Source organism: Croceivirga sp. ABH4_376, assembly GCF_056160685.1.
Map to the genome: position 1 here is coordinate 576,586 of NZ_JBSWXQ010000001.1, position 403,477 is coordinate 980,062.

The 403,477-nt window shown below is 37.2% G+C and carries 334 protein-coding genes and 1 tRNA gene (1 of these 335 cut by a window edge); 189 read left to right on the forward strand and 146 right to left on the reverse strand.

All coding sequences use genetic code 11. The annotated features are described in order from the left end of the window. A protein-coding gene (locus tag ACXAGS_RS02530) for a hypothetical protein (RefSeq protein ID WP_474904248.1) crosses the window boundary here: on the forward strand, nt 1–201 show its end. It extends 315 nt beyond the left edge of the window; only the last 201 of its 516 coding nucleotides appear in the window; the start codon falls outside the window, past its left edge; its stop codon occupies nt 199–201. A gap of 125 nt (nt 202–326) precedes the next feature. Here ACXAGS_RS02530 and gdhA read toward each other — a convergent pair whose 3' ends face one another. Then, nucleotides 327–1,673, reverse strand: a complete 1,347-nt coding sequence (gene gdhA / locus ACXAGS_RS02535) for an NADP-specific glutamate dehydrogenase (protein WP_474904250.1) — start codon at nt 1,671–1,673, stop codon at nt 327–329. 119 nt (nt 1,674–1,792) lie between these two features. After that, entirely contained in the window at nt 1,793–2,956 is a 1,164-nt protein-coding gene (locus tag ACXAGS_RS02540) for a trans-sulfuration enzyme family protein (protein WP_474904251.1), read from the reverse strand. A gap of 58 nt (nt 2,957–3,014) precedes the next feature. On the opposite strand from ACXAGS_RS02540, the gene ACXAGS_RS02545 reads away from it, so the two are divergent. After that, complete coding sequence (locus ACXAGS_RS02545) at nt 3,015–3,767, forward strand: DUF3298 and DUF4163 domain-containing protein (RefSeq protein ID WP_474904252.1); 753 nt, start codon at nt 3,015–3,017, stop codon at nt 3,765–3,767. A 2-nt stretch (nt 3,768–3,769) separates the two neighbouring features. On the opposite strand, the gene ACXAGS_RS02550 is transcribed toward ACXAGS_RS02545, so the two are convergent. After that, nucleotides 3,770–4,228, reverse strand: coding sequence for a DinB family protein (locus tag ACXAGS_RS02550; RefSeq protein ID WP_474904254.1), 459 nt, complete (start codon nt 4,226–4,228; stop codon nt 3,770–3,772). Nucleotides 4,229–4,305: 77 nt separating this feature from the next. Here ACXAGS_RS02550 and ACXAGS_RS02555 point away from each other — a divergent pair, with 77 nt between their 5' ends. Together ACXAGS_RS02555 and ACXAGS_RS02560 are read left to right on the forward strand one after the other, a co-directional pair. After that, entirely contained in the window at nt 4,306–4,659 is a 354-nt protein-coding gene (locus ACXAGS_RS02555) for an arsenate reductase family protein (protein ID WP_474904256.1), read from the forward strand. Continuing rightward, entirely contained in the window at nt 4,656–5,549 is an 894-nt protein-coding gene (locus ACXAGS_RS02560) for a DMT family transporter (RefSeq protein ID WP_474904258.1), read from the forward strand. Before ACXAGS_RS02555 ends, ACXAGS_RS02560 begins: the two co-directional genes overlap by 4 nt. Here the strand turns inward: ACXAGS_RS02560 and ACXAGS_RS02565 are convergent. Continuing rightward, entirely contained in the window at nt 5,533–6,009 is a 477-nt protein-coding gene (locus tag ACXAGS_RS02565) for an acyl-CoA thioesterase (RefSeq protein WP_474904259.1), read from the reverse strand. The two genes, ACXAGS_RS02560 and ACXAGS_RS02565, sit on opposite strands and share 17 nt — an antisense overlap. Nucleotides 6,010–6,091: 82 nt before the next feature. On the opposite strand from ACXAGS_RS02565, the gene ACXAGS_RS02570 reads away from it, so the two are divergent. Then, nucleotides 6,092–7,069, forward strand: a complete 978-nt coding sequence (locus ACXAGS_RS02570; protein WP_474904261.1) for an NAD(P)H-dependent flavin oxidoreductase — start codon at nt 6,092–6,094, stop codon at nt 7,067–7,069. 8 nt (nt 7,070–7,077) lie between these two features. Here the strand turns inward: ACXAGS_RS02570 and ACXAGS_RS02575 are convergent, their stop codons facing one another. Next, complete coding sequence (locus ACXAGS_RS02575; protein WP_474904263.1) at nt 7,078–8,724, reverse strand: FAD-dependent oxidoreductase; 1,647 nt, start codon at nt 8,722–8,724, stop codon at nt 7,078–7,080. A gap of 135 nt (nt 8,725–8,859) precedes the next feature. Here ACXAGS_RS02575 and ACXAGS_RS02580 point away from each other — a divergent pair, with 135 nt between their 5' ends. From ACXAGS_RS02580 to ACXAGS_RS02600, 5 genes are read left to right on the forward strand one after another with little or no spacing between them, the layout of a single operon-like run. Continuing rightward, complete coding sequence (locus ACXAGS_RS02580) at nt 8,860–9,825, forward strand: YheT family hydrolase (protein WP_474904265.1); 966 nt, start codon at nt 8,860–8,862, stop codon at nt 9,823–9,825. 56 nt (nt 9,826–9,881) lie between these two features. After that, nucleotides 9,882–11,240: a DUF5689 domain-containing protein gene (locus ACXAGS_RS02585; RefSeq protein ID WP_474904267.1), complete on the forward strand. Its 1,359-nt coding sequence runs from the start codon at nt 9,882–9,884 to the stop codon at nt 11,238–11,240. A 51-nt stretch (nt 11,241–11,291) separates the two neighbouring features. Continuing rightward, on the forward strand, nt 11,292–11,762 hold the full coding sequence (locus tag ACXAGS_RS02590; protein ID WP_474904269.1) for an ankyrin repeat domain-containing protein: 471 nt from the start codon (nt 11,292–11,294) through the stop codon (nt 11,760–11,762). Between the two features lie 3 nt (nt 11,763–11,765). After that, nucleotides 11,766–12,389: an NUDIX hydrolase gene (locus ACXAGS_RS02595; RefSeq protein WP_474904271.1), complete on the forward strand. Its 624-nt coding sequence runs from the start codon at nt 11,766–11,768 to the stop codon at nt 12,387–12,389. Next, nucleotides 12,390–13,163 carry a nitrilase family protein gene (locus ACXAGS_RS02600; RefSeq protein WP_474904273.1) on the forward strand — a complete coding sequence of 258 codons (774 nt, stop codon included), beginning with the start codon at nt 12,390–12,392 and terminating at the stop codon, nt 13,161–13,163. On the opposite strand, the gene ACXAGS_RS02605 is transcribed toward ACXAGS_RS02600, so the two are convergent. Continuing rightward, nucleotides 13,150–14,769, reverse strand: coding sequence for an Ig-like domain-containing domain (locus ACXAGS_RS02605; protein WP_474904274.1), 1,620 nt, complete (start codon nt 14,767–14,769; stop codon nt 13,150–13,152). The two genes, ACXAGS_RS02600 and ACXAGS_RS02605, sit on opposite strands and share 14 nt — an antisense overlap. A gap of 62 nt (nt 14,770–14,831) precedes the next feature. Beyond that, nucleotides 14,832–15,293 carry a ComF family protein gene (locus ACXAGS_RS02610; RefSeq protein WP_474904276.1) on the reverse strand — a complete coding sequence of 154 codons (462 nt, stop codon included), beginning with the start codon at nt 15,291–15,293 and terminating at the stop codon, nt 14,832–14,834. Nucleotides 15,294–15,567: 274 nt separating this feature from the next. On the opposite strand from ACXAGS_RS02610, the gene ACXAGS_RS02615 reads away from it, so the two are divergent. The 5 genes from ACXAGS_RS02615 to ACXAGS_RS02635 all read left to right on the forward strand — a co-directional run bounded on the left by ACXAGS_RS02615 (nt 15,568) and on the right by ACXAGS_RS02635 (nt 22,946). Continuing rightward, nucleotides 15,568–16,464: a hypothetical protein gene (locus ACXAGS_RS02615; protein WP_474904277.1), complete on the forward strand. Its 897-nt coding sequence runs from the start codon at nt 15,568–15,570 to the stop codon at nt 16,462–16,464. Between the two features lie 37 nt (nt 16,465–16,501). Beyond that, nucleotides 16,502–18,043 (forward strand): glycine--tRNA ligase, encoded by a 1,542-nt coding sequence (locus ACXAGS_RS02620; RefSeq protein WP_474904279.1) that lies wholly within the window; start codon nt 16,502–16,504, stop codon nt 18,041–18,043. A 195-nt stretch (nt 18,044–18,238) separates the two neighbouring features. Continuing rightward, nucleotides 18,239–20,473 (forward strand): catalase/peroxidase HPI, encoded by a 2,235-nt coding sequence (gene katG, locus ACXAGS_RS02625; RefSeq protein WP_474904281.1) that lies wholly within the window; start codon nt 18,239–18,241, stop codon nt 20,471–20,473. 169 nt (nt 20,474–20,642) lie between these two features. After that, complete coding sequence (locus ACXAGS_RS02630) at nt 20,643–22,349, forward strand: GMC oxidoreductase (protein WP_474904283.1); 1,707 nt, start codon at nt 20,643–20,645, stop codon at nt 22,347–22,349. 3 nt (nt 22,350–22,352) lie between these two features. Next, entirely contained in the window at nt 22,353–22,946 is a 594-nt protein-coding gene (locus tag ACXAGS_RS02635) for a gluconate 2-dehydrogenase subunit 3 family protein (RefSeq protein ID WP_474904284.1), read from the forward strand. A 34-nt stretch (nt 22,947–22,980) separates the two neighbouring features. Here ACXAGS_RS02635 and ACXAGS_RS02640 read toward each other — a convergent pair whose 3' ends face one another. Together ACXAGS_RS02640 and ACXAGS_RS02645 are read right to left on the reverse strand one after the other, a co-directional pair. After that, a complete protein-coding gene (locus ACXAGS_RS02640) occupies nt 22,981–24,444 on the reverse strand; it encodes a vanadium-dependent haloperoxidase (protein WP_474904286.1) in 1,464 nt (487 codons plus the stop codon). 76 nt (nt 24,445–24,520) lie between these two features. Continuing rightward, nucleotides 24,521–26,584: a TonB-dependent receptor family protein gene (locus ACXAGS_RS02645; RefSeq protein WP_474904287.1), complete on the reverse strand. Its 2,064-nt coding sequence runs from the start codon at nt 26,582–26,584 to the stop codon at nt 24,521–24,523. A gap of 38 nt (nt 26,585–26,622) precedes the next feature. Between ACXAGS_RS02645 and ACXAGS_RS02650 the strand changes: the two genes are divergently transcribed. Continuing rightward, entirely contained in the window at nt 26,623–27,384 is a 762-nt protein-coding gene (locus ACXAGS_RS02650; protein ID WP_474904289.1) for an exodeoxyribonuclease III, read from the forward strand. A gap of 62 nt (nt 27,385–27,446) precedes the next feature. Continuing rightward, on the forward strand, nt 27,447–28,487 hold the full coding sequence (locus ACXAGS_RS02655; protein ID WP_474904290.1) for an aldo/keto reductase: 1,041 nt from the start codon (nt 27,447–27,449) through the stop codon (nt 28,485–28,487). A 3-nt stretch (nt 28,488–28,490) separates the two neighbouring features. On the opposite strand, the gene radA is transcribed toward ACXAGS_RS02655, so the two are convergent. The 5 genes from radA to panC are packed head-to-tail and all read right to left on the reverse strand — an operon-like array spanning nt 28,491 to nt 33,241. Then, complete coding sequence (gene radA / locus ACXAGS_RS02660) at nt 28,491–29,852, reverse strand: DNA repair protein RadA (protein WP_474904292.1); 1,362 nt, start codon at nt 29,850–29,852, stop codon at nt 28,491–28,493. A gap of 40 nt (nt 29,853–29,892) precedes the next feature. Further along, nucleotides 29,893–31,035, reverse strand: coding sequence for an alpha/beta hydrolase (locus tag ACXAGS_RS02665; RefSeq protein ID WP_080317938.1), 1,143 nt, complete (start codon nt 31,033–31,035; stop codon nt 29,893–29,895). Nucleotides 31,036–31,064: 29 nt separating this feature from the next. Further along, complete coding sequence (locus ACXAGS_RS02670) at nt 31,065–32,030, reverse strand: lysylphosphatidylglycerol synthase transmembrane domain-containing protein (protein WP_474904294.1); 966 nt, start codon at nt 32,028–32,030, stop codon at nt 31,065–31,067. Continuing rightward, nucleotides 32,031–32,381: an aspartate 1-decarboxylase gene (panD, locus tag ACXAGS_RS02675; RefSeq protein ID WP_474904295.1), complete on the reverse strand. Its 351-nt coding sequence runs from the start codon at nt 32,379–32,381 to the stop codon at nt 32,031–32,033. 11 nt (nt 32,382–32,392) lie between these two features. After that, complete coding sequence (gene panC, locus ACXAGS_RS02680; RefSeq protein WP_474904297.1) at nt 32,393–33,241, reverse strand: pantoate--beta-alanine ligase; 849 nt, start codon at nt 33,239–33,241, stop codon at nt 32,393–32,395. Between the two features lie 102 nt (nt 33,242–33,343). Between panC and ACXAGS_RS02685 the strand changes: the two genes are divergently transcribed. From ACXAGS_RS02685 to ACXAGS_RS02760, 16 genes are all read left to right on the forward strand, one after another. After that, on the forward strand, nt 33,344–34,153 hold the full coding sequence (locus tag ACXAGS_RS02685; RefSeq protein ID WP_474904299.1) for a glycogen/starch synthase: 810 nt from the start codon (nt 33,344–33,346) through the stop codon (nt 34,151–34,153). 5 nt (nt 34,154–34,158) lie between these two features. Beyond that, nucleotides 34,159–36,039: a DUF4270 domain-containing protein gene (locus ACXAGS_RS02690; RefSeq protein WP_474904301.1), complete on the forward strand. Its 1,881-nt coding sequence runs from the start codon at nt 34,159–34,161 to the stop codon at nt 36,037–36,039. Nucleotides 36,040–36,166: 127 nt separating this feature from the next. Then, nucleotides 36,167–38,014: a glutamine--fructose-6-phosphate transaminase (isomerizing) gene (gene glmS, locus ACXAGS_RS02695; protein ID WP_474904303.1), complete on the forward strand. Its 1,848-nt coding sequence runs from the start codon at nt 36,167–36,169 to the stop codon at nt 38,012–38,014. A gap of 204 nt (nt 38,015–38,218) precedes the next feature. Next, complete coding sequence (locus tag ACXAGS_RS02700; RefSeq protein WP_474904304.1) at nt 38,219–40,972, forward strand: TonB-dependent receptor; 2,754 nt, start codon at nt 38,219–38,221, stop codon at nt 40,970–40,972. A 170-nt stretch (nt 40,973–41,142) separates the two neighbouring features. Beyond that, nucleotides 41,143–42,651 carry a F0F1 ATP synthase subunit beta gene (gene atpD, locus ACXAGS_RS02705; RefSeq protein WP_010516468.1) on the forward strand — a complete coding sequence of 503 codons (1,509 nt, stop codon included), beginning with the start codon at nt 41,143–41,145 and terminating at the stop codon, nt 42,649–42,651. Nucleotides 42,652–42,737: 86 nt separating this feature from the next. Further along, on the forward strand, nt 42,738–43,016 hold the full coding sequence (locus ACXAGS_RS02710) for a F0F1 ATP synthase subunit delta/epsilon (RefSeq protein ID WP_474904306.1): 279 nt from the start codon (nt 42,738–42,740) through the stop codon (nt 43,014–43,016). A gap of 153 nt (nt 43,017–43,169) precedes the next feature. Further along, a complete protein-coding gene (locus ACXAGS_RS02715; RefSeq protein ID WP_474904308.1) occupies nt 43,170–43,715 on the forward strand; it encodes a hypothetical protein in 546 nt (181 codons plus the stop codon). Between the two features lie 101 nt (nt 43,716–43,816). Beyond that, a complete protein-coding gene (locus ACXAGS_RS02720; RefSeq protein WP_474904310.1) occupies nt 43,817–44,239 on the forward strand; it encodes a hypothetical protein in 423 nt (140 codons plus the stop codon). Nucleotides 44,240–44,265: 26 nt separating this feature from the next. Next, the gene (locus ACXAGS_RS02725; RefSeq protein ID WP_474904312.1) at nt 44,266–44,799 is read left to right on the forward strand and encodes a hypothetical protein; all 534 of its coding nucleotides are present in this window, start codon (nt 44,266–44,268) and stop codon (nt 44,797–44,799) included. A gap of 184 nt (nt 44,800–44,983) precedes the next feature. Beyond that, entirely contained in the window at nt 44,984–45,544 is a 561-nt protein-coding gene (locus ACXAGS_RS02730) for a hypothetical protein (RefSeq protein ID WP_474904314.1), read from the forward strand. A gap of 162 nt (nt 45,545–45,706) precedes the next feature. Then, nucleotides 45,707–46,060 (forward strand): hypothetical protein, encoded by a 354-nt coding sequence (locus tag ACXAGS_RS02735; protein ID WP_474904316.1) that lies wholly within the window; start codon nt 45,707–45,709, stop codon nt 46,058–46,060. An 18-nt stretch (nt 46,061–46,078) separates the two neighbouring features. Then, the gene (locus ACXAGS_RS02740) at nt 46,079–46,762 is read left to right on the forward strand and encodes a hypothetical protein (protein ID WP_474904318.1); all 684 of its coding nucleotides are present in this window, start codon (nt 46,079–46,081) and stop codon (nt 46,760–46,762) included. Nucleotides 46,763–46,863: 101 nt separating this feature from the next. Continuing rightward, nucleotides 46,864–48,852: a tetratricopeptide repeat protein gene (locus tag ACXAGS_RS02745; RefSeq protein ID WP_474904319.1), complete on the forward strand. Its 1,989-nt coding sequence runs from the start codon at nt 46,864–46,866 to the stop codon at nt 48,850–48,852. Between the two features lie 185 nt (nt 48,853–49,037). Continuing rightward, nucleotides 49,038–49,688, forward strand: coding sequence for a response regulator transcription factor (locus tag ACXAGS_RS02750; RefSeq protein ID WP_474904321.1), 651 nt, complete (start codon nt 49,038–49,040; stop codon nt 49,686–49,688). A 106-nt stretch (nt 49,689–49,794) separates the two neighbouring features. Continuing rightward, a complete protein-coding gene (locus ACXAGS_RS02755; protein WP_474904323.1) occupies nt 49,795–50,448 on the forward strand; it encodes a hypothetical protein in 654 nt (217 codons plus the stop codon). Further along, the gene (locus ACXAGS_RS02760; protein WP_474904324.1) at nt 50,445–51,773 is read left to right on the forward strand and encodes a hypothetical protein; all 1,329 of its coding nucleotides are present in this window, start codon (nt 50,445–50,447) and stop codon (nt 51,771–51,773) included. Before ACXAGS_RS02755 ends, ACXAGS_RS02760 begins: the two co-directional genes overlap by 4 nt. A 65-nt stretch (nt 51,774–51,838) precedes the next feature. Here ACXAGS_RS02760 and ACXAGS_RS02765 read toward each other — a convergent pair whose 3' ends face one another. The 3 genes from ACXAGS_RS02765 to ACXAGS_RS02775 are packed head-to-tail and all read right to left on the reverse strand — an operon-like array spanning nt 51,839 to nt 53,178. Beyond that, nucleotides 51,839–52,042, reverse strand: coding sequence for a helix-turn-helix domain-containing protein (locus ACXAGS_RS02765; protein WP_474904326.1), 204 nt, complete (start codon nt 52,040–52,042; stop codon nt 51,839–51,841). Nucleotides 52,043–52,045: 3 nt separating this feature from the next. Beyond that, the gene (locus ACXAGS_RS02770) at nt 52,046–52,594 is read right to left on the reverse strand and encodes a DUF2975 domain-containing protein (RefSeq protein ID WP_474904328.1); all 549 of its coding nucleotides are present in this window, start codon (nt 52,592–52,594) and stop codon (nt 52,046–52,048) included. 56 nt (nt 52,595–52,650) lie between these two features. After that, on the reverse strand, nt 52,651–53,178 hold the full coding sequence (locus ACXAGS_RS02775) for an N-acetyltransferase family protein (RefSeq protein WP_474904330.1): 528 nt from the start codon (nt 53,176–53,178) through the stop codon (nt 52,651–52,653). Nucleotides 53,179–53,378: 200 nt separating this feature from the next. Here ACXAGS_RS02775 and ACXAGS_RS02780 point away from each other — a divergent pair, with 200 nt between their 5' ends. The 3 genes from ACXAGS_RS02780 to ACXAGS_RS02790 all read left to right on the forward strand — a co-directional run bounded on the left by ACXAGS_RS02780 (nt 53,379) and on the right by ACXAGS_RS02790 (nt 55,935). Further along, nucleotides 53,379–53,759, forward strand: a complete 381-nt coding sequence (locus ACXAGS_RS02780; protein ID WP_474904332.1) for a putative signal transducing protein — start codon at nt 53,379–53,381, stop codon at nt 53,757–53,759. 174 nt (nt 53,760–53,933) lie between these two features. After that, nucleotides 53,934–54,509, forward strand: coding sequence for a hypothetical protein (locus ACXAGS_RS02785; RefSeq protein ID WP_474904333.1), 576 nt, complete (start codon nt 53,934–53,936; stop codon nt 54,507–54,509). A 1-nt stretch (nt 54,510) separates the two neighbouring features. Further along, entirely contained in the window at nt 54,511–55,935 is a 1,425-nt protein-coding gene (locus ACXAGS_RS02790) for a flotillin family protein (protein ID WP_474904335.1), read from the forward strand. A gap of 45 nt (nt 55,936–55,980) precedes the next feature. Here the strand turns inward: ACXAGS_RS02790 and ACXAGS_RS02795 are convergent, their stop codons facing one another. After that, complete coding sequence (locus ACXAGS_RS02795; protein ID WP_474904337.1) at nt 55,981–57,477, reverse strand: aminotransferase-like domain-containing protein; 1,497 nt, start codon at nt 57,475–57,477, stop codon at nt 55,981–55,983. 95 nt (nt 57,478–57,572) lie between these two features. Here ACXAGS_RS02795 and ACXAGS_RS02800 point away from each other — a divergent pair, with 95 nt between their 5' ends. Beyond that, nucleotides 57,573–59,402: a TonB-dependent receptor plug domain-containing protein gene (locus tag ACXAGS_RS02800; RefSeq protein ID WP_474904338.1), complete on the forward strand. Its 1,830-nt coding sequence runs from the start codon at nt 57,573–57,575 to the stop codon at nt 59,400–59,402. A gap of 206 nt (nt 59,403–59,608) precedes the next feature. After that, nucleotides 59,609–60,466 carry a cupin-like domain-containing protein gene (locus tag ACXAGS_RS02805; protein ID WP_474904340.1) on the forward strand — a complete coding sequence of 286 codons (858 nt, stop codon included), beginning with the start codon at nt 59,609–59,611 and terminating at the stop codon, nt 60,464–60,466. Between the two features lie 18 nt (nt 60,467–60,484). Here ACXAGS_RS02805 and ACXAGS_RS02810 read toward each other — a convergent pair whose 3' ends face one another. From ACXAGS_RS02810 to ACXAGS_RS02820, 3 genes are read right to left on the reverse strand one after another with little or no spacing between them, the layout of a single operon-like run. Further along, nucleotides 60,485–62,917, reverse strand: coding sequence for an ABC transporter permease (locus ACXAGS_RS02810; protein WP_474904342.1), 2,433 nt, complete (start codon nt 62,915–62,917; stop codon nt 60,485–60,487). Between the two features lie 24 nt (nt 62,918–62,941). Beyond that, the gene (locus ACXAGS_RS02815; RefSeq protein ID WP_474904343.1) at nt 62,942–63,637 is read right to left on the reverse strand and encodes an ABC transporter ATP-binding protein; all 696 of its coding nucleotides are present in this window, start codon (nt 63,635–63,637) and stop codon (nt 62,942–62,944) included. A gap of 54 nt (nt 63,638–63,691) precedes the next feature. Continuing rightward, nucleotides 63,692–64,939, reverse strand: a complete 1,248-nt coding sequence (locus ACXAGS_RS02820) for an efflux RND transporter periplasmic adaptor subunit (protein WP_474904345.1) — start codon at nt 64,937–64,939, stop codon at nt 63,692–63,694. Between the two features lie 158 nt (nt 64,940–65,097). Here ACXAGS_RS02820 and ACXAGS_RS02825 point away from each other — a divergent pair, with 158 nt between their 5' ends. Continuing rightward, nucleotides 65,098–66,456 carry a sigma-54-dependent transcriptional regulator gene (locus ACXAGS_RS02825; RefSeq protein WP_474904346.1) on the forward strand — a complete coding sequence of 453 codons (1,359 nt, stop codon included), beginning with the start codon at nt 65,098–65,100 and terminating at the stop codon, nt 66,454–66,456. Between the two features lie 7 nt (nt 66,457–66,463). After that, nucleotides 66,464–67,795, forward strand: coding sequence for a sensor histidine kinase (locus ACXAGS_RS02830; RefSeq protein ID WP_474904347.1), 1,332 nt, complete (start codon nt 66,464–66,466; stop codon nt 67,793–67,795). Here ACXAGS_RS02830 and ACXAGS_RS02835 read toward each other — a convergent pair. The 3 genes from ACXAGS_RS02835 to ACXAGS_RS02845 all read right to left on the reverse strand — a co-directional run bounded on the left by ACXAGS_RS02835 (nt 67,776) and on the right by ACXAGS_RS02845 (nt 70,397). Next, the gene (locus ACXAGS_RS02835) at nt 67,776–68,246 is read right to left on the reverse strand and encodes a regulatory protein RecX (protein WP_474904349.1); all 471 of its coding nucleotides are present in this window, start codon (nt 68,244–68,246) and stop codon (nt 67,776–67,778) included. The genes ACXAGS_RS02830 and ACXAGS_RS02835 overlap by 20 nt on opposite strands. A gap of 55 nt (nt 68,247–68,301) precedes the next feature. Next, the gene (locus ACXAGS_RS02840) at nt 68,302–69,849 is read right to left on the reverse strand and encodes an Rne/Rng family ribonuclease (protein ID WP_474904350.1); all 1,548 of its coding nucleotides are present in this window, start codon (nt 69,847–69,849) and stop codon (nt 68,302–68,304) included. A 257-nt stretch (nt 69,850–70,106) separates the two neighbouring features. Next, nucleotides 70,107–70,397, reverse strand: a complete 291-nt coding sequence (locus ACXAGS_RS02845) for an HU family DNA-binding protein (protein WP_010516435.1) — start codon at nt 70,395–70,397, stop codon at nt 70,107–70,109. A gap of 119 nt (nt 70,398–70,516) precedes the next feature. Between ACXAGS_RS02845 and mutY the strand changes: the two genes are divergently transcribed. Genes mutY through gldD form a run of 4 tightly spaced genes read left to right on the forward strand, consistent with a single transcriptional unit; the run spans nt 70,517 to nt 73,928 of the window. Beyond that, entirely contained in the window at nt 70,517–71,548 is a 1,032-nt protein-coding gene (mutY, locus tag ACXAGS_RS02850; RefSeq protein WP_474904353.1) for an A/G-specific adenine glycosylase, read from the forward strand. 14 nt (nt 71,549–71,562) lie between these two features. Beyond that, nucleotides 71,563–72,033, forward strand: a complete 471-nt coding sequence (locus ACXAGS_RS02855; RefSeq protein ID WP_474904354.1) for a single-stranded DNA-binding protein — start codon at nt 71,563–71,565, stop codon at nt 72,031–72,033. Between the two features lie 19 nt (nt 72,034–72,052). Continuing rightward, nucleotides 72,053–73,387: a gliding motility-associated protein GldE gene (locus tag ACXAGS_RS02860; RefSeq protein ID WP_474904355.1), complete on the forward strand. Its 1,335-nt coding sequence runs from the start codon at nt 72,053–72,055 to the stop codon at nt 73,385–73,387. Then, nucleotides 73,377–73,928, forward strand: a complete 552-nt coding sequence (gldD, locus tag ACXAGS_RS02865) for a gliding motility lipoprotein GldD (RefSeq protein WP_474904356.1) — start codon at nt 73,377–73,379, stop codon at nt 73,926–73,928. Before ACXAGS_RS02860 ends, gldD begins: the two co-directional genes overlap by 11 nt. A gap of 1 nt (nt 73,929) precedes the next feature. Here gldD and ACXAGS_RS02870 read toward each other — a convergent pair whose 3' ends face one another. Next, nucleotides 73,930–74,349 carry a hypothetical protein gene (locus ACXAGS_RS02870; RefSeq protein WP_474904357.1) on the reverse strand — a complete coding sequence of 140 codons (420 nt, stop codon included), beginning with the start codon at nt 74,347–74,349 and terminating at the stop codon, nt 73,930–73,932. Between the two features lie 223 nt (nt 74,350–74,572). Here ACXAGS_RS02870 and ACXAGS_RS02875 point away from each other — a divergent pair, with 223 nt between their 5' ends. Continuing rightward, on the forward strand, nt 74,573–74,872 hold the full coding sequence (locus ACXAGS_RS02875; protein ID WP_474904358.1) for a hypothetical protein: 300 nt from the start codon (nt 74,573–74,575) through the stop codon (nt 74,870–74,872). Between the two features lie 60 nt (nt 74,873–74,932). Further along, nucleotides 74,933–77,038, forward strand: a complete 2,106-nt coding sequence (locus ACXAGS_RS02880; protein ID WP_474904360.1) for a TonB-dependent receptor domain-containing protein — start codon at nt 74,933–74,935, stop codon at nt 77,036–77,038. Nucleotides 77,039–77,084: 46 nt separating this feature from the next. Here the strand turns inward: ACXAGS_RS02880 and ACXAGS_RS02885 are convergent, their stop codons facing one another. Both ACXAGS_RS02885 and ACXAGS_RS02890 read right to left on the reverse strand, forming a co-directional pair. Next, nucleotides 77,085–79,157 carry a M16 family metallopeptidase gene (locus ACXAGS_RS02885; protein ID WP_474904361.1) on the reverse strand — a complete coding sequence of 691 codons (2,073 nt, stop codon included), beginning with the start codon at nt 79,155–79,157 and terminating at the stop codon, nt 77,085–77,087. Nucleotides 79,158–79,166: 9 nt separating this feature from the next. Beyond that, entirely contained in the window at nt 79,167–80,489 is a 1,323-nt protein-coding gene (locus ACXAGS_RS02890) for a M16 family metallopeptidase (protein WP_474904363.1), read from the reverse strand. Between the two features lie 144 nt (nt 80,490–80,633). Between ACXAGS_RS02890 and ACXAGS_RS02895 the strand changes: the two genes are divergently transcribed. The 6 genes from ACXAGS_RS02895 (at nt 80,634) to ACXAGS_RS02920 (ending at nt 87,979) form a co-directional block, all read left to right on the forward strand. Next, a complete protein-coding gene (locus ACXAGS_RS02895; protein ID WP_474904364.1) occupies nt 80,634–81,080 on the forward strand; it encodes a DUF4199 domain-containing protein in 447 nt (148 codons plus the stop codon). A gap of 106 nt (nt 81,081–81,186) precedes the next feature. Continuing rightward, the gene (gene rplU, locus ACXAGS_RS02900; RefSeq protein ID WP_474904365.1) at nt 81,187–81,837 is read left to right on the forward strand and encodes a 50S ribosomal protein L21; all 651 of its coding nucleotides are present in this window, start codon (nt 81,187–81,189) and stop codon (nt 81,835–81,837) included. 42 nt (nt 81,838–81,879) lie between these two features. After that, on the forward strand, nt 81,880–82,140 hold the full coding sequence (gene rpmA, locus ACXAGS_RS02905; protein ID WP_474904367.1) for a 50S ribosomal protein L27: 261 nt from the start codon (nt 81,880–81,882) through the stop codon (nt 82,138–82,140). A gap of 145 nt (nt 82,141–82,285) precedes the next feature. Continuing rightward, entirely contained in the window at nt 82,286–83,827 is a 1,542-nt protein-coding gene (locus ACXAGS_RS02910) for a tetratricopeptide repeat protein (protein ID WP_474904368.1), read from the forward strand. Nucleotides 83,828–83,995: 168 nt separating this feature from the next. Continuing rightward, nucleotides 83,996–86,881, forward strand: coding sequence for a TonB-dependent receptor (locus ACXAGS_RS02915; RefSeq protein ID WP_474904369.1), 2,886 nt, complete (start codon nt 83,996–83,998; stop codon nt 86,879–86,881). A gap of 84 nt (nt 86,882–86,965) precedes the next feature. Next, nucleotides 86,966–87,979, forward strand: coding sequence for a phytase (locus tag ACXAGS_RS02920; protein WP_474904371.1), 1,014 nt, complete (start codon nt 86,966–86,968; stop codon nt 87,977–87,979). An 85-nt stretch (nt 87,980–88,064) separates the two neighbouring features. Here ACXAGS_RS02920 and ACXAGS_RS02925 read toward each other — a convergent pair whose 3' ends face one another. The 3 genes from ACXAGS_RS02925 to ahcY all read right to left on the reverse strand — a co-directional run bounded on the left by ACXAGS_RS02925 (nt 88,065) and on the right by ahcY (nt 92,703). Continuing rightward, nucleotides 88,065–89,999, reverse strand: coding sequence for a vanadium-dependent haloperoxidase (locus tag ACXAGS_RS02925; RefSeq protein ID WP_474904372.1), 1,935 nt, complete (start codon nt 89,997–89,999; stop codon nt 88,065–88,067). 204 nt (nt 90,000–90,203) lie between these two features. Then, on the reverse strand, nt 90,204–91,307 hold the full coding sequence (locus tag ACXAGS_RS02930) for an SDR family oxidoreductase (RefSeq protein ID WP_474904373.1): 1,104 nt from the start codon (nt 91,305–91,307) through the stop codon (nt 90,204–90,206). A gap of 79 nt (nt 91,308–91,386) precedes the next feature. Continuing rightward, nucleotides 91,387–92,703: an adenosylhomocysteinase gene (gene ahcY, locus ACXAGS_RS02935; protein WP_474904375.1), complete on the reverse strand. Its 1,317-nt coding sequence runs from the start codon at nt 92,701–92,703 to the stop codon at nt 91,387–91,389. A 65-nt stretch (nt 92,704–92,768) separates the two neighbouring features. Here ahcY and ACXAGS_RS02940 point away from each other — a divergent pair, with 65 nt between their 5' ends. From ACXAGS_RS02940 to ACXAGS_RS02965, 6 genes are all read left to right on the forward strand, one after another. Continuing rightward, a complete protein-coding gene (locus ACXAGS_RS02940; RefSeq protein ID WP_474904798.1) occupies nt 92,769–93,410 on the forward strand; it encodes a 4'-phosphopantetheinyl transferase family protein in 642 nt (213 codons plus the stop codon). 38 nt (nt 93,411–93,448) lie between these two features. Next, nucleotides 93,449–93,709 carry a hypothetical protein gene (locus ACXAGS_RS02945; protein ID WP_474904376.1) on the forward strand — a complete coding sequence of 87 codons (261 nt, stop codon included), beginning with the start codon at nt 93,449–93,451 and terminating at the stop codon, nt 93,707–93,709. After that, complete coding sequence (gene pnuC, locus ACXAGS_RS02950; protein WP_474904377.1) at nt 93,693–94,325, forward strand: nicotinamide riboside transporter PnuC; 633 nt, start codon at nt 93,693–93,695, stop codon at nt 94,323–94,325. The genes ACXAGS_RS02945 and pnuC overlap by 17 nt, the downstream gene beginning before the upstream one ends. Next, a complete protein-coding gene (locus ACXAGS_RS02955; RefSeq protein WP_474904379.1) occupies nt 94,286–96,382 on the forward strand; it encodes a DUF4301 family protein in 2,097 nt (698 codons plus the stop codon). Before pnuC ends, ACXAGS_RS02955 begins: the two co-directional genes overlap by 40 nt. 321 nt (nt 96,383–96,703) lie before the next feature. Further along, nucleotides 96,704–97,003: a hypothetical protein gene (locus ACXAGS_RS02960; protein ID WP_474904381.1), complete on the forward strand. Its 300-nt coding sequence runs from the start codon at nt 96,704–96,706 to the stop codon at nt 97,001–97,003. A gap of 149 nt (nt 97,004–97,152) precedes the next feature. Then, nucleotides 97,153–98,505: a sigma-54-dependent transcriptional regulator gene (locus ACXAGS_RS02965; RefSeq protein ID WP_474904383.1), complete on the forward strand. Its 1,353-nt coding sequence runs from the start codon at nt 97,153–97,155 to the stop codon at nt 98,503–98,505. Here the strand turns inward: ACXAGS_RS02965 and ACXAGS_RS02970 are convergent. Next, a complete protein-coding gene (locus ACXAGS_RS02970; protein ID WP_474904385.1) occupies nt 98,494–100,881 on the reverse strand; it encodes an ATP-binding protein in 2,388 nt (795 codons plus the stop codon). The two genes, ACXAGS_RS02965 and ACXAGS_RS02970, sit on opposite strands and share 12 nt — an antisense overlap. A 146-nt stretch (nt 100,882–101,027) precedes the next feature. On the opposite strand from ACXAGS_RS02970, the gene ACXAGS_RS02975 reads away from it, so the two are divergent. From ACXAGS_RS02975 to ACXAGS_RS02985, 3 genes are all read left to right on the forward strand, one after another. After that, complete coding sequence (locus tag ACXAGS_RS02975; RefSeq protein ID WP_474904387.1) at nt 101,028–101,174, forward strand: hypothetical protein; 147 nt, start codon at nt 101,028–101,030, stop codon at nt 101,172–101,174. 449 nt (nt 101,175–101,623) lie between these two features. Next, nucleotides 101,624–103,912, forward strand: a complete 2,289-nt coding sequence (locus tag ACXAGS_RS02980) for a TonB-dependent receptor (RefSeq protein ID WP_474904388.1) — start codon at nt 101,624–101,626, stop codon at nt 103,910–103,912. Nucleotides 103,913–104,034: 122 nt separating this feature from the next. Next, on the forward strand, nt 104,035–105,030 hold the full coding sequence (locus ACXAGS_RS02985) for a Gfo/Idh/MocA family protein (RefSeq protein WP_474904390.1): 996 nt from the start codon (nt 104,035–104,037) through the stop codon (nt 105,028–105,030). Here ACXAGS_RS02985 and ACXAGS_RS02990 read toward each other — a convergent pair. Further along, entirely contained in the window at nt 105,027–105,464 is a 438-nt protein-coding gene (locus ACXAGS_RS02990) for a hypothetical protein (protein WP_474904392.1), read from the reverse strand. The two genes, ACXAGS_RS02985 and ACXAGS_RS02990, sit on opposite strands and share 4 nt — an antisense overlap. Nucleotides 105,465–105,636: 172 nt before the next feature. Here ACXAGS_RS02990 and greA point away from each other — a divergent pair, with 172 nt between their 5' ends. Both greA and ACXAGS_RS03000 read left to right on the forward strand, forming a co-directional pair. Continuing rightward, nucleotides 105,637–106,113: a transcription elongation factor GreA gene (gene greA, locus ACXAGS_RS02995; RefSeq protein WP_474904393.1), complete on the forward strand. Its 477-nt coding sequence runs from the start codon at nt 105,637–105,639 to the stop codon at nt 106,111–106,113. Between the two features lie 60 nt (nt 106,114–106,173). After that, nucleotides 106,174–106,578 carry an HIT family protein gene (locus ACXAGS_RS03000; RefSeq protein ID WP_474904394.1) on the forward strand — a complete coding sequence of 135 codons (405 nt, stop codon included), beginning with the start codon at nt 106,174–106,176 and terminating at the stop codon, nt 106,576–106,578. Here the strand turns inward: ACXAGS_RS03000 and ACXAGS_RS03005 are convergent. Continuing rightward, nucleotides 106,557–106,901, reverse strand: a complete 345-nt coding sequence (locus ACXAGS_RS03005; RefSeq protein WP_474904396.1) for a hypothetical protein — start codon at nt 106,899–106,901, stop codon at nt 106,557–106,559. The two genes, ACXAGS_RS03000 and ACXAGS_RS03005, sit on opposite strands and share 22 nt — an antisense overlap. Nucleotides 106,902–106,903: 2 nt before the next feature. Then, nucleotides 106,904–108,049 (reverse strand): sensor histidine kinase, encoded by a 1,146-nt coding sequence (locus ACXAGS_RS03010; protein WP_474904397.1) that lies wholly within the window; start codon nt 108,047–108,049, stop codon nt 106,904–106,906. 122 nt (nt 108,050–108,171) lie between these two features. On the opposite strand from ACXAGS_RS03010, the gene ACXAGS_RS03015 reads away from it, so the two are divergent. Further along, complete coding sequence (locus ACXAGS_RS03015) at nt 108,172–108,549, forward strand: DUF3127 domain-containing protein (RefSeq protein WP_080317980.1); 378 nt, start codon at nt 108,172–108,174, stop codon at nt 108,547–108,549. Nucleotides 108,550–108,643: 94 nt separating this feature from the next. After that, nucleotides 108,644–109,306: a leucyl/phenylalanyl-tRNA--protein transferase gene (aat, locus tag ACXAGS_RS03020; RefSeq protein WP_474904398.1), complete on the forward strand. Its 663-nt coding sequence runs from the start codon at nt 108,644–108,646 to the stop codon at nt 109,304–109,306. Here the strand turns inward: aat and ACXAGS_RS03025 are convergent. The 4 genes from ACXAGS_RS03025 to ACXAGS_RS03040 form a co-directional block, all read right to left on the reverse strand. Then, entirely contained in the window at nt 109,295–109,993 is a 699-nt protein-coding gene (locus tag ACXAGS_RS03025) for a DUF2490 domain-containing protein (RefSeq protein WP_474904399.1), read from the reverse strand. The genes aat and ACXAGS_RS03025 overlap by 12 nt on opposite strands. Then, nucleotides 109,959–110,537, reverse strand: a complete 579-nt coding sequence (locus ACXAGS_RS03030; protein ID WP_474904400.1) for a hypothetical protein — start codon at nt 110,535–110,537, stop codon at nt 109,959–109,961. Before ACXAGS_RS03030 ends, ACXAGS_RS03025 begins: the two co-directional genes overlap by 35 nt. Further along, nucleotides 110,524–111,087 carry a DNA-3-methyladenine glycosylase I gene (locus ACXAGS_RS03035; protein WP_474904402.1) on the reverse strand — a complete coding sequence of 188 codons (564 nt, stop codon included), beginning with the start codon at nt 111,085–111,087 and terminating at the stop codon, nt 110,524–110,526. Before ACXAGS_RS03035 ends, ACXAGS_RS03030 begins: the two co-directional genes overlap by 14 nt. Nucleotides 111,088–111,183: 96 nt before the next feature. Then, on the reverse strand, nt 111,184–111,573 hold the full coding sequence (locus ACXAGS_RS03040) for a hypothetical protein (RefSeq protein WP_474904403.1): 390 nt from the start codon (nt 111,571–111,573) through the stop codon (nt 111,184–111,186). Between the two features lie 155 nt (nt 111,574–111,728). Between ACXAGS_RS03040 and ACXAGS_RS03045 the strand changes: the two genes are divergently transcribed. From ACXAGS_RS03045 to ACXAGS_RS03065, 5 genes are all read left to right on the forward strand, one after another. Then, the gene (locus ACXAGS_RS03045) at nt 111,729–112,403 is read left to right on the forward strand and encodes a TetR/AcrR family transcriptional regulator (RefSeq protein ID WP_029511445.1); all 675 of its coding nucleotides are present in this window, start codon (nt 111,729–111,731) and stop codon (nt 112,401–112,403) included. A gap of 4 nt (nt 112,404–112,407) precedes the next feature. Next, a complete protein-coding gene (locus ACXAGS_RS03050; protein WP_474904405.1) occupies nt 112,408–114,090 on the forward strand; it encodes a peptidase domain-containing ABC transporter in 1,683 nt (560 codons plus the stop codon). Next, complete coding sequence (locus ACXAGS_RS03055) at nt 114,083–115,435, forward strand: HlyD family secretion protein (RefSeq protein ID WP_474904407.1); 1,353 nt, start codon at nt 114,083–114,085, stop codon at nt 115,433–115,435. Before ACXAGS_RS03050 ends, ACXAGS_RS03055 begins: the two co-directional genes overlap by 8 nt. A gap of 1 nt (nt 115,436) precedes the next feature. Next, entirely contained in the window at nt 115,437–116,834 is a 1,398-nt protein-coding gene (locus ACXAGS_RS03060; protein ID WP_474904408.1) for a TolC family protein, read from the forward strand. Between the two features lie 95 nt (nt 116,835–116,929). Further along, nucleotides 116,930–117,559 carry a thioredoxin family protein gene (locus ACXAGS_RS03065; RefSeq protein ID WP_474904410.1) on the forward strand — a complete coding sequence of 210 codons (630 nt, stop codon included), beginning with the start codon at nt 116,930–116,932 and terminating at the stop codon, nt 117,557–117,559. Here the strand turns inward: ACXAGS_RS03065 and ACXAGS_RS03070 are convergent. From ACXAGS_RS03070 to ACXAGS_RS03090, 5 genes are read right to left on the reverse strand one after another with little or no spacing between them, the layout of a single operon-like run. Further along, nucleotides 117,542–118,258 (reverse strand): hypothetical protein, encoded by a 717-nt coding sequence (locus tag ACXAGS_RS03070; protein WP_474904411.1) that lies wholly within the window; start codon nt 118,256–118,258, stop codon nt 117,542–117,544. The two genes, ACXAGS_RS03065 and ACXAGS_RS03070, sit on opposite strands and share 18 nt — an antisense overlap. Nucleotides 118,259–118,310: 52 nt before the next feature. Continuing rightward, nucleotides 118,311–119,021, reverse strand: coding sequence for a tRNA pseudouridine(55) synthase TruB (gene truB, locus ACXAGS_RS03075; protein ID WP_474904413.1), 711 nt, complete (start codon nt 119,019–119,021; stop codon nt 118,311–118,313). A gap of 3 nt (nt 119,022–119,024) precedes the next feature. Further along, complete coding sequence (locus ACXAGS_RS03080; RefSeq protein ID WP_010518082.1) at nt 119,025–119,819, reverse strand: undecaprenyl-diphosphate phosphatase; 795 nt, start codon at nt 119,817–119,819, stop codon at nt 119,025–119,027. Between the two features lies 1 nt (nt 119,820). Then, entirely contained in the window at nt 119,821–120,084 is a 264-nt protein-coding gene (locus ACXAGS_RS03085) for a DUF3098 domain-containing protein (RefSeq protein WP_474904414.1), read from the reverse strand. 9 nt (nt 120,085–120,093) lie between these two features. Further along, entirely contained in the window at nt 120,094–120,972 is an 879-nt protein-coding gene (locus ACXAGS_RS03090; RefSeq protein ID WP_474904415.1) for a cell division protein FtsX, read from the reverse strand. 90 nt (nt 120,973–121,062) lie between these two features. Here ACXAGS_RS03090 and leuS point away from each other — a divergent pair, with 90 nt between their 5' ends. From leuS to ACXAGS_RS03105, 3 genes are all read left to right on the forward strand, one after another. After that, the gene (leuS, locus tag ACXAGS_RS03095; RefSeq protein ID WP_474904417.1) at nt 121,063–123,879 is read left to right on the forward strand and encodes a leucine--tRNA ligase; all 2,817 of its coding nucleotides are present in this window, start codon (nt 121,063–121,065) and stop codon (nt 123,877–123,879) included. Between the two features lie 264 nt (nt 123,880–124,143). Then, nucleotides 124,144–125,247, forward strand: a complete 1,104-nt coding sequence (gene ald / locus ACXAGS_RS03100; protein ID WP_474904419.1) for an alanine dehydrogenase — start codon at nt 124,144–124,146, stop codon at nt 125,245–125,247. An 87-nt stretch (nt 125,248–125,334) separates the two neighbouring features. After that, the gene (locus ACXAGS_RS03105) at nt 125,335–126,042 is read left to right on the forward strand and encodes a zinc metallopeptidase (RefSeq protein ID WP_474904420.1); all 708 of its coding nucleotides are present in this window, start codon (nt 125,335–125,337) and stop codon (nt 126,040–126,042) included. A gap of 47 nt (nt 126,043–126,089) precedes the next feature. Here ACXAGS_RS03105 and ACXAGS_RS03110 read toward each other — a convergent pair whose 3' ends face one another. The 5 genes from ACXAGS_RS03110 to ACXAGS_RS03130 all read right to left on the reverse strand — a co-directional run bounded on the left by ACXAGS_RS03110 (nt 126,090) and on the right by ACXAGS_RS03130 (nt 130,526). Further along, nucleotides 126,090–126,602: a hypothetical protein gene (locus tag ACXAGS_RS03110; protein ID WP_474904422.1), complete on the reverse strand. Its 513-nt coding sequence runs from the start codon at nt 126,600–126,602 to the stop codon at nt 126,090–126,092. 2 nt (nt 126,603–126,604) lie between these two features. Continuing rightward, nucleotides 126,605–127,516: a helix-turn-helix domain-containing protein gene (locus tag ACXAGS_RS03115; protein ID WP_474904424.1), complete on the reverse strand. Its 912-nt coding sequence runs from the start codon at nt 127,514–127,516 to the stop codon at nt 126,605–126,607. Between the two features lie 9 nt (nt 127,517–127,525). Then, complete coding sequence (locus ACXAGS_RS03120; RefSeq protein WP_474904426.1) at nt 127,526–128,470, reverse strand: SDR family oxidoreductase; 945 nt, start codon at nt 128,468–128,470, stop codon at nt 127,526–127,528. Between the two features lie 159 nt (nt 128,471–128,629). Further along, nucleotides 128,630–129,100, reverse strand: a complete 471-nt coding sequence (locus ACXAGS_RS03125; RefSeq protein WP_010518095.1) for an Lrp/AsnC family transcriptional regulator — start codon at nt 129,098–129,100, stop codon at nt 128,630–128,632. A 52-nt stretch (nt 129,101–129,152) separates the two neighbouring features. Next, the gene (locus ACXAGS_RS03130; protein WP_474904428.1) at nt 129,153–130,526 is read right to left on the reverse strand and encodes a saccharopine dehydrogenase family protein; all 1,374 of its coding nucleotides are present in this window, start codon (nt 130,524–130,526) and stop codon (nt 129,153–129,155) included. Between the two features lie 71 nt (nt 130,527–130,597). Between ACXAGS_RS03130 and ACXAGS_RS03135 the strand changes: the two genes are divergently transcribed. Both ACXAGS_RS03135 and pckA read left to right on the forward strand, forming a co-directional pair. After that, nucleotides 130,598–130,981 carry a DUF423 domain-containing protein gene (locus ACXAGS_RS03135; protein WP_474904430.1) on the forward strand — a complete coding sequence of 128 codons (384 nt, stop codon included), beginning with the start codon at nt 130,598–130,600 and terminating at the stop codon, nt 130,979–130,981. Nucleotides 130,982–131,053: 72 nt separating this feature from the next. Beyond that, nucleotides 131,054–132,670 carry a phosphoenolpyruvate carboxykinase (ATP) gene (pckA, locus tag ACXAGS_RS03140; protein ID WP_474904431.1) on the forward strand — a complete coding sequence of 539 codons (1,617 nt, stop codon included), beginning with the start codon at nt 131,054–131,056 and terminating at the stop codon, nt 132,668–132,670. Nucleotides 132,671–132,739: 69 nt separating this feature from the next. Here the strand turns inward: pckA and ACXAGS_RS03145 are convergent, their stop codons facing one another. Genes ACXAGS_RS03145 through ACXAGS_RS03155 form a run of 3 tightly spaced genes read right to left on the reverse strand, consistent with a single transcriptional unit; the run spans nt 132,740 to nt 135,815 of the window. Beyond that, nucleotides 132,740–133,483 carry a uroporphyrinogen-III synthase gene (locus tag ACXAGS_RS03145; RefSeq protein ID WP_010518099.1) on the reverse strand — a complete coding sequence of 248 codons (744 nt, stop codon included), beginning with the start codon at nt 133,481–133,483 and terminating at the stop codon, nt 132,740–132,742. Between the two features lie 5 nt (nt 133,484–133,488). Then, nucleotides 133,489–134,145 carry a DUF4271 domain-containing protein gene (locus ACXAGS_RS03150; protein WP_474904433.1) on the reverse strand — a complete coding sequence of 219 codons (657 nt, stop codon included), beginning with the start codon at nt 134,143–134,145 and terminating at the stop codon, nt 133,489–133,491. Further along, complete coding sequence (locus tag ACXAGS_RS03155; RefSeq protein WP_474904435.1) at nt 134,142–135,815, reverse strand: ArnT family glycosyltransferase; 1,674 nt, start codon at nt 135,813–135,815, stop codon at nt 134,142–134,144. Before ACXAGS_RS03155 ends, ACXAGS_RS03150 begins: the two co-directional genes overlap by 4 nt. A gap of 111 nt (nt 135,816–135,926) precedes the next feature. On the opposite strand from ACXAGS_RS03155, the gene ACXAGS_RS03160 reads away from it, so the two are divergent. From ACXAGS_RS03160 to ACXAGS_RS03170, 3 genes are read left to right on the forward strand one after another with little or no spacing between them, the layout of a single operon-like run. Then, nucleotides 135,927–136,655, forward strand: a complete 729-nt coding sequence (locus ACXAGS_RS03160; RefSeq protein WP_474904437.1) for a polyprenol monophosphomannose synthase — start codon at nt 135,927–135,929, stop codon at nt 136,653–136,655. Continuing rightward, nucleotides 136,656–137,990 carry a dihydroorotase gene (locus ACXAGS_RS03165; protein WP_474904439.1) on the forward strand — a complete coding sequence of 445 codons (1,335 nt, stop codon included), beginning with the start codon at nt 136,656–136,658 and terminating at the stop codon, nt 137,988–137,990. Beyond that, on the forward strand, nt 137,991–138,425 hold the full coding sequence (locus ACXAGS_RS03170; RefSeq protein ID WP_474904441.1) for a DUF4296 domain-containing protein: 435 nt from the start codon (nt 137,991–137,993) through the stop codon (nt 138,423–138,425). Here ACXAGS_RS03170 and ACXAGS_RS03175 read toward each other — a convergent pair. After that, on the reverse strand, nt 138,412–139,416 hold the full coding sequence (locus ACXAGS_RS03175) for an NAD-dependent epimerase/dehydratase family protein (protein ID WP_474904443.1): 1,005 nt from the start codon (nt 139,414–139,416) through the stop codon (nt 138,412–138,414). The genes ACXAGS_RS03170 and ACXAGS_RS03175 overlap by 14 nt on opposite strands. Before the next feature lie 86 nt (nt 139,417–139,502). Here ACXAGS_RS03175 and tyrS point away from each other — a divergent pair, with 86 nt between their 5' ends. Together tyrS and ACXAGS_RS03185 are read left to right on the forward strand one after the other, a co-directional pair. After that, entirely contained in the window at nt 139,503–140,801 is a 1,299-nt protein-coding gene (gene tyrS / locus ACXAGS_RS03180; RefSeq protein ID WP_474904445.1) for a tyrosine--tRNA ligase, read from the forward strand. A 62-nt stretch (nt 140,802–140,863) separates the two neighbouring features. After that, a complete protein-coding gene (locus ACXAGS_RS03185) occupies nt 140,864–141,400 on the forward strand; it encodes a hypothetical protein (RefSeq protein WP_474904447.1) in 537 nt (178 codons plus the stop codon). An 18-nt stretch (nt 141,401–141,418) separates the two neighbouring features. Here ACXAGS_RS03185 and ACXAGS_RS03190 read toward each other — a convergent pair whose 3' ends face one another. From ACXAGS_RS03190 to ACXAGS_RS03215, 6 genes are all read right to left on the reverse strand, one after another. Then, nucleotides 141,419–141,844, reverse strand: coding sequence for a cupin domain-containing protein (locus ACXAGS_RS03190; protein ID WP_474904449.1), 426 nt, complete (start codon nt 141,842–141,844; stop codon nt 141,419–141,421). Between the two features lie 95 nt (nt 141,845–141,939). Then, nucleotides 141,940–142,926: a LuxE/PaaK family acyltransferase gene (locus tag ACXAGS_RS03195; RefSeq protein WP_474904451.1), complete on the reverse strand. Its 987-nt coding sequence runs from the start codon at nt 142,924–142,926 to the stop codon at nt 141,940–141,942. 68 nt (nt 142,927–142,994) lie between these two features. Beyond that, complete coding sequence (locus ACXAGS_RS03200; protein ID WP_474904452.1) at nt 142,995–143,309, reverse strand: T9SS type A sorting domain-containing protein; 315 nt, start codon at nt 143,307–143,309, stop codon at nt 142,995–142,997. Nucleotides 143,310–143,450: 141 nt separating this feature from the next. Further along, a complete protein-coding gene (locus ACXAGS_RS03205) occupies nt 143,451–143,759 on the reverse strand; it encodes a T9SS type A sorting domain-containing protein (protein WP_474904453.1) in 309 nt (102 codons plus the stop codon). 210 nt (nt 143,760–143,969) lie between these two features. Beyond that, complete coding sequence (locus ACXAGS_RS03210; protein ID WP_474904455.1) at nt 143,970–146,198, reverse strand: hypothetical protein; 2,229 nt, start codon at nt 146,196–146,198, stop codon at nt 143,970–143,972. A 56-nt stretch (nt 146,199–146,254) separates the two neighbouring features. Then, on the reverse strand, nt 146,255–149,110 hold the full coding sequence (locus ACXAGS_RS03215) for a TonB-dependent receptor (protein WP_474904456.1): 2,856 nt from the start codon (nt 149,108–149,110) through the stop codon (nt 146,255–146,257). A 257-nt stretch (nt 149,111–149,367) separates the two neighbouring features. On the opposite strand from ACXAGS_RS03215, the gene ACXAGS_RS03220 reads away from it, so the two are divergent. After that, the gene (locus ACXAGS_RS03220) at nt 149,368–150,054 is read left to right on the forward strand and encodes a response regulator transcription factor (RefSeq protein ID WP_474904458.1); all 687 of its coding nucleotides are present in this window, start codon (nt 149,368–149,370) and stop codon (nt 150,052–150,054) included. Continuing rightward, nucleotides 150,054–151,109 carry a sensor histidine kinase gene (locus tag ACXAGS_RS03225; protein ID WP_474904460.1) on the forward strand — a complete coding sequence of 352 codons (1,056 nt, stop codon included), beginning with the start codon at nt 150,054–150,056 and terminating at the stop codon, nt 151,107–151,109. Before ACXAGS_RS03220 ends, ACXAGS_RS03225 begins: the two co-directional genes overlap by 1 nt. Here ACXAGS_RS03225 and ACXAGS_RS03230 read toward each other — a convergent pair. Further along, the gene (locus tag ACXAGS_RS03230) at nt 151,034–152,146 is read right to left on the reverse strand and encodes a glycosyltransferase family protein (protein WP_474904462.1); all 1,113 of its coding nucleotides are present in this window, start codon (nt 152,144–152,146) and stop codon (nt 151,034–151,036) included. The genes ACXAGS_RS03225 and ACXAGS_RS03230 overlap by 76 nt on opposite strands. Nucleotides 152,147–152,218: 72 nt before the next feature. On the opposite strand from ACXAGS_RS03230, the gene trmB reads away from it, so the two are divergent. From trmB to ACXAGS_RS03265, 7 genes are all read left to right on the forward strand, one after another. Next, a complete protein-coding gene (trmB, locus tag ACXAGS_RS03235; RefSeq protein WP_474904463.1) occupies nt 152,219–152,890 on the forward strand; it encodes a tRNA (guanosine(46)-N7)-methyltransferase TrmB in 672 nt (223 codons plus the stop codon). Next, nucleotides 152,890–153,519, forward strand: a complete 630-nt coding sequence (locus ACXAGS_RS03240) for a LysE family transporter (protein ID WP_474904465.1) — start codon at nt 152,890–152,892, stop codon at nt 153,517–153,519. The genes trmB and ACXAGS_RS03240 overlap by 1 nt, the downstream gene beginning before the upstream one ends. Continuing rightward, a complete protein-coding gene (locus tag ACXAGS_RS03245) occupies nt 153,519–153,851 on the forward strand; it encodes an MGMT family protein (RefSeq protein ID WP_474904467.1) in 333 nt (110 codons plus the stop codon). Before ACXAGS_RS03240 ends, ACXAGS_RS03245 begins: the two co-directional genes overlap by 1 nt. Nucleotides 153,852–153,983: 132 nt before the next feature. Continuing rightward, nucleotides 153,984–155,120: an Mrp/NBP35 family ATP-binding protein gene (locus ACXAGS_RS03250; protein ID WP_474904469.1), complete on the forward strand. Its 1,137-nt coding sequence runs from the start codon at nt 153,984–153,986 to the stop codon at nt 155,118–155,120. Between the two features lie 3 nt (nt 155,121–155,123). After that, entirely contained in the window at nt 155,124–155,363 is a 240-nt protein-coding gene (locus ACXAGS_RS03255; RefSeq protein WP_010518126.1) for a NifU family protein, read from the forward strand. A gap of 63 nt (nt 155,364–155,426) precedes the next feature. Further along, nucleotides 155,427–156,488, forward strand: coding sequence for an NAD(P)/FAD-dependent oxidoreductase (locus ACXAGS_RS03260; RefSeq protein WP_474904471.1), 1,062 nt, complete (start codon nt 155,427–155,429; stop codon nt 156,486–156,488). 424 nt (nt 156,489–156,912) lie between these two features. Continuing rightward, entirely contained in the window at nt 156,913–157,245 is a 333-nt protein-coding gene (locus tag ACXAGS_RS03265; protein WP_010518130.1) for a 2Fe-2S iron-sulfur cluster-binding family protein, read from the forward strand. Between the two features lie 19 nt (nt 157,246–157,264). On the opposite strand, the gene ACXAGS_RS03270 is transcribed toward ACXAGS_RS03265, so the two are convergent. After that, entirely contained in the window at nt 157,265–159,004 is a 1,740-nt protein-coding gene (locus tag ACXAGS_RS03270) for an ABC transporter ATP-binding protein (protein ID WP_474904473.1), read from the reverse strand. Nucleotides 159,005–159,199: 195 nt separating this feature from the next. Here ACXAGS_RS03270 and ACXAGS_RS03275 point away from each other — a divergent pair, with 195 nt between their 5' ends. Beyond that, nucleotides 159,200–159,745, forward strand: coding sequence for a GNAT family N-acetyltransferase (locus ACXAGS_RS03275; RefSeq protein WP_474904475.1), 546 nt, complete (start codon nt 159,200–159,202; stop codon nt 159,743–159,745). A 44-nt stretch (nt 159,746–159,789) separates the two neighbouring features. Next, nucleotides 159,790–161,970, forward strand: a complete 2,181-nt coding sequence (locus ACXAGS_RS03280) for an acylase (RefSeq protein ID WP_474904477.1) — start codon at nt 159,790–159,792, stop codon at nt 161,968–161,970. On the opposite strand, the gene ACXAGS_RS03285 is transcribed toward ACXAGS_RS03280, so the two are convergent. Genes ACXAGS_RS03285 through ACXAGS_RS03295 form a run of 3 tightly spaced genes read right to left on the reverse strand, consistent with a single transcriptional unit; the run spans nt 161,955 to nt 166,029 of the window. Next, on the reverse strand, nt 161,955–163,097 hold the full coding sequence (locus ACXAGS_RS03285) for a glycerate kinase (RefSeq protein ID WP_474904478.1): 1,143 nt from the start codon (nt 163,095–163,097) through the stop codon (nt 161,955–161,957). The two genes, ACXAGS_RS03280 and ACXAGS_RS03285, sit on opposite strands and share 16 nt — an antisense overlap. 4 nt (nt 163,098–163,101) lie before the next feature. Further along, the gene (locus ACXAGS_RS03290) at nt 163,102–164,706 is read right to left on the reverse strand and encodes a sodium:solute symporter family protein (protein WP_474904480.1); all 1,605 of its coding nucleotides are present in this window, start codon (nt 164,704–164,706) and stop codon (nt 163,102–163,104) included. A 15-nt stretch (nt 164,707–164,721) separates the two neighbouring features. Beyond that, on the reverse strand, nt 164,722–166,029 hold the full coding sequence (locus ACXAGS_RS03295) for an MGH1-like glycoside hydrolase domain-containing protein (protein ID WP_474904482.1): 1,308 nt from the start codon (nt 166,027–166,029) through the stop codon (nt 164,722–164,724). 133 nt (nt 166,030–166,162) lie between these two features. Between ACXAGS_RS03295 and ACXAGS_RS03300 the strand changes: the two genes are divergently transcribed. Further along, on the forward strand, nt 166,163–167,197 hold the full coding sequence (locus tag ACXAGS_RS03300) for a LacI family DNA-binding transcriptional regulator (RefSeq protein WP_474904484.1): 1,035 nt from the start codon (nt 166,163–166,165) through the stop codon (nt 167,195–167,197). On the opposite strand, the gene ACXAGS_RS03305 is transcribed toward ACXAGS_RS03300, so the two are convergent. Both ACXAGS_RS03305 and ACXAGS_RS03310 read right to left on the reverse strand, forming a co-directional pair. Then, nucleotides 167,194–167,832 (reverse strand): hypothetical protein, encoded by a 639-nt coding sequence (locus ACXAGS_RS03305; RefSeq protein WP_474904486.1) that lies wholly within the window; start codon nt 167,830–167,832, stop codon nt 167,194–167,196. The genes ACXAGS_RS03300 and ACXAGS_RS03305 overlap by 4 nt on opposite strands. 96 nt (nt 167,833–167,928) lie before the next feature. Further along, entirely contained in the window at nt 167,929–168,819 is an 891-nt protein-coding gene (locus ACXAGS_RS03310; RefSeq protein ID WP_474904488.1) for a metallophosphoesterase, read from the reverse strand. Between the two features lie 113 nt (nt 168,820–168,932). Here ACXAGS_RS03310 and ACXAGS_RS03315 point away from each other — a divergent pair, with 113 nt between their 5' ends. After that, complete coding sequence (locus tag ACXAGS_RS03315) at nt 168,933–171,305, forward strand: GAF domain-containing protein (RefSeq protein WP_474904489.1); 2,373 nt, start codon at nt 168,933–168,935, stop codon at nt 171,303–171,305. 12 nt (nt 171,306–171,317) lie between these two features. Here ACXAGS_RS03315 and ACXAGS_RS03320 read toward each other — a convergent pair whose 3' ends face one another. After that, nucleotides 171,318–172,526 carry a Pycsar system effector family protein gene (locus ACXAGS_RS03320; protein ID WP_474904491.1) on the reverse strand — a complete coding sequence of 403 codons (1,209 nt, stop codon included), beginning with the start codon at nt 172,524–172,526 and terminating at the stop codon, nt 171,318–171,320. Between the two features lie 52 nt (nt 172,527–172,578). On the opposite strand from ACXAGS_RS03320, the gene ACXAGS_RS03325 reads away from it, so the two are divergent. Further along, a complete protein-coding gene (locus ACXAGS_RS03325; RefSeq protein WP_474904493.1) occupies nt 172,579–176,280 on the forward strand; it encodes a metallophosphoesterase in 3,702 nt (1,233 codons plus the stop codon). Between the two features lie 4 nt (nt 176,281–176,284). Here ACXAGS_RS03325 and ACXAGS_RS03330 read toward each other — a convergent pair whose 3' ends face one another. Together ACXAGS_RS03330 and ACXAGS_RS03335 are read right to left on the reverse strand one after the other, a co-directional pair. Beyond that, complete coding sequence (locus ACXAGS_RS03330) at nt 176,285–177,139, reverse strand: hypothetical protein (RefSeq protein ID WP_474904495.1); 855 nt, start codon at nt 177,137–177,139, stop codon at nt 176,285–176,287. 82 nt (nt 177,140–177,221) lie between these two features. Next, nucleotides 177,222–178,550, reverse strand: coding sequence for a vanadium-dependent haloperoxidase (locus ACXAGS_RS03335; RefSeq protein WP_474904497.1), 1,329 nt, complete (start codon nt 178,548–178,550; stop codon nt 177,222–177,224). A gap of 214 nt (nt 178,551–178,764) precedes the next feature. On the opposite strand from ACXAGS_RS03335, the gene ACXAGS_RS03340 reads away from it, so the two are divergent. Next, on the forward strand, nt 178,765–180,417 hold the full coding sequence (locus ACXAGS_RS03340; RefSeq protein WP_474904499.1) for a solute:sodium symporter family transporter: 1,653 nt from the start codon (nt 178,765–178,767) through the stop codon (nt 180,415–180,417). A 27-nt stretch (nt 180,418–180,444) separates the two neighbouring features. Here ACXAGS_RS03340 and ACXAGS_RS03345 read toward each other — a convergent pair whose 3' ends face one another. The 5 genes from ACXAGS_RS03345 to ACXAGS_RS03365 form a co-directional block, all read right to left on the reverse strand. Then, complete coding sequence (locus tag ACXAGS_RS03345; RefSeq protein ID WP_474904500.1) at nt 180,445–181,338, reverse strand: GyrI-like domain-containing protein; 894 nt, start codon at nt 181,336–181,338, stop codon at nt 180,445–180,447. Between the two features lie 5 nt (nt 181,339–181,343). Then, complete coding sequence (locus ACXAGS_RS03350; protein ID WP_474904502.1) at nt 181,344–184,592, reverse strand: FG-GAP-like repeat-containing protein; 3,249 nt, start codon at nt 184,590–184,592, stop codon at nt 181,344–181,346. After that, complete coding sequence (locus tag ACXAGS_RS03355) at nt 184,585–187,953, reverse strand: VCBS repeat-containing protein (RefSeq protein ID WP_474904503.1); 3,369 nt, start codon at nt 187,951–187,953, stop codon at nt 184,585–184,587. The genes ACXAGS_RS03350 and ACXAGS_RS03355 overlap by 8 nt, the downstream gene beginning before the upstream one ends. A 144-nt stretch (nt 187,954–188,097) precedes the next feature. Next, on the reverse strand, nt 188,098–189,666 hold the full coding sequence (locus ACXAGS_RS03360; protein ID WP_474904504.1) for a RagB/SusD family nutrient uptake outer membrane protein: 1,569 nt from the start codon (nt 189,664–189,666) through the stop codon (nt 188,098–188,100). 17 nt (nt 189,667–189,683) lie between these two features. Further along, on the reverse strand, nt 189,684–192,824 hold the full coding sequence (locus ACXAGS_RS03365; protein ID WP_474904506.1) for a SusC/RagA family TonB-linked outer membrane protein: 3,141 nt from the start codon (nt 192,822–192,824) through the stop codon (nt 189,684–189,686). 576 nt (nt 192,825–193,400) lie between these two features. Between ACXAGS_RS03365 and ACXAGS_RS03370 the strand changes: the two genes are divergently transcribed. The 5 genes from ACXAGS_RS03370 to ACXAGS_RS03390 all read left to right on the forward strand — a co-directional run bounded on the left by ACXAGS_RS03370 (nt 193,401) and on the right by ACXAGS_RS03390 (nt 200,683). Further along, nucleotides 193,401–194,423, forward strand: coding sequence for a LacI family DNA-binding transcriptional regulator (locus ACXAGS_RS03370; RefSeq protein WP_474904508.1), 1,023 nt, complete (start codon nt 193,401–193,403; stop codon nt 194,421–194,423). Between the two features lie 26 nt (nt 194,424–194,449). Beyond that, nucleotides 194,450–196,753 (forward strand): glycoside hydrolase family 65 protein, encoded by a 2,304-nt coding sequence (locus tag ACXAGS_RS03375; protein WP_474904510.1) that lies wholly within the window; start codon nt 194,450–194,452, stop codon nt 196,751–196,753. Beyond that, nucleotides 196,753–198,636 (forward strand): alpha-amylase family protein, encoded by a 1,884-nt coding sequence (locus ACXAGS_RS03380; RefSeq protein ID WP_474904512.1) that lies wholly within the window; start codon nt 196,753–196,755, stop codon nt 198,634–198,636. Before ACXAGS_RS03375 ends, ACXAGS_RS03380 begins: the two co-directional genes overlap by 1 nt. Nucleotides 198,637–198,716: 80 nt before the next feature. Next, the gene (locus tag ACXAGS_RS03385; RefSeq protein ID WP_474904514.1) at nt 198,717–199,409 is read left to right on the forward strand and encodes a glycerophosphodiester phosphodiesterase; all 693 of its coding nucleotides are present in this window, start codon (nt 198,717–198,719) and stop codon (nt 199,407–199,409) included. After that, nucleotides 199,409–200,683, forward strand: a complete 1,275-nt coding sequence (locus ACXAGS_RS03390) for a BaiN/RdsA family NAD(P)/FAD-dependent oxidoreductase (RefSeq protein ID WP_474904515.1) — start codon at nt 199,409–199,411, stop codon at nt 200,681–200,683. The genes ACXAGS_RS03385 and ACXAGS_RS03390 overlap by 1 nt, the downstream gene beginning before the upstream one ends. On the opposite strand, the gene ACXAGS_RS03395 is transcribed toward ACXAGS_RS03390, so the two are convergent. Continuing rightward, nucleotides 200,680–201,408 (reverse strand): MIP/aquaporin family protein, encoded by a 729-nt coding sequence (locus ACXAGS_RS03395; protein ID WP_474904517.1) that lies wholly within the window; start codon nt 201,406–201,408, stop codon nt 200,680–200,682. The two genes, ACXAGS_RS03390 and ACXAGS_RS03395, sit on opposite strands and share 4 nt — an antisense overlap. 20 nt (nt 201,409–201,428) lie before the next feature. Then, entirely contained in the window at nt 201,429–202,922 is a 1,494-nt protein-coding gene (gene glpK / locus ACXAGS_RS03400; RefSeq protein ID WP_474904518.1) for a glycerol kinase GlpK, read from the reverse strand. A gap of 54 nt (nt 202,923–202,976) precedes the next feature. On the opposite strand from glpK, the gene ACXAGS_RS03405 reads away from it, so the two are divergent. Further along, nucleotides 202,977–203,516 carry a DUF1697 domain-containing protein gene (locus tag ACXAGS_RS03405; RefSeq protein WP_474904520.1) on the forward strand — a complete coding sequence of 180 codons (540 nt, stop codon included), beginning with the start codon at nt 202,977–202,979 and terminating at the stop codon, nt 203,514–203,516. Here the strand turns inward: ACXAGS_RS03405 and ACXAGS_RS03410 are convergent. Beyond that, on the reverse strand, nt 203,509–203,982 hold the full coding sequence (locus ACXAGS_RS03410) for a TspO/MBR family protein (protein ID WP_474904521.1): 474 nt from the start codon (nt 203,980–203,982) through the stop codon (nt 203,509–203,511). The two genes, ACXAGS_RS03405 and ACXAGS_RS03410, sit on opposite strands and share 8 nt — an antisense overlap. Nucleotides 203,983–204,073: 91 nt before the next feature. On the opposite strand from ACXAGS_RS03410, the gene ACXAGS_RS03415 reads away from it, so the two are divergent. The 5 genes from ACXAGS_RS03415 to ACXAGS_RS03435 all read left to right on the forward strand — a co-directional run bounded on the left by ACXAGS_RS03415 (nt 204,074) and on the right by ACXAGS_RS03435 (nt 209,071). Then, on the forward strand, nt 204,074–205,162 hold the full coding sequence (locus ACXAGS_RS03415) for a diphosphomevalonate decarboxylase (RefSeq protein ID WP_474904522.1): 1,089 nt from the start codon (nt 204,074–204,076) through the stop codon (nt 205,160–205,162). Between the two features lie 134 nt (nt 205,163–205,296). Further along, nucleotides 205,297–206,229 (forward strand): mevalonate kinase family protein, encoded by a 933-nt coding sequence (locus ACXAGS_RS03420; RefSeq protein WP_474904524.1) that lies wholly within the window; start codon nt 205,297–205,299, stop codon nt 206,227–206,229. A gap of 6 nt (nt 206,230–206,235) precedes the next feature. Beyond that, complete coding sequence (locus ACXAGS_RS03425) at nt 206,236–207,141, forward strand: geranylgeranylglycerol-phosphate geranylgeranyltransferase (protein ID WP_474904526.1); 906 nt, start codon at nt 206,236–206,238, stop codon at nt 207,139–207,141. A gap of 78 nt (nt 207,142–207,219) precedes the next feature. Next, the gene (locus ACXAGS_RS03430; protein WP_474904527.1) at nt 207,220–208,062 is read left to right on the forward strand and encodes a pseudouridine synthase; all 843 of its coding nucleotides are present in this window, start codon (nt 207,220–207,222) and stop codon (nt 208,060–208,062) included. 166 nt (nt 208,063–208,228) lie between these two features. After that, nucleotides 208,229–209,071, forward strand: a complete 843-nt coding sequence (locus ACXAGS_RS03435; protein WP_474904528.1) for a YihY/virulence factor BrkB family protein — start codon at nt 208,229–208,231, stop codon at nt 209,069–209,071. On the opposite strand, the gene ACXAGS_RS03440 is transcribed toward ACXAGS_RS03435, so the two are convergent. From ACXAGS_RS03440 to ACXAGS_RS03460, 5 genes are all read right to left on the reverse strand, one after another. Beyond that, complete coding sequence (locus tag ACXAGS_RS03440) at nt 209,068–209,991, reverse strand: PorP/SprF family type IX secretion system membrane protein (protein ID WP_474904530.1); 924 nt, start codon at nt 209,989–209,991, stop codon at nt 209,068–209,070. The two genes, ACXAGS_RS03435 and ACXAGS_RS03440, sit on opposite strands and share 4 nt — an antisense overlap. Before the next feature lie 3 nt (nt 209,992–209,994). After that, complete coding sequence (locus tag ACXAGS_RS03445; RefSeq protein ID WP_474904531.1) at nt 209,995–217,425, reverse strand: BspA family leucine-rich repeat surface protein; 7,431 nt, start codon at nt 217,423–217,425, stop codon at nt 209,995–209,997. A 269-nt stretch (nt 217,426–217,694) separates the two neighbouring features. Continuing rightward, complete coding sequence (locus tag ACXAGS_RS03450) at nt 217,695–219,302, reverse strand: tetratricopeptide repeat protein (RefSeq protein WP_474904532.1); 1,608 nt, start codon at nt 219,300–219,302, stop codon at nt 217,695–217,697. Nucleotides 219,303–219,337: 35 nt separating this feature from the next. Continuing rightward, nucleotides 219,338–219,874 (reverse strand): hypothetical protein, encoded by a 537-nt coding sequence (locus ACXAGS_RS03455; RefSeq protein ID WP_474904534.1) that lies wholly within the window; start codon nt 219,872–219,874, stop codon nt 219,338–219,340. A 156-nt stretch (nt 219,875–220,030) separates the two neighbouring features. Further along, complete coding sequence (locus tag ACXAGS_RS03460; protein ID WP_474904535.1) at nt 220,031–220,561, reverse strand: hypothetical protein; 531 nt, start codon at nt 220,559–220,561, stop codon at nt 220,031–220,033. Between the two features lie 154 nt (nt 220,562–220,715). Here ACXAGS_RS03460 and ACXAGS_RS03465 point away from each other — a divergent pair, with 154 nt between their 5' ends. Further along, entirely contained in the window at nt 220,716–220,868 is a 153-nt protein-coding gene (locus ACXAGS_RS03465) for a hypothetical protein (RefSeq protein WP_474904537.1), read from the forward strand. Between the two features lie 2 nt (nt 220,869–220,870). Beyond that, a complete protein-coding gene (locus ACXAGS_RS03470; RefSeq protein ID WP_474904538.1) occupies nt 220,871–221,947 on the forward strand; it encodes an endonuclease/exonuclease/phosphatase family protein in 1,077 nt (358 codons plus the stop codon). Here ACXAGS_RS03470 and argH read toward each other — a convergent pair. From argH to ACXAGS_RS03550, 16 genes are all read right to left on the reverse strand, one after another. Then, nucleotides 221,944–223,224, reverse strand: coding sequence for an argininosuccinate lyase (gene argH, locus ACXAGS_RS03475; RefSeq protein ID WP_474904539.1), 1,281 nt, complete (start codon nt 223,222–223,224; stop codon nt 221,944–221,946). The two genes, ACXAGS_RS03470 and argH, sit on opposite strands and share 4 nt — an antisense overlap. A gap of 67 nt (nt 223,225–223,291) precedes the next feature. After that, entirely contained in the window at nt 223,292–224,359 is a 1,068-nt protein-coding gene (locus tag ACXAGS_RS03480) for a M20 family metallo-hydrolase (protein WP_474904541.1), read from the reverse strand. Beyond that, complete coding sequence (argB, locus tag ACXAGS_RS03485; protein ID WP_474904542.1) at nt 224,356–225,132, reverse strand: acetylglutamate kinase; 777 nt, start codon at nt 225,130–225,132, stop codon at nt 224,356–224,358. Before argB ends, ACXAGS_RS03480 begins: the two co-directional genes overlap by 4 nt. 15 nt (nt 225,133–225,147) lie before the next feature. Further along, nucleotides 225,148–226,086, reverse strand: a complete 939-nt coding sequence (locus ACXAGS_RS03490; protein ID WP_474904544.1) for an N-acetylornithine carbamoyltransferase — start codon at nt 226,084–226,086, stop codon at nt 225,148–225,150. A gap of 2 nt (nt 226,087–226,088) precedes the next feature. After that, nucleotides 226,089–226,853: a glutamate 5-kinase gene (gene proB / locus ACXAGS_RS03495; protein ID WP_474904545.1), complete on the reverse strand. Its 765-nt coding sequence runs from the start codon at nt 226,851–226,853 to the stop codon at nt 226,089–226,091. 1 nt (nt 226,854) lies between these two features. After that, nucleotides 226,855–227,979 carry an aspartate aminotransferase family protein gene (locus tag ACXAGS_RS03500; RefSeq protein WP_474904547.1) on the reverse strand — a complete coding sequence of 375 codons (1,125 nt, stop codon included), beginning with the start codon at nt 227,977–227,979 and terminating at the stop codon, nt 226,855–226,857. 40 nt (nt 227,980–228,019) lie between these two features. Next, the gene (gene proC, locus ACXAGS_RS03505) at nt 228,020–228,814 is read right to left on the reverse strand and encodes a pyrroline-5-carboxylate reductase (RefSeq protein WP_474904548.1); all 795 of its coding nucleotides are present in this window, start codon (nt 228,812–228,814) and stop codon (nt 228,020–228,022) included. 23 nt (nt 228,815–228,837) lie between these two features. Next, nucleotides 228,838–229,812 carry an N-acetyl-gamma-glutamyl-phosphate reductase gene (gene argC / locus ACXAGS_RS03510; RefSeq protein ID WP_474904550.1) on the reverse strand — a complete coding sequence of 325 codons (975 nt, stop codon included), beginning with the start codon at nt 229,810–229,812 and terminating at the stop codon, nt 228,838–228,840. Nucleotides 229,813–229,872: 60 nt separating this feature from the next. Then, complete coding sequence (argG, locus tag ACXAGS_RS03515) at nt 229,873–231,054, reverse strand: argininosuccinate synthase (RefSeq protein WP_474904552.1); 1,182 nt, start codon at nt 231,052–231,054, stop codon at nt 229,873–229,875. Beyond that, a complete protein-coding gene (locus tag ACXAGS_RS03520) occupies nt 231,051–231,668 on the reverse strand; it encodes a GNAT family N-acetyltransferase (RefSeq protein WP_474904554.1) in 618 nt (205 codons plus the stop codon). The genes argG and ACXAGS_RS03520 overlap by 4 nt, the downstream gene beginning before the upstream one ends. Before the next feature lie 233 nt (nt 231,669–231,901). Further along, nucleotides 231,902–233,248 carry a polyprenol phosphomannose-dependent alpha 1,6 mannosyltransferase MptB gene (gene mptB / locus ACXAGS_RS03525; RefSeq protein WP_474904556.1) on the reverse strand — a complete coding sequence of 449 codons (1,347 nt, stop codon included), beginning with the start codon at nt 233,246–233,248 and terminating at the stop codon, nt 231,902–231,904. A 3-nt stretch (nt 233,249–233,251) separates the two neighbouring features. Beyond that, on the reverse strand, nt 233,252–234,736 hold the full coding sequence (locus tag ACXAGS_RS03530; RefSeq protein WP_474904558.1) for a cellulose synthase family protein: 1,485 nt from the start codon (nt 234,734–234,736) through the stop codon (nt 233,252–233,254). Between the two features lie 2 nt (nt 234,737–234,738). Further along, complete coding sequence (locus ACXAGS_RS03535; protein WP_474904560.1) at nt 234,739–235,428, reverse strand: glycosyltransferase family 2 protein; 690 nt, start codon at nt 235,426–235,428, stop codon at nt 234,739–234,741. Beyond that, complete coding sequence (locus ACXAGS_RS03540) at nt 235,428–235,901, reverse strand: toxin-antitoxin system YwqK family antitoxin (RefSeq protein WP_474904562.1); 474 nt, start codon at nt 235,899–235,901, stop codon at nt 235,428–235,430. The genes ACXAGS_RS03535 and ACXAGS_RS03540 overlap by 1 nt, the downstream gene beginning before the upstream one ends. 4 nt (nt 235,902–235,905) lie before the next feature. Continuing rightward, the gene (locus tag ACXAGS_RS03545; RefSeq protein WP_474904563.1) at nt 235,906–237,510 is read right to left on the reverse strand and encodes a 4Fe-4S binding protein; all 1,605 of its coding nucleotides are present in this window, start codon (nt 237,508–237,510) and stop codon (nt 235,906–235,908) included. Nucleotides 237,511–237,529: 19 nt separating this feature from the next. Beyond that, nucleotides 237,530–238,876, reverse strand: coding sequence for an NAD(P)/FAD-dependent oxidoreductase (locus tag ACXAGS_RS03550; protein ID WP_474904565.1), 1,347 nt, complete (start codon nt 238,874–238,876; stop codon nt 237,530–237,532). A 233-nt stretch (nt 238,877–239,109) separates the two neighbouring features. Here ACXAGS_RS03550 and ACXAGS_RS03555 point away from each other — a divergent pair, with 233 nt between their 5' ends. The 5 genes from ACXAGS_RS03555 to ACXAGS_RS03575 all read left to right on the forward strand — a co-directional run bounded on the left by ACXAGS_RS03555 (nt 239,110) and on the right by ACXAGS_RS03575 (nt 244,069). After that, a complete protein-coding gene (locus ACXAGS_RS03555) occupies nt 239,110–239,826 on the forward strand; it encodes a DUF547 domain-containing protein (RefSeq protein ID WP_474904567.1) in 717 nt (238 codons plus the stop codon). Nucleotides 239,827–239,851: 25 nt separating this feature from the next. Continuing rightward, a complete protein-coding gene (locus ACXAGS_RS03560; protein WP_474904568.1) occupies nt 239,852–240,742 on the forward strand; it encodes a hypothetical protein in 891 nt (296 codons plus the stop codon). Nucleotides 240,743–240,789: 47 nt separating this feature from the next. Then, nucleotides 240,790–241,812 carry a glycoside hydrolase family 113 gene (locus ACXAGS_RS03565; RefSeq protein ID WP_474904570.1) on the forward strand — a complete coding sequence of 341 codons (1,023 nt, stop codon included), beginning with the start codon at nt 240,790–240,792 and terminating at the stop codon, nt 241,810–241,812. Next, complete coding sequence (locus ACXAGS_RS03570) at nt 241,813–243,066, forward strand: POTRA domain-containing protein (RefSeq protein ID WP_474904572.1); 1,254 nt, start codon at nt 241,813–241,815, stop codon at nt 243,064–243,066. A 73-nt stretch (nt 243,067–243,139) separates the two neighbouring features. Next, nucleotides 243,140–244,069, forward strand: coding sequence for a hypothetical protein (locus tag ACXAGS_RS03575; RefSeq protein ID WP_474904573.1), 930 nt, complete (start codon nt 243,140–243,142; stop codon nt 244,067–244,069). Between the two features lie 6 nt (nt 244,070–244,075). Here the strand turns inward: ACXAGS_RS03575 and ACXAGS_RS03580 are convergent, their stop codons facing one another. The 5 genes from ACXAGS_RS03580 to ACXAGS_RS03600 are packed head-to-tail and all read right to left on the reverse strand — an operon-like array spanning nt 244,076 to nt 247,698. Then, on the reverse strand, nt 244,076–244,777 hold the full coding sequence (locus ACXAGS_RS03580) for a TIGR04283 family arsenosugar biosynthesis glycosyltransferase (protein ID WP_474904575.1): 702 nt from the start codon (nt 244,775–244,777) through the stop codon (nt 244,076–244,078). A gap of 7 nt (nt 244,778–244,784) precedes the next feature. After that, a complete protein-coding gene (arsM, locus tag ACXAGS_RS03585; protein ID WP_474904577.1) occupies nt 244,785–245,750 on the reverse strand; it encodes an arsenosugar biosynthesis arsenite methyltransferase ArsM in 966 nt (321 codons plus the stop codon). Then, on the reverse strand, nt 245,747–246,562 hold the full coding sequence (locus ACXAGS_RS03590; protein ID WP_474904578.1) for a purine-nucleoside phosphorylase: 816 nt from the start codon (nt 246,560–246,562) through the stop codon (nt 245,747–245,749). The genes arsM and ACXAGS_RS03590 overlap by 4 nt, the downstream gene beginning before the upstream one ends. After that, the gene (locus tag ACXAGS_RS03595; protein WP_474904580.1) at nt 246,562–247,182 is read right to left on the reverse strand and encodes a TIGR04282 family arsenosugar biosynthesis glycosyltransferase; all 621 of its coding nucleotides are present in this window, start codon (nt 247,180–247,182) and stop codon (nt 246,562–246,564) included. Before ACXAGS_RS03595 ends, ACXAGS_RS03590 begins: the two co-directional genes overlap by 1 nt. A gap of 12 nt (nt 247,183–247,194) precedes the next feature. Next, nucleotides 247,195–247,698, reverse strand: a complete 504-nt coding sequence (locus tag ACXAGS_RS03600; RefSeq protein WP_474904582.1) for a rhodanese-like domain-containing protein — start codon at nt 247,696–247,698, stop codon at nt 247,195–247,197. Between the two features lie 64 nt (nt 247,699–247,762). Here ACXAGS_RS03600 and ACXAGS_RS03605 point away from each other — a divergent pair, with 64 nt between their 5' ends. Then, nucleotides 247,763–249,328, forward strand: a complete 1,566-nt coding sequence (locus ACXAGS_RS03605) for a glycoside hydrolase family 32 protein (protein ID WP_474904583.1) — start codon at nt 247,763–247,765, stop codon at nt 249,326–249,328. 296 nt (nt 249,329–249,624) lie between these two features. Here the strand turns inward: ACXAGS_RS03605 and ACXAGS_RS03610 are convergent. Continuing rightward, nucleotides 249,625–249,697, reverse strand: a tRNA-Phe gene (locus tag ACXAGS_RS03610). A gap of 134 nt (nt 249,698–249,831) precedes the next feature. Here ACXAGS_RS03610 and ACXAGS_RS03615 point away from each other — a divergent pair. The 7 genes from ACXAGS_RS03615 (at nt 249,832) to ACXAGS_RS03645 (ending at nt 257,631) form a co-directional block, all read left to right on the forward strand. Next, nucleotides 249,832–250,560 (forward strand): type III pantothenate kinase, encoded by a 729-nt coding sequence (locus ACXAGS_RS03615; protein ID WP_474904585.1) that lies wholly within the window; start codon nt 249,832–249,834, stop codon nt 250,558–250,560. After that, on the forward strand, nt 250,561–251,823 hold the full coding sequence (gene bamG, locus ACXAGS_RS03620) for a BamG family beta-barrel-assembly machinery protein (RefSeq protein ID WP_474904586.1): 1,263 nt from the start codon (nt 250,561–250,563) through the stop codon (nt 251,821–251,823). 102 nt (nt 251,824–251,925) lie between these two features. Further along, a complete protein-coding gene (locus tag ACXAGS_RS03625) occupies nt 251,926–253,299 on the forward strand; it encodes a tetratricopeptide repeat protein (protein WP_474904588.1) in 1,374 nt (457 codons plus the stop codon). A 2-nt stretch (nt 253,300–253,301) separates the two neighbouring features. Beyond that, nucleotides 253,302–253,910 carry an LPS export ABC transporter periplasmic protein LptC gene (lptC, locus tag ACXAGS_RS03630; protein WP_474904589.1) on the forward strand — a complete coding sequence of 203 codons (609 nt, stop codon included), beginning with the start codon at nt 253,302–253,304 and terminating at the stop codon, nt 253,908–253,910. After that, nucleotides 253,903–254,103: a hypothetical protein gene (locus ACXAGS_RS03635; protein WP_474904591.1), complete on the forward strand. Its 201-nt coding sequence runs from the start codon at nt 253,903–253,905 to the stop codon at nt 254,101–254,103. The genes lptC and ACXAGS_RS03635 overlap by 8 nt, the downstream gene beginning before the upstream one ends. Before the next feature lie 5 nt (nt 254,104–254,108). Next, entirely contained in the window at nt 254,109–255,401 is a 1,293-nt protein-coding gene (locus ACXAGS_RS03640) for a hemolysin family protein (RefSeq protein ID WP_474904593.1), read from the forward strand. 109 nt (nt 255,402–255,510) lie between these two features. Beyond that, on the forward strand, nt 255,511–257,631 hold the full coding sequence (locus ACXAGS_RS03645; protein WP_474904595.1) for a SurA N-terminal domain-containing protein: 2,121 nt from the start codon (nt 255,511–255,513) through the stop codon (nt 257,629–257,631). On the opposite strand, the gene ACXAGS_RS03650 is transcribed toward ACXAGS_RS03645, so the two are convergent. Together ACXAGS_RS03650 and ACXAGS_RS03655 are read right to left on the reverse strand one after the other, a co-directional pair. After that, nucleotides 257,628–258,536, reverse strand: a complete 909-nt coding sequence (locus ACXAGS_RS03650) for a GYDIA family GHMP kinase (RefSeq protein ID WP_474904597.1) — start codon at nt 258,534–258,536, stop codon at nt 257,628–257,630. The two genes, ACXAGS_RS03645 and ACXAGS_RS03650, sit on opposite strands and share 4 nt — an antisense overlap. Continuing rightward, nucleotides 258,537–259,844 (reverse strand): hydroxymethylglutaryl-CoA reductase, degradative, encoded by a 1,308-nt coding sequence (locus ACXAGS_RS03655; RefSeq protein ID WP_474904599.1) that lies wholly within the window; start codon nt 259,842–259,844, stop codon nt 258,537–258,539. Nucleotides 259,845–259,978: 134 nt separating this feature from the next. On the opposite strand from ACXAGS_RS03655, the gene ACXAGS_RS03660 reads away from it, so the two are divergent. Both ACXAGS_RS03660 and ACXAGS_RS03665 read left to right on the forward strand, forming a co-directional pair. Next, complete coding sequence (locus ACXAGS_RS03660; protein WP_474904601.1) at nt 259,979–262,138, forward strand: S9 family peptidase; 2,160 nt, start codon at nt 259,979–259,981, stop codon at nt 262,136–262,138. Nucleotides 262,139–262,164: 26 nt separating this feature from the next. Next, nucleotides 262,165–263,700 (forward strand): peptide MFS transporter, encoded by a 1,536-nt coding sequence (locus ACXAGS_RS03665; protein ID WP_474904603.1) that lies wholly within the window; start codon nt 262,165–262,167, stop codon nt 263,698–263,700. Here ACXAGS_RS03665 and ACXAGS_RS03670 read toward each other — a convergent pair. From ACXAGS_RS03670 to surE, 5 genes are read right to left on the reverse strand one after another with little or no spacing between them, the layout of a single operon-like run. Further along, entirely contained in the window at nt 263,697–265,724 is a 2,028-nt protein-coding gene (locus ACXAGS_RS03670; RefSeq protein ID WP_474904605.1) for a ComEC/Rec2 family competence protein, read from the reverse strand. The genes ACXAGS_RS03665 and ACXAGS_RS03670 overlap by 4 nt on opposite strands. A 1-nt stretch (nt 265,725) precedes the next feature. Further along, a complete protein-coding gene (locus ACXAGS_RS03675) occupies nt 265,726–266,268 on the reverse strand; it encodes a C40 family peptidase (RefSeq protein WP_474904607.1) in 543 nt (180 codons plus the stop codon). 31 nt (nt 266,269–266,299) lie between these two features. Beyond that, on the reverse strand, nt 266,300–267,409 hold the full coding sequence (lpxB, locus tag ACXAGS_RS03680) for a lipid-A-disaccharide synthase (RefSeq protein WP_474904609.1): 1,110 nt from the start codon (nt 267,407–267,409) through the stop codon (nt 266,300–266,302). 1 nt (nt 267,410) lies between these two features. Then, nucleotides 267,411–267,698: a hypothetical protein gene (locus ACXAGS_RS03685; protein WP_474904611.1), complete on the reverse strand. Its 288-nt coding sequence runs from the start codon at nt 267,696–267,698 to the stop codon at nt 267,411–267,413. Continuing rightward, nucleotides 267,691–268,470, reverse strand: coding sequence for a 5'/3'-nucleotidase SurE (surE, locus tag ACXAGS_RS03690; protein ID WP_474904613.1), 780 nt, complete (start codon nt 268,468–268,470; stop codon nt 267,691–267,693). The genes ACXAGS_RS03685 and surE overlap by 8 nt, the downstream gene beginning before the upstream one ends. A gap of 188 nt (nt 268,471–268,658) precedes the next feature. Between surE and ACXAGS_RS03695 the strand changes: the two genes are divergently transcribed. Together ACXAGS_RS03695 and ACXAGS_RS03700 are read left to right on the forward strand one after the other, a co-directional pair. Next, entirely contained in the window at nt 268,659–270,857 is a 2,199-nt protein-coding gene (locus ACXAGS_RS03695) for a carboxy terminal-processing peptidase (protein ID WP_474904614.1), read from the forward strand. Between the two features lie 75 nt (nt 270,858–270,932). Then, nucleotides 270,933–271,733: a DNA/RNA non-specific endonuclease gene (locus ACXAGS_RS03700; RefSeq protein ID WP_474904616.1), complete on the forward strand. Its 801-nt coding sequence runs from the start codon at nt 270,933–270,935 to the stop codon at nt 271,731–271,733. Here ACXAGS_RS03700 and rodA read toward each other — a convergent pair. The 7 genes from rodA to ACXAGS_RS03735 form a co-directional block, all read right to left on the reverse strand. Next, complete coding sequence (gene rodA / locus ACXAGS_RS03705; protein ID WP_474904617.1) at nt 271,730–273,010, reverse strand: rod shape-determining protein RodA; 1,281 nt, start codon at nt 273,008–273,010, stop codon at nt 271,730–271,732. The genes ACXAGS_RS03700 and rodA overlap by 4 nt on opposite strands. Further along, nucleotides 273,000–274,868: a penicillin-binding protein 2 gene (mrdA, locus tag ACXAGS_RS03710; protein WP_474904618.1), complete on the reverse strand. Its 1,869-nt coding sequence runs from the start codon at nt 274,866–274,868 to the stop codon at nt 273,000–273,002. The genes rodA and mrdA overlap by 11 nt, the downstream gene beginning before the upstream one ends. 9 nt (nt 274,869–274,877) lie before the next feature. Next, entirely contained in the window at nt 274,878–275,390 is a 513-nt protein-coding gene (locus ACXAGS_RS03715; protein ID WP_474904620.1) for a rod shape-determining protein MreD, read from the reverse strand. Next, nucleotides 275,380–276,189: a rod shape-determining protein MreC gene (gene mreC, locus ACXAGS_RS03720; RefSeq protein ID WP_474904621.1), complete on the reverse strand. Its 810-nt coding sequence runs from the start codon at nt 276,187–276,189 to the stop codon at nt 275,380–275,382. The genes ACXAGS_RS03715 and mreC overlap by 11 nt, the downstream gene beginning before the upstream one ends. A 51-nt stretch (nt 276,190–276,240) precedes the next feature. Beyond that, nucleotides 276,241–277,269: a rod shape-determining protein gene (locus ACXAGS_RS03725; protein WP_010518258.1), complete on the reverse strand. Its 1,029-nt coding sequence runs from the start codon at nt 277,267–277,269 to the stop codon at nt 276,241–276,243. Nucleotides 277,270–277,323: 54 nt separating this feature from the next. Then, the gene (purH, locus tag ACXAGS_RS03730; RefSeq protein WP_474904623.1) at nt 277,324–278,856 is read right to left on the reverse strand and encodes a bifunctional phosphoribosylaminoimidazolecarboxamide formyltransferase/IMP cyclohydrolase; all 1,533 of its coding nucleotides are present in this window, start codon (nt 278,854–278,856) and stop codon (nt 277,324–277,326) included. A 90-nt stretch (nt 278,857–278,946) separates the two neighbouring features. Continuing rightward, nucleotides 278,947–279,399, reverse strand: coding sequence for a GAF domain-containing protein (locus ACXAGS_RS03735; RefSeq protein ID WP_474904625.1), 453 nt, complete (start codon nt 279,397–279,399; stop codon nt 278,947–278,949). Nucleotides 279,400–279,525: 126 nt separating this feature from the next. On the opposite strand from ACXAGS_RS03735, the gene ACXAGS_RS03740 reads away from it, so the two are divergent. From ACXAGS_RS03740 to ACXAGS_RS03755, 4 genes are all read left to right on the forward strand, one after another. Beyond that, nucleotides 279,526–279,939 (forward strand): HYC_CC_PP family protein, encoded by a 414-nt coding sequence (locus ACXAGS_RS03740; RefSeq protein WP_474904627.1) that lies wholly within the window; start codon nt 279,526–279,528, stop codon nt 279,937–279,939. Nucleotides 279,940–280,009: 70 nt separating this feature from the next. Beyond that, nucleotides 280,010–282,256, forward strand: a complete 2,247-nt coding sequence (locus ACXAGS_RS03745) for a TonB-dependent receptor plug domain-containing protein (RefSeq protein WP_474904628.1) — start codon at nt 280,010–280,012, stop codon at nt 282,254–282,256. Between the two features lie 8 nt (nt 282,257–282,264). Then, nucleotides 282,265–282,624 (forward strand): heavy-metal-associated domain-containing protein, encoded by a 360-nt coding sequence (locus ACXAGS_RS03750; protein WP_474904629.1) that lies wholly within the window; start codon nt 282,265–282,267, stop codon nt 282,622–282,624. After that, nucleotides 282,624–283,340: a heavy-metal-associated domain-containing protein gene (locus tag ACXAGS_RS03755; protein WP_474904631.1), complete on the forward strand. Its 717-nt coding sequence runs from the start codon at nt 282,624–282,626 to the stop codon at nt 283,338–283,340. The genes ACXAGS_RS03750 and ACXAGS_RS03755 overlap by 1 nt, the downstream gene beginning before the upstream one ends. Before the next feature lie 305 nt (nt 283,341–283,645). Here ACXAGS_RS03755 and groL read toward each other — a convergent pair whose 3' ends face one another. The 7 genes from groL to miaB all read right to left on the reverse strand — a co-directional run bounded on the left by groL (nt 283,646) and on the right by miaB (nt 290,394). Continuing rightward, the gene (groL, locus tag ACXAGS_RS03760) at nt 283,646–285,277 is read right to left on the reverse strand and encodes a chaperonin GroEL (RefSeq protein WP_474904633.1); all 1,632 of its coding nucleotides are present in this window, start codon (nt 285,275–285,277) and stop codon (nt 283,646–283,648) included. A 74-nt stretch (nt 285,278–285,351) separates the two neighbouring features. Further along, nucleotides 285,352–285,630: a co-chaperone GroES gene (locus tag ACXAGS_RS03765; protein ID WP_010518267.1), complete on the reverse strand. Its 279-nt coding sequence runs from the start codon at nt 285,628–285,630 to the stop codon at nt 285,352–285,354. A gap of 149 nt (nt 285,631–285,779) precedes the next feature. Beyond that, nucleotides 285,780–286,133, reverse strand: a complete 354-nt coding sequence (gene secG / locus ACXAGS_RS03770; RefSeq protein ID WP_474904635.1) for a preprotein translocase subunit SecG — start codon at nt 286,131–286,133, stop codon at nt 285,780–285,782. Nucleotides 286,134–286,138: 5 nt separating this feature from the next. Continuing rightward, nucleotides 286,139–287,116 (reverse strand): hypothetical protein, encoded by a 978-nt coding sequence (locus ACXAGS_RS03775; protein ID WP_474904636.1) that lies wholly within the window; start codon nt 287,114–287,116, stop codon nt 286,139–286,141. Nucleotides 287,117–287,119: 3 nt separating this feature from the next. After that, entirely contained in the window at nt 287,120–287,644 is a 525-nt protein-coding gene (locus ACXAGS_RS03780) for an LptE family protein (RefSeq protein WP_474904638.1), read from the reverse strand. After that, entirely contained in the window at nt 287,644–288,930 is a 1,287-nt protein-coding gene (locus ACXAGS_RS03785) for a sigma-54 interaction domain-containing protein (RefSeq protein WP_474904639.1), read from the reverse strand. Before ACXAGS_RS03785 ends, ACXAGS_RS03780 begins: the two co-directional genes overlap by 1 nt. Nucleotides 288,931–288,933: 3 nt before the next feature. After that, the gene (gene miaB / locus ACXAGS_RS03790; protein WP_474904641.1) at nt 288,934–290,394 is read right to left on the reverse strand and encodes a tRNA (N6-isopentenyl adenosine(37)-C2)-methylthiotransferase MiaB; all 1,461 of its coding nucleotides are present in this window, start codon (nt 290,392–290,394) and stop codon (nt 288,934–288,936) included. 130 nt (nt 290,395–290,524) lie between these two features. On the opposite strand from miaB, the gene ACXAGS_RS03795 reads away from it, so the two are divergent. The 9 genes from ACXAGS_RS03795 (at nt 290,525) to ACXAGS_RS03835 (ending at nt 302,344) form a co-directional block, all read left to right on the forward strand. Then, the gene (locus ACXAGS_RS03795) at nt 290,525–291,286 is read left to right on the forward strand and encodes a hypothetical protein (RefSeq protein WP_474904643.1); all 762 of its coding nucleotides are present in this window, start codon (nt 290,525–290,527) and stop codon (nt 291,284–291,286) included. Between the two features lie 116 nt (nt 291,287–291,402). After that, nucleotides 291,403–292,641, forward strand: a complete 1,239-nt coding sequence (locus ACXAGS_RS03800) for an LVIVD repeat-containing protein (RefSeq protein WP_474904645.1) — start codon at nt 291,403–291,405, stop codon at nt 292,639–292,641. A gap of 118 nt (nt 292,642–292,759) precedes the next feature. After that, nucleotides 292,760–295,243 carry a type I DNA topoisomerase gene (topA, locus tag ACXAGS_RS03805; RefSeq protein WP_474904647.1) on the forward strand — a complete coding sequence of 828 codons (2,484 nt, stop codon included), beginning with the start codon at nt 292,760–292,762 and terminating at the stop codon, nt 295,241–295,243. A gap of 23 nt (nt 295,244–295,266) precedes the next feature. Beyond that, entirely contained in the window at nt 295,267–296,424 is a 1,158-nt protein-coding gene (locus ACXAGS_RS03810) for a formimidoylglutamase (RefSeq protein ID WP_474904649.1), read from the forward strand. Nucleotides 296,425–296,546: 122 nt separating this feature from the next. Continuing rightward, entirely contained in the window at nt 296,547–297,920 is a 1,374-nt protein-coding gene (porK, locus tag ACXAGS_RS03815; protein WP_010518280.1) for a T9SS ring complex lipoprotein PorK/GldK, read from the forward strand. A 79-nt stretch (nt 297,921–297,999) separates the two neighbouring features. Continuing rightward, complete coding sequence (gene porL, locus ACXAGS_RS03820; protein ID WP_010518282.1) at nt 298,000–298,653, forward strand: type IX secretion system motor protein PorL/GldL; 654 nt, start codon at nt 298,000–298,002, stop codon at nt 298,651–298,653. Between the two features lie 51 nt (nt 298,654–298,704). Beyond that, nucleotides 298,705–300,273, forward strand: a complete 1,569-nt coding sequence (gene porM / locus ACXAGS_RS03825) for a type IX secretion system motor protein PorM/GldM (RefSeq protein ID WP_474904653.1) — start codon at nt 298,705–298,707, stop codon at nt 300,271–300,273. Between the two features lie 13 nt (nt 300,274–300,286). Next, nucleotides 300,287–301,192, forward strand: coding sequence for a type IX secretion system ring subunit PorN/GldN (porN, locus tag ACXAGS_RS03830; RefSeq protein ID WP_474904655.1), 906 nt, complete (start codon nt 300,287–300,289; stop codon nt 301,190–301,192). 96 nt (nt 301,193–301,288) lie between these two features. Then, nucleotides 301,289–302,344 carry an NAD(P)/FAD-dependent oxidoreductase gene (locus ACXAGS_RS03835; RefSeq protein WP_474904657.1) on the forward strand — a complete coding sequence of 352 codons (1,056 nt, stop codon included), beginning with the start codon at nt 301,289–301,291 and terminating at the stop codon, nt 302,342–302,344. Here the strand turns inward: ACXAGS_RS03835 and ACXAGS_RS03840 are convergent. Next, entirely contained in the window at nt 302,341–302,748 is a 408-nt protein-coding gene (locus ACXAGS_RS03840; protein WP_474904800.1) for a DUF983 domain-containing protein, read from the reverse strand. The genes ACXAGS_RS03835 and ACXAGS_RS03840 overlap by 4 nt on opposite strands. A gap of 65 nt (nt 302,749–302,813) precedes the next feature. On the opposite strand from ACXAGS_RS03840, the gene ACXAGS_RS03845 reads away from it, so the two are divergent. The 16 genes from ACXAGS_RS03845 (at nt 302,814) to ACXAGS_RS03920 (ending at nt 322,563) form a co-directional block, all read left to right on the forward strand. After that, nucleotides 302,814–304,721 (forward strand): ABC-F family ATP-binding cassette domain-containing protein, encoded by a 1,908-nt coding sequence (locus tag ACXAGS_RS03845; RefSeq protein WP_474904658.1) that lies wholly within the window; start codon nt 302,814–302,816, stop codon nt 304,719–304,721. Between the two features lie 149 nt (nt 304,722–304,870). Next, entirely contained in the window at nt 304,871–305,758 is an 888-nt protein-coding gene (locus tag ACXAGS_RS03850; protein ID WP_474904660.1) for a leucine-rich repeat domain-containing protein, read from the forward strand. Between the two features lie 148 nt (nt 305,759–305,906). Then, the gene (locus tag ACXAGS_RS03855; protein ID WP_474904662.1) at nt 305,907–307,037 is read left to right on the forward strand and encodes an efflux RND transporter periplasmic adaptor subunit; all 1,131 of its coding nucleotides are present in this window, start codon (nt 305,907–305,909) and stop codon (nt 307,035–307,037) included. Further along, the gene (locus tag ACXAGS_RS03860; RefSeq protein WP_474904664.1) at nt 307,037–310,237 is read left to right on the forward strand and encodes an efflux RND transporter permease subunit; all 3,201 of its coding nucleotides are present in this window, start codon (nt 307,037–307,039) and stop codon (nt 310,235–310,237) included. The genes ACXAGS_RS03855 and ACXAGS_RS03860 overlap by 1 nt, the downstream gene beginning before the upstream one ends. Next, a complete protein-coding gene (locus tag ACXAGS_RS03865) occupies nt 310,230–311,609 on the forward strand; it encodes a TolC family protein (protein ID WP_474904666.1) in 1,380 nt (459 codons plus the stop codon). The genes ACXAGS_RS03860 and ACXAGS_RS03865 overlap by 8 nt, the downstream gene beginning before the upstream one ends. A gap of 9 nt (nt 311,610–311,618) precedes the next feature. Further along, nucleotides 311,619–311,801, forward strand: coding sequence for a CPXCG motif-containing cysteine-rich protein (locus ACXAGS_RS03870; RefSeq protein WP_474904667.1), 183 nt, complete (start codon nt 311,619–311,621; stop codon nt 311,799–311,801). Between the two features lie 190 nt (nt 311,802–311,991). Further along, complete coding sequence (gene kduI, locus ACXAGS_RS03875; protein WP_080319162.1) at nt 311,992–312,822, forward strand: 5-dehydro-4-deoxy-D-glucuronate isomerase; 831 nt, start codon at nt 311,992–311,994, stop codon at nt 312,820–312,822. A gap of 4 nt (nt 312,823–312,826) precedes the next feature. Further along, nucleotides 312,827–313,582 carry an SDR family NAD(P)-dependent oxidoreductase gene (locus ACXAGS_RS03880; RefSeq protein ID WP_474904669.1) on the forward strand — a complete coding sequence of 252 codons (756 nt, stop codon included), beginning with the start codon at nt 312,827–312,829 and terminating at the stop codon, nt 313,580–313,582. Between the two features lie 9 nt (nt 313,583–313,591). After that, nucleotides 313,592–314,995 (forward strand): glucuronate isomerase, encoded by a 1,404-nt coding sequence (gene uxaC, locus ACXAGS_RS03885; RefSeq protein ID WP_474904671.1) that lies wholly within the window; start codon nt 313,592–313,594, stop codon nt 314,993–314,995. 30 nt (nt 314,996–315,025) lie between these two features. Further along, nucleotides 315,026–316,066, forward strand: a complete 1,041-nt coding sequence (locus tag ACXAGS_RS03890; RefSeq protein ID WP_474904672.1) for a PfkB family carbohydrate kinase — start codon at nt 315,026–315,028, stop codon at nt 316,064–316,066. Nucleotides 316,067–316,090: 24 nt separating this feature from the next. Further along, nucleotides 316,091–316,762 (forward strand): bifunctional 4-hydroxy-2-oxoglutarate aldolase/2-dehydro-3-deoxy-phosphogluconate aldolase, encoded by a 672-nt coding sequence (locus tag ACXAGS_RS03895; protein WP_474904674.1) that lies wholly within the window; start codon nt 316,091–316,093, stop codon nt 316,760–316,762. Nucleotides 316,763–316,764: 2 nt separating this feature from the next. After that, the gene (locus tag ACXAGS_RS03900) at nt 316,765–317,736 is read left to right on the forward strand and encodes a TRAP transporter substrate-binding protein (protein WP_474904676.1); all 972 of its coding nucleotides are present in this window, start codon (nt 316,765–316,767) and stop codon (nt 317,734–317,736) included. Then, nucleotides 317,736–318,191 (forward strand): TRAP transporter small permease, encoded by a 456-nt coding sequence (locus ACXAGS_RS03905; RefSeq protein WP_010519438.1) that lies wholly within the window; start codon nt 317,736–317,738, stop codon nt 318,189–318,191. Before ACXAGS_RS03900 ends, ACXAGS_RS03905 begins: the two co-directional genes overlap by 1 nt. A gap of 1 nt (nt 318,192) precedes the next feature. Next, nucleotides 318,193–319,491, forward strand: coding sequence for a TRAP transporter large permease (locus ACXAGS_RS03910; RefSeq protein WP_474904678.1), 1,299 nt, complete (start codon nt 318,193–318,195; stop codon nt 319,489–319,491). Between the two features lie 9 nt (nt 319,492–319,500). After that, on the forward strand, nt 319,501–320,937 hold the full coding sequence (locus tag ACXAGS_RS03915) for a tagaturonate reductase (protein ID WP_474904679.1): 1,437 nt from the start codon (nt 319,501–319,503) through the stop codon (nt 320,935–320,937). Nucleotides 320,938–320,955: 18 nt separating this feature from the next. Continuing rightward, on the forward strand, nt 320,956–322,563 hold the full coding sequence (locus tag ACXAGS_RS03920) for a UxaA family hydrolase (RefSeq protein ID WP_474904681.1): 1,608 nt from the start codon (nt 320,956–320,958) through the stop codon (nt 322,561–322,563). A 3-nt stretch (nt 322,564–322,566) separates the two neighbouring features. On the opposite strand, the gene ACXAGS_RS03925 is transcribed toward ACXAGS_RS03920, so the two are convergent. Next, nucleotides 322,567–323,586, reverse strand: coding sequence for a LacI family DNA-binding transcriptional regulator (locus ACXAGS_RS03925; protein WP_474904682.1), 1,020 nt, complete (start codon nt 323,584–323,586; stop codon nt 322,567–322,569). 260 nt (nt 323,587–323,846) lie between these two features. On the opposite strand from ACXAGS_RS03925, the gene ACXAGS_RS03930 reads away from it, so the two are divergent. The 15 genes from ACXAGS_RS03930 (at nt 323,847) to ACXAGS_RS04000 (ending at nt 344,438) form a co-directional block, all read left to right on the forward strand. Next, a complete protein-coding gene (locus ACXAGS_RS03930; protein ID WP_474904802.1) occupies nt 323,847–325,280 on the forward strand; it encodes a glycoside hydrolase family 28 protein in 1,434 nt (477 codons plus the stop codon). Nucleotides 325,281–325,313: 33 nt separating this feature from the next. Further along, on the forward strand, nt 325,314–328,472 hold the full coding sequence (locus ACXAGS_RS03935) for a SusC/RagA family TonB-linked outer membrane protein (RefSeq protein WP_474904684.1): 3,159 nt from the start codon (nt 325,314–325,316) through the stop codon (nt 328,470–328,472). 13 nt (nt 328,473–328,485) lie between these two features. Beyond that, nucleotides 328,486–330,108: a RagB/SusD family nutrient uptake outer membrane protein gene (locus ACXAGS_RS03940; RefSeq protein WP_029511554.1), complete on the forward strand. Its 1,623-nt coding sequence runs from the start codon at nt 328,486–328,488 to the stop codon at nt 330,106–330,108. A 130-nt stretch (nt 330,109–330,238) separates the two neighbouring features. After that, a complete protein-coding gene (locus ACXAGS_RS03945; RefSeq protein WP_474904686.1) occupies nt 330,239–331,228 on the forward strand; it encodes a DUF4861 family protein in 990 nt (329 codons plus the stop codon). Nucleotides 331,229–331,232: 4 nt separating this feature from the next. Continuing rightward, complete coding sequence (locus ACXAGS_RS03950; RefSeq protein WP_474904688.1) at nt 331,233–331,646, forward strand: cupin domain-containing protein; 414 nt, start codon at nt 331,233–331,235, stop codon at nt 331,644–331,646. Nucleotide 331,647: 1 nt separating this feature from the next. Further along, the gene (locus ACXAGS_RS03955) at nt 331,648–332,868 is read left to right on the forward strand and encodes a glycoside hydrolase family 88/105 protein (protein WP_474904690.1); all 1,221 of its coding nucleotides are present in this window, start codon (nt 331,648–331,650) and stop codon (nt 332,866–332,868) included. Between the two features lie 10 nt (nt 332,869–332,878). Beyond that, complete coding sequence (locus ACXAGS_RS03960) at nt 332,879–334,114, forward strand: glycoside hydrolase family 88/105 protein (protein WP_474904692.1); 1,236 nt, start codon at nt 332,879–332,881, stop codon at nt 334,112–334,114. A 17-nt stretch (nt 334,115–334,131) separates the two neighbouring features. After that, nucleotides 334,132–335,529 carry a Gfo/Idh/MocA family oxidoreductase gene (locus tag ACXAGS_RS03965; protein WP_474904694.1) on the forward strand — a complete coding sequence of 466 codons (1,398 nt, stop codon included), beginning with the start codon at nt 334,132–334,134 and terminating at the stop codon, nt 335,527–335,529. 15 nt (nt 335,530–335,544) lie between these two features. Continuing rightward, nucleotides 335,545–336,588 carry a Gfo/Idh/MocA family oxidoreductase gene (locus ACXAGS_RS03970; protein ID WP_474904696.1) on the forward strand — a complete coding sequence of 348 codons (1,044 nt, stop codon included), beginning with the start codon at nt 335,545–335,547 and terminating at the stop codon, nt 336,586–336,588. Continuing rightward, nucleotides 336,585–338,195 (forward strand): DUF5060 domain-containing protein, encoded by a 1,611-nt coding sequence (locus ACXAGS_RS03975; protein ID WP_474904698.1) that lies wholly within the window; start codon nt 336,585–336,587, stop codon nt 338,193–338,195. Before ACXAGS_RS03970 ends, ACXAGS_RS03975 begins: the two co-directional genes overlap by 4 nt. Continuing rightward, entirely contained in the window at nt 338,192–339,796 is a 1,605-nt protein-coding gene (locus ACXAGS_RS03980) for a glycoside hydrolase family 43 protein (protein WP_474904700.1), read from the forward strand. The genes ACXAGS_RS03975 and ACXAGS_RS03980 overlap by 4 nt, the downstream gene beginning before the upstream one ends. Further along, entirely contained in the window at nt 339,789–341,810 is a 2,022-nt protein-coding gene (gene pelA, locus ACXAGS_RS03985; protein ID WP_474904702.1) for a pectate lyase, read from the forward strand. The genes ACXAGS_RS03980 and pelA overlap by 8 nt, the downstream gene beginning before the upstream one ends. Beyond that, nucleotides 341,797–342,540: a rhamnogalacturonan acetylesterase gene (locus ACXAGS_RS03990; protein ID WP_474904704.1), complete on the forward strand. Its 744-nt coding sequence runs from the start codon at nt 341,797–341,799 to the stop codon at nt 342,538–342,540. The genes pelA and ACXAGS_RS03990 overlap by 14 nt, the downstream gene beginning before the upstream one ends. Next, nucleotides 342,537–343,559: an alpha/beta hydrolase gene (locus ACXAGS_RS03995; protein WP_474904705.1), complete on the forward strand. Its 1,023-nt coding sequence runs from the start codon at nt 342,537–342,539 to the stop codon at nt 343,557–343,559. The genes ACXAGS_RS03990 and ACXAGS_RS03995 overlap by 4 nt, the downstream gene beginning before the upstream one ends. Before the next feature lie 66 nt (nt 343,560–343,625). Further along, complete coding sequence (locus tag ACXAGS_RS04000) at nt 343,626–344,438, forward strand: SDR family oxidoreductase (protein ID WP_474904707.1); 813 nt, start codon at nt 343,626–343,628, stop codon at nt 344,436–344,438. A gap of 25 nt (nt 344,439–344,463) precedes the next feature. Here ACXAGS_RS04000 and ACXAGS_RS04005 read toward each other — a convergent pair whose 3' ends face one another. From ACXAGS_RS04005 to ACXAGS_RS04035, 7 genes are all read right to left on the reverse strand, one after another. Then, entirely contained in the window at nt 344,464–346,485 is a 2,022-nt protein-coding gene (locus tag ACXAGS_RS04005) for a DUF2264 domain-containing protein (RefSeq protein ID WP_474904709.1), read from the reverse strand. 29 nt (nt 346,486–346,514) lie between these two features. Beyond that, a complete protein-coding gene (locus ACXAGS_RS04010; RefSeq protein WP_474904711.1) occupies nt 346,515–347,693 on the reverse strand; it encodes a glycoside hydrolase family 88/105 protein in 1,179 nt (392 codons plus the stop codon). 2 nt (nt 347,694–347,695) lie between these two features. Continuing rightward, nucleotides 347,696–350,803: a glycoside hydrolase family 2 TIM barrel-domain containing protein gene (locus ACXAGS_RS04015; RefSeq protein ID WP_474904712.1), complete on the reverse strand. Its 3,108-nt coding sequence runs from the start codon at nt 350,801–350,803 to the stop codon at nt 347,696–347,698. 20 nt (nt 350,804–350,823) lie between these two features. Further along, nucleotides 350,824–352,971: a glycoside hydrolase family 43 protein gene (locus ACXAGS_RS04020; protein ID WP_474904714.1), complete on the reverse strand. Its 2,148-nt coding sequence runs from the start codon at nt 352,969–352,971 to the stop codon at nt 350,824–350,826. 324 nt (nt 352,972–353,295) lie between these two features. Next, the gene (locus ACXAGS_RS04025; RefSeq protein WP_474904716.1) at nt 353,296–354,210 is read right to left on the reverse strand and encodes a sensor histidine kinase; all 915 of its coding nucleotides are present in this window, start codon (nt 354,208–354,210) and stop codon (nt 353,296–353,298) included. A gap of 282 nt (nt 354,211–354,492) precedes the next feature. Continuing rightward, nucleotides 354,493–354,933 carry a hemerythrin domain-containing protein gene (locus tag ACXAGS_RS04030; protein ID WP_474904717.1) on the reverse strand — a complete coding sequence of 147 codons (441 nt, stop codon included), beginning with the start codon at nt 354,931–354,933 and terminating at the stop codon, nt 354,493–354,495. Nucleotides 354,934–354,943: 10 nt separating this feature from the next. Then, nucleotides 354,944–355,405 (reverse strand): arsenate reductase family protein, encoded by a 462-nt coding sequence (locus ACXAGS_RS04035; protein ID WP_474904718.1) that lies wholly within the window; start codon nt 355,403–355,405, stop codon nt 354,944–354,946. Nucleotides 355,406–355,698: 293 nt separating this feature from the next. Between ACXAGS_RS04035 and ACXAGS_RS04040 the strand changes: the two genes are divergently transcribed. The 3 genes from ACXAGS_RS04040 to ACXAGS_RS04050 all read left to right on the forward strand — a co-directional run bounded on the left by ACXAGS_RS04040 (nt 355,699) and on the right by ACXAGS_RS04050 (nt 358,719). Continuing rightward, on the forward strand, nt 355,699–356,793 hold the full coding sequence (locus ACXAGS_RS04040; RefSeq protein WP_474904720.1) for a DNA topoisomerase IB: 1,095 nt from the start codon (nt 355,699–355,701) through the stop codon (nt 356,791–356,793). Between the two features lie 175 nt (nt 356,794–356,968). Then, entirely contained in the window at nt 356,969–357,658 is a 690-nt protein-coding gene (locus ACXAGS_RS04045; protein WP_474904722.1) for a LuxR C-terminal-related transcriptional regulator, read from the forward strand. Between the two features lie 683 nt (nt 357,659–358,341). Then, entirely contained in the window at nt 358,342–358,719 is a 378-nt protein-coding gene (locus ACXAGS_RS04050) for a hypothetical protein (protein ID WP_474904724.1), read from the forward strand. A gap of 1 nt (nt 358,720) precedes the next feature. Here ACXAGS_RS04050 and ACXAGS_RS04055 read toward each other — a convergent pair whose 3' ends face one another. The 4 genes from ACXAGS_RS04055 to ACXAGS_RS04070 all read right to left on the reverse strand — a co-directional run bounded on the left by ACXAGS_RS04055 (nt 358,721) and on the right by ACXAGS_RS04070 (nt 363,410). Continuing rightward, complete coding sequence (locus ACXAGS_RS04055; RefSeq protein WP_474904726.1) at nt 358,721–359,677, reverse strand: hypothetical protein; 957 nt, start codon at nt 359,675–359,677, stop codon at nt 358,721–358,723. A 63-nt stretch (nt 359,678–359,740) separates the two neighbouring features. Continuing rightward, complete coding sequence (locus ACXAGS_RS04060; RefSeq protein WP_474904728.1) at nt 359,741–360,784, reverse strand: glycoside hydrolase family 43 protein; 1,044 nt, start codon at nt 360,782–360,784, stop codon at nt 359,741–359,743. A 10-nt stretch (nt 360,785–360,794) separates the two neighbouring features. Next, nucleotides 360,795–362,246, reverse strand: coding sequence for an MFS transporter (locus tag ACXAGS_RS04065; protein WP_474904729.1), 1,452 nt, complete (start codon nt 362,244–362,246; stop codon nt 360,795–360,797). Between the two features lie 27 nt (nt 362,247–362,273). Continuing rightward, a complete protein-coding gene (locus ACXAGS_RS04070; protein ID WP_474904731.1) occupies nt 362,274–363,410 on the reverse strand; it encodes an endo-1,4-beta-xylanase in 1,137 nt (378 codons plus the stop codon). A gap of 302 nt (nt 363,411–363,712) precedes the next feature. Between ACXAGS_RS04070 and ACXAGS_RS04075 the strand changes: the two genes are divergently transcribed. The 5 genes from ACXAGS_RS04075 to ACXAGS_RS04095 all read left to right on the forward strand — a co-directional run bounded on the left by ACXAGS_RS04075 (nt 363,713) and on the right by ACXAGS_RS04095 (nt 371,202). Next, nucleotides 363,713–366,847 (forward strand): SusC/RagA family TonB-linked outer membrane protein, encoded by a 3,135-nt coding sequence (locus tag ACXAGS_RS04075; protein ID WP_474904733.1) that lies wholly within the window; start codon nt 363,713–363,715, stop codon nt 366,845–366,847. A gap of 12 nt (nt 366,848–366,859) precedes the next feature. Beyond that, the gene (locus ACXAGS_RS04080) at nt 366,860–368,788 is read left to right on the forward strand and encodes a RagB/SusD family nutrient uptake outer membrane protein (RefSeq protein WP_474904735.1); all 1,929 of its coding nucleotides are present in this window, start codon (nt 366,860–366,862) and stop codon (nt 368,786–368,788) included. A gap of 103 nt (nt 368,789–368,891) precedes the next feature. After that, nucleotides 368,892–370,691 (forward strand): carbamoyltransferase family protein, encoded by a 1,800-nt coding sequence (locus ACXAGS_RS04085; RefSeq protein WP_474904737.1) that lies wholly within the window; start codon nt 368,892–368,894, stop codon nt 370,689–370,691. After that, nucleotides 370,691–370,840: a DUF5989 family protein gene (locus tag ACXAGS_RS04090; RefSeq protein ID WP_474904739.1), complete on the forward strand. Its 150-nt coding sequence runs from the start codon at nt 370,691–370,693 to the stop codon at nt 370,838–370,840. Before ACXAGS_RS04085 ends, ACXAGS_RS04090 begins: the two co-directional genes overlap by 1 nt. Further along, entirely contained in the window at nt 370,840–371,202 is a 363-nt protein-coding gene (locus ACXAGS_RS04095) for an SxtJ family membrane protein (protein ID WP_474904741.1), read from the forward strand. Before ACXAGS_RS04090 ends, ACXAGS_RS04095 begins: the two co-directional genes overlap by 1 nt. Nucleotides 371,203–371,206: 4 nt before the next feature. Here ACXAGS_RS04095 and ACXAGS_RS04100 read toward each other — a convergent pair whose 3' ends face one another. From ACXAGS_RS04100 to ACXAGS_RS04130, 7 genes are all read right to left on the reverse strand, one after another. Beyond that, the gene (locus ACXAGS_RS04100) at nt 371,207–372,865 is read right to left on the reverse strand and encodes an SGNH/GDSL hydrolase family protein (protein WP_474904743.1); all 1,659 of its coding nucleotides are present in this window, start codon (nt 372,863–372,865) and stop codon (nt 371,207–371,209) included. A 14-nt stretch (nt 372,866–372,879) separates the two neighbouring features. After that, nucleotides 372,880–375,558, reverse strand: coding sequence for a sialate O-acetylesterase (locus ACXAGS_RS04105; protein ID WP_474904745.1), 2,679 nt, complete (start codon nt 375,556–375,558; stop codon nt 372,880–372,882). Nucleotides 375,559–375,569: 11 nt separating this feature from the next. Beyond that, nucleotides 375,570–376,751 carry a mannonate dehydratase gene (gene uxuA, locus ACXAGS_RS04110; RefSeq protein WP_474904747.1) on the reverse strand — a complete coding sequence of 394 codons (1,182 nt, stop codon included), beginning with the start codon at nt 376,749–376,751 and terminating at the stop codon, nt 375,570–375,572. 12 nt (nt 376,752–376,763) lie between these two features. Next, nucleotides 376,764–378,890: an alpha-glucuronidase family glycosyl hydrolase gene (locus ACXAGS_RS04115; RefSeq protein WP_474904803.1), complete on the reverse strand. Its 2,127-nt coding sequence runs from the start codon at nt 378,888–378,890 to the stop codon at nt 376,764–376,766. Between the two features lie 206 nt (nt 378,891–379,096). After that, on the reverse strand, nt 379,097–380,128 hold the full coding sequence (locus ACXAGS_RS04120; protein WP_474904749.1) for a LacI family DNA-binding transcriptional regulator: 1,032 nt from the start codon (nt 380,126–380,128) through the stop codon (nt 379,097–379,099). 104 nt (nt 380,129–380,232) lie between these two features. After that, on the reverse strand, nt 380,233–383,115 hold the full coding sequence (locus ACXAGS_RS04125) for a glycosyl hydrolase 115 family protein (RefSeq protein ID WP_474904751.1): 2,883 nt from the start codon (nt 383,113–383,115) through the stop codon (nt 380,233–380,235). 218 nt (nt 383,116–383,333) lie between these two features. Next, the gene (locus ACXAGS_RS04130) at nt 383,334–384,188 is read right to left on the reverse strand and encodes an AraC family transcriptional regulator (RefSeq protein ID WP_474904753.1); all 855 of its coding nucleotides are present in this window, start codon (nt 384,186–384,188) and stop codon (nt 383,334–383,336) included. A gap of 136 nt (nt 384,189–384,324) precedes the next feature. Between ACXAGS_RS04130 and ACXAGS_RS04135 the strand changes: the two genes are divergently transcribed. Genes ACXAGS_RS04135 through ACXAGS_RS04150 form a run of 4 tightly spaced genes read left to right on the forward strand, consistent with a single transcriptional unit; the run spans nt 384,325 to nt 389,049 of the window. Further along, on the forward strand, nt 384,325–385,236 hold the full coding sequence (locus ACXAGS_RS04135; RefSeq protein WP_474904755.1) for a dihydrodipicolinate synthase family protein: 912 nt from the start codon (nt 384,325–384,327) through the stop codon (nt 385,234–385,236). A gap of 3 nt (nt 385,237–385,239) precedes the next feature. Then, nucleotides 385,240–386,751 carry an aldehyde dehydrogenase (NADP(+)) gene (locus ACXAGS_RS04140; protein ID WP_474904757.1) on the forward strand — a complete coding sequence of 504 codons (1,512 nt, stop codon included), beginning with the start codon at nt 385,240–385,242 and terminating at the stop codon, nt 386,749–386,751. Between the two features lie 33 nt (nt 386,752–386,784). Next, nucleotides 386,785–387,792, forward strand: coding sequence for a 4-hydroxyproline epimerase (locus ACXAGS_RS04145; RefSeq protein WP_474904759.1), 1,008 nt, complete (start codon nt 386,785–386,787; stop codon nt 387,790–387,792). A 12-nt stretch (nt 387,793–387,804) separates the two neighbouring features. Further along, nucleotides 387,805–389,049 carry an NAD(P)/FAD-dependent oxidoreductase gene (locus ACXAGS_RS04150; RefSeq protein ID WP_474904761.1) on the forward strand — a complete coding sequence of 415 codons (1,245 nt, stop codon included), beginning with the start codon at nt 387,805–387,807 and terminating at the stop codon, nt 389,047–389,049. Nucleotides 389,050–389,083: 34 nt separating this feature from the next. On the opposite strand, the gene ACXAGS_RS04155 is transcribed toward ACXAGS_RS04150, so the two are convergent. Further along, complete coding sequence (locus ACXAGS_RS04155) at nt 389,084–389,674, reverse strand: hypothetical protein (RefSeq protein WP_474904763.1); 591 nt, start codon at nt 389,672–389,674, stop codon at nt 389,084–389,086. 367 nt (nt 389,675–390,041) lie between these two features. On the opposite strand from ACXAGS_RS04155, the gene ACXAGS_RS04160 reads away from it, so the two are divergent. From ACXAGS_RS04160 to ACXAGS_RS04185, 6 genes are all read left to right on the forward strand, one after another. Then, nucleotides 390,042–390,413 carry a hypothetical protein gene (locus ACXAGS_RS04160; protein ID WP_474904765.1) on the forward strand — a complete coding sequence of 124 codons (372 nt, stop codon included), beginning with the start codon at nt 390,042–390,044 and terminating at the stop codon, nt 390,411–390,413. Nucleotides 390,414–390,947: 534 nt separating this feature from the next. Then, a complete protein-coding gene (locus tag ACXAGS_RS04165; protein WP_474904767.1) occupies nt 390,948–394,055 on the forward strand; it encodes a SusC/RagA family TonB-linked outer membrane protein in 3,108 nt (1,035 codons plus the stop codon). A gap of 27 nt (nt 394,056–394,082) precedes the next feature. Further along, nucleotides 394,083–396,035 (forward strand): RagB/SusD family nutrient uptake outer membrane protein, encoded by a 1,953-nt coding sequence (locus ACXAGS_RS04170; protein ID WP_474904769.1) that lies wholly within the window; start codon nt 394,083–394,085, stop codon nt 396,033–396,035. A gap of 154 nt (nt 396,036–396,189) precedes the next feature. Then, complete coding sequence (locus ACXAGS_RS04175) at nt 396,190–398,667, forward strand: glycosyl hydrolase 115 family protein (RefSeq protein WP_474904771.1); 2,478 nt, start codon at nt 396,190–396,192, stop codon at nt 398,665–398,667. A gap of 259 nt (nt 398,668–398,926) precedes the next feature. Then, a complete protein-coding gene (locus ACXAGS_RS04180; RefSeq protein WP_474904773.1) occupies nt 398,927–399,766 on the forward strand; it encodes a sterol desaturase family protein in 840 nt (279 codons plus the stop codon). 77 nt (nt 399,767–399,843) lie between these two features. Beyond that, on the forward strand, nt 399,844–400,287 hold the full coding sequence (locus ACXAGS_RS04185; protein ID WP_474904774.1) for a nucleoside deaminase: 444 nt from the start codon (nt 399,844–399,846) through the stop codon (nt 400,285–400,287). A gap of 45 nt (nt 400,288–400,332) precedes the next feature. On the opposite strand, the gene ACXAGS_RS04190 is transcribed toward ACXAGS_RS04185, so the two are convergent. Then, entirely contained in the window at nt 400,333–400,533 is a 201-nt protein-coding gene (locus ACXAGS_RS04190) for a CsbD family protein (RefSeq protein ID WP_010516986.1), read from the reverse strand. Between the two features lie 467 nt (nt 400,534–401,000). On the opposite strand from ACXAGS_RS04190, the gene ACXAGS_RS04195 reads away from it, so the two are divergent. Further along, the gene (locus tag ACXAGS_RS04195; protein ID WP_474904776.1) at nt 401,001–402,809 is read left to right on the forward strand and encodes a PAS domain-containing sensor histidine kinase; all 1,809 of its coding nucleotides are present in this window, start codon (nt 401,001–401,003) and stop codon (nt 402,807–402,809) included. After that, the gene (locus tag ACXAGS_RS04200; protein ID WP_474904778.1) at nt 402,806–403,210 is read left to right on the forward strand and encodes a response regulator; all 405 of its coding nucleotides are present in this window, start codon (nt 402,806–402,808) and stop codon (nt 403,208–403,210) included. The genes ACXAGS_RS04195 and ACXAGS_RS04200 overlap by 4 nt, the downstream gene beginning before the upstream one ends. Nucleotides 403,211–403,477 lie beyond the last annotated feature (267 nt).

The window sequence follows — 403,477 nt, forward strand, 5'->3', positions numbered from 1 at the left end:
ATGAGAAAAAAACGGATAATTGAATGGAGTGATATTGAAAACATTAAATTCAATACAAAATCAGGATATTTAAAACTCTATACGAAACTGGAAAAAATAATAATTTTACAGCACTCCACAGGATTTATAGAATTTCTTAAACTAATGGAGTTAAAAACCAAGTTCAGGGCAGAGGAATTAAGGATTTTCCTTAAAATATAAATTACTGAGCACAACAAAGAACTGAATTAAAAAACGGTTACTGTATTGATATAATCTCAACCCAGTTAAAACAAAAAAGCCCTTGCAAACTAATCTTGCAAGGGCTTTTTTTATGCTTTAGCGGTTTAGATAACCCCTTGGGCCAACATAGCGTCTGCTACTTTAACAAAGCCTGCAATGTTTGCGCCTTTTACATAGTTACAATACCCATCTTCATCTTTACCATAGGCAATACAAGAGTTGTGAATGTCGTTCATAATGCCTTTTAAGCGCTCGTCTACCTCTTCTCTTGTCCAAGAAATACGTAAAGAGTTCTGAGACATTTCTAGACCAGAAGTGGCTACACCACCGGCATTTGAGGCCTTACCAGGGGCAAAAAGTATTTTTGCCTCATGAAAAGCGTGTATGGCTTCTGGCGTAGACGGCATGTTTGCGCCTTCGGCCACGGCAATACAACCGTTTTTAAGAAGCAACTGGGCATCGTCCCCGTTTAATTCGTTTTGCGTAGCACAAGGCAATGCTACGTGGCAAGCAACTTCCCATGGCGTTTTGCCGGCGTGGTAGCTTGCATTGGGGTACTGTTCTACATATTCAGAGATTCTACCCCTCTTGTTGTTCTTTAGGTCCATAACAAAGGCTAGTTTTTCGGTATCTATACCGTCCTTGTCATGTATGTAACCGCCAGAATCGGACAAGGTTAATACCTTACCGCCCAATTGCAATACCTTTTCTGCGGCATATTGGGCAACGTTACCAGAACCAGAGATAACCACTTCTTTACCTTCAAAAGTTTCGCCTTTGGTCTTAAGCATGCTATCTGCAAAGTACACCGTACCATAACCGGTAGCTTCTGGTCTAATTAAAGAACCACCCCAAGAAAGCCCCTTACCGGTAAGTACCCCGGTAAACTCGTTTCTAATTTTCTTGTACATACCAAATAGGAAACCAATTTCACGGGCACCTACGCCAATATCCCCGGCAGGTACATCTGTGTTGGGTCCAATATGTCTACACAATTCCGTCATAAAGGCGTGGCAAAAACGCATAATTTCGTCGTCAGATTTTCCTTTTGGGTCAAAATCTGAACCTCCTTTACCACCACCCATAGGTAGTGTGGTTAAACTATTTTTGAATACTTGCTCAAAAGCCAAGAATTTTAAAACACTGGCATTTACCGTAGGGTGAAAACGCAACCCGCCCTTGTAAGGCCCAATTGCAGAATTCATTTGAATTCTATACCCTCTGTTTACGTGTATCTCACCATCGTCATCTACCCATGCCACACGGAAAGAGATAAGTCTTTCTGGTTCTACCATGCGTAACAAGATGTTTTTACCATGGTAAATATCATGTTGTACTATATAAGGTATTACGGTTTCGGCTACTTCCTGTACCGCTTGGATAAATTCTGGTTCATGCCCGTTACGCGCAATCACCTCATCCATAAATGCTTTTATTTTTTGTTCTTCCATAGTTGGATTAATAAATTGTTATCAAAACCTAATTTTACAGCTGTGTTTTTGTAGAATTAGAAATTTAGGCGCAAAATTATGCTATTTATGTAATTTGCAAGCCTTTTTATGATAATTTTTCAATCGTTTTCGTTGAGTACGCTTTTTAAGTCGTCAATTAGGTCTTCTACGGCTTCTATACCAACACTTAAACGTATTAAATTTGGGGTTATTCCATTCTTTAGTTGTTCGTTTTTGGGCATACTGCCATGGCTCATGGTGGCCGGGTGCCCAATTAGGCTTTCTACCCCGCCCAAAGATTCTGCTAGGGTAAATAAGTTTAATCGCTGAATACATGCAATCGTGGCATTTTGGTCGCTATCTTTTAATTTAAAAGCCAACATTCCGCCAAAATCCCGCATTTGTTTTTTGGCAATATCATGATTGGGATGCTCTGGAAAACCTGGCCAAAAAACGCTTTCAATTTTAGGGTGATTTTTAAGAAACACCGCAATTTTAGCCGTATTCTCACAATGGCGCTGCATACGTATGGCCAATGTTTTAATGCCCCTAAGCACTAAAAAGCTATCCATGGGGCCACAGATTGCTCCCGTACTATTGGTAATGAACCTTAACCTTTCTGCCAGGGCCTCATCTTTTACTACCAAAGCCCCCGCAATAACATCACTATGCCCGCCCAAATATTTTGTGGCAGAATGCATAACAATATCCGCACCCAGATTTAGGGGTTGCTGCAAATAGGGCGATGCAAACGTATTGTCTACCGCCAACAAAATATCTGTACCTTTTAGTTGTGTGGCAATGGCCGCTATATCTACTAGTTGTAGCATAGGGTTGGTGGGGCTTTCTAGCCAAACCATTTTGGTATCCGTGTTCAAATGTTTAGATAGGTCTTGGGCATGGCCCAAGTCTATAAACTTAAAAACGAGACCATACTGTTCAAAAATTCCTTTAAACAGTCTAAAACTACCTCCATAGATGTCTTGTGTGCAGATTACTTCATCGCCAGGTTTTAACAGTTTAACCACAGCATCTACCGCTGCCATACCACTGGCATAGGCAAAAGCATGGCTGCCCTGTTCCAAACTTTTTAGGCTGTTTTCCAATGCCGTCCGTGTTGGGTTGGCGCCCCTAGAATAGCCATAACCTAAATTTTTACCCGGGGCGGTTTGCGCATAGGTAGAGGTTTGGTATATGGGCGGCATTACGGCGCCGTAGGCCTTGTCTGGCTGTTGCCCGCCATGGATGGCAGCTGTTTCAAAACGGTAGGTTTTTTTATTCATTGCGCATGTTCTTAGGTTATAAAAGTATGGTTACTTTTGGAACTACCTAAATATGATTATGAAAATAAAATTCCCTTTATACGTATTGGTTTTACTGATTTTTTCTTGTGCTGGCGAACAAAAATTAGCCGTAGAAACGCAAGAATTTAAAACAACGGCTTGTGATGCTTGTTTGGATGCGCAGCTAAATTTACCCCGTTTTACAGATGAAACGGACTTGGCCAAAACCATTAACAGTACCCTTGATGCCGAAGTAATTTCTTTGTTGAATTTTAACGATGAGGTAAGCCTAAATTCGGTTGATGAGGCCTTAAAGGCTTTTGAGGCTAGTTTTACAGAATTAAAAACCCAATACGGGGACGATATGATTCCTTGGGAAGCCAATATTGAAGGTAAGGTATTTTATGAAACGGATTCTTTGGTAACCCTACAAATGCAAACCTATATGTTTACAGGTGGCGCGCACGGCTATAGTGCTGTAAATTTTTTGAACTTTTCTAAACAAGCCGCCCTATTGTTGGCGCCCGAAGATTTGTTTGTAGCCCTAGACGAATTTAAAGCTATGGCAGAACAGGAATTTAGAAAGCAAGAAAATATACCGGCGGACAAACCCATTAACCATACTGGTCTTATGTTTGAGGACGATGTTTTTCAATTACCTACCAATATAGGTTACGGGCCAGAAGGCCTGCTGTTGTGGTACAATCAATATGAAATTGCTTCGTATGCAGACGGGTCAATTACCCTTACCTTGCCATATGAAAAGGTAAATCCGTACCTAGTGGTAAAAGGAAAGATAGTAACGAACTAAGGCTATTTTACAGCTCTTTTAAGTGCTAGGATATTCCCAAAATGCATCCCTTCATGAAATAAATTGAAGTTTATGGCATCTTCCACGGAATTTAAGGTAACGCCAAAGCTAGTTGGGTAAGTTTTAAAGTCCTTGAATTTACCGGCCTTGTAATCTTTTAAGGTTTGGGCAGGCAACTGTGTCAACAGTTCTAGTACCTGTTCAAATTCAGCATCAGACGGATTTTCTTCTGGGAACGTACCCTTTCTGTATTTTGCTACCAGGTCGTCAGAAATATTCATTTCCAACCCACTTAGTTTGTAGATTAACAATTGCTCGGTAACCACGGTATGGGCAACATTCCACCAAATATTATTGTTAAACCCTTCCGGTATGTGGAATAAGACGTCTTTATCTAAGGTTGTTAAAAAATCCTTTAGTTTACTTCTATTTTGTTGGCAGATTGTAAATAGTTGTTCCATGGTATGTATATCTGTGTCCAAAAATAGGGTAATCGCATTTAATTGGGTTACTTTGTACGTCTAAAGTTCGTTTAAAAATGAAGACTATATTTTACCTAGCTACTTGCAAAACCTGTCAGAAAATTTTAGAAGCATTAAAACCATTAGATGGGGTAGAACTTAGGGAAATTAAAGAAAAAGGGGTAACCGAAGAAGAGTTGGAACACATGCGTTCCCTTACAGATAGCTACGAGTCTTTGTTTAGTAGAAGGGCCATGCTTTTTCGCCAGCGTAATTTAAAGGAGCAAAAACTAGAAGAGACCGATTATAAGAATCTTATTTTAGAGCATTATACCTTTTTAAAACGCCCGGTAGTAATGGTAGACGATGCTATATTTATAGGTAACGCTAAAAAACAAGTAGAAGCGGCCAAAGAAGCGCTCCACGGATGAGCAAACGTACGCTAGCCATATTAGCGGCTTTTGGTGCCACCTTGATCTATGCCCTAAACCACACCATTGCAAAAGGGGTTATGCCAACGCATGTTAAACCCTTTGCGTTTATTTTTTTAAGGGTAACCGGGGCGGCCATCTTATTCTGGCTTATTTCCTTTTTTGGACCTAAAGAAAAAATAGAAAAGTCTGATTACTTACGCATGTTTTTTGCCGCGCTATTGGGTATGGTAATAAACATGTTGGCCTTTTTTAAGGGGTTGCAATTGTCTACCCCCATTAACAGCGCGGTATTGGTAACCATAAGTCCTATTGTCATTGTTATTTTATCCGCTCTATTTTTAAGTGAAAAAGTAACCTTTAATAAGGGTCTAGGTATTTTTTTGGGTTTGGTAGGTGCATTGGGTTCCATACTTTTTGGTGCCGAATTAAGACAAGATGCCCCCAATATCCCTTTGGGTAATTTTTTAATGATCGTAAATGCTACCGCCTACGGTTCTTACTTGGTAGTGGCAAAAAAATTGGTGACCAAATACCACCCATTTACCTTTATGAAATGGTTGTTTACTATTGCGGTGGTAATTAATTTTCCTATAACCATTGGGGAATTTATGGAAATACAATGGGCCACCATGCCCTTATGGGCTTATGGCGTAATCCTTTTTGTGATTTTAGGCACCACATTTTGCACCTATCTTTTTAATATCTATGCCATGACCCAACTACGCGCCAGTACAATTGGGGCATTTATCTACTTGCAACCGGTACTAGGTATCTTATTTGCCATAGCCGTAGGCAAAGACCAACTAACCTTGGTAAAAGTGCTGGCAGGCTGCTGTGTACTTGTAGGAGTCTATTTGGCCAGTAAAAAACCTAAACCAAATCCTTAGGCAAACGAACGTGTTTACGGGTGTCTTCTTTGGTCAAGAATTTAAAATCAGCCGCTTTTTCTTCTGCCATAAAAGTTTGCAGAATTTCATCTGGTAAACCGGTAAGACTTCGTTTTCTCATATCAATAAAAGCACCCATCATTTCGCAATGGCCAACATTTTTACCAGCTGCATCGTAAAAGTTATGGTGAAACTCAAAAAACATCCCGTCCTTGCTAAGACCTTTCCATTCTAAAGAAACACGAATGGGCTTGCCCGGAAAAACTTCTTTAAAATAATACATATGCTCGTAAAAGACCACGGGCCCAATTCCAAAGGCTTCAAACTCCTTATGGCCAAAGCCAATCTTAGATAAGTAGGCCATACGGGTATGGCTCATAAAATTAATGTAAGCAGAATTTGCCAAGTGTCTATTGGCATCTACATCACTCCATCTAACTTCAAATTCTTTTAAAAACATAGATTGATTTTTATTATGCATGCATAGGATTGATAAAAATAGCATAGATTTGAAGACAAACTGTATTTAAAACTGAATTATTATGAATCCGAATACACCATTTTTAGACAGACTTTCCTTGCCAGCCATTGCTGCGCCTATGTTTTTAATCTCTGGACCAGAGTTGGTAATAGCATGTTGTAAAAATGGGATAGTAGGTACGTTCCCAGCTTTGAACCAACGTACAAGTGAAGGTTTTGAGGAATGGTTAATTCAGATAAAGACAGAATTGAGCAGGTGGGAAGAAGAAACCGGTAAAAAAGCGGCACCGTTTGGTGTAAATATTGTTGTGCATCCAACCAACCCACGAGTAGAAGCCGATGTTAAATTGTGCGTAAAACACAAAGTGCCTTTGGTAATAACCTCTTTAGGAGCCGTACAAATGGTTGTAGATGCCATACATAGTTATGGTGGTTTGGTTTTTCATGATGTTATAAAAAAGCGCCACGCCAAAAAGGCTGCCGGTGCAGGAGTAGATGGTCTAATATTAGTAGCTGCCGGTGCCGGCGGGCACGCAGGAACCATTAATCCTATGACTTTGGTGGCAGAAACAAAGACGTTCTTTGATAAAACCATTATTCTGTCCGGTTGTATCAGCACGGGTAGGGATATTGCTTCGGCCATGCAAATGGGAGCAGATTTTGCATACATGGGTACGCGTTTTATCAATACCGAAGAAAGCTACGCTCCAGAAGATTATCAAAAAATGATAGAAGATGCTGGGGCTAGTGATGTTACCTATACCGCTGCAATTTCTGGTGTACATGCTAATTTTTTAACCGCAAGCCTAGATGCTGCCGGTTTAACCAAAGAAGACTTGGAAAAGGACCAAAAAATAGATTTTGGTAAAGAAATGGACACGGAACACAAAGCTTGGAAAACCATCTGGAGTGCTGGTCAAGGTTCTGCCAGTATACATGAGACCTTACCCGTTAACGAACTGGTGGGCAAGCTTAAAGCGGAATTTAAAGCAGCTATACAAGAACAAGCCAAATTACTGGAAACTTTTCCTAGGGATTAAAACAAATTTTAATAGGAAACTTTTTTAAGGTCTGCCAAATATTGGTGTACTTGGCTAACGGCCATTGAACCTTCGCCCACGGCAGAAGCTACGCGTTTTACGGAGCCTTTTCTAACATCACCCACGGCAAAGAAGCCGGGTATACTGGTTTCTAAAGACTGTGGTTTGCGTTCTTTAAAGATTTTGCACTGTAAAAGTTTTTCTTTTTTAATTCCCGGACCTGTACAGATAAAGCCTTTTTCGTCTGTTTCAACCAAGTCCGCAACCCATTCGGTACAGGGTTTGGCCCCTATAAACGTAAACAAATTGGTAATTGGTTTTTTAGCATTGCCCTGGGTTTTATGCTGCAGAACAACAGCTTCTAAATGGTATTGGCCATGCAGTTCTGTTACCTGGGTAGATTTTAAAACGGTTATGTTATCCGTAGCGTTGATGCGTTGTACCAGATAGTCGCTCATTTTGGCTCCTAAATCATCGCCCCTTATAATTACATAAACGGTTTTGGCGTGGTCTGCCAAAAACATAGCGGCCTGGCCTGCAGAATTACCACCGCCTACTACGCCAACTATTTCATTTTTACAGGCAGAAGCATTCATGCCGGTTGCGGAATAGAAAACACCGCTTCCTTCATATTTTTCGATGTTGGAAATGGGCAATTGTCTGTAATCGGCTCCGGTAGCCGCAACTATAGCTTTGGTTTTGATTACCTTATTATTGGTGGCGCTAACCGTAAAAACCCCTTGTTCATAGCTAATGCTTTCTGCCTTATGTGGTATGGATATGTTACAGCCGAATTTCTGTGCCTGTATGTAGGCATTGTTGGCCAAATCCCTACCAGATATCCCCGTTGGAAATCCCAAATAATTTTCAATTTTAGAACTTTTTCCCGCTTGTCCGCCAGGAGCCTTTCCATCTATGGTAACAACGTTTAACCCCTCAGATGCCGCATAAACGCTAGCGGCCAATCCGGCCGGTCCTGCGCCAATTACTAGAACATCAAAAATGGTGTCATCAAACTCCATTAAAACGCCGGTGTATCTAGCCAATTCTTCTAGTGTGGGGTTTTGGCACATTTTTGCCTCGCTATTAATTAAAATAGGCAAGTCTTCTTGGGTTAGCCCAAAATGAGTGAGTAAATCTTCCGCGTTTTCTGAAATATTTACGTCCAGAAAATTATACCACAGGTGATTTTTATCCATAAAATCCCGTATGGCGTAGGTCTCTTTTGAGTTAGACGTGCCAATTAGTTTTAGGCCACCTTCGTATTGCGAGAGCACGGTTTCTTGGCGTAACAGAAAGGCGTTCAATAGGATATCGCTAATATCGCTATGTGCAGAAATTGCTTTTTTAAGTTGTTTGGGAGAAATTCTAAGAACACATGTTTTGGGTTGTGCTACACCATTGAATTGAGAACTTCTATGGGATAACATGCCGCTATCTCCGGTAAATTCATTCTTTTTATGAATGGTTATGGGCTTATGTTGATCTGCAGGATTCTCAATAGTTATACTTCCGGCCATTACCACAAAAAAATCATATTGCTGATCTCCAATCTTAAAAAGGATAGTGGTTTCTGCAAAGCTTTCTATCTCCCCGTAATTCTTTAAAACCCCAATTTGTCTGGCTGTTAACTCTGGAAATCGTGCATCTTTCATGTTGGTAATTTAAAATTATCGGTTTAACTGGGGTGCCAGTATAATTTTTAGCGCCATTTACTTTAAAAATAATATAACTTTTCTACTATTGCTAGCTTTTTGTAAAATCGTAGTTTGGTGCTTTAATTTTTGCGTATGCCCTTGATTCCTTCAGACTATAAGCCCCCGTTTTTATTTAAAAATGGACATTTTTCTACTATTTATGCAGGCTTGGTACGTAAGATTAATGGCGTATTACAACGCAGAGAACGTTTAGAATTACCAGATGGCGATTTTTTAGACTTAGATTGGTCTGAAGCGAATGCGACCACCAATCAAATATGTATTTTATTACATGGTTTAGAAGGGAGCGCACAAAGACATTATATAACGGGTAGTGCAAAAATTTTAAACCAAAGAGGAATAGATACCTGTGCGATAAATTTTAGGGGTTGCAGTGGAGAGCCTAATAGACTATATAGCAGCTACCACTCTGGGCATACGCAAGATTTAGAGTTTGTGATCAATCACGTTTTGAACCAGAATAAATACAATACTATTTTTTTGAAAGGATTTAGTTTGGGTGCCAACGTAATTTTGAAATTTTTGGGAGAAAAAGGATCGCAAGCTCCGGTTACTGCGGCAGTAGCCGTTTCTGTACCGTGTGACCTAAAAAGTGCCTGTAACCAACTTTTAGCAAGGAAAAATGCGCTGTATTCCCATCGATTTAAGAAAACCTTACTGGAAAAACTGAAGGAGAAACAACAAAAATTCCCAGATAAGTTAAGCAATACAGCAATTGACGGCATACAAACCCTGAAGGACTTTGATGACGTCTACACCGGACCAGCGCATGGGTTTAAGGATGCGCTGGATTATTATAAAAAAGCAAGTTCTAAACAATTTTTACATGCCATTACCGTACCTACTTTGATAATTAATGCCGCCAATGATTCTTTTTTAGGTCCGGAGTGTTATCCCTACCAAGAAGCCGAAGCCAATGATTATTTAAGTTTGGAAGTACCTTATTTTGGAGGACATGTTGGTTTTTGGGGTAAAAACAATATTAGTTATACGGAAAACCGTTGTGTGGCTTTCTTTGCCAGTGTTCTAAATAAATAGTTTTGTATTTTGCTGGTATTGAGTTACTTTTAAGCATCACGTAACCATTTATTTTTATGCCACTAAGGAAAATTGCAATAGCGATTACCCTATTACTTTTATTTGGCTGTATAAAAAGTGAAGATTTTGATACACCCAATAAAAACTGTTCAGAAATCTTATTGCCCAATACCACATTTAAAGCGGTAAAAGACTTGTATAAGGGTGACTTACTATTAATTACAGAAGACTTGATTATAGAAGGTTTTGTAATTTCTTCTGATCAGGCAGGTAATTTTTTTGGTACCATACATTTGCAAGATACAGCTGAAAATCCAACAGAGGGGATACAACTATTATTAGATTTAAGGTCAAGTTATTTGCAATATCCCATAGGCACCAAAGTATTGCTAAAGCTAAAAGGGCTGTATTTAGGTAAACAAAAAGGTGCATTTGTGTTGGGTGGAACATTTGCGGCGTTTGGTACCACAAGCGTTGGTAGATTACCTGCATTAAAGATTCCAGAACATGTACTGGTTGCATGCAATAACCCAGTGGGTCTTGTACCAAAAACAATTGATCTAGCTGATGTTGATACTACCTTGACCAGTACCTTGGTTCAATTTTCAAGGGTAGAAGTAATAGCTGCGGAACAAGATAGTACCTATGCTGTAGCAGAAATGGAAACCACCCGAACGCTTATAGATTGTAATGATGCAACAGTTACGTTGTTAAACAGCGGCTATTCCAATTTTCAAGCGCAGCAATTGCCCAGCGGTAGTGGTACGGCAAGCGGCATATTGGTTAGGGATAGGAATAACACTTTTTTGGCGATTAGGGATACAACCGACTTAAATTTTACCCAAGAACAATGCCCTGATTTGATTACGGAATTTACCACGGATAAGCTATTTTTTACAGAGCTGGCAGATCCCAACAACAACGCAGATGCACGTTTTATAGAATTGTATTACGCTGGGGAAGAAACATTGCCTCTAATGGGTTGGTCTATTGTTCGGTATACCAACGCCAATACGGAAATTGGCTCTACCCTAGACTTGTCTGAAATTACCCTTACACCCAACAGTTTTTTGGTCATGGCCAAAAATGCCCAAGAATTTGAAGCTACTTTTGGTTTTGCTCCAAATTTGGAAGCTGGTAGTAATAGCCCTGCGGATTCTAATGGAGACGACAATCTTTTTCTAATAGACCCTTTTGGAACGGTGATAGATGCTTTTGGTATTGTAGGTGAGGATGGCACAGGCACCAATCATGAGTTTGAGGATGGAAAAGCCGTAAGAAATTCAGGAATAGAGACGGCTAATTCTAATTATGATTTCACGGAATGGATGCTTTACAATGATACCGGTGACAGCGGCACCATAAATCAACCTCAAAATGCACCAGAAGATTTTAATCCAGGGGTTAGAGATTAACAAACTTTAAAGAGGTTTAAGTAAATTTATGGTTATCTTCAAATTGCAATTATGGAAGAGAAAAAAGAGTTTTTTAACGACATACGAAATGGGGATGCAACCACGGTTGCCCAAAAATTAAAAGCAACGCCAAGTCTAATCAACGCCAAGGACGAGCGTGGGTCTACACCCTTGATTTTAGCAGCTTATTATGGGCATTTGTCCGTGGTAGAGGTGCTATTAGAAAAAAATATACTAATAGATGTTAAGGATGGAACGGGTAACACCGCGCTTATGGGTGTTTGTTTTAAGGGGTATACAGAAGTAGCAAAGGTATTAATTGATAAAGGTGCAGATGTAAACCAAACCAATTCTATGGGTGGAACCTGTTTAATCTACGCGGCTACTTTTAACCATACCAATATTGTAAAGCTCTTACTGGTCAATGGTGCCAATAAAAATGCAAAAGACGCAAGGGGCCATACCGCTTTAGACCATGCTAGAATGCAAGGAGCAACAGAATTGGTTAACCTATTGCAATAAATAATGGATAACAAAAGTTCGTTAAACGCCATTAAACAGATGATTGGTATAGCGGATGTTGGATTGCTATATGCCAAAGACCATTATGATAGGGAGCGTTATACAGCTATAAAGAAGATAGCATTAGACCTGCTAGTAGAGGTCACTGATCAACCTTTAGATAAATTATCAAACTTCTTCTTACCTGTAAAAAATTACCCCACGGTTAAGGTAGATGTTAGGGCTTTGGTACTAAATAATGAGGATCAAGTATTGCTTGCCCAAGAAAGTTCAGATAAAAAATGGACTTTACCAGGTGGCTGGGCAGATGTGGGTTACAGTCCAAAAGAAATAGCAGAGAACGAGGTAAGGGAAGAAACCGGAATTAAGGTAAAAGCCAAACGCTTACTTGCAGTATATGATAAGCAGAGGCACCCCCATCCGCCAGAACCTTTCTACGTGTACAAAATGGTCTTTTTATGTACGTATGTAGCAGGTAATCTCAAACCTGGTTTTGATATGTTAGGTGCCCATTGGTTTTCTTTAATTGGTTTACCAGAATTATCTACCAATCGTATTTTAAAAGAACAGATTTTAAGTCTGTGTACAAAAGTTAGAAATAATGACCTTTCGGTTTATTTTGATTAAATGGATTCAAATTTGGAAATAGCGTTAATACAAACCCATTTGATTTGGGAGAACCCTATTGCGAACAGAAAAAATATTGAAGCTAAGCTACAGCACATTAATAAAGAAGTAGCTATAGTAGTACTTCCAGAAATGTTTACCACGGGCTTTACCATGAAGCCCGAAAATGTTACTCAAGAAGAGGGTGATAGCACATTGGAATGGTTAAAAAAACTTGCAAGCACGTATGGATTTGCTTTGGTAGGAAGTACCATATGGCAAGAACAAGCCAATTATTACAACAGGTTGTTTTTTGTAACACCTTCTGGTAACGTACATAGTTATGATAAAAAGCACACCTTTACCCTTGCCGGCGAGGATAAGGTTTATAAAGCTGGAGGGGAACATTTAATTATTACTTACAAGGGGTTTAAAATATGTCCGTTAATCTGTTACGATTTACGTTTTCCGGTATGGGCCAGAAATACGGTAGATTATGATGTTCTATTGTACGTGGCAAATTGGCCAAAACCAAGAATTAATGCTTGGGATGCGTTGCTAAAAGCTAGGGCCATAGAAAACATGGCGTATTGCATTGGCGTAAACCGAATTGGTATAGATGGTATAGGTTATGAATATCCGGGTCATTCTGCGGTCTATGACGTTTTGGGACAACAAAAGGTATTTTCTCAAAAGGAAGAAGTTCTTTATGCGACCTTAAGCAAGGAACACATTAAGTTGCATAGAAATAAACTTCGCTTTTTAGAAGATAGAGACCAATTTACTCTTTTATAGTAAAGGTGTTTTCATATTCCGAAAAGGCTCTTACTTCTATAATATCTGGATAATAAACTACTTTTTCCGGTTGTATTTTTTCGAGGTAATTTCCACTGTCCCATTTCCCATTTCCGTTTGCGTCAAAAATTACGCGTATTTGATATTCATTGGGTAGAATTTTTGGAAAATCAATAGGCTTATCTTCCTCAAGATAAACTTCTCTTACCAACTCATCCTTTTTATTGGTTAATTGCACGATTAGTGGATAAGTTATGTCGCCTTTAATATTAAACCTTAAATCACCATAATCTGCATAGCTGGCAGTTGTAAGTTTTATTTGTAAGGTGTCGTTTTGTGTGCCAAAAAAATCGGTAATGGCACCTGGCAGTGCACTTACATAATAATTTTGGTTATCCAAAAGTTCAAAATTCAAGTTTACTTTGTTCTTTATGGTATCTAGCTTGGAATAAAAATTCACGTTGGTAGAATCTTTGTCTAAAATAGAAATATATGCGGTGTCTATTGCGGTTAACGGGGTATTGGCAGAAAAATAAAAAGACTCTTCAAAATTAATCTTACTGCTATGGCTTGGCGCTATTTTTAAACTATCTAAAGGGAGTTTACGCGTTTTTACCGTAAAGGTATCTATCAGTTTTTTCTGCTCATTGATTACCGTAAAAAGTATGGAATCTAGGTCTGTAGGGGTTAACCAATAATTCAAGGTATCTTTTTCTACCTCTTTTCTTACTAAAGTTTTTACAGAATCTGGTAAAGTGGTTAACGGGGTTATTTGCAAACTATCGCCATTGCCCTGATAACCAAAAATAATTCTGTTCTTAGCAACATAACTAGGCACGGATGCCTTGTAGTCTGGAACTTCTTGAAATAATTTTAATAAATAAATAGAGTCTGTTGGTAGAGTAATAGTGTCTTCTAGAAAACCTATTTTATCCGCTCTTTGGTCAAACACATTATTTTTTGCCTTGTCTTTTAAAGCAAATAGTTTGTATTGCCCGGCTTTTAAATACCGCAAGGTGAAAACGGGCAAGCTATCCAACGTATTGGTCATATAATTGGGAGGATATTTATAAACGGTAGAGTCGTTATAAGCACTATCCATTTCGTACAACATAACACTTATAAATTCGTCTGCTTTGTGGTTAAAGGCGTCTCTAACAGCTCCAGTTAAGGTTAAAGAGTCGATAACATCTCCGGTAGAAAAAACAAAAGTTAATAAGTTGTAAGGGTTACCCTCGTTATGGTCTACTACGCTCTGTCCAAAATTTATGGTATATGTTGTGTTTTCCCTAAGTGTGTCTTTAAAAACCAACTCTATAGTTTTACTTGCACTACCTTGTGGTTTAATTTCCGGTTGGTATTTTAATGGAGGGGAAATTATTAATTGCTCCTGTACATCCTTAAGTTTTATATACTCATCAAAGGTTAGTTTTATTCTGTCGCCTTTAAAATTCTTGGTAAGGTTCTCCGGTTCTGTTTTAACTAGTTTAGGTGGTGTAACATCTTTGGGTCCACCAGAGGGGCTACCCCTTCTGGCACATTGCCATAATGAAACACAAACAAGCATTAAAAATAGAAAACTAAAAAACCGTTGTACTAATTTCATTTATTTGATACTATTCTTAGGCAAAGAAACAACTAATTACCAAAAGCCAAAGTTAAGGAGTGTTAAGGCACAAAAGCTATAGTGGCCACATAAATGCTAATGTTTTCGTGTTTGTACAGGGCATTGGCGCAAGATTCTATGGTAGCACCGGTGGTTATTACATCATCTATTAATAAAATAGTACTATTACTTAGGTCTACGCTAGGGTTTGGTTCGTAAAGATTTTTAGTGTTCAGCCATCTATTCAATCGGTTTTTTTTGGTTTGGGTTTTTGTATTGGCCGTTTTAATTAAAGCATTCTCTTTGTACTGGGTATTTAAAAGGCTTGCTAACTCTTTTCCAAAACCTTCTAACTGATTGTAACCTCGTTTTTTTTGTTTTTTAGGATGTAATGGAACTGGAACTATAAAATCTATGGTGGGCAAGGTATTTTCTGCTAAAATTTGTTGTCCAAACCATTGACCTAAAAAATTTCCAATTTTTTTCTGTCTAGAATATTTTAAATAATGCAACAGTTGTTTCACCTTTCCGGGATTATAAAAATATAAGAATGAAGATGCCTTTTTTATTTGGCAGCGCCCGTAAAATATACGGTCAACGGCATTCTCTTGGGTAAAATTGAATTCGGTGAAAGGTAAATCATGCCGACAAACGGTACACAAAAAGTGCTCTCCCCTATATAATTTGCCATTACATCCAAAACATACCTTTGGCAATAGGATAGAGTTAATATCGTTTATTATATTTGACAACCAATTTGAAAACAAATCTTTGACCTGCATATCAGCGACTTAACCAATGGAATCCCAAGATACCAATTTCAATTACAAGATTATACTTGCGGCACTTGTTGCGGTTATCATCGCTATTCTAATTGCGTTCTACTATAGTTATGCGCAAAGTCAAAATCAACTTACGTATTTAGAAGACGAAAAAAAGCTGCTTGTAAAAGACCTTTCTATAATGAAAGCAGAGGTAGATCGTTTGGCAGGATTAAATGAGGTAAGTGATATAGAACTACGTTCATCACAATATAGAATAGATGAGTTGATGGACTCCGTAGGTCGTCTAAATTTTAATATTTTAAAGTTGAAAGACGATAGAAAGGCACTAAGAAAATTAGAGGCCAAGTTCGATAGCTTAAAAATCAAGAATAACTTTTTACGATACAATAATAGGTTGCTTACGGATAAGTACCAGAGAACGGTAGAGCAAATAGAAGATTTACGGGGTAGAACCAGTTCTTTGGCCAAAGCGGAGGAAGTTGCTAGAAAACGCAATGTAGAGTTGAGCAAGGAACTAAAGTTTAAGAGCTACCTTAAAATGCAGAATTCCGAGGGGGCAGGGTTTAGGTTAAGGGCCGGCAGACCTTTAAAAACCAACAAGGCAGATGTAATAGAAAAACTTCGTGGTTGTGTTACCATTTTAGGCAATCCAAATGAACGGGGAGAAGTTAAGATAATTTATTTCCAATTTTTGGATCCAGACATGGCCGTTATAGAAGATAATGCCAACCTAATTAATGTTGGCGGTAATACCTATAGCAAACGGGTAGAAGTGGTTTATATGGGCAAAGAACTTAGTGTTTGTGATGCCATTACCATACCAGAAGGATCATTAGCGCCCGGAATATACACCCTAAATGTATTTGAAGACGAACGTTTGCTATCTTCTACAGAATTTCAATTAAAATAGGGTTTTCTCTTTAAGACCTATGTTTTACATTTGCCAAATGGCAAATCAAGAAGACGTTTTTAAGAAGGTTATATCACATGCCAAAGAATATGGTTATGTGTTCCAGTCCAGTGAAATATATGATGGTTTAAGTGCGGTTTATGACTACGGTCAGAACGGTGCGGAGTTAAAAAAGAACATTAGGGAATATTGGTGGCAGGCCATGACCCAATTGCACGACAATATTGTGGGGATAGACGCTGCAATCTTTATGCATCCAACTACTTGGAAGGCATCTGGTCACGTAGATGCATTTAATGATCCCCTTATCGATAATAAAGATTCTAAAAAGAGGTATCGCGCAGATGTTTTGGTAGAAGATTACGTTGCCAAGATTGAAGCAAAAATAGATAAGGAAGTTTCAAAGGCCGCAAAACGCTTTGGAGCAGATTTTGACAAGGAACAATTTGTTGCAACCAATGGGCGCGTACTAGGTTATCAAGAAAAAATAGACACCATTCTAAAGCGTTTAGGTAAATCTTTGGAAAATGAAGATTTGGCAGATGTAAAGGCTTTGATTGAGGAGCTGGAAATAGCATGTCCGTTATCCGGGTCAAAAAACTGGACAGATGTTAAGCAATTCAACCTTATGTTTGGTACCAAACTGGGTGCCTCCGCAGACAGTGCAATGGACCTTTACTTAAGACCAGAAACGGCACAAGGTATATTTGTAAACTTTTTGAATGTTCAAAAGACCGGTAGAATGAAATTGCCGTTTGGTATTGCCCAGACGGGAAAGGCCTTTAGGAACGAAATAGTCGCAAGACAGTTTATTTTCCGTATGCGAGAGTTTGAGCAGATGGAGATGCAATATTTTATAAAACCAGGCACCCAAAAAGAATGGTATGATGCATGGAAGGAAAAGCGATTAAATTGGCATCTTTCTTTGGGTATGGGACCAGATAATTACCGTTTTCATGATCATGAGAAATTGGCACATTATGCAGATGCCGCTTGCGATATAGAATTTAAATTTCCATTTGGGTTTAAAGAATTGGAGGGTATTCATTCTAGAACGGACTTTGATTTAAGCAGTCACGAAAAATACTCTGGCAAAAAACTACAGTATTTTGATCCAGAGGAAAATAAAAGTTATGTGCCCTATGTGTTAGAAACCTCTATTGGTTTGGATAGAATGTTTTTGGCCGTTTTCTCTAATTCTCTACAAGAAGAAGAATTGGACAATGGTTCTACCCGAACGGTTCTTAAATTACCGGCTGTATTAGCTCCTACAAAAGCAGCTGTATTACCGTTATTAAAAAGAGATGGTTTGCCAGAATTGGCCCAAAAACTTGTAGATGAGCTAAAGTGGGATTTTAAAGTAGCTTATGATGAAAAAGATGCGGTAGGTAGAAGGTATAGAAGGCAAGATGCTAACGGCACACCTTTCTGTATTACCGTAGACCACCAATCTTTAGAAGATAATACTGTAACTATTAGACATAGAGATTCTATGGAGCAAGAACGTGTACCTATGGATCAAGTAAAAGGTATAATTTCTAAAGCGGTAGATATACGTTACTGGCTTCAAAAAATATAGCTATTATAGACTATTTGTATAAGGGGAAAGTTTTGCTTTCCCCTTTTTTTGTGCAATAGTATTTGATTTTGCTATCGACAAATACAAAACAATAAGAAAACTTAATACTTAAATAACGCATTCGAATTACTTATCCATTAATTTTAAAGGGAACAGGCTTAAATTCACATTATTACTTAAAAAATACCTTTAACAATGGATAATAATAATCAACACACAAATGAGGCTTGGGATGTAAACGAATCTTCCAAATGCCCTTTCTTAAACGGAGAAATGAGCCAAGTTGCAGGCGGTGGAACATCTAATACTGACTGGTGGCCCAACCAATTAAACTTAAATATCCTTAGGCAGAATTCCAATTTGGTAGATCCTATGGAAAAAGACTTTAACTATGCCGAAGAGTTTAAAAAATTAGACTTGGCAGCAGTTAAAAAAGACCTCACGGACTTAATGACGGATAGCCAAGATTGGTGGCCTGCAGATTATGGGCATTATGGGCCTTTCTTTATCCGTATGGCATGGCACTCTGCAGGAACATACAGAATCCATGATGGCCGCGGAGGGGGAGGGTCAGGTTCTCAACGTTTTGCACCTTTAAATAGTTGGCCAGATAATGCCAACCTAGATAAAGCCAGATTATTGCTTTGGCCAATTAAAAAGAAATATGGCAAGAAATTATCTTGGGCAGATTTAATGATACTTGCAGGTAATGTTGCGCATGAGTCAATGGGTTTAAAAATGTATGGTTTTGCTGGAGGTAGAGAAGATATTTGGCAACCAGAAGAAGATATTTATTGGGGCTCGGAAACAGAATGGTTAGGTAGCGATAAACGTTACGAAGGTGGCACTCTGGAACGTTCATTGGGTGCGGCCCATATGGGACTTATATATGTAAATCCAGAAGGCCATAATGGGAATCCAGACCCTGTGGAAGCAGCACATTATATACGTGAGACTTTTGGTCGTATGGCGATGAATGATTATGAGACCGTAGCGTTAATAGCGGGCGGACATACGTTTGGTAAAACCCACGGTGCCGCGGCAGATACCGATTATCTAGAAGCAGAACCAGCCGGCGCAGGAATAGAAATGCAAGGCATGGGGTGGAAGAACAACTTAGGAAAAGGACATAGTGAGGATACCATTACCAGTGGTTTAGAAGGTGCTTGGACAGATACCCCTACAAAATGGAGTCATAAATACCTAGAAAACCTTTTTGGTTATGAGTGGGAGCTAACAAAAAGCCCTGCAGGTGCTTGGCAGTATAGACCAAAAGACAATGCTGGTGCGGGAACTGTTCCAGATGCGCATGACCCAAGTAAGAAACATGCCCCATTTATGTTGGTAACGGACATTTCGTTACGTATGGATCCAGATTACGAAAAAATTTCTAGGCACTTTTTAGAAAATCCAGACGAGTTCGCAGACGCTTACGCAAAGGCTTGGTATAAATTAACCCATAGGGATATGGGGCCGGTAGACCGCTATTTAGGTGATGAGGTGCCTACAGAAACGTTAATTTGGCAAGATCCAATTCCAAAAGTAGACCACGAGTTAATCAGTGACGCAGATGCCACAGAGTTAAAGAAGAATATTTTAGCATCTGGGCTATCCGTTTCAGAATTGGTTTCTACTGCTTGGGCTTCTGCAAGTACGTTCCGAGGAAGTGATAAAAGAGGTGGGGCAAACGGTGCTAGAATTAGATTTGAACCACAAAGAAATTGGAAAGTTAATAACCCGGGTCAACTTAAAAATGTTTTAGATACTTTAGAAAGAATTAAAGAAGAATTTAATAACGGTCAATCTGGAAATAAAAAAGTTTCCTTGGCAGACGTAATTGTCCTGGCAGGTAATGCAGGTATTGAGAAAGCGGCTAAAGATGCTGGTTTTGAGGTAACCGTTCCTTTTGCTCCTGGTAGAATGGACGCGTTGGAAGAGCAAACAGATGCAGAATCATTTGAGGCCTTGGAACCAATGGCAGATGGTTTTAGAAATTATAAGAATTCTAAATTTGATGCTAAGACGGAAGCATTATTGGTAGATAAGGCACAATTGCTTACCCTTACCGCTCCGGAAATGACTGCGTTGGTAGGTGGTATGCGTGTTTTAAATACCAACTTTGATGGTTCTAAACACGGTGTCTTTACAAACAGTCCAGGTAAATTAACCAATGATTTCTTCGTGAATCTATTAGACTTTGGTATTACATGGAAAGCCGTAGACGATAAAGAAGAATTGTTTGAGGCTACAGACAGAAGAACTGGTGAAAAGAAATGGACCGGAACCCGTGCAGATTTAATATTTGGTTCCAATTCTGAGCTAAGGGCATTCGCAGAAGTTTATGCCTGTGATGATGCACAAGAAAAATTTGTCCATGATTTTGTGGCGGCTTGGAACAAGGTTATGATGGCAGATCGTTTCGATTTATAATAACAGAACTTATCTGTTATAAAAAGCGACCTAATGTGGTCGCTTTTTTTGTATCTTAATTTATGGGTTACTATAAATTTTCGTAAAAAAACGAAATTAACTTTCGTGCGTAAGCCGAAAACCTAATAATAATTCAGCATTTTTAACTAAATCTAAACAAACTGAAAATATGCCTAATTACAATATTAAGGCAGAAAAACAAACCACTTATGATGCTATTGTTATTGGCTCAGGTATAAGTGGTGGTTGGGCTGCTAAAGAACTCTGCGAAAAAGGCTTAAAAACTCTGGTCTTGGAAAGGGGTAGAATTGTTGAACATGTAAAAGATTACACAACAATGAACTTGGACCCTTGGGATATGGATTACAGGGGCGGATTAACACCAGAAGAGCGGGAAAAACATTATAAGGGTATCCGTTCTGGATTTATAGGTCAGGATACCGAACATTTTTATGCCAACGATAAAGAAAATCCGTATACGGAAGAAAAACCATTTTTATGGATAAGGGCACATCAAATGGGTGGCCGATCTTTATTATGGGGTAAACAAACCTATAGGTGGTCAGATTTGGATTTCGAAGCCAATGCAAAAGATGGGTATGGTGTAGACTGGCCTATAAGATATAAAGATATTGAGCCTTGGTACACCTACGTTGAAAAATTTGCCGGTATTAGTGGAGAACCATTGGGTTTACCACAACTACCGGATAGCCACTTTTTACCTCCCATGGAGCTTAATTGTGTAGAGAAAGATGTTAAAGCAAGATTAGAAAAAGATTTTCCAGGACGGCATATGATTATAGGTCGTGTTGCACATCTAACGCAACCTCATAATGGAAGGGGGCAATGCCAATATAGAAATAGATGTAGTAGGGGTTGTCCTTACGGAGCTTACTTTAGCAGCAATGCGGTTACCCTACCGGCCGCTAATGCAACAGGGAATTTAACCATTAGACCTTATTCTATTGTACAATCTTTGGTTTATGACGATAAAAAAGGTAAAGCTACTGGTGTACGGATCATAGATGCCGAGACAAATGAAGAAATAGTATTTAAGAGTAAAATTATCTTTTGCAACGCTTCAACTTTAAGCACTACCCAGATATTAATGAATTCAAAATCTGACCGCTTTCCAGAAGGATTTGGAAATGATAGTGGTGAGTTGGGACATAATTTAATGGACCACACCTACAGGGTTGGCGCATTGGGTAAAGTAGAAGGCTTTTTAGATAAATATTACAAAGGAAGAAGACCTAATGGAATTTATATTCCAAGATATTGGAACGTTGATGAAAATACGAAATCCGATAAGTTTGTTCGTGGATTTGGTTATCAGGGAGGTGCATATAGACTGGGTAATGGCTATGCAGCCAATTTAGAAGAATTTGGTGCAGACTATAAAGATAAAATTATGAAACCAGGACCTTGGGAAATGTTTATTACAGGTTTTGCCGAATGTTTGCCTTACCATGAGAACAAGGTTTCTTTAAATAATGAGGTTTTGGATAAGTGGGGACAACCTACACTTTCTATTGATTGCGAATGGAAAGAGAACGAATTGGCGCTGAACAAGCAAATCCAAGAAGATGCGGTAGAAATGTTAGAAAAGGCAGGTCTAAAAGATGTTATAGGGTTTGATAAAAAACATGAACCTGGTTATGGTATTCATGAAATGGGAACCGCCCGTATGGGTAAAGACCCCAAGACATCAGTTTTAAACGCACACAATCAAGTACATGCCGCCAAGAATGTTTTTGTAACAGATGGCGCCTGTATGACTTCTTCTTCTTGTGTAAACCCTTCTTTAACCTATATGGCGTTAACGGCAAGAGCAGCTAATTATGCGGTAGAACAGCTTAACAAACAAAATATTTAAACGATGGATAGAAGAAGTGCACTAAGAAAAACATCATTATTTGCAGGAGCAACGGTAATAATGCCATCCATATTATCCATGTTACAATCTTGTAAAGAAGTAAACCGAATAGATTATACCCCAGAATTTTTTACAGTAGGGGAAGCTAGCTTTTTAGCGGCCTTTGTGGATACAATTTTGCCTAAAACAACTACCCCTGGAGCTTTAGATGTAAATGCAGACGTATTTATAGATAAGGTTGTAGCCAATGTTTATGATAAAAAAGGTCAAGAAGACTTTAAAGCAAACATTTCTGAGTTTAATGCTGATGCAAAGTCAACCTATGGTAAGATTTTTTCGGAATTATCTCAGGAAGATAAAAACGCATTTTTATCGATCAAAGAAAAAGAAGGAGGCAAATTCAATAGTGGCGTATGGGGAACAGCGGTTGGTGAGCAAGAACCGGTTAGCTTTTATAGGTCTCTTAAATCTACTGTGTTGTGGGCCTATTTTTCATCTGAAGAAATTGGCAAAAATGTACTTAGTTATGACCCTATTCCGGGGGCTTATCTTGGTTGTATACCACTTGAAGACGTAGGTAATAAATGGAGTTTGTAATTTAAAAAGGCCGCTTTTGCGGCCTTTTACTTTCTTACTGTTCACCTACATGTTCTTGGTAAAATTTCCAAGCCTCATGTGCAACGTCTCGTCCAAGTTTTAGACCGGCAACATTGTCTGCCTGTATGTGGTAACCTCCCATTACCCTAGAAATACCTGCCATCTCTGCCGTTTCGGTAAAAGTTGGGAACTTAATAATTACTTTTTCGCCTAAATTGTCCGGTTCTGTTAAGGCACCGGGAACCAATTCTACTTCCTCTCCAAACTCATCGCTACCCGTCCAAAGTTTTAATGCTTCTGCACAGGCCCCACTAATGGTGCTATGGCCAGAGGTGTAACTTGGAAAAGGAGGACATAAGAAGGTGTCAGGAGAATATGGTCTCCATTGATTCCCATCCATTTCTATTATGCCTACTCCTGGTCCGCCCCATCCCTTGATGGTTTTTCCGCCATAATATTCATGTACCAAGGCAAATGGTCTGGCATAATCGTAAAACATTTTAGAATCCCATGAGGCAATAAAGGCGTCCATGGCCACAACTTGGTTGTAAAAGTACATTTTTACATCTTGGTCCAAGGTGTGGTTATCTCTTTCTGAAACATCTTGGGCAAATTTTAACCAATGCCCTGCTTGCTGTACAGATTGTGGGCCGTCTCTCATGAATTCTACAAGTGCTTTTTCTTCATCTGTTAAATTAGCTTGTAGCTCAATAACCTCTGCAACTTCAGCCTTTAATTGTTCAGATCCTATTTTTGGTGGCGGTCCAGGTCTAAATTGGTCTCCAGATTTTAATGAAATTGGAGTTACCTTGTCCCAATAAGGTGTAAGGCATTCTGGGGCAAACTGCCCGCCCTTGCCATCAGAAAAGTATTTGGGTTGCCATCTATTTGGATCTACATTTTTCTCTACGGAATTTATGGGTTTATAGCCAACATAATTAAAATACGGGGTGCCGTTAGAACCCTCTTCTTCACCATATTGGTTAGCGCCGTCGTTTTTTCTGGCCTCTATAACAGCTTTGGCTGCCAAATAGCCTATTCCTTCTGGTGTATTTTTATCAGTACTTTTTAGGGTGGGGTCCAAACCAAGTTCTTCTTTCATAAAGTTTGCGAACAACTCTTTATCTGCATAAAAATATTCTGTCATTGCGTAATACGCAGCGTAGCTAATGGCAATTTCTTTATTTCTTAACGTCTGTTCCTCTAAAGAAACTCGGTCTACATTCTTTAAATATACTGGTTTGGCCAAGCTGTCGTACCTGCTCCATGCATCAAACACAGCCGTAAAAATTAACCCTAAGTATCTAGAAGTAATGGTTGGTCTAGGTTTAAAACGCTCTGTGTCTAATGCGGTGGCTTCAAGAGCCATTTCGCCCCATTTATAGGCTATATTCTCTATTCCCTTAGGTTCTGGTGCGCTTGGTGTGTCTGTATTTTTTTGCTTACAAGCAATAATAAGCAAGGCAATCAATAGAGTTGTGGTGATTTTTTTGGTCATACTTTAAGTTTTGGTTGGGCTAAAAGTATGAATTACTTTTTAACCTAAAAGTGATATTTGTTACCTTACAACTAGTTTATAAGAAATATTTTAGTTGAACCCCAACATAAAAATTTCTGCCATTACCTGGGTAATAATAGCGTGGCTCTGCACCACCAAAACCAACCGCATTTATTAAAATAGATTGGGCATAATTGGTGTTGAACACGTTGTTAATCCCTGCTTGAAATTGTGTTTCTATAGCGTTGGTGAGTACTGGCTTAAATATAATTTTGGTATGGAAAACAGAATATGCATCACTATACAAACTATTTGCATCGTCCAGCGGAATGTTAGAAACCGTATTATGGTTTACAAACCAGCTAATCTTTTCTTTGTGATGAACAGCAATACCGGTGTTCAATACATGCTTGGGCACACCCGTTAACTCGTTTCCTGCATAGTTTATGCCATCATCAATAAATTCATCAAATTTGTGTAAACTAAGGCTGTAATTTAGATATGGGTCTATACTCCAATTAGGATTGATTTTAAAATAAGCACTAGCGTCTAGCTCCAATCCTTTATGTGTAGTTTTACCCGCATTTCTCCCAATGTATTGGTCTTCTCCTACCCGTTCTGCTACCAGCAGGTCTTTAACCTTCATTACATATGTATTCGCCTTTAGTTGAAGCTTCTTATTAAAAAAAGAGGTATTGTATCCTAACTCATAGTTCCATCCTTTTTCTTGGGCAATGTCTGGGTTTATTATTCCTTCTGGTGTTAAAGTTTCTTCTAAATTAGGATTAGAAAACCCTTTGTTTACAGCAGTAAATAGGGTTCCGTTTTTCAGGTTATAGGTAAGGCTAAAACTGGGATTTACGATTACATCGAAATCACGTGTAGCAGAATTATTGCCATCACTTAAAAAGCGGTCTTTAAACGCATAATTGGTTTTGTTTAAACTTAATCCAAACTGAGCATTCAGTTTTTTAGAAATAGGATGGTTATAGGCACCAAAGAGATAAAATTGGGTTCTAAATTCCTTGTTTTCGTTAAGTTTTTCTCCAGCTAAGCTGCCGTTGCCTTCGTTCTCTCTGTATAGGTTTTCAAAGGTCTCCCAAAAGTATTCATCCTTATAAAGTTCGGTGCCAACATTGAAAGTACCATCAAGAATTTTTCCTTTAAAAACACTTCTAAAACCAAAACCGTTGGTAAACTCATCCAAAATATTGAAAGGCCTAGGTTCAAAGTGGTCTAAGTAGCTGTAAAATATACTGGTGTTATTGCTAAGCGTTTCATTTAATACGTGGGTATAGGTAAGCCCTGCAAGTGTATATTTATTTGCTTCAAATCCTTTGGCTTCGTACCAATTGGCGGCTGCAAGTCTTGGATTGTTATCAAAATCGGTCTTATTGATTGAACTGGGAATTTGTGCCGTATAATCTATATGATTTAACAAAACTGATAATTTGCTCTTTGCATTAAGAATTACGCCTAAATTGAGTAAAATACCGTTACGATCAAATGCATTATTTTCTCTAAAACCATTAGTAAAAATGGAATTATAACTCAAGTTTAAATGTATTTTTTTGGTTTGGTGGGTCAATCGTAAGTTTTCTTTGAATAAGTTATAGGACCCTATAACGGTACTACTCACCACTTCTGAGCGGCCAACAATAGGCGCATTGCTGTTTAATATAATGGCACCTCCCAAATTAGCGCCATAAGTAGTGCCATTAGGACCTTTTATCACCTCCATATGGCCAATATTGGCTAGGTCAAAAGCTTCAATAGAAGAAAAGCCGCTACCATTGGTTATGGGAATATTGTTATAGTACAGTCGTAGTTTATCTGTACCATAAGGTGTTCTGGCCCCTATGCCTCTAATAGTTATACGATTTGTATTTAGCGCACCGGATAAAATATGTACGCCAGGTATTTGATTTAAAACTAAGGGAGCATCTATGGGACCAAACGCTTTTATTTTGTTTTGTTTTATGCTGTTAGAAGGTGTTGTGCCGTAAGCATTTTTTTGAATAAGGGATTTGGCTAGGATAATTTCGTCTAAATAAGTAATTGTGTCCGTCTGTGCCTTTACCGGCTGCTGAAAGAATACCAATAAAACTATTGGCAATATCCATGGTGTTTTCCTTTTCATAGCTACAAAAATGGCTATTTTTAAGGCAAAATTATAGCATGAAGATAGTTTCTTATAACGTTAACGGTATTAGGGCGGCACTGAAAAAAGGATTTATGGATTGGTTGGCTACCGCAGATCCAGATGTAGTTTGCCTACAAGAAACCAAGGCGATGAAGGAACAATTAGATTTGGAGGTCTTTGCAGCCGCTGGTTACGAATACAACTATTGGTATAGCGCACAGAAAAAAGGATACAGTGGTGTGGCCTTGTTGTGTAAACAAAAACCAGATAATGTTGCTTATGGTACCGGTATAGATTATATGGACTTTGAAGGAAGAAATTTACGTGCAGATTTTGGCGATATTTCTGTAATGAGCATGTACTTGCCTTCTGGTACCAACATTGCGAGGTTAGACCACAAATTAATGTATATGGCAGACTTTCAAAAATATGCAGATGAACTTAGAAAAACACATCCTAATTTAATAGTTTGTGGGGATTATAACATTTGTCATAAACCTATAGATATACATGATCCGGTTAGAAACAAAAATGTATCTGGTTTTTTGCCTGCAGAAAGGGAATGGTTGTCTAATTTTATAGCTAGTGGTTTTATAGATAGTTTTAGGGAATTTAATCCTGAACCGGATAATTATACATGGTGGAGTTACCGTGCCAATGCTAGGGCCAATAATAAAGGATGGCGTTTAGATTATGGAATGGTTAACGATAGCTTAAAGGACCGTTTAAAACGCTCCGTAATTTTGTCAGATGCAAAACATAGTGATCATTGTCCTATTCTTTTAGAGGTAGAATAATAACATTGCATTAAAACAATAGCAGTCTTAAAAACCTTAATTTTGACGGCTATAGCAAAATGATGAAGTACACCAGATTACCCAATACCAACATAAGAATTAGTAAAATTTGTCTAGGAACCATGACATGGGGTAGACAAAATTCTGAGGAAGAAGGTCACGAGCAAATGAACTATGCCCTAGACCAAGGGGTAAATTTCTTTGATACGGCAGAATTATATCCTGTACCTGCCAAGAAAGAGCTATATGCCGTAACCGAAGAAATTATAGGTAATTGGTTTACTAAAACCGGTAATAGGGACAAAGTGGTATTGGCCAGTAAAATTGCCGGAAATGGGGATTATACTAAATTTATACGTACTACAGGATTTGCAAAAGATGCGTTGAAAACCTCTGTTGAAGGAAGTTTAAAACGCCTACAAACAGATTATATAGACCTCTATCAATTGCATTGGCCAGAAAGGAATACTAATTATTTTGGTCAAAGAGGTTATAATGCCGAGCAACACGATTTTTGGGAAGACAATTTTCACCAAGTTTTGGAAACCTTAAGAGACTTGGTTCAAGAGGGTAAAATTAGGCATGTAGGTATATCTAACGAAACCCCATGGGGAACCATGAGGTATTTAGAAGAAGCTAAAGTGCATCAAGATTTACCAAGGATGCTTACCATCCAAAATCCATATAATTTATTAAATAGGACTTTTGAAGTAGGGCTTTCTGAAATATGTATGCGAGAACGAATAGGATTATTGGCTTATTCACCCCTAGGATTTGGTACGTTAAGTGGTAAATACCTCGGAGAAGTGCCACCAAGAAAAGGTAGAATTACCTTGTTTCCGCAATACAATAGGTATAGCAACGAAAACGCGGTGCAAGCAACCAGAAGATACCAAGAGTTGGCTACGCAAAATGGGTTAAGCTTGGCACAAATGGCATTGGCATTTGTAAATAGCAGACCATTTTTGACCAGTAATATCATTGGTGCAACCAGAATGGAGCAATTAAAGGAAAATATAGCTTCTATTGCCATAGACTTACCAGAACCTGTTATTAAAGGAATAGAAGAGATACATAGCAGTATTCCTAATCCATCTCCATAAATATCAACCAAATAGTTCGCTTACCACATCTTCAATCTTAGAAACTAGTTTTAGTTCTAAATTGGTGTGTTTAAGTCCAATTTTATTCGCTTTAGAAACATAAATGGTAGAAAAACCTAGTTTTTCTGCCTCTAGTATTCGCTGGTCTACCCGTTGTACTGGTCTTATTTCGCCGGCAAGGCCTACTTCTGCAGCAAAACAGGTGCCTTTTTCTATTGGGATATCTGCATTGCTGGATAAAATAGCAGCAATTACCGCTAAGTCAATAGCGGGGTCATCTACACTAATGCCTCCAGTTATATTTAAGAAAACATCTTTAGCCGCCAATTTAAAGCCAGCTCTTTTTTCTAGAACCGCTAAAAGCATATTTAGTCTTTTAACGTTAAAGCCAGTTGCAGAACGTTGCGGTGTGCCATAAACAGCACTGCTTACCAATGCTTGTATTTCTATAAGTAAAGGGCGCATCCCTTCTACGGTTGCAGATATTGCAGTTCCGCTTAGTTCTCCAGCTGCATTGGAAATTAAAACTTCAGAGGGGTTGGTAACCTCTCGCAAACCATTACCGAACATTTCATAGATGCCTAGTTCTGCAGTGGATCCAAATCTGTTCTTTAGGGAGCGTAAAATACGATAAACATAATTTCGGTCTCCCTCAAACTGGAGCACGGTATCTACCATATGCTCCAATATTTTTGGCCCCGCAATGTTCCCATCTTTTGTAATATGACCAACCAAAAGTACAGGGGTATTGCTCTCTTTGGCAAACTTAATAAGTTCTGCCGTGCACTCTCTAATTTGAGAAATGCTACCAGCAGCAGATTCTATATAATCGGTATGTAAGGTCTGTATAGAATCTATGATAACCAATTCTGGGGTTACCGCAGCAACCTGTTTAAAAATATGCTGTGTCTTAGTTTCGGTAAGGATATAGCAATTGTCCGTATACTTTTCTATGCGCTCTGCTCGCATTTTTATTTGCTTCTGGCTTTCCTCTCCAGAAACATACAGCACTTTTAGGTCTAATTTAAGTGCCATTTGTAGTAACAATGTACTTTTTCCTATGCCGGGTTCGCCACCCAATAAAGTAAGTGAACCGGGTACCAGACCGCCACCTAAAACTCGGTTAAATTCGCCATCTTTGGTGTTAAGGCGTATTTCTTTATCATTACTGATTTCTGAAATACGGAGTGGTTTTGTAGTTCTTTTTACGGCACTATCGGTTTGTTTCCAAGAAGGTTTGGTCTCTTTCTGTACCACTTCTTCAACTACCGTGTTCCATTGTTTGCAAGAAGAACATTGTCCTACCCATTTAGCAAATTGGGCACCACAATTTTGACAAAAATAAGCTGTTTTGGTCTTAGCCATCTACATATAATCTAGAAGGCTAAGATACAGGTATAGCTAATTAAAAACCAAAGTCTGCCTTAAGTGCATCTATTTTTTCTAAGGCCATATCTTTGGTAAGAAAATCAATTTCGTTCATTAAGAAAGATTTCTCGAAGGCTTTCATGGCTTTTTTGGGTTCGCCTTCTAATTCCAACGCTTCGCCCTCTAAATAAAAACCAAGCATAGTTTCTGGATATTGTGCCTTGCATATTTTTGAAAGGGCGTCTAGTGATTCAAAATCTTCTTTTTTTAATGATGCGGCGTAAATGGCCATAATGTCATTTAATTCAATATCGCTTTTGTAACCCAAGAACTTCTCTATCATTTCGTATTTGTTGGTTAAATACTGCATTGGAGAATCTTCGGATTTTAAAATTTGTTCTTTGTATTCTTTTGGGGTTATAGGACGAAACATTTTAAAGGTATTATCAAACACCTTGCTAAGGCCATACGCAGCTATGGAAGTATGGTCTGGTTCTTCGTATTCATCAAAAGAAAAATGTAAGCTTTCTTTTTCAATGCTGCTTACCGCATTTTTAAGTTGTAATACACGGTTTCTATCTTCTGTTTTATCTTTTTCTATGATAAGGCTATAGAAAAGCTCTTGGTCTAAGTCTGATAACCTTGCCGGAATTCTACTTTCCATTTCTGGAGCCAAAACAGGCGATATTAAAATGTATGCATTAAATAGTGAGCGATCTTTAAATAAGAAGTAGTTACCAAAATTCGCCGTAATATCATACCCCATGAACATTTTAAATGGAGCAACGTTGTATTGGGTTTCTAGATAAGGTATCAATTCTGTTCCTAAAAATTCGTAGAACAACTTTCCTTTTTCGGTGGGCAATCCGGTACTTTGTTCAAAATCACAATCTTCCCAGCGTATATCATTTTCTAATTGATGAACACCAACCACAATACTTTGTGGCATTCTGTGGAATTTGCTGTAGAATTTGGTGTATGCAACTGCCAAATCAAATAAGTGGTCAGCATCTAAAACAACAATTAGGGGATATTTTTTATCCTCAGAATAGTCTTCTGGAAAGTAATAAGACACATCTCTTCTTTCTTGAAGTTTAAAGGATTCAAATATTTCTTTTTTCACCTGAGCGTTCAGGGCTAAGGTGCACAGTAAGAAAAAGGTAAATAAAGATTTGGACATGGTATACGGTTATGGATAGTCTAGCTAGACTATTTACTTTTGTTCCATAACGGTAATACCATAAAAGATATTGCGCCTAAAACCACAACCATAATGGTTTGGGCAATCCACATAATCCAACCAAACGTATCTCCAGCCGTTTCAACTATGCCAAAAAGGCTTAGTGCACTACTTACGGCAATAGGGTATAGGCCAAGCCCGCCATTTGTTGCAGACATGGCAAAAGCACCGGCAACAAAAGCAACCAATAATTGTGAAAGACCCAATTCAGCTGTTTCTGGAATGGTATATTTAATAGCCAAAAACATAGCTACGTAGCACCCCCAAATTAGGATGGTATGAAAAATAAAACCGAACTTATTTTTCATTTTAAGTATGCTAGAAACGCCATTTAAAAGACCGTCTAAGAATCCCTTAATCTTAAGGATAAAGTTGGACTTTGATTTTTTTAAAATTCGTTTTCCTAGTAATAGGCCCAGTACGCCAATAATAAGGGCAGTACCACCAACAACCAACCCAATACCTTTTTCTTCTAAATAGCCCCAGATAATATCGGTCTGTAGCATTAGCGCCGTAAAAATAATGAGCAAAAGCATTATTAAATCAACAATGCGTTCGGTTACAATAGTACCAAAACCTTTCTCAAAAGGAACATTCTCATAGGTTGAAAGTGCCGTAGCCCGCAATATTTCCCCTGATCTGGGTATACCTAAATTAGCAAAATAAGATATGAAAACAATTAAGATATTATTTATTAAACTAGGCCTGTAACCCAAAGGATGCAACAGATAATTCCATCGGATTGCCCTAGAAATATGACTTATAACGCCCAATGTTATAGAAATAAAGACCCAAGTAAGATTTGCATTGGCAACGCTCTCTACAATTAATTTACGATCTGCAGCCGTTGTGGCATTATACGAGTACCAAATTAAAAATAGTCCCAACAAAATTGGGACTATGAACTTTATTATTTTTTCTGTTTTAGAACTCAATTATAGTAAAAGATTGTTCGCTTCGTTAGGAAACACTAATGAGGGATTAAATTCTTTAGCTTCCTCTATTGGCATCCAGGAGTACGTTATTAGAATAAGGATGTCTCCTTTGGCAACTTTTCTGGCAGCTGCCCCGTTTAGGGTTATCTCCCCTGACCCCCTTGGTCCAGGTATGGCATAGGTTTCAAGGCGTTCGCCGTTGTTGTTGTTTACTATTTGGACTTTTTCTCCACGTACAATGTTAGCGGCGTCCATTAAATCTTCATCTATGGTAATGCTGCCTATATAATTAAGGTCTGCGCCTGTAACTTTAACCCTATGTATTTTAGACTTTACTACTTCTACCTGCATTATTACTTTTCTTAATTTAAAGGCATATTATCTATTAATCTAACGCCATCTGCATAAACGGCTATGAATGCCCTATATTTTAAATCTGATTGAACTTTTTTGGCTGGGGTTAAGGTGCTTTCGTCCGTAATTTCAAAATATTCCATTTCAAAAATAGCATTCTGAGCAAAAGCTTGTTGCACCCAGTCCTTTATATCTTGTACATTTTCCGTGCCAAATTTACGCTTGGCAGTTTGCAAGGTGTTGAAAATGAAACCAGCAGCTTTTCTAGTCGTTTTACTAAGTCTTTCATTACGGCTACTTCTTGCTAAACCGTTTTCTTCTCGTGAAATAGGGCAAGGAACAATGGTTACCGGTAATTTTTTATTTTCAACTAGCTTTGTGATAATTTGAAGTTGCTGAAAATCTTTTTCACCAAAATAAGCCTTGTTAGGTTTTACTGTGGTTAATAGTAATTCAACTATGGTAGCTACGCCATTAAAGTGTCCTGGCCTAAAAGCGCCTTCCATAACCTTTTCCAAGCCATTGAACTCATACGTTTTTGAGGTAATTTGCCCGTCGTAAATACCTTCTTTGGTAGGGGTAAATAGAATAATATTGTCAGATACGGTCTGTAATAATTCAATGTCTTCTTTTAATGTATTTGGATACTTTGCTAAGTCTTCTTTGTTGTCAAATTGTGTAGGGTTAACAAAGATGCTAACTACAACGGTACCATTTTCAGTTGCGGCTTGTTCTACCAAAGTTAAGTGCCCTTTATGAAGTGCTCCCATAGTAGGGACAAAGCCAATAGTCAAATGGTCTGTTTGGTGTTTTTTAAGAACACTTTTAAGTTCTTCTTTATCTTGAATTACTTGCATTTTTTGCTTTAAAACCGGCCAAAAATACTATAAATACTAGTAAGTTGCATAAATTTTGTACTTTTGCAGCTACGTTTTGACAGAAGAACCAAAATAAGATCTATGACTGGTAAAAAGATATTGTTCGTATCTTCAGAATTAATTCCCTATCTCCCAGAGAACCAAGTTTCCAAAATGTCTTATGAGACGCCTAGAATGGTTAACAGTAACGGCGGCCAAATAAGAATATTTATGCCAAGATATGGCAATATTAATGAAAGGAGACATCAGTTACATGAAGTAATAAGATTATCTGGAATGAATTTAGTAATCAATGACATGGATATGCCATTGATCATTAAGGTAGCTTCAATACCTAAAGAACGTATTCAGGTTTATTTTATTGATAATGATGAATACTTTAAAAGAAAGGCTACATTTAAAGATAAAGAAGGAAACCTCTTTCCTGATAATGATGAACGCGCTATCTTCTTTGCAAAAGGAGTTGTAGAGACCGTTAAAAAATTGAATTGGACGCCCGATATTATCCATGTTCATGGGTGGATGGCCTCTTTGTTGCCTTTATACCTAAAAGAGTACTACGCCGATGAGCCCATTTTTGCCGATAGCAAAATTGTTACTTCTGTGTACGAAAATGGTTTTGAAGGTGCTTTGGATGCAGAAATGATAAACAAGGTTGCATTTGATGGTATTGAGAAAGACAAAATAGGTGCTATTGCAGAGCCTGACTATAATAATTTGTTAAAGGTGGCAGTAGATTATTCCGATGCTGTAATTTTAGCTTCAGAAGGTGTGTCGGACGAATTAAAAGACCACATTTCTAAATTAGAAAAACCCGTTTTGCCATACGTTTCCTTTCAGGAAACCGAAGAAGCGTACACGGAGTTTTATAACAATCAAGTTTTAAAGTAAACCGTATGGTTTTAGTAAAAAGGGGTGTCGCGGTTATCGCTGCGGTGTTTTGCTTTGCAATTTTGGCAGTTTCTTGTGAAGAAGAACTAGAAACTTTAGGAGAAGGAGTTGTGGGGGGTGAGCCGTTTACCACAGGTAGGGCGTACTATGATGTATTTGTTCAGAATAAAAAAATAGTGTCTGTCCAAACCAATAAAATGCCGGTCTATCAAGCGGGGGTTTATAATGATCCAATATTTGGTAGGAGAGAATCTATAATAACTTCTCAGTTAACGTTAAGTTCAGGCAATCCAACCTTTGGCAATTTAAGACCCAATATTGAGCTATTAGAAGATCAAAGTGGCAATAGGGATACCATTGCAGAGAATGAAACGGTGACCAGTGTTTATTTATACCTCCCTTTTTTACAGGTGCCAGCAGCAAGTAATGACGCTGATGGGGACGGGGTTCCAGATGAATTGGATGTAGACCCAAATAGCGCAACGAGTGACTATGACGGTGATGGTGTAACAGACATTCAAGAGAGCAGCAATGGAACGGATCCTTTTAATGTAGATACAGACGGTGATGGTATTAATGATGGTGAGGATGAAGTTACTTTGGCTAATAATTTTCCAAGAACTTTTGCAATAGATAGTATTTTCTCTAGTGCCAAAAGAACTTTAGAAGCTCAGGATTTTTACGTTGGTAAAACGATTAATTTAAAAGTGGAGCGCTCTTCTTATTTTTTAAGAGATTTAGATCCAAACGCTGGTTTTCTAGAGGCTCAAGAATATTACAGTAATACGGATATTACATCATTTGTAGATGGTGCCCCTTTGTTTGAGGGCGAAGTGACAATTGACAACATGGAAATTGTGGAGTATGGTGAGGAGGATGATCCAGATACCGATCAAAATGAGACCGAAACTATTAACACAAGATTAAATCCAGGTATTAGGGTTCCATTGGATATTGAGTTTTTTCAAGAAAATATCCTAAATAAAGAGGGGGAGTCGGAATTGTTAAGTCAAGCTAACTTTACCCAATTCTTAAGAGGATTACATTTAAGTGTAGCACCCGGAAGTGAGTTACAAGATGTATTGTTGTTGTTTGATATGTCCCAGGCGAATATTACAATCAATTATGAATACGATGATTATGTAATTGATTCAGAAACAGATACGGGTAGTGTAGAGCAAATAGAATCTTCTTACACCTTAAATTTTATCCAAAATACAAGCACCGCTACAATTGGTAATGCGGTAAACACTTTTATAGATGAACCATACAGTGCGGAGATAACAAGCCAGCTCTCTAGTGACGAAAATGCGGAGCGCATTTATCTAAAAGGTGGTTCTGGAGCTTACGCTACAGTGAGGTTATTTGGAGAAGATGGCGGCGCCTCCCTAATTAATGATATTAAACAGAACAATTGGATAATTAACGAAGCAAACTTGGTTTATTACGTTGATGATTCAAAAATTACAAGCGTTGGTGGAACCATAGAGCCACCAAGATTGTTCCTTTATAATGCAGAGACCAATAACCCTATACATGATATAACGGATGTTGCTTCGGCTCAATCCAGTTTGGAAACCTATCCTAAATATGATGGTGTATTGCAATCCAGTGGAGGGGTGGGCCAAAAGTATTCGGTGAAGATTACAGAGCATTTGAACAACATTATAGTTAGGGATTCGGTAAATGCAGATTTAAATTTAACCCTTACTTCAAACTTAGGTATCACCGCAGTTTTAGAGGCGCAAACGGAAGAGGGAATGGACGATTTACCGGTTATGTCCACTATAAACCCTTTGGGCACCGTATTATATGGGCCAAATTTACCTTTGGAGTTAAGTGATAAAAAATTACGATTAGAAATTTTCTACACCACGGCAAACTAATTCTACATAGCAATTAGCAACTTGTAGTCATTTATTGTCATGTCAACCAAAAGTATAAGAATACTTCCGTATTTCCGTTACTTTTGTGTTGAACTACTTACTATTAACATTAATTTGAACTATAAATATGTGTGGAATTGTTGGCTATATAGGTCATAGGGATGCATATCCTATAATTATCAAAGGCTTACAGCGATTAGAATATAGGGGTTACGATAGTGCCGGTATTGTTTTGTTTGATGGCAAAGGCACTAAATTGGCCAAAACCAAGGGAAAAGTTGAGGATCTTATTAAAAGGTCCGAAGAGTCAATTAGTTTGGAGGGTAAATTAGGGTTAGGACACACTAGATGGGCAACCCACGGTGTTCCCAATGATGTAAACTCTCACCCGCATTATTCCAATTCTGGAGAGTTATGCATAATTCACAACGGGATTATAGAAAATTACGAATCCATAAAAACGGCTCTTACCAAAAGGGGCTATACCTTTAAATCCGATACTGACACTGAAGTACTCATTAACTTAATAGAAGAAGTTAAAAAGCAAGAAGGTGTTAAGTTAGGAAAAGCCGTTCAGATTGCATTGAACCAAGTGGTAGGCGCCTATGCTATAGCGGTTTTTGATATTAATAAACCAGATGAGATTGTTGTTGCAAAATTAGGTAGCCCGTTGGCTATTGGTATTGGTGATAACGAATACTTCATAGCATCAGACGCATCTCCTTTTATAGAGCATACCAATAATGCTGTTTATCTGGAAGATGAGGAAATGGCGATTATTAGATTGGGTAAAGAAATTAAACTTAGAAAAATAAAGGATGATGCTATTGCGTATCCTAATATTCTTGAGCTTCAGTTAAATTTAGAAGAGATAGAAAAAGGGGGTTACGACCATTTTATGCTCAAGGAGATTTACGAGCAGCCAAGGGCAATCTTAGATACGTATAGGGGTAGGTTGCTTGCGGATCAAGGAATTATTAGAATGGCCGGTATTGATCAAAACTTGGAAAAATTTACCAATGCAAACAGAATTATAATTGTTGCTTGTGGTACATCTTGGCATGCTGGTTTGGTGGCAGAATATATTTTTGAAGATTTAGCAAGAATACCTGTAGAGGTTGAGTATGCATCCGAATTTAGATATAGAAATCCGGTAATAACAGAGAAAGATGTTTTAATAGCAATTTCTCAATCTGGTGAAACCGCAGATACCTTGGCTGCAATAAAAATGGCCAAAGAAAGAGGTGCTTTTGTGTTTGGGGTGTGCAATGTGGTTGGTTCTTCAATTGCTAGAGAAACCCATGCAGGTGCGTATACACACGCAGGCCCTGAAATTGGTGTGGCTTCTACAAAGGCCTTTACTACACAAATAACTGTATTAACCTTAATTGCCTTAAAACTAGGAAAAGCAAACGGTGCGTTGTCGGAGTCTAAATTTCATGAATACTTAACTCAGTTAGAAGGTGTACCGGCTAAGGTAGAAAAGGCGCTAGAGTCTAACGCAATTATTGAGGAAATTGCCGCAGTGTATAAGGATTCTCCAAATTGTCTTTATTTGGGTAGGGGGTATAATTTTCCAGTGGCTCTTGAGGGTGCGTTAAAACTAAAAGAGATAAGTTACATACATGCAGAAGGTTATCCGGCAGCAGAGATGAAGCACGGACCAATAGCTTTAATAGATGAGCAAATGCCTGTTGTGGTTATCGCAACCAAAAGAGGCCATTATGAAAAAGTAGTAAGTAACATACAAGAAATAAAATCAAGGAAAGGAAAAATAATTGCCATAGTATTTGAAGGCGATACGGTTGTAAAGGAGATTGCAGACCATGTAATAGAGGTTCCGGAAACAATAGAATCCTTATCTCCGCTATTAACAACCATTCCATTGCAATTATTGTCTTATCATATTGCTCTAATGAGAGGCTGTAATGTGGATCAACCTAGAAACTTGGCAAAGTCCGTTACAGTAGAATAAGTTACTTCAAAGTAAGCACCTTGAAAACCGTCCAAATGGACGGTTTTTTATGAATTATCCATTAATAAAGGGTAATAATTGAAAAAAAAGTATTATGCATGCATAATTTTTTAGAATTTGCATTGTGGGAATTTCAAAAAAATGTATCTTCCAGCCTGATAAATTAACTTTTTTTTAAACTAACTTAATACAAATACTTAACGGATGAGAAGAATTCTATTCGCATTAGTTTTGCTTATTAGTGGTTCTGTATTGGCCCAGACAACCATTTCTGGTACAGTGGTAGACCAAAATAATGAGCCAGTTCCCGGAGCCAATGTCGTGGTTGTAGGTGTAGCAGAAGGAGCCGTTGCCGATTTTGATGGTAATTTTACGCTGACAAGTACGTTAAATCCACCATTTCAAATTAAAGTTTCAAGTGTAGGTTTTGATGAGGCTACCGTACAGATTACAAAGAATAATCAGGTTGTGAACGTAACCATAAATGAGAGTTCTACATTGTTGGACGAGATAGTAATTTCTGCATCCAGAACGCCAGAAAGATTGTTTGAATCTCCTGTTTCAGTAGAACGTTTTGGCTTACGGGAAATAAAGAATACTACTGCGGAATCTTTCTACGGGGGGCTGCAAAATTTAAAAGGCGTAGACATAAATACAAACAGTTTAACCTTTCAATCGGTTAACACAAGAGGTTTTGCCACATTTGCTAATAACCGTTTTTTGCAATTGGTAGATGGTATGGATAATACGGCACCTGGTCTAAACTTTGTTTTAGGTAACTTGGTGGGTATGTCAGAATTAGATGTGCAGAGTGTGGAGATTTTACCTGGTGCTTCATCTGCGCTTTACGGTGCGGGTGCGTTTAATGGTATCTTATTTATGAGAAGTAAGAACCCATTCGATTTTCAAGGTATAAGTGCTTATGCTAAAACAGGAATTACTTCTCAAGAGGCTGCTGGCGATAACCAATATTACGATGTAGGTATTCGTGCGGCTCATGCTTTTAGTGATAAAGTTGCAGTTAAAGCTAATTTTTCTTTTTTACAAGGTGAAGATTGGCACGCAAACAATTACACAGATTTAAACAACCCTGGTGCAGACCGTTCAAATCCGGCATATGATGGTTTAAATATTTATGGTGATGAAGTAGGGACATTAATTAATTTTGATGCAGCAGCTGGCTTGCCTTCTGGAACCGTTGGTTCTGCTTTTATTACAAGAACTGGTTATGAGGAGCGTGATTTGGCCAATTATAATGCGCAGAGCGTAAAATCTGATTTTGCGCTGCATTACCGTCCATGGGGTAATGATTTTGAAATTATTTTAAACAGTAGAATTGGTAGGGGTACAACTATCTACCAGGGAGCTAACAGATATTCTGTTGCTGGATTTAAAATGCAACAACATAAAATTGAATTAAAGAACGACAACTTCTTCCTTAGAGGATATATCGTTTCAGAAAATTCTGGGGATGCTTATGATACAAGGTTTGCTGCTATTAATGTAAACAGAAGATGGAAGTCTGATGAAGATTGGTTCACTCAGTACGCACAAACTTTTATAGGTGCAAAATTGGGGGTTGGTACCGGAGTACAATTGTCAGATGAGCAAGCACATGCAGCAGCTAGGGCAGTGGCAGATACAGGAAGATTAATTCCTGGAACTCCAGAATTTCAAAGTGCCTTTAATGCTGTTATTAATGATGGTGATTTAACAACGGGTGCCAAATTTATAGATAACACCAAATTTCGTCATGTAAATGGTAATTATAATTTAGCTCATTTAATCAATGATTGGGCAGATATTCAAGTTGGCGGGTCTTTTAGAGAGTATGAATTAAGTTCCAACGGAACCATTTTCACAGATTATGATGGTCCAATAACCTATAATGAGTTTGGTGCCTATGCGCAATTGCAAAAGAAGTTTGCGGATGATCGCTTAAAACTAACGTTATCAGGAAGATATGATAAAAATGAATTTTTTGATGGGTTCTTGTCTCCTAGAGCTGGTATTTCTGCTACTTTAGGTGAAAATAGAAATCATAATATTAGAGCTTCTATTCAGCAAGGTTTCCGTAACCCAACTACACAAGATTTATTTATTGGTTTAGACGCGGGAAGGGCTATTTTAGTAGGTTCTGCTCCAGACAACTTAGATAGGGACGTAAGAACGTTTAGTGTAAGTGAGGCAGGTCAAAATAATTTTGGACAACCAGCAACGGTAAGTATTGTAGGTAGGGCTGCATATGAAAATGCATTTTCTTTGAGTTCTGTTCAAAATGGCGCTCCTGAAGCCGTAAATACCGGTGTAATTCAGCCAGAAGAGATTACTGCTGTTGAATTGGGTTATAGAACGCAACTAGGCAAGTTCACCATAGATTTAAGTGGCTATTATAATAGTTATGAGAACTTTATTGCTAACGTTACTACGGTTGTGCCATTTTATGGAGAAGCGGGGGATAATGGACTTTCTTTAGCAGCATTGCAAAATGGAGATTTCCAAGCTTATCAAACATATACTAACTCAGACGTAAACATTAATTCTTGGGGCGCAACTGCGGGCGTTGATACAAAAATCTTTGGAAATTTTGATTTAGGTGTAAATTATACCTACGCAGATTTAGATTTTGATAAAGCGTCAAATCCAGATTTTAGAACCAATTTTAATACACCAAAACATAAGGTGAAAGCTTCTTTTGGAAACACGGAATTATTTAAAAATTTCGGATTCGGAATAAATTATAGGTGGAGTGATTCTTTCTTCTGGGAAGCTACATTTGCAGATGGGGATGTACCAGCTTATTCCGTTTTAGATGCGCAGATTAACTACACGGTGCCATCTATTAAATCTATTTTTAAGGTAGGTGGAAGCAATATTTTAGGAGAAGAGTATTATACCGCTTTTGGTAGTGGTAATATTGGGTCTATATTCTTCGTTTCTTGGACAATTAACCCATAAGATTATTAACTCATTATAAATAAATTAAGGGCATTCTGTTGAATGCCCTTTTTAGTTTTGTAAAAAAAGAATAGGAAGTTTCTATATAAGAATGTAATAACCTATCTTTGCGCCCGAAAAAATAGCGTTCTCGTTCCGTTAGGAATTGAATTAATTGAAATACTGAAGTAATGTCAAAAGTTACAGGAAAAGTTGCCCAAATTATTGGCCCGGTTATCGATGTGGAGTTCGAATCGGGAACAGAAATTCCAAAAATCTACGATTCTTTAGAAGTAAAACGTTCTAATGGTTCCGTATTGGTTTTGGAAGTACAATCTCACATTGGTGAAAATACAGTAAGAACCATCTCTATGGATTCTACAGATGGTTTGAGCCGTGGTGTAGAAGTGGTTGCTACTGGTAGTGCCATCCAAATGCCAATTGGTGAGGATGTTTATGGTCGACTATTTAATGTAATTGGAGAGCCAATTGATGGTCTTCAAGATTTGCCAAAAAGTGGTGATAATGGTCTTCCAATTCACCGTGAGGCTCCAAAATTTGAAGATTTATCTACTTCTACTGAGGTTTTGTTTACAGGTATCAAAGTAATCGATTTGATTGAGCCTTATGCAAAAGGTGGTAAAATTGGATTGTTTGGTGGTGCTGGTGTAGGTAAAACGGTATTGATTCAAGAGTTAATCAATAACATCGCAAAAGGGCATGGTGGTCTTTCTGTATTCGCTGGAGTAGGTGAGCGTACAAGAGAAGGTAATGACCTTTTAAGAGAGATGTTAGAGTCCGGGATTATTAAGTACGGAGACGATTTCTTGCATTCCATGGAAGAAGGTGGATGGGATTTGACCAAAGTGGATAAGGAAGCTATGAAAGAATCTAAAGCTACTTTCGTATTTGGTCAGATGAACGAACCACCAGGTGCGCGTGCGCGTGTTGCACTGTCTGGTCTTACTATTGCGGAGTATTTCCGTGATGGAGCTGGTGATGGTCAAGGTAAAGACGTACTTTTCTTCGTAGATAATATATTCCGTTTTACACAAGCTGGTTCAGAAGTATCTGCACTTTTAGGAAGGATGCCTTCTGCAGTAGGTTACCAACCAACTTTGGCAACAGAGATGGGAGCTATGCAAGAGCGTATTACATCAACTAAAAGAGGTTCTATTACCTCTGTACAGGCAGTATACGTACCTGCGGATGATTTAACGGATCCCGCGCCTGCAACTACGTTTGCGCACTTAGATGCAACTACGGTACTTTCTAGAAAAATTGCTGAGTTGGGTATCTATCCAGCGGTAGATCCATTAGATTCTACTTCAAGGATTCTTACTCCAGAAATCTTAGGAAAAGACCATTATGGTTGTGCACAACGGGTAAAAGAGTTGTTACAGCGTTATAAAGAATTACAAGATATTATTGCTATCCTTGGTATGGAAGAACTTTCAGAAGAGGATAAGTTGGCAGTAGGTAGGGCAAGACGTGTGCAGCGTTTCTTATCGCAGCCTTTCCATGTAGCGGAGCAATTTACAGGTATTCCTGGCGTATTGGTAGATATTAAGGATACCATAAAAGGTTTTAACATGATTATGGATGGTGAGTTAGACCATTTACCAGAATCAGCTTTTAACCTTAAAGGTACCATTGAAGAAGCCATAGAGGCTGGTGAGAAAATGTTGGCTGAGGCTTAATATTTGAGATTTGGCTTTAAAGGGCAGGATTATTTAATTTATGGGTAACCAGCCAAAGCTAACTTCTAACTTTAAATAGATAATAGATGTATTTAGAAATAGTTTCTCCAGAAGCCACTTTGTTCTCGGGTGATGTTACCTCGGTAACTGTTCCTGGTATTAACGGTGAGTTTCAAATGTTAGCAAACCACGCACCTATTGTATCGCTGTTACAAGAAGGAGATGTGAAAATTAAAGGTAACATTGAGGTTGCCAAAGAATTTAAGGATAAGTTTTTAAAGGCAAGTAACGGAGATGTGGTTTTACCCATAAAAAGTGGAACCATAGAAATGAAGGATAACAAAGTTATTGTATTGGCAGATTAAGGTTGATGCAAACGATATAAAAAGCCCGGCTCACATGAGTCGGGCTTTTTTGGTTTACATGAAATCATAGATTTTTTCGTGCTATTGGAAATGATAGATGCCTCAATTGTTATCCCTTTCTAAATTGCAATCAATCAATAAAATAATCTTTAGATGAAAAAATCAATTATCGTATTTGTTTTGGCCTTTACAATATTTTCATTGAATGCTGAGGCTCAAAACTGTAACCAAGGGAAAAAGTTAGCAGAGAAGACTTGGGAGAAATTTGGTCCATGGAAACCTAATTTCAGTATAGTTCCCTTTAAAAATCAGGTCGCAAAAGTAAAAAGGGCATGGAATTATATTTCCTCAAACAGTGGGGCAAATATTGGGCCTCGCTACTTGGAAGTTGATGGAGGTAACGAAACAGGTAGTATTACCGGTCAGACAAAGAGGACTTTCGTCACACCGCCATCTTTTAACAATAATATGACCATCACCATTAATAAGTATGATGGTAGGGCAGAAACCGGTGTAATTATTTGTTCTCACGGAAGGGACGGTATTACTAAAACATTGAAGTCCTATACTTTTCCCAATGATAAAAATGGAGCAACCAAGAAATTTACAATTAGTGGTGTAAAAGGAAAAGTAGTCAGTATAGCTATGCGTAACAAATCGGTTGGCAACAAATTTAAGTACCGTATCAACGCTAAGTAAATGTTTGGCCACTTTTAAATTGATTTTGAAAGTGGCATTCGTTTTTCTTTATGTAATCAATAAAAGAATTGAGAACGTTGTTTACCATCATTTGCTGCACAATGATAATGGGGGTTATGACCGCCCAAAAAAGAATAAAACCACCAAAATCTAAAACCAACATTGAGAGTGTGGACAGTTTTGTTGATGCCGCATTCAATATATACAATTCTGTTTTTGATTTTCATTACGGGATTGCCAATGAAACTGACACATATGATGTCTTGGATGAAAGTGGGGAAGAAGGGACGGAAGAAAATCTTTCTGATGAAGCGGATTATGAAGTTGCTGAGCAAGAAGTTGAGAAAGATGAATTCAAGATTATGGAAGATAATATTGCCCTTCTTATGAAAACCGTACCTGATATTTTGGAAGAAATAGACAGTCATTCGGTATCCCAGCAGTTAAAGGCAGCGCTCAACCTTAACAAGGGTATAAAGGCCTTGAAGCAATCGGGGAAGTTTATAAAAATGACATTAGGTTGAGAATAAAAACTTGAAAACTTGAAAACATGAAAAAATTTGTAAAAATCTTATTGGTAATCGTATTATTTTCTGGAAGTGCTACCATAAAAGCACAATCTTGTGATACCGGACGAAAAATAGCCATAAAAATGCATAATGGACAAAATGGAATGCCTTCAAATGTATTTGCGATTTACCGGGACATTTATAACCATGTGGCCGGTAGAAACAGCAAATGGCAGATTGGTTCCAGATATTTGGGTATTGGATCTAACCGCCCAACAGAGACAGGCACCGTTATGGGGCAGACCTCAAGGACTTTTGTGACCCACCCGGCAACAAACAACAAAGCGACCATAGTATTGGAAAAAACAGGAGGTAAGGCGAAAACGTCCGTAATGGTCTGTGTAATCAATAAAAATGGGTCATCAAGAAGCTTGCCTGTGCATACTTTTTCCAATGGTAATGGTACGAGTACTAAAAGATTTACAGTAAACAATGCCAAGGATAAAATTATCGTTGTATCGATTAAAAATAGATCGGTAGGCAACAAATTCAAATACAAGATTAGTGCTAGATAAACAGTAATATTTTTTTTTGATTTGAGCGGGAAAAATTCGGTGATGGATGCCCCTTAGGCAGTTAAATTAATTAAAAACTGAAACTTTCTATTGGTTTAAATTCGAGCAGGGCAACAGTGGCAAATTGCAAGTGCCCAGCGACCCTGAAACAAAGGCTGGGCGCGTTATTTAATCTAAAAAAACGATGAAATCAAATAAAATTATGAGAACCATTTTAGTAGTCATGTTTATGGCAATGAGTACAATGTCAATGGCACAAAAGAAAATGATCTACGATGCTGAACTGAAGAAGGAAATATATGAATTAATAAGCTCTAATAAAGAAGTTCAATCTGCTCTAAAAAAAGTGCCAAAGGAAGCGCAAAAAGATATCCTAGAGAAATTTGCCATTTTCTACTCACTATCTAAAGAAGACCAGAAAAGTGTTCTAAATATATGTGAAGCTTGTGCAAAGAAAAATGGGATTGATGTAAAGCAAATAGTATCCGAAGTCAGTTCATATAGTCATGAAGACGATTGGACAGCAGGCTTAGCAATTGGCGGCGCCATTTTTGGAGGAGGGGTTGGCGGTCCTGGAGGAGCAGCACTTGGAGCTACACTTGGAGGTCTACTTGGTAAGGCTATAGGTAAAAAAATTGATGACGCTAAGAGCAAAGGAAAAAACAAAGTAGAAAGTAGCGTAATGGCTAATCCTGATGGTACCGATTGCGAAGGCAGAAAAGCAGAGTTCCCATTCCAAATGTAAAAGTATATATAAGATGCCCCGGCGTTTTAAGCTGGGGTCGTCTTATGTGAATTCATAGATTTTTTATCGGTACTGGAATTAGCAGATATTTCCTTATAAGTAATGTAATAGTTTGCGGTATATCAGAATTAGTAATAAGAGCATTAATAACAACCAACCAAAATGGAAACAACTACAGTATCAACACCAGACATATTACAAGTAAAAGAGGCTTTGGCCAAAGCATTTCCAAATTATAAAGTAAAGCCCCCTTTTTTTAACAAAAAAATGATTCATGTAGTAGATGGGCTGCGCATGGCAATAGTGGTCCAAAACCATGGGCAGCTTAAGGCAACTAGGGCATTAAACATAATGCATCCATGGGCTTTTATAGTATTTGTTTTGTTAATGGCCTTTACGCTTGTGGGAGGGTTAATTTTCTACTTTATAATTCACCAAAGAAAGAAAGACGAGATAATCGAATTAGAAGAAGAAGTAAATAGTTTTTTGAGTGTAAACTATCAACAAATTAAGTAATAATTCAACCAAATAAAAATGAAAAATCAATTTAGTGTATTAATAGCGATTGCATTAATCATGCAATCGTGTGGTTCAAAAACAGGGGATTCAATAGCTGAAAATTTTGGGGGTAAAGTAAATTACTCTCAAAATATGCTTAAAAAAGATGATCAATCTGAATCGCTCAACACATATATGGTACAAGTTAAAGGCAGTAAAATGTTGGATACGTTAAAACAAAACTATGCTTGTGCCAGTATCGCCATTATGGCCTATGAAAACTTTACACCTGAGCAGAAAGAAGAGTTTAAACAGCTATATGTAGAGATAAAAAATTCAGATGCAGACCCAACGGTTTATTATTATAATTCTGCGTCCATAGAACCTTGCGCGCATCAAAGTGGCATTTATACTGAGTTTTCGGAAAACTTATTAGAAGAAAAGTACAATGCTATTGCAAAAAAAGTTATTCCAAAGTACAGAACGCCAACTTTGGGAGAAGAGTTGGGCAATTTTGTTAAGCCGTTAATTCAGGAACATGGCAAAATTGAAAGTTATAAAAGAACTCAATTTAGTATTGTTACAACCAAGACCAAGCAAGACCTTTATAAATATGAAGGGGTGCTTATATTTAAGGATGGCTACAAACGGCCATATTTTATTACTACCTCACCGAATGTTGAAAATGAATACATTTCAGGCTATCAATTGGATATTTAATTGAAAATCTAATTGAATTCATTTATTTTTTACCAACTTAACATGGTAATTATATGGGAGTCTATTAATGAACCATAAATGCCAAATACATAATTGAAGTAATGAGCAAAAAGGGTTTTATAAATTACGTGGTCTGTTGTATGGCCATATTATGTATTAATGGTCTTTCTGCTCAGAATACAATTGCAAGTAAAGTTGATAGTCTCCAAACTTTTATAGAGAAAGCACCCAACGACACTTTAAAGGTCATCGCATATCAAGATTTGGCAAAGCTACTTTTAAGGCAAGGTAAAGCTCAAGAAATGCTGACTATTGCTGATGAGGGAATCGCGTTGTCAGAAAAACTTAACTATTCCAGGGGCGAAGCTCAAATGAAATTGACCAAAGGAGTTGTTTTTTATGCAACGGGTAAATGCGATGAAGCTATTGAGCTTTATGACCAAGCTTTAAAAATTGCCAAGGAGATAGAAGAGAAGGAGCTAGAGGCGAAAATCCATATCAATACGGGTTCTTGTTATCAAAAAAAAGGTGATTTAGATTTAGCCTTGGAGAGTTATCTGAATGCCTATGCTTTAAAACAAAGTTTGCAAAAACCACATTTGGCTGCTTTGTTAAATAATATTGGGGCGATATATAGAATTAAGGAACGATATGAAAGGGCCGAAGAGATTTATTTGAGTTCATATGAGATTAAAAAAGAAGTCAATGATAGCCTAGGTATGGCTACCAGCCTCATGAATCTTGGTTTGGTCTATTACCTTATGAAAGGCAAAGAATCGCTTGCTATTGAAACGCTTAACAAAAGCAAGTTGTTTTATCAAAATCTAGGGCGAGAGGATGAGGTAGCCACTTGCCACACTGCTTTGGGAAGGGTTTATTCAGGACTTGGAGACATTACCCAAGCAAAAGAAGAATTGAATAATGCATGGAGCTATTTTAAAGATCAACCCATTTCTGATTACTACTGCCATACTTTAAGTTTATTGGGTGAAGTTGCCCTAGTTGAAAATAAGCTAATTGATGCTGAAGAATACTTAACCGAGGCCAGAAGAGCTGCTATTAAATTAGAACGGAAACAAGAAAAAGCAGATATCCTTCTTGGGCTTAGTAGAGCCAAATACGGTTTAGGCAAAGAAAGTGAAGCTTATGATTTAATTGAGAGTGTTTTGGCATTAAAAGACACCCTAAATCAGGAATCTCGATTAAAATCGATGGAAGAAATGCAGGCAAAGTTTGATGTCCGGCAAAAAGAGAGTGAACTTGAAATTAGTAATCTAAAACTAGATCAACGAACCAAGCAACGTAATATATTTTTGGTAGCCGCCACTGGGTTCTTCCTTTTTGCGGGTATGATATTTTTATTTCTTCGTCACCGTATAAGGGCTAACAATAAAATAGCTATTCAAACAGAGCTAATACACGCACAAGAAATAACAGAGTTAGAGCAACAGAATAAACTCTTGGCCTTGAACAGTATGATTGAAGGACAAGAGGCTGAGCGTATGCGAATAGCAAAAGACCTTCATGATAGTCTAGGGGGGTTATTGAGTACGGTAAAAGCTCATTTCACAGCAATACAGAACGAAAATGATGAGCAAGAAAAATCGAGCATTACCACAAAAACAAATACTTTGATTGATGAGGCCTGTGTTGAGGTTAGAAGAATTTCGCATAACATGATTCCGCATGCTTTAACGATTTCTGGACTACCAGTTGCTCTAGAAGACATGGCAGCCAATTTGAGAAGGGAAGGCTATGAAGTAGACCTAAGTATACTTGATTTTCCAAAACAAATGGCAAAAACCAAGCAAGCCATGTTGTATCGTTTATTGCAAGAAATTATAGCAAATATTCGTAAACACGCACAAGCCAAAAGCATTTTAATTCAATTATTTAAAACTAATGGCAGCCTTAGTTTAATTGTAGAAGATGATGGCAAAGGCTTTAATTACACAGTAGCTGTAGCATCTGGCGGAGTCGGCCTAAAAAGTATTAATAGCCGAGTAGAGTTTTTAAATGGAGAGATTGATTGGGATAGTAGTGTCGGAGCCGGTACCACCATTACCATTACTATTCCTGAAATTTTATAAAATATATCAGATTACCATACATTTTTTGTAAGATTTTTTTTCAAAACATTAATTTGTCCGATTACACATTTTTTTGATTGGTAGATAGCTTTTACTAAATATAAACTCATTTTGCCCATTTATACATTTTTATGGGGCTTATGCAATAAAAGCACCTAGTTTTAAGGGAATCTCAGAACCAAACCATGTCTCCAATTAAAGTTTTTATTGTTGATGACCATCAAATGGTCATTGAAGGTATTCGATTGTTATTACAAAACGAAGAACACATTCAAGTAGTAGGTCAAGCCCTAAACGCTAAAGAAGCAATTGATGTTATTCCAGATATAAAACCTGATGTCATATTGTTGGATATAAATATGCCAGGGATGAACGGTATTGATGCCTGTAAAGAGTTGATGAAATTACTCCCTAACGTTAAAATCATCTCTATAACCATGCATAAAGAGATTAGCCTTATCAAAATGATGTTGGGTAATGGCGCAAAAGGGTATGTGCTTAAAAATGCAGGTAAAGATGAATTGGTCGAAGCTGTTGAAGCCGTTCATAAGGGTAAAATGTATTTAGATGATGTTTCTAATGAGATAGTTATCAGTACGATGAACGGTTCCAACAAAAAGAAGGAAAGTAGTTCATTATTCCCTAAGCTTTCCCGTAGGGAAAAAGATGTGTTGCGTTTGATTCTGAATGAACATACAACTCAAGAGATAGCGGGTAAATTATTTATCAGTTTCGGAACCGTTGAGACCCACCGACGTAATATGCTCATTAAAACTGGTACCCGAAACACTGCAGGACTGGTTCGTGTTGCTTTAGAATATGAGCTGTGCAATTAGCATAGTTGATTATTACATGATTTCATAGATTTTTCTTGGTTAGGGTTTTCTTTGATAGCTACTAGATTCCCTAGATGTAATTTGCAGAGGGTTCAAATCTCAAGAAATGGATACGCTTAAAATTATAGGCATTGCATTTGGTGTAGTGATTGTTATACATAGGTTTTATAAAGCTTATCAAGAATATAAGGCACGTAAAAAACCAGTGAATGTAAAGCCGAAAAATAGGTTGGCAGAATCTATTGGTGAATATAACAAAGTTCAAGTGGGTGATTTGTATTCAATAGAGTTGCCCGAGTTAATGGTAACAACCTTTGAGTTGAATGATGAGGCAAGATTGCAGTTTCAAGATGAAGAAAAAGACATTTATATCATTGGTATTGATGAAACTTCAGAAGAATTTAAAGCGGTACATCGAGAATATGAAACCTATGATGAGACCATTTCGTTACTAGAGAATTACAAGAAAATTCAATTGCAATCCTTTACCGAAGGAATGCAGGTATCTCACAAAAATGAAGGCTTGCAAAGTAGTGATAATCATAACGCTCTATTAGTTGATTTCCAAGCCAAGGTGGAAGGAATACTTTTTCCTATTTACTATGCCATTCTTTTTGTTGAAACAGAAAACAATCTATTCATGTTAATCTCATGGACTACGGCTAATAAGAGGAATCAAAATGAGGAAGAAATCAAGAAAATGTTAAGATCATTCAATTATATCAACCTAAAAGTAAATAATCCAATACAAACAAAATGAAAAAAGTAGTTCAACTATCAATTTTTGTTTTGCTTACTTACGCAAGTCCGCAGAACAGTTCGCCAAATTTTGCCAATGAGGGTAGAGATTGGTATATCAGTAAAAATACGGGTTCTGGTCAAATGGGTACCAAAGAACGCCCAGCAAAAGATATGGGTAACATTATTCATCATCTAAAACCAAACGATCGAATTCATATTGCTGAAGGCATATACACAAGTAAAGGTTCAAGGGGCTCAGATGAAATCAATGTACCCGTAAAGATATATGGAGGTTATGACACCTCCTTTTCAACACGCGACCCTTGGGATGCCCATAAAACCATTTTTACGGGGACTAACGAATATATGAAGTTAACTACTCCAAGAATATACATTAGAACGGATCAACAACGAGAAAGTAATGGGCAAAAATCAACTGGAGGTGAAATTATTGTTGATGGAATAATCATTGACAACGGACCTAGAAACCGATACCATAAGAATGAAAATTTAGCCATTAGAAGAAAGGCGAGCCCAAAAACACAACAAAATCCATCTCCTGAATCTGGCGGCATCGTAATTGTTGGTAGCCATTATACCAATGTAGCAGTTCAAAATTGTGTGGTAATGAACACAGCACCTTCAGAGGGGGCGATATCGGTTCGTGTGATGAAAGGTGGAAAAGGAATCATTCAAAACAACTTCTGCATAAACAATACGGGTTACGGAATTCATGCTAGAACGGGTTATGTAGGCAGTGATGAGAATGTGATTCCAAAATTCTTGGTAAAACACAATACATCTTTGTTTACTTGGAAGCACGACGCAATTGCCTCATATGGTGGAGATGCAATGGCTTTTGATCAGAACCTTGTTGCAACTGTAGAAAACAATACTCTAGGTTATGGCCACATGGGGGGTATCTATAACAAAGGAGCAAAGCTTAAAATGGTGAATAATTTATTTACAGGTAATGGCAAATACGATTATAAAGAAATAAATGCTAAGATGGCTGTTGCTGATATATTGGATGAATCAATGCATTTAGATCCAATGAGTGATGGTAATAAAGGTATGTTAATCAAGATACCGGTTGCAGAACGATGGGCAGAGATATATGCAGGTAGAGATATTGTTACAAGAGAACAAGTTGATGCTGCAGTAACTGTGCCCAACACTGGAGCCAATCAATTAAGAAGCATATTCGGATTAAACCAACAGGGTTCAGCGGTTAAAATGGATGCAGAAGTTTTTCTTCCATTGATAACCATTGAAGAAGCCCTACCTGCAGGCTTATACCCATGGGAGGGTATGGGCTGCAATATTCCAAAGCAGGCGCAGTAATAGTTTATAGTATTAATTAGGGTAAACCGCTGTTCGCTTATGAAGATTAAAGTGGCAGCGGTTTTTTAATCTTTAAACTCTAAAATATCCCCTGGTTGACATTCTAGTATTTTACAAATCGCTTCAAGAGTTGAGAACCGTATGGCTTTAGCTTTACCGGTCTTTAAAATGGAGAGGTTAGCAGTAGTAATACCTATTTTTTCTGCAAGTTCATTGCTTTTCATTTTCCGCTTAGCAAGCATCACATCTAAATTTATAACTATTGGCATGATTTAGATGGTTAAGTCGTTTTCTTGTTTTAATACATAACCACGCTCTATTATTCCTGATATTATGAGGAGAAATAGCCCCATTATCAATAATGGAATTCGATTATCCATTGCAATTATTAATCCTTCAAAAAAAACTTTTATTAGTGTGTCATCTTGATTCTTTTCCGCTAACAACAAAAAATATCCTTCATATCCCTTTTCAAACCAAGTAATGAAGAACTTAATTATACTGTATATAATAAATCCTTTACCAACTTTAGAAAAAACCTTGGCAGATGAAATATCAAAAAGATTATGTATATCTAACTGCTTAAGATGTTTTCTAAATGGGTTTAATATGCGAAGCATGTATATCAGTAGTAAAAATTTTATGAAACTTAAGAGTATTGATATTGTTGAAGCTTCGTTTTGAGATTCTGCCTCTTCAATTAAATCATAATAAACAAGTAAATCTTTTGAGAAAGAAGCTACTTCATCCAGAAGGCTTGCAATTACTACAATCAATAAAAAAGATACAACGAAACTTAAGTAGTAAAATAGTCTTTTCATAAAAATTATTGTTTAACAATAACAAATATATAAAATTATTGAAAAACGATAATAAATTATTTTAAAACAATCAATGACCACTCTTTTCCATTAGAAAAATGCCTTGATAACTCCTTAAATCCAATAACTTTATGAGCCTGCATAGAGCGGATGTTTTTGGTATCAACTTCGGTAATGATAGCCTTAAAGCTTGGTTGTATAAAACGTTTCATGTTTTGGTACAATCCCCTAAAAACCCCTTGCCCTCGATGCGTTTTGGCAACGCAAACTTGTCCCATTATCATGTAATCTTGGGCTTGATACACTTTTTCAAGTTCAACAAACATTGATTTTAACACCTCAATTTGGTTCCTAAATATTGGGTGCATTGAAAGTGCGTAGCCCACCACTTTTCCGTTTTCTACAGCAATGGTATGTGGGTAGGCTTTATTCATGGCTTGTAGTAGCTCAAAATCATGCTCAACGGTTAAAAAACCTTGTGCTTTTATTTCTTCTTGGGTTAAACTCTTGGGGAGATTTTTTTGCTGTAACGCTAGAATCTGAAATATTTCTTCCTCTTTGCTAACTTGGGTATAGTGTATCATAATTTAAATTACGTTCTTAAATCCAAAATAAACAACAGGAAGGTGTAAAGAAAAACGCATTGATAATATTGCAATTTAAACTAGGAAAATTGGTTTCAAAATTTTGATTGTCAATTAGTTCTTAAACATCGTATTATTGTATTTATCTAAGATAAATTCAGCCATTGTGTTGAATGTAGTTTAATATTTATTCAATTGGGATGGCTAAAGAGTTGGTTACACTTGGTAGTTTTGAGTTTTTATCAGACGTGCAGGTAATTAAAGGTAAATTAGAGTCTGAAGGTATTTCAGTGTTTCTAAAAGACGCTAACACAGTAGGTATAGAACCGTTTGCCTCTAATGCTATTGGTGGAATAAAACTTCAAGTACATTCTGTAGATGAGGAACGGGCAAGGGAAATTTATGATGAAGTACGTTCTTACGCACAGGATCAAGAAGGTAACTTAATAACTTGCCCCAATTGTAAGCGACAAAAATCTGAAGTTTATTATTCTAGAAACACTTTAATGCACAAACTCTTTCCTTTTTTAGAACCTAAAAAGTATCGTTGTTTACATTGTAAGTTCATTAGAAGGGCTTAATTAATTGAATTTTGTAACAAAATGACTTTTTTTAATACCAATAGCTATCAGAGATGCTTTACAAACTACAGCGTTATGCTGTAACTTAACTGTTAATAAAATTATCGACTTAAATAAAATGTTTGGATAAGCGTTAATATTCTTATCTTGAATTAACCAACTAAACTAACTGTTATGGAAGAATGGTTTACTGCACTTACCGTGTTCGAAAAAGTGTATTGGATAGTAGCCGTTATTGGTTCTATTTTCCTCTTGTTCTTGGTATTTACTACGCTCTTGGGTGGCGATGTAGAAGATGCTGGTGATGTAGATGCAGACATTGATGCAGATACGGGCATTGGGTTTCAATTTCTATCCTTTAAAAACCTGGTAGGTTTCTTTACTATTTTCGGGTGGTCTGGTATCGCATGTTTAGATAATGGTTTGGCTACAGGTATTACCATAGTCATATCCGTTATATGTGGTCTATTAATGATGTTAGCCATGGCGAGCCTATTTTACTATTTAGGAAAGATGCAAAGTAGTGGAACGCTACAACTTAAAAATGCTGTAGACCAAATAGGCGAAGTTTACCTTACCATAGGAGCAAAAAGAAGTAGAATTGGCAAGGTAAGCGTAAATGTACAAGGCACGTTAAGGGAATTACAGGCCTTAACCGATGAAGACCATGATTTAGTACAGGGTAACGTTGTAAAAGTAAAAGACGTAACAGATACTGGAATATTAATAGTTAACCTTTTAAACCAATAAAATGATTACACTACCATTACAATTAGGCGGAGGGGCAACCCTATTGGCCATTGGCTTTGCCATTCTTTTTATGTTCATTATCATTATATCGTTTATACGGCGGTATAAAAGATGTCCATCAGACCGTATACTCGTGGTTTATGGTAAGGTGGGTTCTGGTAATTCGGCAAAATGTATTCATGGTGGTGCGGCCTTTGTTTGGCCCGTAATCCAAGATTATGAATATTTAGATTTAACACCAATATCCATAGAGGTAGATTTAAAAAATGCTTTAAGTAAGCAGAACATTAGGGTTAATGTACCATCTAGGTTTACTATTGGTATTTCTACGGAACCGGGGGTTATGCAAAATGCAGCAGAACGTTTACTAGGTCTTGGTTTGCCAGAAGTACAAGATTTGGCTAAAGAAATTATTTTTGGACAACTGCGTTTGGTAGTTGCCTCCATGGATATTGAAGAAATTAATTCTGATAGGGATAAATTTTTAACCAATATTTCGCAAAGTGTAGAATCTGAACTTAAAAAAGTTGGTTTAAAATTGATAAACGTAAATATTACGGATATCGTAGACGAGTCTGGATATATAGAGGCTTTGGGTAAAGAAGCCGCTGCACATGCTATAAATGCCGCAAGAAAATCCGTAGCAGAAAAGAACAGGGATGGTTCTATTGGTGAGGCTAATGCCAAGCAAGACGAGCGTACCCAAGTAGCCGCGGCCAATGCCAAGGCAGTAGAAGGTGAAAACGTTGCTAAGATTGATGTTGCCAATTCGGATTCTTTAAGACGTCAGCGAGAGGCAGAAGCTGAACGCACGGCTATTGCTTCTGAAAAAGTACAAGCAGCAAAAGCTTTAGAAGAGTCTTATGCAGCGGAGAAGGATGCAGAAATAGCCAGGGCAGAGCGCGAAAGAAGCTCTCAAATGGCAGATATAGTTGTACCGGCACAAATTGATAAGCAAAAGGTAGAGATAGAAGCAGAAGCAGAGGCAGAACGTATTAGAAGAAAAGCCAAAGGTGAAGCGGATGCAATTTTATTTAAGGCCCAAGCCGAAGCAAAAGGTATGTTTGAAGTATTGACCAAACAGGCACAAGGTTTAGACGAAATTGTAAAAGCGGCAGGCAATAATCCTAAAGATGCGGTATTATTACTAATTGCCGATAAACTACCGGAATTGGTAGAAAAACAAGCCGAAGCTATCAAAAACATCAAAATAGATAAGGTTACCGTATGGGATTCTGGAAATAGTGAAGACGGTAAAAATTCTACAGCCAACTTTATTTCGGGCATGTATAAATCCGTTCCGCCGTTGCAAGAAATGTTTAACATGGCAGGTATGGAGTTGCCAGAATACTTAAAAGGCAAAGATAAAGTCGCTGGTAAAGCAACAGAGGGCCAATCGGAAGAACAAAAATCCATAGAAGAATAGTTTAATAATTTAAAAGAGACCATGAAAAAATGGTCTCTTTTTATTTTAAGCAGTTGCCAGCTTTAGGTATGCCTGTTTTAGGGCCTTAACTACTACCAAGAGCTCTTTCTCATTTAAATGGCCATATCCAAAGCGTATGGCACAGTTTGTTCTATCTTGATAAAGAATAGTTTTTGGTAAAAACAATTCATGCTTTTCCGCTTCTTCCGCAAATTTAATTAAAGAAATAGGTTTTTTAAACCTAAGCCATATGGCTAGACCACCAGAAGGTAGTTCCCAATCAAGTATTCCGTCAAAATATTCTTTTAACAGGCTACTTAGCAAATTTCTCCGTTGCTTGTAGGTAACAATATTTTTTTTCTTTAGACGGTATATTTCGCCTTCAGCTATCAGTTCTGAAAGCATTTGCTCTTGAATAAGGTCGCCTTGGGTATCCAAAAGCTGTAAATAATTTCTTGCTTCCGTTATCACCTGTTCTGGGGCCACAACAAATCCAGTATGAAAACTTGGAAATAACGATTGCCCTAGTTTTCCTAGATAAATGATATTTCCGTTGGCATCTGCACTTGCCATGGGTAGCATGGGCGAACCTTCAAACTGAAAGTCATGGTCAAAATCGTCTTCGATTACCGCAAAACCATAGCTTTTTGCTAGTGCCAATAATTGCAACCTTCTTTTGGTACTCAACGTAGTAGTTGTTGGGTAATCCCTATTAGAACAAACATAAATGCAACGTATGCCTTTATTCGCATAATGTTCTAAAATATAGTTTGTATCCAACCCCTCTTCATCTAAAGGAACAGTTTTTATTTTTGCCCCCGCTTGTTGAAAAATCATATTGGCTACGTAATTACTTAGATGGCCTACTAGTACTAAGTCGCCTGGATTAATCAATACCCTAGATACGATATAAAGGCTCATCTCTGTGCTACGGGTATTTAATAAGTTGGCTGGTTTTATATGAAACCCCCTAGTGGCGTTTAAATAATTGCACAATTGCGTGCTAAAGACGGAAGGGATTAATGCGCTGGTTCTATTCCATTTATTGATGAGTGGTTTGCGCTTCATAGCTGCACTATACCATCTAGAAAATTGGTGTATTGGATGCAACCTTAAATCGGGTTTACCATCACTAAGGCTATATTTTGCAGTACTCTCCTCTTTGGTAGAAGCTAAATTGAAAGATTGCTGAAAAGGAAATCCTGGTGCTTTTGGATATTGGTAAACATCATTTATGTGCTGTGCGGTTGCTTTTATTTTATAAGAAGAATCTTCTGGAAATACAACAAAAGTGCCTTTATTGGGAATAATATTAACCCAACCCTGTGAAGCTAATTCTTCATAAATAGCAACAGCAGTATTACGATGCACGTTCAATAGCTGGCATAAACCCCGTGTTCCAGGTAACTTACTCCCTTTTTCTAGATAACCACGTTGTATGGCGTTCATAATTTGCTGTGCCACTTGCACATAGACCGGTTGTACTATAGACTTGTCTATAGATACGAGTTGAGCCAATAAATCTGAAACCGGACTATTCATTGTTTTAGAACTGGACTAGTTTAATCGTCCGGAAAGTTAGGACTTTTGTAGGATTAAATTAAATGACTTAAAAACTTACGTTACAAGCTTAAAAAATGAAAAAATCAATTTTATTTTCTGCGATTTTACTTACAGGTGCTTATCATATTAAAGCACAACAAGATGATGCTGTGGCAAAGGTAGATTCGCTGAGCGAAGTTGTAGTTACGGCAAACCGAATTAACCTGCCATTTAAAGAAAACTCTAGGACAATTAATATCATTACAACTAATGATATTAAAAATAGTGTGGCGGTAAATGTGGCAGATTTGCTACAGCAAGTTGCGGGTGTAGATATTAGAAGACGTGGTACCGGTGGTAGCCAGGCAGATTTGTACATAAGAGGTGGGGGTTTTGACCAAACTTTATTGTTGATAGACGGGGTAAAAATGGACGATGCGCAAACGGGTCATCATACCATGAATGCAGCATTACCTTTAGAAGTAATTGAAAGAATTGAAATAATAAAAGGACCTGCGGCTCGTGTTTTTGGGCAGAATGCATTTGCAGGGGCCATCAACATTATTACAAAAAAGAATTTGAATAACTCGGTATCTCTAAATGTAGAGGCTGGTTCCTTTGGGCAACTGAACGGTAGTGTAACTGCTGGTGTAGAAAAGGAGAATTCTTCTCATATAATACACGTAGGCAGGGTTACTTCTGCAGGTTATCGGAATAATTCTGATTATGATAATGGAAATTACTACTTGAAAAGCATTTTTAATAAAAACGCTCAGCCTATAGAAATGACCGCTACTTTCTTGGAACGTAACTTTGGAGCTGAGAATTTTTATACCACCAATCCTACTTTTAATGAGTATGAAGAAACACAAAATAGCTTGTTGGCATTCGCTACCACCTTTCAAAAAAATAAGCTAAAAATACAACCAAGAGTATACTGGAAACGCAACCAAGATTTGTTTTTATTAAGAAGAAAAGAACCAGGTTTTTACAGAAACATGCACATTTCCAATAAAATTGGTGTGGAAACCAATGCATCTTATGCTTCTAAATTGGGGATTACAGGCTTTGGTGTGGAGTTTTCTAAAATTTACTTAAGAAGTAACAATTTAGGTAATAGAAATCGTTTTATGTCTAATGTGTTCTTAGAGCACCGTTTTAGTATTGCAGATAATAAGTTAGATATTACCCCAGGGGTGGCGTTAACCTACTTTTCAGATTTTAAGTTTAAAGCTTTTCCAGGCTTGGACATAGGTTATAGCCTAACAAATAATTTTAAGGTTTACGGTAACATTGGGTATACCTACCGTATACCAACCTATACCGATTTGTTCTATAATGACCCTGTTACCAGTGGTAATGCAGATTTAGAACCAGAAGAAGCCTTTGCTCAAGAATTAGGTTTAAAGTATACCTCTGCTAAGTTTAATGCTAGTATTGCTGTTTTTAATAGAGACTCAGATAACCTTATAGATTACATTAGAAACAATGTTTCTGAAGATGTATTTACGGCCACAAATATTACTGAAGTAAACACAAAAGGTGTGGAGCTAGATGCGGCCTTTAATTTTATGTACAAAGATTTTGTGCAGACACTAAGTGTTGGTTACGCCTTTTTAGATGATAACATTTTGGACCAAAATGAAGCCTTGTCACGTTATTCGCTAAACACCTTAAAACATCAATATACTACACGTTTAAGTACGCAATTGTTTAAAAATGTACGTCAAAATATTGTTTACAAGTATGCAGAACGTACTACGGGGCAAACGTATAATGTTTGGGATGCATCTTTAGCCATCAAATTAAAACAGGCAGAGTTCACGGTTACCGCAGGTAACATATTTGATGCAGATTATATTGAGTCAGGTTTTGTACCTATGCCGCCTAGCAACGTATTATTTGGTTTACGTTATAGTTTTTAATAAACGGTTAGGAATTAAAGAGAAACAAGCGCCAACACTTATAACTATCTTGAATATAGTTGGGAATTAGTATAAAAATCTTTTTATGAAGATATTTTAATATTGATTTTTTAAAGTTTTGGTGCTTTTAAAGTCCTTACTAAACGTTAAGATAAGGTTACCTAGCCCATCATTTTACTATTTTTGTAGATTAAATTGATTTAAGATTGAAATTAAATCTACAACAAATTCCAAGAATAAAAACCTTAAGTAAGGAGGCTTTTATACGCGATTATTTTAAGCCGCAAAAACCTGTGGTTATAGAGGAAATGATTGCAGATTGGCCTGCCTACAATAAATGGAATTTGGACTACATGAAACAGGTGGCAGGGGATATAGAGGTTCCTTTATACGATGATAGACCCGTAAAACATGATGAAGGTTTTAATGAGCCGCATGCCAAAATGAAAATGGCCGATTATGTGGATTTACTAAAAAAAGAACCTACCAAATACCGAATTTTTCTGTGGAATATTCTTAAAGAAGTACCACAACTACAAAAGGATTTTAGTTTTCCAGATTTTGGAATTAGATTGATGAAAGGCCTGCCAATGCTATTTTTTGGAGGAAAAGACTCCTACACCTTTATGCATTATGATATTGACTTGGCCAATATCTTTCATTTTCATTTTGAAGGTAAGAAAGAATGTATTCTTTTTCCACAATCCGAAACCAAACATTTATACAAGGTGCCCCACTCTTTAATTACTAGGGAAGATATAGATTTTGCCAATCCAGATGTTGGCCAATGGCCAGCATTAAAAAACGCAAAAGGGTTTATTACCCAATTAGAGCATGGTAATGTGCTTTACATACCAGAAGGCTACTGGCACTACATGCGGTATATTACGCCAGGTTTTAGCATGAGTTTAAGAGCTATTGCCAGAAAACCAAAAAACTTTGCAAAAGCACTATACAATATTTTTGTGATGCGCCATTATGATAATGCCATGCGTAAATGGAAGGGTCAAGCTTGGATAGACTATAAAAACCAACAGGCAGTGGAGAGAACCAGTGCCCGTTAGTTCTGGGTTGGTCTGTGGTTACTCGTATTTTAAATGGGTTACTAAATCTATCTTTAATGCCTTTAGTGCTTGTATTAAAATTATGGCTAATGTTAGGGTTAACATAAGTACCATGGTAATGGCAAAAGGTGCTAAAGGCACATTAATTCGGTATGCAAAATCTTCTAGCCACCTATCTGCTAACAAATAAGAAACAGGCAGAGCAATGCACAACGCTATTAGGGCTATCACAATAAATTCTTTTATCAAGCTTAAAATCAAAGTTTTTTCTGATGCTCCCAAGGTTTTACGTATAGCAACTTCTTTGTAGCGTTGTTGCACGCTATGAGAGGCTATGGCAAATAGTCCTAAAAGCGAAATAAATATCATTAAGAAAGATAAAATGGTCACCAATGTTTCTAACCGCTTTTGTTTTGCAAAAGTCTTGGCAAAATTTTGGTCCAAAAATTCGTATTTAAATGGAAACCTGGGTTCAATATTTTGGGTCCAGAAATCCTCTATACTTGCTACGGTTTCGGTAATTGCGGTGCCATTTAATTTTACCATTAAATGGGTAGGTTTTCCCCAATCTCCGGTTTCCCCTTTAAGATAGGGCATGTAAAGGGCAGGGTACGCTCCTTGATCAAAACCCTTAGCAATATAATTGTCTATAACGCCAATTATAGTGCCTTTATAACCCCAATATTCTACTTGTTTTCCTATCGGATTTTTAAATTGAAAGTTAGACACCAATTTTTGATTAACAATTACTTCATTGGCGTAAATGGTATCTCCGTCATTATCCAAGAATACTTGAGAGGTGTCTACATCCATCCAATCTTTGGTAAAGTTTTTGCCTTTATTCAGTTTTATATCCATAGTGGGTATAAAATCAGCATCAATAAAATGCATATCTGCTTGGAAACTTAATTCTTGATAATCTACGTTAGAATTGGAGCCAAAACCGGCATACGTGCCAGGCGGTCTGGTGGTAGTAGCCACGGCTGCAACCCCATCTATCTTTTTAAGTTCTTGTTTAAAAGTAGCCAACTTATTGTGGGTCTCCCCTGCATTTCTAATGTTTATAATTAGCATTTGTTCTTTGGTGAACCCCAAATCACGATTGTTCATGTAATGCAATTGAGATTTGATTAAAAAAGCAGAAATAAGAAAAATACCAGAAATACAGAACTGAAAAACAATCATGCCTCGTTTTAGTTTTTGCCCACTTTTAGAGCGACTAAAATTTCCCTTTAAAACCTTGACTGGGTTAAATTGACTTAAGTAAATACCCGGAAACAAGCCAGAAATTAAAATTAAGACGGTAATTATGCCAAAGCCCCACCACCATTTGTTGTAAGCATTTAGCAATTCCAAATCCGTACCCATTAAGGTGTTAAAAGGAGGTAGTACAATTTCTATCAAAGCCAAGGATACCAATAAAGCAAAAGCACATTGCAGGGCAACTTCAAAAATAAATTGGGATATAACGTTTAGTTTGGATGTTCCCAATGTTTTTCTAATAGCTACTTCTTTAGCGCGTTTGGTGGCGCCAGAAATGCTCAAATTGATAAAATTGATGGCGGAAATCACCAAAATAAGCAAAGCGAAAACAGCTAGAATGTAAAGTGTATTAGCACCTTTACCCATTAAAGCTTTACCAAAAAGGTGCCTGTCTCCTAGATTTTCTACAAACATTGCCTCTTCTTTTTGCTCCAAATATTGCTCGTAGGTTACACCCCAAGATTCGTAGGTGTTTTGGTCGTAGAATTCATCAAACTTTTTATTAAATGCAGCAACATCTACCCCTTTGTGTAACATAAAATAGGCATCGTAATTAAAATTACCCCAGTGATCATTGTTATTGGCTTTTAAGTCCATTAAACGCAAAACCGCATGTTCTTCATCACTTGGGTAGCCATCGGTACTGTAAACAGCGGCAATAGTAAAATTATGGGGTTCGTTTCGGTAAAGCGTTTCCACAGTTTCTCCAACAGGGTTTACGTCTCCAAATAGCTCTTTAGAGAACGCTTCGCTTAAAACCAATTGGCTGTCATCTTTAAAAAGATTTGTGGTGTCTCCATATTTTATGGGGTAGGGAAAGAACTTAAAGAAATTGGCGGTGGTGCGCTTGGCGCTGGAAATCACTTTTTTACCATCTTTATTAAACAAAATGCCGCTGTCATAATTCATTAGTAACGCATCTTCTAGCTCTGGCAGTTGTTCTAAAGCCGTTTTTACCATTACACGCGGTGCGCTTTCCCAAACTTCGCCATTATCAAAAAGACGAATTGGACGGTAAATACGGTCTAGGTTAGGATTCCATTTTTCGTAACTCAATTCCTTACTAACAAAAAGGAGAATAAGTACAAATGTGGTAACCCCAAGGATTAAACCTAATGTATTGATGATAGGGTATAGTGGACTTTTTTTAAGGTGCCTAGTAAAAATTTTTAACCAGGAATAGATCATGATTGTTCGTTTTTTGATGGATGATTAAACTATGGCAACTTGTCTTTGGTTCTCTTTTTCCATTAAGATGTTGCCGTCTTTTAGGGTTACAATACGGTTGCTAAAACTGGCATCGTAACTAGAGTGGGTTACCATTAAAATGGTAGAACCTTGGTGGTTAAGCTCAGATAACAACTCCATAACCTCATTGCCATTGGTACTGTCCAAATTACCGGTAGGCTCATCTGCTAAGATAATTTTTGGGGCGGTCACCAATGCCCGGGCAACGGCAACGCGTTGTTGTTGCCCACCAGATAATTGCTGTGGATAGTGTTTGTTTCTGTGTGCAATATTTAAACGCTCCATAACGGCGATTACTCGTTCTTTACGTTCTTTCTTGCCAATATTGTTGTAAACTAGGGGTAGTTCTATATTCTCATAAACATTTAGCTCATCTATTAAATTAAAATTTTGAAAAATAAAACCGATGTTTTCTTTTCGTACTTGGGCTCTGTCTTTTTCTTTTAAGCCAAGCATTTCTTGTCCTAAAAACTGATAACTGCCGCTATTAAAAGAATCTAGCAAGCCTATAACATTAAGCAAAGTAGATTTACCGCAACCAGACGGCCCCATTATCGCTATAAAATCGCCTTGGTTTACTTGTAAAGAAATCTGGTTTAAAGCGGTGGTTTCTACTTCTTCTGTACTGTAAGTTTTTAAAAGTTGCTGTATGGTAATCATGCTAAAACGTTTAATATTAGATTGATGATGAATTTTATTAACTGTATCATGGTTTTAATCTTCTAGGTAAAGAATGTCCTTGTCTTTATAATCAGTATAAGAAGATGTAATTACCTTGTCTCCTGCTTGTAGGCCATCTAACACCTCATAAAAGTGAGCGTTAACTTTGCCAATGGTAATACTGCGCTTTTCAGCTTTGTCTTCACTGGTAAGCACAAAAACAAACTGGCCACCACTAGAGGTGTAAAAAGTGCCTTTTGGCAATAATAAGGCCGATTTTTCCTCCTTTGAAAGATATATTTTTACAGGAACCGTCATTCCTTGGTTAATACTTTTGGGTGCATTTTCTTTAAAATTCAATTCCACTTGAAATTTACCGGCAACCACCTCTGCCACTACATTCTTTATTACTAACGGATAAAGGCTGTCGTTCAATTCCAAATGTGCTTCTTGCCCTCTGGTAATGTCATTAAAATAATACTCATCTGCAGCCAAAACTAACTTATAACCATCTTGCATGTCTAATTTACCAATGAGTTCACTTTTGTTGTACGATTTTCCCAGGATAGGGTTAAAAGAAGAAAGCAGCCCTGATGCTGGCGCTTTTACAATGAAATTTTCTTTATTCTGACGTAATTGCTCCAAACTTTCTTCCATTTTAGCAATGGAGGCATTTATCAAATGCAACTGGTTGGCCCTGTCTTGTTGTTCCTTCTTAACGTGTACCTTAATATTTTGCTGTTGTTTGGATTGAAAGCTATACGTTTCTTGCGATTTTAAATAGTCGTTTTTACTAATAACACCTTTTCTAAATAAAGTAGTATCCACGCTATATTGGCGTTCCGCATTGTTGTAATTGTATGTCATTTCAATTAAATCCCTATCCAATAGCATTTGCTGATTTTTTATGGCAATTCTAGTATTTCTCAGGTTATTTATTTGTTCTATTATGGCTGTTTCTTGAGTAAGGTAGCCCAATTCTGCATTAGGGTTGTATAGTTCTAAAAGTAATTGACCTTCTGTAACTACATCCCCATTTTGCGCATAGATTTTTTTTACGGAACCACTTTCAATTGTATTTATTTGTAGTGTATTTAAAGGTTGTACTTGTGCGTTAAATAGTGCCATATCTTCAAATAGACCTTTGGTTACTGTTTTAATACGTACCCGTTCCCTTTTAATCCTAACTTTTTGGTTAGCGTCAAAAGCGGACCATAAAGCAAAACCCAGTAGCATAAGCGGTATAGCGATAAGGGCAATCTTTTTAGTAGGATTCTTCTTTTTTTCTATTTTTTGATCCATGCTATTAATTTTCGGTAGGATATAAGCCTAGACCGTGCCATTAAAATTTAGAGCTATAAGGTTCTGATAATCAACCATAAATAATTTTGCATAAATTTTAAACTGTTCATTATCGGACACTTATTTGTTCATTATCGTACAACTTGCTAACATTGGGTATGGCAAAGCAAGAGGCAACCGTACTTATTTTAGATGACGATAAAGACATTCTTTTTTCTATGGAAGTGTTTTTAAAAAGGCATTTTACCAACGTACTTACCACAACCAATCCTAAAGAGTTAGTAACTATGCTTAATAAAACGGTCTTGCATTTGGTAGTAATGGATATGAATTTTAGAGCGGGAGACCAAAGTGGTAAGGAGGGTTTGTATTGGCTTAAGCTGATAAAAGAGCGCTCTCAAGAAACCATGGTGGTGTTAATGACAGCCTATGCCAATGTAGATTTAGCGGTGGAAAGTTTAAAGAAAGGCGCCTTTGATTTTGTCTTAAAACCTTGGGGCAATGATAAGCTTTTAGCAACCCTACAAAACGGGCTTTCTATGGTAAAGTCTAACACACAAGAAAGTAAACTACAAAGCTTGTCTAAAAACGGAGTAGTGCCACAAGAAAATGTATTGGGTACCTCCCAAGCGTTTAAAGAGGTGTTGCATTTGGTAGATAAAGTAGCAGATACCCAGGCTAATGTATTGTTATTAGGAGAAAATGGTACCGGCAAGTATGTAGTAGCGAAAATGCTACATCAAAATTCAGCCAGAAAAGATAAAATTTTTGTCCATGTAGATTTAGGCTCGTTAAACGAAAATTTATTTGAGAGTGAATTGTTTGGCTATGCAAAGGGAGCATTTACAGACGCTAAAGAAGATAGTTTAGGGCGATTTGAGTTAGCAGATGAGGGAACCCTGTTTTTAGATGAAATAGGAAACTTACCGCTTCATTTACAGAGTAAACTGTTAACTGTGCTACAAACTAAAAAAGTGGTTCGTCTGGGCGAAGCAAAAGAAAGAACGGTAAACGTTAGGATAATCTGCGCCACCAATATGGATTTGCATCAGATGGTGGCAGAGCAGCGGTTTAGGCAAGATTTGCTGTATCGTATCAATACTATGGAAATTGTATTGCCGGCATTACGGGAGCGTACGGGAGATGTTGCCCTTTTGGCACATCATTTTTTAGAAAAGAATAAGCGCAAATACCAAAAAGGGCGTTTGCAATTTTCTATGGAGGCCTTAAATGCCATGGACAAGTATCATTGGCCCGGAAATATTAGGGAATTAGAACATATTGTAGAGCGTGCTGTTATTTTAAGTGAAGACAATGAAATACAAGAATCCGATTTACGGTTTGGCCCAGCGGTTACACCGCAAGAAACGGTGCAGAATTTAAATTTAGAGGCTACGGAAAAACAATTGATACAATTAGCACTTAAAAAGCATACCGGTAATGTAAGTAAGGCCGCAAAAGAATTAGGTATTACTAGGGCCGCTTTGTATAGGCGAATGGAAAAACATAATTTGTAAGTAAAACATGCGCTACTTTAACACGTTTTTCTGGCTTTGCTTACTGCTAATAGCCATTGGTATTGCAGCAGCAGTGTATTACGGTATTAAGGGTTTTTTCTTTTTACCACTTTTTTTGTTGGTACTCTGTTTGGCTATAGCAGGCCTACTTTTGTGGCGTATTAAAAATGGCTATTTAAGAACCACTCAGGTAATACAAGCATTAGTGCAAGAAGACTATGCCTTTAAGGTGCCAGAAAATCAATTGCCGACTACTTTAGCTTTGCCCTTACAAAAGTTATACGGCAATTTAAAATCTGCAAAAAAAAATGCAGCTGCTCAAAAAATAGTGTATGAGGGTATCATAGAATCCATGGATACAGGAGTCTTAATTTTAAAAAAAGGCGATGATAAGCTCTTTTATGCTAACGCAGCTTTTTTTCAACTTTTACAAATGCCTAGGTATAATAAGTGGGTAAATGCTTCGCGAGAACTAAAGGCTTTTGATGGGTATTTAAAAGAAGAAAACTGGAATAACGTAAAGGATGTCATTACTCTGAATGTCAATGGTCAAGAAAGTGATTTTTCGCTACGCACCTTTGTCTCTTACATTCACAATCAGGCTTATTTGGTGGTCAATTTGGACGCTATACAGAATTTAATAGAAAAGAAAGAGAAAGAAGCTTGGTTTAATTTAATGAAGGTGATGAGTCATGAAATTATCAATACCATGGCTCCCATACAGCCTCTTGCACACAATTTAGAATCGCTATTAGCGGAACATAAAGAAAAGCTAGGTGACAGTTATACAGATGTAAACCGAAGTGTAGAAACCATACAAAAGCGCTCCAAGCATTTATTAGACTTTATAGATACGTACCGTATGTTGGCAGAATTGCCTACACCTAAATTAGCATGGGTTTCGGTTACTAATTTATTAGCGGGTAGTATGTCTCTGTTAAGTGGATTATTGCAAGAAAAAGGTATAAAAGTTACCGTTACCGTGCCTAACGATAAATTGCGGGTTTATGTAGATGCCAAACAAATAGAACAAGTACTCATTAATTTATTAACCAACTGTGTATATGCTTTGGATGAGGTAGACGAACCTAGAATTGATTTTGCTGCAGAAGAATTAGAGCAAAAGGTTGTGTTTACAATTACGGACAATGGTAAGGGCATACCTTCTAAATTAAAGCGAGATGTTTTTGTTCCCTTTTTTACCACTCGTAAAAATGGGTCAGGAATAGGGTTAAGCTTAAGTAGAAATATTATGAATGCCCACAATGGCAGTATCCATTTTACAAGTAAAGTGGGTCATACCCAATTCTACCTTAGTTTTAAAATGCCAAATCATTGATTTTTTCATAAATAAGATGGCTTTCCCAACCTCGATATAGCAGAAAATCTAATAGTTTTTTTTTGCGTTTTTGTATAGGTAAACCTTCGGTTTGTTCCCACTTTTTATCTGCTAATTCATGAAAGACAGTATAGTAATCTGCTTCTATTTCTTTTAAGGCAGTTTTAATATTGTAATGCGATATTTGTCTTAGCTTCAGTTCATTAGTAATGCGATTTCTACCCCATTTTTTAAACCGAAACTTACCTCTTGCAAAACTTTTAGCAAAACGTTCTTCATTCAAATAACTCTCCTGAATTAAATGCGTAACTATTTGGTCAATGGCTTCAGGTATCATGCGCATACCCTTTAATTTCTCTATCACTTCTTTGTGGCAGCGGTCTTGGTAAGCGCAATATGCTTCTAATTTTCTAGTAGCTTCCTCTACCGTAAAACTTGGGGTGTTTTGCATGCTATAAATGTATAAAAACAAAAAAAGCGACTCCAAACAAATGGAGTCGCTTTTTTTAATTAAGAGTTTTCCCTTCCTTATCCTTAAAACGATATTCTAAGTATGTGTATGCATCCCTGGGCTGAATTTTTACCCATTTCTTATGTTCTAAAAACCATTTAGAACGTATAGAAGGGAAACCTTTGGTTAGGTAAGCCGCAATAAAAGGATGTATATTAAGGGTAATACTTTTATCCTTGGCCGCACCTTTTAAGATGCGTTCTAGGTGAGCGTTAATCTTTTCTATCAAAACTATAGGAGCTTCTACCTCTTGGCCATTGCCACTAGGGTTAGCTTCACTAGTTTTAATATTCATTTCTGGACGCACACGTTGTCTAGTAATTTGTACCAGACCAAATTTACTCGGAGGTAAAATTTTGTGTTTTGCCCTGTCGTCTTTCATTTCATCTCTTAGGTGATCAAAAAGTTTTCTTCTATGTTCACCTTTGGTCATATCAATAAAGTCTACGACAATAATACCGCCCATATCTCTTAAACGTAGTTGTCTTGCAATTTCTGTAGCAGCCAATAAATTCACTTCTAATGCAGTGTCTTCTTGATTTTTGGCTTTATTAGATCTATTGCCACTATTTACGTCTATTACGTGTAATGCTTCGGTATGCTCAATTACCAAATAAGCACCACGACTCATGGATGCGGTACGTCCAAACGAAGTTTTAATTTGTCGTTCTATTCCAAATTTTTCAAATATTGGAGCAGAACCGGAATATAATTTTACAATGGATTCCTTGTCAGGAGCTATTTCGTGCAAATAATCCTTGATATTGTCATGAAGCTCTTCATCATCAACATGTATACCGGTAAAGGTATCGTTAAATACATCCCTAAGTATAGAAGAAGCTCTATTGAGTTCTATTAGTACTTTAGATGGATGGTTGGCTTTATGCAAGGTTTTGCACATTGCTGTCCATTTATTCAGCAAATTTTGAAGGTCTTTATCTAATTCCGCGACTTTCTTGCCCTTGGCAACGGTGCGTATAATTACTCCGAAACCTTTTGGTTTAATACTGGTTACCAATCTTTTTAGGCGCTCTTTTTCTTCCCTACTTTCAATTTTTTGGGATACAGATACGCGTTCTGAAAATGGGACCATAACTAAATAACGCCCAGCAATAGATAATTCTGAGCTTATTCTTGGTCCTTTGGTAGAAATTGGTTCTTTTACAATTTGTACCAGGATAGATTGGTTGGCCTTGACAACATCGTTGATGGTGCCGTTTTTATCAATGTCTTTTTCAAACGGAAAATTCTTTAGAGAAAAATCTTTTAGCCTACCGCTTCTGGCTTGTTTCACAAACTTTAACATAGTAGAAAGTTGTGGGCCAAGATCGTGGTAGTGCAGAAATGCGTCTTTCTCGTACCCTACATTTACAAAGGCGGCGTTTAAACCGGTTACAGGTTTTCTGATTTTGGCTAGAAATATATCGCCAACAGAAAAACTGTTGTTATCCTCTTCTTTATGTAGCTCGGTAAGTTTTCCATCTTTAAGTAAGGCAAAATCTACGGCGTCAGAACTAGATCTTACGATTAATTCTCTATTCACCTTTTTAAATTTGTACCTACGCCCTATTAAAGGGTATAGATGATTAAACAATTATGTTTGTCGATTAGCTAATCGAAATTCAAATTATTGTTGGACCCGTAATGTCAATGAACGTATTCTTTTAAAAAGAAAAAAGTAGTCTATCGACTACTTTTTCTTGTGTCGGTTGGCTCTTCTACGCTTTTTTCTTTTGTGCGTTGCCACCTTATGTCTTTTTCTTTTTTTACCACTCGGCATACAGCGTTGCTTTTATATTATTACTTAACTTGAACATTACTCTTAACTCCCTCTACAAACACTTTAGCAGGTTTAAATGCTGGTATGTTGTGTGCAGGAATTTTAATCGTCGTATTTTTTGAAATATTTCTTCCGGTTTTCTCGGCTCTAGTTTTGATAATGAAACTTCCAAAACCTCTAAGGTAAACATTATCACCATTCTCCAAGGATGTTTTAACCTCTTCCATAAACGACTCTACAGTCGCTTGTACATCACCTTTCTCAATACCCAGCTTCTCTGAGATTTTAGAAACAATATCCGCTTTCGTCATTTTCCGTTATAATTATTAATAGGTTTTTTAAATTGGCTTGCAAATATATAAATGTTTTATATAACGCCCTAAAATTTAAGTATATAAACTGTTTCAACCTTTAGTTAGTATTTTCCTACATGAATTTTTCTCAAAAAATATTGCGCTGGTACCAAGAAAACAAGCGGGATTTGCCTTGGCGAACTACCATTGACCCTTACAAAATTTGGCTCTCAGAAATTATGCTACAACAGACAAGAGTAGCTCAAGGGATACCTTATTATGAAAAATTTATAAGGCATTACCCTACTGTTTTTGACATGGCAAAAGCAGATGAAGAAGAAATTTTAAAGCTTTGGCAGGGTTTGGGTTATTATTCTAGGGCCAGAAACATGCATGCTACCGCTAAACATGTTGTGCAACATTATAATGGTAAATTTCCTAATACGTATAAGAAACTATTACAATTAAAAGGTGTAGGTGATTATACGGCCAGTGCAATAGCATCTATCTCTTTTGGGCAAAAAGAAGCGGTCTTGGATGGTAACGTTTTTAGGGTGCTGGCACGCTATTTTGGTATTGCGTTGCCTATAAATGAGACCGAAGGAAAGAAATATTTTAAGGAACTGGCCATAAGTTTACTCCCTAAGACAGAATTAAGGGATTACAACCAAGGTATTATGGAATTTGGGGCCATACAGTGTGCGCCCAGAAACCCAGATTGTTCAATATGTCCTTTAAAAGATAGTTGTAAGGCTGTGGAAGAAAATAAAATTTCTCAACTACCCGTAAAAATCAAAAAGGGAAAAGTAAAGCTTAGATACTTTAATTACTTGGTGTTTTTAGATCAAAAGAAAAACACATTAATGGAGCAAAGAACAGGTAGGGGTATTTGGCAAAACTTGTATCAATTTCCGTTATTGGAAAGCAAAAAAGAAATAACTTTAGAAGAGGTTGAAAAATATGTATTGGGTCAGTTTGGAAAAACAGAAAAGATTCATCTTTACAACCCTGATGCGGTGGTTCATAAATTATCCCATCAACATCTAATTACACGGTTTTGGATTATAGAAAAGACCAATTTAGCAGATACGGCGATATCTTTAGAAGAGGCAAGGAAATTTCCTGTTCCAGTTTTGATTGCACAATTCATGGAGCGCTTTAAATTTTAGTATTTTTGACGATTATGAGCGGAACATTAAACAAAGTAATGCTAATAGGGCATTTAGGAGACGAAGTTAAAGTACATTATTTTGAAGGTGGCGGATGTATTGGAAGGTTTCCGTTGGCTACAAATGAAACGTATACCAATAGAACTACCGGAGAACGAGTAACCAATACGGACTGGCACAATATTGTTGTAAGAAACAAAGCGGCAGAAGTTTGCGAAAAATACCTAAAAAAGGGCGACAAGGTGTATGTGGAGGGGCGTCTTAAAAACAGACAATGGCAAGGAGAAGATGGTAATACCAGGTACGCTACGGAAGTACATGTACAAGATTTTACTTTTTTGACCAATAAAAATGAAAGTGGGTCTCAAGGTGGCACTAACCAAAGTAAAGCAACAGCTTCTAGCGGAGGTAATAATCAAGGTTATGCAATGCCAGAACAAAAAACTCCGCTTCAAGAAAATGAAGAAGACGATTTACCGTTTTAATAGACCTAAATTTATATAATTGGACCCAGAACCCTGTTGTTTAATAGCTTTAGCTGCAACCTACAATGGTGTTTTCATTGTTCAGGTAATTGTTCTTTTTGTTTTGTTATTATGCTCAGCAATGATTTCCGGTGCAGAGGTGGCGCTTTTTGGTTTATCTGCCACAGAATTAAACGCAATAGAAGAACAGAATACCGCAAAAGGCAAGTTAATTGTTAAACTACTTGCCAAGCCTAAAAAATTATTGGCAACCATACTTATTGCTAATAATGCTATCAATATTGGTATTGTATTGCTATTTAGCGTAATTGGCGACACTCTTTTTGCTGCTATGAACCAATTACTATTGGGTTTTGTATCCGTACGGTTTATTCTAGAAGTGGTTTTAGCTACTTTTTTAATTTTAATGTTTGGAGAGATTCTTCCTAAAATTTACGCCAATCGAAACAAAGTACAGTTTTCTCATTTTATGTCAAGACCAGTAAAACTGTTAGATACCTTGTTTACACCATTTAGTATGCCCATGAGATCGGCTACTATTTTTTTGCAAGACAAATTGGGCAAGCAAAAATCTAGTTTTAGTGTAGACCATTTATCCCAAGCCTTAGAACTAACACAGGAAGGAGACACCACAAAGGAGGAACAAAAAATTTTAGAGGGCATCGTAAATTTTGGGAATACGGATACCAAGCAAGTAATGAGACCTAGAATAGACATTTTTGCTTTAAATGCAGAAATGAAGTTTCCAGAAGTTTTAGAAGAGATTATGAAGAACGGTTATTCTAGAATACCCGTTTTTGAGGAGCATATGGATAATGTTTGTGGGGTACTATATGTAAAAGACCTTTTACCTTATTTAGATAGAAAGAATTTTAATTGGATGTCTCTAATTCGAGAGCCTTACTTTGTTCCCGAAAATAAAAAGCTAGACGATTTGTTGTTGGAGTTTCAGGAACAAAAGAAACATTTGGCTGTTGTTGTAGATGAATATGGAGGAACTTCTGGTATTGTTACCTTAGAGGATATTATAGAAGAAATTGTTGGCGATATCAGTGATGAGTTTGATGACGAGGATTTAATCTTTTCTAAACTGGACGATTATACTTTTGTTTTTGAGGGTAAAACCAATCTAAAGGATTTTTACCGTGTAGTAAAAACTACCGATGAGCAAGAAGAACAGTTTGAACAGAATAAAGGGGAATCTGAAACCATAGCTGGTTTTGTGTTGGAGATTTCAGGGGGCTTTCCAAGAAAAGGAGAAAGCGTTCAATTTAATGGATATAAATTTACTGTTGAGAGTCTAGATATTAAAAGGCTAAAACAAATAAAGGTAAACTTACCAAATGAAAAGTAGAATTCTGATCATATTTTCTGTGATGGTAGTCTTAGTTTCTTGTAAAGAGGAAGTAATGCCAAAACCCAAGGCAATGTTGCGTTTGCAATATCCAAAGGGGAATTATAGCACTTTTAATGCCCAAAAATTTGAGTTTTTAAAAAATGATATTGCTTCGATAAAACAAGAAAAACAAAGCGGTCTGGTTTTGGATTACCCTATGATGAAAGGCTCTTTATACTTAACGTACAAACCCATAAATGGAAATTTAAACCAGTTGCTAACAGATGCGCAACGCTTATCTTATGAGCATGTGGTTAAAGCGGATAACATAGTAGAGCAACCTTTCCTAAATCCAGAAGATGGAGTTTATGGTATGTTTTATGAAGTTACCGGAAACGCCGCTTCGCAATCCCAATTTTATGTAACGGACAGCACCAATCATTTTTTAACAGGATCGCTATATTTTTATGCAAAACCCAATTATGATTCTATTTATCCGGCGGCAATCTATTTACAGCAAGATATTAGAAGGGTAATGGAGTCTTTAAAATGGAAATAAGTTATTCTTGTTCCAAAAGTGCTTCTGCTCTTGCAATACTAGAGTTTATTTGCTCTTTAAGCTCCTTAACTTTTACCTCCTCTTCGTAAAGCCATTCCTGTTTTTGAGGGCTTAGTTCTTTGCCGTTCAAGATTTCATCAGAATCAAAGCGATCACCAAAACCTTTCATCCAATCCATCATGGCCATATTTGCATCTTGCAAATCGCTCATCGCTTCTTGGTATACCAAACCTTGCTCGGTAGTGTCCACTTTTTCTTTTAACTGCCCTACCAAATTACCAAGTTTACCCATTTTAGGCATTACCTCATCATGGATGGCCATTACGGTTTGCATTTGTGTAGTATCTGTTTTTGTTTCTTGCTTTTTTTCGTTACAGGCAAAAAAAATAAGGCTTATAAATAGGAGTGCTATTTTTTTCATGGTCAAAAGATTTAGCGAATTAATTAGGACAAAAATACGTATTCTAATTTTTGTTGAATTGGACTTAAAATGCCTCCATTTAATATAGAAAGGTGACTTTAGTCACAAAAAATGACGGACAGGCCAATTACTTTTACATAAATGTGGCATCTTCATGGGCATCCGTTTCATTGTTTCTATTTTTATTTCCATAATACTGCTCAGTAATCTTCGGTTCTCGAGCATGTATTTGTATTACGGTATAGCAAAGGAAGATTTTATTGAGCGTCTGTGTGAGAATAAAAATCGCCCAGAACTAAATTGTGACGGTAAATGTGTTTTAGCACAAATGTTGCAGGCAGATGTAGACAATAATCAAGAGCCATTACCACAAATTGGATGGGAAAAAATAGACTTTTTTATATACTTAGCTGATCACGTAATTTTTAATTTCCATTTTTCTAGCAATAAGGCTTCTATTTTTAAATACAACTTTTATAAATTTCATTTAATTAAAGTTTTAGGTCAACCACCACAGCTGTAAGATTTATATACAAGGCTATTCGCCAAAATTCTATACTTAAATCTTATAATTTGTAACGAAATGAAATTTCAATTAGGCGCTTTTTGCGTTACCACCTTATTGGGTATAAATGTTTTTGTAGGTCAAGAACAAAAAAAAGATACCACCACAACTAAAACTATATATCTTAATGAAGTTATTTTAAATGCTGACAAGAAAACAAATCCTGCTGCTAGTTTTGTAAATACTCAAAATGCTAAAAGAGTAGTACAGCCAAAAAATGTAGCAGACTTGTTTGAAGATGTTAACGGTTTTGCACTAATTAAAAGAGGTAATTATGCCATAGACCCTTCCTTAAGAGGTGCGCAATATGAGCAATTAAATATTCAATTTAATGGAGGCACAAAAGTAATGCACGCCTGCCCTAATCGTATGGACCCCATCACTACTCATGTGGTTCCAGAAGAAGTTCAAAAAATAGAGGTGATAAAGGGGCCTTACTCAGTAAGATACGGAGCAACTTTTGGAGGTATTTTGAATTTGGTTACTCAAAAAAACACAACTGAAAAACAGGGATATCATGGAAAACTAAGTTTTGGTGACGAGAGCAACGGTAATTCGATTACTACAATGGCTAACATAGATTATGCTAAAGATAATTTTAATGCTGCCATAAATTTTGGATATCGAGATTTTGGAAATTATGAAGATGGCGATGGTAATGAAATACCGGCCTCTTTTAAAAGTACAGATTATGGAGTACAATTAGGTTATAATTTCAATAATCAACGATTGCAATTAGGGTTTAGACAATCTTTTGGTAGAGATGTATTGCATGCAGGTTTACCTATGGATACTGAGGAGGATAACAGCTCAATTGCGTCTGTAGATTATAAGTATGAAGTATCTTCAAAAAAAATACAAGAAATTAATGCCAAAGCATATTATTCTTACGTAGATCATTTAATGACAAATACCTTACGGCCTTCTATCTCTAGAGTGGCGGCCGAATCAGCGGTAGATGCAACAACTTTAGGCGGTAAACTTGAATTAGTGTGGAATTTTCTTGGCAATCATGAACTATATACAGGGTTTGATGCATTGCATATTTCTAGAGATGGTTTCAGGGATCGTATAATGAAACAAAATATGATGGGTCAAAATTTGGCTAATCCTATGGAGTTTACTGATAAAATATGGCAAGATTCTAGAATAACAGATTATGGTGTCTTTGCAGAAACCGATATTTCCCTATCCAATTTTTTATTGTTAAAAGTTGGAGCGCGTTATGATTTGGTAAATGCCAAAAGCAACGACCCAGCTGACGATTTTTTAGCCTATTATCCAGATTTAGATTCAAGAATTGAACACAATTTCAGTGGTACAACTACTTTAAAATATGCAGCCAATGAAAACCTTATGGTTGAATTGGCTTTTGGTAGAGGTGTAAGGTCTGCTAACATGATTGAGCGTTTTATCAATCATTTTACCGTTGGGCAGGACCCGTTTGAACATGTTGGAAATCCTAATTTAAAAGCAGAGGTAAATCATCAATTTGAATTGGGTTTGAAAGGATATTCGGTTTTCGAGGGCGCTTTTCTTGATAAATGGAGTTATAGTGCATCAACGTATTATGCTGATTATACTAATTATATAGCACCTTTAATAGACGAATCACTAGCTAAGAAATATATGCCAGCTGCTGAACCAACTGCGGTTAAGCGATTTGTAAATATTGATAACGCTTATAAAACTGGTTTTGAGTTGAGTACAGGAGTAGATTTTTTAACCAATCTTAATGTTACTGCTGAAATGGCCTATGTATATACTAAAAACCAAGACTTGAATGAATCCCTTCCGTTAACTCCGCCCTTAACTACAAGGCTTCATTTAGCGTTTGAAAAAGAAAAATTTTGGACAAAAGCTAGTTATGTGCTAGTATCTGAACAAGATAAAATAGCACCATCTTTTGGAGAAGGTGTTACCGATGGTTATGGTTTGATAAATTTAAGATTAGGTGGCCGGCCTTTTAAACATTTTGATGTTGGCGTAGCTGCCTTAAATTTATTTGATGTAGCCTATAATAACCACTTAAACTTTTCTTTTACCAATCAGGCTAATTTTGGTAGGGTGCCTATTAATGACCCAGGAAGAAATTTATCTGTATTTGTTCAATATTCATTTTAATAAAGAAGGCCGGTGAAAACCGGCCTTCTTATTTGTTAAGAACAGATTATTCAAAATCTGCTGGAGTAACTCCTTCGTTCACTTTAATTTCTTTTACGATAAAGTCGACTTGTTGTGGGCCCATAGATTGGCTCATCTTAAAGGGAAATTTAACTCCAGAAACATCTTTGTAATCATCCAAAGTAAGTGTTTGGGTTATTTGCTGTCCCTGCATTTCTTGAACATTAACTTCTTGAATTTTTAATCCGGTTTCTAGATCATAGTAAACGATTTTATTATCCGTTACTTTAACTTTGTAGGCTTTTTTACCATTTACTACTTCTACGCCTTCTAAAGTTAAACCGCCTGCTGCCAAGTAATTTAATTCTGGAAACGGCGCAGATTCTTCTTTAATTTTATTAATCTCATCTTCGGTAAGGTCTTTGCGTTGACCTTGCATGGTCATATATCCTTTATTACCATCTAGCACTTGTTTATTCATGGAGTTGCCCATAACTTTTACATCTTGCATAAATTGGTTGTTAGCGGTTTTTTTCATTTCTAACTCCAACTTCATGCCTTGCATTTCTGCTTCTGCTACCAAGGCATAGGACGCTACGTTTTCTAAAGCTTGCTTACCACCAATAGCGGCAATGTATTTTTCTATAATTGTATTGGCATCCATACCTTCAGGTATGGCAACTTCATAATTTGGTTTCTCTACTTTATTGGCATTTTTATCAAAATACCTAACCGGTACAGTTTTTCCATTAAAGCTAACTTTTTCTAGATTTTCTAGAACATCACTTCCTTTGCCTACCACAACTATACGGGCATTATCCGTAGAGAAATATTTATTTGCCGCGGCTTGCACTTCTTCTATTGTAATGGCGTTAATGCGCTCTAAATAGGTTTCATAAAAGTCTTTGGGTAAACCTTCTTTTTCTATGTTAAGAGCGTAATTTGCAACGGTTTCTGGATTTTCTAATGCCATTACAAACCTTCCGGCATATTTTGCCTTGGTGTTTTCTAACTCTTCTTTTGTAATGGGTTCTTTGCGTATACGTTCTATTTCTTTTAGAATTTCCACAACAGAGCTATCCGTAACTTGGTTTCTTACTTGTGCTTCTGCAATAAATCTAGATTTGGAATTTTTATTACTTCCTAAAGACGAATAAGACCCGTAGGTGTATCCTTTATCTTCACGTAGGTTTAAGAATAATCTACCTTCGCCACCACCACCAAGAATTTGGTTGGCAATTAATGCGGCCAGGTAGTCGTTATCCTTCTTTTTTAGGTCTACCAAATTTTCTACAACTACTTGAGATTGTACGGCGTTAGGTACATCTACAAAGTTTATTTGGGTGTACTGAACGTCTTTAGGTTCAGAATAACTAAAAGAGGGTGGTACTGCCTTAGTCCAAGGTGTAAAAGCTTCTGTGATTAATTTTTTAGCTTCTTTGAAATCAATATCCCCAACCACAATTAAATATGCATTTGCAGGAACAAAGTAAGAGCGGTAAAATTCTTCTACATCTGCAAGGGTAACGTTGTTAACGGTCTCCTCGGTGGTCATTTCGCCATATGGATGTCCTTTACCATAAGCCAGCGCGGCCTGTACATTAGCAGCAATGGTAGAGGCATCCTTTTCGGCAGATTTTAGCCCGGTAAATATTTTAGCTTTTTCCTTTTCAAACTCTTCCTGTGTAAAATTTGGATTAATGGCTGCATCTGCCATTAGCGCTACAATCCTTGGAAAATACTTGGACAAAGAACTGGCAAAGGCACTTTGGGATCCAAAAGCGATACGTGCACCTAAAAAGTCAACTTCCTCGTTGTAGGCATCTTTAGAAATATTTTTGGTACCATTACCCAATAGGCTGGACAATAAGCTAGATACGCCAGCTTTATCACCTTCTGCAATAGGAGGGTTGTCAATGTCTAATTGAATGCGAACACGGGGTAATTTATGGTTTTCTACCACCATCACCTTTAATCCGTTTTTTAATTGAAAGGTATTTGGTTCGGATAGGTTTATTTTGGGAGCGGGTCCTGCTTCGGGTTGTTTGCTCCTGTCTATTTGAGCGGTCATGGTTGCCGTAAAGAAAACCAAGGCCAATAGTGTTATAATGTTTTTCATGTCTTTTTCTTAGAATTCTGTTTTTTCTCCAGGTAAATAGTTGATAAGTACACTTTGGTTTGGCTTTAAATATTTATTAGCCACTTCTTTAATTTCTTCTCTGGTTATAGAGCGATAAATGTCTATCTCTTTATTGATAAGACTAGTGTCTCCGTATAATAAATAATTGGTGGCAAGTGAACTTGCTATACCCTCTACACTAGAGTTGGAATTTACAAAGTTGTTTTCAAATTTATTTTGAAGTTTCTGGTAGTCGTTCTCTGAGATTAATTCGTTTCTAACCTTGGAAACTTCTTCTTCTATTCCAAACTGTAAACTTTCTAAGGATGTTTCACCTACTGGTAAGGCAAAAACCAAATACATGCCATAATCTTCTTGCGGAATGTTAAAAGCGCCCACTTGAATGGCCTTTTTTTCTTCGTCTACTAGTTTCTTGTAAAGTTTAGAACTCTTTCCATCACTTAAATAGGTAGAAATCATGTCCAAAACATAGGCGTCTCTTTCTTTAAACCCAGGTATGCGGTATGCGGTACCAGTGGCAGGAATTTGAATATTGGCATCATAAGCGGTTGCAACCTTTTGTTCCGTAATTGGGTCTTCTAAAGGGTAATTACGTACAACAGCGGCACCTTTTGGTATAGGACCAAAATAATCTTTAATCATTTTCTTGGTCTCGTTTATTTCAATGTCGCCAGCAACTACTAGAACAGCGTTATTTGGTACATAGTATTTTTCATTATAAGCAACTACGTCTTCTAAAGTTCCCGCATCCAAATCTTCCATATAGCCAATATTAGGGTCTTTGTACGGGTGCTTTTCAAATAAATTCTTACCTAAGACCATTAAAAAAGATCCATAAGGTGAATTGTCATAACGCAGGCGCTTTTCTTCCTTAACAACTTCTTTTTGGGTATCTATACCGGTTTGGTCTATAACTGGGTGTAGCATGCGCTCCGATTCTAACCATAACCCTAACTCTAAATTATTAGAAGGGAAAACCTCGTAGTAGTAGGTTCTATCTTGAGAGGTATTTGCATTATTCTTTCCTCCATTAGAAGATACAATTTGAAACCATTTACCTCTTTCTATGTTCTTGGTGCCTTCAAACAATAAATGTTCAAAAAAATGGGCAAATCCGGTTCTGCCCTCTGTGCGGTCTTTACCACCTACATGGTACATTACAGATGTTGTTACCACAGGGGCACTGTTGTCTTGGTGCAAGATTACGTGTAGTCCGTTGTCTAGATCATACTCTTCAAACGTAACTTCTTGAGCTTGCACACTTAAAGCCATGGCTATAGATGCCAAAGCCGTTAGTGAGAATTTCTTCATTTTCTATAGTTTAATTGATTAACCGTAAGGTTTGTCTAATATACGGTCTATTTGTTACAACTTATAAACTGTTTACCTATTAGATTTTTTTAAAAGTTGGTGTTGCATCATTTTATTCTGTATCTTAAGAAGAAAACTAAATACATGAGCATTAGAACGTTACCTATAAGATTTGGCTTGGTTACAGCTGCAGTTTTAATCGCCTATTTTTTAATTTTGTCTTTATTGGGCAAACACACTAATATATTTTACAGCCTTTTTAATGGTGTAATTACTGGTTTTGGAATACATGAAACCATCAAATACATTAAAATTAGAGAAGGCAATAACTTTAGTTATGGAGATGGATTTAAATCTGGATTAATTACAGGTTTCGTGGCCACTCTTTTGTTTACTTTATTTTTTGCTTTTTACTCAACCGAACTAAATACGGTTTTTCTAGAAAAACTTTCAGATGTTTGGGCTAAGGACTATGGTAATTTTAAGGCAATTGTGTTTTTCACGGTAGCCATTATGGGCATGGCTACCACTGTGGTTTTAACCCTAGCTTTTATGCAGTTGTACAAAACCACCAACAATACCCATAAATAAACTATTAAAAATCTACCGCAAGGGTTGTAGATTAAGGAATTAGCAGTATATTTGCACCCGCTATTTAAGAAAATAGCCAATTAATCTATTTATAAAATATTTGATTATGTACGCAATCGTAGAGATGGCAGGGCAGCAATTTAAAGTTGCGAAAGACCAAAAAGTGTACGTACACCGTTTGCAAACAGAAGAAGGTGAGAAGGTTACTTTTGACCGTGTTCTTTTGTTGGACGACGCAGGTACGGTTACTGTTGGCGCCCCAGTCATAGATGGTGCAGCTGTAGAAGCTAAAGTTGTAAAACATCTAAAAGGCGATAAAGTAATTGTCTTTAAAAAGAAAAGAAGAAAAGGGTACCGTAAGAAAAATGGTCACAGACAATATCTTACAGAGATTGTTGTTGAGAACATTTTAACTAGTGGTGCTAAAAAAGCTGCTCCCGCTAAAAAGAAGGAAGCCGCTCCTAAAAAAGAAGAAGCGCCAAAAGCTGCTCCGGCAAAAGCAAAATCTTCTAAGGGAGACGATTTGAAAAAAGTTGAAGGTATTGGACCAAAAATCGCTCAGACATTGAACGAGGCTGGTATTACTACTTTTGCTGAATTAGCAAAGACAGATGCAGCTAAGATTGCAGAAATCATTGCAGATGTACGTGGTAACCACGTAACGGATACTTGGCCAAAACAAGCAGAACTTGCTGCCGAAGGTAAGTGGGACGAGCTTAAGAAATGGCAAGATGAATTAGACGGTGGTAAAGCATAAGCTTACCGCTACAAATAATAGTAAAGACAAAACCTAGAAAACATGGCACACAAAAAAGGTGTAGGTAGTTCTAAGAACGGTAGAGAATCAGAATCGAAACGATTAGGCGTAAAGATTTTTGGTGGCCAAGCTGCAATAGCTGGTAACATCATTGTTCGCCAACGTGGAACAAAACACAATGCTGGTGATAATGTATATCTTGGTAAAGATCATACATTGCACGCAAAAGTAGATGGTTTAGTAAAGTTTGAGAAAAAAGCAGGAGGTAAGTCTTTTGTTTCTATTGAGCCTTTTGAAGCTTAATTAATACTCAACTTATAGTATATAGAGCCCTTACGAAGTAATTCGTAAAGGGCTTTTTTAATTTATACCTAACCTTAAACTAACGTTAGATTTATTTCAATAGCATAGTTTCACAAGTTTGTATTCATTTTCAAACTGCTTCAAAGTGAAATCAATTACCATCACTTTTCTTTTAATTCTTGCAATTGGGCAAACTGTGGTTGGTCAAGCGCAAGTAGCGCCTAAAACTAAACTCCAATTTCCGGATTTTGAATCCAAAGAAGAAAAAACATCTTATTCCTACTACCTTCAGTTAGGAGACTATTTATATAAAGCTGGTGTTTATAACGAAGCTATTCTCAATTATCAAAAAGCTTTGCAATTTTCCTTAGAACAGGCTGATCAAAATACAACTACCACATTATTGAAATTTAAAATTGGTGAAGCGCATTTGGCCTTACGCAACTACAATTTTGCATTAAATTCTTTGAAGCAGACATTAAAAAGTACAGAAGGTACCCCTAATGAAGTTAACGTAAGAATACTTATTGGTACGTGCCATGAAAAAATGGGTCAACTATCTTTGGCTTTAAAAGAACAAATGGCCGCTTTGGAACTTGCTAAAGCGCACAACAACAAGCTGGCAACAGCCAAGGCATTGGAAAGTATTGGTAGTGTATATGAAGATATGGGCTTGTTTAAAGAAGCTAAAAACTATTTTAAAAAGGCATTAATCTCCATACCTAAAAATAATTGGGCTCTAGAAGCAAATATTTTAAACAACCTTGCAGATGCTTACAGAAAAAGTGGCGCAATCCAAGAGGCGTTGCCATTTACCACTAAAGCATTAGAACTTGCAAAACGTATAAATGATAAACACCAGATAGAAAGCGCCCACAAAGATTTAGCACTAGCGTATAACGAATTGGGGAATTATAAGCAGGCATACCAACATTTAAATGCTTCGGATTCTTTGAACGCAAAAATCTTCTATGCTCAAAATACCGAACAAATTAATGCCTTGCAATCCTTGCACGAGGCCAATACGAAAGAAGCCGAGATTACTAGTTTAAAACAAGAGAATAAGCTAGTGCGAGCAAAACAAGCGGTCTTTGCCGTGCTTTTAATTGCAATAGTTTTTATTGTTGCTGGGTTTGTAGTTTATTGGAATAAGAAACGTAGACAAAATGCGGAATTAGTACAATACAAGCAGCGTATGTTAAAGGCAGAATTGGACAAAAAGATTGCAGAAGAAGAGAGTATGCAAAAAGAAATAAAACTTAAGGCTATGGCGTTGTCCAGATATAGCTTACACCTTTCTCAGAAAAATAAAATTTTAGCTAATGTTTCTACTAAATTAAACCATATTTCTGAACGTAAAAATATCAATGCTTCAGCCAAATTAAAAGAGTTGGTAAGTGAGATTGATTTTAATTTAAAACAAGAGGAGGAGTGGAATCAATTTCAGATTTATTTTAATGATATTCATCCTGGTTTTACCTCAGAATTAATTAAAAAGGCATCTTCAAAACTAAGTGCAGCAGAGTTACGGTTGGCTATGTTGGTGCGTTTAAATTTATCTTCAAAAGAAATAGCCACCATTTTAAGAGTTACTCCAGATAGTATTCGAGTAGCCAGATATAGATTAAGAAAAAAACTGCCTATAGCACCAGAACAAGATTTAATCCATCATTTATTGCAGTACTAAGTCTTTAATGTTTTTGGTTTGTAAGCCTAATGTTAAAAAATGGTAATTGTTGCCTTGTTGTTTACGGTATTTTGGGCAGTGATTTACATATTGTTATTTTTCAATTAACATGCTAAGCCCTTTATATATCTAGTTTTGCTAGAAATCAAATACTTTAAGTAAACTAGAATGACCACACTATCAAAACACTATTATGTAACGCTTATAATGTTCTTTTTTGTTGCCTGGGGTATGGCGCAAACGGGTAACATCAAAGGGGTTATTACAGATGAAAACGGAATTTACGTACCAGGGGCTTCGGTATTTTTAGAAGGTACCCAAAAAGGTGCAATTTCAGACTTTGACGGAAAATTTACCTTAGTAAACGTTCCGCCCGCAACGTATACCTTAAAGGTTTCCTTTTTGGGATATAATGATGCTTCTCAGGAGATTGTTGTTACTGCAGAAGAAACGTCTACAATTAGCCTTTCGCTAAATCCTAAAAACATGGAATTAGATGAGGTACAGGTAACGGCATACGGGCTTGGAGGTACGGCCAAAGCGCTTAATGCCCAAAAGAACAATTTAAACATTACCAATGTGGTTTCTACAGACCAAATTGGTAAGTTCCCAGATGCAAATATTGGGGACGCCGTTAAACGTATTCCTGGTATAACCATGCAGGTAGACCAAGGCGAGGCAAGAAATATCATTGTACGTGGTTTATCGCCACAATTAAACTCAGTTACCTTAAACGGTAGTCGTATACCTTCTGCAGAGGGTGATAACCGTAACGTACAGATGGATTTAATTCCTTCTGATATGATTCAGACCATTGAAGTAAACAAAGCGGTAACGCCAGATATGGACGCAGATGCAATGGGTGGTTCTGTTAATTTAATTACAAGAACAGCTCCACAAGGTTTTAGGTTGTCTGCAACAGCTGGTTCCGGTGTAAACTTTATTACGGACAAACCCATTTGGAACGGTTCTGTGTTGGTTGGTAATCGTAGCCAAGACGGCAAGTTTGGCTGGATGGTTTCTGCAACTATTAATGATAATGATTTTGGTTCTGACAATATTGAGGCAGAATGGACAGATGAATTTGAGTACAACACGGGCGTACAGGATGTAGAAGGAGAGGATATTTTAGAAGAAGTAGATGTAAATCCTTATCCTAATGTTTTTGAAAATAGAACCTATTTGGTACAACGGGTGCGCAGAAGTTTTGCGGCAAATTTGGACTATCAAATAAACGCGAACAATAACATCTACCTAAAGTCTATGTATAATTGGCGAGATGATAGAGAGAACCGTTTTCGTTTAGAACACGAGATTTTGGATGGTGAAGATATTGGTACAGATGATTTTACCATAACCAATGGTTATCCTACACGTTTTCCGGTAGAGGCTAAAAGGCAATCCAAAGGGGGTGTAAACAATAGCCGAAATAAAAATAGGAGATTGGAAGACCAGCGTATGCAAAATTATAGCTTGGGTGGAGATCATTTATTTGGAAGCTTAAAAATGGATTGGATGGCCTCTTACGCCAAAGCTTCAGAAGAGCGTTTAGACGAGCGTTATGCAGAATTTGAATCTGAGTATGTAATTAATAATGGTACAGATTCTGAGTTTCCAGTGTTTACTCCTGTAAATGCTGCAGACACGGCCCCGGCTAATTTTGAATATGGAGAAATAAGCAACGAAAATCAATATACAGAAGAAGAGGACATAAACTTTTTTGCCAATTTTGAACTACCTGCAGATTTCTTTGGTAAAGGTGATGGTAGTATAAAATTTGGGGCTAGAGGTAGATTTAAATCAAAAAACAGGGATAACAACTATTTTGAATACGATTTTGAGGATGATTTTCCTACCCTAGATGTGGTACCAACAAGAGATATTACCGACCCAGATTTCTTAGCGGGTAGCCAATATGCTGCTGGGTTGTTTGCAACAGAAGAATGGTTGGGTAGCTTAAATCTAACAGATGGTGAAGATAAACCCGAAGAATATGCGCCAGGTAATTTTGATGTAAACGAAGATGTATTTGCCGCTTATGTTATGTTTAATCAAAAATTAGCCGACAATTTTAGTATTCTGGCAGGTGTACGTTTAGAAAACACCAAGTTAGAATCTAAAGGTAATCGTGTAAATTATATTGAGGAAGATGAAGATGCCGGAATAGAAGAGGCCATTGAAATAGAAGCAGTAGCAGAAAATAATTCTTACACTAATATTTTACCTGGCATCCATTTTAAATATGATGTTTCTCGTAGTACGGTACTACGCTTTGCATGGACCAATACTTTGGCAAGGCCAAACTATGTAGATTTAATACCCCGTGCAGAGTACGTAAACGAGGATGATGAAATATATTTGGGTAACCCGGATTTAAATCCTACCAAATCAATGAATTTTGATTTAATGGCAGAGCATTATTTTCAAAGTGTAGGTATTTTATCTGGCGGATTGTTCTATAAGAAAATAAATGATTTTATCTATACGTATCAAACCGAAACTACTACAGATATTTACGGGCCAGGAACAGAGGGATACGAAGTATACCAACCTTTAAACGGAGATGATGCATCTATTTTTGGGGCAGAAGTTTCCTTACAACGTCAATTAGATTTCTTGCCAGGTTTTTTAAGAAACATGAGCCTCTATTTAAATTATACCTATTTAACATCTAGTGCAGATGGTATAAGAAATGAAGACGGAGATGAAAGAGATGATTTGGATTTGCCTAATACCGCGCCAAACATGTTCAACGGATCTTTAGGATATTCAGATAAAAAATTTAGCGCTCGTTTATCGGCAAACTTTTCAGATGCTTATATAGATGAAATTGGGGGTAATGCTTTTGAAGATAGGTATTATGACAAACAGTTTTTCCTAGATTTTAATGCTAGTTACGCCATAAACCAAAATCTTAGGGTTTACGCAGATTTAAATAATATTACAAATCAACCATTACGCTATTACCAAGGTGTTAGTAACCGTACCATGCAAGCAGAATACTACAGCTTAAGATGCACCTTTGGTATTAAGTACGATTTGTTCAAGAAATAAAAGAAGCACGTAGGTAGTGTATATTTTTAAAACTGCCGTGCCGTAAATGGGCGGCAGTTTTTATCAAAGTTAGAAGTAAAAAAGATGAAAAAAAGCATATTGGGCATGGTCATGATTATGACCGTATTGAGCTGCCAAACAAAAAGTTCATTACCAGCTATTGCTCCAGATATTATTACTGAAAAAACAATTAACGATACGGATGATCCTGCAATTTGGGTTAATCCAGAAAATCCGGCCAATAGTATTGTATTTGGTACGGATAAGAAAACCAACGGTGGAGTTTATGCCTTTGATCTAGCAGGTAAAATCATCAAAGAAAAATCTATCACAGGTATAAAAAGACCTAATAACGTAGACTTGGAATATGGTTTTAAGTTAACAGATTCTACCCAGACAGATATTATCATGTTTACCGAAAGGGAAAGGCAGCAGGTACGCTTGTTTAGTGTTCCGGATATGAAACCTTTGGATAATGGTGGTTTTAAAGTCTTTGAAGATGCTACTGGGGTAGAACATAATTTACCCATGGGTATTGCTATTTATAAATCTCCTAAGGATAGTACGGTTTATGCAATTGTAGGCCGTAAGTCAGGTCCAAAAACAGATTATTTGTATCAATATAAATTAGTATCTTCAGGTAGTGAGGTAACCATGGAGTTGGTGCGTAAGTTTGGGGCATTTAGTGGTGAAAAAGAAATAGAAGCCATTGCGGTAGATGATGAAAATGGATTGGTTTATTTTTCGGACGAAGGCGTATGCATACGTAAATACTATGCAGAGCCCGATATGGGGAATAAAGAAATATCATGCTTTGGAGGCGAACACTTTTTAGAAGATATAGAAGGTATTGCTATTGCGACATACCCTAACGGGGAGGGATATATCATAGTTTCTAACCAACAACAAGGTGAATTCAATATATTCTCTAGAACGGACAATACTTTTGTTAAAGCAGTGAATTTAACAACTACAGAAACAGATGGTTGTGATGTGGTTACCGTACCACTAAACAATACTTTTAAAAGTGGTCTGTTTGTGGCAATGAACGATGCTAAGGATTTTTATTTTTATGATTTGGACAGACTTTTAAAATAGCTGTTGGTTTAATACTAATAAAAGCCCCAAACAATTAATGTTTGGGGCTTTTATTTTATATATAAATAAGAGCATAAAGAAAATCTTATATTCTAATGGTTGTGCCATCAAACTTGCAAAGTGTCATAGAAAAATTTTCCGTGTAGGTTAGTTTTTGTTCTTCAAGGATACCAATGGCAATTTGTTCACCCATCAAAATAGATTCATAATAATCTGTAAAGTAGTGCACGCCTGCCCAATCTCTGCCTATTGCAATATTAGAAGCTAATTTGTTAAGTTCTCCTTCTACCGTTAGATGGGTAAGGTTACATTCATTATCTAAAACGGGAACTATGTCCAGTTTCTGTCCATTTTTAGTAGAAACATATGCTAGATTAGAAGCGCAATAATCTCCGTCTGGTTTTAACTTTTTAAGTAAGTCCTTGGTTTCTTGTTGTAAATCTTCTAAATCTTCGGGTACAATACTTAAATGATGTTTATGATCAAAGAAGGCCTTTAAAATGGTGACGCATGCACCTGCAACTGTGGCATGACCTGCTCCATAAGCAGGGTGCATAGGAGAACCCTCGCAAAAAGCCATTGGCAATAGGTAGTTGTTTGCGCCATTTTTAGTTTCAACCTTATTTAAAATACATTCTAGGTTGTTAAACATTTTCTCCAGTTCAGGAGCGGTATGTTTTAAGTTGTCCAATTTGTGTAACCTTGCAGCCAAAACCTCTGGCCTGCACCTTCTATGTACGTTGTATTTTTGAAAACGAACCGCTTTTAACGCTCTTGTGGCAACTTCTGTAACTAAAGATAAAATATGCGGCCCCCCAAAATGGGCAAAGCCTTGTTGATGGTCTCTATTGTCTGCTTCTTGAAAAGGAATACCGGGATCAAAAGGAACACCTTTGGACAAGAGCATTAAGCAGGCATTTAAATAGGCTTCGTAAAGGGCATCATGGTGCACATAGGTTGCCAGATCCCTTGGGGTGTGTATAAATCTTTTTAACGGACTGGTCAGGTAATCTTCAAAACCTCTAAAATCAGCTCCATTTTGCGCATCTAGCCACTCGTCCCAATCTGTTAAAAAATCTTTTCCCGGTTCTGCGATGGCAACGCGTTGGTCAATCTCGATAGATCCATATTGTAATAGTCCTTTGGAAGGCGAGTTCTGCCCATGCAATCCGGTGTTTCCTGCTAATAGAAATTGCGAAATATAAGGGCCAACATCATCGCCACAGGTTATACCTCTAAATGCCGTTGCAGGGGTTTGTATAAAATTTCTCCTGCGCTGTGCTTGCTGTTGGTTTAGCTTAAGGTCCATGGATGGGTTAAACCAAGCTAAGGTATTTAGACAATCTGTATATTCCTTAATTTGTTCTACGTGGCTTTTTTGAGTATCTAGGGCATCTAAGGTAGTGTTGGTAGAAATATCTTCTTTTGTTTTGCCACTACCTATCCCCATTACCCCAACTGTAAATGCATTAAAAGGGATGTCTCTTAAAAGTGCTTGTGCATATACTTCGGCCATTTCAGCGTCTAATTCGGCTGAACCTAATTCTGGATGGGGAGGCATCGTTACGGCTTGGGCATCTGGACCTTCTAAATCATAGGATAACCCAGCACTTTGACTTTCCCAGGCTCTTACGGAAACGGCTTTGCCGTTTTTTCCATTATTTGCCTTGTCCGATTTCCATTTGAAATCATGATTACAATAATGTTCTCCCAAGCTGTTTTTTACGTGGCCTAGCGGAGTATCCCTAAAATCTCTAAAGTCTCCACTATCTATTCCCCTTATCAATAATTGAAAATGGTCTGGATTATCTACTAGCCCTGTAGTTTCGCAATGCGGCAACCCTTTGGTAAAATTCATTAGATAAGAGGCCTTGTTTTCGTGAGGGTCTTCAGTTTTAATCTTTTTTCTTCTAAACTTGTGTTCGTCACCATTGCTATAATGGTATGGGTGAATTCTGTTTTTAGCGGTACTGGAGGCTAGATTTCTTGCATTGGAAGCTCCTTCTCTACGTTTGCTCATAGTAATATATTTTAAAGTTAATAAGCGGGATTATTAGCGGGGAACTATGAGCGGAGGATTTGTTGCAAAGTAAATTATAGGTAAGAATCTATTGCTCTTAAATTGTGTAAAGAGTTGTTGTTAGTGTGTAACTAGTATGTAATCAATAGATTACAACGAATCGTGTTTGTTGCTATTGGTACAAAAAGTAGCATAGGCAATAGATTACCACCGTTGATTTCTAAACTTTTGACTAATGGCGTATTCTATATTCGCTTTTAAATAGTCTTCTGGGTTGATATTAGGTAAGGGTAAAATAGATTCTAGTAACTGAGTATCCCAATTTTGGGGTTTTCCTGTTAGATATGGGGTTAGGTGAATGCCAATGGTTTCGTAATAGAATTTTTCCAAAGCGGTTTCAAACCCACCAACACCATCAATAATTTCTTGGGTGAGTTGGTAATTTTTAAAATTAACAGCATCTAAAATTTTTGATATTCCAGCGAAAATATTGGTGCCTGTAGGGTTAACAATATTGAGCTGTTCTACCGGTTGGTCTATTACTTTACAAATTACTTTGGCGGCATAATCGGTGGGGACAATATTTAGGTTACTATCATTACCAGCTTGTATACGCACGCTACCTTGGTCTACATTGTTTTGGAAGAATTTAGCAAACAAATAGAACACCATGTATTTAGAGATAAAAAAGCTGGGTTTCTCCAAAGCGTTACCACCTAGCACGCTAGGCCTTAAAATTTGAAGTCGAATACCGTTGGCGCCACATTGCCGGGCTACATATTTTTCTGCGGCATGTTTAGAAGCTTCGTAGTAGTTTCTATATTTCGTATTGGTTTTATTTAGATAATCATTACTAATAACCCCCTCTTGTTTACCTGCAGCAAAGGCGGTACTGATGTAAACAAACTTTTTTAAATATGGTTTAAAAGCAGTAAATAACTGTTTGGTAAAGCTTAGGTTCTCTTCAAAAATTTGGGCCTCGTCCTTTGGATTTACAGATAGGTTAACAAACCCGGCAGAATGCACCATATAATAACGCTGGCTCAAATCCAAAAAGTGTTCTGGTTGTAGTGCTTCACTAGCTTCTATTACCTTTAACTTATCCTGAATAGCTGTTAAGTTCTGTGCAACAAATTTTGGAGCCATTGGGCTAGTGAGCATATTTAATATTCTATCAGTGGCATTGGTAGACTTTTTGTTGCGTACCAATAGCCAAATACTATTTAGTTCATTAAATCTTTCTTCTAACAACCTAAATAGCAGTTGCGAGCCTAAAGTTCCTGTTGCTCCAGTTAAAATAATATGCATACTAAGCTATTGTTCTCTTAAAAAAACAAACCCCTGCTTTTGCAAGGGTTTATAAAATTTATACTAACAAAGGTAAAAATTAATACCTGTAATATTCTGGTTTAAAAGGACCTTCTACGGTAACGCCAATGTAAGCCGCTTGATCTTCTTTTAAAGTAGTTAACTCTGCACCCAATCTAGATAAGTGTAATTCTGCAACCTTTTCATCTAAATGTTTTGGTAACATATAAACCTCATTATTGTAGTTTTCGCTATTTTTCCAAAGCTCTATTTGTGCTAAAGTTTGGTTAGTAAAACTATTACTCATTACAAAACTTGGGTGTCCCGTGGCACATCCAAGGTTTACCAATCTACCTTCTGCTAATACAATAATGTCTTTACCGTTAACGGTGTATTTATCTACTTGTGGCTTAATTTCGTCCTTGGTGTTGCCAAAATTGTTATTTAACCAAGCCATGTCTATTTCATTGTCAAAATGGCCAATATTGCAAACAATAGCCTTGTCTTTCATGGCTTCAAAATGTTCCCCTCTTACAATGTCTTTATTACCAGTAGTAGTGATTACAATATCAGAATTGCCAACAACGGTTTCTAATTTTTTTACTTCGTAACCATCCATACAAGCTTGTAGCGCACAAATTGGGTCTATCTCTGTAACGGTAACAATAGCGCCTGCACCACGAAAAGAAGCAGCGGTACCCTTCCCTACATCGCCATAACCACAAACGGTTACGCGTTTACCGGCCAACATGGTATCTGTAGCTCTACGGATGGCATCTACAGCACTTTCTTTACAACCGTATTTGTTATCAAACTTAGATTTAGTTACAGAATCGTTTACATTTATAGCTGGCATAGGTAGCGTTCCGTTTTTTACACGCTCGTACAAACGGTGTACCCCTGTAGTGGTTTCTTCTGATAAGCCTTTAACACCAGCAGCTAATTCTGGGTATTTATCCAAAACCATATTGGTAAGATCGCCACCATCATCTAAAATCATATTTAAGGGCTGTCTATCCTCTCCAAAGAATAAGGTTTGCTCAATACACCAGTCAAATTCTTCTTCGCTCATTCCCTTCCAGGCATAAACCGGAATACCAGCAGCAGCAATAGCGGCGGCGGCATGGTCTTGGGTAGAAAATATGTTACAAGAACTCCAAGTAACATCTGCACCAAGGGCAACTAGGGTTTCAATTAGTACAGCGGTTTGTATGGTCATGTGCAAACAACCAGCAATACGTGCACCTTTTAAGGGTTGTTCTTCTTTATATTCTTCCCTTAAAGCCATTAAACCGGGCATCTCTGCTTCCGCTAATTCTATCTCTTTTCTACCCCAATCGGCAAGGGCAATATCCTTCACCTTAAAAGGAACGTAAGCAATTGTTTTTGTGCTCATACTATTTTTAATTTATTTTGATAGCAATTTTAGCCGCAAAGGTACAAATTACTTATCTTTTACAAGTGCCCGTTTATAAAACCATAACAGTATCCCCTACCACTAAAGTGTTGCTTTGGAAGGTAGAAGAACCCGAAGCAGTATTAGCCAAAGATGTACTGCTAACCCCACATTGCCAGAACCGCATGGATGGGATGAAATCTGAAAGTCACCGAAAGGCCTTTCTGAGTATTAGACATTTAATGGCTTTAGAAGGTTATACAGATAGTGATCTGTATTACGATGAAAATGGAAAGCCCCATTTAAAAGATGGTAAGCTTATTAGCATAACCCATTCTTATAATTTTACCGCAATAATACTAAGTACTTCGCATGAGGTAGGTATAGACATAGAAAAGCAACGCGATAAAATTTTAAAAATAGCGTATAAATTTACGCCTATTGAAGAGTACCACACGTTGGCCAATACTCAGGCTATTATTCGTAAGCTAACCATTGTATGGGGAGCCAAAGAATCGCTCTATAAAATATACGCCCAACCAGGTCTAAGTTTTTTAAAGCATATAGATGTACAAGATTTTGCTATGGAATCTGGAAAAACAACTGCACAAATAATTTATGGCGATAAAAAATCGGCTTACGAAATAGATTTTTTTGAGTTTGAAGGTTTTACCTGTGTTTATGCCCAAGCCAACCTTGGTAGTTGAAGCATTTAACTGTAGTTTTATAACCCTAAACCCAATAGATGAAAATTTCTGTAGAACTAACCCTAACTCCATTGCATGATGATTTTGAACCCATTATCATCAATTTTATAAAACAATTAAGGGCTTCTGGTTTAAAAATCATTGAAACTCCCTTAAGCACCCAAATTTATGGGGATTATGACAAGGTAATGACTTTATTAACAGACGAAATTAAGGAAGCAATGGAACTTATGGAACACGGGTTGCTATGGATGAAAATTGTTAAGTCAGATTTGAGCGATTATGAGCCAAATTTTTGATTTTTTCTTCTACGCCTATGAGGGTAGGCCGCTATCTCTTATCATCTTAGAAGCAACGGCTTTCTTTTTTGGAATAGCATCTGTGGTTTATGCCAAAAGAGAAAACATTTTGGTGTACCCAACCGGTCTAGTTGCCACCGCAATAACGGTTTATCTATTTTTTATAGACAGTTTGTATGGCGATATGATGATGAATTTCTACTACTCCGTAATGAGTATATATGGATGGTGGAACTGGTCTAGGACCAAAGAAAAACAGCAAGTTGTAGTTATTTCTAGAAGCAACAACAGAGAAAAAGGTATTGGTTTTATCTTCTTTTTACTAACTATGTTTATCACCTATGGTGTATATAGATTGTTTGGTAAAGAATTAGAATGGACAAATTATGTAGACATCTTTACCTCTGGTATTTTCTTTACCGCCATGTGGTATATGGCAACAAAAAAAATAGAGAATTGGACTTTATGGATAATTGGTGATTTTATTACCGTTCCGTTATATGCTTACAGGGGATGGGGTATGTTTGCATTACAATATTTAATTTTTACCGTTTTGGCCATTCAAGGATATAGACAATGGAAAAAAAGCTTGAGCAGCAACCAACAAATCTCCTAAAAATAGTTCTGTTTGGGCCAGAATCTACAGGAAAAACAACTTTGGCCAAGGATTTGGCTAAGCATTACAATACCAATTGGGTACCAGAATATGCTAGGGAATATTTACAAGCAAAGTGGGATACAGAGCAGAAAACTTGTGAGCCAGAAGACTTAATACCTATAGCTATTGGCCAAATGGCCTTGGAAAATAAAATTGCGGAACAAACCAAGGAAATCTTAATCTGTGATACGGATTTATTAGAGACAAAAGTATATTCTGAAGCTTATTATATTGGTAGTTGTGATCCTGTTCTAGAGACCTATGCCCTTAAGAATACGTATCACCTCTATTTACTTACCTACATAGATATTCCTTGGGAAAAAGACGATTTAAGGGATAAATCTGACCAAAGAGATAAAATGTTTGCCTATTTCCGTAATACCCTAATTAAATATGATAGGAATTTTGTTACTTTAAAGGGTACACGAAAAAATCGTTTAAAATCAGCCATTAACGCTATAGAAAATTTACAAAAAAGCATGATTCAATTTACAGACCAAGACCTAGAACAATTAAAACAAAAAGGCATATCCAAAGAAAAAGTATTGAATCAGGTAGATACGTTTAAAGCCGGGATTCCTTATGTTAATTTGGTTGCTGCAGCTGTTCTTAATAAAGGTATTAACAAGTATTCCGAAGAAGAAGAAAAGGATTTGATTGCCTTATTTCAATCCAAAAAGGAAACCTTACAACTATTAAAATTTGTACCAGCTTCTGGTGCTGCGTCTAGGATGTTCAAGGCTATGTTTAATTTTATAGAGGCATACGATCCAGAACAAAAAACTTTAGAGGCTTATATAGAAGACAAAGGAGATAAAGCGGTGCAGAAGTTTGTTTCTGAAATCAAAAATTTTCCATTTTATGAAAAGATAGTATCCAAAATTGGTGAAAAAGACTCAGAAGGCGGTATGGCACATGCATTTGTAACCTATATGCTGTCTGATGAGGGACTTAACTACGGTTTTTATCCAAAAGGATTGTTGCCATTTCACCAATACGAAGACGGGAGTGCCACTCCGTTTGAGGAACACTTGAAAGAAGCCGCGCTTTACGCTGCTTCTGGTAAAAAGGCCAATTTACATTTTACCATTTCGCCACAACATCAAGAGATGTTTGCAGAAGAAGAAGCTACTGCAAGCCCTAAGATTACCCAAAAAACCGGGGTAGCATTCAATATTGGATACTCTAATCAAAAACCCGCAACAGACACCTTAGCGGTTAATTTAGATAACACACCTTTTAGAAACCAAGATGGGTCTATTTTGTTTAGACCAGGTGGGCATGGAGCACTTATAGAAAACCTAAACGACGTTTCGGCAGACATAATTTTTATAAAGAATATAGACAATGTTGTTATTGCCAAAAATCTTAAGGCGGTTGCCAACAGTAAAAAAATGCTAGCAGGGGTATTGTTACAAGTACAAGAAAAAGCATTTGATTATGCGGCTAAGTTAGAGGCCTCAGGAATAAGTACTACTGAATTGAATGAGATTGCCAACTTTTTACAGCAAAAATTAAACGTTCGTTTTGATTCAGATTTTGAGCAGCTAACGGATACGGAGAAAATTGCGGAGTTAAAATCTAAAATTAACAGGCCAATACGGGTATGTGGCATGGTTAAAAACGAGGGTGAACCTGGTGGAGGTCCATTTTTTATCCAGGATGGGGATGGCAACATATCATTACAAATTATAGAATCTGCCCAGATAAATTCAGCAGATAGTTCTCAGATGGACATTCTTAAAAATAGCACACATTTTAATCCTGTAGATTTGGTGTGTGGTGTTATAAATTATAAGGGGGAAAAATACAATTTGCTAGATTTTGTAGACACCAAACAAGGTTTTATAACTGGAAAAACCAAAGAAGGGAAAGAGTTAAAAGCCCTTGAGTTGCCAGGACTGTGGAACGGGGCCATGGCCTATTGGAACACTATTTTTGTAGAGGTGCCTTTGGTAACATTTAATCCTGTTAAAACGGTAAATGATTTGCTTAAACCTACACATCAGGTATAAGCCAAGACAATTTTTAATAAAAAGGGCAACTTACAAAGTTGCCCTTTTTATTTGAATCCAAATTGCTTTTAACTCCAATAGCAATAGGGCTATTAATGGAATTACCTATTGTTTTATAAATACCATTATGTGTAGTATAGATTGTATAAAAATTACACATTATGTGTAAAGGTAAACAGCTGTTTATACAACTTTATTTTATAGCTTATTTTTTAATATTCTGAAAATAAGATAGTTGCTTTATTTTAGGTTGAAGGTTAGATTTTGGAATCATTTTTTCTCTATACCTAGAACAAAGTTTAACATTAAAACACAGACAACATGAAAAAGTTATTATTTGCCACAGCATTAGCAATTGGAAGTTTATCAGCAGTAAGTGCAGCTACAGCAACACTACATGATGGTATCATGAGCGAAGTTATCGCAGAAGATTTTAAAGAAATTGCAGTTGCAGATTTACCAGCAGCCGTTACAGATGCTCTAGAAGCAGATTTTGCAGGAGCAACCATAAATAAAGCATACGTAAACGAAAAAGAAGAGTATAAGCTTGAGGTGACCGCAGCAGACGGTACCATGGAAACTCTTTATGCCGATGCAGAAGGCAACTGGTTAGACATGTAATAAATTTAAGTTTGCGCTAGTTGAGTCTAGATAGAAAGGGCCACCCTTAATTGGGTGGTCCTTTTTTGTTTTTGCATATAATTTAAGATTTCTTTAAAAACTAAAGCATAGAATGCAAACGTATCTTTGTTAGGTAACCCTAACAGATTATGCCCAAAATTCTTGTTGTAGATGATGATGTAGCTTTTTGTAATATGCTTAAAGGCTACTTAGAGCGTCAAAAGTATACCGTTTTCAATGCTTTTGGGGTGCAACAAGCTTTGCAAATTATGGATGAGAACATTTTAGATGTTTTATTGACCGATTTAAGATTACCTAATGGTACGGGTATAGAGTTGTTAGATAAGATTATGGCAAATGGCCTAAAGACCCAAGTTATAGTAATGACTGGCTATGCTGAGGTAAGCAGTGCGGTAGCCGCTATGAAAAAAGGCGCGGCAGATTACATAGCCAAACCCTTTTCGCCAGATGCATTATTAGAAACGTTACAAAAACTCCAATCGGTAACGCCAAGTAAAGAGCCTGTCTCTGAAATAAAACCGGAACCGGATTTATCCAATAGGGTTATGGGTATTAGTGATGCGGCAGTACAATTAAACAATCATATAGCTCTAGTGGCACCAACCAACATGTCTGTTTTTATAAATGGGGCAAGTGGCACTGGTAAGGAGGTTACGGCAAAAGCTATTCATGACCTAAGCAAGCGCTGTACTGGTAGTTTTATTGCCGTAGACTGTGGCGCAATACCAAAGGAGTTAGCTGCAAGTGAATTTTTTGGTCACGTTAAAGGCAGTTTTACAGGTGCCGTAGAAGACAAGGTGGGTTGTTTTGAGGCTAGTTCTGGTGGCACCCTATTTTTGGATGAGGTAGGTAACTTGTCATATGAAAACCAAGTACAATTATTACGCGCTTTACAAGAACGCAGCATTAAAAAAGTTGGTAGTACCATAGAAACTTCGGTAGACATACGTTTGGTTTCTGCAACAAATGAGAATTTGGAACAAGCCGTGACCGATGGAAGATTCAGGGAGGACCTTTATCATCGTTTAAATGAATTTACCATTAACGTACCTTCTTTAAAAGAACGAAGTTTAGATTTGCCATTGTTTATTGATTATTTTTTGAACAAAGCCAATGCAGAATTAAACAAAGATGTTAAGGGTTTTTCTAATGATGCATTAAGTACTCTTGCAAAGTATTCTTGGCCAGGAAATTTTAGGGAGCTTCAAAATTTAATTAAGCGTTTGGTGTTATTATGTCAAGAAGAAGAAATTGATGTAGCGCTAATACCAGAAAAAATAAAAAATAAGGCCTATGCAAATATCGAATCAAACTTAGAAAACGCTGCGGCAAACTGGGTAGATAAAGAAATATTAGAAAAAAGACGCATTGAAAAGGCCCTGGAACAAACAAAATACAATAAATCTAAAGCAGCAAAGCTCCTGCAAATAACTCGTAAAACACTTTATAACAAAATGGCATATTACAAATTAGAGCTGTAAATAGTCTTTTATTTCGTTTAGTGTTTTTTGTAATTTATAGTTGAATTCGTTTTTATAATTTGTGTGCCCATTACTCTCAAGTTCTTCCAAAAAAGGTATTACTTCAGTTATTTGTAAGAGCCTAAACATTGGTAGCATTCTATGTGCTATCTCTTTAGTGTTATTACTATTTCCTTTCTCTAATGTCAAGGTTATGGTATTACTATTTTTTAAGGTCTCTTCGTAAAAAGTAAGCAGGTTTTCTTTCAATTTGTTGTTAACCTCGTTTGGGTCTAGAAATCCTATAAGGTTTATCGGATTAAACGTTTCAAATTCAGGTATCGTTTCTTGCCCAATGTTTGCTATAACTCTTTCAAAATTTAAGTAAGGTTTTAGCATTTGTACTAGCGCATCTTTCGAAAAAGGTTTGTGTAGCAGAGTAGTAAATCCCGCTTGGGTACATTCATCTTTTGTTAATTCCATATTGCCTGTCATGGCAATTATAGGTTGTTCTTTATAGTGTTTAAAGGTATTCTTGAATTTATCCAAAACTTCAAACCCTGAATAGCTGGGCATTTGCATATCAGTTAATACTAAATCGTATTCAAGATTTGCTTTATCTGGAACCTTTTCAAAGTCATTATAGGCTAAAAACCCTATTTGTAATTGTTTAAAAAAGGTGGTTATCAATTCCAAAAGATTTGGGTCATCGTCTATGACTATTACCGTTGCCTTTTTAATTGTTGGTAAAGTTGATTGGACTTTAAGCGTTTTAACCGTTTCCACAGGAATTTTAACGGTAAATGTGGTTCCTACGTTTTCTTTACTGGTAAAATAAATAGCACCATTAAGTAGCTCGGTTATTTTTTTAGCTATAGTTAAACCAAGGCCATAGCCTTGGCTTTTTGCCGTACTATCTGCTTGGGTAAACTCATTAAATATAGTATTCTGTAAGGTGTTTGGTATACCAATGCCCGTATCGGCTATGTTCACCACAATAAAATTATCTTCTAATCGTCCAGATATCTTAACATGGCCTTCTTTTGTAAATTTAAATGCATTAGAAATTAAGTTGTTCAATACCTGTCTAAACCTAAAAGGATCGGTCTTAAAAGTATTGTTTAATTCTGGGGCAAGGTCAATTATTAAGTCTATAGCGCTGTTGTTGGGCCTTAAACTTTGGGCGGCAGATGTTATAAGTTGTGCTGGTACAAATTGGGTAGGGGTTAGCTGTAACTTACCCGCTTCAAGTTTAGAAAAATCCAACAAATCGTTAGCTAGTTGGTTTACTTGGCTGGCTGCTAATTGTATATTGTTAATATATTTTTGGCTTTCAGTAGCGTTGTTGGCTTCAGGTAATAACTCTGCATAACCTTTAATCAATCCTAAAGGGCTGCGCATATCATGACTCACTGTTTTAATTAGCTGTTCCCTAGCTTGTAAAAGTTGTTTTGTATAGGTATTGGCTTGGTCCAACTGCGAGCTTAAGCGTTGTACTTTTCTAAAATCCCGACTTATGAAGTAGATAGATAACAAAATGATGATAATAGCAATAAAGCCTATCCATTTAATGTTATTAGTACTATTTTTAAGGGCAATGGATTGATCCATGTTGTCCTGTGTTGCTTGTAAAAGCACTTCTTGTTCTAAGGTAGCGGTTAAGTTGCTTAGTTTTTGGGAAATTTCCAGATCTACTCTTAATATCTGTAACTCTTTAGATGCAATTTGTCTGTTTTGGTTTTGCTGCTTAATCTTTGTTTGTAATAGTAAATTCTGAGTGGCGATTAACACACTATCAACCAACTTTCGCTCCTGTTCTGCTGTTTGCTCCCTTTTGGCATTTTTATTTAATATTTCTGCATAATCAACTACAGATTGTTGGGTTTTCTTTGGCAATTGGTCAAAATTGGGAACAAGTGCCCTTGGTGTAATGGTACCAACATTGGCCTCTACGGTTTTTATTTTTTGTAAAAGACTATCTATTGATTGCGTTGTATTGTTAACTTTTGCAAGTTTCCTTAACTGGTTATTGTTTAAAACTTTTTGTTTTAACAACCCACTTAAGCTATCTAAGATGGCGGTACGCTTTGAATTTTCCATTTGGTTTTTTAACCCTTCTATAGCCAATAGGATACTGTCTACTTTAACAGCATACTTTACAAATTGTGAGGTATTGTTGCTTTGTAAGGCTAGTTTGGACAAACTTTCTGCCTCGTAAATAGAGTTGGTAAGCTTATTGGTTAACAATAGCTGGCTTTCCTTTGGACTAATTTCTTCTTTTATAGGCAGTATATTATCTAGTTCTAGATAAAAAAACCAACCTGCCCAAAGTGTTAGTGCAGCTAACAACAAGTAGCTAAATACAATTTTAAATATAAAATTTTTCCTCTTTTTCAAAATAGCCGTAAAAGCCCAAATTTACTAAGGGGAAGACACCTTTGGCACCAATAAAAAGTTAATTGTTAACGCAAAAAATTAATTTTTTTTGCCGAAAAAGTGACCCATTTAAAAATGTGGTGTCTTAATAATAGAAAGCATAAGAGATGAAAGATTTATTACGATCACTATTTTTTGGATTAGCCTTCTTAACAGCAGTTACTGTTGCGGCTTATGAAATAAATGAAGAGGCTGCCAAAGAGAAGCAAATCGTGATTAAATCTAATAATAATGAAATTCATATTCCGTCTTAGTCGTAAGACCGGCGGATCATTGGTTGGTTGATTTGGTTGAAGGGCCGTAAGGTCTCACTTACGGTCCTTTCTTTTAAATTGAGCAACATATAAAAGCTTATTAAGATGATGCTATATTACACTAACCATGCGTTATCTAAGGTCAATGACAAACAGAGATAATTTTTCCATGTATCCCCCAAATCAATGGTTTGTTAGATTGATCATAAAAAGACTGCTTAAAAGCAGTCTTTTTTGTTTATTGTTTATTTCGGTTTTACATTTGCGGCTTATCTCTAAGGGGTGCTTCTATTTTTAGAGGCTGAGATTATACCCATTGAACCTGGGCGGGTAATGCCGCTAAGGGATGGCACTTAGGTGCTTCATGGAATTGCTATGTTTCCTTTGGAAACAAAAAAATCAAGTGTAACCAGAATAATAGCCCCTTTTATTCGTAATTATTTTTACGGATGAAACCGCTCTATTCAAGTATTTTTAAATCTCCTAATCGGGAAAAAGTTGGAGGTTTATTGTCAAAACAATCAAACAAAACTGCTGTTTTGACCAGTTTTTCCATTCTAGCTTTCGCTGCAATACAAGTATCCACTGCACAGGCCCAAAACCAAGAACAAGACACCTTACAAGGTAAGGAAGTAGTTTTGGACGAAGTTTTGGTCAAGGCGGTAAGGGTTACAAAAGAATCGCCCGTTACATTTTCTAACTTGGATAAGGAAGAAATTGCACCGCGTAATTTAGGGCAAGATATTCCCGTTCTTATGAATTATTTGCCGTCTGTGGTAACAACAACAGATGCTGGTGCCGGTGTAGGTTATACAGGTATACGTGTTAGAGGTAGCGATGCTACCCGGGTTAACGTAACCATAAACGGTATTCCTTACAATGATTCGGAATCTCAAGGTACCTTTTGGGTAAACATGCCAGACTTTGCCTCATCTACCCAAAGTTTGCAATTACAAAGAGGGGTAGGTACCTCTACTAACGGAGCTGCTGCATTTGGGGCCAGTTTAAACTTGTTAACAGATGCTATTTCAGAAGAAGCCTATGCTCAAGTAGGAGCAAGTGTTGGTAGTTTTAATACTTTACGTAATAACATAAAGTTTAGTACGGGCTTGTTAAGCGATCATTTTGAAATTTCTGGGCGTTTATCTAAGATTACATCAGACGGATATATTGACAGGGCTTCTTCAAAATTGGAATCTTACTTTTTACAGGGTGCTTATAAAGATGATAATACTCTAGTAAAAGCGCTTTTATTTGGTGGGCACGAGGTAACTTACCAATCTTGGTACGGATTTGAACCTGAGTATGTAGGGGCTTTGGGAGCAAACCCCGATATAAAAGAGAATCCAACGTTTAATGTTGCGGGTGTTTATTTTGATGAAGCGGGAAACATCCAGTTTTACGATAAGGAGGAAGATAATTACAAACAAGATCATTTTCAATTGCACTGGAACGAAGCATGGAGTGCAAATTGGAGCACCAATTTAGCTTTTCATTTTACACACGGCCGGGGCTATTTTGAGCAATTTAGAGAAGACGATGATTTTGAAACCTATAGTTTTGAACCCATTACTGTTAACGGAGAAGAGGTTAATACCACAGACCTGATAAGAAGAAGATGGCTAAACAATGATTTCTATGGTGCCATTTTTTCTGCCAATTACGTAGACGATGCTATCGATTTTATTATTGGAGGAGGTTGGAACGCCTACGATGGTGACCATTATGGAGAAATAATTTGGGCCAGATATGCTACGGATAGCCAGATAAGGGATCGCTACTATTTTGACCAATCTAGAAAAACAGATTTCAACATCTACACAAAAGCAAATTATAAGCTTAACCAAAATTGGAGCTTGTTTGGTGATTTACAATACCGTTCTGTAGGGTATACCGCTAATGGGGAAGAAACTGGTCTAGTAGACGATACTTTCCATTTTTTTAACCCTAAAGCAGGAATCACTTTTGATTTAAATAGAAACAACAACTTCTACCTGTCTTATGCAAGAGCCAACAGGGAGCCAAATAGGAACGATTACGAAAATGGAAATCCAAAGCCAGAAAAGCTTAATGATTTTGAGCTGGGATGGCGATATGTTTCTAATGCATTGCAGTTGAATACCAACGTCTACTATATGCGATACAAAGACCAATTGGTCTTAACCGGTGAATTGAATGATGTTGGTGCGCCAATTAGAGCAAATGTTGGGGATAGTTATAGGCTAGGGCTAGAGGTAGATGCCAATATAAAACTAGGAAACAAATGGTCTTTGCAACCAAATATCGCACTAAGTACCAATAGAAATATAGATTTTCGTTTTCAGAGAGATGGTGTATTAGAAAACCTTGGCGATACAAAAATTGCTTTTTCTCCAGGAGTAGTTGCCGGTAACAGATTGGCCTTTACCCCTAATGAAAGGTTAATGGTAGCAGTTTTGTCTAAATACGTTGGGGAGCAGTACATGGGTAATATAGATGCGCCAAAAAGTAAATTGGATGCTTATTCCCAAACAGACTTTAATATTCAATATGCTATACCAACCAAAGGTTTTGTAAAAAGTATTGTTTTGTCTGGCTTAGTGAACAACATATTTGATCAGCACATAGTTTCTAACGGGTATTTTTATACGTATGATGATACGTGGAGTAGTGATACTACAATTACTACTATAGAGGGAGCTGGCTTTTATCCGCAAGCAGGTATAAATTTCTTGTTGGGCGCATTGGTTAATTTTTAACTTTGCACCCCAACACCCCGAGCAGAAGAAACAGTTATACTATTTGGTGTAGTCCCCCAATTGTTTTTTACGTGCAACGGGTGTTTCTTTTTATACCTTAGTACCTTCTAAAAGCTATAAAAATGGGGCGCACTACTTTTTTTACACACACTCCGGTAAGATGGGGTATACTAGGTTGTGGTAATGTAACCGAGGTAAAAAGTGGTCCGCCCTATTCTATAACGCCTGGTTTTGAGCTAAACATGGTAATGCGAAGAGACAAGGCTAAACTTATAGATTATGCCACAAGGCATACAATACCCAATTACACCACAGATGCATTAGAGTTAATTCATTCTAATTTGGTAGATGCGGTTTATATAGCTACGCCCCCAGATACACATAAAAAATATGCTTTATTGGTGGCAGAGGCCGGTAAACCCTGTTGTATAGAAAAACCAATGGCTCCCAGTTATGCGGAAAGTTTGTCTATTTACCAAGCATTTAAAGAAAAACAACTACCGCTTTATGTAGCTTATTACCGCCGTTCTTTGCCAAGATTTTTAAAAATTAAAGAATGGCTAGATGCTGGTCTTATTGGAACTATTAGGCAAATAACCTGGCACAAATCTAGAACACCAAGCCCAACCGATATTTCAAAAACTCCCAATTGGCGAACAGAGGCTAACGTAGCGCCAGGGGGTTATTTTGATGATTTGGCAAGTCATGGGTTGGATTTATTTGCTTTTTTGTTGGGAGAAATTGCGGTTGCTAACGGGATAACCAACAACCAGCAAGGTTTATATTCTTCTAAAGACGCTATTGTGGGTAGTTGGATGCATAAAAACGGTGTTATGGGTTCTGGTGTTTGGAATTTTGGGCTAAATACTGCTCAAGATGAGGTTGTTATTTATGGTTCAGAAGGTGAAATACGATTTGCCGTACTAGACGAGGCCCCAATAGCTATAAGCACTGAAAAAATAAAAGAAAGTTTAGTAATACCTCACCCCAAACATGTACAAGAGTTTCATGTTTTGAATATGAAAAAAGACCTTTTTGGAATTCAAAATCATCCATCAACTGGTGAAACTGCGTTGCATACCAGTTGGGTAATGGATGCAATTCTTGGTAATCTTTAATTGGATATAAAAACAGAACTCCCACTTTGGGAGGTTCTATAGTTTAATAAGCCATAGTACCTATTCCCATCTTCAGGGGTATTGGTTAAAAAACCATTAAAAAGACTATATTCCAGGTCATCACAGGGGCAAACAACATTTTGCCCGTTAGCAACCAAGGTAGAACACTCGTTTGGTGTATGGTTAGGACAACTAGCTTCAAACGCCAAAAAACTATCTGGGGAAACTTTCATGACAAAGGCACCTCTAATACCCACACCATTATTGCCAACATAAACCGGGTTGCCAATGGTATTTAAATTGGTATAAAGGGGTAGGTTCAAGTTTAATTCAAACCTAAAATTAGTTTCCAATAGATATGGATTTCTGTTGGTGGCATCTTTAGAACAGGCAAAAAGTAAAACCAAGCAAATCAGGCAACAATAACGTTTCATCCCACAAATTTGCCGTAAAAGTGGTTAAAAATTCCGTATATTTGCGTTAATCCTCTCTAAAAAACCAAGGTTATTTTGGTTCTGGTAGAGGATTTTTCAATTATAGGAACTACATATACGCTGGGAAAATATTGATTTTCTTCAGCGTGATATTGTTTTAATTAAAATATTTATGTCTAAAATATCATATTATACTCCAGAAGGTTTAAAAAAACTGAAGGAAGAATTAGACCAATTAAGGGATGTGGAACGCCCTAAAGCATCACAAGCTATTGCAGAAGCAAGAGATAAAGGGGATTTATCTGAAAATGCAGAGTATGATGCCGCAAAAGAAGCACAAGGACTTTTGGAAATGAAGATAGCCAAGCTAGAGGAAACTGTTGCTAACGCTAGAATTATAGACGAAAGTCAACTAGATACCTCTAAGGTTTTGGTATTGTCTACCGTTAAATTAAAAAATCAAGCCAACGGTATGGAAATGAAATATACCTTGGTTGCAGAAAGCGAGGCTAATTTAAAAACGGGTAAAATATCTGTTACCTCTCCAATTGGAAAAGGACTTCTTGGTAAGTCTGTTGGGGATGTGGCTGAGATTAAGGTGCCAAATGGAACGTTAAAATTCGAAATTCTTGAAATCACCAGAGCGTAAATAGAATTGGAATAGTATATTTAAACCCGTCTAAACGACGGGTTTTTTTATTTTTTAGTTATGGCAAGTATATTCACTAAAATAGTAAATGGCGAAATTCCAAGTTACAAAGTAGCAGAAACGGAAGATTTCTATGCTTTTTTGGATATTAACCCAAATGCCGTAGGGCATACCCTTTGTATTCCTAAAAAGGAAGTAGATAAAATTTGGGATCTAGAGGAAACCCTGTATACCGGATTAATGATGTTTTCTAGGAAAGTTGCCTTAGCAATTGAAACGGTTGTTCCTTGTAAAAGGGTGGGTATGTCTGTTATAGGCTTAGAGGTGCCACATGTACATGTACATCTAATACCTTTAAATAAAATGGCAGATGCTACTTTTCAATCTAAAGAGACCTTAAAAAAAGAAACTTTTGAAGCTTTGGCGCAAAAAATTGCTAATGCTTACTTGGCAAGTAGCAAATAAACACTGCCTGCAACCAATACCACTAAGAGTAAAATTATAACCAATGCTAGAGAGGTAAGCCTAATTGCTGGCTTGTCTGGTTCTACTAATTTATTGTAGTAGTCAAAAACACGCTCAATATCTGCTGTCCAGTTTACCGGATAAATAATATTATAACAGGTTTTGCATTTAATCTCATGGGTTACCGTTGGTGTGGTTCTATGAAAAAAAGGGTTGTAGGTATGTTTTTGATAAAAAGAAAGCTTTAATTCTTGGTTAAAACACTCTGGACAATTGTTCACCAGTTCTGCCTCTTTAATAGTAATGTTTTTTTCTGTAGCCATAATTAAGTAGTCTTCAAAAGTATTTGCATTACCGTGCCCCCTTTATTAGAAGTAAGTACTTTAATTTTTCCTTTGTGGTACTCTTCTATAATTCTTTTTACCAAGGATAATCCCAAGCCCCAACCTCTTTTTTTAGTAGTAACACCAGGATTAAAAATATTAGTATGCTCGCTTTTAGGTATGCCATGACCCGTATCACAAATTAAAATAGAAACATAGTTTCCTTTAAGTTCTATTTGCAAGGCAATACTGCCTTTACCTTTCATGGCATCTATACCGTTTTTAACCAGGTTTTCTATACTCCAGTTGTATAGTGGCACATTTAAAGGTACCAATAAATGATCTAAATCGGTCTTAAAACTAAAATCGATGAGTTTAGAGCTCCTCTTTTTAAGATAGTCATATGCTTTTTGGGTCTCCGCTACAATATCTTGCGGTTTTAATTCCGGTGTGGACCCAATTTTGGAAAAACGTTCTGTTATGGTTTGTAAGCGGTCTATGTCTTTTTCTATTTCTAAAGTAATATCCGGATTAATAGCTTCGGTTTTCAAAAGTTCGTTCCAACCCAATAAAGAAGTTAAAGGCGTGCCTATTTGGTGTGCTGTTTCTTTGGCCATTCCTGCCCATAGCTTGTTCTGTTCAGATGCCTTATTGGTTCTAAAAAAGAAGAAAATAACCGCCCCAAACAGGAAAATAATCAATAACAAAGCTAGTGGATAGTACTTAAGCTTGTTCAACACTTCAGAATTTCCGTAGTACAATGTTTCTAAAAGTTCACCACCCTGAATAATTTCTATGGGTTGGTTTTCGTTTTTAAATTCTCTTATTTTTTCTTGTAAGTAGGCGGTGTCGTTCTGTTTTTCTTCTGGTATATTCAATGATTTTATAGAACCTTCTTCATTGACCAATATCATGGGGGTAGAGGTGTTGTTGCCCAATACCTTTAAGGTTAAATTACCCAATTCTTGGTCTACTGGAGATTGTATGAGTTCTAGTTGGGCAGTAGCCCAAATTTCCATTTTAAGGCGTTCTTCTTCTTTAAACTTTTTAAAAAAACTGTTGGTGTTCCATAGAATTAAACTAACCAAAACAAAAGCTGCTGTAAGCAAAATTATATTGGGAGCTTTTTGTCTGGTAGAAAAATACATACTGGAGTTTAAAATATTTTCTAAGATAATTTAATTAAAACGAATTGTTGAAAACATACCATGGCGTACTTTAATTATACCTTACAATTTACCTATTTTTGAAGCCATTAAAATTCAAGTTCATGGAAGTTCAGGGTAGAATAAAAATGATAGACGAGACTAAAACCTACGGAAACAATGGTTTTAGAAAAAGAGAATTGGTAGTTACAACAGAAGAACAATATCCGCAACATATTTTAGTTGAGTTTGTGCAAGATAAATGCGATTTGCTAAACAGTTATAAGGTTGGGCAAATGGTTAAGGTGAGCATTAACCTAAGAGGTAGGGAATGGGTAAACCCACAAGGAGAAACCAAGTATTTTAATTCCATACAAGGATGGCGTATAGAAAACTTGGAACAAGCACAGCCAGAGGGTGGTATGCCACCAGTACCTCCAATGGAAGCTTTTGAACCAGCAGATGACATAAGCGACGAAGATCATGATGATCTTCCGTTCTAAATAGAAAGCAACATGTTTAAAAGCCACTACATTGTAGTGGCTTTTTGTTTTTAAACAAATTGGAATATTAATTCTGAAAAATATAATTTAAGGTATGCAAACTAACGAAGAACAGCAGCCTATTTATTATTTAGATGATCAATTGTGGTTTCCGTCTGTAGACCATGCCAATGATGAAGGGTTATTGGCCGTAGGTGGCGATTTGTCTCCAGAACGGTTGCTGCTGGCCTATAAGAATGGAATTTTTCCATGGTTTAATGAGGATGCGTTGATTCTTTGGTGGTCTCCAGACCCAAGAATGGTTTTGTTTCCTAAAGAGATTAAAGTGTCTAAAAGTATGCGTAAGGTTTTGCGGAATTCTTCATTTGCACTAACCAAGAACAGGGCATTTGAGCAAGTTATAGACAATTGTGCCCAACTAGAAAGAAAGGGGCAAGAGGGCACTTGGATTACCCCAAAAATGAAAGCAGCCTATTTAGACCTGCACCAAAAGGGTTTTGCCGTTTCCTATGAAGTTTGGTTGGATAGGGAATTGGTAGGTGGTCTCTACGGTATAGACTTAGGCAACGTTTTTTGCGGAGAAAGTATGTTTAGTTTGGTGTCTAACGCATCTAAGTATGCGTTTATACATTTGGCCAAAGAACTAGAAGATAAAGGTTATAAACTCATAGATTGCCAAGTGTACACAGAACATCTAGCTAGTTTGGGGGCAAAAGAGATAGACAGAACAGTCTTTATGAGCTATTTAAAGGGATAAATTTAGCGTAGAAAGGAACATAAGTATGTGCGCTTTGCGATCTGTAAAATCTTCTAATCTATATTCTGTTCCAACCTGAAATTTAACGGAATTGCTAAGTAGCCAACCCAATTGTAGGGTAGCTCGTTGGTCATATTCTGGATTTATGTGTTTGCCAATACTTAGTAAACTTTCTAGATTTCCAATTAAATACCCTTCGCCAATATCAACACGTTCCCCATTTAATGGAAAATCTAAGGAAAACCGATACCTAAAACGATGAATGGTATTTGATTTTGTTATACGTTGTTCCGTTCTAAACCGCTGGCCAAAACGTACAATAAAGGGTTTTTGGGTAAAGTTATATTGCTGGGTTAATCGAAGTTCATTTTCTCCTGAATCTATAAAAGACCTAAAACGATATTGTATACCAAAGGCAACACTCTGATTGTCCATTAGTTTTAAATTGGAAAAATGTACCAAATCTAGTTGCTTGGCTTTAAGGGTTGATGCTTCATCTTTAAACCAAAAATTTCTACTATTAATGGCAAAGTTGTGGGAATAAAAAGGGGTTACCTTGTAGTTTAGCGCAACGGTGGGTTGTATATAACCTGTAAAGTCTTGACCATAGCCTAAATCTACTAGTAGGCAAAGACCGATCAAAAGAAAAAACCTAATACCGGACATGATCATACTTCTGCGGTTCACTTTCTCTTTTTGAAAGTAATTTACCAGTGGCGTTAAACAATAATTCCATTTCTTTAAAACCCTTTGGTGTTCTATAGGCAATGATGATTTCAAAGTTGTTGGTATCCAAAATTAGATTTTGAAAAGCTTGCTTTAAAGTGTTTTTGGCATTACCGTTTAAAATATACTGTTGTTGTATTTTTTTAATTCGGTACCGATCATAATTTGTATCCAGAAAATTAGAAATAGTTTCCCAGGTTTCGTTGGGCATATCGTAGGGAGCTATAATAAACTCTACATCTTCCAAACTCCCATTTTTGCTAAATTCTACACTATAGAAAATTCTTTTCAATTTAAATTTACTTTCAAAAGAAACTTTTTGGCCATCTTTTTCTTGGTAAAACCGAATGCGCTTGGCGTTTTCTAAATAAGGCTTTAGCAATTTTAGAGCCGTTGGCGGAAATGCTTCCTTAGGTATGCGATGCTCCCATTCTTGTTTTTGCTGCCCATAGGTATTACAAACCATTCCAATAAAAAGCAATATCAAATACTTATACCTGTTCATGTCTAAAACAACTAGTTAAATGATCGTTTACCAACCCGGTAGCTTGCATAAAAGCGTAAACCACTGTGCTGCCCACAAATTTGAATCCACGTTTTTTTAAGTCCTTGCTTATTTTGTCAGAAAGAGGTGTTGTAGCAGGAACTTGAGAGTTATCTTCAAAATTATTTTTTAGTGGTTTGTGGTCCAAGAAAGACCAAATATAATTGCTAAAACTACCAAATTCTTCTTGTACTTGCATAAAAGCAATAGCATTGCTTTTTGCAGCATTTACTTTTAGTTTATTCCTTATTATGCCAGGGTTGGTTAATAGTTGGTTTATTTTATCTGTATCGTACTGGGCAATTTTTTTATAGTCAAAAGCATCAAAGGCGGACCTAAAATTTTCTCGCTTTCTTAAAATGGTAATCCAGCTTAACCCCGCTTGGAAAGTCTCTAGAATCAGAAATTCAAAAAAAATGGAATCGTCCTTTACTGGTTTGCCCCATTCTTGGTCATGATAAGCAATGTATAAATCATCATTTTTACACCAATCACATCTGGTTCTTTCCATTTCTAGTTTTAAGGGGTAAGTTAGGTATAATTAAAAATAAAAAAGGTTCCTTATTGCAAACAATAAGAAACCTTTCCACTACGTAACTAACCAAAATTACTTGCTCATTTCAGACTTTCCGCCTTTTAAAAGCTTAAGTTCACCACTGTTTATGGCTCCGTTAAGATCGGCCTTAAGTATTCTATAAGCATTGAAGAATTTTTTTCCGTCCATTTTTTTAAGACTTACTAAGGTTGTACCATTTTTGGTCTTTAGGTCGGTTACCTCAACCTTGTTTTGAGCAATACTGGAAATATTTGCGATACCTCCTTTTTTGATAATGAAATTCTTTCTTGGAATTTCTACATGCTCATAGGAATTTCCAGAGGGCGAACCAATAATCATAACATCACCCACCGAAACTACATCTGCGTACGATTCTTGTGCTACTGTAATTGTAGTCACTAAAAATGCGAATAAGGCTAAAATTGAAAATTTTGTTTTCATCGCTGTTAAAAATTTTGTTGTTGTTAATTATTTATGAACTGAAAGTAAAGATATTTAGAAAGAATTATAATTCAAAGCTATGCTTCTGTTAAAATGTGTTAAGCTATTACAATACGATAGTAATACTATTATATTTGTATTTTCATTTTTAAGCTATGGATAGATTATTGCAGAATATTAAAATTGCCATAAATGATAATATTTACTTAAAAGATCCAGAATCTTCTGAGTTGGGAAGAAGAATCATTGAGTATAGTATTATTTTAATTGACGAAATGGGTTTTGAAGCTTTTACCTTTAGAAAACTAGGGGAGCGTATTAAAAGCAACGAGAGTTCTATTTACAGATATTTTGAAAATAAACACAAGTTATTGGTCTACTTAACCTCTTGGTATTGGGGTTGGTTAGAATATCAATTGGTATTTGCTACATATAGTGTGCCTAATGCACAAGAAAAGTTAGAGAAGGCCATAGAAATAATATCAAGGACTAAAGTTGAAGATCATAATTTTGGTCATATTAATGAAGTCCTATTAAATAGAATAGTAATAAATGAATCGTCTAAATCTTATTTAACTAAAGAGGTTAAGCAAGAGAATAAAGACGGTTATTTTGTTATTTATAAGCGAATGGTAAATCGCTTGGAAGAAATGATAAAAAGTATTGCGCCCGCGTATGAGTTTCCTGCAAGTTTGGCTAGCACCATAATGGAAACTGCGCTGCACCAGCACTTTTTAAAAGAACATTTACCGTCTTTAACAAACTGCAGCCAAGAATTAACAACAACTAATTTTATTAAACAAGTTGTTTTTAACACATTAAAAAAGTAAGTACATGTCCAAAAACATTCTCTCGTCCTGGCAGCGTCTGTTAGGTTTGCTAAAGTTGGATAAGCGAGACATTCTTCAAGTTTTTTATTACGCTATTTTTGCAGGCTTGGTAAATTTATCCCTTCCTTTAGGAATACAGGCGATTATCAACTTAATACAAGGCGCACAGGTTAGTACCTCTTGGATCGTGTTGGTTATCTTGGTAACCATTGGTGTGGCATTTGTAGGGTTATTGCAGTTAATGCAGATACGTATCATTGAAAACGTACAGCAAAAAATCTTTACTAGAAGCTCATTTGAATTTGCATACAGATTCCCAAAAATTAAAATGAGCGAGCTGCATAATTATTACCCGCCCGAATTGGCCAACCGTTTTTTTGATACCCTTACGGTACAAAAATCCTTGTCCAAGGTGTTAATAGATTTTCCGGCGGCCTTGCTCCAAATTATTTTTGGGTTGTTATTGCTTTCTTTTTACCACCCCTTTTTTATTGCCTACGGCATACTCCTTTTATTGCTTATTTATGTAGTGTTTAAGTTTACGGCGCAACGTGGTTTAGAAACTAGTTTGCAAGAATCTAAGCATAAATACCGGGTTGCCCATTGGCTGCAAGAGGTGGCTAGATGTATAGTAAGTTTTAAGCTGTCTGGTAAAACAAGCCATGCGGTAGATAAGAACGATACTTTGGTTGTAGATTATTTGGAGGCAAGGGAGAGCCACTTTAGAATTTTGATTCTACAATTTATGCAGATGATTGGTTTTAAAGTATTGGTAACGGCCGGTTTGTTGCTAATTGGTGGTTTGTTGGTTCTTAACCAAGAAATGAATATTGGACAGTTTGTTGCGGCAGAAATCATTATTCTATTGGTAATTGGTTCCGTGGAAAAACTCATCATGGGCTTAGAAAACTTTTACGACTTGCTTACCTCTTTAGAAAAGATAGGCCAGGTAGTAGATAAAAAGTTAGAACCGCAAGACGGTGAAATGCCTTTTAAAGAGAATCAAAACTTTGATGTGGAGTTAAGCGAGGTTTCTTTTTCCGTACCGGATAAAGAAAAGAATATCGTGGATAATGTTTCCTTAAAAATATCGCCAAGCTGTTCTATTTTAATCCACGGACCAATTGGTAGTGGTAAGAGCAGCTTATTAAAAATGATAGCCGGTATCTTAGAGCCAACCCAAGGAAACATTTTTATTAATGATGTAAAACTTAAAGGGATTAACCTTAATTACTACCGTTCTCATTTAGGGCAATCATTGAGTGAAGAAACCCCTTTTGAAGGTACCATATGGGACAACCTAACTTTTGGTGACCCAGATATAACCTCAGATGATGTGTATTGGGCTTTGGAAAAAACCAAACTCACCCAATTTGTAAAGAGTCAGGAAAAAGGATTAAAAACCATACTTTATCCAGAAGGGCAGCAAATTCCGTTTACGGTTGCTAAAAAAATAGTGCTGGCACGGAGTATTGTTAAAAAACCTAAACTATTGGTGCTTAAAGACCCGTTAGAGCAAATGGAACTAAAAGAAGCCGAAGAAATTATGAGTTTTCTTTCAGATTCAAATAACGGATGGGCTTTGGTAATTGTAAGTGAGAACCTAAAATGGGAAAAGTTCTGTAACAGAATAATTACTATGGAAAATGGTACAATTGTTAACCAAATAAACAACGGCCATGCTTAACATATCTCATAATAAATTAAATAAAACGGTAGATTTAGGAAGGTTTAAATCTGCCCAAAAAGTTTTTTATAAAGAGCATTTTAAGCACTTTAATAGGTTTCTACTGGTTTTCTCAATTTTCTTGGTCATTATCTTGTTCTTGCCATGGACACAGAATGTTACCGGTAAAGGGTATTTAACCACGTTAACCCCAGACCAAAGACCACAGACCATTCAATCTCCTATTCCAGGTAGAATAGAAAAATGGTATGTAAGAGAAGGAGATTTTGTAGAGAAGGGAGATACTATACTTCATATTTCAGAAATTAAGAACGAGTACTTTGATCCCAATTTAGTAGAGCGTACCGGCAAGCAGTTAAAGGCCAAAGAAATGTCGGTAACCTCCTATCAAAGCAAGGTAAAAGCGTTGAACGTGCAAATTGGAGCATTAGCGCAAGAACGGGTTCTAAAGCTAGAGCAAGCAAAGAATAAGCTGCAACAGTCTAAATTAAAGGTAGTTAGTGATAGTATAGATTTGGAAGCCGCAAAGACCAATTTGGCCATTGCGGAAAGACAATTTAACCGTAACCAGCAATTACAAGAAGAAGGTTTAAAGTCTTTAACGGAGCTAGAACAAAAACGGTTAAAATTGCAAGAAACCCAAGCAAAGTTGGTTTCGCAAGAAAATAAATTGTTGGCTAGTAAGAACGATGTAATCAATGCGCAGGTAGAGATAAATCGCGTACAAGCAGAGTATACAGATAAGATTTCTAAAGCGCAGAGCGATTTATATACCGCACAATCCAGTCAATTTGATTCAGAGGCTCAGGTAACCAAATTAGAAAATGCAGTTACCAACTATAGCATCCGTAATGATTTGTATTACATACGTGCGCCGCAAAGTGGTTACATAAACAAGGCTATTATAGGTGGTATAGGAGAAACCTTTAAAGAGGGGCAAAAGTTGTTGGGTATAATGCCTGCTAGTTTTGATATGGCTGTAGAAACCTATGTTTCTCCAATAGATTTGCCATTATTACAAATTGGAGATGAGGTTAGAATTCAGTTTGATGGGTGGCCGTCCATAGTATTTAGTGGCTGGCCAAATGTTTCCGTGGGTACCTACGGCGGTAAAATTGTTGCCATAGAAAACTTTATAAGTGATAATGGTAAATATAGGGTTTTGTTGGCTCCAGACCCAGAGGCAGAGGCTTGGCCAGAACAACTTCGTGTAGGTTCTGGTGCCAATACAATTGCTTTGCTGCAAGATGTACCTATCTGGTTTGAGTTGTGGAGACAGTTAAACGGCTTCCCTCCTAATTATTACCAGAATGTGAAGCAAACGGAAACCCCAAAAACAAAATAATATGAGAAAATATCTTTTTTTCTTGTCTGTTATTTTGTCTTTGCAGACTTGGGGGCAACAAGATTCTTTGGTGTTAGGGTTTAAAGAGTATCTAGGGTATGTAAAAAAACATCATCCTATTGCTAAACAGGCCCAGCTTACCATGTCTATAGGGCAGGCCCAATTGTTAAAAGCGCGTGGTGGTTTTGATCCAAAGGTAGAGGCAGATTATACCCGTAAAGAATTTAAGGGCACCCAGTATTGGGAACGTCTAAACGCAACTTTTAAAATCCCCACTTATTTTGGAATTGAATTTAAGGGCGGTTATGAACAATACGAAGGTACTTACATTAATCCGTCAGAGACCGTGCCAGATAATGGTCTTTACAGTGCCGGGGTATCTATGTCCGTTCTAGATGGTTTTTGGGCCAATGAACGGATGGCGACCTTGCGTAAAGCTAAATTTTTTAGAGAACGTTCTAAAGCAGAACAAGACCTGTTGGTAAACCAAGTACTGTATAACGCTGCCGTGGCTTATTTTGATTGGGTGCAAGCATATGGAGAGGCACAGGTTTACGTAGACTTTTTAGAAAATGCAGACATACGTTTTAGGGGTGTAAAGCAAGCGGCCTTAGCTGGGGATAAGGCCATGATAGATACGGTAGAAGCTAAAATTGTAGTGGAAAACAGGCAATTGAGCTTAGAACAGGCACAGGTAAGTTTAATGAAAAAGCGCTTAGAGTTGTCTAATTTTTTGTGGATAAACGATATTCCTGTTGAATTAAAGGAAGGGATTGCTCCAGATAAAGAGTTGGTATTGGAATTAGATGAAACATTGGAAATAAATGGGTTGCCATTAGATAGTTTTACCATAGATAACCACCCTAAGTTACGTTCCCTTGATTTTAAGATTAAGGAACTATTAGTAGATAAGCGTCTTAAAACCAATAAGCTTTTACCAAAGCTAGATGTAGAGTATAATTTTTTAACTACAGAACCTGATCAGATAAACAGTTTTGTGCCAGAAAATTACAAAGGTGGGGTAAGTTTTAATTTTCCTCTCTTTTTACGCAAAGAGCGTGGCGATTTACGTTTGGCCAAATTCAAATTAAAAGATGCTGAGTTTGAAAGGGATAATGCTCAAGTTGAAATTAGGAACAAAGTGCTAGCAATTTATAATGAACTAGATTCTTTTGACCGTCAAAATGTGTACATAGATCAAATTGTTAGAGACTACAATACGCTTCTTGCGGGTGAAGAACGTAAGTTTGGTGTGGGTGAAAGTTCTCTTTTTATTTTAAATTCTAGAGAAAACAAGTTGATAGATGCAGAATTAAAAAGGCTATCTGTTAGAAACAAATTCTATAAAGCTAAAGCCAACTTATTTAAGAGTTTAGCCATAAATCCAGAAAATTTATAGGTCTGCGGAAGTTGCTGAAATAGCTATTGGCGGTTAACTGATATTTGTTAGGTTTTAAATGCTTGGGCGACATTACTTTTGTAAAAACGGAAACTATGGAGACGACTACTTTACAAGATAAAATTGCACTTATACTTGCAGAAAGCCTGGAAAAAGCAATAGACTACACAACCTACAGGAAATTGATACAAGGTTTGGTAGACTACAATTCAAATTCAGGTTTAGAAAAAACGGAAGCTTTGGCCAATTACACCCAGCTGAACAATAAGCGTATGAAACGTTGGGATAAAACTCTAAAATTTCCAGAAGGGTATTTGCAATCTTTGCCTAAAGTTGAAAAGCAGCTGGTTTGGTTAGTGATTACAGAAAGTTGGTGTGGTGATGCTGCTCCTAGTATTCCTGTAATTTCAAAAGTGGCAGAAGCTGTGGACAATTTGGAGCTACAATTGGTTTTTAGGGATGAAAACCCGGAATTAATGGACCAATTTTTAACCAATGGTTCTAAATCTATACCTAAGCTTATTATGTTAGAGAAAGCCACCAATAAGGTGTTGGGAACATGGGGCCCTAGGTCTACTAAACCTACCGCAATGGTAAAAAGCCAAAAAGAGAATTACGGCTTGCTAACAGCAGAATTTAAACAAGACTTGCAGGTGTTCTACAATAAAGACAAAGGAGAGGATGTTTTTAAGGATTTAAGAGACCTACTACTTGCTTTGAAATAAATAGGTAATAGTGCCAATTTGAGAATCTGTGGAGCCATTACTAAATTCGGCTTGCAAGGCATATGCAATTGCATTTTCTATTAAGCAATAATTGTTCGTAGTAGAGCTTTTTTGGTTAAAATTGGCATCGGTAACGTATCCGTTTTTATCTACATTTATGTTTATTACAACTTTACCACCTTCAATGCAGGTATATATTGGAGGAGGTAAATGATAAGCGTTACGATCCACTAAAGAGTATGAAATTGAGGTTCTCTTTTCCTTTAAATTGTTGGTAAAGGTTTTTTTGTCTGCTTCCCGTTCGCCCAGTAACTGTTTTTGTTCTTCTCGCTTTTTTGCTAACTCTTTCACCCTTTCTGCAAAACCATCAGAATCTGTTGTGCCATTATTTTGGCTGGTAAGAGCCCGCTCTTGCATTAACTCCTCTAAAGTTTTAAGTGGTTCCGGATTTCCGTAGCTAGGTTTGGCCGTTTCGTTAAAAGCTCTATGGCTCTTTACGGACTCTGCCTGCGCTATCTCCTTTAATTCAGGTTTTTCTTCTAAAAGTTCTTCTAGTTCTTCATCATCCAAAACAGCCATTTCAACTACGTATTCCTCTTCTTGCTGTTGTCCCAATCTAATGTTGTAAAAAAGCAATAGAATAATAGCCATTGTAAAAATGGTGATTAAAAGGGATAATTGCTTTCTATTTAAATCCATGGTGTATTTATAACCCCAAATTGATTAAAATATTATGTTATAGGGTTGGTTGTTAGGCCTGTTTTTCGCCTAAATGCAGTTTAAATTCTTCCGGGGTCTGTGCATTATCTACGTTAAAAGTACCTATTTTGGTTCTTCTTAATGCTGTTAAATGTCCGCCTGTTTGTAAAGCTTGCCCAAAATCGTGTGCTAAAGAACGTATATAGGTGCCTTTACTACAGCTAACTCTAAAGTGCACGTTTAATTGGTCTATCAAGGTTATTTCAAACGCGGAAATGGTAATTTTTCTTGTTGGTATAGCTACCGTTTCGCCCTTACGTGCATGCTCATACAATCGTTTTCCATCTTTTTTTAAGGCTGAAAAAATAGGCGGTCGTTGGTCTATTTCGCCCAAAAATTTAGCGGTTGTTGCTTTAATTAGCGTTTCGGTAATATGGTGCGTAGAAAACGTCTGATCAATTTCCGTCTCCAAGTCATAAGAAGGTGTTGTGGCTCCAAGCGTAATTATGCCGGTGTATTCTTTTTCTTGTCCTTGTAAAGAAGGTATGGTCTTTGTGTGTTTTCCCGTACAGATTAATAAGAGTCCAGTAGCTAAGGGGTCTAAGGTGCCTGCGTGGCCAATTTTAAATTTTTTATTAAGGTCAAATTTTTTTCTGATGGCCCATTTAAGTGCGTTAACCGCTTGAAAAGAACTCCAGTTAAGGGGTTTGTCTATTAAAAGGGTTTGTCCGTTTAAAAAATCTTCCTTAGTCCAGTTAACCATAATTTACCCCCAAATGCTCCAGCCTATGGCAATTAGACCTACAACCAAACAATAAATGGCAAAATAGGTAAGCTTACTTTGTTTAACCAGTTTGATCATCCAAGTACAAGCTGCTAAACCTGCAACAAAAGCAGCTATAAAACCAGCTCCCATGGCTCCCATTTGAGAACTTTCAAAAGCAATATCACCGCTTAAAAAATCTTTGGCTACCTTACCCAATATTAATGGTACTACCATTAAGAAAGAGAAGCGTGCAGATTTAGTCTTGTCTATGCCTAAAATAACCGATGTGGAAATGGTGGCTCCACTCCTAGATATACCCGGTAACATGGCTACCATTTGCGCTAATCCTATTACAAAGGCACTGCGGTAAGACACGTCTTTGTTGGTGGTTTTAGACATATCTGCCAAGTACAACAATATGGCAGTTACTAAGAGCATAACTCCTACAATTAATATGGCACCATCAAAAAAGACCTCCATATAATCTTCTAAAAAGAAGCCTACAAAAGCCGCAGGTATCATGGAAATAATAATCTTGAGGCTAAATTCGGTCTGTTCGTTCCATTTAAATTGAAACAAGCCCTTTAAAATCTCAAGAACATCTTTTCTAAATATGACCAAGGTGCTTAAAGCTGTAGCAAAATGTAAGACCACCGTAAAAAGCAAACTTTCTTCTGGTATGGCTTGTGCCCCTAAAATTGCTTTGCCAAGTTCTAAATGACCACTAGAAGAAACAGGTAAAAATTCAGTTAATCCTTGGATAATACCAAGAATAATAGCGTCTATTATTTCCAAATTAATCTTTCTTTTTGTCTGGATTCAACAAAATGGCATAAACCTGAATTCCCAATCCGATAAGGACTAGAGTAGGTGCCAATCTAATCCTACGGAAATTGTAGATTTCCGGATTAAATACATTGGGGTCATCACTGCCACCACCACTCATTAAAATAAAGCCTACGGTAATAAAAGCCAATCCAATAAATAAAAAGGTATAGTTCTTCTTTTTAAAAATAAATTGCTTTTTGTCTTCTTGTGGTGTGTTTTTATTCTTACCCATGTGGCAAATTTAATAATAAAGATCGTCTGTCCTTAAATTTAAAAATCGTTGTGTGGCAAAATAGGTGCTTAAAAAGGAAATTAGCAAACCCATTAACAATACACTAGAAAATAAGATTGCCAACATTGGAACATCGCTAAACAGATTAAGTTCAGGAAAATTCTTGTCAACATAAAATAGGCTAATGGCTAAAGCACCTATGGCTATGAGTGCCCCAATAAGACCAAGTTTTAAATTAGTAAGGATAAATGGCTGTCTAATAAACTTTTTTGTTGCTCCAACCATCTGCATGGTTTTTATGATAAAGCGTCTAGCGTAAATAGATAGCCTAATAGAACTGTTTATAAGCAGTACGGCAATAATGGTAAAAATAGCACTGGCTACTAAAATCCAAAGACTTAAGCGTTTAACGTTATCTGTTAAAAGGGTGACCAAAGGTTTGTCATAACTCACTTCTTCCACATAGGAACGTTCTTGTAATTCTGTTGCGATTTGAGCTACTTGTTCCGGGGTAACAAAAGCAGCGTTTAAATTTACGTCTACCGAATTTTTAAGCGGATTATAACCTAAAAAGTCTTGAAAATTTTCGCCAATATCTTCGCTGTATTGCTCCGCGGCGTCCTCTTTGGATACATAAATGGCAGATTTAGTGTATTCTGCCATTGCCAAGCTCTTTTGCAATTGGTCAATTTCTACCGTTTTGGCATTATCTTTTAGAAAGACCGAAATAGTAATCTGTTCTTTAAAATGGTCTGCCATTTTTTTGGTATTCAATACCAAAAGGCCCAAAACCCCTAAAAGAAAAAGCACTAGTGCTATACTTAACACTACAGAAAAGTAAGAAGAGACCAATCGTCTCCGCTGATATCTTTCAATATATTCGCTCATGTATCAAATTGATAACGTAAAAATAGAAAAGTAAATCGGTTTTAAAGGGATTACCCCTATTTTTGCGCATCAGAAAAGAAGACTTTAACCATGAATTACGATTTTCAGAAGATTGAGAAGAAATGGCAAGAATACTGGGCCAAAAACGAAACCTTTAAAGCCCAGAACAATTCTGAAAAACCAAAATACTATACGCTCTCTATGTTTCCTTACCCTTCTGGGGCTGGGTTGCATGTTGGGCATCCGCTAGGCTATATTGCCGGCGATATTTATGCACGCTACAAAAGACACAAAGGATTTAACGTGTTACACCCAATGGGGTACGATTCTTTTGGGTTGCCTGCAGAGCAGTATGCCATACAAACAGGGCAACACCCTGCAATTACCACGGAAACCAATATTAATAGATACCGTGAGCAGTTAGACCGTATTGGTTTTTCTTTTGATTGGAGCCGTGAAGTGCGTACTTCTAATCCTGAATATTACAAATGGACACAGTGGATTTTTATTCAACTGTTTAATTCTTGGTATGATGTTGTTGCGGATAAGGCTAAACCTATTGAAGAGTTGGTTGCCGTATTTGAGAAGGATGGAAATAAAACGGTAAAAGCGGTTTGTGACGAAGATGTGCCAAGTTTTACAGCCAAAGAGTGGGTAGCGATGGATAAAGCGGCCCAAGAACATATCTTACTAAAATACAGGTTAACTTATTTGGCAGATGCTGAAGTAAACTGGTGCCCTGCACTTGGAACGGTATTGGCCAATGACGAAATAGTAAATGGTGTTTCTGAGCGTGGGGGGCATGAAGTAGTGCGTAAGAAGATGACCCAGTGGATGATGCGAATCACCGCTTATGCACAGCGATTATTAGATGGTTTGGATAAGATAGATTGGCCGCAGCCGTTAAAAGATTCGCAAACTAATTGGATAGGTAGGTCAGAAGGTGCATCCGTAACTTTTAAAGTAAAGGATTACGAAGCCAATATAGAAGTATTTACTACTAGGCCAGATACTATTTTTGGTGTGTCTTTTATGACCTTGGCTCCAGAACATCCGTTGGTGGCCGCAATTACCACCCCTGCTCAAAAGGCAGAAATTGAAGCGTACGTAGAAGCAACCGCAAAACGCTCTGAACGCGACCGTATGGCAGATGTAAAAACTATTTCTGGTGCCTTCACGGGAGCTTATGCAGAGCATCCATTTACCAAAGGACCTATCCCTATTTGGATTGGCGATTATGTATTGGCCAGCTACGGTACAGGTGCAGTTATGGCGGTTCCTTGCGGGGATCAAAGAGATTATGATTTTGCCAAACATTTTAATATTCCCATTCCAAATATTTTTGATGGCGTAGATATTTCTGAGGAAGCGTTTGCAGATAAAGCCAGTACGGTAATTGCAAATTCAGACTTTTTAAATGGATTGTCCTATAAAGAAGCTACTAAAAAAGCTATTGCAGAATTAGAGGCTATAGGGCAAGGTAAAGGAAAGATAAATTACCGCCTGCGCGATGCTGTTTTTAGTCGTCAGCGCTATTGGGGAGAGCCGTTTCCGGTGTATTATGATGCAGACGGTTTGCCGCAAATGATAGCCGAAGAGCATTTGCCAATAGCCTTGCCAGAAGTAGAAAAGTATTTACCTACAGAAACCGGGGAACCACCTTTGGGCAACGCTAACACTTGGGCTTGGGATGTTGCCAAGGCAAAAGTAGTGGCTAATGATGCTATTGATAACAAAACCATTTTTGCCTTAGAATTGAACACTATGCCGGGTTGGGCAGGGAGTAGCCAATACTTTAATAGGTATATGGACCCAAGAAACGACGCTGCTATTTATAGCAAAGAAGCGGTGAACTATTGGAAAGAAGTAGACCTTTATATTGGGGGTAGCGAGCATGCTACGGGCCATTTATTGTACGCTAGGTTTTGGCAGAAATTCTTGTTTGATAGGGGTTTTGTGCCTGTGGATGAGTTTGCTAAAAAGCTGATTAACCAAGGAATGATTACCGGGACTAGTGCTTTTGTGTATAAAGACACAGAGAGCAATACCATATATTCTAAGAATTTGGTAGGTGATAAAAAAGTTAACCCAATCCACGCAGATGTTTCTCTGGTTAATGCGAGTGATGAATTAGATGTTGAAGGGTTTAAAGCTTGGAGGCCAGAATTCAAAGATGCTGAATTTTTATTGGAAGAAGGTGTGTATGTAGTGGGTAGGGAGGTAGAAAAGATGTCTAAATCCAAATACAACGTAGTAAACCCAGATGCCATTTGCGAAGAATACGGAGCAGATTCATTACGTCTGTACGAGATGTTCTTAGGACCTTTAGAGCAATCCAAGCCATGGAACACCGCAGGTATTACGGGCGTGCACGGTTTCCTTAAGAAATTTTGGAAATTATACACACCTTTTATGGAAGGCGAAGTTGCAGAAGTTGCTCCAAGTAAAGACAATCTAAAAACCTTGCACAAAACCATAAAGAAGGTAGAAGAGGATATAGAGAACTTTAGCTTCAATACGTCGGTAGCTACTTTTATGATCTGCGTTAATGAGCTAACTGCTCAAAAATGCCAGAGTAAAGAAATCTTATCACCTTTAGCGGTGCTAGTTTCGCCTTACGCCCCTCATATTGCAGAGGAGTTATGGCAAGTCTTAGGGAATACGACTTCTATTGCAGAAGCGGCTTTCCCTGTTTTTGAAGAAAAGTACTTGGTAGAAAGTAGTAAGGAGTACCCCATATCTTTCAATGGAAAGCTTCGTTTTAAATTAGAACTGCCTTTGGATATGTCTAAAGAGGAAATAGAGAAGGTGGTAATGGCGCATGATAAAACTCAAGACTATTTGCAAGGTAGAACTCCTAAAAAGGTAATAGTTGTTCCAGGTAAAATAGTGAATATAGTTGGGTAGGAATAGTTAAGTTTCAACTCTTAAAAAAGTAAAACCCCCTCCATGGAATTGGAGGGGGTTTTTGTTTTCAATTTAAAAAGTCGATTAAATCTGGGGTAAATGTACAATAAAACATTTTATAAAATACTATACCCCCTAAAAAAATAGGGTAAAAAATGATAAAAGATGTTTTTTATCGTTTTAAACCCTAAAAATAACAGGGTTGTTTTGTTTTTCGTATAAATTATTTTCAATTTTGACCCATAAATCAAAATCTTTATCAAAATGATTGTAGGTGTTCCAAAAGAAATTAAAAACAATGAAAGCAGGGTGGGGATGACCCCCGCTGGTGTTTTTGAATTGGTTAAGAACAACCACAAAGTGTATGTGCAATCTGGAGCGGGAGAAGGCAGTGGCTTCTTTAATCATGATTATCAACAAGCTGGAGCTACCATTTTAGATACTATTGGTCAGGTTTATGCTATGAGCGATATGATTGTGAAGGTTAAAGAACCCATAGCTGAAGAATATGGGTTGATACAAAAAGGACAAATAGTATTTACCTATTTTCATTTTGCTTCTAGCGAACGCTTAACAAAGGCTATGATAGCCAGCAAATCTATTTGTATAGCCTATGAAACTGTAGAAGATGAGGAAGGAAGTTTGCCCCTATTAACGCCTATGAGCGAGGTGGCCGGGCGTATGGCCATACAACAGGGGGCTAAATATTTGGAAAAACCTGCCAAAGGTAGAGGTGTGTTATTAGGGGGTGTACCAGGCGTAACGCCAGGTAAAGTATTGGTTTTAGGAGCAGGAGTTGTTGGTATACAAGCTGCTAAAATGGCAGCTGGCCTAGGTGCACATGTAACCATAATGGACGTGAACATGAAAAGGTTGCGTTATGTAAATGATGTAATGCCGCCCCATGTGGTAACAGAATTTTCTAACGAATTTAATATTAGAAAACATATTAAAACGCATGATTTAATTGTAGGCGGGGTGTTGCTAAAAGGTAAAAAAGCACCTAACCTTATTACTAAAGATATGCTTAAAGAAATGAGGCCAGGTACGGTAATTGTAGATGTAGCCGTAGACCAAGGTGGTTGCGTGGAGACAACCAAGGCCACTACGCACGAGAACCCAACCTATATTATAGATGACGTGGTGCATTATTGTGTGGCCAACATGCCGGGTGCCGTACCCTATACCAGTACAGTAGCTTTAACTAATGTAACCCTACCTTATGTGTTAAAATTGGCCAATAAAGGTTGGCAGTCTGCTTGTAGGGCAGACAAGGCCTTAGAAAAAGGATTAAATATAGTAGAAGGTGAGGTGGTCTATAAGGAAATTGTAGAAGCCTTTAATTGGAGGACCCCAATAACTATTTAAGAACAATTTGTCAGCTAATTCAATCCCCGTCTATTTTGGCGGGGTTTTTGCTTTTTATAGCTATATTTAGTTATAAAATTTATACATATGTTTGGTTTTGATATAGGATATATTTTAATCGCTGCTGTATTTGGAATTATCAGCATGCTGGTTGGCAATAAATTAAAAAGTAAGTTTAACCACTACTCAAAAGTACATTTACAAAATGGAATGAGTGGTGCGGAAATTGCTCAGAAAATGTTGGATGATCATGGTATTAGGGATGTTAAAGTAATTAGTACTAGCGGAAGGCTAACAGACCATTATAATCCTACCAATAAAACGGTTAATTTAAGTGAAGCGGTCTACAGTCAGCGTAATGCAGCGGCAGCTGCAGTGGCAGCCCATGAAGTAGGGCATGCGGTGCAACATGCAACGGCCTACTCTTGGTTAACCATGCGTTCTAAATTAGTTCCTGTTTTAAGCGTAACTTCTAATTTGTCCATGTGGGTAATATTTGGAGGTTTGGCGTTAATGGGTACTACAGCTATAGGTGGTACTATTGCTTGGGTTGGTGTAGCGCTATATGGTATGGGAACGTTATTTAGTTTTATAACCTTGCCTGTAGAATATGATGCTAGTAACAGGGCCTTAGCTTGGTTAAAAAACAAAAATATAGTTACGCCTCAAGAGTATAAAGGTTCTGAGGATGCCCTAAAATGGGCGGCCAGAACGTATGTTGTAGCTGCTATTTCAGCATTAGCTACGTTATTGTACTTTGCTATGCGTGTGGCAGGTGCTAGTAATAGAGATTAAGACATCTAGTAGTTGAAAATAGAACCCGCCTAACTAGGCGGGTTTTTTTATTTATGCCGTATTGTTTCCAAGCTCTTAAGTTGTTGGTAATAATTGGTCATTCGTGCATGAGCGGTTCCATCTACCAGTAAAATTACGATAAGCATAGCAATGGCAGTTATACTGTATGCGCGCCACTTAGGACCTTCAAAAAACACGATACACAAAGCAGCTATAATTATAAGAAAGGGAATGGCCTTGAAAACTATGGTGTTGTATTCTTTAAGCGTGCTTTGCGCTCTACTAATTTCAGCATCCTTAAATGCTGCGGCATCCGTGGTATATGCTTTTTCAAATTGGGTAATTCTGGTTTTATTGGTGTAAAACAAACCCAACCCAATGGTTAATAATAAAAGCCCTGCCACAAATAATGGAATGGTGTATGCCTTGGCAATATCGGTCTTGCCCAATTGCCAGAAGCCTACACTGGCAACTAAAAACAATAGTGCAAAATAAATAAAGAATCGGGTAGAGAATACTTCAGCTTTTGCCCATTCTGTAGCTAATTTTAATAATTCCATAGTTAATTTAATTTGTATTTTTCTCGGTATTCTGTCGGACTTATACCTTCTTTCTTTTTAAACAACCTAGAAAAGTAAGGTGGGTACTCAAAACCTAACTCATAAGCTACTTCTGCCACGGTTTTGTGGGGTTGCAATAATCTATTTTTGGCTTCGCCAATTAACTGCAATTGCAAATGTTCCGTAGTGGTTTTTCCCGTTTCTTTTTTCAGGGTATCGCTCAAATAGCGTTGCGATACCGAAAGTTTATCTGCCAACTGTTCAATACTAGGAATGCCATTTTCTTTTAACTGACCAGATTCTACATAATCCGCTAAATGCTGATTAAAAGCTGTCAATAAATCGTTCGCCAATTCCTTTCTATTGATGAATTGCCGTTCGTAAAAGCGATTAGCATATTTAAGCAAGGTATCTAATTGCGAAATAATGATGTCTTTGCTAAAAGCATCTTGGTTATTTTGGTATTCTATTTCTATGTTGTCTACAATAGTTTCTAATTGGTTCTCTTCTTTGGGTGATAAGTGTAAAGCTTCATTAATAGAATATGAAAAGAAACCATATTTTTTAATTTGATGTGCGAGCGTGGTGCCTTTTAAAAAATCTTCATGAAAATTGATAGAAAAGCCTTTTTGTTCAAAAACCACACTATTATCCCATTGCAAAACCTGCCTAGGTGCAATAAAAATTAAGGCGCCGTTTGTAAAATCGTATTTGGTGCGGCCATAATTTAAGTTGCCAGTTACATACTTTTTAAAACTAATGGAATAACAATCATTTGTTATTGGTGGCGAACTCTCTCTTGGGCAAGGTAAATTGCCATCGCCCTTAGCATTAAATACGCTAAGCATAGGATGCTCTGACCTTGGTAAGCCTAAATAATCCAAATAAGCGGCAAGTGTTTTAAAGTGTTGCATACCCTTAAGTTAAATATTCCAAATTACACCTGTTTCTTTTTCTGATAATGTCCATAATTTTTCTGCTACAGCTTTGTCTTTTGCATGTGCTTTTATAGGGTGTGCACCTACTGGACCAACCCAATTACTTCTTCCTGTTGGGCCATAAAAACCTTGTTGGTCTAGTTGAGGTTCTGTGGCACAAAGTAACGCCGGGTATGCGCCTTTTTCTGCAGATTGGGTTAGCGGTTTCATTAAGAAAAACATAATCTTCATCATAAGACTGCCGCTATTACTAATAAGACTTGTTCTAGATGCTCCAGGATGGCAAGCATAAACTTTTACAGAGGTGTTTCCTGCTTTTTTTAGTTTGTTCTGCAGCTCGTAAATTGTCATTATTTGGGCTAGCTTACTTTGGCTGTAAGCGTCGTTTGGGGTGTAATCATTCTCCCAGTTTAGGTCGTTAAATTTAATGGTCTTTAACCCCATATCGTAGCCCATGCTACCTACAGAAACTATGCGTCCTTTAGATTTTTCTAGTAACGGGAACAACAGTGCTTGTAAGGTATAATGGCCAAAATAATTAACTCCCATTTGACTTTCCCAGTCGTTTTCTATTAGCTGCCGTTTGGGCACTTGGGCTATGGCAGCATTACATATTAAAGCATCAATCTGATTGGTAATTGCTATCACGTTTGCAGCCGCTTCTTTTACAGATGCTTGTGAGCTTAAATCCATCTGTATTGCTTCTACAGCTATATGGGCTCCAAGCTGTTCTTTTAAGCTAGTAATAGCTACTTCAGACTTTTTAGGATTTCTGTTGAGCATAATAACTCTTGCACCCTTAGAAAGTAAAATACGTGTAGCTTCAAAACCTGTACCGCTAGTTGTGCCGGTAATTACAAATGTTTTTCCGGTTTGATCCGCCATTAACTCTGGGGTCCAACCTTTTTTGCCAAATTGATTTTTTTGCATTGCCATGCTTTTTGGGTTTTAATTTCTATGGCAAAGTTCTGGCAAGTAATAGGTTGCGGGCGTATACAATTTTTCAGATATTGTATACTTTTTGGTGGATTATTTATTGGAGAATAGCAAAACTTCTTTTAACCTTGATGTATTTCCTTTCTGAGTTCATTAAATGGAAATCTGCCTATCTATTTGCTGATCTAGAGAGATGAAAGTCTCTGTTCTTGATACCCCCTCTATAGCTTGAATCTTCTTATTTAACACCTGCATTAAATGTTCATTGTCCATGCACAACACTTTTATAAGTATAGACCAATTACCGGTAGTATAGTGGCATTCTAGAACCTCTGGAATTTTTTTCAAATCGCCCACAGCTCTTGGATTGCTCATGGCACGGTCCAAATAAATACCAATGTATGCCATGGTGGTATATCCTAAAACCCTTGGGTTAATTACAAATTTAGAGCCAGAGATTACCCCTGTACTTTCTAGTTTGCGCAAACGTTGGTGTATGGCTGCGCCAGAAATACCAATTTTCCGTGCTATTTCTAAAATAGGTTTACGGGCATCTTCCATTAAATGTCTTAAGATTTTTTTATCTATGCCATCTAGTTCTAAGAGATTATTGGTTTTTCTCATGCTTTTGTTGTAATCTGATGTTCAAATATAGGGTAGAAGTTTTAAAGTATAACTAACCGGCCACAGAGTCTGGATTGTACCCTAAATACGGCACTTGATGTTCTCTAAATAGTATGTTGTAATTTTTTAACTCGTCAAGTATAGGTCTATAGACTTCTTTGCTGATTGGTATTTGAACACCAGGAGTATTTATTTCTCCTTTAATAATTTTTAATGCAGCTATTGCCACGGGCAGCCCAACGGTTTTTGCCATTGCGGTATATGTTTGATCTTCCCCTTTAACTACCATGTTGGCATCTATCTGAAATTTTTTACCATCAAGTTCATAACCAAATTTATGGTACATTACAATCATATCCTTTTCGCCATCTTGTAGGGTCCAGTTTTGCTCTAAAATATATTGTAATACTTGAGCAGGCGTAGCATTGGCTAGCGGAATTGTTTTTGTGTGACTAAAAAGGTGCAGTTCCATTAGCTTCTCCCACATAATATCATCTTGGTCAATTTTTAAATAATGACGCAGTTTAAGTTCTACGCTGTCTGTGGGCGAATAGGGTAAAAACAGGTTGGTAAATTCTCTAAAGGTCATTCCTTTAGAGTTTTCAATTTGGTAGCTATCCTCCGTCATTCCTAATTGTACAAACATTTGCCACGCTTTAGAGAAGCCAACACGGCGCATGGTACCACGATATAAGGTTAGAACATCTTGTAGGCCATAAGCCTCTCTATATTTTAAAGAGTCTCTATTGGCGTAAGCTTCAAACTTACCATAGCCTTCTACATCTAAAAATTCAGTTCTTCTAAATAGTTTATGATAAGGAATGTATTTGTAGGTACCTTCCTGTATAAATTTTGCCGTACCACCTTGGCCGGCAATTACAACATTTCTTGGGTTCCAGGTAAATTTATAGTTCCACAAATTAGTATCGTCTTCTGGTGCCACTAGGCCACCACAAAAAGATTCGAACAATAACATTTTACCCCCATTGTCCCTAATCCGGTCAATAACTTCCATTGCACTCATATGGTCTATACCGGGATCTAGACCAATTTCGTTCATAAATACCAATCCTTTTTGTTTTACTTCGGTATCTAGTAACTGTAACGCATCACTCACGTAAGAAGCGGTAACTAAATGCTTGCCAGCGGCTAAACAGTCTTTGGCAACCAAAATATGAAGAAATGCCGGCAACATAGAGATTACTAGTTCACTCTCCTGTATTAATCTTGTTCGCTTATCGGTATCATTTATATCTAAAGTTACAATTGTCGTGTGCCTATGTTCTAGAATTTTATCTGGTAGTTTTTCTGGATGTAGGTCTGCAATGGTTATGTGAAGTTCTTCTTCTTTAGCCTTATCTAAAAGGTAATCTAATAAGTACGAAGTTGATTTTCCGGTACCCAAAACAAGTATTTGATGGCTCATAGGCTTAGCGTATCTTTATAAAAGGAATTCAATTTAATGTTATAAATATAAAAATAAAAGAAATAAAAGTTATGAATAAAACAATTTTAGTAACAGCTATAGTTTTTGGAATTTTGGCAATTGTGCTAGGGGCGTTTGGGGCCCACGGACTTAAAAAGGTTTTAGCTCCAGAAGCATTGGAAACTTTTGAAACAGGGGTTAAATACCAGATGTACCACGCTTTGTTTCTTTTGATTTTAGGCAGTACTAATTTTGTGGGGGCAGGACCTAAAAGAACCGTTTTCTTTTTAATAGTTGTAGGTGTAATTTTCTTCTCTTTTTCTATCTATGGTTTAGCTACCAATAAATTAACAGGATTCGATTTTAAGAAAATTGCATTGATTACTCCTGTGGGTGGTTTATTCTTAATATTGGGTTGGGGGTATTTACTTTTTGCCGTCTTAACCAAAAAATAAACAAATACATCTCTTATTTGTCGGAATACAATTGATAATTCTTTAGTTTTGAGCTTGAAAAACTAACTTTTTATGAATAATTCCGCTTTAAACACGAAAACGATTTCGCTTGAAACCTACGGGATTTCACATGCCAATTTTCACTATCAATTGTCTTCAGAGGAGTTGCATAGGATTACATTGGAGAAAGGTATGGGCCAAGTATCTAGTCTTGGTGCCATTGCCGTGAACACTGGCGAATTTACAGGAAGGTCTCCTAAAGACCGATTTATTGTCAAAGATGCCATTACAGAAGATAAAATTTGGTGGGGGGATATTAATATTCCTTTTTCCGAAGCTGCTTTTGATAAATTATATGACAAAGTCATTACTTATTTAAACACTAAGGAATTATTTGTAAGAGATGCGTTTGCTTGTGCCGAGCCAAAACATCAATTAAGTATTAGGGTGATTAATGAATATCCTTGGTCTAACATGTTTGCTTACAATATGTTTTTAAGACCTACGGTAACTGAGCTAGAAACGTTTACCCCAGAGTGGACGGTGGTAAATGCACCTGGTTTTATGGCAGACCCATCAGTAGATGGTACTAGGCAACATAACTTTGCCATTTTGAATTTTACAAGAAAGATTGCTTTAATAGGAGGTACGGGTTATACGGGAGAAATTAAGAAAGGAATTTTTTCGGCCTTAAATTTTATCTTACCAACGTTTAAGAATGTATTACCAATGCATTGCTCGGCCAATATGGGTGAAGCCGGTGATACGGCAATCTTTTTTGGTTTATCCGGTACGGGCAAAACAACTTTGTCTACCGATCCTAACAGAAAATTAATTGGTGATGATGAACATGGTTGGACACCGGAAAACACCGTTTTTAATTTTGAGGGAGGGTGTTATGCCAAGGTTATAAATCTTTCTAAAGAAAATGAGCCTGAAATATACGGAGCCATAAAAAAAGGAGCTATTCTAGAAAATGTAGTCTTAGATGCTTCTGGTAACGTAGATTTTACCAATACTTCTATAACGCAGAATACTAGGGTAAGTTATCCTATCTATCACATAGACAACATACAACAGCCCTCGATAGGTAAAAATGTAAAAAATATCTTTTTTCTTACGGCAGATGCCTTTGGAGTGTTGCCGCCAATATCTAAACTTACACCTGCACAAGCTGCTTACCATTTTATTTCTGGTTATACGGCTAAAGTGGCGGGTACAGAAGCAGGTGTGGTAGAACCTGTACCCTCTTTTTCTGCTTGTTTTGGAGCTCCTTTTATGCCATTACACCCAACAAAATATGCTGAAATGCTAAGCAAGAAAATGAAAGAACAGGGGGTTAATGTTTGGTTGATTAACACTGGATGGACAGGTGGACCTTACGGTATTGGTACCCGAATGAAATTAAAATATACCCGGGCAATGATCAATGCGGTATTAAATGGTGATTTAGGATTGTATAGTTATGATACCTACCATATACATTCGGTATTTGGGGTAGCGCAACCTAGGGAATGTCCGGGTGTGCCAACTGAAGTGTTGAGCCCACGAGCTACATGGAATAATGACGAGGCTTATTACAAGACAGCATTTAAATTGACCAACGCGTTTAGGGAAAACTTTAAAAAGTTTGAGCCTTTTGCGAATGAAGAAATTAGAAGGGGCGGACCACAGCGGTACGCCTTCTAATGCTAGCTCATGTTTATAAATAGAAAACCCTCGGTATACCGAGGGTTTCTTATTTTAATGTTTTAACTATTACTTATTGGCATCTAAAATGTATTTCTGCAATGCCATGGTCATAGATGGGGTCTCGGGTGTTGGGGCCTGTATATCTATTCGTAAACCGGCCTGGTTGGCAGCCTTGACCGTACTATTGCCAAATACGGCAATTCTAGTACTGTTTTGTTCAAAATCCGGAAAATTGTGTAACAAGGACTCAATACCAGATGGGCTAAAGAAAACTAAAATATCATAGTATACGTTTCTTAGGTCAGAAAGGTCACTGATAACGGTCTTGTAAAAGATACCTCTTGTCCAGTTTAGCTTTAGTTCGTCTAGTGTATCTGGGATAATTTGCTTTAAAGAATCAGAAGATGGCAATAAGAATTTTTCGTCCTTATATTTCTTAAACATAGGGGCCAAATCTGGAAATTGTCTTTGGCCTACATAAATCTTACGCTTTCTGTAAACCACATATTTTTGCAAATAGTAAGCAACTGCTTCAGACTGGCAAAAATACTTCATCGTGTCTGGAACTTTAAAACGCATTTCGTCAGCAATTCTAAAAAAATGGTCTACGGCGTTTCTACTGGTTAGAATAATAGCCGTGTAATCATTTAAATCGATTTTTTGCTGTCTAACGCTTTTAGCACTTTCTCCCTCTACATGTATAAAAGGTCTAAAGTCTACTTTTACTTTAGACTTTTCAATTAATTTGGAATACGGAGAGTTTTCCATCTTCGGTTCTGGTTGTGATACCAAAATCGTTTTTACTTTCATAAGTTTCAACCTTTTAGATAACCGATAAAAATTGCTAAGGGTGCAATTTCAAGTGCGCAAAGGTACAAAATAAAATACAAAGTGTTGGAAAATATTAAATTTTGCCTATTTCGTAAACCATTGATCCATCCAATGGAAATTGTCAAAAACATTAGGCTTAAAGTGACAATTATCAAAGTTTTAGAACCTCTAAAGGCAAAGATGAGCATTAGGTTGCCCAAGAAGGCAATGAGACCTGCGTAGTTCCAATAAGATAATTTTTCAAAAATAGTATCCGTCATTAACTCATAGTTCTCAAAGAAAAACCCATTGGCCATTTGTAGAAATAGCTTTAACATGAGAAAAGCAAATAATATGAGTAATAGCATTGCATAAAAGCTGGGTTGGTCAAAAGAATCTACCCCCATAAAAAGGTTCTTGGCCAAATACAGTAACAATGCGTTATTAATTAATTGAAAAATGGTTAGAAAAATGTGAAACCCATTTACCAATTTCCCTTTTTTCTTATGTAGCGCTATGTATTTATTATTAAAGGGTAACGCTAGAAAAGCATAAAATGCAGGTTTGTAAAAGTATTTGCCAAGTGCAATAAGAACCAGGCTTAAAAAGAACAATACCGTAATCCAGTCTAAAAAGGCAATATTTCTAAATTCTGGTATCATTTTTCAATGGGTATACTTTCGCTATTAATTCCGGTTAATAAATTATGTTCGGCAATGCTAAAACGAATAAAACTTAGGTTCTTTTCTTTAGGTTCAGGAAAGTTAATTATAAATTGTGTGGTATCCTTTGCTTTTAAAAAAGTGGTGCCGTTCAATTTTGGCTTATACGCAAGAGGTTTAGATTCTTTTAGTTGCTTGTAATCGTTTAAGTAGGCAACATTTAATTTAATATGGCTTAAGGCAATATCTTGATTGTAAGGATTGTATATTTTAAGAATTTGATTCTTTTTCTTTAAGTTAACTTCTTCGGGTTCAACAAAACAGTGCAGTTTTCTGGACGATTTAAAATCATTTATATACTTGCCCCAAAACGTTCTACTGTTCTTGCCAATGGGTTTGTAAGAGAAATCGCCAGAATTTGCATAGTAGGTTACATATGCAATTTTTTTATGTTGAATGTTGGCCTCGGAACTATCAATGGAATATTGGTTTCTTCTGTAGTGTATATTGTTTAAGGAAAAGGATTGGTTGCCGGTATAAAAACTATACATAGGTGCACGCCTGTAACTATTTTCAAATACAACCGGGGTATCGCCAACAATTGCTTCCAGTTTTTGGGTCCATTCTTTGGAATGTGTTTCAAAAACCTTAGGCGGAAATAAAGGCTGGTAAATAAGCCAAGCCCTAGCATAGAAAAGTAAAACCATACTTACTATCCCTAATCGTACCATCCATTTTCTACTTTTGGCATTTTGCAAAAGGTAATTGTAGGTAAGTATAAATAATGGTATACAAAGTACAATTACCCACTGTGCCTGCGACCTTTTTTGAAAAGTAGAGAAAAAGAAAAATGCAATAACACCATATGCTAAAAAGACTAAAGCCTTGGTGAATTTATCTCTTGGTTTAGTTCTAACTAAAGCCCAATAGAAAAATGGAAATAACAGTCCAAAATTGGCTATTAGGTTTAAAATATACCCTAAAGTAAATCCGGTAAAGGTATATGGTTGGTTAGGTCTTTCATAAATGTGATATTTTATGGTCACAAAGTCATTTAAATAAAGCCAATTCAAATGAGGAAAATATGCCAGTAATGCAATTAGTACGGCCACCCAAGCTTTAGGGTCTAGTAAAAGTCTTAGATTAGAAAGTATAACAAATACGATTACAAGTACCGCGTGGTATTTACTGTACATTAAAGCGGCCATGAGTAGGCCAAGGGCTATGGCCAAAGGCCAGCTAGATTTGTTTAAATATGCTTTGTAAACATATAGGAATAATGCGGTGAAAAATAAAAGTGGAGTGTCTGGTAAAGTCAAAAAACCGTAGGCGTTGAACAAAACCATAGAGAATAAAAGCAAAAAGAAATGGGCAATGTAGTTTTTCTTGGTTTTGTCTTCTATTAATTTCCATAATAATATCGCTGTGCCAGCACTAAGAAGGGTACTCATAAAGCGTACGCCCAATTCGCCGTTAAAGAAAAACGAACTTAGTTTTATCAATGCCGCCACCATGGGTGGATGGTCAAAATAGCCCCATGACATGTTTTGACTGTAATACCAATAATAGGCTTCATCATAAATAACCCCGGTAAAAGCACTTTGTAAAATATTTAAAAGTAACCATCCAAGTAAAAACCATAAAAAGGGAGCTGGGAACTCTTTTTTCATAAACCGTATTATGTATTGGCCTGCAAAGTTAAACACCTAAATTCAATACCTTAGAAGAATAGTCCTAAAACCTTTTAAAAACGCTATTTTTGGCACTAAAATATTTTAGGAGTGTCAGACGGACTGGTCATTATACCTACATTTAATGAAATTGAGAATATAGAAGCAATCATTAGGACTGTTTTTGAACTCAAAAAAGATTATCATATTCTCATCGTAGACGATAATTCACCAGATGGCACCGCCGCCAACGTTAAACATTTACAAAAAGAATTTCCCAAACAGCTGCACCTAGAAGTTCGGTTAGAAAAATCTGGTCTGGGTACGGCCTATATACATGGTTTTAAATGGGCATTAGCACGCGGTTATGAGTTTATTTTTGAAATGGATGCGGATTTTTCCCATAAACCAAGCGATTTGCCAAGACTACATAGGGCTTGCTTAAACGGTGCCGATGTTGCAGTAGGTTCTAGATATAAAAAAGGGGTTAATGTAGTTAACTGGCCATTGGGAAGAATATTATTGTCTTACGGAGCCTCCTTCTATGTTAAATTAATTACGGGAATGAGAGTTCACGATCCAACGGCTGGGTTTGTTTGTTATAAGAGAAACGTTTTGGCTGCATTGGATTTGGATAAAGTAAGGTTTGTGGGTTATGCTTTTCAAATAGAAATGAAATACCGTGCTTACCTTAAAAAGTTTAAGATAGAAGAAGTATCCATTATTTTTACAGACCGTGTTAATGGAAAGTCAAAAATGAGTTCTAGTATTATCTGGGAGGCTATTTTTGGTGTTGTACGTATGCGTATAAGAAGTCTATTTTTTAAAAATTCCTTTTAAATGAAATCATATCTTTTAAAGAATACCAAAACCGTTAACGAAGGTGAAATATTTGAAACTGATGTTTTGCTCAAAGATGGGTTTATTGCCAAAATTGGAAAAAATTTATCGCATGATACGGCCACGGTAGTAGATTTTGAAGGGAATTTTTTATTGCCGGGTGTTATAGATGATCAAGTGCATTTTAGAGAGCCAGGATTAACCCACAAAGGAAATATCGCTACAGAAAGTAGAGCGGCCATTGCGGGAGGTATTACTAGTTTTATGGAACAACCTAACACCAATCCGCAGACCACAACCATAGAAAAATTAGAGGCCAAATTTCAAATGGCTGCAGGAACAGCCTTTGCCAACTACTCTTTCTTATTTGGTGGTACTAATGATAATTTAGAAGAGCTTAAGCGTTTGGATAAAAATGCTTGTTCTGGCGTAAAATTATTCTTAGGTAGCAGTACGGGTAATATGTTGGTAGATAACGAACAGGTTATTGAGCAAATATTTAGCAATACCCAAATGCGTATTTCTGCTCATTGTGAAGATGAAACTACCATTAGAGAAAATTTAGCAAAATACAAGGCAGAATTTGGAGATAACATTCCAATTAAATACCACCCAATAATACGCAGCGAGGAAGCTTGTTATTTGTCCTCCTCCAAGGCTATTGCACTAGCAAAGAAAACCGGTGCTCGCTTGCACGTTTTTCATTTATCTACGGGGAAAGAAACCCATCTTTTTAAGAACAATATTCCTTTAAAGGACAAAAAAATAACCGCTGAGGTTTGTATACATCATTTGTGGTTTTCAGATGCGGATTATGAAAATAAGGGCACATTAATTAAGTGGAACCCTGCCGTAAAAACAGCGGACGATAGAAGTCAATTATGGGATGCTTTGTTAGATGGTAGAATAGATGTTATTGCAACAGACCATGCACCACATACGGCAGAAGAAAAAGACAATGTATATACCAAGGCGCCATCTGGTGGTCCATTGGTACAACATGCGTTACCTGCCATGGTTCAAAAGTATATAGAAGGTAAGATTACTTTAGAAAAAGTAGTAGAGAAGATGTGCCATAACCCAGCAGTATTATTTGATTTAGATAGAAGGGGTTTTGTAAAAGAAGGTTATTATGCAGATTTAGTACAATTAGATAGCAATGCCAAATGGCAAGTGAACAAGTCTAATATCCTTTACAAATGTGGTTGGTCTCCGCTAGAAGGAACTTCTTTTAATGCCAAGGTTAAGCGTACTTGGGTAAATGGAGGTCTGGCTTTTGACAATGGAAATTTTGCGGAGGAGCGTTTTGCCAAACGATTAACTTTTGACCGATAAATGATGAAATACGTAGTAGTTCTCTTATTGGTTGCTTTTACCTTTTTAGGTTGTAAAGAGGAGGTTATAGAGGCACCAGAAAACCTAATTCCTGAAAATAAGATGACCGAATTGCTATACGATTTGGCTGTTCTTAACGGTGCCAAAGCAACCAACCCCGGTATTCTTAAAGACAACCATATAGAAACTATGCCCTATCTTTTTAATAAATACCAGATAGATAGTTTACAATTTGTACAAAGTGATGTTTACTATGCCAGTAAACCATTGATTTACCAGCGTATGTACAAAGAGGTGTTAAGCCGTTTAGAGACCAAGGCAGATAAAATGGAAGAAGACCGTAAAAGAAAGGCGGATAGTATAAAGGAAGCTAACAAAAAATTAAAGGACACGCTTGTACCCAAGGTCCTTAAGAGTGAAACTATTTCCGACTAAGATATAACTTGCAAAGTACTTCTAAATAGGTGGTTAGGTTAGAATATTTAAATTCAGTTAGCTGTTGTAACTTACTGTTATTGTAATAGGTGGTTTTCTTTAAACCAGTAGCAATTGCCTTAGATAATAATCTTGGCTTGGTGCTAAAAAGGCTCTTAACCCAATCTAAACGCCATAATAGGTTTATGTGCCATTGTTTCAATTCGTTTTTTGGGGCGGTTTTGTTCAAGGCACCGGCTAAAACTTCGTAGAGTTTTTTATACGTCCAGTTTTTATTTACCAAAATAAACCGTTCATTGGTAATGGTAGAGGTCATTAAAAGTGTTATGGCATTCACAACGTCGTCTACCGTTACAAATCCGGTGCCTCCTGGTAAATAATACTTTGGTGCTGTTAAAGCGTGAGCCATAAATTTATTACTGCCACTAGACCAAAAACCCGCGCCAAAAATAACCCCAGGATTAACCACAACTACGGGTACACCTTCTTGTGATGCACGCCAGATTTCTAATTCTCCTAAAAATTTGGTTAAAGCGTAGGTGGTAGTACTTTTTTTCTGGGTCCATTCGGTTTCTTCCGTGGCTAATTCAGAACCAATTGAAGAACCAATGGCAGCTATAGAGCTTACGTAACACAATTTTGCTACTTTTTTGGCAATGCATAGATTAACCAAATTTGCGGTACCCTCTACATTGGTGTGGAATAATGCCTTATCATCTTTTGGGTCAAAAGAGACAAGTGCTGCGCAATGGTAAACTTGTGTTACATCATTTAAGGCTTTTTCAAGCGTTACAATGTCATTTAAATCGGTTTGTACCCATTCAATTTTATCAAAAAGTGTAGATGAGGCGTTTTTTAGTTTAAATAAGATTTTAGTTTTCTCTAGACTTTCCGGTGTTCTGTAAATTGCCTTAACGCTTTCTTGGGTCTCGCATAATCTAAAAAGTAGATGTGCCCCAACCAAGCCTGTTCCTCCTGTAACTAAAATCATACTCAAATTTAGCTATTTGCCAATATTATTTACCTAAGAAACTACAACATTCTATATTTGCAGCGCTAATTATTATTATAACAATTATGACCAAGAACTTTGTAGCAGAATTAACCTGGAGGGGAATGCTTCATGATGTAATGCCCGGAACGGAAGAACATTTAATGGAAGCTATGCGCTCTGCATATGTGGGTATAGACCCTACGGCAGATTCGTTACATATTGGGCATTTAGTTGGTGTAATGATGTTGCGTCACTTTCAATTGGCTGGCCATAAACCATTTGCGTTGATAGGTGGTGCAACGGGTATGATTGGGGATCCATCTGGCAAATCTGCAGAACGTAATTTATTGGACGAACCCACCTTGAGACATAATCAAGAAGCCATAAAAGGACAATTGGCTCGTTTTTTAGATTTTGAAAGCGATGCACCAAATGCTGCTATTTTAGTGAACAACTATGATTGGATGAAGGATTTCTCTTTCTTGGAGTTTATCCGTGATGTAGGTAAGCACATTACCGTAAATTACATGATGGCCAAGGATTCTGTGAAAAAACGTTTATCTGCAGATGCAAAAGAAGGGATGTCTTTTACGGAATTTACTTATCAATTGGTGCAGGGGTATGATTTTTTACACTTGTACAAGCAACATGAATGTACCTTACAGATGGGTGGCAGTGATCAGTGGGGAAATATTACAACCGGTACAGAGCTTATTAGAAGAATAGGTGGAGGCAAGGGCTACGCTTTAACCTGTCCGTTAATAACAAAGGCAGACGGTACAAAGTTTGGCAAAACAGAAGGTGGTAATATTTGGTTGGATTCGGAGAGGACATCTCCATACAAATTTTACCAATATTGGCTAAACACATCAGACGAAGACGCAGAAAAATACATTAAGATTTTCACGTTTCTTGCCCAAGAAGAGATAGAAAGTTTAGTGGCCGCCCATAAAGAGGCACCACATCTAAGACAGCTTCAGAAAAAATTAGCAGAAGAAGTTACGGTAATGGTACATAGCCAAGAAGATTTGGACAATGCTATTAAAGCGAGTAACATTTTGTTTGGAAAATCTACTTCTGAAGATTTAAAACAATTAAACGAAAAGACTTTTTTGGATGTTTTTGATGGTGTTCCGCAGGCGGAAGTTACTATGGCAGATTTGGAAGCAGGCATGGATATGATTGGTGCCCTTGCGGCCAAAACCGGATTTTTAGACAGTAACGGGGCGGCTAGACGTGAGTTAAAGCAAAATTCTATTGCTGTTAATAAGGAAAAGGTGAAAGAGGATTTTTTAATTACCAAAGATCAGCTTATCAATAACAAGTTTGTGTTGCTGCAACGTGGTAAAAAGAACTACTTTGTGTTGGTTGTAAAGGAGTAAACAATAATACATACACTATTTTAAAATGTGGGTCGTTAAGTAATTAATTACCCACTTTTTTTATGAAGCACTTTAGGATTTTAGCAGTTATTGTGGCAGTTTTTGCACTTGTTGGTTGTGATAAAATAGATGAGTTAACCAAATTTGAAATGGACTACAACCAGGAAGTAGTCATTGCATCTACAACCGGAATAGATTTGCCGTTTGATGTATTTACGCCAGAAACGGAAACCAATTCGGAATCCGAATTTGAGGTGAACGACACTAGAAAGGATTTAATAGAAGAAATTAAATTAATTGATTTAGAACTAGTAATAAAAGACCCAACGGATAGCGATTTTAGTTTTTTGGAATCTATAGAGGTATTTATTTCTGCAGAAAATTTAGAAGAACAAAGAATTGCGTTTGAAGAAGAAGTTGATCCATTTGCTGGCGCCACTTTAAAGTTGAATACTACAGATATAGATTTACAAGATTACATTAAAAAAGATACGTTTACGTTGCGTTTAAAAACCGTTACGGACGAAATAATTGACCAAGACCACACTATAGAAGTAAAATCTGTTTTCTTTGTAGACGCCAAAATTTTAGGAATATAGGGGGATTTTAAGTTATTATTAGCTAAGAAAACGTATGCCATAATTTTTGCAAATTGCAGCTACCTTTTGAAAATTTGGTTTACCTGGTGGTAGTTCTCCCAATTCTGCAAACATTAATCCTATTCCGGCCGGGAAAGCGCTTAAAATGGTTTTACAATTAGTATTGCCTACCACTTTCCAAGAATGGGGTATGTTCTTTGGGGCAAAAGCCAGGTCGCCGGCCTCTAAAATGGTGGTGGTTTCACCAACGGTAACCTCCAATTTACCTTTTAATACTTTAAATATTTCATCTTCTTTGGTATGTACATGAGGAGGAATCATGGTGCTGGGAGGGTTAACTTCTTCTATTAAGGTAAATTTACCTGCCGTATCTTCACCGGTAAGTTTAAACGTTTGTTGATCCCCAATTACATTTACTTTCTGCCCATCTTCTTTCCTGTTCATTTTATTTAAAATTTAATAGGTAAAAGTTAATAAAACGCAGAGCATCAGTTAGTTGTAAATGCATGGTAGGTTTTCTATTTTGTATAAGTTTCAGGTTATAAAACCATAAGGTTGCACCCTCTAATATCTGAGTGGTCAAATCTTCCTAAAACTTCAAAAGAATTATCCTCGTACACTTTACCTAAATCTTGCGTTGCAATAAACGCACATGAATTTATATTAGCCAAATCTATTACGTTTAGCCCGCCAGTTTTTCCGTAAGCTTTATAAGAAAAAGGGTCTTCAGTATCTCTAGCCAAAATACGCATCCAAGGAGGGCACTTAAACAGGCCATTTCCTTTAGAGTAACCTTGAGATAGCAGTTCCGTCATACCGTATTCAGAATGTATAAGCTGGGTGCCTAATCCCGTCTTAAGAACTTGATGTAACTCTTGCCTAATCATCTCTTTCCTTCTGCCTTTCATTCCGCCCGTTTCCATAATAAGGGTGTGTTCCAGGTTAAGGTTAAAGTTTTCGGCTAAATCTAGTAAGGCAAAGGATACACCTATTAGTAAGGTTTTGGTTTTAGTGGCTTCTAAGTGGGTTAAGGTCTGTACCAGTTCTTCTAAATCATTAAGGTAAAAGCCGCTATTGGGATGGCCTGAAGCTTTTATCATATCATCTACCATATAGATTAAAGAAGAACCTTCTCGTTCTAAATAAGAAGGCAGTAATGCTAGTATACAATAATCTGAAACAGCCCCATAGAAATGTTCAAATCCTTTTCTAAAACTATCTTCATAAATCGTGAGGTCAGTTACAAAATGTTTGCTGGTTTTGCTCCCAGTTGTTCCGGAGCTAGTGAAAACTATATCCGTAGACCTATTTGGAGCTATAATTTTATGCGATTTAAAAAACTGTATAGGTAAAAAAGGGATGTCTTTTAGGCTACCTACCGCTTCTGGCTTAATTTTTAGTAATTCACAAAACTCCCGGTATATGGGTATATGAAGGTATTGGTAATTAAAGGTTGACAGGGCATGGTCAACAAATTGTTTTTCGTTTTTAATAGAAAATATGTCCAATGACGGTTGCTCCTCCATTCAAACAAAATTAGCCAAAAAAAAGCCCTGAAATTCTGGTTCAGGGCTAAAATAATAGAAACGTACAATTATTTAACCACAAGTTTGTGGGTCATTGTAGTATTGTTTTGAATTACTTCTAGGATATAAGTGCCAGCACTTAATCTAGAAATATCCAAGGTGTTTGTTGTTAATTGTTTTTTAAGTTGAACGCCGCCAAAAATATCGTACACGGTAACTTTTTTGTTCCCCGTTGCATTGGTAGTAATGTATATTTCATTACCGTAGGCCGGATTGGGATACAATTTAATTTTAGCGGTTTCGGGTTTTGGGGTAGTGTTATGAAATGCATTTGCGGAAAGCGAAATACATGCCATAAACAAGCATAAGTAAATGTGTTTCATTAACTGTTAATTTGGGGGTTTTAACAGTGTAAAAATATGATGGATGCTTTGTTATTACTAGATTTTGTTGTGAAACAGCAACGAGAAGATGTATGGCAGATTAACGGTAATTTTAACCGATGAAACGTAATTTTTAAGCAATTATTTTACTACTAATTTTCTGGTAACCGTCTTTTTTTGCTCAATAGCTCTTAAAATATAGACTCCCTTATCCAAATCGGAAACATTAAGCTCATTACCAAGTATGGTAGTACGTAAAACTTGGGTGCCCAACACATCAAAAACAAGTATTTCTTTTGGAGCGTTATTGGCGGTTTCTATGTACACTTTACCATTTAAAGTTGGGTTAGGGTATAATTTAAAACCAGGGATATCACCATTTGCTTGGCTTTGTTGCGCAAAACCAAGAGTACAAGAGAGCAATAAGAGTAGTAAGTAAATATGCTTCATAAAGTACTGGTAACAAAGGGTATGCCACAAATATAAATAAAGGAATATTTTATTTAAGGTAATTTTAGGAATTTACCCACAATTTTCGATGAAATGCAGTATGCAGCGGTAGATTGGTTAAACAAGAGTTTCAATTTTTGGGATGAAAAGATTTCATAAACAAAAAAAGCCCCACAATTTGTGGGGCTTTAAAATGTTATTTGGGTAATATTAGTTGATACCTACGGTCCATCCAGCAGCCCATTCTGGTTCGCCACCTTTGTTACCTGCACCAGTAGCATCTCCCTCTGTGTAGAAATCCATGTTAGTGCCTACATAATTAGTAGCACTAAAATCTGTAGCAGGACTAGCAAACTCTATTGTAGTAATAGCTAAATCACCGGCTGTTATTCTAGCGTTAGCTTCCACATCGGTATCTTTAACATTAATTCCTAAATCAACCCCTTCAGTATAAAAGTTGCTGATAGTAAAGTTACCACCACCTTCTTTAAAGAAAAGAGCACCCTCTGCTACAGGGCCAACAACTGTAATGTTAGTCAAAGTAGTAGTTGTTACAGGTGTAGCATCACCATCGTCTCCGTTGTTAGAGCCTTCGATACCAGCTTTAGCACCATCTTTAATGTACCAGTTAGTACCGTTACCTGTCCATCCATCAGCAAAATCGATAGAATCATCACCACTACCAATAGATACTAGGTTAATTCCATCAACAGAACCTCCAAAAAATTCAATTCCGTCATCACCACCCATGTAAGACTGTACATTTTCAAAAGTAGTACCAGAACCAACACCGAATAAAGAAACACCGTTAAACTCTTTGTCGTTAGAGAAAGTAGCCCCAGTATACTCAACTCTTAAATAAGTAATGCTTCCAGAATTGTCTTCTACATTGGTACCACCATAAGTAAGGTCTCCAACTTCTGTAGTAACATCCACACCTTTGTTTGTTGGAGCATCACCAGCGATTACTAAACCACCCCAGTCACCTTGGGCAGGGTTTTCTACTCCAGAAGTCATTACTACAGGAGCAGCAGCAGTACCATTAATATTAATTGTAGCACCTCTCTCTACACCTATGAATGCAGCGGTACCACCAGTTGCTTTGATAGTTGTGCCAGCAGGGATAGTTAAACTACCGCCTTCTTTTACTACAAATCCACTAGTTAAAATATATTCAATACTAGCATCTAAAGAAACATCACCAGTAACTTCTCCAGCTAAGTTTTGTTGTGTAGCAGCAGCGCTATTGCTTAAACCTACAGACCATCCTGCAGCCCAATCTGGAGCAGCAGCCCCATTACCAGCACCAGTTGCAATACCTTCTGTTAAGAAAGTAGTGTTAGTTCCAGTGTAATTGCTTGAAGCAAATTCTTCAGGAGTGTCTGCAAACTGAATATTAGTTACAGTTAAATCACCAGCATCTATTCTAGCATTAGCTTCTACATCTGTATCTTTTACATTGACACCTAAATCTGCGCCACTAACAAAGAAGTTGTTCACAGTAAAGTTACCCCCACCTTCTTTAAAGAAAAGAGCACCTTCTGCAACAGGACCAACAACTGTGATGTTAGTTAAAGTAGTAGTAGTTACAGGCATAGCATTACCATCGTCACCGTTATTAGAACCTTCAATACCAGCTTTAGCACCATCAGCAATGTACCAGTTAGTACCGTTACCTGTCCATCCGTCAGCAAAATCGATAGAATCATCTCCACTACCGATGGAAATAAGATTGTTACCATTTACAGAACCTCCAAAAAATTCGATTCCATCATCACCACCCATGTAAGACTGTACATATTCAAAAGTAGTACCAGAGCCAACACCGAATAGAGAAACGCCGTTAAACTCTTTGTCGTTAGAGAAAGTAGCACCAGTGTACTCAACTCTTAAATAAGTAATACTACCAGAATTGTCTTCTGCATTGGTACCACCATAAGTAAGGTCTCCAACTTCCGTAGTAACATCCACACCTTTGTTAGTTGGAGCATCACCAGCGATTACTAAACCACCCCAATCACCTTGAGCTGGAGTAGCAGAACCAGAAGTCATAACTACAGGAGCAGCAGCAGTACCATTAATGTTAATTAAGGCGCCTCTTTCTACACCAATAAATGCAGAAGTACCACCTACCGCTTTAATAGTAGTACCAGCAGGAATGGTCAACGTGTTACCAGATTTTACGATGTATGCACCGGTAAGATTATACTCTACTGCAGCATCTAACTCTGTATTTTCTGTTACGTCTCCTTCTAAATCTACAGAAGTAGCGGCACATGGGGTACAAGAGCCTCCACAGTCAACACCAGTTTCATCGCCATTCATAATACCATCGCTACAAGTGGGCTCGTTTGTTGGTGTATCGTCGTCATCACTACAAGACACAACTAGTGTCATTGTGGCAAGACCAAGCATTAAAGAAAAAATTGTTTTTTTCATTTCATTTAAAATTTAATAATTAGGGTATTTGTTAATAATTACTGTTAGTTATACGATTAAAAACTATAAGTTAACGAGATAGAAAAGTCTGTTCCTCTCTTGTAAGAAAGGTCAGTTACTGGTCCATCTTCTAAGAAACCTGGAATTGCTGGATTTTCCATGTCTAAATCACCTTCTGCATTTTCATTTACCCTTTCAATTAGTGGATTAAGCAAGTTTTTCGCACTAATTCCTATGCTTAAGTGCTCATTAATCTGTGCGCTAGAAATAAAATCCAGCGTTACAAAACCTTGGTCCATTAAATGTCCTCTACCTGTGCTTCCCAGGGCATATAATCTTTCTGAAAAATAATTGGCAGCAAGGGTACCTCTAAAATCTTTGTTCCCTTTAAATTGTCTGTAGAAACTGATATCGCCATTTACTATGATATCAGATGCTCCCTGAAGTGGAGCTTCCGTATTTGTAAATGCAGCGGCCAAATTAGTTTCATTACCAACTTTTTCTGATTGTAATTTTTGATTTGTATTTAAGTAAGAAATATTACCTCCCAAGGTTAATTTTTCCTCAAGAATTTTATCTGCTGAATCAATTTCATTGTTTATTAAATTTACTCTAGCTTCCAGTTCGGCACCAAAAGCTGTGGCACTATCTCCAGTATTTGCGTAACTCAAATCATTTGCGGCTGATACAACTAAAAATGCATTGATAGGATTTTCTATGTATTTAGCAAAAACACCAAATGATAATATTTCACTAGAGGTAGGGAATAGTTCCCATCTTAAATCAAAATTATAATTGGTGGAATTTTGCAAATCAGGATTACCGTAAGAATCTTGTGTAATGTCTTCTTGGAATAAGAAAGGAGCCCTTTCTTTAAATTGTGGTAGCGTATACGTTTTACTAGCTGCAAACCGAAGGTTTTGTTTGTCATTCAGTTCATATTTTAACGCTAATGAAGGTAAAAACTCAAAGGTATCTAACTTGTTAGAATCTTCTCCAGAATTATCAAAAGTTGTATTCCACTCTATCTCCTGAATAATTTGCTCTCCTCTTAAACCTGCAAACAAGGTGAATTTTGGTGCAAATTTATATTCCAGAGTTACAAAAGCTGCATTTATATTTTGCTCGCCGCCATAGGTTTGTGGGTCTAAAGCATTAGCAAATGAAGAAGGACCTCTAAAAGTTCTTATTTGATATAAACCAGAACTTAGTGGATATTGTTCAAAATACTCATCTATTTGTCTAATATCTACTTGTGGTTGGTCATTTGGTCTTAAAAATTGATAGTTAAATTGAGTAGCATCAAAATCTACAGTTTTGAATCTACCGTTATAACCAACGGTTAATTTACCGTCATAAGCATCCTCTTCATTTTGTTTAAATTTATATGTTGCAGAGATGTTTGCAGCAATCTCTTCTTCGTCAAGTTCTTGAAAGAATCTGTGGTTTTCAGAAGCTGCAGAAACAAGTGCAAAAGATTTAGGGCCTTCTGGATTGTTATTTCTTACCGGTAAAACAGTGTTTTGCCTTCTGTCTGGAACAACGTTTTTAACGTAATTGTATGCTGCTCCCCAATTTACTTCTAACTTTTCAGACAAATCATGCTTTCCTAAAAGTTGATGTATATAAAGTGTTGTTCTATCAAAAGTTGCTCTTTGTATAAAACCACCTCCCTCTGGAGCATCATCTTCTCTATCTAATATGCCAAAAAATTCATCTTGCTTTTGGCTAGAGTTATTTAATACTAATACGTTGTATTTTAAATCATTATTATTATCTATTCTGAAGCCTACATTACCCATCAATGTAGTTGCTGTGGAATAGTTAAAGCTTTCAAAGTCAAATGCAGAATTTGGCAGGCCATTACCAACGTTTGGCTGTCCGTTGTTTACTCCCTGGTTGTAACCATACTTATTGGAGAAAGATGCTACTCCAAAGAAATTAATTCTAGATTCTTCACCTAAAGTAAAAGAGTCTCCTCCTTTTAGTGATAAACTGGAGTTAACTGGTGTGCTAACAGCTTCTCTATTCCATTTGGTTTCAAACGTATTAGAAAATGGATTATTTGGAATATCGTAATTATAAAAACCTGTAAAATTTGGTCCGTCGTTTAAATAGTATTGCTCAACACCTGTAGCTTCTGTATTTGCTCCAACAGATGCGCTAATTTCTAAAAAACCATCACCTGTGTAATTTCTAGAAACAATGTTAACGTTTGCTCCACCAAAATCACCATAATTGGCAGCATTGTAGGTTTTGTCAATTCCAATAGATTCTATAATACTAGAAGTAAAAACATCTAAATCAATATTCTTTTTAGAGGTATTGTTAGATGGTAATGGTAAACCATTTAATGTTGTAATATTAAATCTATCACCAAGACCTCTAACATATACATTTCCAGAGCCCTCTTCTTTTGCGATTCCAGTTACTTTTGCCACAGCGGTTGCAGCATCACTAACACCTTTACGGGCTAATTCTTGGGCCCCAATAGAGGTTTCCAATGTCACCGATTTCTTTTGATCCAATAACAAAGCAACTTCAGAATCTTTTCTAGAAACAGTGGTCACTACCACTTCGCTTAGTTCAAAACCTCCACCGGCACTCATTGGTACGTTTACTGTTGTAACTTTACCGGCTTCTACCACTACATTAGGTATTTCTACTGTTTCGTACCCCAAATAGCTAAATTCTACAACATAAGTTCCCGGTTCTAGCCCTGCTATTTCATAAAGACCGTCAAAATCTGACGTGGTACCTGTAGTAGTTCCTTTAATAAGAACGTTTGCAAAAGCAAGAGGCTCATTGTTCAACTCCTTGTCGGTTAATTTACCAACAATGCTTCCTGTTTGCTCTTGCGCCATAGAAAGTACGGTCACCATCATGGCCATAATCATCAATAAATTTTTCATTATATAGGTAAGTATATTTGCGGCAAAGAACGCCAGAGGCTGTAAAAGTCATGTTACCCCCATGTTAACACTTTATTTCAAAAGTTTTACGATAATGTTATGAGATTAAATCAATGTTAAGAGCGTTTGTGGTTGTGCTATTATCTTTACTTTTGGCACTTTGGCAATTAAGTCTCAGAAGAGTTTTGTAACTTAAGAGATTGAAAACCAATAGTAAAATTAATTCTTTTTAATACCGACCATAATTTGACATTCTGATGAATACAAGGGATATTAGAATACTTTTAGCGGACGATGAGCCGGATATTCTTGAAATTGTAGGTTATAATCTTTCTGCTGAGGGTTATGACGTAATCACTGCAAAAAACGGTGTAGATGCCGTTGCAAAAGCCAAAAAGAAACAACCACACCTTATTATATTGGATGTGATGATGCCAGAAATGGACGGTATCGAGGCCTGTGAGGTTATGCGTAACACCCCAGGATTGGAAAATACCATTATTACATTTTTAACCGCAAGAGGTGAAGATTATTCTCAAGTTGCAGGTTTTGATGCCGGTGCAGATGATTACATAACCAAGCCCATTAAGCCAAAAGTTCTGGTTAGTAAGGTAAAAGCCCTATTAAGAAGACTTAAAGACGATGCCCAAGAAGTAGAGGACATAGTTAAAGTAGGAGATATAGTAATCAATAGGGAAGAGTATAAAATTGTAAGTAAGGGCGAAGAAATTATCTTACCAAGAAAGGAATTTGAGTTATTGTCCTTGTTAACGTCCAAACCAAGTAAAGTTTTTAAAAGGGAAGTTATCTTGGATAAAGTATGGGGTAATGAAGTTGTTGTTGGTGGCCGTACAATAGATGTGCATATTAGAAAACTGCGCGAGAAAATAGGAGACCATCATTTTAAAACTGTTAAAGGTGTAGGTTATAAGTTTGTGCTTTAATGGCAATAAAACTAAAAAAATCGTACCGTTTTGCCGTACGTTCTTCTTTTTACATATCAATAGTAATAACCCTTGTGTTGGCTATATTGCTTTGGGCTTTTGGTCAGTTTAATTGGTTGTTAATAGTACTTTTTTTACCGCTCACTTTTTTGGGTTCATTTTTAATTGTGCAATCTAGGGTGGAACGGTTTATCTACCGTAGGGTTAAAAAGATTTATGATGATGTATCCTTATTAGAGTCATCAAACTTTTCTAGCAAGCCCATTACTACGGATATGCGCACGCTTACGGAAGAAATAGAAAAATTTGCCAAGGATAAAAAGGTAGAGATAGATACCCTTAAAATTAGGGAAGAATATAGAAAAGATTTTTTAGGTAATGTTTCTCACGAATTAAAAACACCTTTATTTACGGTTCAAGGGTATATACTTACCCTACTAGATGGTGCCATGAAGGACAAAAAAATCATGGAAAAATACCTTAAGCGAGCTAGCAAGGGAGTAGATCGTCTAATTTATATAGTAAAGGACCTGGATATGATTACCAAGTTAGAAGTGGGCGACCTAAACTTGGAAAAAAGAAGCTTTGATATCATCGATTTAATTAAGAATGTTTTTGAGCTGTTAGAAATGAAGGCCGCCAAAAAACATATCTCTTTAACGTTTGATATGGAATACAAGGCGCCCATATTTGTACTTGGCGATGATGAAAAGATACAACAGGTAATAACCAATTTATTGGTAAATTCTATTAAATACGGTCATGAAAACGGAACAACAGAGGTAAGTGTAGAAAATCTAATTAAGAATAAGGTCATTATACGTATTACGGATAATGGAGAAGGTATTCCTAAACAGCATATTCCACGTTTGTTTGAGCGTTTTTACCGTGTAGACCAAAGTGGTAGCCGTAAAGAAGGAGGGTCTGGTTTAGGGCTTTCCATAGTAAAACACATTATAGAGGCCCATGGTGAGAAAATTTATGTGGAGAGTGAGGTAGATGTAGGTTCTGAGTTTTCTTTTACCTTAGAAAAAGCACCCAGTAAGACCGAATAATCTATAGGTTTTTCAAAATTGGTAAGGCCACTAAAATTAGTAACACGTTCCAATTGTTTAAGATTAAAGTCTTCTTGTTTGCAAAAGGGGACCAATCCAATTTTTTCCAAGCGCTTGGCCAAATAAACTTGTTCATATTGCCCGGGTGTTGGTATAAAAAAAGCTTTCTTTTCCAATTTGGCCAAATCCATTACCGTAGTATATCCTGATCGGCATAAAATTAAATTGCTTTGCAACAAAGCAGTTTCCAATTCCTGGGATTGCATAAAATTTACAACTTCAATTGTAGCATTTTTGTAGGTTATGTCTTTTCGCTTTTGTTTTTGCTGAATCTTACCTTTTACAAATAATACCCTACCGGAAAATCCCTTAAGTTCTTTTAAAAGTTTTTCTTCTAAAAAGGTGCGTTGGGGCTCAGGGCCAGAGAGCAAAACCATTAAATCATATTTTTTAGCAACTTCCCTCTTTTTAAATCGGCTTAAAGGGCCTAGATAATGTATATTTAGTTTGCTTTTTTTTAGGTGTCCTAACTTTCCGGTTAAATTGGGTTTGTCGGCCACGTCTGGCACCCAACAAGCTGCAAACTTTTTAATAATACTTTGGTGCATTTTAGAACTGAACCAGGTGGTGTTTCCAGATAGGACATTTAATTGATGGGTAATAAAAACACAAGGAACTTTCTTTGAATACACTCCTAATCGGTTGTCAGAAATAATCCCGTCCAGATTTAATTCTTTTACCAAGGTTTTAATTTCCTTCTTTTCTTTACGCATCGCCTTTAGTACTTTAGGCGAATCCCATACCATTTTCAATTTAAAATTTTTTCCCTTTTCCGCATAGGTTATTTTATAAGAAGACAACTCAAATGAAGGTATTTGCGGAAACTCTTTTTGCAACAATTTTAGGGCAACCCCGTCCGAAGCTATAAATGGGGTGTGGCCTGCCGCTTGCAAAGCATTGATAATTGGTATGCATCTGGTTGCATGCCCTAGCCCCCAATTTAATGGGGCAACCAAAATTCGTTTTTCTTGTTGCATAATTTTACAAAGAAAGTAAACCCATCATCGCGACGGATTTCCTTAGTTTTGCCAAAACATTAATTTTTTGTTTTGGGTAGCAAGAATAAATTAAAGCGCTTTAAGGAGAACGAGACCTTTGAAAATGTAATACAGCCTACTAGGGAAGAGGTGGTTGGCGAATTTGAGCATAAAGGCAAATGGAAAGATTTTTTTAAGAACGATAATCCTATTGTTTTAGAATTGGGTTGTGGTAAAGGGGAGTACACCGTAGGCTTGGCCAAACGCTATCCAAATAAAAATTTCATTGGTATAGATATTAAAGGAGCTCGGTTTTGGCGTGGCGCAAAGACTGCTATAGATGAAAAATTACCTAATGTGGCTTTTCTTCGTAGTCAAATAGAGTTGGTAGATTATCTTTTTGGCGCGCAAGAAGTTTCAGAAATATGGATAACTTTTCCAGACCCACAAATAAAGTATAAGCGTACCAAACATAGAATGACAAATAAGGCTTTTTTAGAACGTTATGCCAAAATATTAAAGCCAGACGGGATAATGCACCTAAAGACGGATAGTGAATTTATGCATGGTTACACTTTAGGGCTTTTACATGGTTTAGGATATCCCGTTATGTACGCAAACCATAATGTGTATACCAATGAAGGGGCACCAGAAGAAGTAACCAGCATACAAACATTCTATGAAAATCAGTATCTTGAAGTTGGAAAGGCCATAACCTATATCCAATTTCGACCAACCAACTAATGGAGCATTTGCTTATCTTATTTTTTGCCACATTCTCTGCTGCTTTTATGGCAACGGTACCACCTGGGCTGTTAAATATGAATGCCGCAAAAGCCAGTGTGGAAAAAGGTAAACTTAGTGGAGTGGTTTTTAGTTTAGGTGTGGCCCTTACTGTTATGGTACAAGCCTACGTTGCGGTTAATATATCTAAATTTCTTTATAATAATCCCGTAGTTATAGATTACCTTTTAAAGGCTGCAATATTTGTTTTTGCCTTTTTTGCCATCTACTTTTTTGTAACGGCAAAACGAGAAAAAGTGGATAAAATAGCGGAGCCAGAAGTAAAAAAAAGAAGTAGTTTTTATAGGGGTATATTATTAGCTGCCGTAAATTTTTTAACCATTCCTTATTACAGTAGTCTTAATGCAATGTGGAAAGAAGCCGGGTGGATAAAATTTGAAGCCACGGACATTGCCATCTTTGTAGTTGCAGCATCTGCCGGTACGTTTGCGGTGCTATACCTGTACGTGTTTTATTTTAATAAGTTGGAGATGAAAACCAAAACGTTCTCTAAAAACTCCAATTATATAATCAGTGCTTTAATGCTGGTTCTATTAATGATTACGTTAATCCGTATTTTTTATCAGTAATGGAAGAGGAAAGCTTTTTTGATAAAGTATACGAAGTGGCACGTTTAATACCTTATGGACGGGTTACCTCTTACGGTGCTATAGCAAAATACCTTGGTGCGGCCCGTAGTGCCAGAATGGTAGGCTGGGCAATGAACAATAGCCATACAAAAGAGGTGCCTGCCCATAGGGTAGTGAACCGGATTGGTGTTCTTACGGGAAAACATCATTTTGAAGGCACCAACCTAATGCAGCAACTTTTAGAAAACGAAGGTGTAAAGATTAAGGATAACCAAGTGGTAGACTTTAAAACCCTTTTCTGGGACCCGATGACCGAATTGAAACAGCCTTAAATAAGGTTTTGGAATTATGCTATAAAAAACAGTTATGCTATTCCCTTAAAAGCATAACGTACAATATTTCCCAATGCTGTATCTTTGTAATTTAGAATCAGTTTAAAGGACTGAATAGGCAAAAGAGAGAGCATGAAATTGAACAAACAGGATATTTTAAAGGCGTTGGAATTAATTACCGTTCCTGGAGAAGGAAAAAACATGGTAGAAAGTGGTGCGGTAACCAATGTGCAAGTATTCGGTGATGAAGTAGAGGTAGATATCACCATAAAAAACCCAAGTTTACAGGCCAAAAAGAAAACCGAGGTAGAAATACTAAAGGTTATTCATAGAGAGGTATATGAAAAGGCCAAAATAAAGGTAAATATTAAGGTACAGGCACCAGCCCAACCAAAAGCCAATCTCATTAAAGGAGAACCCATACCGGGTATTCAAAATATTGTTGCGGTAGCCTCTGGTAAAGGTGGTGTAGGTAAATCTACCGTAACTGCAAACCTTGCGGTAACTTTGGCCAAAATGGGGTTTAAAGTAGGCGTTTTGGATACGGATATATACGGACCATCAATGCCCATAATGTTCGATGTGGCTTCTGAAAAGCCACTAGCCGTAAACATAGACGGAAAATCTAAGATGAAGCCGGTAGAAAGTTATGGGGTAAAAATCTTATCCATTGGGTTTTTTACCCAACCCAACCAGGCAGTTATTTGGAGAGGGCCAATGGCGGCAAAAGCATTAAATCAAATGATTTTTGATGCGCATTGGGGAGAATTGGATTTTCTATTATTAGACTTACCCCCGGGTACAGGAGATATTCATTTAAGTATTATGCAGTCCCTACCGGTAACCGGTGCTGTTGTAGTTAGTACGCCGCAAGAGGTGGCACTTGCAGATGCTCGTAAAGGGGTGGCCATGTTTAATCAAGAGGCTATACAAGTACCTGTTTTGGGTATTGTAGAAAATATGGCCTATTTTACACCAGCAGAATTACCAGATAATAAATACTATATATTTGGCCAGAATGGTGCAAAACATCTTGCAGAAGATTTAAAAATTCCGTTTTTGGGAGAAATTCCATTGGTACAAAGTATAAGAGAGGCAGGAGATGTGGGTAGGCCAGCTGCAATGCAGACAGCAACCCCAACAGAGCTTTCTTTTGAAGCATTGACAAAAAATGTAGTGCAAGAAGTGGTGAATAGAAATACCGATTTGCCACCTACAGAAGCAATTAAAATAACAACAATGGCAGGTTGTTCCGCCGTAAAGAAATAAGCTATGACATCTGAAGAAGTACGTTTAAACGTTGAAAAAGCCCTGGAAGAAATTAGACCTTTCTTACAGAGCGATGGCGGAGACATCTCCTTGATTTCCATAGATAATGACACCTCTGTAAAAGTGAGGTTAGAAGGTAACTGCATTGGTTGTAGCGTAAATCAAATGACCCTAAAAAGCGGTGTTGAAATGACGATTAAGAAATATGTGCCTCAAATTGAAGAGGTGGTAAATGTTGCTTAATGTAACAATTGTCATTTTTCTTTTGAAGACCAATTTCTAGTTTGGTCCATAATTTTATTTTCCATGATCAAAACAGATATCTTAATCATTGGTGCCGGCCCTACCGGATTATTCACGGTTTTTGAAGCCGGTTTATTAAAGTTAAAATGCCATATAATAGATGCTTTACCACAAGCGGGTGGGCAATGCTCAGAATTGTACCCTAAAAAGCCCATTTACGATATTCCTGGATTTCCAGAAGTATTGGCGGGCGATTTGGTAAGTAATTTAATGAAGCAAATAGCGCCTTTTCAACCTGGGTTTACTTTGGGCGAACGCGCAGATAGCATAGAAAAATTAGAAGACGGCACGTTTATAGTAACTACCAATAAGGGAACAAAACACCAAGCACCTGTTGTGGCCATTGCGGGTGGTTTAGGAAGTTTTGAGCCTAGAAAGCCCATTTTGGACAACTTAACCAAGTTTGAAGATAAGGGCGTTGCTTACATGATTAAAGATCCAGAGGTATATCGGGATAAAAAGGTCTTAATTGCTGGTGGAGGTGATTCAGCACTAGACTGGTCTATTTTCTTAGCAGATATAGCAAAAGAAGTAACCCTTGTGCATCGTAGAAATGAGTTTAGAGGGGCTCTGGATTCAGTAGAAAAAGTACAAGAACTAAAAGATAAGGGTAAAATAAACCTTATTACACCTGCAGAAGTAGTTGGGTTAGAGGGCGATGAAATGTTAGATGCAGTAATTGTCCGTAAAAACAACAATCCAGAAGAAGACCAGAAGATAGTAGTAGATAATTTTATTCCTCTTTTTGGACTGAGCCCCAAATTAGGGCCTATTGCCAATTGGGGATTAGAGATAGAGAAGAATGCCATTAAGGTGGATAATACGTTGGATTACCAAACCAATATTCCGGGCATTTACGCTATAGGAGACGTAAACACCTATCCTGGTAAATTAAAACTGATACTTTGTGGTTTTCACGAAGCAACCCTAATGTGCCAGAGCGCATACCAACGCATTTTCCCAGATAAAAAATACGTGATGAAATATACTACCGTAGGAGGTGTAACCGGTTTTGATGGTAGTAAAAAAGAAGCACCCAAAGCCGTGGTAAAAGCTATTAACTAATCTAGCGTACCCTTCTGTCTTTTCGTGAGAAAAAGCAGTTTCAAAGTAAAAAGTACGAAGTATTAAGTGTCGTTTTAATTCGTCATGCTGAACTTGTTTCAGCATCTCAGCCACTTCAAGTTTTAAACTTATTGCATGTTTTGGTCATTTCGATAGGAAAAGCTGTGCTTTAACTGAGAAATCTCTTGGAAAGTACAAAGTACAGAGTACATGGTTAAAAGTGAGTTATTCAAATAATTTTAATTGATTACCATCAACCATCAACCATCAACCATCAACCATCAACCATCAACCATCAACCATCAACCATCAACCTCATTTATAAATAAAACATAAATTTCACTTAGATTGATATTCTTACTAAGCTAGTGTAAGGTCTATGTGTTAATTTTGACTTTTTTTAGAAAGTACAAGCAAAACAGACATGAGCGATATTAAATTAAAGATTATCGATAGGGACGGGCAATTACATGAGGTAGATGCCCCAACCGATATGAATATGAACCTAATGGAGGTGGTGCGTTCTTATGAATTGGCTCCAGAGGGTACTATCGGTATTTGCGGTGGTATGGCCATGTGTGCTTCTTGTCAATGCTACGTGCAATCTGAGCACGACTTACCAGAAAAATCAGATGATGAAGAGGCAATGCTGGCAGAAGCGTTTAATGTAGAAGACAATAGCCGTTTGGGTTGCCAAATCCACATTACGCCAGAATTAGACGGCTTGCAGGTAGAATTGGCGCCGGAAGAGCTGTAACTTACGCTTTAGTCTTATTTTAAATCCTAGCTTGGTAGGTAAATAGGTTGTAATACCGCCCTTCTTGTGCTATCAACTCATCATGCGTACCGCGTTCTGCTATTTTACCATTTTCTATCACGAGTATTTGGTCTGCTTTACGTATAGTACTTAATCGGTGTGCTATTACAAAGGTGGTTCTACCTTCGGTAAGAGTTGCTAAACTTTTCTGAATCAAAGCTTCACTTTCTGTATCTAGATTGGAAGTGGCTTCGTCCAAGATTAATATTTTAGGATTGGCTAAGATTGCCCTAGCAATAGCAATCCGTTGGCGTTGTCCACCAGAAAGTTTAACACCGCGTTCTCCAATTACCGTCTCCAAACCTTTTTCAAATCGGTCACTAAATTCGTTAACATAAGCGGCGTTTACGGCATGTTGCAATTCGCTTTCTGTAGCATCTGGTTTAGGAAAAAGGATGTTTTCTTTGATGGTACCTTCAAAAAGAAAATCGTCTTGTAAAACCACCCCCAGAAATTGTCTAAAGCTTTTTAAGTCTACTTTGGCCATATCCAAACCATCAATGGTAATAGTGCCACTATCTGGATGTAAAAAACTGGCCGCTAAGCCAGCAATGGTAGATTTTCCTGAGCCTGAGCTGCCTACTAAGGCAATTACCTCGCCTGCTTTAGCACTAAAACTAATAGTATGTAGTACATCTTTGTCTTCTTCGTACGCAAAAGAAACCTTGTCAAAAACCATGGTGCCGGCAACATCTTCTAGAACTATGGTCCTGTTTTCGTCATCGGCCTCAGCGGCTTTGTTCATTAATTCTTCGGTACGGTCTAGTCCGGCCAAAGCTTCGGTTAGTTGACTGCCAATATTACTCATTTGTACTATGGGTGCCACCATTAATGCCAATAGCGTTGTAAACTCAAAATATTCTCCTGTGGTTAAATCGCCCTGTATCATTAAATAACCACCATAACCCATCATAATGCCGGTAGTGGCCAAGCCTAGCAAAAAGGTAGAAGAACTGGTCAAGGTAGCCTGGGCGGTTAAACTCTTTTTTACGTTGAGGTATAGTTTATGCACACCTTTTTCAAAAACCAAAGATTCTTGTTCTTCCGCATTAAAACCCTTAATTACGCGTATGCCGCCTAAGGTTTCCGTAAGTCTCCCTTTAACTTCGGCATTTAGTTTGCCGCGTTCCCTAAATACGGGACGTATAATTTTAAATGCTTTTAGGGCGATGATGGCAAAAAGAATTAAAGGTACAAAAGTAAGCAAGGTCATAGTTGGGCTTATGCGAAGCAACAAAATAAGCGAAACAACGGCGGTAATGGTGCCGCCGACCAATTGCACTAAGCCCGTGCCAATAAGGTTACGCACCCCTTCTACATCACTCATAATACGACTCACCAAAGAACCAGATTTAGTATTGTCAAAAAACTGAATGGGCAGTGATAAAACCTGTTTTTGCACTTGCGCACGTAGTTCAGAAATCATGTATTGGGCTTGTATGCTCAAAACTTTGGTAAGCAAAAAAGACATGATGGCTTGTACCAAAAACGAGGCAATTACTGCTATAACCAAAAGTTTTAGTAAGGAAACGTCTTTGTTAGGTACCACATCATCCATAAAATACCGCAAAGAAATAGGCGCTACAAAGCTAGCGGTCTTGCTTACGGCAATAAGGAAAAGCCCAATAAAAACAAGTTTTCTTCTGGGCCAAATAATAGTTTTAAATGCTTTTAATATGCTTACTTTTTTTTCTGCCATGTTGTTCCGTAAAATGGATTTGCAAGTTACCCCATTTCTTAGGAAAGCCAATTGTATTAACTAGGTTTTAGAATTTTCTAGGATGTACCTCTGGTTAAATAGTTCGTATTCTGAAGACGTTGGCAACTAAGATGGTGGAGCCAGTGGTAGTTGGTAAATTCTAGTTACATTTATAGGGTGTAGTGGTTTAAAAAAATGGTTTTAAAAATAATAACAGAAAGGACAAAATTGAGACCGTTACAATGGTCAGATTTGGATGCAGTTCATAAACTACACGCCTTGCCAGAAACTGATGCATATAATACTTTGGGAATACCTATTAATATTGAGGAAACTAGAAAAGTAATAGCACCTTGGATTCAAGAAAACGAAGGGGTAGCTATTAAAAATTACGTTCTTGCTATCGAAAATAAAATGGATGCTGAATTTATTGGCTTATTCGGATTAAAGCTAGGTCACGAAAAATTTAAACGTGCCGAGGTAAGGTATAAACTGCACCCAGATTATTGGAACCAAGGGATTGCTACAGAAGTTGTAGGTAGGATGATTGATTACTGCTTTCAAACTTTAAATCTACACAGAATTGAAGCTGGATGCGCCGTAGAAAATGTAGCCTCAATTAAAGTGCTAGAAAAAGTGGGATTTATAAGAGAAGGTATAGGAAGGCAAATATTGCCCTTAAAATCGGGTTGGTCAGATAATTATTTCTATGCTATTTTAGAAACGGATAAAAGAAAATAGCACACACTTAAATATAAACTCGTTTTTAGAAACACATCAATTGTATGAATCATAAAAAACAACTTTCTTTTTTACTGCTGGCATGGCTATTTATCTCTTGTTCTGATACGGTTAAGACAACCACAGAAGTAGACCAATGGAAAGCCCAAGCGGAACGCGTAACCATAATTAGAGATGACTATGGTGTGCCGCATATTTATGGTAAAACGGATGCCGATGCCGTTTTTGGCTTGTTATATGCGCAATGTGAGGACGATTTTAATCGCGTAGAACAAAACTACATTTGGGCAACTGGCCGTTTAGCAGAAGTAGAAGGGGAAAGTGCGTTGTATAGTGATTTGCGGGCCAATTTATTTATGACGCAGGAGGAAGCAATAGCTAAATATGAGACCGCTCCCGGTTGGTTAAAAGAATTATGCCAAGCCTTTGCGGATGGTGTCAACTATTACCTACATACCCATCCAGATGTAAAGCCAAAATTATTAACCCGTTTTGAGCCTTGGATGCCGCTGTTTTTTAGTGAAGGTAGTATTGGAGGCGATATAGAGCGCATCGCTACCAAAAAAATAAAGGCGTTTTATGAAGAGGGGATGGAGCTGCCTGTTATGCAATTGTTGAAAGAGCAGAAAGAAGATGAATTAGCAGAACCACAAGGGTCTAACGGGATTGCTATTTCTGGCGATTTAACCCAAAGCGGTAATGCCATGCTATTAATAAATCCGCACACCTCTTTTTATTTTAGGGGAGAAGTTCATGTGGTGTCAGAAGAGGGTTTAAATGCGTATGGAGCAGTTACTTGGGGGCAGTTTTTTGTGTATCAAGGTTTTAATGAAAAAACTGGTTGGATGCATACCAGTACCTATACGGATGTCATGGACGAGTTTAAAGAAACCATCGTTTCTAATCAGGGTAAGTTGTTGTACCAATATGGGGAAGAGTTACGTCCTGTAGATTCCTTAAAAGTTAAATTGAAATACAAAGAAGGTGATGCTTTGTATGAAAAAGAATTTCCTATGTATAGAACGCATCATGGGCCGGTTACGCATAAGGTTGATGGGCAATGGACGGCTTCTGCTATGATGTGGGAACCGGTAAAGGCATTGGAACAAAGTTATATACGAACCAAGCAAAATGACTATGCGGGTTTTCGAGACATGATGGATATACGCACCAACTCTTCTAACAATACGGTGTATGCAGACGCAGACGGAACTATCGCTTATTTTCACGGTAATTTTGTCCCTAAGAGAGATACTATTTATGACTACACCAAAGCTGTTGATGGTAGTAATCCAAAAACCGATTGGCAAGGGTTGCATACGGTAGATGAAAATATTTTAATCAAGAATCCAGCAAACGGCTGGATACAAAATTGCAATTCCACCCCATACACTGCTGCTTTGGAGTATAGCCCAAAACGCAGTGATTACCCCAAATACATGTCTCGCGACCAAGAAAATTTTAGAGGTATACATGCCATTTCCTTATTAACAGATAAGAATGGCTATACCTTGGATAGCCTAATTAGCTTGGCTCACGACCCCTATTTGCCTGCGTTTGAAGCCCTGCTGCCAGGCTTATTTACTGCATACGAAAGTAAGCACGATAAAAATCCCAAATTAGCAGAACCAATTGCGGTATTAAAGAATTGGGATTTTAAAACTAGCAAAGCATCTGTGGCAATGACTTTAGCACATTATTATGGCATGCGGTATTATAAAGAAGGAAAATACCCAGAAGGCTTAAGTGCGATGGAGCGTTTGCAATATTGGGGCCGCGTAGAAGGCGAACAATTAAAACTTTTTGAGAAAACTATTGACCAATTGGTGGCCGATTTTGGTACCTGGAAAATGCCTTGGGGAGAGGTAAATCGTTATCAACGTTTAAATGGCGATATTAGGCAAGCTTTTGACGATGCAAAACCAAGTATGCCTATTGGGTTTGCCAGTGGTACGTGGGGTGCCTTGGCAGCTTACGGTGCTCGTTACCATAACAATACTAAAAAAATATACGGTACACGCGGCAATAGTTTTGTGGCGGCAGTGGAATTTGGAGAAAAGGTAAAGGCGAAATCTATCCTAGCAGGTGGCCAAAGTGGTAATCCCAATTCGCCCCATTTTGATGACCAAATAGCGGGTTACGCCAATGGAGAATGGAAAAATGTTGCATTTTACAAGGAAGATGTTTTAAACCGTGCAAAGCGTACCTATCACCCGGGAGAATGATACTGTTTTAAAACACTGCAAAAGTTGTGCAAGGCTTTTTGTAGGTTTTCTTTGCCGGTTTCCATAGCGGTAGGTAAATCTACAACCTGGGTTAGTATAGCGTTTACATAGGTAAGGCCTAAGGCTGCTTGCTGTTCTCTGGTTAAATTTACGGCACCACAAAAGGCGGCTACGGGTATATTTTCTGCCAAGGCCGATGCCAACACACCATTAATAGTTTTTCCCGATAAGGTTTGCGCATCTAGTTGCCCTTCTCCGGTGATAATCCAATCGGCTTGTTTTATGTTTTCATCAAACTGTGCCATTTCTTTGAGTAGCTTAACGCCAGAGACTAAAGTAGCGTTAAAAAAAAGATGAGCTCCACCGCCTATGCCTCCCGCCGCACCAGCACCGGCTAATTCTTGTACATTGGTCCCAAAAGTTTGTTTTAGAATACTGGCAAAATGTTGTAATCCCATATCTAAAAAGCTTACGTTTTCTGGGGTGGCTCCTTTTTGCGGCCCGTAGATAAACGCAGCACCATTAGGACCATAAAAGGGGTTGTCTACATCACAAGCCACCTTAAAAGTACATTGTTCTAACAAAGGATTGCAAGAGGAGGTGTCTATGGTAGTTACCTGTGAAAGATTTTTGCCAATAGGAGCAATAGCCTTGTTCTGTGCATCTAAAAATTGATAACCAAGCGCTTGCGCCATTCCCAAACCACCATCGTTTGTGGCACTGCCCCCAATACCCAAATAGATTGTTGTAGCGCCCCGTTCCAAAGCGTCTAAAATGAGTTCTCCGGTACCAAGAGAGGTGGTCTCCATGCAGTTTAGCTCCTCAGTAGACAAGAGATGATGCCCAGAGGCCTCTGCCATTTCTATGTATGCCGTTTGTAAACTTTTTGACCAAATATAACTGGCGCTTATGGGTCTAAACAAGGGGTCGCTTACTTGTACGGTTATACGTTCGCCTCCCAAATAGTGCTTTACAATTTTTATGGTGCCGTCTCCACCATCTGCCAGGGGTAGTTTTAAAATAGCTGCCTTAGGAAAATGGTCTAAGAGGACCATTTCTGTTAGGTTACAGAATTCAAAACTGGTTATGGAGCCTTTAAATTTGTCCGGGGCAATTACAAATTTCATCCTCTTAATCTAGAAAATTAGGTAAAGCCAAACTAACAGCCACTATGGCTACAAAATAAAGAAGCAAGAGGCCTACCTCTTTCTTGCTGCTACTGTATTGGATAGCCAGCCCTGGTTTGCTTTCTTTTTTAATTAATACACTAGTAACATATGCAATGCTCATGGTTACCAAACATCCTATGGCATTCCACCAAAACCAAAATATCTGGGGTACATACAACCATAAATAGATGTTAAGGGCTACCCCAGCAACGATACCTATATTGGCCCCTAAGGCATGCGTTTTCTTGGTCATAATGGCCAAAACAAAAGCGGCCAAAATTGGACCATAAAAAATAGAGGACACCTTATTGATAACCTCTATGACCGTCCCCTCAATACTACCCGCAAAAAAAGCAAAGAACAAGCATACTACGCCCCAAAATAATGATAATAACTTGGAGGTAGCCATATATTTTTTATTGCTCATGTCTGGCTTAAAACGTTTTATAAAATCTTCCATAGTTACCGCAGACAAAGAGTTTACTGTTGAGCTTAAAGAAGACATGGCAGCAGACATAATAGCAACAATTAAAATACCAATGATGCCATTGGGCAGGTAATTGATGATAAATACAGGAACCATCAAATCTGCCTTTTTACCTTCTAAATAGGTAATGTTGTTCTCATAAACATTCGCTAAGGTTTCTTGAAAGCCAGTATCTTGATAAAACAATGTGCCTAGCACCAAGCCCATAATACAATAGGTTAGGGTTATAGGAAAACGAAACAGCCCATTAGCTAAAAGTAATTTTTTAATGGTGGGTAGTCCGTTGGCAGATAGTAAGCGTTGAGATTGTGATTGGTCTGTGCCATAATACGAAGCATATAAAAAGAAACCACCAATAACCATAGGCCAAAACCCAAATTCGTCTTGTTTATCTGAATTGTTAAATCCCCATTTGCTAAAGTCTACGGTGGCAATGCGGTCTTTGTCTACATGGGTCAAAAAATTTTCAAATCCGCCCAATTCACTCAGACCGTATACCAAACAGATAACAATACCTAAAAATAGGATGGTCATTTGTATCACATCACCCCAAATCACCGCTTTCATACCACCTTGGTAAGAATAGGCCAATGTAATAACCCCAATTAAAAGCACGGAAATCCAAAATTCTATATTTAAAGTAGCTTGTAATATAAGCGCCATAGTATACACCATAACTCCGGTTGCTACAGACCTACTAATTTGAAAAACAAAACTGATGAGTAAACGGGAAGAGGCATCAAAGCGTTTTTCTAAATATTCATACACACTTACAATTCCTGATTTGTATAAGGTAGGTATTAAGGCCAACATCAAAAAAGCCATGGCTAAGGGTACCCCAAACTCGTAGGTAAGCCATTGCAAACCGCCACCTTGTTTTAAACCTACAAAGGCTGGTGCAGAAATAAAACTTATGGCAGAGAGTTGGGTAGCCATGGTAGACAGGCTTAAGGGTAGCCAGCCCATGCTTCTACCGCCTAAGAAATAATCTCCAGAATTTTTATTTTCCTTGAATAAAAAACCCAAGCTAAGAAAGCCAACTAGGTAAACGATAATTATAATATAATCTAAATAGTTCATGGTGGTTGGTTATGGTTATTCTCTAATAAAATCTAGGTATAGGGCGGCGCTCCAAGAAAAATTATCTCCGCCATAGCCGCCTTCTGTTGTATTATCAAGTTTTTTTCTAGGATCAAAGTATTCCTTAAACCCAAACTTTTCTATTAAAGTTATGGAATCTTCTTTTATTCTATTGGCTGTTTGTACATCTCCCGCTCTTTTAAAACCTTGATAGATAATCCAATTCATATTTATCCAGACAGGACCGCGCCAGTAGCGTTTTGGATTAAAACCATTATGCGTGGGGTCAAAAGAAGAACAACAATAAAGGTGTGCAGCACTAAATTTATCTTTAAAAGTTTGGTTTAACGCCACTAGCTTTTCTGGTGGAACTATAGGCGCGAATAAGGGTGCAAATGACGAAGAACTAATGTACGGTAGTTGTTTTTGGTTTCTTAAATCGTAATGTACGTAGGCAGCATGTGTAGGGCTCCATAGTTTTTTGTTGAAAGCGTTAATCGCTTTCTTTTGCCATTGTCTTAAGTTTTTGGTATTCTCGTTATCTATACCAAGTTTTTGGTATAAAGCAAGCAAAGATTCATTAGACTTAATCAATAGGGCATTAAATAAAGGGTCTAAAACAAGAAAGGGAGAATGGGCCGCAATTTTAGCATCTTCATAATTGTATTTTTTAGCAATTTCAATTAGGTGTAGATAATGGTCATATTCCCTATTTGTCGGTCGTTGTTCAGGGTCAACATGTGTGGTGTCTCTACGTTCAAACTTGTATTTTGGAGGATTCATGGTCTCCCAAATGGCATCCCACATGGGTGAATTATCCGTTCCAGATTCCCAATTATGATAGATATAGGCCAAACCTTCTTGGTTAACATCTCTATGGGTGTAAAAATATTCATGGTTAAAATAAACCTTATCTAATTGTTCCGCTATAAAGTCCAGCATGTCTTTTTTATCGGTAGCTATATCTAATAATTTTTCTAGGACAAAGCCCAGTACCGGCGGTTGTACCATGCCGGTAGAAGGGTAATCCGGATTGGCTTGTTTGCTGAGGTGCGATTGATGAAAATCTCGGCCAGGAAAATAGGTATCACTATCCGTATGAAAGACAATATGTGGTATCATTCCGTTTTTCCATTGCGCATTTAGCAAGGTAGAAATCTCGGTTTTTGCTTTTTCTATATCAAAATGTGCTAAACCTATCGCTATAAAACCAGCATCCCATTTCCATTGAAATGGGTATAAACCTTTACTAGGTATGGTAAACCCTCCAGGTTGATAATTATTTAACAATACTTCTTTTGCTTCATTTGCTAAATGTGCCATGTTTAAGAATTTGAGAAAATTTTTACTATGATATTGAATTAACCATATATAAAGTTGTTAAATAATACTGTTTTATCATGCAAACGTTTGCGGTAACGTTTGCAAATTGTATTTTGACAATGAGGATATAGATATGAAAAAGCAAAATACAACACTAAAGGATTTGGCCTTAGCCTTGGGCTTATCCGTTTCTACGGTTTCTAGGGCAATGAACAATCATCCAGATATTAGTAAAAAAACAAGGATCAAAGTGCAAGAATTGGCTAGGTCTTACAAGTACAGTCCTAATCTTTTTGCAAAAGGTTTTAGAACAAAACATACCCATATTATCGGTGTTGTTGTACCCGATATTTCCCATTATTTTACAACTACTACGGTTAAGGGTATTTTAGAGCAAGGGGAAGCACTTGGTTATCAAGTATTTGTTGCAGAGTCTCAAAATAGTGAACAAAAACAAGAAGATTTATTGCGAAGTATGACGCAATTTGGGGTAGACGGAATTTTACTTTCTTTAGTACGCGAAGCTGGGGATATTTTACCCATTACAGAAATTATGGATAAAGTTCCGTTGGTAATGTTTGACAAGGTTTCTGACAAGGTTCCGTGCAGCCAAATAGTAATTAATGAGGTAGCTTCTGCCTTTAATGCTGTAGAGCACCTTATAAATACCGGAAAAAAAAGAATAGCTTTTTTAAAGGAATCTGAGAATTCTTATAGCTCTAACAAGCGATTGGAAGGTTACGTTAAAGCCCACGAATGTAACGGTCTTGTGGTAGATGAGAAATTAATTTTGGATAGCCACGCTATTGGAAGGGAAAAAGGTAGGGAGATGACGGTTGAGTTGCTAAGTCTACAGCATCCGCCAGATGCGATTTTTGCCGTAACGGACGATGTTGCCATAGGTGCGATACAGGCCTTAAACCAACATCAAATTAAAATTCCCGATGAAATAGCCGTTGTAGGCTTTAGTAATTCTGAAAATTCTTTGATTATAAGTCCCAGTTTAAGTACCATAGATCAACCTGGTAAGCGTATTGGCGAAACTGCGGTTAGTTGCTTGGTAGCCGAAATAGAATCTGAACAAGAATTGAAATTACCCAAACGTATTGAAATTGCAACCAATTTGGTGATTCGGGAATCTAGCTTTAGAAAACCAACCTTTTATTAATTTTCTTCTGGTTCTTTTACTACGATTAAGGTGGCTACCGATCCGGTAGATAAATTCCACCTGTTATTGTGCAGTACCTTACCTTCTGCATCCGTAACAATAACTTGGGCGGTATTGGGGCCAGAAGACCCTTGATTTAGGGCTACAAATTCAATCTTATTAAAACCTTCCTCCAAATCTACGTTTATACCCTTGTAAGAGCCAGAGAGCAATAAATTGTATTCTATTACTTGATCGTTAACCATAATTTTTACCCGGTCGCCATCTATGTATTCATGGTCTCTAGCCACTATACCCACAAATTTTGTGTTGGTTTTAAAATCTCCCAAATACATATCTCCAAAATGTGGAACGGAACCTTTGTGTTCTTCAGCTTTTATTTTTGGGTCTAATTTTAAATCATGTCCTGCTCTTGCCAAATTCTTGTCTGGCAACATTTTAATGGGTTTTTCCTTAGAAATTAAATCGTTATCTAGAACCGAAGGCATACGTAAAACGGTACCTTGGTTACTGGGTAGGGCATCTAAATTATTCTTGCGGCCAATTTCCAATGGTTTAGTTGTGGGTAAATCCCCTTGTGCCATTGCCGAAACGGCAAAGCCAAACAGAACCAACAAGAGAACTAATTTTTTCATTTGAAAATGGGTCGTTAATCAAAACTAAAGTTAACAAATACCTTGCCAGTTAATTGATAACTAGACGTTAAAATCGTTGATTTACTAAAAATAGGGTTAATTATAATCTGCCAATTGTTCTGGCCCCTCTAATAAAACCCTTACAATCTGTAGGGTACCATCTGGTTTTGTAGCAATATGCCATTTAATCAATGCTATTTTATTGCCTACAATTTCAATTCCAGTTATGCTTCTTGGGTGTACACAACTACCATCATTAAAAAAAGGTATTTGTCCCGGTTCTGGAAACCGAGGCCTGTGCGTGTGTCCGGCAATGGTTATTTTTAGTTTGTTTTTTAGAATCCACTTTTTAATTCGCTTTTCAATGCGTATTAATTCTTTGTAGTTTTTAGCGGGACTGGTAGGGTCTGCAATGCCTACAACTTGTAACGGTTTCCAAAGAATGCGCACCAAAAACCTACCTACTTTCCAAAATTTATAATTCCACCAATCTGCCTGATGGCCATGAGTGCAGAATATTTCTTGGCCTGTTTCTTCATTTTTTAGTACCAATGCTTCGTTATAGGTTAAGCCTACAAATAAAGATTTGTCTTCCCCATCTATGGGTTCAAAATAACTGGAAAGGTGTTTTTCTACATATTTTGGGTCCCTATAAACCATATCATGATTGCCCCAAACCATATGCAAGCGATTTTGTAGATGGAATTGCCGTAAAAGCTGGTACACGTTTTTATGGGCTTCAAAGATGGATTCAAAATTTATATTTTCCCATAGCTCGTCACCATCGCCCAGCTCACAGTAATTAAAACCTTCCCTGTAATAGTGGTTCAGCGCATGGAAATAAATGTTCCTGTTATTGGCAAAATCATCCGCAAAACTATTATCTCCCCTATGGCAATCACTAAAAATGATGAATTTGCTATCGGCATTAAAAGGAACAACCTTAGCATTTTTATAAGCTCTAGTAAGTCTACGGTCAGAAGACATGGGTCTGATTTTCTTTGAGTTTCAAATATAACCTACAATTGCATAAAGATTACCTTAACATTTGTCAATTGCAGATTTTGTAATTTTACAGGCTAAATTGAGACTAAGTGCCTATGGAGCAGATTTACCCTTTAGATACCCCCATGAGGCAGCTCATCAGCTTTAATAAATTATTGGAGCAGTATGAGGAGCAGCTTAATAGTGCCGACCCTTCATTGGTCCAAAGGGCTAAGTATGTGTTAGATGCCCAAAAGCCTTATCCTGAATTGCGAGAAGGATTTGAAGATTTATCGGTACTTGAGGCACGTAAAGATGTAATAGAACTACTCTTAGCAGATGTGTTTTCTGGTTTTTTAACCAAAAACGAAATAAAATCTGCTGCCATTCCTTACATGAACATTGTTTTCAATAAATCTGAACGTTTAAAGCAAATAATTGAGGATGCTGGTGAGGGTTTTGAATTAGAAATTAGAAATATGCCAGACAAACTGCAATACATTTTGCAGAGTGCGGTTATTTTAAATTTCTATTACGGTTTTAATTTGGACTTTAAGCGCCCCATGTTCTATGACATTCCTGATAAGAACGGGGTAATGCGGCATTATAGGATTTTATACAATGCCGATTTTATGGAAATTATACCAACCGAAAAGGCTAAAAAACTTACTAAAAAAGATTTAGACGGGCTGTTGGCCAATTATGATGATTTGGATTATTGGAAAACAATGATACCACCCAATAGTTTTATTGTCAAAGGCTTTGTTATTTCCAATATGTTTGATGTTACGGCAGACCACTCCATATCTGAAATTAAATCTACCTTAATTGGTACCAACAAAAGGGGTAGCGATAATTTTATGGAAGATTTTCAGGGAACCTTTCAATCACTCTTCAACAATAAAAATATTCAAGTAGGTTTTACAGGCTATAACCAAGATGCCAAACAATTTCTACGTATATATGGTAAGGGTATAAATAGTTTTATCTTAAAAGATAAAGATTTTGCGGATTGCAACACCATTCTGTGCCAAGCCAGTAATGATACCATTTTAAACGAAAAATCATATTTCGCGGTATCTAATATTAAGAAATATTATCAAGAATCTAAACAAGCACAGCCTTATAAGAATCTTTACGATCAAGGTTTTAAAAGTTGCATTCTTGCCCCAATTGCAGACGAGGGTAACCTACTGGGTGTTTTAGAGTTGGTTTCTCCTAACATTAACGATTTAAACAGCCTCAATGCTAATAAGCTAGAAGATGTTATGCCGTTTATAATTTCGGCCGTGTTGCGCTCAATAGAAGAGGAGAAAAACTTAATTGATGCCATAATACAGCATGAATGTACTACCGTACACGATTCTGTGTATTGGAAATTTCAACAAGAGGCCAAAAGGTTTATATCTCAGCAGGCCATAGGCAGACAACCGTCTTTTAAAGAAATAGTATTTAAAGACGTTTATCCGTTATATGGTCAAATAGACATCAAAGACAGTAGTAAAGAAAGAAATATTGCTATACAACGAGATTTGATGATACAATTGGCAGAAATCAAAGATGTCTTAAGTGTAGCCCATAAAACCTTGGAATTGCCTATTTATGAAGAATTGGTTTTTAGGGTGCAATCATATATAGATGAAATTAAAGATGCTTTGCATACCAATAGCGAACAAGCAATCTTTGATTTTGTACAAGAGGAAATTAACCCGGTATTCCATCATTTAAAGCGAGAAGACGGTATTTTAAACGATATGATTTTAAAATACGAAGCAAGCATAGATATGGGTACGGAATCTTACTACGACCATAGGCGCAATTATGACGAAAGCGTTACCGAGGTTAATAAGAGATTGGCGGCTGTACTGGATAAAAAGCAAGAAGAAGCCCAAGTGATGTTTCCACACTATTTTGAGAGATATAAGACGGATGGTGTAGAACATAACATGTACATAGGTAGTGCCATTGCCAATGAACGGGAATTTAACTCCCTTTTCTTGAGTAATCTAAGGTTGTGGCAATTACAGGTAATGGTAGAGATGGAAAACGTTTATTATGGTTTTAAGTCGGAATTACCAGTAAAACTAGACGTTACATCCTTAATGCTTGTTTATAGCAGTCCGTTGTCTATTCGGTTTAGGATGGATGAAAAACGATTTGATGTGGATGGCACCTATAATGCCCGTTACGAGATTATTAAAAAACGAATAGACAAATCATACATTAAGGGTACAAACGAAAGGCTAACCCAAAAAGGGAAGTTAGCTATTGTTTATAGCCAGAAAAAAGATGAACGTGAATACCTAAGGTATGTTCGTTTCTTAAAATCCAAAGGATACTTTACCAATAATATAGAAATTGTAGAATTGGAAGGTCTGCAAGGTGTTACGGGGTTAAAAGCCATACGTGCAGAAATCCTTTACCGTACAGAAGAAAGTCCGGAACAAACCTATACTTACAAAGACTTGATGGAAACCCTTAAGGCCTAAGAATTTTAAGCCTTAGGCAGGGGTAAGTTGTTCTAGAACTCGGTCTGGACCATAAAATTTTAACGCTACAAAAAACGCTATTACAGATAAAATCATACCAATCGCAAATATGGTATAGGTAAGTCTTAAGAGTTTATATTTCTTCTGTAATACAACGCCAAGATAATAGAGGTCTTTTGTAAGATTAGAATATACAAACGTTTTGTCTTTAATTAGTTCTTCAATTGCCCATTCATACTCTGGCAGCTCCATTTTATGAAAGTTTCCAAAGAAAAGTAGATTTACTTTTTTCTGTTTTACATCTTCCTTTGTAAACTCTCCACTGGTAACATTTGGCCTTGTGGCTAAAATGGCAAATATCATGGAAACAATACTAAATACCACAAATATTAGCGTAGGATAAACAAGATAATCATTGGATGGATTGTCTAGTTTTGGAATTAAATTGGCCAATACCAAAGAGATAATAATGGCGTTGACCGATAGTAGTATGTTTGCTTTAGTATCGGCAATATCACTTAATTTAAGGTGGTTACGCATGGTAACGCGGAACATGGTCTGTATACCCCTTTCTGGACTTTCGTTTTTAAACTTCGCCTTTAATTGTTCTTTCTTAGCCAGTTTTTTTTCGTCCTTCTTCCGTTTTACTAGCTTTTTAATGTTCTTATCCTTTCGTTCTTGCCAGTTTTGTTTGGCATAGTCCGTATAATAATAATGCTCTGAGCGGAACATTTTAATATTTTCTTCGCGCCATTCAGATGGGGTGTAATGTGCAATTCCAAGACGGGAAAGTTCCATTCGTAATAGCTCGGTAGTATCTGGGTAGCTTTTTTGCCCTAAATGGGAGGCATCTGCATCACGTATAATTTCTTCTTCCAAGTTTTTAGGCTCGTAATTACGTTCCGTAGCTAATATGTATTGGCAAATGGCATCAACGGTATCTGAGTCTACTTTTTCTTTTAGAAGAAATTCCTTGGCTATTTCACAACTAACTTTTTCGTGATCATCAACACTTTTTGTGTAGCCGGTATCATGGAACCAAGCAGCCAAAATAAGTTTTTCTTTAACTGAATCTTCTGTTTTGTAATGCGCTAGCAACTCCTTTATGCTCTCTACTACTCTTTGTGTGTGTCTTAGATTGTGATAAAGAAAATTGGGATCCAGTTCATGGGTCAATAAATCTGTAACAAACGTTTCTGCTTTTTGAAGGATTTGCGACATAGTTGTATATTGAAGTGTGTAAATTACGAAAAAAAGCACGCTTAGCTTACCTATGAAAAAATTATACTTGACCCTTTTAATAGTGTTTATTGTAACTAGTTGTGCCACATATCGTTCCAAATATGCGGCGGGTTATACAGATAAGCCTATATCCGTAGATAAAGAAATTGCCCATACGTTTTACTTGATTGGCGACGCAGGAAAATCGCCCATGGGAGACCTAAATCCCGTACTTAAAGCTTTTAAGAAAAGATTAACGCAGGCATCGGAAAATAGCACGGCCATCTTTTTAGGAGATAATATTTATCCCGCAGGATTGCCAGATCCACAAGATTCTACCATCGCATATTTAACGGCTAAAAATCATTTAGATGCCCAGTTGGCCACTTTAGCGGATTTTAAGGGTAAAAAAATGTTTATTCCGGGTAATCATGATTGGTATACCGAGGGTTTAAAAGGTCTAAAAAGAGAAGAAAACTATATTGAAGAAGCATTAGATAGCAAGGAAGTTTTCTTTCCTGAAAATGGCTGTCCTATAGAAGAGGTAGAAATAAATGACCAAGTGGTTGTAATAACAATAGATACAGAGTGGTATTTGGTTAATTGGGACAGGCACCCAACAATAAACGACGAATGTGATATTAAAGATCGTGAACAGTTTTTATTGGAATTAGAAGATGCCATAAAAGATAACAGGGATAAAACTACCATAATAGCACTACACCATCCAATGTATACCTATGGCTCTCATGGAGGCCAGTTTTCCTTTAAACAGCACTTAAAAGCTACCTCAAAATTACCGCTACCAATAATTGGTAGTTTAATAAACGTGCTTAGAAGAACCTCTGGTGGGTCACCTGCGGATCAAAGCCACAAACGCTATAATGAACTTAAAAAACGTATTGTAACCTTGGCACAATATTCAGATAAAGTAATATTTGCGTCTGGCCATGAGCACACTTTGCAGTACATAGTTGAAGAGAATATTCCGCAAATAGTTAGTGGTTCTGGCGCTAAAAACGGATATACGAGATTGTTAAATGGAAGTAAATTTTCTACCGGTAGCAAGGGTTATGCAATATTAGAGGTATACACAGACGGTTCTAGCAAGGTAGATTTTTATGGGGCGGAAACACCAGAAGAGAAACACCTGTTTAGCAGTTTGGTACTACCGCCAGATAGACAGTATTTTTCTTATGATGGAGATGAGGACTTTCCAGCTTATGTAACGGCTTCTGTTTATACGGAAGAAGAAGTAGAAAAAACCGGATTTTACAAAGCAATTTGGGGAGAGCGCTACAGAAAATATTATGCTACAAAGGTAAAGGCGCCTACTGTAGAAATAGATACTTTATATGGTGGTTTGGTGCCGGTAAGAAAAGGCGGGGGGCATCAATCTAAATCATTACGATTAGAAGCAAAAGACGGTAGGCAGTATGTTATGCGTGCGTTACGTAAAAGTGCAGAATTGTATCTGCAAGCTTTAGCCTTTAAAAATGATTATGTTATTGGCGAGTTTGAAAACACATTAACAGAAGATATACTAGCCGATTTTTACACAGGTTCTCACCCCTATGCACCGTTTACTACTGCAGAACTTTCAGATGCGGCCAATTTATACCACACCAATCCAAAATTATTTTACGTGCCCAAGCAGGCGGCATTGGAAGATTTTAATTCAGAATTTGGAGATGAATTATACATGATTGAAGAACACGTATCAGAGGGGCACGATATTCCCAGTTTTGGTTATGCGGAAAAAATAGAAAGCACGGATGATTTAATTGAAAAGTTGAGAAAGGATGAAGAGTATAAATTAGATACCGATAGCTACGTAAGGGCTAGACTTTTTGATATGTTAATTGGAGATTGGGATAGACATAATGATCAGTGGCGTTGGGCACAATTTAAAACGGAGAATGGAGATAAAATCTTTAAACCCATACCTAGAGATCGAGACCAAGTTTTTTCTATAATGGGAGATGGGGCCTTAATGTCCGTTGGTACCAAAATAATTCCAGGATTACATCTTTTTGAAGGTTTTAAAAAGGAATTTACAAGTGTAAAAGGTTTTAACTCTAGCCCTAAAACCTATGCTTTGGACATGGCATTATTGTCAGAAACCACTTTAGGTCAATGGGAGGAGCAAGCACGCTTTTTACAGAAAAATATTGATGAAAAGGTTATAGATAAAGCCTTTCTAAGTTTTCCTGAAGAGGTAAGAGATGAAACCGTGGTAAAAATTAAAGAAACCCTGCTTGCTCGTAAAAAGAATTTGTGGCACACGGCAAGGGAATACTTTAGGGTCCTAAATAAATATAGCGTGGTAACCGGTACGGATAAAGATGATTATTTTGTTATACAAGCCTTACCGGATAAAAGATTGTCTGTAAAAGCATTTCGGATAAAAGGAGGGGAGAAAAAGGATTTGTTTTTTGATAAGGTCTATGATCCGGAATATACAAAAGAGGTATGGGTTTATGGTCTGGATGATGACGATGTTTTTGAAATAAATGGTAAGGGTGGCGCAATAAAACTTAGACTGGTTGGGGGTCAAAATAACGATATCTATAAGATTGCTGAAGAGGCCAAGGGAGTTCATGTATACGATTTTAAAACCAAAAAGAACACCTATGACGAAGCATTTGGCGGTAGCATAAACAAAATAAACGATTATGAAACCAACACCTACCAATTCATGAAAATAAGGGCTAGTACCAATCAATTATTGCCCACTATTGGTTACAATCCAGATGATGGTGTTAAAATTGGTTTAACCAATACGTATACTTACAATGGGTTTAGACAAAACCCGTTTACCCAACAACATACATTAAACGCTGCATTCTATTTTGCTACCAGCGGTTTTGAGTTGGGTTACACCGGTGAATTTCAGAATATTTTAGAAAACGTAAACTTAGAAGTTTCAGGACAATTTACCAGCCCCAACTTTACCCGAAACTTCTTTGGTTTTGGTAACGACACGGAAAACCTTGATGATGACCTTGGGCTAGATTATAATAGGGTAAAATTACGTACAATAGCCCTGTCTCCAGCTATGGTCTGGCGGGGAGATTTGGGCTCTAAGGTTAGATTAGGTGTAGCTTACGAGGATCTTGAGGTAGAAGAGTCTGAAAACCGTTTTGTTAACGAATTTTACGTTGCCAACGGCGCAGAAAACACACAACAGTTTTTAGGTTTGGAAGGGGAATATGCGTACGCCAATACGGATAATGAAGCTTTCCCTACTATGGGTATGGCATTTAGTCTTGTTGGTGGGTATAAGGCCAATGTTTCAGAATCTGGAAAAACTTTTGGTTATATAGTGCCTAAAGTATCTTTTGACCATAGGATTTCATCTGGCGGACATTTAGTACTAGCTACGGAGTTTAAAGGGCATTTTAATATTGGTAATGGGTATGAATTTTATCAAGGAGCAACTCTAGGGGCTAGTAATGGTTTAAGAGGCTATCGTTTTCAACGTTTTACTGGAAAAACAGCCTATTACCAAAAAACGGATTTACGGTTGAGTTTTAGAAAAAGGAGAACCAGTATTTTGCCGGTAACGCCTGGCTTGTTTGCAGGTTTTGATTATGGTAGGGTGTGGAACCCAGGCATAAGTTCTAACACCTGGCACAACTCTTACGGTGGTGGCTTCTTTTTAAATGGTTCTGATTTAATCTCGGCCAATTTAAGCTTATTTAACAGCGAAGATGGGCTGCGTTTTGCATTTGGTCTGGGTTTTGGTTTCTAGAGCCTTAATTAAGTTGAAATTTATATAGGTTACCACCCATGCCGTGACTTTTTTCATCTGAAATCAGCAAGGTATTGGTGTCATAAAAAATAACTGATTCTAGTTGAGACCTAGTGCCAAGGTCTAATTTGGTAGTAGTTCCTTTTGTAAAATCGTCCAAGGTAAAGTCTGTAATTATCCAAACAAAACCATAGCTAAGTAATGCTATCTTTTTTCCATCTGCGGAAATATCCGCACTGGTAATAGAACAGGTGCCGGCATCTTTACAGGTATTCCAGGTAGTTACCAAAGTAGCTTCATATTCTCCCTTACTATCTGGCACTTTAAACACAAAAGTTTTGCCATCATAGGGTCTAGCTCTATTCTTAGTAATGATATAGAGTGAATTTCCCCAGTGAAAAAAAGCTTCAGCATCAAAATGCCTATCTTTTTTCTTAGCGGGTATTTCCTTTTGGTTTGGGTAACTAAATTCTATTTTTTCAGCATCTATTTTGTCTCCAGGCTCCGTCTCGGGATTTGGTAATTTGTAGATTACTAAATCGTCCCTATCACTATAATTATTGCCAAAATCGCCAATGTATAAATTACCAGCGGTGTCTTTTGTTAAATCTTCCCAGTCGTGATTTTTGGCGTTTTTAACCTCAAACTCTTTGGTTATTTTACCAGATAATTCTATTTGGGTAATATCATCCTTGTTGCCACTATCCTCTATTAACCAAAGCTTATCGCCATAAAGGGCCATGCCGGAAGTTTCTTTTAAATTAGAAGGCAGGTCTGCTATAACCTCTAAATTGCCAGTGTTTTGGCAGTTAACAACGGTTATACTAAATACAAGTAAAGAAAAAAGCTGTTTAACCATCTAACATGTTTTAATGTTAAAGTTAAACAGCTTCAATTAGAACAAGTCTATAATTGTTGTTAGATTTTTTATAATCTTTAAATTATTCTACTTTCATTTTAATATTATCTACAAGAAATTTCCCTAAATCCCTTCCTTGTTTTACACCAACCTCTACAGCGGCCCGGTAATGTATGCCACCGTACATACGACTTATAGCAGCTTCATCTGCGGCAGCGTTAAAAGAGGTAAAAGAGCGTACAGGTAACCCATAGGGTATTTCGGTATCGTCATCAAATGCAAAATTATCGCCATAGATACTGGTTAAAACGGTGCCGGCAGCACCAGAAACCACACTATGGCCACTAGTGTACTCTGGGAAAGGAGGGGTTTGTAATACGGGTACCCAAGCCTCATCAAAATGTTCGTTAATTAATGTTTCTGGTCTTATTAAGTTGCTTCTATACTTTTCATCCCAGCAGCTAATAAATCCATCTGCAATAGCCAAGGATGTTTTGGTGTAAGTATGCACGGTTTCTATTAAATTGGCCTTACTTTTTCTAGCGGCTATCTTGGCGATTCCAATCCAGTGTGCCCCAGGGGTTATTTTTTTTGTGGCAAACATAAGGTGTCCTCTAGTAACCGAAACATAGGGGTTACAATCCCAAAATTTGGCAATGGCCACCTCTTCAGAGTCGTCTCCCTTTGCGGTTATTTCATTACTAATATCATAAACTTCTTTAACCTCTTTGTAAAAATCACTCCCTTCTTCCATGGAAAATGGTGGTGGCGGAACCGGTTTAAATTGGGCAGCACTATCTATAACAAAAGGTCTAATCTTGTTCCAGTGTGGTTCTATGCCATCCATATAAGCTGGTGGGGTGGGTTGCCAACGGGTAGGGTCATCAGAATCTACCGTAAACTTGGGCATGGTACGGGTTTGGTTGTAATTGTCTTTATTCATCCACTCCGTGATATGTTTTGCAACACTAAGCCCATAATCTTTTGAAGCAAAAAACTCCTTTTCGTTTTGGTTTTCCCATTGCGTGTAAAGACTGTCAATCAAAACATCATACTTAGCTTCGGAAAAAATTAATTGTTTACCTAGTTGCATATGTGCTATTAAAGCTGCTAAGTCATAATTAAGGTGCTCTGTAGAATTTGGTTCTGGTATGGCGTTCAAATCGGTTAATTGCCCAGCTAGGGATATATAGCTAGAATCGTTTTTAGCCAAAATCTCATAAGCAGCTATGTTAGGGTAGGCAAAAATACGGCTGGCTACTGGTGGTGAAAAGATATCGTGAATCATGATTTCAGTTACCTTATCAACGGAAGCGTGATAATCTTCTGGGGAAATGGATATGGGTTTCTTGTCTGTGTTACATGCAGATAATAAAATTGCAAAAAGCACAAATAGCGTTAACTTATTCATTCTGAAATTTATTGTTGTGGTCATAATTGATAAGAAACAAAAATAACATAAGAAACCTAAATAGCGTTAACAGAGGTGAGAAGTATTTAGTTAAATAGGATTTGTGTTAGGTAAACCCGCTTAATGCTCTAAATATTTAGAAAATGACAATTCATTTTCTGTTTTTTTTAAAGACCTGTATATTTACCAGAATATATTTTAACTATTCTCATAAATGATCGGAATCATCTCTTTTGTAGCATTTACCTCAATTGTTGCAATTATTGCCTATATGGCTACAAGGTCTACGGACGAAAAAACCTCGGATGGTTATTTTTTAGGTGGTAGAAGTTTAACGGCTGGCGTAATAGCGGGATCGTTATTACTTACCAATTTGTCCACGGAACAAATTGTAGGTTTAAACGGAAGTGCTTATAAAGATGGTTTGTCCGTTATGGCTTGGGAAACACTTGCCGCAATCTCAATTGTAGTTACGGCCATATTTTTATTGCCAAGGTATTTAAAAAGTGGACTAACTACGGTACCACAGTTTTTAGAAGACCGTTTTGATGGCACTACAAAAACCATTACTTCTGCGTTATTTTTAACGGGTTATGTAGTTGTGTTGTTACCTGTTATCTTATATTCTGGATCTGTTGCTATAAGTGGTATGTTCAATATACCAGAAATGTTAGGGGTTTCTGAGAAAACAGGTCTTATTATTTGTATATGGGGTATAGGTATTATTGGTTCTATTTATGCTGTTTTTGGAGGATTAAAGGCAGTTGCCGTTTCTGATAGTATTAATGCGGTAGGTCTTTTAATAGGTGGAATGTTAATTCCTGTTTTTGGGTTAATGGCCATAGGAGATGGTAGTGTTTTTGATGGTCTGGATACATTGGTTTCTGCAAATCCGGAACGTTTTGATAGTACAGGGAACAAGGGGCAAGAGGTGCCTTTTGCAACTATTTTTACCGGTATGATGCTGGTACAGATGTTCTACTGGGGAACAAACCAACAAATTATACAACGAGCGCTTGGTGCTAAAAATTTAGCCGAAGGACAAAAAGGTTTGTTATTGGCATCGTTCTTAAAAATATTAGGCCCTTTAATCTTGGTGTTGCCAGGCATGATAGCCTATCATTACTTTGACGGTAATTTAGCTAGTAGTGATATTGCCTATCCAGAATTGGTACGTGCTGTATTGCCAGATTATTTGGTTGGTTTCTTTGTGGCTGTTTTGTTTGGAGCCATATTAAGCTCTTTTAATAGCGTTTTAAATAGTTCTGTAACCTTGTTTGGTATAGATATTTACAAGCAGCACATTAACAAGGAAGCTTCTGAAAATACCGTTGTTAAATACGGAAAGATTTTTGGTGTTTGTTTGGCCTTGTCTGCCATGCTCATTGCGCCATTAATTGCTAATGCCGGTAGTTTGTTTAGCTATTTACAAGAGATAAATGGCATATACAGCATTCCAATTTTTACCATTATTGTAATTGGTTATATGACCAAACGTGTACCTGCGGTAGCGGCCAAGATTGCTATAGTTGCCGGTAGCGTTATGTATATTATTAGCCAATTTATAATGAAGCCCCACTTTATTGAGAAGGCGCTTGATAACGCAAAAGCAACTGGCATTACAGATGCAGATGCGCTACACATGGTAGAGACAGAGGCATATCCGCACTACCTGCACGTAATGGCCATCTTATTTCTATTGAATTCTGGATTAATGCTGTTAATAGGTAAACTTAAACCCTTAGCTACACCTTATGTGCAGGAATACAGTAAACAAGTAAATATTACGCCGTTTAAATATGTTAAGCAGTTTGGTGCAATAATTTGTATAATCGTGATTGCTATATATTGGTATTTTGCTAAGTAATAACAGCGTTAAATTACCTTTTAAAGGCTATTTTTTATTCAATGGCAAATAGACTTCTGTTTGCCATTTCATTTCATCACCACCAAAATTAGGATTGTTGTAAAATACCTCAATGGGTAATTCTAACACATCAATTTTGTTTTCATTCGCGTAATCAATCAACTTATACCAAGCTCTGTCCGAGGTTATATAGTTTCCATTGTAAACAGCTTTTAAACCATTTCTGCCAAAAAATGTTCTAAATTCAATTTCTGGGTGGCTAGGTAGCAAGTCTGTTTGTATAACAGGAAAACAAAACTTAAAAGAAAGTGTATCCTTAATTTGATTCCATTCCGTCACTTCCAAAAAAGGAGTGCCGTTGAGCTCAACATTATTTTCTAATAGAAAATCAGTTAGTAAAGGATAGTCTCTCATTATACCTTTAGCTTTTTCTCTTTGAGCTGTTTTTAAATTTGTACAAGCACAAAAAGTTGTTTCTACGCTTTCTTTCCCTATAATCGTTACTTTGAAATTTTTGATATGATCATTGATCATATGACCGAATTCAATTAATGATTTTCTTGTTCTTTTTTCAAAATTTGTGTCTTCAAATGGAATTTTAAGTTTGTTATGCAAACTGTTATTCTGGTCTTTAGCGTATACGGTAACTTTTGAGAGAGAATCATTGATTTTTTCTATGTTCCAATTAAAAATAAAAGTAGAATCATTATAGGATATTTTCTGCGTTAAATTCGTTACATCAGCTTGATCAATTAATTGAGATTGTTTTTGTAACGCTGACCAGCCTTTTATTGTTTGGCTTATTGCCCCGGGAAAAGTTTTTACTTCAAAATTTACTTGATAGTCATATTTTTTTATGAATAAATACCAAATCAAGCTTATTATTAGAGCAAAGGCTAGATATAAAAAAAACTTTTTCATTTTATCTATTGCTTATTTATATGGTATATGAGTGCTTTACTATTGTTGAAAGTCACCAATAAATATGGTTTCTGATTCAAATGGATTATGGATAAATGCCTTACTGATTTATTACTTAAATCTAACCCAAGCTTATGACTAGGAATAATGGTATCATTAGTTATAAGTGCCCCACTAAAAGAACCAAATCTTCCATGGTAAGGTTTTACTCCAAAGTAGTTTCCACCTGCCAAGATATCTTGTTTGCCATCATTGTCAAAATCATATTTTACAAAGGCTTTTATAGGTGCTGTTTGTAGTACAGGTGAAAAGGGTTTAAACGAAAACCTACCGTTATCATTTTCTAAGTATCCAGACCGTAGTTCTTGAACCTGAAATATCTTTGCCATTTCTAGTTGCTCCCGAGTTAAAATCTTATCAATAGATTTTCCGGCAAACGAAGAATAGGAATTGAATTTCTTTTTTAAACTTACCAACTGAGAAGAAAGGGTGTTAAAGTCATCTATTGGATAGTATTCTCCGTTATGCATTTTACATATAATAGTCTCTGTTTTACCATTGGCATCAAAATCCGAATAGTACATTTTTAATGGCTCTTTATCTGTGGCGTTAAATTTGCTATTACTTCCCCAGTTACCAAGCAAATAATCTAAATCACCATCCTTATCTATGTCAAAGGGAATTATTACTTGCCATAGTCCATTTAATGGCTTGTCTAAAACCATTACTTTTTTAAATATTCCGTTATTGTTTTGAAAAAACGTTGGTTGCATCCATTCACCAACTACAATTAAATCACTTTTACCATCATTATTAAAATCTGTCCAAATAGCATTTGTTACCATACCTATCTGGGAGAATGTACTTGTTTGTACTGATTTCAAATTTCCATTGACATTTTCATACAAAATAGAATTCGGAGATTTTCCGAAGTAATTGGTAATAGACTGGTTCCCTACAAACAAATCTAAATCCCCGTCGCTATCGAAATCATTTTCAATAACAATAGAGGTATTGTAATAGGAACTTGGTATGTCCTTAGAATTAAAAATTGAGTCCTGCTTTATATAGTAAGAATTTGTTAACGGCTTCATTTTACCAAAAAAGTCGCCACCACCGGATGCAATGAATAAATCATTTACCTTGTCTTGATTAAAGTCCGCGATAACAGCACTTATATCTTCTTTAATTGAATCCTTGGAAATTTCAGGTAGTTTCAATTCTACATAGAAGCTATCTTTTTGAACATAAATTTTGGAAGGTTTGTATTTAGAACCTCCAAAAAAGATATCTTCTTTTCCATCTTGATTCAAATCACCAATCGCTAATGCCGGCCCCTGGTCACCCATCAAATGAGGAATTAATTTTTGGCGCGTAAAATCGATATAATTATCCTCCTCGTGTTGAAAATCCACTCCTAGATTATTCTCTGATAATTCAAAAACACTCTTAGGATTAGGCCTGAAAACATTGTAATTAAACGTCACATTGTTTTGAGGTTCTATTGTTAGCGTTTGGTTTGTTTTTACGTTGTAAAGTGATTGATAGGTGTTATTTGGCCATATTATTTTTAAGGAATCTATTTTTTTGGTTTCATCATATCCAAAATGTATAATAGGTTCTGACGAAGCTTGAAAACCTCTTGAAGGGAACAATTCTTTATATTGCAAAGTTCCATTGCTATAAGACAATACTTTACTTCCTATACCGTAAGAATTGGGAGACTTGTATTTAAGTTTTATTTTTAAATAGTTCTTTTCAATAATCTTGTTTTCATAAATGCTACTTGTAGCATCTAAGTTATTCGTAATTAAATCCAAGTCCCCGTCGTTGTCAAAATCGGCATATGCTGTAGCGCCTGATATCAAAGAGTCATTAGGGATCCAAGTTTTAGATTTATTTTCAAATTTCAGATTTTTGGCTCCTTTAAAAATATAGTTGGGTACAGACCCATTAGGCATAAGGTCTAAAGCTTTTTTATCCACTAATTTGGTGGTGTTTATTTTATTTTTGATTTGGTCATTTGACACAAAGTTGATGTAATCTAGATCATTTGGTCTTTTTTTAATCCCATTTGAAATGAATATGTCTTGTTCTCCATCTAGGTTATAATCGCCAAAAAGAGCACTCCAGCTCCAATCTGTTGCCGCAACACCACTTAATAGAGCTGTTTCTGCAAAGGGGGCATCTTGTCTATTGATAAAAAGCATATTTCTAGAGTATTGGTAATGATAACCAAATCGTTCTACACGTAAACGTTGTGTTTGGAAGTCATCTGATCCCTCGGTTGATTTTAAAATTTTTTCATCTTCGGGCAACATGTCTAGAGAAATAATGTCTGGCCATCCGTCATGATTAAGGTCTGCTACGTCATTTCCCATTGAGAATCTGGAGGTGTGGCCAAAATATTGTCTCAATGATTCTTTAAAAGTTCCATCCCCATTATTTAAATAATAATAATCATCTTCATGAAAATCGTTTCCAACAAAAATATCCGGGTATCCATCAAGATTAAAATCAGCCACGGCTAATCCTAAACCATATCCATTGACTCCGCCAAAGATTCCAGCCTCCTCGCTTACATCTATAAATTTCCCATTAACGTTTTTAAGTAACTTATCTCCGGTTTGAGAGTTTCTTTTTTTTCTTATTTCAGCGTTACCGTATGATTCCGTTGTATGCACAGCATGATTTAATAAGTATAAATCCAAATCACCATCCAAATCATAATCAAAAAAGGCTGCAGAAGAGCTAAAGCTGTCTAGGTCTAAACCAAATGAAGCTGATTTTTCCGTAAACGTAGGTACTTCCGTACCATTATTAATATATAGTTCATTATGACCTTGAAATCCATTAATTCCTACCACTGCACAAACATAGATGTCTAACAAACCATCTCCGTTTACATCAGCCATTGTAGAACCAGTGTTCCAGCTGCTATGACCTTCAATTCCAGCTTGGGTACTAATGTCTTCAAACTCTAAATTTCCTTTATTTAAATATAGTTTGTTTTTAACCTGATTGCCCGATAAGAAAATATCTGGTAAACCATCATTATTTATATCCCCAACACTTACTCCACCACCGTTGTAAAAATATAGATAGTCTAAAATATTTACATCCTTGGTTTCTTTTAAAGTGTTGCTAAAATTTATACCTGTTGCTTCGCTATTTTTTAAGACGAATAGCCTTTTCTCTTTGCTACATCCAAAGCAAATAACTGTTATTAACCCTAGAAATAATTTCCTAATCATTGACCCGATGAATAGTTGGTTCATTATTGTTGATTACGGTGATAATAAATCGATTATTGAATTTATCTTTAATTGGTTTAATTTCTTTTATTTCACCTTTAACAAAAAATCCACTTTGTTGATAGTTTTGCCATTTGAAATTCATTTTGCCATCTCCTAAAAGTACATTACCGAAACTAGCATCCAATCTAGAATATTGTGGCTTAAAATCATAGTTGTTACCACCCATTAGAAGGTCGATATTACCGTCTGAATTTAAATCCATACAAGAGATTGCACATGTACATGACAGTTGTGCCCTAGCGGGTAAGTTTTTTATAGTAAAATTTCCGTGTCCATCATTAATGGCAACTACACTATACGGTGTTATAACTTCTTTGATAATAGAATTTTTTACAATTTCAGTTGGAAAAAGTTCTTCTAGGGAATTTTTCGCATAAATCGATGCTTTTAAGTTTTGTTTTTTAAGCTTAACCATCTGCGTAGTTAATTCTTTCTTTTGATGAATAGGATAGTCTTTATTCCCTTCTGATAATGTCATTATTTGTTCGATTGTTCCATTGTTATCAAAATCATTGATATAAAGTTTCATTGGTTGTTGAATGCTTGGCTTGTAATGTATGTTAGCGCCATGGTTGCCCAAAACCAAATCAATGTCACCATCTTTGTCCAAATCCTTAGCATCTACGGATAGCCACCATCCACTTAAGCTATCTAAGCCTGATTCAATTTTTTTTAGTCTTCTGCCAGTGTTTTGAAAAATTTTTGGTGTACCCCAATCAGAAACAGTTATTAAATCTGATTTTTGATCTCCGTCTATATCTATCCATAGGGCATCTGTAATCATCCCTGCGTTGTTTATATCGTAAACTATCCTATCCGTAGCTTGCTCAAAATTTCCATCACCTTTGTTAATTAAGAATAAATGCTTGGGGTTTATTCCATAAATGCCAGTTACGTTTCTAGATCCTATAAATAAATCTTCTTTTCCATCATTGTCAATATCATAAGGTGCTATTACAGAAATATTATCATAAGTTGATGGCAATGTGGTTTTTGATTTCTTGAAATTTCCCATGCCATCATTAAAATAAAGTCGCAATAAGTTATTTTGTTTGTTGCCAATTTCATTGCCTCCAGATCCTACTATTAAATCGATATAACCATCATTGTTAGCATCAAAAAAAGCAGCGGATGTATCTTCAAAAAATGAGTCAAGTTCAAAATCTTTGTTTTTTTTAGGTAGTAAATTGCCGTTGCCTGTGTGTATATAGAGGGTGCCGGGGCTGTTTTTACCACCACCGATGAAAAAATCAACATTTCCATCATTATTAACGTCTCCAACTGTTAATGTAGGTCCTTCTTGTGAGAGTAGTTGGTTTATTAAACCTTCTTGGTCAAAATCATTATAATTATTTTCCCTATGGGTTTCCAGTTTCTTATTGGCTAACTCAGTTAATAGGGTTTTGGAATATTTTGGTTTTTGAATAGAATAATTAGCTTCAGCTTTATTTATATTTAAAGTGAGGGTTTGATTGGACGGTATTTTAGTAATAAGTTGAGTTTTGTCATCTGGCCAAATTACTCTTACAGAATCTATCTGTTTTGCTTTTCCAAGGCCCAATGTCATAACATAATCCATTGAAGATTGGAAGCCCCTAAATGGCATTAATTCTTGAGTAATTAAATTATCCTTTGTATATATTTTTATTTTAGTGCCAATTGCAAAAGGATTTGTTTTAGAACCTATAAACTTTAATTTAATGTAATGGTTTTCTGTTGTCTCCGTGCTGTTGTTTTTATAAATAAAAGAATCCATATTAACATTATTAACGACTAAGTCTAAATCGCCATCGTTATCTAAATCTCCATATGCAGATCCATTGGACATACTTGCCATGTCTAATCCCCATTTTTTATTAGCGTTTGCAAATGTTAGGTCTCCATTGTTTCTATATGCAAAATTGGGTTGAGGTCTAATAGGCATTTTGGCGATGATAGAATCTACCGACTCCTTTTTTCCGGTTAAAGCCATTTTTTGGATTATCTCATTAGCTAAAAAATCCACAAAGTCCAAATCGGTTAGGTCATGGTTTATTCCATTTGTTATGTATATATCCCTAAGACCATCGTTATCCATATCAAACAATAGTCCGGCCCAACTCCAATCGGTTGCATCTACACCACTATAATAGGCAATTTCAGAAAAGCTGCCATTACCGTTATTTAGTTGTAGGGTATTTTGTATGTACTGTTGGTAGAAGTCTTTACTTTGTTTTAGTTTATAAACATTATAGGGCTCAAATTCCATTACAGATTTTACCCTTTGTTCTGCCTCTGGTAGCATATCTGTAATAAAGATGTCAGAATTACCGTCATTATTGATGTCAGCTATGTCAACTCCCATAGCTGATAAACTTAAATGCGAAGTATACTGTTCTATTTCCTCGTTGAATGTGCCATCTTGCTGGTTTATATATAGATAGTCCCTTTCATAAAAATCATTAGAAACGTAAATATCTGGATACAAGTCATTATTAATATCAGTTACCATAACTCCTAGTCCAAAACCTATAAGACTTCCATAAATACCTGCTTGTTCACTAACGTCAATAAACTTACCGTTATCATTTCTTAAAAGCATGTCTCCTACACCTTTAAAAATACTGGGAACGCCCTCCCAGTCTTGTGCTCTTACCTCTCTTTGTGCGGCGTAACCTAGACTACTAACTGGTATATTGCTATTATTTAAAATGTAAGCATCAAGGTCACCGTCTTTATCATAATCAAAGAAGGACGCATGTGTAGAAAAACCTGTATGAGCCAAATTATATTCGTTTGCTTGTTCTTTAAAAGTTGGAAAACCAGTTTTGGAATCTATTCCTTGATTTATATACAAATCATTATCATGGTTGTTTCCTTCCATATTGCCTGCATTACTCACGTAAATATCTAATAAACCGTCTGCGTTAATATCTACCATGCAAACCCCTGTAGACCATGGCTTGCTGCCTTCTACCTTAGCTTCTTTTGTAATATCTATAAAGGAAAAATTTCCTTTGTTAATGTAAAGCTTATTTGGCACCATATTGCCCGTAAAATATATATCCGATAGTCCATCATTATTGACATCTCCAATTGCAACACCCCCTCCATTATAAAAATTCCGGTATTTAAAGATGTTGAAGTTTTCCTGATTCTCTACAATATTAACAAAGTCAATGCCTGTCTGTTCTTTATTTAAAAGGCTAAATAATTTGTTTTGTTCGGGTTGATTTTGTGAAGAATCGTTGTTTTTTTTACAGCTTAACATGTTAGCTATGAGTATAAAACAGAATAAGGTTACTATGGACTTGTTCATAAAATATTATAGGAAAAATGGAAGAGAAAGTTATGAATGATAAAAGGTAAAAAAAAGGAAATATTCGTTAAAAATGAAATAATTTGACGGCATAAAAAAGCCCCGACATTATTGTCAGGGCTTTTGAATTAGTTAAATAATTATTTAGTAACCTGGGTTCTGAACTAAATTAGGGTTAGCTAAAAGTTGAGCAGGGGGGATAGGTAATAATGCTCTTGTAACATCTGATGCAGGTTTTAGATAACGTTCTTGACTATAAACTCCAAAACGAATCTCATCATTTCTTGCCCACATTTCATCGTATAATTCTCTACCTCTTTCTTCTAATAAGTCTGCTTCCGAAACAGAGGTTAAGGGAGATGCGCCTCTTATTTCTCTCAATTCGTTAACTAAAGCAGTTGGGTCTCCGCCACTTCTCATAATTGCTTCCGCTTTCATAAGATGTGCGTCTGCATAGCGGAAAACTACTAAATGAGTAGCAAAAACCCCATTTTTAGGATTCCATTTTACAACTCGGATTCCAGTTCTTTCGTTGTTATTGATAATGCTAGGATTTCCATCGTTATCAACTTGATTACGTGTAAATACAAGTGGATTGTCTGCACGATCAGTTAAGGGTGCACCACTTTCTGAATATTGTTGTCCAATTAAAAATCCATTACCAACGTTGGAATCTACTAAATCTGTATCGGTAGCAGCCGGAGGTACACCACCTCTTCGTTCTTCTTGACCGTCTAAAGGGTTTCCATTTGCGTCTAAACGGTTTTGGTTTTCATCTCCTTCGAATGTATCATAAAAACTTGCAAGTGTGCTAAAGCCATTCCAACCACCAGTACTCTGAGTAAAGGAATTGTAATGCAACCCTTTATGTGTTCTTGGCCCTAAATCAGCATTATCAAAAGCTAATACGGTTTCGGTATCTGGAGTGTCCAAGAAAATATCGAAGTAACCTTCTTGTAACTGATAACCATCAGAAGCAATCTCATCTACTAATGAAACCACAGCATTCATATCCGCAGCATCAGGAGAAGAACCAAGATATACATGCTTGTTCAACAACACTTTAGCTTTTAGATATCTCGCTGCAGCCTTACTGGCCCTGCTATTAGCTTCTCCACTAGCGGCCAATGTAGCAGGTAAGTTGCTAATGGCTGTATCAATATCCGAAATGATAAAGTCAATTGCCTCCTGACCAGTAAGAACTACGGGTAACTCACCTGAAGGAAGTGAAGTATCTCTAAATGGTACTTGACCATATAAATCTAAAATCACCCACATGCTCAGCGCTCTAATAAAGCTAGCATCTCCAATATCCGTTGGACTTGGGTTACTTCTTGAATCAAGTATTTGTGATGCTGTAAGTTGTGTGGCATTCCAATTACCAAAGGTTGGAGCAATAAAGTTATGGTCTGGTGCCCAAGTATGTTGGTGCAAACTAGACCATTGTCCATTGTCACCCCAGTCTGTTCCTCTAGTTGGAATAATAAATTCTCTTGAAGTTACCTCTGCAAAAGCATAATAATCTGCTTGAGTAGAGAATTGACCTGCAACTGTTCTATATAAATCGTCTGCTGCCGACTTTGCATTAGCAACTCCTTGAAACCCTTCGTCTATAATGGAGTCGGTTTCTTCTATTTCCAAGTCTGTACAAGAAACAAACCCTATAGCCGAGGTTAAGGCTAAAGCGTATATTTTAAATATATTTTTTTTCATTTCTAACATTTTTTTATTTAAAACGAGGCGTTTATGCCAAATGTAACAGTTCTTGGGTTGGGGAATGAAGTCCAATCTATACTTCTAGAAGGAAGTGCAGATAAACCAATGGTTCCCGTATTTACTGTTACTTCTGGATCTAAGCCAGAATAATCAGTTATCAAAAATAAATTTTGACCCGTTAATGAAAGTCTTAAAGATTTAAGAGCTCCTTCACCGCTTAGTGGTACGTTGTATCCAATAGATGCATTCTGTAACCTTACAAAATCACCTTTTTCAAGGAATCTAGTTGAAACATCAGCAGAAGCTCCTGGTGCGTCTCCACTTGTTAATAGATTGGTTGTTACGTTTCTGGAGTTCGTTATAGATCCCGAGGTAAATAAACCATTGGCAGTATTATTATATACAGAAAAACCAAACTGACCTGCAAAATAGGTGGCAACATCCCAATTACCTACGTTTAAATTAAGGGATAAGCCAGCTGTAACATCTGGTAGGCCATCTTCACCAACAAATTTTTTGTCTTGGAATACATCACCTACACCATCTCCATTAACATCTGCATATGTTGGCTGCCCAGCAGAATCAAGACCTGTAAACTCTGCCATGTAAAAGGAGAACAGAGATTGGCCAGAAGCAAATCTTTGTGCGAAGGCACCAGTTAGACCTTGTCCATTGATTGGTCCGCTATCAATAATTCCATCAAAATTTTGAATTTCGTTATTGTTATAGGCAATATTGAATGAGGTACTAAAAGTGGCCTTGTCGCTTTGCACCCAGTCATATGACAAAGCTAATTCTACACCTTGGTTAACTATTTCAGCATCAACATTACCAAATTGGAATGGAGAATTTGACGGTGCAGCGGGAGGTGCTTGTAATAAAATATCGCTTGTAGTATTTCTATATATATCTAGACTACCGTTAAATCTATCGCTATTAAAACCAAAATCAAGTCCAACATTTAAGTTTAGTGTTGGTTCCCATTTTAAATCAGGAACATCTGTTGCTACTATAACTGTACCATTCTGGTTTACTTGAGCATCATTGGTTACACCCCATCCGTTGGCAAAACCAGCAAAACGCTGTCTTGCAACAAAGTTACCATAACCCAACCCAGCTTGGTTACCGGTAACACCGGCACTTAGTCTTAGTTTAAGTGTTGAAATGTTCTCTCCCACGAAATCTTCCTCTCCAATTTGCCATGCAAAAGCACCTGATGGAAATATACCGTACTGATTTTCCGGGCCAAATCTTGAAGATCCATCTGCTCTAACTGTAGCGGTAAATAAGTATTTACTGTTAAAACCTATATTAAGTCTTCCAAAGAAAGATTGTAATTCGTCTGTAAAATCAAACGTATCTACGGCTAAGCCAGTTACATTTCTATCAAAAGACCCAGTAATACTTTCTCCTGCAACTACATCAGGTAAAAGTCTATTTACAATTAACCCGGTTACATCGGAATCATAATAGTATTGTTGGTAACTTCCGGAAATCACATTTTTTGCGCTGAATACGGTTTGTTCTAGGGCTTGCCCCATACCGTTTAAATCAGTTGTAGAAAATCCTCGTCCTTGAGAATTCAAACCGTTGTTTTGAAAATCCTGAAAGGAATAACCAACAAGGGCGTCCACATTAATGTTATCAAACTCCTTTTTATAGTTAACAGTTGCTTCTAATAACTTATTTGTTCTTTCTAATGTGTTCAATGTGCCAAAACCAATTCCTTCAGCACCCTGAATACCTACAACGTTTCCGGAAGTAACAGATATATTTTGACTGTCAGATTTATCATAACCCAAGTTAATTTTACCAGTAAGTTCAGAATTGAATTGATACTCCAAGGAACCGTTGATCAAAAATCTATTGGTATTAGTTCTATTTTGGAAATTTTCTAAATAGTTTGCCGGGTTCAGAAGTCCTGAAAAACTAAAGCTAGGGTCTGCTGGCCACGTTGGGTTTGCAGAGTAAGCTGCTCCAAGAATATCCCCCTGAAATCCTGCCGTACCTTGTAAAGGAGCAGTTTCATTGTTCACCCTTGAAATAGTAGAGGAAAGTCCAATAGTTAATTTGTCATCAAATAAACGCTGTCTCCAGTTTATTCTTCCAGAGATTCTTTCCAAATCAGTTTTTTCTACGATTCCAAATTGTTTGCTGTAACCAAAGGTAGCCCTCACATTTCCTGATCCATAATTTTGTGAATAGGACAAGTTTTGATTAGTGGATGCAGCAGTTCTGGTCACATAATCTTGCCAATTTGTGTTACTGCCAAAATCTGATGCCGCAGGATCATTTCCATATAAAGCAATGGCTTCCAAAAACTGATCTCTGTTAAGAAGGTCATAAGAATTAGCAGGAGTTGAAACACTCAGGTTACTTGTAAATTCAAATACGCCACCTTGAGCTGCTTTTCCTGTTTTTGTTGTTATGATAACTACACCATTTGCACCTCTAGAGCCATAAATAGCCGTTGCCGAGGCGTCTTTTAAAACACTAATACTCTCAATGTCCGAAGGATTTAAGAAATTTAAAGGGTTTCTAACAGAAGTTGTTCCTCCTGTACCTGCATTACCTTCGGCATCAGTACTACCGTCTCCTAGTGGCACCCCGTCAATTACAAATAGAGGATTATTGTTAGCACGAACGGAGTTTGAACCTCTAATGTTTACTGAAATTCCAGCACCTGGTTCCCCGCTGCTTTGCTGAATGTTTACACCAGCAGTTTTACCTTGAATTAATTGCTCTGGAGAAGCTATAACTCCACCGTTAAAGTCTTCTGAAGTGACCGCAGTTACAGAGCCAGTTGCATCTTTAACAGTTGTAGAGCCATAACCTATTATAACAACTTCATCTAACGCTTGGGCATCTTCGGAAAGGGTTACATTGATGCTGCTTTGACCATTTACCGCAATCTCTTTGGTAGAATAACCAATGTAGCTAAAGACCAATGTAGCACCGTCTGCAACATTGCTTAGGGTATAATTACCATCAAAATCTGTTTGCGTACCATTGGTAGTACCTTTCACCAAGACACTTGCTCCCGGTAAAGGTCCGCTCGCATCCGAAACTGTACCGGATACTGTCTGAGCTTGTAATCCGCTAAAGCATATGAATGCACCTAGCAAGAACAAGCTTTTTAGTAGCGTAATCTTCATAAATAATTAATTTTAAGTTTAGTTAATTTTAAATTTAAGAGTTAAACATATATAAAATAAATGTTAAAACCTTAATCTGTTAGGGTCTAAATCTTACGAAAACGGTTTCGTGTTGATAAATTTAACAAATTATGGGTATAATAACGAAACCTATTTCAAATTACGTAATTAATAATTGAACATAGGGATGTATTGAGTTTTTAATAATTAATAGTGTTTTTGACACACTTAAAATTGTATTTATTTTTTCGAAAATCATAGTTTGTTTAGAAGCAATAACGCGAATTTTCTTGTTAAATCTTTACGGTGTGAAATGATATTTTTCTTTTGTATGTGGTAACCAAAAAAAGTAAATAATCTCTTTTCCGTTATTTTTATTAGAAATACTAATTATTTAGTTTATTCATTAATCGTTAAAATAAGCTAGTTAATTTTCTACTTATAAGTGTTCATATTTAGGTTTTGGTAAACTGATTAGAGCTACTTGGAATTTTTGTAAATTGCAAAACTTAGCTAAGCCGGATTTTTATCAAAAAAGGCTTTGGAAAAATTAAGGATAGTAACACAGGATTAGGGTTGAAAAGAAAAATAACGTTAAAGCATATAGCTAAAGAATTAGAGGTTTCCATTTCTACAGTTTCTAAAGCTTTAAAGAATAGTGAGGAAATTAGTAGGGATACTAAAGAGAAAATCCAAGCATTTGCCAAGCTGTATAACTACAGGCCCAATAATATTGCGGTTAGTTTAAAGAATAAACGTACCAAGAACATTGGCGTTATTATTCCAGATATTGTACATCATTTTTTTACCACTGTTATTAGTGGGGTAGAAAAGGAAGCCAACAGTAAAGGGTATAATGTGATTGTTTGCTTGTCTGATGAGTCTTTTGATAAGGAGGTAATCAATATGGAAATGCTCGCCAATGGCAGTATTGATGGGTTTATCATGTCTTTATCCTCAGAAACACAACAAAAGAAAGATTATAACCATTTAAAGGAAGTTACAGATCAAGGTATTCCTTTGGTATTGTTTGATCGTGTAACGCAATCCGTAGATTGTGATAAAGTAATCATAGATGATCAATTAGGAGCTTATGAGGCTACTAAAAAGTTGCTTAATCAAGGTAAACGTAAAATTGCTTTGATTACTGTAGATGATTATTTAAGTGTTGGTACGGAAAGGACCAAAGGTTTTGTACGGGCACACAAAGATTTAGGTGTTTCTTGCTTGGAGAAAAACATTTTAAAAATGCCAACCATGGAAATGGAAGAAGGTATAATTCGTGAATTTCTTACCAAAGTAGATTATGATGCCATCATATGTGTAAACGAAATTTTTGCAGTTTACGGAATGAAGGTGGCTAAAGAAGCCGGTAAAAAAATACCACAAGACGTTTCTGTAATAGGTTTTACGGATGGTCTGTTATCTAAATATGCCAACCCTTCCCTTACCGCAATTGCCCAGCATGGTGAGTTAATGGGGGAAACAGCTGCCAGAATGTTAATTAAGCGTATTGAGGATGAGTCTGATGATGAATTTCCTTTTCAAACTAAAATTTTACAACCCACTTTAATTGAACGGGATTCTACAATTAACTAAGTTTGCTTCACTAAACTTAGCTTAACATGAATCAAGATTATATTATACCAAATCCTTGGTCTATTATAGAAGAAGGTTTTGACACAGAACGCGTGCAATCTTCTGAGAGTCTTTTTAGTATAGGTAACGGTGCCATGGGGCAACGAGCTAATTTTGAAGAAGACTATTCAGGCGAAACGTTTCAAGGTAGTTACATAGCCGGTGTTTATTATCCAGATAAAACAAAAGTTGGTTGGTGGAAAAACGGTTACCCAGAATATTTTGCAAAGGTTTTAAATGCACCAAGCTGGATTGGAATTGGTATTACGTTAGATGGTGAAAAGTTGGATTTGGCTACATGTAAATCGGTAAACGATTTTAAAAGGGAGCTAAATATGAAAGAAGGCTGGTATAAACGTAGCTTTAACGCGGTTACCAAGAACAATGTGGAAATTACTGTGTCCGTAACTCGTTTTTTGAGCATTGCTTTGGATGAGTTAGGTGCAATAGCATATAGTATAACACCTAAAAATAAGGCAGTAGCCGTTAAGGTAACTCCATACTTAGATAGCGGTATAACCAACAGAGATACCAATTGGGACGATAAGTTTTGGGAAACCACAAATGTATCTGTTCAAAACAACACTGCTTTTATAGAGGCGCATACGCTAAAGACCAATTTTAACACCTGTACTTTTATGTCTAGTACGGTGACCAACAATGGGCAGCCCGTTTCTATTACCAATTCTAGAGAAGAAGAAAAACAGGCTGTTTTAGAATATGAATTTGAGGCCAATGCCAATGATGAAATTCTAATCACCAAATATGGTGGTTACACCGTTTCAAGAAATCATGATAAATCCCAGTTAATAACTGCTGCTCAGAAAACCCTTACAAAGGCAGATACTATTGGTTTTGAAGGCTTATTGCAACGCCAAAAAGAGGAATGGGCTAAAATTTGGGAAATGAGTGACATCGCCATAGAGGGTGATGTAAAAGCGCAACAGGGAATACGTTTTAATATTTTTCAACTAAACCAAACCTATCTAGGTACAGATTCTAGATTAAATATTGGACCAAAAGGATTCACCGGTGAAAAATATGGAGGTAGTACCTATTGGGACACAGAAGCGTATTGTTTACCGTTTTATATGACCACCAAGAACGAAACGGTAGCTCGAAATTTATTGAAATATCGTTACAATCATTTGGAAAAAGCCATTGAAAATGCTGAAAAACTTGGTTTTTCTAATGGTGCGGCCCTCTATCCAATGGTTACAATGAATGGTGAGGAATGCCATAATGAGTGGGAAATTACTTTTGAGGAAATCCATAGAAATGGTGCCATTGCTTTCGCCATTTTTAATTACTATAGATTTACGGGAGATTATAGCTATATACCGGAAATGGGGCTAGAGGTGTTAATTGGAATAGCCCGTTTCTGGCACCAAAGGGCTAACTTTTCAACCCATAAAAACCAATACATGATTTTGGGCGTAACAGGTCCAAATGAATATGAGAATAACGTAAACAACAATTGGTATACCAATTACTTGGCAAAATGGTGTATAGATTATTGTTTGGAACAGATACAAAAAGTTAAAGACGGATATTCTGAGGATTACCAACGTATTATAGGCCACACCAAATTAACCGATGCCGAGCTAGACGATTGGAAAAAGGTAGCAAGCAATATGTACTTTCCTTATTCTAAAGAGCACGATGTATACTTGCAACAAGATGGTTTTTTGGATAAGGAACTAATGCCGGTAACCGAGTTGGATAAGACCGAAAGACCTATTAATCAAAAATGGAGCTGGGACCGTATTTTACGTTCGCCATATATTAAACAGGCAGATGTACTACAAGGTTTTTATTTCTTTGAAGACCATTTTACTATGGAACAACTAGAAAAGCATTTTGATTTCTATGAGCCCTTTACGGTTCATGAATCTTCTCTTTCTCCTTGTGTGCACAGTATACAGGCAGCCAAGTTGAGTAGAATGGAACAAGCTTATACCTTTTACCTTAGAACTTCTAGATTAGATTTAGATGATTACAATAAAGAGGTAGAAGAAGGTTTGCACATTACCAGTATGGCTGGTACTTGGATGAGTATTGTAGAAGGATTTGGTGGTATGCGTATTTTAGAAGATAAGCTAAACTTTTTTCCTCAAATTCCAGAAAATTGGGAAGCTTACTCTTTCAAAGTTAATTTTAGGAATAGAATTATTACCGTTACGGTTTCTAAGGCAGGATCTTCGTATCAACTAAATGGTACGGAAGAAATGAGTATTCGCGTAAACGGAGAACGTGTGGTGTTAAAACCAGGAGAAACGGTTACTGTATAATGAAATTAGTTAGAATTGTATTTATCTTACTAATTGTACTAGGTGCATCCTGTAATTCTGATGCACCTAGTTCAAAAAATAAAAAGGAATCCAATAGTGCAAACATGAAGAAAAAGGCGGTTGTTTATCAGGTATTTACCAGACTTTTTGGTAACACAGAAACAAATAACAAGCCTTGGGGAACAAAGGAGGAAAATGGTGTGGGTAAGTTTTCGGATTTTGACGAAAAAGCCCTTGCGGCTATAAAGAATCTAGGAGTAACCCATGTTTGGTACACTGGTGTTCCACACCACGCGTTAATAGGAGATTATACGGAATATGGGATTTCTAATGATGATCCAGATGTTGTAAAAGGAAGGGCAGGTTCTCCTTATGCGGTAAAAGATTATTATAATGTGAATCCAGATTTGGCAGATAATCCTGCAAATAGACTACAAGAATTTGAGGCCTTAATAACAAGGACGCATAAATTGGGTTTAAAAGTAATCATAGACATTGTACCAAACCATATTGCTAGGAAGTATGAAGGAAAGGCCAACCCCGCAGGTGTAGACGATTTTGGAGCCAAAGACGATACCTCAATAGTTTACAGTAAGCATAATAATTTCTACTACATTCCCGGTGAAGAATTTAAAGTGCCCAACTGGCAAGATGGTTATTCTCCCTTGGGAGGGGAAAGCACTGAAAAGGAAGATGGAAAATTTGCGGAAGTACCGGCAAAATGGACCGGTAACGGTTCAAGATTAGCTCAGCCAAATTTTAACGATTGGTACGAAACCGTAAAAATAAATTATGGGGTAAGACCTGACGGCACAAAAGATTTTGACACCCTGCCAGAAGCCTATGCCAACATGGATTACCAAGCACACTACAACTTTTGGAAAGATAAAGAAGTGCCAGATTCTTGGACCAAGTTTAGGGATATAGCTTTGTATTGGCAAGAAAAAGGAGTGGATGGTTTTAGATATGACATGGCAGAAATGGTTCCGGTAGAATTCTGGAGTTATTTAAACTCTTCCATTAAAGTAAAAAACCCCGATGCATTTCTATTAGCAGAAGTCTATAATCCATCATTGTATCGTGAATATTTGTTTAAGGGCAAGATGGACTACCTGTATGATAAGGTAGAGCTATATGATAGCTTAAAACATATCATGAAAGGTTACGGCTGGACAGACCATATACATACCGTGCAAAGCGGCATGAAAGATATAGAGCACCATATGTTGCATTTTTTGGAGAATCATGACGAGCAGCGTATTGCAAGTCCAGAATTTGTGGGTAATGCAGCCCTGGCCAAACCGGCCATGGTAGTAAGTGCTACTTTAAGTACATCGCCAACCATGATCTATTTTGGCCAAGAAGTAGGTGAAGATGGATCTGAGAACGCGGGGTTTGGTTCTCCCTCTCGTACATCAATTTTTGATTACATAGGCGTTCCGGCACACCAGCGTTGGATGAACCATAAAAAATTTGATGGCGGCCTTTCTACGGATGAAGAAAAACAACTTCGGGATTTTTACCAAAGGCTATTGAATTTCACTATCACTAGTGAGGCTTTGATGGGAGCATATAAAGAAACACATTATTATAACAAAGAAAATACACCTGGCTATGACCACAGAATATACTCTTTTGTTAGATGGTCCGGTGAAGATAGGTTGCTGATCATATCCAACTTTGACGCAGAAAAGACATACCAAATAGACTTTAAGTTACCACCTGAAATAGTTAAAGATTGGAATCTAAATTCAGGAGAAATTCTATTGCAGGAACAATTGTATGGAGCATATAACCCAACGCTTATGGTTGATGATGAAGTGGGCAGGGTAAATCTTAAAATAGCACCATTAGAAAGTTATGTTTTTAAACTAAATCCATAGAATATCAATTACAAATCAACCACCACATGAAATTAAATGCGTTAACCATCGTATCGGTATTAATTTTAACCTCTTGCCAAATGAAAACAAAACCACTAGTTATAGGTCATCGTGGAGCAATGGGCTACGAAACAGAAAACACCTTAGCTTCCGTGCAAAAAGCGTTAGACATGCAGGTAGATATGATAGAGATTGATGTTTTTAACATTGCCAGTGGTGAAACTGTGGTTTTTCATGATGAGCGTTTAGAACGCTTGAGTAATGCCGGTGGCAAGATTGAAGAGTATAATATTGTAGACTTGAACAAGGTGGTTTTAGATGGTAACCACCAGATACCTAAATTACAAGATGTTTTAAAGTTGATTGACAATAAGGTTGGTTTAAATATTGAATTAAAGGGCGCAGGTACTTCAGATCGGGTAAATTTTATTACAAACTATTATATTAAAAACAAGGGGTGGGAAGCAAAAAATATTCTTATCTCTAGTTTTAATTGGGATGAGCTAAGAGAAATGAGAAATTTAAACCCCGATATAGCAATAGCCATTCTTACGGAAGAAGACCCTTTAAAGGCAATACCCGTTGCTAAAGAACTTAATGCAGTTGCTATTAACCCTTACTTTAAAAAGCTAACCTTAGAAAATGTAAAGACCATACAAGATGAAGGTTTAAAGGTATATACTTGGACGGTAAATGAACCTACGGATATTACAACGATGGAGGAATTTGGTGTAGACGGTATTATTACAAACTATCCGGATAGGGTTAACTAATGTTCAACGTTGTATTTGTTGGTGGTGGTGCGGCTGGCTTTTTTGGAGCAATACAGTTGGCAAGCCAACGTCCAGATTTAAAAATTGCTATCCTAGAAAGGGGTAAGACCGTTCTTTCTAAAGTTAAAATCAGTGGTGGCGGAAGATGTAATGTTACCCATGCGGAGTTTGATCCCAAAGAACTTGTAGCTAATTATCCTAGAGGAGAAAAAGAATTAATTGGACCTTTTCATCAGTTTTCTACAGGAGACGTTATGCAATTTTTTGAAGAAAGGGGTGTTCCGCTTAAAATTGAGGAGGATGGACGTATTTTTCCTATTTCGGATTCATCACAAAGTATTATAAATTGTTTTTTAGACGAGGCGGCTAAGCATAATATAGAAATATTAAAGAATAGTTCTGTTAAACAGATTATTGCACCAAAAACAGCAGAGGCCAACTGGCAATTGGAGACCAATAATAAAACCTATCTTACCAAAACTTTAGTATTATCCACAGGTAGTAATCCAAAAATTTGGGAACAGTTAAAAAGCTTGGGGCATACTATTAGTACTCCGGTACCTTCCTTGTTCACGTTTAATATTAAAGATACTCGTATAGATGGTTTACAGGGTGTGGCTACTCTGGCAACGGTAAAGGTTCTAAACCCTACCAAGTTGAAATTAAAGGGATATACCATTTCTAGTAAATCTGTAAACCATTCTGTTTTGGAAGAAACAGGTCCGGTATTAATTGCACATTGGGGATTAACGGGTCCGGCTATCTTGCGTTTATCGGCTTGGGGTGCTTTGGTATTAAATCAAATGAATTACCAATTTAAAATACAAATAAATTGGTTGCCAGATTATACTTCGTCTTCTTTGTTAGCTTATTTTAAGGAGTGTAGGGAACAAGAACCTAAAAAAACTATTTTAAAATCTAAGGTGGTAGATATGCCCAAGCGGCTATGGAATAGTTTAGTTAAATCTTCTGGTATTTTAGCTTCGGATAAGTGGGCAGATGTAAACAATAACACCCTCAAAACTTTGGCTAGAGAAATTACTGAAACAACGTTGGCCGTTAATGGAAAAAGTACTTTTAAGGACGAATTTGTTACCGCTGGTGGAGTAGAATTAACCGAAGTCAATTTTAAAACTATGGAAAGCAAGCTAGTTCCTAGGTTGTATTTTGCAGGTGAAATTATTAATGTAGATGCCATAACCGGTGGTTTTAATTTCCAAAATGCTTGGACTACAGCTTACCTGGCGGCTAAAGCCATTGCTGAGCAAACCTAAGTAAGCATAAGGGCCAATAGCGCCGCTAAACTAGCCCCAACAATTGGCCCCATTACGGGTATCCAGGCATAGGACCAACCCCTATTTCCTTTGTTTTTAAGCGGTACTAGTGCATGTACTATTCTAGGGCCTAAATCTCTTGCAGGGTTTATGGCATAACCGGTTGTACCGCCTAAAGAGATTCCAATTCCCCAGACCAATAAGGCCACTGGCAATGCACCAAGAGACCCTAAGCCTATGACCGTTGCACTATCCGTTATTATGGCATCCGTAAAATAGAGAACAGTAAAAACCAATACAAAGGTGCCCAGTATTTCGTTAAAGAGGTTAATGGCTGTGTTGGGTATGGCCGGGCCAGTACAAAATACCCCTCTCTTGCTATCGCCGTCTTCCGTAACGTCAAAGTGATCCTTATGGGTAATCCAAATTAGTAGTGCTCCCAGCATGGCTCCAATAAACTGCGCTAGAATATAAGCAGGTACTAAATTCCAATCAAATTTATTGGCAACGGCCAAGCCAATAGAAACTGCGGGGTTTAAATGTGCGCCACTATGCGGTGCCGCTACCACCACGCCAACATATACTGCAAAGGCCCATCCTGTTGTTATTACTATCCAGCCAGAACCTTGGCCATACGTTTTGTTTAGGGTAACGTTTGCATTTACGCCAATTCCTAATAACATTAATAGCGCGGTGCCTATAATTTCAGCAATGAAGGGAGTCATTTGTAAAGTCAAAGTTTAAATTAGAGTGTAGACCAATATTCTAAAGCTTTAATGGCTTTATGCCAACCAGCTATTCCTTTTTCAATTGGTTCACGATTTGTAGTTGGTTCAAAATGAACGTCGGCATTCCAAATATCTTGTATGTTTTCAACATCATCCCAAAAACCAACAGCAAGGCCAGCTAAATAAGCAGCACCAAGTACGGTTGTTTCTATAGATTTAGGTCTAACCGTAGTGGTATTTAAAACATCTGCCTGAAATTGCATTAACAAATCGTTTACGGTTGCGCCACCATCTACCCTAAGTTCCTTAATCTTTATTCCGGAATCTATTTCCATTGCTTTTAAAACGTCCATGGTTTGGTAGGCAATAGATTCTAAGCTAGCTCTAGCTATGTGTGCATCTGTACTGCCTCTAGTTAAACCAAAAAAGGAACCTTTGGCATTTTGGTTCCAATAAGGTGCGCCAAGGCCTGCAAAAGCAGGTACAAAATATATCCCATCCGTATCTGTTACGGATTTAGCCAATAATTCCACTTGGTTAGATTTTCGTATAATTCCTAAACCGTCTCTTAACCATTGCACTACTGCACCGGCTATGAAAATACTACCTTCAAAAGCATAAGTAGTTTTGCCTTTTATTTTCCAGGCAACCGTTGTTAACAAATTATTCTTGGATACAGTTGGGCTATCGCCAATATTCATAAGCATAAAACAGCCTGTGCCATAGGTATTTTTAACCATACCTTTTTTAGTGCACATTTGGCCAAACAACGCAGCTTGTTGGTCTCCAGCTATGCCCGCAATGGGAATTTCATTTGCAAATATGTTAGGTTTTGTCTTGCCATAGACTTCGCTAGATTCTTTAACCATAGGTAACATGCTAGAAGGAATATTGAATAGTTCCAGTAGCTCATGGTCCCACTCCATGGTGTTTATATTAAATAGTAAAGTTCTGCTAGCATTTGTAACGTCGGTTATATGTAATTGCCCTTGGGTCATTTTCCAAATTAACCAAGAATCTATGGTGCCAAAAGCCAACTCTCCATTTTCCGCTTGTGTTCTGGCGTTTGGTACATTATCCAAAATCCATTTCACTTTTGTGGCAGAAAAATAGGAGTCGATAACCAATCCGGTCTTTTCCCTAATTGTTTTGGAGTGTCCGTTTTTTTTCAATTCATCACAGAAAGGTGCCGTTCTTTTGTCTTGCCATACAATGGCATTGTAAACAGGAACACCAGTTTTTTTATTCCACACTACTGCGGTTTCTCTCTGGTTTGTAATGCCAATACCAACAATTTGTGTTGCTAGAATTCCTTTACTAGAAATTGCTTCTGCGGCCATACCTGCTTGGGTAGACCATATTTCGTTTGCATCGTGTTCTACCCAACCCGGTTTTGGGAAATACTGTGTAAATTCTTTTTGTGCAACCGAGATAATTGCCCCTTTTTTATTTACTACTACAGCCCTAGAACTTGTTGTGCCTTGATCTAGAGCTAAAATATATTCTTCCATAAAGTAGATTTCAGTCTCAAAATAATAATTTTATCCTTTAATAATTACATTATTATGAAAAACCATATTGTTTTTTTGAGAGGTATAAATGTTAGCGGTGCTAAAAAAATTAAAATGGTACATCTTAAAGCGGTTTTAAAGGATAATGGTTTAAGTGAGGTATTAACTTATATTCAAAGTGGAAACTTAGTTGTGCAAACCAATATGGATAGTGAAGCGCTTTCTAGGAAAATAGCGCAGATAATTAAGACTACATATGATTTTGATGTGTCGGTTAAGGCCTTTGCTCCAGAACTTATAGAAAAACTCATTGAAAACAACCCCTTTAAAGGTGAACAGGAAGTTTTAAAATTATACTACGTGCTTCCGTTCACTAATATTGATATAGAAAGGAAAAAAGCATTTGAGAAAGAAACGTTTGTGAATGAAGATTTTATAATAACTGATTCTTGTATCTATCTTAAGTGCAATGCGGGTTACGGAAAGGCAAAATTGAATAATAACCTAATAGAGAAAAAATTAAAGTTGGTGGCAACTACCAGAAATGATAAAACCATGCACAAGATGCTAGAGTTGGCCACTAATTTTAATTAAGCATCCATATTTTATAATTCAATACTGTGGCAAAAGCTACCCATGCAAAGTAGGGTATAAGTAATAATGCAGCTTTTTTAGATACCACTTTAAACCATTTGTAGGTAAGCGCTATTAAAACAAGTAAGGCAATGATAATTAATAATGCCAATCCAGGTTTTTTAAGGCCAAAAAATACAATACTCCATAGTGCGTTTAACAATAGTTGAAAGCCAAAATGATAAAGGGCCGTTTTAACCCATAGATGATGAAATCCTTTGGCCCATACCAAGCCAGCAGCCAACCCCATCATTACATAGAGTACGGTCCAAACCGGAGCAAAAAGCCAATTTGGCGGATTAAAACTTGGTTTATTAAGCGTAACGTACCAATCGTTAACAGAAGATTGTGTGGCAAAACTAGAAAGGAAACCAATGAGTATACAAATTAAAATGGCCACACCTATTTTTACTAGTTTGTTCTTCATCTTTAGTGCTTTGTACTAAAGTAGCAATTTATTTTGTTTGTAAAACAGGCTTCATTTATACATCTAGTATATTTGCGCAAACGCTTTTGGCATGACGGAAAAGGATTTTATTCCACAAGAAAATTTAATTTATCCTAAAAAAGGAAAAGTAGCTTATAAAGCACCAAGTAATATTGCTTTGGTAAAATACTGGGGTAAGAAAGAAAATCAAATTCCAGCTAATCCATCGGTTAGCTTTACACTAGATGCCTGTGCTACAAGAACAATAGTTACTTATCAGCAAAAAAAAGATAAAAGCGATTTTTCTTTTGATTTGTTTTTTGAGGGGAAACCAAAAGAAGACTTTAAACCAAAAATTGAAACTTTTTTAAAGCGTATAGAAAGTTATTTACCCTATTTAAGACAGTATCATTTTACTATAGAAACTTCCAATTCTTTTCCGCATAGTAGTGGTATTGCATCTTCTGCCAGTGGTATGGCAGCCTTAGCTTTATGTTTGTTGGAAATAGAAAAGGAAGCAACTTTAAACCAGGATTCAGAGTTTTTTGACCAAAAAGCTTCTTTTTTGGCCAGATTGGGTTCTGGTAGTGCATGCCGAAGTATTAAAGGAAGTTTGGTGCAATGGGGAGAACATAAAGGTCTGGAAACCAGTACGGATTTGTTTGGGGTAAACTATCCAAAAAAGGTTCATGATGTTTATAAGAGTTTTCATGATACCATTCTTTTGGTACACAAAGGCCAAAAAACGGTAAGTAGTACGGTGGGTCATAATTTAATGAACGGGCACCCGTATGCAGTAAGCAGGTTTGTACATGCCCATACAAATTTAGCTGCCCTGGAAGCCGTTTTTGCCAATGGCGATTTAAAGCAATTCATCAGTATAGTAGAAAGTGAGGCACTTACGTTACATGCCATGATGATGAGTAGTACCCCATATTTTATACTAATGATGCCCAATACGTTGAATATTATCAATGCTATATGGGCTTATCGTAAAAAGACTCAAATACCCGTATGTTTTACGTTAGATGCAGGGGCAAATGTTCATGTGCTCTATCCAGAATCGTACAGTAAAGAGGTTATTACATTTATTAAAACAGAGTTAGTGCAATATTGTGAGAATGGGCATTATATTTGCGATCGTGTAGGGGAAGGCGCAAAAAAAATAAATTTGAAATAATTTTCTTACAGTTTCTAACGTTATTGAGTTCTTAATTATTTGGTATAAATTAAGTTGTAAATAGAATTTCAGCTATTTTTGTTTAACTTTATATAAGTTTCTGTTTAACAAAGGACCGTTAGGTTATAAAAATTATGAAAGGACCATTATTTTATTCAAAAATCTTACTCTTTGGTGAGTATGGAATTATCAAAGATTCTAAAGGACTTTCTATTCCCTACAATTTTTATAAGGGTGCATTAAAATCAGCTAAAGAGCTTTCTACAAGCGCAAAACAGTCTAACGAAAGCCTAAATAGGTTTGCAAGTTATCTTGAAAACCTACAATCAGAAGATTTGGTGTTATTTGATATAAAAACACTTAAAAATGATATTGCCAACGGCATGTACTTTGATAGTTCTATTCCGCAAGGCTATGGGGTTGGTAGTAGTGGGGCTTTAGTAGCCGCTATTTATGACAAATATGCACAAGATAAAATTACGGTTCTAGAAAATCTAACGAGGGAAAAATTGTTGAAATTAAAGACCATTTTTGGTAAAATGGAATCCTTTTTTCATGGTAAGAGCTCTGGATTAGACCCGTTGAATAGTTATTTGAGTTTACCCATCCTTATTAATTCCAAGGATAATATAGAGTCTACTATTTTACCAACTCAGAATAAAGAGGGTAAAGGTGCTGTTTTCTTATTAGATAGTGGAATGGTAGGAGAAACCGCTCCTATGGTTCAAATATTTATGGAACAAATGAAAAACGAGGGCTTCAGAAATATCATTAAAGAAAAATTCGTTAAACATACGGATGCTTGCGTAGAGCATTTTCTTAATGGAGATATCAAAGGGCTATTTGGCCACGTAAAACAACTATCTCATGTTGTTTTGGATAATTTTAAACCAATGATTCCAAAACAATTTCATCAACTTTGGCAAAAAGGAATTGAATCTAACGATTACTATTTAAAACTTTGTGGTTCAGGAGGGGGAGGCTATATCTTAGGTTTTACGGAAGATATAGAAAGAGCAAAACAAGCCTTAAAAGGGCACAAACTAGAAGTAGTCTACAACTTTTAGTAGACTATGCTAAGCCGAAAAAACAAACTCCTTTTATTTAAATTATTAAGTTTATTCTCTGTTGTAAGAGGGTATAACGTGCTTATAATTACCTTGGCGCAGTACTTGGCCAGTGTCTATATATTGGCTCCGGATTGGCCGTTAAGAAAAGTGGTTTTAGATATTAACCTCTTTTTAATTGTCACCGCATCTGCCTTGGTAATTGCCGCTGGTTACATTATAAATAACTTTTATGATGCGGAAAAGGATTTAATTAACAAGCCTACCAAGAGTATGCTAGACCGCTTGGTAAGCCAAAAGTTTAAGTTAACTACCTATTTTGTTTTAAATTTTGTATCCGTAGTTGCGGCCAGTTATATATCGTTTAAGGCCGTGCTGTTTTTTTCTGCCTATATTTTTGGTATCTGGATCTACTCACACAAGTTAAAACGGATTCCGCTTGTAGGAAATTTAGTTTCTGCTACCCTAGCCATTTCTCCATTCTTTGTCGTTTTTGTGTACTATAAAAATTTCGAGGCTGTAATCTTCGTTCATGCCATCTTTTTATTCTTACTTATTCTATCTAGGGAAATGATAAAAGATTTAGAAAACTTGGCAGGAGATATTGCCCAGAACTATAAAACTTTTGCTATTGTATACGGAGTTTCTAAGGCTAAACTATTAATTGGCAGTCTATTATTACTTACAATTATACCGGCCTATTTATTAATACATGATTTTAAAGTGGGCTACATGTATTTGTATTTTTATTTGTGTATTGGTTTAATTTTGGCAGTATTGGTACTCCTCTTTAGAGGCACTTCTAAAAAACAGTATGTTTATATACATAACCTACTTAAACTTATTATAGTTCTTGGCGTTTTTAGTATTTTATTAATAGATGTAGATTTAGTTCTAAATAAGGTGATTTAGAAAAGAATAGCCAAATAATTGATAATAGTATTAGTTGCTATCTTTTATCAACTACATTTGCAAAAAATTTAAAGACTGATGAGAAAATCAGACAACGAACGCAATCGTAGACCTTCTAACAACAAAGGAGGCAATTTTAAGAAGAAACCTTTTACTAAAGGCGGACCAAGACCTAAGAAGGCTGCTCCACAAAAGACTAATAGTAATCCAGATTTAATTCGTTTAAACAAGTATATAGCCAATGCAGGTATTTGCTCGCGTAGAGAAGCAGATACTTTTATTGCAGCTGGTAACGTTACGGTAAACGGTAAACCGGTAACAGAACTTGGTTATAAGGTAAAGAAATCTGATGATGTTCGTTTTGACGGTAGAAGGTTAAATCCAGAGAAAAAAGAATATGTTCTTTTAAACAAACCTAAAAACTTTATTACCACTACTTCTGATGATAAAGGCAGAAGAACAGTAATGGAATTGGTTTCTAGTGCGTCTAAAAATAGATTATACCCTGTTGGCCGTTTGGATAGAAATACCACGGGTTTATTGTTGTTCACCAATGATGGTGAGATGGCTAAAAAGTTAACCCATCCAAAACATAACGTACGTAAAATATACCATGTGCATTTAGACAAGGCCCTTACCATGCGAGATTTGCAGCAAATAATGGAAGGACTAACCTTAGAAGACGGATCTATCACTGTAGATGAGGTAAGTTATGTTCAAGGAGCAACCAAAAAAGAAGTAGGTATTGAAATACATTCTGGTAAGAATAGAATTGTTCGTCGCATATTTGAACATCTGGGTTATACCGTTGTTAAGCTAGACCGTGTGGTATTTGCCGGACTTACCAAAAAAGATTTACCAAGAGGCCATTGGCGTTTTCTAACCGAACAAGAGGTGATTAATCTTGGAATGATACGATAAATTTAAAGACCGGCTTAAACGTCGGTTTTTTTATGTATTGAAGTCGCCTTTTATGGTTTTGCGCTAATTAAAATTGGGATTATATAGTACTTTTCCTAATGTGAAGAATTGGTTACATATACTATTTAAAAAACCAGAAAAAAACAGCTCCTTTAAGTGGAAGCACATGCCATTTTTGCTTAAGGAAACCTATTTGTCTTGGATAGACAAAGACCCATTTAAGCTTAGTGCGGTTACCGCCTATTATGCTATTTTATCCTTACCAGCATTTTTAATTATGGTACTTAATTTAGTAGGTTCTGTTTGGGAAAAAGACTTGGTTCACGGGAAATTATTTGGTGAAATTGCTTCGGCCTTAGGTCCAGACACCGCAATGGCCATTCAGAATATGATTGCCAATAAAGGTGATGAAAATACTTCTTTGACAACCACAATATTGGGTGTAGGTATTTTGTTATATGGCGCAACAGGTGTTTTTTACCAATTACAAAACTCCCTAAACGAAATTTGGAACGCTAAAACCAATTATGCCAATGGCATAATTGCCATGTTTGTTGGTAGAATAAAAGGTTTGGGGTTTATATTAATACTTGGTTTTCTGTTGTTAATCAGCTTTATTTTAACCTCTTTGCTATCCGTATTTTCAGAACAATTATCTAGTTTATTTAGCATTGTAGATCTTAGGTGGGCCATGGTCGTAGATTTCTTGTTCTCCTTTGTATTTATATCACTCTTGTTTGCAGCTATGTTCAAATACCTTCCCAGCACGGTAGTTCCTTGGAAAGCCGTAAGTAGGGGAGCCATATTAACCGCAATTTTGTTCCTGATAGGCAAATACGTTTTGGCATTCTATTTTAGCGAAGCAGAGCCCAGTTCTACCTACGGAACAGCAGGCTCTGTCATATTGGTAATGCTTTGGGTCTCTTATTCAAGTTTAATCGTATTTTTTGGGGCTAATTTCACCAAAGTATTTCAAGATAAATACCTAACTGATTCTAGTTTGGATTAATCAAAAGCAAAACCCCTGCCACCTCTATAATTCAACACTATACCATGAAAATTTCCCAAGGGTGAATTAGAGTTTGCGCTAGAGTAATTGTATAATACCCTAAAGTTTTTAAAGGCATAAAGACCGGCGAATAAATTTAAACTACTGCTGCTTCTAAAGCCCGCACCTACTTCTACTATATTTTTATAGCTTACGGATACGTTGGCATCTATTTGAAAGGGAGCCCCCGCTTCGTGTTTAAGCAAAACGCTTGGTTTCATTATGTAGGTTGGGTCGTATTTGTTAGTGATGAAATGATAACCCAAATAGCCATAAATAGGTCGTGTAAGGTTTAGGTTTTGGGAATTGGCAAAGGTATCTCCTAAAATATTTGGTGCGGATATACCCGCAAAAAAGTTTTCATGTCCAAAAAGGAAACCTAGTCCTGCCATAGGTAAGGTCTCATTTATATTCTCGGAAAAATTGGAATCGTTCTGTATTTGCAAGCTTAAAAGGTCTTCATTATAACTAAGCACTCCTGCCGTTACGCCAAAAGAGAGCACTGTTCGTTCAAAAACCTGCCAATAGGGTCTGTTTTTTTTCCAATCAAAAAATAGTTTATACGAATATGCGGCAAACGCCTGTGTTGCTTTTGTGACGCCTATTTCGTCTGAAATTATAGCTGCGCCTAGCCCCATTTTACCTTGCTGTAAAGGGGCGCTAAAGCTAAACGTTAGGTTTTTGGGCGTGTTTTGTATTTCACTGCCAAACCCAGAATTACTCAATACGGCCTCCGTTCCAGTAAAGGAGCCCGAATAGGCAGGGTTTATCAAGAACGGATTTGCATTATATTCTGCAAATACAGGTGTTTGCTGGCAGAAAGAATAGTTTATTCCTGCTATTACAATAGCTAAGTAAATTAGTTTTTTTATTTGGTTCATAGCTTATCTTTTTAAGACAACAAAGCCTTTGGTTGTTTGTAGGTTGTGATTTTCTGGTAAGATTATCTTGAAGAAATAGGTGCCCTCTGGTAGTTGGTCGGCCCCTAATCCCGTAAGTTGGTTTGCCTGTCCGTTGAACACTTTGTCCGTATTGTTGTAGCCATCAATTTTAAAGACAAGGTCTCCCCATCTGTTATAGATAAATACGGTGTTTTCAGGATAAGCTTCTATACCGTTGATTTCCCAGAATTCGTTAACTCCGTCACCATCTGGAGAAAAACCATATTTAGAAGCAACTTTTTCTTCTTCTGGTTCTTCTTCCGTAACAAAGGAGTCTATACTGCAATTTTCAGCATCTCCTAAGGCATTGTAAGGAGTTATTGTTACGTAAATTTCCTGATTATATGGTAAGTTTTCTGAAAATAAATATTCCGTTAACATACCAACATCAGTTCTAGGAACTATTTCAGCACCACCAGCAGTTGTTCCTATGATCAAGTAGTATCCATCTGCATTTGCTACAGCGTTCCAACTCAAATCGGTAGCAATTGAAACGTCCGTTGACCCATTAAGTGGAGCACTTAAACTCGTACAACTAGGAATAGTAGCCACGGTTTCGGTAGTAAACGATTCTTCGGAACAACCGGTGGCATCTCCTACAGCATTGTACGGAACTAGAGTCACGAATATCTGTGTATTCTCCGGTAAATCGTTGGGCAGGTCAAAAGTAGTCCCAGCCACATCTTCATTATCCAAAATATCATTACCTCCTGAAGTGGTACCCACGGTTACGAAATAGCCATTAGCATTGGCCACAGTATTCCAACTTAAATCGGTAGCAATTGAAACGTCCGTTGACCCATTAAGTGGAGCACTTAAACTCGTACAACTAGGAATAGTAGCCACGGTTTCGGTGGTAAAGGATTCCTCAGTACAAGCTGTAGCGTTACCCACACTGTTATACGGAACAATAGTTACGAATATTTCCGTGTTTTCAGGTAAATCGTTGGGCAGGTCAAAGGTAGAGCCTGTGACATCCTCGTTATCCAAAATATCATTTCCTCCTGAAGTGGTACCCACGGTTACGTAATAGCCATCAGCATTGGCCACAACATTCCAACTTAAATCCGTAGCAATTGAAATGTCCGTGGCTGCATTAAGTGGTGAACTCAAACTAGTACAATTAGGAATGGTAGCCACGGTCTCCGTGGTAAAGGATTCCTCGGTACAAGCTGTAGCATCTCCTACAACATTGTACGGAACTAGGGTCACGAATATCTGTGTGTTTTCAGGTAAATCGTTGGGTAGGTCAAAGGTAGAGCCTGTGACATCCTCGTTATCCAAAATATCATTTCCTCCTGAAGTGGTACCCACGGTTACGAAATAGCCATCAGCATTGGCCACAGCATTCCAACTTAAATCCGTTGAGATAGAAACGTCCGTAGCTGCATTAAGCGGTGCACTTAAACTAGTACAATTTGGAACAGTAGCCACGGTCTCTGTGGTAAAGGATTCTTCAGTACAACCTGTTGCATTACCTACACCGTTATAAGGTACAATCGCCACGAATATTTCGGTATTCTCCGGTAAATCGGCTGCTAGGTCAAAAGTAGTCCCAGACACGTCCTCATTATCCAAAATATCATTACCACCAGAGGTGGTGCCCACGGTTAAGTAGTACCCATCCGCATTTGCAATGGTATTCCAACTAAGGTCGGTTGAAATGGAAGTTTCCGTCGCCCCGTTTAAGGGATGACTCAATTGGGTACATGCAGGTAAGGTAGGTAAAGTTTCCGTTGTAAAGGATTCTTCGGTACATCCTGTAGCATTTCCTACCGCATTATATGGAACTAGGCTAACGAATAACTGTGTGTTTTCAGGCAAATCGTTGGGTAGGTCAAAAGTAGAGCCTGTCACATCTTCATTGTCTAAAATGTCATTTCCTCCAGAAGTAGTGCCCACGGTTACGTAATAACCGTCAGCATTCGCCACAGCATTCCAACTTAAATCGATAGCAATTGAAACGTCCGTAGCTGCATTAAGCGGTGAACTCAAACTGGTACAGCTGGGAACAGTAGGCAGGGTTTCGGTGGTAAAGGATTCTTCGGTACACCCGGTAGCGCTTCCGAAGGAATTATATGGTACTATTGTCACGAATATCTGTGTGTTCTCCGGTAAATCGTTGGGCAGGTCAAAAGTAGTCCCAGCCACGTCCTCATTATTCAAAATATCATTACCACCAGAGGCAGTACCTACAGTAAGGTAGTAGCCATCTGTATTGGTAGCTGCATTCCAACTAATGTTTGTTCCAATAGCCACATCTGTGGCAGCGTTTAATGGCTCGCTCAATGAGGTACAGTTAGGTGGGTCAGATAACGTTCCGGCTCCCGTAGTAAATGATTCTTCCGAACACCCTGTAGCATCTCCTACAGCATTGTATGGGATAATACGAACGTAATGCATTCTGTTTGCTTGCAGGTCTGAACCAAAGGCGTATGTGGTGGTATTGCCAACATCTATATTATTTACTACTTCTATACCACCGGAGGTGGTGCCTACACTTACTAAATATCCGGTAGCGTCTGCAACTGCATTCCAGCTTAAACCCGTATCAACAGCAACATTTACTGCCCCGTTCGCAGGGCTAGTAATTGTAGTACATGATGGGGGAACTGGAATAAACTCCGTTCTAAAAGACTCTTCAGTACAACCAATAGCTGGCCCAACGTCATTGTAAGGGAAAATGGTTACATAAATTAAAGTGTCTTCTGGTAAATCCGCAGAAAAATCATATTCGGTTACATTACCCACATCTTCATTGTTAACTAAATCCGTGCCTCCAGAGGTCGTACCTACATTGATTCTATATCCATCTGCATTGCTTACAATAGTCCAATTTAAATCGCTATCAAAAGAAACATCGGTAGCATTGTTTAACGGTAAGGTAAGGTTCGTGCAATCTGGAGCAGTTGGTGGGTTATTGGTTACGGTAAAACTCTCCTCTGTACAAGGTCCAACCGCATCGCCATTTTCATTAGATGGGATTATGGTTACATAAACCGTAACACCTGGGTTAAAATCCGCAGCAAATTCAAATGAGGTGTTATTCACTACCACTTCGTTATTTAAGATATCTGTTCCTCCTGGTGATGTGCCAACAAATAATTTGTATTCCCGAGCAAATTGAACCGCTTCCCAAGTAATGTTCGTATTAACAGGAACATCCACAGCTCCATTTAAGGGTGCAACCAATTGGGTACAATCGGGAATAGGACAATCGAGAACATCACCAGAAAATATCCATCCAAAATTGTCTATCATAGATTGGCGTTCTTCAACTGCATCACAATAGGGTAGTGTATTGGCTCCAAGGTTAATACCTGGGGTAGGGTTTTGTTCAGACCAAGCGATTAAGGTATTATCGTAGTTTTCTCTTGTGAGTGCCGTATCATCCAACATGCCTTGCATGTTGGTTACATTTTCTATATTCCAATCGCCTAAATATCGATTAAACGAAGTGGCATCATGAAACATATCTCTCATAGAAACGGTGCCAATTAACCATTGGTCAAAAGATTGATCTAGCGCACTTGCACCAAAGAACATCCTCTCCATATTGGTTACCCCGTTTACCCGCCAATTATTTAAACTTTGGTTGTAACTACTAGCGCCATTGAACATATCTTGCATGGTAGTTACTGCCCTAACATTCCAATCATTTATGGAGCTGTTAAAGGAAGTTGCTTCTTGGAACATGCCACGCATAGTGGTTACCGAGGCCACGTTCCATGCGTTTAAAGATTGGTTAAAAGCACTAGCTTCTCTAAACATTTCTTGCATGGTAGTTACAAAGGAAGTATTCCAACCAGAAATATCTTGGTCAAAAACAATGGCACCATAGAACATTTCTTGCATGTTTTGAGCCTCACCGGTATCCCAAGAATTAAGGGGTTGGTTAAAAGCCTCTGCTTCTTTGAACATGGAATCGAAATTGGTGACTACCCCTACGTTCCAATTGCTCAAGGGTTGATTAAATGCTAAAGCTGATTCGAACATGGAGGGCATAAGGGTTACCGAACTTACATTCCAAGTATTGATTGGCTGATTAAACACTTCGGCATGTTCAAACATAGCACTCATATTCGCAACAGCACTAACGTCCCAATTGTCTAAGGGTTGGTTAAATACTTGAGCGCCCCTGAACATACCGCTCATGTTTACAACAGAGTTCACATCCCAATTGTTCATGGGTTGGTTGTAAGAGATGGCATAATTAAACATGTTACTCATGTTAGTTACGTTAGTTACGTTCCAGCTATCAATATTTTGATTAAAAGCCTCAGCTCTAGAAAACATGGAATTCATAGTGGTAACAGCACTAACATTCCAATTATTCAGTGGTTGGTCAAATGCCGTTGCGTCGTAGAACATTTGGGTCATATCTGTAACAGATGATACATCCCAACTATTGATGTCTTGGTTAAACAGTTCCGCGTCATAGAACATAGCAGACATATCCGTTACATTTGCCGTATTCCAGTTATCTAGTGGTTGGTTAAATACTTCTGCTCTTTGGAACATTTCTGACATATTGGTTACCTGACTTACATTCCAACTATTTATAGGTTGATCAAAAGCCGCTGAGCTTTGAAACATGCGTGCCATATCCGTAACATTACCAGTATCCCAACTACTCAAATCTTGGTTAAAATCATCTGTTCGGGCGAACATAAAATTCATGTTGGTAACTTGGCTAACATCCCAATTGTCCAAAGGTTGGTTAAATAATTGAGCAGCCCCAAACATTCCACTCATATTGGTAACATTGCTGGTATCCCAACTGTTTAGTGGCTGATTAAAAATATGTGTAGATATAAACATGCTACTCATATTAGTTAAGTTACTAACATCCCAATTGTCTATTGCGCCATCAAATAGGTGACAACCTGCAAACATACTGGAGGCTATCTCTACTTGAGAAAGATTGGGGACATCTGTAGCATTGTATTCCATATTGCTACAACCGTAAAATGCATAATTCATAGATTGCCAAACTTGGGTTCCCCATTGATCTATAGAAATAAGTTTAATATGGTCAGAATTGCTAACCCAATGGTAAGGAGCAGGAAAATCTCCAATAATAGCTACGGTATAAACACCAGGAGTTAAGTATGTATGTATAATTTCGCCAGTAACATTATTATTATATTGTCCATCTCCCCAATCAATAGAATAGTTGTAGGTTAGATAATCTGGATAACCGGTATTAGCTTCAATTTTTAACTGATTGGCAGGTGTTGAGCCAGATTCTGTTATGCTAGTATCGTAAGTTAATTTAAAGGCATCTGGACTATTTACCCAACTTTCAACCACGGTAAACGATAGTTCTTGGCAACCTGTTGCGGGACCTTCGGCATTATAGGGTACTACGGTGACATAAACCGTATCACCAGCCTGAAATTCATTGGAAAAACTAAGACCAACCACATTACCTACATCATAGTTGTTTAAAGTATTCCCGCTTAAAGAAGCGTAGTTTCTATTACCGCCACGTTCAATTTCTAGGGTAATTCGATACCCGTCCGCATTTGGTGCTGGGTTCCATCTAATATCACTATTGGCAGGTGTCATAGTATCTCCTGCTGCCGGCATGGTAATTTCCGTACAAAGTACATAAGAACAGTTTACACTGTCTCCAGTAATAGTCCAACCGTTGGTATCTATTAATCCTTGCCTTTGATTTAATGCATCGCAATATTGTAGTCCGTTAGCACCTAAACTAACCCCATTCTGAACGGCTTGGCCTGCCCAACCAATTAAGATGTTATCATAGTTTTCTTGTGATAAACCACTGTTAGAAAGCATGTTATTCATTTGAGTGGCGTTAGCAATATTCCAATTGGCTAGATTTTGATTAAAGGAACTCGCATTTAAAAATATAGCGGTAAATCGTGTTACATTGGAAACGTTCCATGTGCTAATGTCCTGATTAAAATCTGTTGCCAATCTGAACATATCTCTTAGGCTATTAATACCAGATACATCCCAGTTATCTAAGGGTTGGTTAAATACCGTTGCACCAAAGAACATACCTTCAATTGCTGTAACACTACTTATATTCCATGAGTTTAAGGGTTGGTTAAAAGCGGTTGCTTCGTTAAACATAGAACTCATATTCGTAACATTGCTAACGTCCCAGTTGTCTATATTTTGATTAAAAGCTGGGTTTTCTTCGAACATACCTCGCATGTTGGTTACCCCACTAACATTCCACATACTGATGTCTTGATTAAATGCGTAGTTATCTCTAAACATGTATTCCATGTCTGTTACGTTACTTACATCCCAATTATCCAAGGGTTGGTTAAAAACAGCACCCCATATCCAACCATCAAACATCTCGGACATGTCCGTAACGTTGCTTACGTTCCAATTGTTTATGGGTTGGTCAAATGTTCGATTTCTATGAAACATTTGAGACATATTGGTTACATTACTTACATTCCATAAGTTTAAAGGTTGATTAAACTGTGATTCCCTGAAAGTGGCTTCCATTGAAACTACATTACTCACATTCCAATTGTTTATGGGTCTATTAAATGCGGAACCTTGAAATGTACCAGTTAAATCTGTGATATTGCTAACGTCCCAATTGTTCAGTGGTTGGTTAAAACGGCCTGTGTATCTAAATGTTCCAATTAAATTGGTAAGATTGGAGATGTTCCAATTATTAATATTTTGGTTAAAAGAAGAAGCTTCTGATAAGAAATACTCCATATCTGTAACCGATGCAACATTCCAATTGTCCAAAGGTTCATTAAATGCCCTTGCTCTGTGAAATGTGTAAGACATATCCGTGATATTGGCCGTGTTCCACAGGTCTAATGGTCGATTAAAAATGGAACATTCTTGAAACAATCCTGATATATTGGTTATGGTACTTACATCCCAATTATTAACTATGCCGTTAAAAGAATAACAATCTCTAAACATGTTTTGTAGCGTAGTTGCCTGAGATAGGTCTGGTGCATCAATGGCATCAAAATTTAAGTTTTCGCAACCAAAAAAGGCATTTTCCATGGTTTGCCATTGTATGGTTCCCCAAGCCAAAATTTCAATGATTTTTAGTTTATCACTGGCGTTTTCATCGTTAAAATAGATAGATGGAAAGGTGCCACTAATTTCTATAGTATACGTGCCAGCAGTTGCATACGTGTGGGTTATGTTGCCGGTAACTCCGGTATCTATGTTGCCGTCTCCCCAATCAACATCATAATTATACGTAGTGTAGGCTGGGTTAGTAGGTATGGTAACTTGGTTATTTGCAGAAGACCCCGATTCTGTATTGTTGGTATTCCATATAGATCTAAAAGACTGACCATGTACATTTACTACAAGTAAAAAAATACAACTGAAAAGTAATTTTTTAAACATATACTTAGGTTTGGTTTGGTAACAACGATAATTAGAGGGTGTTATTTTTTTGCCGTACAAACCACCGTTGGTTTTGTTGTAAAACTATGTCTTACTGTGGTTTGAGGGTTACCCCGTAAACAGGGTTTTTTAAAATAACCGGCTAACCTTAACCAGAAAATCGCTGTCTCTGTTTTTTTGGTTAACGGCGTAGAAAAGCCAAGTAGTATGTTATTTGTACCACTCGGACGAGTGGTACATGTTTTTTTAAAATGTAGTTGAATTAAGGGTTACCCCAAGAACTTATTTCTGTATTCAGAAGGGGTAAGGCCAGTGTAATTTTTAAACAATCGGTTAAAGGTAGTTTTGCTTTTAAACCCAGAATCAAACGCAATGGCTATAAGTTTGGTCTCTTTATGCTTTTTGTTCTTTAGCATTTCTTGCGCAGCAAGTATGCGATAAGAATTTATGAAATTGTAAAAGTTTTGATTAAATCCTTTATTTAAAACTTCGGAAAGATGATGGCTGCTAATGTTAATTTGTTCCGCTAAATCTTTTTGTGATAGTTCGCTATCCAAATAAGGTCTATTATTTTTTATATGTGTAGTTAATCTTGTCTTGTATGCTTCAAAATCTTCTTCATTAATAGAAGAGCTCTTATAGGAAAGTTGGTGTTTGGTTTCTGTTTTTGAGGCTTTTTTTTGAGCATCCAAAGGCTCTTCCGTTTCTTTTTGAAGCACATAAAATTGTTCTCTCAATTGTTCATTCTGTTTTTTGGTTTTAATTCTATAAAACAACAATAACGAACCCAATAAAACCAAACAACCACCAAAAACCAAACTGAATTTTTTAAACTTACTTTCATTTTGCGCCAAGTCAAAGATTGCACGGTCCTTATCTTTTATAATTGCATTTTTTGCGGAAAGATCTTTTTGTAAATCAACTTTTATGGCATCTTGCTGGGTTGCTAAAATCTCATTTTGTATCTGTAAATACTGTTCTTTAGCCTTTCTGGTTTCTTCTAGATTACCGGTAGCTTTTAAAACTTCGCTTAGATGTAAATAGGTTTCCGCTTCAATTTGTTGAAGTTTTTTAGTTTTGGCTATGTTGGCAGCTTCCTCCAATAATGTTATGGATGCTTCAACTTCTCCAAGTTTCCATTTAGCTAATGCCAGCTGGGTGAGTAACCAAGCACGTTCTTTTGTAGGTGCAGCCGTATGCTTAAGTTTTAAGCCTTCTACTGCGGCAAGTTTAGCTTTTTCATATTTATTTTCTTTAAAATGTAATTCACTAATACTATTAAAAGCGGTAGCTACAATTATTTCATTATCAATAACCAAACCTAATTCCTTGGTTCTCTCATGATATTCCAACACTTTATCTAACTGTCCAAGTTTTTGGTAATTATTAGCAAGACCGTTATAGGCAGATGCTCTAATTTTGGGGTTGTCTTCATATGCGTCTAAAAGTGACAACACGGTTTCCATTGCATTAATTGCTTTATTATGCGATCCAATAGCGGTATAAACATTACCAAGATTTACCAATACAATAATTTTAGACCTGTAATCGTCCGGTGACGCATCACATAATTCCAATGCATTTCTATAAAGTGTTATTGCTTTATCTTGTTGTGCCCGGTTATTAAAATAAATAGCTTGGTTAACCATGCCAAGTACTTGAAATTTGGTGTTTTGGTTGGTTTTGCCAAGGAGTACAAGAGAATCGCTCAATAGCTTATGCTGTTCATAGTCACCATTGGAATATGCCGTTTGTAGCCTTTTAAGATAGCTATTGGCTTTTTGGTCTATGTTGTTATTTAAGGTATCAACTTCCTGTCCGTAAATAAATAATTGACCTAAAAAGAGTAAAATAAATAAGTTGGGGGCTAATCTCATTTAAAATTAAATCTTTAAAGTAAAACTAAATATAGTTAAAACCTGCTAACTGTTAAATCATGTTGCTGTGCATAGGGCATAGAGGTTTGCATTAAATCTTGGTATAACGACTTTAATTTTTTTCGTTTTTCTTGGTCTAAATGAATCATTAAATCTTGTATTGTACTAGCATCTTCTCTATTATCAATGAGCTGGGCAATAGCTATATAATCGTTTTTGTAAGTTTCATGGGCAAAATTATAAAGGGCCAAAGATGCATTAATCATGTCTTTGGTTTCTTCTGTTGGTTTTAAACTCTCAATTTCGGTTATGTAGCTTTCAACATTAGGAATTAAAAATGTCTCGATATGCTCTTGTATGCTAATGGTCTTAACCTTTCTGTTGTTTTGAATGGCTACCAAATTATTAGCATCTCTAAATTCTATAAAACTTTTAAGGTCTTTACTTCCAAAACCCCAGAATATATCCGTAGACTTTGTGGTTTTACTGTAGTATAAATCTGGAGATTGTGTTTTACAGCTGGTAAACGTAATGAATAATAAAACTAAAGTGGACGTGAAAAAACGTGTCATTGTTGTTGGTTTTTGTGGTTGTAAAATTACCTTGGAGCCAACATGGATCAATCCCTGTTTTCAGGGGTTTGTCCTTAACGGAATAGTGTGATTTTTGCTAAAGGTTAAACAAAAAAAAACCGACGCTAGGTCGGTTTTTGAACAATTTGTTTTTTATTAATGGGTAATTACCTCAATGTTATTGGCTTCTGCATAGGGCAATGCCAAGGCCCACAATTCTGAATGTAAAACATCAAACCTTGGGGCTTTTAAACTATCTAGTTTAACAAGCTCTAGGTTTATTGCATCTGCAGAATCATTATTATCTATCATTTTGGCAATAGCAATATATTCGCTGGAATAGGTGTTCTTGGCGTATTCAAATACCTCCAAACTTTTTGCTATCATTTCTTTGGTTTCTTCAGTTGCTTTTAGCGCTTTAATCGTTTCAATATTTGTTTCAATATCGGGTATTACATATCCTTTTATGTATTCTTCTACTTTAGATGTAGGTTCTACTTTATTTCCATTAACCACAAATAAGGTATTGGTTTCTTTTAGTTCAATGTATCGTATTAAATCATTGCTTCCAAAGCCAACAAGTTTATTGCTGTTTAATGCAGCTCTATCAAAGTAATTTTCTGCAGATGTAAAGTTACAAGAGGTAATGAGTACACCTAGACAAAGGAATAAAAGTAAGTTTTTCATGACTGGTTTTGTTTTGCTGTAAAAATAATACGGACTGTTAATTTACTAGTCCCTGTTTTCCGTTAAAAATGGCGATAGTTGATTAAAAGAGTTAATACTATTTTGATATACAGTAAATTATAAATTAATGCACTGCTATATTGTAAATAAAAACATGAAAGCAGGTTCGTTATTAAGCATTGCAAAAGTATTTGCTAAAAGTAAAAAGGTGAAGATATTATTGGTTGGTGCCCAGTTGGGATACCTGGGTTATACCTACCTTAAAAATAGAAATCAACATAAAACGGAAGTAACGCAAGAGCAATAAAGATGATAGTAAAATGGATTTTATGGGTTTTTGCCATTCTGGTTATTCTATTAACCTTGTTTCCCTATTTATCTTTTAACCAGTGGTACGTTCGTATTTGGGATTTTCCACATTTACAAATAGCATTGCTAACTCTTTTCGCCTTGGCTTTTTATTCTATCAAGTTCGATTTAAAAAGCAAATCGGATTACGCTGTGGTTTTAGCGCTTCTTGGGTGCTTTCTGTTTCAAAGCGTAAAAATTTATCCCTACACAGCTTTTGCAGATATAGAAATGGCCAATGCAAGTAGTAATCCTAGCACTTCTTTGAGTGTTTATGCCGCTAATGTATTGCAGAAAAACAAAAAAATAGAAGCGGTAGTAAAAGACGTTTCAAAATACCAGTCTGATGTGGTTTTGTTGACCGAAACCAATGAGAGGTGGAAAAACGCCTTAGTGAACAAATTAGAAGCAGCGTATAAGTATTCGGTCTTAGTACCAAAAGAAAATACCTATGGAATGTTGCTGTTCTCAAAGCATCCGTTGTACGAAACAAAAGTAAAGTATCTGGTAGAAGACACTATACCGTCTATACATACTAAACTAATTATAGACGCAAAAGATACCGTTCAATTATTCGCCATACATCCCGCACCGCCCACACCACAGCACAATCCGTCTTCTGTAGATAGGGATGCAGAGATGATGAAAATTACCCAGTTAACCCGTAAAACAGAATGCCCTGTTATTGTTTTAGGCGATTTTAATGATGTTGCATGGTCAGAAACTACAGCATTATTTCAAAAAGTTAGTGGGCTGCTAGATATGCGGAAAGGAAGAGGATTTTTTAATACCTACAACGCCAATAGTTGGTTAATGCGGTGGCCCTTAGACCATGTATTTACCTCTGCGGATTTTAGGGTGATGCAAATAGAACGTGGTGCCGATGTTGGCTCTGACCACTATCCATTTTACGCAAAACTTTCTTTAGAACCTAAATTGGCAGAAGAACAAAAGCTTCCGCCACCTTCTAAAGAGGAAATTGCGAAAGCTTTTGAACAAATATCAGAGAAAAAAACCAGCCAAACAGCTAGCCATTAGGTGATAGCTTCCATTTTCTTTTTAATTTCTTCTAAACACAAATTCCCCAAACTACCTTCGTGTGTGTGTTTAATATCTCTTTTGGGTTTAAAATTGCCGTTTTCTATGGCCTTCCCCATGGTTTTGTAAGCATCTCTAAAAGGCATACCACTCTTAACCATTTCATTCAACGTATCAACACTAAAGAGGTAATCGTATTTGGTGTCACTTAAAATATCTGCATTCACTTTTATTTCCTTCAAACTAAAGTGTAGCATTTCTAAACAAGCTTTCATGTCCTGTATAGCAGGTACTATTACTTCTTTTACCAACTGCAAATCCCTATGATATCCACTAGGTAGATTATTCATAATTAAGATTAACTGATTGGGCGTAGCTTGTACTTTATTGCATTTGGCACGTATCAACTCAAATACATCCGGATTCTTTTTATGTGGCATTATGCTACTACCCGTAGTAAGCTCATTTGGAAAAGAGATAAAATTGAAATTCTGGCTCATATACAGCGTAATATCCATAGCCATTTTAGATAAGGTGGCCCCCAAACTAGAGATACCAAAAGCTGTAGCTTTTTCCACTTTTCCACGACCCATTTGTGCCGCAACTACGTTGTACTTTTGTGTAGCAAAATCCAATTCTGCCGTTGTAAAACTTCTATCTATTGGAAAAGAACTGCCGTAGCCTGCTGCACTACCTAACGGATTTTGGTCCGCAATTTTATACGCCGCATGCACAAAATACAAATCGTCTATTAAACTCTCTGCATAGGCCGAAAACCATAATCCAAAAGATGAGGGCATGGCAATCTGCAAGTGCGTATAACCGGGTAAAAGTGTTTTTTGATGTTTCTCGGCCAGTTTCATCAATAAATCGAACAACTGCTTGGTCTGACTTTTGATTTCTGTAAGTTCTGCCTTTAAATACAATTGCATAGCAACTAAAACTTGGTCGTTTCTAGAGCGTGCGGTGTGAATTTTTTTACCAACGTCTCCCAGTTTTTCGGTAAGTATGTACTCAATTTTAGAGTGCATATCCTCAAAATCGTCTTCTATGGTAAAGGTTCCTTTTTCTATGGATTTACCAATAGCCGCCAATTCTTTTACCAAAAGCTTCGCTTCGTCATCAGAAATTAATCCTACTTTGGCCAACATTTTTGCATGCGCTGTAGAGGCGATTACATCATACTTGGCTAATAGTAAATCGAGCTCCCTGTCGTTACCAACAGTAAATGTATCTATCTTTTTATCGGTACTGAATCCTTTGTCCCAGAGTTTCATGTTATAGTTGTTAGATTTTAGTTAGTAGTTATGAGTGATTAACTAGTACTATATTTTTATTGGAGAGTTACAAAAATCCCTCTAAAATATCTATATAAAGTTGTACCCCTTCATACACTTCATCCACATAGATAAACTCATCTGCAGAATGACTTCTAGGGCTATAACCAGGGCCTAATTTTAAGGATTGGCAGCTAAGTTCTGCTTGGTCAGATAGTGTTGGGCTACCATAAGTTTCTCTACCTAAAGCAATACCAGATTGCACCAAAGGATGCTCAATAGGAATAGAACTACTACTTAAGTTTAACGATCTTGGTCTTAGCTTACAAGGAGCTTCACGCTGTAGCATTTCATTAATTTCCTCATTGGTGTAACAATCGTTAACACGGGTATCTATAACTAAATCAACTTGAGCGGGTACTACATTATGTTGGCTGCCCGCATTAATTTGGGTAACCGTCATTTTTACGGGGCCTAAAACATCGGATACCTTTTCAAATTGATAGTTTTTAAACCATTCCAACACTTTTATTGTATTGTAAATGGCATTATTATCATTAGGGTGGGCGGCGTGCGAAGGTGTGCCTTCTACGGTGCCTTCAAAAACCACTAAGCCTTTTTCCGCAATAGCCAATTGCATTTGGGTTGGCTCACCTACTATGGCTACATCAATCTCTGGAAGAATAGGTAACAAGGCCGAAATACTTTTATCGCCAGCATCTTCTTCTTCTGCCGTTGCGCTCATGATAATATTGTAGCTCAAATCTTCACGCTCATAAAAATGTACAAAAGTGGCCAACAAGGAACACAAAGCACCACCGGCGTCATTACTTCCTAATCCATACAATTTACCATCTTCTATATGCGGATTAAAAGGGTCTTTGGTATAAGCCTTGTTGGGCTTCACCGTATCGTGATGGGAATTCAACAACAAATTGGGCTTGCTCTCATCATAATACTTGTTAAAAGCATAAATATTATTGTACTGTCTTTTGGTTGCCACCCCATGACCTTGCAACCAATTGTCTATTAATGTAGCCGTTTCATCTTCTTCTTCAGAAAAAGAAGGAATAGCGATTAATTGTTTTAGTAATTCTAGGGCTTCTGTGCCCAAAGCTTTTTTATCTAACTTCATAAAACCAATGTTGTATAGTTGGTGTTTGCTGTTTGAAACATTCCTAAATTTCCAATTTTAACTTGTTTTACACCATTTTTTAGGGCGTGAAAACAATTATGCATCTTAGGCAACATGCCGTCTGCAATAATGCCTTTTGCTACCAGGGCATCGTAAGTAGTTGTATCAATATGTTTAATTACAGAATCTTTTCTGTTGATGTCTTCTAGTACGCCATCCAATTCAAAACAATAATAGATGGTTGTGTTGTAAAAGTCGCTGAGACCAATGGCAACTTCTGAGGTAATGGTGTCTGCGTTGGTGTTGAGTAATTGTCCTTTTTGGTTGTGCGTTAGGGCACAAAATACGGGAGTTAATCCAATGCTTGTCAATTGGCTAATGGTTTTTCCATCAACTCCTTTAACATCGCCAGCAAACCCATAATCAATTTCAGTAACGGGGCGCTTTTGTGCCTGTATGGTATTCGCATCCGCACCACTTAATCCAATAGCATTTACACCTTTAGCCTGCAATTGTGCCACCACATTTTTATTTACAAGTCCACCGTAAACCATGGTAACCACTTCTAAAGTTGCTGCATCGGTAATACGGCGGCCGTTCACCATTTTTGGTTCTATTCCTAATTTGGGTAACAACTGGGTTGCCTTTTTACCACCACCATGCACCAGAATCTTATGCCCGGGCAATTGCGCAAAAAGGGTAAGAAACTGGTCTAGCTCATCGCTATCCTCAATTATATTACCACCAATTTTAACTATGCTTAAATCTTCCATTTAATTTGTAGCAGCTTACAGGTCTTTTATTAGTTGTTTTAGCACCACTTGGGCTGCATAAGTTCTATTGTTGGCCTGTTCCATACATAGGCTTTGGTCACTATCCATAACAGCATCTTCTACTACCACATTTCTACGTACCGGCAAACAGTGCATAAACTTGGCCTTCCCCAATTTTTCTTTGGTCATCATCCAATTGCTATCGGTGTTTTTTACTTTACCGTAATCTTGGTAATTGCTCCAGTTTTTTACGTATACAAAATTCGCATTTTTGAGCGCTTCTTCTTGGTCGTGCACAATTTTACATCCTTTTGTTACTTCTGGGTTTAGCTCATACCCTTCTGGATGGGTAATTACAAAATCGGCATCTTGCAATTTCATCATCTCAACAAAACTATTGGCAACCGCATGCGGCAAAGCACGTGGGTGTGGTGCCCAAGACAAAACTACTTTAGGTTTTTGGGCAACTTTGTTTTCTTCTAAAGTGATGGCATCTGCCAATGCTTGTAAGGGGTGACCAACAGAACTTTCCATATTTACTACGGGAATGTTCGCGTATTTTTTAAAAGCGTTTAAGACCAACTCGGCCTCATCGGCTTCTTTGTCGGTTAAACCAGCAAAGGCACGTATCGCTACAATATCGGCATATTGGCTCACTACTTGTGCTGCTTCTTTTACGTGTTCTGCTTTGCCTTGGTCCATTACGGCACCTTCTTCAAACTCTAACTGCCAACCTTCACTACCAAAATTCATTACAATAGTATCCAATCCTAAATTTATGGCAGCTTTTTGTGTGCTTAAACGGGTACGTAGGCTATTGTTAAAGAACAACAAGCAAATGGTTTTGCCAGCACCTAGTTGTTTAAACTGGGTGGGTTCTTTTTTTAGTTCGATAGCTTCTTGTACCGTTTGTTGTAAACTGTCTAAATCGTTGATATGTAAGTAATGCTTCATTGTTATGTTGCTATTATTTTGGTGAAAGGCTGTTTGGCATTAAAACTATCTAGGATAAAATTATCCAATAAGCCATTCACTATCCAAGTTTCTATATGTGCTTCTTGTGCTATTGCCGAAGCTTCTATTTTTGATTGCATGCCACCTGTTCCGTGAGACGATTTTGCTGTGCTAATTTCCTTTTGCATGGCTTGCAGATCATGCACTTCTAAAATGGTTTCCGGTGTTCCATTTTCCATAGATGCTTTGCTATACACGCCATTGGTATTGGTAGCGATTATAAGTAAATCTGCTTCTACAAAAGCTGCGGTGTAGGCCGCCAGCTTATCGTTATCGCCAAATTTAATCTCGTCTGTGGCTACAGTGTCGTTTTCATTAATGATGGGTACTACGTTGTTTTGTAGTAGCACATCAATGGTGTTTTTTATGTTTTGGCGCGATTTGTCATCCTGTAGGTCCGAATATGAAAACAAGCATTGCGATGTGAATAAGCCCAGTTCTCTAAAATTCTCTTGAAAAATATGCATCAATCGGGGTTGACCAATAGCTGCCAAGGCTTGCTTAACATTAATGTCTTTACCGGTATGTTCTAATTGCACAAATTGCTTTGCTGTTGCAATAGCTCCAGAGCAGACCAGGATGAATTCATATTGGTCCTTTAATGCCGCCAATTGCCGACCTATATCCTCTATTTTACCACGGGATATCTGGTCTGTTTCTTTGGTCAGTGTGTTAGAACCAATTTTGATGAGAACGCGCTTTTTCATGCTACAATTCCGCTTTAAGCGCATTAAAGAACAAATCGATTTCTGCTTTACCAATGGTTAACGCCGGCAAGAACCGAAGTACCTGTTTATTGGCTGCGCCGCCCGTAAATACATGCTGATTAAATATGAGTTTTTTGCGAAGTTCCGCTACTTCAAAATCAAACTCAAGCCCTAACATTAACCCTCTCCCTTTTACCTTTTTTACTTGCGGAATTTTGGCTGCCTCGGCTGTGAAGTAGGCACCCATGGCTTGCACATTGGTTAACAGGTTTTCTTTTTCTATAACTTCTAAAACCGCTAGGGTAGCGGCACAAGCAAGATGGTTGCCACCAAAAGTAGTGCCCAGCAAGCCATAAGAAGCCTTAATATCTTCATGAATTAAAATACCACCTACCGGAAATCCATTGCCCATACCTTTGGCAATTGAGATAATATCTGGTTTAATATTATGGTGTTGAAATCCAAAGAATTTACCGCTTCTACCAAAACCGGCCTGTACTTCGTCTGCAATAAGTACTACACCGTGGTTTTTGCATTCATTTTGAATAAGCTGGTAAAATTCGGTAGTAGGTTCATCCAAACCACCAACCCCTTGTATGGCTTCTAAAATAACCGCACAATAGTCACCAGAAGCTAGTTCTTTTTTCAGGCTTTCGGCATCGTTAAAATCAATAAAAGTTACCCTCTGTTGTTGATTTATAGGTGCATTTATTTTTGGATTATCAGTTGTAGCCACCGCAGCTGAGGTACGCCCATGAAAGGCTTTTTTAAATGCCAAGACCTTGGATTTCCCGGTATGGAAAGATGCCATTTTCAAGGCGTTCTCATTGGCTTCTGCTCCAGAATTGCATAAGAATAAGTTGTAATCTTCACAACCGGAAAGCTGGCCTAGTTTCTTTGCCAACGCTTCTTGCAACGGATTTTTAATAGAGTTGCTATAAAAACCAATTTGTTGCAATTGGTCGGTAAGCATATTAACATAATGTGGGTGGGAATGCCCAATAGAAATCACGGCATGGCCGCCGTAAAAATCGTAATATTTTTGACCCTTATCATCAATCACCTCAATGCCTTTTGCGCTTACAGGGGTAACATCATATAAAGGGTAAACATCAAATAATTTCATGCTGTTGGTTTTTCTAGTTATTGGGCTATATAACCTAAGTCTAGTTGTTTTTTATGTCACTAATTTTTTTGTAAGAGCTTACAATACCTTGGATTAGGGAAGAGCTCAATCCCTGATGTTCCATTTCATTCAAACCTTCAATAGTACAACCTTTGGGAGTAGTTACACGGTCTATTTCTTGCTCTGGATGGTTGCCAGTTTCAATTAATAAAGCTGCTGCACCGTTACAGGTATGCATGGCCAATTCTTGCGCTTCCTTAGACTCGAACCCTAACTGTATGGCACCTTGTGTGGTTGCACGTATTAAACGCATCCAAAAGGCAATTCCACTGGCACAAATTACGGTTGCCGCTTGCATTTGCTCTTCTGGAATTTCCAAGGTATGTCCCATCCGATTAAAAATAGCTTTGGCTAAGTCCACTCGTTTTTTACCAACGCCGTTACTACAAATACAGGTCATGGATTTGCCTACGGAAATAGCGGTGTTGGGCATACAACGTAATATGTATTTGTCTGCACCAATGATAGACTCAATTCTGGAAATTGGAAAGCCGGTAATTACACTAATTACCACATGTTTTTCAGTGAGTTGGTCTTTAATATCATACAAAATAGCCTCAAAATGACCTGGTTGAACGGCAAAAATTAGAATATCTGAATTAGTGACCGCTTCTTCGTTACTAGCCGTAACGGTTACATTACTGTAATCTTCAAAATGCTTTAATTTTTCAGGATTACGTTTGGTAAGGTACATACTGGTTGCACCATTAGAATTTAGAATGCCATTGGCAATAGATTGGCCTAAGTTCCCAGTTCCTATAATTGCAATTTTCATGGTAAAGTTTTACGGTTTGGTTTTTAAAATACGCCTGCCTTTAATTTTAATCCTTTGGTTTCTTTAAAACCTAGCATTAAATTCATGTTTTGCACGGCTTGTCCAGAAGCACCTTTTAATAGGTTGTCTATGGCAGAGGTTACCAGCAAAATATCATCATGTTTGTGCAAGTGAATATGGCAATTATTGGTATTCACCACTTGTTTTAAATGAATGGGGTCATCTACCACTTGGGTAAATTTGGCCTCCTTGTAGAAATCTGAAAATAAGCTTTTTGCTTCTTCAACACTACCATTGAATTTGGTATAGGTGGTTGCCAATATACCTCTAGTAAAATTGCCGCGATTGGGTAAAAAATAAATTTTACCTGTAGGGTTGCCAAAAGAATTTAAGCTTTCGCCAATTTCCCCTAAATGTTGATGTGTAAAGGGTTTGTACCAGCTCACATTGTTATTTCGCCAGCTAAAATGGGTGGTTTCCCCTGGTTTTACACCAGCGCCCGTACTGCCTGTTACTGCATTTACATGAATATCTTCTTGTAGCATTCCGGCTTTTGCTAAGGGCAATAACCCTAATTGTATAGCGGTAGCAAAACAACCTGGATTAGCCAGCGCATCTGTTTTTTTAATCGCTTCTTTGTTCAGTTCAGGCAAACCATAAACATAGGTTCTTCCTTGAAAAGTAGCATCTGCTTGAAGCCTAAAATCATTACTCAAGTCGATTAGAAGTGTTTCTTCAGAAAATTTATGTTCCTTTAAAAAGTTGCTGGAATTGCCATGCCCTAAGCACAAGAAAACCACATCTACTTGGGTGTTAACTTCTCCGGTAAAGGTAAGGTCGGTAGCACCAATTAAATCGGCATGGGCACTACTAATTTTTTTACCAGCTCTGGTAGTGCTGTATACAAAATCTATAGTGACATCGCTATGGTTTAGCAGCAAACGAATCAACTCGCCTCCTGTGTAGCCAGAGCCTCCTATTATTCCAATTTTAGCCATTATAAAATATATTTTGAGTCATTAGGTCTTTATTTTTTCCTAGAATGATACGCTGTAAGTTTAGCCGTTTACGTGATTAGATATTTTACCCGGATTGGATAAGATTTTAATAAAGCCTTTGGCGTCATCTGCAGTCCAACCTTTGTTCATTTCCCCATAGCTGCCAAAAGAGGCATTCATTAAATCGTTGGGCGATTTAATTCCGTCTAATCTAAATTGGAAAGGGTACAAGCTAACAAAAACCTCGCCCGTTACATTCTTTTGTGTATCGGTTAAAAAAGCTTCTATGTTGCGCATTACTTCGTCTAGGTAGTTGCCCTCATGTAACAACATACCATAAAAGTTACCTAGCTGCTCTTTTTGAAATTGCTGCCACTTACTCAAGGTGTGCTTCTCTAGCAAATGGTGGGCTTTTAAGATAATTAATGGTGCGGCTGCTTCAAAACCAACCCTGCCTTTAATTCCTATGATAGTATCACCCACGTGAATGTCCCTACCAATGGCATATTTGTTGGCAAGAGCTTCTAATTTTTCAATATTGGCAACGGGTGAATCCTTTTCGCCATTAATCGCTACCAATTCGCCTTTTTCAAAAGAAAGACTTACTTGTGTAGGTTCCTTTTCTTGTAGTTGACTAGGGTAAGCACTGTCTGGTAATGGTTTTTCACTGGTCAAGGTTTCCTCACCGCCTACAGAAGTACCCCAAAGTCCCCTGTTAATGGAATATTTAGCTTTTTCCCAAGAATAATCTACGCCATTAGCTTGTAAATAAGCAATCTCTTCTTCTCTTGCGAGTTTGTTATCCCTAATAGGAGTTATAATTTCAATTTCAGGAGCAAGCGTTTGAAAAATCATATCAAAACGTACTTGGTCGTTACCCGCTCCGGTACTACCGTGTGCAATATATTTAGCCCCAATTTTTTTGGCGTGTTCTACAATTTCTACCGCTTGTACAATACGTTCTGCACTTACAGAAAGTGGGTAGGTGTTGTTTCTAAGTACATTGCCAAAAATGAGGTATTTAACTACTTTATCATAAAAATTCTGTACGGCATCTATAGAAGTATAGGTGCTGGCCCCCAAAGCCAATGCTTTTTCTTCTATGGTTTTAATTTCTTCTGGTGAAAAACCACCTGTGTTAACGCTTACCGCGTGTACTTCAAAACCATGCTCTTTAGATAAATTCATGGCGCAATAGGATGTATCTAATCCGCCACTATAAGCCAATACAAGTTTTTTCATTTTTCTTTCTTCTTTACTAGCATTTTATCCTTGATACTTTTAAGTCGTTCAAATGCTTTGTTATTTAGGTTTTTATGTTTTTGATTTTCTTTTGCCTGTGGGTCATACAACATTCCCGTGCACAAACACATTTTGCGTTCTGTACGAGTTAGAATGTCAAAATTTTTACAGGTTTGGCAGCCTTTCCAGAATTCTGGGTCGTCTGTTAATTCAGAAAAAGTTACTGGCTTATACCCCAAGGCATAATTCATTTTCATTACCGCAAGCCCCGTGGTAATACCAAAAATTTTGGCATCTGGGAATTTTTCTCGGGATAATTCAAAAATGCGCTGTTTTATCTTGCTGGCAAGACCTTCGCCTCTATAGTCCGGGTGCACAATAAGACCAGAATTGGCCACAAAGTCTTTATTGCCCCAAACTTCTATATAACAGAAGCCAGCAAATTTATCACCATCTAAGGCAATGATAGCGTTGCCATTTCTAAGACGTTGCGCAATATATTCTGGTGTACGTTTGGCTATACCCGTACCGCGAACCTTGGCAGAGTCTGTAATAGTCTCGCTAATGATTGTTGCATATTGTAAATGCGATGCGTTGGCTACAACAATTTTCATCGTTGGCGTATGAATTAAATTTAAAAATGAATTTGTTTGCTGTGAAATACGGGATTGGACTCACCTAATCCCAATAATAGAATTGCACCCTTACGGGCGACGGCGGCGTGTATGGAAAGGACGAACGGGAGACGGGATGCTCGCGTTTCTAGATACTGGTATGTGTCTTTGTTCTTTCATTGTTGATGTAAATGTACAAATAGTGAGAAGCTGACCTAACTAATTCTAAATTTTTAACGAAAATGAAACGTTTTGTTTCGGTTTTTTAATATTTCGTAGGTCATGTAGCCGAACACCAAAATATATTCAACAAAGAGGAGTGGTAAATATTCTTTAAAATCTGGCTGTGAATAGGTATAGTAACTTAAAAATACGGTGGCAGACCAAAGTAATGGAAACCTATACGTAGTAAACAAGCAAAGGCCAATTGGGAATACAAGATACCACGGATGTATGGTGCTTGTTAAAAAGTAATAACTACTTATGAGTATAAGCATACCTGTTAGTAGACCGCCTACGCTTTTCATTCGCTTAAAAAGTAAAAGAACAAGGGCAATGCCAATTGTAAGTATTGGTACCACTTTACCATAGCTTTTTATAAACAACCAGGGTTTAGCATCAAAATAAGTTGTAGCTATGTATTCTGATGCATTATAGATGCTAGCATTAAATTCAAAATTAGAAAACCATAAGGCGATGGTTTTGCTGTAATTAGCGGTAAAATGTTCTGTGTAAAAAGGCAAAAAGAGCAACACACAACTAACTGCGATACTTGTATAGAATACTGCTGATTTTTTAAGTCCTAGAAAAGGTAAAAAAAGCGGTAAAAATAAAAGCGGAACCAATTTAAGAAGAATGGCCATAGCATAAACGAGGCCCGCAAAAATAAGTTGTTGCTTTTGTAAGAGGTAAATGCCAGCAATGAAGAGAAAGAACATAACACCTTCAAAATGTAGATTGCCGGTAAGTTCTATTAGTATTAAGGGATTAAGAAAATACCAAAAGATTAAGTGGGGAGACAAATTGTTGTGTTGCAATAACTTTTTACCTATCCATAAAACACCAATATCTGCCGATATTATTAGTAAACGTAATGCGATAATACCACCTTTTACACTACCAAAACCTAAAAAAACGGCTATAGTGAAGAGTAGTTGATTTAATGGCGGATAATTACTGTAATGCTTCGCACTTAAACTGCCCATAGCTTGATGCAGCAATTCTTTGTTATGAAAAGTAGCATCGAGCTGTGAAAATAATTCGTTTGGGGTAAATAGGTAGGGGTTAATGCCTTTTAAAATAAGCTGGCCGTCCCAAATAAAACGGTAAAAATCTTGAGATAAATTAGGCGAGCTAAAAAGAAATATCGCTCTAAATGCTATTCCAGCAACCAGTAGAAATTTAAAATTCCATCGTTCTAATTGCATCAATTTAAATAAGAAAAAAAACAAAGCGGCTACTAAGATGATAAGGCGAATAAAATCTTCCCGTACCAACTGGTAGCCGAAAATATAGTAGAACGCCATACTACCCAATACCATTAGGATTGGGAATTTATGGAGTTTCCAATACGTAAGCATGGATTATGCCTTAGCCGTCAGGGATTTAAAGAATACAAAGCCAAAACCTAAGAACAACATTAAATGAAATGGGAACAATCCATAATCATTAAACGGAATAGCTATGTACATGCCATATAAGAAATATAACATGAGGGCAAACTCCAAAATCATGTTAGGCGATAGTTTTTTAGCAAGGTATTTGTTGCCCTTCCAACTATCGGATAAGCTATTAATATTGAATTTTGGTGTGCGTACAAACTCACTCTTTTTACCCATATGGCCTTCTATTACCGCCAAAGCATTGTGTAAAGACAATCCTAGGGCTACAGAGAAGAACGTAAAAAATAGCTTTACGTAGTCTATAAACTTATCAAAACCGCTGCCTTGTATACTTTTATAGGTGAACCAATAGCAGAAAAATAAGATTACTGTACTAGCAATGAAAAAGCTAGTCACCTCAAACACCCAAGCCAAATGGCCAAAAGTATTCTTGATGATGAGCATAGGTACACTTAAAACCGCTACTATAAATACGCAAAGGAACATGGAGCTGTTTAGCAAGTGCATTACCCCATGAAATTTGGTTTTAAAGTTGATGTTTTTAGAAGAGACAACACTCCAAACCGTTTTTCTAAAGTTTTCTGCGCCACCTTTGTTCCAACGGAATTGTTGTGAACGTGCAGCACTCATTACCACCGGTAATTCTGCTGGAGTTTCTACGTCTTCTAAATACTTAAACTTCCAGTTCTTTAACTGTGCACGGTAGCTTAAATCTAAATCTTCTGTAAGGGTGTCTCCTTCCCAGTTACCTGCGTCTAGGATACAATCTTTACGCCAGATACCTGCCGTACCATTAAAGTTGATAAAATGCCCTTTTGCGTTTCTGCCAACCTGTTCTAAGGTAAAATGTGCATCCAAAGCAAAGGCTTGTATTCTGGTAAGGGTAGAGTAATCTCTATTGATGTGTCCCCAACGGGTTTGTACCACGCCAATTTCAGGGTCTTTAAAATAAGGAACCGTTTTCTTAAGCCAGTCCGTTTCTGGTAGAAAGTCCGCATCAAAAATGGCAATAAAATCACCTTTGGCAATTTCTAAACCTTCTTTAAGTGCGCCGGCCTTAAAACCTACCCGGTTTTCCCTTCTTATGTGTTGTATGTCTAATCCGGTTTCTTTTAATTCTTGAACGCGGGCAGCAGTATCTACCACAGAGTCGTCTGTTGAATCATCTAAAACCTGAATTTCTAATTTACTCTTTGGATATTCTATTTTGGCAATATTGTCCAATAGACGTTCCATTACATATTCCTCATTGTAAACTGGTAATTGTATGGTTACAAAAGGAATCTCTTTTGGATCCAAAAGATTGTATTTTGGAGCCTCTTCATTCTGTCTTTTATTGCTTAGGTAGTTGATTAGCAGGTTTAACTGCGCCAAGCTGTAGCAAAAAATTAAAATCAAGGCGATGCTATAGATAGCGATGATGATGTAAGCGATTGTAATTCCCATGATTATTTAATGCTGTATTTAAAAATCCAACCCAATATTTTTATGCCTGCAAATATAGTACCTTTTACGGTTCCTGAAACTTTTGAGACACCTATTCGTTGTTTGTAACGAACGGGTACCTCTTTGTATTTCAATTTTTTACGTATTGCTTTCAATTGCATTTCTACCGTCCATCCGTAGGTGGTGTCTTGCATTTGTAATTCTTTGAGTTTTTCGTATTTAATAGCCCTAAAAGGTCCTAAATCCGTAAATTTTGCACCAAAAAATAATCGCATTAAAAATGTAGCCAAAGCATTGCCAAAAACTTGTTGCGGAGTCATTGACCCAGGCTCACGGAGTGATTTTTTTCTTGCACCAATAACTAAATCCATATCTTCTTCTAAAATGGGAGCTACAATTTTGTCTAGTTCTTCTGGATAATCAGAATAATCTCCGTCTAGAAATACGATAATATCCGGGGTGTTGGATGTGGATGCCACATAATTTAATCCACAAAGGCAAGCATAGCCATAACCTTTTCTGGTTTCTGTAAGTACAGTGGCGCCTGCTTGTTTGGCTACTGCTACGGTTTGGTCCGTAGAGTTGTTGTTGACCACAATAACTTCTGTAACAATAGCTGGTATTTCTGCAATGACCTTGCCTATAGAATCCGCCTCATTGTAAGCGGGAATAATAACTTTTAATACGGGCATTATTTTAAATCGGCTAGGTTATTTTCTCTTTTAAAGCTGGCAAAGCTAAACCATTCTTTGATTTTTTTACCATTGCTATATTTTTCTGCCGATTTTAAATCGTTATCCAGATACTTTAAGCAATAGCCGTTTTTAATGCCTTTTTGTAATTGACATTTATGGTTGATGTTGCCTTTATCATCATAAAACAACCACCAACCGCTCTTTTGATTTTTTTGGTACCTGCCTTCTGCGGTTTTAGCACCCCATGCATCAAAATGAAACCAATAGCCATTGCGTTGCCCATCTGTGAACTTGCCTTGTGCTGCAAGCGAGCCATTTTTATGATATTGGTACCAATAGCCTACTTTTTTATCGTTCTTAATCCAACCTTGTTCTTTAAGCGCACCATTTTCATGATATACTTTTATATATTCTTTGGCGCTAGCGCTAAAGGTTATTAAACTAAAAACTAAAAGTACCCATTGTTTCATGGTTTTATTTTTTGTTAACCAATTGCATTAAATCCACATCGTTCCCCAACAAAACTTGGTTGCTATCTATCCTACCCTCCAATGGGCCGTTCTCTAATTTAAGAACACCTCTTGGGCAAACTGCGGAACAAATACCACAACCAACACAGCTAGAGCGCACAATATTTTCTCCTTTTTGAGCGTATGCGCGTACGTCTATACCCATCTCGCAATAGGTAGAACAATTACCGCAAGAAATACATTGCCCGCCATTGGTAGTAATTCTAAATTTTGAAAACATGCGCTGTTGAAATCCTAGTATAGCAGCCATTGGGCACCCAAAACGACACCATACTCTGTTGCCAAAAATGGGATAAAACCCAGTGCCAATAACACCAGAAAAAATACTGCCAATTAAAAAGGAATATGTTTTACGTAAAGATTCTGATTTAAATAAAAACACATTGCCTTCGCCACTGAAATAATGCATGCCTATTAATGCAAGTATGATTACAAAATAGCCGATGGCGCCATACTTTGCATCTTTTTGCAATTGGTCTCTTTTAAACAACATGGCCCAACCAAATACTACGGTTAAGAAAACGGCAACGCCAATTAAGAAGCTAGACTTGGTTAGCCAATACTTACTGGTATCGGTACCCAAATAAGAGTATATAACTGCCGTAGTCATAAGGGTTACAAAAACTACCACACTATGTATAACCCAACGTTCTACTTTCCAAGCAAAGGTAGATTTATCACTCAGTTGTCTAAAAGCATCGCCAGCAGTTTCTGCTAAGCCACCACACCCACAAACCCAAGAGCAATACCAGCGTTTACCATATTTATAGGTTAGGATTGGGGTGATAACAAAAATTGATGCTATACCAAAAATTAGTAAGGCAAAACCTATTTCCCCGGAACTTAGAAAACCTTTAATGCGGTAACCTTCAAAGTTATAATAGTTTAGCGGCCAGATGTTCTTTAAATCATAATACGGTAAACTACCGCCGTTAAGCACGGAGCTGCCATTTAAGCGCGCCATTAATTCTGGAATTATAAATGCAAAAGCAGTTTGAAAAAACATTACACTTGCGGTACGCAAACGCTCGTACCTGTTGTGTCTATATTTCCATAAAAACTTAATTCCGAAAGCTAGAATAGCCACTGTGTACAACGTACCATACACGAACCATTGGCTGGCTGGGTTGCCACTCAAGACTTTACTCAAGGGATCAAACAAAGCAATAATACCTTTATTGTCACCATCACTGACCAATCCAAGGTATTGCGGGTAAAAATATAAGACAATGTAAAATCCGGTCAGGGCAATACCTGCCACCCATCCCCAAAGTCCACGACTAGAGACCGATTTGAACCAAACGCCATCATTCTTAATACCAGGTTGTTTGTTCTTATAGGCTTCCCAAGAAAACCAAGTGATACCTGTAAACAAGGCAAGTAGGGATACACTTAGCCACAAACCTTGTTGAGGAAAATTTATGTTTAAGGCAGCCAAAAGCATGATGCCTAAACCAGCCATACCCAATGCCACGGCCAATTTTTGTGGCAAGGATAAACTTGCCGGTGGTTGGCCAGTAAGGGCCATACTTTTATCTAGAGTACTCATCTTTTATCTGGTGTTTAGCTTAACCTAATTGAAAAATGCGTTTTAGGCTTTTAGATTTTAGTTTGATGTTTTTATTTCTGGCTTGGTTATAGTCATCCAATAGTAGACGTTCATAAGACTTGTAAAATTCAGGGTCAAAATTCGCGTCTTTGAGATGTGCTATCACATGGTCTATGGTTTGCCCCTCTGTTAACCACCTATCAAACATTTGATGACGCATGCGCATGCCAAATGTGTTAATGCCTAAGAATTTCTCGGTGTTTTTATCATAAGCTATGGTAACACAGATTTTTTCTTCAGGATGGCGCCAATGGTAATGAGCCTCGTACTCTGGTTTACCTTTTCTGCCAAAAACCCAACCATAGGTTTGGTATTCAATGTCTAAAAATTTTGCGGAGTTGAACCAGTGTCCTGGTTTATACTCGGTAGGGTTTCCGCAGATAGTCTGCGCAACGGTTTCCCCCATCATCCTGCCCGTGTACCAAACAGCTTCTACGGGTCTTCTATTACCAATACCTGTATGCTGTTCTGCACAATCGCCAATGGCATAGACCTCTGGAATGTTGGTTTCTAATTTTCTGTTGACTAGTACGCCGCGGCCAGTTTCAATGGCAGAATCTTTAAGGAAATCAATATTAGGGCTTACGCCGGCTGTTAAACCTACTAAATTGCATTCAATAGTTTCACCTTGGTCCGTGGTTACCGCTTTTACCCGTCCAGCCCCATCGTCTATGATGGTTTCCAGATTTGTGCTCAATCTTAAGTCTATATGGTGTTCTTTAATATGTTCGTTAATCATTGCAGATTCACCTGCCGGTAAAACACCATTCCAAAAACTATCTTCTCTAACTAAAAAAGTTACCGGAATTTCTCTTGTACGAAGCATTTCTGCTAACTCAATACCAATTAAGCCACCACCCACAATAACCGCGCGTTTACATACCTGGTTGTTTGGAGCGTTTTCTTCTAGCTGTTCTAAATCTTGTTTAGAATACAAGCCCTGTACACCTTGTAAATCTTGACCGGGCCACCCAAATTTGTTAGGTTTAGAACCCGTGGCAATGATGAGTTTATCATAACTAATGGTATTGCCCCTGGCCAGATGCAAAATTTTTGCTTCGGTATCTACTTTCGCTACAAAAGCTTGTAGTAAATCGATGCGATTTTTATTCCAAAACCCATTTTCATATGGCTGTGTGTGTTCAAATTTCATATGTCCCATGTACACATACATGAGCGCTGTACGGGAAAAAAAATAGGGGGTTTCTGCAGAAATGATAGTAATACGTTTGTTGGATAATTTCCGGATATGCCTTGCGGCTGTTACGCCTGCAATACCATTACCAATGATTACAATGTGATCCATGCTGGTTTGTTGTAGTTCCTAAATGTGTCGCACTTAAAGTTACGAACTTTACACCCCAAGTATAATTTAGATGCATTATAAATACAAAATGTTGGTGTAAGGATTTATAGGGCCTTACGAACAGGCAATTAGCTGTAATTCAGTAAGCTAAAAATTTTAAAAAAAATGAAATTGTGTGTAGGGTATTATTTTTTGTTGCGACAGAATGAGGGAATGACAATTAAACGATAGCCATGAAATTTATAAAAACCATAGTAGTAGGCCTTTTATTGGTAGTACAACACGGGTATTCACAAGACATAGACCAATTTTTCACCAAGGCAGATAGCTTTTTTGCAAGTTATGTTTCAAATGGTCGTGTAAATTATAAAGCCGTGAAAGAAAATCCGGAAGCATTGCAAGAGGCACTACAATTAGCAAAAACGATACGCGTAACCCCAGATGAAGCCAAAACGTACCAAGCTTTTTGGATAAACACCTATAATTTATTAGTGATAGATGGTATTGTGGCTGCATATCCAGTAAAATCTCCTTTAGCCATTAACGGTTTTTTTGATGGTAAAAAGCACGAAGTAGGTGGGGAAAACATCACCCTAAATGCTATTGAAAATGAATTGTTGCGGAAAAACTTTAAGGAAGAGGCACGGTTTCACTTTGTATTGGTATGTGCAGGATTGGGCTGTCCACCAATTATTAATAAAGCATACATGCCTGGTACTTTAGAAGCCCAGCTGCAAGAACAGACTGTTTTAGCGTTGAACAATCCTTCTTTTATCCAGCTAAAAGGAAAAAAAGTATTGCTAAGTCAAATCTTTGAGTGGTATAAAGAAGATTTTACAAGAAAGGGCAATGAAATCGATTTTTTAAATCGCTTTAGAAAAGAACCTTTAGACACAAAAACCAAGGTGGGGTACTACCCTTACGATTGGACTTTGAACGACACCAAATAATTTCAACAAAATAAATAAACCAGTAATGAAGAATTTTAAATTCTGCCTAGCGGCAGCAGCCCTACTAGTGGCTCAATTAAACGTAAAGGCGCAAGACGACCAGGATGCAAACACACCAGCGCAAAGTAATATTCAGCAATACACCCCTTCTAAATTAATAGGTAAAGGACAGTGGGACCTTAAGTGGTTTAACAATTTGTATACCCAAACAGAAAGTACTTTTTCTGATGGCAAAGAGCCCAGACAATCTTTTTTTACATCTACGCTAGAGGCGTACACCGGAGTGGGGACCAATAAAAGATGGAATGTTGGTGCCATTGTAGAGTTTAGGTCTAATGTGGTGAATAACCGTGGCGCGCTAGATGTTTTTAAGTTTGATGGAGAAGAAGGTTCTGCCCGTTCTGGTCTTACTTCTATTGCCCCTTCTGTAAAGTTTGTTCCAATAGCTTCGGTAAGTAATTTTTCTATCCAAAGCTCCTTCTTTATTCCATTAGTAGACAATGAAACCGAAAATGGCGTGTTTTTAGACCAAAAAGGGTACACATGGCAAAACCGATTTTTCTATGACTACTCGTTTGCAAGGGGCAAATGGCAATTATTTTCAGAAATAAATTCTGAACTTAATTTTGGTGATGCTGCAGATAGTTTTGCAAATAATAGTTTGCGTTTAACTCCAGGTGTTTTCTTAAGTTATTTTCCTAGTTCTAAATTTACCGTATTAGCTTTAGCACAACATTCCCAGTTAATAAACACTGGAGGTACCGAATTTTCTCAAGATTTTACAGCCTTAGGCGGTGGCGTAAAATACCAATTGACCAAAGCATTGAATATAGAAGCACTCTATACCAATTTTGTAAGAGGTACAGATACAGGCCTTGGAGAAACATTTAACATAGGTCTAAGGGGTATATTCTAGCGGTGATAGCGTTAAAACAATTAAATTAGTCCTAAACCAATTTATAAATGAGGAGTTTAGGGCTAATTTTTTTGTGTGTACTTTATTTTGGATGTCAAGGTCAGCAAACGGTTCAAGAGAAAATAAATGGTGTAAGTTTTGTGGCCACCCGGGAAGCGATTGGTCCTGAGCATTTAGGGCCTGTGGAACAGTTATATGCCAATTACGCCGCCATAATGCCCTTTGCCTTTATTAGAAGTGTGGACGAACCAACTGTTATTTTTAATAGAGAACGCCAATGGTTTGGAGAGACAGAAGAAGGGGTAAATCAATATACCCAGGAATTACATGGTAAAGGCATTAAAGTAATGCTAAAGCCACAAATCTGGATTAGAGATGGAGCATTTACTGGTGAATTTAAGCCAAAAACCGAGGCTCAGTGGCAGGCATTAGAAAAAAGCTATTCTGATTTTATCTTAACCTTTGCCCAAGTGGCTCAAGATAGTAACATTGATATTTTCTGTATTGGTACAGAATTGCACAGGTTTGTAGAAAACCGTCCTGAATATTGGCAGAATCTAATAACTCAAGTAAAGCAAAAGTATAAAGGTAAGCTTACCTATGCTGCTAATTGGGACGAGTACACCAAAACTCCTTTCTGGAAAGATTTAGATTTTGTGGGTATAGACGGTTATTTTCCCCTTTCTGAAGAAAAATCGCCAAAAAAAGAAGATTTAGTGAAAGGTTGGCAAAAATGGAAAGACCAAATGCAAAAGTTGCATGTGGCGTTGGATAAACCTATTTTATTTACTGAATTTGGGTACAGAAGTATGGATTATACGGCTAAGAAACCATGGCTGGTAGACCGTAATCAAGAAAATGTAAATCTAGACGCACAAGCATTGGCGTTGCAAGTGGTTTTTGATGAGCTGTGGAAAGAAGAGTGGTTTGCCGGTGGTTTTATCTGGAAATGGTTTCCGCACCATAATGAAGTAGGAGGCAAAGAAAACAACCGGTTTACCCCACAAAACAAACCTGCAGAAGAGACCATACGCCAACACTATAAAAACCAATTAGAAAATCAAGGCTAAATGCGATTCCTTTTGTTGTGCTGTTTATTAAGTTCTCTGGCTTTTGGACAGACAACACACACCATAAAAGAAATTACGGTAACAGGAAATACACGCACTAAAACAGCACTTTTAAAAAAGCTTATAGGTTTAGAAACAGGTACGGTAGTAGATAGTACCAAATTAGCAAACAATGCTGCACGATTAATTCGTTTGCCCGGGATTGCCCATGCCTATTTCACGGTAGAGGAGAAATCCAATGGCGCAAAGATTGTTTATACTGTAGAGGAGCAACATACATTGATTCCTTTTGCCAATGTTTACAGTTCGGACAATGAAGATTTGGCTTTTAGATTGGGCTTGCAGGAGTTTAACTTTGCCGGTCAGATGATGACCGTTGGCGGATTTTACCAATACGATGTTTTTCATAGTTACGGGTTGCAATTTCGTGCTCCGTATTTATTTTCCCCACAATGGGGGTTAGAAGTCAACTACCAAGATTTAACCACACAAGAACCGGTGTTTTTAGCCAATGGAGCGGCAGATTACAAATACAACAATAAATCAATAGAGATTTTGGGGCTTTACGCGCCTACCTTTAAACATAATTTTGCTTTAGGTCTGTCTATTTTTCAAGAAGATTACGCGTATCTTTTTGGAAGTACAGACCCTAATGTGCCACAAGAACTTAAAGTAGATAAATGGCTAACTAAGTTGTTGTACACCTATGACAATGTCAACTATTTCTATCACTATCTAGACGGGTTTAAAAGCAGTTTAAACGTACAGTACGTACAATCTAACGATGATAATTTATTGCCGTTCTGGTTGGGTTTTAACGATTTCACCTTTTTTAAACGTATTGGTTCAAAAGGAAATTTAGCTACGCGGTTACGGCTGGGATTGGCTAAGAATGTAGCGTCTCCATTTGCTCCATTTGCGGTAGATAATAATTTAAATATTAGGGGTGTGGGTAATACTATTGATCGTGGTACGGGATCTATTGTTTTAAACGCTGAATATAGATTTACTTTACTAGATAGAAAATGGTTGGTACTCCAAGGAAATGCCTTTATTGATAGCGGTAGTTGGCGCAATCCCGGGGGTACTTTTGATGATTTTATTCAGAGCGAAAACTTACGTATATATCCCGGTGTAGGTATTAGGGTGATGCATAAAAAGATTTTCAATGCCATTTTTAGAATAGACTATGGTTACGGAATTACGCCGAATAGTTCCAAGGGTTTTGTTTTTGGTATAGGGCAGTATTTCTGACATTTCATCGCTAAAATTTGCATTTCATCGATTAAGGTCTATATTTGTTAGTGTTGCAGTTAATTCTATAATCATGAAATCTACCATTCTTACGCTATTTTTTGTTTGTGCCATTACAGCTAGCCATGCCCAAGAACAATACATAAAAGTAACAGCTGTAGCAGGTGATGGTGTTTATTCACTTCTAAGAAAAAATGGGGTAGAACCTACCAAATATGCTAAGCAATTTATAGCCCTAAATAAAGATTTGCTTAAGAATGATAATGAATTGATATTGGGTAAAGAATACAAGATTCCGTACCGCATGGCTATGGTAAGAACAGTTTCTGAAGTGGAGGTTGTGAAAAAAGATAATTTGGTAATTCCGCAAATTGTACCAGAAAACAATAATTTAAAAGAAGCCATAATTTATTTGGTTGTTAATGGTCCAATATCCAATGCCAATAGCTCTGAGAATTTTTTAATGAATCTTTCTAAAGAATTGATGCTTAAAGGGGCTACTATAGTTCCTGTTGGTCTAGAGTCCCAAAAGGCAAAGTCAACAGCAATGACCGTTGAGCAAACCATGACTGAGGATCCCATCTCAAATCTAGACAACCTAAAGGCGTATGTAGATAGGATAAATCAAAATTATTTAAAAAATAGAGGTGCATACCAACGCATCTTAGTAATAGATTTAGCCAAGGTTAAGACCAATGCTAGCGATGTGGCTGTAACTATATTTCATCATAAAAAGAGTGATGTTGGGGAACGTTTTGCTTACCATTTAAATGAAATATTCGTAAATGAAACAAAAGCTAATTCTACCATAAAATATACCGATACCTTTAAAAATGAGAGTAATTTGTTTTTGGCTCGTAATACCTTGCCTCCGGTTACCCTTATTAAGTTAGAAACATCAAAAGATGCTAATAATTTGATACTCAGAGAACCTGATGTACTACATAAGCTAATAACAACAGGTATTGAAAAAGATTATAGCTCGTTATCTTTAACTGATTAAACTTGTTTAAACACTAAAGTGTTTTCTGTAATACGCATGCAGTTGATTGGGAGGTGCTCCCAACCAATTTTTAAGATGTATAACTGCAAAATGAAACTGTGTTTTGGCCCACCCAAATTGATTGTATTTTCTAGCTGAGGTTCTCACGTAAGCAGGCAAAACTTTAAAATTAGTGGTTTTATATACCCGCTTTATAAATTCACTGTCTTCATAAATGGTATAAGCCTCGTTAAATCCGTTTAATTTTAAAAACAGGTTTTTGTTTATAAAAAGCGATTGGTCTCCTCCTCTGCATATGCTAAAATTGAAACGGGTAAACCAAGCAAAACCTTTTAAAATTACATTGTTGGTGTCAAAATGCATTCTAAAACAACCTGCCTTGTACCCCTGTTTATTAGCGTTTTGGATAATAGTGTCAAATTTTTTTGGAGGAAAAGTATCTGCATGCAGAAAGTAAAGGATTTTACCACTAGCACGTCTTGCCCCGTAGTTCATTTGCTTGGCCCTACCTTTTTTGGACTTTAATACTTGAACAGGGTAGTTTTCTACTATTTGTAAGGTTTGGTCCGTACTGCCCCCATCTACAATTATAATTTCTTTAGAAATAAAGGTAGCTGTATTGGTAGTTAACCAATCAAGTAAACTACCAATGCCAACCTCTTCGTTTAAGGTGGGGATAATTATGCTTATTTCCGGACCAGTATTCATTTAACTTTTAGCAACAGCCACCTCCATTGTAATGATAGGTGCTTTCACTTATGTGTATTTGTGGGTGGGCTTTACCCAAAGCAGCCGCTGTTTTGTCGCATACGGCCAATGGTTGATTTTGCAGTAACACGTGTCCTGCGCCATCATCAAAATAAGCTTCATCACCATAATAAATAGCTGTTTTACCGGTAAAAACACACGGTCCGTCCGCCGGCATAGGGTCCTTAATGGCAGCTATTTCTATAGATTCAATGTGTATCAATTCATCCGTAGGGTAATGGTTAGGGCTTAGCACACGGTAAGAATGCTTTGCTCTAATTTCTATAGTACCAAAACCAGCATCCGTAAGAACCTTAATGTAGTCTTTCATAGGAATACTTCCGCTTAGGCAAAGAGCCCTTAGGCGGTCGTCATTTCGTAAGGCATCGTTCATGGGTTGTTCGCAAATAGGATCGCTCATTACCAATCTGCCATGTGGTTTTAAAACGCGATACATTTCTGCAACAGCCTTCTTTAAATCATCCATCTTAAAAATATTGAACAAACAGTTTTGTGCTGCTACATCAATACTTTCATCTGCTACCGGTAAAGCCAAGGCATCGCCCTTAACCAGATTTACAAAATCGCTCTTGAACCAATCGTTTTCTTCCTCGGCTATTTTAAAATTATTTTTGGATGCTTCCAGCATTTCATCTACAGAATCTACCCCGGTTACGCCTCCGGTTTGCCTAGAGAAATAGGAAAATTGCAAAAGCTCCATACCTCCGCCAACGCCAACATATAGTATCTTTGGGTTGTTTACCAAATCTTGAGCAGATACGGTGCTCCCACAACCGTAGTTCATTTCTTGCATTATTTTAGGGATAGAAAGCCCTGGAAATTGCCATATGGGGTTGGTGGTGCAGCAAAGACCTACATCTGGTGTTAGGGCCGCAGCCTTGTAAAGGTCTTGGGTGGCATCTAAATAACTCATATTTTTTTTATTAATTCCTTAAACAAGGTTATCATCTTTGGTTCTGCTTTACCAGCAATTTCTATGATTTCTTGTACGTTTATAGGTTTTAGATTATCTGCATCACACTCATCTGTTAGTACAGAAACTGCAACCACAGGTAATTTTAGGTGATTGGCCACGATTACCTCTGGTACGGTACTCATGCCCACTGCATCTGCACCTAGGATTTTTAACATGCGGTATTCTGCCTTGGTCTCTAGTTGTGGCCCTACAACCGAAGCATATATCCCTTGTCTAAGTGTGATGTTATGAGTAGCGGCAATCTCCTTTAAATGTTGGCGCATTTCTACATCATAAGGTTCGCTCATGTCTACAAAACGCTCTCCAAAATCGCCTACATTTTTAAATGCCAAAGGAGAGCCACCTTGCAAATTAATATGGTCTTCTATAAGCATAATATCTCCCTTGTTAAAATTTAGGTTAATGGCGCCTGCTGCATTGGAAACAAACAATTTTTGGATGCCCAGTTGTTGCATTATGCGGATAGGGTAGGTAATATCCAAAAAATCGTACCCCTCGTATAAATGGAAACGCCCTTGCATAACCACAACTTTTTTACCTTCTATGGTACCGTAGATTAATTTACCTGTGTGGAATTCTACCGTAGCAAGTGGAAAAAACGGAATATGGTTATAATGGGCAATAACTTGGTCTTCTATTTGGTCTACTAATTGCCCAAGACCGGTACCTAATACAATACCTATTTCGGGGTTTTCAAATCCTTTACTTTGTAAATAAGCAACCGATTCTTGCAATTGTTTTTTTGTCATTATTTTACGTGTTTTATAAAAGGTTCAAAGGCAGGTATGTCTTTGATGTCCTCAAAGTAATCAACATCATTTTTTTCTTCCAACAAAAAGTAGGTCTCTTTTTGTAAATCTTGCAGGGTACTTTGTAGCACATCATCTGTACCCCAATTTTTATTGGCAAATAGAGCTGGAAATAATTTGTTCATTCCCAATAAATAATAGCCGCCGTCTTCTGCAGGGCCAACTACAAAGTCGTGCTCTGCTAATTGTTCAAAAGCATGGTTTAGCTCTTCTGCATTTATATCGTACAAATCACTTCCAATAACCATAATGTTTTTGTAGCCCGCAGCAAAGCCTTCTTTAAAAGCGTTCATCATTTTTTCGCCTAAATCAAAACCAGACTGTAATTTTTTCTGATACTTATTAGCGTTCCAAACATCATCTTGCCAAATTTCTTCGGAATAATACACCGCTTTGTCGCAAGATAATTGGCTGGTAATCTTGGCGGTATGTTGTAATAAAAAATTATAAATGTCTAACGCGGCTTGGTCACCAACGGTCTTGGCTAACCTTGTTTTGCATTTGCCTAGTTCTGGATTTCTAGTAAAGATGAGTAAGAGATTAGTGCTGTTCTTTGTCAATGTATATTTTTTTTAATCGTAGACTTTTTTACCATTCGTCAATAGTTTTCCCCATTGCTTACTGTAAGCATGTACTTTTTTTGTGGTGTTATTATGTTTATCAATCAATGGATAACCTTTATTGGACCATTCAAAAATACCTCCATATAAATTTTTAACATTGGTAAAACCTGCCTTTTGTAGTTTTTCTCCAATATTTTCTGAACGTACGCCAATAGAGCAATAAACTACAATAGGCTTGTCTGTTTTTTTAGCAAGTTTTTTTCTGATTTCTTTTATTTTGAAACTTTTGTAGCCAATAAATTCTGCATTGGGTAAATGGCTTACGGCAAATTCTTCTTGTTCTCTTGCGTCTAATATTACATATGAGGTGGGGTTTGTATGCAATTCATCTACCGTTATGTACGGAACGCTTTGCTTATTCAGCAAGGCAAGGGATTCTGGAATGGTTTTTTGTGCACAGGCAGAAATAAAACTTACAAACACAATTAGCCATATCCAATAATTCTTTTTCATACCTTCAAAGATACCAATTAAAGTATTTGTTATTTTAAACAAATCTTATTTGAAAAGCACAGCAATGAATAAACTATACTTAATCGTCCCTTTGTTTTTAGCCTTTGCTTGCCAAAGGAATAAGCAAGACAAAGGCCCAATCCAGCAAGTTAATGAAACGGAGACTACTACTGCCTATAACGAAAACTATAGGGCGCAATATCATTTTAGTCCAGAAAAAGGATGGATGAACGATCCTAATGGTCTGGTTTACAAGGACAGCACTTATCATTTATTTTATCAATACTATCCACATGCTACTGTTTGGGGGCCAATGCATTGGGGGCATGCTACAACCAAGGATTTTAAAAAGTGGGAGCATAAGCCAATAGCACTATATCCAGACAATTTAGGTTTTATATTTTCTGGTTCTGCGGTAGTTGATGTTGAAAATACATCGGGCTTTGGTAAAGAGGGTAAAGTGCCTATGGTGGCTGTTTTTACCCATCATAACATGAAAAAAGAAAAAGAAGGTGGGCCAGTATATCAATACCAAAGTTTGGCTTACAGCTTAGATGATGGGGAAACATGGACAAAATACGAGGGTAATCCTATTTTGGTAGATGAAAAAAATAAAGATTTTAGGGACCCAAAAGTATTCTGGCACAAGGAAACCAAAAGTTGGATTATGGTATTGGTTGCCGGAGACCATGCCAAATTATATCGTTCTAAAAACTTAAAAAAATGGGACAATATTAGTGAATTTGGTTTGGAGCAAGGTGCTCATGGTGGTGTTTGGGAATGTCCAGATTTGTTTAAGCTTAAAGTTGACGGTAGCAATGAAGAAAAATGGGTAATGCTCATTAGTATTGGAAGTGGTGGTCCTAATGGGGGTAGTGCAACGCAATATTTTGTTGGTGATTTTGATGGTACAACCTTTACTTCTGAACAAAAAGAACACCGTTGGTTAGATTGGGGAACAGATAACTATGCCGGTGTTACCTATAATGATGCGCCTAAAAACGAAAGGGTTTTTATAGGGTGGATGAGTAATTGGCAATATGCATTAAAAACTCCAACAAGTAATTGGCGTAGTGCCATGACGTTGCCTAGAAAATTAGGTCTAGAAAAGAAGAATAACAAATACTACCTTACTAGTAGCCCTCTAAAAAGTTTTTTGGAGCTTAAGAACAAGGCAGATGGTCTTTCTTTTGATTTAAAAAAGGGAGAACAAGAAACTTTAGACATGCCTGGTGTTGGGCAAGCTGTTTTGCAATTTAAAATGGGTAAAAAAGATTTAAAGTTTGGGTTAACAAACCTTGCGGGAGAGAGGGTAACTATGGTTTATGATAGTGCTAGTAAGCTTTTTATTTTTGATAGAACCCAATCTGGTAAGCACAGTTTTAATTATGAATTTGGAAACAAATTACATTACATGCCCGTTGATGATTTACCTGATGTTTTTGATGTTACGCTATATGTGGACAAGTCTTCCTGGGAGGTTTTTATAAATGATGGTCAATTTGTATTTACCCAACAATTATTTCCAAATGAGGAGTGGTCCGGGGTATTCTTAGAAAATTTATCTAATGAACAGAACCAAATCAAGGGTTTAAAAATGGCAGCTATTCCTAGTTTTTGGACTAATTAAGATAAAAATAAAGATTGGTTAAAAGAAGGCCTAAAGACAAGCCAAGAACCATATACCAAGCAAAATATCCAAGTTTTTCTCCAATAGTGTTCATAGTGTTGTTAGTTTAATTCAGAAACTAATTTAGAGTTGAAAGGTGTTGGTTAAATATGGGTTTTTATAATTGGTAAGTTTTTTGGTGTAATTGGTAAATAGTTGGGAGTTCTCTAAAACTCGGATCAGTAATTAACAATTATAATGGTGGGTAGGTAGGTACAAAAACAAAAAAATCCCCACATTGCTGTGAGGATTTTAAGTGGTACCTCCAGGAATCGAACCAGGGACACACGGATTTTCAGTCCGTTGCTCTACCAACTGAGCTAAGGTACCAGAATGTCATTTTAGCGATTGAAAAGTATAAATCATTTCTCAAAGGCGGGTGCAAATATAATTTCAATTTTAGGATTTACAAACTAAAACGCAAAAAAGAAGATTCTTTTTTTCTATTTACCGTACTTTGTATTATGAACTTGGTAATAGATAAAGGAAATACACAAGTAAAATACGGTGTGTATCAGCGTAATAGCTTGCTGTTATTTAAAACGAGTAGTGCAGATGATTTTTTGGAAACGATCAAAAAAATTTTTGATGAGTTTCCAAATATTAAACAATCTATATATTGTTCGGTAGGTGGTGTAGATGAAAAGGAAATAAAAATTCTCACACTTTTTAACAAAGTACACGTATTGGCACCTTCCTCTAGGGTTCCCTTTACAAATAGGTATGCATCGCCTACTAGTTTGGGGGTAGACCGTATGGCATTGGCAACAGCTGCTTTCTACCATAACCAGAATAGAAATACCTTGGTAATTGACATGGGTACGTGTATAACCTATGATATTGTTAATGCAGATGGAGCTTATTTAGGAGGAGCAATTTCTCCGGGTTTGGCCATGCGTTATAAGGCGCTTCATAGGCAAACCAATAAATTACCTTTATTAAATATAGAAGCACCTTTGGATTTAATTGGCGATAGTACGGAACAAAGTATGCACAGTGGGGTTGTTAATGGTATTGTACATGAACTTGATGGTGTTATTCTGGAATATAAAAACCGTTTTAAAGATTTAACAGTTATTTTAACAGGAGGTGATGGGCAATTTTTTGCTAAAAGACTAAAAAATTCCATATTTGCGAATTCTAAATTCCTGCTGGAGGGGTTAAATTACCTGTTGGAATACAATAAACAGTAAATGGTTAGACAAATTTTGGTGGCATGTATATGCTTGCTTTCGGTTGGTATATATGCGCAAAAGAGCACTATTTCTCCATATTCCTATTTTGGTGTTGGTGAGGGTAGGGATAATGGTACCGTAGAAAATCAAATGATGGGCGGTTTGCAATTGTATGCAGATAGCATCCATTTAAATCTAAAAAACCCTGCTGCACTTTCCAAGCTTCGCTTAACTGTATACGGTGGTGCTATTTCTAGAAAGGAATATAGGCTTAAAGATAATTTTGAGGAACAAAGAACTTCTGTAAGTAATTTAGATTATTTGGCAATTGGTTTTCCAGTGGCCAAGAATATGGGTGTCGCTTTTGGTCTACAGCCTTATTCTTCTGTTGGTTATAGCTTAAATCAAACAATAGTTAATGCAGACCGGGATTCCGTAACCAATGTTTTTAGTGGAGAAGGAAGTTTAAATAAAGTATTTCTCTCTTGGGGATACGAGCCTATAAAAAATGTTAGTATAGGTGCAACCATAAACTATAATTTTGGAACCTTAAATTATCAGCGTTTACAAAGTGTACAAGGCGTGCAATTTGGAACTATAGATAACAGGGATTCAAGAATAGATGGGTTTGACTTTAATTACAGTATAAATTACACTCCAAACATTGGCAAGCATACGCTGCATACTTATTTTGGGGCGGATACCCAGGTTAACCTAATTTCTAAAAACAGTCAACGTATTGGTTCTTTCTCTACTGAAACTGGTGCGGATATAGAAGTCTTGGATGTTAATTTGGATGCTCAGGGATTAAAAAATGGAGAAATAAAGATACCAACCACCTTTACTTTTGGGTTGGGATATGGTGAAGAAAGGAAGTGGTTTGTTGGGGCAGAATATGCCATGCAGCAAATGAGCGACTTTGAAAATCAGTTTATTGCGCAAGACAATGTGGATTATATAGATGCCTCAGCCATATCTTTTGGAGGGTACTTTATACCTAACTACCGTGCACTTACTAATGTATTTAATAGAATAACCTATAGAGCAGGTCTTAAATACGATAAAACAGGCTTAGTTGTTGAAAATAAGGAGATTAATAATTTTGGCATAACTTTTGGATTAGGTGTACCACTTGGCAGAGACTTTTCAAATTTAAATATTGGTTTCGAGCTAGGTAGAAGAGGAACTAGAGCAGAAGGTTTGGTGGAAGAAAGTTATTTAAAAATGAATGTAGGATTTTCACTAAATGATAGATGGTTTGCTAAAAGAAAAATAAATTAAATCCATTATTTCAAAAAAATCACTAAAAAGCTCTTAAGACCCTGATTTTTAAAGGGGCGGTTCTATAAAAATTTGTACATTAACCACTTTAAAATTAACAAAATGAAGAAGAATTTCTACTTAACCATGTTTGTTGGGATCATGTCGATCGGTTTAAGTACTGCCCAGGCACAAAATCCTGAGTGCATGACCAATCTTTCAATTTATGCAGAGCATGCAAAAGTAAAGAACTACGATGCTGCTTACGAGCCATGGAAAATGGTGTACGAAAATTGCCCAGGTTTAAACAAGGCAAATTACTCCTACGGTGAAAAAATCTTAATGCATAAGATAGAAAATACATCTGGTGCAGAAAAAGATGGTCATATTAATATGTTGTTAGGGGTTTATGACGCTTCTAAGGTTCATTTTCCTGCAAAATATACTACTGCTTCCGTTACTATAGATAAGGTAATGTTAAAGCGAGATAACAATATGATTTCTGATGAGGAAACGTATCAGCAATTGGGGGAAGCTTTTAATTCGGATAAGAAGAATTTTAAGAACCCAAAGGCATTATATCTATATTTCTCTAGCTTGGTAGATCTACACGAAGCGGGCAAGAAAGAATTGCAAGAAGTTTTTGATGTATATGATGAAGTTACCGAAAAATTAGAGGAAGAAAACAAAGCAATCACGGCTTCTCTAGCAAAGTTGTTAGCAAAGGAAGATGCGGGTACTGCTTTGACTTCTAAAGAGAAAAGATACGTAAAAGCATATACTAATAACTCTAAAGCTTTTGGTCAAGTTGCTTCTAGTGTTGATGGTAAGTTAGGTAAATTGGCAGACTGCGAAAACTTAATTCCGTTATACGAAAAGAATTTTGAGGCTAAAAAGAACGATGTTAAGTGGGTTAAGCGTGCAGTAGGTAGAATGTTTTCTAAAGAATGTACAGATGATCCAATGTTCAAGAAATTGTTTGAAGCTCAATTGGCTTTAGATCCTTCTGCAGATGCTTATTTATACGGTGGTACCTTAAAAGCAAAGTCTGGAGATAACAAGGGTGCTATCGCAGACTTTAACAAAGCAGTAGAATTAACTACAGATTCTTATAAAAAATCGAATATCCTTTATAAGATTGCAACCATTGTAAGAAAATCTAGTAAATCTCAAGCCAGAAATTACTTGAATAAAGCTATAGAGGCAAACTCTGCAAATGGTAAAGCTTATTTATTATTGGCAAACTTATATGCAAGTAGTGCAAATAGTTGTGGAACATCTGCTTTTGAAAAAAGAGCTATTTACTGGAAAGCTGCAAATACTGCTAGCCAAGCAGGTAGGGTAGACCCTTCTGTAGCATCTACAGCAAGTAGAACGGCAGCTAGTTATAACGCAAAGGCTCCAGACAAGACTATGATTTTTAACTCAGGAATGGCAGGTAAAACAATTACCTTTAATTGTTGGGTAGGCGGTAGCGTAAAAGTACCTAGTCTATAAGCGTGTTGCAAAACATACAAGATACAAGTTTAAGATTTGCCACAGCATTAGCTGTGGCAATCCTTTTTATGGCCTGTCAAGATAACTATGAAAGAGTGGGCCAAGAGGCAAAAGCTAAAATCTTTCCGCAAGGTGTAGCAGAGAATTTTAAGCTAACATATACAGAGGCAGAAAAGCCCATGAGTACCAAAGACTCTGCGGTTACCAAGGTAATTGCTATCTTGGAGAGTCCATTAAATGAAGATTATGACAACTTGTCTTTTAGGTACAAAGTGTTTCCAAAAGGTCTTCAGGTAGAATTTTATGACGAAGAAGGCAACAAGAATACTGTAAGGGCAGATTATGGTATGGTTTATACACAGACCAAGATTATCGACTTGCGCGGTAATGTGGTTATAACCAGTAATGATGGCAAACAATTGGAAACTGAGCAATTGTATTGGGATCAAAATAATAATTGGATATTTACAGAAGAAAAGTTTAAATACACGAATCCGGAAGAAGGAACCGTCATGGATGGAGAAGGTATGGATTTTAACAAGGATTTTACTTTCTTAAATGCCCATAAAACGTTCGGTATCATGACCATAAAAGAAGAACAGAATGACTAAGATTTTAAAGTACACAGAGTATTTGTATTTGGCCGTGGCAATAGCTTCTCTTTATAAGATAATAACGCTTTGGAGTACGGCGCCACAGGAAACCTACATATTTATATTTTTTGCGGTGGTTTCAATTGCTATGTTTTTCTTTAGAAGAAAGTATAGAAAAAAATTCGAGGCCAGAAATAACCAAGACAAGTAATAACGTTGAGTACAGCCATTTTTGTTATAGCAATATCCTTGTTGTTCTCTGCTTTTTTTAGCGGAATGGAAATTGCATTTGTTTCTGCAAACAAAATACACATAGAGCTAGAAAAAAAGCAAGAAGGTTTCTTGGCAAAGGTTTTGGGCTGGATAACGGAAAAGCCTTCAAAATTTATTGCCACCATGCTTATTGGTAATAATATTGCCCTGGTGGTGTATGGTATGTTCATGGGCGATTTGCTTATGATGTGGTTTCAGTCCATGGTGCCTACCCAATCTAATTTTTTAAATGTACTATTGGTAGAATTTAGTTTGTTGTCCCAAACGGTAATTTCTACCCTTGTAATCTTAATTACAGCAGAGTTTCTTCCAAAAGTATTGTTTCAGATATATGCCAATACCCTCCTTAAGGTATTAGCGCTTCCGGCTTATTTCTTTTATTTATTGTTTTCTGGAATTTCCTGGTTTGTAATTAAAATTTCAGATTTCATCTTAAAATATTTTTTAAAAACAGATGGAGATGAAGTACAGTTGGCCTTTACCAAGCTAGAGTTAGGCGATTATATTTCTGAACAAATGGAAGCGGTAGAAGAACAAGGTGCGGTAGACTCAGAGATTCAAATATTCCAAAACGCATTAGAGTTTTCAGAGGTTAAGGCTAGGGATGTAATGGTGCCCAGGACAGAGATTATGGCGGTAGAACTTAAAGAGACCACCAAGAACCTTAAAAATCTGTTTGTAGAAACCGGGTATTCTAAAATTCTGGTCTATAAAGAAACTATAGAAGAAATTATTGGTTATGTTCATTCTTATGAAATGTTTAAAAAGCCAAAAACCATTAAACATATTTTAAGGCCGGTAGAGTTTGTGCCAGAAACCATGCTTATTCATGATATTTTAAACGTCTTAATTCGTAAGCGCAAAAGTATGGCTGTTGTATTGGACGAGTATGGAGGTACATCTGGTATTATGACGGTAGAGGATATTGTAGAAGAATTGTTTGGCGAAATTGAAGACGAACACGACACCACAGATTTAATTGAAGAAGATTTAGGAGAAAACAGTTTTAAATTTTCTGCTAGGTTAGAGGTAGATTACCTTAACGAAAACTACAAGTTAGAGCTTCCAGAGAGCGAGGAGTATGGGACCCTAGGTGGTTTTATCACCAATTTTACGGAAGATATTCCAAGGCAGGACGATGAAATTAAAATAGAAGGGTTCTTGCTTAAAATTGTAGAAGTCTCTAATAATAAGATAGACTTGGTAGAACTGCATAAGACAGAAGAAGATAAATAGCATTTCCGCTATTCCCTTTCCAATCCTTTTACGGGTGTATTTTTAGCTTTCTATTTTAAAAAGAAAATGGTATTTTCGCCCACTGAATTTAGCATAAAGCAGTACGCAAATGGCAATATTGGAGAATATTAGGAAGCGAACTACGGTACTAATTTTAATAATTGGTTTGGCCTTGTTCGCGTTTGTTATTTCTGGAATCTTTACAGGGAGTGATTTTTCTGGTGGAAAAATTAGCTCTATAGTAGCAGAAGTAAATGGAGAGGCAATAGGTAGAGAAGAATTTACCAGAAAACTAGAGTTGGCCCAACAGCAGTTTGGTCAAAATTTTTCTGCCACCCAACTGGTTAATCGTGTTTACGATCAAGAAGTAAGAAGTACACTTTTAAATCAAGAATTTGAACGTTTAGGCATTGATGTTGAAAGTGATCAAATTGTAGATTTTATTAAAAATACAGGATACGCGCAAGACCCTTCATTTCAAAATGAAAATGGAGTTTTTGATGCAGAGGTGTTTAAATCTACCATTGCGGATTGGAAAGAGACACAACCATTATTGTACGATAATTGGTTGACTATAGAAAAGTCCATTATTCAATCGGCGAAAGAACAAATCTATTTTAACTTAATTAAATCTGGAGTAGGTGCTACCTTGGCAGAGGGTGAATTTGATTATCAATTGGCTAATGACAAAGTAGATTTAGGGTACGTTCGTGTGCCGTACACTTCAATTGCAGATAGTACCATACAGGTAAGCAAAAGTGAAATTGCCGATTACGTAAAGCAACATCAAAGTGAATACAAGCAAGAAAAAGCTAGGGATATTCGATTTGTATTCTTTGAAGAAAAACCTTCAACTGCAGATGAAACGGCGGTTAAAGATGCGGTTACCGCACTTTTGGGAGATACGGTAGAATTTAACGAGGCAGCCAATACTACAGACACTATTGCAGGATTTAAGACTACTAAAGATATGGCGGCTTTCTTGGATAGAAATTCTGATGAAAAGTTCGATACTATTTACAAGGCCAAGCGCGATTTGCCAGCGGTAGCTGCAGATCAAATTATGGCACTTGCCGTTGGTGAAACTTACGGTCCGTACAAAGATGGTTCTTCTTACAAGGTTACTAAAATGATGGATAGAAAAGCCAATGGTACCGTAAAGGCAAGTCATATTTTAATTGCTTATGAAGGAGCTACAAGAGCAAACGCGTCTATAAAAAGAACAAAGGAAGAGGCAGAAGCAGAGGCTAAACGTTTGTTGGCTGAAGCTAAAAAGGCAGATACGGAATTTAGCGTATTGGCAAGAGATAATTCAGATGGCCCTTCTGCACCAAGAGGAGGAGATTTAGGATATTTCCAAGAAGGGGTAATGGCAGATGAGTTTAATGACTTTTGCTTTAGCAACCCTGTAGATGCTATTGGTTTGGTAGAAACTGAATTTGGTTTTCATATCATTAAGGTAGACGATAAGCAAGATGTGGTGCAAGTAGCTACATTGTCTAGGGAAGTAGAGCCTTCTGAAGAAACCGTAAATGCATTGTTCACAGACGCAACACAGTTTGAAATGAAGGTTTCTGACGCGGACGCAAATGCTTTTGATGATATTGCTAAAGAAAGTGATTACACAGTTAGACCAGTTAACAAAATTGCAGAGATGGACGAAAACCTTCCTGGTTTGTCCGCCCAACGTAATATTGTACAATGGGCTTTTAACGAAGAGACTAGTGTTGGCGATATTAAACGATTTGATTTGGCCAGTGGTTATGCCGTAGTGCAGTTAACCAAAAAATACAAAGAAGGACCAATGTCTGCAGAAGATGCTTCTGCATTGGTATTACCAAAAATTAGAAAAGAGAAAAAAGCGGCTCAGATAATAGCTAACAATAAAGGTAAGGCAATGGATGCTTTTGCCAAAGATAACAATGTAACTGTTGCTACTGCTTCTGCAGTAACCAGAAAGTCTCCAACTATTCCCGGTGCTGGGCGTGAGCCTTATGTTGTAGGTAAAGCCTTTTCCTTGGCAGAAGGTTCAACCTCAGGATTGTTAGAAGGCGAAACTGGTGTTTACATGGTTAAATTGAATAAAAAGAACCAAGGTGTTAAGTTGCCAAACTTCAGCACATTTGCCCAAACCCTGTCTACACAGAATCAGAATTCTGTTAATTCAGGTGTGTACAACGCTTTAAAAGAAGGTGCGGAAATAGAAGATAACAGAGCTACATTCTATTAAAGAACCATATCCGTAAAAGGAATAACAGTATCAAAACCCTTGGCTTTAAAATAGTCAGGGGTTTTTTCATTTCCCGTAGCTAAAATAAAATCACCTCCCCAGGCACCAAGACTTTTTAAAGCACCAAAATAATCAGGGAATTTGTTCTGGACCGGAGATTGGCCTAAAATGGACCCTATGGCTATTTCGTGTTCAATTAATAGCGATTCAAATAACTCAATGCTTTCCGTTTCAAGAAGTGAATGAGATATTCTGTTTATTTGCGCTATAAGATCCGCCTTATTAAAAATCTGCTTTCGATAAGTGGCTATGGCATCTCTGCTATTTTGTTTTTTATTCAAGTAAATGAAAAACAATTTGTCTTTAAATACAGGGTTAAAGCCTACCGGTAATACTTGAGGTTTACCCAAGTCTATTTTGTACAAAATAGGTTGCATGTGTTGTGCACAGGCAAGGTCGTAACCACTTCCGCCCAAGGTTTGCCCTAATAATTCAAAAGCATCTACTTGGGTCCATTGGGCTATGTTGTTTATTAAAGTAGAACTGGAACCCAAGCCCCAATTTCTAGGAAAGCTAAGTTTTGTTTCAATTTGCCATCCACTGCCGCTATGGTCTAAAAAATCAGGCTTTTGAATTCTAACCGCTTTAAAAATCTTTTTAAGAACTTCCGCCTTATCTATGTCGTTAGTTTCTTTAATCTCTAAAGTGGGTAAGCTAAATTCTGCCTGAAACCATACGCTTCCGTCCGCATCTTTGCTAAGCCAAGTTAAACATGGCTTGGTTGTTTCGTCCGCATAAAGCCACTGTCCATATTTTGTAGGTATGGCCAAACCTGTAGCACCATCTAAAATAGCATACTCTCCCGTGAGCAATAGCTTACCGTTACTGTAAAACGTATTTGTCATTTACCTACGTAGATTTTCTAATGCCTCGGTTACAGCAGCATTACTTACGGTCTGCTCTTTAAAGAGCGCCACTAATTTTTCTTTTTCTTTATCGTTGGCACCTAGGGTATTTAGAATATTTAGTAAGTGCATCTTCATATGGCCTTTTTGTATTCCTGTAGTAACTAAGCTCCTAAGGGCAGCAAAGTTTTGGGCCAATCCGGCCACCGCAATTATTTGCATTAATTCTTTTGCAGAAGGCTTTTTTAAGATTTCTAAGCTTAGTTTAACCAAAGGATGTAAGGATGTAAGACCTCCAACGGTGCCCAACGCTAACGGAACATCTATCCAAAATTTAAATTCATCATTCTCTACGCTGCAATGGGTTAAGCTGCTGTATTTACCGTCTTTGGCTGCGTAGGCATGTACCCCGGCCTCTATAGCCCTAAAATCATTACCGGTTGCCAAGACAACGGCGTCAATCCCATTCATGATACCCTTGTTATGGGTAACAGCTCTAAACGGTTCAGTTTTAGCAATGGTAACCGCCTGATACATCTTTTCTGCAAAGGTTCTGGATACGCTGTTTTCAGATTTAGTATTGGTAATTGGGCAGCTTACACTAGCCCTTACCACACAGTTTGGCACATAGTTACTCAAAATACTCATGACAACATCTGGCTTGTCATTTACAAATTCTGGATGTATGGCAACGGCATTTTCTAGCGTTGTGGCAAACTGTTCCAAACAACTATTTATAAAATTTGCACCCATGGCATCAAGCGTTTCAAAGGTGCAGTGTAATTGATAGTAACCATCTAGTTGGTCTGTCTTGTCTCTTAAATGTATAGCGCTAATACCACCGCCGCGTTTATTCATGTTTTTGGTTATGGCTGCGGTATCTGCCATAAACTTAGGTTGCAATGCCTGGATTAAGCTTACCAGTTTATCCTTTTGGCCATGGTACATAAAATGCACTTGTCCAATTTTTTCGGTCCCCAAGACTTCGGTTTTAAAACCACCTTTGTTTAGCCAAAATTTAGCAGCCTTGCTAGCTGCTGCAACCACGGAACTCTCTTCAATGGTCATGGGTATGGCCAATAGCTGGTCGTTAATTAGAAAATTTGGAGCTACTGCATAGGGTAGGTAAAAATTAGAAAGTGTATTTTCTATAAACTCATCATGTGTTTTTTGTAAATCCGAATCGGGGTTCCAGTACTTTTCTAAAAGTTTCTTGGTTTTTTCTGGGTCTTGGGTGCATTCGTTTGCAATCCATTCAATTTTCTGTTGTTTGGATAACTTAGAAAAACCATTTACCGGTCTCTGCATAATATCAACTTAAATTTCAAAGATAAATCTTTAACGGTTTTGGCTTGTTATTTGTGTTTCAAATATAACCTAGAGTGTGATTTTTACGTAAATTATTAGTAAACTTGGGGGTTTTAAATCAATAATTAACATAAATGAACAGACTATTTTTAGTTGTTACCAGCAGCATTTTATTTTTGACCGGGCTAACAGCGCAAAAAAAAGACATTACCCTTGAAGAAATATGGGGAGGTGCCTTTCGTACCGAGTATATGGATGCGTTGCGCTCTATGAACAATGGTAAAGAATACACCGTTCTAAACTTTAGCCGTAATCCGCAAGGAAGCAGTTTGGATAAATATGACTATAAGACGCAAAAAAAGGTAGCTACTATTGTAGCTTCTAATGATGCTATTCCCTTTTTTACATCCTATGAGTTTTCTGATGATGAATCTCAAATAATACTTGCCACAGAGATTGAACCGATTTTTAGGCATTCTAGACTGGGTGTGTATTATGTATACGATGTAAAATCAAAGGAATTGGTAAAAATTTCCGATGATAAAATACAGGAACCAGAACTTTCTCCAGATGGTACAAAAGTTGCCTACGCCAAAGAAAACAATCTTTACCTATTTAATCTTAAGACCAAGCAAACCAAACAATTGACCACTGATGGTTCAGCAGGTTCAATAATTAATGGTATCACAGATTGGGTGTATGAGGAAGAATTTGCATTTGTACAGGCGTTTGCATGGAACAGTAGCGGTACTAAAATTGCTTTCTTAAAGTTTGACGAATCCAATGTACCAAACTTTTCTATGGATGTTTACGGGCAAGACCTTTACCAATACCAATATCAATTTAAATACCCAAAGGCAGGAGAGGAAAATGCCAAAGTAAGTTTACACATGCTAGACGTAAGTTCTGGGGCTATTTCTGAGGTAAACCTAGGCAATCCCTACTATATACCTAGAATAAAATGGATGAATAATGCTGATTATTTAAGTGTTAGAACCTTAAATAGGCATCAAAACATAATGAAGTTGATTGCGGTGAATGCTAAAGATAATTCAACTGAAGTTTTATTGGAAGAGACAGATGATGCCTATGTTGACGTAACAGATGATTTGACGTTTCTTGAAGACGATAGTTTTATTTGGACAAGCGAGAGAGACGGTCACAATCATGTCTATTTGTATGACCAAGATGGTAATCTAATGAATCAAATTACTAAGGGGCCTTGGGAAGTGACCAAATATTATGGTTACGACCAAGCCAATGACCGTATCTTTTATCAGTCTACAGAAAATGGCTCCATTAATAGAGATGTTTACCATATTAACAGCAATGGTTCCGATAAGACTAGGTTAACCAACAAAGAGGGTACTAACGGTGCTTCTTTTAGTAGCGATTATAGTTACTTCATAAATACCTATTCCAGTGCCACTATACCTTATGAATTTACCCTGCACAAAGCATCCAATGGGAAAAAGGTTGCCGATTTAAAAGACAACAAAGCTTTACTAGTGCAATTAGAAGGTTATAATCTGGCCAAAAAAGAATTTAGTACCATTACTATAAATGGTAATGCGTTAAATATGTACATGTACAAGCCTGTAGATTTTGACCCAAATAAAGAATATCCTCTATTCATGTTTCAGTATAGTGGACCTGGTTCCCAGCAAGTGGCTAATAGATGGGGAGGAGCCAATGATTATTGGCACCAATTGCTAGCGGCCGAGGGTTACATCATAGCTTGCGTAGATGGTCGTGGTACCGGTTTTAAGGGTAGGGACTTTAAAAAAGTTACGCAATTAGAATTAGGTAAATATGAAGTGGAAGATCAAATAGCAGCTGCAAAGGAGTTAAGTAAGTTACCCTATATAGATGCAGATAGAACTGGTATTTGGGGTTGGAGTTATGGTGGTTTTATGTCTACCAATGCAATTTTAAAAGGGAATGATACTTTTGAGATGGCCATTGCGGTAGCACCGGTTACCAGCTGGCGTTTTTATGATACCGTTTATACGGAACGTTATATGCAAACGCCACAGGAAAATGCAAGTGGGTATGATGATAATTCGCCATTTAACTATCCAGAATTGTTAAAAGGTAAATACTTGTTGGTACATGGTACGGGTGATGATAACGTACACGTACAAAATTCAATGCGTATGATAGAGGCCTTGGTACAGGCCAATAAGCAATTTGATTGGGCAATTTATCCAGATAGGAACCATGGAATATATGGTGGTAATACCAGATTGCACCTATATACCAAAATGACCAATTTCATTAAGGAGAACTTATAATCTAGTAACTAAACTTAACTCAATATATGTCAGAAATGATAACACCGGCTAGCGAAAAGCAGTTATTAGGGCACCCGCAAGGATTGTTCTATCTCTTTTTCGCAGAGCTTTGGGAGCGTTTCAGTTTTTACGGTATGCGCGCCCTTCTTACCCTTTACATGGTAGATGTAATTTTTGAGGCTTTGGCTAAAAAAGATTACGCAACCGCAGCAGTTTATTCCTCTTACGGATCGTTGGTATATGCATCTACAGTTATTGGAGGTAGAATATCCGACGGTATTTTAGGAATGCGAAACTCTATTTTTTTAGGTGGTATTTTAATGTCTTTGGGGCATTTTGTACTCGCTATAGAAAATAATGTAGCCTTCTTTTTGGCCTTATCATTGATTATAGCGGGGAACGGTTTTTTTAAACCCAATATATCAACTTTTGTAGGGTCGCTCTATAAAGATGGAGACCCTAAAAAAGATTCTGGATTTACCATTTTCTATATGGGAATTAATATTGGTGGATGGGTAGCTCCATTACTTTGTGGTTGGTTGGCTGCGGCATATGGCTGGCATTATGGTTTTGGTTTGGCCGGTATAGGTATGTTAACCGGTTTAATTGTTTTTTGGAGTGGCATTAAAAAAGGTGTTTTTGGAGACAAAGGTTTACCACCAGACAATGGAAATATAGATAAGAAGGTAGCCGGTATTAAACAAGGTATTTTGGTGCCCATATTAGCGTTTGCTTCGGTACCTGTAATAGCCTATCTATTGTCTTCTTACCAAGCTTTGGGAGAGGAAGGTACGTGGTTGGGCGATCAGAACATCGTAAACATTATATTTAAGCTGATAGGTGTTTCTATTTTAGGATATTTAACCTACATCATGGTACAAGCAACCCCAGATGAGCGTAAAAAACTGTTTGTAGCTGTTCTTATCACTTTTTTTATGACCATTTTTTGGGGTTTTCATGAATTATCTGGAAGTGTAATAACCTTGTTTGCTGCTAGAAACGTGGATTTGGAAGGTATTATGTCTGCTTCGCAAACCAACTCTTTAAACTCTATGTGGATTATAATCTTAGCCATACCAATCTCTATGTTATGGCAGTGGTTATCCAAAAAGAATTTAAATCCTAGAACACCGTACAAATTTGGGATGGGATTGTTATTTGCCGGTATTAGTTTCTATGCATTGGCCATAAGTGGGGCAAGCGCCAACGAAAGTGGCTATGTACCCTTTGCGTATTTGTTGTTAATGTATTTTTTACTTTCTGTTGGTGAGTTGTTCATGTCTCCCGTTGGTTTATCAAAAATCACGGATTTATCTCCAAAACGTATTGTTGCTTTTATGATGGGAGTCTGGTTCTTGTCCTCGGCATTTGCGTTTCAAGTTGTTGGTTTTATAGGTAAACAACTTGCTATTGAAAGCTCTGACGGAACTATTTCTGGTTTTGAAACACTTACCGTCTATACGGACGGTTTTATGCTGATAGCAAAATATTCTTTAGGTGCAGGCTTGTTAGTGATCCTGGCTTCACCTTTAATTAAAAGACTAATGGGGAACGTTCACTAATCAGTACCCATCGGAAATAGAAAAGCTCCCTTTTTACGCGTGTCGTGAAAAGGGATTTCTTTTTTCAGACAGGTTTTTTGCCAAAGAGCACTCATGTAGGCATAATTACTACCGTCTGCAATAACCACGGTTGGTTTGCATTGCTCTAGTAAACGGTTAAGATTAATTTTAGGATTATGGGTAAGCCATAAGTAATCTACTTTTGTATGGCTTTGTGGTAACACAAGATTGCTATCAATCCTAAATAATTTTTTTTGGTTTATTGTGTATGCGTTTTGAAGTTCTTTTGTGGTCACATACTTTACGCGCTCAGCAATTATGTAATTTTTTGTGAAGTATTGGTGTTTAGCGCTGTTGGTAAAACAATTTAAATAGAACCCGTTTTGAGATAGTAAGGTACTCTGTTGGTTTTGATGTAGTATATAAGTATTTATCCTATTACTAGCTTTTAGCTCTTTAAATAAAAGTACACCTAAAAAAATACCTAAAGCACCAATAGAAATTACTAGTAAATCCTTTTTTGGTTTTGAAAAATACAAAACACTAAAAATTATAAATGCATAGCTTAGGATAACCTCAAAAAAATCAAAACTTATGTTGGTCAAAACAAACGCATCTTGCTCTGCAATTAACTTGATGATGTAATTCATCAATTTAATAAGACTATTATATAGGTTTACTAAAATGGCAGGTAAAGCATTGAGCATACTTAAGGCTATGGTTAATAAACCAAGGCCCAAAATAACGCCCAAAAAAGGAACAATTAATAAATTGGCTACAAAGAACAATCCTGGAAATTGGTGAAAATAAAACAGGCTTAATGGGAGCACACCCAATTGAGCGGCAATGCTAACCGCTAGCAACTGCCATATTCTATTGAAAAATAGGTTTTTAGGATACCAAAGTAGCATTAGTTTAGGGTGTAGCCAAACTATGGACAACACTGCGGCATAACTCAATTGAAACCCTACCTGAAAAAGGTTAAGTGGGTTAATCAACAATACGGTTACATACGATAATGCCAGTAGGTTGAAAGTGTTTGTAGGCCTATTGAGTAATAAGGCATAGGCAAGAAAAGAGTACATGGTACAAGCCCGCACAATAGAAGGGGATAGTCCAGCTAAAAAGGCAAACATCCACAAAAGAAGTAAACCTAGCAGTAGTTTAATTTGATTTCCGTAGGGAAGGCGTTCTAAAGGTTTGAGTATAAAATTGATGAGTAACAGTAAAATTCCAATATGAAGACCAGAAACTGCGAGGATATGTATCGCTCCAGCATTTTTATAGTCTTCTAGTACTTCTTGATTTACAGAATTACGATCACCTAAAATCAAAGCTTGTATAATACCCAATTCTTCATTGCCAAAACCTTCTTTTTCTAAACGGCTTATAATATGATTTCTGTAGTTGGCCATTAGTGTAAATAGTGTGGTATTTTTCTCCTCCAACTTTTTAAACCGCTCTGGTTGTAGCTGAATTCGATAATAAATATCTTGACTGGCCAGATATTTTTTGTAATTAAATTGATACGGATTTAGAGGTGCAGAAATAGATTTTATTGTAGCAATGGACACCAACTGGTCTCCCGGTTCTAAACCTTGCCCATTTAAGCTGTCTTTAAAAACGTTTAATAGGGCTACCCCCTTGGTTTTAGTGTTAGACAAACTGTTTACATTTACAATATAGTTTCTAGCATAGGAATTAGGTTTTAATTCGGACTGTACAGTAAGCGTAAGTTGTTGCGGATTGGAAGTAATTTTATGACTGTAATGAAGCTTTTGATTAATTGGAAGCGTAAGGCTGTGAACTAGTGCTCCTAATAATAGGCTGTTTATGAAAAATGCTAGGTTGGTAATTGGTTGTACCGTATGTTTTCGCTTTTTATGAATTGCGCCAAAAAACAATACTAAAATTAAAAAGGGTAGTAACCAATATAAAGCGGCAAGTTTTAATTGGTTATTGATTAATATGCCCAAGGTAATACCCAAGGAAATGCGTACGGATATAAAATCCCATAACCGCATGCTATAAGATTCTATTGGCTTTTACAAAACTATTACTCCAATACCCCTCTCGTAGGGAAGACACTATTACCCCTCTTGAAGTGGTGGCGTGTATAAATTTTATCTCATCGTCTGCTATAGAAACAACCAAGCCTACATGATTTATACGCTTGCTTTTTCTACCAGTTTTAAAAAAAAGTAAATCGCCCTTCTGTACTTGGGATAGATTAATTTTTTTTCCTTCTGTGGCCATCTGGTAAGATGCACGTGGAAAAGGAATATTGTTTTCTAACAAAGCAACGTAGATAAGTCCAGAGCAATCCATTCCTTTTTTGGTAGTACCACCAAACTTGTATCTTGTGCCTGTAAATTGTAAAGCAATGTTTATAATTTCATCTGCTTTTTCTAGTTCCTTGTTTTTCTTTTTACGAATTCTAGGAGCTGTTTCAGAAGGTTGGTCGGCTTCTATGGTAACCGTTTTCGCTTTTGCATAAGTAGTTTTCTTCTTAACCACACAATTTGTGAGCGATATAGATAAAACCAAGAGCAAAAACTTTTTATGCATTGAAAGGGGTTAAGAACAATCGTTTTTAAAGTTAGGTGTTTTTTACGATTAATTTTGCTGCTTTTTCACTGGCTCCAGCACCGCCTAGCTTTTTTTCTAATAACGCATAATCGGCTAACATCTTATCCCTAGCATTCCCGTTAACAATTTTGGTTAGCTCCTTCTGTAAGTTTTTTGGGGTCAATTCATCTTGTATTAATTCTTTAACAACCTCTTGGTCCATAATTAAATTTACAAGTGAAATGTATTTTAAGGTAATGATTCGTTTTGCTATTTGGTAAGAAACCCAATTGCCTTTATAGCAGACCACTTGTGGTACTTTAAATAACGCGGTTTCTAGCGTTGCAGTTCCGCTTGTTACCAATGCGGCGTGAGAATGGCTCAACAGGGAGTAGGTTCTGTTTTTTACAAAACTTACCGTGCCTTTTTTTAAATACTTTTCGTAAAAATTATTGTCTAGACTGGGGGCGCCAGCTATTACAAATTGGTAGTCTGTAAATAATGGAGCCATGCTTAACATAATCGTTAGCATTTTATCTACCTCCTGTTTTCTACTACCAGGCAGTAAGGCAATAATTGGTTTGTTGGGGTGTAAATTGTTGGTATTCCTAAATTGCTCCGAGTTTACTTGTTCGGTTTGGGAAATGGCATCTAAAAGCGGATGCCCAACAAAGTTAACAGGGTAATTGTATTGGCTATAGAAAGCTTGTTCAAAAGGAAGTATAACATACATATGGTTAATGTATGCCTTTATTTTATGTACACGACCAGCTCTAGATGCCCAAACTTGGGGGCTAATGTAATACTGCGTGTTATAGGCGTTTGCTTTTGCCCATTTTGCTATGCGTAGATTAAAACCAGAAAAGTCTATAAAGATAATGGCATCTGGTTTAAACTGGGTAATATCAGTTTTGCAATATTTTATATTGGCGAATATTTTGGACAGATTTTTTATAACCTCAAAAAAACCCATAAAGGCCATTTCTTTATAATGTTTGGCCAAGGTGCCACCTGCCGCCTGCATCAAATCGCCGCCCCAACATCTTATTTCTGCATTTGGGTCTTGTTCCTTAAGTGCTTTAATTAAATTAGAGCCGTGTAAATCTCCAGAAGCTTCGCCAGCGATGATGTAATATTTCATCTTAAAAAATCTTAAAATATAAAATAGTCAGGGCGGTAATTACGGTAGCGATCATAACACCACGGGCACGGTAATCTCTTTTAAGTTTTAAAAATCCAAAAAATGCTAAAAGATTAAGGATTGCCCCAAGTGCTAGAATACTGCCTAAGTGTCCTTGCTCTCTTGCGGCCTTTAGCGTTTCTATAATGCTAAAATCTGAAAAGATTAAGATATAGAGTAGTGAGCCAAACGTGTTGGCAATAAGACCAACTATTAGACCAATTAGTACGTCTTTTTTTGGGTTATTCATTTAAATTCCAATTATTTAATGTTTGCATGGCGTGGTGGGCGGTTAAATCGAACTGAGTGGGTACAACTGAAATGTAATTGTTGTTTAAAGCAAAAATATCCGTATCCTCTCCTTTGTCCAAAAGTTCAAACTCGCCAGTTAACCAATAATATTCTTTGCCACTAGGGCTAAAACGTTTGTCAAATTTTTCTTTCCAATTTGCCTTTGCTTGTCTACATACCCTGATACCTTTAACGGGCTTGCCATTTGTATTGGGTATATTCACGTTTAATACGGTGCCTTTAGGTAAGCCGTTGGTTAAAGCTTCAGTAACAATTTGTTTTATTTCTTTGTCAAAGCTATCAAAATTAGCATCCCACTTATAATCACATAGCGAAAACCCTATGGCCGGCAGGCCTTCTATGCCAGCTTCTATTGCAGCACTCATTGTACCAGAGTAAATAACGTTTATGGAGGCATTAGAGCCGTGGTTTATACCACTCACTACAATATCTGGTTTTTTAGGCAATAGTTCTTGTAGGGCCAACTTAACACAATCCGCAGGCGTGCCGCTACAACTGTATTCTAAAGACGCGCCATTCTCTTTATCAATGGTCATTTTTTTAGAATAGAGGGTGTTGTCTATGGTTATGGCGTGTCCCATTCCAGATTGTGGGCTATCTGGGGCTACCACCACAACCTCTCCCAACTCTTTCATTAAAGCAATTAATTTTCGTAGACCTGGTGCGGTAATTCCGTCATCATTGGTAACTAATATTAAAGGTTTTTCCATTGGGTATAATTAATAGCGTAAAAATACGTTTTTCATTAGGATGTGGTGAATGTTCCGTTTAACAAAAAATTAAATGGACATACCCAAACTGGCATGGTTTTTTCAGTATCTTAGAGAATTAAGAGTGGTTATGCAGTGCTGCTGTAATCCAATTTTATAATTATAAATCACTGTTCTAACAGGTTATTATGAAGAAGAATTTAATATTAGTCCTTTTGGTGGGGATGGTAGCTGTAGCTTCTTGCAGTTTTACCAACAAATCTTTTGAAAACGATGATAAGGATAAATTGTTGTTGGATTTAATCACCTACGTACTAGAAAAAGGGCACTATGAGCCTAAAGAAATAAACGATAAGTTTTCTGCTAATGTATTTGAAGATTTCTTAGATATTTTAGATCCTACAAAACGCTATTTTTTAGAAAGCGACATCAAGGAATTTGAGAAATACAAATATCAAATTGATGACCAGATTAAAAATACGGACATAAGCTTCTTTAGTATTGTACATGAACGTTTAATCCAAAGAATGGACGAGGCCAAAGAGATTTATGCTGAAATTTTGAGTGAGCCTTTTGATTATACCATTAAGGAGGATATTAATGTTGATTATAGCGAAGAACCTTACGCTAGCAATAGAAGACAATTAAAAGAGCGTTGGAGAAAACAATTAAAGTATAACACTTTAGGGGTTTATGATAATAAAGTTACCATTAGGAAAACAGCGCTTAGTGGAAATTCCAAAGAAGACGTTGGGCCAGATATGGCATCTGTAGAGATAGAACGAGCAAAGGATAACGGTTCTAAAAATTTAAAAGACATGACCTTGGCCGAAGTAGAAGTGGCTTCTAGGGAGAATGTAAAGAAAAATTTGGATGAATATTTTGATTTTGTTTCTGATTTAGAGCGAAAAGATTGGTTTGTTCAATATTTGAATACCATTGTAGATGAGTTTGATCCACATACCTTCTACTTTGCCCCAGAAGAAAAAGACAAATTTGACATAAGCATGTCTGGAAAATTCGAGGGCATTGGGGCACGTTTACAAAAGAAAACAGAAGGTGCTAAAATAGTTGAAATCATTTCTGGTGGGCCAGTTTGGAGAGACAAGACACTAGAAGTAGGTGACGAAATATTAAAAGTGGGTCAAGACGGCGATGAACCAATTGATATTGTGGGCATGCGTTTAGATGATGCCATTAAATTGATAAAAGGACCAAAAGGTACCGTGGTAGATTTAACAGTTAGAAAAGTTGATGGTACCGTTGAGGTTGTTTCCATAACCAGGGATGTAGTAGAATTAGAAGAATCTTATGCAAAGTCTGCCACAGTAATTAAGGGAGACAGAAAGTACGGTCTTATAGACTTGCCAAAATTTTATGTTGACTTTGAAGATTATACCGAAAGAAATGCCGCCTCTGACGTTGCTAAAGAAGTAGAGCGTTTAAAGGAAGCCGGTGCGGAAGGACTAATATTAGATTTAAGGGATAACGGTGGCGGTTCTTTGAAGACCGTTGTTGAAATGGCAGGTTTATTTATAAAGGATGGCCCAATAGTGCAGGTACGTTCTTCTGGACAGCGCAAAGAAATACATGAAGATAAGGACGAAAGAATTCAATGGGATGGCCCACTGGTTATCTTGGTAAACGAACTTTCCGCTTCTGCCTCTGAAATTTTAGCAGCTGCCATGCAAGACTATAAAAGAGCAATTGTAATTGGAAGCAAGCAAACATTTGGAAAAGGAACCGTTCAGAATGTAATACCGTTAGACAATATTGTTCGTAGTAATGAGCATGGAGAATTGGGAGCCATAAAGTTAACTACTCAAAAATTTTATAGAATTAATGGTGGCTCTACACAATTAGAGGGTGTTAAAAGTGATATTGTGGTGCCAGACAGATACAGCTATATAGACCTAGGGGAACGTGATCAGGACAATCCTTTGGGGTGGGATAGAATCTCCCCTGCAGACTACAATACCTGGGAAGGGTATTTAGATTATGAAGGTACCATTGCAAGAAGCAAGGCACGCATGGCTAGCAACAATCAAATAAAAATGTTGGAAGAAAATGCAAGATGGGTAAAAGAACAACAAGATGAGAATGTGGTTTCTTTAAACTATGAACTTTACAAATCTGAGCAAGAGGCTAACAAACGTAAATCAGACTACTTTAAGGCACTAAGGGATTATGATTCTAAGTTAACGTTCGAGTCCTTAAAATATGAGCAAGAGTTGTTCACTCAAGACGAAATTCTTCGTGAAAAAAGAGATAGGTGGCATAATGAACTGGCCAAAGACGTGTATGTAGAAGAAGCAGTTAGTGTTTTAGAAGATTTAAAACTTACCGCGATGAAGCATCAAAATGCAAAATTAGCTGTAAAAGGATAAAAATTCAAAAGCAAGCATAGATTAGAGGTCCTAGCAATTTTGATAGGACCTTTTTTATGCAATACTTTTACGGTTATGAAACGTAAATATTTTTACCCTTCTGCTATAGCAGTGCTTACCATTGGTTTTTGGTTGTTCAATAATTTTTATACTCCTGCTAGTTATAGTGATGATAATCAAAAAACAATAAAAACGAACGCAGACGACTTGTATATGCCTAGTTCTACCTACGGAGAAATAGTTGCACACAATTATTATACGCTTTCTTATAGTGAGCCTCACGAGCAGGCAGAATGGGTTGCTTATTGGTTAAAGAAAGAACACCTAACTTATGATGATCGTAAACGACCTTATTTTATAGAGGATCCAAAGGTGAAGACAAAATCTGCGGATTGGAAAAATTATAGGGGTTCTGGTTATGATAGAGGGCATTTGTGTCCGGCTGGAGATCGTAGGTTTAGTTTACAGGCGTATAATGAAACATTTTATACCTCAAATATTTCACCTCAAGATAGAGCATTTAATGCAGGTATTTGGAATAGGCTCGAGCAAAAAACAAGGTCTTGGTGCAAAAAATATGGAGATTTGTTTATTGTAACCGGGGGTGTTTTAGAAAACGGATTAAAGGAAATAGGAGAGGAAGATGTTGATGTGCCTAAATTGTTTTACAAAATAATACTAAGAAAAAAAGGTAATGCGTATACGGCCTTAGCTTTTTTAATGCCCAATAAAGAGCGTAAAGATGCATTTGAATCTTTTGTGGTATCCATAGATAAATTAGAGCAGGTAACAGGTATAGACTTTTTCAAATCCATGCCCAAGGAAACACAAGACCAATTAGAAGCGAATACTTTTATTGATGATTGGAGCTTCTAGAGCTCGTTTAAACGTTCTGTATCAAACTTAAGAAAGATAAAAAGCATAGCGGTAAAAAATATAAGTCCTGAGCCACCATAGCTAAAAAAGGGTAAAGGAATACCAATAGTGGGTAATAAGCCAATTACCATACCTATATTCACAAAATAGTGGGTGAGTAGTATAGAGATTATACCGTAGCCGTACATTCTACTAAAAGACTTTTTTTGGCGTTCTGCCAACATAATGAGTCTTAAAAAAAGTAAGGAGAAAACCACCACCACAAACGTAGTGCCCATAAAACCCCATTCTTCACCAACAGAACTAAAAATATAATCTGTATGTTGTTCTGGAACAAAGTCGCCTTTTGTTCGGGTTCCTTCCAAAAAGCCTTTTCCAGACAAGCCACCAGATTCAATAGCCTTTTCTGCTTGGTAGGTATTGTATCCTATTGTTTTTTTTATTTGTTGAATGCGTACGGGGTCTTTTTCTAAGCCTAACCAAAGACTAAACCGATCCCGATGCCTTTGTTCAAAAACATTGTTATAAACAAAGTTTACGGATAACGAAATAACCACCGAAGCCACCAAAAATAGAACTAATGGTAAAGTTGGAATTTTAAATTTTGATTTTTTAAACAGGAAAAACAGTGATGTTAAAATTCCTAAACCAATGCAGACCCAAATAACCCCATATTTGAGGGTGGTTACAAATAAAACAATTAGCATTAGGGCAAAGGCTAAATATTTCATGGGAAATCCTTCTCTAAAGAGTACAAAGAATAAAGAAAAGTAAACCAATGCGCTGCCTGGGTCTGGCTGTGGCAATATTAATATTATTGGTACAAGAAGTATTAACACGGCATACCACTGGTGTTTCCCTTTTTTAAGGTCCGTTTGTATATCGCTCAAAAACTTGGCCAAAGCCAAGGCTGTTGTAAGTTTACCTAATTCTGAAGGTTGAAAATTAAAGAAACCTAGATCATACCAACTTTTGGCACCACCAATGGTTTTTCCAAATAAGAAAAGGCCAATTAAGAAAATGATGGATACTACATAGAATAGGCCAGAAAAACGCTCTAAAAATGCACTTTCCACAGCAAATATCAAAATGATAAATACCAAGGAAACTCCCATGAAAAAGAACTGTTTTCCGTACAACGTATTCATGTTGAACAAAGAGGTTTCAGGGTCTAGCATTGTTGTGCTATAAATGTTGACCCAACCAAAAACAACCAAAATGAGATACAGAAAAATAGTTAGCCAATCTAGGCGTTTTAGCAGGTTGCTACCAGCCATATTCATTTATTTTAAATGGTTCTCCGCTCAGGGGTTTAGCATACTCGTGCTCTAGGGTTTTTTCCAGCATTTTCTTCTCTAAGTCGGTTCTGGTTATTGCTCTTTTAATGTATTTTTCTATCATCAACGAAGCAATGTGTCCGGCATATCTTGAGCCATAATAGCCATTTTCGATATACACGGCAATGGCAATTTTAGGTTTTTTAATTGGAGCAAATGCAGAAAAAAGAGAGTGGTCTGTTAGTTGCACTCTTTTCCCATCAATTTTTGTAAAGTTTTCTACGGTACCCGTTTTACCCGCAATATCAATATCAGGTATTTTTAGCCAACGTGCGGTGCCTACATTGTAAACGTTGGCCATACCTTCAATAACAGGTTCAAAATGTTTTGGTTCAATGGTGGTATATTTCCGTTCCGTAAACTCAGCGTTTATGTCAATATTGTTACCAATTTCTTTAATTACATGGGGGGTATAATAAAACCCACGATTAGCAATTGCCGCGGTCATATTTGCTAATTGTATTGGGGTTAAGGCAACTTCCCCTTGGCCAATAGAATTGGAAATAATTGTAGAACTTGCCCATCTATTGTCTCCATACCATTTATCGTAAAATTCCTTATCAGGAATTCTTCCAGGTCTACCGGTTGGTAAATCTACACCCAGATAATCGCCAAGACCAAAACTTTTCATGTGACCTTCCCAAGCATCCATTCCCTCATCTGTGGTTTCATACTTACCATAAATCTTTCTAAAAGCGCCAGCAAAGTAAGCGTTGCACGATTTATAAATACCAGAATTCATATCGCGAACACCGCCACCACAATGGCATCCTTTTTTGTGATTACCAACATAGAATCCATTATAACACGTAAAGCGAGTATCAGGGTCAATTACACCTTCTTGCAGGGCAACTAACGCATTAAGTGTTTTAAATGGTGATCCAGGGGAAGGTTCTGCTAATATGGAACGGTCCCAAGTAGGCCTAGCTATACTGTCATAATGTAATTTGCTATAATTTCTAGAGCGCTCTCTACCAACTAAAAGTGCAGGGTCATAAGTGGGGCCAGAGATAAGGGCTAAAATTTCTCCCGTAGATGGCTCAATAGCCACAATACCACCTCGTTTACCATTCATTAGCCGTTCGCCATATTCCTGCAAGTCTTTATCTATTGTTATATGAAGTTCCTTTCCCAGTTTGGGTAGGGTATCTAACTTGCCGTCTTTGTATGGGCCTATGTCCCTATTAAAACGGTCTTTCTGAATGTATTTTACACCCTTTCTACCCCGTAAAATTTCTTCGTATTGCTTCTCTATTCCGGTTCGTCCTTTAAGTTCTCCGGCACGGTAATATGGATTTGCCCGTAAATCTGTTTCGTTAACCTCACTAATGTAACCCAAAACATTTGCGCCACTATTGGTTTTGTAGTCACGTAAAGATCGTTTTTGTATATAAAAACCAGGGTATTTACGCATTTTCTCTTGCAGACCAGCATAATCTTCCTTGGATAGTTGCGGTACCAGTACAGAGGGTAATCTTGGTGAATACCTTCGGGCTTTTTCTATCTGAAAATTAAATCGTTCTTGGCTAATACCCAAAAGGCTACAAAATTCTAAAGTGTCCAGGGTTTTGGTTTCCCTAGGAATAACCATTACATCATAGGCAGGTTGGTTGCCTACCAAAAGTTTGCCATTGCGATCGTAAATATACCCGCGCTCAGGGTAATCATATACGGCTTTAATGGCTGGGTCTTCTAATATTTGATTGGGCGCAAAACGAATTAACTGCAAATAGGATAGTCTACCTATAAAGGTAAAACCTACAATAACAATTATGGAGGATAACAATAGCCTTCTCATTTTTACAATCTAAATATCTTGATCTGTGGCAAATAACGAACTCAATAATATACTAAATAGAAACGTTACAATAGCGGTAAAAAGTATCTTCTTTAAAATTAAAAGTATATGCGAAAAACTTAAAATTTCAAAAGAAAAATATACTATATGTTGTATTAAAATTAGCAATAATAAGAAGGTGGCACGCTGTACCTTGGTCGTATTTTTATAAGTAAATCCTTGAAATTCAAAATTAACCCCAAAACAAAAACGCATTAGCAGTGGTCTACTAAAAGCTACGGTTATTGCAGCCATTGCGTGTAAGGCAGTTGTGTCTGAGAAAATATCAATTAAAAGCCCTAGGATAAAACTTAGTAGAATAAAAACGGATTTGTTCTCACGTATAGGATACCAATAAAAAAATAACACATAAATAAGTGGGTTTATGTATCCGTAAAAGTTTAAATGATTAAAGATAAGTACCTGGGCAAACACCAGTAATACTAAACGAATTAAAGAAAGTAGTATTAGATTATTTTGCATCTTCTACTGCTTTTTGTAAGTCTATAATCTCTTTACGGGCCTTGTTTTTAATTACATAAACGTTCTTTACGTTAGCCATATCATTAAACAAGGTTACATCTATTGTGTATGTGCTTTGGTTTTGCCCTAACTCAAAAGCCTTAATGGTTCCAATAGGTATGTTTTCTGGAAAAATGCTAGACATGGCACCTGTAGTAATGGTATCTCCTTGAACCAATGGTACCGATCTAGGAATATCTATTAGCTGTACTACATTGTAATCTTTTGCATTCCATACTAAAGATCCAAAATAATTAGTGTTTTTAATTTTAGCATTAATATTTGATTTTGTATTGAGTATACTTTGTACAACGGTAAAACCATTAGAGGTGTTTTCTACAATACCAAGAATGCCTAACGGGGTTATAACGCCCATATCTTGTTTTATGCCTTGCTTTTCTCCTTTGTCTAGGGTAATGTAGTTCCTAGGCGAAGCATACATATTTTTGATTATCTGAGCAGGAACAATTTCAAAATTCAAAGTACTGTCCGTCAAGTATTCCTTAGGAGCGTTTAACACTTGTTCCCTTAACTGTTGGTTCTCTTCTACTAGGCGTTTATTTTCTTCTTTTAGGTTGAAATAGTTGGTGATACCGTGCGAAATACCGTAGATAGTACCACTTATCCATTTAGTAGAATTAAAATAACGGGATTGATGGTAATTATGTGAATTTATGGTTATTCCCAATGAAAGCACCAACAACACAACATAAAGAAATGTATTTCTATTGTTGAGAATAAAGTTGATGATTCTTTGCATTCCATCAATTCAGTTTTACCCCAGTAACATAAAAGGAGTGGTAAAGGTTTTTTACTTAATTAAAATGTTTTTGTAGCGGTCTAGATTTTTTAGGGCTATGCCGGTACCACGTACAACCGCTCTTAAAGGATCTTCGGCAATATAGACGGGTAAATCTGTTTTTTGAGATAAACGTTTGTCCAAACCACGAAGCATAGAGCCTCCACCAGCAAGGTAAATACCTGTGTTGTAAATATCCGCAGCAAGTTCTGGTGGTGTTTGGGAAAGGGTCTCCATTACAGCATCTTCTACGCGTAAAATACTTTTATCTAAGGCCTTTGCAATTTCACGATAGGTAACTTGTACCTGCTTTGGTTTACCAGTTAACAAATCCCTACCTTGAATCTGCTTGTCTTCTGGAGGGGATTGTAAATCTTCCGTTGCAGCTCCAATTTCAATTTTTATCGCTTCTGCAGTACTTTCTCCCACATATAAATTGTGTTGTGTACGCATGTAATAGATGATGTCATTGGTAAACACATCACCGGCGATTTTTACAGATTTATCGCAAACAATACCACCAAGGGCTATAACCGCAATTTCGGTAGTACCACCACCTATATCTACAATCATGTTGCCTTTGGGTTGCATAATGTCTAATCCAATACCTATTGCTGCTGCCATAGGTTCGTGAATTAGGTAGACTTCTTTACCATTAACACGTTCTGCAGATTCCCGTACGGCACGCATTTCTACCTCGGTTATACCAGAGGGAATACAAATTACCATGCGCAATGCAGGTGGGAACCATTTCTTTTTAAGCGCAGGTATGTTCTTAATGAACATATTGATCATCTTTTCAGAAGCATCAAAATCTGCGATTACACCATCTTTAAGTGGACGTATGGTTTTAATGTTTTCATGGGTTTTCCCCTGCATCATACTCGCCTCCTTACCTACGGCAATTATCTTCCCAGACACACGGTCACGGGCAACAATGGAAGGGCTATCTACCACAACCTTGTCCAAATGTATTATTAAGGTGTTTGCCGTACCAAGGTCAATGGCAATCTCCTCGGTCATGAAATCAAAGAATCCCATAGAAAGGTCCTAATTTTAGATTAAAGGTAAATTTTGTCGGTAAAAGTAAGCAATTTAATGCTTAAAATGTCTTGTGCCTGTCATTACCATAGAAAGTCCGTTTTCGTTACAGTAATCTACGCTCAATTGGTCTTTTATAGAACCCCCTGGTTGTATAACGGAACTAATACCTGCTTTGTGGGCAATCTCCACACAATCAGGAAACGGGAAAAAAGCATCACTAGCCATTACCGCGCCGTTCAAATCAAAATTGAAAGAACCCGCCTTATGTATGGCTTGGTTTAAGGCATCTACCCTAGAAGTTTGCCCGGTACCGCTAGCACACAATTGTTTGTTTTTTGCTAATACAATAGTATTACTTTTGGTGTGTTTACAGATTTTAGATGCAAACAGCAAATCTTCTATTTCCGCTGCAGTGGCTGCCTTATCGGTAACGTTGTTTAAATCTTCTTTTGCATCGCTCTTATTGTCTTTGTCTTGTAATAAGAAACCGTTTAAACAAGTACGTACTTGGTTAGCTGGTAATACGACTTCTTTCTGTATTAGGATGATTCTATTCTTTTTGCCTTTTAAAACCTCTAGGGCGTCATCAGAATAGGAAGGAGCAATGACTACTTCACAAAACAATTGGTGGATTTCTTCTGCAGTTGCCTTGTCAATTTCTGTGTTACTAATTAAGATGCCCCCAAATGCAGAAACAGGATCACCTGCTAATGCATCTATATACGCTTCTTTAATAGTATTTCTAGTGGCAAGACCACAAGCATTGTTATGCTTTAAAATGGCAAAGGTAGGAGCGTCGTTTTGGAATTCTCCCATTAAATTAACGGCGGCATCCACATCTAAAAGGTTGTTATAAGACAACTCTTTGCCGTGTAGTTTATCAAACATGGCATCAAAATCTCCAAAGAAATATCCTTTTTGGTGTGGGTTTTCTCCGTAACGCAATACCTGCCCTTGCGTTTCGCTAATTTTTAAGCTGGTTACGTCTTGTTTTTGATTAAAGTAGTTGAAAATGGCAGAATCATAATGCGATGAAACATTAAACGCTTTAGCGGCGAACAATTTTCTTTCTTCTAAGGTAGTCCCGCCATTACCATTAGTGATGATTTCTAAAAATTGGCTGTAATCTTCCATGGAGGAAACACAAAGCACATCTTTGAAGTTTTTGGCAGCCGCTCTAATCAAGGAAATACCACCTATGTCAATTTTTTCGATTATATCTTGTTCGGCAGCACCGCTGGCTACCGTTTTTTCAAATGGATACAAGTCTACAATAACGATATCTAACTGTGGAATTTCAAATTCTTCCATCTGAGCCACGTCTCCATCATGGTCTTGTCTATTTAAGATACCACCAAAAATTTTAGGATGTAAGGTTTTAACGCGTCCACCTAAAATGGATGGATAACTGGTTACATCTTCTACGGCAACTACATCTATGCCTAAATCTTTTATGAACTTCTCCGTGCCTCCGGTAGAATACAGGGTAACCCCAAGTTCGTCTAGTTTTTTAACAATAGGTTCTAGTCCGTCTTTATGAAATACGGAAATTAATGCCGATGTTGCTTTTTTGGTAGTACTCATTAGAATTTTGAAGTGGAAAAAATTAAGCTTCAAAAGTACTTTATTTCACCAAAAAAAACCTTACGGGTTATTAACAAAAACCCTTAAGTTTTAAAGAATTTGAGAAACACCTTGGTTTATCCATTCTAGAAAACGCTCGTCTTCTTGCGTAAATGGGTCTGGTGTGTTGGAATCGATATCTATCTGGCCAATATTCTCGCCATTTTTAAATAATGGAATTACAATCTCTGACTTTACGGTAATGCTACAAGCAATATAATTGTCTTGCGCTTGTACATCTGGTACTACAAAGTTTTGGTTGCTTTCTGCTACTTGGCCACAGATGCCCTTTCCAAATGGGATAATAGTGTGGTCTGTAGGGGCACCAGCGTAACTACCTAATTTTAGTTCGCGCTTATCTCCGTTTTTAAAGTAAAAACCTACCCAGTCATAATGAGGGATTTCTGCTTTTAATAACTCACAAATAGCTTGCATACGTTGGTCCACGGTTTGCGTGGTGTCGCTTAAAAGAGTAGTTACCTGTGGTTTTAAAGCTTCGAACATGGTAATTAATTAAAATTAGAGTGCAAAAGTCGGTAGTATTCCTATTCCTTACAATAGAAGCTGTTAAAAATATATCAAACAAAAACGCGTTTAAGTATCGAGCTGATAATTTTGTATTTTTGCAGGGTGAAAAAAGTAGTAACAAATAGCTTTTCTATAGCACTAGCTTTCCTAGTATTGCTTTCTACCTTCTCATGGACGGTAGATAAGCATTTGTGTATGGGCAGGGTTATGGATGTTGCCTTTTTTCATGGTGCGGAAGATTGTGGTATGAAGGCTGCAATGGCTGCCCTAGAAATGGAACAGGAAAATCCAGGCTGTTGTGATGATGACTCTTTTACAATGTCTGGGCAAGACGATTTAATCAAAGCCTCTTGGGACGATTTAGATTTTGAGCAACAAGTTTTTCTACAAACCTATACGGTTGCTTATCTTCATTTGCAATCCGTAGAGCTAGACACGGCTACTACGCATCTTATTGAAGCGCCTCCTTTACCTGAGCGGAAACTACATCAGCTTTACGAAGTATATCTAATTTGATTTTAAGGTTTTACAAGAAATAGGTCTATGACCTACAAAGTTGTATGTAACCTTATTATATCAAATTACAATGAAAAATAATTATTGGCTTTTCGCCATTTTAGTACAAATTTTAACTTTTGGTCATGCCCAAGACAAAGTAGAAGGCATGATTATGGAAGGCAATGCAGAAGGAAAGCATTTGGCACTTCCCGGAGCTAATGTGTTCTGGCTCAACTCACCTATAGGAACAATAACCAATGAAGAGGGTCTTTTTGCCATTCCCTATACTGGTGAATACGATAAATTGGTTATTAGTTATATTGGTTTTAAAACCGATACTTTAACCATCATGGAACCAAAGATGGTGCATCATACGCTGCAGCCTTCCAATCAATTAGATGAGGTTGTGGTGGAACAAAAAAAAGATGCGGTACAAAAGGCATTTTTATCTTCAGAGAATATAGTTACTATAAATAGTGCCGAATTGTTAAAGGCGGCTTGTTGTAATCTATCAGAAAGTTTTGAAACCAATCCGGCTATAGATGTAAACTTTAACGATGCGCTTACAGGTACAAAGCAAATAGAGATGTTAGGGTTAACAAGTCCGTATATCTTAATTACACAAGAGAATATACCCATGGTTCGTGGTGCTTCTCAAACCTTTGGCTTAACATTTACCCCAGGAACTTGGGTAGAAAGTATACAGATAACCAAAGGGGCAGGTTCTGTAGTTAATGGTTACGAAAGTATATCTGGACAAATTAATACAGAGTTGGTAAAGCCTTTCACGGATAATAGGTTGTTTGTGAATGGATACGCAAATCAAAATGGCAGGTACGAGGTAAATACGCACTTAAACACTAAGGTGACGGATAAATGGTCTACAGGCTTATATGTGCATGGTAACAAAAGAAGCCAAAAAGAGGATAATAACTATGACGGGTTTTTAGATGTGCCCTTGGCAGACCAGTTAAATGTTTTTAATAGATGGCAATACCAAGATGCGGCAAAAGGTTGGGTAGGTTTTTTTGGAGCTCGCTTTTTAGTTGATGATAAACAAGTGGGGCAAGTAAGTTTTAATCCGGAAACTGATAAATTTACCACCAATGCTTGGGGTAGTGAGATCAATACAAAACGTTATGACCTTTCTGGTAAAATGGGTTACGTATTTCCGGATATGCCCTTCCAGAGCATGGGCCTGCAAATAGCTTTTAGTAAGCACGACCAAGATTCGTATTACGGATTTAATCAATACGATATTTCACATGCTAGTTTGTATTCCAATTTGGTATTCAATTCTATTCTGGGCGATACTAGAAACACCTTTAAAACGGGTATTACCTTTGCTTATGATCAATATGACGAATTGGTAAATACAGCCGATTTTAATAGGATTGACCGTTCTGTTGGTGCTTTTTTTGAGTACGCCTATACCAATCTAGAGAAATTAAGCCTCACCGCTGGCGTTAGGGTAGATAGTCATAATAGATTAGGTACGTTTTTTACGCCTAGATTACATGTTAGGTATACCCCTTGGGAGAATGCAAGTTTAAGAGGTTCTTTCGGTATTGGCCGTAGGGCCGCAAATATTTTTGCTGAAAATCAACGTTTGTTCGCATCTAACAGGGAATTACTGCTTAATAACACTACAGGCCCTGTTTATGGCTTTGAACCCGAAAAAGCAACTAATTTTGGACTGAGTTTTTTACAAGGATTTACATGGATTGGCCGAAAAGGAAATTTAGGCTTGGATTTTTACCGTACCCAGTTCAATAATCAGGTAGTGGTAGATTGGGAGAATCCTACTCAGGTAATTTTTTCCAATTTAGTAGGGGAGAGTTATGCTAATAGTTTTCAGGTAGAATTAAATTATGAGGTTTTACCACGGCTAGATTTTAGAACCGCTTACAAGTTCTATAGTGTTAATACCAATTTCCAAAACGGATTGCTGCAAAAACCATTAACGGCTAAAAACAGGTACTTTTTAAACCTGGGATACACCACTAACCCTAAAGAAAATGGTGCGCAATGGCGAATGGATTATACCTTGCATACCGTTGGGCAACAACGTTTGCCAAGTACTGGGGTATTTGAGCAAAATTACCAATTAGGGGATGCTTCCCCTTCTTATGTTTTGATGAATGCACAGGTAACCAAAGTGTTTTCTAATGCTTTTGAAGTGTATTTGGGTGGTGAAAACTTAACTAATTTTACACAGGATAATCCTGTTCTTGGGGCCAATGACCCTTTTGGTCCAAACTTTGATACTAGCATAGTGTATGCCCCCATAATGGGTAGAATGTTCTATGCCGGATTTAGATATAAACTTAATTAAACAATACGATGAAAAAACTGATTTTATTTTTAGGAGTGGTGTTAATTGCACTTAACGTAACTGCACAAGACAAGAACAAAAAGTTGAATTTTGAGGTTAACGGTAAATGTGGTATGTGTAAAGCTCGTATAGAAAAGGCTTGTTTAAACGTAAAAGGAGTAAAATACGCTTCTTGGGACATTCCTACGCACGAGTTGTCTTTGATTATAGATGAGCGCAAAACCAATAGTATGGAAATTAAATCTGCCATTGCCGCGGTAGGTCATGATAGTAAAGAATTGAAAGCAACGGAAGAGGCTTATGCTAAAATTCATCCATGTTGTAAGTATAGAGAAGACAATACGGACGATTCTAAGCATCACGATTAATGGAGCAGCAATTTACGGTTTCTGGGATGACTTGCAATGGCTGTGTAGCATCCGTGACCAAAAAAATAGCAGCAATATCAGGAGTGGAAGAGGTTGAGGTAGATTTAGAATCTTCTATGGCTAATATAACCTCAAACCGGGTTATTGTTGCTAACGAATTACAAGCTGCTTTGCCTGAAAAATATACGGTGATTAGTAAAACCGAAGCTTATCCTGAAGCAATCCCTGAGGAGAGAGCATCTAAATGGAAGCAACTCAAACCTTTGTTTCTCATTTTTGCTTATTTGTTTGCTGCAGCTTTCTTGCTCAACTACAAGAGTTGGGATTGGAGTAGTGCTATGTTAGATTTTATGGGGTTATTTTATATCGTCTTTAGTTTTTTTAAACTACTGGATTTAAAAGGCTTTCCAGAAAGTTTTGGCATGTACGATCCCTTGGCAAAGCGGGTACCTGTTTATGGTAAAATTTACCCTTTTATAGAACTGGCGTTAGGGCTGATGTTCTTAATGCGATTTCAGGTGCAATTGGGGCTGGTAATTACCTTAATTGTATTGGGTTTAACAACTGTTGGTGTAACTAAGTCTATTTTGGATAAGAAGGCAATAAAATGTGCTTGTTTGGGTACAACATTAAATTTACCAATGACGGAGGCAACTTTCATAGAAAATGCTATTATGCTAGTTATGGCAATAGTGATGCTTTTAGTTAATCTTTAGCTAAAAATGACCAACGGATTGTTTCTTAAGATACATTTATAATGGTTTTTAAATTTATAATTATGGCAAAAGCTAAATCTTCAGGAAAGTCCCAGCCAGCAAAAGCAGCTCCAACTGCAAGAGCTCAAAAGACAACCCAAGCTACTGGTAAAAAGAAGTAATTTGGTGGTTAGATTCCAAGATGGAATCTGGTTTTGAAATAACAGAAAGAGTCGTTTTTAAACGGCTCTTTTTTATTTGTTATGCTAAACTAAAAAATCCCATGTTGACAACATGGGATTTTGTATTAAGTCATTGATGTGCTTTTACATCATACCTGGCATACCGCCTCCTGGCATTGGAGGTCCAGCAGGTGCATCTTCTTTAATATCTGTCAATGCACATTCAGTAGTTAAAATCATTCCAGAAACGGAAGCTGCGTTTTCCAAAGCAACACGAGTTACTTTCTTAGGGTCAATAATACCAGCTTTCATCATTTCCACGTATTGGTCAGATTTTGCATCGTATCCAAAATCACCTTTACCTTCAAGTATTTTTGCAACTACTACAGAACCTTCACCACCTGCATTAGAAACAATAGTTCTAATTGGTGCTTCAATAGCTCTTGCTACAATTTGTAAACCAGTAGCCTCGTCTGCATTTTCGGTCTTAACTTTATCTAGAACAGATTTTGCTCTAACCAAGGCTACACCACCACCAGCAACAATACCTTCTTCTACAGCAGCTCTAGTTGCGTGTAATGCATCGTCTACACGATCTTTCTTCTCTTTCATTTCAACCTCAGAAGCAGCACCAACATAAAGTACGGCCACACCGCCAGCCAATTTGGCCAAACGCTCTTGAAGTTTTTCTTTGTCGTAATCAGAAGTAGTGGTCTCAATTTGAGATTTTATCTGATTTACTCTTGTTTTTATGTTTTCTGCTGCACCAGAACCATTTACTATAGTAGTGTTGTCTTTGTCTATAGAAACACGCTCTGTTGTGCCCAACATATCAATAGTAGCAGTTTCTAAAGAGAAGCCTCTTTCTTCGGAAATAACCGTACCGTTAGTTAAAATTGCGATGTCTTCTAGCATTGCTTTTCTTCTATCTCCAAAACCAGGAGCTTTAACAGCGGCAATTTTTAAAGAACCACGTAGTTTGTTTACTACCAAAGTAGCTAGTGCTTCGCCATCTACGTCTTCGGCAATAATTAATAATGGTTTTCCAGATTGTGCTACCGGCTCTAGAACGGGTAACAAATCTTTCATAGAAGAAATTTTCTTGTCAAACAACAAAATGTAAGGGTTGTCTAACTCAGCAACCATCTTCTCAGAATCGGTTACAAAATAAGGAGATAGGTAACCTCTATCAAACTGCATACCTTCTACCACGTCTACGTAGGTATCTGTACCTTTGGCTTCTTCTACGGTAATTACGCCTTCTTTTCCTACTTTTTCAAAAGCTTGTGCAATTAAATCACCAATAGTGTCATCGTTGTTGGCAGAGATAGAAGCAACTTGCTTTATTTTGTCTGTGGAATCTCCAACAGTCTTAGCTTGTTTTTCCAAATCTGCAACAATAGCCTCAACAGCTTTGTCTATACCTCTTTTAAGGTCCATTGGGTTAGCGCCTGCTGCAACGTTTTTAAGCCCTTCTTTTACAATAGCCTGTGCTAAAACAGTAGCTGTAGTAGTACCGTCACCAGCTAAATCATTGGTTTTAGAAGCAACTTCTTTAACCATTTGTGCGCCCATGTTCTCAAGGGCGTTTTCTAATTCTATTTCTTTTGCAACAGTAACACCATCTTTTGTTACTTGTGGTGCACCAAAAGATTTGCTAATGATAACGTTTCTACCTTTTGGGCCTAAAGTTACCTTAACGGCATTGGCCAATGCATCTACACCTCTTTTAAGGCCGTCACGTGCATCTATATCAAACTGAATATCTTTTGCCATTTTATTTGTTTTTTGTGAAGTTTAATTAGGTTAAATTATAACTTAATTGTTTCTTTTTTTGTAGTTAGAAAGGGTTAGACAATTGCAAGAATGTCACTTTCTCTCATGATTAAATAGTCTACACCATCTAATTTTAAATCGGTTCCGGCATATTTTCCATAAAGCACGGTGTCTCCAACTTTAACTGTCATGTCCTCGTCTTTGGTTCCTGGACCTACAGCTACTACTTTACCTTTTTGTGGTTTTTCTTTGGCAGTATCGGGAATAATAATTCCAGAAGCCGTTTTGGTCTCGGCTGCCATTGGTTCTATAAGAACCCTGTCTGCTAATGGTTTAATATTAACGTTCGCCATTTTATGAATTTTTAGGTATTAGTTTTTAATATTACGGATACCAAGTGGCAGAAATTATGCCAAGCCATAAAAACTGACAATTTGTAGAAATAAAAATGCCAGCTTGTCATATACAAACTGGCATTGTAAATTTTAAGATGTAGAATGTACTACTGAATGGTGTCTGTAGTAGTGCTTTCTACTGGTGCAGGTATCTCTGCGGGTACTTCTTCTGGAACGGTAGTTTCAATATCTGTTCCTTGCAGTACTTTAGATTCTGCGGCTCCAAATCCTCCATTCAAGGAAAGATTGGATAATAAAATCAATACGATTAAAAGTACGGCTAAAGTCCAAGTACTTTTATCTAAAAAGTCCCCTGTTTTCTTAACACCGCCAACAACTTGGGTTCCACCTCCAAAAGATGAAGATAAACCACCACCCTTAGGGTTTTGTACCATTATGACCAATATCAATAATAAAGAAACGATAATGATAAGGCCTAAAAAAATAGTAAACGTACTCATGTTTTTTAATTCTTTTCTTTCTGCAGTTGCTTTACTGCCCGAATTTGGTCGGCAAAGAAACCACTTTTTTCTGGATATTTCAAACTCAATATCTTATAAGCTTGTATTGCTTTCTTATATTTTTTTTGTTCCAAATAGACTTTGGCCAAGGTTTCTGTTGCTAATTCTGTCGTGTCTGTTTTTTGCGAATCGTTAATTACTACCTTTTTCATCAGTTCTTGATTAGGAACAATTTTGGGATTGGTAGTTATGAACTTATCCAACAAGTCGAACTTTTTCTTTTTCTCAAGATCAATAACCTCGGCTTCTTTTTTAGTTATTTCAATAGGAGGTTCTTGTGCAGGTTCCTTTTCTGCTTGCGGTAATTTTTGCTTGGCTAATGTGCTTAATTGTAGCCATTCCGTAAAGCTATGTTTTTCTGTTTTTGAAAATTGTAAAGGCTTTCCCAGGCCTAGTCTTTTTTTAGCATTTTCTTGTTCTTCTTCTTCAATTTTAGATTTGTCTTTAGGTAAATCTTGCCTTTCTGTACTTCTGCTTGTTTTTAAGGTGGCTTCTTTTTGGTTGAACAAGGCAGGGTTTAGAATTTCTTCGGCTTCTTTTATATTTCTAGGTAAAGGGTCTTCTTCCGTACCTTCTATAAAAGTCTTGGCGTCTGGATTTGGTTCAATTTCCTCGGAAAACGTTTCCTTGTCGTTTAAGGTTGTTGTTCTGCCTAGAATGGTGTTGGCAATCTCGTTATTCTCAAAAGATTCTGAGGTAATGTAATCAAATAAAACCTCACGGTCCGTAGTGTGCGCCGCGGTAATTTTTAGGGCATTGTTGTATTTGTAGGATTCTAAGTTTTTAAGCCCTTTTAAATGTAAGGCCCTTGCGGCCTGAAAATAGGGATATTCCTCTAGCATTTCTTCTAGCTCTCTGGTTTGCTGAGGCGAAATAATGCTATTGGCATCTTGTAAAATGGATATGAATTCTGTAACGTTCATTTATTACCAGTCTGCAAGTGATGCGTTAAAAATATCTTGGGTTATTCGTTCAAAAATCACCTCATGGGCTTCGGTCTTTACGTTTTGAAGTAAAGAGGTGCCAGGGTAATCATAAAAGAAAGAAAAGCGTCTTTCAAAATCGGCATCTTCCTTGGTTTTATTATAAAAACGAACATTAACACTAATGGTTAGTCTGTTTTGTGCCGCTGTTTGGTTTGCGGTTGCGGACATTGGTGATACACGGTACTCTACAATTTCACCCTCATATAACAAATCACCATTGCTGCCGGTTAAATTTAAACTGGTTAAATTGGTAATTAGGTCTTGCAATGCATTGGTAAAATCCCTATCCAAACCTGGTTCAATGGTAGAGCCTGGGGTCTGATCCGCATAATTCTGAAAAAAGTTAACTTGAACACTCTCCGCAGTGCCAGTACTGGCGCCCGAAAAATTATAAAAACCACATCCTTGAATCAGAAAAAGAGTAGTTATGCTAAGTAAAAAGGTAAAAACTTTAAATGATTTCATTACAAGTCGTATTGTTTTATTTTACGGTAAAGGGTACGTTCAGAAATACCTAACTCGGCGGCTGCCGCTTTGCGTTTGCCGTTGTTGCGCTCAAGAGATTTTTTTATCAATTCTATCTCTTTGTCTTGTAAAGAAAGTGTTTCTTCCTCTTCTATTTCTTCTGCAAAATGATACCGGTCTTCCGCAGTAGGAATAGTAGGTTTTGTGGGTGCAATTGTACTATGTTCTTCCTCAAAAGGTTCTGGTAAATGTAAAACCTCGGTTATGTGTTCTTCGGTATCGTAATTTTCATCCTCACTGCCGTAAATTTTACGAATAAGCTTTTCATTTTCTTCCTGAACCTTTTCAGAGTCATTTTCCTTCATCAATTCTAAGGTCAACTTTTTTAAGTCGTTCAGGTCACTTTTCATATCGAACAAAACCTTGTATAGAATTTCACGTTCCGTACTAAAATCACTTTCTTTCTTCTGCTGATTTACCAATGCTGGTAAGTTACCGCCGCTCATGTCCGGTAAATAAGAGCCTAAAGTTGCTGCAGAAACTTCTCTGTTTTCTTCTAATACCGAAATTTGTTCCGCTATATTTCTTAGCTGCCTAATGTTACCGGGCCAGCGGTAGCGCTGCAATAATTGTACGGCTTCATCTGTTAACCTAATAGTTGGCATCTTATATTTTTGGCCAAAATCTGAAGCAAATTTTCGAAATAAAAGATGAATATCGCCCTGACGATCTCTTAATGGAGGTATACCAATTTCTACAGTACTTAAACGATAGTATAGATCTTCTCTAAATTTCTCTTTTTTAATGGCATCGAACATGTTTACGTTGGTTGCCGCCACAATACGCACATCTGTTTTTTGAACTTGAGAAGAACCTACTTTTAAAAACTCGCCATTTTCCAATACGCGTAATAAGCGTACTTGGGTGGTAAGCGGTAGTTCTCCCACTTCATCTAAAAAAATAGTGCCGCCATCTGCAACTTCAAAATAACCGCTACGTGTTTGTGTAGCACCCGTAAAAGCTCCTTTTTCATGGCCAAATAGTTCACTGTCTATGGTGCCTTCTGGTATAGCCCCACAGTTAACCGCTATATATTTTGCGTGTTTTCTATGGCTTAAAGAGTGTATTATTTTAGGTATGGATTCTTTACCAACACCACTTTCACCGGTAACCAAAACGGATATGTCCGTAGGGGCTACCTGCATCGCCTTTTCTAGGGCACGGTTAAACTTTTGGTCGTTACCAATAAGTTCAAAGCGTTGTTTTATGGCTTGTACAGATTCCAATTCTTAGTTGTTTTTAGATAGTTCTACTGCTTCCCCTAACAAAGTGGCAGATGTACAATCATTGATTTTTACGTTTACAAAATCCCCTACCTTATAGTTTTCTTTTGGAAAAACCACAACGGTATTTTGCGAATTTCTACCCATCCAATGCGCATCTGATTTTTTACTGGTACCTTCAATAAGAACCTCTTCTACTTTGCCTACATGTTGTTGGGTTCTATAAAGGGCATGTTCTTGTTGAAGGTTAATTATTTCCGTAAGCCTACGTTTTTTTATATCCTCAGGAATGTCGTCTTCTAATTTTCTTGCAGCAAGTGTACCTGGTCTTTCAGAATAAGCGAACATAAAACCAAAATCGTACTTAACGTACTCCATCAAAGACAAGGTGTCTTGGTGGTCTTCTTCGGTTTCTGTTGGGAAACCTGTTATCATGTCTTGGCTAATGGCACAATCTGGAATTCTAGCCTTAATATTATCTATTAGGGTAAAATATTCCTGCCTGGTGTGTAAGCGATTCATTTCTTTTAAAATTCTATCGCTTCCACTTTGTACCGGTAAGTGTATGTACTTACAGATATTTTCAAATTTGGCCATGGTGTCTATAACATCCAGGGTCATATCTTGTGGGTTAGACGTAGAAAAGCGAATACGCATTTTTGGTTGCGCCGTGGCTACCATTTCCAATAATTTGGCAAAGTTTACAGCGGTAGCTTTTTGCATGTCCGTAGCCTTTTCATAATCTTTTTTTAGTCCGCCGCCATACCACAGGTAACTATCTACATTTTGACCCAGTAAAGTGATTTCTTTAAAGCCCTTGTTCCAAAGGTCTTTTACCTCTTCTAAGATAGATTTTGGATTACGACTGCGTTCCCTACCTCTGGTAAAAGGTACCACGCAGAACGTGCACATATTGTCGCAACCTCTGGTGATGGAAACAAACGCGGTAACGCCATTAGAGTTTAAACGAACAGGAGCAACATCGCCATAGGTTTCGTCCTTGGACAAAATTACGTTTACCGCATTTCTCCCTTCATCTATCTCTTGTATTAAATTGGGTAGGTCTTTGTAGGCGTCTGGGCCTACCACCATGTCCACTATTTTTTCTTCTTCTAAGAATTTACTTTTTAGGCGTTCTGCCATGCAACCTAGAACACCAACCTTCATTCCGGGGTTAACCCGTTTAACAGCATTGAATTTTTCTAGACGCTTGCGTACGGTCTGTTCTGCCTTTTCTCTAATAGAACAGGTGTTAACCAATACCAAGTCGGCCTCCGCTAATTCTTGCGTGGTATTAAAACCTTCTTTTGCTAAAATGGAAGCTACAATTTCGCTGTCCGAGAAATTCATCTGGCAGCCATAGCTTTCTATATATAATTTACGAGTATTATCTTTCTTGTTGTCAAGACTTAGTGTTGTGCCTTGAACTTTCTCGTCTATAATTTTTTCCGTTTCGTTTTGCATCATCCTTAACTTTCTGCGGGCTGCAAAGATACATTTAAATCTAAGTTAATGACAAATTGGCAGTATTTTTAAGACGATTTAAATTTATTTAACGTTATACCATAAATTTACAATCAACCAATAACTTAAAATTATGAATTTAGAACAGCTTAAAGCTGCAATTGCAACAAGTCCGGAACTTAGTTTTGGCGATATCTTTAGTAAGTCTACAGAATTATTTAAAAAGGTTTGGGTACAAGGCCTAGTTACCTTATTGTTAATGATGGTTTGTATGATGCCCTTTTATTTAATAATCTATGTGCCGCTTATGGTTACGGGTATGGCCGATCCCCAAGCTTTTCAGCAAGAAGAACCACCCGTTGGGATGATGATTGGTTTTTTTCTGCTGTACCCTATATTAATCTTGGGTGTTTTAACTATTAGCAATAGTTTAATGGCCTCTTTTTATGATATCTGTAAACGAAAAGACCTAGACGAAATGGGAAGCGAGCAGTACTTCAAATACTTTAAAAAACCACACCTTCAAAAATCTTTTATATTAGGTCTGTATGGGTTAGGCTTAGGTGTTTTAGGTATGTTGGCGTGTGGTCTGGGTACGTTTTATGTAATGGTGCCAGTGTCTTTGTTTCCTGTGTTTATGGCCTTTAATCAAGAGCTTAGTGCAAAAGAAATAGTAGCGGCAAGTTTTGCGCTGGGTAATAAGAACTGGTTAACCATATTTGGTCTAATTATAGTGTGTGGCTTTTTGGCCAATTTGGGTTTAATTTTGTGTATTGTGGGAGTTTACTTTACTGCTATGTTTGCAAGGATTCCTATGTTTTATGTGTATAAAGATAGTTTAGGATTTACAGAAAAAGATGCCGATGCTGCCTCTGGTTTTATAGGTAATTCTTAAAATAACTTAAAGAATTTTTAAGCTTCGTGCGTATTGCTTTTTAAGCGGTACGCACGCAACTTTTTTGTGGCTACTTCATCTAATTGGCAAACAATCAATAAATTAAAACCATTGCCATGAAAAAATTCTTGTTTTTGCTATTACTTTTTAATAGTATCCTTTTTATTAGTTGTAACGATGATGACGATAGTGAATATGCAGATTATGTTGTTGCAACTCCACTAGTAGTTAATAAAGCGGAATTACGCACAAGTGTTACCTTTATAGCACCTAGACCAACAAAAACATCCGGTAAAATTTATGCCTACGACAATTATATTTTTATCAATGAAAAATATAAAGGTGTACATGTAATTGATAATTCTAATCCAGAAAACCCTTCTAAAATTGGTTTTATTACCATTCCTGGTAATGTAGATATATCGGTGAAAGATGATTTTCTCTATGCAGATAGTGTTGTGGACTTGGTAATTCTAGATATTTCTAATAGCAATGATATTAAAGAAGTAAACCGGTTAGAGAATGCCTTGCCAAACAATGTGGTTTGGCCTGCCGCGGAAATATATGAATATGCCCAGATAGATTATGAAAACGAGTATATAATAGGTTGGGAAACTAAAGTAGAACGCAGAAAAATAGAGGCTGTTGGTGGTCCGGATATTTTTTTAGAGGCTGATGCTTTGGCCAACCAGTCTAGAAGCAACACCGGTCAGGGTGGTTCTTTGGCCCGTTTTAAGATTGTAGACGATTATCTATATGCGGTAGATAGTCACAATATCAACGTTTTTAATATTTCTAATTTAAATGTTCCAGAAAAATTGAATCCAATTTATGCTGGGTTTGATATAGAAACCATCTTTAATAAAGGAGAATATCTATTCTTGGGTAGTATGCAAGGAATGTTCATTTATAATCTTAGCAACCCTGCACAGCCTAGCTATGTTTCAGAATTTAGACATGGTACGGCCTGTGATCCGGTTGTGGTGGATGATAATTATGCCTACGTTACCTTAAGGGGAGGGAATTTTTGTGGGGCAACAGAAAGTGGACTCTATATTGTAGACATAGCAAATATTGAAACCCCGGAATTAAAAGTAATGTATCCTATGGATCAACCCTATGGTCTGGGGATAAAAGGCAATCAACTTTTTATATGCGATGGAGCTTCTGGATTAAAAGTGTATGATAAATCTAAGGTTCCGGATCTACCGCAGTTAAATCATTTTAAAAACATAGTTACTTTTGATGTTATCCCTTTGGAGGAACAGCTTTTAATGGTAGGAGATGGAGTATTGTATCAATATACCTATACCCAGAACAATATTAAATTATTAAGTGAATTTAGGCTCAACTAAAAGTAGAATTTAAAACTATTTTTCTATCCCGCATACCGCGGGATATTTTTTGGATAGGCTCTAGGGTAAGGGTCAAATCAAAAAATTCATATACTTTTGTTGCAACAAACCCACGTTAATGCCAAAGAATTTAGTAATAGTAGAGTCCCCCGCTAAGGCGAAGACCATAGAGAAATTTTTAGGGAAAGATTATCAAGTAGAATCCAGTTTTGGGCATATTGCCGATTTGCCTTCAAAAGAATTGGGCGTAGATGTTGATAAAGATTTTACCCCAAAATATGTGGTAGATAAGGACAAGAAAGCCCTTGTGAAGAAATTGAAAGATTTGGCTAAAAAAGCAGAGGTTATCTGGCTTGCTAGTGATGAGGATCGTGAGGGAGAAGCTATTTCTTGGCACTTGGCAGAAGAATTGGGTTTAGAGCAAAAAAAGACAAAAAGAATTGTTTTTAATTCTATTACAAAATCGGCGATACAAAGGGCAATACAAAATCCAAGAGAAATCAACTACAATTTGGTAAATGCCCAACAAGCACGTAGGGTTTTAGACCGGTTGGTGGGTTACCAATTGTCTCCCGTGCTTTGGAAAAAAATTAAACCAGGGCTTTCTGCGGGTAGGGTACAATCTGTCTCTGTTCGTTTAATTGTAGAAAGAGAAAGAGAAATTGAGGCATTTACTCCCGAGGCATCTTATAAAATAAAAGCCGAATTTAAAACACAAGAAGGTGTTGCTTTTGATGCTAAACTAAATAAAAGCTTTGGTTCTAAGGAAGAAGCCCAGGCCTTTTTAGATAGTAATATTGGAGCGGATTTTAAGGTGGCCAAATTGGATACCAAGCCGGCTAAAAAATCCCCTGCGGCACCGTTTACCACTTCTACTTTACAGCAAGAGGCTTCTAGAAAACTTTATTTTTCGGTTGGGCGTACCATGCAAGTTGCACAACGTTTGTATGAGGCGGGTCTTATTACCTATATGAGAACTGATAGTGTAAATTTATCTAAAGAAGCACTGGACGCTGCAAAGGATGCCATTGTATCCAATTATGGTGAAAAATATAGCGAGGTGCGTAGTTATACTGGAAAGTCTAAAGGGGCTCAAGAGGCACACGAAGCTATAAGGCCAACAGATATGAAACTTCAGAGCCCATCTCTAGAGCGAGACCAGGCCAAGTTATACGAACTTATTTGGAAGCGTACTTTGGCTTCGCAAATGAGTGATGCACAGTTAGAGCGTACCAACGTAAAAATTGCTGCTAGCAGCCATCAAGAAGAATTTACGGCCAATGGTGAGGTGGTTAAGTTTGACGGCTTTTTAAAAGTGTATTTAGAAGGTGTAGATGAAGAGGATATAGCTGAAGAGCAAGAAGGAATGCTACCTGTAATGAAGGTGGGCGAAGGATTAAATAACACCTACATCTCGGCAACGGAACGTTTTACCAGGCCGCCGTATAGGTACACCGAGGCCTCTTTGGTTAAAAAGTTAGAGCAATTAGGTATCGGTAGGCCATCTACTTATGCGCCAACCATCTCTACCATTCAAAATAGGGGTTACGTAGAAAAAGGTACTGTAGAAGGTACGGAACGTAACTATACGCAATTGGTGTTGGAAAGTGGAAAAGTCACCGCTAAAGAGTTAACAGAAACAGTAGGGTCCGATAAAGGAAAATTAGTGCCTACGGATATAGGAATGATTGTGAATGACTTTTTAGTAACCAATTTTTCTAAAATTTTGGATTATAATTTTACCGCACAATTAGAAGAAGACTTTGATGAAATTGCTGCAGGAGAGGAAGATTGGAAAAAAGTAATGAAGACCTTTTATGAAGACTTTCACCCTACGGTAGAAGATGTAGAAGAGAATGCGGAGCGTGCCAGTGGAGAGCGTATTTTGGGTAAAGACCCGGAATCTGGAAGGCAAGTATCTGTAAGGCTGGGAAGATTTGGACCCATGGTGCAAATTGGTACTGCAGAAGAGGAAGAAAAACCGCAATTTGCAAGTTTATTGCCAGAACAGTCTTTAACAACTATAACCTTTGAAGAGGCAATGGAGCTTTTTCAATTACCTAAAAAGTTGGGCGTATATGAAGGGGAAGAAGTAGAAGCCAACGTGGGTAGGTATGGACCGTATGTTAGGTTTGGTAAAAAGTTTATCTCATTAGAAAAGGGCGAAAGTGCTTTTGATGTAGATATGGATAGGGCCATAGAACTAATAAAGGCAAAGCAAAAGGCAGATGCTCCTATTGCAACCTATAAAGGAACAGACGTGACCAAAGGTGTGGGTAGGTTTGGACCCTTTATTAAATGGGATGGTATGTTCATAAATGTGAACAAAAAGTATGACTTTGATAATTTGAGTAAAGCAGATATTGAAGAGCTAATAGAGGCCAAGATTCAAAAAGAAAAAGAGAAGCTAATACAAGAATGGCCAGAAGAGGGCATACGTATAGAAAAGGCCAGATGGGGTAGGCATAATGTTATCAAAGGCAAAATTAAAGTAGAGCTTTCTAAAGATGTTGATGTTTCCAAAATAGATTTGGAAGAGGCAAAAGCATTAATAGAAAAGAAGACGCCAAAGAAAAAGACAAGAAAAACAAGTAAGAAATAAATTAACTATAAACGAATAGGTATATGGCATTTGATTTTTTAGTGCCCGTAAGTGAAAAGGTAATGGCATTTACGGAATTTCTACCGCCTCAAGCACTAGGAAAGAATATTCATAAACATACCGAAAAAAAAGGCTTGCCCGTATTTGCCAATGCAACCGTTGCATTGTTTGGTGTGCTAGAATCTAGAAATGCCTTTGAAAAAAAGAATGCCAAATTAGATATAGATGGCCTACGCTTAGAAATATACCGCCTAATGATGGGTAACTGGAATGGTACCATCATAGATATTGGTGATGTTCAAGAAGGCGAAAGTGTAGAAGATACTTATTTTGTTGTTCGTGAAATTGTTGCGGGCCTTTTAGAAGAAAATATTATTCCTATTATCTTGGGAGCTACCCAAGATTTAATTTTTCCGGTTTATCGTGCATTTGATAATATCAAGAACATGATAAATATTGCCAATGTAGATTGTAAGTTTGATTTTGGTATGGATGATGAACTCATATCATCCGAATCTTACATGAGTAAAATCATTACTGATAAACCCAATAATTTATTTAATTTTTCAAATCTAGGCTTTCAGAGCTATTTTAATGCACAAGAAGAGATGGACCTTATGGAACGTCTATTTTTTGATGCCTACAGGTTGGGAGAAATAAGTCATAATATTACTTTGGCAGAGCCCGTACTACGTAATGCTCATCTGGTTAGTATAGATATGAAATCAGTTAGGGCATCAGAAATGGGGGCCGTAGCTAACTTTTCGCCAAATGGTTTTGATGGTAAAGAAATTTGTGCAATTGCCCGCTACGCCGGGCTTAGCGATAAAGTTTCCGTTTTTGGTATCTATGAAATGGAAAATTCTACCTTATCCCATCGCTTAATTGCGCAAATGGTATGGTACTTCATGGAGGGTTTAACGTTTCGTATCCTAGAGACTCCTAGTTCTGATAATGAAGACTTTACCAAATTTACTGTGCCAACAGATGCAGAAGAACTTATCTTTTTTAAAAGCCATGTCACGGAAAGATGGTGGGTAGAAGTACCATCTATTTTATTGGAGCATAATAAATCCAATTCCGTGGCGTTATTACCTTGCACTCAACAGGATTATTTGGACGCATGTAACCAAATGATTCCGGAGAGATGGCTAAAAGCCTTCAAGAAAGGCTTAAACTGAACAATAAAATTTTTTGACACATATTCTGCAATTGCACAATAAAATATTCAAAATCAAGTTTTGAGAGTATGAAATTGTGTTATGCAGTTTATAAATCTTAAATCGAAAATTTAACCTAAAGTATGAGAAAGCTATTGTTATCATCTCTAGCGCTTGTTTTTTTACTTACCAGTTGTGGTTCTAAATCAAGGTCAAAAGGTGAATTAGTTGGTGTGAAAGGGAAGAAATGGTATCCCGAGAAGCCCTATGGTATGGAATTGATACCAAGAGGATCCTTTATAATGGGTAAAGCAGAAGAGGACCAGGCAAAGGTGTTAAACGCACCAACCAGAACCGTAACCGTAAGGTCTTTCTACATGGACGATACTGAAATTACCAACAGTGAATACCGTCAGTTTGTAGAGTGGGTAAAAGATTCTGTAGCAAGAACCAAACTTGCCATTTTAGCAGAAGAGCTGGGGCTTAGTCCAGAAGATGATGGTACTATTGGCGAATACGCATTTGCTAGTGCCGATACTACTAAACTTTCTGTTTGGGAAAAGTACAAATTAGACAACTTTATTGGTGGCGATGGTTATGAGGCGTATGCTTTAAATAAGGATATAGACCTTATTTGGGATACCAATGACTATCCAGATGAATATTATGCAGAGATAATGGACTCGCTTTATTTATCTGAAGAAGAAACCTATAACGGTCAGCGTTCTTTAGATGTAAAGCAGTTGAAATATAAGTACAATTGGATGGATATTGAAGCGGCTGCCAGGTCTAAAAGTGGTAAACGTAGCGATTTCATCAAAAAGGAAGAATTAAACATTTATCCAGATACAACGGTTTGGATCAGAGACTTTGAGTACTCTTACAACGAACCAATGCATAACGATTATTTCTGGCACGATGCCTACAGTGATTACCCGGTTGTTGGTGTTAACTGGCAACAAGCCAAAGCTTTCTGTCATTGGAGAACCAAGTTCAAAAATGATGATCAGAAGAGTAGAGGTAAGCAGTTTGTGAATCAATTTAGATTACCAACCGAAGCAGAATGGGAGTATGCCGCAAGGGGAGGTATTGAAGGCGGTACGTATCCATGGGGTGGTCCTTATGTAATTAGTGATACAGGCTGTTTTATGGCAAACTTTAAGCCACAACGTGGAGATTATGCGGCAGATGCAGCATTATATACAGTAGAGGCTAAATCTTACGAGCCAAACGATTATAATCTTTATAATATGGCCGGTAACGTGTCTGAGTGGACAAACTCTAGCTATGATCCAGGTGCTTACGAGTACGTTTCTACCATGAACCCAAATGCCGGTTCTGGACAAAACAAAAGAAAAGTAATTCGTGGTGGGTCTTGGAAAGATGTTGCGTACTTCTTGCAAGTAAGTACCAGGGATTATGAATACCAAGATTCTGCACGTAGTTACATAGGCTTTAGAACCGTACAGGATTATATGGGAGAAGAAGATTCTACCAAAGGAAACAACGGACTATAAACAAGAAAAAGTTTACGAGAACACTAAATTAAACTTGTAACCAAATTCTTTATTTATATAACTTAATTTAATTATCATTATGGCACAGTCAAAATCAACAAAAAAGCTGTTTAACATGGCCTACGGGCTAGGAGCATCGGTAGTAATTATTGGTGCATTATTCAAGATTCTTCACTGGGAGTTCGGTCCCTTAACAGGTGGTTTATTACTAGCTATTGGTCTTATCACGGAAGCATTAATTTTTGCTATCGCTGCATTTGAGCCAGTAGAAGAAGAATTAGATTGGTCTTTAGTTTACCCAGAATTAGCTGGTGGTGAAACTAAGAAATCTCAAAAAAGAGAAGCTGCAGAAGCAAAAGAATCAGAAGGTATTCTTTCTAAGAAATTAGATGAAATGCTTAAGGAAGCAAATATAGATTCACAATTGTTTAGTAGCCTAGGAGAAAGCATCAAGAGTTTTGAAGGTGCAGCTAAAAATATTGCACCTACTACAGATGCAATACAGCACACTAAAAAATACTCAGAAGAGTTGTCTCATGCTGCTGCTCAAATGGAATCTTTAAATAGTCTTTATAAAGTACAATTAGAAAGTGCTAGCCGCCAAGCTTCTATTAACGAAGAAGTAGTGCAAAATGCTGGTGCCTTAAAAGACCAAATGGAATCTTTGGCCACTAACCTATCTTCATTGAATGGTGTATATGGTGGTATGTTGTCTGCAATGTCAAAGAACTAATTAGTTAGCAATTATTAACCCCAAATTATTAATTAAAACTAATTAGAAAACATGGCAGGAGGAAAAGCAAGTCCACGTCAGAAGATGATCAACCTTATGTACTTGATCTTCATCGCGATGTTGGCGTTAAACATAGGAAAAGAAGTATTGGCAGCATTTGGTGTAATGAACGAGAAGTTCGAAGCATCAAACGTAAAGGCCAGTGAAAACAACGTAGCCTACTTAGATGGTTTAGCAACTAAAGCTTCTGAAAACGAAGAAGAGTATGCACCTTTATACCAAAAGGCAACCCAAGTAACAGAATTATCCAATGAGTTCTATAGCTATATAGAAGGCTTAAAGGGAGAAATGTTAGAAGGTTACGAAGATAAAAAGGACTACGAGAAAATGGATAAGTCTGATTTTCTTGATCAAAAATTCTTTGGTGGTGATAAAGTTACCGAAGAAGGTCAAAAGTTCTTAAACTGGGTTAACCGTTACCGTACAGAAGTAGGTAAGGTGTTACCAGAAAACATGAAAGATATTAAAGAGTCTGTTAATGCACGTTTTGCTACAGGAGACGAAAACGGTAAAGTAGAAAAAAGCGATGGTACCAAAGAAGATTGGTTAAACTATCACTATGAGAGAGTACCTATGGTAGTTTCTTTAACTAAACTTACTGCAATGCAGTCAGATATTAAGTCTACTGAGCAAGATGTATTAAAAGGTCTTTTAGAAGGTAACCTTACTGAGGCTGTTTCTTTAAAGAATTTTGCAACTTCATTATCTGCTTCTAAATCTGCTTTTTATAGTGGAGAAAAGTACGATGGTAAGATTATTATCTCTAAGACAGACAAAACATCTACACCTGTACGTGCAGAGCTAACTTTAGACGGTAGAAAATTAGTAGCTGATAAAGATTACAAATTAGAAGCTGGTGGTGTTAAAATGTTAATCGGTGCCGGTGGTGCTGGTGACCACACTATAGAAGGTATGCTTTTCTTTATGCAAGATGGTAAAGAGATTGAGGTTCCTGTAAACAATTCGTTTGCAACTATTTCTAAGCCTAATGCTGCCGTAATAGCTGCAGATAAGATGAATGTTGTGTACCGTGGTGTTGCTAACCCAATGACTATTTCTATCCCAGGTATTCCAGATAATAAAGTAAGTGCTTCTGCACCTGGATTAAGAAAAGTTAGTGGTAGCAGATACATCATGAACCCAGGTACGGGTAGAGAGGTTACAATTAGTGCTTCTGGTGTATTGCCAGACGGACAAAGAATTAGTACTCCTGCTACATTCCGTATCAAAGATATTCCAAGACCTAGCGGAACTATCCGTGGTGAAGCTGGTAGTGCAAAAATGCCAAGAAGAAACTTAGAGATTTCTACGGTAAGCGCTATGTTAGAAGACTTTGACTTCGATTTAAAATTAGCTGTAAGTGGCTTTAAGTTTAAAGTTCCTGGACAACCAACAGTAGTTGTAAACGGTAACAAATTAAATGCTAAAGCCAAGTCTGCACTTAAAATAGCAGGAAGAGGAGATGCAGTACAAATTTTTGATATCAAAGCATACATTAGCAATAACAAGAGTTATAAACTTAAGAAAGTATCTCCTGTTGTTGTAGAATTGACAAACTAAAGATAAGAGTAAAATGAATTGGAAAAATGTTTTATTAATCGCTGCGGTTGGTTTATTACCGGTTTCAATGATGGCACAGGCAAACATATTAAATGCCAAGAAACCAGAAGAAATAGGTAAGAAGACCGAAGAGCAGATTGCTCAAGACAATGATGAGCCTTTGGAATATGGTTATGTGGATGATAGGGATATCCTTTGGTCCAAAACAGTATGGGAGGTTATAGATTTAGATGAGCGTGTTAACTTTCCTATGTATTACCCAACAGATACCGTAGGTATTGGGTCAGACAGAAGGTCTTTGTACCATGTTCTTATTAAGAACATTAAAAATGGTAAGTTAACAGATATTTATGCGGATTCTTACTTTACTGAAAAGTTAGACGGTTTAGGAGACCTAGAAGCAACTTTAAAGAAAGTAGATACAACAGATTACGGTTACGAACAATTAAATGCTGGTGAGGAAGTTTCTCAAGAGTACATCAACAGAAGAGAACTAGACGCGGCAGATATTGAGGAGTATCGTATAAAAGGAATCTGGTACTTTGATAAGCGCCAGGGCGAGCTTAAATACCGCTTGTTAGGTATAGCTCCTGTTGCTCCAGACGTTAACTTTGTGGACGATGAGTCTATAGATCCAAATGAGAACAAAGTAGAATTGTTCTGGGTTTGGTATCCAAGTGCCAGACAAATTTTACACAAAGCCAAAGTCTTTAACAATAGAAACTCGGCACAACCTATATCTTTTGATATGTTGCTAAACGCAAGAAGGTTTAACGGGGTTATCTATAAGGAAGACAACGTACACGGAGACCGTGAGATTGATGATTACGTTTTTGACAATGCACTGTTTCAACTGTTAGAGGCTAACAGAATCAAGGAGACTATCCGAGATAGGGAACAGGATATGTGGGCATACTAGTCCTTAGATATTTCCAATTCAACAAAACAGAACGCCTTGGTAATTTTACCAAGGCGTTTTTCTTTTTCTAATACTAGCTACCGTAAATTTGCTGCTATGAAAGATGTGTTGTTGGTAGGTTTAGGATTAGCGGGTATTGCCATGTGCGAGCGCTTACTGGCTGGCGGTAAAACTTTTGACGTATACGAAAATAGCTCTCAAACCTCCTCCAAAGTAGCCGGTGGGTTGTACAATCCAGTTATACTTAAACGGTTTACCTTGGCATGGAATGCAGACACGCAGTTAGCACAAGCTGTTCCATTTTATCAAGCTATAGAAGAAAAGCTCAACATTGCCATAGATGATAAACTAAAAGTGCTTAGAAGATTTGCTAGTATTGAAGAACAGAATTTGTGGTTCGAGGCCGTGGATAAACCAAGGTTAAATCAACTTCTAAATCATCATATTCATAAAAATAGCAATGAAGGTATTGCTGCAGAAAATGGATTAGGAGAGGTTTTAAAAACAGGAAAGATTGATACGGCTAACTTGCAACAGGCGTATACTAGTTATTTAGAAGGTTTGAATTGTATAACTAAAGCTACTTTTGATTACAATGCACTCCAGATAAAAACAGAGGCCTTTGAATTTAAGGGAACTAACTATAGAAAGATAATCTTCGCAGAAGGATTTGGGATAAAAGAGAATCCCTTTTTCAATTATTTGCCGTTGAATGGAACCAAAGGCGAATTGTTAACTATTAAAGCGCCTAATTTAAAAGAAGAGTCAGTTATAAAATCCTCTTGTTTTATTATACCCTTGGGTGGGGATTACTACAGGGTTGGTGCCACCTATAAATGGAAAGATAAAACCAATACGCCTACAGAAGCGGCAAAGGAAGAATTAATCACCAAGTTGCGTACGTTTTTAATTTCAGAATTTGAAGTCGTAGATCATGTAGCAGGTATTCGCCCAACGGTAACTGATCGTAGGCCTTTGGTAGGTAGGCATCCAAAGTTTGGAAATATGTATATTTTAAACGGTTTTGGGTCTAGGGGTGTATTATTGGCTCCCTACGCTTCAGAGCAATTGTTTAATTTTATCTATAAAGATTCAAGCTTAAATCCAGAGATAGATATTGCTCGTTTTTCTAAGAAGTATTTTGTGAACTAGGCCGTTACTTGATTGTCGTTTTTTTGCTTGGCCGCACTTGTGTCGTATGAGATAAAAAAGTTGATCCAAATGTTTCTAGACAACCTCATTATAATGGGCATAAAAACTACCAAGGTTGCAATAATGCTAATAAAGGTGTTAATTAAGTTGGCACCGAAAAACAAATTACTTACCACAAATGCAGCTACGGCAAAAGCAACACCTACGGCATAACTTACATACATAGCGCCATAAAAAAAGGAGGGCTCTATTTTATATTTGGTATTACAATGAGAACAACGTTCATGCATTTTGAACAAATCGCCCAAAGCGTATGGGTTTTTGTTTTCATACATACTTTCATTATGGCATTTTGGGCAACTTCCTGTTAAAATGCTGTAGATTTTAGTGCCTTTTTTTAACATTTGCATTTCTTTGAATCAAAGATAAAAAATCTAATATCCAAAGATTGTAACATTTATCACAAAACATGCTTAACGTACACAACCTATCCGTTTCTTTTGGCGGCGAATATTTATTTAATGAAATAACCTTTAAACTTAGTCCTGGAGACAAGGTAGGGTTAATTGGAAAAAACGGTGCTGGTAAATCTACCATGTTAAAGTTATTGGCAAAAGAGATGCCTTTGGACGAGGGTACTATTGCTACGGATAAAGAGATAAAGATTGGGTTTTTAAAACAAGATATAGACTTTGAACAGGGTAGAACGGTTTTAGAAGAATCTTACCAAGCATTTGAAGAAATAAAGTTAGTTGAGCAAAAGTTAGAGACTATAAATACGCAATTGGCAGAGCGTACAGACTATGAAAGCGAAGGATATAACCAATTAATGATAGACCTAAATGATTATACCCATAGATATGAGATTTTAGGCGGTTATAATTACCAAGGAGATACAGAGAAGGTTTTACAAGGACTTGGCTTTAAAAGAGAAGATTTTGAAAAGCAAACCGAAACTTTCTCTGGAGGATGGCGCATGCGAATAGAGTTGGCAAAACTTCTACTGCAAAACAATGATATTTTACTTTTAGATGAGCCTACCAACCATTTGGATATAGAATCTATTCTTTGGTTAGAAAGTTTTTTAAAAAACTATGTTGGTGCGGTAGTAATTGTCTCTCACGATAAAATGTTTTTAGATAACGTAACCAACAGGACTATAGAAATTTCCCTGGGCAGAATTTATGATTTTAACAAGCCCTATACGCAATACTTAACCTTGCGTTCAGAAATTAAAGAACAACAGCTAAATGCCCAAAAGAATCAAGAGCGAGAGATACAACAGGCAGAGCGTTTAATAGAAAAGTTCAGGGCCAAGTCTAGTAAGGCCTCCATGGCGCAATCTTTAATTAAAAAATTGGACAAGATTGAACGTATAGAAGTAGATCAAGACGATAATAGCGTAATGAACCTTAGGTTTCCCATTTCTAAGCAACCAGGAAAAGTGGTTTTAGAGATAACCCAACTAGGGAAAAGTTATGGTGCTAAAAAAGTACTAGAACGGGTAGATTTAATGGTAGAGCGAGGAAGTAAGGTGGCCTTTGTGGGTCAAAACGGTCAGGGTAAAACAACCTTGGCTAAAATTATAGTGGACGAGTTAGATTATACCGGAAACCTAAAATTGGGGCATAATGTAGAACTAGGTTACTTTGCGCAAAACCAGGCAGAATATCTAGATGGAAATAAAACCATTTTAGATACCATGATAGATGCGGCCAATGAAACAAATAGAGCAAAGGTTAGGGATATACTAGGTTCTTTTCTGTTTGGTGGAGACGATGTGGAAAAGCAAGTTAAGGTACTTTCTGGAGGAGAAAGAAACAGATTGGCTTTGGCTAAGCTTTTGCTGCAACCGTTTAATGTTCTGGTTATGGATGAGCCTACAAATCACTTAGACATTAAATCCAAAAACGTGCTTAAGCAAGCTCTGCAACAGTTTGAAGGTACGTTAATACTGGTTTCTCACGATAGGGATTTTCTTCAGGGTTTAACAGATACGGTCTATGAGTTTAAAGACGGTAATATAAAACAGTATCTAGGAGATATAGATTATTACCTAGAGCAACGTAATGTAGAAGATTTTAGGGCTATTGAGAAAAAAGAAGCGTCTATTTCCCAAAAGGTTAAAACAGATTCTGGAGCGTTGGATTATAAACAGCAAAAAAAGATTAAATCCCTTAAGAATAAATTAAGTGCCCTAGAAAAGGAAATTTCAAAGTTAGAGAAGCAAATAGCAGATTACGATCATGAACTTCTTATGAATTACGACCAAACTATAGCTAAAACCGATTTTTTTGACATTTATAATGGTTGTAAGAAAAAACTGGAAGATAGTATGTTGGAATGGGAAAATATCTCTTTAGAATTAGAAAGCTAAAGAATACTTTCACAACAGCTTTTGCTCTCTTTACCACTAAAAAGTACGTTTTTGCAACAATAGAGCAGTTGTTTAACGATTTAATTTGTTGAGGTGGAATACTTACATTTAATTTGTAGGACAATTCTTATGAATTAAACCGTACCAACATGAAAATAGCCAAATCTGTATTTCTTTTATTTAGTATAGCACTACTTCCTAGTGCAAGTATTGCCAATACCATTTCCAAAGAAGAGAAAAAGGCTTTAATAGATTTTCACCAACAGACCAATGGTAAAGAATGGATAACGTCTTGGGATTTAGAAGCTCCCGTTACTACTTGGAAAGGGGTTGTCTTAAAAGACGGTCATGTAGTTGGTTTAAAGTTGTTTAACAACAACCTAAAAGGTACAATCCCTAATAGTATTGGAAGTTTAACGCATCTAAAGCATTTAAACCTTGCTTTTAATAACCTAACGGGTGTCTTGCCAAAAGAATTAACTTCTTTAACCGAATTAAGGGTTTTAAAATTAGAAATGAATAGGTTGAAAGGCGGTATTCCAGAAGAAGTAGGTAATCTTACAAATTTGGTGGAGCTTTCTTTGTTCAATAATTTTTTAAGTGGTGAAATACCAGAAACTATTTCACAACTACAACAATTAAAAATTTTAAATCTTTCTAGTAATAACCTTCGTGGTACGATCCCCAATGGTCTTGGAAATTTAACCAAACTGGTTAAGTTGGGGTTGTTTGAAAATAACCTAGAGGGCAGTTTACCTTCAGATATTGGTAAGTTGGTAAAACTACAAGAATTAGTTTTGGCCAACAACGATTTAGCGGGAGAGATACCTGCGGAATTTGCGCAACTAAGCAACCTGAAAATCTTACAAATACAGAATAATAAATTTAATGCGTTCACCGGTTTAGAAGCTATGAATGCCAAACAATTCTTGGTTTTTGACACGGATAGCAAAGATTTATCACCTTATAAAAATTTAGATGTGCAGACACTGCCAACAAGAATGGCAGATACCAAGTTTGTAGATGATAACAAGTAGTTAGTTATACTTTAGTTTGTTTGGTTCGGGGGTGCAGAGGTGTGCCCCCTTTTTTTATGAAATTATCGGATGTTAACTTTTTATGAAATTTTTAACCTGCCTTACCCAATGTTAACAATAGCTTTGCTTTTTAACAAATACCAAACTAATGCAACGTACAATTATCTCTATCGTTTTGGGGATTATCATCATTATTGGCGCCATCTTTTTAGCCAATAAAATAATAGATAGTAAACAAGATAGAAGGCCTGCTCCCCAAAAAGTAGTCAAAACAGTTTTTGTAGACACCGTAAAAAATGGCGAGGTACCGGTAACCGTTCCCGCCAACGGTAATTTGGTGGCTAAAGACAGGGTAGAACTTTATGCAGAGGTCCAGGGGGTATTTAGAAAAGGTGCTAAGCCTTTTAAAACAGGACAGGAATACAATGCAGGGCAAACGTTAATTAGAATAGATGCGTCTGAATATTATGCCAGCGTACAATCTGCAAAAAGCGAATTTTACAATTTGCTTACTTCAATTATGCCAGATTTACAGTTAGATTATCCAGAACATTTTGCCAAATGGCAAACTTATTTGTCCAATTTCGACTTAGAAAAGGCTACTCCAGAATTGCCAAAAGTAGATTCAGAAAAAGAAAAATTCTTTATTACCGGTAGGGGAATTTATGGTAGCTACTACAATGTTAAGAATTTAGAGCAACGTTTATCTAAATATACTATTTCTGCTCCGTTTACAGGTATTTTAACGGAAACCCTAGTTACAGAAGGTACACTAGTTAGGTCTGGTCAAAAATTAGGAGAGTTCATAAAAACGGGGGTTTATGAATTAGAAGTTGCCGTAAGCAAAACCTTTGCAGACTTTTTATCCGTAGGTAAATCGGTTAAACTATACAACTTAGATAAGAGTCAAGAATATACGGGTAAGGTAATACGGGTAAACGGAAGGGTAGACCAAACCTCCCAGACCATTACCAGTTTTATAGAAGTTACGGGAGAAAACCTAAGGGAAGGGCAATATTTAGAAGCCGCTTTATCTGGAGAAACTGTTACAAAGGCCATAGAGGTAGATCGGTCTTTACTAACCCAAAATGACAAGATTTTTGTGGTGAAAGATTCCATTTTGGACTTGTTAGATGTAACACCCGTTTATTATTCTGATAAAAAGGTTGTTCTAAAAGATGTGCCAGATGGAACTACAATTGTTTCCAAACCTATAATAGGGGCATATGCAGGTATGTTGGTGAAGGTGTTTGAAGAAACAACAGAAACCAACAAGTAATGAAAAAAATAATTGAATACTTTATAAAGTACCATGTTGCCGTAAACGTGGTAATAATCGCTTTTGTGGTTTTTGGTGTTGTGGGGATGCTATCCCTTAACTCTTCTTTCTTTCCGCTGGCAGATTCTAAGAATGTACTAATTACCATTACCTATCCGGGTGCCTCCCCACAAGAAATAGAAGAAGGAGTGGTGCTTAAGATAGAAGATAACCTAAAAGGGCTGCAAGGTGTTGATCGTGTAACCTCTACCTCTAGAGAAAACTCTGGTTCTATTAATGTAGAAATAGAAAAAGGGTATGATATAGACTTTATGCTTTTAGAGGTAAAGAATGCAGTTGATCGGGTGCCCACATTCCCTACGGGTATGGAGCCGCTCGTTGTTGCTAAATTAGAAGCTGTAAGGCAAACCATAAGTTTTGCGGTTAGTGGTGATAATATTTCTTTATCGGTCTTAAAACAAATAGGTAGGCAAATTGAAAATGATTTGAGGGCCTTGGACGGAATTTCTCAAATTGAAATTTCGGGTTATCCAGACGAGGAGATAGAAATTGCGGTGAATGAAGCAGACCTTTTAGCTTATAATATTTCGTTTACAGAAGTTTCGCAAGCTGTTGCCAATGCCAATATTTTGGTAACCGGCGGTAATATTAAAACAGACGAAGAAGAGTATTTGATTCGTGCCAATAATCGTTCCTACTATGGCGATGAGTTGAGTAATGTAATTGTTAGGGCAGATGTTAGTGGTAGAACAATTAGATTAAAAGACGTAGCAACTATTCGGGATCGTTTCTCAGAAACACCCAATGCCTCTTATTACGATGGTAATTTATCTGTTACCGTTTCTATAACCAGTACTAATACGGAAGATTTAATTGGAGCGGCAGATCAGGTAAAAGAATATGTAGCAGACTTTAACCAAAAGTACAATAATGTACAGCTTAATGTTGTAGATGATCGTTCTAAAACCTTAAACCAGAGAACCCAATTGCTTACAGAAAATGCAATTATGGGTATGATTTTGGTGCTAATATTCTTGTCTTTATTTTTAAATACAAGATTGGCTTTTTGGGTGGCATTTGGTCTGCCAATTGCCTTTTTAGGCATGTTCATATTTGCACCATTATTTAACGTAACCATTAATGTATTGTCCTTGTTCGGGATGATTATTGTAATTGGTATTTTGGTAGATGATGGTATTGTAATAGCAGAAAACATATACCAGCATTATGAAAAAGGGAAAAAACCGGTACAAGCGGCATTAGACGGTACTCTGGAGGTTATTCCTCCAATCGTTTCGGCCATAATTACCACAATTTTGGCTTTTTCCGTATTTCTTTATTTAGAAGGTAGAATTGGAGAGTTTTTTAGTGAGGTTTCCGTCATAGTAATTTTAACCTTGGTGGTTTCCTTGGTAGAGGCTTTGATAATTCTACCGGCCCACTTGGCCCACTCCAAGGCCTTGAGTAAACAAAACAAAGAGCCTAGAACTGCAGTAGGTAAACTTTTCTCCAAGTTGCGAGAAATTAATAGAATGGGAGACCGTGCTATGTCTTGGATGCGAGATAAGCTCTATGCGCCAACGCTTAATTTTGCTTTAGAATATCGTTTTTTAACCTTTTCATTTTTTATCCTTGCCCTAGCATTAACCTTTGGTTCTATGGGCGGTGGTATTATAAAAACCTCGTTCTTTCCTAGGGTAGCAAGTGATCGGGTAACTATTAGCTTGCAAATGCCCAATGGTACCAATGAAAAAGTTACCGATAGTATTATTTCCTTGATTCAGGATAAGGCAATAATCGTAAACCAAGAATTAACAGATGAATATTTAAAGGGAGAAGGTAAAGAGCTTTATGTAAATATGATTAAGAAGTTGGGTCCTGGAACTTCTACTGCTAGTTTAGAAATTAATTTGTTGCCTGGAGAGGAACGGCCAGATGCGATTGTATCAGATATGGTTTCTAATAGATTAAGAGAATTAGTGGGCCCAGTTATTGGAGTAGAAAGTTTAATTTACGGTTCAGGCGGTAATTTTGGAGGTAGTCCGGTATCGGTTTCTTTATTGGGTAATAATATTCAGGAGCTTAAGGCATCTAAAAGAGAACTAAAAACCGCATTAGAGGAAAACTCACTTTTAAAAGACGTTAGTGATAATGATCCTGCAGGGATTAAGGAAATACAGCTGGAACTTAAAGACAATGCGTATTTATTAGGTTTGGATTTAAGAACCATAATGGGCCAGGTTAGAGCAGGATTTTTTGGCGTACAAGCCCAACGTTTTCAAAGAGGTCAAGATGAGATTAGGGTATGGGTGCGTTACGATCGCCAAAATAGAGAGTCTATAAATCAGTTAGACGAAATGCGTATAGTTACCCCTTCTGGTTCTAGAGTGCCATTAAAAGAAATTGCCACCTATACCATAGCACGTGGCGATGTGGCAATAAACCATTTGGACGGGCAAAGAGAAATTCAGGTAAGCGCAGATTTAAAGGATGCAAAAAATACAAGTGCACCAGATATTATGAACTGGATCAAGGGCGAATTAATGCCAGAAATCCAATCTAAATATCCAACAGTGACCGCATCTTATGAGGGGCAAAGTAGGGAGCGCAACAAGTTAACGGATTCTCTTAATTATGTTGGTCCAATAGTACTGTTTTTAATCTACATAACTATTGCGTTTACCTTTCGTAGCTTTAGTCAACCACTATTATTAATTCTATTGATTCCATTTAGCCTAACGGCTGTTGCTTGGGGTCATTTTATTCATGATTTTGCCGTGAATTTGCTATCCATGTTGGGTATTATAGCTTTAATAGGAATCATGGTGAACGATGGTTTGGTGTTGATTGGTAAATTTAATAGTAACCTAAAAGAGGGTATGAAGTATGATGATGCCCTATATGAGGCAGGTAAATCTAGATTTAGGGCCATATTTTTAACCTCGGTAACTACAATAGCTGGTTTAGCTCCGTTATTATTGGAGAAAAGCAGACAAGCCCAATTTTTAAAACCAATGGCAATTTCCATAGCCTACGGTATTGGTTTTGCAACCATACTTACCTTGGTAATGCTGCCTATTTTCCTTTCTTTTAGCAATGAGGTTAAAGTGGGTGCAAAATGGTTAAGAACTGGTAATAAGATAAGCAAAGAAGAAGTTGAGCGTGCAATTAAGGAGCAAGAAGAACACCATCATGAATAAGACCAAAGGCTATAGTATGTTTAAATTTTTATTGGCATTACGGTTGCAGAAGTTTATAGGAGCAAAAACACTATTTGTTAACCTATTTCTTGTTTGTTTCTTGGTTAATGCACAAGAAGATTTTCTAAGTAAAGAGGAAGCGGTAAAGCTAACGCTAGAGAATAATCTGGGTATTAAAATTGCAGAAAATAATAAGGAGATTGCCAAAAACAACAAAGGCGCCTTAAATAGCGGGTATTTACCAACGCTAACGGCAACGAGTAGTGGTTCTTTAGATGTAAATGATCAAGAGGCTACCTTTCAAGATGGTTCTGTAAGGGAGGTAGATGGTGCGGAAACCAAGAGGTATAGTGCTGCGTTAAATTTAGGATATACCTTGTTTGACGGTTTGGGAAGGTGGTATAATCTTAAACGCCTTAAAGAAGAATATAATTTGAGCGATTTACAGGCTAGACAGACGATAGAAAATTCAATAATTCAGTTATTCACAGTTTATTTTGAAGTAGCAAGAATTACGGAAAACGTTGGTGTATTAACAGAAACTAAGGCAAATACCCAGGATCGCTTAAAAAGGGCCGAATACAGTTTTGAATATGGCCAAGTTAATAAGCTAGAGGTACTAAATGCTCAAGTAGATTTGGTTAATGATAGTATTAACCTAATGAACGAAAAGCAATTGTTGGAAAATACCCTTCGCGATTTAAATATTGTGGTTAACCAAGATATGGAACGTATTTTTAAAGTAGATACTACGGTTACTTTTGTTTCGCCGTTAGACTTAGAAACGTATGTAAAGGAAGCAGAGGTAAACAATATTAGATTACTTTTGGCCAATAGTAACATTTCTATTTCTGATTATAATCTTAAAGCCTCAAGAAGTGTTTATTTGCCAACCGTTGGTTTAACAGGTAGTTATGGTTGGAATGAAGGAAACTTCCCTGCAACCAACTTTTTAGCATCTAGTACAAGCACAGGGGTTTCTGCGGGTATAAATTTAACTTGGAATTTGTTTGATGGAGGAAGTGGCATTACAAATAATATGAATGCAAAATTAGCTCTTAAAAATCAGCAGGTTCAAAAAGAACAAGTGGTGTTAGAGGTAAAGAGAGATATAGCCAATGCAAAGGGAGACTATGAAAATAGGCTTAAGGTGTTCCGTTTACAAGAGCAAAATGTAATCACTGCCACAAACAATTATGATAGATCTAATGAACGCTATAAATTAGGGCAAATTACATCTGTAGAGCTAAGACAGGCGCAAATAAACTTGCTTAATGCGCAAACTAGTAAGAACTTGGCTAAGTACAATGCCAAGCTTGCAGAACTACAATTGCTTCAATTAACGGGGCAATTGCTAAACATTCAATATTAGAATATCTAGATGGAAGAGCATTTTTTTCAATGTCCATATTGTTGGGAAGAAATTTCAATGCTTTTGGATCAAAGTGTCAGTAGACAAATCTATGTAGAGGATTGTGAGGTGTGTTGTAATCCTATAGAAATAACAGCTACTTTTTCAGGTTCAGAGTTAACCAGTTTCAGTGCTTTAGAACTGGGGCAATAAACCTTACGTAACTAATTCTCTTTTTGTTACGCAATTGGCCTATAAGAAGTCTTTTTGTGTCAAAATCATTTAGATTACCATAAAATAGCACTATCTACATTACGTTTTTATTAATTATTAGGATATTTTCTTGCTGAATTTCATTTTTAATCTATATTTGTGTAATCGATTACACAGATAAACCATAAAAATGACAAAACACGAATTTAGATATGCCTCTCATCCTGAGGATGCCAGAGCTTACGGTACAGAAGAGTTAAGAAAACATTTTTTAATGGATAATCTTTTTGAGGATGATTGCATCAACCTTACCTATTCTATGTATGATAGGTACATTGTGGGTGGTGCAAAACCAAGAAGTAAAGATGTGGTGCTAGAAACCATACCCTATTTAAAATCTGAAAACTTTTTGGACCGTAGAGAGTTAGGTATTGTAAATGTTGGTGGTAAAGGGCAAGTTTCTGTAGATGGTACCGTTTACGAGCTTGATAAAAAAGAAGCACTTTACGTGGGTAAAGGAGCTAAAGAAGTATTATTTAAAGGAGGTTCAGAAGCATTGTTTTATATAAATTCTGCCCCTGCACATAAGAGTTTCCCAACAAAGAAGGTGGGTAAGGAAAATGCAGAAGTAATAAATCTAGGCGATGCTAAGTACGCGAACAAAAGAATATTAAATAAGTTAATTGTAAATAGTATTGTAGAGACCTGCCAGTTACAAATGGGTATTACGGAATTGGTAGAGGGTAACGTGTGGAATACCATGCCAGCACATACACATGAAAGACGCATGGAGGCGTATTTCTATTTTGACGTGGAAGAAGGGCAGACCGTATGTCATTTTATGGGGCAACCCCAACATACTAGACATATCTTTTTAGAAAATAACCAAGCTGTTTTATCGCCAGAATGGTCTATACACTCAGGGTCCGGAACTACCAATTATTCTTTTATCTGGGGTATGGCCGGTGAAAATTTGGATTATGGTGATATGGATACCTGTTCTCCTAATCAATTAAGATAAGCACATGTTTGGTCTAGAAGGAAAAACAGCACTGGTTACCGGGTGTAAAAGAGGAATCGGTTTTGCTATGGCCGAAGCACTGGCAGAAGCAGGTGCCAACATTATTGGGGTTTCGGCAAGTTTAGAATTGAACGGTTCAAAAATAGAGCAACGTATAAAGGAAATAGGTCGCAGTTTTAAAGCTTACCAATGCGACTTTTCTAACAGAAAATCCCTTTACGAATTCATAGAAAAGGTAAAATCCGAAAACCCTGTAGTAGATATTTTGGTGAACAATGCCGGTACCATTTTAAGAAAGCCAGCAGCAGAACACCCAGATGAATACTGGGATAAGGTGATAGAGGTAAACCTAAACTCCCAGTTTGTACTAAGTAGGGAGCTAGGTAAGGAAATGGTAAAAAGAGGTAGTGGTAAAATAATTTTCACGGCTTCTTTATTAACTTTCCAAGGTGGAATTACGGTGCCAGGTTATGCGGCATCTAAAGGTGCTATAGGGCAATTAACTATGGCCTTGTCTAATGAATGGGCAGGTAAGGGTGTACAAGTTAATGCAATTGCGCCAGGTTATATAGCAACGGATAACACGCAGGCATTAAGGGAAGATGAGGATAGAAGCAGTTCTATATTAGCCAGAATACCAGCAGGACGTTGGGGAGAGCCTAAAGATTTTAAAGGGCCAATTGTTTTCTTGGCTTCAGAAGCAAGTAATTACATGAGCGGTTCCATCTTAACAGTAGATGGCGGCTGGATGGGTAGATAAACAATAACTATGTCAACAACCAACTTTATAACAGATAACTTTCTGTTGCAGAATAAGTACGCAGAAGAATTATACCATACCTATGCGGCGCCACAGCCAATAATTGATTACCATTGCCATTTGCCACCAAAGGATATTGCAGAAAATACTGTTTTTGACAATATTACTAAGGTGTGGATAAATGGAGACCATTACAAATGGCGTGCAATGCGTACTAATGGCGTAGATGAGAATTTTATTACGGGTAATGCATCCGATAAGGAAAAATTTGCAGCTTGGGCAAAAACAGTCCCTGCTACATTACGAAATCCATTATATCACTGGACACATTTAGAGCTGAAGCGTTATTTTGATATAGACCAGTTGCTAAATGCGGAATCAGCTGCTTCTATTTATGCAGCAACATCAGAAAAACTAAAAGCCAATGACTACAGTGTTCAAGGGCTTTTAGCTAAAATGAATGTTGAGGTGGTTTGCACTACCGAAGACCCACTGGATTCTTTGGAATATCACCAGCAATTAAAGGATTCTGGAGCCAAAACTACCATGAGCACGGCATTTAGGCCAGACAAAGCTATTCTAATAAATACGTCAACGTATAACGACTATTTAAACCAACTAGAGGCGGTCTGTAATGCCAATATAAACTCGTACAAGGCGCTATGCGATGCGTTGGTTACCAGATTAGAATATTTCCATGCCAACGGCTGTAGATTGTGTGATCATGGATTAAATTATGTACCGTTCAATTCTGCTACCGATACAGAGGTAGAAGCTATATTTCAAAAAAGAAGAAGTGGGAACTTGGTTAGTTTGGAAGAAGACGAAAAATTTCAAACGGCACTGCTGTTGTTCTTGGGAGAACAATATCATTCACGCGGCTGGGTACAACAATTTCACCTTGGTGCCATGCGCAACAACAATACTAGGATGAACAAAATACTTGGTCCAGATACCGGTTGGGATTCCATTGGAGATTATTCGCAAGCCCATAATTTATCTCGTTTTCTAGATGCCTTGGATACTAAAGATAAATTGGCCAAGACCATCTTATACAACTTAAACCCTGCAGACAATGAAATTTTTGCAACCATGATTGGTAATTTCAATGATGGTAAGGTAAGAGGTAAGATGCAATGGGGGTCTGGTTGGTGGTTTTTAGACCAAAAAGACGGAATGGAAAAACAAATTAATGCCCTGTCAAATATGGGGTTGCTAAGCTGTTTTGTGGGAATGCTCACAGATTCTAGAAGCTTTATGTCTTTTCCTAGGCACGAATATTTTAGAAGAATTCTGTGCAACCTGTTAGGCACGGAAATGCAATTGGGCGAATTGCCAAAAGATATGGATTTGGTGGGTAACATGGTAAAAGATATTTGCTATACCAATGCCAAAAATTATTTTGAATTTTAACAATCAACTTAAACAAACAAAAATACAAGCATGAAAAAAATAGTAACCTTTGGAGAGATAATGTTAAGACTTGCACCTCCGGGATTTTTAAGATTTTCCCAGACCAATAGTTTTGATGTGGTCTACGGAGGAGGAGAGTCCAATGTGGCCGTTTCATTAGCCAATTATGGACTAGACGTAGATTTTGTTACCCGTTTACCTAAAAATGATATTGGTGATTGCGCCTTAATGGAAATGCGTAAACGCAACGTGGGTACTAACCATATAGTATTTGGTGGTGACCGTTTGGGCATTTACTTTCTAGAAACTGGTGCTGTATCTAGAGGTAGCAAGGTTGTTTATGATCGTGCACACTCTGCAATGGCCGAAATAAAACCTGGAATGGTAGATTGGAAATCGGTATTTAAAGATGCAGATTGGTTTCATTGGACGGGTATTACGCCAGCTATATCACAAGGTGCTGCAGATGCCTGTATTGAAGCGGTTAAAGTGGCTAAAGAAATGGGCGTTACCATCTCTACAGATTTAAATTATAGAGCCAAACTTTGGAAATATGGTGGTGATCGGGAAGCTATAATGACGGAGCTTACTTCTTATTGCGACATTGTATTAGGTAATGAAGAAGATGCAGAAAAGCACTTTGGCATTAAACCAGAAGGTTTGGATATTACTACCCAAGGAGAGCATGTAAAGGCGGAAGCATTTTTGTCTGTATGCAAACAAATGACGAAGAAATTTCCAAATGCCAAAAAAGTAATAACAACTTTAAGAGGTTCACTTTCGGCATCTCACAATACTTGGGCAGGTGTACTTTATGATGGTGAAAAGCTATTTAAATCTAGAGAATATCAAATTACCCATATTGTAGACCGTGTTGGCGGCGGTGATTCTTTTATGGGTGGTTTAATTTACGGATTAATGACATGGCCTAACGATGACCAAAAAGCGTTAGATTTTGCCGTAGCAGCTTCTTGCCTTAAACATACTATAAAGGGAGACGCCAACCTGGCTACCATTGAGGAAGTAGAGAAATTAATGGGTGGTGATGCATCAGGAAGAGTTTCTAGGTAATTAATTTAATATCTAATTGTAAAAATGGCAAAATATTCAAGAATAGAAGTGGCCAATACCATGAGCGAAACGGGTATGGTTCCTTTATTTTATCACCCAGATATTGAGTTGGGCAAACAAGTTTTAAAGGCTTGTTATGATGGTGGGGCCAGATTGTTGGAATTTACCGCTAGGGGCGATTTTGCTTTTGAGGTTTTCTCTGCCTTAAACAAATATGCATTAGCGGAGTTACCAGGTATGATTATGGGTGTGGGCTCTATTACAGATGCCGCTGCTGCTAGTATGTTCATACAAATGGGAGCAAATTTTATTGTTACGCCATCGCTTAGAGAAGATATAGCAATAACCTGTAATCGAAGAAAAATCATGTATTCTCCCGGTTGCGGTAGTTTAACCGAAATAAACCGGGCAGAAGAGCTGGGTGTTGAGGTAATTAAACTATTTCCAGGAAGTACCTATGGTCCAGGATTTGTAAAGGCAATTAAAGGTCCGCAACCATGGACCAGTATTATGCCAACTGGTGGTGTAAGTACGGATCCAGAAAATTTAAAAGGTTGGTTTGGGGCTGGCGTAACCTGTGTAGGCATGGGGTCTCAATTAATATCCAAAACCGTTTTGGCTAATAAAGATTATACAGGATTAACCCAAAAGGTTAAAGAAACCTTGGCGCTTATAAAAGAAATTAGAAACACTTAGTTGTGAACCTTAAGTATATAAAAATCTTATTAGTTGTGCTTCTTCTGGCCAGTTGTGGCCAAGAGGATGTTAAAGTACTCAAGCTTGCACATGGTTTAGATGTAAATCATTCCGTGCATAAGGCAATGGTACAGATGGGGCACGATTTAAAAGAGATTTCTGGTGGTAAAATGGAAGTGCAGATTTATCCCAGTCAACAATTAGGAACAGAACGGGAAAACCTTGAACTTTTACAGATTGGCAGTTTGGATATGACTAAGGTTTCCGTTGGGGTAATGGAGAATTTTGCGCCAAAAATGAAAGTACTGGGCTTACCCTTTATTTTTAGGGATAGACAGCATTCTTTTACTGTTTTAGATGGGCCTATAGGGCAGCAATTGTTAGATGAAGGCCAACAATATTGGCTTAAGGGACTTGCTTATTACGATGCCGGAAGTAGGAGTTTTTATACCAAAGAAAAACCCGTTGCGCAACCAGCGGATTTAGAGGGTATGAAAATTAGGGTGATGGAAAGTGTAACCGCAATGGACATGGTGCGTAGCTTAGGAGGTTCGCCAACGCCAATTTCTTGGGGAGAATTATATACTTCTTTACAGCAAGGAGTGGTAGATGGTGCAGAAAATAATCCGCCAAGTTTCTATTTATCTAGGCATTATGAGGTGTGTAAATATTACGCCCTGGACGAACACACTACGCTGCCAGATGTTTTGGTCATAGGTACACAGTCTTGGAGTGGTTTATCGGATCAAGAAAAAAAATGGCTAAAAGAGGCCGTACAAAAATCGGTTTCGGTACAAAGGAAGTTATGGGCGGCATCAGAGCAAGAAGCACTAGATGCTGTTAAAGCTGCTGGTGTTGAAGTAATCAAGCCAGAAAAAAATCCGTTTATGGATAAAGTAGAGGGCATTTATGATGCGTATAAAGATCAGCCAGAACTTTATCAATTAATTACCAAAATCAAGCAAACACAATAATGGTACGCAACAAAATAGACCAGATTTTAGGTAAGCTGTTAGCTCTTATTATGGGTGTAATGGTAATAAATGTACTTTGGCAAGTTGCAAGTAGGTACTTGGTAGGGGAGCCTAGTTCTTTTACAGATGAGTTGGCGCGTTATTTAATGATTTGGGTGGGCGTGTTAGGGGCTGCCTACGTTTCGGGTAGAAAAATGCACGTGGCCATAGATGTTTTGCCCTCCAAAGCCAGTGAGGGTACCCAAAGAAAAATAAAAGCTTTGGTTTACATCTTAATTATTCTCTTTGCGTTTTTTGCAATGGTGATAGGCGGTTGTAGATTGGTTTATATTAGTTACTTATTAGGGCAAAAATCTCCTGCCCTACAGATTCCTCTGGCGCTGGTCTATATGGTAATTCCATTAAGTGGTTTACTCATTATTTATTACAAACTGAACGATTTACTAAAAAACTAAGATGGCAGAATATATTCCCGTATTGGTGCTGGTAATCAGCTTTATTTTTTTTCTATCTATAGGAACCCCAGTGGCATGGAGTATTGCCATGTCATCGGTTTTAACCATGTTGGTAAGTATTCCATTTTTACCTGCGGTAACAACTGTAGCTCAACGAATGGCCACTGGTTTAGACAGTTTTGCACTCCTCGCCATACCCTTCTTTGTGCTCTCTGGGCAACTTATGAATAAGGGTGGCGTAGCGCATAGACTTATTGCATTTGCCAAAACTTTGGTTGGTGCTTTCCCTGGTGGACTAGCGTTGATTAACGTAATTGCAGCAATGTTAATGGGAGCCATTGCAGGTTCTGCCATGGCTTCTGCATCTGCCATGGGTAGTATTTTAGGTCCAGAAATGGAAAAAGAAGGGTATTCCAAAGAATTTGGTGCTGCCGTTAATATTACGTCTAGTACAACAGGTTTGGTAATTCCGCCAAGTAACGTGCTTATTGTATATTCATTGGCCAGTGGTGGTGTATCTATCGCGGCCTTGTTTTTAGCAGGATATATACCGGGTATTCTTACCGGGCTATTTTTGATGGTAGTAGCTGCTTTCTGGGCAAAAAAGAAAGGCTATAAAACAGGCAAACGTAGTAGTATAAAAGAGGTAGGTAAGGCTTTTGTAGATGCTTTTCCAAGTTTGCTTTTGTTGGTTGTGGTAATAGGCGGTATTGTATCGGGTATATTTACCGCTACGGAGGCATCGGCAATTGCGGTTCTGTATTGCTTGGTGTTAGGTTTTATTTACAAAGAAATAAAGTTTAAAGATTTACCGGAAATATTGCTAGATTCTTCGGCAACCACGGCAATTGTAATGCTTTTAATAGGTGCCTCAATGAGTATGTCATGGGTAATGTCTTTTGAAAATATTCCGCAGGATATTAGTACCACACTTTTAGGTTTAAGTGACAATCCAATTGTAATCTTATTGATTATTAACCTACTCCTATTATGCGTGGGAATATTTATGGATATGACACCTGCCGTGTTGATTTTTACCCCAATATTTTTGCCAATTGTAACCAAATTAGGAATGGATCCCATTCAGTTTGGAATTGTAATGGTATTAAACTTATGTATTGGGCTTTGCACCCCTCCTGTAGGTTCTGTTCTCTTTGTTGGGGTAGGTATTGCCAATACAACCATAGAAAAAGTAGTAAAGCCGTTAATTCCTTTGTTTTTGGCAATGATATTGGCTTTGTTTTTAGTGACTTATTTTCCGCAGTTAACCCTTTGGTTGCCAAAAGTGTTTGGCGTTTAAAATTAGAATATGGAATTGTTAAATAGAAAGAACGTTTCGGCCTTGCCAAAAAGGCCGATTAAAGTTGTGCAGTTTGGTGAAGGTAATTTCTTAAGAGCCTTTGTAGACTATGCCATTCAGTTATTAAACCTTGAAAAAGATTTTAATGCGGGTGTAGCCGTTGTACAACCCATAGATCGCGGTTTGGTTTCTATGCTTAATGATCAAGATGGTCTTTATACTTTATTTTCTAAGGGTGTAGTAGCTGGTCAAGAGATTGAAGAAAAACACTTAATAGATACTATAGTTACAGCTATAGACCCTTACAAAGACCATCAGTCTTATTTGAGTTTAGCGCAAGAACCAACTTTGGAATTTATTATTTCGAATACGACCGAGGCAGGAATTGCTTTTGATGCTGGTGATACTTTGGATATGGAACCGCCTAATTCGTTCCCAGCCAAGCTAACACAACTTTTGTATCATAGATACAAGTTCTTTAACGGCGCGACAGATAAAGGGATGGTTATAATACCTTGCGAATTAATAAATTATAATGCGGATACACTAAAAGAAATAATTCTTAAATATATTGATTTATGGAATTTAGAGGAGCCTTTTAAAAATTGGGTATTAGAAGTAAATAGTTTTCATAACACCTTGGTAGATCGTATTGTACCTGGTTACCCCAAAGATGATATTGCTACTTACCAAGAACAATTAGATTATAAAGACAATCTTATTGTTACCTCAGAAGTATTTTTTCTATGGGTTATAGAAGGAGGTGATGCTTTAAAGAAAAAGCTGCCTTTTTCAGGTACTAAACTAGACGTGAAAATTGTAGCGGATATGCAACCGTATAGAACCAGAAAGGTGCGTATATTAAACGGTGCACACACAAGTATGGTCCCATTTTCATTACTTTATGGTAATGAAACCGTGAAGCAAACCGTAGATGATGATTTTACGGGGAGCTTCGTAAAATCTACCATTTATGAAGAGATAATACCAACTTTAGACTTGCCCAAAGAAGAGTTGGAAGCATTTGCTGAAGCGGTTTTAGACCGGTTTAGAAATCCGTTTATTAAACATCAATTGGCCAGTATTGCGCTAAATTCTATCTCAAAATTTAAAGTAAGGGTTTTGCCTAGTTTGTTGGCTTATCAAGAAGTAAGGGGAAAACTACCTAAAAATCTAACATTTGCATTTGCCTGTCTGCTTCGTTTTTATAAAGGTAGTTGGAAAGGTGAACAACTACCGGTAAATGATGACGCGGCACTAATGGAAACTTTTAAACAGCTTTGGAGTACCTTATCTCTAGGAGCTTTGGTTGAAGAAGTTTTGGCCAATACTTCATTTTGGGATAAAGATTTAACCAAGATTCCTGGTCTTAAAAATGAAGTTATAAATGCCCTTGGTTTAATAGAAGAACATGGGGTAGAGTTGGGATACAAAGCATTCGTGTAAATTATTAAAAGCCTTGGTATGCAAAAAATCATCAAAGTTCAAGAAGAAGATAATGTAGCAGTGGCATTAACCTCTCTTACAGAAGGGGAGTTGGTTACCCTTAACGAAGAAAAAATAACAATTGTTGAGGCTGTTAAGGCAAAGCATAAGATTGCTTTAGAACCAATACCTGTTGGTGGTAAAATAATTATGTATGGTGTTCTAGTGGGTAAGGCAACCATGGTTATACCAAAAGGAGGCCTGTTATCTACAGCGAATGTAAAACATACTAGTGCCCAAACTACCGGAAAAACGGCTGACTATGCTTGGAATGCGCCAGATATTTCTGCCTACCAGGACAGAAGGTTTTTAGGGTATCATAGACCAGATGGGCAGGTTGGTACAGAAAATATTTGGTTATTTTTTCCATTGGTATTTTGCGAAAACAAGAATATAGAACGGTTAAAAGAGGTCTTTGAAAAGGAATTATATATAGATGAGGTTAGTGAACAAAGACAATTACTAAGAGGACTAATTAGCGGAAACGAGGAGGTAGCCCAGCCAAAGACTAAACGTAAATCTATTTTTGAAAATGTAAAAGTAAAGTTCATAACCCATCAAGGAGGTTGTGGCGGTATTCGCCAAGATTCTGAGTTATTGGCCAAGCTATTGGCAGGGTATGTAAACAATCCAAATGTAGCAGGAGCAACCGTTTTAAGTCTAGGCTGTCAAAATTTACAAATTCAAATATTTAAAGATGCGTTAAACGCAATAAATACGGATTTTAAAAAACCGGTACTTATATACGAGCAGCAACAGATGGGAACAGTAGAGCAAATGCTCAATACCACAATTAAAGATTCCTTTCTGGCCATTAAACAAGCCAATGATATAGAACGAAAACCAGCGCCTTTGTCTAAATTGAAATTGGGCTTGGAATGTGGTGGCTCTGACGGTTTTTCTGGTATTTCTGCCAACCCTACGCTAGGTTATGTTTCAGATATTTTAGCAGCTTTGGGCGGTTCGCCAATTCTTTCTGAATTTCCAGAGCTTTGCGGTGTAGAACAAGAATTGGTAAATAGGTGTGTAAATGAGGCAGATGCCAAGAAATTTTTAAACCTAATGCAGGCTTATGAACAATCTGTGGTAGATGCCGGTTCTGGTTTTGATATGAACCCCTCACCAGGCAATATAAAAGACGGTTTAATTACAGATGCAATGAAATCTGCTGGTGCCGCAAAAAAAGGAGGCACCTCACCAATAACAGCGGTATTAGATTATGCAGAGTATGTAACAAAACCAGGTCTTAATTTATTGTGTACACCAGGCAATGACGTAGAGAGCACAACGGGTATGGTTGGTTCTGGAGCAAACATGGTTGTTTTTACCACTGGGTTAGGTACTCCAACAGGTAATCCAATTGCGCCTGTAATCAAAGTTTCTTCTAATACAGAATTAGCCCAAAAAATGCCAGATATTATAGATGTAGATACAGGGGCTGTGATTCGAGGAGGGAAGACCATTCCGGAAATGGCTTCTGTTTTGTTAGATTATATAATTGATGTAGCCAGCGGTAAACTTGTTTCTAAGGCAGATCAATTAAATCAAGACGATTTTATTCCTTGGAAAAGAGGAGTCTCTCTTTAGGGGCTATTTTTTGGTAGAAGACTGTCTAATTATCAAAGAAGGAGACAATACTACTTTCTTTTCAATTTTAACATTGTTGCCATCGTTTACTTGCTCTAGAAAGACCTGCGCAGCCATTTTGCCCATCTCTAATGGAACTTGATCTACAGAGCTCATAGAAAGATCTAGAAACTGTGTAAACGGTTCGTTACTAAACCCTACTACGCATACATCTTCTGGAACCTTGTAACCGTTGGCCTGTAACCATTTTACGGCACCTAGCGCCCCATAGTCAGAAGTTGAAAATATAGCATTTGGCGGGTTTTCTAATGCCATTAGGTTTTCCGCAACCCGTTTACCTTCTTCCATATCGCTTTTTAGTTTTACAACTAATTCTTCTCTAAACGGTATAGAATGATCTAGAAGGGCTTGTTGGTAGCCTTCTAAACGATGCTTATAAATAGATAATGTAGGGTCTACGGTCAAATGTGCAATACGGTCACAACCTTGTTCAATCAAATGGGCTGTTGCATCATAACTTCCTTGGTAGTCATCAATAGTTACAGAACTAACACCACTCATTTCTTGGTAACGGTCAAAGAAAATCAGAGGAATTTTTTTCTTAAGTACTTGCTCAAAATGTTTGGTGTTCTTCGTGAATTTGGCCAAAGAGATGATGATGCCTTCTACCTGCGCGTTTAGCAAATTATTTATGATATCTACCTCCCTATCTGCAGACTCGTGGGTCTGACTTATAATTACATTATAACCCTTTGGAAAGAGCTCTTCTTCAATGCCACGAATAACAGACGAGAAAAAATTTCTATTAATATATGGTACCACAACGCCAATGTTGTTGCTCTTTCCTTTCTTAAGAGCAAGAGCCAGTTTATTTGGCTCGTAATTCATTTCCTTGGCGGTTTTTAAAACAAGTTCTTTGGTTACTTTACTTATTCTTGGGTTGTTGTTCAGTGCCCTGGAAACAGTAGCTGCAGTAATGTTTAGTTTCTTGGCAATGTCATAAATAGTCGGTTTTCCCTTCATGCGGTAAAAATAGAATAATTTAACCTATTCTACGTGGTTAATAAAAATTGCGTTATCGATTACGTAAAATAGAAATAGCTTTAGTTGTACACTACATTTGTTGGTGTATTGGTGTCGAAATAACAATTTATAAGCCTTAAAATTTTTAATAAATGATATTTTAGGCCCTTATTTTGTTAAATTAATAGCTAATCTAAACATTTTTTTGGTCTGTTAAGAAAATATTAGTAGAATTGTGTAATCGATTACATTATATGAAAATGATTGATATTTCCATGTTTAGTAGAAAAAGTACAGGGTTATTGGCGTTAGCTGCTATATTCTTGTGCTTTTCTTGTGCTGAAAAGAAAACGGAAGGGGACGATTGGTCTGTCAATTGGACAAAAAGAGATTCAATAGTGGCAAGCATTCAGTTGCCAAACTTCAAGAATCAGGTATTTAATGTAATGGATTATGGTGCGGTAGCGGATGGTTTGGCTTTAAATACAGATGCCTTTGCCACTACAATAAAAGCTTGTAATGTTGCGGGTGGCGGTAAGGTTCTGGTGCCAGCAGGTAAATACCTAACAGGACCTATCCACCTTTTAGATAATGTAAATCTAGAAATTGCAGAGGGTGCAGAGATTCTTTTTACTACTGATAAAGACTTGTTTCCAATAGTGCATACTTCTTATGAGGGTACGGAGCTGATGAATTTTTCCCCGTTGATATACGCAAAGGATAAAAAGAACATAGCTATAACGGGAAAAGGTGTTTTAAATGGCCAAGCTAGCAATGAAAACTGGTGGCCGTGGTGTGGGAATACTAAATATGGTTGGGTAGAAGGTGATCCCAAACAACATACTTCCTTAAAAAAGCTTAAAGAAGATATGTCAGAAAAAGGGGTTCCGGTGGCAGAACGCATTTTTGGAATGAGTGAGTTTTTAAGGCCAACATTTATAGAGCCTTTTGGATGTGAAAATGTGTTGATTAAAGATGTGACCATTATTAATGCGCCTTTTTGGGTGGTACATCCAATTAAATCCAACAACGTGGTTGTAGACGGCATTACCGTAGACAGTCATGGGCCCAATAATGATGGGTGTGATCCTGAATACGCTAAAAATGTTTGGATTAAAAACTGTGTTTTTAATACTGGGGATGATTGTATCGCCATAAAATCTGGAAGAAACGAAGACGGTAGAAGGGTAAATATTCCGAGCGAAAATATAGTGGTAGAAGATTGCAAAATGATAGATGGCCACGGAGGCGTGGTCATGGGGAGTGAAATTTCAGCCGGTGTACGCAATGTATTTGTTCAAAATTGTCAAATGGATAGCCCAAATCTAGATAGGGCCATAAGAATAAAAACCAATACCAAGAGGGGTGGTTTTGTAGAAAATGTCTACGTAAGAAATATTAACGTAGGGCAGGTAAAAGAGGCAGTTTTAAAAATTAATCTACACTATGGTATCTATGGGGTGCAAAAGGGGAGTTTTATGCCCAAAGTATCCAATGTATATCTGGAAAATGTAAAGGTAGATAATGGTGGTAAGTATGGAGTTCTTGTAAATGGATACGAGGAGTCTCCGGTAAAAAATGTGTTCCTGAAAAATGTAACAATCAAAAAAGTAGATTCAATCTATTCGCTTTCGGGAATTCAAAATTTGGAATTTATAAACACAACAATAAATGGTGAATTAATTCAAAACTAGAAAAATTAACTAAACTAAAATGCAAATTAAGTTATGAGGAAAGCTAGAACTTTCAAATTAAAAAGCGCTAGATGGGCATTGTTATTGTTGCTCTTCGGGTTGTTTCTGAGTTCAGGAATAACATATGCGCAACAAGGTGCTACAGTTACCGGTACGGTTACGGATAGTGCTTTAAACGATCCTTTGCCAGGGGTTAATGTTGTAGAAAAAGGTACTACTAATGGTACCACTACAGATTTTGACGGAAACTATTCACTTAAGCTAACCATGGATAATGCCACATTGGTAATCAGCTATATTGGTTTTGCTACTAAAGAGGTCTCTGTGGGAGGTAGAAGTACGGTAAATGTTTCTCTGGCAGAAGATTTACAAGCCTTGGATGAGGTAGTAATTGTAGGTTACGGTTCCGTAAAGAAGTCAGATCTAACCGGGGCGGTAGCCAGTGTGGATTCAGAATCATTGACTGAGCGTAATTTTACCGATCCTTTAGAATCTGTACAGGGTAATATTGCCGGTGTTCAAATCTCTTCTAACTCAGGGCGAGTTGGAGATGGTTTCAGTATTCAAATTAGAGGCCAGGCATCTTTCTTGGATGATGGTAATCCACTTTTTGTTGTGGATGGTGCTCCTGTTGATGATATTGATTTTTTGAATCCGCAAGATATTGCGCAGATAGATATTTTAAAAGATGCTTCCTCTACCGCAATATATGGGTCTAGGGGTGCCAATGGAGTTGTTATTGTAACTACTAAAAGTGGAACCACTGCTAAAGGTGGTTTTAATGTAAGCTTTGATTCCTTTATTGGTATTAAAGAAACCGCTCGTTTACCTGAGTTGATGGATGGGCCTACATGGCAGTACTATCATAATTCTGCGTACTTGGCTACCATTGATGGTGGTAATGATCCTATGGGGATTACGCCAGAACGGTTAGAAAGTACGGTTATTGGAGGTTCTAATTCGGTATTAAGAGAGCGTTTTGATAACAACCAAACTTATGATTGGTACGATGCGGTATTAAAAAGTGGTATTCAGCAAAACAACTACGTGAACATAAATGGTCGTTCAGAAAATGGTGTGGCTTATAATTTAGGTTTAGGTTACCAGCATGAAACGGGTAATGTGTTAAATGAAGAATTGGATAAGTATACCTTAAAAACAGGTCTTACCCACTCTGTTAACGATAAGTTTTCTTTTGGGGCCAACCTTACCATAACCCAGTTTGTAAACGAACGAGGTAGTAGTAGCGCTATGCAAGAGGCGTTTCGTTTAAATCCATTTTTAAGTCCATTTGCCATAAATGATAATGGTAATGAAACGGATGAATTATTTGAGCAACCGGGTAAATTGGTATTTCCAACAGAAGGTAACTTTGCAATAAATAAAACTAGTACATACAATCCATTATTACAGATAGCTAATTCTTCAGACGAATTAAAAAGATGGAATGTGGTTGGTAGTGTTTTTATGCAATACAATTTCACGGAATGGTTGTCTTTTAGGTCTAGTTTCTCTTCTGGGTTTGATAACAGAAGAAGGGGTAGGTCATGGGGAGTCTTAACCAATGAGGGTAGAAGCAACGGTAGCCAGCCATTAGCAGATGTAGAGCGCAGGTCTACATTTAATTACACTTGGGACAATCAAATAGATATAACCAAGACCTTCAATGAAGATCATAATTTTAAATTCTTAATCCTACAGAGTTTATTTTCTGAGCAAATAGAATCTAGTTTTGCTTCTGCAAGAAATTTATCGTTTGAAAGTGGTATCTATGATTTGGATTCAGGTCCACAGTCTACTTTTAATTTAGGTACGGGATTCTTGGCAGAAAAATTATCTTCTTATGCACTTAGGTTAAATTATGATTATAAGGGTAAATATTTCTTAACCTTATCTAATAGATGGGATGGTTACTCGCTTTTTAGCGATGATAATAAGTGGGATTCTTTCCCTTCTGCAGCTTTGGCGTGGCGTATTTCTAACGAAGATTTTATTGGAGAAAATAGTGCTATCTCCAATTTAAAACTAAGGGCCAGTTATGGTTTTACAGGTAATAATGCATTTAATAGAAGAACTTTTCCTTACCCAACTTTAAATATCTTAAACGAGCAATTGTTTTATGATTTTGATGAGGCGGTGAATGGATTTAGCGCTACAGCTTTGGCTAATTCAAACTTAACTTGGGAAAAAACAAAAGAATACAATATTGGTTTGGATTTTGGTTTTGCCAACAATAGAATCAATGGTAGCGTAGATTTTTACAATAGGCTGTCAGAAGATGTTATTTTTGGTAGACTACTTCCAGTAGAGGTTGGGGTTACTGATGGTATATTGGATAATGCCAGTTCTATTAGAAATAAAGGAGTTGAAGCTTTATTGAACACCAAAATTATTAACACGGATAAGGTTTCTTGGGATGTTACCCTAACATATACCAATAATAACAACTCTATTGAGTCTATTAATGGCCAAACAGAGGAAGATGATATAGGTAATGGACTTTTTATAGGGGAGTCTATTGGTGTTAGAGGTGAAAATGGAAACCGCTCTAATTACAACTATGTTTTTGATGGAATTTGGCAAGCTGGTGAAGATGCTGCGGCATTTGGACAAAGGGAAGGCCAAGCAAAGGTTAAAGACATTAATGGGGATGGCCAAATTGATCCAGAAAACGACCGGGTGATTTTGGGTTCTGTTGATCCAGATTGGATTGGTAGTTTATTTACTAGTTTAAGAGTAGGAAATGTTACGTTATCTGCCTCTGCAATAACTAATCAAGGAATATTTACCTACAGTCCTTGGTTGGCAAACTTTACAGATACTAGGGATAGAGGTAGACAAAAAGCAAATATTTCATGGTACGTTCCAGAAAATGGTGCGGGGGTTCCAGCTCAATTTTCTAACGAATATCCACAACCTAGAAATCAGGGCGATTTTTGGAGAAGACAACAAGTAGGTTATTATGCAGATGCATCTTTTATAAAAGTAAAGAACATCTCCTTAGCCTATAACTTTCCAAGTCAAGTTTTAGACAAGTTGAATTTGAAAGGTTTAAAAGTCTATGCAAACGTTCTTGATCCATTTGTATTTACAGATTACATGGGTTACGATCCAGAAACGGCAAGTGCAAGTTTAGGTGTAGGGCGTGTAGCAGCTATTACATACCAATTAGGGTTAAATGTTAAATTGTAAAGCACTATCAATCATGAAAAAAGTATTATTCACTATAGTATTGGCCCTAATAGTTTTCACTTCTTGTGAAGATACATTAGAGGTAGACAACAGGGGTTTTGCAACTGCAGAATCCATATACATAACTGCAGATGGTTATGAAAGTTTAATAAACACTAATTATGCTGTTTTAAGAGAATTGTATGGATCGGCTCCTTATGTATATTGTGCAGGAACAGATTTATATGCAGAGGGTAGCGGTAGAGCGGCAGAACCACTGGGCCTTAGTCAGTATACAGAATTAAATTCCGCTTCAGAAGATGTAGATTTAATTTATAATGCGGCTTACAAAGCCATTAGATTGGCAAATACAGCGTTGTTTTATGCAGATATTACTGAGCAGACCGCAACACTTACAGAACGTGTGGCAGAGGTAAAATACCTAAGGGCTAACGCCTATTTTCTTCTAGTGCAAACGTATGGGGGCGTACCTATTATCACAGAGGTAATTAATACCCCAGAATTAGAGTTTGATAGAGATTCTGCAGAAGATGTATACGCCTTGATTATTCAAGACCTAGAAGAGGCTTTGAACAATGTTGGAACAGGAGACTATAACGGTAGAGTTACACAAAAAGCGGTACAGCATTTACTTGCCAAAGTTCACCTAACTAGAGGCTATGAGTCTTTTGGTCCTGCTACTGATTTTGATGTGGCCGCTTCTTATGCCGATGACGCTATTGCCGGGCAGGGTTTAAATTTAAGTTTTGACGAATTGTGGGATTACACCAACCAACTAAACGAAGAGGTTCTTTTCTCCGTTAGATATTCCGCTGGTTCCGTAAGTGCAAACCCTACAGATTTAGGTAATGAGCAAGGTGCATTTTTTGGACCGTATATGGGGGGTAACGAAGTTGCCGGTCAAGCACCTGCTAAGACGTATACCCTTTTGGCAACAGATTTTGCATTGCGTTTGTTTACTCCAGAAGACGAGCGTTATGAGGGAAGCTTTATGAACGAAGTTTACAATCCTTATTATTTAGAACACACAACAGATGATTTAACAGGAGAGGCCGTAAGGGATTTTTACGAACCTTACTGGTTTACACCAGCAGACAGTACGGCTTATGTAAATTCTATAATACAAACAGAAGATTTTGAATACCATCCATATGAGTCAACTTACGCGCAAGTAGTTAGTGGGGATTGGGAGACCATACCACTTAAAAAGTTTGATGATCCAGAGGCTCCTTATGGTAGGTCTTCTAGTACCAGGGATATTGTTCTATCTAGATTGGGCGAAACCTATTTAATTGCAGCAGAGGCTTACTTACAGGCCGGCGATGCTGCTACGGGATTACAACGTTTAAATACGGTAAGGCAAAGAGCAGGAGTAGCTGATGCCGCGTTAGCAGAATTTGATATCGATTTTATTTTAGATGAAAGAGGTAGAGAATTATTTGGAGAGTACCACAGATGGTTTGATTTAAAAAGAACTGGCAAATTGGTAGAGCGTGCCTCGGCACACCACCCATTGGTAAACGAAGCTAATTTTAATGGTGCCAATGGCGAATTAAAAATATTAAGACCCATACCGCAAGCCGCTTTGGATCTTAATCAAAATAAGAACTTCCCTCAAAATCCAGCGTATAATTAAGAGAAGTTCACATGAAAGTAGTTTTGTATTCATTTATAAAATTGTTTTGAGTTAGTTAGGAGTAAAAGGCTTGGTACTAGTACTAAGCCTTTTCTTATCTTAAAAGGAAAATTTATCAACCTATATCAATATGAAAAAAATAATAGTAAGTAGTTTATTGGCCACTGTTGTTCTATTTTCTTGTAAAAACCAAGAAAAGAAAGAGACCATAGATCAGGAGCCAGTTGCTGATCAAGTTGTTACTCAAAATGGGGCTACGTATGCAGAGCTCTCTACGGCAGAAGGTGGCTCATGGCAAGGGCGTGTTTATGAAAGCGGTACTTCTTTTAAGAATGTAGAGGAACTTTGGGTACCCCAACAGCATACGGATCATTCCTGGTATTTACGTTACGAAGGTCCAGGTTGGGAAAGTTCAAAAGTGGGCTATAGACTATACTTAGATTGGAGAAACGCAATTGACATTTTTGGTAAGGTAACAGACCAAATGATTTTGGATCAAGTGGGTCAAGATAATTTCGATTCTTATCATAATCCTCAACCATGGGGGCAAGACATTTTAAAAGTTGGTAAAGCTCTTGGCATAGGTTCTTATGGGCAAATGGTTCAAGATAGCGTACATCATTTTCAAAAAGTAGATAGTACCTACGCTAAGGTTTTTAACAATGATTCTAGTTCTGGGGTAGATATACTTTACAAAGGTTGGGAAGTTGCCAATGCAAAAACAGACCTACAGGTAAAGTTAGAAATAGCATCAGATTCTAGACTCACAAAAGCTATTTTGCAACCTTCAACCGAGTTAAATGGTCTAGTTACTGGTATTGTTAAGTTTGATGATGTTCCATTACTTAAAAGTAAAGGTGATGGTGATTGGGCCTACATCGCTACCTATGGCGAGCAAACGCTAGTTCCTGATGAATTGGGAATGGTAATTTTCTACAAAAAGAGTGAAGTAAATGCCGTTGTGGACGGAGCCTATGATCACTTAATCCACTTTAAACCAACTACAGAAGGAGTTACCTATTATTTTGGTGCTGCTTGGGAAAAAGAAAAAGATGGTATTGCCAATGAGGCGGACTTTAAAACCTATTTAGAAAAGGAGTTAGCTAAGTTAAACGGATAGCACCATGCAAAAGTTATTATTTCTTTCTCTTACGTTTCTTTCGCTTATAGCTTATGGTCAAAATGGACAAATACCTATTGAAGAAGCCATTAACTCATTGGATATAGATAGTATTCAAAAAACAAAGGTAGGGTATCAATATTGGTTTTTATCTAAAGAAGAATTGGACGGGCGCACCATAAAAATGAGTGTTGTAAAGCCGGGACTATCCACGCATGCGCCACACAAACACGTGCAAGATGAATTTTTCTTTATTCTAGAAGGCCAAGCTAAATTTCATTTAAACGGAGAAGAACGTGTTGTTGGTCCTTTTACCAGTTTGTATTGCCCTTCTTGGTCCATGCACGGTATTGCAAATGCAGGAGAAGAAGAGTTAAAATATTTGGTCTTACAGAAATACCCCAAAACAGCAGAGTAAGTTGAATCGGTTTAAAAACATATCATTTTTTACGCTTACATTCTTGTTGGCAATAGCCTGTAAAGATGCACAAAAGGAAAAGCAAGGGGCTAGTACAGAACCTGAAATTTTAGTGTCTCAAGAATTGCCGTGGTCAGAGCGTATGGCCTTATCTATAATTGAGCGTAATCCAAAAGCTTGGCAAACGGAAAATGATTCAATACCAAAATGGAATTATAAAATTGGGCTACTTTGTACGGCTTACGAGCAATTGTATAAAAGAACTCAAGAAGATACATATTTAGCTTATATCCAAGATTATGCTGAAGCTATTATTGATTCTACCGGCATAATTCATGGCTATGAATTGCAAGAGTATAACATAGATATGATCAACTCTGGTAAAATGTTGTTCTGGTTATACAATGAAACCAAAGATGTTCGGTATAAAAAGGCTTTAGACCAATTAAGGGCACAACTTGCTGGGCATCCAAGAACACCATCAAACGGATTTTGGCACAAGAAAATTTATCCCAACCAAATGTGGTTAGATGGCTTGTATATGGGGGCTCCCTTTTACGCACAATACAACACTGTTTTTGAAGAAGGGGATAAGCTGGATGATATAGCACATCAATTTGAACTTATTTGGGAAAAAACTTACGATACGGAAACTGGTTTATTGTTTCATGCCTGGGACGAGAGCAAGCAGATGGCATGGGCAGATAAGACTACCGGTAAGTCCCCCCATTTTTGGTTGCGGTCTCTTGGTTGGTATGTTATGGCATTGGTAGATGTGTTGGATTTTTTCCCTTCCAACCATCCCAAAAGACCGGTTTTAGAGCAGCAACTAGTACAGCTTTCAGCGGCCATCTTAAAATTTCAAGATGATACAGGGGTTTGGTACCAAGTTCCAAACCTACCTGATAGAAAAGGTAATTATTTAGAGTCCTCAGGTACGTGCATGTTCGCATATGCCTTTGGACAAGGAGCCCAAAAAGGCTACTTGTCCAAAGAATATCTAACCCTTGCAAACACCGTTTTTGATGGTATTGTAAAGGAGTTCATAACCGTAGAGCCAAATGGTCTGGTAAATATCAACAAGATTTGTAAGAGTGCTGGTCTTGGAGGTAATCCATACAGGGATGGCTCTTTTGAATATTATATGAGTGAACCTGTAGTGACCAATAACCTGCATGGTACTGGTCCCTTTATACTAGCTGCAAATCAACTAAACAGATAAAACACAATTGATGAATAATTTATTAAAGACGTGCTTAACCGTTTTGGTTTTTAGTTTAACCATAGGTTGTAAAGAAACCAAAAAGGCAGATGTTACTTCTAATAGTGAGCCTCAAGAACAAGTAGTGCCAACAGACTTAAAATGGTCTCAACGTATGGCGCTTTCAGAAATGCATCGTTTTCCGGATCCAACATTACTTGATTTTCAAAAAAAGCCAAGGTGGAGTTATACCAACGGTTTGGTTTTGCAGGCTATTTCAAGGGTGATAGAAAAATATCCAGATTCTTCACTTTACAATTACATCTATGATTATGGTAATCGTATGATTAATGAAGATGGCTCAATTAATACGTATAAGATTAGCAACTACAATCTAGATATGATTAAATCTGGTGATGCTACCTTATACTTATATGACAAAACCAATGAGCAACGCTTTAAAAAGGCCATGGATACCTTACACGAGCAATTAGAGGACCAACCTACTACTTCAGAAGGCGGGTATTGGCATAAAAAGCGTTATCCCTACCAAATGTGGTTAGATGGTGTTTTTATGGCAGAACCCTTCCATACCAAGTATGCCTTAGCTTTTATGGATGGAGAAGCACAAAAAAAGGTATTGGACAAGATTATACTGCAATTCGATTTAATTGAAAAATACAACAAAGACCCAAAAACGGGATTGTATTTTCACGGTTGGGACGAGAGTAGGGAACAACGTTGGGCAGATGCCAAAACAGGACTTTCGCAAAATTTTTGGTCTAGGGGAATGGGATGGTACGGTATGGCATTGGTAGATATTCTAGACCATTTTCCAAAAGAACATGCCGGTTATGAAAGACTGGTTTCTTACTTAAAAGGTTATGCGGAAGCTATAATTAAATATCAAGACGAAACCGGTACTTGGTACCAAGTTTTAAATATGCCAGAAAAAGATGGTAATTATCTAGAAGCTACTGGTACTGCAATGTTTACCTATACTTTGGCAAAAGGCGCAAACAAGGGGTATTTAGATAAATCATTTATGGCCCATGCAGAAAAAGGTTGGCAAGGCATGCTTGACCAATTTGTATCAGTAGAAGAGAATGGGGTGGTAAACCTAAATAAATGCTGTGGCGTGGCCGGTTTGGGTGGTGATCCTTACAGAGACGGTAGCTTTGACTATTACATTAACGAAATAATACGTTCCAATGATCCAAAAGGTACAGGCCCATTTATGTTTGCGGCCTTAGAATTGAATAAATAACAACTAAAACTTAAACCATGAAAACGACCAGAAGAAAATTTTTGACCTCCGTTAGTATGTTGGCGGCTACAACTGCATTTCCCATTAATGTATTTGAATTTGGTAAAAAAGAAAAACTGAAAGTAGCCTTGGTAGGCACGGGAATTCGTGGTACAAGTTTTTGGGGAAAACGTCTTGTAGATGAGTATTCAGATATTTTGGAATTTGTTGGCCTGTGCGATGTTAATGAAGGTAGGCTTGCCTACGCACAAGAATATATAGGCACCAAATGTCCTTTGTTTTTGGATTTTGACCAAATGTTGAAAGATGCCAAACCAGATTTGGTAATAGTAACCACGGTAGATGCTACCCATCACGAATTTATTGTAAAAGGCTTAAAGGCGGGCATAGACGTACTTACCGAAAAACCCTTGACTACAGACGAAGATAAGGCACAGCAAATTATAGATGCCGAGAAAAGTTCGGGTAAGTCGTTAATTGTTGGTTTTAACTACAGATGGAGCCCTTACAGTACCAAGATTAAAGAATTGATTGCCTCTGGAACCATTGGGGAAGTAACCTCAGTAGACTTCCACTGGTATTTGAACACCTATCATGGCGCTTCCTATTTTAGAAGATGGCATGGTTTGGTAAATAAAGGAGGGTCGCTTTGGGTACATAAGTCTACCCACCATTTTGATTTGTTGAACTGGTGGATAGATTCTGACCCAAAAGAGGTTTTTGCCTACGGAGATTTAGAACATTATGGTAAAAACGGACCGTTTAGAGGCGCTAATTGCCGGGACTGTTCTTTTAAAGATAAATGCGAATATCACTTTGACATTACTAAGAACAAAAGGTTGATGGATTTATACGTAGCCAATGAAAATTATGATGGTTACATTAGGGATAACTGTTTGTTTAGGGACGAAATTGACATTTATGATAAAATGTCTGCTCAAATAAAATATGCCAATAACGTTACCGTGAATTACTCGTTAACTACCTATTCCCCGTTTGAAGGATGGCGTATTGCTTTTAATGGAACCAAGGGGCGTATAGAAGCTTCATTGGATATACCGTATCATCAAAATACTGCTATATCGCAAGAGGCACTACACGCAAAAGAAATGGACCAAAATGCTATTGAAGAAGCAGAAACGGAAAGTATAATAGTACATAAATTGTGGAGCGATTTTGAAACGGTAAAAGTTCCTGTTGAAAAGGGAGGCCACGGTGGTGGTGACAAGCGCTTACACGATAAGATATTTAAAACTCCTACGGAAAAAGACCCCTATGATCGTTCTGCCGGTATCCGAGATGGTATCATGTCCGTGCTTATTGGTATTGGTGCAAGAAAAAGTATTGAAAGCGGTAAACCAATTTCAATTTCAGAACTAACAGCGTTAGAACCAAGCGTAAAGCGTTTAAAATAATTCAACCTTAGCAAGATGCAATCTATAAAAACAGCCCTTTGTTCATTTGGTATGAGTGGGTATGTTTTTCATGCTCCGCTATTAGCCGCCAATCCTAATTTTAAATTAGATACGGTTTGGGAACGCACTAAAAATGAAGCGGAAAAACAATATCCAGATATCTGTACCGTACGTACGTATGAGGAGCTTTTATCAGATGAACAGCTACAACTTGTGGTGGTGAACACCCCAAGTATTACGCATTTTGACTATACCAAAAAAGCGCTTGAAGTGGGTAAACATGTTGTAGTAGAAAAACCATTTACGGCAACCGTAAAGCAAGCAGAAACCTTAATAGCCTTAGCTAAAGAGAAAAACGTGCACCTTACAGTTTTTCATAATCGCAGATGGGATAGTGATTTTAAAACCGTAAAGAAAATTCTTGATGCTAACGTTTTAGGAGAAATAAAGGATGTAGAAATCCATTATGACCGTTACGAACCTGCTCTAAGTGCGAAAACACACAAAGAAGAACCTACTGCAGCCGTAGGAAGTATTTACGATTTAGGTTCTCATTTAATTGATCAAGCTTTACAGTTATTTGGAAAGCCAAAGGCAATATTTGCAGATGCCGATAGCTATAGAACCCATTCTAAAGTCATTGATTATTTTGATATAAAACTCTTTTACAATCATTTTAGAGTAGCGCTAAAGTCTAGCTATTTTGTTAAGGAACCCACGCCAGCTTATGTGCTTCATGGTACCAAGGGCTCATTTCTTAAAAGCAGGGCAGATGTACAAGAAGCAGCATTAAAAAAACTAGTTTCTCCGCTAGATAGTAATTGGGGGGCGGAACCTACCGATCAAAAAGGGGTATTGCACACCATAAATGAGGGCAATAGCATTAAAAAGGAAATCATTAGTGAGAAGGGTAATTATATGGATTTCTATAACCAACTCTATGACGCTATTGTTTCTAAAAAACCACTACCTGTGCGGGCAAAAGAAGCAAGGAATTGCATTGAAATAATTGAACGAGCTTACCAAAGTATGAACGAGAAACGCATCGTGTCTTTATGAAAAAGTATGTAACGTTTTTGGTCATTGTTTTTAACCTGCTAAGCTTTTCTGTTACGGCACAAACTATAGAACAATGGAGTCGTTTTGAGACGGGTTTTTCTTATGAACATTCGGGTAATCCTTTTACAGAAGTAACGTTATCGGCAACATTTATTCATAAAGATACGACCCTAACTGTTAAAGGGTTTTACGATGGTAACAATACCTATAAACTTCGTTTTATGCCGATATTGCCTGGAGATTGGCGTTATAAAACCAGTTCAAATACAAAAGCATTACATGGAAAGTCGGGTTCATTTAAATGCTTAGCGGCTACTGCTGCCATTGATGGGCCAGTTGAGGTAGCGGATACTTTTCATTTTAAATATAAAAACGGAGGTTATTATTTTCCATTTGGAACTACGCTCTACGCATGGAGCCATATGAAAGATTCGCTTAGAAATGTCACCCTAGAAAACCTTAAAAAGGCAGGGTTTAACAAAGTAAGAATGTGTGTGCTCCCCAAACGATATGGTAGCGCTGGGCATTTGCCAGAGTACTATCCGTTTAAACTCAAGAATAAGCATACGGACAAAGCGGGTAAAACGGTGTATAACTGGGATTTTTCGCAATTTAATCCAGTGTTCTTTCAGCAATTAGAAGAGCGTATTCTGGAATTAGATGCTTTGGGTATTCAAGCAGATTTAATTCTCTTTCATCCCTATGATGAAGGTATTTGGGGTTTTGACCAGATGCCAACAGCTGTTGATAAACGGTATTTGGAATATACTCTGGCCAGAATAGCATCCTTTAAAAACGTGTGGTGGTCATTGGCCAATGAGTGGGCGTATTTAGATAAAAAAAGTATTCAAGACTGGGATAATTTAATTAAAACCACCAAGGAGAACGATCCTTACAATCATCTCATTTCCATTCATGGACCAACCGCCGTATATTATGATTATACCATGCCAGAATTAACTCATGTAAGCATACAGGACGAAGCCCCTGTTTTAAATTCTGTGGGTACGGCTACTTTAAGGCGCGTTTATAAAAAACCAATAGTTCTAGATGAGGTTGGTTATGAAGGCAATTTACCATCTAGATGGGGGCAATTAAGTGGTGAAGCGTTAACCCATAGAATTTGGAATGGGGTTATTGCTGGCGGCTATGTTACGCACGGTGAAGTAATAGATTCTGGCGACCCAGATAACGTTGTATGGGCCAACGGTGGCGAACTAAAAGGTGAAAGTTGGAAAGCGGTAAAATTACTGAAGGAATTGATTGCGGATGATTTAGGTCCTTTACATATGGCAGATATAAGTCGGGATTTACAAACGGCAACAAATGGTAAGGGAGACTACCTCATTTATCTAGGAGAACAAGTAAGTGATGAATGGGCATTTTCGCTACCCAAAAAAAATGGCGAACTACAGAAATTAAAAGAAGGAATTACCTATGAGGCAACAATTATAGATGCCATTAATGCTACTAAAACGGTTGTTTCAGGGGATTTTGTTACCGTTTCTGCCGGTCGTTACCGAATGAAAGATGTTGAAGACAAAAAAATAAAGTTACCCAACAAACCATACCTAGCTATTAGGTTAAAACCAATTAAAGAAAGATGAAAGTAAAAATTGTTTTAGGTCTTTTACTATTCGGATTTATAAGCTATTCGCAACAGAACTCAGAAGTTTGGAAAGCAGATAATGAAGATGGTACTTACACCAATCCTATACTTCATTCTGATTTTTCTGACCCTGACGTGGTTCGGGTTGGTAAAGATTATTATATGACCGCCTCTTCATTTAATTGTGTTCCCGGTTTACCCATTTTACATTCAAACGATTTGGTTAATTGGCAATTGGTTAATTATGCATTAAAGGAGCAGGTACCCCTTGAGGTTTTTGATACGCCTCAGCATGGTAATGGAGTATGGGCGCCCTGTATTCGATATCATAAAGGAGAGTACTACATTTTTTATCCAGACCCAGATTTTGGTATTTATATGATTAAGACCAAAAATCCAGAAGGTGATTGGTCTAAACCACTACTTATAAAGCCTGGTAAAGGTTTAATTGACCCCACCCCATTGTGGGACGATGATGGCAAGGCTTATTTGGCCTACGCATTTGCTGGTAGTAGAGCACAGATAAAAAGCATGTTAATGGTTTGTTCTATGAAACCTGATGCTACCGCTGTTCTAAATGATGATGTAATGGTTTTTGATGGGCATGGGACCCATCCTACCATAGAAGGTCCTAAGTTTTATAAGCGCAATGGCTATTATTATTTGTTTGCTCCTGCTGGTGGCGTGGCTACTGGTTGGCAAGAGGTGCTAAGGTCTAAAAACGTATGGGGCCCATATGAATATAAAACGGTATTGGAACAAGGTAATACCAATATTAATGGTCCGCATCAAGGGGCTTGGGTAGATACGGTTACGGGAGAAGACTGGTTTATTCATTTTCAAGATAAAGGTGCCTATGGTCGTATAGTACATTTGCAACCATTGGTTTGGAAAAATGATTGGCCAATTATTGGCAAAGACCAAGGTAACACTATTGGCATACCGGTAAAAACACATCCAAAACCAAACGTGGGTAAAACATATCCCATAAAAACACCACCAGCTTCTGATGAGTTTAATACTACCACAACGGGTTTACAGTGGCAATGGCATGCCAATCCTAAATTAAAATGGGGGTTTCCTACACCCAATGGGTATTATAAACTCTTTTGCAAACCAAGGCCAGATAATGCGGAATCTTTATGGGATATCCCATATTTATTCTTACAAAAATGGCCAGCAGAAACGTTTACCGCAACAACCAAGGTAAGTTTTGAAGCCAAGGAGAATGGTGAGCAATTTGGTTTTTTAATAATGGGCAGAAAATATGCCTACCTTAACGTGTATCGTGAAAACGATAAATTATTTGCACGTCTTGCCACCTGTTCAAATGCGGAGCAAGGAGAAGCGGAAACATTAAGTAAACCGCTTGCTGTTAAATCAGGTGAATTGTTCTTAAAAATACAAGTTGAAAAGGAAGGTGTTTGCACTTTCTATTTAAGTGAAAACGGTAAACGGTTTAACCAAATAGGGGGTTCTTTTATGGCACAGGAAGGAAAGTGGATTGGTGCCAAAATTGGATACTTTGCCATGCGAGAGGGTGTAACCAATGATTCTGGGAGTTTAGCTATAGATTACATACGTTTTACCAATGAATAAAGAATTGAAAAGTATAATAGCACTCTTTTGCCTTTTAAGTTTATTTCAAGGATTAAAAGCACAACAGTTAGACCATTCTTGGGAGCATTTAGTATTAAAATCTTCAGATAATTGGTATGCCACGAAAGAAGCGCTAAAGGTTGCTAAAAATGTGCTGTTGTATCAAAATGAGAACGGGGGTTGGCCCAAGAATAAGCAAATACATCAGCCTTTGAGTCCTGAAAAAATAAATCAACTTAAAAAGGACAAAACTAAAAATAGGGGAACGACAATAGATAATGGTGCAACTTTTTTAGAAATGACATTTTTGGCCAAGATATATCAGCAGCAGGGATTGGTTGCACATAGAGAGGCATTTTTAAATGGATTAAACTATTTGTTAGATGCCCAATATGGTAATGGCGGTTGGCCACAGTTTTACCCTTTAAGGGAGGGCTACTATTCACACGTAACCTATAACGATGATGCAATGGGTAATGTGTTAAAACTGCTGTATCAGATTATGCAAGATAAGGCGCCTTTTTCTAGTTTAAAAGTAGCACCCTTAACAAAGGGGAAAGTGGCTTTGGCTTTTCAAAAAGGGATTAATTGCATCTTAAAAACCCAAGTAAAACAAAACGGCAAACTAACTGGTTGGTGTGCCCAACATGATGTGGCCACCTTACAACCGGCTAAAGCACGTGCCTATGAACTTCCTAGTTTAAGCGGCAAAGAATCGGCCCCTATAGCACTTTTACTTATGCAACTAGAAAACCCAAGTCCGCAAGTAGTTAAAGCCATTGAAGGGGTGGTTACTTGGTTTAAACAATCGCAATTAAAAGGTGTGGAAATCAAAAGAATTTATGGGGATAATGGCAAAGTGATAGAAAAACAAGTACTTACATCGGCTAATGCCAAACCATTGTGGGGTAGGTTTATGGATTTAGAAGACAATACCCCTTTTTTCTGTGATCGGGATGGCATTAAAAAGGCAAGCTTAAAAGAAATAGGAAAAGAAAGGCAGAATGGTTACCGTTGGTATACGGACCAACCTCAAGCAGTTTTAGACTTATATCCGAAATGGAGAGAAAAGCTTTTAAATAAAAGGGAGAATCCTACGGCAGACTTGTACAATATGGTGGTGGCCCAAGATGGAACGGGGCATTTTAGTAGTATACAAGAAGCTGTAAACAGCGCCAAGGCATTTCCTTACCAACGGGTCTTTATTCAAATTAAAAAAGGAATTTACCCAGAAAAGGTTTCCGTAAACGAGTGGAATCCTAAAATCAGTTTTTTGGGTGATGGTGTTGACCAAACCATAATTAGTTACGACGACCATTTTTCTAAAATAAATACAGGTAGAAACAGCACATTTAAAACACCTAGCTTGTTAATTGAAGGAGATGAGTTTATAGCCAAAAATTTAACCGTTGAAAACACGGCGGGTCCTGTTGGGCAAGCAATAGCATTATCGGTTAACGCAGATCAGGTAATTTTTCAAAATTGCAATTTAAAAGGAAATCAAGATACGGTGTATACTACGGGTAACAATAACAAGATATATTTTCAAAACTGCTTTATAGAGGGTACTACAGATTTTATTTTTGGTAATGCTACGGTATGGTTTCAAGATTGTACGCTTCACAGTAAATCAAACTCCTTTATCACGGCGGCCTCAACAAAAGAAGGAATCCCCTTTGGTTTTGTTTTCAAGTCTTGCAAGTTGACCGCGGCAGAAGGTGTTGATAAGGTTTTTTTGGGTAGGCCATGGCGTTCTCATGCTAAAACTGTCTTTATAGATTGTAGTATGGATGCTCATATTACGCCATCGGGTTGGGATAATTGGTCTAATAATGCTGCTGAGGAATTAACATTTTACGGAGAATATAATTCTTCGGGGGCTGGCGCCCATTTAACCAATCGGGTAGCTTGGTCGCATCAACTATCAGCAAAAGAAGTGCAAAATTACACCAAAGAAAGGGTTTTAGGTGGTGCCGAAACAAACGCTAAAAATAGATGGTATGAGTTGGATTAAGGCTTTATGGATTGTTCTATTCTTGTATTGCTTGCAAAGTTATGGGCAAGAAATAACAATTTATACTATTGGCGATTCTACAATGGCTGACAAGAAGAATCCAGACCAAAACCCAGAACATGGGTGGGCACAGGTATTATCTCAATTTTTTACTGCAGAAGTACAAATAGATAATAGAGCGGTAAACGGCCGTAGTACAAAAAGTTTTATTGCCGAAGGCAGGTGGGATAGTATTGTAACCAAATTACAGCCAAATGATTATGTCTTTATTCAATTTGGGCATAACGATCAAAAGTTTAAAGACCCAGACCGATTTACGAATCCTTACACGGCATATAGAACCAATTTAATCAGATTTGTAAAGGAAACTAGAGAGCGAGGCGCCCATCCAATTCTATTTACTTCTATAGTTAGGAGAAATTTTAATGAATTTGGTGTGTTGATAGATACCCATGGCGAATATCCACTAGTAGTTCGTATGGTGGCGAATGAGTTTAAGGTGCCATTAATCGACTTGCAAACACTAACCGAAGCTTGGGAAATAAGTTATGGGGTTGAAGCCTCTAAGCAATTACATCTACATTTTAAGCCGGGTGAGCACCCTTATTACCCTAATGGTAAAGAAGATAATACCCATTTATCAGCAAAGGGGGCTACAGAGATTGCCAAAATGGTAGTGGAAGCTATTGAACAGCAGCAAATCGATTTAAAAAAATATATAAAGAAGTGATATTTCTAGAAGCTAGCGTTTGTTTTTATCCTGCTTTGCTAATAAAAGAGGTAAAGATTACTCTATTTTGTATTGTCTTATTGTATTTTAATTTAGGCTTTGGCCAATCATATGATGGAGTTACTGGCGTTGCAGATAGTTCTTATACCAATGAGATAGCTTTTGAAAAAACACGGAAGACCCACCCAAATATTAAATTAGTTAAGCCTTTTAAGTTGGCTAACGTTACAGAGAAATTCAATATTATTTATGATACTATAGGTCATCGCAAATTAAAGTTGGATGTTTTTTCTCCTACTAAATTGAAAGCAGATAATGTAGCTATTATTATTTTTCATGGTGGTGGATGGCGTTCGGGTAACAAAACCCAACATCACCCTTTGGCCCAACAGTTGGCAAACAAGGGTTACGTCTGTTTTACGCCGGAATATAGACTCTCTACAGAAGCCTTGTTCCCGGCTGCCGTTTTAGATGCTAAAGCAGCCTTGCTGTGGGTACGGAACAACGCAGACAAATACCAAATTAATCCAGATAAAATTGCAGTACTCGGTTTCTCGGCCGGTGGCGAACTAGCAGCCTTTTTAGGCACTACCCAAAATATCCCTTTATTTGAAAGAAAAAATACAATAAGCAGTTGTACAACGGTAAATGCGGTTATTGATATTGATGGCACGCTAAGTTTTGTGCATAAAGAATCAGGAGAAGGTAATGATACCAACGGTACGTCTGCTGCAACGTATTGGTTTGGGTACACAAAAGCCGAAAAACCTTTTTTGTGGAAAATAGCATCACCGCTACAACATGCAGATAAAAATACACCACCCACCTTGTTTTTAAACAGCTTCGTTGCAAGAATGCATGCCGGAAGAGATGATTATATTAACAAGTTAAATGGTTTTGGCACCTACACGGAACTATATAGTTTTAACAATGCACCTCATGCTTTTTGCTTATTTGATCCTTGGTTTGATCAAACAGTGCAAAAGATTGACCAATTTTTACTAAAAGTATTTCGATAGAAAATTTAAAATTGCATATCCAATTACGCGTATTGCTGTAATATTGAAATTTAGAAAACAATTGAAATGAATTTATTTTCCTTACAAGATAAAGTTGTGGTTATAACCGGCGGTACTGGTGTTTTAGGTGGTAGTGCTGCTAATTATTTAGCACAGAATGGAGCCAAAATCGCCTTAATTGGTCGTAACCAAGAAAAATTAAATAGTGCGTGCAAAGAAATTGAAGCCAAAGATGGGGTTGCCCAAGGTTTTGTTGCCAATATACTGGATAAGAGCTCTGTTTTAAAAGCAAAGGACGAGGTCTTGGCTGCTTTTGGGCAAATAGACGTTTTATTAAATGTTGCAGGTGGCAATATGCCAGGAGCGACGATACCAGATGACAAAACGGTGTTTGACATGTCTTTGGAAGATTTTAATACGGTTACGGAACTAAACTTAACGGGAACCGTGGTACCCAGTATGGTTTTTGGAGAGGTAATGGCCAAACAAAAAAAAGGCAGTATTATAAATTATTCCTCAATGGCTTCGGATAGGGCAATTACCAGAGTGGTGGGTTATTCGGCATCCAAGGCGGGTATGGAAAACTTTACACAATGGATGGCAGTAGAATTAGCCAAGAAATTTGGAGATGGTTTACGGGTCAACGCCATTGCACCAGGTTTTTTTATTGGAAATCAGAATAGGCGTTTACTTACCAATGAAGATGGATCATATACACACCGCGGCAACACTATTATTACAAACACTCCAATGGGTAGATTTGGAGATGCAGATGAGCTTAATGGAGCCATTCACTATTTAGCCACAGATGCTTCCAAATTTGTAACAGGAATAGTTTTACCTATAGATGGAGGCTTTAGTGCCTTTAGTGGTGTTTAGAATTAATTTGACAAGGTAAAAACCGTTAATAATTGATGGTTTTTATCTTGCCATTTTTTAAAACTACGGTAACCCTACTTTCCAACACTTTAAGAGACTCAATAGGGTTTAGTTCGTCTAGGCTCCATTTTTCCCCAGATTTTTTCCATAGGAGTAGAGAAGCATAGATAGCATTTTCTTGTTTTGGGCTATAGTTGTCCATTGCGTTTATTACCTCGCTAAAATCTGCTTCTGGATGTAGGTCTTTGTTTCTTTTAACCTCTAACTTATCCCAGCCTAAAATGTTTATCATGGCAAGTTGGTATTTGCCATTATCAATAGTAACCACTTCATGACCACCAATTTTTTGCGTAGTCTTTTTTATGGGCTGGGTAAGTTCTGGCAGGGCGTAATGGCCAAAACGCATTTTTACGGGTACAGTGCTAAGTTGCTTGTCTATTCTAAGAACGCCATTGGGTAAGGGAATTTCTGACAACTCCATTTTTACCTCTGTATTGGTTTCTAATTGGGCCGTACGTTGGTAGGTTCCATTATGGTAGTTTTTAAATGTATATAACCGCCAAGGTTCCCATTCTTTTTCTGCATTTAAAAAAGTATAGTTCATAGAAATGCTACCATCATTACCATCTGCTTGCCAAGGAAATAAGGAGTGATAAGCTAGTTTGTTATAATTTTCACTAGAACGAAACTTTTGCCAATCGTCGGCTTTTTTTTCATGACACCAAGATCTCATTTCGGTGCCACCTATAGCAGGGTATTGCGTAATTAACAAATTAGTGCCCTCTTGAAATTTATTGTAAACAAAGGTGTCTTTTAAATTATTCCAAGGTTGTTTGTTTTCAGTTGCCGTCCAAAAAGGGTCGTCGTCAGGAACTAAAAGTCCAAAGAATAATTTTCCCATCCAATATACGCTCCCTCTTGCACTATAAATCTGTACAGCTGGTTCAAAATGGTCATAAAACCCCAAGGTTGGCACACGATTTTTTAAAAACGCTGGGTGCTGTAAAAATTGCAACAAGGTAGATGAGGAGATATACCGTAACCAACCATAATTTATAGTGTCGTCTTTTAAACTAGAGGCAAACGCAAATGGAGAAACAGAAGCAAAGCGGTAGCTAATACTGCGGCCCCACATCATCATTTGTCCATTTTCTGCAAACATATTTGGATAATGGTAAAGCATGTCTTGGTAGTTTGTCTTAAATTTCTGAGCCAATTCTGGATAATGCTTTTCTCCGTACCAATTGGCCCATGTTATGCCATACAATTGAAATGCCCACATACTGTAATAATCATACGCAGGGCTATCATTATACCAACCCTGCCCCCTGTAGTCCAAAAGGGAATCTTCTAAATATTCTACTAACAATTTTTTGTTTACCTCATATCCTTGGGTATCAAAGAAACTAAGAACAAAAATGTTGAAAAATTTCCAGTTGCTATCTACCGTAGGGCCATCTGCATAACTTAACATAGAGGCGGCCAATTTATCCTTGGATTCTTGTGGCAAAGGCTCCCATAGTACTTCTGGGGCTATAAACAAAGACATGGCCATTGCACCATATTCTACTAAATTTTGGCTTGGACCACCATTTTGCTTTCTAGGTTTAATATATGCCGTACTGTTGGGATTAATAAGTTGTTCCAATTGATGCCTATAATATTTTGCAACTGGAATAGAATTGATCATCAAATCTGGGTTTTTGCGTAGTAACGGCGATGCAATAAATAGCGTTCTGCTAATTCCTTCTAATTTTTCCGTAGGTAATTGACTATCTTTCTGTGGATAGCTTTTGCCAGGTAATTTTGGGAATTTCATTGGGTCATCCAAGTTATTGATATAACTAAAAGCCCCTTCTAATAAATAAAGTGCAGCATCTTCCCAATGTTTTTTGGTCATTCCCGTAAGCGGGCTTACCGTATTGTCTGGATTCTTAATGCTAAACAAAGGCATCTCGTTTTTAGATATTTCTTGAGCAATTCCATTGTTCGTTAGGCTTAACAAAAGACAAAGAAAGAGTAGTGGATATGTACGGGTTTTATCCATAATTTGCTGCTTTATAAGTTAATTCTACTTTATTCTTGTAGGTTTTCTAGATATTGAAAATAGGCACTTGCTGCTAGTAAAAATGCACCCGTGCCAAAATCAGACGTGCTATTTTTATCTACTACCTGTCCAGGTATGGCCCTTTCGCCAATAGGTTGTACATAACCTACTGCGCCATTTTCTTGCAGTGCCGTTTCAGTTAGGTATTTCCAAGCTTTTTCAGCAATTGGCGTATACTTCTCTTTATTTAAAACACCGTTGGTTATGCCCCAAAAGTAGGCATAGGTAAAGAAAGCGGTACCACTAGTTTCTGGTCCTGGAGCATGTTCTGGGTCTAATATGCTACGGGTCCAATAACCTTCTGATTGCTGTGCGTTAGCCAAGGATGCTGCCATTTTTTTGAACTTTTCGACTATGGTTTCCCTAAACTCAGATTCTTCTGGTAAATCCTGTAATATTTTAGCATAACCTGCAAAAACCCATCCATCTCCACGTGCCCAAAAGTCTTTTTCTTCGTTTAAACTCATATGTTTTGGATATACGTATTTGGCATCTCTAAAGTATAGACCTGTTTCTTTATCTAACATAATGCTATCTGCATATTGTAGATATGTTTCTAATTTCTTTAGGTACGTAGGGTTCTTGGTTATTTTATAAAGTTTTGTCATTACGGGCATTACCATATAAAGTCCATCTGCCCACCACCAATAATCGTTATTTGGGGTGCTCATTTGGTATTCCATTACTTCTTTGGCTCTAGCAATACGTTCTGGATGTTGTTTGCCTTCTAATGTGTATAGGTCTGCATACGTTTGGAAAGCAATTTGCCAATCGCCAAATAAAACGTAATCATCAGTTTCGCCGTAATCATATTTCCATTTTGATTTGTCTGTACCCTTGGCACCTTTCCACTCATTGTGCTGGGCCCATTTTTTTGAATATTCTAAAAATGCTGGGTTTTTGGTAATCTTGTAAGCTTCTATGTTTCCTGTATGATACGCAGCCGGATGCCAAAATGCATTTGCAGGTTCTGGATGCGTGTTTTGCCAATGGGTATTTACCTTGTCAATTATAGCCAAAACATTTTCTTTCTCAGCGTTAAATTGCTCCTTGGAAGAATGTGCTACATCTTTGTTGTTTTGCTTACAATTGATGAATAAACACATTATGATGGTACAAGTGGTCAAGGTATTTATAAGTCTGTTCATTGTTAAGGATTTAAACTAAGGGTAAAGCTATAGGAATACGTGTCGTCTAAAAGGCGATAGTTATCTAGCGGTAGTTGCCCCCAGCTGTTAGTGCCACCCACACCACGTTGTTTTAAATCTACATGCAAGTACACCTTATCTTCAAAATTTAAATCGCTTGGGTGCATTTGATTTTTGGTCTCTCCAGGGTCTAGTGCTTCCGTGGCTATATTTAGTGCACTAAAACCTAATGGTTGGTGCCCTAAAACGGCTAGGCCGTTACCTGCGTCGGTCAAGGTTAACCACCTTACATCTGTTTTGTAACCTGTTTCTTGCGGCCTAACATATTCTGTCCAGAATTGGTCTTTTACAGAGCTTGAATAATTTCCTAGAAAGGCGGCCGTATTTCTATCGTGATAATTTTCGAACGGGCCACGGCCATAGTATTTTAGGTTTTGATACGCTTTGTCTAAAACCATGCGCATGCCAAAACGCGGTAATTCATCTTCAATTTTAGATAGGCCAGAAACAGAAGCATTAATATTAATGTCACCACTATGTAAAAGTTGGTAGCTGAGTTTATAAGGCACGTTGGTATTACCAAGGCGGTATGTAAAATCTATGGTTAGGCCTTCCTTAGAAAGTTTACCAATTTGAGTGTCTACTAATTCTAAATTCTGATGTGCATTTTTCCAGAAGGCCGATTTTTTAGGCATATGGTTGCCAAAATCGTTATCTACAGGAGCTCTCCAGAAATACGGTTCTGGATATGTTACAAAAATAGACTTCCCCACTTTGGTATTATACTGGGTTAATTTTCCCGTGTTTAGGTCTAATATGCCTTCTATAGCATCGGTTTGAAAGGTTAACACGTTGTTCTTTTTCTTAAATTTTAAGCCTTTTGTTGCAGTAGCATTGCTCTCTAGTGAGAAGTAGTCTTTAGTACCTAGTTTAAATTGTTCCTTAGCTAAAATAGTTTTTGCAGGTACCAAGGCTGTAGCATGTTTGGTTTTAGCATAAACATTTAATAAAACTTCTCCATTTAAATTTGTTGGGAACGTTAGTTCAAGTTTTGCTTGTTCACCAGGCTTTGCTTCTAAAGATTGGGTAGCTTTTTCTATGACTTCTCCATTGTTTAGGAACTCCCATTCCAAAACAAAATCACTTAGGTTATGGAAATTATAATGGTTGGTAACGCTTAAAACAGTATTCTCTAAGGTAAAATTGATAAACTGATGTACTTTTTTTACTTCTTCTAACGAAGGGTGTGGAACCCGGTCCGCAGAAACCAGCCCATTGGCATTAAAGTTCTCATCGTTTTGTAGGTTTTCACCACCTAAATCACCACCGTACGCCCAAAATTCCTTGCCGTTTGCATTAGTAGCGCGTAAACCTTGATCTACCCAATCCCAAATAAAACCGCCTTGCATGTGCGGGCTACTATTAATAATGTCCCAGTATTCCTTAAAATTACCACTACTATTGCCCATAGCATGGCTATATTCGCACATAATAAAAGGTCTGGTAACATCTGTACGGGCGGCATACCTTTTCATGTATTCAAAATTTGGATACATAGGCGCAACAATATCCGTATTTCTATTTTGTTTTGCTTGTTCAAATTGAACAGGTCTTGAAGGGTCTTTTTCTTTTAACCAATCATAAGCATCGTAAAAAACAGGGCCATTACCACACTCATTACCTAAAGACCATATAATAATTGAAGAATGATTTTTGTTGTATTCGAACATGCGTTTTATACGATCTAGATGTGCAGGTGCCCATTCTTTTAAATAGGCAGGGTGTTCTCCTTTGTCAAATTTGGCTTGTGATTCGGCACCCATTGCATGGGTTTCTATGTTTGCTTCATCTACGATATAAAAACCATATTCGTCTGCCAAATCATAAATGTATTGACCGTGCGGATAATGGCTCATTCTAATGGCATTTATATTATGCCTGGCCATTACTTCCAAATCTTTTTTAGTAATTTCCAAATCAGGTACGTGCCCCTTATCTGGGTGATGCTCATGTAGGTTAACCCCTTTAACCGTCACAACTTTGCCATTGACCAAAAGTTGGGCATTTTTAATTTCCACCTTTCTAAAACCTATTTTTTTGCTCACAACCGCGGTAATATTCCCTTTTTTATCGGCTAGAGAAATTACATATTCATATAAATTAGGTTGTTCGGCGCTCCAGAGCGCTACATTATTTATTGTTTGATTAAATTGCAGTGTGCCGCCACCTTTTTCTACTGTTTTTGTTTCGGTGTATACGGTATTACCTTTTAAATCATTTAGGGTGATGGTTACCGATTGGTTTTTTGCTTTTCCACCTTGGAATTCTTTTATATTAACCCTTGCACTAAACAAGCCATTTTTATAATCGGACGAAAGGTCTCCCTTGGCCCAAAAATCCCAAATGGTTGTTTTGGGCATTGCTTGTAGGTATACCTCTCTTTCAATACCGCTAAGACGCCAAAAGTCTTGGTCTTCTAGATATTTACCATCGTGCCAACGAAAAACTTGTACCGCTAAAAGGTTTTTACCTTCTTGTAAATATTGGGTTATGTTAAATTCTGCTGGTGTCTTGGAAACTTTTGTCATACCCACTTCTTGTCCGTTCACATATATTTTCGCATAGCCAGAAATGGAGCCAAAATGAAGTATAATTTCTTTCTCTGACCAACTTTGGTCTAGGGTGAAAAAAGTTCTATAGGAACCTACGGGATTATAGTCACCATCTATGTAAGGTGGGTTTTTAGGAAAAGGATAGGTTATGTTGGTATAGATAGGAATATCAAACCCCTCTAGTTCCCAATTAGAGGGTACCTTTATTTTATCCCAAGAGCTCGTATTTAAGTTTGTTTCAAAGAAATTTTCTGGTCTTTCATCGGGGTGTTTTACCAAATTGAAATCCCATTCACCATTTAAACTTTTGATAAGAGTAGATTTGTTGGCATCTTTGGTTTTGGCATTTTCCACACTGCCAAAAAGGGTAAACGCACTACGACCTTCAATCTTGTTACTATCCAGAATAGTTGGATCTTCCCACTCGTTTTGTTGCGCCATTAAAGAGGCGGTAGTACACAGAATGCATACCAGAAATTTAAAAATGTGCTTGCTCATTTTGTGTTTAGTTATAGTTTTCAATTGTGTTTAATCGGTTTTATACCTTCTAAGGTGGGTTTGGTCTTTTTTATGCTACCGTCTGTATTAAATTCTAGCTTGTCTATACATACTTCTCTATGAAAACCGGCTGGGCTTCCCATTTTAATGCCTTTGGGTCTATTAAATCGGTGATAAATTATATACCAATCATCCGTGCCAGGCACATTGATTACGGAGTTATGACCTGTACCATAAATTTCTATTTCAGTGTCTTTTTCTATGACCAAATTATTTTCTGGAATCTCTAGAGGCCCCATAGGTGTTTTGGCGGTTGCATATCTAACTCTGTAATTAGGGCTTCTGGTATCATCCTCAGACCACATAAAGTAATAAAGGCCATTTCTATAGAAAACTTCTGTGCCCTCTCTAAATGTTCCATCTTTTGGTGTAAGGTCTGTTAGGGTTTCCTTTTTTAAGGTAACCATATCCGCATTTAATTCTGCGGCAGCCATAAACCCATTGCCATAATAAAAATAGGGCTTTCCGCTTACCGGGTCTATAAATACATCTGGGTCTATTACCTGCCCGCCTTTTGCCTCTTTTGTTTTGTAGTCTACAAAAACATGACCTAAATCTGTAAACGGTCCGCTGGGTGCATCTGCCACGGCAACGCCAATATTTTGGGCAGCAGTGTAATAGTAATAATACTTGTAGCCATTGTCCGTCATTTTTTCAGCAATACAAGGGGCCCAAGCATTTCTATTGGCCCAGGATACATCTTTATTAAGGTCTAATATGGTTCCTTCATCTTGCCAATTAACTAAATCCGTAGAAGAAAAGGTTTTAAAGTAGGTGCCAGACCAACCATCAAAACCGTCACTCGTTGGGTATAAATAGAACTTGTTGTCTGAGTTGGAATAAATAATCTCTGGATCGGCATAAAAACCTTCTAATACAGGATTATTGTCTATGGAAGATACAATTGAATAGGTTTCTTTGCTGCCATCTGGTAAAATAAGGTTTGCTGTTGCCTTGCCTTGTTGCATGGTAATGGGCTTCTCTAAAGCTACGCCAGGAAACAATATAAGCTCTAGTTCATTATCATTTAAGTTACCATTAGGTTTTAGTGGTAGGTAAAGTTGTTGTGTGCTACCGTTGGAGTATACGTTATTTTTTTTAATGCTTTCTGTAGAAGCGTCTAAAACAAGTGGTAAATCTTTAGATGGAAATGCTTTTAGTAATCGTTTGGCTTCATTTTCCGTAATTGTGATTATAGTACCGTGTCTTGGATGAAAATTCATGGAGACTTTATCTGCTCCTAGTGCTTTAAAATCTTGTAAGTCTTCACTAGCAGCAAATTGATACCTGCCATCCATGTACATATCGTACATTAAAATATAGGTGTCAGCGTTTAATAGTTTAAATACCCCAGACCCTTCCACGGCTTTATCGGTTTGGTCTTTATAGTCTGGCAATGGTTTATAACCTTCTGTTAATTGATCAGAAATGGCAACTTTAATACCCTTATCTGCCGCACCTTCTGTTTTATAAAAAAGGTGGTATTTTCCGTCTTTATAGATAATATCACCATCTATACAAGATTTTTTATCTGGACTATAATAAAGCTGTTTTGGTTCTGTTTCTAAATCAGAAAAATCTGCATTGGCATAGGCGTAATAAATTTTATCATAACTGCCTGGCTCTAGCATAGAAAAGTAGACCATCAACTTATCCTCTTTTTGATCGTAAAACGTCTGAGGTGCCCAAGCGCGAGTAATCTTAGAAAATGCAGGAAATTTTTTAGGTAAATCTATAACATGGCTCTCCCAAGAAATTAAGTCATTGGAGCGCATTAAGATGATTTTTGTATTACTCCATCCATTGTTGGTATATAGGTCTGTGACGGTCATATAGAAATAGCCATCTTCTCCTCTTAAAATATGTGGGTCTCGCACGCCACCCGTATCACTAATAGCTTTTGAGGCTATAATAGGTTCGTTATCATTTAAGGCATAATAATTAAAACCATCTCTACTAACTGCATATCTTATTGCTTCTTCGCCATCTCCATTACCTGTAAAATAGGTGAACAGATAAGCCGTGTGCGGTTTATTTTTGAGGTTGCTCTGGCAAGAAAATAGTAACCCCAATAGAAGGGCTATAGAAAATGCACGTTTTGTAGACATCTAGATTATATTTTAATTGAAATTACTGTTAATTTTATAAATGTAAAAATAACACGTAAAATTAAAATAAAAAATTGCCTTTATTTATATTTAATACGAACAAAAATTAGAAAGCAGTGTGCAAGTTTCAATAAAATTGTGCTGAAAAACCAGGGGGAACGAGAGAAGAAGTTGGGTTGAAACTCTTTAAGGTTAGTTGATAAAGAGAAATAAAAACATACCAATTAGAATGGCAGATGGATTGAACGTATTTGCAAAGTATAATTAAGTCATTATTTATTAAAAGGATACATTTGTACCTAAGTATAGACCTGTGCTAAAGCGTTAAGCCAACTTCCCTTTTGGCATAGAAAAAGTCATTATGGTACCTGAGCCAACTTTACTCTTGATGTCTAATTCACCTCCATTTTGTTTTAGGTAATAGAAACAAGTTCTAATACCAAAGCCGCTACCTTTTTCATCTTCCGTTCCATTGGTGGTATGCCAATTATTACCATCTAATATTTTGCTTATTTCGGCATCGGCTATACCTAAGCCGGTATCTTTTATAGCAGTATAGACTTTACCGTTTTTGGCATAGGTATTTATATAGATTGCACCATTAGCCGGAGTAAATTTAATGGCATTGTGTAATAAGTTTCTAAAAATGAACTCATAACTATTTTTGTCTGCAAATATGGTTTGGTTGGTAGCTTCTTTATAAATTGATATTTTTTTTGCTTCCGCTTGTTCAGTAAGTAAATCAACTATTGGAAGAATTGTATTATCTGTACTAAAATTGGTTTTCTGTAAGTGCTCATCTTCCGTCTGTCTTTTGGACCAATCTAGCAAGCCATCTAAGAAATCTGTTAGATTATCCAATTTGCTAGAAACTTGACCAAAATATTCTTGGGCGGTTTCCATATCCATATCACCATTTACAAATAAATCCACCAAGGTTTTTAAATTATTTAGTGGGGAGCGTACGTCATGGGATATCAACGCAAATAACTTTTTGTTTAAGGCGTCTAATTTTGCAAGTTCCTTATTTTGTTTACGATATTTCATTGCAAAATGGTCCATGCTATATGCAATAGGTATGGTTATGCATAAGGTAATAACTGCGGTAGCAAGTATACCGTTTAAGAAAACGCTCCAATCTACTAGTAAATCTGCAATGGCAAATCCGCAAACAGCTGCTACTACAGCTATAGCTGTAATAAAATAGGGTCGGTGTAATTTTATTTTTTTAGGTATCATAATTTGGGACTTTTTATGATTTAGTCAAATTAATATATCGACACTTTTTTGTAGGTTATGGTACAAATGTAGTTTAGTAATGTAGGAATAGGATTACTTTTTAGTTTAAGCGAAAGCAGTTTCAGATGAAATTCAATTTACTGTAGATTAACGGAAAGCTATTTTGTAGGAATTGCATGCGAAATACCTTTTCCGAACAATGATTTGAGGTGTAATGCCTTAGTGTCTAAATAAAAAAAGACCGCCAATCGGCGGTCTCTTAAGCAATCTTTTTAGATTTTATTAAGTAGATCTTTTATCACTTATATATGTTTGATATTCTTCTGCCAAATCTGTCAACTCTTTATCTGGCAATACTTTGCCAGCTAGTTGAAAAAAACTGTGCTCTTCGTCCGCCAAATGATGGGTTACTTTTTCTTGTAAATCTTTAGCGTATTTTAGCCATGCAGAAGAGCTATAGTCCGTATTCTCTAGTTTTTCTACTAATTCATCTATCTCATGATGTTCCGCAACACCGTGCCTAGCATGATCTTGGGTTTTATCTACCTTCATCAATGGTATATAAAAATGTCTTTCCTCACCATCCGCATGTATGGCTAACTCTTTTTTTAGCGTGTTAAAGGCATCTCTTCTGGTTTTGCTATCGCCAGAGGTATCTACCAAAACATCTAAGAGTTTACGCTGTACATCGTGATCTTTACGTATTGCTTCAAATATTTTCATACTTAATATATTAAAATGCCTCTTTATCTGTGGTATCTGTATGGTTGGCGTTCTTTATGGCATCAGGTGATTTATCAAAATTGCTGCCATCTGCCTCAAAGAATTTTCCAATGTCATATCTATTAGCAACTACTTTAGCAGTTGTATCGTGTATTACAATTGGTTTTTGCAGTGCCTTACTGTTATTCTGAATTATTTTGAGCCAGTCGTTTTCATCAGAACTTTCAAAATCTTTCATCTCCTCAGTCAATACGTTGGTGCTGAATATTTCAGAGAACTTAAGTCCCAGCATTTCCGATATTTCTGCCCAAACAGTGTTAGCTATTTTTTCTTCATCTATATTAATGGCTCTTATAGCCATGTCCGTGCTTTTTGCATAGGCTAACAATTTTTTGCCAATATCCGATTGTTCAGAGTATATATATACCAATTGATTCTTGTCTGTTGCTAAAACGCCCATATCTTTCTTCATTCTTGTACCCTTATCTTTAAATTTAAGTGGTGATTTATAATCTCAAAGGTGCTCAAAAATTAAAAATATTTTTACCCTAAAAACTTTAATGTTGAACGCAATTAGATAATTAAAAAGTTGGTGTTTAGATTGCTAGTCACTTAAAGAGTTACATCTTACCGTAAATGGGTTAATTAAATTTTATTGGTGACCCTTACTTTGTAATGTCGATAATTAAGACACGAAAATATATTGTGGTGGTAGGGAAGAAGGTTGTCTTAGGACGACCTTTTTCTTTTTTAAATGCTTTAACAATGAAAGATTTAACTGCATATGTAGCCAAATTTTATAAAGCTCCTGAAGAGCTTTTAGAAACGTATAATTTGGTGTACACCACTCCCGAAATTCTAACCATAACCCGCAAACAATTAAAAAACACCACGGTCTATTTAAAAGGCGATACCCCTTATAAAGAGAAAAAAACACTTGAAAGAATTAAAAAACTGGTACTGCCTCCGGCATGGAGGCAGGTAAAAATAGCAGAATTTGAAAATGCGCATTTACAGGCCACTGGCAGAGATGCTAAAAAAAGGAAACAATACAGGTACCATCCTAAATGGCTTAAACTAAGAAAGCAGACCAAATTTTATAAAATGTTGGCATTTGCGGAAAAGCTTCCCCAGATAAGAAAGCAAAGCCAAGAAGATTTGGAAAGAAACAATTGGAGCAAAGATAAAGTTTTGGCGTTGGTTATAAGGCTATTAGAAGAAAGTCATATACGGGTAGGAAATGCCTATTATGCTAAGCAAAATAAGACTTACGGTTTATCTACCTTAAGAAATAGGCATGTTTCAATAGTAAAGGATAAAATCAAATTTAATTTTATTGGTAAAAGGGGCAAAGAACATAATGTAACCATTAGAAATAAGAAGTTAGCTAAATTGGTGAACCAATGCGAAGAAATTCCTGGTTGGGAATTGTTTCAATATTTTGATGAAAATGGTGAGAAACAAAAAATAGACAGCGGAATGGTCAACGCTTATATTCAAAAAATAAGTGGGGAAATTTTTTCTGCAAAAGATTTTAGAACATGGGCAGCTAGTTTAATTGTTTTTGATTATTTAAAACAAACGCCAACGGTAGAAAGTAAAAAGAAGAAAGAAGATAATTGGGTACAAGCAGTCGCCGTTGCGGCTAAAGAATTAAACAATACTAAAAATGTGTGTAAGAACTATTACGTGCACCCCCTTATAAACGAAGTGTATTTGAATGATGCGATTCTTCCATATTTTAAGATGGCAGATGCGTACCAAGAACCTACAGATAATGGGCTGCAGCCAAATGAAAAGGCGTTGCGGGCACTTTTAAAGAAATATAGGCCCCAAGAATTACTTAATAAATACCGTTGAACAATTATTCAATATGGTTTAACTAATATTTGTGCTAAATGCATAGTATATAGTCGCCAGTTCATTTGAAATTTTATCTTTGCAACCGCTATAAAAAAATCAGATCATTAAAATACTGTAAACCTTCAATCAAATACAACCGACCGTCATTGCACTAACCATAAAATGATTGAGGATGAAAAAATTGGTTCTTAAAGAAACCAAACAGTTATTTAAATTGACCCAGTTAATTAACCAAGGCGTTTTGGAATTAGACGATCTTGCAGCCTTAATTCCTGGGATATTACACATTAATTCCGTTCATGATCTTAGTTTGGAATACATTTCTAAACAAGGTCAAGACTTGATTCGTTACTCCATGGAAGAGTTGTTGGAATTGGGAACAACGGTTTATGAGCGTCATCAAAGTGATTTTACCTTAAATGTAACTTACCCTAATTTAGCAGAAAAAATAAGCGATAAGGATACAGATAAGATAATTCCCTTTATTCAAGATTGGAAGCACTCAGAAGACGACAAACCTTTTCATTTATTTACATCTACCAGAATATTGAATGATGATCAATTGATTTCGGTTTCGATATTTCCACAAAATGTTGAAAGTTTTTCAGATAAGATAGATAGTCTATTTGGTGTTGATCCACTGTTTGAGGCATATTTTGAACGTTTTAATAGGCTCACTAAAAGAGAAAAACAGGTGTTTTTTCTATTGGGGAAGGAATTATCTAGAAAGGAAATAGCAGAGCTACTTTTTATTTCAGATAAAACGGTTAAAAATCATGCGGAAAGGGTATTCCAAAAACTGGGAACCAAGAAACGCACTGATTTGTACAAGTTGGCACAAGTTTTCTACAGTTTAAAATAGGCCAAATAGCCTATAGCTTTCTTATTCCATCTAAATTAGTTTTGCTTATTCGTAGCAGTAAGGATATTCTTCCTTACTGTAAATACTAATAGTTGTATTTTTGACGTTTTTATTACAGTTCTGTTAAACAGAACAACATTTATACTTAAACCATTTAGGCGAGGGTTGGTAAATAGTATTTAGAAAGTCTTGGGGGAGACCAACTTTATTCTATTACCTTCCTTCCCGGGATGGTATTTTTTGGATTACTCCATTTAATTTTTCCTAAATCTGTATTAGTTATTGGTTAGCCCAAAGATTTGAAGTTTTAAGCTTAGAATTCTTCATTTTGAGCATGTTCTATTTCTCTTTCTACTTTTCTTGTATTTTGCTAATTTACTTTTAAATCTATTAAGAGTAAGCGGATATAAGGATATTAAATTTTGGTTAGGTATTTTTAATACTAAGCTTTTTACTAGCTAGTTTTTATAAAAAGAAAAGGGTATGGAAGCCATACCCTTTTCAATACAGTGATAGTTTGTGATTAGGAGCTTATATTAAGCATTCACAATACAAATATAGAAAAAAATCTATATTTGTATTTGCAGAATTTCCTTTTTTTAGTTTTCTATAAATTTAAAAAGCATGAAAATTGCCAGTTAAATAGTATATTTAGACTATCTCAATCTTATTTAAACTACGTTATGATTAAAACTATTGATCGTTTAATGCAATTTATTGAACATGCGGGATTAAGTGCGCGCCAGTTCGATTTAAGCATTGGCGCAAGTAATGGTTATACGCTTCGCATGAGAAAAAATCATGCTTCTATTGGTAGTGATGTTATCGAAAACATTGTAAAAACCTATCCTCAACTTAATTTAATATGGTTAATAACCGGTGAAGGCGAAATGCTTAATCCTGGAATCGAAGCTGTTCGGGGCAATAGATTGCCAAGGGAAAAAGAGCTTGAAATTGAGCGAATTGTAACCGCTAAAATAAAAGAACGGCAAGAAAAGGAACTTAAGGAGTTATTGAAAGAAGTGAACAAGGAAATTAAGAAACGAAACGATAAGGAGTAGTTTATTTTCTCAATTCCTTTTCTAATTTTTCCTTAAGTGCAATAAGTTCCTCATTATTCAATTTTTTCTTATTGTTTACTAATTTTTTATGGTCTTCAATGTTTTGTTGCTTTTTAGAAAACCTATTTTCTACCATATGCTCAATCGCATTATATTGACTCTGTAAAAATTGCTTAATTTTTTCTTGGTCATCCGCTACTTTTGCCAAAAGTAGTAGCACTATTAAAAGTGTTAACAAGAATGGTCCAGATTGGTATAGTTCAATTTCATCAATGGAATCAGATTCAACAAAAAGCAAATTATATATTTGATTTCCTAGTAGTAGAATGGGTGAAAGTATGGCGTAGCGCCACCAACGTTTCTCTGTAAAAAACCACACGGAAAAAATAATTAGTAGGTTAAATTTAAAAACTATCGTATTTAAAAATATACTAACATCTATATAGCCAAAATCTGGGATAGTGAAAAGAATTAAATCAAGTTGACTCAAATTTTTTGGGACCAAAAGGGTTAATAAGTTAAAAATAGGTTGAGCTATAAGAATTAGATTAGAATAATTTTTGCTGTTTAGTGCCAATATTCCATCTTTAGAAAAATATATGATTGCGAGGAATACGCCGGTAAACTTGATGAATATATAACTAGGTTTACTTAGAATAGAAAGCAATGCAATTTCAGAAATCAGTATCCAAATTAGAATAGTTTTTATCCCTAGATGAATCTTTCCGTTACAATTAAAAAGCCAAATTATAAGAGAGATGATAATTTGAAATCGTATCAAGCTAAGATACATCCAAGCGTTAAAAAATTCAAAATCACCAAAAAGAGAAATCCAGAAGGGGTTTATATTGGACTCATGAAATATTTGTGTGCTATAAACATGTAAATAGGGTAAAAAAGGCAATAAGAATATTGCCACGGCTTTTAGTCCATCTCTAAATACGGGGTTTTTAGGCATTGGTTAAAAATAGAAAATATCTTCAAACCTTGTAAAATATTAACCAATGCCACGGTTTAGCATTTATCTATAGTTCCCATAGGGTTTTAAAGTTTTGATGTTTCCTTCAAGATCGTGTTGTATGGGCGCCATTTTCACGGACCTAAGATGTGTAACCCCCTTGGATAAGCTAGAGTCATGATAGAATAGGTACCACTGACCGTCCACCTGGCAAATGGAATGGTGGCTCGTCCAACCCACCACGGGTTCCAGTATACGTCCTGCGTAGGTAAACGGCCCGTAAGGGCTGTCCCCAATGGCATAGCAAATGTAATGGGTGTCCCCGGTACTGTAAGAGAAGTAGTATCGTCCGTTATGCTTGTGTAGCCACGCCGCCTCAAAAAAGCGTCTTTGGTTGTCCCCGGCCAAAAGGCGTTTACCGTTTTGGTCCAGGATCTCTACGGGCCTTGGTTTTTCGTCGAACTCCAACAGGTCTTCCCGCATTTTGGCCACGAAGGGCAGAAGCGCCGGTTCATGGTCTTGCGGCAAATGCGCCGTAGGGCTTTCCGGGCTGGAGGCATCAAAGGAGCCATTTCTCCATCGTTGTAATTGCCCGCCCCAGAGCCCGCCAAAATACATGTAGTGTGTGCCGTCTGTATCCTCAAAAACGGCCGGATCAATACTAAAACTATCCTTTATGGCCTCTGGCCTAGGGGTAAAAGGCCCCGTAGGCGAATCGGAGAGGGCCACCCCTATCCTAAAGATGCCCTGATGGTCCTTTGCGGGAAAAAACAGATAGTAGGTTCCGTTTTTATGTGCGGCGTCCGGGGCCCACATCTGCTGTTTGGCCCAAGGCACGTCGTCCACGTGCAGTGCCACGCCATGGTCCTTTGCCGGTGCCCCCACATGGTCCATGGACAGAACGTGGTAGTCCTCCATGGCAAAATGGCTTCCCAAATCGTCAAAGGCCTCGCCGGCATCGATGTCGTGGGATGGGTAAACGTATATCTTGCCCTCAAATACATGTGCGGAAGGGTCCGCGGTGTAGATGTGGGTCACCAAGGGCTTTGAAATGGCCTTTTGGTCCAGTATGTCAAAATCGATGTGTGCTGTGCTTTCTTCGGGCATGGTGTATGTTTTAGTTTTTTCGTCTTGTTTTTAAATCGTTCTCTATGGTGTTCTCCATGTCCTTGTTGATCACATAGAAGAAGAGTAGCCCTATTCCCAGAAGGAAGGGTATGGCGGGGTATAGGCTCACCAATAGTTTTATCCCGTCCAACGCGGACCGGGGCTGTTGCGCTGCCGGGTTTCCCGCTACTTTTGCCAGATAGCCGTAAACCCCCAGGATATAGGTGACCAGTGCGCCCCCTATGGAGAGCCCTAGCTTAAGGCCTATCATCATGGCGGAGAAGATAATTGCCGTTGCCCTACGGTCGTTCCTCCACTCGGAATAATCGGCTACATCGGCGATCATGGCCCATAACAGTGGAATGGTCACCCCGTAGGAGAACCCATGCAGTACCTGTGCCAGGAACATATAGGCCACGTCCTTGGGGCCAAAGAAATAGAAAACGATTATGAAGAGGGTGGATACGAACAGGGCCAGGGCGAAGACGTCCCTTTTTCCATAGCGGTCCGCCAGTTTTTTGGAGAACCCGATGCCCACGATCATGAAGATGATGCCCCCTGCGTTGAAGAGCCCAAAGCCCGCGGCCGCGGCATTGTCCCCAAAGAAGTCCATGCCCACTGCGGTAAGCGCGTCCAGTATGGGGGCAAGGAACCCCGCAAGTTGTGGTTGGTCCACAAAGTTCTCGAAATAATAGACATAGGACCCACCCTTCATGGCCAAGGTAACGAATACCAATGTGGTGAGCAGCAACATGATCACCCATGGCCGGTTCTTGCTCAAATCCTTGATGTCCTGTAAGAAGCTAGATCTTTGTTCCGGTTTTGGAACGATGCGCTCCTTTGTGGTAACAAAGGTTATCAGTAGCATAAGGGTGCCGATGATGGCCAGATAGGTCATTACCGTTTCAATACCGGCGGCCTTGTCTCCCCCGCCCGCGGCCTGTATGATGGGCAGCATGAACACCTGTACGAAGAACTGGGCGAACATTACGGCCACGAACCGATAGGCGGAGATACTGTTGCGCTCCTGCATGCTACCGGTAATTACCCCGCTAAGCGCGGCATAGGGCAGGTTGTTGGCGGCATATAGCAACAAAAGAAGGGTATAGGTCACACTGGCATAGATGAGCTTGCCCTTATAGGAAAAATCCGGGGTGGTAAAGGCCAAAAGGGCCACCACGCCCAAGGGCACTGCGGTAAAGAGTATCCATGGACGGAACTTGCCCCATTTGCTATGGGTGCGGTCCGCCAGGGCGCCAATCAAGGGGTTAAAGAGAAAAGCGGCCACGGTGCCCACGGTAAAGATGACCAAGGAGGCATCGCCGGTCTTGAGGCCATAGATATCCGTATAGAAATAGGCTAAATAGGTCAAAATGGTCTGGAAGACCAGATTGGCGGAGAGGTCGCCCAGTGCGTACCCAACTTTCTCCTTAACGGATATACCAATAGAATCAGGTTTCATATAAATGGTTGGCTTTAATGGGATATTTTAATTTTTGGCAGCTAATTGAATTACTTCTTTATAAGCTGGTTTTTGTTCAAAATCTCTGTCAAAAAGTAAAGGATAATTGGTTCTACCTTCTATAGGCCAATTATTTAACCAAGAATCGCCATCTTGTACCCCCCAAAAGGTAACACGGTCAATTTTATCTTGATGTTTCAAGAATAGTTTAAAAATGTCTTTATAGCGTTTGTTAAATTTAGTTGCTACAGAATCTGGCATGCCATTAGGATAAGGATTCATTTTAGGGTCTTGCTCAAAATTTTGGTTTACGTCTGCACCCTCCAAATCCCAGGGATTGGGTAATACAGTAATATCCAACTCCGTAATCATTACCTTAATACCTAATTCGGAATAAGCAACAATACTCTTTTCTATTTCTTCTAAAGAGGGTGTCTCTAGCCCCCAATGACCTTGCATACCTATACCATCTACTTTACAATTATTTTCTTGTAAAAATTTTATCAATTTAATTGCACCCTCTCTTTTGCTAGGTACACATAAATTATAATCGTTATAATATAGTTCTGTATGTGGTGCAGCCTCTTCTGCCCATTTAAAGGCATCTACCAAATAGGTGTCTCCTAGTTTGTTTAAAAAAAGAGAGTTTCTTAAGCTACCATCCTCATTTAAAGCTTCGTTAACCACGTCCCAACCATTAATTTTACCGGCATACCTGCCGGCAACAGTATCCACATGATTTTTTAGTGCTGATTTTAAGCTGTCTACAGTTTCTATTTCATTAAAAAAGTTTGATAGTTGGCTGTGCCATACCAAAGTGTGTCCAACAATAAACATATTATGGTCTAGACCAAACTGAACGTATTTATCCGCTGCATCAAAATTATAAGTGTTTACACCGGGGTGTATATTAACAGATTTCATCACGTTCTCTGGCGTTATGGTATTGAATTCCTTTTTTATTAATTGTGTAGCTAAGGAATCATGACCATAAATCTGATTGCTGTTTAATGCGGTTCCTATGGTAAACTTAGCTTCGAAAGCTTCTTTAAGGGTTGGAAGTTTGTATTCGGTTTCTGATAATTCTTGGTTCTTATCTTCTTTACAGCTTACTATAAATAACATGATAAGAAACAGAATTGTTGAAGGGAAAGTTTGTTTCATGTTTTGCTTTTAATTTTAGTATGTTTTGGTTTAGGCGTTGAGTAGTCATTTTTATATCCTTAAAAAACAAGATTTTTTATTGACATATCGCTAATATAAAGCGGTTGGCCTATTAATTACATAGAATTAAGAATCTATGTGCGATATGTTTCGCAAAAATTTTCGTAGCATTTTTTGAAAATAATGCGCAATCGATTGCATCTATTGTTTTAATATATACATTTATCATATTGAAACTATAAAGCAGGTAAAATTGCTTAAGTCTCAACCAAACTGTTGAAATTAAACTAAATTCTTAAAACATGTCTAAAAACTTAGATTTTGATTTTTTAATCAAATGGAAGGCAAATGCCTTGCGATTGTATTTATGTGTGCTCGCCTTACTGCTTTGCAGTGTTAGTGCAATTGGGCAAACAAAAGTTTCTGTTAGTGGTACGGTTACGGACGCTACTGGTACTCCTATTCCTGGTGTTAGTGTTATAGAGATGAACACCGCAAATGGAACTACTACGGATTTTGATGGAAATTACTTTCTGGAGGTAGCACAAGATGCTAGCTTGGAATTTCGTTATTTAGGTTTTAACCCTCAAACGATTGCGTTAAATGGAAGGCGTAATTTAAACGTACAACTAGAAGAAGATACCCAGTTGTTAGACGAAGTTGTGGTTATAGGTTATGGTACGCAAAGCAAAGAGTCTGTAACTGGTTCTGTAGTCTCATTAAAGGCAGATGAAATTAAAGAGGTTCAAACTGCTAACTTTCAGCAAGCATTGCAAGGCCGTGCACCCGGTGTAAACATTTCTACAACAAGTACAAGGCCTGGTGCTGCACCAACTGTGCGTATTAGGGGTACACGTTCTCTAAATGGAGATAATGATCCTTTAATCGTTTTAAACGGGATTCCTTTTTCTGGAGGTTTAAGTGATATCAATGTAAACGATATAGAGAGTTTGGATATTCTAAAGGATGCTTCTGCCACTGCTATTTATGGTTCTAGGGGAGCAAATGGTGTCATTATCATCACTACCAAGTCTGGCACCAAAGGACAAAAAGCTAAATTTACCTACAACACCTATTATGCAACAAAAGAGGTGTTTAGCAAATTTCCAATGATGAACGCTGCACAACTTACACAGTTGCGAGCAGATGTTGCTGCCAATAATGGCGGTGTTCCAATTTACGATTTAGGTGGGGATGAAGACTTGGCGAATGATACAGATTGGCAAGATTTGCTTTACGGTACGGGTTTGCAAACAACGCACGATATAAGTGTACAAGGCGGTACGGAAAAAGGTTCCTATAATGTAGGGTTGGGTTATTTTAAAGAAACTTCGGTTTTGCCTGGAGATTCTTTTCAGCGTTACTCCTTAAGAGCACAGGTAGACCAACAAGTTGGTGAACTGTTTAGGTTTGGTATTAACTCTGTAATGAATTATAACATAACCTCTAGTATTGCTGGTGTTTCATTGGCTGCTTCTCCCTTGTTAAGTCCTTATGACGAAAACGGTAATTTCTTAGAGTCTGTACGTTTACAAACACAAGCAGATGATGTTTGGATACCTACTAGAAATGAAATCAGCAGAATAGGAGACGGCAGGAAAAATGAACAATTGGATTTTGGTTCTTACAACAATATATATGGTGAAGTAAAAATACCATGGGTAGATGGTTTTAAATATCGTTTAAATGTGGGTTTAAATTTTAGAACCAGCAGAGACGGTAATTTCCAAGGAAGGGGCGTATTCAGTTATAATGAAGACAACAATTCCTCAGCTAGATATAGCACCTCTTTAACTAGGGATTACGTTATTGAAAATCAATTGCTGTATGATAAAACCTTTGCGGATAAGCATCAAGTGAATTTTGTGGGATTGTTTTCTTCGCAACGAACAGATTATGATAATGCAACATTAGCGGTAAGAAATGTACCAAATGAAAATTCACTTTGGTATAATTTAGATGCTGCCCTAGCCGAGGATATTACTGATTACGGAACTGGATATTCTTCCACAGGTTTACTATCTTATATGGCCAGGGTGCTTTACCAGTATGATAATAGGTATTTGTTTACCGCAACCGTTCGTTCCGATGGTTCTTCAAGATTGGCTCCAGGGTATAAATGGTATACCTATCCGGCGGTATCTCTTGGTTGGAACGTGGGTAATGAATCATTTATGGACAACGTTGGGTTTGTAGATTTACTCAAATTGAGAGTAGGTTATGGAGAAACATCCAATCAGGCAATTGCTCCATATTCTACACAAGGTAGGTTGTCTACGGTAAACTATAATTTTGGAAGCACATTTGCAACAGGCTATAGTGTAACCCAATTACCAAACCCTAATCTTGGATGGGAATTCTCAGAAACATTTAACTACGGTTTAGACTTCTCATTGTTTGGTAGTCGTTTGTCCGGTACGGTTGAGTATTATGTAACCAAAACCAATGATGTTTTATTTAATCTTGGCTTACCAGATACCTCTGGGGTTAGTAACATAGCTACCAATATTGCAAAAACGGAAAATAAGGGTATTGAAATTGCACTTAACGGTACCATTATAGAGAACCCAAATGGTTTGTCTTGGGAAGCAGGCGTTAATGTGTTTACCAATAGAAATAAAATTGTTTCCCTTGCATCTGGTCTAGAAGAGAACGTTGGTTCTTTATTGTTCGTGGGGTCTCCTATTAACGTTATTTATGATTATAAGCGAATTGGTCTCTGGAACGAGTCTGATCCTGATTTCCAATATTTAGATCAATATGAGCCAGGAGGAAATGTAGGTATGATCAAAGTGGCATATACGGGTGAGTTTAACGAAGATGGTTCTCCGGTTAGAGCTATTAATGCAGATGATAGGGTGGTGCAAGATCCAACACCAGATTTTCAAGGCGGTTTTAACACGCGTTTTACCTATAAGAATTTTGATTTAAGCGCTGTTGGCGTATTCCAAAGTGGTGGCATATTAGTAAGTACTTTACATTCTTCTAATGGTTATGTAAACTTACTTACAGGTAGAAGAAACAACGTAGATGTAGATTATTGGACACCTACCAATACAGATGCTAAATACCCTGCTCCAGGAGGTATCCAATCTGGTGATAATCAAAAATACGCTAGTACTTTAGGTTATTTTGATGCTTCTTTCTTAAAGGTTAGGGCATTGACCTTGGGGTATACATTGGATCAAAACTTGGTAAAGAATTTGGGTGTGCAAAATATCTACTTATATGCAACCGCCCAGAATCCATTTGTACTGTTTTCTCCGTTTACCAAAGAATCTGGTCTAGATCCAGAGACCAATTCTGGTGTAGACTCTAATGGTAACCGTCAGAACGTAGCGGTAAATACCTCACAAATTTCTAATGGTATACCAACGGTAGGCGCTAACGTTCCTACAACTAGAAATTATATGTTAGGATTAAACATCACATTTTAAAAAAGAATCAAAATGAAAAAGTTTAATAACAAAATAAAATTCTTGGCAGTGTTTGCTTCTGCATTGCTAATAGGTTCTTGTACTAAAGACATTATACAAGAAGAAACAAGAGGTGTGTTTACACCAGAGTTTTTTGAAACGGAATTAGGGGTAAACGGAGGTTTAACCTTTTTATATCAAAACCTTAGGGATATATATGGTCAAGCATACTATTACAATTCCATGGAAACCGGTACGGATGAGTATACCTTTGCCCAAAGTGCCGATAACAATTTTAAAACCGCAGATTTATCCGGTGAAGGTGAAATTATGTCAGATACCTACACTACAGGTATACAGTGGGGCAATAGTTTTCCTGCAATAAATACGGCAAGTGGTATTATAGAAAACGCTTCTGCCGTAGGCTTAGATAATGCTGTTATTGCGGAAGCTCGTTTTTTTAGAGCGTTCAATTATTTTTTACTGGTGCAACAATTTGGAGGTGTACCTTTAGATTTAGGATCAGGAGAATTGGCATTTAATAATTCTGCCGTTAGAACATCTACTAGAAATACGGTGCCAGAAGTTTATACAATTGGCATTTTTCCAGACTTATTAACAGCAGTTAATGATTTGCCAGATTCGCCTAGACTTACTGGTACGGTTACTAAAAACGTGGCACGTTTGTATTTGGCCAAAGCGTATTTAACATATGGTTGGTGGTTAGAAAACCCAAGAAATATACCTACCTATCCAGATACGCCAAGGACAGACCCAGATGGTAGGGATGCGCAATGGTATTTTCAACAGGCCTATGATATTGCCGTTCAAGGAATAGATAACCCTGGGCCTTATTCCTTACAAGAATATTTTTATGATGTGCATTTAGCTTCCAATGATCGCCATAGTGAAATGATGTTGTATGCAGACCGTACGGAAGAAAATCAAATTTATAATGGAGCTAGTTTAGGTTGGAGTAGCACAGGAGGTAGTGCCAACACTGCTGTTTGGATGGTAACGTCTAACTATACTACTATTAATGTAGATGGTGTTGCTGCAGTGCAAAGAGAGGCAGCGCAAAGTTATGGCCGCCCATGGACACGTATGGCTCCTAGCATTAATGTTTTTGAAGAAACCTTTGCTGAAAAGGAATTAGACTCTAGGTACGATGCCACTTTTGTGACAAGTTATAGAGGTAACTGGAATAAAGGTGGTGTGAGCGACCCTACCATTACAGCAGCCAATGGTATGGAAATTGCCCCTGGAGATGCCGTTATTTCGTTCTTGGATGAATATGACCCAACAGTAGATTATAGTGTTAATGGAGGAAATCTTGGCGCTGGTGAAGTTGCCGGTAGATCAGATTATGTAATCAATCTAAATGAAATAAATAGAAGGTTTTATCCTGGCCTTTGGAAGTTGGGCACATACCGTACGGATCATGACACGGAAAATTCCTTGGGGCAGCCTAATGGTGCTTTAACTAGACCGTTTCCTATTGCTAAATATTCCGAGTTCTATTTAGTAGCGGCAGAGGCGGCCGTTAAGGGCGCGGCCACCCAGGCGGGTAAAAGTGCTAGGGATTTGGTTAATGTTTTACGTGCTCGTGCTGGTAAATGGCGTTTTGACAATGGAGAGCAAGAAGAGCGTATAGAGGATAATAGTGCAGCACTTACCGCAGCTACACCAACCAACATTACCATAGAATACATATTGGAAGAGCGTTCAAGAGAGTATTTTGGTGAAGGCGTAAGATGGTTAGATTTGGTAAGAACCCAAACTTGGGACGTGTTGGCTGCTTCTTATGAAATTGCTGGTAATGATGCTACCGATCACAGTCCTGTGGTTACTACAAGAGGCATACAACCACACCATTATTTAAGACCTATACCGCAAGGACAAATAGACGATTTGGATATGACGGAGGCTGAAAAAATTGCCTACCAGAATCCGGGATATTAAGATGCAACCTAATCTTTGAGTAGCATTAGTTTGAGTTAGTTTAGATTTTTTTGAAAGAGGCTGTTCGTGTTAACGGCCTCTTTCTTATTTTTAGTTATAGGTAATGAGAATTCTTGGAATATCTGCTTTTTATCATGATGCTGCCGCTGCTCTTATAGAAGATGGTAAGGTTGTGTATGCTGCACAAGAAGAACGTTTTACGCGTATTAAGAACGATGCCTCTTTTCCAGAAAATGCTATTCGCTTTTGTTTAAAAGAAGCCTGTCTTAGCCTAGAGCAAATAGATTATATAGCCTTCTATGATAAACCTTTTTTAAAGTTTGAACGTTTACTAGAGACCTATTATGCCTTTGCGCCAAAAGGCTTTTTATCTTTTGCAAAAGCTATGCCTATCTGGCTAAAAGAGAAATTGTTTACCAAACAGCTCATCCAAAAAAAACTAAAAAGAATTAATGATGGTAAAAAGGTTAAGACGGCCATTCTATTTCCAGAACACCACTTTTCTCATGCAGCTAGTGCCTTTTACACCTCGCCCTTTGCAAAAAGTGCATTTTTAACGGTAGATGGGGTAGGAGAATGGGCCACCACCAGCTTTGGTATGGCAGATGGTAGTAAGGGATTCCAAATTATGGGCGAGCTACATTTTCCACATTCCTTAGGACTTTTTTATTCATCTTTCACCTACTTTTTGGGTTTTAAGGTAAATGCTGGTGAGTATAAAATGTTGGGCTTGGCACCTTATGCCGTAGCAAATTCAGCTAGAGTTCAAAAATTTATAGACATCATTAAATCCCAATTAATAGTTATTAAACCAGATGGGTCTTTTAAATTAAACCTTTCGTATTTTAATTTTCCTGTGGGTTCTACTATGGTTTTGCCTAAGAAATGGGAAGCTTTATTCGGATTTAAAAAGAGGGCTCCAGAAGACCAATTAACTCAGGTGCATGCAGATTTAGCCTTAGCGGCTCAAAAAGTAACGGAAGAGGTTTTGGTTTTATTAATTACGCACGTAAAGAAGATAACACAAGCCAGCAATTTGTGTTTGGCAGGCGGCGTTTTTCTTAATTGTGTAGCCAATTCGGTCTTATTTGAAAAAGGACTTTTTTCTGATATTTATATACAGCCGGCAGCTGGTGATGCCGGTGGGGCTTTGGGGGCAGGCTTGGTAGCTGCTTATTTAAAACAAACTTTAGAGTTTACAGGATTGCGGAATCCGTATAAGGTATACTTAGGACCAAAATATTACCATCAGGAAATAGAACGTAATTTAAGAAACCGCAAATTGCCTTTTCGGTTTTATCAAGAAGAAAAGGATTTGTGTAAAAGGGTAGCTACCTATATAGCAGCAGATAAAGTGGTTGGCTGGTACCAAGGCAGAACGGAATTTGGGCCTAGGGCTTTAGGTAATAGAAGTATTTTGGCAGCAGCGTCTAATCCAGAAATGCAAACAAATTTAAATCTCAAAATTAAGTTTAGAGAAAGTTTTAGACCTTTTGCTCCTGCAGTATGTATAGAGGATTATAATGTGTATTTTCAAGCAGGTAATCCATCACCCTATATGCTTTTTACAAGCTATCTTAAACCATCTTTATGTTTTAACTTGAATAATGGTTTTCAAGAGTTGTCCTTAGAGGAAAAAAGAGTTATACCCAAATCAAAATTACCAGCTATTACCCATATAGATTATTCGGCTAGAGTGCAAGCCGTAAGTAAGGATTTAAATGCAAGGTTTTGGCAATTAATACAAGAATATAAATTACTTACTGGGATTGGAGTAATTATTAATACCAGTTTTAATGTTAAGGATGAGCCTATTGTTAATACACCAGAAGATGCCATTAATTGCTTTCTGAAAACCGATATGGATATTCTGGTTTTAGAAAATTACATAATAGAAAAGTAATGGAATTTATAAAGGATTTTTTTCTTTTTTTAAAAGAACGTAAGAAGTGGTGGTTGTTGCCGCTCGTGTTGATTTTTGCGGTTTTAGGCTTGCTTATATTTTTTACTAATGGTACGGCCATAGGACCTTTTATTTATTCTTTGTTTTAATGAAAAGGGACAAGGCATTAGATACCCTGTTGGTTTTGGCGCTAGTACCTTTGCTAATAGGCTTTTGGTATAAGGTAGAATGGTTGCTTCTGGTAACAATTGTTTTTTTGCTTGTTGCTCTTTTATCCCATAAGGGAACAATTTTTATTGCAAAAACGTGGCTGTCTTTTGGCTATTTCCTTGGTGTAATAATGAATTATATTCTACTTTTTTTGGTGTTTTATCTTGTATTAACACCTTTAGCTATTTTACAAAGAATGCTAAGTAAAAACCCGATTAAAAAAGACAATGGTCACAAAGAGAGTTTTTACGTTTTACAGAAAAGGTTTATTACAGAAAAAGATATAGAAAGGCCTTGGTAAAAGTTCAATTGGGCTTCATAGCCCTTAACTTTGTTTTCTTGTTTGCATAATAATTGGCGGTTAAGGTATCTTTTAATCTAAGGCAAGTTTCTTCTGCCATTTGATGCACACGCCATTGTTCTGGATATTCAAAAAGCAGTGTTTCTACAACGGTTAGGGCATTTTTAAAATCACCTTTCTTTGTATAAAAATGATAGGCTTGGCGCATGGCGTCTTCCCATTTTTGTCTTCCTTGATGTATGTTCCATGCCATATGTTCCTCAAAACTTTTGGGTTGAAAGAGAAAGTGGTTGGTTGAATCTGATTTAGTTGTGTTCAAGGTAAATGGCCATTGTTGTTGCAATTCTTTCAGAATTATGGTTCCGCGTATACTATCAATTTTGGTAGTTGGTATTTTGTTATAGGCTTGTGTGTAGGATAACTTATTTTTCCATTCACCAATTAAACCAAGTTCTTCCAGTTTGTTGTAAAAAGCATCTGCCATTAAAAAATAACCCTCTACATTTGGGTGTACGTGCTCTGTTAAAAGCTCTTTTCCAATTATTTTACTGGTAGACCTAGCTTCAAATAGGGCTTTAATATCTACCAATGGTAACTCTTCTTCTTTAGAAAACTGCCTTATTAGGGTGTTTATGGCATCTGGGGCCCTAAATCGTAATAAATCTAATTCTTTGGCTTGGTTTAAATAATACTTGGCAGAATCCGACAGTTTTTTTTCTAAATAATAGTTTCCTAATAGATAAGATGCCATTGCATTATTCTGTGCTTTAATTTTAGCAGATGGTAAATCTTTTTCACAGAGTTTTTTGTACTGCTCTTTGTTTAGCACAGGGCTAATAAAAGGAGCAGTGTCTTTTTCATTGCTTACCAAGGTACTCAAAATAACGGGTACGTTATGTTGTTGGTAGTAAGAAAGTATTTTGTCTAGGTTTTGTTTATACTGTTTTAATCCGGCTTTGTAGGCTTCAGAACCGAATGGTATTTGCTGTTCTTTAGCCAACACTTCCATGAGCGTGGTTTCTTTTACTGTTTTTAGGTTGTTTTGATCACTTTGGGTAATTTTTTGAAAAGTATTCTCGAACAGTTGAAAAAACTTAAAATTTTTAAGTTTTAAGTAGGATCTGATTAAAAATGGGTGGTTACCTACAGAAGCCGAAGAACCAACCCCCAAAGCGCCGTAATATTCGTTATGACCCGCATAAATCAAAACAAGATCTGGTTGTTGAGCAATTATATCTGGAGTAATGTCCCACAAGGTATAGGAGTTTACCGCGGTAATTCCTGTATTAATTACTTCTATGTTTTTTTCTGGAAAAGTTTTTTCTAAACGGTGTTTTAACAATCTGGGAAACGATGCGCCACGGTAAAACGGAAACCCAACAGTGGTAGAAGCGCCTTGTACAAAAATTCTAAATGTACTATCGGTTTTTTGTCTTAGAAATAAGTCTTCTTGGTTGTCAGAATTAAAACCAGTGTTCTTAAAGTATTTTTTAGAAATATCAGAATTAAGGGTAAGGTACTCTATACCGTTTTCTCCTTTTATTTTATTAAAAAAATTATAGGTTTCACCATAGCCAATTGAACGTAAAACCACCTCTAAAAGCATTAGGAATACTAAGGGTAGTAATGCGGAAATAAGCTTGAATACGGTAGTTTTTTTCACCTTAAATCTGGCTATTAATTTGCTTTGGTGGCCTCTTTTATATTGTGTATAACATCTAACATAGGAGCGGTCCAAACCTCGGTTTCGTTTGCCTTTAAATATTCTAATAATTGGCGGTGTGCTGGTAAAGAAACATTCATAGTATGTTCACCGCCAACCCCATGAAAAAGAAATATTAACAAAGCTTTCTTTTCTATGGCTTCTTTAACCAAGGCAATCAATTCATCACCCGTTTCACCAACTATTGGGTAACTATCTAAATTGTAAAGGTCTATTTCATTAATGGTATGCATTTGTGGACGTACCGCACGTGCACCAGATAAATCATCTTTTAAATATTCAATAAAAGTATTTTCGCCATTAACGGTAAAATCTCCGCAGGTATATGCAAAGGTCCGCTTCTTCTTGTTATCCAATGCTTCTAGTAGGGTATTGTTGATTTTAATTTCATCTACCATTCTTTCTACGCTATAGGTAGCCATATCATAATTTTTATTAACCAAGGGTCTATCTTCTTTTCCTATGCAAGGGTGATAGATGGTATGATTGCCCAGCTCATGACCATTATTGGCTATTTGTTTCCAATCTTGAAGTCTATTTCTAAAACCTTCAGCAAACGTTGAAACATAAAATGTTCCCTTCAATCCTAAAGAATCTAAAATTGGAATGGCATTATCTAAATGCACATTTAAGGCATCATCATAAGTTAGTACTACAGCAGCTTTTTTGCCTTGCCATGGTTTTTTGTTTAATTCTACAGGGTCATAATTACGAAATGGAGATGCCGGCAAGCCTTCTTTGTTGTACAAGTTGGCTCCTTGCGGATTATCTGCCCATGCATAACGTACATATCTAGGATGTTTAATATTCTCATGGCTTACAACCACTGTATTATTAACTATTTCGGCATTGCCCCACACAAACTCTTGGTCTTCTCCAGCAATTTCAAATCGTTGTAAAGGTCTGCCATCTTTGGCAACCAATCCGCTACCTATATGATCAAACGAAATAACGATGGTATTCCCTACTACTTTTGAACCGTTAAATATAGGCCCGGAATAGACTAGGTCTTCCTCGTATGCAAATTTTAGGGCCCCTAGGGCCAAACGCTCACCTACATCTTTCTTGTTTAAGGGGTGAATATCGTTCCACTCTCCCAAATCAATAGCAACAGCCATTGCCGTTTTAGGTTCTGTTAGTGCGGAAAATTGTTCAAAACGTAAGGTTGCCCAGTTACTTTCTGTAGGCAAATAATCTACATCTTGGTAATTGGCTAATTGTACATAAAGAAAGGGGGCTTCTGGAGCATTAAATTGCTTGCGCATGTCTTTGAGCAATGCCTTAAGATAATTTCCATAGCCTTTTGGATTGCCCGAGTTGGATTCGCCCTGATACCATAAAAAGCCTTTAATATTTAATTGAGTTAAGGGCGCCAACATGGCGTTATATAAACTGGTAGGTTGATTTTGAGCCCAAAAAGAATTATAGGTGCCGGGTTTGTAGCCTCTAGGTGGTGGTCCAAAAACTTCACCTACTTTATACTTCCATTGGCCCATTAAATCTACGCTGACCCCATTGGCTGTAAGTTCATAGTTTTTATCGGGAACAAAACCTCCTTTGCCGTTAAAATTAGTAACCCGTATTACAATAGAATTACTTCCTTTTTTTAATACGCCTTTTGGAACGGTATACCTTCTTGGTGGATATTTATAGGTAATGTTGCCTACCTTGGTGCCATTTACATAAACCTCGTCTGCATCTACAATACGGCCCATGAACAATTTAACGTCAGTTTCTAATAAAGCCTCTGGCACGGTGATTTCTTTTCTAAACCAGACAACACCATCTAGGTTTCTAATTCCTTGGTCTTCCCAATAGCCTGGTACGTAGAAACTATTCCAATCTGTTGTAGACGCCTCTGGGTTATACCATTTTTGATTAGCCAATAGGCCCATATCTTTTATTTCTTGTTCAGTTTTGGTGCTGGGGCGTACCGTAAATTGGTTGGTATAACTGGTGTCTTTGTTTTGTGCTATAGTTTTGAGGTCTTCTGGAAATGCTTTAAATCCATCTTCACTAATCCATGATTGTATAGGGGTGCCACCCACACTTGCATTAATAATACCGATTGGCACCTTGTATTTTTTATAAATTTTCTTTGCAAAAAAATACGAAACAGCTCCCATGGACATGATATCTCCTTTAACTGCAGGCTTCCATTGACTTTGTGGTAAATCTTGCTCAGGTGAAATTAGATTGGTTGCAGTGGGAATAAAGAAATTTCTAATTCCATCATTAGCTGCGCTGGATACCTCTGTAGGGTAAAGTTCCTTAACCCGCTCCATAGGCGTTACCATATTGGATTGTCCAGAACAGACCCAAACATCGCCAAACAGAATATTTTTGAGTTCTATTTTATTTTTTCCGATAAAGGTTATCTTATGTGGGCCACCCGCGGTTTGTGCCGGTAAAATAAGGCTCCAGTCACCTGCTTCATTTGCAGAGGCTTTATAGGTTTTACCTTTGAACCTACATGTTATTTGTTCATTTGGTGATGCCCAGCCCCATAAGGTGGTTTCAGCATTGCGTTGCAAAACCATGCCATCACTTATCAATTGTGGTAGCTTTATTTGTGCCACTACATTGGTGGTTACAATAAATAAACCCCAGAACAATAGCTTTACAAGCTTCATGGTTTTCTTTGTTATTTTTGGTTTGTACTGTTCAATTTATAAGCAATTCCCATTTCTAGTCCTCTCAATTCGGCAAGCCCTTTTAAGCGCCCAATCAAAGAATAACCCGGATATAATTCCGTTCCTTCAAAATTGTGCAAAAAACCATGGTCTGGGCGCATAGGTAAACGTATATCTCGTTTTTGCATCAAAAGGAGTAATTCTTCCATAATTGCCGCCATGGGATTGTCGCCATTTAGATGTTCAGATTCTCTAAATCGTCTGTACCCCTTATGTTTTACATTTCTCAAGTGCAAAAAATGTATGCGTTCACCGTGATTTTTGATGATGCGTACCAAATCATTTTCAGGTTGACCTCCTAATGAACCCGTACAATAACAAAGTCCATTTGCATGTACAGGTACCGCGGTTAATATTTTTTCAATATCTGCTTCCGTGCAAACAACTCTAGGTAAGCCCATAACGGAAAACGGTGGGTCATCTGGGTGTATAGCCAATTGCATACCTAATTTTTCGGCAACTGGAGCTACTTCAGATAAGAAATAGATAAGGTGCTCACGTAATGCATTGTCATCTATACCTTTGTATTCTTCTAATAAGTTAAGAATTTGTTCAGCGGTAAAATTATCTTGGCTTCCAGGTAGGCCAAGCAGTACATTTTGAAATAGTTTTTCCTTTTCGGCTTTAGAAAGTGTTGCGCCATATGTTTTTGCTTCGGCTATCTTTTCAGCTGTGTAACTTTGTTCTGCACCAGGTCTTTTTAGTAAGAACACATCAAAAAAGATAAAAGCGGTTTCATCGTATAATAATGCTTTGGAACCATCTGGGTTTTTAAAAGCATGTTCTGTGCGTACCCAATCTAAAATGGGCATAAAATTGTATGTAACAACTTTAAGTCCACATTCTGCAAGATTTGCCAAGCTTTGTTTGTAATTTTCTATGTAAGCTTTATAATTACCTTGTTTGCGCTTAATGTCTTCATGAACTGGTAGGCTTTCTATAACGCACCATTCCATGCCTTTTGCGCGTATAATCTCTTGGCGATTTTTAATTTCGCTCACTTCCCAAACAGCGCCAACGGGTATTTGGTGTAAGGCAGTTACAATGCCAGTTACTCCAGCTTGACGTATATCTAACAATTTTATTTTATCATGCGGCCCGTACCAACGCATGGTTTGTTGCATTCTGTTCATTTATTCAAATATTTAGTGCCAATTGGGCTTAATGCCGGGAGCAAAAGGAAATTTTAAGGATTGGTAATAGGATAGGTCATGAGCCGGTTGTTCCATCTCTTTTGGATAGTCCATTTTAGAAAAAGTTTTAAAATAGCTCATACAAGCATCCTTCCACCAGATGGCTTCTTTTAATTGTATGTTAATGCGCATGGTAACTTCTTTATGCTGTTTGGTGTTTACATAGGGTTTCATAGCTTCCCAAGTATTAATCATTTCTTTAACCTCATCTACACCTTGCTGGTATTTAATGCCAAGATTGTCCCATAGGGTTCTACCATTTTTTAACTTATAATCCCATGTTACATGGTGAAACCATAGTAAATAGGTTTCTGGACAGGTTTCTATATTGCCAAATTTTTTAGCCAATTCTGGGGCATATTGATCTACAGCATTGCTGCCCGTGGCGGAGCGGTCAAAACCAATACCCTTTTCATCTGCTTTATGGTAATATACCGGATTCCATTCTGGTCTGGAGAGATTAGAGACCCAAGGTCCCGGGCCATAGTGGTGGCCTGCATCAAAAATATGATGTAATCCAAGCGGATTCATGTAGTTTACAACCGTTTCACGGGAGTTTAGCAGTAATTCTTTAATAGGGTCTACAAATTTTTTATTGGTAGTAAAAGTTATTTGTAGCCATTCTTCTGCTATTTTGGCCGATTCTAGATTTGGATTCCAGGCCAGACGACCAAATCCGTACCAATCTGCTTGTCCAAATAAGTGCCCTGTCCAATTAAAATCCGTGCCAATATTGGCAACACCAGCCATTCCTGTAATTTTTTTGTTGTGCAGCGAACCATCAATAACCTTGGCAACCGTAGAACCTTTTCCTTTTTGGTATGTATCGGATTGTAAAACCTCTTCAAATAACTTGGGTAAAAAAACCAAGTGGGTTGCAAAACCTAGATATTCTTTGGTTATTTGAAACTCCATCATTAATGGTGTTTTTGGCATTGCGCCGAACATTGGATGAAAGGGTTCTCTAGGTTGAAAATCTATAGCTCCATTTTTAACCTGAATCAATACGTTGTCTAAGTATTTGCCATCATCTGGTATAAATTCATTGTACGCTTGCTTGGCCCTGTCTGTAGGGTCATGTTCTGAATAGACAAAAGCGCGCCACATAACAACCCCATTGTGTGGTTTTAGAATGGACGCTATCATATTGGCACCGTCTAAGTGCGTACGGCCGTAATTCTGTGGTCCAGGCTGTCCTTCGGAATTTGCCTTGACCAAAAAACCACCAAAATCAGGTATTAACTTATAAATTTCAGCTGTTTTTGTTTTCCACCAATTAATGACCTTAGGGTCTAACGGGTCTGCCGTTTCTAGCCCCCCTATTTCTATTGGCGCAGAAAACCTAGCCGTGAGGTAAACTTTTATTCCATAAGGCCTAAACACCTCTGCCAAGGTCTTTACTTTATCTAGATAATGAGGTGTTAAAATTAAGGCATTAGAATTTACATTGGTTAGCACCGTACCATTTATACCAATAGAAGCGTTGGCACGTGCATAGTCTATGTAGCGTTGGTCTATAAAATCCGGTAAGGTGTGCCAATTCCAGATAGAAAAACCTGCATACCCACGCTCAACAGAACGATCAAGGTTGTCCCAATGGTTAAGCACTCTTAAATCTACTTTTGGATTGTCTAATATTTCAAGGTCCTTAATGTTTTTTTGCTGCTGTAATAGCCTAATAAAATGAAAGGTGCCATAAAGCAATCCGCTATTTGTATTTGAAATAATTAGCGTTTGTAACTTATCTGAAAGCGTTACCGACTTAATAAGGAAGCCATCTTTTTCTAACTTTGTGGTATTTACCTTGTTTTTTAGGGACTGAGGTAAGTTTTGAGGCTTGCTTATAACTAGAGCGTTCATATCTAAATTAAAGGTAGATGGCTCCAGATTTAGGTTTAATAAACCATTTAAGGCCAAAGAAAGTTCCTTTTTTATTATTGCCGTGGTTTCATCTGCATCCTGTACCACAATGCTTTGTATGTGGTCACGGTATTGTTTTGCAATTGTTTGGTCTTCAATTTTATCATATTTAAGCCAAAGATCGTACCCGTTGTCTTGTGCTAAATTTATGGAGACCATTAAAAGGGAAAGTATGAAAGTAAAATATAGTTTAGATTTCAATTTGGTTCTATTTAAAGGTTTAGTATTCTGTCTAAAGTTCATTTAAGAAACGGTTGCGCATGTTTAAAGCTATTTGTTACTGAAATTAATTTTGCAACCGATTGCATATTTTATTTATGCTTGTTCTATGTGGATTTTCAATTAATTAAAAGTTTAAAAAATATCTAGTTGATGGGTCTTGTGGAAGCCCTAGCAATAACTTCTGTGTTTAATACCGAAACTTCTGTTAGTAAATCGTCTTGTTCCTTTTTATCATGTTCCAAAATTCGCTTTGCGGATATTTTACCCATTTTTGATGCCGGATGCGAGATGGTAGACAATGCTGGTTCTACTATTTTTGAAATGGGGTCATCATTAAAACCAATTATGGCTAAATCTTCCGGTATGGAAAATCCCATTTTTTTAGCACATAAAATAGCACTTACCGCAGCAGTATCGTTTGCAGAGAAGATAGCATCTGGTGGTTGTTCCATTTTTAATAATTTTTTAGTCGCTTTTTCACCTTCTTCAAAACTTAAGGTTTTAAAAGGGATTATAAGGCTTTCATCAATAGGCAGGTTATGTTCTTTAAGTGCATCTACATATCCTTTTTTACGGTCCTCATATACATTTCTGTGTTGTGATCCTGCAAAATGGGCAATGCGTTTACACCCACCTTGTATTAAATGTTTGGTAGCCTTATAACCTGCACTATAATTATCTATAATAACCTTGTAAGAACTATAAGTTTGAGGCACCCGGTCTACAAAAACTATTGGAATTCCTTGATCTGTAAATTGTTTAAAATGGTCATATTGCATAGTTTGCATGGCCAATGATACAATTAGGCCACTTACCCTGCTATCATATAAAGTGCGTGCGTTGGCAATTTCAATTTCGGCTTCATCATAAGACTGTGAAATCAATACATTAAAGCCAGCTTTTCTAGCGGCTTCTTCTATTCCGCTTATTAAAGTAGATACAAAAGGCCTATTTAAATGTGGAACTAGAATACCAATGGTTTTGCTTTTGTTGTTACGTAGACCGGCTGCAAGATTGTTAGGTCTATAGCCAACTTTTTCTGCGGTCTCCTTAACTAGTTTTATGGTTTTTTTGCTAATGCTTTTATGGTTATTCAACGCTCTAGAAATGGTAGAGGGTGAATAGTTTAGCGTTTTGGCTAAATCATAAATGGTAACTTCTTTTTTTACTTCCATTGGTTATGACTACGATTTCTATTAAAAATGAGAAACCATCTATTTTTAAAATTCAAGATAAACAAAACCTAGCATTTCAAGTTTTTTTAAAAGTCTGTAGTTTGCTATTTTATAATTTTACTTTGTTCTGGTCCTAGATAACTTGCTCTTAAACCACCGGCATCTATTACAAATTTTTGAATCACAACTCCTGGGTCTACCACCCAAACTTTTAAGGTGTGTTTTCCTTTCTTTAATTTTCCATGTTTAGAAACACTTTTCTTAATATGGTCTGCCACGGATTCCATCCACCATTTTGCATATTCCCAGTCTGGTTTTTCTTCACCTTTGTTTATGTTAATGATTTGGGGTTGCGCATCGTCAATAGCTATGGCAAACTTTAGACCATCTTGTTTTTTAAAATCTTGGGTAGGAGAAAGGTAGGTTTCTATTGTAATTTCGTTTTCTTGAAAAATAGTAAAATCGTAACTCACCATAGCCCCATCACTAATAGGTTCTTGCGTATCACTATCCATTGGAAAAGGAACTATGGCGCTATCCGTCCTTCCCAGATTTGGTACGGTTTTCCAATGGATACCATTATTGGATTGGCTGTGGGTATAATTTGCAGCATCAATGCTAACTACGCCATTGTTTTCTATAAAACCGTATCCATTTTCTAGATGCCTTATGGGAATTTTTATGGAATAGGAACGGGTACCATCGGTCAACTCAATTTCTCCTGTGGTATTGGCTTTTGGCGCTTTGGTCCAATCTATGCTTACCCAAATTTTTTCTGAATAGGTGGTTGTGCCTTCAGTTTTAGAAAGTTTTATCCAATCCTGTTTAGGATGTAGTTGATAGGCCAATTCTCCTTGGCCTTTATTTACTATCTCTATATAATATTCTTGCTGGTTTACATTATCGAATAATGGTAGCGAATTGCTAAACGCCCAATCACCCTCTACATCTAACCAGCCCCATTTAGGTGTGTCTCCGTATTCTAATAAATAGCCCAGGCCTGGTTTTTCTGGTGCATGTACGTAAGAGACCGCAGGCATTTTATCTAAAGGAGGATGGCTCCAAGACGTATAACCAATATGTGTTTGAGACATCATATGGTTCCATTTGCCATTTAACAAATCTTCATGATAGGCTTTGGTTAGTTCTTTATCCCGGTTAAATAAAGCTCTTACCTTATCGGCATAAAAATTTGCGGCGCTAATTCCTTTTTCTGCATAATAGTTGTTTTTGGCCGCCGCAACGTACATTTCGTTCAAGTTAGCGCTAAGCGCAATTGGGGAATGCACCAATTGATAAAATGCAGCTTTGTAAGTTTCTGGTAAGCTTTTATATATTGTATTGCTTTCTTTTAAAAGTTGATTATAACTTGTTACAACACGATCTGCCTCACCATAGTTTTCTAGGCTATAGGTATCTGGTTTTAGCATTTCTGGGGTGCGCCTTGCATTGTATTTGGTATAGGTGGCCAATAATTCACCTATTTTTTCGGCATGTTTTTCTCCAAATTGTTGTTGCGCCCACTTTGTATAATAGTTGGGCAGGTCTTCTGCTGTAAAGGAAGCTGCGTTCCATGCCATATCCATATAAAAACTAATTGGAAGTTCCATGGGTTTAATATCGCCTACGTTAACCAACCATAAATCACGAACGCCCCAGTCATAGCTAAGCTTCATTTGTTCCCAAGTACGTTCTATCTGGGTTACGTTTAGCCACCTATAAGAAACAGGTGCGCCTACATAATCAAAATGATAATAAAGACCAAAACCACCCTTGTAATCCCTGTCTTCTTTTTTTGGTAGTATTCGTACGTTGCCCCAATTATCGTCACAGAAAAGAATCATGATGTCATCTGGTACTCGCATGCCTTTATCATAATAATCCTGTACTTCTTTATAAATGGCCCAAACTTGAGGTGTTTCATTAGCAGGTTTTTGGGTAACTTCTTCAATTATTTTTCGCTGGTCATCTATTATTGTTTTCATTAAATCAACAGCAGTTTCTTCGCTCATGGCTTCATCACCATCACCGCGCATGCCAACAGTAACCACGCTTTCATGGTTGCCCATGCGTTCAATGCCACCACGCCAAAAACTGTTTAAATTATCCTTATTGGTTTCATAGTTCCAAGGCCCTTTACCATATTTATACCATTCTGCATGTGCACGCATCATTGGCTCATGGTGACTGGTAGAAATTACCACGCCGTACTCATCTGCAAGTGCAGCATTTTTGCTATCATCATCTGCAAAAGCACTTGGAACCCACATGGCAGGCCACAGGTAATTACCTTTGTTTCTAAGAATCAATTCAAAAACCTTATCGTAAAATTTATGGTTAAAACCGCCAAAGGTATCTAGAGCCCAGTTGCGCAAGGCCGGGGCTTCGTCATTGATAAAAATCCCCCTGTATTTCACATCTGGCTCTCCCTGGGTGTGCAATCCTTTTATAATGTGAAGTTCTCTATGCTTTTTCACTGGCACATCTGCCCAGTAATACCATGGACTAACACCAATTTGGGTGGCAAGGTCGTACAGTCCAAAAATAGTTCCTCGTTTATCGCTACCTACAATTACTAAAGCCTTTTTTACATTTGGAAATGGATTTTTAACCGTGGTGATGATAAATTTCTCCCATTTTCCTTCCAAATCCGAAGCATTTAATTTCCCCGCTTGCACCAACTGGTCAATTAATGGACTTTTACCAAACGTACCAATAATAACTATTTCCTTATCGTTGGTATTGTCTTGCTGTAGTACAGGTTTTGTACCGGTTACTTTCTCAATATCTGTTTGTAGGTGTGCCGCTACTTTAAGTACACCTTTAAAATCTTGACTGCTAACCAAAAGATTGGCAACTTTTCCCTTAGAAGCTAATGCAAAGTGCTTGGTAGATGGTTTGTGGGTAACATAGGAAATTGTATCTAAAGCTAACAGTTTGGTAGCTGTGGTTAATAGGAAAAATAAAAGAAACTTTTTTAGTTGCATAAGGGCAGTTTATCAGTTTTATACATCAGTAAACAATAGAAAAATAGTTTCGAAACGTTTAAGCTGATATAGGTTTTAGTTGTTGAATATGAAATAATTAGATATAGTTAAAACGAATATATAAATAAATTACACAATCGATTGCGTAAATGATAATATTAGAACGAAAATTTTATTTTAATTTTCGCTACTTAATGCCTTAATTGTGGAAATGGGTGTTAATAATTGTTCTTTAAAGAAATTCTAAATTGGGTTGGTGTACAACCTTTTAGGAATTTAAATTTTCTGTTGAAATTAGCCACATTGGTAAAGCCACATTGTTCCGCGATAAAGGAAATAGGTTGGTCTGGGTTCTTAGCTAAAAACTTACATGCCTGATCTATTCTTATTTCTATTAAAAACTGGACAAAAGTTTTGTTGGTCCGTTTTTTAAAATACCTGCAAAATGCATTTTTACTCATGTTTGCCAGGTTGGCAACCGTATCTAACGTCATAGGATTGTGATAATTGCTCATGGCATAATCAAAAACATGGTTCATGCGTTTCCCTTCATTTTCAGAATAATTTTTGGGATATACAAAGGTAGAAAGTGGCTTAGTGTTACTTTGTGCAATTAAACTTATTAGTAGTAATAAACTTGCTACACGCTCTACGTTATTTTGCTTACTTAAGGTATTAAAGTATTCTTTGATACGGGTGGTTTGGTTAATTACCTGCAAGCCATAGATGGTCTTATCAAAAAAGGTATTGGTCAAGGTAAGGTCTGGTAAGGAAAAAAAAGCATCTCCAAAGGCATTTTTGTCAAAGAATAGGGTATGCATTTCTGATAGTTCGTTGGTAGCAGTATCACTTTTAAAGGCATGGGGTAAATAGCTTCCAATTACAAATACATCACCTTTCTTAAAATGGCTTAGGGTATCCCCTACCAACAGCATTCCACTACCTTTTTTAATATAACTTATTTGTATTTCGGCATGTTGGTGTAGTTGGTCGTAGAACACCTTTTCTTTATCTACTTGATAAATAACGGCCTCATTCTGTGGCTTAGGTATTTTAAAAGGTAAAACTTTCAAAGTATACTTGTTTTAGATTAAATTATTCATAATTAGCTTTTAAATTATAAAAAAGGGTAATATAGTATCAAATGTAGCTAATAATTATACCTGCTTCTTGCCTTTGCACTTCTAATTTTGAGGAAAGCTTTATAATATGTTAGAATGGAAAGGCGTAATGCCTGCGGTTACCACCAAGTTCACCGCAGACGACAAATTAGATCTGGAATTATTTAATAAGAATATTGCGGCACAGATTGATGCAGGCGTGCATGGTATTATTTTAGGAGGTACCCTAGGAGAGGCCAGTACGTTAACTAATCCTGAAAAGGAATTATTATTAAAAAATACCCTAAATACGGTAGCAGGTAAGGTGCCCGTACTACTTAATATTGCCGAACAAACTACAAAAGCTGCCATTGCAGCGGCACAAAATGCAGAGAAAAATGGCGCAGCAGGGTTAATGCTCTTACCACCTATGCGGTACAAGGCCACGGATTTTGAAACGGTTACATATTTTAAGGCAATTGCCAATAGTACTAACTTACCTATAATGATTTATAATAATCCGGTAGATTATAAAATCATGGTTACCTTGGAGATGTTTGAAGATTTAAAATCTTGTGAAAACATACAGGCAATCAAGGAATCTACCAGAGATATTACCAACATTATCCGAATAAAAAATAGGTTTGGAGACCGGTATAAAGTATTTACTGGTGTGGATACCTTAGGTATGGAAAGTTTGGCCATTGGAGCAGATGGTTGGGTAGCGGGTTTGGTTTGTGCTTACCCAGCGGAGACCGTTGCTATTTATGAATTGGTTAAGGCAGGTAAATTATCAGAAGCCTTAGAAATTTACAAATGGTTTATGCCTTTGTTAGAGTTAGATATAAGTCCGCAATTGGTTCAAAACATAAAGTTGGCAGAAGTGGCAACAGGTATTGGCTCGGAATATGTTAGGGCACCCAGATTACCTCTACAAGGAAAAGAAAGAGAAAGAGTACAAACGGTTATTGCAAAAGCTATGGAAAATAGACCAATGCTGCCCAATTACAAAAGCTTATAATCTATGTTAACTGGTAAAAATTTTATTGGGTGGGAGTACTCTAATCAAGGCGATGAAACCTTTAAAACTACTGCAGCGGCAACCAATACAGAAAATGAAACTAATTTCTATACCGCAACCACAGGTGAGATAGACCAAGCATGTGAACTGGCAGCTAAAGCATTTATATCGTACCGAAACAAAACGGGAAAGCAACGTGCAGAGTTTCTTACGGCCATAGCAGAACAAATAGAAAGTTTGGGCGATGCGTTAATAAACATGTATTGCAAAGAATCTGGTTTGCCAGAGGGTAGGGCAAAAGGTGAAAGAGGAAGAACAATTGGGCAATTAAATCAATTTGCGGCACTGGTTGCGCAAGAAGATTGGAAACAGCTAGTTAAAGATAAGGCAGAACCTAACAGAGCCCCTTTTCCAAAAGCAGAGCACATTCGTTCGGTTCTCCCTTTAGGTCCGGTGGCGATATTTGGAGCCAGTAATTTTCCGTTGGCTTTTTCTACTGCCGGAGGGGATACCGCTAGTGCTTTGGCTGCAGGTTGCCCGGTAGTTTTAAAAGCACATCCCTTACATGCAGGTACTTCAGAAATGGTAAGTAGGGCTATCATAAAAGCTGCTAGAGAAACAGCAATGCCAGAAGGCGTATTTTCTAGTATTAATGGCGGTAAGGATGTTGGTGCCCATCTGGTACAACATACACAGATTAGAGCTGTTGGTTTTACTGGTAGTTTTACGGGAGGTAAGGCTTTATTAAACTTGGCTAACCAAAGAAAAGAGCCTATACCTGTTTTTGCAGAAATGGGAAGTATAAATCCCGTAGTTATAAGTGCAGATGCAGCGGAAAAACGCACCCATGAATTGGCGGCTAGCTTGGCGCAATCTATTACTTTGGGGGCTGGGCAGTTTTGTACCAATCCAGGCTTGCTTTTAATGGTAGCTAGTAACGCAACTGAGCTATTTATTAAAACGCTTACCGCAAAAATAATAGCGACTGCACCACAGACTATGTTACATAATAACATAAAGCAAACCTATGATTCTAACGTAAAAGCTGTGCTTTCACAAGAAGGGGTTACCCTTCTGGGAAAATCCAATAACCTTATGGGGGTAAATGACGCTGGAAGTTTCTTGGCTAGAATCTCTGGAACCGATTTTATCCAAAATCCAAAAACGCATCAAGAAGTATTTGGTCCATTTTCTTTAGTGGTTGTCTGTAAACATGAAGAAGAATTACTTGAAGTAATTGAAAAACTAGAAGGGCAACTTACGGCAACGGTAATTGTAGAGCCCAAAGATACTTTGCAGGTAAATAAACTAGTAGCGGCTTTGTCCTTTAAAGTGGGTAGAATTATTTATAACGGTGTACCAACCGGAGTAGAGGTCTGTAACGCTATGCAGCATGGAGGGCCTTACCCTGCTACTACGGATGCTAGGTTTACTTCTGTGGGTACGGCGGCAATTTATAGATGGGTACGTCCCATTTGTTATCAGTCTTTTCCAGAGCATCTAGTACCAAAATAGTATTTTTAATTGGTCTAATTTTCTTTGAACGTCATGGCTAGAAAAACATTCTTTTGTGTAGATGCCCATACCTGTGGCAATCCTGTACGTTTAGTTGCGGGTGGTGGTCCAAACTTAGAAGGAAAGAATATGAGTGAGAAAAGGCAACATTTCTTACGGGAATTTGATTGGATTCGCAGAGGACTCATGTTTGAGCCTCGTGGTCATGATATGATGAGTGGTAGTATTCTATTTCCTCCTCACGACCCCAATAATGATTTTTCCATCTTATTTATAGAAACATCGGGTTGCCTGCCTATGTGTGGCCATGGCACAATTGGCACGGTAACCATAGCACTAGAAGAAGGTCTCATAACGCCAAAAATACCAGGTCAAATTAAAATGGAGGCACCGGCCGGATTGGTAACCATAACCTATCAGCAAACCGGAAAGAAGGTAGATTGGGTTAAAATAACCAACGTTAAATCATACTTAGCGGCTTCAGACTTAACCATAGAATGCCCAGAACTGGGTTTGTTAACGTTTGATGTGGCTTATGGAGGTAACTTTTATGCAATTATTGATCCTCAGACCAATTTTAGCGGTGTACATAATTTTACGGCAAATAAAATTGTACAGCTTTCTTTGATTTTAAGAGATCGTATCAATAAAAAATATCCTAACGCTTTTGTGCATCCAGAAGATGCTACTATTGCCGGGGTTACCCACATGCTTTGGACTGGTGAGCCATTAGACGCTAAGTCTTCTGGTAGAAACGCAGTTTTTTACGGGGATAAGGCCATTGACCGCTCGCCTTGTGGCACGGGCACGTCGGCCCGGATGGCTCAATTACACGCTAAAGGTAAATTAAGCTTTGATGAGACCTTTGTTCATGAAAGTTTTATAGGAAGTACTTTTATAGGTCGTGTAGAAGCTACAACTACTTTGGGTGCATATGAAGCCATTGTACCTAGCATACAAGGCTGGGCACAAGTAATAGGTTACAATACTATTATTATAGATGATGATGATCCCTACGCGCATGGTTTTCAAGTTTTATAATTAGGTAATTTTATGGCAAAAGTGGTTATAATTGGTGCCGGAATAATTGGGTTGTGTTCTGCTTATTATTTGACTAAAGAGGGGCATGAAGTGACCGTTTTAGACCAACAGGAAAAAGCTGAAGGAGCTTCTTACATTAATGCGGGTTACATAACACCCAGTCATTTTGTGCCTTTGGCTGCTCCAGGTGTGGTTGCTCAGGGGTTAAAATGGATGTTTAATAAGACGAGTCCACTTTATATAAAGCCACGTTGGGATATTGATTTTTTTAAGTGGGCCCTAAACTTTAAAAGGTTTGCTACAAAAAATCATGTTACCAACTCCATACCGTTGTTATTGGATTTGAACTTGCTTAGCCAACAATTGTATATGCAACTTTTGGCAGATATCCGTCTTAACTTTCATTATGAAAATAAGGGAGTGCTTATGGTTTGCAAATCAAAAAAGCATTTTACACATGAAAAAGAGTTGGCCAAGAAAGCAACAGATTTAGGCCTTGAAGTAAGGGTGCTTTCTAATGCGGACCTACTTAAGTTGCAACCAGCATTAGCGCCAGAGGTTGTTGGTGGTGTACATTATGTTTGTGATTCTCACATGACGCCCCAAAATTTTATGCAACAATTAAAAAAGTATTTACTGCAGGCAGGCGTCACTATAAAATTACAGCAACAGGTTACAGGTTTTGAAAAAGAAAATGGAAGACTACAATATGTAATAACCCAAAAGTCACAATTTGCTGCAGATGAAGTAGTGCTTGCAGCAGGTAGTTACACTTGTAGGATGGCAAAAGAATTAGGCTTGAATATTCCCATACAGGGCGGTAAAGGGTATAGTATGGATGTATATAGGAAAACAAATATTACTATCCCTGCTATTTTAGTAGAGTCTAGAGTTGCCATTACCCCTATGGATGGTTTTACTCGGTTTGCAGGCACTATGGAATTTTCTGGAAACAACAATAAATTAAATAAAGCCAGAATAGCTACCATAGCACATGCAGCCAAAACCTATTATCCAGAAGTACAAATACATAAGGAGGAATTAAAAAAAGCAAAATCGGGTTTGCGCCCAGTTTCACCAGATGGGATACCTTTAATTGGCCGTACTAAAAAGTATAAAAACTTAAATATAGCTACTGGCCATGCCATGATGGGGTGGAGTCTGGGTCCAATAACAGGTAAATTAATTGCAGAAAATATATCTGGTATAAATAATTATGCTAGGGCTGGGCAACTATCTCCAGATAGGTTTAAATAAGGTAAATACAATAGTTGCCAAGTATGTAGTACTATTATTTTTTTGGCGGCTTGCAATTTTTACAGAATGCAGCCAGATTGGCTATTTGCTTTTTTACTTTCTGGTGTTCTTTTAATAGTAGCTCTTCTTTTTTGCCAAATTCCGTTTCCGAGTATACTCGTGAACTCAATTGGTTCCGTTCAGAAATGATTTTATTATAGTAGGGCATAAAAAAGTCTCCTTTAGAAAAGGTTTTTTTATTCTCATAAAGGGCTTTTCGTATTTTACGAGCATATAATTCCGATAAGTCAAAATCAAAATTGGCCAAATTCAAAAGCTGTTGGGCTTGTTCTTGATTTTGTGCCATAAGTACCGCAGATTTAGAATCTTGAACACAAGTAACCTTACCATTAAAATTTTTAGTGAACATAAAGGCTAGATTACTCATTTGAAAAGCCAATTCTATATTTACTCCGGTTTGCAGATATAAACCCTTCACTTCTTTATCTACTTGCGTAGCATTAGATTTAAAGTCCTCTAAGGTAAAAATGTGGTTGGGCTTCCATTCACTTAACCCCTCTTGTGCAAATAGGGAAGTTACTATCAAATAACTAGCCAGTATAATGGTATTTTTAATACTTAACATATAAAGCTATTTAAAAATCGAAGATAGAATATATATAAAGTGAAGTTTCATAATACTTATTTAAAGTTTAGGTTACCATAAAAAGAAACTGATTGTCTAATTTGGACATCTGTTCAAAAAATAAAACAGATACCCTAATTAGTGAGAAAACCCAATGGAAAGCATTGGGTTTCTTTTTTGATACCATTTTTGCCCATAACTATATCATTTTAACCATAAACTATGCAAAATTACCGTTTACAATTAGTTAACATTAGTAGTGGGGTAATATAGCATAGATATTGGCAAATTTTGTGGTAGAGTAGCATAGGGTAAACGGCGTATGTTTGCAGTGTAAGATTTTTACAACTCATAAAACGAAGTAGTTATGAAAGCAATCTTGAAAAACACCGTAGTAACCGCCTTATTATTTGCAACAGTTGCAGTAATGGCAAACGGACCAGAAAAAACTTTTGGTAAAAAAGTCAACGAGGTAGAAAAGAACTTAATAGCTGTAAAGCTAGATCCAACTTTCAAGAGAAAAGGAGACAAATTATTAGTTAACCTTTTAAACTTGGATCAGAAGGATGTTATGATTAAAATTTATGACAACCAAGGTAGGGTAGTATATAAAGAATTATTGGAAGGTAAGTTGGTAATTGAGAAGGCATTCAATTTTGAAAATGCTTTTGAGAACGACTATACAGTAGTTGTTACAGAGAACGACAAAACTTTCAAAGAAACTGTAGCGGTAAAATAAGCTACAGTTCTGCACAGAGCAGTTTAGTTTTTAGTTAATTTATTCAGTTTGTGGAAACCCCGGTAGCAGTGCCGGGGTTTTTTAATGTTTATAGGTTTTGTTTCAAAATGATTTGATAGCACTTTATAAATCATTCGATTTAAAGTTTTCTTTCTTCACTTTTTTCACTAAGCAGTTGGCTATTAATGTATAGCTTAAAGATATCTCTCTTGCATTAGCAATTTTACTCTGATACGTAAATCACATCCCAATCTTATCAGAGTTACACTTGTCCTAATATATGCTTTAAGCAATTTTCTTACTCTAAGAATTGTTCAATTTTATTATTTCTTTCTCTTTTCAAGTTCGTCTACAAATACATTCGGCTTTGATATTGCCTTGTTTTAAATTATGTTTTTCCTAATCGGTAGTATTGTTTGTTAATAAAATGACAGTTCAGGATAGTGCAGGATGCGGATTTAACAAAACCTTAATACTATTGATGAACTTGAATATTTAACGCCAACCTAAAGGCTGACTAAACACTTAAAAATTATGAAAGACAATTATGGAAAAATCTTACGTAAGGCATTCTTTATTTGCCTAATGATTTTTTCGTTGGGCGCAAATGCCCAAGGTAAGATTATTAACGGTACGGTTACAGCTGCTAACGGTGACCCAATACCGGGAGCAAACATTATTCAGAAAGGAACCACAAATGGTGTGGTTTCAGATTTTGATGGTAATTATTCCATTCAATTAAGAGAAGGAAGTGACATACTTGTCTTTTCTTTCATCGGATTTAAAACTTCAGAAGTAAAGGTAGACAATAAGAGTACTATAAATACCGTGCTAGAAGAAGATTCACAACAGTTAGATGAAGTTATTATTGTTGGTTATGGTTCACAAAAGAAATCAGATGTAACAGGAGCATTGGTAAGGGTAGATGCAGAAGATGTTAGTTCTCGCCCGGTTAATAATGCAGTAGAAGCCATGCAAGGTAAGGCTGCCGGTGTTGATATTACTACCAATGAAAGGCCGGGAGAAGTGCCAGACATTACCATACGTGGTGTACGTTCGTTAACGGCATCTAACTCGCCACTATATGTTTTGGATGGAATTCCTCTGACATCAGGTGGAATTAATAACATAAATCCTGCGGATATTGAATCTATTGATGTTTTAAAAGATGCATCTGCCACAGCTATTTTTGGGTCGCGTGGTGCTAACGGGGTGGTTATTATTACAACTAAAAGGGGTAAGACCGGAAGGATGACCATTAGTTTAAATAGCTCTATGCAATTACAAGAAATTGTAGAAAGAGCGCCAAATTTTAGTGCAAGTGAGTATGTAGATTATCGTCGTTGGGCATACTATTACACCAATCCAGAAGTATATCCAAGGGGCGATAACCCAAATATTACCAATGATGAGAACATATTTGCAGGTGATGAGGTAGCCCTTGATAATATAAGAAGTGGATGGGTAGGAGGCAGCTGGGATGGTACAAAAATCCAGAATACAGATTTTACTGATTTTGTAACCCGGACGGCAATGACAACCCAAAATACGCTAAGTGTAAGTGGGGGCACTGAAAAAATGAAAGCCTATGGTTCCTTTGGTTTTGTGGATAATGAAGGCGCGATTATAGGGCAGAGTTTTAAAAGATACAATGCCACGGTAAGTGTTGATCTTACTCCTAAAGATTGGTTTACGTTTGGTGGTACTATGAATGCATCAAGGAGTATTCAAGAATTCGGTCAATCAAATTCCGGAAGTAGTGCCGTTTCTGCAACTGGCGGCTTGTATGACAGTGCACGCAGAATAATGCAATACGGGGTTCCCTTCGATGCCGATGGCAACAGAATTGATTTTCCTGGGGGTGATATTGCTATTAAAACAGTGATTGACGAGGATAAGTACTCACAAGACCAAAGGGTTTTGCTTAGAGCTTTTGCTAGTTTATATGCTCAAATTGATATAGGAAACATTGTGCCTGTATTAGAGGGACTTAAGTTTCGTACCAATTTTGGGCCAGATATAGAAGACTATCGAAGAGGTATTTTTATTGATGGGCTTTCTGTTGTAAGAACTGGTTCTAGTTATGCTTCTTTAGAGAATAGACAAAGAATCTCGTATACCTTAGATAACTTATTATACTATGATAAAACTTTTGGTGATCACACCTTGGGTATAACCTTATTACAGAGTCAAACAGAATTTGATGAAGAAGGTAGTTCCATGAATGCTGAGAATATTCCTTTCGCGGACCAAAAATGGAACGCTTTGAATTCCAATAACGTTACGCTATCCGGTTTTGATTCCAATATAAGTGAAAGACAACTGTCTTCCTATATGGCCCGTGCTAACTACAGTTATGCTGATAAATATTTATTAACCTTGTCAGGAAGATACGACGGGGCATCCCAATTGGCAGAAGGCAACAAATGGGATTTTTTCCCTAGTGCAGCATTTGCTTGGAATATATCAAAAGAAAACTTCTTGGCAAATTCCAGTTGGATTAATCAACTAAAATTACGTCTAGGTGTAGGTGTTACCGGGAACTCTGCAATTGACCCCTACTCAACAAAGGGCGGGCTATCCCCATTATTTTATGCGCAAGGCAGTGGTACTGCCTCTGCGGTGGCGCCGGGTGTATCAAGAATAGATGGTACAAATTATACACTTTTGGCTAATAACGCGTTGGGTTGGGAAAAAACTACCCAATATAACTTGGGGCTAGACTTTTTCTTATTTAATGGCCGGGTATCCGGAGCTTTGGATGTTTATAAGTCTACCACGGACGATTTGTTGCTATTAAAAGCAATACCAACAGTAACAGGTTATGATGCCACCTTTGCCAATATTGGGGAAACCAAATCTAGTGGTATAGACTTAACCCTTAGTACAATTAATGTAAAACTAGAAGACTTTCAATGGACCACAGATTTTAACGGGTCTTTCCAAACCAATGAAATTGTTGAATTGGCCGATGGTACCAATGATGACATCGTTAACGAATGGTTTATTGGTGAATCACAAAATGTTGTATATGGTTATGAAGGTAACGGTATATGGCAAGAAGAGGATGCTGCGGAAATGGCCTTGTTCAACGCCAATGGTCATAACTTTATGGCAGGTAATGCAAGGCCTGTGGATCAAAACGGTGATAACAGGATAGATCCTGATAATGATCGTGTTATCATTGGTAGTGAAATTCCAAAATTCATTGCCGGTATCACCAATACCTTTTCTTACAAAGGCCTTGATTTATCCATATTTTTATACGGTAGGTTTGATTACATATACAATACCGGAGGGGAAGGACTTGGTGGTAGAGGAAATCACCGTAGGGTAGACTATTACACGCCTATTAACACGGATGCCGAATACCAGAGACCTATTTTTACCCAAGGAACTGGGGACCCTTTTTCTCAAGTATTAGGATATCGGAGTGGTTCTTTTATGAAAATTAGGAATATTTCGTTAGGCTATGCTTTTCCAGATAAAATTACTGAAAACTTAGGGCTGTCCAAATTGAGAATATATGCCCAGGCATCAAACCCAGGAATGGTTTTTTCAAAAGTGGACTGGATAGACTTAGATGTAAGAAGGTCTAATTCATTAAGAGGTATTACTACGGGTATCAATATTGAATTTTAAGCTATGAATCATAATAATATTAAGAAGATGAAAAATAATTATAGATATTATTCAAAGTTGTTCGCTGCTTTGGTTCTCCTAGGCAGTATACTTTCTTCCTGCACCAAGGATTCATTTTTAGATGAAGAATTAACAACACAAAGAGATAATACTTTCTTTGAAACTGAAGAGGGAATCTTACAATTGGCGGTAGGTGCAAACCAAAGGTCTTTAGCTGCCATTTTTCAAGGAGAGGAACAATTTGCGACCACCAATTATGGTACGGATGAATTTCATGTTGGCGGGGATGCTACCAATAGCTCTTGGAACAATTATGATGCTACTTTTGGTCCAATTGTGCAAACTACTAGAACACAGGCAGAGCATGCTTGGGATAGGTATTGGATTGCTATTGGTATGACCAATCAATTGATAGAGGCGGCTACGAATATTGAGTCTACAAATCCAGCTATAAAACAAGTTGCATTAGGAGAAGGTTATTTTCTAAGAGCCTATAACTATTTAAAATTAGTTAGGCAGTATGGAGGTGTTCCCTTAAAGCTAGAACCAAGTAACACTTTAGAATTGGAATTTACACGGGCGTCAGCTGAGGATGTATTGGCACAAATTATTGATGATTTAAACCAGGCATATGGTTTATTGGACAATTCTGCTCAAGCGCCGGTAAACATAACAAAAGATGCCGTAGCCCATTATTTGGCAAAGGCATATTTAACAAGAGCCAGTGAAATCAACGATTCATGGAATGCAGGCACCAAAGATGCAGATTTACAACGTGTTGTAGATTTATGTGATGAGGTAATAGCTAACCACCCATTAGCGTCTAATTTTCAAGATATTTGGGCCTATACAGAGCCAGATGGGGCAAATGAATTTTTACCTGAACTAATATTATCCGCACAATTTAGCAAGGCAACCCATGCAGCATATAGCAACTTTAATCATGTTGCTTTTACGGCACGCTATGACGATTTACCAACGATGAGGCGCGATCTAACCGGTATGAGACCGTACAGCCGTTTGGCACCTACTTATTTTGCCTATGATGCTTATGACAAAATCAACGATTCTCGTTTTTGGAAAACGTTTAGAACAAAGCATAGGGTTAATCGAGGAGGAGAATTTGATGGAATTGAATACGTTCCAGGAGTTGATTTAGGAATAATGTATATTATTAATTCTCCAGATGATACAAGGTTCGCTAACACAAGAAACAATAACAATCCAGATATTCTTTACAATGGTAAAACCATTCCACATGTTTATGTAGCGCATGCTGCAGATGGTGTTACGTTATTCGCTGAGCCAAGATTTCCTTCCTTATCCAAACATTTTGATTCCGCTAGAAACTCTATAAACGATAATAGGGGAATGCGAGATGAAATATTGGCGCGCTCCGCAGAGACCTATTTAATGGCAGCAGAAGCCCATATAAGAATGGGTACTTATGCACAGGCGTTGGCTTACATCAATGAGGTAAGAATGCGTGCGGCATACCAAAATGGGGAAGACCGTTCTTATTATACAGATGGTGCGGAGGCATATCCAACCTCAGATTTTTCACAGCCGTTTGAACACAACTCATATATGAACGAAAATTCATATTATGAATCCAATAATATCCCAGTAACTACTGCTGCCACTGATTTAATGGTAACAAGTATTAGTGATTTGCCTGAAGAAGATGAGGCTATCATAGCAAATTTGGGTTACGCTAGTGATTATGATCGTATGTTATGTTTTCTATTAAATGAAAGGTCAAGAGAATTAATGGGCGAGTGGCACCGATGGGAAGATTTAAGTAGAACTTTAACTTTGGTGGAAAGAACTAGGGCATACAATCCCGAGGCTTCTCCAAACATTCAGGACCATCATGTTTTGAGACCTATACCGCAAAAATTTATTGATGCTGTGTATAATAGTGAAGGAACACCTTTAACTCCGGAACAAAAAGACAACATGCAGAATCCAGGATATTAAAATTTAATTTAAAATAGGTTAGGAGTTAGTTTAGTTTCAATAATTAAGGTCTCAACAATACATTGGTTGGGGCCTTAATTTGTTATAAGGAACCTCATAATCTTTGATCCACTTCATTATTTAGAATAAATTATAAATAGAATTAAGTTTAGATATGCGTATCAAATTACCTGTTGCTTGTTTACTAGCACTATGCTTAACAGGCTTATTTGCTTGTAACAATAAGAATAAAGATGGTTTTGAAATTTACAATGGTAAAGAGGTCGTAACAATCTATGTAGATGAAAATACCGATGAATTAATTAAATGGGCGGCGGCAGAATTGGCAGAAGATATTAAAGGTCTTACTGGCACAAAACCAGATGTTAAACAAACAAGCACTATAAACAACAGCAAAGGTATTTACCTTGGTACGTTTAAGGATCAATTAATTGTGCATACGGAAAACCGCTTTTCTACACCAAAGGAAAAGGAAGGCTTTTTACTCAAAGAACACAAAAACAACTTATTTATAGTTGGCAGTGATGTGCGCGGAACGGTTTATGGAATCTTTGAAGTTGCGGAGCGTTTGGGTATTTCGCCATTTAAATGGTGGGCAGATGTGGAGCCGATAAAACAAGATAAATTAAGTATACAATTACCCATAGAAGGGATTACAGAACACCCATCCGTGGCTTACAGGGGAGTTTTTTTAAACGATGAAGATTGGGGTTTACAACCTTGGGCAGCAAAGACTTTTGAATCAGAAACAGGAGATATAGGACCAAAAACCTATGAGAAAATATTTCAACTTTTATTACGCTTAAAAGCTAACACCATATGGCCGGCAATGCACCCATGCACCCAAGGGTTTTTTACGGTAGATGGTAACAAAGAAATGGCACAAAAATACCATATGGTCATTGGTACATCGCATGCAGAACCCATGCTTAGAAATAATGTTTCTGAATGGAAGCAAGACCATAGCAACTATAATTACATCACCAATAAGCAAGATATAAATGCTTATTGGCAATCTAGGTTAAATCAAATAAAACAAGGCGGTAACCAAGCCATTTTTACCTTAGGTATGCGGGGCATCCACGATAGTGGCATGCAAGGCATAAAAGATAAAGAGGAAGGCATAACACTATTGCAAGACATAATTAACAATCAGCGTACCATGCTTGCAACCACCTATGAAAAAGCCGTAGAAGATGTACATCAAGTTTTTATTCCCTACAAAGAAGTATTAGAACTGTATGATGCAGGTATGGATATTCCGGAAGATGTTACCCTTATGTGGACAGATGATAATTACGGTTATATTAGGCGATTAAGTAATGAAAATGAGCAACAGCGCAAAGGTGGTAGCGGCGTATATTATCACCTAAGCTATTGGGGCAGACCGCATGATTACCTATGGCTAAGTACCACACAACCAGGTCTTATTTGGTATGAAATGTCTAGGGCGTATGCCAATGGCGCAAAAAAGATTTGGATAGCCAATGTTGGTGATATTAAACCGGCAGAATACAACACGGAGTTTTTTTTGGATTTGGCATGGGACATAAATACGGTAGACCAGAATACGATACACAACCACTTAAAAGAATGGGCTGCACGAGAGTTTGGTACTGAATTGGCCAACGATATTTCAACATTAATGAACGAATATTACCGATTGGCGTTTTTACGGAAACCAGAATATATGGGTTGGGGCCAAACCGAACCTACTACCAAAAATAACATTTCGGACTTTACGGTTGCAGAAATGCGTAGTAGGATGGTGGCTTATAACAGGCAGATTAAAATGGTGGACCAACTAACTAAACAAATTCCCAAAGAACGTAGGGCGGCATGGTTTCAACTGGTAGCATACCCCGTAAAAGGCGCTGCTTATATGAATCATAAGTTCTTGTGTTTAAATTTAGCTGTAAAGACTAATGAAAAGGCAGCAAAAGCGGATTATAGGAAGCAAGCGGAACTTGCGTTTGCACAAATTGAAGCGCTAACTGCACATTACAATACAACAATAAACAATGGTAAGTGGAACCATATGATGTCTATGAAACCGCGGAATTTACCTGTTTTTAATGCACCTAAAGCGGACTTACTGCAGCCAGTTGATGCGCAAACGGATAGTCTAGCTATTGAAGCGAACAAAATTGCGATAAAGGCAAGCGATTTTAATAATAGTAAGGGGGTAGAAGGGTTTCAATGGAAAACGATAAAAGGTTTAGGTTATAGCAATGCCGCCGTTACCTTATTTCCGCTTAGTACCAAAACTTTTAATGAGAATAAACCATGGTTAAATTATGAGTTTCAAGTAGAAGAATCTGGAACTTATGAAATACAACTAAGGATATTACCAACACATTCCAATAATTTTGACCATAAGGTTGGCTTGGCGGTAAATGATGCGTCTAAGACCTATTTTTCTGTAAATACCAAAGGTAGAAGTAAAGTTTGGAAAGAGAATGTGTTACGCAATGCTGCAATTGTAAAATTACCAGTTCAACTTGATAGGGCAGGTACACACCAACTTCAAATTGCAGTTAACCAAACGGGTATTGTGTTAGACCAGATAGCGGTTTATAAATTAGGAGCTCCTTCTTTTTATGAAATTCCTTTAAAAGCTAACAAGCAATAAATATAAACTTGGTGTAGGTTTAAACAAGCCATCTGGTACTTAAAAATAAATGTGCATTCGCTGTTAGTAGATATTTTAATTAGGACTAATAGTGAAAAACGAATTTATTGGTATTTAATCTACAATTTGGTTCTTATTTTGTTTTTGATAATCAAATACTTACCATTTATGTAGTTCTAGGTACAAGCCTTGTTATTAATCCTTAGTTTAGAACGTACACTTATTTTAAAAAAGGGTGTTACCACCAAAATGCTATCCCATGGAAATTTTAGATGCCGTTCTAAACATAAATCCCAATTACTTAATAATAGGTCTATTGGCGCTTTTTTTTACGCTGGAACAGATTGCTAAAACGCCATTTGTTTTTAAAAGCCGAGGCATGCATTTAGCACAAAATATACTCTTTCAACTCGTATTAACGGTACTAAACCTCTTTTTTGTTGCATTACAAGTATACTGTATAGAATGGCTCAATGCCCATAAGATTGGTTTGCTTTACTTGGTAGAAATACAATTTTGGGCCAAATTGTTTTTGAGCGTTGTGCTTTATGATTTAACTACTTATTGGATACATAGGGCATCCCATAAAGTACCGGTATTGTGGCGTTTGCACAGGGTACACCACAGTGACACTACTATGGATTCTTCCACAACGTTCCGGTTTCATCCTTTAGAACTTATTTTAATCTACCAGACCGGTAATATACTTACGGCATTAATTTTTGGAACAGATGTTGTGGCAATGGCCGTATATTATTTGTTTCTTTATGTATTCTTTTTCTTAGAGCATTCCAACCTAAATTATCCTAGTTGGTTGAACAATAGTTTAGGCTTAATTTTTGTGATGCCAGATCATCATAGGGTACACCATCACCAAGACCAGTTTTATACCGATTCTAATTTTGCTGATATTTTCATTATTTGGGACCGGATTTTTGGAACCTATAAGTTAATACCTGTATCTGATATTAGGTATGGCTTAAAAGAGTTTGATACCGAAGAAAAACAATCTTTTCTGTATTTGATGAAAAGCCCTTTTATACAAGTGGAATCTGAAACAGGAGAACCCAATGCGGAAAATAAAAACCGAGACAGCTAATGCAATACCAGCCTTTAAATTGGGTATAGGGATAAAATTAGTTAGTAAAACGGACTATTTTTAGACTTAAAAAGAGCATGAAAAATAAACATGAGTACTATATGCAATTGGCCATTGAATTAGCAAAAAAAGGAAAAGAAGACCCAAAAGGAGGGGCCTTTGGGGCCGTTATTGTAAATGAAAATAAAGTTTTAGTGGCCGTTCATAATGGCGTAAAAGAAGAAGGAGATGTTACACAACATGCAGAACTTTATGCCATTCAGTTAGCTTCTAAAAAGATTGGTAAAGAAAACTTAAACCAATGCACTTTATATACAAGTTGCGAACCCTGTTTAATGTGTTTGGGGGCGTGTTACTGGGCAAATTTTAAAGAAATATATTTTGGAGCTTTGGCCGCAGATGCCAAAGAATATGGTTACGTATACTCAGATGTCTATTATCAGATGGATGTTAAAAAGCGCCACCAAGAATTTAATATGATGCAGTTAATGGCAGAAGAAGCCATAAAAGTTTGGCAATAAAAAAATCCCGCGTTTTGCGGGATTTTGATTAAGATTCAACTTAGTTTAATATTTTAAACTATTTAAAAAGTCGTTTACTTTTTCTTTGCTTTCACCTGTTTTCTTTTGAATACGGCCTACAAGTTCATCTTCTTTACCCTCTTGGTAATCTAGATCGTCATCTGTAAGTTCTCCCCATTCTTGTTTAATTTTTCCTTTAGCAATATTCCAATTTCCTTTTGCTTTATCTTTCCAAGGTGCTGACATAGCTTTTATTTTTTTAATTATTATAATCCTAAAATTACAATAGGGTTGGCGCGTTGCTTAATTCATTTCATTTAATAATTAGTGTAAAAGCTTTAATTGCTTAATGTTTTACCATTTATGTAACCTAGTGTTAGCCATATGCGAAAAGGCATTGTGATTTTTAGTTTTGGGTCTTTGAAAAATAAAGTCTTTTAATACATTGGTTTTATAATGCCAATTTGCATCGTCCTGTAGTTGGTTTACTTAAAAAGTTGTCATTTTTGGTAATTTACAGAAGAATCAAAGAAAATAATCCAATCCCTCCTAGTTGATAAAAACAGCTAAAATGCTGGTAACAAAGAAGTTTATTACGGTAATATGGATTAACAGTATAAATCTTACACTTTTATGCTACATTTCGTCTAAAAAACATACTATTTATAGATATTTTTAGTTTCTTGTAGGAAACAACACCAACAAACTAAATTATGACTGTGGACTTTTCCCCCTTCCACCAGTTGGATACGCCCTTTGCCATTATAGATAAGGAGTATACCTACATAGAAATAAGCCAACAATGGCTGCAACAGTTTAAACTAAATAAAACGTTTAAGGGTAAAAAATTCTTTGAGTGTTTACCGGAGTTGCCAGAAGAATTTCAAATAGATTTAAGCTACTGTTTAGAAGGTATACGTTCTAGGTCAGATACCAAACGTATTGTAACCAGTTGTGGTAATTCAGTTTGGTATCAATGGAAAATAAGCACCTTAGGTGGCCATGAGGTCAATAATTATCTCTTCATTACCTTAGAAGATGTAACCGATAAAAAACTAGAAGAAGACCTTTTGTATAAAACCCAAGAGGTTGCCAAGATTGGGTCTTGGCGAATGGATTTAAAATCCAACACCATTTTTTGGTCAGACATGGTCAAGAAAATTCATGAAGTACCGTTAGATTTTAAACCAGACTTAGAAAAGGCTATTTTCTTTTACAAAGCTGGTTGGAGCAGGGAACATATTACCAATCTTGTGAGTAGGGCCATAGCTTCCGGTACCCCTTGGGATACCGAGTTGATTATTGTTACGGAAAAGGGCAAAGAAAAATGGGTGCGTGCCATAGGGGAACCAGAAATGGTAAACGGTAGCTGTTTACGTTTGGTAGGTACTTTTCAAGATATAGACGCACGTAAACAGACCGAGATGGAACTGGAGCGAAGCAAAAACGCCTTTGCAGATTCCATTAAAAACTCCAAGGTAGGTATGGCGTTGGTTTCACCTTCTGGACAGTTTTTAGAAGCAAACGATAGTTTGTGTGCCTTATGGGGCTACAACAAAGAAGAATTAAAAAAATTAACTTTTCAAGAAATTACCCATCAGGAAGATTTAGAACAAAATTTGGCCCTTTTAAAAGAGGTTGTAAATGGAAAAAGGAGCACCTATCAGATAGAGAAAAGGTACTTTGATAAAAATGGAGAAATAGTGCATGCGCTATTGTCCGTTACCCCAGTGCGAGACCAAGAAGGTAAGATACTCCAGTTTATTGCGCAGGTAATTGGGCTAAACGAACGTATAAAGAATGAAAACAAGTTAAAAAAGCTTTTAGATATTACTACGAACCAAAACGAAAGCTTGCTCAACTTTGCCTACATTGTTTCCCATAACTTAAGGTCGCATGCCAGTAATTTGGCTTTGGTTTGCGGCTTGGTCAATAATAATAAACTATCTGCCGCGCAAAGGGAAGAGGCCATGGTGCATTTAGAAAAGGCATCTTCCAGTTTAAATGAAACTATAGACCATTTAAACGATGTAGTGCAAATAAAAATTGGTGGCGAACAACATTTGGAAAAGGTAAATTTACAAAAAACCATTGCTACCACCCTAAAAGGACTTAGTGCCTTACTAGCAGAAAATAAAATTGCCGTTACATTGGATTATCAAGGTACGCCTATCATTTCTGGCAAACTTATCTATGTAGAAAGTATAGTACTCAATTTAATTTCTAATGCCATAAAGTATAGAAGAACCGCGGTACCCGCTAAAATTGCCGTACGTGTACAAGAACTTAATGATGTCGTGCTGTTAGAAGTAGAAGATAACGGTTTAGGTATAGACATGGAGGTTAACGGCAGAAATTTATTTGGCATGTACAAAACCTTTCATAAACATAAAGACGCCAAGGGTATTGGCTTGTTTATTACCAAAAACCAAGTAGAGGCCATTGGCGGTAAAATTGCCGCCACCAGTAGTGTAAACCAGGGGTCTACCTTTTCTGTTAAGTTTAAAAAACACCAAGTATGAGCATATCAAAATTTAAAACCAGCTGCATTATAGATGATGACCCTATACACCAATTTGGGTTAAAAATACTGATGGATAGGGCCAATTTTTCACAAGAAATATTGGTGTTTGAAAATGGGGAAGAAGCCCTAAATGGTTTATCTGAGCGCTTAAAAGAAGGTAAGGAATTACCCGCAGTAATTTTTTTAGATTTAAATATGCCTATCAAAGATGGTTGGGGCTTTTTAGATGAGTTTGTAACCATACCCAACATTAATACGGATAAAGTAACCATATACATTGTAAGTTCTTCTATAAACCCTGCCGATATAGAAAAAGCCAAAACGTATGAGATGGTAAGTAATTATATAGTAAAACCCTTGGGTATAGACCAATTAGAAGCAATTATAGAAAGTCTATGATCGTATTATAAAATAACTAAACCTACTTAGACATTGCACTAAAAAACCTGGTACGTGTACCGGGTTTTTTAAGTTAAAGCGGTAGATACTTGTCTGTTTTTGGTGCGGTGTTCTTTAGCTTAAAATTATGTAGTTTTATACCAAACAGCTATGCGTCATATGACGGATATTAAATTGTTGTAGTGCATTTCAAGACTCAAATCAGAAATTTAACTCGACATGGCCTAAGTTTAGAATGATAAACTCAAAGAAATATTATGGACAAGA

Excerpts from the sequence above, each read along its gene's own strand:
- gdhA (WP_474904250.1), bottom strand. The coding sequence starts at position 1,673 with ATGGAAGAACAAAAAATAAAAGCATTTATGGATGAGGTGATTGCGCGT.
- ACXAGS_RS02540 (WP_474904251.1), bottom strand. The coding sequence starts at position 2,956 with ATGAATAAAAAAACCTACCGTTTTGAAACAGCTGCCATCCATGGCGGG.
- ACXAGS_RS02545 (WP_474904252.1), top strand. The coding sequence starts at position 3,015 with ATGAAAATAAAATTCCCTTTATACGTATTGGTTTTACTGATTTTTTCT.
- ACXAGS_RS02550 (WP_474904254.1), bottom strand. The coding sequence starts at position 4,228 with ATGGAACAACTATTTACAATCTGCCAACAAAATAGAAGTAAACTAAAG.
- ACXAGS_RS02555 (WP_474904256.1), top strand. The coding sequence starts at position 4,306 with ATGAAGACTATATTTTACCTAGCTACTTGCAAAACCTGTCAGAAAATT.
- ACXAGS_RS02560 (WP_474904258.1), top strand. The coding sequence starts at position 4,656 with ATGAGCAAACGTACGCTAGCCATATTAGCGGCTTTTGGTGCCACCTTG.
- ACXAGS_RS02565 (WP_474904259.1), bottom strand. The coding sequence starts at position 6,009 with ATGTTTTTAAAAGAATTTGAAGTTAGATGGAGTGATGTAGATGCCAAT.
- ACXAGS_RS02570 (WP_474904261.1), top strand. The coding sequence starts at position 6,092 with ATGAATCCGAATACACCATTTTTAGACAGACTTTCCTTGCCAGCCATT.
- ACXAGS_RS02575 (WP_474904263.1), bottom strand. The coding sequence starts at position 8,724 with ATGAAAGATGCACGATTTCCAGAGTTAACAGCCAGACAAATTGGGGTT.
- ACXAGS_RS02580 (WP_474904265.1), top strand. The coding sequence starts at position 8,860 with ATGCCCTTGATTCCTTCAGACTATAAGCCCCCGTTTTTATTTAAAAAT.
- ACXAGS_RS02585 (WP_474904267.1), top strand. The coding sequence starts at position 9,882 with ATGCCACTAAGGAAAATTGCAATAGCGATTACCCTATTACTTTTATTT.
- ACXAGS_RS02590 (WP_474904269.1), top strand. The coding sequence starts at position 11,292 with ATGGAAGAGAAAAAAGAGTTTTTTAACGACATACGAAATGGGGATGCA.
- ACXAGS_RS02595 (WP_474904271.1), top strand. The coding sequence starts at position 11,766 with ATGGATAACAAAAGTTCGTTAAACGCCATTAAACAGATGATTGGTATA.
- ACXAGS_RS02600 (WP_474904273.1), top strand. The coding sequence starts at position 12,390 with ATGGATTCAAATTTGGAAATAGCGTTAATACAAACCCATTTGATTTGG.
- ACXAGS_RS02605 (WP_474904274.1), bottom strand. The coding sequence starts at position 14,769 with ATGAAATTAGTACAACGGTTTTTTAGTTTTCTATTTTTAATGCTTGTT.
- ACXAGS_RS02615 (WP_474904277.1), top strand. The coding sequence starts at position 15,568 with ATGGAATCCCAAGATACCAATTTCAATTACAAGATTATACTTGCGGCA.
- ACXAGS_RS02620 (WP_474904279.1), top strand. The coding sequence starts at position 16,502 with ATGGCAAATCAAGAAGACGTTTTTAAGAAGGTTATATCACATGCCAAA.
- katG (WP_474904281.1), top strand. The coding sequence starts at position 18,239 with ATGGATAATAATAATCAACACACAAATGAGGCTTGGGATGTAAACGAA.
- ACXAGS_RS02630 (WP_474904283.1), top strand. The coding sequence starts at position 20,643 with ATGCCTAATTACAATATTAAGGCAGAAAAACAAACCACTTATGATGCT.
- ACXAGS_RS02635 (WP_474904284.1), top strand. The coding sequence starts at position 22,353 with ATGGATAGAAGAAGTGCACTAAGAAAAACATCATTATTTGCAGGAGCA.
- ACXAGS_RS02640 (WP_474904286.1), bottom strand. The coding sequence starts at position 24,444 with ATGACCAAAAAAATCACCACAACTCTATTGATTGCCTTGCTTATTATT.
- ACXAGS_RS02645 (WP_474904287.1), bottom strand. The coding sequence starts at position 26,584 with ATGAAAAGGAAAACACCATGGATATTGCCAATAGTTTTATTGGTATTC.
- ACXAGS_RS02650 (WP_474904289.1), top strand. The coding sequence starts at position 26,623 with ATGAAGATAGTTTCTTATAACGTTAACGGTATTAGGGCGGCACTGAAA.
- ACXAGS_RS02655 (WP_474904290.1), top strand. The coding sequence starts at position 27,447 with ATGAAGTACACCAGATTACCCAATACCAACATAAGAATTAGTAAAATT.
- radA (WP_474904292.1), bottom strand. The coding sequence starts at position 29,852 with ATGGCTAAGACCAAAACAGCTTATTTTTGTCAAAATTGTGGTGCCCAA.
- ACXAGS_RS02665 (WP_080317938.1), bottom strand. The coding sequence starts at position 31,035 with ATGTCCAAATCTTTATTTACCTTTTTCTTACTGTGCACCTTAGCCCTG.
- panD (WP_474904295.1), bottom strand. The coding sequence starts at position 32,381 with ATGCAGGTAGAAGTAGTAAAGTCTAAAATACATAGGGTTAAAGTTACA.
- panC (WP_474904297.1), bottom strand. The coding sequence starts at position 33,241 with ATGCAAGTAATTCAAGATAAAGAAGAACTTAAAAGTGTTCTTAAAAAA.
- ACXAGS_RS02685 (WP_474904299.1), top strand. The coding sequence starts at position 33,344 with ATGACTGGTAAAAAGATATTGTTCGTATCTTCAGAATTAATTCCCTAT.
- ACXAGS_RS02690 (WP_474904301.1), top strand. The coding sequence starts at position 34,159 with ATGGTTTTAGTAAAAAGGGGTGTCGCGGTTATCGCTGCGGTGTTTTGC.
- glmS (WP_474904303.1), top strand. The coding sequence starts at position 36,167 with ATGTGTGGAATTGTTGGCTATATAGGTCATAGGGATGCATATCCTATA.
- ACXAGS_RS02700 (WP_474904304.1), top strand. The coding sequence starts at position 38,219 with ATGAGAAGAATTCTATTCGCATTAGTTTTGCTTATTAGTGGTTCTGTA.
- atpD (WP_010516468.1), top strand. The coding sequence starts at position 41,143 with ATGTCAAAAGTTACAGGAAAAGTTGCCCAAATTATTGGCCCGGTTATC.
- ACXAGS_RS02710 (WP_474904306.1), top strand. The coding sequence starts at position 42,738 with ATGTATTTAGAAATAGTTTCTCCAGAAGCCACTTTGTTCTCGGGTGAT.
- ACXAGS_RS02715 (WP_474904308.1), top strand. The coding sequence starts at position 43,170 with ATGAAAAAATCAATTATCGTATTTGTTTTGGCCTTTACAATATTTTCA.
- ACXAGS_RS02720 (WP_474904310.1), top strand. The coding sequence starts at position 43,817 with ATGATAATGGGGGTTATGACCGCCCAAAAAAGAATAAAACCACCAAAA.
- ACXAGS_RS02725 (WP_474904312.1), top strand. The coding sequence starts at position 44,266 with ATGAAAAAATTTGTAAAAATCTTATTGGTAATCGTATTATTTTCTGGA.
- ACXAGS_RS02730 (WP_474904314.1), top strand. The coding sequence starts at position 44,984 with ATGAAATCAAATAAAATTATGAGAACCATTTTAGTAGTCATGTTTATG.
- ACXAGS_RS02735 (WP_474904316.1), top strand. The coding sequence starts at position 45,707 with ATGGAAACAACTACAGTATCAACACCAGACATATTACAAGTAAAAGAG.
- ACXAGS_RS02740 (WP_474904318.1), top strand. The coding sequence starts at position 46,079 with ATGAAAAATCAATTTAGTGTATTAATAGCGATTGCATTAATCATGCAA.
- ACXAGS_RS02745 (WP_474904319.1), top strand. The coding sequence starts at position 46,864 with ATGAGCAAAAAGGGTTTTATAAATTACGTGGTCTGTTGTATGGCCATA.
- ACXAGS_RS02750 (WP_474904321.1), top strand. The coding sequence starts at position 49,038 with ATGTCTCCAATTAAAGTTTTTATTGTTGATGACCATCAAATGGTCATT.
- ACXAGS_RS02755 (WP_474904323.1), top strand. The coding sequence starts at position 49,795 with ATGGATACGCTTAAAATTATAGGCATTGCATTTGGTGTAGTGATTGTT.
- ACXAGS_RS02760 (WP_474904324.1), top strand. The coding sequence starts at position 50,445 with ATGAAAAAAGTAGTTCAACTATCAATTTTTGTTTTGCTTACTTACGCA.
- ACXAGS_RS02765 (WP_474904326.1), bottom strand. The coding sequence starts at position 52,042 with ATGCCAATAGTTATAAATTTAGATGTGATGCTTGCTAAGCGGAAAATG.
- ACXAGS_RS02770 (WP_474904328.1), bottom strand. The coding sequence starts at position 52,594 with ATGAAAAGACTATTTTACTACTTAAGTTTCGTTGTATCTTTTTTATTG.
- ACXAGS_RS02775 (WP_474904330.1), bottom strand. The coding sequence starts at position 53,178 with ATGATACACTATACCCAAGTTAGCAAAGAGGAAGAAATATTTCAGATT.
- ACXAGS_RS02780 (WP_474904332.1), top strand. The coding sequence starts at position 53,379 with ATGGCTAAAGAGTTGGTTACACTTGGTAGTTTTGAGTTTTTATCAGAC.
- ACXAGS_RS02785 (WP_474904333.1), top strand. The coding sequence starts at position 53,934 with ATGGAAGAATGGTTTACTGCACTTACCGTGTTCGAAAAAGTGTATTGG.
- ACXAGS_RS02790 (WP_474904335.1), top strand. The coding sequence starts at position 54,511 with ATGATTACACTACCATTACAATTAGGCGGAGGGGCAACCCTATTGGCC.
- ACXAGS_RS02795 (WP_474904337.1), bottom strand. The coding sequence starts at position 57,477 with ATGAATAGTCCGGTTTCAGATTTATTGGCTCAACTCGTATCTATAGAC.
- ACXAGS_RS02800 (WP_474904338.1), top strand. The coding sequence starts at position 57,573 with ATGAAAAAATCAATTTTATTTTCTGCGATTTTACTTACAGGTGCTTAT.
- ACXAGS_RS02810 (WP_474904342.1), bottom strand. The coding sequence starts at position 62,917 with ATGATCTATTCCTGGTTAAAAATTTTTACTAGGCACCTTAAAAAAAGT.
- ACXAGS_RS02815 (WP_474904343.1), bottom strand. The coding sequence starts at position 63,637 with ATGATTACCATACAGCAACTTTTAAAAACTTACAGTACAGAAGAAGTA.
- ACXAGS_RS02820 (WP_474904345.1), bottom strand. The coding sequence starts at position 64,939 with ATGGATCAAAAAATAGAAAAAAAGAAGAATCCTACTAAAAAGATTGCC.
- ACXAGS_RS02825 (WP_474904346.1), top strand. The coding sequence starts at position 65,098 with ATGGCAAAGCAAGAGGCAACCGTACTTATTTTAGATGACGATAAAGAC.
- ACXAGS_RS02830 (WP_474904347.1), top strand. The coding sequence starts at position 66,464 with ATGCGCTACTTTAACACGTTTTTCTGGCTTTGCTTACTGCTAATAGCC.
- ACXAGS_RS02835 (WP_474904349.1), bottom strand. The coding sequence starts at position 68,246 with ATGCAAAACACCCCAAGTTTTACGGTAGAGGAAGCTACTAGAAAATTA.
- ACXAGS_RS02845 (WP_010516435.1), bottom strand. The coding sequence starts at position 70,397 with ATGACGAAAGCGGATATTGTTTCTAAAATCTCAGAGAAGCTGGGTATT.
- mutY (WP_474904353.1), top strand. The coding sequence starts at position 70,517 with ATGAATTTTTCTCAAAAAATATTGCGCTGGTACCAAGAAAACAAGCGG.
- ACXAGS_RS02855 (WP_474904354.1), top strand. The coding sequence starts at position 71,563 with ATGAGCGGAACATTAAACAAAGTAATGCTAATAGGGCATTTAGGAGAC.
- gldD (WP_474904356.1), top strand. The coding sequence starts at position 73,377 with ATGAAAAGTAGAATTCTGATCATATTTTCTGTGATGGTAGTCTTAGTT.
- ACXAGS_RS02870 (WP_474904357.1), bottom strand. The coding sequence starts at position 74,349 with ATGAAAAAAATAGCACTCCTATTTATAAGCCTTATTTTTTTTGCCTGT.
- ACXAGS_RS02875 (WP_474904358.1), top strand. The coding sequence starts at position 74,573 with ATGTATTTGTATTACGGTATAGCAAAGGAAGATTTTATTGAGCGTCTG.
- ACXAGS_RS02880 (WP_474904360.1), top strand. The coding sequence starts at position 74,933 with ATGAAATTTCAATTAGGCGCTTTTTGCGTTACCACCTTATTGGGTATA.
- ACXAGS_RS02885 (WP_474904361.1), bottom strand. The coding sequence starts at position 79,157 with ATGAAAAACATTATAACACTATTGGCCTTGGTTTTCTTTACGGCAACC.
- ACXAGS_RS02890 (WP_474904363.1), bottom strand. The coding sequence starts at position 80,489 with ATGAAGAAATTCTCACTAACGGCTTTGGCATCTATAGCCATGGCTTTA.
- ACXAGS_RS02895 (WP_474904364.1), top strand. The coding sequence starts at position 80,634 with ATGAGCATTAGAACGTTACCTATAAGATTTGGCTTGGTTACAGCTGCA.
- rplU (WP_474904365.1), top strand. The coding sequence starts at position 81,187 with ATGTACGCAATCGTAGAGATGGCAGGGCAGCAATTTAAAGTTGCGAAA.
- rpmA (WP_474904367.1), top strand. The coding sequence starts at position 81,880 with ATGGCACACAAAAAAGGTGTAGGTAGTTCTAAGAACGGTAGAGAATCA.
- ACXAGS_RS02915 (WP_474904369.1), top strand. The coding sequence starts at position 83,996 with ATGACCACACTATCAAAACACTATTATGTAACGCTTATAATGTTCTTT.
- ACXAGS_RS02920 (WP_474904371.1), top strand. The coding sequence starts at position 86,966 with ATGAAAAAAAGCATATTGGGCATGGTCATGATTATGACCGTATTGAGC.
- ACXAGS_RS02925 (WP_474904372.1), bottom strand. The coding sequence starts at position 89,999 with ATGAGCAAACGTAGAGAAGGAGCTTCCAATGCAAGAAATCTAGCCTCC.
- ACXAGS_RS02930 (WP_474904373.1), bottom strand. The coding sequence starts at position 91,307 with ATGCATATTATTTTAACTGGAGCAACAGGAACTTTAGGCTCGCAACTG.
- ahcY (WP_474904375.1), bottom strand. The coding sequence starts at position 92,703 with ATGAGCACAAAAACAATTGCTTACGTTCCTTTTAAGGTGAAGGATATT.
- ACXAGS_RS02945 (WP_474904376.1), top strand. The coding sequence starts at position 93,449 with ATGAAAATTTCTGTAGAACTAACCCTAACTCCATTGCATGATGATTTT.
- pnuC (WP_474904377.1), top strand. The coding sequence starts at position 93,693 with ATGAGCCAAATTTTTGATTTTTTCTTCTACGCCTATGAGGGTAGGCCG.
- ACXAGS_RS02955 (WP_474904379.1), top strand. The coding sequence starts at position 94,286 with ATGGAAAAAAAGCTTGAGCAGCAACCAACAAATCTCCTAAAAATAGTT.
- ACXAGS_RS02960 (WP_474904381.1), top strand. The coding sequence starts at position 96,704 with ATGAAAAAGTTATTATTTGCCACAGCATTAGCAATTGGAAGTTTATCA.
- ACXAGS_RS02965 (WP_474904383.1), top strand. The coding sequence starts at position 97,153 with ATGCCCAAAATTCTTGTTGTAGATGATGATGTAGCTTTTTGTAATATG.
- ACXAGS_RS02975 (WP_474904387.1), top strand. The coding sequence starts at position 101,028 with ATGAAAGATTTATTACGATCACTATTTTTTGGATTAGCCTTCTTAACA.
- ACXAGS_RS02980 (WP_474904388.1), top strand. The coding sequence starts at position 101,624 with ATGAAACCGCTCTATTCAAGTATTTTTAAATCTCCTAATCGGGAAAAA.
- ACXAGS_RS02985 (WP_474904390.1), top strand. The coding sequence starts at position 104,035 with ATGGGGCGCACTACTTTTTTTACACACACTCCGGTAAGATGGGGTATA.
- ACXAGS_RS02990 (WP_474904392.1), bottom strand. The coding sequence starts at position 105,464 with ATGAAACGTTATTGTTGCCTGATTTGCTTGGTTTTACTTTTTGCCTGT.
- greA (WP_474904393.1), top strand. The coding sequence starts at position 105,637 with ATGTCTAAAATATCATATTATACTCCAGAAGGTTTAAAAAAACTGAAG.
- ACXAGS_RS03000 (WP_474904394.1), top strand. The coding sequence starts at position 106,174 with ATGGCAAGTATATTCACTAAAATAGTAAATGGCGAAATTCCAAGTTAC.
- ACXAGS_RS03005 (WP_474904396.1), bottom strand. The coding sequence starts at position 106,901 with ATGGCTACAGAAAAAAACATTACTATTAAAGAGGCAGAACTGGTGAAC.
- ACXAGS_RS03010 (WP_474904397.1), bottom strand. The coding sequence starts at position 108,049 with ATGTATTTTTCTACCAGACAAAAAGCTCCCAATATAATTTTGCTTACA.
- ACXAGS_RS03015 (WP_080317980.1), top strand. The coding sequence starts at position 108,172 with ATGGAAGTTCAGGGTAGAATAAAAATGATAGACGAGACTAAAACCTAC.
- aat (WP_474904398.1), top strand. The coding sequence starts at position 108,644 with ATGCAAACTAACGAAGAACAGCAGCCTATTTATTATTTAGATGATCAA.
- ACXAGS_RS03030 (WP_474904400.1), bottom strand. The coding sequence starts at position 110,537 with ATGAACAGGTATAAGTATTTGATATTGCTTTTTATTGGAATGGTTTGT.
- ACXAGS_RS03035 (WP_474904402.1), bottom strand. The coding sequence starts at position 111,087 with ATGGAAAGAACCAGATGTGATTGGTGTAAAAATGATGATTTATACATT.
- ACXAGS_RS03040 (WP_474904403.1), bottom strand. The coding sequence starts at position 111,573 with ATGAAAACAAAATTTTCAATTTTAGCCTTATTCGCATTTTTAGTGACT.
- ACXAGS_RS03045 (WP_029511445.1), top strand. The coding sequence starts at position 111,729 with ATGGATAGATTATTGCAGAATATTAAAATTGCCATAAATGATAATATT.
- ACXAGS_RS03050 (WP_474904405.1), top strand. The coding sequence starts at position 112,408 with ATGTCCAAAAACATTCTCTCGTCCTGGCAGCGTCTGTTAGGTTTGCTA.
- ACXAGS_RS03055 (WP_474904407.1), top strand. The coding sequence starts at position 114,083 with ATGCTTAACATATCTCATAATAAATTAAATAAAACGGTAGATTTAGGA.
- ACXAGS_RS03060 (WP_474904408.1), top strand. The coding sequence starts at position 115,437 with ATGAGAAAATATCTTTTTTTCTTGTCTGTTATTTTGTCTTTGCAGACT.
- ACXAGS_RS03065 (WP_474904410.1), top strand. The coding sequence starts at position 116,930 with ATGGAGACGACTACTTTACAAGATAAAATTGCACTTATACTTGCAGAA.
- ACXAGS_RS03070 (WP_474904411.1), bottom strand. The coding sequence starts at position 118,258 with ATGGATTTAAATAGAAAGCAATTATCCCTTTTAATCACCATTTTTACA.
- truB (WP_474904413.1), bottom strand. The coding sequence starts at position 119,021 with ATGGTTAACTGGACTAAGGAAGATTTTTTAAACGGACAAACCCTTTTA.
- ACXAGS_RS03085 (WP_474904414.1), bottom strand. The coding sequence starts at position 120,084 with ATGGGTAAGAATAAAAACACACCACAAGAAGACAAAAAGCAATTTATT.
- ACXAGS_RS03090 (WP_474904415.1), bottom strand. The coding sequence starts at position 120,972 with ATGAGCGAATATATTGAAAGATATCAGCGGAGACGATTGGTCTCTTCT.
- leuS (WP_474904417.1), top strand. The coding sequence starts at position 121,063 with ATGAATTACGATTTTCAGAAGATTGAGAAGAAATGGCAAGAATACTGG.
- ald (WP_474904419.1), top strand. The coding sequence starts at position 124,144 with ATGATTGTAGGTGTTCCAAAAGAAATTAAAAACAATGAAAGCAGGGTG.
- ACXAGS_RS03105 (WP_474904420.1), top strand. The coding sequence starts at position 125,335 with ATGTTTGGTTTTGATATAGGATATATTTTAATCGCTGCTGTATTTGGA.
- ACXAGS_RS03110 (WP_474904422.1), bottom strand. The coding sequence starts at position 126,602 with ATGGAATTATTAAAATTAGCTACAGAATGGGCAAAAGCTGAAGTATTC.
- ACXAGS_RS03115 (WP_474904424.1), bottom strand. The coding sequence starts at position 127,516 with ATGCAACACTTTAAAACACTTGCCGCTTATTTGGATTATTTAGGCTTA.
- ACXAGS_RS03120 (WP_474904426.1), bottom strand. The coding sequence starts at position 128,470 with ATGCAAAAAAATCAATTTGGCAAAAAAGGTTGGACCCCAGAGTTAATG.
- ACXAGS_RS03125 (WP_010518095.1), bottom strand. The coding sequence starts at position 129,100 with ATGAGAAAAACCAATAATCTCTTAGAACTAGATGGCATAGATAAAAAA.
- ACXAGS_RS03130 (WP_474904428.1), bottom strand. The coding sequence starts at position 130,526 with ATGAGCCATCAAATACTTGTTTTGGGTACCGGAAAATCAACTTCGTAC.
- ACXAGS_RS03135 (WP_474904430.1), top strand. The coding sequence starts at position 130,598 with ATGAATAAAACAATTTTAGTAACAGCTATAGTTTTTGGAATTTTGGCA.
- pckA (WP_474904431.1), top strand. The coding sequence starts at position 131,054 with ATGAATAATTCCGCTTTAAACACGAAAACGATTTCGCTTGAAACCTAC.
- ACXAGS_RS03145 (WP_010518099.1), bottom strand. The coding sequence starts at position 133,483 with ATGAAAGTAAAAACGATTTTGGTATCACAACCAGAACCGAAGATGGAA.
- ACXAGS_RS03150 (WP_474904433.1), bottom strand. The coding sequence starts at position 134,145 with ATGATACCAGAATTTAGAAATATTGCCTTTTTAGACTGGATTACGGTA.
- ACXAGS_RS03155 (WP_474904435.1), bottom strand. The coding sequence starts at position 135,815 with ATGAAAAAAGAGTTCCCAGCTCCCTTTTTATGGTTTTTACTTGGATGG.
- ACXAGS_RS03165 (WP_474904439.1), top strand. The coding sequence starts at position 136,656 with ATGAAATCATATCTTTTAAAGAATACCAAAACCGTTAACGAAGGTGAA.
- ACXAGS_RS03170 (WP_474904441.1), top strand. The coding sequence starts at position 137,991 with ATGATGAAATACGTAGTAGTTCTCTTATTGGTTGCTTTTACCTTTTTA.
- ACXAGS_RS03175 (WP_474904443.1), bottom strand. The coding sequence starts at position 139,416 with ATGATTTTAGTTACAGGAGGAACAGGCTTGGTTGGGGCACATCTACTT.
- tyrS (WP_474904445.1), top strand. The coding sequence starts at position 139,503 with ATGACCAAGAACTTTGTAGCAGAATTAACCTGGAGGGGAATGCTTCAT.
- ACXAGS_RS03185 (WP_474904447.1), top strand. The coding sequence starts at position 140,864 with ATGAAGCACTTTAGGATTTTAGCAGTTATTGTGGCAGTTTTTGCACTT.
- ACXAGS_RS03190 (WP_474904449.1), bottom strand. The coding sequence starts at position 141,844 with ATGAACAGGAAAGAAGATGGGCAGAAAGTAAATGTAATTGGGGATCAA.
- ACXAGS_RS03195 (WP_474904451.1), bottom strand. The coding sequence starts at position 142,926 with ATGGAGGAGCAACCGTCATTGGACATATTTTCTATTAAAAACGAAAAA.
- ACXAGS_RS03200 (WP_474904452.1), bottom strand. The coding sequence starts at position 143,309 with ATGAAACACATTTACTTATGCTTGTTTATGGCATGTATTTCGCTTTCC.
- ACXAGS_RS03205 (WP_474904453.1), bottom strand. The coding sequence starts at position 143,759 with ATGAAGCATATTTACTTACTACTCTTATTGCTCTCTTGTACTCTTGGT.
- ACXAGS_RS03210 (WP_474904455.1), bottom strand. The coding sequence starts at position 146,198 with ATGAAAAAAACAATTTTTTCTTTAATGCTTGGTCTTGCCACAATGACA.
- ACXAGS_RS03215 (WP_474904456.1), bottom strand. The coding sequence starts at position 149,110 with ATGAAAAATTTATTGATGATTATGGCCATGATGGTGACCGTACTTTCT.
- ACXAGS_RS03220 (WP_474904458.1), top strand. The coding sequence starts at position 149,368 with ATGAATACAAGGGATATTAGAATACTTTTAGCGGACGATGAGCCGGAT.
- ACXAGS_RS03225 (WP_474904460.1), top strand. The coding sequence starts at position 150,054 with ATGGCAATAAAACTAAAAAAATCGTACCGTTTTGCCGTACGTTCTTCT.
- ACXAGS_RS03230 (WP_474904462.1), bottom strand. The coding sequence starts at position 152,146 with ATGCAACAAGAAAAACGAATTTTGGTTGCCCCATTAAATTGGGGGCTA.
- ACXAGS_RS03240 (WP_474904465.1), top strand. The coding sequence starts at position 152,890 with ATGGAGCATTTGCTTATCTTATTTTTTGCCACATTCTCTGCTGCTTTT.
- ACXAGS_RS03245 (WP_474904467.1), top strand. The coding sequence starts at position 153,519 with ATGGAAGAGGAAAGCTTTTTTGATAAAGTATACGAAGTGGCACGTTTA.
- ACXAGS_RS03250 (WP_474904469.1), top strand. The coding sequence starts at position 153,984 with ATGAAATTGAACAAACAGGATATTTTAAAGGCGTTGGAATTAATTACC.
- ACXAGS_RS03255 (WP_010518126.1), top strand. The coding sequence starts at position 155,124 with ATGACATCTGAAGAAGTACGTTTAAACGTTGAAAAAGCCCTGGAAGAA.
- ACXAGS_RS03260 (WP_474904471.1), top strand. The coding sequence starts at position 155,427 with ATGATCAAAACAGATATCTTAATCATTGGTGCCGGCCCTACCGGATTA.
- ACXAGS_RS03265 (WP_010518130.1), top strand. The coding sequence starts at position 156,913 with ATGAGCGATATTAAATTAAAGATTATCGATAGGGACGGGCAATTACAT.
- ACXAGS_RS03270 (WP_474904473.1), bottom strand. The coding sequence starts at position 159,004 with ATGGCAGAAAAAAAAGTAAGCATATTAAAAGCATTTAAAACTATTATT.
- ACXAGS_RS03275 (WP_474904475.1), top strand. The coding sequence starts at position 159,200 with ATGGTTTTAAAAATAATAACAGAAAGGACAAAATTGAGACCGTTACAA.
- ACXAGS_RS03280 (WP_474904477.1), top strand. The coding sequence starts at position 159,790 with ATGAATCATAAAAAACAACTTTCTTTTTTACTGCTGGCATGGCTATTT.
- ACXAGS_RS03285 (WP_474904478.1), bottom strand. The coding sequence starts at position 163,097 with ATGAAATTTGTAATTGCCCCGGACAAATTTAAAGGCTCCATAACCAGT.
- ACXAGS_RS03290 (WP_474904480.1), bottom strand. The coding sequence starts at position 164,706 with ATGAACTATTTAGATTATATTATAATTATCGTTTACCTAGTTGGCTTT.
- ACXAGS_RS03295 (WP_474904482.1), bottom strand. The coding sequence starts at position 166,029 with ATGGCACATTTAGCAAATGAAGCAAAAGAAGTATTGTTAAATAATTAT.
- ACXAGS_RS03300 (WP_474904484.1), top strand. The coding sequence starts at position 166,163 with ATGAAAAAGCAAAATACAACACTAAAGGATTTGGCCTTAGCCTTGGGC.
- ACXAGS_RS03305 (WP_474904486.1), bottom strand. The coding sequence starts at position 167,832 with ATGAAAAAATTAGTTCTCTTGTTGGTTCTGTTTGGCTTTGCCGTTTCG.
- ACXAGS_RS03310 (WP_474904488.1), bottom strand. The coding sequence starts at position 168,819 with ATGTCTTCTGACCGTAGACTTACTAGAGCTTATAAAAATGCTAAGGTT.
- ACXAGS_RS03315 (WP_474904489.1), top strand. The coding sequence starts at position 168,933 with ATGGAGCAGATTTACCCTTTAGATACCCCCATGAGGCAGCTCATCAGC.
- ACXAGS_RS03320 (WP_474904491.1), bottom strand. The coding sequence starts at position 172,526 with ATGTCGCAAATCCTTCAAAAAGCAGAAACGTTTGTTACAGATTTATTG.
- ACXAGS_RS03325 (WP_474904493.1), top strand. The coding sequence starts at position 172,579 with ATGAAAAAATTATACTTGACCCTTTTAATAGTGTTTATTGTAACTAGT.
- ACXAGS_RS03330 (WP_474904495.1), bottom strand. The coding sequence starts at position 177,139 with ATGGTTAAACAGCTTTTTTCTTTACTTGTATTTAGTATAACCGTTGTT.
- ACXAGS_RS03335 (WP_474904497.1), bottom strand. The coding sequence starts at position 178,550 with ATGAATAAGTTAACGCTATTTGTGCTTTTTGCAATTTTATTATCTGCA.
- ACXAGS_RS03340 (WP_474904499.1), top strand. The coding sequence starts at position 178,765 with ATGATCGGAATCATCTCTTTTGTAGCATTTACCTCAATTGTTGCAATT.
- ACXAGS_RS03345 (WP_474904500.1), bottom strand. The coding sequence starts at position 181,338 with ATGAAAAAGTTTTTTTTATATCTAGCCTTTGCTCTAATAATAAGCTTG.
- ACXAGS_RS03350 (WP_474904502.1), bottom strand. The coding sequence starts at position 184,592 with ATGATTAGGAAATTATTTCTAGGGTTAATAACAGTTATTTGCTTTGGA.
- ACXAGS_RS03355 (WP_474904503.1), bottom strand. The coding sequence starts at position 187,953 with ATGAACAAGTCCATAGTAACCTTATTCTGTTTTATACTCATAGCTAAC.
- ACXAGS_RS03360 (WP_474904504.1), bottom strand. The coding sequence starts at position 189,666 with ATGAAAAAAAATATATTTAAAATATACGCTTTAGCCTTAACCTCGGCT.
- ACXAGS_RS03365 (WP_474904506.1), bottom strand. The coding sequence starts at position 192,824 with ATGAAGATTACGCTACTAAAAAGCTTGTTCTTGCTAGGTGCATTCATA.
- ACXAGS_RS03375 (WP_474904510.1), top strand. The coding sequence starts at position 194,450 with ATGAATCAAGATTATATTATACCAAATCCTTGGTCTATTATAGAAGAA.
- ACXAGS_RS03380 (WP_474904512.1), top strand. The coding sequence starts at position 196,753 with ATGAAATTAGTTAGAATTGTATTTATCTTACTAATTGTACTAGGTGCA.
- ACXAGS_RS03385 (WP_474904514.1), top strand. The coding sequence starts at position 198,717 with ATGAAAACAAAACCACTAGTTATAGGTCATCGTGGAGCAATGGGCTAC.
- ACXAGS_RS03390 (WP_474904515.1), top strand. The coding sequence starts at position 199,409 with ATGTTCAACGTTGTATTTGTTGGTGGTGGTGCGGCTGGCTTTTTTGGA.
- ACXAGS_RS03395 (WP_474904517.1), bottom strand. The coding sequence starts at position 201,408 with ATGACTCCCTTCATTGCTGAAATTATAGGCACCGCGCTATTAATGTTA.
- glpK (WP_474904518.1), bottom strand. The coding sequence starts at position 202,922 with ATGGAAGAATATATTTTAGCTCTAGATCAAGGCACAACAAGTTCTAGG.
- ACXAGS_RS03405 (WP_474904520.1), top strand. The coding sequence starts at position 202,977 with ATGAAAAACCATATTGTTTTTTTGAGAGGTATAAATGTTAGCGGTGCT.
- ACXAGS_RS03410 (WP_474904521.1), bottom strand. The coding sequence starts at position 203,982 with ATGAAGAACAAACTAGTAAAAATAGGTGTGGCCATTTTAATTTGTATA.
- ACXAGS_RS03415 (WP_474904522.1), top strand. The coding sequence starts at position 204,074 with ATGACGGAAAAGGATTTTATTCCACAAGAAAATTTAATTTATCCTAAA.
- ACXAGS_RS03420 (WP_474904524.1), top strand. The coding sequence starts at position 205,297 with ATGAAAGGACCATTATTTTATTCAAAAATCTTACTCTTTGGTGAGTAT.
- ACXAGS_RS03425 (WP_474904526.1), top strand. The coding sequence starts at position 206,236 with ATGCTAAGCCGAAAAAACAAACTCCTTTTATTTAAATTATTAAGTTTA.
- ACXAGS_RS03430 (WP_474904527.1), top strand. The coding sequence starts at position 207,220 with ATGAGAAAATCAGACAACGAACGCAATCGTAGACCTTCTAACAACAAA.
- ACXAGS_RS03435 (WP_474904528.1), top strand. The coding sequence starts at position 208,229 with ATGCCATTTTTGCTTAAGGAAACCTATTTGTCTTGGATAGACAAAGAC.
- ACXAGS_RS03440 (WP_474904530.1), bottom strand. The coding sequence starts at position 209,991 with ATGAACCAAATAAAAAAACTAATTTACTTAGCTATTGTAATAGCAGGA.
- ACXAGS_RS03445 (WP_474904531.1), bottom strand. The coding sequence starts at position 217,425 with ATGTTTAAAAAATTACTTTTCAGTTGTATTTTTTTACTTGTAGTAAAT.
- ACXAGS_RS03450 (WP_474904532.1), bottom strand. The coding sequence starts at position 219,302 with ATGAGATTAGCCCCCAACTTATTTATTTTACTCTTTTTAGGTCAATTA.
- ACXAGS_RS03455 (WP_474904534.1), bottom strand. The coding sequence starts at position 219,874 with ATGACACGTTTTTTCACGTCCACTTTAGTTTTATTATTCATTACGTTT.
- ACXAGS_RS03460 (WP_474904535.1), bottom strand. The coding sequence starts at position 220,561 with ATGAAAAACTTACTTTTATTCCTTTGTCTAGGTGTACTCATTACCTCT.
- ACXAGS_RS03465 (WP_474904537.1), top strand. The coding sequence starts at position 220,716 with ATGAAAGCAGGTTCGTTATTAAGCATTGCAAAAGTATTTGCTAAAAGT.
- ACXAGS_RS03470 (WP_474904538.1), top strand. The coding sequence starts at position 220,871 with ATGATAGTAAAATGGATTTTATGGGTTTTTGCCATTCTGGTTATTCTA.
- argH (WP_474904539.1), bottom strand. The coding sequence starts at position 223,224 with ATGAAACTCTGGGACAAAGGATTCAGTACCGATAAAAAGATAGATACA.
- ACXAGS_RS03480 (WP_474904541.1), bottom strand. The coding sequence starts at position 224,359 with ATGAAGTTAGATAAAAAAGCTTTGGGCACAGAAGCCCTAGAATTACTA.
- argB (WP_474904542.1), bottom strand. The coding sequence starts at position 225,132 with ATGGAAGATTTAAGCATAGTTAAAATTGGTGGTAATATAATTGAGGAT.
- ACXAGS_RS03490 (WP_474904544.1), bottom strand. The coding sequence starts at position 226,086 with ATGAAGCATTACTTACATATCAACGATTTAGACAGTTTACAACAAACG.
- proB (WP_474904545.1), bottom strand. The coding sequence starts at position 226,853 with ATGAAAAAGCGCGTTCTCATCAAAATTGGTTCTAACACACTGACCAAA.
- ACXAGS_RS03500 (WP_474904547.1), bottom strand. The coding sequence starts at position 227,979 with ATGAAATTATTTGATGTTTACCCTTTATATGATGTTACCCCTGTAAGC.
- proC (WP_474904548.1), bottom strand. The coding sequence starts at position 228,814 with ATGAAAATTGCAATTATAGGAACTGGGAACTTAGGCCAATCTATTGCC.
- argC (WP_474904550.1), bottom strand. The coding sequence starts at position 229,812 with ATGGCTAAAATTGGAATAATAGGAGGCTCTGGCTACACAGGAGGCGAG.
- argG (WP_474904552.1), bottom strand. The coding sequence starts at position 231,054 with ATGAAAAAACTTGTATTGGCTTATAGTGGCGGATTAGATACATCCTAT.
- ACXAGS_RS03520 (WP_474904554.1), bottom strand. The coding sequence starts at position 231,668 with ATGAAAATTGTTGTAGCCAACGCATCGCATTTACAATATGCAACAATC.
- mptB (WP_474904556.1), bottom strand. The coding sequence starts at position 233,248 with ATGCTTACGTATTGGAAACTCCATAAATTCCCAATCCTAATGGTATTG.
- ACXAGS_RS03530 (WP_474904558.1), bottom strand. The coding sequence starts at position 234,736 with ATGGGAATTACAATCGCTTACATCATCATCGCTATCTATAGCATCGCC.
- ACXAGS_RS03535 (WP_474904560.1), bottom strand. The coding sequence starts at position 235,428 with ATGCCCGTATTAAAAGTTATTATTCCCGCTTACAATGAGGCGGATTCT.
- ACXAGS_RS03540 (WP_474904562.1), bottom strand. The coding sequence starts at position 235,901 with ATGAAACAATGGGTACTTTTAGTTTTTAGTTTAATAACCTTTAGCGCT.
- ACXAGS_RS03545 (WP_474904563.1), bottom strand. The coding sequence starts at position 237,510 with ATGAGTACTCTAGATAAAAGTATGGCCCTTACTGGCCAACCACCGGCA.
- ACXAGS_RS03550 (WP_474904565.1), bottom strand. The coding sequence starts at position 238,876 with ATGGATCACATTGTAATCATTGGTAATGGTATTGCAGGCGTAACAGCC.
- ACXAGS_RS03555 (WP_474904567.1), top strand. The coding sequence starts at position 239,110 with ATGAAATTTATAAAAACCATAGTAGTAGGCCTTTTATTGGTAGTACAA.
- ACXAGS_RS03560 (WP_474904568.1), top strand. The coding sequence starts at position 239,852 with ATGAAGAATTTTAAATTCTGCCTAGCGGCAGCAGCCCTACTAGTGGCT.
- ACXAGS_RS03565 (WP_474904570.1), top strand. The coding sequence starts at position 240,790 with ATGAGGAGTTTAGGGCTAATTTTTTTGTGTGTACTTTATTTTGGATGT.
- ACXAGS_RS03570 (WP_474904572.1), top strand. The coding sequence starts at position 241,813 with ATGCGATTCCTTTTGTTGTGCTGTTTATTAAGTTCTCTGGCTTTTGGA.
- ACXAGS_RS03575 (WP_474904573.1), top strand. The coding sequence starts at position 243,140 with ATGAAATCTACCATTCTTACGCTATTTTTTGTTTGTGCCATTACAGCT.
- ACXAGS_RS03580 (WP_474904575.1), bottom strand. The coding sequence starts at position 244,777 with ATGAATACTGGTCCGGAAATAAGCATAATTATCCCCACCTTAAACGAA.
- arsM (WP_474904577.1), bottom strand. The coding sequence starts at position 245,750 with ATGAGTTATTTAGATGCCACCCAAGACCTTTACAAGGCTGCGGCCCTA.
- ACXAGS_RS03590 (WP_474904578.1), bottom strand. The coding sequence starts at position 246,562 with ATGACAAAAAAACAATTGCAAGAATCGGTTGCTTATTTACAAAGTAAA.
- ACXAGS_RS03600 (WP_474904582.1), bottom strand. The coding sequence starts at position 247,698 with ATGAAAAAGAATTATTGGATATGGCTAATTGTGTTTGTAAGTTTTATT.
- ACXAGS_RS03605 (WP_474904583.1), top strand. The coding sequence starts at position 247,763 with ATGAATAAACTATACTTAATCGTCCCTTTGTTTTTAGCCTTTGCTTGC.
- ACXAGS_RS03615 (WP_474904585.1), top strand. The coding sequence starts at position 249,832 with ATGAACTTGGTAATAGATAAAGGAAATACACAAGTAAAATACGGTGTG.
- bamG (WP_474904586.1), top strand. The coding sequence starts at position 250,561 with ATGGTTAGACAAATTTTGGTGGCATGTATATGCTTGCTTTCGGTTGGT.
- ACXAGS_RS03625 (WP_474904588.1), top strand. The coding sequence starts at position 251,926 with ATGAAGAAGAATTTCTACTTAACCATGTTTGTTGGGATCATGTCGATC.
- ACXAGS_RS03635 (WP_474904591.1), top strand. The coding sequence starts at position 253,903 with ATGACTAAGATTTTAAAGTACACAGAGTATTTGTATTTGGCCGTGGCA.
- ACXAGS_RS03645 (WP_474904595.1), top strand. The coding sequence starts at position 255,511 with ATGGCAATATTGGAGAATATTAGGAAGCGAACTACGGTACTAATTTTA.
- ACXAGS_RS03650 (WP_474904597.1), bottom strand. The coding sequence starts at position 258,536 with ATGACAAATACGTTTTACAGTAACGGTAAGCTATTGCTCACGGGAGAG.
- ACXAGS_RS03655 (WP_474904599.1), bottom strand. The coding sequence starts at position 259,844 with ATGCAGAGACCGGTAAATGGTTTTTCTAAGTTATCCAAACAACAGAAA.
- ACXAGS_RS03660 (WP_474904601.1), top strand. The coding sequence starts at position 259,979 with ATGAACAGACTATTTTTAGTTGTTACCAGCAGCATTTTATTTTTGACC.
- ACXAGS_RS03665 (WP_474904603.1), top strand. The coding sequence starts at position 262,165 with ATGTCAGAAATGATAACACCGGCTAGCGAAAAGCAGTTATTAGGGCAC.
- ACXAGS_RS03670 (WP_474904605.1), bottom strand. The coding sequence starts at position 265,724 with ATGCGGTTATGGGATTTTATATCCGTACGCATTTCCTTGGGTATTACC.
- ACXAGS_RS03675 (WP_474904607.1), bottom strand. The coding sequence starts at position 266,268 with ATGCATAAAAAGTTTTTGCTCTTGGTTTTATCTATATCGCTCACAAAT.
- lpxB (WP_474904609.1), bottom strand. The coding sequence starts at position 267,409 with ATGAAATATTACATCATCGCTGGCGAAGCTTCTGGAGATTTACACGGC.
- ACXAGS_RS03685 (WP_474904611.1), bottom strand. The coding sequence starts at position 267,698 with ATGAATAACCCAAAAAAAGACGTACTAATTGGTCTAATAGTTGGTCTT.
- surE (WP_474904613.1), bottom strand. The coding sequence starts at position 268,470 with ATGGAAAAACCTTTAATATTAGTTACCAATGATGACGGAATTACCGCA.
- ACXAGS_RS03695 (WP_474904614.1), top strand. The coding sequence starts at position 268,659 with ATGAAGAAGAATTTAATATTAGTCCTTTTGGTGGGGATGGTAGCTGTA.
- ACXAGS_RS03700 (WP_474904616.1), top strand. The coding sequence starts at position 270,933 with ATGAAACGTAAATATTTTTACCCTTCTGCTATAGCAGTGCTTACCATT.
- rodA (WP_474904617.1), bottom strand. The coding sequence starts at position 273,010 with ATGGCTGGTAGCAACCTGCTAAAACGCCTAGATTGGCTAACTATTTTT.
- mrdA (WP_474904618.1), bottom strand. The coding sequence starts at position 274,868 with ATGAGAAGGCTATTGTTATCCTCCATAATTGTTATTGTAGGTTTTACC.
- ACXAGS_RS03715 (WP_474904620.1), bottom strand. The coding sequence starts at position 275,390 with ATGCAAAATAATCTAATACTACTTTCTTTAATTCGTTTAGTATTACTG.
- mreC (WP_474904621.1), bottom strand. The coding sequence starts at position 276,189 with ATGCAAAGAATCATCAACTTTATTCTCAACAATAGAAATACATTTCTT.
- ACXAGS_RS03725 (WP_010518258.1), bottom strand. The coding sequence starts at position 277,269 with ATGGGATTCTTTGATTTCATGACCGAGGAGATTGCCATTGACCTTGGT.
- purH (WP_474904623.1), bottom strand. The coding sequence starts at position 278,856 with ATGAGTACTACCAAAAAAGCAACATCGGCATTAATTTCCGTATTTCAT.
- ACXAGS_RS03735 (WP_474904625.1), bottom strand. The coding sequence starts at position 279,399 with ATGTTCGAAGCTTTAAAACCACAGGTAACTACTCTTTTAAGCGACACC.
- ACXAGS_RS03745 (WP_474904628.1), top strand. The coding sequence starts at position 280,010 with ATGAAAAATAATTATTGGCTTTTCGCCATTTTAGTACAAATTTTAACT.
- ACXAGS_RS03750 (WP_474904629.1), top strand. The coding sequence starts at position 282,265 with ATGAAAAAACTGATTTTATTTTTAGGAGTGGTGTTAATTGCACTTAAC.
- ACXAGS_RS03755 (WP_474904631.1), top strand. The coding sequence starts at position 282,624 with ATGGAGCAGCAATTTACGGTTTCTGGGATGACTTGCAATGGCTGTGTA.
- groL (WP_474904633.1), bottom strand. The coding sequence starts at position 285,277 with ATGGCAAAAGATATTCAGTTTGATATAGATGCACGTGACGGCCTTAAA.
- ACXAGS_RS03765 (WP_010518267.1), bottom strand. The coding sequence starts at position 285,630 with ATGGCGAACGTTAATATTAAACCATTAGCAGACAGGGTTCTTATAGAA.
- secG (WP_474904635.1), bottom strand. The coding sequence starts at position 286,133 with ATGAGTACGTTTACTATTTTTTTAGGCCTTATCATTATCGTTTCTTTA.
- ACXAGS_RS03775 (WP_474904636.1), bottom strand. The coding sequence starts at position 287,116 with ATGAACGTTACAGAATTCATATCCATTTTACAAGATGCCAATAGCATT.
- ACXAGS_RS03780 (WP_474904638.1), bottom strand. The coding sequence starts at position 287,644 with ATGAAATCATTTAAAGTTTTTACCTTTTTACTTAGCATAACTACTCTT.
- miaB (WP_474904641.1), bottom strand. The coding sequence starts at position 290,394 with ATGATGCAAAACGAAACGGAAAAAATTATAGACGAGAAAGTTCAAGGC.
- ACXAGS_RS03795 (WP_474904643.1), top strand. The coding sequence starts at position 290,525 with ATGAATTTAGAACAGCTTAAAGCTGCAATTGCAACAAGTCCGGAACTT.
- ACXAGS_RS03800 (WP_474904645.1), top strand. The coding sequence starts at position 291,403 with ATGAAAAAATTCTTGTTTTTGCTATTACTTTTTAATAGTATCCTTTTT.
- topA (WP_474904647.1), top strand. The coding sequence starts at position 292,760 with ATGCCAAAGAATTTAGTAATAGTAGAGTCCCCCGCTAAGGCGAAGACC.
- ACXAGS_RS03810 (WP_474904649.1), top strand. The coding sequence starts at position 295,267 with ATGGCATTTGATTTTTTAGTGCCCGTAAGTGAAAAGGTAATGGCATTT.
- porK (WP_010518280.1), top strand. The coding sequence starts at position 296,547 with ATGAGAAAGCTATTGTTATCATCTCTAGCGCTTGTTTTTTTACTTACC.
- porL (WP_010518282.1), top strand. The coding sequence starts at position 298,000 with ATGGCACAGTCAAAATCAACAAAAAAGCTGTTTAACATGGCCTACGGG.
- porM (WP_474904653.1), top strand. The coding sequence starts at position 298,705 with ATGGCAGGAGGAAAAGCAAGTCCACGTCAGAAGATGATCAACCTTATG.
- porN (WP_474904655.1), top strand. The coding sequence starts at position 300,287 with ATGAATTGGAAAAATGTTTTATTAATCGCTGCGGTTGGTTTATTACCG.
- ACXAGS_RS03835 (WP_474904657.1), top strand. The coding sequence starts at position 301,289 with ATGAAAGATGTGTTGTTGGTAGGTTTAGGATTAGCGGGTATTGCCATG.
- ACXAGS_RS03840 (WP_474904800.1), bottom strand. The coding sequence starts at position 302,748 with ATGTTAAAAAAAGGCACTAAAATCTACAGCATTTTAACAGGAAGTTGC.
- ACXAGS_RS03845 (WP_474904658.1), top strand. The coding sequence starts at position 302,814 with ATGCTTAACGTACACAACCTATCCGTTTCTTTTGGCGGCGAATATTTA.
- ACXAGS_RS03850 (WP_474904660.1), top strand. The coding sequence starts at position 304,871 with ATGAAAATAGCCAAATCTGTATTTCTTTTATTTAGTATAGCACTACTT.
- ACXAGS_RS03855 (WP_474904662.1), top strand. The coding sequence starts at position 305,907 with ATGCAACGTACAATTATCTCTATCGTTTTGGGGATTATCATCATTATT.
- ACXAGS_RS03860 (WP_474904664.1), top strand. The coding sequence starts at position 307,037 with ATGAAAAAAATAATTGAATACTTTATAAAGTACCATGTTGCCGTAAAC.
- ACXAGS_RS03865 (WP_474904666.1), top strand. The coding sequence starts at position 310,230 with ATGAATAAGACCAAAGGCTATAGTATGTTTAAATTTTTATTGGCATTA.
- ACXAGS_RS03870 (WP_474904667.1), top strand. The coding sequence starts at position 311,619 with ATGGAAGAGCATTTTTTTCAATGTCCATATTGTTGGGAAGAAATTTCA.
- kduI (WP_080319162.1), top strand. The coding sequence starts at position 311,992 with ATGACAAAACACGAATTTAGATATGCCTCTCATCCTGAGGATGCCAGA.
- ACXAGS_RS03880 (WP_474904669.1), top strand. The coding sequence starts at position 312,827 with ATGTTTGGTCTAGAAGGAAAAACAGCACTGGTTACCGGGTGTAAAAGA.
- uxaC (WP_474904671.1), top strand. The coding sequence starts at position 313,592 with ATGTCAACAACCAACTTTATAACAGATAACTTTCTGTTGCAGAATAAG.
- ACXAGS_RS03890 (WP_474904672.1), top strand. The coding sequence starts at position 315,026 with ATGAAAAAAATAGTAACCTTTGGAGAGATAATGTTAAGACTTGCACCT.
- ACXAGS_RS03895 (WP_474904674.1), top strand. The coding sequence starts at position 316,091 with ATGGCAAAATATTCAAGAATAGAAGTGGCCAATACCATGAGCGAAACG.
- ACXAGS_RS03905 (WP_010519438.1), top strand. The coding sequence starts at position 317,736 with ATGGTACGCAACAAAATAGACCAGATTTTAGGTAAGCTGTTAGCTCTT.
- ACXAGS_RS03910 (WP_474904678.1), top strand. The coding sequence starts at position 318,193 with ATGGCAGAATATATTCCCGTATTGGTGCTGGTAATCAGCTTTATTTTT.
- ACXAGS_RS03915 (WP_474904679.1), top strand. The coding sequence starts at position 319,501 with ATGGAATTGTTAAATAGAAAGAACGTTTCGGCCTTGCCAAAAAGGCCG.
- ACXAGS_RS03920 (WP_474904681.1), top strand. The coding sequence starts at position 320,956 with ATGCAAAAAATCATCAAAGTTCAAGAAGAAGATAATGTAGCAGTGGCA.
- ACXAGS_RS03925 (WP_474904682.1), bottom strand. The coding sequence starts at position 323,586 with ATGAAGGGAAAACCGACTATTTATGACATTGCCAAGAAACTAAACATT.
- ACXAGS_RS03930 (WP_474904802.1), top strand. The coding sequence starts at position 323,847 with ATGATTGATATTTCCATGTTTAGTAGAAAAAGTACAGGGTTATTGGCG.
- ACXAGS_RS03935 (WP_474904684.1), top strand. The coding sequence starts at position 325,314 with ATGAGGAAAGCTAGAACTTTCAAATTAAAAAGCGCTAGATGGGCATTG.
- ACXAGS_RS03940 (WP_029511554.1), top strand. The coding sequence starts at position 328,486 with ATGAAAAAAGTATTATTCACTATAGTATTGGCCCTAATAGTTTTCACT.
- ACXAGS_RS03945 (WP_474904686.1), top strand. The coding sequence starts at position 330,239 with ATGAAAAAAATAATAGTAAGTAGTTTATTGGCCACTGTTGTTCTATTT.
- ACXAGS_RS03950 (WP_474904688.1), top strand. The coding sequence starts at position 331,233 with ATGCAAAAGTTATTATTTCTTTCTCTTACGTTTCTTTCGCTTATAGCT.
- ACXAGS_RS03960 (WP_474904692.1), top strand. The coding sequence starts at position 332,879 with ATGAATAATTTATTAAAGACGTGCTTAACCGTTTTGGTTTTTAGTTTA.
- ACXAGS_RS03965 (WP_474904694.1), top strand. The coding sequence starts at position 334,132 with ATGAAAACGACCAGAAGAAAATTTTTGACCTCCGTTAGTATGTTGGCG.
- ACXAGS_RS03970 (WP_474904696.1), top strand. The coding sequence starts at position 335,545 with ATGCAATCTATAAAAACAGCCCTTTGTTCATTTGGTATGAGTGGGTAT.
- ACXAGS_RS03975 (WP_474904698.1), top strand. The coding sequence starts at position 336,585 with ATGAAAAAGTATGTAACGTTTTTGGTCATTGTTTTTAACCTGCTAAGC.
- ACXAGS_RS03980 (WP_474904700.1), top strand. The coding sequence starts at position 338,192 with ATGAAAGTAAAAATTGTTTTAGGTCTTTTACTATTCGGATTTATAAGC.
- pelA (WP_474904702.1), top strand. The coding sequence starts at position 339,789 with ATGAATAAAGAATTGAAAAGTATAATAGCACTCTTTTGCCTTTTAAGT.
- ACXAGS_RS03990 (WP_474904704.1), top strand. The coding sequence starts at position 341,797 with ATGAGTTGGATTAAGGCTTTATGGATTGTTCTATTCTTGTATTGCTTG.
- ACXAGS_RS04000 (WP_474904707.1), top strand. The coding sequence starts at position 343,626 with ATGAATTTATTTTCCTTACAAGATAAAGTTGTGGTTATAACCGGCGGT.
- ACXAGS_RS04005 (WP_474904709.1), bottom strand. The coding sequence starts at position 346,485 with ATGGATAAAACCCGTACATATCCACTACTCTTTCTTTGTCTTTTGTTA.
- ACXAGS_RS04010 (WP_474904711.1), bottom strand. The coding sequence starts at position 347,693 with ATGAACAGACTTATAAATACCTTGACCACTTGTACCATCATAATGTGT.
- ACXAGS_RS04015 (WP_474904712.1), bottom strand. The coding sequence starts at position 350,803 with ATGAGCAAGCACATTTTTAAATTTCTGGTATGCATTCTGTGTACTACC.
- ACXAGS_RS04020 (WP_474904714.1), bottom strand. The coding sequence starts at position 352,971 with ATGTCTACAAAACGTGCATTTTCTATAGCCCTTCTATTGGGGTTACTA.
- ACXAGS_RS04025 (WP_474904716.1), bottom strand. The coding sequence starts at position 354,210 with ATGATACCTAAAAAAATAAAATTACACCGACCCTATTTTATTACAGCT.
- ACXAGS_RS04030 (WP_474904717.1), bottom strand. The coding sequence starts at position 354,933 with ATGAAAATATTTGAAGCAATACGTAAAGATCACGATGTACAGCGTAAA.
- ACXAGS_RS04035 (WP_474904718.1), bottom strand. The coding sequence starts at position 355,405 with ATGAAGAAAGATATGGGCGTTTTAGCAACAGACAAGAATCAATTGGTA.
- ACXAGS_RS04040 (WP_474904720.1), top strand. The coding sequence starts at position 355,699 with ATGAAAGATTTAACTGCATATGTAGCCAAATTTTATAAAGCTCCTGAA.
- ACXAGS_RS04045 (WP_474904722.1), top strand. The coding sequence starts at position 356,969 with ATGAAAAAATTGGTTCTTAAAGAAACCAAACAGTTATTTAAATTGACC.
- ACXAGS_RS04050 (WP_474904724.1), top strand. The coding sequence starts at position 358,342 with ATGATTAAAACTATTGATCGTTTAATGCAATTTATTGAACATGCGGGA.
- ACXAGS_RS04055 (WP_474904726.1), bottom strand. The coding sequence starts at position 359,677 with ATGCCTAAAAACCCCGTATTTAGAGATGGACTAAAAGCCGTGGCAATA.
- ACXAGS_RS04060 (WP_474904728.1), bottom strand. The coding sequence starts at position 360,784 with ATGCCCGAAGAAAGCACAGCACACATCGATTTTGACATACTGGACCAA.
- ACXAGS_RS04065 (WP_474904729.1), bottom strand. The coding sequence starts at position 362,246 with ATGAAACCTGATTCTATTGGTATATCCGTTAAGGAGAAAGTTGGGTAC.
- ACXAGS_RS04070 (WP_474904731.1), bottom strand. The coding sequence starts at position 363,410 with ATGAAACAAACTTTCCCTTCAACAATTCTGTTTCTTATCATGTTATTT.
- ACXAGS_RS04075 (WP_474904733.1), top strand. The coding sequence starts at position 363,713 with ATGTCTAAAAACTTAGATTTTGATTTTTTAATCAAATGGAAGGCAAAT.
- ACXAGS_RS04080 (WP_474904735.1), top strand. The coding sequence starts at position 366,860 with ATGAAAAAGTTTAATAACAAAATAAAATTCTTGGCAGTGTTTGCTTCT.
- ACXAGS_RS04085 (WP_474904737.1), top strand. The coding sequence starts at position 368,892 with ATGAGAATTCTTGGAATATCTGCTTTTTATCATGATGCTGCCGCTGCT.
- ACXAGS_RS04090 (WP_474904739.1), top strand. The coding sequence starts at position 370,691 with ATGGAATTTATAAAGGATTTTTTTCTTTTTTTAAAAGAACGTAAGAAG.
- ACXAGS_RS04095 (WP_474904741.1), top strand. The coding sequence starts at position 370,840 with ATGAAAAGGGACAAGGCATTAGATACCCTGTTGGTTTTGGCGCTAGTA.
- ACXAGS_RS04105 (WP_474904745.1), bottom strand. The coding sequence starts at position 375,558 with ATGAAGCTTGTAAAGCTATTGTTCTGGGGTTTATTTATTGTAACCACC.
- uxuA (WP_474904747.1), bottom strand. The coding sequence starts at position 376,751 with ATGAACAGAATGCAACAAACCATGCGTTGGTACGGGCCGCATGATAAA.
- ACXAGS_RS04115 (WP_474904803.1), bottom strand. The coding sequence starts at position 378,890 with ATGGTCTCCATAAATTTAGCACAAGACAACGGGTACGATCTTTGGCTT.
- ACXAGS_RS04120 (WP_474904749.1), bottom strand. The coding sequence starts at position 380,128 with ATGGAAGTAAAAAAAGAAGTTACCATTTATGATTTAGCCAAAACGCTA.
- ACXAGS_RS04125 (WP_474904751.1), bottom strand. The coding sequence starts at position 383,115 with ATGCAACTAAAAAAGTTTCTTTTATTTTTCCTATTAACCACAGCTACC.
- ACXAGS_RS04135 (WP_474904755.1), top strand. The coding sequence starts at position 384,325 with ATGTTAGAATGGAAAGGCGTAATGCCTGCGGTTACCACCAAGTTCACC.
- ACXAGS_RS04140 (WP_474904757.1), top strand. The coding sequence starts at position 385,240 with ATGTTAACTGGTAAAAATTTTATTGGGTGGGAGTACTCTAATCAAGGC.
- ACXAGS_RS04145 (WP_474904759.1), top strand. The coding sequence starts at position 386,785 with ATGGCTAGAAAAACATTCTTTTGTGTAGATGCCCATACCTGTGGCAAT.
- ACXAGS_RS04150 (WP_474904761.1), top strand. The coding sequence starts at position 387,805 with ATGGCAAAAGTGGTTATAATTGGTGCCGGAATAATTGGGTTGTGTTCT.
- ACXAGS_RS04155 (WP_474904763.1), bottom strand. The coding sequence starts at position 389,674 with ATGTTAAGTATTAAAAATACCATTATACTGGCTAGTTATTTGATAGTA.
- ACXAGS_RS04160 (WP_474904765.1), top strand. The coding sequence starts at position 390,042 with ATGAAAGCAATCTTGAAAAACACCGTAGTAACCGCCTTATTATTTGCA.
- ACXAGS_RS04165 (WP_474904767.1), top strand. The coding sequence starts at position 390,948 with ATGAAAGACAATTATGGAAAAATCTTACGTAAGGCATTCTTTATTTGC.
- ACXAGS_RS04170 (WP_474904769.1), top strand. The coding sequence starts at position 394,083 with ATGAAAAATAATTATAGATATTATTCAAAGTTGTTCGCTGCTTTGGTT.
- ACXAGS_RS04175 (WP_474904771.1), top strand. The coding sequence starts at position 396,190 with ATGCGTATCAAATTACCTGTTGCTTGTTTACTAGCACTATGCTTAACA.
- ACXAGS_RS04180 (WP_474904773.1), top strand. The coding sequence starts at position 398,927 with ATGGAAATTTTAGATGCCGTTCTAAACATAAATCCCAATTACTTAATA.
- ACXAGS_RS04185 (WP_474904774.1), top strand. The coding sequence starts at position 399,844 with ATGAAAAATAAACATGAGTACTATATGCAATTGGCCATTGAATTAGCA.
- ACXAGS_RS04190 (WP_010516986.1), bottom strand. The coding sequence starts at position 400,533 with ATGTCAGCACCTTGGAAAGATAAAGCAAAAGGAAATTGGAATATTGCT.
- ACXAGS_RS04195 (WP_474904776.1), top strand. The coding sequence starts at position 401,001 with ATGACTGTGGACTTTTCCCCCTTCCACCAGTTGGATACGCCCTTTGCC.
- ACXAGS_RS04200 (WP_474904778.1), top strand. The coding sequence starts at position 402,806 with ATGAGCATATCAAAATTTAAAACCAGCTGCATTATAGATGATGACCCT.